The sequence below is a fragment of the Wolbachia endosymbiont (group A) of Sphaerophoria taeniata genome (assembly GCF_947250735.1).
Taxonomy (GTDB): domain Bacteria; phylum Pseudomonadota; class Alphaproteobacteria; order Rickettsiales; family Anaplasmataceae; genus Wolbachia.
Window position 1 is genome coordinate 692,058 of the sequence record NZ_OX366344.1, and the last position, 461,373, is coordinate 1,153,430.

Annotated in this window: 402 protein-coding genes, 17 tRNA genes, 1 other RNA gene and 28 pseudogenes (2 of these 448 running past the window's edge); 209 read left to right on the forward strand and 239 right to left on the reverse strand. The window is 35.2% G+C overall.

Annotated features, from left to right (window positions below):
- The 5 genes from purH to OOK84_RS03480 form a co-directional block, all read right to left on the reverse strand.
- Window positions 1-563: the beginning of a bifunctional phosphoribosylaminoimidazolecarboxamide formyltransferase/IMP cyclohydrolase gene (gene purH / locus OOK84_RS03460; RefSeq protein ID WP_264730968.1), read on the reverse strand. Its footprint begins 949 nt before the window's first position; only the first 563 of its 1,512 coding nucleotides appear in the window; it begins with the start codon at window positions 561-563; its stop codon lies beyond the left edge, outside the window.
- A gap of 80 nt (window positions 564-643) precedes the next feature.
- Window positions 644-1,543 (reverse strand): methionyl-tRNA formyltransferase, encoded by a 900-nt coding sequence (fmt, locus tag OOK84_RS03465; RefSeq protein ID WP_264730970.1) that lies wholly within the window; start codon window positions 1,541-1,543, stop codon window positions 644-646.
- Between the two features lie 12 nt (window positions 1,544-1,555).
- The gene (gene rplT, locus OOK84_RS03470) at window positions 1,556-1,921 is read right to left on the reverse strand and encodes a 50S ribosomal protein L20 (RefSeq protein WP_264730972.1); all 366 of its coding nucleotides are present in this window, start codon (window positions 1,919-1,921) and stop codon (window positions 1,556-1,558) included.
- Between the two features lie 20 nt (window positions 1,922-1,941).
- Window positions 1,942-2,148, reverse strand: a complete 207-nt coding sequence (rpmI, locus tag OOK84_RS03475) for a 50S ribosomal protein L35 (RefSeq protein ID WP_064125368.1) — start codon at window positions 2,146-2,148, stop codon at window positions 1,942-1,944.
- Window positions 2,149-2,246: 98 nt separating this feature from the next.
- Window positions 2,247-2,690: a PAS domain-containing protein gene (locus OOK84_RS03480; protein WP_253309455.1), complete on the reverse strand. Its 444-nt coding sequence runs from the start codon at window positions 2,688-2,690 to the stop codon at window positions 2,247-2,249.
- Between the two features lie 174 nt (window positions 2,691-2,864).
- Between OOK84_RS03480 and alaS the strand changes: the two genes are divergently transcribed.
- Window positions 2,865-5,564, forward strand: a complete 2,700-nt coding sequence (gene alaS / locus OOK84_RS03485; RefSeq protein ID WP_264730974.1) for an alanine--tRNA ligase — start codon at window positions 2,865-2,867, stop codon at window positions 5,562-5,564.
- Window positions 5,565-6,398: 834 nt separating this feature from the next.
- Here alaS and gatA read toward each other — a convergent pair.
- Complete coding sequence (gene gatA, locus OOK84_RS03490; protein WP_264730976.1) at window positions 6,399-7,868, reverse strand: Asp-tRNA(Asn)/Glu-tRNA(Gln) amidotransferase subunit GatA; 1,470 nt, start codon at window positions 7,866-7,868, stop codon at window positions 6,399-6,401.
- 89 nt (window positions 7,869-7,957) lie between these two features.
- Between gatA and OOK84_RS03495 the strand changes: the two are divergent.
- The 3 genes and pseudogenes from OOK84_RS03495 to gpmI all read left to right on the forward strand — a co-directional run.
- Window positions 7,958-8,273: pseudogene (locus OOK84_RS03495) on the forward strand (transposase); the annotation flags it as partial.
- A gap of 67 nt (window positions 8,274-8,340) precedes the next feature.
- Window positions 8,341-8,412: transfer RNA gene (locus OOK84_RS03500), tRNA-Asn, on the forward strand.
- Window positions 8,413-8,445: 33 nt separating this feature from the next.
- Window positions 8,446-10,020 (forward strand): 2,3-bisphosphoglycerate-independent phosphoglycerate mutase, encoded by a 1,575-nt coding sequence (gene gpmI, locus OOK84_RS03505; RefSeq protein ID WP_264730978.1) that lies wholly within the window; start codon window positions 8,446-8,448, stop codon window positions 10,018-10,020.
- A gap of 31 nt (window positions 10,021-10,051) precedes the next feature.
- On the opposite strand, the gene fabD is transcribed toward gpmI, so the two are convergent.
- A complete protein-coding gene (fabD, locus tag OOK84_RS03510) occupies window positions 10,052-11,032 on the reverse strand; it encodes an ACP S-malonyltransferase (RefSeq protein WP_264730980.1) in 981 nt (326 codons plus the stop codon).
- Between the two features lie 128 nt (window positions 11,033-11,160).
- Here fabD and rpmE point away from each other — a divergent pair, with 128 nt between their 5' ends.
- The 3 genes from rpmE (at window position 11,161) to OOK84_RS03525 (ending at window position 13,853) form a co-directional block, all read left to right on the forward strand.
- Window positions 11,161-11,373, forward strand: a complete 213-nt coding sequence (rpmE, locus tag OOK84_RS03515; RefSeq protein WP_253309449.1) for a 50S ribosomal protein L31 — start codon at window positions 11,161-11,163, stop codon at window positions 11,371-11,373.
- 27 nt (window positions 11,374-11,400) lie between these two features.
- Window positions 11,401-12,195, forward strand: coding sequence for an NAD kinase (locus OOK84_RS03520; protein WP_264730981.1), 795 nt, complete (start codon window positions 11,401-11,403; stop codon window positions 12,193-12,195).
- 347 nt (window positions 12,196-12,542) lie between these two features.
- Window positions 12,543-13,853 (forward strand): hypothetical protein, encoded by a 1,311-nt coding sequence (locus tag OOK84_RS03525; protein ID WP_264730983.1) that lies wholly within the window; start codon window positions 12,543-12,545, stop codon window positions 13,851-13,853.
- Between the two features lie 1,209 nt (window positions 13,854-15,062).
- On the opposite strand, the gene OOK84_RS03530 is transcribed toward OOK84_RS03525, so the two are convergent.
- The 3 genes from OOK84_RS03530 to mnmE all read right to left on the reverse strand — a co-directional run bounded on the left by OOK84_RS03530 (window position 15,063) and on the right by mnmE (window position 17,708).
- Window positions 15,063-16,076 (reverse strand): NAD(P)/FAD-dependent oxidoreductase, encoded by a 1,014-nt coding sequence (locus OOK84_RS03530; protein ID WP_264730985.1) that lies wholly within the window; start codon window positions 16,074-16,076, stop codon window positions 15,063-15,065.
- A 168-nt stretch (window positions 16,077-16,244) separates the two neighbouring features.
- A tRNA-Ser gene (locus OOK84_RS03535) sits at window positions 16,245-16,332 on the reverse strand.
- Window positions 16,333-16,379: 47 nt separating this feature from the next.
- A complete protein-coding gene (gene mnmE, locus OOK84_RS03540) occupies window positions 16,380-17,708 on the reverse strand; it encodes a tRNA uridine-5-carboxymethylaminomethyl(34) synthesis GTPase MnmE (RefSeq protein ID WP_264730987.1) in 1,329 nt (442 codons plus the stop codon).
- A 213-nt stretch (window positions 17,709-17,921) separates the two neighbouring features.
- On the opposite strand from mnmE, the gene nuoI reads away from it, so the two are divergent.
- Window positions 17,922-18,404 (forward strand): NADH-quinone oxidoreductase subunit NuoI, encoded by a 483-nt coding sequence (gene nuoI / locus OOK84_RS03545; protein ID WP_038199316.1) that lies wholly within the window; start codon window positions 17,922-17,924, stop codon window positions 18,402-18,404.
- A 150-nt stretch (window positions 18,405-18,554) separates the two neighbouring features.
- Here nuoI and OOK84_RS06860 read toward each other — a convergent pair.
- A pseudogene (locus OOK84_RS06860) lies at window positions 18,555-19,495 on the reverse strand (IS5 family transposase).
- Between the two features lie 143 nt (window positions 19,496-19,638).
- On the opposite strand from OOK84_RS06860, the gene thrS reads away from it, so the two are divergent.
- Together thrS and infC are read left to right on the forward strand one after the other, a co-directional pair.
- Window positions 19,639-21,540, forward strand: coding sequence for a threonine--tRNA ligase (gene thrS, locus OOK84_RS03560; RefSeq protein WP_264730991.1), 1,902 nt, complete (start codon window positions 19,639-19,641; stop codon window positions 21,538-21,540).
- A gap of 12 nt (window positions 21,541-21,552) precedes the next feature.
- Window positions 21,553-22,071 (forward strand): translation initiation factor IF-3, encoded by a 519-nt coding sequence (infC, locus tag OOK84_RS03565; RefSeq protein ID WP_264730993.1) that lies wholly within the window; start codon window positions 21,553-21,555, stop codon window positions 22,069-22,071.
- A gap of 9 nt (window positions 22,072-22,080) precedes the next feature.
- Here infC and nuoF read toward each other — a convergent pair whose 3' ends face one another.
- Window positions 22,081-23,352, reverse strand: coding sequence for an NADH-quinone oxidoreductase subunit NuoF (nuoF, locus tag OOK84_RS03570; protein ID WP_264730995.1), 1,272 nt, complete (start codon window positions 23,350-23,352; stop codon window positions 22,081-22,083).
- Window positions 23,353-23,371: 19 nt separating this feature from the next.
- Window positions 23,372-23,444 (reverse strand) — tRNA-Lys (locus OOK84_RS03575).
- 442 nt (window positions 23,445-23,886) lie between these two features.
- Here OOK84_RS03575 and OOK84_RS03580 point away from each other — a divergent pair.
- From OOK84_RS03580 to OOK84_RS03595, 4 genes are all read left to right on the forward strand, one after another.
- Window positions 23,887-23,962, forward strand: a tRNA-Ala gene (locus OOK84_RS03580).
- A gap of 198 nt (window positions 23,963-24,160) precedes the next feature.
- Complete coding sequence (locus OOK84_RS03585; protein ID WP_264730997.1) at window positions 24,161-25,702, forward strand: MgtE intracellular N domain protein; 1,542 nt, start codon at window positions 24,161-24,163, stop codon at window positions 25,700-25,702.
- A gap of 62 nt (window positions 25,703-25,764) precedes the next feature.
- Window positions 25,765-26,079 (forward strand): hypothetical protein, encoded by a 315-nt coding sequence (locus OOK84_RS03590; RefSeq protein ID WP_264730999.1) that lies wholly within the window; start codon window positions 25,765-25,767, stop codon window positions 26,077-26,079.
- 121 nt (window positions 26,080-26,200) lie between these two features.
- Window positions 26,201-26,599 (forward strand): hypothetical protein, encoded by a 399-nt coding sequence (locus OOK84_RS03595; RefSeq protein WP_264731001.1) that lies wholly within the window; start codon window positions 26,201-26,203, stop codon window positions 26,597-26,599.
- Between the two features lie 77 nt (window positions 26,600-26,676).
- Here the strand turns inward: OOK84_RS03595 and ccmE are convergent, their stop codons facing one another.
- From ccmE to OOK84_RS03640, 9 genes are read right to left on the reverse strand one after another with little or no spacing between them, the layout of a single operon-like run.
- Entirely contained in the window at window positions 26,677-27,069 is a 393-nt protein-coding gene (gene ccmE / locus OOK84_RS03600; protein WP_253309438.1) for a cytochrome c maturation protein CcmE, read from the reverse strand.
- The gene (locus tag OOK84_RS03605) at window positions 27,053-27,190 is read right to left on the reverse strand and encodes a CcmD-like small membrane protein (protein WP_182158513.1); all 138 of its coding nucleotides are present in this window, start codon (window positions 27,188-27,190) and stop codon (window positions 27,053-27,055) included. The genes ccmE and OOK84_RS03605 overlap by 17 nt, the downstream gene beginning before the upstream one ends.
- Window positions 27,187-27,909, reverse strand: a complete 723-nt coding sequence (locus OOK84_RS03610) for a biotin--[acetyl-CoA-carboxylase] ligase (protein ID WP_253309436.1) — start codon at window positions 27,907-27,909, stop codon at window positions 27,187-27,189. Before OOK84_RS03610 ends, OOK84_RS03605 begins: the two co-directional genes overlap by 4 nt.
- A 17-nt stretch (window positions 27,910-27,926) precedes the next feature.
- Window positions 27,927-29,291: an NADH-quinone oxidoreductase subunit N gene (locus OOK84_RS03615; protein WP_264731003.1), complete on the reverse strand. Its 1,365-nt coding sequence runs from the start codon at window positions 29,289-29,291 to the stop codon at window positions 27,927-27,929.
- Window positions 29,288-30,730, reverse strand: coding sequence for a complex I subunit 4 family protein (locus OOK84_RS03620; RefSeq protein WP_264731005.1), 1,443 nt, complete (start codon window positions 30,728-30,730; stop codon window positions 29,288-29,290). Before OOK84_RS03620 ends, OOK84_RS03615 begins: the two co-directional genes overlap by 4 nt.
- A 3-nt stretch (window positions 30,731-30,733) precedes the next feature.
- Window positions 30,734-32,581 carry an NADH-quinone oxidoreductase subunit L gene (gene nuoL, locus OOK84_RS03625; RefSeq protein ID WP_264731007.1) on the reverse strand — a complete coding sequence of 616 codons (1,848 nt, stop codon included), beginning with the start codon at window positions 32,579-32,581 and terminating at the stop codon, window positions 30,734-30,736.
- A gap of 4 nt (window positions 32,582-32,585) precedes the next feature.
- Window positions 32,586-32,894 carry an NADH-quinone oxidoreductase subunit NuoK gene (nuoK, locus tag OOK84_RS03630; RefSeq protein ID WP_019236815.1) on the reverse strand — a complete coding sequence of 103 codons (309 nt, stop codon included), beginning with the start codon at window positions 32,892-32,894 and terminating at the stop codon, window positions 32,586-32,588.
- Window positions 32,885-33,472, reverse strand: a complete 588-nt coding sequence (locus OOK84_RS03635; protein ID WP_253309432.1) for an NADH-quinone oxidoreductase subunit J — start codon at window positions 33,470-33,472, stop codon at window positions 32,885-32,887. The genes nuoK and OOK84_RS03635 overlap by 10 nt, the downstream gene beginning before the upstream one ends.
- Before the next feature lie 60 nt (window positions 33,473-33,532).
- A complete protein-coding gene (locus OOK84_RS03640) occupies window positions 33,533-34,813 on the reverse strand; it encodes a leucine-rich repeat domain-containing protein (protein ID WP_264731009.1) in 1,281 nt (426 codons plus the stop codon).
- Between the two features lie 260 nt (window positions 34,814-35,073).
- On the opposite strand from OOK84_RS03640, the gene OOK84_RS03645 reads away from it, so the two are divergent.
- Both OOK84_RS03645 and OOK84_RS03650 read left to right on the forward strand, forming a co-directional pair.
- Window positions 35,074-36,987, forward strand: coding sequence for an ATP-dependent helicase (locus OOK84_RS03645; RefSeq protein WP_264731011.1), 1,914 nt, complete (start codon window positions 35,074-35,076; stop codon window positions 36,985-36,987).
- A 367-nt stretch (window positions 36,988-37,354) separates the two neighbouring features.
- A complete protein-coding gene (locus OOK84_RS03650; RefSeq protein ID WP_264731013.1) occupies window positions 37,355-38,248 on the forward strand; it encodes an Rpn family recombination-promoting nuclease/putative transposase in 894 nt (297 codons plus the stop codon).
- Between the two features lie 4 nt (window positions 38,249-38,252).
- On the opposite strand, the gene OOK84_RS03655 is transcribed toward OOK84_RS03650, so the two are convergent.
- From OOK84_RS03655 to dapE, 3 genes are all read right to left on the reverse strand, one after another.
- Window positions 38,253-39,002 carry an alpha/beta hydrolase gene (locus OOK84_RS03655; protein ID WP_264731015.1) on the reverse strand — a complete coding sequence of 250 codons (750 nt, stop codon included), beginning with the start codon at window positions 39,000-39,002 and terminating at the stop codon, window positions 38,253-38,255.
- A gap of 1 nt (window position 39,003) precedes the next feature.
- A complete protein-coding gene (locus OOK84_RS03660; RefSeq protein WP_253309627.1) occupies window positions 39,004-39,531 on the reverse strand; it encodes a c-type cytochrome in 528 nt (175 codons plus the stop codon).
- Window positions 39,532-40,185: 654 nt separating this feature from the next.
- Window positions 40,186-41,391, reverse strand: coding sequence for a succinyl-diaminopimelate desuccinylase (gene dapE, locus OOK84_RS03665; RefSeq protein WP_264731017.1), 1,206 nt, complete (start codon window positions 41,389-41,391; stop codon window positions 40,186-40,188).
- A 42-nt stretch (window positions 41,392-41,433) separates the two neighbouring features.
- Between dapE and OOK84_RS03670 the strand changes: the two genes are divergently transcribed.
- On the forward strand, window positions 41,434-42,771 hold the full coding sequence (locus OOK84_RS03670; RefSeq protein ID WP_264731019.1) for an iron-containing alcohol dehydrogenase: 1,338 nt from the start codon (window positions 41,434-41,436) through the stop codon (window positions 42,769-42,771).
- 195 nt (window positions 42,772-42,966) lie between these two features.
- Here the strand turns inward: OOK84_RS03670 and OOK84_RS03675 are convergent.
- The 8 genes from OOK84_RS03675 to OOK84_RS03710 all read right to left on the reverse strand — a co-directional run bounded on the left by OOK84_RS03675 (window position 42,967) and on the right by OOK84_RS03710 (window position 52,878).
- Window positions 42,967-43,039 (reverse strand) — tRNA-Met (locus OOK84_RS03675).
- The gene (purB, locus tag OOK84_RS03680; protein WP_253309630.1) at window positions 43,039-44,331 is read right to left on the reverse strand and encodes an adenylosuccinate lyase; all 1,293 of its coding nucleotides are present in this window, start codon (window positions 44,329-44,331) and stop codon (window positions 43,039-43,041) included. The genes OOK84_RS03675 and purB overlap by 1 nt, the downstream gene beginning before the upstream one ends.
- A gap of 112 nt (window positions 44,332-44,443) precedes the next feature.
- Complete coding sequence (gene rplI / locus OOK84_RS03685) at window positions 44,444-44,989, reverse strand: 50S ribosomal protein L9 (protein ID WP_264731021.1); 546 nt, start codon at window positions 44,987-44,989, stop codon at window positions 44,444-44,446.
- A gap of 7 nt (window positions 44,990-44,996) precedes the next feature.
- Window positions 44,997-45,272 (reverse strand): 30S ribosomal protein S18, encoded by a 276-nt coding sequence (gene rpsR, locus OOK84_RS03690; RefSeq protein WP_064125330.1) that lies wholly within the window; start codon window positions 45,270-45,272, stop codon window positions 44,997-44,999.
- A complete protein-coding gene (rpsF, locus tag OOK84_RS03695; RefSeq protein WP_264731023.1) occupies window positions 45,272-46,054 on the reverse strand; it encodes a 30S ribosomal protein S6 in 783 nt (260 codons plus the stop codon). The genes rpsR and rpsF overlap by 1 nt, the downstream gene beginning before the upstream one ends.
- Window positions 46,055-46,102: 48 nt before the next feature.
- A complete protein-coding gene (gene dnaE / locus OOK84_RS03700) occupies window positions 46,103-49,543 on the reverse strand; it encodes a DNA polymerase III subunit alpha (protein ID WP_264732563.1) in 3,441 nt (1,146 codons plus the stop codon).
- A 1,425-nt stretch (window positions 49,544-50,968) separates the two neighbouring features.
- Window positions 50,969-51,991 (reverse strand): IS110 family RNA-guided transposase, encoded by a 1,023-nt coding sequence (locus OOK84_RS03705; RefSeq protein WP_264731025.1) that lies wholly within the window; start codon window positions 51,989-51,991, stop codon window positions 50,969-50,971.
- 536 nt (window positions 51,992-52,527) lie between these two features.
- Window positions 52,528-52,878 (reverse strand): TrbC/VirB2 family protein, encoded by a 351-nt coding sequence (locus tag OOK84_RS03710; protein ID WP_264731026.1) that lies wholly within the window; start codon window positions 52,876-52,878, stop codon window positions 52,528-52,530.
- A gap of 135 nt (window positions 52,879-53,013) precedes the next feature.
- On the opposite strand from OOK84_RS03710, the gene OOK84_RS03715 reads away from it, so the two are divergent.
- The 9 genes from OOK84_RS03715 to OOK84_RS03755 all read left to right on the forward strand — a co-directional run bounded on the left by OOK84_RS03715 (window position 53,014) and on the right by OOK84_RS03755 (window position 64,649).
- On the forward strand, window positions 53,014-53,829 hold the full coding sequence (locus OOK84_RS03715) for a YihY/virulence factor BrkB family protein (RefSeq protein ID WP_264731028.1): 816 nt from the start codon (window positions 53,014-53,016) through the stop codon (window positions 53,827-53,829).
- A complete protein-coding gene (locus OOK84_RS03720; protein ID WP_264687976.1) occupies window positions 53,816-54,571 on the forward strand; it encodes an SDR family oxidoreductase in 756 nt (251 codons plus the stop codon). Before OOK84_RS03715 ends, OOK84_RS03720 begins: the two co-directional genes overlap by 14 nt.
- A gap of 746 nt (window positions 54,572-55,317) precedes the next feature.
- Entirely contained in the window at window positions 55,318-55,839 is a 522-nt protein-coding gene (locus OOK84_RS03725) for a cytochrome b (protein WP_264731030.1), read from the forward strand.
- A 5-nt stretch (window positions 55,840-55,844) separates the two neighbouring features.
- Window positions 55,845-56,840, forward strand: a complete 996-nt coding sequence (locus tag OOK84_RS03730) for an NAD(P)H-dependent flavin oxidoreductase (RefSeq protein ID WP_264731031.1) — start codon at window positions 55,845-55,847, stop codon at window positions 56,838-56,840.
- Window positions 56,841-56,949: 109 nt separating this feature from the next.
- Window positions 56,950-58,275, forward strand: a complete 1,326-nt coding sequence (locus OOK84_RS03735; RefSeq protein WP_264731034.1) for a DUF350 domain-containing protein — start codon at window positions 56,950-56,952, stop codon at window positions 58,273-58,275.
- Between the two features lie 101 nt (window positions 58,276-58,376).
- Window positions 58,377-58,748, forward strand: coding sequence for a hypothetical protein (locus OOK84_RS03740; protein ID WP_187297371.1), 372 nt, complete (start codon window positions 58,377-58,379; stop codon window positions 58,746-58,748).
- A 44-nt stretch (window positions 58,749-58,792) separates the two neighbouring features.
- Complete coding sequence (locus tag OOK84_RS03745; protein WP_264731036.1) at window positions 58,793-61,147, forward strand: VirB4 family type IV secretion/conjugal transfer ATPase; 2,355 nt, start codon at window positions 58,793-58,795, stop codon at window positions 61,145-61,147.
- Complete coding sequence (locus OOK84_RS03750) at window positions 61,128-64,034, forward strand: hypothetical protein (protein WP_264731038.1); 2,907 nt, start codon at window positions 61,128-61,130, stop codon at window positions 64,032-64,034. The genes OOK84_RS03745 and OOK84_RS03750 overlap by 20 nt, the downstream gene beginning before the upstream one ends.
- A gap of 111 nt (window positions 64,035-64,145) precedes the next feature.
- Window positions 64,146-64,649, forward strand: coding sequence for a WBM0748 family T4SS-associated protein (locus OOK84_RS03755; protein ID WP_264731040.1), 504 nt, complete (start codon window positions 64,146-64,148; stop codon window positions 64,647-64,649).
- Here OOK84_RS03755 and OOK84_RS03760 read toward each other — a convergent pair.
- The gene (locus OOK84_RS03760; protein WP_264687854.1) at window positions 64,646-65,137 is read right to left on the reverse strand and encodes an SH3 domain-containing protein; all 492 of its coding nucleotides are present in this window, start codon (window positions 65,135-65,137) and stop codon (window positions 64,646-64,648) included. The genes OOK84_RS03755 and OOK84_RS03760 overlap by 4 nt on opposite strands.
- A 70-nt stretch (window positions 65,138-65,207) precedes the next feature.
- Here OOK84_RS03760 and OOK84_RS03765 point away from each other — a divergent pair, with 70 nt between their 5' ends.
- Together OOK84_RS03765 and OOK84_RS03770 are read left to right on the forward strand one after the other, a co-directional pair.
- Complete coding sequence (locus tag OOK84_RS03765) at window positions 65,208-66,602, forward strand: pyruvate dehydrogenase complex dihydrolipoamide acetyltransferase (protein ID WP_264732566.1); 1,395 nt, start codon at window positions 65,208-65,210, stop codon at window positions 66,600-66,602.
- A gap of 79 nt (window positions 66,603-66,681) precedes the next feature.
- The gene (locus tag OOK84_RS03770) at window positions 66,682-67,398 is read left to right on the forward strand and encodes a hypothetical protein (RefSeq protein ID WP_253307212.1); all 717 of its coding nucleotides are present in this window, start codon (window positions 66,682-66,684) and stop codon (window positions 67,396-67,398) included.
- A gap of 45 nt (window positions 67,399-67,443) precedes the next feature.
- Here OOK84_RS03770 and OOK84_RS03775 read toward each other — a convergent pair whose 3' ends face one another.
- The 6 genes from OOK84_RS03775 to OOK84_RS03800 form a co-directional block, all read right to left on the reverse strand.
- Entirely contained in the window at window positions 67,444-68,664 is a 1,221-nt protein-coding gene (locus OOK84_RS03775; RefSeq protein WP_253307213.1) for a KAP family P-loop NTPase fold protein, read from the reverse strand.
- A 3-nt stretch (window positions 68,665-68,667) separates the two neighbouring features.
- Window positions 68,668-69,267 (reverse strand): recombination mediator RecR, encoded by a 600-nt coding sequence (gene recR, locus OOK84_RS03780; RefSeq protein WP_253310001.1) that lies wholly within the window; start codon window positions 69,265-69,267, stop codon window positions 68,668-68,670.
- 248 nt (window positions 69,268-69,515) lie between these two features.
- A complete protein-coding gene (locus tag OOK84_RS03785) occupies window positions 69,516-69,932 on the reverse strand; it encodes a hypothetical protein (protein WP_264731042.1) in 417 nt (138 codons plus the stop codon).
- On the reverse strand, window positions 69,925-70,212 hold the full coding sequence (locus OOK84_RS03790; protein WP_253307215.1) for a recombinase zinc ribbon domain-containing protein: 288 nt from the start codon (window positions 70,210-70,212) through the stop codon (window positions 69,925-69,927). Before OOK84_RS03790 ends, OOK84_RS03785 begins: the two co-directional genes overlap by 8 nt.
- A gap of 89 nt (window positions 70,213-70,301) precedes the next feature.
- A complete protein-coding gene (locus OOK84_RS03795; RefSeq protein WP_264731044.1) occupies window positions 70,302-70,751 on the reverse strand; it encodes a recombinase family protein in 450 nt (149 codons plus the stop codon).
- A 224-nt stretch (window positions 70,752-70,975) separates the two neighbouring features.
- Window positions 70,976-71,923 (reverse strand): IS110-like element ISWpi12 family transposase, encoded by a 948-nt coding sequence (locus tag OOK84_RS03800; RefSeq protein WP_264731046.1) that lies wholly within the window; start codon window positions 71,921-71,923, stop codon window positions 70,976-70,978.
- Window positions 71,924-72,288: 365 nt separating this feature from the next.
- Here OOK84_RS03800 and wmk (OOK84_RS03805) point away from each other — a divergent pair.
- From wmk (OOK84_RS03805) to wmk (OOK84_RS03825), 5 genes and pseudogenes are all read left to right on the forward strand, one after another.
- A pseudogene (gene wmk, locus OOK84_RS03805) lies at window positions 72,289-73,227 on the forward strand (WO male-killing family protein Wmk).
- Between the two features lie 169 nt (window positions 73,228-73,396).
- Complete coding sequence (locus OOK84_RS03810; RefSeq protein ID WP_264731048.1) at window positions 73,397-74,071, forward strand: JAB domain-containing protein; 675 nt, start codon at window positions 73,397-73,399, stop codon at window positions 74,069-74,071.
- A 170-nt stretch (window positions 74,072-74,241) separates the two neighbouring features.
- On the forward strand, window positions 74,242-75,438 hold the full coding sequence (locus OOK84_RS03815; RefSeq protein ID WP_213863739.1) for a hypothetical protein: 1,197 nt from the start codon (window positions 74,242-74,244) through the stop codon (window positions 75,436-75,438).
- Between the two features lie 86 nt (window positions 75,439-75,524).
- Entirely contained in the window at window positions 75,525-76,433 is a 909-nt protein-coding gene (gene wmk / locus OOK84_RS03820; RefSeq protein ID WP_264731050.1) for a WO male-killing family protein Wmk, read from the forward strand.
- A gap of 46 nt (window positions 76,434-76,479) precedes the next feature.
- Window positions 76,480-77,466: a WO male-killing family protein Wmk gene (gene wmk / locus OOK84_RS03825; protein ID WP_226079678.1), complete on the forward strand. Its 987-nt coding sequence runs from the start codon at window positions 76,480-76,482 to the stop codon at window positions 77,464-77,466.
- A 95-nt stretch (window positions 77,467-77,561) separates the two neighbouring features.
- Here wmk (OOK84_RS03825) and OOK84_RS03830 read toward each other — a convergent pair whose 3' ends face one another.
- The 22 genes and pseudogenes from OOK84_RS03830 to OOK84_RS03935 all read right to left on the reverse strand — a co-directional run bounded on the left by OOK84_RS03830 (window position 77,562) and on the right by OOK84_RS03935 (window position 97,298).
- The gene (locus OOK84_RS03830) at window positions 77,562-78,476 is read right to left on the reverse strand and encodes a patatin-like phospholipase family protein (protein WP_019236454.1); all 915 of its coding nucleotides are present in this window, start codon (window positions 78,474-78,476) and stop codon (window positions 77,562-77,564) included.
- A gap of 8 nt (window positions 78,477-78,484) precedes the next feature.
- A complete protein-coding gene (locus tag OOK84_RS03835; protein ID WP_108783956.1) occupies window positions 78,485-78,706 on the reverse strand; it encodes a hypothetical protein in 222 nt (73 codons plus the stop codon).
- Between the two features lie 67 nt (window positions 78,707-78,773).
- Entirely contained in the window at window positions 78,774-79,307 is a 534-nt protein-coding gene (locus OOK84_RS03840) for an ankyrin repeat domain-containing protein (protein WP_155968672.1), read from the reverse strand.
- 52 nt (window positions 79,308-79,359) lie between these two features.
- On the reverse strand, window positions 79,360-80,304 hold the full coding sequence (locus tag OOK84_RS03845) for a contractile injection system protein, VgrG/Pvc8 family (RefSeq protein ID WP_264731052.1): 945 nt from the start codon (window positions 80,302-80,304) through the stop codon (window positions 79,360-79,362).
- The gene (locus OOK84_RS03850; protein WP_006015620.1) at window positions 80,305-80,514 is read right to left on the reverse strand and encodes a tail protein X; all 210 of its coding nucleotides are present in this window, start codon (window positions 80,512-80,514) and stop codon (window positions 80,305-80,307) included. It lies immediately after the preceding gene.
- Window positions 80,511-80,858 carry a phage tail protein gene (locus OOK84_RS03855; RefSeq protein WP_039950887.1) on the reverse strand — a complete coding sequence of 116 codons (348 nt, stop codon included), beginning with the start codon at window positions 80,856-80,858 and terminating at the stop codon, window positions 80,511-80,513. The genes OOK84_RS03850 and OOK84_RS03855 overlap by 4 nt, the downstream gene beginning before the upstream one ends.
- Complete coding sequence (locus OOK84_RS03860; protein WP_264731054.1) at window positions 80,858-83,131, reverse strand: phage tail tape measure protein; 2,274 nt, start codon at window positions 83,129-83,131, stop codon at window positions 80,858-80,860. The genes OOK84_RS03855 and OOK84_RS03860 overlap by 1 nt, the downstream gene beginning before the upstream one ends.
- Window positions 83,132-83,240: 109 nt before the next feature.
- Complete coding sequence (locus OOK84_RS03865) at window positions 83,241-83,498, reverse strand: phage tail assembly protein (protein WP_264375233.1); 258 nt, start codon at window positions 83,496-83,498, stop codon at window positions 83,241-83,243.
- Between the two features lie 88 nt (window positions 83,499-83,586).
- Window positions 83,587-84,093: a phage major tail tube protein gene (locus OOK84_RS03870; RefSeq protein WP_108783961.1), complete on the reverse strand. Its 507-nt coding sequence runs from the start codon at window positions 84,091-84,093 to the stop codon at window positions 83,587-83,589.
- 11 nt (window positions 84,094-84,104) lie between these two features.
- A complete protein-coding gene (locus OOK84_RS03875; RefSeq protein WP_264731056.1) occupies window positions 84,105-85,280 on the reverse strand; it encodes a phage tail sheath subtilisin-like domain-containing protein in 1,176 nt (391 codons plus the stop codon).
- Complete coding sequence (locus OOK84_RS03880; RefSeq protein ID WP_264376937.1) at window positions 85,277-85,834, reverse strand: hypothetical protein; 558 nt, start codon at window positions 85,832-85,834, stop codon at window positions 85,277-85,279. Before OOK84_RS03880 ends, OOK84_RS03875 begins: the two co-directional genes overlap by 4 nt.
- Before the next feature lie 6 nt (window positions 85,835-85,840).
- Window positions 85,841-87,112, reverse strand: coding sequence for a hypothetical protein (locus OOK84_RS03885; protein ID WP_264731058.1), 1,272 nt, complete (start codon window positions 87,110-87,112; stop codon window positions 85,841-85,843).
- On the reverse strand, window positions 87,109-87,312 hold the full coding sequence (locus OOK84_RS03890) for a hypothetical protein (protein ID WP_108784583.1): 204 nt from the start codon (window positions 87,310-87,312) through the stop codon (window positions 87,109-87,111). The genes OOK84_RS03885 and OOK84_RS03890 overlap by 4 nt, the downstream gene beginning before the upstream one ends.
- A gap of 4 nt (window positions 87,313-87,316) precedes the next feature.
- Window positions 87,317-88,510, reverse strand: coding sequence for a hypothetical protein (locus OOK84_RS03895; protein ID WP_264731059.1), 1,194 nt, complete (start codon window positions 88,508-88,510; stop codon window positions 87,317-87,319).
- A 20-nt stretch (window positions 88,511-88,530) separates the two neighbouring features.
- The gene (locus tag OOK84_RS03900; RefSeq protein WP_264375358.1) at window positions 88,531-90,459 is read right to left on the reverse strand and encodes a DUF4815 domain-containing protein; all 1,929 of its coding nucleotides are present in this window, start codon (window positions 90,457-90,459) and stop codon (window positions 88,531-88,533) included.
- A 15-nt stretch (window positions 90,460-90,474) separates the two neighbouring features.
- A complete protein-coding gene (locus OOK84_RS03905) occupies window positions 90,475-91,158 on the reverse strand; it encodes a hypothetical protein (protein ID WP_108784542.1) in 684 nt (227 codons plus the stop codon).
- Between the two features lie 90 nt (window positions 91,159-91,248).
- Window positions 91,249-93,297, reverse strand: coding sequence for an AAA family ATPase (locus tag OOK84_RS03910; RefSeq protein WP_226079819.1), 2,049 nt, complete (start codon window positions 93,295-93,297; stop codon window positions 91,249-91,251).
- Window positions 93,298-93,314: 17 nt separating this feature from the next.
- Window positions 93,315-94,553, reverse strand: coding sequence for an AAA family ATPase (locus tag OOK84_RS03915; RefSeq protein ID WP_264377565.1), 1,239 nt, complete (start codon window positions 94,551-94,553; stop codon window positions 93,315-93,317).
- Entirely contained in the window at window positions 94,550-95,050 is a 501-nt protein-coding gene (locus OOK84_RS03920; protein WP_264375362.1) for a hypothetical protein, read from the reverse strand. Before OOK84_RS03920 ends, OOK84_RS03915 begins: the two co-directional genes overlap by 4 nt.
- 37 nt (window positions 95,051-95,087) lie before the next feature.
- Window positions 95,088-95,876, reverse strand: a complete 789-nt coding sequence (locus OOK84_RS03925) for an AAA family ATPase (RefSeq protein WP_264731061.1) — start codon at window positions 95,874-95,876, stop codon at window positions 95,088-95,090.
- Window positions 95,877-95,887: 11 nt separating this feature from the next.
- A pseudogene (locus OOK84_RS03930) lies at window positions 95,888-96,709 on the reverse strand (ATP-binding protein).
- Between the two features lie 94 nt (window positions 96,710-96,803).
- Window positions 96,804-97,298 (reverse strand): RNA polymerase sigma factor, encoded by a 495-nt coding sequence (locus tag OOK84_RS03935; protein ID WP_264731063.1) that lies wholly within the window; start codon window positions 97,296-97,298, stop codon window positions 96,804-96,806.
- Between the two features lie 591 nt (window positions 97,299-97,889).
- On the opposite strand from OOK84_RS03935, the pseudogene OOK84_RS03940 reads away from it, so the two are divergent.
- The 5 genes and pseudogenes from OOK84_RS03940 to OOK84_RS03960 all read left to right on the forward strand — a co-directional run.
- A pseudogene (locus OOK84_RS03940) lies at window positions 97,890-98,348 on the forward strand (crossover junction endodeoxyribonuclease RuvC); the annotation flags it as partial.
- A gap of 115 nt (window positions 98,349-98,463) precedes the next feature.
- Window positions 98,464-99,672 carry a DNA modification methylase gene (locus OOK84_RS03945; protein WP_264731064.1) on the forward strand — a complete coding sequence of 403 codons (1,209 nt, stop codon included), beginning with the start codon at window positions 98,464-98,466 and terminating at the stop codon, window positions 99,670-99,672.
- A 133-nt stretch (window positions 99,673-99,805) separates the two neighbouring features.
- Window positions 99,806-101,662 (forward strand): hypothetical protein, encoded by a 1,857-nt coding sequence (locus tag OOK84_RS03950; RefSeq protein ID WP_264731066.1) that lies wholly within the window; start codon window positions 99,806-99,808, stop codon window positions 101,660-101,662.
- Window positions 101,663-101,838: 176 nt separating this feature from the next.
- The gene (locus OOK84_RS03955) at window positions 101,839-102,315 is read left to right on the forward strand and encodes a hypothetical protein (protein ID WP_264731067.1); all 477 of its coding nucleotides are present in this window, start codon (window positions 101,839-101,841) and stop codon (window positions 102,313-102,315) included.
- Between the two features lie 2 nt (window positions 102,316-102,317).
- Window positions 102,318-103,223: pseudogene (locus OOK84_RS03960) on the forward strand (ankyrin repeat domain-containing protein); the annotation flags it as partial.
- 243 nt (window positions 103,224-103,466) lie between these two features.
- Here the strand turns inward: OOK84_RS03960 and OOK84_RS03965 are convergent.
- On the reverse strand, window positions 103,467-104,489 hold the full coding sequence (locus tag OOK84_RS03965; protein ID WP_264731025.1) for an IS110 family RNA-guided transposase: 1,023 nt from the start codon (window positions 104,487-104,489) through the stop codon (window positions 103,467-103,469).
- Between the two features lie 209 nt (window positions 104,490-104,698).
- Here OOK84_RS03965 and OOK84_RS03970 point away from each other — a divergent pair, with 209 nt between their 5' ends.
- Window positions 104,699-104,926, forward strand: a complete 228-nt coding sequence (locus OOK84_RS03970; protein ID WP_264731069.1) for a WD_0033/WD_0034 family tandem repeat-containing protein — start codon at window positions 104,699-104,701, stop codon at window positions 104,924-104,926.
- Between the two features lie 10 nt (window positions 104,927-104,936).
- A pseudogene (locus OOK84_RS03975) lies at window positions 104,937-105,913 on the forward strand (IS481 family transposase).
- Window positions 105,914-106,183: 270 nt separating this feature from the next.
- Here OOK84_RS03975 and OOK84_RS03980 read toward each other — a convergent pair.
- Window positions 106,184-107,592 (reverse strand): annotated as a pseudogene (locus OOK84_RS03980) (IS4 family transposase).
- A gap of 164 nt (window positions 107,593-107,756) precedes the next feature.
- Between OOK84_RS03980 and OOK84_RS03985 the strand changes: the two are divergent.
- From OOK84_RS03985 to OOK84_RS04055, 15 genes and pseudogenes are all read left to right on the forward strand, one after another.
- Window positions 107,757-108,057 (forward strand): annotated as a pseudogene (locus OOK84_RS03985) (major capsid protein); the annotation flags it as partial.
- A 181-nt stretch (window positions 108,058-108,238) separates the two neighbouring features.
- Window positions 108,239-108,536: pseudogene (locus tag OOK84_RS03990) on the forward strand (head-tail joining protein).
- A gap of 77 nt (window positions 108,537-108,613) precedes the next feature.
- Window positions 108,614-109,780, forward strand: a complete 1,167-nt coding sequence (locus OOK84_RS03995; RefSeq protein ID WP_264731071.1) for an outer membrane protein assembly factor BamB family protein — start codon at window positions 108,614-108,616, stop codon at window positions 109,778-109,780.
- Between the two features lie 155 nt (window positions 109,781-109,935).
- Window positions 109,936-110,319: a phage tail protein gene (locus OOK84_RS04000; RefSeq protein WP_264731073.1), complete on the forward strand. Its 384-nt coding sequence runs from the start codon at window positions 109,936-109,938 to the stop codon at window positions 110,317-110,319.
- 113 nt (window positions 110,320-110,432) lie between these two features.
- On the forward strand, window positions 110,433-110,906 hold the full coding sequence (locus OOK84_RS04005; protein WP_264731075.1) for a hypothetical protein: 474 nt from the start codon (window positions 110,433-110,435) through the stop codon (window positions 110,904-110,906).
- Entirely contained in the window at window positions 110,893-111,357 is a 465-nt protein-coding gene (locus OOK84_RS04010; RefSeq protein ID WP_264731077.1) for a phage baseplate assembly protein V, read from the forward strand. Before OOK84_RS04005 ends, OOK84_RS04010 begins: the two co-directional genes overlap by 14 nt.
- 8 nt (window positions 111,358-111,365) lie before the next feature.
- Window positions 111,366-111,620: a PAAR domain-containing protein gene (locus OOK84_RS04015; protein WP_264731079.1), complete on the forward strand. Its 255-nt coding sequence runs from the start codon at window positions 111,366-111,368 to the stop codon at window positions 111,618-111,620.
- 43 nt (window positions 111,621-111,663) lie between these two features.
- Window positions 111,664-112,041 (forward strand): annotated as a pseudogene (locus OOK84_RS06755) (DUF1016 N-terminal domain-containing protein); the annotation flags it as partial.
- 174 nt (window positions 112,042-112,215) lie between these two features.
- Window positions 112,216-112,707, forward strand: a complete 492-nt coding sequence (locus tag OOK84_RS06760; protein WP_406719223.1) for a PDDEXK nuclease domain-containing protein — start codon at window positions 112,216-112,218, stop codon at window positions 112,705-112,707.
- Between the two features lie 19 nt (window positions 112,708-112,726).
- Window positions 112,727-113,062, forward strand: a complete 336-nt coding sequence (locus OOK84_RS04030; protein ID WP_264731085.1) for a GPW/gp25 family protein — start codon at window positions 112,727-112,729, stop codon at window positions 113,060-113,062.
- A 2-nt stretch (window positions 113,063-113,064) separates the two neighbouring features.
- Window positions 113,065-113,856, forward strand: a complete 792-nt coding sequence (locus OOK84_RS04035; RefSeq protein ID WP_264731087.1) for a baseplate assembly protein — start codon at window positions 113,065-113,067, stop codon at window positions 113,854-113,856.
- Window positions 113,856-115,019: a phage tail protein gene (locus OOK84_RS04040; RefSeq protein WP_264731090.1), complete on the forward strand. Its 1,164-nt coding sequence runs from the start codon at window positions 113,856-113,858 to the stop codon at window positions 115,017-115,019. The genes OOK84_RS04035 and OOK84_RS04040 overlap by 1 nt, the downstream gene beginning before the upstream one ends.
- A gap of 194 nt (window positions 115,020-115,213) precedes the next feature.
- Window positions 115,214-115,768, forward strand: a complete 555-nt coding sequence (locus OOK84_RS04045) for an ankyrin repeat domain-containing protein (protein WP_264731092.1) — start codon at window positions 115,214-115,216, stop codon at window positions 115,766-115,768.
- A 179-nt stretch (window positions 115,769-115,947) separates the two neighbouring features.
- The gene (locus OOK84_RS04050) at window positions 115,948-116,223 is read left to right on the forward strand and encodes a hypothetical protein (protein WP_264731094.1); all 276 of its coding nucleotides are present in this window, start codon (window positions 115,948-115,950) and stop codon (window positions 116,221-116,223) included.
- Window positions 116,141-116,506: a recombinase family protein gene (locus tag OOK84_RS04055; RefSeq protein ID WP_264731096.1), complete on the forward strand. Its 366-nt coding sequence runs from the start codon at window positions 116,141-116,143 to the stop codon at window positions 116,504-116,506. The genes OOK84_RS04050 and OOK84_RS04055 overlap by 83 nt, the downstream gene beginning before the upstream one ends.
- A 158-nt stretch (window positions 116,507-116,664) precedes the next feature.
- Here OOK84_RS04055 and terL (OOK84_RS04060) read toward each other — a convergent pair.
- The 15 genes and pseudogenes from terL (OOK84_RS04060) to OOK84_RS04130 form a co-directional block, all read right to left on the reverse strand.
- Window positions 116,665-116,976: pseudogene (gene terL, locus OOK84_RS04060) on the reverse strand (phage terminase large subunit); the annotation flags it as partial.
- Complete coding sequence (locus tag OOK84_RS04065) at window positions 116,951-119,401, reverse strand: ankyrin repeat domain-containing protein (RefSeq protein WP_264731100.1); 2,451 nt, start codon at window positions 119,399-119,401, stop codon at window positions 116,951-116,953. The pseudogene terL (OOK84_RS04060) and the gene OOK84_RS04065, both read right to left, overlap by 26 nt.
- A gap of 195 nt (window positions 119,402-119,596) precedes the next feature.
- The gene (gene uvrB, locus OOK84_RS04070) at window positions 119,597-121,510 is read right to left on the reverse strand and encodes an excinuclease ABC subunit UvrB (protein ID WP_264731102.1); all 1,914 of its coding nucleotides are present in this window, start codon (window positions 121,508-121,510) and stop codon (window positions 119,597-119,599) included.
- Window positions 121,511-121,722: 212 nt separating this feature from the next.
- Complete coding sequence (locus OOK84_RS04075) at window positions 121,723-122,019, reverse strand: hypothetical protein (protein ID WP_264731104.1); 297 nt, start codon at window positions 122,017-122,019, stop codon at window positions 121,723-121,725.
- A 179-nt stretch (window positions 122,020-122,198) separates the two neighbouring features.
- Window positions 122,199-122,753 carry an ankyrin repeat domain-containing protein gene (locus tag OOK84_RS04080; protein WP_264731092.1) on the reverse strand — a complete coding sequence of 185 codons (555 nt, stop codon included), beginning with the start codon at window positions 122,751-122,753 and terminating at the stop codon, window positions 122,199-122,201.
- Window positions 122,754-122,947: 194 nt separating this feature from the next.
- Window positions 122,948-124,111 carry a phage tail protein gene (locus OOK84_RS04085; protein ID WP_264731090.1) on the reverse strand — a complete coding sequence of 388 codons (1,164 nt, stop codon included), beginning with the start codon at window positions 124,109-124,111 and terminating at the stop codon, window positions 122,948-122,950.
- The gene (locus tag OOK84_RS04090; protein WP_264731087.1) at window positions 124,111-124,902 is read right to left on the reverse strand and encodes a baseplate assembly protein; all 792 of its coding nucleotides are present in this window, start codon (window positions 124,900-124,902) and stop codon (window positions 124,111-124,113) included. Before OOK84_RS04090 ends, OOK84_RS04085 begins: the two co-directional genes overlap by 1 nt.
- A gap of 2 nt (window positions 124,903-124,904) precedes the next feature.
- Window positions 124,905-125,240, reverse strand: a complete 336-nt coding sequence (locus tag OOK84_RS04095; protein ID WP_264731106.1) for a GPW/gp25 family protein — start codon at window positions 125,238-125,240, stop codon at window positions 124,905-124,907.
- Window positions 125,241-125,242: 2 nt separating this feature from the next.
- Window positions 125,243-125,497, reverse strand: coding sequence for a PAAR domain-containing protein (locus OOK84_RS04100; protein ID WP_264731107.1), 255 nt, complete (start codon window positions 125,495-125,497; stop codon window positions 125,243-125,245).
- A 1-nt stretch (window position 125,498) separates the two neighbouring features.
- Window positions 125,499-125,947: pseudogene (locus OOK84_RS04105) on the reverse strand (phage baseplate assembly protein V).
- On the reverse strand, window positions 125,934-126,413 hold the full coding sequence (locus OOK84_RS04110; protein WP_264731109.1) for a hypothetical protein: 480 nt from the start codon (window positions 126,411-126,413) through the stop codon (window positions 125,934-125,936). Before OOK84_RS04110 ends, OOK84_RS04105 begins: the two are co-directional and overlap by 14 nt.
- Window positions 126,410-126,934, reverse strand: coding sequence for a phage tail protein (locus OOK84_RS04115; RefSeq protein WP_264731111.1), 525 nt, complete (start codon window positions 126,932-126,934; stop codon window positions 126,410-126,412). Before OOK84_RS04115 ends, OOK84_RS04110 begins: the two co-directional genes overlap by 4 nt.
- A complete protein-coding gene (locus tag OOK84_RS04120) occupies window positions 126,935-127,240 on the reverse strand; it encodes a head-tail joining protein (RefSeq protein WP_264731113.1) in 306 nt (101 codons plus the stop codon).
- A gap of 102 nt (window positions 127,241-127,342) precedes the next feature.
- Entirely contained in the window at window positions 127,343-128,338 is a 996-nt protein-coding gene (locus OOK84_RS04125) for a major capsid protein (protein WP_264731115.1), read from the reverse strand.
- Between the two features lie 70 nt (window positions 128,339-128,408).
- Window positions 128,409-128,486 (reverse strand): annotated as a pseudogene (locus OOK84_RS04130) (head decoration protein); the annotation flags it as partial.
- 249 nt (window positions 128,487-128,735) lie between these two features.
- Between OOK84_RS04130 and OOK84_RS04135 the strand changes: the two are divergent.
- Window positions 128,736-129,335 carry an ankyrin repeat domain-containing protein gene (locus tag OOK84_RS04135; protein ID WP_264731117.1) on the forward strand — a complete coding sequence of 200 codons (600 nt, stop codon included), beginning with the start codon at window positions 128,736-128,738 and terminating at the stop codon, window positions 129,333-129,335.
- Between the two features lie 126 nt (window positions 129,336-129,461).
- Window positions 129,462-129,794 carry a hypothetical protein gene (locus OOK84_RS04140; RefSeq protein ID WP_264731119.1) on the forward strand — a complete coding sequence of 111 codons (333 nt, stop codon included), beginning with the start codon at window positions 129,462-129,464 and terminating at the stop codon, window positions 129,792-129,794.
- Window positions 129,795-129,913: 119 nt separating this feature from the next.
- Here OOK84_RS04140 and OOK84_RS04145 read toward each other — a convergent pair.
- Window positions 129,914-130,223: pseudogene (locus OOK84_RS04145) on the reverse strand (phage portal protein); the annotation flags it as partial.
- Window positions 130,223-131,191 (reverse strand): annotated as a pseudogene (locus OOK84_RS04150) (PDDEXK nuclease domain-containing protein); the annotation flags it as partial. The pseudogenes OOK84_RS04145 and OOK84_RS04150, both read right to left, overlap by 1 nt.
- A gap of 1,795 nt (window positions 131,192-132,986) precedes the next feature.
- Between OOK84_RS04150 and OOK84_RS04155 the strand changes: the two are divergent.
- A pseudogene (locus OOK84_RS04155) lies at window positions 132,987-133,619 on the forward strand (IS110 family transposase); the annotation flags it as partial.
- A gap of 68 nt (window positions 133,620-133,687) precedes the next feature.
- Here the strand turns inward: OOK84_RS04155 and OOK84_RS04160 are convergent.
- From OOK84_RS04160 to OOK84_RS04170, 4 genes are all read right to left on the reverse strand, one after another.
- On the reverse strand, window positions 133,688-136,570 hold the full coding sequence (locus tag OOK84_RS04160; RefSeq protein ID WP_264732570.1) for a WPE palindromic element domain-containing protein: 2,883 nt from the start codon (window positions 136,568-136,570) through the stop codon (window positions 133,688-133,690).
- A gap of 80 nt (window positions 136,571-136,650) precedes the next feature.
- Window positions 136,651-137,091 carry a hypothetical protein gene (locus OOK84_RS04165; protein ID WP_264731122.1) on the reverse strand — a complete coding sequence of 147 codons (441 nt, stop codon included), beginning with the start codon at window positions 137,089-137,091 and terminating at the stop codon, window positions 136,651-136,653.
- Between the two features lie 2 nt (window positions 137,092-137,093).
- Window positions 137,094-137,249, reverse strand: a complete 156-nt coding sequence (locus OOK84_RS06765; protein WP_406719224.1) for a hypothetical protein — start codon at window positions 137,247-137,249, stop codon at window positions 137,094-137,096.
- Between the two features lie 6 nt (window positions 137,250-137,255).
- Window positions 137,256-137,405: a hypothetical protein gene (locus tag OOK84_RS04170; RefSeq protein WP_264731124.1), complete on the reverse strand. Its 150-nt coding sequence runs from the start codon at window positions 137,403-137,405 to the stop codon at window positions 137,256-137,258.
- Between the two features lie 150 nt (window positions 137,406-137,555).
- Between OOK84_RS04170 and OOK84_RS04175 the strand changes: the two genes are divergently transcribed.
- The 7 genes from OOK84_RS04175 (at window position 137,556) to OOK84_RS04205 (ending at window position 146,796) form a co-directional block, all read left to right on the forward strand.
- Entirely contained in the window at window positions 137,556-140,678 is a 3,123-nt protein-coding gene (locus OOK84_RS04175; RefSeq protein WP_264731126.1) for an AIR synthase-related protein, read from the forward strand.
- A gap of 203 nt (window positions 140,679-140,881) precedes the next feature.
- Window positions 140,882-141,394, forward strand: a complete 513-nt coding sequence (locus OOK84_RS04180) for a hypothetical protein (RefSeq protein ID WP_253309619.1) — start codon at window positions 140,882-140,884, stop codon at window positions 141,392-141,394.
- Between the two features lie 300 nt (window positions 141,395-141,694).
- On the forward strand, window positions 141,695-144,490 hold the full coding sequence (gene uvrA, locus OOK84_RS04185; RefSeq protein ID WP_264731128.1) for an excinuclease ABC subunit UvrA: 2,796 nt from the start codon (window positions 141,695-141,697) through the stop codon (window positions 144,488-144,490).
- A gap of 54 nt (window positions 144,491-144,544) precedes the next feature.
- Entirely contained in the window at window positions 144,545-145,141 is a 597-nt protein-coding gene (locus tag OOK84_RS04190; RefSeq protein WP_264731130.1) for a hypothetical protein, read from the forward strand.
- Window positions 145,142-145,262: 121 nt separating this feature from the next.
- Window positions 145,263-145,988, forward strand: coding sequence for a ComF family protein (locus tag OOK84_RS04195; protein ID WP_264731132.1), 726 nt, complete (start codon window positions 145,263-145,265; stop codon window positions 145,986-145,988).
- A 64-nt stretch (window positions 145,989-146,052) separates the two neighbouring features.
- Window positions 146,053-146,505 carry an ankyrin repeat domain-containing protein gene (locus tag OOK84_RS04200; RefSeq protein WP_264731134.1) on the forward strand — a complete coding sequence of 151 codons (453 nt, stop codon included), beginning with the start codon at window positions 146,053-146,055 and terminating at the stop codon, window positions 146,503-146,505.
- 57 nt (window positions 146,506-146,562) lie between these two features.
- Complete coding sequence (locus OOK84_RS04205; protein ID WP_264731136.1) at window positions 146,563-146,796, forward strand: hypothetical protein; 234 nt, start codon at window positions 146,563-146,565, stop codon at window positions 146,794-146,796.
- Window positions 146,797-146,947: 151 nt separating this feature from the next.
- Here the strand turns inward: OOK84_RS04205 and OOK84_RS04210 are convergent, their stop codons facing one another.
- The 5 genes from OOK84_RS04210 to OOK84_RS04230 all read right to left on the reverse strand — a co-directional run bounded on the left by OOK84_RS04210 (window position 146,948) and on the right by OOK84_RS04230 (window position 153,739).
- Entirely contained in the window at window positions 146,948-148,369 is a 1,422-nt protein-coding gene (locus OOK84_RS04210) for a Mur ligase family protein (RefSeq protein ID WP_264731138.1), read from the reverse strand.
- Window positions 148,344-149,585, reverse strand: coding sequence for a cystathionine beta-lyase (gene metC, locus OOK84_RS04215; RefSeq protein ID WP_264731140.1), 1,242 nt, complete (start codon window positions 149,583-149,585; stop codon window positions 148,344-148,346). Before metC ends, OOK84_RS04210 begins: the two co-directional genes overlap by 26 nt.
- Before the next feature lie 7 nt (window positions 149,586-149,592).
- A complete protein-coding gene (locus tag OOK84_RS04220; RefSeq protein ID WP_253309613.1) occupies window positions 149,593-149,877 on the reverse strand; it encodes a BolA family protein in 285 nt (94 codons plus the stop codon).
- 88 nt (window positions 149,878-149,965) lie between these two features.
- On the reverse strand, window positions 149,966-151,888 hold the full coding sequence (gene dnaK / locus OOK84_RS04225) for a molecular chaperone DnaK (RefSeq protein WP_264731144.1): 1,923 nt from the start codon (window positions 151,886-151,888) through the stop codon (window positions 149,966-149,968).
- Between the two features lie 87 nt (window positions 151,889-151,975).
- Complete coding sequence (locus tag OOK84_RS04230) at window positions 151,976-153,739, reverse strand: Rne/Rng family ribonuclease (RefSeq protein ID WP_264731146.1); 1,764 nt, start codon at window positions 153,737-153,739, stop codon at window positions 151,976-151,978.
- Window positions 153,740-153,888: 149 nt separating this feature from the next.
- On the opposite strand from OOK84_RS04230, the gene rpmG reads away from it, so the two are divergent.
- Window positions 153,889-154,089: a 50S ribosomal protein L33 gene (gene rpmG / locus OOK84_RS04235; RefSeq protein WP_064124823.1), complete on the forward strand. Its 201-nt coding sequence runs from the start codon at window positions 153,889-153,891 to the stop codon at window positions 154,087-154,089.
- Between the two features lie 25 nt (window positions 154,090-154,114).
- Window positions 154,115-154,390: a helix-turn-helix domain-containing protein gene (locus tag OOK84_RS04240; RefSeq protein ID WP_264687833.1), complete on the forward strand. Its 276-nt coding sequence runs from the start codon at window positions 154,115-154,117 to the stop codon at window positions 154,388-154,390.
- Window positions 154,391-154,464: 74 nt separating this feature from the next.
- Here OOK84_RS04240 and OOK84_RS04245 read toward each other — a convergent pair whose 3' ends face one another.
- Complete coding sequence (locus OOK84_RS04245; RefSeq protein WP_264731148.1) at window positions 154,465-155,346, reverse strand: zinc ABC transporter substrate-binding protein; 882 nt, start codon at window positions 155,344-155,346, stop codon at window positions 154,465-154,467.
- Here OOK84_RS04245 and OOK84_RS04250 point away from each other — a divergent pair.
- On the forward strand, window positions 155,338-156,078 hold the full coding sequence (locus OOK84_RS04250) for a metal ABC transporter ATP-binding protein (RefSeq protein ID WP_264731150.1): 741 nt from the start codon (window positions 155,338-155,340) through the stop codon (window positions 156,076-156,078). The genes OOK84_RS04245 and OOK84_RS04250 overlap by 9 nt on opposite strands.
- Complete coding sequence (gene ubiB / locus OOK84_RS04255) at window positions 156,075-157,505, forward strand: 2-polyprenylphenol 6-hydroxylase (RefSeq protein ID WP_264731152.1); 1,431 nt, start codon at window positions 156,075-156,077, stop codon at window positions 157,503-157,505. The genes OOK84_RS04250 and ubiB overlap by 4 nt, the downstream gene beginning before the upstream one ends.
- 172 nt (window positions 157,506-157,677) lie before the next feature.
- Here the strand turns inward: ubiB and OOK84_RS04260 are convergent, their stop codons facing one another.
- Window positions 157,678-158,070 (reverse strand): TraR/DksA family transcriptional regulator, encoded by a 393-nt coding sequence (locus tag OOK84_RS04260; RefSeq protein ID WP_253302608.1) that lies wholly within the window; start codon window positions 158,068-158,070, stop codon window positions 157,678-157,680.
- A 107-nt stretch (window positions 158,071-158,177) separates the two neighbouring features.
- On the opposite strand from OOK84_RS04260, the gene OOK84_RS04265 reads away from it, so the two are divergent.
- The gene (locus OOK84_RS04265; protein ID WP_264731154.1) at window positions 158,178-158,825 is read left to right on the forward strand and encodes a heme exporter protein CcmB; all 648 of its coding nucleotides are present in this window, start codon (window positions 158,178-158,180) and stop codon (window positions 158,823-158,825) included.
- 891 nt (window positions 158,826-159,716) lie between these two features.
- Window positions 159,717-160,004: a hypothetical protein gene (locus OOK84_RS04270; RefSeq protein WP_264687830.1), complete on the forward strand. Its 288-nt coding sequence runs from the start codon at window positions 159,717-159,719 to the stop codon at window positions 160,002-160,004.
- A 7-nt stretch (window positions 160,005-160,011) separates the two neighbouring features.
- On the opposite strand, the gene OOK84_RS04275 is transcribed toward OOK84_RS04270, so the two are convergent.
- From OOK84_RS04275 to OOK84_RS04290, 4 genes are all read right to left on the reverse strand, one after another.
- Window positions 160,012-160,578 carry a hypothetical protein gene (locus tag OOK84_RS04275; RefSeq protein ID WP_265016699.1) on the reverse strand — a complete coding sequence of 189 codons (567 nt, stop codon included), beginning with the start codon at window positions 160,576-160,578 and terminating at the stop codon, window positions 160,012-160,014.
- Between the two features lie 18 nt (window positions 160,579-160,596).
- Window positions 160,597-160,671: transfer RNA gene (locus OOK84_RS04280), tRNA-Gln, on the reverse strand.
- Complete coding sequence (gene cutA / locus OOK84_RS04285) at window positions 160,662-160,997, reverse strand: divalent-cation tolerance protein CutA (RefSeq protein WP_264731156.1); 336 nt, start codon at window positions 160,995-160,997, stop codon at window positions 160,662-160,664. The genes OOK84_RS04280 and cutA overlap by 10 nt, the downstream gene beginning before the upstream one ends.
- A gap of 42 nt (window positions 160,998-161,039) precedes the next feature.
- Entirely contained in the window at window positions 161,040-161,228 is a 189-nt protein-coding gene (locus OOK84_RS04290) for a hypothetical protein (RefSeq protein ID WP_264731158.1), read from the reverse strand.
- 108 nt (window positions 161,229-161,336) lie between these two features.
- Here OOK84_RS04290 and OOK84_RS04295 point away from each other — a divergent pair, with 108 nt between their 5' ends.
- The gene (locus tag OOK84_RS04295; protein ID WP_264731159.1) at window positions 161,337-161,585 is read left to right on the forward strand and encodes a hypothetical protein; all 249 of its coding nucleotides are present in this window, start codon (window positions 161,337-161,339) and stop codon (window positions 161,583-161,585) included.
- Between the two features lie 428 nt (window positions 161,586-162,013).
- Here the strand turns inward: OOK84_RS04295 and OOK84_RS04300 are convergent.
- A pseudogene (locus OOK84_RS04300) lies at window positions 162,014-163,511 on the reverse strand (actin-bundling T4SS effector WalE1 family protein); the annotation flags it as partial.
- Window positions 163,512-163,965: 454 nt separating this feature from the next.
- On the opposite strand from OOK84_RS04300, the gene hflK reads away from it, so the two are divergent.
- Genes hflK through OOK84_RS04315 form a run of 3 tightly spaced genes read left to right on the forward strand, consistent with a single transcriptional unit; the run spans window position 163,966 to window position 167,363 of the window.
- Complete coding sequence (gene hflK / locus OOK84_RS04305; RefSeq protein ID WP_264687825.1) at window positions 163,966-165,000, forward strand: FtsH protease activity modulator HflK; 1,035 nt, start codon at window positions 163,966-163,968, stop codon at window positions 164,998-165,000.
- A 2-nt stretch (window positions 165,001-165,002) separates the two neighbouring features.
- Complete coding sequence (gene hflC / locus OOK84_RS04310) at window positions 165,003-165,875, forward strand: protease modulator HflC (protein ID WP_264731161.1); 873 nt, start codon at window positions 165,003-165,005, stop codon at window positions 165,873-165,875.
- A gap of 3 nt (window positions 165,876-165,878) precedes the next feature.
- Window positions 165,879-167,363, forward strand: coding sequence for a DegQ family serine endoprotease (locus OOK84_RS04315; protein WP_264731163.1), 1,485 nt, complete (start codon window positions 165,879-165,881; stop codon window positions 167,361-167,363).
- A gap of 47 nt (window positions 167,364-167,410) precedes the next feature.
- Here OOK84_RS04315 and OOK84_RS04320 read toward each other — a convergent pair whose 3' ends face one another.
- Complete coding sequence (locus OOK84_RS04320; RefSeq protein WP_264731165.1) at window positions 167,411-168,511, reverse strand: alpha/beta hydrolase family protein; 1,101 nt, start codon at window positions 168,509-168,511, stop codon at window positions 167,411-167,413.
- 60 nt (window positions 168,512-168,571) lie between these two features.
- Between OOK84_RS04320 and terL (OOK84_RS04325) the strand changes: the two genes are divergently transcribed.
- The gene (terL, locus tag OOK84_RS04325) at window positions 168,572-169,999 is read left to right on the forward strand and encodes a phage terminase large subunit (protein ID WP_264731167.1); all 1,428 of its coding nucleotides are present in this window, start codon (window positions 168,572-168,574) and stop codon (window positions 169,997-169,999) included.
- A 10-nt stretch (window positions 170,000-170,009) separates the two neighbouring features.
- On the opposite strand, the gene OOK84_RS04330 is transcribed toward terL (OOK84_RS04325), so the two are convergent.
- The 3 genes from OOK84_RS04330 to OOK84_RS04340 form a co-directional block, all read right to left on the reverse strand.
- Complete coding sequence (locus tag OOK84_RS04330) at window positions 170,010-172,367, reverse strand: hypothetical protein (protein ID WP_264731169.1); 2,358 nt, start codon at window positions 172,365-172,367, stop codon at window positions 170,010-170,012.
- A gap of 34 nt (window positions 172,368-172,401) precedes the next feature.
- Window positions 172,402-172,587 (reverse strand): hypothetical protein, encoded by a 186-nt coding sequence (locus OOK84_RS04335; protein ID WP_264731171.1) that lies wholly within the window; start codon window positions 172,585-172,587, stop codon window positions 172,402-172,404.
- Between the two features lie 275 nt (window positions 172,588-172,862).
- Window positions 172,863-174,350, reverse strand: a complete 1,488-nt coding sequence (locus tag OOK84_RS04340; RefSeq protein ID WP_264731173.1) for a hypothetical protein — start codon at window positions 174,348-174,350, stop codon at window positions 172,863-172,865.
- Window positions 174,351-175,091: 741 nt separating this feature from the next.
- Between OOK84_RS04340 and OOK84_RS04345 the strand changes: the two genes are divergently transcribed.
- The 3 genes from OOK84_RS04345 to OOK84_RS04355 all read left to right on the forward strand — a co-directional run bounded on the left by OOK84_RS04345 (window position 175,092) and on the right by OOK84_RS04355 (window position 185,621).
- Window positions 175,092-176,348, forward strand: coding sequence for a hypothetical protein (locus OOK84_RS04345; protein WP_264731175.1), 1,257 nt, complete (start codon window positions 175,092-175,094; stop codon window positions 176,346-176,348).
- A gap of 204 nt (window positions 176,349-176,552) precedes the next feature.
- On the forward strand, window positions 176,553-181,205 hold the full coding sequence (locus OOK84_RS04350; protein ID WP_264731176.1) for an OTU domain-containing protein: 4,653 nt from the start codon (window positions 176,553-176,555) through the stop codon (window positions 181,203-181,205).
- Between the two features lie 1,632 nt (window positions 181,206-182,837).
- Window positions 182,838-185,621, forward strand: coding sequence for an ankyrin repeat domain-containing protein (locus OOK84_RS04355; RefSeq protein ID WP_264731178.1), 2,784 nt, complete (start codon window positions 182,838-182,840; stop codon window positions 185,619-185,621).
- 344 nt (window positions 185,622-185,965) lie between these two features.
- On the opposite strand, the pseudogene OOK84_RS04360 reads toward OOK84_RS04355, so the two are convergent.
- The 5 genes and pseudogenes from OOK84_RS04360 to OOK84_RS04375 all read right to left on the reverse strand — a co-directional run.
- A pseudogene (locus OOK84_RS04360) lies at window positions 185,966-186,160 on the reverse strand (Rpn family recombination-promoting nuclease/putative transposase); the annotation flags it as partial.
- A 9-nt stretch (window positions 186,161-186,169) separates the two neighbouring features.
- Window positions 186,170-186,328, reverse strand: a complete 159-nt coding sequence (locus OOK84_RS06770; RefSeq protein WP_406719225.1) for a transposase — start codon at window positions 186,326-186,328, stop codon at window positions 186,170-186,172.
- 3 nt (window positions 186,329-186,331) lie between these two features.
- Entirely contained in the window at window positions 186,332-186,580 is a 249-nt protein-coding gene (locus OOK84_RS04365; protein ID WP_319803090.1) for a transposase, read from the reverse strand.
- A complete protein-coding gene (locus OOK84_RS04370; RefSeq protein WP_264731180.1) occupies window positions 186,577-186,942 on the reverse strand; it encodes a transposase in 366 nt (121 codons plus the stop codon). Before OOK84_RS04370 ends, OOK84_RS04365 begins: the two co-directional genes overlap by 4 nt.
- Before the next feature lie 59 nt (window positions 186,943-187,001).
- A pseudogene (locus OOK84_RS04375) lies at window positions 187,002-187,742 on the reverse strand (Rpn family recombination-promoting nuclease/putative transposase); the annotation flags it as partial.
- A 129-nt stretch (window positions 187,743-187,871) separates the two neighbouring features.
- On the opposite strand from OOK84_RS04375, the pseudogene wmk (OOK84_RS04380) reads away from it, so the two are divergent.
- The 5 genes and pseudogenes from wmk (OOK84_RS04380) to wmk (OOK84_RS04400) all read left to right on the forward strand — a co-directional run bounded on the left by wmk (OOK84_RS04380) (window position 187,872) and on the right by wmk (OOK84_RS04400) (window position 192,812).
- Window positions 187,872-188,775: pseudogene (gene wmk, locus OOK84_RS04380) on the forward strand (WO male-killing family protein Wmk).
- Between the two features lie 170 nt (window positions 188,776-188,945).
- Complete coding sequence (locus OOK84_RS04385) at window positions 188,946-189,608, forward strand: JAB domain-containing protein (protein WP_264731181.1); 663 nt, start codon at window positions 188,946-188,948, stop codon at window positions 189,606-189,608.
- A 101-nt stretch (window positions 189,609-189,709) separates the two neighbouring features.
- Window positions 189,710-190,878, forward strand: a pseudogene (locus tag OOK84_RS04390) (hypothetical protein).
- A 67-nt stretch (window positions 190,879-190,945) separates the two neighbouring features.
- A pseudogene (wmk, locus tag OOK84_RS04395) lies at window positions 190,946-191,860 on the forward strand (WO male-killing family protein Wmk).
- Window positions 191,861-191,909: 49 nt separating this feature from the next.
- On the forward strand, window positions 191,910-192,812 hold the full coding sequence (gene wmk, locus OOK84_RS04400) for a WO male-killing family protein Wmk (protein WP_264731183.1): 903 nt from the start codon (window positions 191,910-191,912) through the stop codon (window positions 192,810-192,812).
- Between the two features lie 48 nt (window positions 192,813-192,860).
- Here wmk (OOK84_RS04400) and OOK84_RS04405 read toward each other — a convergent pair whose 3' ends face one another.
- Window positions 192,861-193,772: a patatin-like phospholipase family protein gene (locus tag OOK84_RS04405; RefSeq protein ID WP_264731185.1), complete on the reverse strand. Its 912-nt coding sequence runs from the start codon at window positions 193,770-193,772 to the stop codon at window positions 192,861-192,863.
- Here OOK84_RS04405 and OOK84_RS04410 point away from each other — a divergent pair.
- A complete protein-coding gene (locus OOK84_RS04410) occupies window positions 193,771-194,292 on the forward strand; it encodes a phospholipase D family nuclease (protein ID WP_264731187.1) in 522 nt (173 codons plus the stop codon). The two genes, OOK84_RS04405 and OOK84_RS04410, sit on opposite strands and share 2 nt — an antisense overlap.
- On the opposite strand, the gene OOK84_RS04415 is transcribed toward OOK84_RS04410, so the two are convergent.
- The 4 genes from OOK84_RS04415 to OOK84_RS04430 all read right to left on the reverse strand — a co-directional run bounded on the left by OOK84_RS04415 (window position 194,293) and on the right by OOK84_RS04430 (window position 197,351).
- Window positions 194,293-194,502, reverse strand: a complete 210-nt coding sequence (locus tag OOK84_RS04415; RefSeq protein WP_139686867.1) for a hypothetical protein — start codon at window positions 194,500-194,502, stop codon at window positions 194,293-194,295. It abuts the gene before it with no gap.
- Window positions 194,503-194,569: 67 nt separating this feature from the next.
- Window positions 194,570-195,088, reverse strand: coding sequence for an ankyrin repeat domain-containing protein (locus OOK84_RS04420; RefSeq protein WP_264731190.1), 519 nt, complete (start codon window positions 195,086-195,088; stop codon window positions 194,570-194,572).
- A gap of 48 nt (window positions 195,089-195,136) precedes the next feature.
- Window positions 195,137-196,102 carry a phage late control D family protein gene (locus tag OOK84_RS04425; protein WP_264731192.1) on the reverse strand — a complete coding sequence of 322 codons (966 nt, stop codon included), beginning with the start codon at window positions 196,100-196,102 and terminating at the stop codon, window positions 195,137-195,139.
- A gap of 301 nt (window positions 196,103-196,403) precedes the next feature.
- Entirely contained in the window at window positions 196,404-197,351 is a 948-nt protein-coding gene (locus tag OOK84_RS04430; protein ID WP_264731046.1) for an IS110-like element ISWpi12 family transposase, read from the reverse strand.
- Between the two features lie 365 nt (window positions 197,352-197,716).
- Here OOK84_RS04430 and wmk (OOK84_RS04435) point away from each other — a divergent pair, with 365 nt between their 5' ends.
- From wmk (OOK84_RS04435) to wmk (OOK84_RS04455), 5 genes are all read left to right on the forward strand, one after another.
- Window positions 197,717-198,652 (forward strand): WO male-killing family protein Wmk, encoded by a 936-nt coding sequence (wmk, locus tag OOK84_RS04435; RefSeq protein WP_264731194.1) that lies wholly within the window; start codon window positions 197,717-197,719, stop codon window positions 198,650-198,652.
- A 170-nt stretch (window positions 198,653-198,822) separates the two neighbouring features.
- Window positions 198,823-199,479: a JAB domain-containing protein gene (locus OOK84_RS04440; RefSeq protein ID WP_250120019.1), complete on the forward strand. Its 657-nt coding sequence runs from the start codon at window positions 198,823-198,825 to the stop codon at window positions 199,477-199,479.
- 106 nt (window positions 199,480-199,585) lie between these two features.
- Entirely contained in the window at window positions 199,586-200,716 is a 1,131-nt protein-coding gene (locus OOK84_RS04445) for a hypothetical protein (RefSeq protein ID WP_264376374.1), read from the forward strand.
- A 79-nt stretch (window positions 200,717-200,795) separates the two neighbouring features.
- Window positions 200,796-201,695 carry a WO male-killing family protein Wmk gene (wmk, locus tag OOK84_RS04450; protein ID WP_264731196.1) on the forward strand — a complete coding sequence of 300 codons (900 nt, stop codon included), beginning with the start codon at window positions 200,796-200,798 and terminating at the stop codon, window positions 201,693-201,695.
- Window positions 201,696-201,720: 25 nt separating this feature from the next.
- Window positions 201,721-202,725, forward strand: a complete 1,005-nt coding sequence (wmk, locus tag OOK84_RS04455; protein ID WP_019236581.1) for a WO male-killing family protein Wmk — start codon at window positions 201,721-201,723, stop codon at window positions 202,723-202,725.
- A 98-nt stretch (window positions 202,726-202,823) separates the two neighbouring features.
- On the opposite strand, the gene OOK84_RS04460 is transcribed toward wmk (OOK84_RS04455), so the two are convergent.
- Window positions 202,824-203,804 (reverse strand): IS481 family transposase, encoded by a 981-nt coding sequence (locus OOK84_RS04460; protein WP_019078870.1) that lies wholly within the window; start codon window positions 203,802-203,804, stop codon window positions 202,824-202,826.
- A 186-nt stretch (window positions 203,805-203,990) separates the two neighbouring features.
- The gene (locus OOK84_RS04465) at window positions 203,991-204,920 is read right to left on the reverse strand and encodes a patatin-like phospholipase family protein (RefSeq protein ID WP_141456711.1); all 930 of its coding nucleotides are present in this window, start codon (window positions 204,918-204,920) and stop codon (window positions 203,991-203,993) included.
- Between OOK84_RS04465 and OOK84_RS04470 the strand changes: the two genes are divergently transcribed.
- Window positions 204,907-205,431 (forward strand): phospholipase D family nuclease, encoded by a 525-nt coding sequence (locus OOK84_RS04470; RefSeq protein WP_038197876.1) that lies wholly within the window; start codon window positions 204,907-204,909, stop codon window positions 205,429-205,431. The genes OOK84_RS04465 and OOK84_RS04470 overlap by 14 nt on opposite strands.
- Here OOK84_RS04470 and OOK84_RS04475 read toward each other — a convergent pair whose 3' ends face one another.
- The 11 genes from OOK84_RS04475 to OOK84_RS04525 all read right to left on the reverse strand — a co-directional run bounded on the left by OOK84_RS04475 (window position 205,432) and on the right by OOK84_RS04525 (window position 213,745).
- Window positions 205,432-205,647, reverse strand: coding sequence for a hypothetical protein (locus OOK84_RS04475; RefSeq protein ID WP_019236477.1), 216 nt, complete (start codon window positions 205,645-205,647; stop codon window positions 205,432-205,434).
- A gap of 45 nt (window positions 205,648-205,692) precedes the next feature.
- Window positions 205,693-206,214 (reverse strand): ankyrin repeat domain-containing protein, encoded by a 522-nt coding sequence (locus tag OOK84_RS04480; RefSeq protein WP_019236476.1) that lies wholly within the window; start codon window positions 206,212-206,214, stop codon window positions 205,693-205,695.
- A gap of 52 nt (window positions 206,215-206,266) precedes the next feature.
- The gene (locus tag OOK84_RS04485; protein WP_019236475.1) at window positions 206,267-207,202 is read right to left on the reverse strand and encodes a contractile injection system protein, VgrG/Pvc8 family; all 936 of its coding nucleotides are present in this window, start codon (window positions 207,200-207,202) and stop codon (window positions 206,267-206,269) included.
- Window positions 207,203-207,412: a tail protein X gene (locus OOK84_RS04490; RefSeq protein WP_019236474.1), complete on the reverse strand. Its 210-nt coding sequence runs from the start codon at window positions 207,410-207,412 to the stop codon at window positions 207,203-207,205. It lies immediately after the preceding gene.
- The gene (locus tag OOK84_RS04495; protein ID WP_019236473.1) at window positions 207,409-207,765 is read right to left on the reverse strand and encodes a phage tail protein; all 357 of its coding nucleotides are present in this window, start codon (window positions 207,763-207,765) and stop codon (window positions 207,409-207,411) included. Before OOK84_RS04495 ends, OOK84_RS04490 begins: the two co-directional genes overlap by 4 nt.
- Entirely contained in the window at window positions 207,765-210,044 is a 2,280-nt protein-coding gene (locus tag OOK84_RS04500; protein ID WP_264731201.1) for a phage tail tape measure protein, read from the reverse strand. The genes OOK84_RS04495 and OOK84_RS04500 overlap by 1 nt, the downstream gene beginning before the upstream one ends.
- A gap of 115 nt (window positions 210,045-210,159) precedes the next feature.
- A complete protein-coding gene (locus tag OOK84_RS04505) occupies window positions 210,160-210,414 on the reverse strand; it encodes a phage tail assembly protein (RefSeq protein ID WP_019236471.1) in 255 nt (84 codons plus the stop codon).
- A gap of 133 nt (window positions 210,415-210,547) precedes the next feature.
- A complete protein-coding gene (locus OOK84_RS04510) occupies window positions 210,548-211,411 on the reverse strand; it encodes an Rpn family recombination-promoting nuclease/putative transposase (RefSeq protein WP_019236470.1) in 864 nt (287 codons plus the stop codon).
- Window positions 211,412-211,498: 87 nt separating this feature from the next.
- A complete protein-coding gene (locus OOK84_RS04515) occupies window positions 211,499-212,005 on the reverse strand; it encodes a phage major tail tube protein (RefSeq protein WP_264731204.1) in 507 nt (168 codons plus the stop codon).
- Window positions 212,006-212,016: 11 nt separating this feature from the next.
- A complete protein-coding gene (locus tag OOK84_RS04520) occupies window positions 212,017-213,192 on the reverse strand; it encodes a phage tail sheath subtilisin-like domain-containing protein (RefSeq protein ID WP_264731206.1) in 1,176 nt (391 codons plus the stop codon).
- Window positions 213,185-213,745 carry a hypothetical protein gene (locus OOK84_RS04525; RefSeq protein ID WP_264731207.1) on the reverse strand — a complete coding sequence of 187 codons (561 nt, stop codon included), beginning with the start codon at window positions 213,743-213,745 and terminating at the stop codon, window positions 213,185-213,187. The genes OOK84_RS04520 and OOK84_RS04525 overlap by 8 nt, the downstream gene beginning before the upstream one ends.
- A gap of 159 nt (window positions 213,746-213,904) precedes the next feature.
- On the opposite strand from OOK84_RS04525, the gene OOK84_RS04530 reads away from it, so the two are divergent.
- The 6 genes from OOK84_RS04530 to OOK84_RS04555 all read left to right on the forward strand — a co-directional run bounded on the left by OOK84_RS04530 (window position 213,905) and on the right by OOK84_RS04555 (window position 218,275).
- Window positions 213,905-214,951, forward strand: coding sequence for a phage tail protein (locus OOK84_RS04530; RefSeq protein WP_264731209.1), 1,047 nt, complete (start codon window positions 213,905-213,907; stop codon window positions 214,949-214,951).
- Between the two features lie 168 nt (window positions 214,952-215,119).
- Window positions 215,120-215,830 carry an ankyrin repeat domain-containing protein gene (locus OOK84_RS04535; protein ID WP_264731211.1) on the forward strand — a complete coding sequence of 237 codons (711 nt, stop codon included), beginning with the start codon at window positions 215,120-215,122 and terminating at the stop codon, window positions 215,828-215,830.
- A gap of 25 nt (window positions 215,831-215,855) precedes the next feature.
- The gene (locus OOK84_RS04540) at window positions 215,856-216,317 is read left to right on the forward strand and encodes an ankyrin repeat domain-containing protein (RefSeq protein ID WP_182182953.1); all 462 of its coding nucleotides are present in this window, start codon (window positions 215,856-215,858) and stop codon (window positions 216,315-216,317) included.
- A 106-nt stretch (window positions 216,318-216,423) separates the two neighbouring features.
- On the forward strand, window positions 216,424-216,699 hold the full coding sequence (locus tag OOK84_RS04545) for a hypothetical protein (RefSeq protein ID WP_017532679.1): 276 nt from the start codon (window positions 216,424-216,426) through the stop codon (window positions 216,697-216,699).
- Complete coding sequence (locus OOK84_RS04550; RefSeq protein ID WP_264731213.1) at window positions 216,608-217,267, forward strand: recombinase family protein; 660 nt, start codon at window positions 216,608-216,610, stop codon at window positions 217,265-217,267. The genes OOK84_RS04545 and OOK84_RS04550 overlap by 92 nt, the downstream gene beginning before the upstream one ends.
- A 21-nt stretch (window positions 217,268-217,288) precedes the next feature.
- A complete protein-coding gene (locus OOK84_RS04555; protein ID WP_264731215.1) occupies window positions 217,289-218,275 on the forward strand; it encodes a recombinase zinc beta ribbon domain-containing protein in 987 nt (328 codons plus the stop codon).
- An 81-nt stretch (window positions 218,276-218,356) separates the two neighbouring features.
- On the opposite strand, the gene OOK84_RS04560 is transcribed toward OOK84_RS04555, so the two are convergent.
- The 3 genes from OOK84_RS04560 to OOK84_RS04570 all read right to left on the reverse strand — a co-directional run bounded on the left by OOK84_RS04560 (window position 218,357) and on the right by OOK84_RS04570 (window position 220,597).
- Entirely contained in the window at window positions 218,357-219,112 is a 756-nt protein-coding gene (locus tag OOK84_RS04560) for a cytochrome c1 (RefSeq protein WP_373457563.1), read from the reverse strand.
- 5 nt (window positions 219,113-219,117) lie between these two features.
- Window positions 219,118-220,338: a cytochrome b gene (locus OOK84_RS04565; protein ID WP_264731217.1), complete on the reverse strand. Its 1,221-nt coding sequence runs from the start codon at window positions 220,336-220,338 to the stop codon at window positions 219,118-219,120.
- A gap of 88 nt (window positions 220,339-220,426) precedes the next feature.
- Window positions 220,427-220,597 (reverse strand): DnaJ domain-containing protein, encoded by a 171-nt coding sequence (locus tag OOK84_RS04570; RefSeq protein ID WP_264731219.1) that lies wholly within the window; start codon window positions 220,595-220,597, stop codon window positions 220,427-220,429.
- 68 nt (window positions 220,598-220,665) lie between these two features.
- Between OOK84_RS04570 and OOK84_RS04575 the strand changes: the two genes are divergently transcribed.
- A complete protein-coding gene (locus tag OOK84_RS04575) occupies window positions 220,666-222,195 on the forward strand; it encodes an N-acetylmuramoyl-L-alanine amidase (RefSeq protein WP_264731222.1) in 1,530 nt (509 codons plus the stop codon).
- A 19-nt stretch (window positions 222,196-222,214) separates the two neighbouring features.
- On the opposite strand, the gene OOK84_RS04580 is transcribed toward OOK84_RS04575, so the two are convergent.
- On the reverse strand, window positions 222,215-222,466 hold the full coding sequence (locus OOK84_RS04580; RefSeq protein ID WP_259245427.1) for a J domain-containing protein: 252 nt from the start codon (window positions 222,464-222,466) through the stop codon (window positions 222,215-222,217).
- Between the two features lie 169 nt (window positions 222,467-222,635).
- Between OOK84_RS04580 and OOK84_RS04585 the strand changes: the two genes are divergently transcribed.
- Entirely contained in the window at window positions 222,636-223,208 is a 573-nt protein-coding gene (locus OOK84_RS04585) for a NifU family protein (RefSeq protein WP_264731225.1), read from the forward strand.
- The gene (gene hisS, locus OOK84_RS04590; protein ID WP_264731226.1) at window positions 223,205-224,431 is read left to right on the forward strand and encodes a histidine--tRNA ligase; all 1,227 of its coding nucleotides are present in this window, start codon (window positions 223,205-223,207) and stop codon (window positions 224,429-224,431) included. The genes OOK84_RS04585 and hisS overlap by 4 nt, the downstream gene beginning before the upstream one ends.
- 20 nt (window positions 224,432-224,451) lie before the next feature.
- On the opposite strand, the gene surE is transcribed toward hisS, so the two are convergent.
- A complete protein-coding gene (gene surE / locus OOK84_RS04595) occupies window positions 224,452-225,204 on the reverse strand; it encodes a 5'/3'-nucleotidase SurE (RefSeq protein ID WP_253309702.1) in 753 nt (250 codons plus the stop codon).
- Window positions 225,205-225,851: 647 nt separating this feature from the next.
- Between surE and OOK84_RS04600 the strand changes: the two genes are divergently transcribed.
- Both OOK84_RS04600 and OOK84_RS04605 read left to right on the forward strand, forming a co-directional pair.
- Window positions 225,852-225,977 carry a hypothetical protein gene (locus tag OOK84_RS04600; protein ID WP_264731228.1) on the forward strand — a complete coding sequence of 42 codons (126 nt, stop codon included), beginning with the start codon at window positions 225,852-225,854 and terminating at the stop codon, window positions 225,975-225,977.
- Window positions 225,978-226,208: 231 nt separating this feature from the next.
- Window positions 226,209-226,340: a hypothetical protein gene (locus OOK84_RS04605; protein ID WP_264731230.1), complete on the forward strand. Its 132-nt coding sequence runs from the start codon at window positions 226,209-226,211 to the stop codon at window positions 226,338-226,340.
- A 182-nt stretch (window positions 226,341-226,522) separates the two neighbouring features.
- On the opposite strand, the gene ffh is transcribed toward OOK84_RS04605, so the two are convergent.
- The 7 genes from ffh to rseP all read right to left on the reverse strand — a co-directional run bounded on the left by ffh (window position 226,523) and on the right by rseP (window position 237,046).
- On the reverse strand, window positions 226,523-227,866 hold the full coding sequence (gene ffh / locus OOK84_RS04610; RefSeq protein WP_264731231.1) for a signal recognition particle protein: 1,344 nt from the start codon (window positions 227,864-227,866) through the stop codon (window positions 226,523-226,525).
- Complete coding sequence (locus OOK84_RS04615) at window positions 227,851-229,410, reverse strand: proton-conducting transporter transmembrane domain-containing protein (RefSeq protein WP_264731233.1); 1,560 nt, start codon at window positions 229,408-229,410, stop codon at window positions 227,851-227,853. The genes ffh and OOK84_RS04615 overlap by 16 nt, the downstream gene beginning before the upstream one ends.
- A 303-nt stretch (window positions 229,411-229,713) precedes the next feature.
- The gene (locus OOK84_RS04620; protein WP_264731235.1) at window positions 229,714-232,557 is read right to left on the reverse strand and encodes an FAD-dependent oxidoreductase; all 2,844 of its coding nucleotides are present in this window, start codon (window positions 232,555-232,557) and stop codon (window positions 229,714-229,716) included.
- A gap of 29 nt (window positions 232,558-232,586) precedes the next feature.
- Window positions 232,587-233,027 (reverse strand): 3-hydroxyacyl-ACP dehydratase FabZ, encoded by a 441-nt coding sequence (gene fabZ, locus OOK84_RS04625; RefSeq protein ID WP_253309601.1) that lies wholly within the window; start codon window positions 233,025-233,027, stop codon window positions 232,587-232,589.
- Between the two features lie 4 nt (window positions 233,028-233,031).
- Window positions 233,032-233,583, reverse strand: coding sequence for an OmpH/Skp family outer membrane protein (locus OOK84_RS04630; RefSeq protein ID WP_264731237.1), 552 nt, complete (start codon window positions 233,581-233,583; stop codon window positions 233,032-233,034).
- The gene (gene bamA / locus OOK84_RS04635; protein ID WP_264731239.1) at window positions 233,584-235,920 is read right to left on the reverse strand and encodes an outer membrane protein assembly factor BamA; all 2,337 of its coding nucleotides are present in this window, start codon (window positions 235,918-235,920) and stop codon (window positions 233,584-233,586) included.
- A 7-nt stretch (window positions 235,921-235,927) separates the two neighbouring features.
- Window positions 235,928-237,046, reverse strand: coding sequence for an RIP metalloprotease RseP (gene rseP, locus OOK84_RS04640; protein ID WP_264731241.1), 1,119 nt, complete (start codon window positions 237,044-237,046; stop codon window positions 235,928-235,930).
- A 100-nt stretch (window positions 237,047-237,146) separates the two neighbouring features.
- On the opposite strand from rseP, the gene OOK84_RS04645 reads away from it, so the two are divergent.
- Window positions 237,147-237,425: an FAD assembly factor SdhE gene (locus OOK84_RS04645; RefSeq protein WP_182158663.1), complete on the forward strand. Its 279-nt coding sequence runs from the start codon at window positions 237,147-237,149 to the stop codon at window positions 237,423-237,425.
- On the opposite strand, the gene OOK84_RS04650 is transcribed toward OOK84_RS04645, so the two are convergent.
- The 3 genes from OOK84_RS04650 to OOK84_RS04660 all read right to left on the reverse strand — a co-directional run bounded on the left by OOK84_RS04650 (window position 237,400) and on the right by OOK84_RS04660 (window position 239,759).
- Window positions 237,400-237,726, reverse strand: coding sequence for a cell division protein ZapA (locus tag OOK84_RS04650; RefSeq protein ID WP_182183710.1), 327 nt, complete (start codon window positions 237,724-237,726; stop codon window positions 237,400-237,402). The genes OOK84_RS04645 and OOK84_RS04650 overlap by 26 nt on opposite strands.
- A gap of 72 nt (window positions 237,727-237,798) precedes the next feature.
- The gene (locus tag OOK84_RS04655) at window positions 237,799-238,077 is read right to left on the reverse strand and encodes an HU family DNA-binding protein (RefSeq protein ID WP_010963035.1); all 279 of its coding nucleotides are present in this window, start codon (window positions 238,075-238,077) and stop codon (window positions 237,799-237,801) included.
- 29 nt (window positions 238,078-238,106) lie between these two features.
- Window positions 238,107-239,759 (reverse strand): 30S ribosomal protein S1, encoded by a 1,653-nt coding sequence (locus OOK84_RS04660; protein ID WP_264731245.1) that lies wholly within the window; start codon window positions 239,757-239,759, stop codon window positions 238,107-238,109.
- Between the two features lie 147 nt (window positions 239,760-239,906).
- Between OOK84_RS04660 and trmB the strand changes: the two genes are divergently transcribed.
- Window positions 239,907-240,572 (forward strand): tRNA (guanosine(46)-N7)-methyltransferase TrmB, encoded by a 666-nt coding sequence (gene trmB / locus OOK84_RS04665; RefSeq protein ID WP_264731247.1) that lies wholly within the window; start codon window positions 239,907-239,909, stop codon window positions 240,570-240,572.
- An 80-nt stretch (window positions 240,573-240,652) separates the two neighbouring features.
- Here the strand turns inward: trmB and OOK84_RS04670 are convergent, their stop codons facing one another.
- The 8 genes from OOK84_RS04670 to OOK84_RS04705 all read right to left on the reverse strand — a co-directional run bounded on the left by OOK84_RS04670 (window position 240,653) and on the right by OOK84_RS04705 (window position 245,636).
- Window positions 240,653-241,417: a putative folate metabolism gamma-glutamate ligase gene (locus tag OOK84_RS04670; RefSeq protein ID WP_264731249.1), complete on the reverse strand. Its 765-nt coding sequence runs from the start codon at window positions 241,415-241,417 to the stop codon at window positions 240,653-240,655.
- Between the two features lie 76 nt (window positions 241,418-241,493).
- Window positions 241,494-242,006, reverse strand: a complete 513-nt coding sequence (locus OOK84_RS04675) for a dihydrofolate reductase (protein WP_264731251.1) — start codon at window positions 242,004-242,006, stop codon at window positions 241,494-241,496.
- Complete coding sequence (gene folP, locus OOK84_RS04680) at window positions 242,003-243,283, reverse strand: dihydropteroate synthase (RefSeq protein WP_264731253.1); 1,281 nt, start codon at window positions 243,281-243,283, stop codon at window positions 242,003-242,005. The genes OOK84_RS04675 and folP overlap by 4 nt, the downstream gene beginning before the upstream one ends.
- Window positions 243,283-243,678, reverse strand: a complete 396-nt coding sequence (locus tag OOK84_RS04685) for a dihydroneopterin aldolase (protein WP_264731255.1) — start codon at window positions 243,676-243,678, stop codon at window positions 243,283-243,285. The genes folP and OOK84_RS04685 overlap by 1 nt, the downstream gene beginning before the upstream one ends.
- 31 nt (window positions 243,679-243,709) lie before the next feature.
- The gene (locus OOK84_RS04690; protein ID WP_253309584.1) at window positions 243,710-244,369 is read right to left on the reverse strand and encodes a CADD family putative folate metabolism protein; all 660 of its coding nucleotides are present in this window, start codon (window positions 244,367-244,369) and stop codon (window positions 243,710-243,712) included.
- A 78-nt stretch (window positions 244,370-244,447) separates the two neighbouring features.
- Window positions 244,448-244,524, reverse strand: a tRNA-Ile gene (locus OOK84_RS04695).
- A gap of 42 nt (window positions 244,525-244,566) precedes the next feature.
- Window positions 244,567-244,890, reverse strand: coding sequence for a thioredoxin (trxA, locus tag OOK84_RS04700; protein WP_253309585.1), 324 nt, complete (start codon window positions 244,888-244,890; stop codon window positions 244,567-244,569).
- 125 nt (window positions 244,891-245,015) lie between these two features.
- Window positions 245,016-245,636 carry a ribonuclease D gene (locus OOK84_RS04705; RefSeq protein ID WP_264731256.1) on the reverse strand — a complete coding sequence of 207 codons (621 nt, stop codon included), beginning with the start codon at window positions 245,634-245,636 and terminating at the stop codon, window positions 245,016-245,018.
- Between the two features lie 180 nt (window positions 245,637-245,816).
- On the opposite strand from OOK84_RS04705, the gene OOK84_RS04710 reads away from it, so the two are divergent.
- The 4 genes from OOK84_RS04710 to OOK84_RS04725 all read left to right on the forward strand — a co-directional run bounded on the left by OOK84_RS04710 (window position 245,817) and on the right by OOK84_RS04725 (window position 248,314).
- Window positions 245,817-245,889 (forward strand) — tRNA-Gly (locus OOK84_RS04710).
- Window positions 245,890-246,213: 324 nt separating this feature from the next.
- Window positions 246,214-246,354 (forward strand): hypothetical protein, encoded by a 141-nt coding sequence (locus tag OOK84_RS04715; protein WP_264731258.1) that lies wholly within the window; start codon window positions 246,214-246,216, stop codon window positions 246,352-246,354.
- A gap of 273 nt (window positions 246,355-246,627) precedes the next feature.
- Entirely contained in the window at window positions 246,628-247,512 is an 885-nt protein-coding gene (era, locus tag OOK84_RS04720) for a GTPase Era (protein WP_264731260.1), read from the forward strand.
- Window positions 247,505-248,314 (forward strand): 3'-5' exonuclease, encoded by an 810-nt coding sequence (locus OOK84_RS04725; protein ID WP_406719025.1) that lies wholly within the window; start codon window positions 247,505-247,507, stop codon window positions 248,312-248,314. The genes era and OOK84_RS04725 overlap by 8 nt, the downstream gene beginning before the upstream one ends.
- A gap of 53 nt (window positions 248,315-248,367) precedes the next feature.
- Here the strand turns inward: OOK84_RS04725 and OOK84_RS04730 are convergent, their stop codons facing one another.
- The gene (locus OOK84_RS04730) at window positions 248,368-249,690 is read right to left on the reverse strand and encodes a lipase family protein (protein ID WP_264731262.1); all 1,323 of its coding nucleotides are present in this window, start codon (window positions 249,688-249,690) and stop codon (window positions 248,368-248,370) included.
- 337 nt (window positions 249,691-250,027) lie between these two features.
- Between OOK84_RS04730 and OOK84_RS04735 the strand changes: the two genes are divergently transcribed.
- The 4 genes from OOK84_RS04735 (at window position 250,028) to OOK84_RS04750 (ending at window position 253,556) form a co-directional block, all read left to right on the forward strand.
- Window positions 250,028-252,040, forward strand: coding sequence for a WD0745 family porin (locus OOK84_RS04735; RefSeq protein WP_264731265.1), 2,013 nt, complete (start codon window positions 250,028-250,030; stop codon window positions 252,038-252,040).
- 127 nt (window positions 252,041-252,167) lie between these two features.
- On the forward strand, window positions 252,168-252,458 hold the full coding sequence (locus tag OOK84_RS04740) for a GIY-YIG nuclease family protein (protein ID WP_253309591.1): 291 nt from the start codon (window positions 252,168-252,170) through the stop codon (window positions 252,456-252,458).
- A 173-nt stretch (window positions 252,459-252,631) separates the two neighbouring features.
- On the forward strand, window positions 252,632-253,438 hold the full coding sequence (locus OOK84_RS04745) for a DUF2163 domain-containing protein (RefSeq protein ID WP_264731267.1): 807 nt from the start codon (window positions 252,632-252,634) through the stop codon (window positions 253,436-253,438).
- A 31-nt stretch (window positions 253,439-253,469) separates the two neighbouring features.
- Window positions 253,470-253,556, forward strand: a tRNA-Ser gene (locus OOK84_RS04750).
- A 117-nt stretch (window positions 253,557-253,673) separates the two neighbouring features.
- Here OOK84_RS04750 and OOK84_RS04755 read toward each other — a convergent pair.
- On the reverse strand, window positions 253,674-254,720 hold the full coding sequence (locus tag OOK84_RS04755) for a class I SAM-dependent methyltransferase (protein WP_264731269.1): 1,047 nt from the start codon (window positions 254,718-254,720) through the stop codon (window positions 253,674-253,676).
- 101 nt (window positions 254,721-254,821) lie between these two features.
- Between OOK84_RS04755 and OOK84_RS04760 the strand changes: the two genes are divergently transcribed.
- Window positions 254,822-255,193, forward strand: coding sequence for a hypothetical protein (locus tag OOK84_RS04760; protein ID WP_406719226.1), 372 nt, complete (start codon window positions 254,822-254,824; stop codon window positions 255,191-255,193).
- On the forward strand, window positions 255,194-255,478 hold the full coding sequence (locus tag OOK84_RS04765; RefSeq protein WP_007549418.1) for a DUF2610 domain-containing protein: 285 nt from the start codon (window positions 255,194-255,196) through the stop codon (window positions 255,476-255,478). It abuts the gene before it with no gap.
- Between the two features lie 6 nt (window positions 255,479-255,484).
- Here the strand turns inward: OOK84_RS04765 and dapD are convergent, their stop codons facing one another.
- The gene (gene dapD, locus OOK84_RS04770; protein WP_264731273.1) at window positions 255,485-256,315 is read right to left on the reverse strand and encodes a 2,3,4,5-tetrahydropyridine-2,6-dicarboxylate N-succinyltransferase; all 831 of its coding nucleotides are present in this window, start codon (window positions 256,313-256,315) and stop codon (window positions 255,485-255,487) included.
- A gap of 73 nt (window positions 256,316-256,388) precedes the next feature.
- On the opposite strand from dapD, the gene OOK84_RS04775 reads away from it, so the two are divergent.
- Window positions 256,389-256,817 carry a zinc-ribbon domain-containing protein gene (locus OOK84_RS04775; protein ID WP_264731275.1) on the forward strand — a complete coding sequence of 143 codons (429 nt, stop codon included), beginning with the start codon at window positions 256,389-256,391 and terminating at the stop codon, window positions 256,815-256,817.
- A gap of 117 nt (window positions 256,818-256,934) precedes the next feature.
- Window positions 256,935-257,615, forward strand: a complete 681-nt coding sequence (gene rpe, locus OOK84_RS04780) for a ribulose-phosphate 3-epimerase (RefSeq protein ID WP_253309921.1) — start codon at window positions 256,935-256,937, stop codon at window positions 257,613-257,615.
- A gap of 202 nt (window positions 257,616-257,817) precedes the next feature.
- Here rpe and pnp read toward each other — a convergent pair whose 3' ends face one another.
- From pnp to truB, 3 genes are read right to left on the reverse strand one after another with little or no spacing between them, the layout of a single operon-like run.
- Window positions 257,818-260,091, reverse strand: a complete 2,274-nt coding sequence (gene pnp, locus OOK84_RS04785; RefSeq protein WP_264731278.1) for a polyribonucleotide nucleotidyltransferase — start codon at window positions 260,089-260,091, stop codon at window positions 257,818-257,820.
- Window positions 260,092-260,105: 14 nt separating this feature from the next.
- Window positions 260,106-260,378, reverse strand: coding sequence for a 30S ribosomal protein S15 (gene rpsO, locus OOK84_RS04790; protein WP_264731279.1), 273 nt, complete (start codon window positions 260,376-260,378; stop codon window positions 260,106-260,108).
- Window positions 260,379-260,390: 12 nt separating this feature from the next.
- Window positions 260,391-261,326 (reverse strand): tRNA pseudouridine(55) synthase TruB, encoded by a 936-nt coding sequence (gene truB / locus OOK84_RS04795; protein ID WP_264732573.1) that lies wholly within the window; start codon window positions 261,324-261,326, stop codon window positions 260,391-260,393.
- A 133-nt stretch (window positions 261,327-261,459) separates the two neighbouring features.
- Here truB and OOK84_RS04800 point away from each other — a divergent pair, with 133 nt between their 5' ends.
- Window positions 261,460-261,891: a collagen-like protein gene (locus OOK84_RS04800; RefSeq protein ID WP_264731281.1), complete on the forward strand. Its 432-nt coding sequence runs from the start codon at window positions 261,460-261,462 to the stop codon at window positions 261,889-261,891.
- 63 nt (window positions 261,892-261,954) lie between these two features.
- Here OOK84_RS04800 and ribD read toward each other — a convergent pair whose 3' ends face one another.
- Together ribD and OOK84_RS04810 are read right to left on the reverse strand one after the other, a co-directional pair.
- The gene (gene ribD / locus OOK84_RS04805) at window positions 261,955-263,205 is read right to left on the reverse strand and encodes a bifunctional diaminohydroxyphosphoribosylaminopyrimidine deaminase/5-amino-6-(5-phosphoribosylamino)uracil reductase RibD (RefSeq protein WP_264731283.1); all 1,251 of its coding nucleotides are present in this window, start codon (window positions 263,203-263,205) and stop codon (window positions 261,955-261,957) included.
- Window positions 263,205-264,386 carry a deoxyguanosinetriphosphate triphosphohydrolase gene (locus OOK84_RS04810; RefSeq protein ID WP_264731285.1) on the reverse strand — a complete coding sequence of 394 codons (1,182 nt, stop codon included), beginning with the start codon at window positions 264,384-264,386 and terminating at the stop codon, window positions 263,205-263,207. Before OOK84_RS04810 ends, ribD begins: the two co-directional genes overlap by 1 nt.
- A gap of 47 nt (window positions 264,387-264,433) precedes the next feature.
- Between OOK84_RS04810 and OOK84_RS04815 the strand changes: the two genes are divergently transcribed.
- On the forward strand, window positions 264,434-264,895 hold the full coding sequence (locus OOK84_RS04815; protein ID WP_253309780.1) for a HesB/IscA family protein: 462 nt from the start codon (window positions 264,434-264,436) through the stop codon (window positions 264,893-264,895).
- Window positions 264,896-264,934: 39 nt separating this feature from the next.
- Entirely contained in the window at window positions 264,935-265,609 is a 675-nt protein-coding gene (locus OOK84_RS04820; RefSeq protein ID WP_253309781.1) for an ABC transporter ATP-binding protein, read from the forward strand.
- Between the two features lie 245 nt (window positions 265,610-265,854).
- Here OOK84_RS04820 and OOK84_RS04825 read toward each other — a convergent pair whose 3' ends face one another.
- Window positions 265,855-266,553: an alpha/beta hydrolase gene (locus OOK84_RS04825; protein WP_264731287.1), complete on the reverse strand. Its 699-nt coding sequence runs from the start codon at window positions 266,551-266,553 to the stop codon at window positions 265,855-265,857.
- Between the two features lie 155 nt (window positions 266,554-266,708).
- Here OOK84_RS04825 and OOK84_RS04830 point away from each other — a divergent pair, with 155 nt between their 5' ends.
- Both OOK84_RS04830 and OOK84_RS04835 read left to right on the forward strand, forming a co-directional pair.
- Entirely contained in the window at window positions 266,709-267,845 is a 1,137-nt protein-coding gene (locus OOK84_RS04830) for a cysteine desulfurase family protein (protein ID WP_264731289.1), read from the forward strand.
- A gap of 697 nt (window positions 267,846-268,542) precedes the next feature.
- A pseudogene (locus OOK84_RS04835) lies at window positions 268,543-268,834 on the forward strand (IS4-like element ISWosp8 family transposase); the annotation flags it as partial.
- An 81-nt stretch (window positions 268,835-268,915) separates the two neighbouring features.
- Here the strand turns inward: OOK84_RS04835 and fumC are convergent.
- The 13 genes and pseudogenes from fumC to OOK84_RS04895 form a co-directional block, all read right to left on the reverse strand.
- Window positions 268,916-270,310, reverse strand: a complete 1,395-nt coding sequence (fumC, locus tag OOK84_RS04840; RefSeq protein ID WP_264731291.1) for a class II fumarate hydratase — start codon at window positions 270,308-270,310, stop codon at window positions 268,916-268,918.
- 342 nt (window positions 270,311-270,652) lie between these two features.
- Window positions 270,653-271,009 carry a hypothetical protein gene (locus OOK84_RS04845; protein ID WP_264731293.1) on the reverse strand — a complete coding sequence of 119 codons (357 nt, stop codon included), beginning with the start codon at window positions 271,007-271,009 and terminating at the stop codon, window positions 270,653-270,655.
- Window positions 271,010-271,120: 111 nt separating this feature from the next.
- Window positions 271,121-272,401, reverse strand: coding sequence for a flavodoxin-dependent (E)-4-hydroxy-3-methylbut-2-enyl-diphosphate synthase (gene ispG / locus OOK84_RS04850; RefSeq protein WP_264731294.1), 1,281 nt, complete (start codon window positions 272,399-272,401; stop codon window positions 271,121-271,123).
- A 25-nt stretch (window positions 272,402-272,426) separates the two neighbouring features.
- Entirely contained in the window at window positions 272,427-273,047 is a 621-nt protein-coding gene (locus OOK84_RS04855) for a TRP75-related protein (protein WP_264731296.1), read from the reverse strand.
- A 197-nt stretch (window positions 273,048-273,244) separates the two neighbouring features.
- Entirely contained in the window at window positions 273,245-273,769 is a 525-nt protein-coding gene (locus OOK84_RS04860; RefSeq protein ID WP_253309908.1) for a GAS domain-containing protein, read from the reverse strand.
- A 154-nt stretch (window positions 273,770-273,923) separates the two neighbouring features.
- Window positions 273,924-276,047, reverse strand: coding sequence for an FtsK/SpoIIIE family DNA translocase (locus tag OOK84_RS04865; RefSeq protein WP_264731298.1), 2,124 nt, complete (start codon window positions 276,045-276,047; stop codon window positions 273,924-273,926).
- Window positions 276,048-276,326 carry a YggT family protein gene (locus tag OOK84_RS04870; RefSeq protein ID WP_264731300.1) on the reverse strand — a complete coding sequence of 93 codons (279 nt, stop codon included), beginning with the start codon at window positions 276,324-276,326 and terminating at the stop codon, window positions 276,048-276,050.
- Between the two features lie 142 nt (window positions 276,327-276,468).
- Window positions 276,469-276,780, reverse strand: coding sequence for a type II toxin-antitoxin system RelE family toxin (locus OOK84_RS04875; protein WP_264731303.1), 312 nt, complete (start codon window positions 276,778-276,780; stop codon window positions 276,469-276,471).
- Complete coding sequence (locus OOK84_RS04880) at window positions 276,761-276,982, reverse strand: hypothetical protein (protein WP_253309905.1); 222 nt, start codon at window positions 276,980-276,982, stop codon at window positions 276,761-276,763. The genes OOK84_RS04875 and OOK84_RS04880 overlap by 20 nt, the downstream gene beginning before the upstream one ends.
- A gap of 209 nt (window positions 276,983-277,191) precedes the next feature.
- Window positions 277,192-277,629, reverse strand: a complete 438-nt coding sequence (locus OOK84_RS04885) for a ClpXP protease specificity-enhancing factor SspB (protein ID WP_138264795.1) — start codon at window positions 277,627-277,629, stop codon at window positions 277,192-277,194.
- Between the two features lie 22 nt (window positions 277,630-277,651).
- Window positions 277,652-277,987: a transfer-messenger RNA gene (gene ssrA / locus OOK84_RS04890) on the reverse strand.
- A gap of 103 nt (window positions 277,988-278,090) precedes the next feature.
- Window positions 278,091-278,224 (reverse strand): annotated as a pseudogene (locus OOK84_RS06865) (IS3 family transposase); the annotation flags it as partial.
- A 395-nt stretch (window positions 278,225-278,619) separates the two neighbouring features.
- Window positions 278,620-279,261: a hypothetical protein gene (locus OOK84_RS04895; protein WP_264731306.1), complete on the reverse strand. Its 642-nt coding sequence runs from the start codon at window positions 279,259-279,261 to the stop codon at window positions 278,620-278,622.
- Window positions 279,262-279,417: 156 nt separating this feature from the next.
- Here OOK84_RS04895 and OOK84_RS06870 point away from each other — a divergent pair.
- Window positions 279,418-279,631: pseudogene (locus tag OOK84_RS06870) on the forward strand (IS110 family transposase); the annotation flags it as partial.
- 385 nt (window positions 279,632-280,016) lie between these two features.
- Here the strand turns inward: OOK84_RS06870 and OOK84_RS04900 are convergent.
- The gene (locus tag OOK84_RS04900; protein WP_264731308.1) at window positions 280,017-280,850 is read right to left on the reverse strand and encodes a hypothetical protein; all 834 of its coding nucleotides are present in this window, start codon (window positions 280,848-280,850) and stop codon (window positions 280,017-280,019) included.
- Window positions 280,822-281,574: a hypothetical protein gene (locus OOK84_RS04905; RefSeq protein WP_264731310.1), complete on the reverse strand. Its 753-nt coding sequence runs from the start codon at window positions 281,572-281,574 to the stop codon at window positions 280,822-280,824. Before OOK84_RS04905 ends, OOK84_RS04900 begins: the two co-directional genes overlap by 29 nt.
- A gap of 159 nt (window positions 281,575-281,733) precedes the next feature.
- Here OOK84_RS04905 and priA point away from each other — a divergent pair, with 159 nt between their 5' ends.
- Window positions 281,734-283,737 (forward strand): replication restart helicase PriA, encoded by a 2,004-nt coding sequence (gene priA / locus OOK84_RS04910; RefSeq protein ID WP_264731312.1) that lies wholly within the window; start codon window positions 281,734-281,736, stop codon window positions 283,735-283,737.
- Between the two features lie 9 nt (window positions 283,738-283,746).
- Here the strand turns inward: priA and petA are convergent, their stop codons facing one another.
- The 4 genes from petA to OOK84_RS04930 form a co-directional block, all read right to left on the reverse strand.
- Window positions 283,747-284,346 carry a ubiquinol-cytochrome c reductase iron-sulfur subunit gene (gene petA, locus OOK84_RS04915; RefSeq protein WP_264731315.1) on the reverse strand — a complete coding sequence of 200 codons (600 nt, stop codon included), beginning with the start codon at window positions 284,344-284,346 and terminating at the stop codon, window positions 283,747-283,749.
- An 86-nt stretch (window positions 284,347-284,432) separates the two neighbouring features.
- Window positions 284,433-287,141, reverse strand: coding sequence for a DNA gyrase subunit A (gene gyrA, locus OOK84_RS04920; protein ID WP_264731317.1), 2,709 nt, complete (start codon window positions 287,139-287,141; stop codon window positions 284,433-284,435).
- 52 nt (window positions 287,142-287,193) lie between these two features.
- Window positions 287,194-287,266: transfer RNA gene (locus tag OOK84_RS04925), tRNA-Val, on the reverse strand.
- An 81-nt stretch (window positions 287,267-287,347) separates the two neighbouring features.
- Window positions 287,348-288,223 (reverse strand): tetratricopeptide repeat protein, encoded by an 876-nt coding sequence (locus OOK84_RS04930; protein ID WP_264731319.1) that lies wholly within the window; start codon window positions 288,221-288,223, stop codon window positions 287,348-287,350.
- 459 nt (window positions 288,224-288,682) lie between these two features.
- On the opposite strand from OOK84_RS04930, the gene OOK84_RS04935 reads away from it, so the two are divergent.
- On the forward strand, window positions 288,683-289,705 hold the full coding sequence (locus tag OOK84_RS04935; protein ID WP_264731025.1) for an IS110 family RNA-guided transposase: 1,023 nt from the start codon (window positions 288,683-288,685) through the stop codon (window positions 289,703-289,705).
- Between the two features lie 189 nt (window positions 289,706-289,894).
- On the opposite strand, the gene OOK84_RS04940 is transcribed toward OOK84_RS04935, so the two are convergent.
- The 3 genes from OOK84_RS04940 to OOK84_RS04950 all read right to left on the reverse strand — a co-directional run bounded on the left by OOK84_RS04940 (window position 289,895) and on the right by OOK84_RS04950 (window position 291,869).
- A complete protein-coding gene (locus tag OOK84_RS04940) occupies window positions 289,895-290,101 on the reverse strand; it encodes a hypothetical protein (protein ID WP_264731321.1) in 207 nt (68 codons plus the stop codon).
- 709 nt (window positions 290,102-290,810) lie between these two features.
- Window positions 290,811-291,434 (reverse strand): heme ABC exporter ATP-binding protein CcmA, encoded by a 624-nt coding sequence (gene ccmA, locus OOK84_RS04945; RefSeq protein ID WP_264731323.1) that lies wholly within the window; start codon window positions 291,432-291,434, stop codon window positions 290,811-290,813.
- Between the two features lie 3 nt (window positions 291,435-291,437).
- On the reverse strand, window positions 291,438-291,869 hold the full coding sequence (locus tag OOK84_RS04950; RefSeq protein WP_264731325.1) for a hypothetical protein: 432 nt from the start codon (window positions 291,867-291,869) through the stop codon (window positions 291,438-291,440).
- Between the two features lie 195 nt (window positions 291,870-292,064).
- Between OOK84_RS04950 and aspS the strand changes: the two genes are divergently transcribed.
- Both aspS and OOK84_RS04960 read left to right on the forward strand, forming a co-directional pair.
- Window positions 292,065-293,867, forward strand: a complete 1,803-nt coding sequence (gene aspS / locus OOK84_RS04955; protein ID WP_264732575.1) for an aspartate--tRNA ligase — start codon at window positions 292,065-292,067, stop codon at window positions 293,865-293,867.
- A gap of 35 nt (window positions 293,868-293,902) precedes the next feature.
- Window positions 293,903-295,165, forward strand: a complete 1,263-nt coding sequence (locus OOK84_RS04960; RefSeq protein WP_264731327.1) for an MFS transporter — start codon at window positions 293,903-293,905, stop codon at window positions 295,163-295,165.
- A 7-nt stretch (window positions 295,166-295,172) separates the two neighbouring features.
- On the opposite strand, the gene OOK84_RS04965 is transcribed toward OOK84_RS04960, so the two are convergent.
- The gene (locus OOK84_RS04965) at window positions 295,173-296,132 is read right to left on the reverse strand and encodes an RluA family pseudouridine synthase (protein WP_264731329.1); all 960 of its coding nucleotides are present in this window, start codon (window positions 296,130-296,132) and stop codon (window positions 295,173-295,175) included.
- 175 nt (window positions 296,133-296,307) lie between these two features.
- Here OOK84_RS04965 and OOK84_RS04970 point away from each other — a divergent pair, with 175 nt between their 5' ends.
- Window positions 296,308-297,603: a Na+/H+ antiporter NhaC family protein gene (locus OOK84_RS04970; protein WP_264731330.1), complete on the forward strand. Its 1,296-nt coding sequence runs from the start codon at window positions 296,308-296,310 to the stop codon at window positions 297,601-297,603.
- A 521-nt stretch (window positions 297,604-298,124) separates the two neighbouring features.
- Here the strand turns inward: OOK84_RS04970 and OOK84_RS04975 are convergent.
- The 3 genes from OOK84_RS04975 to OOK84_RS04985 all read right to left on the reverse strand — a co-directional run bounded on the left by OOK84_RS04975 (window position 298,125) and on the right by OOK84_RS04985 (window position 302,933).
- A complete protein-coding gene (locus tag OOK84_RS04975; protein ID WP_264731332.1) occupies window positions 298,125-298,268 on the reverse strand; it encodes a hypothetical protein in 144 nt (47 codons plus the stop codon).
- Between the two features lie 267 nt (window positions 298,269-298,535).
- On the reverse strand, window positions 298,536-301,217 hold the full coding sequence (gene ppdK, locus OOK84_RS04980; RefSeq protein WP_264732576.1) for a pyruvate, phosphate dikinase: 2,682 nt from the start codon (window positions 301,215-301,217) through the stop codon (window positions 298,536-298,538).
- 360 nt (window positions 301,218-301,577) lie between these two features.
- Window positions 301,578-302,933 (reverse strand): phosphomannomutase/phosphoglucomutase, encoded by a 1,356-nt coding sequence (locus OOK84_RS04985; protein ID WP_264731334.1) that lies wholly within the window; start codon window positions 302,931-302,933, stop codon window positions 301,578-301,580.
- Between the two features lie 130 nt (window positions 302,934-303,063).
- Between OOK84_RS04985 and OOK84_RS04990 the strand changes: the two genes are divergently transcribed.
- Window positions 303,064-305,259 carry a coiled-coil domain-containing protein gene (locus OOK84_RS04990; RefSeq protein ID WP_264731336.1) on the forward strand — a complete coding sequence of 732 codons (2,196 nt, stop codon included), beginning with the start codon at window positions 303,064-303,066 and terminating at the stop codon, window positions 305,257-305,259.
- A 679-nt stretch (window positions 305,260-305,938) separates the two neighbouring features.
- On the opposite strand, the gene OOK84_RS04995 is transcribed toward OOK84_RS04990, so the two are convergent.
- The 6 genes from OOK84_RS04995 to OOK84_RS05020 all read right to left on the reverse strand — a co-directional run bounded on the left by OOK84_RS04995 (window position 305,939) and on the right by OOK84_RS05020 (window position 313,378).
- On the reverse strand, window positions 305,939-307,234 hold the full coding sequence (locus tag OOK84_RS04995; RefSeq protein WP_319803082.1) for a cbb3-type cytochrome c oxidase subunit I: 1,296 nt from the start codon (window positions 307,232-307,234) through the stop codon (window positions 305,939-305,941).
- Window positions 307,235-307,419: 185 nt separating this feature from the next.
- On the reverse strand, window positions 307,420-309,873 hold the full coding sequence (lon, locus tag OOK84_RS05000; RefSeq protein ID WP_264731340.1) for an endopeptidase La: 2,454 nt from the start codon (window positions 309,871-309,873) through the stop codon (window positions 307,420-307,422).
- 15 nt (window positions 309,874-309,888) lie between these two features.
- On the reverse strand, window positions 309,889-311,166 hold the full coding sequence (gene clpX, locus OOK84_RS05005) for an ATP-dependent Clp protease ATP-binding subunit ClpX (protein WP_253309481.1): 1,278 nt from the start codon (window positions 311,164-311,166) through the stop codon (window positions 309,889-309,891).
- Window positions 311,166-311,792, reverse strand: coding sequence for an ATP-dependent Clp endopeptidase proteolytic subunit ClpP (gene clpP, locus OOK84_RS05010; RefSeq protein ID WP_164225183.1), 627 nt, complete (start codon window positions 311,790-311,792; stop codon window positions 311,166-311,168). Before clpP ends, clpX begins: the two co-directional genes overlap by 1 nt.
- Window positions 311,793-311,803: 11 nt before the next feature.
- Window positions 311,804-313,138, reverse strand: coding sequence for a trigger factor (gene tig / locus OOK84_RS05015; protein ID WP_264731343.1), 1,335 nt, complete (start codon window positions 313,136-313,138; stop codon window positions 311,804-311,806).
- A 158-nt stretch (window positions 313,139-313,296) separates the two neighbouring features.
- Window positions 313,297-313,378 (reverse strand) — tRNA-Leu (locus OOK84_RS05020).
- Between the two features lie 140 nt (window positions 313,379-313,518).
- On the opposite strand from OOK84_RS05020, the gene OOK84_RS05025 reads away from it, so the two are divergent.
- Together OOK84_RS05025 and gshB are read left to right on the forward strand one after the other, a co-directional pair.
- Window positions 313,519-314,109 (forward strand): BON domain-containing protein, encoded by a 591-nt coding sequence (locus tag OOK84_RS05025; RefSeq protein WP_264731345.1) that lies wholly within the window; start codon window positions 313,519-313,521, stop codon window positions 314,107-314,109.
- 60 nt (window positions 314,110-314,169) lie between these two features.
- Window positions 314,170-315,099, forward strand: coding sequence for a glutathione synthase (gene gshB / locus OOK84_RS05030; RefSeq protein ID WP_264688409.1), 930 nt, complete (start codon window positions 314,170-314,172; stop codon window positions 315,097-315,099).
- On the opposite strand, the gene murG is transcribed toward gshB, so the two are convergent.
- A complete protein-coding gene (gene murG / locus OOK84_RS05035; protein ID WP_264731347.1) occupies window positions 315,084-316,115 on the reverse strand; it encodes an undecaprenyldiphospho-muramoylpentapeptide beta-N-acetylglucosaminyltransferase in 1,032 nt (343 codons plus the stop codon). The two genes, gshB and murG, sit on opposite strands and share 16 nt — an antisense overlap.
- 69 nt (window positions 316,116-316,184) lie before the next feature.
- Between murG and OOK84_RS05040 the strand changes: the two genes are divergently transcribed.
- On the forward strand, window positions 316,185-316,577 hold the full coding sequence (locus OOK84_RS05040) for a hypothetical protein (RefSeq protein ID WP_264731349.1): 393 nt from the start codon (window positions 316,185-316,187) through the stop codon (window positions 316,575-316,577).
- A 1-nt stretch (window position 316,578) separates the two neighbouring features.
- Here OOK84_RS05040 and lpdA (OOK84_RS05045) read toward each other — a convergent pair whose 3' ends face one another.
- Complete coding sequence (lpdA, locus tag OOK84_RS05045; protein ID WP_264731350.1) at window positions 316,579-317,964, reverse strand: dihydrolipoyl dehydrogenase; 1,386 nt, start codon at window positions 317,962-317,964, stop codon at window positions 316,579-316,581.
- Between the two features lie 438 nt (window positions 317,965-318,402).
- Between lpdA (OOK84_RS05045) and OOK84_RS05050 the strand changes: the two genes are divergently transcribed.
- Window positions 318,403-318,525 (forward strand): hypothetical protein, encoded by a 123-nt coding sequence (locus tag OOK84_RS05050; RefSeq protein WP_264731352.1) that lies wholly within the window; start codon window positions 318,403-318,405, stop codon window positions 318,523-318,525.
- Between the two features lie 321 nt (window positions 318,526-318,846).
- Here OOK84_RS05050 and gyrB read toward each other — a convergent pair whose 3' ends face one another.
- The 5 genes from gyrB to OOK84_RS05075 form a co-directional block, all read right to left on the reverse strand.
- Window positions 318,847-321,234: a DNA topoisomerase (ATP-hydrolyzing) subunit B gene (gene gyrB / locus OOK84_RS05055; RefSeq protein ID WP_264731354.1), complete on the reverse strand. Its 2,388-nt coding sequence runs from the start codon at window positions 321,232-321,234 to the stop codon at window positions 318,847-318,849.
- Between the two features lie 166 nt (window positions 321,235-321,400).
- Window positions 321,401-321,631 carry a hypothetical protein gene (locus OOK84_RS05060; protein ID WP_264688326.1) on the reverse strand — a complete coding sequence of 77 codons (231 nt, stop codon included), beginning with the start codon at window positions 321,629-321,631 and terminating at the stop codon, window positions 321,401-321,403.
- A 69-nt stretch (window positions 321,632-321,700) separates the two neighbouring features.
- Window positions 321,701-322,309: an SCO family protein gene (locus OOK84_RS05065; protein WP_253309508.1), complete on the reverse strand. Its 609-nt coding sequence runs from the start codon at window positions 322,307-322,309 to the stop codon at window positions 321,701-321,703.
- Between the two features lie 44 nt (window positions 322,310-322,353).
- Window positions 322,354-323,049, reverse strand: coding sequence for a DNA polymerase III subunit epsilon (gene dnaQ, locus OOK84_RS05070; RefSeq protein WP_264731356.1), 696 nt, complete (start codon window positions 323,047-323,049; stop codon window positions 322,354-322,356).
- 24 nt (window positions 323,050-323,073) lie between these two features.
- A complete protein-coding gene (locus tag OOK84_RS05075; RefSeq protein WP_264731357.1) occupies window positions 323,074-323,724 on the reverse strand; it encodes a Tim44/TimA family putative adaptor protein in 651 nt (216 codons plus the stop codon).
- A 164-nt stretch (window positions 323,725-323,888) separates the two neighbouring features.
- Between OOK84_RS05075 and secB the strand changes: the two genes are divergently transcribed.
- The 13 genes from secB to uvrC all read left to right on the forward strand — a co-directional run bounded on the left by secB (window position 323,889) and on the right by uvrC (window position 342,916).
- Entirely contained in the window at window positions 323,889-324,392 is a 504-nt protein-coding gene (gene secB / locus OOK84_RS05080; protein ID WP_264731359.1) for a protein-export chaperone SecB, read from the forward strand.
- 14 nt (window positions 324,393-324,406) lie between these two features.
- Window positions 324,407-327,001 carry an aconitate hydratase AcnA gene (acnA, locus tag OOK84_RS05085; RefSeq protein WP_264731361.1) on the forward strand — a complete coding sequence of 865 codons (2,595 nt, stop codon included), beginning with the start codon at window positions 324,407-324,409 and terminating at the stop codon, window positions 326,999-327,001.
- 118 nt (window positions 327,002-327,119) lie between these two features.
- Window positions 327,120-330,260 carry a bifunctional proline dehydrogenase/L-glutamate gamma-semialdehyde dehydrogenase PutA gene (gene putA, locus OOK84_RS05090; protein ID WP_264731364.1) on the forward strand — a complete coding sequence of 1,047 codons (3,141 nt, stop codon included), beginning with the start codon at window positions 327,120-327,122 and terminating at the stop codon, window positions 330,258-330,260.
- A gap of 183 nt (window positions 330,261-330,443) precedes the next feature.
- The gene (locus OOK84_RS05095) at window positions 330,444-331,094 is read left to right on the forward strand and encodes a protocatechuate 3,4-dioxygenase (protein ID WP_264731366.1); all 651 of its coding nucleotides are present in this window, start codon (window positions 330,444-330,446) and stop codon (window positions 331,092-331,094) included.
- Window positions 331,095-331,190: 96 nt separating this feature from the next.
- Window positions 331,191-332,693 carry a leucyl aminopeptidase gene (locus tag OOK84_RS05100; RefSeq protein WP_264732578.1) on the forward strand — a complete coding sequence of 501 codons (1,503 nt, stop codon included), beginning with the start codon at window positions 331,191-331,193 and terminating at the stop codon, window positions 332,691-332,693.
- Window positions 332,694-332,938: 245 nt separating this feature from the next.
- Window positions 332,939-333,151, forward strand: coding sequence for a hypothetical protein (locus tag OOK84_RS05105; protein WP_006015760.1), 213 nt, complete (start codon window positions 332,939-332,941; stop codon window positions 333,149-333,151).
- A 5-nt stretch (window positions 333,152-333,156) separates the two neighbouring features.
- Entirely contained in the window at window positions 333,157-335,205 is a 2,049-nt protein-coding gene (gene nuoG / locus OOK84_RS05110) for an NADH-quinone oxidoreductase subunit NuoG (protein WP_264731369.1), read from the forward strand.
- A complete protein-coding gene (gene nuoH / locus OOK84_RS05115) occupies window positions 335,189-336,214 on the forward strand; it encodes an NADH-quinone oxidoreductase subunit NuoH (RefSeq protein WP_264687804.1) in 1,026 nt (341 codons plus the stop codon). The genes nuoG and nuoH overlap by 17 nt, the downstream gene beginning before the upstream one ends.
- Window positions 336,207-337,211, forward strand: a complete 1,005-nt coding sequence (gene hemB / locus OOK84_RS05120) for a porphobilinogen synthase (protein ID WP_264731371.1) — start codon at window positions 336,207-336,209, stop codon at window positions 337,209-337,211. Before nuoH ends, hemB begins: the two co-directional genes overlap by 8 nt.
- 137 nt (window positions 337,212-337,348) lie before the next feature.
- Window positions 337,349-338,107, forward strand: coding sequence for a phosphatidylglycerophosphatase (locus OOK84_RS05125; RefSeq protein WP_253307312.1), 759 nt, complete (start codon window positions 337,349-337,351; stop codon window positions 338,105-338,107).
- 44 nt (window positions 338,108-338,151) lie between these two features.
- Window positions 338,152-338,991 (forward strand): glycine--tRNA ligase subunit alpha, encoded by an 840-nt coding sequence (locus OOK84_RS05130; RefSeq protein ID WP_253307313.1) that lies wholly within the window; start codon window positions 338,152-338,154, stop codon window positions 338,989-338,991.
- 3 nt (window positions 338,992-338,994) lie between these two features.
- Window positions 338,995-341,088 carry a glycine--tRNA ligase subunit beta gene (gene glyS, locus OOK84_RS05135; protein WP_253307314.1) on the forward strand — a complete coding sequence of 698 codons (2,094 nt, stop codon included), beginning with the start codon at window positions 338,995-338,997 and terminating at the stop codon, window positions 341,086-341,088.
- Window positions 341,089-341,095: 7 nt separating this feature from the next.
- Complete coding sequence (gene uvrC, locus OOK84_RS05140) at window positions 341,096-342,916, forward strand: excinuclease ABC subunit UvrC (RefSeq protein WP_253307315.1); 1,821 nt, start codon at window positions 341,096-341,098, stop codon at window positions 342,914-342,916.
- Window positions 342,917-342,966: 50 nt separating this feature from the next.
- Here uvrC and OOK84_RS05145 read toward each other — a convergent pair whose 3' ends face one another.
- The 5 genes and pseudogenes from OOK84_RS05145 to OOK84_RS05165 all read right to left on the reverse strand — a co-directional run.
- Complete coding sequence (locus tag OOK84_RS05145; RefSeq protein WP_253307316.1) at window positions 342,967-343,572, reverse strand: CvpA family protein; 606 nt, start codon at window positions 343,570-343,572, stop codon at window positions 342,967-342,969.
- 57 nt (window positions 343,573-343,629) lie between these two features.
- Window positions 343,630-344,226: a riboflavin synthase gene (locus OOK84_RS05150; protein WP_264731374.1), complete on the reverse strand. Its 597-nt coding sequence runs from the start codon at window positions 344,224-344,226 to the stop codon at window positions 343,630-343,632.
- Window positions 344,227-344,466: 240 nt separating this feature from the next.
- Complete coding sequence (locus OOK84_RS05155) at window positions 344,467-345,138, reverse strand: hypothetical protein (protein ID WP_264731381.1); 672 nt, start codon at window positions 345,136-345,138, stop codon at window positions 344,467-344,469.
- Window positions 345,138-345,380, reverse strand: coding sequence for a hypothetical protein (locus OOK84_RS05160; RefSeq protein WP_264731387.1), 243 nt, complete (start codon window positions 345,378-345,380; stop codon window positions 345,138-345,140). The genes OOK84_RS05155 and OOK84_RS05160 overlap by 1 nt, the downstream gene beginning before the upstream one ends.
- A 235-nt stretch (window positions 345,381-345,615) precedes the next feature.
- A pseudogene (locus OOK84_RS05165) lies at window positions 345,616-346,252 on the reverse strand (hypothetical protein); the annotation flags it as partial.
- A 145-nt stretch (window positions 346,253-346,397) separates the two neighbouring features.
- Here OOK84_RS05165 and pheS point away from each other — a divergent pair.
- The 15 genes from pheS (at window position 346,398) to ruvC (ending at window position 359,626) form a co-directional block, all read left to right on the forward strand.
- Window positions 346,398-347,441, forward strand: coding sequence for a phenylalanine--tRNA ligase subunit alpha (gene pheS, locus OOK84_RS05170; protein WP_264731396.1), 1,044 nt, complete (start codon window positions 346,398-346,400; stop codon window positions 347,439-347,441).
- Entirely contained in the window at window positions 347,442-348,734 is a 1,293-nt protein-coding gene (glmU, locus tag OOK84_RS05175) for a bifunctional UDP-N-acetylglucosamine diphosphorylase/glucosamine-1-phosphate N-acetyltransferase GlmU (RefSeq protein WP_264731399.1), read from the forward strand.
- A 71-nt stretch (window positions 348,735-348,805) separates the two neighbouring features.
- Window positions 348,806-349,255, forward strand: a complete 450-nt coding sequence (locus OOK84_RS05180) for a P44/Msp2 family outer membrane protein (protein ID WP_264731401.1) — start codon at window positions 348,806-348,808, stop codon at window positions 349,253-349,255.
- 330 nt (window positions 349,256-349,585) lie between these two features.
- The gene (gene rplU, locus OOK84_RS05185; RefSeq protein ID WP_096617066.1) at window positions 349,586-349,888 is read left to right on the forward strand and encodes a 50S ribosomal protein L21; all 303 of its coding nucleotides are present in this window, start codon (window positions 349,586-349,588) and stop codon (window positions 349,886-349,888) included.
- 10 nt (window positions 349,889-349,898) lie between these two features.
- Entirely contained in the window at window positions 349,899-350,168 is a 270-nt protein-coding gene (gene rpmA / locus OOK84_RS05190) for a 50S ribosomal protein L27 (protein ID WP_096617064.1), read from the forward strand.
- A 9-nt stretch (window positions 350,169-350,177) separates the two neighbouring features.
- A tRNA-Ile gene (locus tag OOK84_RS05195) sits at window positions 350,178-350,254 on the forward strand.
- 133 nt (window positions 350,255-350,387) lie between these two features.
- The gene (locus OOK84_RS05200; RefSeq protein ID WP_264731404.1) at window positions 350,388-350,537 is read left to right on the forward strand and encodes a transposase; all 150 of its coding nucleotides are present in this window, start codon (window positions 350,388-350,390) and stop codon (window positions 350,535-350,537) included.
- 155 nt (window positions 350,538-350,692) lie between these two features.
- Complete coding sequence (locus OOK84_RS05205) at window positions 350,693-351,112, forward strand: hypothetical protein (protein WP_264731405.1); 420 nt, start codon at window positions 350,693-350,695, stop codon at window positions 351,110-351,112.
- Window positions 351,113-351,130: 18 nt separating this feature from the next.
- On the forward strand, window positions 351,131-354,061 hold the full coding sequence (locus tag OOK84_RS05210; RefSeq protein WP_264731407.1) for a hypothetical protein: 2,931 nt from the start codon (window positions 351,131-351,133) through the stop codon (window positions 354,059-354,061).
- 183 nt (window positions 354,062-354,244) lie between these two features.
- Entirely contained in the window at window positions 354,245-355,417 is a 1,173-nt protein-coding gene (locus OOK84_RS05215) for a hypothetical protein (RefSeq protein ID WP_264731408.1), read from the forward strand.
- A 169-nt stretch (window positions 355,418-355,586) separates the two neighbouring features.
- Window positions 355,587-356,759, forward strand: coding sequence for a methionine adenosyltransferase (metK, locus tag OOK84_RS05220; RefSeq protein WP_264731410.1), 1,173 nt, complete (start codon window positions 355,587-355,589; stop codon window positions 356,757-356,759).
- 125 nt (window positions 356,760-356,884) lie between these two features.
- Window positions 356,885-357,559: a TenA family protein gene (locus OOK84_RS05225; protein ID WP_264731412.1), complete on the forward strand. Its 675-nt coding sequence runs from the start codon at window positions 356,885-356,887 to the stop codon at window positions 357,557-357,559.
- Window positions 357,560-357,602: 43 nt separating this feature from the next.
- Window positions 357,603-358,262 (forward strand): TenA family protein, encoded by a 660-nt coding sequence (locus tag OOK84_RS05230; RefSeq protein ID WP_264731414.1) that lies wholly within the window; start codon window positions 357,603-357,605, stop codon window positions 358,260-358,262.
- Between the two features lie 47 nt (window positions 358,263-358,309).
- A complete protein-coding gene (locus OOK84_RS05235; RefSeq protein WP_264731416.1) occupies window positions 358,310-359,137 on the forward strand; it encodes a cytochrome c oxidase subunit 3 in 828 nt (275 codons plus the stop codon).
- Window positions 359,138-359,626, forward strand: a complete 489-nt coding sequence (gene ruvC, locus OOK84_RS05240) for a crossover junction endodeoxyribonuclease RuvC (RefSeq protein WP_253309367.1) — start codon at window positions 359,138-359,140, stop codon at window positions 359,624-359,626.
- 44 nt (window positions 359,627-359,670) lie between these two features.
- On the opposite strand, the gene ruvX is transcribed toward ruvC, so the two are convergent.
- Window positions 359,671-360,138, reverse strand: coding sequence for a Holliday junction resolvase RuvX (ruvX, locus tag OOK84_RS05245; RefSeq protein WP_253309368.1), 468 nt, complete (start codon window positions 360,136-360,138; stop codon window positions 359,671-359,673).
- Window positions 360,139-360,512: 374 nt separating this feature from the next.
- Here ruvX and gatB point away from each other — a divergent pair.
- Both gatB and OOK84_RS05255 read left to right on the forward strand, forming a co-directional pair.
- Window positions 360,513-361,928: pseudogene (gatB, locus tag OOK84_RS05250) on the forward strand (Asp-tRNA(Asn)/Glu-tRNA(Gln) amidotransferase subunit GatB); the annotation flags it as partial.
- A gap of 996 nt (window positions 361,929-362,924) precedes the next feature.
- Window positions 362,925-363,755 (forward strand): NB-ARC domain-containing protein, encoded by an 831-nt coding sequence (locus OOK84_RS05255; RefSeq protein WP_264732580.1) that lies wholly within the window; start codon window positions 362,925-362,927, stop codon window positions 363,753-363,755.
- Between the two features lie 151 nt (window positions 363,756-363,906).
- Here the strand turns inward: OOK84_RS05255 and OOK84_RS05260 are convergent, their stop codons facing one another.
- The 7 genes from OOK84_RS05260 to OOK84_RS05290 all read right to left on the reverse strand — a co-directional run bounded on the left by OOK84_RS05260 (window position 363,907) and on the right by OOK84_RS05290 (window position 369,782).
- Window positions 363,907-364,326: a YqaA family protein gene (locus OOK84_RS05260; RefSeq protein WP_096560637.1), complete on the reverse strand. Its 420-nt coding sequence runs from the start codon at window positions 364,324-364,326 to the stop codon at window positions 363,907-363,909.
- A 6-nt stretch (window positions 364,327-364,332) separates the two neighbouring features.
- Window positions 364,333-365,706, reverse strand: a complete 1,374-nt coding sequence (gene cysS, locus OOK84_RS05265; RefSeq protein WP_253309411.1) for a cysteine--tRNA ligase — start codon at window positions 365,704-365,706, stop codon at window positions 364,333-364,335.
- Window positions 365,699-366,355: an exopolysaccharide biosynthesis protein gene (locus OOK84_RS05270; protein ID WP_264687737.1), complete on the reverse strand. Its 657-nt coding sequence runs from the start codon at window positions 366,353-366,355 to the stop codon at window positions 365,699-365,701. The genes cysS and OOK84_RS05270 overlap by 8 nt, the downstream gene beginning before the upstream one ends.
- Window positions 366,356-366,445: 90 nt before the next feature.
- On the reverse strand, window positions 366,446-367,102 hold the full coding sequence (locus OOK84_RS05275; RefSeq protein ID WP_264731419.1) for an exopolysaccharide biosynthesis protein: 657 nt from the start codon (window positions 367,100-367,102) through the stop codon (window positions 366,446-366,448).
- A gap of 226 nt (window positions 367,103-367,328) precedes the next feature.
- A complete protein-coding gene (locus OOK84_RS05280) occupies window positions 367,329-368,423 on the reverse strand; it encodes a hypothetical protein (protein WP_264731420.1) in 1,095 nt (364 codons plus the stop codon).
- Between the two features lie 289 nt (window positions 368,424-368,712).
- Window positions 368,713-368,880 (reverse strand): twin-arginine translocase TatA, encoded by a 168-nt coding sequence (gene tatA / locus OOK84_RS05285; protein ID WP_006013840.1) that lies wholly within the window; start codon window positions 368,878-368,880, stop codon window positions 368,713-368,715.
- A 173-nt stretch (window positions 368,881-369,053) separates the two neighbouring features.
- A complete protein-coding gene (locus OOK84_RS05290; RefSeq protein WP_253309408.1) occupies window positions 369,054-369,782 on the reverse strand; it encodes an ABC transporter ATP-binding protein in 729 nt (242 codons plus the stop codon).
- Window positions 369,783-369,930: 148 nt separating this feature from the next.
- Between OOK84_RS05290 and OOK84_RS05295 the strand changes: the two genes are divergently transcribed.
- A tRNA-Arg gene (locus OOK84_RS05295) sits at window positions 369,931-370,007 on the forward strand.
- Window positions 370,008-370,099: 92 nt separating this feature from the next.
- Here OOK84_RS05295 and OOK84_RS05300 read toward each other — a convergent pair.
- A complete protein-coding gene (locus OOK84_RS05300) occupies window positions 370,100-370,273 on the reverse strand; it encodes a hypothetical protein (RefSeq protein WP_264731421.1) in 174 nt (57 codons plus the stop codon).
- 535 nt (window positions 370,274-370,808) lie between these two features.
- On the opposite strand from OOK84_RS05300, the gene rpsL reads away from it, so the two are divergent.
- The 12 genes from rpsL to OOK84_RS05360 all read left to right on the forward strand — a co-directional run bounded on the left by rpsL (window position 370,809) and on the right by OOK84_RS05360 (window position 386,708).
- Window positions 370,809-371,183 carry a 30S ribosomal protein S12 gene (gene rpsL / locus OOK84_RS05305; protein ID WP_006279787.1) on the forward strand — a complete coding sequence of 125 codons (375 nt, stop codon included), beginning with the start codon at window positions 370,809-370,811 and terminating at the stop codon, window positions 371,181-371,183.
- Window positions 371,184-371,188: 5 nt separating this feature from the next.
- Window positions 371,189-371,668, forward strand: a complete 480-nt coding sequence (rpsG, locus tag OOK84_RS05310) for a 30S ribosomal protein S7 (RefSeq protein ID WP_253307294.1) — start codon at window positions 371,189-371,191, stop codon at window positions 371,666-371,668.
- Between the two features lie 21 nt (window positions 371,669-371,689).
- Window positions 371,690-373,762 (forward strand): elongation factor G, encoded by a 2,073-nt coding sequence (fusA, locus tag OOK84_RS05315; RefSeq protein ID WP_253307295.1) that lies wholly within the window; start codon window positions 371,690-371,692, stop codon window positions 373,760-373,762.
- Window positions 373,763-373,773: 11 nt separating this feature from the next.
- The gene (gene tuf / locus OOK84_RS05320) at window positions 373,774-374,946 is read left to right on the forward strand and encodes an elongation factor Tu (RefSeq protein WP_264329094.1); all 1,173 of its coding nucleotides are present in this window, start codon (window positions 373,774-373,776) and stop codon (window positions 374,944-374,946) included.
- Window positions 374,947-374,959: 13 nt separating this feature from the next.
- Window positions 374,960-375,032 (forward strand) — tRNA-Trp (locus OOK84_RS05325).
- Between the two features lie 19 nt (window positions 375,033-375,051).
- Entirely contained in the window at window positions 375,052-375,252 is a 201-nt protein-coding gene (gene secE, locus OOK84_RS05330; RefSeq protein WP_205517846.1) for a preprotein translocase subunit SecE, read from the forward strand.
- On the forward strand, window positions 375,242-376,078 hold the full coding sequence (nusG, locus tag OOK84_RS05335; RefSeq protein WP_319803091.1) for a transcription termination/antitermination protein NusG: 837 nt from the start codon (window positions 375,242-375,244) through the stop codon (window positions 376,076-376,078). Before secE ends, nusG begins: the two co-directional genes overlap by 11 nt.
- A 2-nt stretch (window positions 376,079-376,080) precedes the next feature.
- Window positions 376,081-376,521 carry a 50S ribosomal protein L11 gene (locus OOK84_RS05340; RefSeq protein WP_264731423.1) on the forward strand — a complete coding sequence of 147 codons (441 nt, stop codon included), beginning with the start codon at window positions 376,081-376,083 and terminating at the stop codon, window positions 376,519-376,521.
- A gap of 4 nt (window positions 376,522-376,525) precedes the next feature.
- Window positions 376,526-377,179: a 50S ribosomal protein L1 gene (rplA, locus tag OOK84_RS05345; protein WP_182183217.1), complete on the forward strand. Its 654-nt coding sequence runs from the start codon at window positions 376,526-376,528 to the stop codon at window positions 377,177-377,179.
- 12 nt (window positions 377,180-377,191) lie between these two features.
- Complete coding sequence (gene rplJ, locus OOK84_RS05350; protein WP_253307300.1) at window positions 377,192-377,710, forward strand: 50S ribosomal protein L10; 519 nt, start codon at window positions 377,192-377,194, stop codon at window positions 377,708-377,710.
- Between the two features lie 26 nt (window positions 377,711-377,736).
- Window positions 377,737-378,138: a 50S ribosomal protein L7/L12 gene (rplL, locus tag OOK84_RS05355; RefSeq protein WP_264731424.1), complete on the forward strand. Its 402-nt coding sequence runs from the start codon at window positions 377,737-377,739 to the stop codon at window positions 378,136-378,138.
- Between the two features lie 56 nt (window positions 378,139-378,194).
- The gene (locus OOK84_RS05360; protein ID WP_264731426.1) at window positions 378,195-386,708 is read left to right on the forward strand and encodes a DNA-directed RNA polymerase subunit beta/beta'; all 8,514 of its coding nucleotides are present in this window, start codon (window positions 378,195-378,197) and stop codon (window positions 386,706-386,708) included.
- 6 nt (window positions 386,709-386,714) lie between these two features.
- Here OOK84_RS05360 and dusB read toward each other — a convergent pair whose 3' ends face one another.
- Window positions 386,715-387,677, reverse strand: coding sequence for a tRNA dihydrouridine synthase DusB (dusB, locus tag OOK84_RS05365; RefSeq protein ID WP_264731428.1), 963 nt, complete (start codon window positions 387,675-387,677; stop codon window positions 386,715-386,717).
- Window positions 387,678-387,682: 5 nt separating this feature from the next.
- Window positions 387,683-388,942 carry an OTU domain-containing protein gene (locus tag OOK84_RS05370; protein WP_264731430.1) on the reverse strand — a complete coding sequence of 420 codons (1,260 nt, stop codon included), beginning with the start codon at window positions 388,940-388,942 and terminating at the stop codon, window positions 387,683-387,685.
- A gap of 143 nt (window positions 388,943-389,085) precedes the next feature.
- On the opposite strand from OOK84_RS05370, the gene serS reads away from it, so the two are divergent.
- The 6 genes from serS to OOK84_RS05400 all read left to right on the forward strand — a co-directional run bounded on the left by serS (window position 389,086) and on the right by OOK84_RS05400 (window position 395,746).
- The gene (serS, locus tag OOK84_RS05375) at window positions 389,086-390,363 is read left to right on the forward strand and encodes a serine--tRNA ligase (RefSeq protein ID WP_264731433.1); all 1,278 of its coding nucleotides are present in this window, start codon (window positions 389,086-389,088) and stop codon (window positions 390,361-390,363) included.
- A 34-nt stretch (window positions 390,364-390,397) separates the two neighbouring features.
- A complete protein-coding gene (gene purD, locus OOK84_RS05380; RefSeq protein ID WP_264731436.1) occupies window positions 390,398-391,669 on the forward strand; it encodes a phosphoribosylamine--glycine ligase in 1,272 nt (423 codons plus the stop codon).
- Between the two features lie 1,090 nt (window positions 391,670-392,759).
- Window positions 392,760-393,359, forward strand: a complete 600-nt coding sequence (locus OOK84_RS05385; protein ID WP_264731438.1) for a peroxiredoxin — start codon at window positions 392,760-392,762, stop codon at window positions 393,357-393,359.
- The gene (gene trxB / locus OOK84_RS05390) at window positions 393,346-394,284 is read left to right on the forward strand and encodes a thioredoxin-disulfide reductase (RefSeq protein ID WP_264687975.1); all 939 of its coding nucleotides are present in this window, start codon (window positions 393,346-393,348) and stop codon (window positions 394,282-394,284) included. The genes OOK84_RS05385 and trxB overlap by 14 nt, the downstream gene beginning before the upstream one ends.
- 236 nt (window positions 394,285-394,520) lie before the next feature.
- A complete protein-coding gene (locus tag OOK84_RS05395; RefSeq protein WP_264731440.1) occupies window positions 394,521-394,877 on the forward strand; it encodes an ankyrin repeat domain-containing protein in 357 nt (118 codons plus the stop codon).
- Between the two features lie 56 nt (window positions 394,878-394,933).
- Window positions 394,934-395,746, forward strand: coding sequence for a hypothetical protein (locus OOK84_RS05400; RefSeq protein ID WP_264731442.1), 813 nt, complete (start codon window positions 394,934-394,936; stop codon window positions 395,744-395,746).
- On the opposite strand, the gene OOK84_RS05405 is transcribed toward OOK84_RS05400, so the two are convergent.
- The 4 genes from OOK84_RS05405 to tldD form a co-directional block, all read right to left on the reverse strand.
- On the reverse strand, window positions 395,691-396,623 hold the full coding sequence (locus OOK84_RS05405; RefSeq protein WP_264731444.1) for a tyrosine recombinase XerC: 933 nt from the start codon (window positions 396,621-396,623) through the stop codon (window positions 395,691-395,693). The two genes, OOK84_RS05400 and OOK84_RS05405, sit on opposite strands and share 56 nt — an antisense overlap.
- Before the next feature lie 2 nt (window positions 396,624-396,625).
- A complete protein-coding gene (lpdA, locus tag OOK84_RS05410) occupies window positions 396,626-398,014 on the reverse strand; it encodes a dihydrolipoyl dehydrogenase (RefSeq protein WP_264731446.1) in 1,389 nt (462 codons plus the stop codon).
- Window positions 398,007-399,116 (reverse strand): outer membrane protein assembly factor BamB family protein, encoded by a 1,110-nt coding sequence (locus OOK84_RS05415; RefSeq protein ID WP_264731448.1) that lies wholly within the window; start codon window positions 399,114-399,116, stop codon window positions 398,007-398,009. The genes lpdA (OOK84_RS05410) and OOK84_RS05415 overlap by 8 nt, the downstream gene beginning before the upstream one ends.
- Window positions 399,117-400,055: 939 nt before the next feature.
- Window positions 400,056-401,474, reverse strand: coding sequence for a metalloprotease TldD (gene tldD, locus OOK84_RS05420; protein ID WP_264731451.1), 1,419 nt, complete (start codon window positions 401,472-401,474; stop codon window positions 400,056-400,058).
- A 62-nt stretch (window positions 401,475-401,536) separates the two neighbouring features.
- Here tldD and OOK84_RS05425 point away from each other — a divergent pair.
- The 4 genes from OOK84_RS05425 (at window position 401,537) to OOK84_RS05440 (ending at window position 403,939) form a co-directional block, all read left to right on the forward strand.
- A tRNA-Leu gene (locus OOK84_RS05425) sits at window positions 401,537-401,621 on the forward strand.
- Between the two features lie 70 nt (window positions 401,622-401,691).
- Window positions 401,692-402,207: a hypothetical protein gene (locus OOK84_RS05430; RefSeq protein ID WP_264732582.1), complete on the forward strand. Its 516-nt coding sequence runs from the start codon at window positions 401,692-401,694 to the stop codon at window positions 402,205-402,207.
- 245 nt (window positions 402,208-402,452) lie between these two features.
- Complete coding sequence (locus tag OOK84_RS05435; protein WP_264687969.1) at window positions 402,453-403,160, forward strand: uroporphyrinogen-III synthase; 708 nt, start codon at window positions 402,453-402,455, stop codon at window positions 403,158-403,160.
- Window positions 403,160-403,939: an exodeoxyribonuclease III gene (locus OOK84_RS05440; protein ID WP_264328846.1), complete on the forward strand. Its 780-nt coding sequence runs from the start codon at window positions 403,160-403,162 to the stop codon at window positions 403,937-403,939. Before OOK84_RS05435 ends, OOK84_RS05440 begins: the two co-directional genes overlap by 1 nt.
- Before the next feature lie 37 nt (window positions 403,940-403,976).
- Here the strand turns inward: OOK84_RS05440 and OOK84_RS05445 are convergent, their stop codons facing one another.
- From OOK84_RS05445 to OOK84_RS05485, 9 genes are all read right to left on the reverse strand, one after another.
- Complete coding sequence (locus tag OOK84_RS05445) at window positions 403,977-404,924, reverse strand: hypothetical protein (RefSeq protein ID WP_264731454.1); 948 nt, start codon at window positions 404,922-404,924, stop codon at window positions 403,977-403,979.
- Window positions 404,925-404,975: 51 nt separating this feature from the next.
- Window positions 404,976-407,549 carry a DNA polymerase I gene (polA, locus tag OOK84_RS05450; protein WP_264731456.1) on the reverse strand — a complete coding sequence of 858 codons (2,574 nt, stop codon included), beginning with the start codon at window positions 407,547-407,549 and terminating at the stop codon, window positions 404,976-404,978.
- Between the two features lie 1,015 nt (window positions 407,550-408,564).
- Window positions 408,565-409,815, reverse strand: a complete 1,251-nt coding sequence (locus tag OOK84_RS05455) for a citrate synthase (RefSeq protein WP_264732584.1) — start codon at window positions 409,813-409,815, stop codon at window positions 408,565-408,567.
- 80 nt (window positions 409,816-409,895) lie between these two features.
- The gene (gene rpsT, locus OOK84_RS05460; RefSeq protein WP_006279236.1) at window positions 409,896-410,165 is read right to left on the reverse strand and encodes a 30S ribosomal protein S20; all 270 of its coding nucleotides are present in this window, start codon (window positions 410,163-410,165) and stop codon (window positions 409,896-409,898) included.
- Between the two features lie 51 nt (window positions 410,166-410,216).
- Window positions 410,217-410,804 carry a lysophospholipid acyltransferase family protein gene (locus OOK84_RS05465; protein ID WP_319803092.1) on the reverse strand — a complete coding sequence of 196 codons (588 nt, stop codon included), beginning with the start codon at window positions 410,802-410,804 and terminating at the stop codon, window positions 410,217-410,219.
- A gap of 193 nt (window positions 410,805-410,997) precedes the next feature.
- Entirely contained in the window at window positions 410,998-411,984 is a 987-nt protein-coding gene (locus OOK84_RS05470; protein WP_264731460.1) for a tyrosine-type recombinase/integrase, read from the reverse strand.
- Window positions 411,985-412,357: 373 nt separating this feature from the next.
- Entirely contained in the window at window positions 412,358-412,993 is a 636-nt protein-coding gene (locus tag OOK84_RS05475) for a DnaA ATPase domain-containing protein (protein ID WP_253309351.1), read from the reverse strand.
- 129 nt (window positions 412,994-413,122) lie between these two features.
- A complete protein-coding gene (locus OOK84_RS05480) occupies window positions 413,123-414,196 on the reverse strand; it encodes an AI-2E family transporter (protein ID WP_264735948.1) in 1,074 nt (357 codons plus the stop codon).
- Between the two features lie 49 nt (window positions 414,197-414,245).
- On the reverse strand, window positions 414,246-415,154 hold the full coding sequence (locus tag OOK84_RS05485) for a PGAP1-like alpha/beta domain-containing protein (RefSeq protein ID WP_264731462.1): 909 nt from the start codon (window positions 415,152-415,154) through the stop codon (window positions 414,246-414,248).
- A gap of 84 nt (window positions 415,155-415,238) precedes the next feature.
- Between OOK84_RS05485 and ispF the strand changes: the two genes are divergently transcribed.
- Together ispF and prmC are read left to right on the forward strand one after the other, a co-directional pair.
- The gene (gene ispF, locus OOK84_RS05490) at window positions 415,239-416,567 is read left to right on the forward strand and encodes a 2-C-methyl-D-erythritol 2,4-cyclodiphosphate synthase (protein WP_264731464.1); all 1,329 of its coding nucleotides are present in this window, start codon (window positions 415,239-415,241) and stop codon (window positions 416,565-416,567) included.
- Window positions 416,568-417,174: 607 nt separating this feature from the next.
- Complete coding sequence (gene prmC / locus OOK84_RS05495) at window positions 417,175-418,014, forward strand: peptide chain release factor N(5)-glutamine methyltransferase (RefSeq protein ID WP_264731466.1); 840 nt, start codon at window positions 417,175-417,177, stop codon at window positions 418,012-418,014.
- Between the two features lie 171 nt (window positions 418,015-418,185).
- Here prmC and OOK84_RS05500 read toward each other — a convergent pair whose 3' ends face one another.
- The 8 genes from OOK84_RS05500 to OOK84_RS05535 form a co-directional block, all read right to left on the reverse strand.
- The gene (locus OOK84_RS05500; RefSeq protein ID WP_264731468.1) at window positions 418,186-419,049 is read right to left on the reverse strand and encodes a P44/Msp2 family outer membrane protein; all 864 of its coding nucleotides are present in this window, start codon (window positions 419,047-419,049) and stop codon (window positions 418,186-418,188) included.
- Window positions 419,050-419,171: 122 nt separating this feature from the next.
- Window positions 419,172-421,187: a type IV secretory system conjugative DNA transfer family protein gene (locus OOK84_RS05505; protein WP_264731469.1), complete on the reverse strand. Its 2,016-nt coding sequence runs from the start codon at window positions 421,185-421,187 to the stop codon at window positions 419,172-419,174.
- A gap of 30 nt (window positions 421,188-421,217) precedes the next feature.
- Window positions 421,218-422,210, reverse strand: coding sequence for a P-type DNA transfer ATPase VirB11 (virB11, locus tag OOK84_RS05510; protein WP_264731471.1), 993 nt, complete (start codon window positions 422,208-422,210; stop codon window positions 421,218-421,220).
- Window position 422,211: 1 nt separating this feature from the next.
- Window positions 422,212-423,708 (reverse strand): TrbI/VirB10 family protein, encoded by a 1,497-nt coding sequence (locus OOK84_RS05515; protein WP_264731473.1) that lies wholly within the window; start codon window positions 423,706-423,708, stop codon window positions 422,212-422,214.
- A 16-nt stretch (window positions 423,709-423,724) separates the two neighbouring features.
- The gene (gene virB9, locus OOK84_RS05520; protein WP_253309956.1) at window positions 423,725-424,525 is read right to left on the reverse strand and encodes a P-type conjugative transfer protein VirB9; all 801 of its coding nucleotides are present in this window, start codon (window positions 424,523-424,525) and stop codon (window positions 423,725-423,727) included.
- Window positions 424,512-425,192, reverse strand: coding sequence for a VirB8 family type IV secretion system protein (locus OOK84_RS05525; RefSeq protein ID WP_264731475.1), 681 nt, complete (start codon window positions 425,190-425,192; stop codon window positions 424,512-424,514). The genes virB9 and OOK84_RS05525 overlap by 14 nt, the downstream gene beginning before the upstream one ends.
- 72 nt (window positions 425,193-425,264) lie before the next feature.
- Complete coding sequence (locus tag OOK84_RS05530; protein WP_264731477.1) at window positions 425,265-426,347, reverse strand: GTP cyclohydrolase II; 1,083 nt, start codon at window positions 426,345-426,347, stop codon at window positions 425,265-425,267.
- A 31-nt stretch (window positions 426,348-426,378) separates the two neighbouring features.
- Window positions 426,379-426,466: transfer RNA gene (locus OOK84_RS05535), tRNA-Leu, on the reverse strand.
- 190 nt (window positions 426,467-426,656) lie between these two features.
- On the opposite strand from OOK84_RS05535, the gene OOK84_RS05540 reads away from it, so the two are divergent.
- Window positions 426,657-427,922 (forward strand): metallophosphoesterase family protein, encoded by a 1,266-nt coding sequence (locus tag OOK84_RS05540; protein ID WP_264731479.1) that lies wholly within the window; start codon window positions 426,657-426,659, stop codon window positions 427,920-427,922.
- 27 nt (window positions 427,923-427,949) lie between these two features.
- Here OOK84_RS05540 and dnaA read toward each other — a convergent pair whose 3' ends face one another.
- Window positions 427,950-429,332 carry a chromosomal replication initiator protein DnaA gene (dnaA, locus tag OOK84_RS05545; protein WP_253309363.1) on the reverse strand — a complete coding sequence of 461 codons (1,383 nt, stop codon included), beginning with the start codon at window positions 429,330-429,332 and terminating at the stop codon, window positions 427,950-427,952.
- A 326-nt stretch (window positions 429,333-429,658) separates the two neighbouring features.
- Here dnaA and OOK84_RS05550 point away from each other — a divergent pair, with 326 nt between their 5' ends.
- Complete coding sequence (locus OOK84_RS05550) at window positions 429,659-430,417, forward strand: type I glutamate--ammonia ligase (RefSeq protein ID WP_264731482.1); 759 nt, start codon at window positions 429,659-429,661, stop codon at window positions 430,415-430,417.
- Here OOK84_RS05550 and OOK84_RS05555 read toward each other — a convergent pair.
- A complete protein-coding gene (locus OOK84_RS05555; protein ID WP_264731484.1) occupies window positions 430,400-431,014 on the reverse strand; it encodes a hypothetical protein in 615 nt (204 codons plus the stop codon). The genes OOK84_RS05550 and OOK84_RS05555 overlap by 18 nt on opposite strands.
- Window positions 431,015-431,189: 175 nt before the next feature.
- Between OOK84_RS05555 and OOK84_RS05560 the strand changes: the two genes are divergently transcribed.
- From OOK84_RS05560 to ubiA, 5 genes are all read left to right on the forward strand, one after another.
- Window positions 431,190-434,264: an efflux RND transporter permease subunit gene (locus OOK84_RS05560; RefSeq protein WP_264731486.1), complete on the forward strand. Its 3,075-nt coding sequence runs from the start codon at window positions 431,190-431,192 to the stop codon at window positions 434,262-434,264.
- 88 nt (window positions 434,265-434,352) lie between these two features.
- Window positions 434,353-435,915 (forward strand): transcription termination factor NusA, encoded by a 1,563-nt coding sequence (nusA, locus tag OOK84_RS05565; RefSeq protein WP_264731488.1) that lies wholly within the window; start codon window positions 434,353-434,355, stop codon window positions 435,913-435,915.
- Between the two features lie 9 nt (window positions 435,916-435,924).
- The gene (infB, locus tag OOK84_RS05570; protein WP_264731490.1) at window positions 435,925-438,249 is read left to right on the forward strand and encodes a translation initiation factor IF-2; all 2,325 of its coding nucleotides are present in this window, start codon (window positions 435,925-435,927) and stop codon (window positions 438,247-438,249) included.
- 9 nt (window positions 438,250-438,258) lie between these two features.
- A complete protein-coding gene (locus tag OOK84_RS05575) occupies window positions 438,259-438,675 on the forward strand; it encodes a ribosome-binding factor A (protein WP_164225054.1) in 417 nt (138 codons plus the stop codon).
- Window positions 438,676-438,678: 3 nt separating this feature from the next.
- On the forward strand, window positions 438,679-439,536 hold the full coding sequence (ubiA, locus tag OOK84_RS05580; RefSeq protein ID WP_264731494.1) for a 4-hydroxybenzoate octaprenyltransferase: 858 nt from the start codon (window positions 438,679-438,681) through the stop codon (window positions 439,534-439,536).
- Window positions 439,537-440,803: 1,267 nt separating this feature from the next.
- Here ubiA and OOK84_RS05585 read toward each other — a convergent pair.
- Window positions 440,804-442,237, reverse strand: a complete 1,434-nt coding sequence (locus OOK84_RS05585) for a hypothetical protein (RefSeq protein ID WP_264731495.1) — start codon at window positions 442,235-442,237, stop codon at window positions 440,804-440,806.
- Window positions 442,238-442,368: 131 nt separating this feature from the next.
- Between OOK84_RS05585 and OOK84_RS05590 the strand changes: the two genes are divergently transcribed.
- Window positions 442,369-443,646, forward strand: coding sequence for an APC family permease (locus tag OOK84_RS05590; RefSeq protein ID WP_264731497.1), 1,278 nt, complete (start codon window positions 442,369-442,371; stop codon window positions 443,644-443,646).
- An 8-nt stretch (window positions 443,647-443,654) separates the two neighbouring features.
- Here the strand turns inward: OOK84_RS05590 and OOK84_RS05595 are convergent, their stop codons facing one another.
- A complete protein-coding gene (locus OOK84_RS05595) occupies window positions 443,655-444,098 on the reverse strand; it encodes a hypothetical protein (protein ID WP_264731498.1) in 444 nt (147 codons plus the stop codon).
- A 140-nt stretch (window positions 444,099-444,238) separates the two neighbouring features.
- Between OOK84_RS05595 and OOK84_RS05600 the strand changes: the two genes are divergently transcribed.
- From OOK84_RS05600 to dapA, 13 genes are all read left to right on the forward strand, one after another.
- Window positions 444,239-445,255, forward strand: a complete 1,017-nt coding sequence (locus OOK84_RS05600) for an aspartate-semialdehyde dehydrogenase (RefSeq protein WP_264731500.1) — start codon at window positions 444,239-444,241, stop codon at window positions 445,253-445,255.
- A 783-nt stretch (window positions 445,256-446,038) separates the two neighbouring features.
- Window positions 446,039-446,776, forward strand: coding sequence for a WD_0702 family putative metalloprotease (locus OOK84_RS05605; RefSeq protein ID WP_264731502.1), 738 nt, complete (start codon window positions 446,039-446,041; stop codon window positions 446,774-446,776).
- A gap of 398 nt (window positions 446,777-447,174) precedes the next feature.
- Window positions 447,175-448,197: an IS110 family RNA-guided transposase gene (locus tag OOK84_RS05610; RefSeq protein ID WP_264731025.1), complete on the forward strand. Its 1,023-nt coding sequence runs from the start codon at window positions 447,175-447,177 to the stop codon at window positions 448,195-448,197.
- Window positions 448,198-448,482: 285 nt separating this feature from the next.
- Complete coding sequence (locus OOK84_RS05615; protein ID WP_264731504.1) at window positions 448,483-448,773, forward strand: GIY-YIG nuclease family protein; 291 nt, start codon at window positions 448,483-448,485, stop codon at window positions 448,771-448,773.
- Between the two features lie 234 nt (window positions 448,774-449,007).
- A complete protein-coding gene (gene tsaD, locus OOK84_RS05620) occupies window positions 449,008-450,015 on the forward strand; it encodes a tRNA (adenosine(37)-N6)-threonylcarbamoyltransferase complex transferase subunit TsaD (RefSeq protein ID WP_264731506.1) in 1,008 nt (335 codons plus the stop codon).
- A gap of 407 nt (window positions 450,016-450,422) precedes the next feature.
- Window positions 450,423-452,168, forward strand: a complete 1,746-nt coding sequence (locus OOK84_RS05625) for a type I secretion system permease/ATPase (RefSeq protein ID WP_264731508.1) — start codon at window positions 450,423-450,425, stop codon at window positions 452,166-452,168.
- Window positions 452,161-452,286 carry a hypothetical protein gene (locus tag OOK84_RS05630; protein ID WP_264687919.1) on the forward strand — a complete coding sequence of 42 codons (126 nt, stop codon included), beginning with the start codon at window positions 452,161-452,163 and terminating at the stop codon, window positions 452,284-452,286. Before OOK84_RS05625 ends, OOK84_RS05630 begins: the two co-directional genes overlap by 8 nt.
- 205 nt (window positions 452,287-452,491) lie before the next feature.
- Window positions 452,492-453,931, forward strand: a complete 1,440-nt coding sequence (locus tag OOK84_RS05635) for a hypothetical protein (protein WP_264731510.1) — start codon at window positions 452,492-452,494, stop codon at window positions 453,929-453,931.
- A gap of 4 nt (window positions 453,932-453,935) precedes the next feature.
- Entirely contained in the window at window positions 453,936-454,544 is a 609-nt protein-coding gene (locus OOK84_RS05640) for a hypothetical protein (protein WP_253309205.1), read from the forward strand.
- A 4-nt stretch (window positions 454,545-454,548) separates the two neighbouring features.
- Complete coding sequence (locus OOK84_RS05645; protein WP_264732586.1) at window positions 454,549-455,364, forward strand: hypothetical protein; 816 nt, start codon at window positions 454,549-454,551, stop codon at window positions 455,362-455,364.
- A gap of 110 nt (window positions 455,365-455,474) precedes the next feature.
- A tRNA-Arg gene (locus OOK84_RS05650) sits at window positions 455,475-455,548 on the forward strand.
- A 67-nt stretch (window positions 455,549-455,615) separates the two neighbouring features.
- A complete protein-coding gene (gene ssb / locus OOK84_RS05655) occupies window positions 455,616-456,089 on the forward strand; it encodes a single-stranded DNA-binding protein (RefSeq protein ID WP_096616007.1) in 474 nt (157 codons plus the stop codon).
- A gap of 9 nt (window positions 456,090-456,098) precedes the next feature.
- Window positions 456,099-457,028, forward strand: coding sequence for a 4-hydroxy-tetrahydrodipicolinate synthase (gene dapA, locus OOK84_RS05660; RefSeq protein WP_264731512.1), 930 nt, complete (start codon window positions 456,099-456,101; stop codon window positions 457,026-457,028).
- On the opposite strand, the gene OOK84_RS05665 is transcribed toward dapA, so the two are convergent.
- From OOK84_RS05665 to OOK84_RS05675, 3 genes are all read right to left on the reverse strand, one after another.
- Window positions 457,021-457,542 (reverse strand): hypothetical protein, encoded by a 522-nt coding sequence (locus OOK84_RS05665; protein WP_264731514.1) that lies wholly within the window; start codon window positions 457,540-457,542, stop codon window positions 457,021-457,023. The genes dapA and OOK84_RS05665 overlap by 8 nt on opposite strands.
- A gap of 415 nt (window positions 457,543-457,957) precedes the next feature.
- The gene (gene ligA / locus OOK84_RS05670) at window positions 457,958-459,955 is read right to left on the reverse strand and encodes an NAD-dependent DNA ligase LigA (protein WP_264731516.1); all 1,998 of its coding nucleotides are present in this window, start codon (window positions 459,953-459,955) and stop codon (window positions 457,958-457,960) included.
- A 4-nt stretch (window positions 459,956-459,959) separates the two neighbouring features.
- Window positions 459,960-460,106 carry a hypothetical protein gene (locus tag OOK84_RS05675; protein ID WP_264687924.1) on the reverse strand — a complete coding sequence of 49 codons (147 nt, stop codon included), beginning with the start codon at window positions 460,104-460,106 and terminating at the stop codon, window positions 459,960-459,962.
- A 78-nt stretch (window positions 460,107-460,184) separates the two neighbouring features.
- On the opposite strand from OOK84_RS05675, the gene gltX reads away from it, so the two are divergent.
- Window positions 460,185-461,373 carry the 5' portion of a glutamate--tRNA ligase gene (gene gltX / locus OOK84_RS05680; RefSeq protein WP_264731518.1) on the forward strand. Its footprint extends 134 nt past the window's final position, so 1,189 of the gene's 1,323 nt are visible here — the first part of the coding sequence; the start codon lies at window positions 460,185-460,187; the stop codon falls past the right edge of the window.

The window sequence follows — 461,373 nt, forward strand, 5'->3', positions numbered from 1 at the left end:
CAACTGTGAATATTAGAATCATAGTGTGCAGTGAGAGCAAATGCTTTGGTTGCTAAATGTTTTCTATATTCCAATGTTGTTTCATTGTTATTTTTTATCATCTCAGCTTTTAGTGCTTCATAGTCTTGAATGCTAGAAATAACTGAAGTAAAACAAAAGTTTTTTGCTGCAGCTCTAATTAACGCCACTCCGCCGATATCAATTTGTTCTATAATTTGATCTTCATTTGAGCCGCTACTTACTGTCTCCCAAAATGGGTATAGGTTAGTCATAAGCAGGTCTATTGGCTCAACACCTAGATTTTGCATTTCCGTTTTGTGCTTTTCTCTATTGCAAAGTATTCCTCCATGAATTTTAGGGTGTAAAGTTTTTACTCTACCACCCAGTATCTCTGGAAATTGTGTGTAATCTGAGACCTCTTGTGTTTTTATTCCGGCATCAGATAGTGCTTTATAAGTATTTCCCGTTGAGAGAATTTCTATTTGTTGCTGCATTAAAAACGATGCAAGATCAATTATATTCGTTTTGTCGTATACTGATATTAAAGCTCTTTTTATTTTCATTTTTGTACGGAAAGTTTTTTAAGATTATATCTAACAAAAGGAAATTTAGCTATTACATTTCTAAACTAATTTAAAGCAGTCTATTCTATAAATTTTTTTACCATGCTTGATTTCAAGCCACGAATAAAATCTTCAATACTGCAAGGATTTCTCCCTTCCATTTGTACAACTTTAGGAATTAAAGTGCCACCTTTTAAACTTATGTGCATATTATCGTTAACAATCTTACCTTGTTCTGAAGCGAGAGCTTCAAAGTCAGCATCAAGTATCCTGATACGTTTATTCTCTATCTTGATGAACGCTTTTGGGTAAAACGCTTTAACCTTTCTATAAGCAACATCACAAGCATCACTTGCATAAATTTTATAGTCTTCCACTTTGTCAGCGTAACATGCATCATTATCGTTCTGTTTTAAGGGAACCTGTTTTTCAATTTCGTTTAGCACTTTCAGCAGTAAATCACTGCCTAATTCAGACAATTTATCATGCAATGTCTTGTAGTTATCGTTCTTTTCGATAAGAAATTTTTCCTGTTTTAAAATAGGGCCGGAATCTAATCCTTCATCCAATTGCATAATGCTAACCCCGGTTTCTTGATCTCCTGCTAAAATTGTGTGCTGTATCGGAGCTGCACCACGCCACCTTGGTAGTAATGAAGGATGAATATTAATACAACCATATTTAGGAATATTCAAAATTTTTCTTGGAAGTATCAATCCATACGCAGCAACAACTGCAACGTCTGGTTTGAAATTTCTAAATTTTTCTTGCTCTGCCAAAAACTTTAGAGAGATAGGAGTACATACCTCTATGTTACTTTCTTCAGCGATAACATGTACTGGAGATTTCATTGGCTTCTGTCCACGTCCTGAAGGTTTTGGAGCCTTGGTGTATACTGCTACCACTTCGCTCTTTGATTTCAGTAACAAGCTCAGAGAATTAACAGCAAATCCTGGTGATCCCATGAAAATAATTCTCATGGTGTTTTTGCTTTAAGAATTCTCCGCTAATTTACCACTTACAGCTTCTACTAATGTGGCAAAATCATCCTTATAATTAACGGCCATCTCAGCAAGAATTTTTCTATTTAAATCAATGCCGGCAAGTGTAAGACCATGCATAAACCTACCATAAGTAAGCCCATGCTCTCTTGCTGCTGCATTAATACGTATTATCCATAAGCTACGGAAATCACGTTTACGAGTTCTTCTGTCTCTATAAGCATATTGCAATGCTTTTTCAACTCTTTGTAATGCAATTCTATAACAACTTTTTGCGCGTCCTCTATAACCCTTTGCCAGTTTCAATATTTTTTTATGACGAGCGTGAGTAGTGACTCCACGTTTTACCCGAGCCATTTTATTTTACCTCCATTTTGTTAAATACCATAAGGCATATAAAGCTTAACTATACGCGAGTCAGATTTACCAAGAATCGTTGTACCGCGCTGATTACGAATATTAGATTTACTTCTCTTTACCATGCCATGCCTTTTGCCTGACTGAGTAGAAATGACTTTACCCTTAGCTGTAAGGTGAAAGCGCTTTTTAACAGAAGATTTGGTTTTTAATTTTATTCTCTTCATATTCCAAATAAATTTACAAACACTACTATTGAGTTCTTTAATAGTAATTAAGCATTAGTATAAATAATTTTATTAAAGAATCAAATTAAAATTGTATATTAAAGGAGTTTAAAAGTAATTACGCCCAATATGTGTGTTATACCTTCTTTATTCCCAAGTGGTAACAATACTTGCCTCATTTTAACACTTTCACTTTCTTCCTCTTCATTGATTGGGCATTTACTCTCTATTACAGCATCAAGTTTATCAATAACTGCATCTATTTTATATAGTCGCAAAAATGGTGCATCAATTGCATACTTATTATCAATGCGCGTCTTTTTCTCAAAACCATAGAATTCAACAGCCTTTTCTCCTGCATTTTCACAAATATAACCTTGATCCTTGACTTCAATGATAAAACAATGCTGCCATGACTCCATTATTTCTGCAGTGTCTATTTCGTGCCTTTCTGGCCAATCTCTGTCTGGTCCTTTTATGTCACTCCAGTGCTCAGTTACCACATTTGCTATTCTTTTTTCTTTGCCTACATAAATTTCCATTCCAATTTCCACATATAAAACACAGATATGAGGTAAATTTATCGTGAATATATTGATTTTTCCTTACCACAAGGTGCATATCACTAGAAGTTCTGAGATCTAGAGAGTGGTGGTATTGTAATTGATTTTATTTCCATTGCAGCTTATTATTCATGAATAATCTCAATAAAAATAATGAAGTTAAGTGAAATCAGAGAAAGATTTATAAAATTTTTTTTAAGTAATGACCACGAGCAGGTTTCTTCTTCTCCTTTGATTCCAGAACATGACCCAACGCTCATGTTCACAAATGCTGGTATGGTGCAGTTTAAAAATATTTTTACTGGTGCTCAAAAAACTGAAATGAAACGTGCTGTCTCAAGTCAAAAGTGCCTAAGAGCAGGCGGTAAACACAACGATCTTGAAAATGTTGGCTATACAACTCGGCATCACACATTTTTTGAAATGCTCGGAAATTTTGGCTTCGGTGATTACTTTAAGGAAACTGCAATAGAATTTGCGTGGAAATTTATCACTAAGGAGTTATCTCTTGATAAAAACAGACTATCCATAACCATCTACCATACTGATGATGAGGCGTACGAGATTTGGCGTAAGATAAGTGGCTTTTCAAGTGATAAAATCATAAGAATTACAACGGATGATAACTTTTGGAGTATGGGAAGCACTGGTCCATGCGGTCCATGTTCTGAAATTTTTTATGACCATGGGAGTCCTAATTTACAAGATGACGATAGAATTGTTGAAATCTGGAATCTGGTATTCATGGAGTTTAACAAAGATGAAGAAGGTAATTTACACAAATTGCCAAAAAAATGCATCGATACTGGAATGGGTCTTGAGAGAATAGCTACTGTAATGCAAAATGTCCATGATAACTATGATATTGATCTATTTTCTGCTCTGATCAATAAATCTCAAGAGTACTGTGGAAGAACGGAAAATAAAATAGCGCATAAGATCGTAGCAGATCATCTTCGCGCGGCTGCATTTCTCATCGCAGAAGGAGTGCTTCCTGGAAATGAGGGCAGAAATTACATATTACGCAGATTAATTAGGAGAGCCGCGCGTTATATCCACCTGCTTGGATATAATGATTCTCTACTCCATCGCATTTTTCCGGCGCTGATAGATAGCACGAGTTCGGCTTATATGGGAGATGTTTATCCTGAATTAGTCAGAGCCAAAAGCTTAATAGAAACGACGTTAAAATCAGAGGAAGAAAACTTTAAAGACACTTTGATGAAAGGTATCAATCTTCTGGAGAAATTCACTACAGATTTAAAATCGGGCGATACTTTACCTGGAGAATCAGCATTTAAGCTATATGACACCTATGGGTTTCCTTTGGATATTACACTTGATGTTTTAAAAGAGAAAAAAATAAATTTTGACCAGAAGGGTTTTGATGATGCAATGGGAGAACAAAAAGAGAGAGCACGTGCTAAATGGGCTGGATCTGGTGAAAAATCTGTTGAGCAAGTATGGTTTGATTTGATCAATAAATTTGGCAAAACAAAATTTGTTGGTTATGACTTCAATGAAGTAAGTGATGCGAAAATACTAGCTATAGTTTCCTCTAAAAATGAAGTAATTGATTCTGCAAAGGAGGGAGAAAAGATAACCATTATACTTGATAAAACACCTTTTTATGGCGAGTCAGGTGGACAGGTGGGGGATACTGGAAGTTTCATTGTCCCTTCTGTCATCCAAGTAGCGGACACTGGGATCCAGAAAGAAGAAAACACGTGGTCACGCGCTGGAATGAAGACAGATCGCATTGCTGGAAGTATGGTTATAGTCGAAAATACCAATAAGATTAATGACCTATGTTTGCACAGATGCATAGTTAAATTCGGCTCAATTTGTAAAGGTGATGTAGTTACAGCAAGCATCGACAAGGAAAGAAGGCAAACCTTAAGAAGAAATCATTCGGCTACGCATCTTCTGCACTTTGCATTGAGGAAAATCTTGGGTGATCATGTCACTCAAAAAGGTTCCCTAGTTGCACCAGATAGACTGAGATTCGACTTCAGCCATAACACTCAAGTAACTCAAGATCAGTTATTCTGGGTAGAGGATATGGTAAACTCTCTAATCAGAGAAAATCTTTCTGCATCTACAAAAATTCAAAGCATGAATCAGGCAATAGAAGAAGGAGCCATGGCGTTGTTTGGTGAAAAATATGGTGATCAGGTTAGAGTTGTAAATATTGGAGATTCGAAAGAGCTATGTGGTGGCACGCACGTTGAACATACTGGAGAAATCGGTTTATTTAAGATAGTAACAGAAAGTTCTGTTGCTTTTGGAGTGAGGAGAATTGAAGCTTTAACTGGTCAGGAAGCAATCAATTATGTACGTGATAATGAAATTAACTTAAAAAAAGTTGCAGAATTCGTAAAAGTGCCAGTAAGTGAAATAACAAGCAAATTAAGTGTTTTAAGTCAAGAACACAAAAAATCCGAAACCAAAATAAGAAACCTATATAAAAAGCTTGTGAGTGCAGAGGATATAAAAAGCACTGAAATAAATGGAATAAATTTTATAAGCCACACTTTCACTGATATTCCAGCAAATGTAATAAGAGAGTTTGTTTTGCAGCAACAAAAACCAAAAACGGTAATAGCTTTCACGACAACAGAAAAAGATAAAACAGTCTTGATTATTAAAGTAAGTAAAGACTTAATCAATAAAATTAGCGCAAAAGAACTAATATCAATAGCAGTTGAAAAGAACTGTGGTGGGAATGCTGAACTTGCACAAACAGGCTGTGATAGCAATAAAATAGATGATGCCATTACAGCTATTTATAGCAAAATAACCGCCTCTAAGCACTCTACGTCATACCGCCGCGGTATCTCTAGATCCCCCTAACACGTAGCGGGATGACGAGATGCTGCCGCGAACCGTCATACCGCCGCAGACCGTCATACCGCGATTCATTCGCGGTATCTCATCCGCTAACACGTAGCGGGATGACAGCAGTCCTACGTCATGCCACCGCGAACCGTCATACCGCCACAGACCGTCATACCGCGATTCATTCGCGGTATCTCATCCGCTAACACGTAGCGGGATGACAGCAGTCCTACGTCATGCCGCCGCGAACCGTCATACCGTGATTAATTCGCGGTATCTCATCCGCTAACACGTAGCGGGATGACAGCAGTCCTACGTCATGCCGCCGCGAACCGTCATACTGCCGCAGATCGTCATACCGCGATTCATTCGCGGTATCTCTTAGCATAGATCCCGCTAACAAGCAGCGGGATGACGGTTGTCATAGTGTCATGAAAGTAGCTGACACTGGTTTCCATCCAAGAGGGTGTCATCCGAGTAGCTTGACTACTTGGATCCAGAAAACTTAACTTTAAATAAGTGGCTGCATAATAAAGACTAGATTCCAGTGTCAAGCACTGGAATGACAAGAAGAGGGTACTTGGATAAGAGGCATTGCCCTTCTGGTAGGACCAAATCACAATGTTCGTACAGTTATGCGTTATGCGCTGGAATGACAACGTAAGGTGAATTTTTCAACATCCCAAAATTACAGAATTTAGTCTGTTTAATTAAGTGTGAACTGTTACACGAAAATTTTGTAAACAGATTAATATTCCCTGTTTTTGCTATTCATCTAAAAATGGAGCCATAGAGTACGTTGATGAGCATAAGCAAATTTTAATGCAAAAATTACTATCAGAAAATAGATTATGCAAGAGGTCTAATTATTCTGCCGCAATTTTGCTCTATCAAACTTGCCACATTTAATATTCCAGCTTCGTCATAATAATTTCCAATCACTTGCAAGGCAAGTGGTAAACCCTCATTGGAAAGCCCAACAGGAACAGAAATAGCAGGCAATCCTGCAAGGCTTGCTGGCACGGTAAACACATCATTGATGCACATAATTAGCGGATCTGGCTTTTCATTTAAGCCAAAAGCTTCTGTTGGAGCAGATGGCACAAGTATGTAATCTATTTTTTCAAACGCTTTTATAAAATCGTTTCTGATTAATGCTCTAATGCACTGCGCTTTTTCGTAATATTCATTATAATGACCTGAAGAAAGCGCATAAGCGCCAATTAAAATTCTTCTTTTCACCTCTTTACCAAAACCTTCTGCTCTTGTTAGTGAATACATTTCTTCAAGGGTATCAGCATCAACCCTTAATCCATAACGCACACCATCGTAACGAGTAAGATTGGATGAAGTTTCAGCAGAACAGATTAAATAATAGACCGGTATTGCATATTTAGTATGTGGCAGAGTAATGTCAACAACTTCAGCGCCATTTTCTTTTAAATAGGAAGCAACTCTTTCCCAATTATGAACTATTTCCTCTGAAATTCCATCCATCCTATATTCTTTTGGTATACCAATACACTTACCCTTGACATCACCATTTATAAAGCTAGAAAATTTAGGCACTGGCTTTTCGCTCGATATTGAATCTTTTTTATCATAGCCACAAATTGCTTCCAGCATTAATGCTGAATCAGAGACAGAACGAGTAATGACTCCTGCTTGATCCAGAGAACTCGCAAATGCAATCATACCAAAACGCGAGCATCTTCCATAAGTTGGCTTTATTCCAACTACTCCACAATAAGCTGCTGGTTGGCGTACAGATCCACCGGTGTCGCTTCCTAACGCTCCAGCGCATAAAAATCCAGCAACCGATGCTGCAGATCCACCAGATGATCCACCAGGAACAACTTTTTCCCCATCACTTTTTCTAATCCACACATTTTCAACAGGGCCAAAATAGCTGTTTGTGTTCGCAGAACCCATAGCAAATTCATCCATATTAAGCTTACCGAGCATGGCTGCTCCACTTTTTAAAAGCAAGTCAGACACCGTAGATTCGTAAGTCGGAACGAAATTTTCCAGCATTTTTGAGCATGCTGTTGTTTTTATTCCTTTTGTACAGAATAGATCTTTGATGCCAACTGGTATACCCATGAGCGGCGAGATTAAATCATCCTTTTGCCTAGAGAAATGTTCATCTGCAGCTTTAGCAGCTTTCATTGCTATCTCTGGGGTTTTTGTTATAAATGCATTTAATTTCTCATTTTCAACCGCACTGATGTGCGCCTCCACGAGTTCAACAGGGGAAAAACTCCTTTTTTTGAGCCCGTCGTGCATTTGTGTAATACTTAACTTTTTTAGTTCATTCATCAATATTTAATTTTTAGCAAGATGTTAATTATAACATGGCACGATAAAAAATCCATACATTTATAGTTACAGCTAGAAATATAGCTAAGAACCTGTACATAATTGATGCTCAGAGTGTAAAGAACGCAGATACTGCTGAAGAAAAAGGCTATGACGCTGGTAAAAAAATCTCAGGGCCATATCGCAGTTGATACTCAAGGTTTACCACATGCAATTTATGTAACAACTGCAGGAACAACTGACTGCAGCAGTGCTGTGAGAATGGTCAACAATGCAAAAGAAAACCTTTCTGGAGTTAAAAATATACTGGTTGATGCGGGCTATACAGGAGAGAATTTTGCAACTCAAATAAAAGATATTATTGGTGCAACTGTTGAAGTAATAAAGCGAAGTGAATTTGAACAGGCTCTTACAAAGTATACAAAAAACGTTTACAATCAACGTTCAACGTGATAAATTAAAGAAGGTTTATTCCTCGGTAGCTCAGTGGTAGAGCAGTTGGCTGTTAACCAATTGGTCGCTGGTTCGAATCCGGCCCGGGGAGCTCTTCTCTGTGAAATTCTAGTGTTAATCTTATATGGGCATTAAATCAGTTGTCTTATGTATACTAGATGGCTGGGGAAATGGAGTAGAAAGCAGTAAATATAATGCTATTAGCAACGCAAATCCACCCTGTTGGCAATATATTAGCTCTAATTATCCAAAATGCAGCTTATCTGCTTGTGGTGCTGATGTGGGGTTACCTGGTGGTCAAATAGGTAATTCAGAAGTTGGCCATATGAATATTGGCAGTGGTAGAGTAGTAATGCAAAGCCTTCAGCGCATTAATCAAGAGATTGGAACAATAGAAAACAATGCAAATCTACAAAGCTTTATTAGTAATCTAAAAAATAAGAACGGAGTATGCCATATAATGGGATTAGTGTCAGATGGCGGTGTTCATTCGCATCAAAAGCATATTTCGATTTTAGCAAATAAAATATCACAGCATGGAATCAAAGTGGTGATACATGCATTTTTAGATGGCAGAGACACATTACCAAATTCAGGAAAAAAATGCATTCAAGAATTTATAAAGAGTATAAAGGGAAATGACATAAGAATTGCTACTGTTTCTGGGCGTTACTATGCTATGGACCGTGATAACAGGTGGGAGAGAACAATTGAAGCTTATGAGGCTATCGCATTTGCAAAGGCACCTAGTCATGATAATGCAGTATCGTTGATTGATGAAAATTATCAAAATAACATAACTGATGAGTTTATCAGGCCCGCAGTAATAGGTGACTATCAAGGTATAAAACCAGAAGATGGAGTGCTATTGGCTAACTTTCGTGCTGATCGAATGATACAATTAGCAAGTATTTTACTAAACCAATCAGGTGTCATTCCAGCGCGTGACGCTGGAATCTATGGTCAAACTACTCGTACGACAGAAGGTCGTAAACGAAAACCATTTTCTTCAATTCTAAGTATGATGAAGTATAAAGAAGATCTTAAAATTCCTTATATTTTTCCTCCTATATCTTTTGCTAACACTTTAGGACAAACAATAGAAGACAATAAATTGCAACAATTACGCATCGCCGAAACCGAAAAATACGCTCATGTGACTTTCTTTTTCAATTGTGGAAAAGAAGAACCTTTCTCTGGTGAAGAAAGAATACTCATTCCCTCACCAAAAGTTCAAACTTATGATTTGCAGCCCGAAATGTCAGCCTTCAAGCTCACAGAAAAGCTTGTAGAAAAAATTCACTCCCAAGAATTTGCACTGATAGTTGTAAATTACGCTAATCCTGATATGGTAGGGCATACAGGTAATATAAAAGCAGCCGAGAAAGCTGTGCTAGCTGTAGATGATTGTCTTGCGAAAGTGCTGAGTGCTGTTAAAAAGTCAAGCAACACTGCATTAATTGTTACTGCAGACCATGGTAATGTGGAATGTATGTTCGATGAAGAAAATAATACACCTCATACAGCGCACACTCTAAATAAAGTGCCATTTATTGTGTCTTGCGATAATCTAAAACTAAGAGACGGAAGATTATCTGATATCGCTCCCACTATTTTACAGCTACTTGGAATTAAGAAACCGGATGAAATGACAGGCAGTTCGTTGATTTCTTGCATTACCCTCTGTCATTCCAGCTAGGCAGCGTCATGCGCTGGCAAATAGATGTGTTTTAACTTAACCCAACTTTTAAATTTTTCGCTGTTAGTACTAATGATTCATTAAAGAAGCTGTCTATATCACCAATATTACCTATACTTTTTGTACTGATAGATTGGTCAATTCTTTTAACTAGATTAGATAAAACTTTATTAGGGCCAATTTCAACAAATTTGTTAATGCCACGGCTTGCCATATACAAAACCATTTCTCTCCATTTCACTCTGCTTATGACTTGTTTAGCAAGTAAAGCTTTTATAACTTTGGGATCACTCTCCTCTTTAGCTGTAACATTTGATATCAAAGGAACTATAGGACGGGTTATTTTAATACCCTCCAAAAATTCCAAAACTTTTTCATCAGCAGGTTTCATAAGAGATGAGTGAAAAGGTCCACTAACCTGTAACTTAACTAATCTCTTGATGTTCAAGTTCTTGAGCAAATCGGGTAATATTTCAAGACCCTCTCTAGTACCACTTATAACCACTTGTCCGCCACCGTTATCGTTTGCAATTTCACAAATTCCGTCAATTTGAACTGATTTCAATATATCTTCCACTTCATTTATCTCTGCTCCAAGCAACGCAACCATTCCACCTTCACATTTCAAAGAAGCTTCATGCATTGCTTCGCTGCGAACTTTCAGCAGCTTGATTGCAGACTCAAGAGTCAATGCCCCTGCAGCACATAGCGCTGTATATTCACCGACTGAATGCCCACAAACATATTTAACATTATGACCAGAAAAAAGAGATTCACCAAACACATGCTCGATAACACGTAGCGTCGCGATTGACACTGCCATTATAGCTGGCTGAGCGTTTTCTGTAATGGTTAATTCTTCAATAGGACCGTTGAAGATTAAATGAGACAGCTTTCTACCCAATATGCTATCCACTTCATTAAATACTTGTCTTGCAACGGAAAACTCACTATATAAGCTCTTTCCCATTCCTACAAACTGAGAGCCCTGACCAGGGAAAGCAAAAATCATGATAACTATTATTTATTCCTTATTAAGTATAACATTTTATTTATTTTTTGTCAATATTTTAGAATAATGATTGACTTAGTGAATTAAGTTCACTAGAATATTAACTGACTAAAAGTTTATAAGCAACAATGGCAGAAATTGATTATCATAAGGTTACTATAGTCATGACAGATGGTCAAGAGTTTGAAACTCGTTCCACTTATGGAAAGGAAGGTGATAAGATAAAACTTGATAGGGATCCTCTCACTCACCCTGCATGGACTGGAAGTTTGACAAGCGGGTCAGCAAGTAAAACTAGCAAATTAGCTAAGTTTAACGATAAATATGGGGATATTTTCTAGTTTTTCGCTTCTTTTTCAGAGTGAAGCATGCATAAATACAAAAATATAGGCTATATCGCTTCTGAGTCACCAAAATCGCAGGAAGTATCTAAACTATTAAAGAAACTTAATTTTATCAATATAACAGAAGAAAATAAGTCCGAAATCGATCTACTGATAGTTGTTGGCGGTGATGGCTTTATGCTACGCACCTTGCATAATTACGTTATAGAAAACAAAAACACACACGTATACGGAGTAAACACTGGCAATGTTGGGTTTTTGATGAATAAATGCTTTAGCCGCAGTGAAGATTTAATTGATCATATAGAGCACGCAACTTCAACTCAGTTAACTTTACTAAAAATGGAAGCAACAGACACAAGTGGCAAGAAATACCACTATATAGCGGTAAACGAAGTATATGTTTTTAGGAAAGCAAACCAAATAGTAGAGATGAATATTACTATTAATGATAAACTAAAAGTAGAAAAATTTAGAGGGGATGGAGTAATATTATCTACTCCCACAGGCAGCACTGCATATAACTTCTCTGCCGGTGGCCCAATCTTGCCACTAAATTCAAACTTACTTGCACTGACCTCCATCAATAGCTATTACCCAAGGCATTGGAATGGAGCACTAATCTCAAATGATACGATCGTACAAATTGACATTAACGACACAAAAAATCGTCCAGCGCTTGTAGTATCAGATTATAAAGAATTTCATGATATATCACAGATAAAAATACAAAAAGACCATGAAAACACAATAACTTTGCTCTTTGACAAAGATTACCCTCTGAATGAAAGGATCTTTGATAGACAATTTCTATACTAATAATTATCCGGTATCTGTTCAGATGCATGGCTAATGTACAAATACTGAAACAAAAATTCCAGTGCTCCCTTTCTTGTCATCCCAGTGCTTGACACTGGGATCCAGATTGGGCACTAAGTTGGTAAACACGAAAGCGCTTTACAACGTTTTTGATGGAACTGTGTGAAAGGACTGGATGCCAGTGTCAGCTACTTGCATGACACCCATTTGTTCCTATAGTTGTCTTTTCTCGTCTACCTTATTTTGCCACTCTGCTAAGCAGATATATTATCTGTAAATTGGTATTTACTACATCTTAATAACTATAGCGTAATCAACACAACATAGTAATTAATTTTGGAGTAAATATGCCAGGAACACAAGATCAAGATACAGTAAAACCACTTTCTTATACACCAATAGGTAAAGATGACGGGACGAAGCCAGGAATTCCACCAATACCAGCACTTAGGACAAGTACTCCCAAACAAGCATCGCTTGAAGGAGCAGAAAATTTTACCTCAGATACACTATCACCAACAGCAAGTTTAGGTTTAGGAGGATCATCTGATAATGGATCAGAAGAACCTATTTGTGCAACTATAAACCCAGATACAAAATCTTCGAAAAAGAGTTTAGACAGTGGAATAGATAATCAAAGCTCAGGAATGAAAAGATCAGTTTCACAAGAAACGGAATTTAGTGACCCTTGGGATTCTGATAAAACTCTCGAAAACCTAAAAGAAGAGTTCAGTACAGAATATAGTACAGGTGAAATGAATTCAAAAACTTCCTTAATCAATTCACAAAAGAAAGCAAACAGATCCTGGCCAAGAGCAAAGTATGCCATGCAGCAGAAGGGCTTTATAATTTTTACTGCCACTGCTATTATACTCAGCACATCTGCAGCTTTAGTATATTTACAAGATAAAGCAAAATTTATTGCATTTTTTACAAACAGCCCAAAATATATCACTATACCAGTTATCGCACTTGCTGCGTTGCTTGTAATTAGTCCAATATTTTTTGCAATAAAACAGTTTAGAAATACTGAAGAACATCACATTCAAAAAGAAGATGCGAATGAAATTTTAGCTAATGTGTTGGAGCATCAGCCAAAAAATAAAGCTATAAAATCTGTAAGACTGGAATATAGCAATGGCACTCATTCAAATTTTGTACTTAATGCTTGGGAAGCTAAAAACAACTTCATTAACATTGACGAAAAAGCAGTTGGTAGAACTAATAAAATAGAATCAGTAATTAACAATAGGCCACTATTTACTGCATTACTGACCGGTGTAGTTGCTGCAAATATAGCACTTCCTTTATTGCTGTACGCGGAAGGTGGTGTTAATAATATACAAAAATTTTACCAAAACCCTTTGACTAATAACATAGGATTATCATTACTTATAGGTTCTGGTATACTTGCATTATCAATTATATGTCTTGGCGTGCATTATTATAGAAAAACAAATTGCACTAACCTTATATATTCTCAGGAAAAGATTGACACTGAAAGCGTTAACAAGAAATTCATTGAAGAAATAAAACAAGAAAGAACAAAGGTTCTTGGAGAAAACCACAGTAAAGACGCTAAACGCAACAGCTTAACGCTTGAGCAAGTTGTAGTCCAATCTCATAATTGTAAGGATGTTGTTTATAGTGTCGGTTAATAAAATGCATGATATAGCTAGTGCAACCCTACGTCATACCGCCGCAGAATAATTAACCGTCATACCGCCGCGGTATCTCAGCCGCTAACAAGAGATCCCGCTAACACGTAGCGGGATGACGAATATACCGCCGCGGTATCTCTTAGCCGCTAACAAGTAGCGGGATACTTAACCATCGTCTACACCGTCATACCGCCGCGGTATCTCAGCCGCTAACAAGAGATCCCGCTAACACGTAGCGGGATGACGAATATACCGTCGCGGTATCTCTTAGCCGCTAACAAGTAGCGGGATACTTAACCATCATCTACACCGTCATACCGCCGCGGTATCTCAGCCGCTAACAAGAGATCCCGCTAACACGTAGCGGGATGACGAATATACCGCCGCGGTATCTCTTAGCCGCTAACAAGTAGCGGGATACTTAACCATCATCTACACCGTCATACCGCCGCGGTATCTCAGCCGCTAACAAGAGATCCCGCTAACACGTAGCGGGATGACGAATATACCGCTGCGGTATCTCTTAGCCGCTAACAAGTAGCGGGATACTTAACCATCATCTACACCGTCATACCGCCGCGATATCTCAGCCGCTAACAAGAGATCCCGCTAACAAGCAGCGGGATGACGAATATACCGTCGCGGTATCTCTTAGCCGCTAACAAGTAGCGGGATGACGGTTGTCGTTTAGCTACAAACGTTAAGAAATTTACTAAACGAAAAAAAAGGCAAAAGAAGCCCTAGTCATTGTCTATTTTCAGTATTGGCGTTTTTTAAGCCTTAAACACTGCAATTTAGCTGCTTTTAAATGCAACTAACCTTAGTTTAAATGTTTAAGAAATTTACCAAGCAGAAAAAAAGGCAAAAGAAACCCCGTGGTAATTAGTGTTCACTCTCTAATCCTGCAAATTGGCGTACTATACTGTCTTAAACGACTTATAAGCGCGTTTCAGCTTATGTAGGTAAAAACCCAGAAATGTTGTGAAGACATAAGGTGCACATAGTGCAAAAAATTAAAAATAAGACGCCAACTACGTTGTTTTTTTGCTGTTTAATCTGCACAGATGAAGATAACTGAATACCTTCAGTTTCATGATAAGGGCGCTGGCGGAGTTTGTCAAGCAAGTTTTTTCGTTTCTACTTGGGTAACATCTTTGTGTTTTAGGCAACTGCCTTCGAAAACAGATGCCCCGGGTTATTCCAGATTTACTCACTTTCTTTCCCGTGAATTCCCTTTGAAGTCGAGTATTGAAAATTGACTGGAGAGTTGTGGATTACTTTGTATATGTCATAACAAGCCATGGCACTCTCGGCAAAACCACTTAATATTAACTTTAGTTTGCCTGAATAAGTAGCTATATCTCCGATTGCATATATTCTATCTCTACTGGTTCTAAGTGTAGCTGGGTCGACAATTATGCGGCCATGTTCTAACTCTATACACCAACTGTTTATTGGACCAAGATTCATTGACAATCCAAAAAATGGCAGCAAAGAATCAGCGGATATTTCTTTTTCTTCCTTAGAGGCAATGTTTTTTACTATCACTGCGCTCAACTGCCCATTACCTCCTGCTAGTTCGTGTAATTGATATGGCATTACCAGTTCTATCTTTCCATCATTTTCAAGTGATTCTAATTTATTTCTAGTTTCAGGAGTGCAGCGAAATTCCTTTCTTCTATGTATCACATAAATTTTCTTTGCAACTTTAGAAAGTTCTACAGTCCAATCAGCTGCAGAATCACCCCCCCCTGCAATGACTATAGTTTTGTCCTGAAAATCAGAAATTTTATTTACACTGTAAAATACAGATTGATTTTCATATTCTAATATACCACTTAAGGGTGGACGGTTAGGTTCAAACATTCCGTTACCTGCAGCAACAATAACAGCCTTACATTTTACCTCTGTACCTGTGTTAGTTATGATAGTAAAGTTTTGATCACAGTTATTCGAAATCTTTTCCACTTTTTGACTTAAATGGTAAACAGGCTCAAATGGTGAAGCTTGCTCCATTAATTGCTCAATTAATTTTTGGGCAGTAATTACAGGATAACCAGGTATATCATATATTGGCTTTTCTGGGTAAAGAGCTGTGCATTGTCCTCCTGCTTGATCCAAAACATCTATTATATGACATCTCATATCAAGCATTCCCGCTTGAAAAGCAGTGAATATTCCAATAGGCCCTGCACCTATTATTACTATATCGGTTTTCATATTCAGATGGTAATCTATTTATAGATATTAGCTTTCTTCGCTAATAAGGTCAATTTACAAAGGGATGTATTTTTAAAAGATGTGGCTAGATTAGATAAGATTTCCAGCGTTATGAACCACATAGTCCAAATAAGCTCTAAAAATTAGCTAACATCGCGGGATGCTGTGCGGACGGAATGGGATTCGAACCCATGGTACGCTCATCACGTACGTCAGTTTTCAAGACTGGTGCCTTAAACCGCTCGGCCATCCGTCCATTTCTTTTCTATCACAACATTTGATTTTAAGCAATCTATAAAAGCTTTACTTGCCCACGCAAAAATTGCTAAACACACTACTCAATATTTCCTCAACATTAATAATTCCAATCACCGCACCAAGTTCAAATGCAGCAAGCCTCAAATCTTCAGATATCAACTCAATTGGATTATCGATATTAAAACGTTGTAAATGTTCCAGTGCTTTCTGCATGTGACTCCTATGTCTTTGCCGAGTAATCACAGGAGTGTCTCTATCATGCCCAAATTTTTCCTCTGCCTTCTTTTTTATGAGAGAGATCAACTTGTTTGTACCTATTCCCTTTAAAATAGAAATAGGTAGAAAATCTACACCGCCAATCAGTATATTTCTGTCATTAATTGCATCGTCAGCTTTGCTCAATACATAAATAGTATCGCTATTTACAATGTTGCAATTGATATTATAACGTTGTTCAAAAGGAAATAGTTCTATTCTTAGATCAGCTTCAAAAGACCTCTTTTTTGCTCGACTTATGCCTTCTGATTCTATCGGGTCTGAACTCTCACGAATTCCAGCAGTATCAGAGAGAATGATTGGGTATCCGCCAATGTCAATATGAGCTTCAAGCACGTCTCTTGTTGTGCCTGCATATTCAGAGACAATAGCAATATCACGCTTGGCTAAGAAATTAAACAGAGTTGATTTACCGACATTTGGTTCACCAGTTATTACAATATGTAAACCCTCACGCAACCTTTCGCCCCGTCTATTATCATTTAAATGCTCTTGTATCAACTGCACGAGAGATTGCACTTCATTATTAATTTTTTTCAATTCACTTTTTTCTGCCCAAATGTCCTCTGGAAAGTCTATATATGCTTCGATTTTGGATTGTATCGTTATTAATCTTTGCCTCCAATTGCTGTATAGTCTCTCCAATTCTCCCGATATCTGCTTAATCGCTTGTTTAGCTTGCATTTTCGTCTCAGCATCAATTAAGTCTGCAATCCCTTCTATTTGCGTTAAGTCAAATTTACCATTTAGAAAAGCCCTAAGTGAGAATTCTCCAGGCCTGGCCATAACAAAAATTTTTGATAATTCCTCCAAGATGATTTTTATGACTGCCTTGCTTCCATGCACTTGTAACTCTATAACGTTCTCGCCAGTGAAACTGTTTGGAGCAGGGAAATAGATGATTATTCCATTATCTATCAATTGATTGGAATCATCATATAGATCAACTAAAGTAGCAAATCTTGGTTTAATTTCTTTCTTAATATGAAAATGATTTAAAGCTTTAAGCGCGTAGTTGCCTGAAATTCTGATTACTGCAACTCCTGACTTACCCAATACGGTCGATAAAGCGAAAATAGTTTCATTTGTGTTTGTCATTATTTATATAAACTACTTAGCAATATTACACTTAAGAAACCAAAATACCTAATTTGAAAATATTCAAAATTTTTATCTATCTTGCTAGTTTATAGTAATATCATATTAATAAATACATTATATAAAAAACTGCAAAGGTCACTCAGGTGAAAATATTTATTTTGAAAACTGATAATATGATTTATAATTATCAACATAGGTTTTAAATATTTTATGCTCAAGAAATTAGCTTGGTATTGGTCTTTTGTAGAGTTAATTAAAGGGTTTGTTATTACATTAAAATATATGTTTAAGCCAAAGGTTACTTTGAGGTATCCTATGGAGAAGGGCCCTTTAAGTCCAAGGTTTCGTGGTGAGCATGCGTTGCGTAGGTATCCAAACGGTGAAGAACGATGCATAGCTTGTAAATTATGCGAAGTTATCTGCCCTGCTCAAGCAATAGTTATTGAAGCAGAGGAAAGAGAAGACGGTAGTCGCCGCACCACACGCTATGATATTGACATGACAAAATGCATATACTGCGGGCTTTGCCAAGAGGCATGTCCAGTTGATGCAATTGTGGAGGGTCCTAACTTTGAATTTGCTACTGAAACAAGAGAGGAGCTAATGTACAATAAAGAAAAGTTATTGCGTAATGGTGAAGTTTGGGAAGACGCAATTGCACTCAGGTTAAAAAAGAATAGACCGTACTACTGATGTTAAAAATTTATAGCTTTCAAATCATTCCTCTGTTACCCAGGTGCTGTTTTTCTGTCATTTCAGTGTTCCTTTTTTTGTCATCCCAGTGCGTGACACTGGGATGGCTTTGTTGCATCACACTTTATGAGATGGTGATTTATGGTAAATTCATGTAACTATCTCAAATTTAGCCATACCAATATCAGTGAATTTATTAAGCAAATAGCATTTGATTAGCAGTTCTTTTTCTCGATTTATCTCAGATTTATTCCTAAAACTAAATCCGAATATTTGCTTTAATCTTGAGAAAAACCCTTCAATATAAGATCTTTTCCCATAATTTACTTCTTTTTTCCATTCTTTCATGCCATCTTCACCGTATAATTTTATTAACCTAATAGCAGCATTCCTGTCAGACATATAATCTATTTCTGGATGTTCTGCCGCATTGTTTATTGGTGGAATTTTTGTCTTTATATCATATTCGTTACACAACTTATAAAACTTGTGCCTATCACATGCCCTATCTGCATATAGTACTTTTATGGCATGCTGAAAATCAACTTCTTTTAGCAAATCACAAGCTCCATAGTGATCAGAGTAGACACCGTTACTGTATTTTACAGCTATGGCTTTTTTGTTGTTTATATTCAACATTACGTGCAATTTTCTCGTTTGCTCATAGCCACGATATTTTCTGTCAGTGCTATTTTCCTTGCTGTGTGTTGTTGTATATACTAATTCCTGTACTGTCTATAGCAATTTCGATATCTTCCATATTATTTTTATCAATTCTGCAATCATTTATCTTAATATTAAGTTTCTTTTGATGCTTGTGAATAGCTGATAACTGCCAAATCTCTTCCTATTTGTTGCAAATACCCTTTTATAAACCCGACTGTTTGTCTTAAACCAATTCTAAAGAAACTGACGATTATATGCACCAAAATCACAACTTTATCACTATAAATATAGTTGCCGCCCTGCATTTTTGGACAATTCTCGTACCAATTTTCTATGGCGTCATTGATATAACAAAAAATGCTTCCTCTTTCTTGGAGAAATTTGTTATATTCATGGCAGTTACTGACTCTCATTTTTTGTGGCATATTTTTTCTTCAACAGTTAAATGGCTATTTATAATGAATTTTGTCAGTAACTGCCAGTTCTTTTCACTTGAGCGATGCAACAAAGCCATCCCAGTGTCACGCACTGGGATGACAAAGAGAGGGTTAGACAAAAGGGTCGATAAATGATTAAAATTACTTTTCCAGCTGAAAAAAGAATAGAAGAATATGACGATAAAGTCACTGGCTTTGATATATTACAACCGGATGCTTTGAAAGAAGCAGTTGCATTGAAAGTAAACGGTGAGTTGTATGATCTCTCACGTGAAATTGAATCTGATGCAGAGATAGAGGTGATACAACTGAGTGACGAAGCGGGTTTAGATATAATAAGGCATGATGCTGCTCATATAATGGCCCAGGCAGTGAAAGAGCTCTTTCCTAATACTCAGATTACTATTGGCCCAACAATTCAGGACGGTTTTTACTATGATTTTGCTACAGATCGTACCTTCACTACGGATGATCTTGCTGCAATAGAAAAGAAAATGAAAGAGATTGTAAAAAGTAATCACAGATTTGTTCGAGAGGTTTGGACTCGCAAGCAGGCAGTTGATTTCTTTAGTGGTATAGGCGAAAAATATAAGGTTGAAATTATATCCTCTATATCAGAGAGTGAAAACCTAACTGTTTATAGACAAGGCGATTTTGTTGACTTATGCCGCGGTCCACATTCTCCTTCAACTGGCAGAGTCAAAGCGTTTAAGCTTATGAAAGTTGCAGGAGCATACTGGCGTGGTGATTCTAAGGGTCCAATGTTACAGCGAATATATGGCACCGCATGGAGAAATAAGGATGAATTAAACGCTTACCTTGAGTGTCTCAAAGAAGCAGAAAAACGTGATCACCGCAAAATTGCTAAGGATATGGATTTATTTCACATCCAAGAGGAAGCTGTCGGGCAGGTTTTTTGGCATGAACAAGGATATATTTTATATAATGTTCTTGAGTCTTACATCAGAAAGAAGCTAATAAATAATGGCTATTTTGAGGTAAAAACCCCTATTTTAGTAAGCAAGGAACTGTGGGAAAAGTCGGGACATTGGGATAAATTTCGTGAAAATATGTTTATTGTTGATGAATCTGAAAGCAAAAAGCTAGCAATAAAACCTATGAATTGCCCTTGTCATGTGCAGATTTTTAATTCTCACACCAGAAGCTATCGCGATCTACCAATACGTATGGCAGAGTTTGGCACATGCCATAGAAATGAAAGCTCAGGCTCATTGCACGGACTGATGCGAGTGCGTGGTTTTACGCAAGACGATGCACACATTTTTTGTATGGAAGAACAAGTAAATTCTGAAACTGTAAAGTTTTGTGACCTTTTAAAAGAAGTATATTCAGAGCTTGGATTCAATGAAATTTCTGTGAAATTTTCAGACCGTCCAGATATTAGAGCCGGTAATGATGAAGTGTGGGATAGAGCTGAAAAAGCGCTGCTTGAAGCCATTAAAGAAGCGGGCTTGAGTTATGAACTGAGCCCTGGTGAAGGTGCATTTTATGGTCCAAAGTTAGAGTTCGTTTTGAAAGACGCAATAGGCAGAAATTGGCAATGTGGAACATTACAAGTTGATTTCATTTTACCAGAACGTCTGGGAGCTTTTTATATAGGGGCAGATGGGCACAAGCATCACCCTGTCATGTTACATAGGGCAATTCTTGGGACTTTTGAGCGTTTTATCGGAATTTTGATAGAAAATTATGCAGGAAAATTTCCAGTTTGGCTTGCTCCAACACAGCTTGCTATCCTGAATATTACAAATGAAGCTGACGGTTACGCCACAGAAATTAGCAATATTTTAAAAGAACAAGGTGTGAGAGTCAAGACTGATTTGACCAATGAAAAAATTAGTTATAAGATACGTTTGCATAGTTCAAACAAGGTTCCTATATTATGGATTATAGGCAAAAATGAAGTTACAAGTAAAACTGTGTCAGTGAGAAATTTAGGATCAGAAAGACAGGAGTCTTTTTCTTTGGAAAAGGCTACTGAATCGCTGTTAAAAAGTATTAATTTGAATTAAGGGAGTTAAAGTTTGCAAGTTAAAAAGAACAATAAAAACAGAATTAATGGATTCATCACAGCTAAGGAGGTACGCTTAGTTGATCATAGTGGTGAAATGGTCGGAATCGTGCCAATAGAACGAGCTTTGGAATGTGCACAGGGTGTTGGTTTAGACTTGGTGGAAATTGCACCTGATTCAACCCCTCCAGTATGTAAAATTCTGGATTATAGCAAACAAAAGTATGATATAAAAAAGAAAGCAAGTGAAGCAAAAAAGAAACAAAAAACATTAACTATAAAAGAAATTAAACTGGGTCCTAATATTGGTGATCACGACTACGAAACAAAATTGCGTCAAGCAAGAGACTTACTTGCCCACGGACATAAAATCAAAGTTACAATGAGATTTAAGGGCAGAGAGCTTATAAACACTGAAGTCGGACTGGAAAAATTAGAACGGCTAATTAGAGACACTGAAGATATTGCAAAGGTAGAATTGGCACCTAAAAGAGAAGGGAATCAATATTTTTTAGCTCTGGTTGCTAAGTAGCAAGACGGCTTAAGAAGTATAAGTAGAGTTAAATTTCGCTCTCTCTTTGATAACATGGCGAAAATGTCTTATTAATCCTTGAATCGGCCAAGCTGCAGCATCACCAAGCGCACAAATTGTATGTCCTTCTATTTGAGTTGTAAGGTCAAGCAGCTTATCTATTTCATCAGGCTTAATATCTCCTGCCACCATCCTCTTCATAATCCTCCACATCCATCCAGTACCTTCACGGCATGGTGTGCATTGTCCACAGGACTCATGCATGTAAAAGTGTGATAACCTCTCTATTGCAGCTATTATATCAGTTGATTTATCCATCACTATTACAGCAGCAGTACCAAGCCCTGATTGTGCGGTTCTTAATGAATCAAAATCCATTTCAATAGTATCGCATATAGATTTTGGAATTAATGGCACTGAAGACCCACCAGGTATTACAGCAAGTAAATTATCCCAACCCCCTCGCACTCCACCTGCGTATTTTTCAATCAATTCACGTAGTGGAATTCCGAGCTCTTCTTCAACATTACACGGGTTGTTTACATGTCCTGAAATACAAAAAATCTTAGTACCAGTATTATTTGGTTTACCAAGAGATGCAAACCATTCTCCTCCACGATTTAGAATATCTGGAACCATGGCTATAGTTTCAACGTTGTTTATTGTGGTTGGACAGCCAAAAAGTCCAACACCTGCGGGAAATGGAGGTTTCATGCGAGGAAAGCCCTTTTTTCCTTCAATTGATTCGAGTTGAGCTGTTTCTTCCCCACATATGTAAGCTCCTGCACCCCTATGGATAAACACATCAAGATCATAACCTGATTTGCAGGCATTTTTTCCAATTAAGTTTTCTTTATAGGCTTCCTCAAGTGCTTTTTTTAGAACTAAATATTCATTATAAAATTCACCCCTGATATAAATATACGCAACTGATGCGCTGATCGCTTTGCCGGCTAGGAGAATTCCCTCAAGTAACTTATGTGGCTCATATCGCAATATATCTCTATCTTTACATGTACCAGGTTCTGACTCATCTGCATTGACTACTAAATATGCTTTTGGGAGATTTTTGGGCATAAAGCTCCACTTAAGGCCGGTGGAAAATCCTGCACCCCCTCGACCTCTCAAACCAGATTTCTTTACTTCATCAATGATCTTTTCTGATCCTAAATCTAGTAACTCCTTTGTTTTTTGCCAGCTACCACGTTTTTTTGCACCCTTAAGTAGTGGAGTTTCTTTACCATTTAGGTTGGTGAATATTTTGTCTTGTTCTTTTAGCATGTTTTTCAAAATTTGTGAGTGATCCCGACGCGATTCGAACGCGTGACCCACTGATTAAAAGTCAGTTGCTCTACCGGCTGAGCTACGGGATCATTTCATTTTTCAGCTATACTAAACATCAATACAGTTTTTATCCGTTTTAATCAAACTAAAATTTTCATGTGTGGTTAAATAAATTATATAATATACTGCGTTAGTGATAATTTAGTTAAAAAATCTATGGATAATTTAAAAAATTTTTAAAGGAAAACTTCTTGTTAATTTTCAGTTCACAGATTTATTTGGATGGTGTGAAGTATAACGCTAAGGAGATAAGAAAAATAGAAAACTGTATATACCCTGCAGAATTTGTGCACTATTATAATGCTTAGCAATAGCCTATAGCTAACACGTCACACTGCTGCAGATAGATTCCGCTAACACGCAGCGGAATGACGGTTTTTCAAATTGTCAGTAAATCTAAGTCAGTTTAGCTATAACAGATAAATATTTCTTGCATTTCAGCCTGAGTGATTTATGCTTTAAGCAAGAATTGGGGGCATAGCTCAGCTGGTAGAGCATCTGTTTTGCACGCAGAAGGTCAGCGGTTCGATCCCGCTTGCCTCCACCAATATAGGTTCTAGCATATCATAAAGTCAGCTTATTTTAGCCCATTAGTATTTTATACTAGTTCCCTAAAAAATCCCTCTTTCTGTAACTTTTCTTTATGCAAGTAATGTTTGTTATTATAATTCCAATATATACCAATTTAATAATAAATTAATCAATAAATGTTAGAATACTAACAGTTAATTTATTGGTAATGCCTATGAGTGGAAAAAAGCATGTTTTTAAGATGGTACCTGGAAAGTCTCTTGTGATAAGCGAAGGAATGACATGCTATCCAGGCAAAAATGTTTGTTTAGGAACCTCTTTTTCTGGCAGAGATAATGCTGATGTGAGTAGACCATACAAAATTGCTAAACTTGCTTTTATACCGCTGAATGATAAAAGTGAAGAGGTGCTAACACTAAACGTAAACTTCTGTCAATTTCATAACGGAATGTATACTTGTCTTAATGAATCGGGACAAAGTCTGAACGCTAATAACTGGTATAACCGAGATGCCACTAATAATTCTCTTATATACCTTAATGATCAGCTAGTAAACGTAGTAACTAGTGTAGGAGATAACAGTGAAAGGTACAGTAGTGTGGATTTTCTTGCACAAGCTGTATCGTATCAATACGTAACGCGAGACGAAAGTGGTAAATACTATTTCTCAGATAAAAAAGGAAATATTATCGATTCACCTTACAATACAGCGCTGCAAAAAAACGTAGCACCTTGTAATGCAGGGGAAATAAAGGAAATAGTGAATAATATGTTACTTGATATACCTATTCAACTGCAAAAAATAATTTTTGAACTGAATTCAAATCAACTCCAGATTTTAGCACAGAATTTAACGAATGAGCAGCTGCAAAAAATAATTCCTGAACTAAATTCAAACCAGTTGCAGGTCTTAGCAGAGAACTTAATGGATGAACAACTCCAAGCTTTAGTGGATCATCTAACCAATCACCAGCTAAAAACCCTTGCTCAGGAACTAAATCCAGAAAAGTTACAAATAATTGTTCCTCTTTTAGATAAAAATCAGCTTACAAACCTAGTGAAAGACTTAAATCTAGACCAAGTAAAAGAAATTTTCCCTCACCTTAAAATGAATCAGTTTCTGGAGGCTATCAAGACAATAAGCAATGATCAGTTTGTAGAATTAATAAAAGATGCAGATGAGAAAATTTTAAACACTCTTTTTGATGAAGCGTTGAAAGATCGACTTCCAATCCTAGTACACAATTTAGAAGGAGATAGATTACATGATTTAATTAATAAGCTAGACCACAAGAAACTTGCAATAGTAGCTCGAGATTTAACTGATCCTAATAAGATTCAGATTATCATTAAGTCTTTAGTTGATAACCCAGACAAACTTCAAGCTTTTGCTCGCAATATGTCTAATGAGCAGTTTAAAGAACTTTTGGATAACATAGGCGCAGAAGAGCTTAAAGACATCATTCACAAACTGCCTTATGAGAAAGTGACAGCTGTGATTGGTGATCTCAGCAATCAAGATCAGTCTAAAGCTATTATTGATGCATTAGATGCATTAAAAGAGAAGTTTGATGAACAAAACAAGAAACAAGAGGAAATGAAAGAAAAACTTGAAGAACTTAAGGAATTGCTGGAAGGTGATGATATAGTTAACCCCAATCAATTTAGCTATCAACATTCTTCTGTAGTAAATGAAGAGTATTACCTTAACAGTAATGATGCTTATACTGTTCAGGATTACTCCATATCTGTTTAGCAGATTACAGAAGATAATGAATAACATTATTTTTAATATTATTATTTAAGGAGTTAATAAACATGAATAATTCAACAGAAGATAAAAAATTTAATGTGGAGTTAATTGAGGCACCATTAAAAGAGATAACAGGAACTAAAGGGATGGTAAAAGCTGACACATTTGTAGAATCAGTCAATCCCATAATAAAACATATCAATAATGTAGTAAACCAAACCGCACAGCACTTATCTACAATAAAGAAGGAAATTGGTGATAAAGATTCAGGTTTAATTGGGAAAATCGATAAATTGAGAGAGGAAGTAGATTCATTCACGGATTCTGACATAACAAATCCCAACACCTTTTTTTCTCCAGAGTTAAATCCACTAGGATAGAAAATAGCTAATAATTAGCAAAAATAAGAAAAAGTAATAGCCCACTGGGCTATTACTTTTTTCACATACCATTTCAAGGTAACTAGTTAGTTTTAAATTCTAATTTTTTATAGGAGTTAATATGAGTAATTACAGTGTAAAAGAAAGCGAAAGCAACTTTGGAGTAACAAGCAGAATGAGCGGTACCAATCGTAGAATAATAAATGACATAGAGGTCAAAATTAAGCCTAAATCTTTTGAAGGCAATAAAGAAAAGAATGCGTCGGTCGATTACGTCCACAAAATTCTAGACAAACTAGTCAAAGATTTAAACGACACATTTGTTCTTAATTTGGATAACATATTGACTAAGACTTTTGTAGATTATACCGAGAGAATTCACACAAATAGTCAAGATTATAAATTTTTGAAAGAAAACTTTGACAACCTAAACGAAGAGGTTGAAAAATTAAAAACAGGAACAACTGGTGGTGATAACATAGATGAATGGGAGGCACCAACTCACTTTGATATATTATAGTAGTTAGGAAAGTAACAGCTTGCTAGCAGGCTGTTACTCTCTCTACATATCGTTTCAATACAGCTGAATTAGGGAATCTATTTTAAAACTTTCGGCATATAGTTCTCATCATGTTTTGCAAACACTGTATCTGCAAGAAAAGTACTATTATCAAACATTTTACCTTGCACAACAACACCACTTTTTTCTGAAAACATTGGTGGAAGTATTCCCTGATATTTCACCATAACGCTCTTATTAAAATCTGTCATTTGAAAAATCACTTCGCTTTCGCTCCGTATCACACTATTTTCAACAACCATTCCACCAACACGGATTGGCTTTTGATTATTTGGTAAAACTATTGCCTCACTTACTGTATAGAAAAATGAGATATTTTCTTTGAGCGTTGTTAAAATAAAAAAAACTGCACAACTTAAAAAGCAGAAAATTCCTGAAGTTATAAGTAATCGCTTATGTTTCTTCTTCATTATTATCTTTCAGGCTTTCTAGAATTTTTTTACTTTTAGTATAGCAAGAAATGGTAAAAATCAGTTCTCCGGTAATCAACGTAAAACTAATAAGGTAAGCAAAAATTACATATGTATTCATAATGCATTATCAATAAATAACTCACCTGCATCAAAATAAATTAAGCTTCCATCCTTTTGCTGCAACACCAATTTACCACTTTTATCTATATCAGCAAAAATTCCTTCATACAATTTGTCAGCTAACTTTACACTGATTTGCTCATTCATTTTGAATGCTTTTTTTAACCACATTTCTCTTATAGCATAAAACCCATCAAATAGCCATTGCTTTCTTAGCTTATTAAAATTTATTATTAATTCCTTTAACAGATCCATGTTAGACACAGATTCACCGTAATTGCTAATGCACGTTGTTCCTGGAAGTGGTGCATGATTGACATTAATTCCAATTCCTATAATGAGCCAATTCGAATTGGATCTTTTTTCAAGCAATATTCCACTTATTTTCTTGCCATCGATTAGAATGTCATTTGGCCATTTATGTTGAACGTTACTGTCACTTATAAATGATAGTAACGTGTTGCCAACAGCAAGAGCAGTAACAAAAGTCAATTCTGTCAATTTGCTGACATCCGTTTCTTGGTTAATTATCAAACTCGCATAGAGATTACCCTCTGGAGAAATCCAGCTTTTTCCAGTGCGTCCCCTACCTTCTGTTTGTTTATCAGCAATAATGACAGTTTCATTTGATATTCCTTTATCAATTAAATCTAACGCTTCTTCGTTAGTGCTTGAAACTTCTTTGTAATGATGAATATGAAAGCCCTTAGGGATCACCTTGTCAGCCCTTTAGTTCAATGAGTGAGTAAAACGTACAAGAAAAGAACGAGGTTGATCAGTGAAGCCACTGAAGTGATAATGAATAGACCCTTAGAATAAGCAACCTTATTACCACTAGCTTTATCAAAATACATAACTTTCATGATATTTAAATAATAGTAGCATGATATCACACTCGCTATTACAAGGACCAAAGACAGGCTGATAAAGCCAGAATTTATTAAACTTTTGAATATAAAAAATTTAGCGATAAAACCTGCAAGTGGAGGTATTCCCGACATCGAGAGTAATAGTATAGAAAGATGGAATGCTAAAATTGGTTGCTTTTTTCCTATACCAGATAAATTTGCAATATCACAATCGTCATCGTCAATTTGTACGAGATATGAGAATAGCCCTATGCTTGTGATGATATATATCACCAGATACATTAAGGCACTATCTGTTCCTGCTTGTGTAAAAATAGAAAGTGAAGCAAATATAAAACCAATGTGACCAATTGAACTGTAAGCAAGCAGCCTTTTTAAGTTTTGCTGACTCAAGGCCCCAAAAGCTGAGATAAGCACAGACAATGCTGAAACGTATAAGAAAATAGGCTGAACATAACTTTTTACATTTACTAACTCTTCATTCATCAATCGAATTAAAAATGTTACAAGTGCAGCTTTTGGGGCCGTAGAAAAAAACGCAGTTACTATGGTAGGTGCACCTTGATAGACATCTGGAGCCCACATATGAAAAGGAGCAATAGCAAGCTTGAAACACAAACCAATAAGGATAAAAACTAACCCAAAAACTATTCCATAAGTTATCTGATGGTTTTGCAAGAATGAACCGAGCTCAGAGAAATTGACTTGTCCTGTATATCCATAAAGCAGCGACATTCCATATAGCATAATGCAGGAAGATAGTGCACTAAGTGTAAAATATTTCACTCCTGCTTCACATGAATAAGCTGAATCTTTATTAAAGCTCGCAAGAACATACAAAGATATACTCATCAACTCAAAAGCTAAATAAAAAGAAATCAGACTATTTGCTGAAACCAAAGTTATCATGCCAAATAGCGCAAAAAGAATCAGTATTGAAAATTCATATTTATAGTCATATTTTGATAAATTCAGCATCAAAAGTATTAAAATTCCTGTGCTGAGAATTAACCCTTGGGCTGACCTGATGTATAAATTGAGTTTTAACAACGAATTAAAGAGAAAAATTTCATTGTTTTCTGCCGAAATAATTAAAATAATCAAAGTTACCACTGTGCAGCCAAGTGCTAATAAGTTGATAGTTCGGCGGTTAAATATAATTCCAAGCAGTAGCAACACTAACGAGGAGATAATAGAGAACGTTTCCGGCAATATCTGTATATAATTCATAGCGCATTATATTTGACTAACAAATTTGCCATACATGGCTTCAAATAATTCAGTGCAAGGGTTGGGTAGAATCCAAGCAAAATAACAAACACTGCAAGCAGAATTAAGACAGAAAATTCTATGTTATCCAAGCGGTTATTTAATAATTTAGAATAGCTAACCCCCCATATTATTTGCTTACATAAATTCAGCATATAAACTGCGCTTAAAATAGTTCCAAGTGCGATAAATCCTGTAAAAAACCCTATGCTCTTAAACATTCCAACCATAGCCAAAAACTCACCTATGAATCCAGATGTTCCAGGTAGCCCTATTGAAGCCATTGAAAATAAAATGAACATAAAACCAAATTTTGGCATTGTGTTTACTATGCCAAAGTACTTTGCAATCTCCAAAGTTCCAGTTCGAGTATATAGCATTCCAACAAACAAAAATAAAGCAGCAGAAATAAGGCCATGACTAATCATTTGAAATATGCTACCCAGTACTCCTTCCTCACAAAATGAAAAGAGGCCAGCAGTAACGATCCCCATATGTGCTATTGAAGAATAAGCTATTAACTTCTTTATATCATCTTGAGCAAACGCAACTAGAGAAGCATATATCACCGCAATAATGCTCAGCACAACAACGAAATTTGAAAAATACAAACTTGCCTGAGGAAGCATTGGAATAGAAAACCTTAAAAATCCATATCCCCCCATTTTAATAAGCAAGCCAGCTAAAATCACAGACCCAGAAGTTGGTGATTGCACATGCGCATCAGGAAGCCAAGTGTGAAATGGAAACATAGGTACTTTTATTGCAAAAGAAATAAAAAATGCAATCCACAGCAATGACTGCACTTCAAGATCAAGGCTTGGCACTAATGTAGCTAATTTTTGTATACTAAACGTTCCAAAAACACTATAGATGTATACCAACCCAAGTAGAAATAATAATGAGCCAGTTAATGTATAAAGAAATAACTTAAACGTCGCATATATCCTTTGCTTCCCTCCCCAAATGCCAATAATAAAGAACATTGGTATTAAGACAGCTTCAAAAAACACATAAAAGCTTATAGCATTCAGTGAAACGAAAAAACCGACTACAAAACTCTCAAGCAGTAGAAATAATGCCATATAGGCTTTTAGGGTCGTATAACTCATTTTGCAATTATAGAGCATACAAATAACAAACAAGAAGGTCGTAAGTAGAAGGAAAAGCAACGATATTCCATCCACCCCTATTCCAATATCTCTTACTGGATAGCTGACAAACTGAAAGTCCGTATTGTTATAATCAAATTCTATACAAGCTACAATGCTAAGCAAAAATGGAAGTACAGCAAAAAATAGGGCAAGGAATCTTAGGTGTATAGATTGATGATTAATCCTGATCGAGGATAAAATCAACGCTCCTATCAGTGGAAGCAAGAATATACTAAGTAACAACACCTTCTATTTAATTCCAATAATATATAAAGCACCGATTATTAAAGTAACAAACATAATAAATGCATAATCAAATATATAACCAGTTTGTAACTTTATAGAACTTTTTGAACATTCATTAACCAACCTTACAACACCATTTGGCCCAAATGAATCAATAGCCTTAACATCAAACTTCCATAGAAGCCTAGACATAAATCTTATCGGTGCAATTATAACAAACTCATACACCTCATCAAAGTACCATTTATTCTGCAAAAACTTAAGTAAAAATTTACTCTTAATTTGCCTAATTACTTGATATTGGTAAATCAGGTACGCAAGAGCTATTCCACTTAGGCTTGCCAAGGTTGGTAGTAATTTTATAAAGAAATTATGAACTCCATGCTCATCAATCACCATTAAACTTGATTTCCAAAACGCATTACTAGTTATGTTCAAAATATTTGCTCCCCATATTCCAGAAAATACCGATCCAAAAGCAAGTATCAGTAATGGTATAAGCATAATCTTCGGTGCTTCATGTATATTAATTTTACTTTGTTTTTGGCTATGGAACACAAGAAGCAATAACCTCCAAGAGTAAAACGCTGTGAAGAATGCAACAACTAAGCTTATTACAAAAGCAAAGCTATCCGTGCTATAAGCATGTTCAATTATCAAATCCTTTGAGTAAAAACCTGCAAATGGAAATATTCCAGAAAGCGCAAGAGACCCAATCCACATGAGAGTGTAAGTGCAAGGGATTTTCTTCCAGCAATTTCCCATTTTCTGAATGTTTTGCTCATGATGCATTGCATGAATCACATTGCCAGCACCAAGAAATAGTAGAGCTTTAAAAAAAGCGTGTGTCATTAAATGAAAAATAGCAACATTGTAAGCAGAAAGCCCACATGCCATGAACATATAACCAAGTTGGCTGCAGGTTGAATAAGCAATTATTTTTTTTATATCGTTCTGAGTAATCGCAACCGTAGCTGCAAAAAAAGCAGTAAGTGCCCCAACAATAACTATTAATTCTCGTGCCACATTTGATAGCTCAAACAATGGAGAACATTTTGCTACTAAAAATATACCTGCTGTTACCATCGTTGCTGCGTGAATGAGTGCAGAAACAGGGGTTGGCCCTTCCATTGCATCTGGCAACCAAACATGTAAACCAAGCTGTGCAGATTTACCCATACAGCCAATAAAAAGTAATATGCATATTATATGAATTATTTTAAATTCACAGCAGAATGCCCTAATGTTCTGTGCGCCAAGAAGATCAGCTGTGTCAAAAACTTCAGTAAATTTCAAAGAGTGAAATGTATAATAAATGAGAAAGATCCCAATCAATAGTGCAAAGTCTCCTACCCTATTCACAACAAATGCTTTAATTGCTGCATTATTTGCAGAATATTTTTGGAACCAAAATCCTATGAGTAAATAAGAACATAGGCCAACCCCTTCCCAGCCAAAAAAAAGCTGCACGAAATTATCGCTTACAACCAGCACAATCATGCAAAACGTAAATAGCGATAGGTAAGAAAAAAACCTCGACTTCCCTTTGTCATGCTCCATATAACCGATAGAATAGAGGTGGACTACTAGTGAAACGGTGGTAATAACAATAAGCATTAAGGATGAGAGAGCATCCACACTAATTGCCCAATTTACTTTTAATACACTTAATGAAAATAGAGGAAATAAACTCAAGTGATAATTTTCAGAGAAGGTGAGAAAAACATACCAAGATAAAACTGCAGATATTCCAATCCCTGCCGTTGTAACTAACTGACTTTTTCTAAAAAGTGCTGCAAATAGCGAACCAAAGAGTGGCAAAAATACTATTAATTTCAGTATATCAATCATACTTTCATTCTTTCATTAAGTTCGCTTGTTCAACATCTATATTGCCACGACTTCTATAATATACAACCAATATTGCAAGCCCAACTCCTGACTCTGCTGCCGCAACAGTCAACACAAACATCACAAAAATTTGCCCAACTATATCATTCATAAAGGCAGAAAAAGCAACTAAATTGATATTAATCGCCAGCAATAATATTTCTATTGATAATAATATATTGATTATGCTCTTACGGTTAATGAAAATACCGCACACCCCAATAGTGAACAAAATAGCAGCAACTATCAAAAAATGATTTAATCCTATTTCCATTCTACTCCTTTTCCAAATTTAGCCTTAACCAATTTTACAGATGAAGATTGTGTCAATTGCTTTAATACATTCTGTTTTTTAACTCCTTTTTTCTTGTCCTGCAAAGTAAGAGCAATTGCACCAACAATTGCAACAAGCAGCAGAATACCAGAAAGATGAAAAGCGTACATGTAGTCAGTGTAGAGCAAATTACCGATAGCTTTCACGTTATTGGCATTATAGTTTATAACATTACTTATATTCAGCGTTGAGCTGCGGATTACAAAACTGATAATCAGAAAAAACACAACACATAATATAGCACCAGGAGTGAAATGCTTCGCAAAACCCTGGCGCAACCTTATGTAGTCAATATCGAGCATCATAACTACAAAAAGGAATAACACTGCAACCGCACCGATGTATACTATCAGCACCATCATAGCGATGAATTCAGCTCCAAGGAGAATAAAAAGAACTGCAGAATTAACGAAGGTGAAAATTAAAAATAATACTGCATGCACAGGATTTCTTACACTAATTACACAAACAGCAGATAAAATGCTAAGAATTGCGAAAAAATAAAAGAAAAAAGGCATCGATACTTTAACTGCAACAACAATTACTAATTTAAAGTGACTATCGTTGTAAAGTCAATACTAAATGCCTACCTTATGGATTAAACACTCAGGGATAAGGACATTCTTAATTGCAGTACACATACTCATATCAGGATCATTTTGCTTCTCTTCACTTACTTTCTCGCAAAACTTTCCAATACCATAACCCACCAGTGCACCAACAACAGTGGCTGCAATAAATACTGCAACAGCAACAATAGCAGGAGCTAAAGTGGCGGCTCCTGCAAGGTATGCTATGCTCAAACCTAGAAATAAACCTACTGCTTTCCCACCACAAACATAGTATTTGCTATTGTTTTCAGGACTGAATGGTAGATTTCGATTACGGTAATCTACAACAACAATACAATTTGTAAGCTTAGCTTCTAGCTCTTTTCTAACTTCATCACCAACACCTTCGGTTAAGATAAGATGTTGAAGCTTTGTAAAGTTACCATTAGCTAAAGCTTTTGCACCTTCATTACGAATGTAGTTGTCTTTTAAACTAAGGTATTCAAGCTTTGTAAGATTGTTATTAGCTAAAGCTTTTGCACCTTCATCACCAATATTGTTGTTTTCTAAGTTAAGCTGCTCGAGATTTTCAAACTTACCATTGGCTAAAACTTTTGCGCCCTTTTTACCAATCTTATTCCGGATTAAATTAAGTTGAACAAGATTGATAAGATTACCTTCAGCCAACCCTTTTGCACTTTCAGAAGCACCAATATTATTTTGCGTTAAATCAATATATTTAAGATTTTCAAGCTTACCATTAGCTAAAGCTTTTGCACCTTTACCACCAATTTTGTTACATGATAATTTAAGCCATTCAAGACTTGTAAGATTACCGTTAGCTAGAGCTTTTGCACCTTCATCACCAATATTGTTGTTTTTTAAATTAAGCTGCTTGAGATTTTCAAGCTTACCATTGGCTAAAGCTTTTGCACCTTCATCACCAATATTGTTGTTTTCTAAGTTAAGCTGCTTGAGATTTTTAAGCTTGCCATTGGCTAAAGCTTTTGCACCTTCAACACTAATATTGTTACTCAATAAGTTAAGTCTAGTCAGACTGGTAAGACTAGCTAAAGCTTTTGCACCTTTATCACTAATGTTGTTCATGGATAAATCAAGTGAAGTAAGATGTGTAAGCTTAGCTAACTCTTTTGCATCTTCATCATCAATTTTACACCATTCTAGACCAAGTTCTGTAATGTGTGTTTCATTTTGTAAAAACCTTACTAGCTCTTTAACCACTATATCTACAGCAACACATCCATGTATAAAAAGTGCATTGCCTTTAATATATTTGTCAAAATCCATTTTTCCTCCTCACAAGAATTATCATATAAACATTTTAGCCTGTATCTCAGTGATTGTCAATTATTGACTTGTATCCTTATAATGTAAGGTATTGGAACTGAAATAGATTGTCCCGGCAGGTTATACTAGAATTAGTACAATAAATTGGTATGGTGGGACCATACACCTAGGACATTCTTTAACTGTTCTATTCAATAAAACCTTTACAATATTTCGATCATAGGTTTAACTTTACGGAGTTATAATCTATAGGGCTGCAAATGAACGATTATCTCTCACTGCTAAATCCAGAACAACAATCAGCTGTAACTAACATAGATGGACCAGTTTTGATACTGGCAGGAGCAGGAACGGGAAAAACAAGAACGATTACTTCAAGAATAGCGCACATAATTAGAAACGGTCACGCTTATTCTGATGAAATATTAGCTGTTACATTCACAAACAAAGCAGCAAATGAGATGGTATCAAGGGTACTTGAGCTAACAGGCACAAACATACCATGGCTTGGCACTTTCCATGCAATTGCAGCAAAAATTCTACGTCATCATGCTGAAGTCGTGGGGCTAAATTCCAATTTTACAATTATTGGTGTGGATGACCAATTACAGGTAATAAAAAACATCATGAATGAAATCAGCCCTGATTACCTATCAGAAAAATGTAAGACCATTATGAATATTATTCAGCAATGGAAAGAGAAGTGTTTACTGCCATCTGAAGTGGAAGACGTTCAATCATTTAGGCCAGTGTACGTAACTGCACTCAAAGTCTATCACCAATATCAGGAAAGGTTAAAATTCCTTAACTCTGTCGATTTTGGTGACTTATTGCTATATAACATACAACTCTTTAATCAAAAGACCGAAGTTCTGTCCTATTACCAAAACAAGTTTAAGTATGTCATGGTAGATGAGTATCAAGATACAAATGCAATACAATATCTTTGGCTAAAATACCTTGCAAAAAAGCACTCAAATATTTGCTGTGTGGGAGATGACGATCAGTCAATATACAGTTGGCGTGGTGCAGAAGTTGAAAACATTTTAAAATTTTCTGATGATTTTAAAAATGCAAAAACTGTCAAACTAGAGTGTAACTATAGATCAACATCTCACATACTTGCAACTGCGTCATATGTTATCAATCACAATAAAACTCGGCTAGAAAAAAAATTGTGGACAACAAACGTTGAAGGGGAAAAGGTAAATCTAATAAAATTATGGGACGGAAAAGCTGAAGCAAGGTTCATAAGCGAACAGATATTAAAGCTCAATAAATACAGATTTAGTGACATTGCAGTGCTGGTAAGGGCCACTTTTCAAACTAGAGTTCTCGAAGAGTATTTTATAAAATATTCAATTCCCTACAAGATTATAAGTGGCGTAAAATTCTACGAACGTCAGGAAGTCAGGGATATAATTGCATATTTAAGACTCGTTACAAACAATAACGATGACTTAGCTTTTGAAAGGATCGTAAACCGGCCAAAAAGAAGCATAGGAGCTACAACTCTAAAGAAAATATACACGACTGCTCAGGATAACAAAATTTCTTTTTTTGAGGCAGCAAAAATATTAGTTAATAGTAATCAAGTAACCGAAAGAATTAAACTCTCACTAAATGATTTTTTAAATAAAATTAAAGCTTGGGAAGAAATAGTAAGCGTAAAACCACTGCATGAATTCGTTAAAATCGTAGCAAACCAATCAGGGTATATTGAAATGCTTGAAAATGAGGAGGTAACAGGCTTAGCACGAATAGAAAATGTCAAGGAGCTCATCTCATCTTTAAAAAATTTCGATAATGCCACAACTTTCTTGGAGCATATAAGTCTAGTGATGGAAGTGGATAATATGAATAACGATGACACCGTATATGTTATGACTCTTCATGCAGCCAAAGGACTTGAATTCCCGTGCGTGTTTCTACCTGGTTGGGAAGAGGGATTATTTCCTCATCAAAGATCTTTTGAAGATAAAAGTGGTAAAGCTTTAGAAGAAGAAAGGAGACTTGCATATGTTGGCATAACCAGGGCAAAGGAAAGGTTAATCATTTCATGTGCAGATAGGAGGGAAATTAACAACCAGTGGCAACCGATGCGCACTTCTCGGTTCATTAAAGAATTGCCAAGAGAAAATGTTGAGGTAATCAAGAGTAACGCCTACTGTTGAAGCTATAACTGCAGATAAACATATCTTACAAATCTGAATTACTTCAACTATATGTGTAACCAGACTGCATTCTATGATTTTTAGCAAAACATGATCTTTCATTTGAGCTTTCTTCAATTTAAAATAAATACAGAAAATTGCTGCCTATAGCTAAACTGACTTAGATTTACCGACAATTTGAAAAACCGTCATTCCGCTACTAGTTAGCGCCGTGGCGGCATGACGATAACCTCGTCATCCCGCTACTTGTTAGCGGGATCTATGCTAAGAGATACCGCGGCAGCATAGCTATAGCTATCTTCAAAAATATGGTTGAATAATTGTTAATAATAGTGTATAATTATTAATATTTTCAAGCATTTTTGCCATGGCTCTTTCAAAATTTCTCGATCCTCGCAATGATTTGTGTTTCAAAAAAATCTTTGGAACGGAAAAAAATAAGAATATCCTGATCCACTTTTTGAACGATATTTTAGGGTTTACTGAGATAAATGCAATACAAGAAGTTGAGTTTCTTAGCACTATTATGGATCCCGAAGTTGCCTCTGATAAACAAAGTATTGTTGATGTTCTCTGCAAGGATTCTCACGGAAATAGATATATAGCAGAAATGCAGCTCGCTAGAGACAAGGGCTTCGAAAAACGCGCTCAATTATATGCCGCTAAAGCCTACTCAAGACAATTAGATAAATCTGGCAACTACATTGATTTAAAGAAAGTCTTCTTTATTGCTATATCAAATTGTAACTTACTTCCTGAAGAAGTTGATTATATTTCTACTCACAATATACGTGATATAAAAACTAACGGCCATTACTTAAAAGATTTTCAATTTATCTTTATAGAATTGCCCAAATTTTCAAAAAGTAAAGTAGAGCAGTTAGAAAGTATAGTAGAAAGGTGGTGTTTCTTTTTTAAATACGCAGAAGAAACAACAGAAGAGGACTTAAAAGAGATAGCAGAAAAAGCGCCAATAATAAAGCTAGCATATGATGAATTAGACAAGTTTCGTTGGAACGAAAAAGATTTAGTAGCTTACGAAGAAAGAATAATGGATCTACGGAAAGAAGAAGCCATTCTTGAATACAGACTTGATCTTGCTGAAGAGAAAGGTATACAAAAAGGTATAGAGAAAGGAAAAATTGAAGGGAAAATTGAAGTCGCAAAAGCAATGCTGGCTAATAATGTTGATGTCAACACTATTGTCAAGTTTACTGGCCTTTCTATTAGTGAGATTGAAGAATTAAGCGGAAATCTGTGAACGGTTACCTATATGTTTTTGCTGGCAAAAATTCTCTAATGGTCTTAAATAAAACTTTCAGTGAGTGATTGTCAGACATGTTGTGCTCTGCTGATTTCATCAAGTATACTTCAACATCGGTTGACTTAATTTTTTCAGCTAAATTCAATGAAGTTTGATAAGGAACATCTTTATCATTAATGCTATGCAATAAGCGCACAGGACAGTTTATATCTATTGCTTCTCTGTTTAAAAGAAGGTTCTTTCTGCCATCTTCGATCAAATTTTTAGTTATTTTGTATGTACAATGCTCTGAAGTAAAATCTATTACACCTTTAGAACCTAGTTCTTCTTTTTGCTTGCCTGACAATTGCTTGAATATCAAATCTTCAGTAAAATCAGGAGCAGACGATATGCCGATTAATGCTGCAATTTTTTCTGGAAATTGAAGGGCAATGAGCAGCATCAGCCATCCTCCCATACTTGAACCTATAATTATTTGTTTATCGCTAGTTAATTCACTTATCACTTTAGCACAATTTTCTTGCCAATCACTTATCGTGTAATCAATAAAATCACCACTTGAATGACCGTGACCAAAATAATCAAATAGCACAAGTGCTATCTCGTTTTCTTGGCAAAATTTGTAAATAGCAGTTGCTTTAGTTCCATCCATATTAGATGCAAATCCACCGAAAAAAACTACAGAAGCTTTCTTTCCTTGTAGCTTTCGATATGCTATGTGACCATTATTTCCATCATTACAATAATCCATACTACTTTGGCAAAGCAACCGGGTTATCACTCAATTGACGCAAATAACTAACTAGATCTGCAATTTCTTGTGGATTGGAAATACCTGCAAATGCCATACGCGTACCTTTTATATAGGCTTTTGGGTTCTTTAAGAAAGCAAATAGCTCCTCATACCCCCATTTTCCACCTCTTTCAAGCACTGCTTTTGAGTAATTGAATGAGTTACCAAGATGAGCCTTTTTGTTTCCAACTACGTTCCATAAGTTTGGTCCTACTTTATTCATTCCACCTTTCTCAAAACTATGGCAGGCTATACATTTCTTCGCTGCTGACTTGCCTTTTTCAAAGCTAGCATTCTGCATGAGCGCTCCAATATCGAGCGCCACTTGCTCGATTTTTTGCTGGAACTCATTGTTACCAGCAGCTACTATCGTTTGGTGTTCAATCTTATATTCCTCTGGACTATACAGCATATCAACTACGTTGCTGACTATCATAATGATTAGCCCAGAAAGTAAAATCGATGCTGCAATCTTATTAAGCTCCATAGTTAATTTTTATCAATTAATGTTGCTTAAATTATGCAAATATTTTCGCAAATAGCAACCAATTACCTTGAAGCTCGCTAAAGATGAGAGTCTCTAGCTATAAATATTAAGGAATTTACCAAACAAAAAAAAGGCAAAAGAAGCCCAGTGGTTATTATCCGCTTTAAAATATTGGCGTTTTTTATGTTTTAAACGCTTGACAAGCGAAATTCAGCTGCTTTTAATTGCAACTAACCTACGCTGCAAATGTTTAAGAAATTTACTAAGCAGAAAAAAAGACAAAGAATCTCCGAGTTAGCTAGTCTTTTACTATCTTTGTCGAGTATTGGCATTTTTTGATGTCTTGTAACGCTTTGTAAGCGCGTTCAGCTTATTTAGATAAAAATCTAGATGTAGATGAAGTTTTGTAAAGACATACAGTATCTATATACTGCAAAAAATTGAACATAAGACGCCGATACATTAAGTAATCCTTACCTTTTAATCTGCAGATTGGCGAAAGCAAATACAATAGCTTCACTGTCATGATAAGGGGACTGGCGGAGTTTGTCAAGTGGTTTTTGTAGCTCTCATGGTTTTTGGATTCTAACGTCACACGCTGGGATGATACCAGTTGTTACTCAAACAACAGTTATGCAAGAGATCTGATTACATCTAAGCTAACAATGGACCACTAGATATATTACTAACTACGTTGACCTGACTCAATATTTTATTAGTGGGATTGAAATAATTTTCTATAAATTCCTTATATATAGCTGTTAATTTATGTATATCATTTACTAATATGCATTCGTTTATCTGATGTGCGGTTTTGTTGATTATACCAAATTCAATCACTGGACAAACATCTTTGATAAACGCAGCGTCAGATGTGCCACCACTTGTGCTCAGCACAGCATCAATACTGGTAACTTTATTTATCGCATCAAGCATAATATCAGTATTTCTATCAGGAGTAGAGAGGAAAACGTCCCTGCTGCTATGCATAGAAAGTTTATAATCGTTAGTTACACTGGAGCATATTTCATCAATCAGCTTATATAAGCCGTCAGGTGTTTGTGTATCGTTATATCGAATGTTAAAACGTGTAGTTGCTGAACTAGGTATTAGATTGCTAGTATTATTTCCAACATCGATAGTAGTAACTTCGAAATGTGAAGGCTGAAAATATTTATTACCATGATCAAAAGTAGTATTTTTTACCTTACTCAATATCGATGTTACCTTATATATTGGATTATCTGCTAGGTCTGGGTAGGCAACGTGTCCTTGTTTTCCATGGCAAATTAATTCAAATGTTACAGAACCTCTTCTGCCTATTTTTATGGTATCACCTAATTTCTCACTACTGGTTGGTTCGGCAACTACACAAAAATCTATCTTTTTTTGCTTACTTTTCATCCATTCCAAAACTGCCTTTGTTCCATATTCTTCCGTGCTTTCTTCAGCACTGGTAATCAATGCACTTATCGAACCATTAAATTGAAACTTTTCTGCAATTAAATTTGCCATAGCAGCAATAAATGCAGCTATTCCGCTTTTCATATCAGCTGCTCCTCTTCCATATAGCATTCCATCTCTAACTTCTGGATTAAATGGACCAAATGCCCAATCTTTTAACTGACCCGGTGGTACAACATCAACATGCCCAGCAAAGCACAAATTTGGTACTCCATTTATATATTTCGCATAAAGATTTTTAACTTTAGTTCCATCATCACCAAATTCTAAAATCTCACAGTCAAAGCCACTTTTCTTGAAGATTGTTGCTATATGCTCTATTGCCCCGCCGTCCCTTGGTGTTATACTCTCAAAAGAGATCAATTTCTTAGTTAGCTCTACAGGGTCAATTTTCATGTCAATCTTAAAATACTTATATTGCTATATTGTAAACACTCTATGCACTATTTAAAACAAATATTACATCAAGCCGAACAAACTTTTCTAAGGGAAGTAATAACAGATTACCACCTTGCTGATGATATCTATAAAATATGCACACGACACGGAAATGACATCTTTCTAGTTGCAGATGAAAATACAGCAAAACTTTTAAACAAAAACGTATTTAATAAAATTTCTCACTTAATTATCCCGAGCAATACCATTAGGCCTCTTGCAAAACCTCATATCATTTCGGATGCTCCCTACATTTTATCATCCCAGTCCTTCGAGACTGGGATCCAGGAAAAAAAATCAGCGTCACGCGCTGGAATGACACCAACCATGGGTACTAATCTTTCACTTGCCTCTCTTGAAACCATAAATCTAGTTAGAAACAAAGCAAAAGACAGTGACTTAATAGTTGCATTTGGTAGCGGCACCGTTAACGACATCTGCAAATATGCAAGCTACCTCGAGAAAAAAGATTATATATCGTTCCCAACAGCCGCTTCCATGAATGGATATACATCCGCAAATGCTTCAATATTAGTAAATGGATACAAAAAATCGTTCAAAGCACATCTTCCAAGAGCGATATATATAGATATAGACATACTTACCAATGCACCACTGCGCCTCACATTAAGCGGATTTGCAGATTTCATTTGCCGTTCGACAGTTCAGGCTGACTGGCTACTATCTCATTTGTTGCTTGGCACAGAATACAATGAATTACCTTTTACACTTGTTCGCGATTTGGAGCAAATTTTGCTAAGAGAGTATACGGCGCTTACTAAAAGAAGTAGAAAAGTGGTCCTATTACTTATGGAAGTTCTACTAATTTCAGGACTTGGAATGGTAATATCAAAAGGCAGCTATTCTGCAAGCCAAGGAGAGCATATGATAGCTCACGCAATGGAAATGGTAACAAGAGATCATTCCTCACTACATGGCGAAAAAATTGCTGTTACGACGATTACCATGGCTAATTTGCAGGAAAAGATATTATCAATACAAAACCCGATTATCAACCCGACCACTTTAGATGTAAAACATATAACTCAGTGCTTTGATAATATCGAATTTGTAAGAACTTTTGAACAGAAGCAAATTATGCAGCAAAAAATCCAAGAGATTATTTGTAAAGAATGGACTAATATTTCCAATTTAATTAAGCAAAATTTACTACCTGCAAAATACCTGCAAAAAATATTTGAAGATCTATCAATTCCGCACTTACCAGAGCACCTCAGTTGGAATAAAAAACAATATTGTAAAGTGGTCGATCTTGCGTTTGCAACAAGAGATAGATTCACCTTTCTTGACTTAGCTAATTGCATAGAAGAAAGTTAAGTTTTGTAGTGAAATTCTATCATTTAAAGAGATCATAGGCCAAAAGCTAAACCCTTTTCACAATCTCTTATCCATTTTCCTCTAAACTATACACCTAAGTGGATATACAACTGAACGTAACCATTCCAAGTAGCTGACACTGGGTCGCACTACTTCACCAATAGCACTATCTTGCTAAACATAGTTTAGTTCGAGTGGCTGAGGAGGGACTTGAACCCCCGACCAAGAGATTATGATCCTCCTGCTCTACCAACTGAGCTACTCAGCCTAATTGAAAACCTTGCTATATATGTGACCTACATGCTTTGTATAATATTTCAAATCAAACAAAGATTCAAGTTTTTCCGAGTTAATAACCTTAAGTAAAGGTTTATCTTGTTTCAATTCGGCCAGAAAATCACTGTTGTTTTGTTTCACTTTCATTGCATTGCTCTGAACAATTTTATACGCCTCTTCCCTCGCCAAACCACTATTTACTAACTCAAGCAATACACGCTGTGAGAAAACTAAACCTTTTGAAGAATTTAAGTTCTTTTCAATGTTTTCCTTATTGATTACCAATTTATCTATCAAATCTGTTAATCGCACTAAAGCAAAATCCATTGTTATACAAGCATCAGGAGCAATGCATCTTTCCACAGACGAGTGTGATATATCACGTTCGTGCCACAATGCAACATTTTCTAACGCAGGAAAAACATAACTGCGTATTAAACGTGAGAGTCCCGTCAGATTTTCACTTAAAATAGGATTACATTTGTGTGGCATAGCAGAGCTTCCCTTCTGCCCAATGGAAAAATGCTCAGAAATTTCGCCGATTTCAGTTCTTTGCAAATGACGAATTTCAATTGCAATATTTTCTATTGAGCTTGCAATCACTCCCAAAACCGAAAAGAACATGGCATGTCTATCACGAGGAATGACTTGAGACGATATGGTTTCAGGTATGAGTCCCATTTCTTTTGCTACATACTCTTCAACAAACGGATCAACATTTGCAAAATTACCTACTGCACCTGATATTTTACAAATTGAGATCTCTTTTTGCGCGCTAATTAATCTCTGATAATTGCGTTTAAATTCAGCATAAAATCTAGCAAATTTTAATCCAAGAGTTGTTGGTTCTGCATGCATTCCATGACTGCGCCCAACACAAACAATATCTTTATAGTCCTCAGCTTTTTTTTTCAATACTGCAAGTAAATTTTTTAGATTCCCGAGTAAAATATCACATGACTCTTTCAACTGCACCGCAAGGCATGTATCCAAAACATCAGAACTTGTCATTCCATAGTGGAGATAACGAACATCAACTCCCGCTTTTTCAGCAACATATGTCAGAAAAGCTATAACATCATGTTTTACAATGGATTCAATTTCGTTGATACGTTCAATATCAAATTCAATAGCACCAGAGAGCTTCTGAGCAACACTATTTGGAATCACTCCTAACTCTGCTTGAGCTTCACACGCTAATTTTTCTATTTTAAGCCATATATTAAATTTATTATTTTCCTCCCAAATGGAAGACATTTCTTTTTGGCTATAGCGCGGGATCATTAAATGACCCCCGTCTTATCTTTGAACATGCTAGATCCCAGTGTCACGCACTGGGATGACAGAAAAAAAAGGCACTGGAATGACAGGAATAGTTGATATATTTTATTCACTGCTATTTGTTATTTGTATCTTCTTGCTCCACTGCTTCACCTTCTTGTTGCTCAGACTTCTGATTTTGCAACTTTACTTGCCTTAATTCATGCGCATCTGTTTCGGATTTCACGACGTATATAGTAATTGGTACTACTACTTCACTATGTAATTCTACGTTTACTTGGTATTCACCCAAGTTTTTGATGCTTATTCCACCAAAAGATAAACTACGATGATCTATCGCATGTCCTTCTTGTAGTAAAACTTTCGCAATTTCACGTGTTGTTACAGAACCAAAAATTTTACCATCCTCTGAAGCTTGCTTTATCAATACCACAAACTTATCATTTAGTGACAATGCAAGCTCTTTTGCTACATTTAATCTTTTTATATTCTCTTCTTCCAGTAATAAACGTTGCTCCTCTAGCTTTGTTAAATTTTCCTTGGTAGCTTTCACCGCTTTTCTTTGTGGAAAAAGAAAATTACGTGCATAACCTGGTTTAACTTTGACAACTTCACCAAGCTTACCTAAAGTCCTTATATTTTCCTTTAAAATTATCAACATAAATTACCTAAACTTTTTTAGTACAGTAAGGAACAAGAGCCAAAAAACGTGCCCTTATGATCGCTAAGCGTAACTTCCTTTGTTTTTTTGCACATACGCCTGTTAACCTTCTAGGTAATATCCTACCATAGTCAGAGGTAAACTTGGATAATAAATCTGTATTCTTATAATCTATGTCTTCATCTTTAGACGTAGCAAGAGGGCAAACTTTAGAACGCCTAAAGCCAGTCCTATTATTTACAGATACATAGGAATTATTAAAACTATTTCGTCTTTTCATCATTATGCGTTTTGCTCCTCAATTTGTTTATTCATCATATAAGATTTACCTTCAAAAAATTTATCAACCTGCACAGACAAGTGGCGAATAACGTTCTCATTAAGTTTCATTCTACGCACAAATTCATCCAGAATGTTTGCAGTAGAACTTATGCACATTATACAATAATGACCGCTCTTCATCTTATTTATTGGATATGCAAAATCCAAAAGACCCCAATGTTCATACTTGATTAATCCCGATGCTTCAATGTTTTCCAAAAGCATCTCCAATGCTTTGCTCGATTGAGTTGGACCGTTTATTCTAAAATCTTTCAAAATATCTTGAAAAATCTTTATTAGATGTTCTGAAATATTTCTCTTCAAAGCATTTACTGCATTATGTATAAACGCACTTTTAGTAATTTGCTCACTGCCTCCTAGAAATTTTATAAAATCTTGCGTTATTCCTAAATCTTTTAGGTCATCTTTCAACTCTTTATCGATTTTTGACTTCACTTCTTTCAAATTTGAAAGATCTTCTTCCAATTCAACCCATAAAATTTTTGTAAGATCTTCCAAGAAATCAGAGTAAGCAACTAGACCTTCTTTAATGTTTTCAGCACGCGTTTCTAACTCTTGTTTTGTAAGCGTACTATTTTGCCTTTCCATAAGACTCTTGATCTTCTGGAAAATAACATCTGCTTTAATATTTTTCAATGAAACAGCTAGCTCTTGGACCATCTCCTCTACTTCTTGCTGTAATAATCCTTGTTGTGCTATAAAAGTAAATTCATAAAGATTCACTATATCTTCCTTTAATACCGATTAAATATTTCATTATATAAAGCTTTTTTATATAAGCAAGTTATTTGTATTAATTTCTACGCCTTTAATCCAGCTTAAGTTAGATATTTCATAAATAACTTGAGGAGCAATTGAGTATGCACCTGGTAATAAGATGCTCACTTTATGTTTTTCGAGAAGAAGTTTTAGCATTATTTTGGTTCTGCCTTTATCTTTCAATATTGCATTTAATTCCATAGCGGCTTTTTGCGAATCCGTGCACTCAGTAGTGAGAACTAATTCCTTTATTGTAGAAGCGATTCTTTTTGTAAACTCAGATATATCCTTGCCTGCTAATCTTGTCGTATTTTCCGAAGCTTCAAGATCAATTATCACAAATGTTCCTGGTGAAAATAAATCTCTTTTTTCTTCTATTATTTCATTATTATAAAATGCTATTTCAGAAACGTTATGGGGATCAGAAAGTGTGAGTATAAGAAACCTTCCACGCTCTGAAGTTCTCATACGTGCATTTAATATTACCCCAGCAGTTTTTGCTGTTCTATTTTCTCCGATAAACCCAATATTTAACTTTTCCAGAAGAATTCTAAATTTTTCAAGTGGATGATTAGTTAAATAAAATCCTAGTGAAAATAACTCATGCTCTAATTTTTCCTCTTCATCAAAATCTTCCACATTCTCAAATTTCGGTTTGAGGACATCAAGACTACCAAACAAAGCAGCTTGACTTGATTCCCTATCCTGTTTGTTTTTATTTGCAAAGTAAATCAGCATGTCCATTGACTCATATAGCTGCTTTCTGTTCTTATGCACGCTATCGAATGCCCCGGATTTAATTAGGCTTTCTAGCGCTCTCTTATTTATTATATGACCTGAATTTTGAATGAATTCCCATATGTCCTTATAAGCGCTTGAACGTATGTTCACTATTCCTTCTGCTATAGAAAAACCAACATTCCTCAAGGCAGCAATACCATAACGTATGCACTCACCCTCTATTGAGAATTCAGCTTGAGACTTGTTTATATCAGGTGGAAGAACGGTAACGCCACTAAACTTTGCTGCATGATAAAATAAATTCAGTTTATCTCTATCATCAATATTTAGATTCATTAGTGCTGTAAAAAATTCTAATGGATAATTAGCTTTAAGGTAAGCCGTTTGATAAGATATAACCGCATATGCAGCTGCGTGAGATTTATTAAATCCATAACCAGCAAATTTTGCAACAAGGTCAAAGATATAACTTGCCCTGTCATAATCAACGCCATTCTTTGTTGCCCCTTGGATGAAAAGTTCACGTTGTTTATCCATCTCTTCCTTAATTTTCTTACCCATAGCACGTCTCAGCAAATCTGCTTCTGCAAGACTATATCCAGAGAGAATACGGGCTATTTCCATCACCTGCTCCTGGTAGATTATTACCCCAAATGTTTCTTTTAACACTCCTTCAAGTAACGGATGAATATAATCTGGCTTTTCAAGTCCATGCTTTCTTGCAACATAAGTTGGAATGTTATCCATAGGTCCTGGACGATAAAGGGAAATTAAAGCGATAATATCTTCAATGCAATCTGGCTTTAATTTGATTAAAGCTTCTCTCATTCCCGAACTTTCAAGCTGGAACACTCCAATTGAATCACCGCTAGAGAGCATCTCATAGGTTTTTTGATCATTCAAAGGAACTGAGGAAATATCGATCTTTTTTTCATCACGATTAATTAAACGACATACATGATCTATTAGTGTTAGCGTACCAAGTCCAAGAAAATCAAATTTTATTAACCCAGCTTTCTCCACATATTTCATGCTGTATTGAGTGATTGGCAGAGCCGAATTTGGATCGTAGTACACAGGAACAAAATTTTCCAACTTTTGATCACATATTACAATTCCAGCAGCATGAGTTGAAACGTGACGATATATTCCTTCAAGCTTTAGTGATATATCAAGAAGCTTTGCAATTACCTCATCACTATCCCGTTCTTTCTGCAGGTTTTGATCAAGCTCTATCGCTTGCGATAAAGTTACAGGATTTACTGGATTAAATGGAACCATTTTAGATATTTTATCCACTTGAGAGTAAGGCATTTGCAATACTCTACCAACATCACGCAATACTGCCCTTGCTTGCAATTTTCCAAAAGTGATTATTTGAGCAACATAACCGTACTTTTTCTGAACATAATCAATAACCAGGTCCCTTTTCTCTTGGCAGAAATCGATATCAAAGTCAGGCATTGATACACGATCGGGATTTAAAAACCTTTCAAATATTAGGCCAAACTTTATTGGATCAAGGTCTGTAATCTGTAAGCTCCAAGCAACAATTGATCCAGCACCAGAGCCTCTTCCTGGACCAACTGGAATGCCATTTGCTTTGCTCCAGCGGATAAAGTCAGAAACTATTAGAAAGTAACCAGCATAGTTCATTGAAGTGATTACACTTAGTTCATAATCTAACCTGTCGTAGTATTGCTTGAAATCGATATCATGTTGTGTGTCATCATCTGGTTTGGTGTCATTCCAGCGCGTGACGCTGGAATCTCTCTGGATCCCAGTATCAAGTACTGGGATGACAGTGGAGGGTGTTCTGGTGACAGAAGAGGATTTTGCAATACGCAGCTTTAATCCTGCAACTGCCTGCTCCCTCAGTTCTTCATTCTCAGTTTTATTTTCTCGACAAGGAAATTTAGGCAAGATAGGCTGCCTGCTTCTTGGCATGTAAGAGCACCGCTTAGCTATCACTAAAGTGTTATGAATTGCTTCGGGAATGTCGCTGAACAGTTCCTCCATTTCTGCCACAGATTTGAAGTAATGCTCGGTAGTTAACTTCTTTCTGTTATTCTCCAGGGCATAACTCCCCTCCGATATGCACGTTAATATGTCATAAGCCTCATAATCAGACCTATTTGGAAAAAACACATCGTTCGTTGCAACCAGTGGTACATTGTGCTGATAAGCAAAATCTATTAAAGCTTCTTCAAGCTCTAGCTCTTTATTCAGCCCATGACGCTGCAATTCAACATATAAATGACCATCGAATGCTGAAAGCAGTTTTTCAACCGTTTCTTTATCTTGCCCCAACAATAGTTGAGCCAAACATCCACCGGTTAAAGCGATCAGACCCATACTTAAATTCAATAGCTCATCAAAATCAACGTAAGGAATATCGCTGTTATTCTTGCGCTTTTTAAAAGACTCACTCACCAAAGTGACTAAATTAGTGTACCCTTGCTCATTTTTTGCAAGCAATAATATAGGTAAATTTTGTTCTGAATGTTTAACTATAATATTGCATCCTATTATTAGCTGTATTCCCCTACTTGCTGCATATTCTGAAAATTCGAGCGAGCCAAACAAGTTGCCTGAATCAGTAATTGCAACCGCTGGCATTTTATTTCGCAAACAAAGGCCTATCAGCTCCTCAATTTTAACCGAGCTTTCAAGCAGCGAATAAACACTATGAACACGTAAGTGTATGAACATAAAAAACTTTAGATCAACAAAAAAGGATAACATTAATTTACCCATGAGAACATAATTTCATGAAAACAAAAGCCTATAAAATTCTAAAATTAAAATACAAAAACTTCCTTGACAAACTCCGCCAGCCCCCTTATTATGACAATAAGGGTATTTATGACTCAAAACTTGTTTTTGACCTGCAGGCTCAATGACAAAATTCAGTAAAAAACTTAGGGTATTTATTGGCGGATTAGATAAAATTATAGCGGCTGCATGTCTTTTTTATTTTTTCTACATTCAGCCAAATCGCGCTTAAACTAAGCGTCAGCACATTATTACAGCGCCACTTACAGTAATATAGAGTCAAAACTCGCTACTCGGGGCTTCTTTTGCCTTTTTTTTCGTTTGGTAAATTTCTTAAATATTTATGGCTAAAGTAATTTAGGCCTACCGACAACCGTCATCCCGCTACGTATTAGCGGCTAAGAGATACCGCGAATGAATCGCGGTATGACGGTTCGCGGTGGCATCTCGTCATCCCGCTACGTGTTAGCGCTTACTATTACCCACAAATAAAGACATGGTATTGTATTTACTCAAATAATTTAATTTTATTAACCTGAAAGCTTATTGGATTAAAATTATTAAATTAAGAGTTATAATTTTAGCAACTAAAAGCTGTAAATTGCACCATATAAACAGTTATTTCAAGCAAAAGTTATGCCATTAAGAGCTATGCAACAAACATTTATATTTGTGGGTAATAGTAAGGTGTTAGCGGGATCTAGAGATACCGCGGCGGTATAATGGTTAAGTAATTTGTCATCCCGCTGCTTGTTAGCGGGATCTATGCTAAGGAGATACCGCGGCGGTATGACGGTTCGCGGTGGCATGACAATAACTTCGTCATCCCGCTGCTTGTTAGCGGGATCTATGCTAAGAGATACTGCGGCGGTATGACGGTTAAGTAGGGTGTCATTCCAGTCTGGAATCTAGTTCTTATTGTACATTTACTTGGTGTAGAGTTAAGTTTCCTGGATCCAAGTAGTCTGGGCACTGGGATGACGAGAAAGGAGCACTGCCATTATAGAGTAAAATGAGATCCCAGTTTCAGCTACTCGGATGACAGAAGAGGGGCTACTCGGATGACAAAAAAGGGGCTACTCGGATGACAAAAAAAGGAGCACTGGGATGACAGGAGATACCGTCTTGTTAGTCAACAAAAAAATTATAAAAATTTCCCAAGTTGCATCATAAAATCAAAAAATACTTCCAATTGTGTAACAGTACACAGATTATAGTTAGTGGATATGTTGATAAGTAAATTAGTTTTATACGCACAAAACAGATGAAGTTTACTTATCAACATATCCACTAACCAACAACATTCAATAAATTTGTGTAAGATACCACTTTACATAAGATAGATAGGAAGCATTTTTGATTTTAAAGTACTAAACCTTCAGTCAACCTCCTAGCCCTGTAGTTTTTGATATGGTTAGGATCAAAAGCACTTTTGGATGTCAGAATACCGAAAATGATATGGAGTAGCTTACGCATTGCAGCACCAACGATGGCCATATTATGCTTACCCTTTTCCTTTAATCTTTGGCAAAAGCTCATAATGATAGGATTGTGATTCTTAGCTACTATGGCAGGAAAGAAAAGTGCCTTACGTAATGTTTGTGAACCGGATTTACTTAATCTGGGTTTGGCATATACAGAGGAACCTGACGTCATATTTCGTGGTATAACTCCTGTATATGCTGCCAATTGCCTGGCATCTCTAAAAACCTCTATATCAGAAACTTCAGCTAAAATAGCTATTGCTGATTCTTCTCCTATGCCTGGAATAGTCAATAGAAGTTGAAAATTTTCCAACAATTCTTTGTGTTGATTTAATAGTTCACGTACGGAGTTTTTTATTGTTTCTATTTTTTGAGCTATATTCATTGCAAGGTCTTCCCAAGCATTTGCAACTTCTTTAGGCAGTCTCTCTTTTTTTTCTAAGTGGTTATTTACTAATGTTAACTCATCTTTTAACGCAACTGAGCAACGATAAAGATGTTTTAATTTTTTCATTTCAGGAGAAGGTGGTGTCCAACTAGAAGGTTCCTGTCTTTGGCAATAATCAGCAATAACTTCTGCATCGGTCTGATCATTCTTTTGTCGTATCAGCTTACTCCTTGCATAAGATTTTATGCAATAAGGATTTACAACACTTACAAAATGTCCAGCATTGTGTAGAAATTCAGCCAGTGCTTCGCTATAACAACCAGTAGATTCCATGCAGGTTTTTACTTTTTCTACATTATGTTTGTGTAGAAAATTCAGTAGACTTTGAAACCCATGATCATCGTTCTTAAAGCTTCTTTTTCTAATTTCACGCTTTCCTTTTTTGCTTATAAATGAGAGAAAAACATCAAAGCGATCTTTTGATATATCTATGCCCAAAAAGTTGTTGATCATATATAACCCCATACGTTACCATTAAAAATGAAAAGTAAGGCTAGTCTTGTGAATACAGAATTAGAACCATTCAGGTCTTTCTACGATACCGTCCAGCCTATACTTTTGAGAAGGGAATTCTTATCTCCTCTACAGATTTTATATCTAAGAAGAAGCACAGAGTTCCTCCCTTCTCCACCTAATGCTTAAGCTTAAAACATTAGATGCTTTTGACAAGATACAAGAAGGGGCTACTCGGATGATACTATTATAGAGTGAACCAGTGTCAGCTACTCGGATGACAAAAAAAGGGGCACTGGGATGACAGCTACCCTGACAACCGTCATCCCGCTGCTTGTTAGCCGGTATCTAGAGATACCGTGACGGTATGCGGCAGCATGACGATAACCTTGTCATTCTAGCGCGTGACGCTGGAATCCAGACTTTAACTTATATGATTACAGAAAGAGAATTTATTAGGTAGTCATAGACACTGAAAGTGGTAAAACTTACCACTTTCAAGTAAAGAAAACTACGTTTTGTGCCTCCAATAATTTCTATGGATGAGCCTCTACTGAACCGTTTTTACAAATCACACCGCCTGGTGTTATTTTTGAAACGACTACAGGAGCGCCAAAAAACACAGCAGTAAATGCACCGAGTGCAAAAAGCGCTGGCCACGGCATCCTGCCGAATATTGCAAGCAACGCTGCACCAATTATCACTATTGTGATCATTGGTCCACCTATGCCATGAGTATAGCCTATTATCTTGCATATCACTAATGATGTTGTATCATTTTTATCAACAAAAGTAGTAGCAGTAGTAGTACCGCTGCTGCTAGTATCAGCATTTGCATCAAATGCAAAGGAGAGAATTAAAGCTACAAGTAGAAGAAAATTTTTCATTACGCCTCCTATAATTTCTGTTTCATATTTGATTATCTATCACATTGATTAAGTTTAAGTAAATGGTGAGGATTTTTTGCTTAAAAGTATCCTTTATTTCATTTAGAATACTTTTCTTGGTTCGTTTATATTACAGTGCTACAGAAATTTTACAGCATCGTTTATTGCCTTTATCGTGCTTTGATTGACACAATTCATAATGATGGAGTGGAGCACGCAGGGTATCTATCATTTTTAATCCTGTTATCAATATTCCCTTTTCTCATCGTTTTAATGGCTGTGGCGTCAACATTCGCAAATTTCTTAGACCAGTATAACATTGGCTGGGTATTTATCATTGATAACATGCCACAGGATATTTTATCATCTTTGATGCCGCGTATCAGAGAGATAATATCAGGCCCGCCGCAAAGCTTACTAACTTTAGCAATTGTAGGCGCTGTTTGGACCGCCTCGTCAACAATTGAAGGGCTAAGAACAATATTGAACAAAGCTTATAAAGTTCCGGTTTCGCCACCTTATATATTAAGAAGGTTGTTAAGTATACTACAATTTTTAGTGATCACGTTTATTATAACTCTAACTATAGTGTTCTCTACATTAGTGCCAATGCTAATTGATTTTTCCTATCAGGGGATTAGTTATACTAAATATCTCCTCATTGAATTTGTACTTTTCACAGTAGTCTCTTGGCTATATTTTATGCTGCCAAACATAAAACAAAATTTATCAGACGTCTTTCCTGGATCTTGTGTGGCTGTTATTCTTTGGACAATTTCTGCTTCAGCTTTCAAGCAATACTTAAAAGCTTCCTTTGATCAACTGAATTTGATATATGGAAGTTTAGGTGGTATGGTAGTGTCATTACTATTTTTTTATATGCTAAGTTTGATTTTTATATATGGAGCAAAATTTAATTTTCAGCTAAAATATTTCAATGAATCTCGCTAAGGAGAAAGAAATGAGTAAGTTAGAAGGTAAAGTAGCTTTAATCACCGGAGCTTCAGGTGAAATAGGCTCTGCTGTTGCAAAAAGATTTGTAAAAGAAGGTGCATGTGTAATTCTGATTTCAAGATCTCTTGATAATCTCAAGCCACTATATAATGAAATTGAAGAGCTTGAAGAATTTAAAGAAGGCTCTGTGAAACTAATTCAGCTTGATCTTTTAGACTTTGAGAATGTAAAGATACTGACAAACATGATAGAAAGCCTGAAATTATCAGAATCTGGAGCACTTGATATATTAGTTGCATGTACTGGAATTTTAGGCAAATTGAACCCTATTCACGACTGTGAGATTGAAGAGCTACAGAACGTAATGAATACAAATTTTACTGCCAATTGGTACTTACTAAAAAACTTAGATCCAATGCTAAAGAAGTCTAATGCTGGAAGAGTGATATTCATGACCTCAGAGGTGACACTTTCTCCTTCCTCTTATCCATATTGGATGCCGTATGCTGCAAGTAAAGTTGCACTAGAAATAATGGTGCAGATATATGCATCTGAGACAAAACATACAAAATTATGTGTAAATGCTGTATACACAAAAGGACCTGTGGGTAGTGAGCAGGCATTTCCTGGATCTGAATTGGTGTCACCTGATAAACTAACAGACAAATTTGTGGAGTTAGCTTCTAACGATTGCAGCGTATCAGGAAAAATCTTACCGCTTAGCAAATCTCCCGAATAAATTACACTAGAAAGGATGTCATCCCAGTGCCCAGACACTGGGATCCATTTTGCATGTAATTCCGCTATAGTATTATGTTTTAGTGTAAAGTTTGGTATTTATCCATTAAGTTCGTTTGCGAGCAAAGTTCGCTAGATTCCAGTGTCAAGCACTGGAATGACATCATAGGGGCACTGGGATGACAGCAGTCCTACGTCATACCGCGATTCATTCGCGGTATCTCTTAACATAGATCCCGCTAACAAGCAGCGGGATGACACCTCTCTTGGGCTCTTTTAGCTACAAACATTAAGAAATCTACCAAACGAAAAAAAGGCAAAAGAAGCCCCGTGGTGCGAGTTTTGACTCTATATTACTGTAAGTGGCGCTGTAATAATGTGCTAACGCTTAAAATAAGCGCGATTTGGCTGAATGTAGAAAAAATTTAAAAGACATGCAGCCGCTATAATTTTATGTAATCCGCCAAAAAATACTCTAAGTTTTTTACTGAATTTTGTCATTGAGCCTGCAGGTCAAAAACAAGTTTTGAGTCAGAAATACCCTTAATACTACAATAAGGGGGCTGGCGGAGTTTGTCAAGGAAGTTTTGCATTTAATCCGTTTATGGCTTAGGTGCCGGCCAGCTATTTGACTCCCGGCTGGGTCGAATTTGTATAGCTACATTGTCGGTAAATCTAAATTGCTTTAATAATTTTGATTGAAAAATAGTTTTTCTATTATATAAATGCTACTTTAGGGTAATCAAAATGGAAGACGATAAATATAGCCTAGGTTTAAGAGTTATCCATTGGTTGATGGCTGTTTTTATTATTGGTATGCTTTGCTCTGGACTTTATATGAAAAGCTTACCACTTAGCAATGAGATTAAGTTCAACATATACGCTATTCATAAGGCTTGCGGTATCACTATTCTTGGACTAATCATAGTACGCATATTTTTTCGCGTCTTTACTTATGTTCCACGACTTCCAGCAAATTTTTCTCGGTTTGTAATCAATGCAAGTAAAACAGTACACTTTGGTTTATATTCTTTAATGGTGCTAATGCCACTATCTGGCTATGTTATGTCTTCTGCTTCTGGCAAAAAGATCAAGTATTTTTTTCATATCCCTTTGTTGATTAATCAAAACAAAGATCTAGCTAACACGGCTAATCAGCTACATTCGATGCTTGCATGTTTTATGGTAGTCTTTATAATCTTGCATATACTTGGCGCTTTGAAACACACATTTATAGATAAGCAAAACATTTTTAAACGTATGATATAGGTTATATGTTAAGTAGCCTCTGGAAAAAAGGAACAGATTTTCTTGGTAGTGAGTTTGCGATAATGGGTGGTGCTATGAGCTGGGTTTCAGAGAGAAACTTGGTTTCGGCAATCTCAAACGCTGGTGGTTTTGGTGTAATTGCATGTGGTGCAATGTTTCCAGACCTATTGAAAAAAGAAATCATAGAGACACAGAAATTAACTAACAAATCATTTGGTGTAAACCTAATTACTATGCACCCAAAGTTGAGTGAGTTGATAGATGTGTGTATTGAAACGAAAGTAAGCCACATAGTTCTTGCCGGTGGACTGCCAACGAAGCCTAATATAGAAAAAATCAAGAGTGCGGGCATTGAAGTTATGTGCTTTGCACCAGCATTAAGCCTTGCGAAAAGGTTAGTAAAAATGGGAGTAGATGCGTTAATAATAGAAGGAATGGAAGCAGGCGGGCACATAGGGCCAGTTAGCACTTCTGTTCTCGCACAAGAGATATTGCCTCATTTTAAAAATGAACAAATACCAGTGTTTGTTGCAGGTGGAATAGGAAGAGGTGAAATGATAGTTAATTACTTAGAAATGGGGGCAAGTGGCTGTCAAATAGGTACATTATTTGTCTGCACTAATGAGTCAATTGCCCACAAAAATTTTAAGAAAGTGTTTATTAAATCAGCCGCACGTAATGCAATACCTTCTGTACAGGTAAGTGCTGATTTTCCTGTAATTCCAGTAAGAGCTATAGCCAACAAAGCAAGTGATGATTTTATGAAGCATCAAAAAAAAGTTATTGATGAATACCAAAAGGGACAGATCTCAAAAGAAGATGGGCAGCTTGAAATAGAAAAGTTCTGGGCTGGGGCTTTAAGAAGAGCAGTAATTGATGGAGATGTTGAAACGGGATCTTTAATGGCCGGTCAAAGTGTTGGCATGGTTGATAGGGAAAAGCCTGTAAAAGAAGTAGTGAATATGTTAGTTCAACAAGCGAACAATTATATTGAAATGTAGAAGTAAATAGTTAACCATAATTATCCATAATATAGCATAATTGCCCAGTTTTAATGTAAAATTAACGCTAAAGGGGTATCTATACATTTTATTATGTATGGAGGAGTCTATGCCAAGTTCTAAAAAAGATATTAACCAACAATTGCGCGACACTATATACAAAAAGGTAACAAAAAAAACACATAGTAATCAAAGTCCAAAAAAAAATGGAGATGGAACTATCGCAAAATGCATAGAGTTGTTCAACAAAGGAGCTGACCCTAACGTATTAATTCAATTAGAAAAATCACTGAGAGAGCAAGAAAAATATCAAAAATACCATAATTATTACACCGAGAAATTTCTTCCAGCATTGGAAACAAAAGTGACAGAGTCAGAGGAATTAATGAAACCTTCAGTACTTAACAATGAAGAAAAATCATCACAAAGATCACCAACAATAAAAGCAAAAATATTAGGAATAATTTTAGAGATTACAGGGATTACCAATAAAAGTAGTGACAAAAATTATTCTAGTAGCACTATTCAAAATCAAAAAGGTTCTAGAAATAATCAAACAGATAGACAAGGTAATGTTATGAAACCATTTAACAAACAAAGTTTTTCTGGTGAAGTTCCAAATTCTACAAGTTCGGATATGACTCCTCAGGAAGAGGATTCTGTAGACAAGGGTGTAGGTGGAACAGGAATCTCTGGAACATATAATCCTTTGAGAAGTTCAGGTTATTATGGTGCTTTAATAACTCCTACATCAGAACAATCACAAGCAAGAAAGGAGATCCCACAATCACAATTGAATGGTTTCTCTAGTCAATCTGACCTTTCGATTGATTGTAAAGATTTAAAAAATGACTCAGATAGTGGAATAAATTCATCTGGCTTGGTATCAAGTAGCAGAAGGAGCAGCTTAACTTCAGTAGCAAGCAATTCATCTGAGGAAAGTGTAAGCTCAACTGAAGAAAGTAATGGTTTGCAACCAAAGGATGAAGGAGAGACAAAATTAGCACACCTAACCAAAACAAGGCCCAAAGGGCCAAGCGGACTAAGATCTCCTTCTAAATATCATGAAAAGATTGAAGATCAAGTTAAAAAAGAGTCACCTCAGTGTGTGATCTCAGTGACAGGTAGTCAGGCAATGCAATCCGAAAAAAAAGAAGCTGCTAATTACGAAAATAAGAGTAAAGTTAAACAACCCAATAACAGAAATCTTCACGTTGCACTCGTAGCAGGTTGTGCTCTCTCTACAATAGGGTGCATTGTTGCAGGAGCAATGACATCAGGACTGGTAGGAGCAGGACTACTTGCTATGGCTGCAGTGTTTGCTATAGCAGCAGTAGCTGAATTGCATTCAAACTTCCTATCAAGTAAATTAACATCCATTAATGTGGAACCTCTTATTGATGATAAAAAGCTTACAGCATGTTCACATCTGTAAAAATTAAATATGTGTTACTTGTAGTGGATAAGTGAATTCAGTTCTTGCCTATTGATATAAAAGTTGTTATATTTGAGGAATATTTAAAGGGTATTTAGTTGATGCGCATTCAATTGAATAAAGTTTTGGTTTTTATAGCCTTATTAAGTTTCATTTTTGCATCATATTCTAGCGAAGCTTCGGTGAGTGATGAATTAAAGGATGTACAAGAAACGGTAAAAGATTTTATTTCTTCATTTTCAATTAAAGATACTGTAGAAAATATGAGTCCTTCAACAATCATAGGGTTGTGTATAGCTGCGGTGATACTTGCAGTAGTGTTCAGAGGTCTAATCTTTTTTATGATAATGTTTGGTGTACTGATCATGATGTTTGGTAGTACAGAAAAGGCAACAGACTACTTAAAAGAAAAATTTAATTTTGCAAAAGATATAAAATTACAATCCGATAGCGAAAAAAAAGATAAAAATTAAGATAGTATTTTTATCTTTTTTAATTATCTTTATTGAATACGCATATGCAGCTAAAAGTACAAGCAATTAACTCTAAGTTTGAAAAAAAAAACAACTTAGCATTACTAGAGAGCATTGATTTAGATTTCACTCCTTATGCTTGTCATTACAATGAAGAAACTATACTAACAAAACAGGGAGAGTTGTTAAAAATAATCAAGTTAGAAGATTATTCTTCTGTTGATAATTACAGCGACCTTAGAACTGAAATTAGAAAAAGCATATCAAAAAATATTAATAGCCTATATTTTACCGTTTGGATTCATACTGTCCGAAAGCGCAATAAATTGAGCTTAAAATGGAATAAAACTGAAGACTTCTCTGATAAGCTACATTCAGCGCGGTTTGATAAACTCACTGATAGTAAATTACAGTATATAAATGAATTATATATTGTAATATTGTTTAGCGATTTTGGTAAGCATACTAATAATTCATTTTTTTTTAATAGAATAAAGAATAAGCATAAGCTGTCTTTACAAGAAAGCCACCAGGAGTTGCAAAAGATAACTGACTTAATTCACGATGATTTAGGACCTTTTGGAGCTAAAAAACTGGGTCTAAGATTTAGTGAAGGTAAAATATATTCTGAAATGATAGAATTTCTCCACTATATTGTTACATTAACGCACAAAGATTATCCAATACATGAAAGGGACCTGTCGCAATATATTAGAAATTTTAAAATAGCTTTTGGTTTCAATACGTTTCAGACAATCTTTGAAAATCAACAGAAATTTGGCTCTGTTTTCAGCATAAAGGAATACCGAGAAATCTCCTTAGGCAATATAGATAGGTGCTTGCAGCTTGAATCTGAATTTATCATTACAGAAATAATGATATTTACTAGTAATAGTAAGGCAATAAAAGAATTTAATAAACAAATTAACATGCTGCAAATTAGTGAGGATAATACCTTACTTAAAAGCTCAGGAATTGAAGAAATAATAGAGCTTGAAAAGACCTCTAGTCTAGACTTCTGCCAACAGAAAATTATTTTTACAATATTTGCAGACGATAGGAATAAGTTAGCCGAAAATATTAGTGATTTATCTTCTATAATGTCATTAATTGGCTTCATGATATTTAGAACTGATCTACATATGGAAAGTCATTTTTGGGCACAACTTCCGGGCAATTTTACCTTTATTACACAACCGAAAAATATATTAGCAAAATATGCTTGCAGTTTTGCTATGCTGCATGATTTTACGTCAGGTACATTAAAAGGAGGAAGGTGGAAAGAAGCGGTAACAGTTTTTTTCTCAAAAGAAGGAAATCCTTACTTCTTTAATTTCTATGGAAAAAGAAATAATGGCCATACTACGATACTTGGAGCTCCAAATTCAGGCAGAACTTCACTCATTAATTTCCTATTATCAGAATCAAGAAAGTTTAACCCAAGAATTGTCATATTGGATAACACTGGAAAGTCGATAATTTTTACTAAAGCAGTGAGTGGTAAATATTATATAATCGATCCGAAGTATAAGGACAAAAGCCTAAAATTTAATCCACTAAACATTGAAGATAGTGCTTCCAATCGCAATATGTTGGTTGAACTGATCAAAAGAATGGTAGCCGATACGAGCTTGGTGGACGTAGAAGAAAAGATAAGAAAAATTGTGGATTCTATATTTGCTATACCCAAGGAGTCACGTTCTATTGCGCAAATTTCTGAGGTGCTTTTGCTCCTCGGGGGTAAAATAAGTAGATGGTGTGACGGTGGTGAGTTTGCTTACTTATTTCAAGATGGTAATGAATCAGATATTGACTGGGAAACAAAAATTATATCTCTCAACACCGCAAACCTCACAAAACGAAAAGAATGTATGTCCGTGATACTTTACTATTTTTTATATTCTTTTGAGGCAAAATGTGATGGCTCGCCTGCAATACTTGTTTTGGATGAAGCATGGGAGATAAGTAATATCTTTCCTACAGAGAAAGAGTTTGATAACTGGATGCAAAGAATGACGGAACTAAATGTTGTAGTAATCCTAAGTACTGAAAACTTAAACCTCGCATTTGCTAGCAAATTTACTCAATATTTAGATAAACATGTTGATACAAGGATCTTGATGCCAAACGTCAATGCAAATAGGTTATACATGAAAGCATTTTCTTTATCGAAAGAGGAGCTGAATATAATTCTGCAGACGCCAACACAGGAAGGTTTATTTTTGATAAAACAGTACAAAGGGTTAGTAACTTTAAATTTAGATTTGAAGAATATGCAGGAAATACACGTACTTTCAGCTAACAAAGAGACTATAAAGTATATGTACGAGGCAATAAAGGAAAAAGGAGAAGAAGTTAATGAGTGGTTACCGGTGTTTTATGAGAAGTGTAAAGCTTAATTTCTTATTGATGTTCTTTTTGATACTTGGTCTTTCGTATCAAGGATATGCTGATTGTCCGCCTCTTGTAAAGAGTAATACTTGGTTCGAAGCAATAGTTAGCGGAGATTGGGTAAAAGAAATTAAAGTACAAGCAATAAAAGATCAAGGAGTTGATGGCTATTTTAATCCTAAAATTAGAGTATGTGCTTATGATGGAAAAAGTTATTGCTATGACTTAGAAACTGGAAAGTTTTGCCGCCAAATATATGGAACACAAAGTACAGGTGGGGGTGTTTCTGCAGCAGTTTTTATCGACTGGGAAGGAGATACAGTGTTAAATGATGGAAAATTTAAGGAAGGGATTGCGAAAGGTCTCGAGTGGGAGTGGGTAGATAATGTTACTGATGAAGAAAAAAGGAAATTTGCTAATTCCCCTAAGATATGTGCTTGCAGCCAAAAAGCATCCTGCATGGGGGATTTTTTCTCATTTTTTACTAAAACAGGTGAAGGAGCAAATATTTTTCGCCCTGGATATATGGCAAATACCTGTGATACTTGCTATCAGAAAAAAGTAAAATGTGCCCCTGTGCCACTTGCACCTGGCCCCCCTCCGTTCTGTGAGCAACTTGCGATGTCACCTCCACAAGTTAGAATTGTTCCTATAACAGATGAAGACAATGATTACTTTAACCCTAAAGTTAAGGTAATCATTGGTGATCTGAAAGGAGGAGACGGAGAGATTGGAGAAAAATTAGATTTCCCTAAAGGGTATGGAGAAGATAAAGCTGAGTGGCGCTCTATTTTAGACAAAGATGGCATCACGTACTACTTCAAAACTTATAGAGAAAAAGATAAGCTCTGCGCTGAATACCTTGGAACTCAAAGTATAGATGAAAAAAATCCACAGTTCATCCGCTGCTTTCCGGCATCACCTACTCCAGAGCCTGAAGTAGTAGAGATAGTAAAAAGTAACACGCCTGGAAAACAGAGTAACACGTTAAAGATAAGAATGAAGATGAGTGAGAACACTTGTACTTATGAAGCACGTGGAACCTACAGCAATGGTTTATGTACTTTTAATGTTAATGCTGGTTCTTCTACAAACATTGGCCCTCTATCTTTAAAGGTAGTAAAACCGAGAATAGTTAAAAAAACAACTGATAGTAATAACGAAAAAAGTTATATTGATAATATTATAGAAGGTATATTAGAAAGTAATCCGCAACAATTTAAAGTTCTGAAAGAATATGACTATGTTCCTGATATTGAAACAGAATGTAAAGAGTTTCAAGGAAATAAATGCAAATTGAACAGCTTAGGACAACCAGAAGTAGAAATAAAATATAAAGAAAATTCTAACAGTAGAATGCTTTGTCTTTCTGGATGGCAGCCAGAACCAGAAGAGTTTGTTCTTGAAAGAGAAAATAAAATAATACCACTAAAATTAATGGGAACAAAATATATTAAATACAATGCTGTTTATTCAAAGGAATCAAATCGGTTCTATTATCTTCCAAGCAAGGAAAGGGAAACAGTCGACCTCTTAAAAATAAAAAGACTTCAAGATCAGTTGGATAAAATAATATTTAATAAGCAAGGGTATGTTTTCTTCCCTGACGACAATAAAAAGGAAAAGGGGAAATGCAGTTACTGTGTAAAAAGAAATGATGAAATAGACGATGCATTTAAATCTAGTAAAGGACTGAAAGTAGTATACAAATTGACGGATGTAGAGCATAGAGAAAAATGTAATCAAGGTGATGATGGTTGCATCTGCTCTGATGGAAAATGCAGCCGTTCAAAACAATATTTGAATAAAAATGAAGATGATAAGCTATTCTACTTAAGGTATGAGGAAGTGGATTGTAAAGATAAGGATGGTAAAGTATTAAGAGATGAAAAAAATGAAGTACAAAAGTGTACACAATTAAAAGATCAACTGATTAAAGCAGATAGAACAGAGGTCTTTTACGCTGATAAATTGTGTAGGTTCGATTTAGAAGGTTTAAAAAAGAAAGTAAAAGAAAAATTAAAAGAGATAATCAAGGAAAAGCTGAAAAATAAGAAACCAGATCTTGAAAAAAATAATGAAAAATCCTATGATCCTGAAAGTAAAGATGTTTATACAGATGACTTATCAATAATGTTTGACCGTGTTGAAATAGAAGCATGGGGAAGTGGTGAAGCAGGTCATATAAAAGATAAACCCGCTAAATGCAAACATTATGTAGATAGTGCCACCAGGAAGAATGCCTGTTCCACTGAAACTAGAGCAGGAATGCCAGGCGATTATATTAAAGCTAAACTGAAAATTGACCCTAATTATCCTGTAATTAAGGTGAAAGTTACAGAGGGAGGGGGTAACCAGGAAAATAACTCCTCAGATAAGGACGGAGGACCTATTTTTATAAAAATGTGTCGTTCAGACAAACAAGATTGCAAGCCATTAATCACTGTTGCAGGTGGAGGTATGTATAGAACATATGGTCCTGAACGTACAAGTTATCGGTACACAATAATTCATGAACCGAGTTTAGAGTTAGAAAAAACAGTCATACCAGCAAGTGCATTGAAGTCTACTGAAGATAATAAAATAACATATATAGAAGATGGTCAAGTCAAGTATGAAATAATAGAGTGTGGAAGTGGTTTGAGAAGCAGTAAACCTGGTGCAGGTGGTTGCATTTATAAAAGCAAAGAAATTTATGGTAAAGGCTCTCCAGGGTATGTGAAGATTAGACCTATTATAAAGGAATTTGACAAAGAAGAAATAAATGATGCTATTGAAAAAGTGACAAGAGATCTATATGATCTTGAAGCTATGACTGATTTTTCGACGAAGGACCTTAATGTGAATATAAGAGAGAAAGTTGAAGAGGAAATCAAAAAAGAATTGTTAAGGTAAAAAGATATAACTCTGAAAATTATGCTCTCGTTTTAATAATTAATTAAAGTAAAGCATGTAGTAAATGGTGTATCTTAACAAAAAGGTATAACGAATGTAGGAGGGTACTTTATGTCTCTAAAGAATAAAATTTCTGAGCTAATAGAACAACAATTTAGCATTAAATACCATGACAATTATTTGGCTTACACTATACACAAGTGGGCTGCAAATGAAATATCTAATTCTATTGCTTTTTGCATAATTGGTTGTGGAAATTGCAAGATTGGATATCAAGATGTTGCAAATTCATTCAACATAACAAAAGAAGAAATTGATCAAGATAATATTGCAAGCATAGAAAGCAAAATAAAAAGTGAAGCTGAAAAATCAGGTAGTGAGTTTCTTAAGTTGATTTCTAGAATGGATCAATCGCTAAGAGAACAAAGTGAAAAGTCTATTGTACAAATTTTAAACTCATCTGCTGAGGAGATGTTACAGAGTTTTTGTGACAGCACTATATGGCAAAATAATTCTCCAGAACCTCAAGAAGTTAGTGCAACTCCTGCTTCATCTGAAGAGTCTGCTACAGAAGGTCCGGAAACTAGTGTTAATCCAGATCCTTTATCAACCTAATCAACCCCATATATATGTTTTTTTTGTACCCATGCTTTACGTTTTGGGGTGGAAAGAAAGCACCATTCTTCGTTGCATTTTTCTATTTTCATTACAACGAACTTGTCTATTTTCATAGTAATCTTGCTGTCTACACTCTGTTTTTGATATCCATAAGTATCTTCTTTTATCATTGCGTGGTGCTTATCACTAAGCAGATTGCCTTTTATCCATCCGCAGTCTTCATCTATATCGCAGACCTTTTTCCAACTCTCAAACTCTTCTATCACTTTCAGGGGCAGATTTTTGCAAGTGTATATCCATTTTACAGGATAGTGAAACCCTGGCCCCGTTCTCATGTTGATTTTATTTGATTTGGTTGAAACAAAGTTATTAGCAAACAAGCTATGGCTAAATAATAAAAACAATAGGATAATAGTACTGAACCAAGATCCCAGTGTCACGCACTGGGATGACGTGAGGGATAGTGTAACAGACTTATTCATCATAATTCACGATTAGATTGACATAAGATAAAGAGTAAATTAAAAATTGAATAGATCTTTAAATGCAAAATCAATGCCTATAGAAATATTAATGCCTGCTCTTTCACCGACAATGAGCAAAACTGGAGGAAAAATTGTAAAGTGGTATAAAAAAGAACAAGACAAAGTTGAAGTAGGCGACGTAATTGCTGAGATAGAGACTGATAAAGCCATAATGGAGTTTGAATCTATAGATGAAGGAGTTTTAGCAAAAATCTTAGTAACAGAAGGAACAAGTGGCGTGCCTGTAAATCAACCGATAGCTTTAATGCTGGAAGAAGGAGAAGATGAAAGTGCACTCGGTAACTATGTTTCAGCTTCTGCTACCAATATTGAAGCTAAGAAAGAAGTTGAAACCAATCCCTCAGTGCCATCCAATTCCTCAATGTTACCCAACTCTTCAATATCATCCAATTCTTCAATATCATCCAACCCTCCAATGTCATTCAACTCTTCAATATCATCCCAGTGCGTGACACTGGGACCCAACTCCTCAATGTCATCCCAGTGCGTGACACTGGGATCTAGAAGAAAAGAAGCATGGATCCCAGTGTCACGCACTGGGATGACAGAGGGTTATGTAGAAGGTAGAATAAAAATAAGCCCATTAGCTAAGAAAATAGCTCAAAATGAAGGGGTTAATGTGCAGCAATTAAAAGGTACAGGACCATATGGTCGCATAATTAAGGCTGATGTGTTGGAGTCTTTAGGTAGTGGTACACGCATTGAAAGTCGTGAAAGGCCCGAGGAAGATACCATGGTTGAAGTAAGCAATATGCGCCAAGTGATAGCACAGCGCTTAACTGAATCCAAACAGAATGTTCCACATTTTTATTTAACTGTAGACTGCCAGGTTGATAAGTTAATATCGTTAAAAAACGAGATTAGCTCAGCAGATGAAAATAACAAAGTAACAATTAATGACCTAATCATAAAAGCTGCAGCTTTCAGCATGAAAAAATTTCCTGATATAAATTCTTCGTGGATAGATAATAAAATACTTAAATACTCGAATGTAGACATTTCAATCGCTGTGGCACTTGAAGATGGGCTAATTACTCCTATAGTAAAAAATGCTGATAAAAAGGGTATTTTATCTATATCAAAAGAAGTGAAAGATTTAGTAAGCAGAGCAAGATCTGGAAAATTAAGGCCAGAAGAATTTCAAGGAGGTGGGTTTACTATTTCCAATTTAGGAATGTTTGGTATAAAAGCCTTCAGTGCTATAATCAATCCGCCGCAATCTTGCATTATGGCAGTTGGTGCATCCAAAAAACAACCAATAGTTATAAATGAAAAAATAGAGATAGCTGAGATAATGACAGTAACACTTTCTGTTGACCATAGAGCAGTTGATGGAGCATTAGGAGCAAAATTTTTAAATGCTTTTAAGCATTATATAGAGAGTCCTCTGGCGATGCTTATTTGAAACCTATTAGCATCGTTATTACAAAATTAATACCTCTAAGTTTATAATTCTACTAGTTAATAGGCTTAGAGGTAAAAAAATGAATACTACAGTAGAAAAAAATAATCCAAAAATTTTTCCTAAAAATGAAGGAAAGATTAACTCAAAAGGCATGGTTGCCCCACCGGTACCACCAAGAGCACCAGAGACCAAGTTATCGTCGCAGAATGAGTTAGAAAAAATAGTAAAGCTTAAGAAAGTTGCTCCACCTGTTCCTCCGAAATCTTCCCAAGCTAAATTTGCTGGAATAAAAGCGATTTTTGAGCGAAATGCATCTCATTCCCAAGCAAATGATAGTAATAAAACAGTAAGTAGCAATCTTGGAAGAACATTTGGCCCAACAATGCAAAAACTCATGAAAGACAATATTCATAGCACTTCTAACAAACAACGCCGTGATTCAGGGGATAGTGGTATCAGTGATGTTAGTAGCAGTACTCTTGATAAAAAAGCTAAAGCTTACAATCCACTTGATTGGAATCCAATCTATCAAGGTAAAAAGCGCTTTAGCTTAGACAATATGTCGAGTAATTCGTCTTCATGTAGTGAAAAAAGCAATATTTCAGATATAAGCGATAAGTCTAATAATTCAAACATTGTCAGATGTAATATTACTAGGAGTAACAGTAAGGAAGACCTTCGTAAACCTGATGCTTCACATAATGACAAATCTGCAGGTAAAAAATTATCTAATGTCAACGTAAGCGAATTAATCAGAAAGTTTGAACAAGGTAATAACATAGTAAAGGGGCGTTAATCAAATATTACCCTATCTTTGTATATGCAAAGGTAGGGTATCTTTTCAAAATATTATATCCTTTATAGCTTTGTTAATTTTTGATTCCTTCTCTGCAAAAGCAGCTTCTAGAGAGGTTTTAAGTTTTTCCCATTCCTCTTGACCATTTAGAATTAAAGATTTATATTCATTTTCAATTTTTTCCAATGCTCTTTGACATGAGGAATCTAACTCCTCATACAAATCAGTATTTACTGATTGCAGTATTACCAAAAACGAAAACAAATTTGGAGCAGGTAATTCTTCTCTTGTGTAATTCAGAAGACACAGCTTTATTTTTTTTACGCAGTATTCTATTGTTTTTAACGATAGTAAAAGGCTTTCTGCATAAAATATAAAACTATCTACAATCAAATTTTTTGACTTTTTCGGTAATTTAATATTTTCAAATAGTTCTTTTGTAAATTTTTCTATCGGTTGCTTCGGTAAATGTAAAGAGAGATCAGTAAAAGATTTTAGGTCAAAATTTGGTCCAAGTATCGTGCTAATGGCTTTATGCACATTGCTCTTATCTTTACTTACAGAAATAATGAAAACCAGCCCCTCCACATCAAGCATATACTTTATAGATTCCAAAAAATCGACAACGAATTTAGGGCGGCACACATCAAGATTATCCACCATTATATAAATGTTTTTGTCTTTTCTAATTCTATTAACTACTTTTGCCAATTGTGTTTTAAAATCCTTAATGTTTTCTTCTCTTCTTTGAAGAGTATTCAACTCTCTTAGTACAGAACCAATATCTTTCCTATCAGCCTCTTTTGTAGCGTCAAGCAATACGGAAAGCATAGCAAGTGGAGATTTACTGATCAGCTTTCCTAGTGTGTTTAGAGAAAATAGTTCTTGGTTTATGTTCTTGAACTGTTGTATAACGCTTCTTTTTACTTCATACGATGCAAATAAATCTTCAAATAGAAAATTTAAAAAAGAAGGAAGTGGTTGATCCAGTGCATTGATATCCCATGCGTTATAGTAAGCTGCAATTTCATTTTGCTGTTTTAACTCTTTTACCCACTCTTTCAGAAAAAACGTCTTACCCCATCCGTCATATCCTTCTAAAGATATTATTGTAAAAAACTGATCAATCGTTTTAATTATAGTGTTGAATTTGCCTGAAAATTGCTTATAGTTTAGACGGTCATTTTCCCAAGCCGCCACTTGAAGTGGTGGCGCTGTTTCTTTCTTCTTGAACGTTATTAACGATGCAAGTTTTTTTAAGCACATACCTTATTTTATATTTAACTCATATTCTTGTCTTGAAGTGAGGGCTGCTTTTAACGTTCCTTCATCTAGATAGTCAATTTCTCCGCCCATTGGTATGCCGCAAGCAAGACGTGATATTTTCACATCCAAATTTTTTAGCAATTCAATTATATATTGTGCAGTAACTTGACCCTCTAATGTCGGATTAATTGCAATAATTATCTCTTCAACTTTAGATTTTGTCACTCTTTCCAGAATAGTATCAAGGTTAAGTTCTTTTGGACCTATGCCGTTTATTGCAGACAATCTGCCCCCCAAAACATGGTATAAACCTGAATATATATTTCCTTTTTCAAACGCCCATAGATCACCCAATTCTTCTACTACACACAGTAACTTAGTGTCACGTTTTGGGTTAGTACAAATAGAACAAGGTGATTTAGTATCTAGATTTCCGCAAATCTCACATTCTACTATAAGATCTGCTAGCTCTTTAATCAAAGATACAAGTGGTAGCATAACTTTCTCTTTGTTTTGGAGTAAATGTATAACCAACCTGCGTGATGATGATGGTCCTAAACTTGGCAATTTAGAAAAAGCATGAACTAGATTCTTTATGTTAATGTTCATTCAATAAATTCAGAATAGTTCATCAAATGGTAACATCAAACCCTTTGTAAAGAAAGTGGTAAGTTTCTCTTGATCCCACTTTGATTAGCTATAGAAAAAATTTTTTACTCTAATGCAAAAAATTACTTCCGCACACTTAAAGCCTGATTATAATAGACTTCTTGCATAACCCAAACTAAGTAGAAAAAAGGTATAGCTGACCCAAGCGAGACGTCATACCGCCGCAGTATCTCTAGATCCCGCTAACAAGTAGCGGGATGACTACCCCTACAACAACATTGCAAGTATTGATTTTTCTCCCCATGAGAAGAGTCTGGAAGCTCTTTCACTCTAAACACGATGTTCACATCCTCAAAATTAATCTCAATTCGCTTAACTAACGTTCTAATAATATCATGTTTAGTTAGCCAGTCTGCATTATCAAGACTTGAGTTAATACTAGAGGAAAATCCCTCTAAATTTGTTACTATTAGAGTGAACTCTTCTGTGAGTTTTTTCTGATCAAATATCTTTTTCTTTTGTTCTTCAACCATTTTTAAGTTTTGTTTCATTGCTCTAATTCTTGGCTCAAATTCTTCTTGATCAATATATTCTTGAGCATCACTATCAATTAACCTTGCAATACCACGTTTTAATTTATCTTCTTGTGCTTCAAGCAAAGCGCTTTTTTGATCTAGTGGTAAGTTCTGAAAGTCTTCGTTTATACTCCTCTAATATTCTATTCGGATTTTTTAATAGATGCTTTACTTCTTCCCACACAGCTATGTCTAATGTATCTGTACGAATTAATTTGTTGTTACACATTTTATTACCACCAAAACGGCGTGCCAATACAACGATAATACACCTGATTATTAGTTTTTTTCCCTCCTTATTCCTTGCAGTGCTAGTACCATAATATGCATAATTACAAAGCTTACATACTACTAAACCTTGCAATAAATATCTTGCTCCTCTTTGTCTTGTTCTTGCTATTTTTCTATTCTCTGCTAATTGTTCTTGAACTATATCAAATAAATCTTCGTTTACTATACTAGGTACTTTAATATAAATCCAATCCTCTTTTGGAACAGGATAAGTAGAATAATTATCTTTTGGTTGCTCGCAGGAGTTTTTTTTGGTCTTATATATTTTAATTTTACGCCTAACCTTGTTTTACCAAAAGCTGCTTGTCCTCTATAAGCAGAGTTTTTTAACATACTCAAAACTACAGCCCTATCCCAATATTCTTTTCCTGTTCGCGTCATAACGGACATAGCACTTAGCCCACGACATACTTCTCCTATACTCGCTCTTTCTCTTCCTACCCAAAAAAATACTTTACGCACAACTTTAGCTTCTTCTTCATAAATTTCAAATAAGGCTTGTCCTGTCTCTGTATTTTTATTTATATAATGATAGCCATAAGGAGCAGCTCTCATTACACTTATATAACCCTTATTGGCTGCATAAATCTTTCCTCGGCAGCTTCCTTCCATGATTTTTGCACGTTCATCAACTATGTTTTTTAAATTTTTTATTTGTATAATTTTGCAACTTTACCCAACCATATAGATAATAAAAACCCGTTTGTCATAGAAACAGAATTCTATATCAAACAGCTGCTGCAACAATTTCCGTTTAAGCTATTGTGAATAAGCACGTCCGCACAAACTTAAAGTGCTTATTCACAATATTCATTTCAATTACTGCTATGTAAATTTTAAATATTCAAATTAATTGCTTCTTTAAGCCTTGCGTTAGCAATTACTATAATTTTACGCATTAGAGCTGTTATAGCTACCATCTTCTTCTTACCACTTTCAACAAGCTTAGAATAAAAGGCACCAAGTGCAGATTTGGACTTTGCAGCAGCCATGGCAGATGTAAAAAGTTTTGCACGAACATTGCTTCTACCACCTGTTATTCTTCGGTATCCAATAGTTTTACCACTTTCTTTTGGATAAGGTGCAACCCCAGCAAGGCTTGCAACTTCTCTCCTGCTTAAGTAACCAAGCTCTGGCATTAAACAGAGAAAATCTTGAGATAACTTTGGACCTATTCCAGGAACTGTTTTTAGGATTTTTTGACGTTGTTGTAACTCACGGCTTTCATCAATAATTTTTTGTATAGTATTATTGAGTTCATCTATTTGAATATTAAAGAATTCGATAGTTTTTTGACAACTTTCTTTTATATGGTCATTTTCAGGTGCTGCCAGTCTACATTTTTCCTGAGCTCTCATTTGCGTAATGTCATCACGACGTTGACAAAGTGCAACCAAGGTTGATTGATTTTCAAAAGTGGGTACAAATAGAGAGATAGTGCTGTGACGTTCAAATCCATATTGAGCAAGAGCTCTTGCATCTGATTTATCAGACTTTGCTAAAGTTCCGTGAGACAAGATAAAGCTTTTTACTTTACGGGTATTAGCTCGATGTGTGGCAATATTTTTGTCAACAAGAAAATGTAATAAACCAAGCTCATACTTTCCTGTATTTTCTAAAGTTACTAAAGAATTAGGTAGGATATCTGAAAACTTTTGAAACAATTGTTGCCAGCCAGAAGTATTATTGTCAAATCCTACAGTATTCTTCTGTTCGTGAACTGCAACAACATTTTTAAATTTCCCGATATCAATGCCAATAAAATTTTGATAAGATGTAATCATTATAACCTCGATAGTTTAATTAATTTAAGATTGTAAACGGGTGCATATACATGTCCCACACAACTATTCAAACGTATCGAGAGATGGGCTAGTGTACCTTGATGGACACGGTTGTAATACCAATATTCTGCCGGTCGCACACGCCCGTGATAACCCTATCCCTATAGTGAGTAGGGTTATCTTTCCCTCTTATTTCCTTTATATCATATTTTTGACTTACAATATTCTGGTCATGAAAGACCAACTTATATAGAAATGAAACTAAGTGATATAGAAAAATTGTTTGAAAGGAGATGAGTTCAGTTTGTCAAAAAGGTTCCCAATTAAGTATACGTAACAGCTCTTCTGGTTATGGAGTATAAAATGTGAAAAAAGAGAATAAATGCTCTAATTTTTTAGATTACAAAGTAATAGGACAGGAAGTAAGAAATCGTAGGTTAGCAAAGGGATATACTCAAAAAGATTTAGCAAAAAAAATCGATACAACATATTAGGTAATACTGCAATATGAAAAAGGAACACGCAGAATTTCAATTAAGAAGTTATATGAATTAGCAGAAGCATTATCAACAACTGCTAGAGATCTAGCTTGCGGACAAGAAGTATCAAATGAGGAAAGGTATGAGGAAGAAGAGATATTAAATCTAGTAAGAAGACATAAAGAGATTAAGGACCAAGAATTACGTGAAACGTTTTATTTATTAACTAAATTCATCCGTATTAGTGAGGAAGAAAGTGGAAAGGCAGTAAAAGTAGAGGTGGCAAAGGGTTTAGTTAAGGAAGGAGTTTCTGCTCATGTTATCTCTCAAACGACCAGTTTATCTATTGATGAATATGATAATGATGAGAAAAAAATTTCTATTCCGTATAAAGTAGGTCAAAGAATAAAAGAATGGAGATTGATACGAGGATACACTCAAGAAGATTTAGCAAGCAAAGTGGGCGTAATAAATCAAAGAATATATGAATATGAACAAGGACGAGCTGCTGTTTCACTTGAAATGTTAGATGAAATAGCAAAGATGCTATTAATTAATATTACAGATCTGCTTCCAGAAACAAGAGAAAATGAGAATAGTGAAGTGGAACTATCAAGGTTAATAGAAGAATACAAAAAGATTAAAAGCCAAGAATTACGTCATGTACTAATAAAATCTCTGTTTGAAAGCATACAAGTTTGCAAAGAGAAAGTGAAGAGAGTAGAAAAGATGAAAATTGCAAAGAATTTAGTTAAGGAAGGAATTTCTATCAATATTATTTTAAAAACAGTGGGCATCTCTTTAGACGAAATTCAACAAATTTAAAATAAAAAATCAGTATCTATTAATATCTTTACTTTTTGATGAAAAAATAAGTAAAAAAGATTGAAAAATTGATTTGACTTCACTCAAAAGCTATGGCCTTATGCCAATGCTGACAAAAAACAGCAGTAAATATATAAAAACATTTTGTTATTAGTGAAGGGTAATTTTTATGAATAATAAGGAAAACAGTAAAGATCGTAGAGAAGAAATAGAATTCAGAGCATTAGAAAGCAACGGTAAAGCACTACTTGATCGTGAAGTAATAGAAACGTTTCTAAGTGCAGTGCATGACAGGGAAGAAGCTCGAATTATTGCTAGAAAGCTAATAGATAGTTTTGGAATAGGAGGAGTTTTAGGCCAGGAAATAGATGACTTGAAAACTATAGAAGGGATAACTGACTCTACAGTAGCAGTAATTTTATGCCTAAAGGAAGCTGCAAAGAGAGTACCAAGAGAAGAGTTAAAGAAAGGACCTGTAATGGATAACTTGGAAACCATAGTAAAATATTTGAGGGTGAGTATTGGTTATTCAGAGGAGGAAAAGATGAAAATAATATATTTTGATCAAAAGTGCCGTTTAAAGGGGGAAGAAGTGTTCACTGGTACAGTGGATAAGGTACCTTTTTACATAAGAGAAGTAACAATAAAGGCATTAATAAGAAAAGCGACGTCAATAATAATATCGCATAACCACCCAGAAGGAAGGTTAAAGCCATCTGATGAGGATGAAGCTGTAACTAAAGACTTGGCTAAAGCTTGTCAGACTATAGGGATTAGGTTGCTGGATCACATTATCATCACAAGTGTTGGGTATTTTAGCTTTAAAGAGCAAGGACTGTTATAAAGCAGATGTTTGAAGATTTTCATGAGTTGTTTAACTACTTGAATGAAGAAAGTATTTGCAATCACATTAATCATTGCTTATAATTAATGAGAAAGTATATATTGAGTTAATAATAAAGTAATAAAGTCGGTTATAGACTTAGTAAAGTATATTTAATAGCGGAGGCTAATATGGTTAATAAAATAATTGTACCTTTTGATGATCAAGAAGGAGGTACTTACGAGTTAAACATTGATCTTGATAGATTATCAAAAGGTGAGGTGTTAAATGCTATTGTAGGAATTGGTCGTACTAAGGAGCAATCCACCTTTGTAAGCAAAATTAATAAGGCTAAAAAGCCTGAAGAAATAGCACCTTTCCCTGGTAGAGAAGTTCGCGAAAACAAAATCAACTATGGGAAAGGATTTGACTATGTTTATGGCACAAAACCTGTAAGTGATCAAGAAGATAAAAATCCATTTGCTTCAGCTTTGAAAAAAATAAAGCCAAGTGCAGAAAAGTTGAGCTGGTTTAAGAGTGCTGTGGTAAGAGCAAAAAGTCCAAATGAACTGCACAAGGTTGTAGACGAAGCACTAGCTGCTGGAGCAAGGCTAAATGCATGTAATGATGGAGAGTGGAGCCTCGCGGAATATGTGATACTGGGCACACATTTTCATAAATTTGATAAGGCTGATCGTAAAAAGCTAATACGTAAATTAATGCTAAACGGTGCAGAGTTTCATGATACTTTATTGGAGAATAAATTGATAGGTGAAATCTATAATGAGCTACAACCAGAAGTTCAGCCACATATAGATGAGAGACTAGAAGAACTAGAGAAAGCTGGCGAAAGTGCTGTGCAAGAAGGAGAATTAATAGATGTTGAAATAGATAATACAACATCGTATATAGAATTTTCTGGGGATAGCAAGGTAGAGGTAGCCAAAATACTGGAAGCAAAAAGAGAGCTAGGAAGTAATATTTTAAAAATTGGCAATGATGCAGTTGAGGTTAAAAGTGAGAAGGGAGGTATAAGAAACTATATCGATATGTCAGATGGAAGCTCTATTATATTAGAATTTCCTACAAGCATTGGTAAGCTAGATATTATATTGTACCACGATGTAAAAAAATATGATCAAGTACAAGTCAGAGTAGAAAATAAGGAAATGTGGTCTAAATTACAAGAAAGAGGCGAAGAAATAGGAAAAAATTGTCTTTTTGCTGGAGTAAAACTTAAAGAAGCAGTAGAAAAGGGAAGTTTTATGAGATGTGGCATATGGAATAGCAAGCAGCTTATGAAGGAGGTTGATAGCCCAAGTGAAAAATTGTCTTCATGGGTAGATAAAGTACGTGAAAATAGTAAAGAAACTTTTAGGGGGCTTTAATTCATTTATTTTAAGGTTCCAGAGTCTACCATTATATCTGGAGCCTTTGAGCTATAGTAGAAAATATTATATGTATGGTTCTTTGTATGAAAAAAAGTCTAGACTGTGAGGTAGGGCAAAAAGTAAAAAATTGGAGGTTAGAGAGAGGGTATACTCAGAAGGATTTAGCGGAGAAGGTTGGTGTAAAGTACTGGGCAATACTGCAATATGAAAAAGGGAGTCGTAAAATTCCAATTAAGAAATTATATGCTATAGCAGAAGCATTATCAGTAAATGTTAAAGGTCTAGTTTGTGGAGAGACGCTACCAAATGAAAAAAGATATTTTGAAGATGAAGAAATATTAAATTTAGTAAAGGGTTATAAAGATAAAGAATTAAGCGAGGTATTTTATTTATTAACCAAATTTATTCGTTTGAGTGAGGAAAGAAGCAGAAAAGCGGTAAAAATAGAAGTAGCAAGGGGTTTGATGAAAGTAGGAGTTTCTGCTCATGTTATCTCTCGAACAACTAACTTATCTATTGGTGAGTATGAGGAGAACAAAATTCCGGTTCCATACAAAGTAGGGCAAAAGATAAAAGAGTGGAGATTGATACGAGGATATACACAAAAAGATTTAGCGAATAAAGTTGGCATAACAAATCAAGGAATATACGAATATGAACAAGGGAGAGCTGCTGTCTCACTTGAAATGTTAGATGAAATAGCAAAGGTATTATCAATCAGTATCATAGATCTACTTCCCGAATCAGATGAGGATAGTGAAGCGGAAGAAAAGCTATCAAAGTTGATAGAAGAATACAAAAAGATTGAGAGTCGGGAATTACGCGATATGCTAATCAAGTCTTTATTTGAAGGTATACATGTTTATAGAGAAAAGGTCAGAGAGGAAAAGAAGATTGAAGTTGCAAGGAATTTAGTGAAAGAAGGAATTTCTGTTGATATTATCTTGCAAACGACAGGCTTATCAAATTATATGATTGAGAAATTTTTGTGATTTCATAAAAACTTAGCCAATAGTGGATTTTTTTGTGATAGAATATATGTTTGCTTCTGTAGGAAAAACAGCTTTTAGAGGATTTATCTATGATAATTCAGAGCATATTGGCTCAGTAAGCTACGAGCTGGGGAAAAAAATAGAAGGTTGTAGGATAGTACAAGGGTATACTCAGGCAAAATTAGCAAGCAAAATTGGTTTAACATATAAGGAAATACATAACTTTGAACTAGGGTGCAAGGCTATTACAATCAAAGAATCGTATATAATAGCAGGAGCATTGTCAGTTAATGTTATAGATCTACTTCCAGGACCAACAGTACTAAGAGAAAACAGTTGGTATGAAGATGAGGATAAAGAAATAGTCTATCTAACAAAAATACATAGAGAAATTAAGGATCAGGAATTACGCAAGAAGCTGTATCCATTAGTAAGGTTTGTATATATTAGCGAGAAAATTAGCCAAGAAGAAGCGAAAATAGAAGTAGCAAAGAATCTAGTGAAAGAAGGAGTTTCAGTTGATATTATTTCCCAAGTGACTCGCTTATCTACTTATGAATATGATGATATAGAGAAAGAAATTTGTACTGATTCTATACTCTACAAAGTGGGGAAAAGGATAAAAGAGCAGAGATTAATACGGGAATACACTCAGGAGGACTTGGCAAATAAAATCGGTTCAACACCTAAAGAAATACACGACTATGAACGAGGATATACAGACATTCCAATTGAAATATTATATAAGATAGCAAAGACATTATCAGTTAACATTAAAGCTCTTGGACTAACAGAATATGAAAATGAGCCAGTTTTTGGGTTTATAGGTAAATGCGAAAAAATTGAGGATCAAGAATTACTGGATACGGTAGCCAGATCTTTATCTGAAGGAATGCAAACTGGTAAAGAAAAGGTTAAAAAAGCAGAGAAAATCAAGATTGCAAAAGATCTAGTTAAGGAAGGTGTTGCTATTGATATTATTGTGCGAGCAAGTGGCCTAACTGCTGATGAGTTGGGTGAGTGTGAAAATTGAATGTGTTTAAGATATAAGTAAAGTTAGTTAATGATTTAACCAGCAGAATTTGCTAACCAACTTTTTTGGCTCAGTTGAATTTTGCTTGTTATAAATTAAGATATGAAATCGCAAAGTTTATCTATTAATTTCTGGTTGTCCTCTATCATTGCATTTGCCTCTTGCTGAAGAGATTTGATATTTTTGAGTGTAATATTGTCCATCTCAGTCGATGCTACTTTCAATTGCGATTGTATTCTTATATATTTATCGTCTATTACTTGTTCTAGTTGATAATCAACGCAATCCAATCCAGAGGCAAACATCACATTCAGTAGTGGCTTGATCCACCCTATTTTGCCAAATTTCCTTGAGTTAGCATACTTTATACTTCTATCTGTTCCACCAGTGCCTATTGATAGCAGTATAATCTCATCATTTGGAAATAACCTCTTACCACTTGCATATGCACAAGCCGCTGGATTATTTGCAAACACTCCACCATCTATCAATACTCTCTCTGTTTGGCTAATTTTCAGACGTTTTGGTGTGAAGTACGTTGGAGCAGCTGTTGTAGCTCTGAGTGCATCTTTCAACTTAATGTTTTTTTCTTTCCAACTTTTGAAGAAAAATTCACAACTATTGTGAATGTCATAACTGGTGAGTAGTAGATTACTCGCAACATCGGCCATAGTACTTTCACCAAAGTATTTGTTGAGAATAAATTCCATATTTCTATATGAGTACTGAGAACCACTCAGCCAAGAAGCAATTGATTTTCTCCAAAATGATGATTGAAAGATATATGCTCCATACTCTTGGTAAAGTTCAACCAAATCATTGGCAGAGTATTGAAGTTTATTGCTTTTACAAAGTCCAGCAACAATAATCCCACCGGTTGAGGTTCCTGCCATTAAATCAAAAATCTGGGAAATTGGCTTTTTTGTCCTAGATTCAATTTCTGCTAGAATAATGGCAGGTATTATCCCTCTAATGCCACCTCCATCTACAGATAAAATGTACTTTGTCACTGTAAAATTTATTTGTGTTTGTGAATAGCTTCAAGTTCGTTGACTTCTTCAGTGAGGTTTTTCACTCTCTCTTCAAGTCGATAGACTATTTCGATTAGTTCTTGGTTTTTTTCTACAAATTTATCATGGATATGTACACGTAGGTCGAGTTTTGCCAACCACCAGATTAACCCTACAGTCTGTACAACTATTGTTATTATTACCGCTATTGGGATTTTTTGCTTTTTCATGTGAAAATATTAACTTGTTATGGATAGTTTTGGAAATTTATATGCAGATTATAGAAAACTTACAGCTTTAGTGATTACTTTTTGTTGATTCGTATCGGTCCTCTGCTTCTGCAAGTAGCTTAATGATTTCATCATAAGGTTTGTCCTTATTATGCCGTGATCTTAATACAGCAATTTTCCTTGGTGTTTTTCCATCTGTATCTCTAATGGTAGGGTCTGAACCTTTGTCTAATAAAAATCTAATTATCTCCAATTTGCCTTCATATGTAGCTGCATGTAAAGGTGTCCATCTTTCATATTTCGTAGCATTTATATCAACTCCTTTTTCTACTAGGAATTTTACAACCTCTGCACATCCCTCTTCTGCAGCATAATGTAGTGCTGTTAATTTAGGGATCTGCACATTAATATCTAATAGATTTTCTACTAAGAATTTTACAGTCTCTAAGTTACAATTTTGAGAAGCAATGCGTAATATCGTTTTATAATTATCTGCAGCCTTTGCCTTCATGTAGGAATAGGTAGCAATAATACATACTATTACTGTTATAAGCCACCAAAAATGCAGCTTGTTTTTTGTATCTTGACCCAATTTATCCATATTCAACATCTTTTTAATATTAAATAGATCATTTACTCATTTTTTATTAACATTACTTACTCAAAGATGCTGACAACATAGTAAGGTAACCTGAGCTATTTAAAGTATGCTCCGCTCTATTAACTATCCATTCACCATCTACCGCTTGGTTAAAGTCTATAAGATTAAGTTTAGCTTCTGCAAAAATTTGAGGATTACCAGGCATAGTTATATCTAAAGCTTCATTTTTACGCTTCAATTGTTTCAACTTGGCATTTGCTGCACTCAGCGCTGACTCTGCATTAGAGTAAAGTTCCAGCATAATATAACTTGGCTCGCTACTACCAACTGTTTCTTTAATAGTTTCGCCCTTTTCATAGCTATGCCACTTTGCCACTACTGAATTATACTTATCACGTACGGTAAAATGTACTTTCCAGTTAATTGTATCTTGAGGTCTAATAGTCGTTGTTCCTAAAGCTTTTCCTGTGGCTGATTTTGCCATATTCTTTGAAATAAACAATATATACCCACCAGCTAATTTTGCCATTGCTTCACGCTCTGTTGCGATCTTTGTTAACAGACTTATATCACTTTCATCTGCCTGATTAATATGGGGTATCAATACATTCTTAAATTCCTTAGCGACTTTGTATCCATATCCATGTTTTTGGGCTATTTCTTTTACTAAGTTTTCTATGGTAATTTGGCGCCATTCTTTTGATACTTTTGCCTTCAAAGATATTCTTAAATTTGTTGCATGAGCTTTGATTAGTAGAGTCTTAGGTGGACCCTGTATAGTCACTTCGTTGACTGTATATATACCCATTGGAAAGATTCCAAATTCCTTATAACCTAGTGCTATGTTCAATTCATTCGGAATATCTATGTCTTCATCCCTGTAATTAACACACACTTCAACTACATCATCTATTATTCCTGATTCATCTGTAAGGTGCAATGATATAACTCTATCTTTAATTGATTCACATTTATCTATTATAAAATCTGGCTGCATTTATTCCCAGACCTTTAATTTTGACTTTTGTACTATTTTCTTAATAGTAGGAAGCTTTATCTTTAATCCTGCAGGCAAAAAGCTTCCGTATTCTGCCAAACCTAAGTTCTCTGCTAGTACTAATTCCACTACTCCATCAGTAAATCCGTAATGTTTCCAGCAAATCAGATCTAACATCTCATTTTCTTTACTCACATAGTATACAGTCATCTATAGCTTTTTAAACTCAAACTAAATTCAACTTTTCTTGGTAGTCCATTAGGTAAAAAATACATCTGCTTTTCTTCTAACCTAGTAATTACGAATTGTCCTAAAATATTACCTAAACTATCTACTAAAATATGTGGTTTTTCAGCTTCTTTCACACTCTTTAATTGATTTAGCCCGTTGAGATTATGCAGATAAATCATTCCTTCTAAATCTATATTTTCTACACCTTGACCGATATTTTGTAATAGTGGCATATTTTCAATACACTCAATCGTGCTCCAACGATTTTCTTTGCTATACTTTAAACTTGTGGGAGCAAACTTATACGGACCAAGAGATAGCATCAATAAAATGTCTCTACCGTATCAAATAAAACATCACGTGACTTTTCTCTTATCCTTTTTATTACTTCATCTGCAAGACTACGAACATCTTGGTTAGGTTCTGCTTTAATGCTGATAGTGTAATTATTAGTGATGTTCTGAGTTTTATTTTGTTCTTTATTTTCAAACTTACTCCTTGCAAATATCTTATCGCTCTCTGTAAACTTTTTCTCCTCAATAAGGCTTTTGACTCTGAAGCTATTTTTATTTCTCTTTGAAAATTCTTTAATTATACTGTTACCTAGCACAGGATTTCCACTGTTGAGAATATTACTCTTTATGGGAGTATGGACTGCTTTTATTTCAGTTTTTCTTTTTTCAAATTCTTTCAGTGGGCTATTTTCCAATACTTTTCCAAATACACTTTCCCCTATCCATGAAAAAGCTTTTCCTATAGGTTCAATGAGTGATTTCCACAAGCTAGAGAAAAAGTCTTTCACCTTTTGCCAGTTAGCTATAACAAGAGCTGCACCAGTAACAAGTCCAGCAACTAAAAGTCCTATAGGGTTAGCGAGTGTTATTGCTCTTAGTCCTGTTACTACTGCAGGAAAAACTGTAGCTGATAAAAATGAAAATACTCCAAGTAGGTTTGCTTTCAGACTAAAAATCGTACTTCCTAGCAATGTAAATCCGTATCCTAGTCCTACTGCTACAATTTTTAAACTTATCAAGGATGCTACAGTACCCATGATCGCCGTGGTTAAAGTTGGATATTTTTCTGCAAACTCTGCTATATATCTAGTTTTTTCTTGTAAAAATTCAGCTATAGATTTTAAAGTAGGCAACATCACTGAGCCCAGGTTCATACCAACTTCAGCTATTGCATTTCGAAGAAGTCGTAATTTATTAGCTGTAGTGTCTGCACGATTTTTGAATTCTTCTTGTAGAGAGCTCTTGTACTTTTCTGTATTAGCCAATAACTTTATTGCATCCTCATACTTATTAAAACTTCCAGCTAATAATGCAATATCATCTTGATATTCCTGACCGAAAAGTTTCATAAGGATTGTAGAACGTTCCTGGTTATCCATTTTCTTTAGAGTTTGAAAAAAATAGAGTAATGCTTCTTCGCCGTTTTCGCTTATTCTTTGTACTATTTCTTCTGCAGTTATTCCCATTTGCTCTAATGCTGCTTTAAAATCCCCTCCTTGTTCTTCAGCAGTCTGAAGTTTACTAAGTAGAGCATTTATAGCAGTTGCAGCTTTTTCAGGTGTTTTACCTAAGCTAATGAAAGCATTTGCTAAACTACTTGTTTTCTCGATATCCAAACCAAACTGCTTTGCAGTACCACCAACTATTGCTAGAGTTTCAACCATATCTCTTGCTTTAGCAGCAGTGTTATCTGATAAGTGGTTGATCACATTACCAACATGTTCCATTTTACTAACATCAATGCCATAAACGTTAGAGAGTTTAGCTATAGAATCACCTGCTTGCTCTGCAGACATATCAAATGCTGTAGACATTTTTGCCACTGTTTCTGTAAACATAAAAAGATCTTCTTTCTTGATACCAAGTTGACCACCACTTGCAGCTATTTGTGCCAGTTCTGCGGCTGATAATGGTATAGTGCGTGACATCTCTTTTAACTTCTTTGCAAATTTAGTTGCTTCATCCGTTCCTTTTTTAAAATCTACCACTTTTGTAACATCAGCCATAGCACTTTCAAAGTCAATCGCAACTTTAACTGGAGCTGCAAGCGTTAGCCCTAGCCCAATAGTCTCTATAATTTGTGACTTAAAATGTGCTTTGCTTGCTAAAAAACTTTGGTGACTACGTATTGCAGACCCAAGCTTACCATACTTACCTTTTAGCACTTCAATAGAAGAACCAAGTTTATATTGATCACTTACTAATGACTTAATATTTCTTCCACTTTTCCTTACTTCTTCATTAAATGAATGCAAAGCATCTCTCTTTTTCAAATATGCTTCTTTTGCTTTTGTTGCAGAAAACTTAGCTTTATCAAATTCAGCTTTTAAAGTTTTGCTCGGTTTCTCTATTGCTTTCATTTGTTTAGCTAAAGATTTTACTTGATCTTCAAAGCCCTTCCACGACCTCCTGCTAGTCAAAACATCACTACCCAACTGCTTAAATTTTGATACTGATTTTAAAGATGAGTCAAGCTTTCTTATGTTCTCACCAAGATGAGTAAGTTGACTACTACTGCCCTTTATTACAGTATTAAAACTGCCATCAAGTACTGCACCTATTTTTATCGATAATACTGACATTTGAACTCCCTAGCTAATTTGCTCCATAAAATAAATTCACTAATCTCCATATCAAGTATTTGTTCAACTCCGCCTCCTACAACAGAGCTGAACATTAATACTTCTGACCTCAAGTTCTTTGAATAACTGGTGAAAAAAAATCCTTGAGCACCTCTTGTACTTTAACATAATCAGCAATATCTAACTCCTCAATTGATTCTTTTGCCACTGATGTTAAGTTCGCTGTCAGAGTGACTTCTTTACTTAAATCACTACCATTTAGACGATCTATGGCAAGATAATCCCTAACTTTTGGACGTCTAACGGTAAGTTCTGAGACAGAAATTCCATCAACTGTAATTGGGTTGTTTAGTGTTATAGTTTTCATAAAATTCTCCTAAAAAATAAAATATTTTTACACTTTTAAAGTTATTTTAATATGCTTCTCCTTAAAAAATAAAATTTCAAATAAGTTTTCATATTCCTAAAACCGTTTGCAGCAAGGCCATTTGATCAACGCCATTTATCTTTCTTATCATATTTTCAGCATCGATCTCTATCAGCTCATTGCCACCTATGGTAAGTTTATAGTAATGAGCAGCTACAGTACACTTCAGCGTTGCTTTTTCAGCAGGTTTCCAGTTACCAAAATCAAATTCTTTAAAAATGCCTCTTAAATTGATTATTACTGCTTCAATATCATTACTTCCACTACCTTGCATTCCACCACGGAGCATCAAAGCTACTGAATTTCCATTTATCAACCCAAATAGCCGAAAGAGCTCTGTATCGTATTCAGCAAAAGTGAAATCTGCTTCAAGCTTTTCCATGCCCATATCAATATTTACTGGAATATCCATACCACCAGCTCTGTATTCTTCAGTTTTTATGGTAAGCTTCGGCAAGGTTATTTCATCAATTTTCCCTGCATAACCACGACCATCAACAAATACGTTAAAATTTCTCAGTATTTTCGGTAACACTTTACTTGCTCCTAACTTATTATACTATTATTTACAAGATGAGACCTGAATATTATTTGCTCAGCCGGATATGGTGGTGTAAATTCGAAATCAAAATATACTTTCCCGCTTGCAATATTTGCCGGTGTATTGAGCTCTGGTGTTGTATAACATTTTCCGCTAATAATTGCTCCTTGTGCTTTTAAACTTGCAAGATAAGAATTCACCCCCTCAATTACATCATCTATATAAGTTTTGGTGATATTTCGATCAACTGCCCAGAGATGAGCTCGAAGTAAACTATCATTAATTAAATCTGCAGTCCTTCTCACTGACAAAAAAGCCCATTTTGAGTCATTTGAACATGTTCTATTTCCCCAAAGCCTATAGCCATTTTGATGAATTATCGTTGTTACTTCATTTTCATTTAAGTGGTTTGCTCTGCAATTTGTATTACCGAGAGTAAAATCAATAGGCCTGCTTGTTCCAACAATACCGTTTATTTCTTTATTTGAAGGTGAGTGCCAGAAGCCTTGCTCGCTGTCTATCTTAGCTATTAAACCAGCTACAAATGGACTCGATGGCAAGATTTCTTCTTTTCCTTCAATAAATAACTTAATCCATGGGTCAACCACGTAAACTCTTGAGCTGCCTACACTTTTTCTCCATTTTATTGCTTCTTCATCATTAGTATTTGGTCCATCTGCTACTATTATGCTTCTCAGCTTTTCTGCTATAGGAATTAATGCTGCAACCACTGGATTTTTGCCATCTTCTGGTAGTTGGTGAGTACACTGAGGTGCAATTAATATTCTTGGCGCAACATGAACTATGCTTTCACTGCTGAGAAATGCCTCAATTCCCTGATATTCTCCGGTTTCCTCATCAACACCGCCAATTATATTCTTCAGCGTCTCTTCTTCTTTTAATTTTGGATCACTTTCTTCAACTCGAATAACTACTACTGTTGCACCAATTTGGGAAAATACTCCATTTACTGCTGAAAAAAGAGTCCCCTTTTTGCCAAGTTTTACCGCTTCTTTTAAGCTTCCTGCTATCAGTACTGGCTTATTCAGTGGAAATTTTTGCCCATCTGCTTCAGGTGCAGTACCAATTACACCTATCACTGATGATTTAGCTGTGCGTACTACCTTGGCCCCTGAGGTTACCTCAATAACATTTACACCATGTAAAAATTGCTCTGTCATTTTTTTTGCATTCTTTGTTTAAAATCATTGAGCAAAGCCTGTAGCTCTACTTCACTTTTAGCTTCTTCAATTTTCCTCTTCGCCATGTCTTCCAACTCCTCGCATTTCACTATCGCTTTTACTGCTTTTTTCACTTTTTCCTCGATTATCCTTGCCATTTCGATAACTGTAATACCACGGACTTTTGCTAAAGGTTCTATAATTTCTTTATCCTTTTCATCTATAGATTCTGGTGCTGCTAGAATGCTTTTTGCGGCTTTCGCTTGTATCGCATACGACTTAGACTTCTGGTGAGAATGTCCTGTGTATTGGTTAGTATAGTTATCATAATAAGCACGAAGATTAGAAAGTGCAGAAAATTTCGCATTTTGCAATAACTCCAATTCAATATCTTCTTGATTCCGCTGAGCAATTTCTCCTCCTTCTGTTAAACAATAGCTTTTTTGCCAATCAAAATCTTTTGGCGCTTCATACCAATTTTTACCTTTTGGCTTGCTTTCAAGTATTGTTGTTTCTACTTGTTTATCATTTTCAAATCTAATGTAGATAGACATTGTTTGTTACCTCCAAATCTCATGCGTGTTAGATAATCCTGGACATTGCCAAGCCCTTAGCGTTCTCTCTACATCTATCTCAAGCCCTGTAGTTAAAAAATTGCTCCGAAAGTTATAAATACTCCACCTCATAAACCAACTGTAATGGTGATAATCAGATGTGTAAAAATATGGCGATGCGTAAAATAAAATTGCTACTGTCTTATTTGCTGGCACAGTAATATTATTTGAACTACTAAATACTGCAGAATTAGTTGAGTAGTTGTAAATATTTGTCCAAGTTATTCCTGAGATTGCCGATTTATTAGTATTAACGTGACTAGGTGTTCCTACGAATAACCCTGCTCCTTCATATCCTGAACTCCAACGTGATGAACCACTAAAATGAAGCGTTCGTGTTTTATCGCTGTTTGTAGTGTTTTTTACAAATATTACTCCAAGTAGTGCATATGGGTAACTGTATTGATCTGAGCTGTGACTATGACGTAAAAATGCTTTTCTGTACAGAAATTTACCGTTACTTCCTTGTAAGAAGTACAACTGTGGTGGATGATAAAAACTAGAATACGTACAATCATAAGTATTACTACCTGCAAGGAGCTGCAGCATATAGTCGGTTTTTGCTGTATCTTTATACCACTGCCCTAATTCTGTTTTGAAATAGCCATTATCATCAGACCAACCATAGTCATTATATCGATTAAGAATGCCAAACAGAAAAGGTAATGATTCAGGTTCAACCATATTGCGCTTTCTTATCTCTTTTATAATTGATGACCCATTTGGCACATCATTAATCGAGTTAAATTTAGTTGTAAGGATTTTTAATTGGTCTTCTCTAGTTTTTATTTCTTTCATAACTGATGAACCAGTTGGTATATCGCTTATGGCTTTAAGGCTATTTAATGTGTTTCTTATGCTATTTAGATCTCCGGCATTATTGATGGTGGCAACATGTGAATCTTTTCTGCTATCAAGTAGTGATAAATTTGTAATTCCTTTTTCATCTATTTTCTTTAATGACTTTCCTTCTAATTCAGAGATTGCTGCTAATGCATTGTTTTTACTACTATCTAATTTATTTAAATGACTTGTGCTACTGTCAAGAAGTTCTTTTAATTTTATGTCAGTCATCTGTACAATATCAAGTACTGTACTTTGCCCAGCAATAGACTCTAGAGATTTTGCGAGATATGCGAGTTGATCAGGGGTAGCATTTACAGATAGATCTTTCAGTCTCTGATGCAATGCATAAACTACTTCTTTGGCGATAGTCATCTGTTATTACTCCAAAAATTCAAAAAATTCTCAAAATTCAGTCGTTCAAATGCTTTTTGAAGATCGTTGTGTTTACTTTCCCTCTCACTCATATCTTCATCTATTTTTTCTACCGCTTTGCGAATACGTACCACATCTTGCACAGCAATATTCTCTGGATGTGGTAAAGGATATCCGCGCCTCGTTTCATTATTTGGCATTTTTTTACGTTATAACAATCCGCAAGTTTTTTACCTTTGGCCGATAGACAACCGTTCCACTTAAAACTAATTTTATCCTTGTCTCATTGCCATTAAAGTTTGTCAGCACATGAGTTCTCTCTACCCAATTTTCTCCAATTGGTTTTCCTGATGTTAAATTTACTAATTGCCAATCCACATTTTTTTGCACATATGCTTTAACATCTGCAGTGCCAGGTATCAGCGCATCATATGTTATGGTAATCTTAGTGTTAGCTCCTGCTGTAATGCTTCTTGTAACATAATCTCCAGACTCTGAAAGATTACCCATAACTAACTGTAACCCAGGATAAAGAACTGGACTTTTTTCTCGCCCTCCTTTTAGGCTTGCTTTTACCGTTAATTCCCCATTTATTCTTTCACGCAGTGCGAGCGGCAAATTATCAGACAAAAAATTTTCTTTTCCTTCTTCATCTGTTAAAATAAATTCTACATTGGTATCAAATGCTACTTTTTCGACGTTCGTCAAAACAATTAAATCTGATACGTTATTTGCAGTAACCTTGCCAAGATCAATAATGTAAGAAACTTCGCTAAATTTTGCAGCCAAAAGCCGAAACGTTAAATCTAAGTTCTGATGTGGAGTCCAAGTACTTGCGTTGCTAGATGAGAGTAATACTCCTACTTGATATGGCTGACTCGTTACCCAACGGCTATTTACTGCATCATATTTGCCAAGTTCTGCTATTTTTACTGCAGTACCCTGATCATCAGTAAGCAGTACTATTGCATACTCTCGTCCTGCATGGCAAAACACTGGTGACCAAGTAATACGTGTTGCTGTGCCATCCACCTTTATATCTCTTGGCTCAATATAACTTTCAGCAATGACAGTCTGCGAGGGCATTCCCACTGCTGTTTCTCTAATCTGCACAACAACACGTTTTTTGCCTTTATTTACAAACCATAGTTCCACGCCTCCTATGTGCCTACTTTCATTTAGAGTAAATGTTTGCGCTAAAGGATCAACTCTTCTTGCCGCGATAACTCTTCTTCTTTCCTCTATGGTAATTGTTTTTTTACCAGTATAAGTTGCTTCTCCATAACTGCCTTTATCACCGAAGAACTGCACTAACTTAGTTCCAGCAGGAATGTTTCTTGGTACAGTAAATCTTCCTTTTATTTTTCCTCTGTTATCAGCAATAAATGTTGCGATCATGTTTTTCTTTCAAATATTTTCTATGCTTGAGGTTGAATAAAAATTCCATCAAACTTTAATTCCTTAAGCTTTTCACCAGTTGCAAAACCCTCAATCTCAAAATTTTGAGTTGCTTCTCGCATAAATTCAGTTTCGTATGAGGTACTTGACAGCAGCTCTGTTGTTTCTTTAACATTAAATACTCTGGTTACTGGACTTTTCCAATTTGTTTTTACCTCCGTCCAGTGATCAATATTTTTATTTAAAGTAATTTGTGCTGGTACTGGATCAAAGGCTTGATACGGATTAATTTTTTCTCCTGTAGTCTGTAAAAGCTGCTCCAGTACCGGTTCAAGTTCATACGGCAACAAATAAGTTTTTTCTCCTCCATCAATATCAGCAATCGTTACATCTATTGGTAAAATTAATTCCTTGTTTACTATCGCTGCAGACTGCGAAATTCCTTGATCACGCATATCATCATCGAAGAACGAATCAACAAATACTCCTTTTTTCGTTGTAGGTTCTCTTGAATTTGCATCACTGCGTAAACGTTCCTCTGCAACCAGCGCATAAAGATCATTTATTCCTTTTTTCATTGCTTCAAGCTCATTCATCGGTACAGCATGAATAGCATTATTCACTATTTTTACCCCTTCGCCTTTCTTCCACGTCTGATGAATGTAGCAGAGCAAAAGTTGTCCAGAGGGCGCTTTAGGCATCGATGGTCGCCAAGAATGGGAAATTCCTTTTATTCTCCTTACCACCCCTTTGCTATCGATAGTAATTAAATCAAAGCGGGGCATTTTCCAGGTATAATCAATCAAAACCAAGCTGTTATCAACTGCTCCTTTTACTTTACACCCCTGCTCACTTATATCTTCAGGACTTACATGAGTGCGACAGCGGTAAGTTATTTGATAACTACTTCCAGGAGCTGGTTCTTTGCCGGGTAATGACCAATCAATATTTCCTGCGTTTAGTTTATAATCTACACTATTTTCATAAATAACATTACCTTGTTTAATTTGAATAATTTCAAGTACTGCAGAGTCAGGTATTGGATCAACAGCTCCTGAATATGAACCATGAGTAATGGTAATGGTTTTTTGAACAGTTATATCTACTTTTTTAATTTCACTTATTGGAAAATCATTCACCTTCAGTTCCATTACTCTTTGGCTATTTGGCTGAAAAGTATGTGGTTCTGATTCAACTGATTTTATATCTGGATCTTCATCAAAAGAAATGCGAATACTGTGAGGTAACTCAATCTCATAGCCATCAACATGAGCTTTTCCCTCATTAATTACAAATATTTTTTTTCCTCCTTCCCCCTCTTCCTTTTGCAGGAACATTACTTCAAGGCCATTTACAACGTAGGAACCATTTGCCTCTTTGTCATAACGAGCAAGAGCAGTAGTTACTATATTTGCTTGTGGTGGCGGTGAATGTTCTATCAATACTCCATTTTCAATATTGTAAATTGGGTAAAATTCGCCATTTGTAGAGTTAACAGTAACACTTTCTACTTGGTATCCCCAAATGGTGGAAACTTTAAGCCTTGCAGCTCCTACTTCCTGATAGTTTCTTGTACCAATAGCAGGATCACGAAGATTTTCGTCCTCAAGTTCTGTAATGGTAGATTCTACGTAATAAACACCTATACGCACTGTGGTACTCAGTGGAATAACAAACTCTTTTGCCTCTACTTTTCTCACCGCTCCACGAAGATAGATTTTTCCTGACTCAAGTGTAACTTTACCAGTTTCTCTATCTATAATACAATTGCTTCCTGTTATAACATCGCCATCACGAAATATTGCATCGCCTATGCCTTTAAGCTTAGAGAGAGCATATTCTTGCGTCTCGTTTAATTCTGCTGACTGTAGACCTCTTCCTGCTAGAAACAAGCTTTTTTCGTATTCTTTGTCAGGATTAAAGCGGTTATAATAGCTATTTAAGGTCATCTTTTTTCTCTTTTTCTAAAATGTCACTACAAACGAAAAAGTTTCCCTGGTTGCTGAAGTCCTAATGAGCGGTACTGTATGTTCTAAAACTAATAAGATCCCTGGGTCTTCTATATCTTGTGGTTCAAAATACCTTTGTCCAGGAGGCAATTTTTCTTTTACCCTTGTACCAACCATAACTCCTAGTTCCCTTATCACTTGATTTGCTGCATCCGTGAAATCGAAAGTAAATTTAAGGTACAAATTATTGGTTGGTACATTTGAGGACCTAAACCTCCCTGTTGGAGTCAAAAGCTCTCCATTCTCATCACCTGTGCAAAAGAGAACCTCATCTGCAGTACGTCTGCCAAGTTCATTCAAGAGCTTTATAGAATTTATAGGTTCAGGTGGTGTGCTTTGAGTATATTCTACAGTAACTGCACTATTTGCCGTGATAGAGCTATTTTCCGTAAGTTTTATTACACCAGTACTGCTATCAACTGTATAGTCTATACTTGGCTGATAAATTATTTGTCCTGTAAAAACCCTTACATCTTTAATAGTGTGGTGATCTAGAGCTATTTCACCCTCAACAAAAACTTTTTCGACCTGATGGCTACTTTCCCAATTTGAGTCACCACTGCCCCAGGCAAGATGTAGAGACTGCTCTTTTATACTTGCTGCTATTGCTGCTCTTCCTGACTGTGTGAGAATTGACATTTTTAATTAAGTCTCCTATATTATATATGTACGATGACTTCAAAATTCGTCCGCAAAAATCAAAATATTTTTTTATATCAGAAAAATTTTTTAGGAGAATAGCTCAGCTCCACAGCTAAACTTTCCAACACCACGAGCAAATGGTCCGCTAGGAATGTCAAGCCATTTATCTTCTTTTGAACCAGTAGCCATTCCCTTAACCAGCTTCCGTGCTTGTAACAGCTCTTGAACTATACGCTCCATTCTATCTCTTCCTATACTGTGAAACTCCTCAGGTAGTCTATGCCGCTGTTTATACACTCCTGTACTTCCTGTATGGGTAAATGGATGTCCAGAAATTGCTGCTCGTGTAATTGCAGTTATAAGATGCTGCTTTGAATCTTTTTCGTTCATATTTTTTATTCTTAATCTTTCAGTTATGTCCTCTAACAATCCTGTTTCTTCATTTCTTAAATAAGTGCGTAAAGTGCGATCAGCCAAACCGTTTGCTTTAACAATTGCTCCATAAAATAATGCGTTCTGTCTTACAGATTCTCCTATTGATTTAAAAATTGTCAGTTTAGCTGTATCTTCCACAGACCAAAAAGCGTATGAACACCTAACACCATTAACAAGAGCAGATGTACCTCTAATGGCATCACGTGCTTGCTCAACAGTCGATATAGGTTTTTCACTTTTTGGCTTTCTCATATGATGGGCAGTAATTATTGATGCTCCAGTGCTACCTGCTAAATCAGATAATAAAGACATCAAATAATCGCCTACGGCTGGGTCAGTATTTAAATCAGCATGCACGAATGATGCAAGTGGATCAAATACGATTAATTTTAAGTCTTTTATTTTATTAAGTTGTTTTGTTATCGATTCAAATTCAGGAGAAGTCTCTATAACTTTACCTGAAACACTCTTTATGATTGTAAGTGATCCACTAACATTTGGTAATGGTACAATAAAGAGCCTATCTTTATATTTTAATCTTTCGCATTGCGAATCAAGACGCTCTAAACGACGATGTATTTCACTCATATCATCTTCTGCTGAGAAAATTACCACAGATCCATGTTCAGTAACTAAAGGACCAAAACCACATGGCTGATCTTTTCTACTCGCAACTTTCAGTGCTAAATCAAGCAGAAGCATACCTTTACCAGTATCTCCCATTGCAGCTAGAATAGATGTCACTCCTAAAGGAAATAACCCTTCAACAAGAAACTTTTGCTCTGGTACTGGACCTATAAAACGTTCCACACTCCATTCTTGAATATTAAGAAATTGCTTAACGATGATTTTTTTCGAGTTATTTTCAATGAATTCAGGAATATTCATCTTTTCTTCTATACCATCAGCTGAATCCCATCCTTTTGGTTTATTCTCCGGTATTTCAAGAAGAGTAAGTGATAAAACACCAAGAAAAGTAAGCTTTTTCACAACTTTCTCAGCATATTGTTTACCTGGCTCATCATTGTCTGGCCAAATAATAACATGCTTACCCTTAAGTGGTGACCAGTCTGTTTTTTCTATTGGTGCATTTGCTCCTAACATTGCAGTTGTGGCAGTCATACCTTGCTCTATCAAAGCATCTGCACACTTTTCACCTTCAACTAAAATCACCTTATCAGATTTCATGATACCTGGAATATTATATAAAGGCCTGGTCTCTGGTAGAGTAAAACTAGACCTTTTTACATCAAAAGGAAGATATCTTTTTCCTGAATCAGTGTTATAACGATAAACTGTAACAATCACTTGATCACTTTCATCGTAATAGTTCCATGATGCCGTTGGTTGCCCCAGAGTGTTATTTTTTTCCGAATAACCAATCCACTTAGCAATATCTTCTATCGTATCAGTAAATTGATTTTTTCCAGTAACAGCAGCCCAAAGATCAAAAATATCTCCTCCTTCTTCGGTAGAAAAATCATGCCATAATCCGGCTTTACTGCCAGTTAACTCCACTATCATACTTTGTCCTTTATTGCCTTGTAGATCACCTACATAGAACTTATCACCACGAAAAGTTCCTCTTGGCAGTAAATAAGAAAGACATGACCTTATATTTGATAGGAGTTGAGTTCTTAACTGTTCTTTCTTCCCTAATAATTTATAATGTCCATTTCTTTGTGAACAATAAATATCCATACCTACCTGAAGAATTTTTATGTTCTAGCTATAACGTTAGCAGTTTTCCAACATCCATTAATCTTATTGATGAATTTTGTTGGTATAGATCTACCGTTTCTAAGTTCATATACTACTTGTAAGATATTTGTACGTTTATTGGGTTGAAATATTACTATTCCAGATGTATAAAAACTTCTTAAAGCGTTAGCACCAACGAGAGCTTGAAATGGATTCTTTTCCAATGTAGAGGTAGATACTTTTTTGGTGTGATTTGTGATGATTATTCCAGCCATAGGATTAATCTTGGAACGTAGTTTTTCTATTGCATGCTGCAGACCATAGTTAACGGAATTATAAGGAGAATCAATCACAACTAAATCAAACTTTTCCTCTACCATATTTTTTATTTTTTCTATACCTTCTTCATTTAAGGTCAAATTCATCTTGTTCGTCACAACTAAGTTTTCTGTTGCTAAATGAGGAAGTTTGTTGAGTTGTTGTATACGTTCTCTAATGTAATCATATTCCATTTCGTTTTGTAGATAGAATATTTTTAGTGGTCTTGTAGGCTTCATGCCAAGAAATGATCTTCCTGCTGCCAGATGTACTAATAGAGAAAGAAGAAAATGACTTTTGCCAATCTTTGGAGTACCACCTATGACCAAAAGACCACCTGGTGTCAAAATTCTTGGTCCTATTATATCTTTTGGCATTGGTGATTTATCGTTTAAGTAATGGTTTACAGAAAATGCTTTTTCTTCGTTTTGTTTTTCTTGTAATATGGAACTTCTTTCATCTTTACCGTTCAACCATGTTTCAGCAGAATCTATATTACCTTTAACTAAAGTCCAAAGGTCTATTATATTTCCTTTCTTTTCTTCGATCAGGTTGTACCAATTTCCTGCATTTTCTCCTTCCATTTCAACTATTATCTTATTTCCATTTCTACTGCCAATATAGAATTTATCTTGGTAAGATTTGCCTTCAGGTAACAAATAAGATAAACAATCTTTGATGTTATTAATTAATAATGATTTTATTTTCAAAGCATTTTTAGATGAAAAATCCATAAAATTCTCCTTGTTTATTCCAAATTTGTTCAACATATTTTTTAGACGTTTAAAGTCAAGATTAGCCAGCTCACAAACAGTTTCAAAAGATCGTGAGCGAATCCATTGACAAGCCTCTTTTTTAAGTTTAGGGTTTTTTCCTGCTGCATCCTGAATAGCTCTAGTAATAACAGCAGCCCACAACTTTCCTTCGTCATACTTCAAAATGGCAACCAATCATCTTGAAAACTTTTTTGTAATTCTGGAGTAATAACTGTAGTAATCCTATTTCTATCTCCGTATGTATTATTAGTTTCAACGCCTACTTTTACTGTAAACTCTAAATCGTTGAAATCAGCTATAGAGTTTATTCTTCTAGCGGTAACTGCTTTCTCTGAAGTGTCATTTGCATGAATATTTCTGGATGATTCCAAAATACTACGCAGCATAGAACGTCCAGATTCTCCCCAGATGTCTTCTTCACCTTCTGCTTTGCCATTTTTGATACCTATAATCTGAAAAATCTTGCGTTTTGCATATGGGCCTTCAGTGACGGTAAATTCTACATTTAAATAGATACTGCCAGTAGTGTAGTTTTTAGTGAACCAATTTTCATAACCTCCAGGCTTTATTGCCATTTTTACCTTGACTATTGTACCTTTTGGTATTAAACTGCTTTGCAGTTTCGCGTTATTAAAATCAGTTAAAAAATCTTGTAGCATACGCTCTCCTATAAGTTGACTTTAAAGTGAAAATTAGCTATTCCATTAGCTGCCAATGACCATTTATCTTATCGACAAGTTTATTTTGCACGCGTTTACCATTACGAAGCTCAAATACTATCTGGCGTACACTACTTTCTTCATCATGAGCAAACATCACCATACCAGTACTGTAAAATCCACGTAAAGATCCAGCACCACTTAGGCCTTGGAATGGATCTTCTTCGAGCATCTTTTTTGATAATTTTTTTGTATGATGAGTAAGTACAATACAAGCATCTGGATTGACAGCACTGCGTAGCTTTTCAAGAGTCTTTTGCAGAAAAAACAGCATAGCACTATTGTCATTTTCATTTCCATATTCACTGCTAAAGATGTTACGTAATGGATCTATGGCCAAAACATCAGGTTTAAAGCGTTCATTTACAATCTCCTTAATTTCACTTATTTCATCATGATTAAATGATAAGTGCACTTTTGGCGTAATGATTAAGTTGTTAGCAGCTACATTCAAAAGTTCATTATCAAGTTGTTGCAAACGTTCTTTCATATATTCATATTCAATTTCAGTTTGCATGTAGAAGATTTTCAAAGGTCTATTTGGTGTCATACCGAGAAATGATCTACCAGCAGCCATGTAAACAAGCCAAGAGATCAAAAAGTCGCTTTTGCCAATCTTAGGAGGGCCACCAAATACTAACAAACCTCTTTTAGTTAGAATTCTTGGTGAGATTATATCCTCTGGTATTGGCGATCGATCGTCCAAGTATTCTTTCACACTGAAAAAAGGAATTTTTTGACCAATAGTTAAAAAGTTTTGTAGCATATAATAACCTCCTATATGTTGGGCGTGACAGGTTGAATTGCAAAAGCTTTAGTTTTAATTTTTGTAAGAAGTTTTCCTAGATGCGGTTCTTCAACCATATTAAGGCAACCACTTCGATCTTTAGCAGGATATCCCCAAGAATTAATCGTCTGATAGACAAATGAACGAATTTCTGTACCATCATCTTTCTTGATTCCAACCATGCTAATTACTTCATCAACAATGCCAGGAATTTCACTTGCGGTTTTAGCACCTTCACATTGAGGTAGCCAAGTCGAGCGATTGAAATCATCAAGGTATTGCCCAAGAGTTCCAACTATAATGATGTCTTTATTTGGAATATGTTGAAACTGATTGAGCCAAGCCATCATTTCTTGAGCAAGTAACCCGTAAGCAGCTCTCATATCTTGTTTTCCTGATCTTTCAGAAAAAGCTTCAGGTTGCATTTTTGCCCATAAAAGACATAAACGCGAGGCTACTGTAATACTATCGATAAAAACACATCGATACTTGAGAAACTCCGAAGCAAGCTCTTTGTATTTACTGGATACATGCTCATAGTGTCTTTGGCTATATGCTGAGTCAGATTTTAACGCAGGATTAGGACCACCTATGAGACATGCAATATCTCTTGCCTCATTCTAAGTACGAATACTTACAGAATCCCCTTGCCAATCTTGAACAGCAAGTAAACCTGCCTCAAAATCAAGACAAAGTGTTGGTTCATTTATGGTCTTTAAGAGACTAGTTTTACCTATACCATAAGGACCAAAGATGACCATTTTTATACCTGTTTGAACTTTTAGCCGTTCATTGCTGTTCATTATTTTCATTTTTCTCCCAGTACCTAAATATATATGTACGATGACCTAGGCAATTCGTCCGCAATTTGCAAAAAAAAAATTTTGAGCAAATATAATCGAGAGCTTATAACTTCTCTAAAACTGAGAATTTATCGTGTATTCGTTCTAGTGTGCGATAGATAGTTGTCTTTGGTATTTTGGTTATTACAGAAACTTCAGTAATAGTAAATACCTTAAGTAATTGACATAAATTACTATCTTTTTCAGACAAAGTTGAAATTATATTATTTATATCAGTGCGAATTATCGCTTCGATTTCCGAGTTCCTATGATCTGGAATATCGTCGTTTATATCATCAAAAGTTATATTACGTTTTAGACACAACTGATTGCGTAACATATTGCGAGCACAATAATTAGCTAATCTAGCAACGAAAGTACTAAAACTACTTCTTTTCTCATCGTGCTGGTTCAGATATTGCCAAACCTGACAAAAAAGCTCTTGTTCTATATCTTCGAGACTTTCGTTAATAAAACAGCTTTTGGATTTAAGGCGCGAAGCTTGAAATCTCACATGTTTAACAATTGTAGAATCGATTCCTTGATAAGAATTCTTCATAAAAACTCCAAAAGTTTCATGAATAGAGATTTTTACCAAGACTTTGTATGACTAATTTATTATAAAAAAGTAGTAATAATTTTTTTATCTAAAAGAATAAAATCTTTAAAAATTAAAATAAGATTTAAACGTTTTGATACACTACTGAAGCTACTTTTTCATAGGTAAAAAACTACCAATTTCGTACCTAATTTCTGAGTTACTAATTAGTATTTCAGAAAGCAGTGATCGTTAAGTTATTGATAATATTGTCTTTTTTATGTTCTATTCCTAAAAGCCGTTTCTAAAGTTAAGTGGCTAAAATCGGCCAGTAAAGAGGGTTTACGGATTACTGAAGTCTTATATATATTATATATATATTTAAATACAGGTAAAATATAATATATGATAATATAATAATATAAATATTGGCGTAATATAAGTTATGTAAAATAGTTATTAAGATAAGTAAAGATGAAAAAAACTCAAATGGCAGGATATGAAATTTTTTTTAATTTTTTTTCAAAATTGCGGACGAATTTGCGAGTCATCGTACATATATATTATACAGGGCATTGAACTTTAATTACACAAAGGAGTTTTTGTACGTCAATCTTAACGCTAGATCTCGGCAAGCAAACAGGCTGGGCAATTCTTACAGATGGAGTAATTGAAAGTGGAAGCAAAAGTTTTCATGGTAGCCGTTTCAGTGGAGGTGGAATGTGTTTTTTAAGTTTTCACAATTGGCTTAATTCTTTGAAACATGAGTTCACTGCAGTGTATTTTGAGGAAGTAAGAAGACATCTAGGAACTGATGCAGCGCATTGCTACGGTGGTTTTCTTGCCGTTCTATCTGCTTGGTGTGAAGAGAACAATATTCCCTACCAAGGTGTTAATGTTAAAACTATAAAACGCTTTATAGCAGGCAAAGGTAATGCAAGTAAGAGTGAAGTTATTGAAGCGATACGTGAAAAAGGTTTTTCACCTAGAGATGATAATCAAGCAGATGCTTTGGCATTAATGTTCTACGTTATGAATCTTAGTAAAGATTTTAACACATTAAAAATACCGCAAAAGTGGGTCCTTTCGTCCATACTAGCGGGTTTGGTGGTGCTGACCTCAGGCCTTCTTTAGCGTCAGAGATATTTTAAATATTAACTTTTTAATTATCAAGGATTTAAATTATATGAATTTAGCAATCCACTATTATCCTACTCGAAATCTAGTCGAATATGAGCGTAATCCACGTAAAAATGACGATGTAGTCAACAGAATGTGTGCTTCTATTCGGGAATTTGGCTTTCGTATACCAATAGTTGCAAAAAGCGATGGAACTGTGGTTGATGGTCATTTAAGACTTAAAGCAGCAAGAAAACTTGGTATGGAAAGTATTCCAGTGGTCTTAAGTGATAATCTAAATGAACCACAAACCAAAGCTTTTCGATTACTGGCAAATCAATCAGCTAACTGGGCAAAGTGGGATAATGAGCTTTTGAAAGTAGAAATTCAAGAATTAGAAGATTTACAGTTTGATCTTAAAATGACTGGATTTGAGCTAGAAAAAGTTCAAAACTTTCTTGATGATTTAGATGGTGAAGAAGAAGATCTTTCTGACTTAGTTGTTGATGACAAAAAAGTAGAAATAACAAAACCAGGTGATCTTTGGATTTTAGGTGATCATCGAATCTATTGTGGTGATAGCTCTGTAGTTGAATCATATAAAGCGCTGTTAGATAAAATGGCAGATATTACTGTTTGTGATCCTCCATATAACGTTGACTATGGTAGCAGTCAAGACAAAAAGATATTAAACGATAATCAAGGTGAAAAGTACGAACTTTTTCTCTATGACATCTGTTCCCATATTTTAGCATATACGAAAGGAGCAATTTACATCTGCGTATCATCATCAGAGTTTTCAACGTTGCAAAAAGCATTTGAGGAAGCAGGAGGGAAATGGTCAACATTTATCATTTGGGCAAAGAATCACTTTACGCTAGGCAGATCTGATTATCAGAGACAATACGAAGCAATGCTCTACGGTTGGAAAAATGGCAATAAACGTGATTGGCATGGAGGTAGAAATCAAAGTGATCTATGGTTTTATGATAAGCCAATACATAACTCACTGCACCCAACAATGAAGCCAGTAGAGCTAATGGAGAAAGCAATAGTTAATAGCAGCAGACCTGGGGATACTGTACTTGATCCATTTAGCGGTTCTGGCAGCACACTGATTGCATGTGAGAGAACAGGAAGAATTTGTAGAACAATAGAGCTAGATTCAAAGTTTGTAGATGTAACCATAAAACGTTGGCAAATATACACAGGTAGGGAGGCAATTCTTTCTGGTACTGGTAAAACTTTTGCAGAAATTCAAGAAGAAAAACAGTAAGAAAAAAGTGGAAGGGATAATGCAAACAGAAATTTAGTAAGCCTGAGTAGTTGTAATATTAATTTACTGGTATATACCGTATTTTAATGAGTTTAGCGTAACAAATAACTTTGGATTAAATGTGATGCACTCAATGAATCAAGCAAAGACGTCAGCTGGAGTAGTAACGTCGCAAACAAGTAATGAAACATCGTTGTTTTCTGAAGAAGTAGAAAATAATGTTTCAGATTCTACACTATCTGTTAAGAAGAGAATTGAATTGTTTGAAAAAGGTACGAAGCAAACACCTATTATTAAGGAGAAACATATGAAGCAAACTTGTGGTAGTCACGATCTGAAGCAGTGCAACACTGAATACAAGGCAGCTTTTTCGAATGTGATTAGAAATGGTAGTGATAGCAGTATTACACTAGAAATGGACGAGGCAGGTGCTGATCAATTTGATGCACTTTCATCATTAGATGAGGGTGAAGACATAGAGGACGAATTTAATGCAGTTTGTGAGGCAAATGGAATAGGATATAACGGTGGATATTATCCTGATCAGTTTAATGTGGCATTCAGCACATCTTCCAACTGCCAAACATATGACAAAATAGATGTGCATGAAGAGGATAGAAAATCAGGGGATAAGCCAAAGTCATCACCTAAAATCGTACAGCAGGACAATAGTAGGAGTGTGGCTCCACCTTCACCTAGAACAGCAAAAAATCATGTGTCAAATGTTATACAGTCTATTGCACCATCAAAATCATCATTAGAAGTAAAATCATATAACGAGGAAAATATAGAGGAACTAGTTAATGCTGATCCTATTTATTCAGAAATAAACGAAGAACTAGCTAATGGCGAGCCTATTTATTCAAAAATAAACCAAGATACAAAATCTCCAAAAAAGGTTTTAGAAGGGAGTGATAGTGGAATAAGTGGTAATAGCTTTGGAGTACAAAGATCAGATCTACAGAAACTGAAAGATAACTCAATATCTGATAGAGAGGGAGCATCAGAAAGGTCATCTATTGACACACTTAGTGATATATCTTCAAATATTTTGCTACATGAAAGTGATCAAACAAATAGTGGAGGAGTGAATTCAGAAACTCCATTAATTAAAAAAGAAAAGAAAACAAATAGAATTTTGCCAAGAGTAAAATATACAGTGCAGCAGAAGGAATTTATAATTTTCGGTATAGCTGCTGTTGCACTTAGCGTTTCTGCAGCTTTGGTATATTTACAGAATAAAGCACAATTAATTGCATTTTTTGCAAACAGTACCATCTATGTGACTATACCAATTCTAGCTGTTGCACTATTGGTTGCAATTAGTCCGATATTTTGTGGAATAAAGCAATTTAGAGATATTGAAGAGTGTCAAGTAGGGAGAAAGAATGCGAATGAAACTTTGAATCAGGTGCTAAAGTATCAACCAAAAGATAAAGTAATAAAATCAGTCAAACTGGAATACAGCAATGGTACTCATTCACATTTTACACTTAACGCTTGGAAGGGTAAGAACAATTTCATTAATATTGACGACAAAGTCATTAGTAGAAGAAATAAAGTAGAATCAGTAATCAAAGATAGGACATTATTTACAGCATTATTAAGCAGTTTGGTTGCTGCAAATATAGTATGGCCTTTATTACTGTATGTGGAAGGTGGTATTAGTAGTGTACAGAAGTTTTACCATAATGCTTTGATTAATAACGTAGGGCTATCAGTACTTGTAGGCTCGAGTATACTTGCACTATCAATGATATGCCTTGGAGTACATTACTACAGAAAAACAAATTGCACAAATCTTGTATATTGTGAGGAAAGAGTTGAACCAGAAAAAGTTAATGAAAAGTTCATTGAGGAAATAAAGGAAGCAAGAATAAAAGTGCTTGAAGAAAACCATAGTAAAGATGCTAAATGCAGCAGTTTAACGCTAGAGCAAGTAGTGGTTGAATCTCATAACTACAAAGATGTAATTTATAGTATTAGTTGAAAATAGCCAAATTTCACCATATAAAAAGAAAGCAGCTATAAACCGGAGTACTTCGCTTGATGTTAGTAAAGTATCTCTAAAACATTGGAAAGTATAAACAGGTAAGGAATTGCTGATATTGGCAAAACCTTTTCAGAGACTCAAGAAGAAAACTCGTAAAAAATAGGCAAAAAAAAGTGAAAATCACGCAAACAGAATGGGCAAAAGAACTAGGATTTTCAAAGCAATATGTCTGTTATTTAGTAAGAAAAGGAATAGTTGAGTTGGAGGATGGTTTGGTAAATAGAGAACAAGCAAATGAAGCGGTGGCAGCAATAAGAGATCCAAGTCAGCCACTTAGGAGGAAAAATCCAGAAAACGAAAATACAAGTAACCTTTCCACGATGTTGCTAAAAACTAGAATAAAAAATGAAATGGAACGAGGTAAACTGCTTGAGGCGAAAGCTAAAGCTGAGATAGGAGAACTTGTAGCAGTAGAGGAAGTAAAAAATGAAGCATTTAATGTAGCAAGAGTTGTCCGTAATAATTTACTTAATATTCCGAATAGAGTTTCAGCACTACTTGCATCATTGAGTGACACTGAAAAGATTCATATGGCGCTCACTGAAGAGATTACAAACTCACTTGAAGAATTATCTAACACTAAATTTTAATAATGTCTGCTCACTTAAGTTTAGAATTAATAAAGTGCCTCATTAATCAACCTGGATTAGATGTTAATGTTAGAGGATTAAATGGAAAAACCCCACTACATTGCGCTATAGAATTTGACGAATTAAGCATGGTAGATCTGCTACTCACGAAGAAGAACATTAATCCTTTCGTAGAAGATAATGATGGTAAAACATCTCTTGACTATGCTAAAGAAGGGAAAAAAGCAGAAATATTACAAGCGCTAATTAATAACAAATACGGGTCAGAACAAGATAGCTTACTTCATTTGGCCGCAATGATAGGTGAAGTTAATGCAGTGAGATATTTGATCAGAAAAGGTATTGACGTTAATGCACGAAATGCTCTGCATCATACTCCATTACATCTAGCAGCAGGCATAGGACATGGAAATGTTGTCAAAATTTTAGTAGAAGAAGGAAAAGCTGAAATAGATGTCTTTGATGCACGAAATCAGACACCAATGCACTATGCAGTTAATAATAAAAAGTTGGAGATAGTAAAGTTACTGCTGAAGCTTGGAGCAGATGTAAATAGCGCGCGCATAGGACAAAACTCAATGAAATTGTCACCTGTTCATATAGCTGTAAGTAATACTAATTACGATGAAAGAGACTTATGTCTTGATATTCTCAAATGCTTAATAAAGGAGCCTAATGCTCAAGTCAATTTGCAAGACTACGAAAATAAAACACCACTACATTACGCTGAAAGACTTAAAACAATAGAAGTTTTACTAACGCGAGAAGATATAGACCCTCTGGTAAAAGACGATAGCGGCAAGACACCATTTGATTACGCTAAACCTGAGATAAAGAAGGCTTTGGTGAGTAATAAATACGGTTCTGAAAAGAATAGTCTACTCCATTTAGCTGCACAAAGAGGAGATACCGTCTTGTTAGTCAACAAAAAAATTATAAAAATTTCCCAAGTTGCATCATAAAATCAAAAAATACTTCCAATTGTGTAACAGTACACAGATTATAGTTAGTGGATATGTTGATAAGTAAATTAGTTTTATACGCACAAAACAGATGAAGTTTACTTATCAACATATCCACTAACCAACAACATTCAATAAATTTGTGTAAGATACCACTTTACATAAGATAGATAGGAAGCATTTTTGATTTTAAAGTACTAAACCTTCAGTCAACCTCCTAGCCCTGTAGTTTTTGATATGGTTAGGATCAAAAGCACTTTTGGATGTCAGAATACCGAAAATGATATGGAGTAGCTTACGCATTGCAGCACCAACGATGGCCATATTATGCTTACCCTTTTCCTTTAATCTTTGGCAAAAGCTCATAATGATAGGATTGTGATTCTTAGCTACTATGGCAGGAAAGAAAAGTGCCTTACGTAATGTTTGTGAACCGGATTTACTTAATCTGGGTTTGGCATATACAGAGGAACCTGACGTCATATTTCGTGGTATAACTCCTGTATATGCTGCCAATTGCCTGGCATCTCTAAAAACCTCTATATCAGAAACTTCAGCTAAAATAGCTATTGCTGATTCTTCTCCTATGCCTGGAATAGTCAATAGAAGTTGAAAATTTTCCAACAATTCTTTGTGTTGATTTAATAGTTCACGTACGGAGTTTTTTATTGTTTCTATTTTTTGAGCTATATTCATTGCAAGGTCTTCCCAAGCATTTGCAACTTCTTTAGGCAGTCTCTCTTTTTTTTCTAAGTGGTTATTTACTAATGTTAACTCATCTTTTAACGCAACTGAGCAACGATAAAGATGTTTTAATTTTTTCATTTCAGGAGAAGGTGGTGTCCAACTAGAAGGTTCCTGTCTTTGGCAATAATCAGCAATAACTTCTGCATCGGTCTGATCATTCTTTTGTCGTATCAGCTTACTCCTTGCATAAGATTTTATGCAATAAGGATTTACAACACTTACAAAATGTCCAGCATTGTGTAGAAATTCAGCCAGTGCTTCGCTATAACAACCAGTAGATTCCATGCAGGTTTTTACTTTTTCTACATTATGTTTGTGTAGAAAATTCAGTAGACTTTGAAACCCATGATCATCGTTCTTAAAGCTTCTTTTTCTAATTTCACGCTTTCCTTTTTTGCTTATAAATGAGAGAAAAACATCAAAGCGATCTTTTGATATATCTATGCCCAAAAAGTTGTTGATCATATATAACCCCATACGTTACCATTAAAAATGAAAAGTAAGGCTAGTCTTGTGAATACAGAATTAGAACCATTCAGGTCTTTCTACGATACCGTCCAGCCTATACTTTTGAGAAGGGAATTCTTATCTCCTCTACAGATTTTATATCTAAGAAGAAGCACAGAGTTCCTCCCTTCTCCACCTAATGCTTAAGCTTAAAACATTAGATGCTTTTGACAAGATACAAGACGTTGTCACTACTACATTATGCTATAAGTCATAAGAATAATCAAGCTGTAAAAGATCTTTTGGAAGAAGCCAAAAAACAAAAACTATTAAAGGAAGTTCTGAATGAAGAAATGACCACAAAATATTCAGATGGTCGGGAAGAAACTCATACAATACTTACAGATGCTATATCACGTAGAGACAATGACATTATGAGAGTAGTTGTACAGTAAGGGAGGAATTATGGGACAAGTATTACATGGGTGCGCCAGAACAACAGAGACAATTCGTAGAGCAATACAAAATAGTAAAGAGAGCATAGCAAAACTCTCCAAGTGTTATAACCTTAAACCAAAAACTATTATTAAGTGGAGAAAACGCTCATTTACCAAAGATGCTGGTATGGGTCCAAAGCATCCAAGATCAACTGTTTTAACTTTAGAAGAGGAGTGTTGCATTTCGTAAGCATACTCTATTGCCATTAGATGACTGTCTCTACGCTTTGCAAACCTCAATCCCACATTTGAGTCGCTCCAGCTTACATCGTTGTTTACAAAGGCACAACATTAGCAGACTACCAGATGTCGATGGTGAAGTTAAATCAAGAAAGAAATTCAAACAATATCCTATAGGCTATTTCCATATTGATATCGCGGAAGTTAGAACAGAAGAAGGAAAGCTGTATTTGTTTGTTGCAATAGATCAAATTCACCTACGTTGAGTTGCACAAAAGTGCTACAAAACCCATAGCTGCTGAGTTTTTAGGTAATCTGATTAGAATTTTACCGTATAAAATCCACACTATTTTGACAGATAATAGCATACAATTTACAAATCAGAAGCGCCATAAATACGCCTTCCAACACATATTTGATAGAGTTTGTGAAGAAAATAACATTGAACATCGTCTGACAAAAGTTAGCCATTCTTGGACAAATGGACAAGTTGAACGTATGAATAAAACTTTAAAGAATGCTACAGTTAAGAAATATTACTATCGTTCGCATCAGCAACTTAAGGAGCATCTTTATGACTTTGTTATGGCCTACAATTATGCAAAGAGACTCAAAGCTCTTAGGGGTCTTACACCTTTTGAATTTATATGTTCTCAGTTGACAAAGTCTCCTGAATTATTTATAATAGATCCACACCATCACACTCTGGAACCATACATCTTATTCGTCTCAAAGACTGGTGGCAAATACTCAAAGCCAAACTAAGAGGACACTATAACTACTTCGGGATTAGCGGAAATTATCGATGGCTCAATAAGTTTAATTGGGCAGTAAAGAAACTAACGTTTAAGTGGATAAACCGACGTAGCCAGAAAAAGAGCATGAATTGGGAGCAATTTATTCATTATACACAAGTCAATCCACCACCAAAACCAAAAATATGTTTTTCCTTGTATACACAGGAGGTATGTCGTGAACGCTAATATTGTGGAGCCGTGTGCGGGAAAGCTGCATGCACGGTTCTTGCGCTTACTATTACCCACAAGTATAGAATTCATGAGCAAGTCTCCATCCTTCTGCTAAATCAAAGAGACGTTTCCATCCCTTCCACAAAGCTATAGCTAAGTCATTTTTGCGAGCTAAAAACCCTCCTAACTTGGCCACCCACCTCACAATTTCTCTTATAGGTGCAGGATAGTTTTTTGTCTTAAGCATTTTGGTATATAAAACCTTCCATTCGTCATCAGTCAGTATGACAGTGCAAGAAAGATTCGCTAGCTACCAATGTGATAAAAAATATTCTCCATGCAATTATACTCATAATTGTAAGAAAGCGGATCAATCTATCTGCTGTTTGGAGCCTACATTCTTCAACTTTAAGACCGGATTTCAAAATTTTATGAAAAACCTCTATTCTCCATCTTAAGCAATACCATTGTATTTTTTCTACTGCTTCTTCAAAATTATTAATATTTATATTTGTTAACAAAATCCAGTTCATGGGCTCTTCGCCAAATGGGGGATATTTTTCTATAACATAGACAGCATTTAAATTTAAATTAGGAAGTTTTTGGGTTTTACGTCTAGCGTTGTTTTTTGATGCATTCATCACAAAGTTACTAAACTTTACTTCTAAAACTGTTGTTCTTTGAGGTTCGTTATCGCGAGCAGACTTGAATTTCTCCTTGACAAGACATGCGATTCATCAAATCCCACAATCTTTCACCACCTTTTTCAGAATAAGTCGACTTCTTGTTTACTGTTCTGTTTTGATTTCCTCTTACTACAAAAAGAGATTGATTAGTGGAAGCAACTTCAAATAAATCATAAATATCTGCTTCTCTATCACAAACGGTAACTACCTTAACATCCTTTAATCGAGGATGTTTAGTAGAGTCTTTAAGTGCACCGTATGCTTTCTTTCTCTTCTATGGGAAGAGCAGTATTATGGCTTCTTCTTTTCAACTCCTTTAGGTCTTCAGCTAAGGAAGGTCTAGTACTAATTTTTTGATCCAATAATCCTATCTTCTGTTGTAACTGCAAACGTTGTATGCATCATGGGTTTTAAAATTAGTTGTTTTAGATGTTAATCTTGCTGCTATAATCCCTAATCCTTCGGTCTTTTTATGATTTTTATATGAAATATAACTCGTGTCCTGGATAGCTAAGATAGTTGAGTATTCTTTAGCTCTTTCAACAGTTTTAATTATATGACTGTCTAATATCTTTCTTTCAGAAATGGCATCGTTTTGGAAAAATCTATAAGCTGCTTTACTTTGATGCCAATCTTCACAAGCTTGATTTATTGAACGCTCAGGCGATTCAGCAAAACTATTAACTATTTTTAGAAGCCTTTTACTTAATCTTATATCACCAAAATTAACAATTCCAAATTCACTTTCTGCCCATTCGCCAGTTGAGGTATTTATAGTTCTTTTCATCATATATTCCATTTTTAGACCATAGATCTATTTATAATAGAAAGTTGAATTAGTAAAATAGCAGCTTTTTCTCCATTTTTAGATTTATGGGTAATAGTAAGGTCCTTACGGGGGAGTTATAGAAGTAAAACTCAATCAAGGGGGATAGGACTATGACTTCTACCGAACGATCAGGATTTACGTTCTGTGGAATAACATTTGAGGAGTACAGAGGACAAGCAACCGATCCTGAAGGAATTGTGAGAAGGTTTATAGAAAAAGATACAGGACATTGTTTTCCACTAGGAACAGCAAGCACATTTACTACTTACTTTGCGCCAGCGGACTTTAATGAAACGGTTTGGTCAGCCATTGTATGCAAAACAAGAGCCAAGAAGATTTGATAGAGGAACTGACCTTCATACCCAATCCAACCCTTTGCCGATGTGCCACCGTCCGGGGATATTAGTAAAAATCGTTGCAGCATAGAGGAGCCAAAAAGGAGATTTCCTCCTACCAATATAGCCACTTTCTTAGCGTGCTTCTTAAGTTACTATATAAAGGTAAAATGGTTTCCATGTTTGAGCAGGTAGATCAGCTATAAAAAAGAAGTGAGGTAAGGAAGTGGTCTACCCTGCTCCAAGTAAAGGCTAGTACATAAAAGCAAAAGATGCAAGAAAATATTAAAAGGTTATTGAAAGATTGTTTTGCACATTTAGGAGAGCAAGCGTTGTATGAATCAAGGGATAAGTCATACAAGGTACAGATATTAAAGCAACAGCCAGATAAATTATACGGAAGGACAATTTGTAGGAGAAATTTTGACTTTAGAAGTAAGTGTGTTTGATGTATTAAAGCCAATGGTAGGAGATATTTTTGTTGTTGGTGATCGTAGATACAAAGTCCACTCACCGCCGCTCAGGGATAATTCAGGAATATTGTGGAAAATAAACCCAGCGAGAATGTAAAATGGTTTTTCGTGTTAAAATCAAAACTAACGATAGTGAAATTGTTCAATATATCGTATCTTTAATGTGTATATAAAGTGATCTTTCTAGAAAAGTTTTATGAAACTAGCCATTTTTTTATTGCTTTCTTATTGAGCACAAGTTGTGTTATTGCAAAAGATGGGGTAGAGCCTAGCTTAGAAATAAAAAATAAATATAGGTGTCACCCGTGGAATAATCCAAGTAGAGAGTTTTCTCAAGGTTATATACAACCAATTCCTATACACGAAAGTTATGAGCTAATTATTGGTGGTGATGGGGTATTGTACAACACAGGGTGGTACTGGAAGGATGTAGATTTATCTGGTATTCATAAAACAATTGGTAGAATGAGTGCTACTTGCAGTGAATATTGTAGAGAAATTTACTTAGCAATAGATAATGTGCTATATGCAATAAATAGAGATAATACACAATATGAAATAAATGAAGACGCAGTTATGTGGAAAAAGGAGTTAAAGTCTTTGGTGAAAGGAAACCCTACAATTTTTAATGATAGAATAGCAATTTTGACTGTAGATAACTATTTATACATGCTGAACATAGAGAATGGTAATACAAGCTGGTTCTATCATATGTCTAATGGTAGTAATCAAATAACAAGATCAAATTACATATCTCCTGTGGTTATACACGATAAGCTAATAGTTCCATTTTCAAATGGAGAGTTAGTAGCTTTTGACAAAGATGGGAAAAAGTTGTGGTCTTATAAGTTACCTTCTACAAATATTTTAGACACTCAGCTTGCAGATATCACAACTACTCCAGTAGTAAAGAATAACACATTAATAGCTACAAACAATTCTACCATTGTTGCGATTGATATAGGATCAGGAGATCTTTTGTGGTTAAAGGCCATGGAAGCAAAAAATATCAGTGGTGGTGGGATTATGCCATGGCTGTACCCCGATGATATAAATGGTAACGAATTTTTTGTAGTAAACACAAAGAATGAAGTTATGAAAGTTGCAATACCTGATGGTCAGATAATTTGGAGTACTAACTTAGTGGTGAATGATGAGCTAAATGATAAACTAAAAGACACATATTATGCTAGACCGGTGATAGATGGAAAATTATTTATTGTGAGCAATAAGGGAATCATGTTTCTATTAGATGAGAAGTCAGGCATGATAGAAGAGATAGTCAGCATTCCAGAAGATGTGTATCATACGCCTGTAACTGATCTTGCAGTTGGGGATTAGTACTTTACAACTGAGAAAAAAGGTGTGTATAGCTGCATTGATCCAAATATCAGCAGATGAAATATTGCAGGTAATAAGGAAGAGATGTGCCATAGGTAGCACCACTTAGGGACAATTCAGGAGTATTGTGGAAAATTCAAGCGTCAGGGGTGTAGATGCGTATTAACATCGAAGTCACCGATAGCATCGAAAAAGTTATGCAAAGCATAGATGCTGAAAGAAGAAAAATAGAATTAGCAACAGTGAGAGCATTAAACAAAACAGCACTATGGGTAAGATCGCAAACTGTCAAACAAGTTAGCGAAGAAAAACAAATACCAAAAAAAGCAATGAGAAAAAAGTTAAGTGTGGATAAAGCAAATAGAAAGCGTTTATGGTCAGTAGTGAAGCTGAGTTTGCAGTGGATAGGAGTAGCAAAACTTGGGAGTATAAAACAGACAAAGATAGGAGCAAAGGTAGGAAGCCGTACGTATGAAGGAGCATTCATAGCAACAATGCAAAATGGTCATATAGAAAAGAAGGTACATACCAATAGATGAAATTAAAGTAAACACGCAAGCTCGGGAAATAATGAAAGAGTTAGTTGATAATGAAGTAGAGAGAGTATTTGAGAAGTATTTTGAACATGAACTTAATTTTATTTTAAGAGCGTATGTTTTGGAGAGATCTACATCAGAAGATTTGTACAACGCTAAAAGAAGAAATCCCAGCAATACAGACATGTGAAGTATATCCTGCAATAAGGAAAGAATTATTAGCGCCAGCGGTGTTTGTAGAGCTTGTGAGTTTAGAGCCAGGAAAAGATCCGGGGACTGAGGAATTAGCGTTGAGGGCAAGATTTGAGGCAAGAGTAGTAGTTGATGGAACAGTCGAGGATTCTCAGGTAGTGGTAAGGTCACTGGCAGCGGAAGTTGCAAGAGTAGTGAATAAAAACACTTGGGGCGTAGAAAACATTTCACCAGGAGAATTTTTATCAGCGGAAGTAGACAATTTTAAACCAGAGTTGGATGCATATTTAGTGTGGCTGGTAGAATGGGTTCACGAGCTACATACAGGTCAATCAATGTGGTTAGAAACTGGTATTATACCGCATATTATTAGTGTGGGGGAAAATGTTAGACCATAATTTTGCGATTGCAGAGCTAAATAGAAGGCTAGCGAACATTATTCGTATAGATCTAGTGAAAGAAATCGACTATGAAAAAGCAAGAGTAAGGGTCAAAGTAGGAGAATTTTTGACCGATTGGTTACCGTGGATAACAACAAGAGCGGGAGAAGATAGAAGTTGGTTTTCCCCAGATATTGATGAGCAGGTGATGGTATTATCGCCATATGGAGAGTTGTCATTAGGGGTGGTGTTACCGGCAATTTATCAGCAGAAGTATTTTCCCTCGGAATGCCGAAAAGACGCGCATATTTTAGAGTTTAAGGATGGAACGAAATTATCGTACGACAAGGAGAATCATCATCTTGAGATTGATGTAGTAGATAAAATAACGTTGAAAGTAGAAGGATCAAGCGTAGAGATGACAAAGGATGGAATAAAACTTAAGGCACAAAGAATAAATCTAAATTAGGAAAAGGAATGAATAAATCAGTTATATGCCTAGGAGATCACTGCGGGAAAGCGTTGCCGCATTTTTGTATAAGTGGAAGCAGAGATATATTTGTAAACGGAAGACCAGTTTGTCGGCAAGGAGATAGTTTTACAGAAGGTAAGGTAATGGCACAAGGGTCAAAAACAGTGTTTGAAAATGGTCATGGTATAGGAAGAGTTGGGGATTCAGTATCTTGTGGGTTTAAAGTAATAAGTGGAAGTAGTAATGTTTTTTCAGAATAAAAATAAACCATGTGCTATACTTACCAAAAGTAAAATTATGAACATGGATATAACTACTAGCCTATTAGGAGACGTTAGTAATTTAATAGATAGAGCAAAGAATCATCTTTCTGTTCAATTCAATTCTACTCTAGTATTGTTAAACTGGGAAATTGGCTCCAGAATTGATCAAGATATCCTAAAGCACAAACGTGCAGATTATGGGAAGCAAATCATCTCCTAACTTGCAAAAGAACTTCAGATGAAATATGGACGTGGATTTGATAGAGCTTCATTGTTTCGGATGGTGCAATTTTCCAAATTCTTTCCCGATCAAGAAATTGTCGCGACACTGTCACAACAATTGAGTTGGTCACATTTTGTAGAAATTATTGCAATTTCTGATGAGCTGAAGCGTAATTATTATATAGAAATGTGTCGTATTGAAAGATGGAGTGTTAGAGCACTACGTAGTAGAATCGATACCATGTTGTATGAACGTACAGCACTAGCAAAAAAGCCTGAGGACTTCATAAGACAAAGCATCAAACAGTTACGTGAAGAAAATACGTTAGCCCCCGAATTCATTTTTCACGATCCATACTTCCTTAACTTTATGGAATTGCCATCAAGTCATAGTGAGACTGATCTAGAAAATACGATTTTGGATGAATTGGTAAAATTTTTACAAGAGTTTGGTAATGATTTTTGTTTTGTGACACGTCAAAAAAGGATGAGTACCGAAAGAATTGATAGGTATTTAGACTTGCTATTTTTTCATAGGGGATTAAGGCGCCTTATTGCAATAGAACTAAAAATTGGTCGATTTGAACCAGCTTATAAAGGACAGATGGAATGGTACTTAAATTGGTTAGACAAAAATGAACGAAAACCAGATGAAGAAAAACCCCTAGGGATTATTTTGTGTGCTGATAAGGATCAAGAAGATATAGAATACCTGGAGCTTGAAGGATCTAATATTCATGTTGCACAGTATTTAACACAGTTGCCTCCTAAGGAAATCCTTGAGGAGAAGTTGAGAAAAGCTATCTCTATAGCTCGTGAAAAATACGCAAGTACTAAGAAGAAAATGATTAAACAGATATAACACAAAAGGCAACGTGTTTATGCGAGGAATGGACGTTAATACTGGAAAAGAGTTAGAAGGAATAGAACATTTAAAGCAATCAATTACTGATATTTTAACCACTCCTATTAACAGCAGAATAATGCGCAGGAACTATGGGTCAAGATTACTTGAGTTAGTTGACCGGCCAATCAATCGTGATTTTACGTTAGAAATTTATGCAGCAACAGCAGAAGCACTACAAAAGTGGGAAAAGAGATTTAAGTTAGAAAAAGTAAAAATAACAGAAGTGAAAGAAGGAAAAGTAACGCTTGACCTAGAAGGATTGTACTTACCAATGGGGGAAAAGATTCGCTTTGATGGAGTTGTGGTATAAAGATGGAGCAGCCTAACATTATTGAGCCACTGAACTTCGAAGAAATCTTTTCACGTATGAAGGAGGAGTTGATACGTCGAGACTCAAGTTTTACAGTATTGGTAGAAAGTGATCCAGCAATAAAGATTTTGGAAGTGGCAGCCTGGAGGGAATTGTTATTACGGCAAAGAATTAATGAAGCGGTAAGAAGTAATTTACTGAAGTTTGCAGGAGGAGAAGACCTAGATAATTTAGCTGAGTTTTATGGAGTGGAGAGGCAGAAAGAAGAAGATGACGAACGATTTAGGAAAAGGATTAAAGCAAAGATAGTTGGCTGGTCAACAGGAGGAAATTATCGGTATTATGCATTATCAGCAGATACAAGAGTAAAAGATGCATTAGTAGAATCACCTGTACCAGGAAAAGTACAAGTTTCGATCTTATCAACACAATTATCCACAACTGGCATACCCCAAGAAGAATTACTAGAAATTGTCAGAAATCAGCTAAACAGGGAGGATGTGAGGATTTTAACAGATACAATTGAAGTGGTAAGTTGCAATATTATAGAAATAGATATCCACAGTAAAATTAGCATTAAAAGACCAGATATTATTGAAACGGTGAAGAAGAAATTTATAGAAAAATTTGAAACAACGAAAAGATTAGGATGGAATGTAACAAGGTCGTGGATTATAGCGAATTTGTTCGTAGAAGGAGTGGAAAACGTAGAATTAATCGAGCCAAGAGAGGATGTTGTGGTACTGGGGAATGAGTGTGCTGCCTTAAGAAGTTTAAATGTTGAGTTAAATTAATGCTATTACCGCCAAACGCAACAAAACAAGAAAAAGCGCTGGTTGATGCAATCGATTACAAAGTTGATCCAAGCAGCATAAGAGGGTTTAAATTCAGCCTAGAAGAAAAGATATTACCATGGATAGTAGAGGAATATGGTCTAGAAGAGATTCTGCGTTGGGTAACAGACAAAAGAAAAGCGATAAAAGAAGGGATAAAATTTCAAAGACTGCGTGGCACACCTGCCTCATTGAAAATAGCACTGAAGTGGGCAAATATAAATGAAGATATTACAATTATTGAAGAGCCACCTGGAGAACACTTTTTTGAATTACAGATAGGGATAAAAGATGTTCCGAAAGACTTCTTCGTAGATGCAGTAGTAGAACTAGCAAAGCTATCACTACCTGCAAGATCGAGGCTAATGAGGCTTTTCAATGACCACTATAATATTGGAAGATTTATTTTAGATGAAAGCTTTTTTGGCAGCTTATTATCAGACTACTCTGGTACAAAGATCGAAAAAGATGGACCAGTGTTATCATTTGGGAGAGTAAATTTTTTCAGGTCTAGTGGTCCAGTTATTAGGATTATAGAAAACTATCTACGCGATCATTATGAGCAGGCATTAAGTAATGATCTGTATAGGCTAGATGTAGCAATACTTGGAGAAACCGAGCCTCACACAAAGAATTATAACGGTATTTATGAAAGAAGTCATCAGTGGAATAATTTAAAAACGTTATATCCGCTACCACAGAGCTTATTACCTGAGATTAAGTTTGCTAAAGCGCAGATAGTATTATCGGACAGTTGGAGTTTAGGAGAAATAAACGCATGTTTTCCAGTAAGTAGTATAGAAGAGAGGGGAAAAAGGTTTTTACTAGGAAGTGATAAGCTATCTGAACAAGTGTGGAATTTAAAATACAAGCCAATTTTAGAAAGGTTTAGCGTTACCTATCATTACAAAGTAGAAAACTCTACCGATCAAAAAGTTATAAGATTTGGTTTAGCAAAGCACTATGTTCATTTTGAAAGCGAATTAAATTCAGAGCAAAAGGATGCAATACAGGAGTTAGAAAATTACATTTTAGTGTTTTACCCAGGTGTACTAACATGGCATGAACATCGACATTTGAACAGGTCCTGGGAAGAAAAACAACCTATATGCTTAATGAATTAAATACATATATTTATATCTTCATATACTACATTAACATTCGGTAAAAATGTGTGTTTTTTGAAAAAAAGAAGTTGCTTTTCCATGCCAAAACAGCTATAAATTAGGTAGGTGTAGGTAAACATAAGAAATTGATCTTGCACTGAAGTGAGCCAAATTGGCGACTTTATGTATGTTTTTATAGTGGGGTAACTAAAATGTTCAATTTAAATAAAAGACTGGAAAAATTAAAGGAGAATTCATTTCGTGGAATAAATGAAAAAGACGCAGCAGGTTGCACAATATTGCACCGAGCAGCACAAGTGTCAAATCCAGAAGTAATAAAGTTATTAATAGAAAAAGGTGCAGGTACAAACGATAGAAACAATAGAGGCGAGACACCATTGCACCTAGCGGCATTCTATGGAAAGGTAGAGAATGTAAAAGCACTGATAGAAGGAGGAGCAAATGTAAATGCTATAGATGATGGAGGATATACGGCATTACATAGTGCGAGCTTAATGAGTTGTGAAAAGACAGTAAGGGAGCTAATAAAAGGAGGGTCAAAAGTAAATATAGGAAATGAAATAGGAAGACATGAAGCCGTATTTATGAGGGAAATAGGGAACGTGAGAGCAATATTAGAAGCGGGAGGTGATGTAAATGCGAAAGACCAAAAAGGATACACGCCAATAGATCTGGCATATATGGCAAATAGTGAGGAGATAATGAGAGAGTTAGTGGCGAAGCAGAAGGTTATGGAAGTTGATTGAGAAAAGGAAGGAAATGGTATTAGAGAGAAAACCTTTGGCAGAGCTGAGGGAAAAGGGACAATTATTTGGAAGAGTGCTTAATTGATGAAAGATAGCGCTATGTGTTTCCAAAATTGTGCATAAAAGTAAAATAAAACGAAGGTTAACAGTTGCGTCTTTTTCGCAAGAGTAATGGATTTATGGAAAAAGGGAGTGCCCGAACTATAAAAATATTTACAGGAGAAACAATGAGAAAAAAGGTATTAACTGTAACTTGTCGATATGAGCCTGATGAGTTAGCAGATAAACGCTTATCGGATGTATACGGGCAACTGATAGAGAGATTGATAAAGAGAAAAAAAGAAAATAGAGAGAAAGAAACAAATGAAAGTAGTGAGTTTATATGCGAGATTATCATCAGAAAAGCAAGCACAGAAGGGAACAATAGAGAGTCAAATAGCGGAGTTGGAGCGTAGAATTAGTGAAGATGAGCACAAGCTACTAAATGAGTATAGATTCATAGACAATGGGTATAGTGGATCAGATTTAGAGCGTCCCGGTTTAGATAGGTTACGCGATAAAGTAGGAAAAGGAGAAATTGATAAAATTTATATTCATTCACCAGATAGGTTATCACGAAAAACTGTATATCAAATGATCTTGCTCGACGAATTTGAAAAAGCAGGAGTAGAGGTAATCTTTCGAGAGTCCAGAAGAGAACTTAAGGCGATGTGTAAACGCACAATTACCGTCATCTGATAACCTTAGTTCTCAAAAAGTTAATAGAGATAGTGGCTTTTGTTCTATTGGATCGGCTTCTCCTGCTGTGCCACATAAGGGAAGTGTCTCTTCAGAGCTTAAACATCCGCAATAGGTAAAGCATATGTCAGAAGCTTTGGGGAAATAAATTTAGGTTTTTAGATATACCTTAACCATCTAAATGGTTTATTAGGGTTGGGACCAAAGTCTCTGACCCTGAAAGCACTGGTGTTAGTTTTTCTTGTCCATTGCAGATATTGCACCGTACTGTCCACCTGATCATCATAACGGGCTTCTGGGAACATTAAAATTTCGTACTCGAAATCGCTGAGCCATACTGCTTGATGCGGCAGAAAAACCCTGCCAGACTCTATAATTGGAACAATTTGATAAAATCGAGTGAGTTTGTCATTGTGTGGCACTATTTCAATAATCGGTAGATCGCTATTTGCCTTTAGCTCTTGTGTTAATTTGCTGCGAACAAGCTTGCGTAACATCAGTACGTGGAACATCCTTAATAGTCTCGATTGACTCTGTAGGTACATTACCATTTTTCTTAAAACCTTTCTCTTCTATAGCTTCCAGAACACTTTTTCCTCCCAAAAGACAGTTTTCTCCTAAACTTTTCTTCTCAGCTTTTAACTTGTTAAGCCTTTCTTCACTCTCATCATAAATTTCTACTTCTATTTTATTACTATCTTTCTCACTAGGACTTAGATAAATATTAATCTCTCCTGCCTCAGTGGTAAAAGACATTTTAATGCTACTTTCTAAGACATCTGTGTAATTTCTTTTTCCATCTTTTGTACCTTCAGCTCTTACTATACTCTCCCCAACTTGAAGTATGCCGACTTTTAAATTTAAATCTTCAGCTTTGTTAAAGATTTTCACAGGTTCAATAATACTATCTTGTGAATATTTCACATAAAAACATACATTATCTATGTCTACCTCTTCTGGCTCCCCCTTTTGAGCTTGTCTATCTCTGCCTACAATACTTTCATATGCTATACTCTTTAGCTTGTCTTTAGTTTCTTTATATTTCTTAGAGAGATCATTTATATAATTAGATCCATAATTTTGTGCTAGCTCAGTATTACCGGAGAAAAATTTTTGTCTTGCTTTCCCACCTTTTAACAATAACTTGTTAGTGATGCTTTCTATGATGCCTGAAACTTTATCTTCGTTGCCATCGTCTTGGTCGGCGATACCATCAGACTGCCTTTCACGCGCTCTGTTTTCATCGCGTGGTTTCACACGATTATTAAGAACACCTTCTATTTCTTCAAGTATTAAACTTGTTACAGTTTCTTTATCACCATTGTCATTTTCATTACCATTACTACAACTTGAATTCAACCTTATTCCTTTCTTCAAGTACTCATTTACTATTTTCTCAATACTTTCTAGAATACTTTCTTCAGATTCTTGTTTATTTTGTGCTGTTATACCTCTTATCTTCTCACAAAAATCTTTAATTAGCCCCTCTTCGCTTGTAGTTAATGGTATTTCTAGCTTCATAGAAAGTAAGTCTTCTAGAAAAAGATGATCACTTGAACTACAGCTCGAATCCTCGTCTTTCCGGTCACAATCACTCGGTTCAGTAGAAATTGTTTTATTATCGTCACCGGAGCTATACCCTGGATCATCACGCAGTGCCTGATCATCATTGTGCTTGTTAGGGTAATTACTAGAATCATTTGTCAAATTCTCTTCATTTTCACAAGAACCATCTGAATGATAGTCCGAATCTTCTTCTGTGTTACAATCACTCAATTTAACAGACTCTATCTGACTATCATCACCAGAGCTATTTGAACAATCATCTACCGAATCATCAGGTGTTGTCGGATTCCCTTCATTTTCATGAGAATCATCTAAATCATAACCCAAATCCTTAATAGCTTGACGGCACTCATGTTCAGTAACATATTCAAATGGAGTCTTTCCACTTTGATCTTGCACATTTTGATCAGCTTTTGCTTTTAAAAGAAGTTCTATAGCTTGAAGGCAGTTATTTTCAGCAGCATAATGTAACGGAGTCTTTTCACTTTGATCTTGCACATTTGGATTAGCACCCGCTCCTAAAAGAAAACGTATACCGCCAGTATCGTTATGTTCAGCAACGTAATGTAACAGAGTTTTTCCATCTTCTCGGTTTTGTACATTTGGATTAGCTCCTGCTTCTAGAAGAAGAATTATATGTTGAATATTATTTAATGGAGCTCTATTGCTTTCTAAAATGTCAGATAATCTTTTATCTAAGTAATATGACAGAGTTTTTTCATATCGGTTTTGTGTATCTCGATTAGCTCCTGCTTGTAGAAGAGACATTATATATGGAAGATAATTATCTAATATATCTCCATTGCTTTCTAACGCATTTAAAATGTTAAGTAATGGTTCATTTGAGTAATGTGACAGAGTTTTTCCATATTGGTTTTGTGTATTTCGATCAGCTCCTGCTTGTAGAAGAAGACTTATATGTTTAGCATAATAATATAATAGACCTCTATCGCTTTCTAACCCATCTAAAATGTCACCTAATTTTTCATTTAAGTAATATGACAGAGTTTTTCCATCTGGTCTCCGTATATTTGGATCAGCTCCTGCTTGTAGAAGAAACATTATATATCGAGTATAATTGGAATTATCTAATAGATCGCTATTGCTTGCTAACTCATTTAAAATGTCACGTAATTTTTCACTTGAGTAATCTGACAGAGTTTTTTCACCTTGGGTTCCTGTTGTATTTGGATCAGCTCCTGCTCCTAGAAGAAACATTATATGTTGAATATAACCGGGATTATCTAATAGATTGATATCCTGTTCTAACTTATCTAAAATGTCACGTAATTGTTCATTTAATCCCTTGCTTGGTACCCCACCATTCATATTCTATAACCATTACTCACTAATTCTTTAGTGATTACCGTAACACACAGGTAAGTCAATAAAAAAATACACCTTTCCTTCTTCAGTTCTAAGAAATTGTCAAAAGTCTCAAAAAGATGAGTTAAAATAAAAAGAAGAATAGTGGAAGTTTAGTTGTTTACACTTTCATGCTATGCCCATAGCATCATATATTACTTAACCTTGCAATAATTTTTTTATTCTTGCTGCTTCTTCAAACTCTAAATTTTCAGCATGCTCTATCATTTGCTTTCTCAAGTCATCCTTATTAGTATTTACTTTTGGTTCTGCTATTGCCCTCTCCTGTAAGGTGTTTGATATAGGTTTTATTATAGTCTTCGGGACAATATTGTGCAATATATTATGTTCTTCTTGTTTTTTTCTTCTTCTTTCAGTCTCTCTTAATGCACGATCTAAAGAACCAGTGATTTTATCTGCATACAAAATTACTCTACCTTCAGCATTACGCGCAGCACGACCGATCGTTTGAATGAGCGATGTTTCTGATCGCAAAAATCCTTCTTTATCAGCATCTAAAATTGCAACCAAACCACACTCTGGAATATCAAGACCTTCCCTAAGCAAGTTAACACCTACTAAAACGTCAATTTCTTTAGATCTTAATTTACATATAATTTCTATTCTCTCCAGCGCACCAATATCAGAATGCAAATAACTCACTCTCATATTTAATTCACTCATATATTCAGCTAAATTTTCAGCCATTTTTTTTGTCAGTGTAGTGATTAAAACACAAAATCCCTTTCCTATTGTCACTTGTGCCTCATGAATTACATCATCAATTTGACTCTCTATTGGTTTCACAATGCAGATTGGGTCTGTAAGCCCTGTTGGACGGATAACTTGCTCTATAAATACATTATTGGTCTTTGCCAACTCATACTTTCCAGGAGTAGCTGAAATGTAAATAGTCTGCGGCCTAACTTTCTCCCATTCTTCAAATTTTAATGGACGATTATCAAAAGCGGAAGGAAGCCTGAAGCCATAGTCAATCAATTTCTTTTTACGCGCCTCATTACCACTGTACATTGCACCAATCTGAGGAACGGTGACATGACTCTCATCAACAAATAAAATTACGTCTTTGGGTAAATATTCAAACAAAGTAGGCGGTGGATCCCCAGCTTCCATTCCATAGAGATAACGCGAATAATTTTCAATACCTTTACATATTCCTGTTGTCCTCATCATTTCAATATCAAAATTAGTGCGTTGCTCGAGGCGCTTTGCTTCAACAATCTTGTTTTGCAAGTAGTAATAATCCAAGCATTCATGCAGCTCTTTTTTGATTAGCTCAACTGTCTGCAACAGAGTCTCACGTGATGTAATGTGATAGCTGTTTGGAAAAATGGTGATTGTATTTAGGCTTTTGGTAATATTACTCGTTATAGCATCAATTTCAGAAATTTCTTCCATTTCATCACCAAGCAGCGATAAACGCCAAGCTTTATTTTCATAATAGGCAGGAAATATATCGATAATATCGCCACGCACTCTGAAATATCCTCTCTCAAACCTGGTATCAGAGCGCTTGTATTGGAGATCAGCTAAGTTACTCAAGAAATCATTAACATGAATTTTATCTCCAACACTTAAAGATATAGTCATGCTGCGGTAGCTTTCAGGCGAACCAAGACCGTATATGCAAGAAACACTGGCAACTACGATCGTGTCCCTGCGCTCCAAGAGGGAGCAGACGGCAGAATAACGCAGCATGTCAATTCTGTCGTTGATTGCAGAGTCTTTTTCGATATAAGTATCAGTTTGCGGCAAATAAGCTTCGGGCTGATAGTAATCATAATAAGAAATGAAATATCCAACAGCATTATTGGGAAATAATCCTTTCATTTCCTCATAAAGTTGTGCTGCTAAGGTTTTATTGTGTGCCATGATCAGCGCAGGTCTGTTTGTCCTTGCTATAACATTTGCCATAGTGAAAGTTTTCCCAGAACCAGTAACTCCAAGTAAAACTTGGTCTCTTTTATTGCTATTTAGCCCCGCAATTAAACTATCGATTGCCTGCGGTTGATCTCCAGCGGGTTGAACATGTGTAGTGATTTGAAATTTCATAGACTTTACTTACTATCTTTGATTCATTGCATAGTGAACACTATATTGCTTTTAAGATAAGTTGTATAGCTATAAACTTTCCGTAAAGCCATAAAACATTAACCAACAATAGACTTCTTGCATAACCATATAACAAACTTTTATTGGGAATAGAAACGAAAAACTTCCTTGACAAACTCCGCCAGCCCCCTTATCATGAAACTGAAGATATTTCATTTAACTTCACAATCTGTGCAGATTAAAACGACAAGAAAACTTGTATTTGTCGTACTATGCCTAATTTTTTGCACGATGACACTCTCGCATATAAACTCACTACTTTCATTTGTTTCTTTCTCTCTATTTTCTTTTTTTCTCTTTATCAATCTCTCTATCAGTTGCCCGTATACATCCGATAAGCGTTTATCTGCTAACTCATCAGGCTCATATCGACAAGTTACAGTTAATACCTTTTTTCTCATTGTTTCTCCTGTAAATATTTTTATAGTTCGGGCACTCCCTTTTTCCATAAATCCATTACTCTTGCGAAAAAGACGCAACTGTTAACCTTCGTTTTATTTTACTTTTATGCACAATTTTGGAAACACATAGCGCTATCTTTCATCAATTAAGCACTCTTCCAAATAATTGTCCCTTTTCCCTCAGCTCTGCCAAAGGTTTTCTCTCTAATACCATTTCCTTCCTTTTCTCAATCAACTTCCATAACCTTCTGCTTCGCCACTAACTCTCTCATTATCTCCTCACTATTTGCCATATATGCCAGATCTATTGGCGTGTATCCTTTTTGGTCTTTCGCATTTACATCACCTCCCGCTTCTAATATTGCTCTCACGTTCCCTATTTCCCTCATAAATACGGCTTCATGTCTTCCTATTTCATTTCCTATATTTACTTTTGACCCTCCTTTTATTAGCTCCCTTACTGTCTTTTCACAACTCATTAAGCTCGCACTATGTAATGCCGTATATCCTCCATCATCTATAGCATTTACATTTGCTCCTCCTTCTATCAGTGCTTTTACATTCTCTACCTTTCCATAGAATGCCGCTAGGTGCAATGGTGTCTCGCCTCTATTGTTTCTATCGTTTGTACCTGCACCTTTTTCTATTAATAACTTTATTACTTCTGGATTTGACACTTGTGCTGCTCGGTGCAATATTGTGCAACCTGCTGCGTCTTTTTCATTTATTCCACGAAATGAATTCTCCTTTAATTTTTCCAGTCTTTTATTTAAATTGAACATTTTAGTTACCCCACTATAAAAACATACATAAAGTCGCCAATTTGGCTCACTTCAGTGCAAGATCAATTTCTTATGTTTACCTACACCTACCTAATTTATAGCTGTTTTGGCATGGAAAAGCAACTTCTTTTTTTCAAAAAACACACATTTTTACCGAATGTTAATGTAGTATATGAAGATATAAATATATGTATTTAATTCATTAAGCATATAGGTTGTTTTTCTTCCCAGGACCTGTTCAAATGTCGATGTTCATGCCATGTTAGTACACCTGGGTAAAACACTAAAATGTAATTTTCTAACTCCTGTATTGCATCCTTTTGCTCTGAATTTAATTCGCTTTCAAAATGAACATAGTGCTTTGCTAAACCAAATCTTATAACTTTTTGATCGGTAGAGTTTTCTACTTTGTAATGATAGGTAACGCTAAACCTTTCTAAAATTGGCTTGTATTTTAAATTCCACACTTGTTCAGATAGCTTATCACTTCCTAGTAAAAACCTTTTTCCCCTCTCTTCTATACTACTTACTGGAAAACATGCGTTTATTTCTCCTAAACTCCAACTGTCCGATAATACTATCTGCGCTTTAGCAAACTTAATCTCAGGTAATAAGCTCTGTGGTAGCGGATATAACGTTTTTAAATTATTCCACTGATGACTTCTTTCATAAATACCGTTATAATTCTTTGTGTGAGGCTCGGTTTCTCCAAGTATTGCTACATCTAGCCTATACAGATCATTACTTAATGCCTGCTCATAATGATCGCGTAGATAGTTTTCTATAATCCTAATAACTGGACCACTAGACCTGAAAAAATTTACTCTCCCAAATGATAACACTGGTCCATCTTTTTCGATCTTTGTACCAGAGTAGTCTGATAATAAGCTGCCAAAAAAGCTTTCATCTAAAATAAATCTTCCAATATTATAGTGGTCATTGAAAAGCCTCATTAGCCTCGATCTTGCAGGTAGTGATAGCTTTGCTAGTTCTACTACTGCATCTACGAAGAAGTCTTTCGGAACATCTTTTATCCCTATCTGTAATTCAAAAAAGTGTTCTCCAGGTGGCTCTTCAATAATTGTAATATCTTCATTTATATTTGCCCACTTCAGTGCTATTTTCAATGAGGCAGGTGTGCCACGCAGTCTTTGAAATTTTATCCCTTCTTTTATCGCTTTTCTTTTGTCTGTTACCCAACGCAGAATCTCTTCTAGACCATATTCCTCTACTATCCATGGTAATATCTTTTCTTCTAGGCTGAATTTAAACCCTCTTATGCTGCTTGGATCAACTTTGTAATCGATTGCATCAACCAGCGCTTTTTCTTGTTTTGTTGCGTTTGGCGGTAATAGCATTAATTTAACTCAACATTTAAACTTCTTAAGGCAGCACACTCATTCCCCAGTACCACAACATCCTCTCTTGGCTCGATTAATTCTACGTTTTCCACTCCTTCTACGAACAAATTCGCTATAATCCACGACCTTGTTACATTCCATCCTAATCTTTTCGTTGTTTCAAATTTTTCTATAAATTTCTTCTTCACCGTTTCAATAATATCTGGTCTTTTAATGCTAATTTTACTGTGGATATCTATTTCTATAATATTGCAACTTACCACTTCAATTGTATCTGTTAAAATCCTCACATCCTCCCTGTTTAGCTGATTTCTGACAATTTCTAGTAATTCTTCTTGGGGTATGCCAGTTGTGGATAATTGTGTTGATAAGATCGAAACTTGTACTTTTCCTGGTACAGGTGATTCTACTAATGCATCTTTTACTCTTGTATCTGCTGATAATGCATAATACCGATAATTTCCTCCTGTTGACCAGCCAACTATCTTTGCTTTAATCCTTTTCCTAAATCGTTCGTCATCTTCTTCTTTCTGCCTCTCCACTCCATAAAACTCAGCTAAATTATCTAGGTCTTCTCCTCCTGCAAACTTCAGTAAATTACTTCTTACCGCTTCATTAATTCTTTGCCGTAATAACAATTCCCTCCAGGCTGCCACTTCCAAAATCTTTATTGCTGGATCACTTTCTACCAATACTGTAAAACTTGAGTCTCGACGTATCAACTCCTCCTTCATACGTGAAAAGATTTCTTCGAAGTTCAGTGGCTCAATAATGTTAGGCTGCTCCATCTTTATACCACAACTCCATCAAAGCGAATCTTTTCCCCCATTGGTAAGTACAATCCTTCTAGGTCAAGCGTTACTTTTCCTTCTTTCACTTCTGTTATTTTTACTTTTTCTAACTTAAATCTCTTTTCCCACTTTTGTAGTGCTTCTGCTGTTGCTGCATAAATTTCTAGCGTAAAATCCCTATTGATTGGCTTATCTACTAATTCAAATAATCTTGAACCGTAATCTCTTCTCATGATTCTACTACCAATTGGTGTGGTCAAAATATCAACTATTGACTGTTTCAGGTGCTCTAGTCCTTCCAACTCTTTTCCCGTTTTATTGCTCATCCCACGCATTTTTAGCTCGCAAATACATTTTTGCTAATACTCATTACATGAAAACCACACGATGCCAAGTCTCCTGTTCTTGTTACGCCAATACCATTAACAAATACGCTGTTTGACCCTTGCGTTAGTTTCTCACCTAGAGTTAAGATATCTCCTTTTCGACAAACAGATCTACCGTTTACAAAAACGTCGTTACTACCACTCATACAAACATGAACCGGTATCCCCATGCAATGATCTCCTATACAAACTATAGCTCTTCTCATGTCAATTGAGATCAACTCTCCTTCCCTTAAGTTTTATTCCTTCTTTTGTCATCTCCATACTCGATTTTCCAACTTTTAGCGTTATTTTATCTACTACTTCAATCTCAAGATGATGATTCTCCTTATCGTACGATAATTTCGTTCCATCCTTAAACTCTAAAATATGCGCGTCTTTTCGGCATTCCGAGGGAAAATACTTCTGCTGATAAATTGCCGGTAACACCACCCCTAATGACAACTCTTCATATGGCGATAATACCATCACCTGCTCATCAATATCTGGGGAAAACCAACTTCTATCTTCTCCTGCTCTTGCCGTTACCCACGGAAGCCAATCGGTTAAAAATTCTCCTACCTTTACCCGCACTCTTGCCTTTTCATAGTCTATCTCTTTAAAATGTTCGCTAGCCTTCTATTTAGCTCTGCAATCGCAAAATTATGGTCTAACATTTTCCCCCACACTAATAATATGCGGTATAATACCAGTTTCTAACCACATTGATTGACCTGTATGTAGCTCGTGAACCCATTCGACCAACCACACTAGATATGCATCTAATTCTGGTCTAAAATCATCTCCTCCTGCTGATATAAATTCACCTGCTGAAACATTTTCCACGTCCCAAGTATTTTTATTCACTACTCTCGCAACTTCCGCTGCCAGTGACCTTACCACTACCTGAGAATCCTCAACTGTTCCATCAACTACTACTCTTGCCTCAAATCTTGCCCTCAACGCTAATTCCTCTGTTCCCGGATCTTTTCCTGGTTCCAAACTCACAAGCTCTACAAACACCTCTGGCGCTAATAATTCTTTCCTTATTGCAGGATATACTTCACATGTCTGTATTGCTGGGATTTCTTCTTTTAGCGTTTTACAAATTGCCTCATGTAAACCTTTCCAAAATTCTTTCATTGCTTCTTTAAAAGAACATTCAACTCATGCTCAAAATATTCCTCAAACACTTTTCCTGTTTTATAACTAGCCATTTCTTTTACTATCTTTTGTACATTTTCTCCGATCGGTACAGTAACTTCATGAATCGGCAAGGCTGTCCTTCCTCTTCGTCTAAAAATACCTCTATGTCCGGTTGGCATCTTAGCAATAAATGCTCCTTCAAACATATGTTTTCCTGCTTTTGCTCCTTTTGCCATTTGTTTCATATTGCCAAGCTTTGAAGATTTTACTCCGTATAACCCTATCTTTACTAGAGCCCTCTGATAATTTCTTGTTGCTCTGGTTATCCATAATCTTTTTCTGATTAATTGCCGTTTTATTTGCACATCTTTACTTAGTTCTTTCGTAGCTTGCTCTTTTGTCCACAATGCCGTTTTGTTTAATGCTCTTACTGTTGCTCGTGTTATCTTAGCTTGGCTAGCTTCAATACTTTGAATTATTTTCTCAATGCTGCCGCTTATTCCAATTTCAACACGCATTTACACCCCTGACGCTTGAATTTTCCAGATTATTCCTGAATTATCCCTAAGCGGCGGTGAGTGTACTCTGTATCTACAACTACCTATGGAAAAAGTATCTCCCACCATTGGCTTTAATACATCAAACACACTTACTTCTAAAGTCAAAATTTCTCCTACAAATTGTCCTTCACCAATTCCATATAATTTATCTGGCTGTTGCTTTAATATCTGCACCATGTACGACTTATCCCTTGACTCATACAACGCTTGCTCTCCTAAATGTGCAAAACAATCTTTCAATAATCTTTTTATTTTTTCTTGCATACTTTACCTTTATGCACTAATCTCTACATGCACGCTAAGAAGAGGCATACTGGTAGAGCACTTTCATGCCTCACCACTTTTGTAGTTGCTCTACCAGTATTGTTATGCTGCAACGACTTTGATTAATATTCCTGGGCGATGGCACATTGGTAAAGGATTTGACTGAGTATGTAAATCGGTCCCTCTATCAAATCTTCTTGGCTCTTGTTTTGCATATAACGGTTGTCCTAGTGTATTTACCGTCTCATTAAAGTCTGCTGGCGCAAAGTAAGTAGTAAATGTGCTTGCTGTACCAAGTGGAAAACAATGTCCGGTATTTCCTTCAATAAATCTTCTTACGTTTCCTTCAGGATCAGTTGCTTGCCCTCTATATTCCTCAAATGTTATTCCACAGAACGTAAATCCTGATCTCATATCGTTCCGGAGTGCTGCTCCTTCTTGCCATCTCTCATATGCTTCTTTTACTTTGGCATGCGAAGTTAATGCATCAAAAAACTCAGGGCTATGAATCCCGGTCATATATTCACCACTTAAGTTGTCCTCAACATGCCTCAATACTTCCAGACACTTACGCTTGACATCGGTGGTTGCTGTTCCCAGCGCAAAATTTACTACTTTTGGCGTAATTTCAAATTCGTTGTAAAGGTTTAATAACTCACTGCCATCTGCGTCCAAAATTATTCCTTTGAGCGCCCCCATTCGCAAATGTTCTAACGTTATTGCGTGTTTGTTTCTCATCAACTCCAGATGATCTGTTACTACACTCGCCAGTGCCGTAAGTTCGCTTTCTGACCCAAATGCCCTTATTCCTTGTACTTCTTCAGGCAATACTACGTCATCATGGGGAATATGTGGTATCGTAAACGTCCTTATTTTCCTTTTTCCTCTTTTCCCTACTGTTGCTGGTGCTCCTGGGACTTGTGTTGGTAATAAAGTTAAAACTCCGTGGTGTTCTTCTATCGTAATATGTCGAAATCTTACCGATCTACTTGGAAATAAATTTAAATTTTCGACGCAACCATAATTTATCGGCAATATGTTTATTGCTTTGGTTAATTCCGTCATACTAAATGCTGGATTTGTAAATGGATTTTGCATGTTTTTTCCCCTTAATGCTGTGTGTTTTAAGATGTTTGGTAGCTCTGCTCTTCAGTTAGGCAGTTGGCGTTTAAACTCCCTTGCGGATGATGATTCCTCGTGCTTCAAGTTGCTTTATTGCTGCAGCTTTTTGCTCTTCAGTTATATTTGTTAACTGTAGCCTTTTATCCTCTCTTAGTTCTTTTGATAATATTTGCTGTTCTGTTTTTTACTCTGCAGCTTGCATAAAACACCTTATCTTGACAATTAATGCCATTTATATTGAACAATTACATAATGTGCAAACATTTTTTTACATAATTTAATTTGTAGAAAGTTTTGCCTCAAATGCCTTTTAATTGACTCTCTTCTACAGGGTAGTCATAATGTATTATTTAATTAAAGAGAGAGGGTGATTATGGAGCCGCTACATGAAATACTGGAAGTATTAAATAATGATCAAGATTTAAACTCGAATAATATAGTTAAAAAGATAAAGAAAAAACTAGAAGAGAAAAGCAAACTAGATAGTGGATTTGAAGGAGCATTAGCAAAGGAAGAATATAATGTATGGAAAGAAAGTAAGTTTTCATTAGACTGCCAATTTACTACTAATATTGCTAGTTGGCAAGGTACATTACTGCATGTGGCTGCTAAACATGGCCATACGAACATAATAAAAATTCTGATAGAAAGTGGTGCAGATGTTGATGGCAAGCATAGCCATACTCCTTTACATGCAGCTGCTAAAAGTAATCAGCTAGAAGCAGCAAGGATTCTAATAAAAAACGGCGCAAATGTTCATACAAAAGATATCTGGGAATGTACTCCTTTACATTATGCTGCAGTTAGTGGTAGTGAATCTATAATACGGCTTCTCATACAAAATGGTGCAGATCCTTGGGTGAAGGATAAAAATAGTGAAACTCCAGTATATAGCTATGTATACGGGCGTGCATGGCTCCTTTCACCTCTTACTATTACCCACAAATATAAATGTTTGTTGCATAGCTCTTAATGGCATAACTTTTGCTTGAAATAACTGTTTATATGGTGCAATTTACAGCTTTTAGTTGCTAAAATTATAACTCTTAGTTTAATAATTTTAATCTAATAAGCTTTCAGGTTAATAAAATTAAATTATTTGAGTAAATACAATACTATGTTTTTATTTGTGGGTAATAGTAAGCTTTCACCTGGGTCTGGTGATGGGTGTTTAGCACAATTTGAAAAAGCACGCAATGGAGGCCTCTTTGTTCGTTATTCAACACTGTTACTAGGGGCTGTGGCGGCAATAACACTTTTTGCAACCGGTAGCATTACACCAGATGCACCACGTATAATAGGCGCAGCGGCTATAGTTACAGTAGCAGCACTTGCAGCTGGTCGTATCACATATGAGATATTTAAACCCAGTACTAAAATGGCAAGAGTAGAACATGAGCGTTTTGTAGCAGCACAGCAATCACCACAGTAGTCTATTTCTAAATAAAAAAACTGTTACATTATATCTCATATTATGGTAAGCCTAGCATTAGGTGGTTCATATGAGGTAAAAATGAAAAACATTATCATCGCAGGCTCTGGTCCTGTTGGTTCATCTGTCCATCTCAGCCATAATTCTTGCACTTTTTTCCGAAACTCTGCATCTTTAGCTTTTGATTGCGGTTTTATTCCTGTTCCAACGCAATTACTCACTATCGTATCGATTATGTTTGCTGCATAGGAGTTCTTTCTTACCATATCACGAGACCGACTGCGTAAGTGTTCAAGGCTTTGGGAAAGTAAGCTATTTATACTTCCTGACTCTGGTTGAAAGTGCAATAATCTCCTTCCTGAACCTCCATGCTGAACCTTTAGACTTTGGTGGTTTGCGGAATAATTGCTTGAATGATTTTAGTAGCATTACTTTTCCTTATCTGAAACTTTCGATAATTCAGCTTCTAACTCTTCTATTGTTGGCAAAGCTGTTTTGATGTTTTCTGGTAGATTTTCAGTTATTCGATATTCCGCTAATCCTATTGGTTTATTTATGTCTTTGAGTGTATATTTAGCAAGTACATCGTCTTTAGATTTACATAAGATTAACCCTATAGAAGGTTGATCTGTCGAGTGCTTCAGTAAATCGTCAACTGCGGAAAGATAAAAATTCATTTTACCTGCATACTCTGGTTTAAAATCTTTATCTTTTAGTTCAATTACTATGAAGCAACGTAACTTTAAATGATAGAATAATAAATCAATATAAAAGTCTTTATTACCAACATCTAAATGAAATTGTCTACCAACAAATGCAAATCCCTCACCGAGTTCTAACAGAAATTTTTCCATATGCCCTACAAGTCCCTTTTCTACTTCTCTTTCGTGAGCATCCTTACCTATACTTAAAAAATCAAAAATATATGGATCTTTTAATGTATAATGTGCTAGATCGGATTGTGGAGATGGTAATTTTTCTTCAAAGTTAGTAATAGCTTTCCCTTGACGTTTATGTAGACCAAGCTCTATCTGCATCACCATAATGTTACGTGACCAGCCATGTTCAATAGCTTCTTTTATGTAGAATAGCCTCGCTTCTTTGTCCTGAACTAAGTCCATTAGAAATACATTATGTCCCCACGGCAATTGGGCAACAAGTTGTTGCACAAATTCAATATCTTGATACTCCACTGCAAATTGACGCATATATTTCAAGTTTCTCGTGCTAAAACCTTTCATTTCCGGGAATTCAGCCTTTAAGTCTCTACTTAACTGCTCAATTACTTTAGATCCCCAACTCTGACTCTTTTGTTTTTCTAGAATCCGCGTTCCAATATAATGATAAAGCAGTAGCAGTTCTTTATTTACTGTTCTTGCTGCCTTATAACGACTAATTATAGAATCGCTTTATATTGTTTCTTCTGAGCGTTTATCTTTTGCCAGATAGCTTGAAAGAGGTGTATATGAGCTGAAAAATATCAAGTGAGTTTTCTAAATAAGACCTTCATACAAATTTTTTCTTTACAATGAATAAAAATGACGTCAAACTTACATGTAAGTTTATTTGTACCAATAGAATCATTAGGAATACCTTTTATTTGCCTTTTAAAGGGTGTTACAAGCGTTAGTTAGGTCAGGGTGGTATAACTCCTATCCTCAGATCATAGAATCGTTTTAAAACGCAATTACGGGCATTTTTCTTTTCCTTTCATTCTTTTCCCCTTTTTAGCTTTAATGACACTAGCAGTATGTGTTTTATATACTTATATTTTCTATATTTTAAGCGGCAATCAAGTTTTACGAGCTTCTGTTTCTTCTTCTATGGCAGTAACTTTTTTCCTTGAGCTTCATCTACAATTTGCTGATTTCATTACTGAGAGTTTTGCAATCAATTGCTCAGAGGTTTGCAATAAAAGTTGTTGTATTTTCATAAAGTCTCCATTAACCCCTTCACAAGTTGTTCAATCTTTTTTGAAGAATTTTCTTTGTAAAGTGTAAAAAATGTGTTAAACTTACTCGTAAGTTTACTTTGCAATAGTTGGGTTACTAAAGATGCCTTTTATTCGAGTTTTTAGGGAGGCTACACGCGTTAATTTAAAAAAGACGAACTTTTATATCTAAATTACAAATAGTGTTGTAAGGACCTCCTAAAGCGTTTTAAAGGGTAGGAGCATTTTGTTACCCTCTCTATGATAGAAGTGACATAAGTTGGCTGTTGCAAAAATAACGTTTCAAAAAGTCTACTAACCATTTGTTCTTTAGGTTTGAAAAATTTTCTTTGCAACCAACAAAAAACACGATAAACTAACTGTAGGGTTTTTTGTAATAAATAAAAGCTTGAGATAAAAAATAATTTAGAAATGCCTCGTAATCGAGTTTTAAGCCACTCTACATGAGCAACTTAGGTCTTGGTGGTACAATTACCCTGAAGTCGTAGAATCGTTTTAAAACCGCGCTAATTGTATCTTTCATTAAATGTAAATATCTTAATAATGTTTTGTGGCAACCTTTCCAAACTTCTTTCTTTTCGCTTACTAGTTAAAAGCTATTATGAACCATTACTATAGTTATTGTATTTTATATTAGTTTATTATTATATCATTTATTATTATTTATATATATATAATATATAAGATTCTCGGAAAGTGGAAATCAGCCACTGTAGCGGGTTTGAGTGTTACCAAATTGGCTAAATTTTTTGGAAATGGAAACGTAATATTTCTCATGTTAGATGGCTAAAAATCATCGAATTTCAATAGCTTAAGTGTGGATATACTCTAATTTCCAAATCTTGGTAAATTCTCCGGAAATCATGGAAATTGGGTAGTGTGGAATTCATTTTTTGTTGTTAAAATCTTACTTTTAGAGAGACAAAATGAGCCCACAAAACTTTCATAAGTGAGCTCTAAATATTTTTTAGAAGTTACCTATTTCAAACCTTCCTGCACCTAGCTTAAACTCACCTTCTTGTATCTTGTCAAAAGCATCTAATGTTTTAAGCTTAAGCATTAGGTGGAGAAGGGAGGAACTCTGTGCTTCTTCTTAGATATAAAATCTGTAGAGGAGATAAGAATTCCCTTCTCAAAAGTATAGGCTGGACGGTATCGTAGAAAGACCTGAATGGTTCTAATTCTGTATTCACAAGACTAGCCTTACTTTTCATTTTTAATGGTAACGTATGGGGTTATATATGATCAACAACTTTTTGGGCATAGATATATCAAAAGATCGCTTTGATGTTTTTCTCTCATTTATAAGCAAAAAAGGAAAGCGTGAAATTAGAAAAAGAAGCTTTAAGAACGATGATCATGGGTTTCAAAGTCTACTGAATTTTCTACACAAACATAATGTAGAAAAAGTAAAAACCTGCATGGAATCTACTGGTTGTTATAGCGAAGCACTGGCTGAATTTCTACACAATGCTGGACATTTTGTAAGTGTTGTAAATCCTTATTGCATAAAATCTTATGCAAGGAGTAAGCTGATACGACAAAAGAATGATCAGACCGATGCAGAAGTTATTGCTGATTATTGCCAAAGACAGGAACCTTCTAGTTGGACACCACCTTCTCCTGAAATGAAAAAATTAAAACATCTTTATCGTTGCTCAGTTGCGTTAAAAGATGAGTTAACATTAGTAAATAACCACTTAGAAAAAAAAGAGAGACTGCCTAAAGAAGTTGCAAATGCTTGGGAAGACCTTGCAATGAATATAGCTCAAAAAATAGAAACAATAAAAAACTCCGTACGTGAACTATTAAATCAACACAAAGAATTGTTGGAAAATTTTCAACTTCTATTGACTATTCCAGGCATAGGAGAAGGAGGCTACTTGCATGACACCATTCTTTTTCCTGAATCCAAGTAGTCAAGCTACTCGGATGACACCATTTACAACCACTCCCCTACCCTTTCTAGCTGTTTATAGCTGTTAAATCTCAGGAATTTATCAAAATATGGAGAGGCAATAAAGGGTGTGGAATTACTTAAATAATTAGATAAAAAACCAGGCAGATCATTTTTTAATTCTTGCATTTTGTATCTATAATTTTGTATAGAAATAACTTTTATTTTATCATAATCAAGTTTCCAATAAGCAAGTTCTGAAACTTCTCTTTTTGTTATATGTTCTACCGCTAAGGCTTGCAAAATTAACTGTGGAAAAAACCCCGACATCACTTCTTCGTTGGAAGGTGGTGAACCAAGTTTATAGTCTATAATTGCTACTTGCCCACTTGGTAGATACTCAACTCTATCACATCTTGCTGTCAGTAAAATTTCTTGTGGGATCAGATCTCTATTTGTCATCCAAGCAGTTTCATACTGGGATACATCATCACAAGAAATATAGATTCCAGCGTCACGCGCTGGAATATGAAATATCGGACAGGAAAAGCTCTTTTCCAACTCAACATAATTGCTTCGAGTTTCATCAAATTCGACAAAAGATTGAATTATCCTTTGCAGTCTTACCCACCACATATTTGAAAAATTAAACTGACTAGTCGAGAATGCTTTTCGTGCAATGCTCATTTGCGACTTTTTGTTGCGTAAATATCTTGCAAGAATGTTGTGCACCATAGTGCCAAATTCCAATATCGATGGCTTAAAATTCAAGTCTCTTAATTGTTTAAGGCCCAGTATATATTCAACGTAAAATGAATAAGGATTACGAATTAGCTTTTCTATTGCACTGCAAGACATCACCTGCATTTTTTCTTTTCTAACTTCGGTTTGAGGTTTTGGCATAGGCTGAGTACATGGAACAGTACATTCAGGCGTATTTAATATCCTCAGCCAATCGCGATACGGCTGTTTCCCCTCCTTGAGCAGAATTTCCAAACGCTGCAATAGAATTGGTTTTCTATGGCTTAGCGATCTTGTAATATAAACCTTACTTGCGCAAAACAAATTGTGTAAAGTATAAAAAAAATACCCCTGCTCTTCTTGCGCAGAAGGAAGGTTAAATTTTTCTCTCGTAAGTGCATTCAAAAGCGGACTTTGAAAGCTTGGCGCTTCATTAAATCCAGCGAGTATTACAACTTTGTTGTGATATAAGCTGAATTTATTCAAGTCATTTGCTACAGAGAAAAACTCTTTCTCTAAAAATAAGGTCAGAATTTGGCTATATAACTCTAAGGAGCACTTAATTTCTATACCCTCACATGCATTCAAGAAATTACAGGTGAAATTACCTATTTCACTATTTAGCTCTGAAAAATTTATACCAGATAGCACATTAATACACTGCAAATGAGTTGCCACCACATCAGAAATAGGGCAATTTATAGAGTTAAGTAAAAGATTAAGTATAGCCTCTAACCTATTGATAATAAGCAATATATCCTCTTTATGTTTTAGCTTTTTATAGGTATTAATAGCATCTATAATATCTTTAAGGCCATTTGTACTAAAGTTGCGTAATATCTCTATTTCAAATTCAGATAAAATCTGAGAGTACTTTTCTTGAGTGTAATCAAAAGTCACTAGCCTATGTTTAAGGAGCGAAAGTAATGATACACTGCTCCAATTTGAGGTCAAAACTTCGATACTATAAAGTAGGAGTGTTATATAAGGATAATTTTCCGGTATGGCACTGTGTTGCCTTGATAAACATGCTATACGAGCTGCAAGTAATTTATCAAAGACAACCAAAGAAACGTTTTCATAACCTTCATTCTCTATAATTAATGATGTCACTTGTGCTTCTTCCTCTCTGGAATCACAAGTGATGACTTCAATATTGCCAATATGTCCATTACTAACTTTGCTTAGATCGGCAGTTGTATCAAAAATGTAATCTAGATATTCCTCAGGACTTCCTGTCATTCCAGCCCTTTGATTTTTGGTGTATGAACATTGCAATTTGCAGGTAATTTGAGTAGTAGATGGTGTCATTCCAGTGCTTGACACTGGAATCCAGTTTCTATTGCACAGCCACCTGGTGCGCTCATTTAAAGTTAAGTTTTCTGGATCCCAGTGTCTGGGCACTGGGATGACATCAGAACACGCTTCTGGCAGAAAACTCACATCTCTTCTATCTACATTTAAATAATCGATTAGATCTTTCAGGCAATATTGATAATGTTTTTTATCAAGTGATTGCCAATCTTTCTCTTTAATTTTCAAATTCAGATTAGGCAAAATTATTTTTCCAAACGGCAGGTCATATATAGCCTTAATTAACGACTTATCCTTTCCAATTCCAACAAAGATTATATGTTGGTCTTTTTGTAAAGAGATTATCATATTGTTTATGTAATCACTCTTATGTTCTAATATATCTACTACTCCTAAATCTTTTAAAATTTTATTCCAACTCTCAATGAGTAAGCTTATGAAATTCTCTATTTTTTTTGAATGTTCATCGAATTGATAACAATCCGTTGTTTGGGTAGATTGAATTTTATCAAGCAAGGATGGCAGGCTATAAGCTAAATCAATGGGGAAATTATCATTATTTTTTCTATTCCACTCCAATATGAATTGAATGAGTAGCAGCGTCCTCTTTGTTGGATTGATAACTTTAACTCTATCAAGATTTAATATTAAATCCTCTTCATCAATGTTTTCCAGTGAAACTATCTCTGGCAAAATTATGCATTTTTTAGCGTTATAATTCTTGAACGCACTCAGCAGCGCTATTACATCCCTTTTGCAGGGAAGTATGATCTTTATCTCGGGAATTTTTTCTCTTTCATATTCAGAAAATATGTGCTGAACCAATACATTGAAAAAGGACTCATCCACATTAACGGTAAAAACTCTTCCCACTAACAGTAACAATTAATACAATGCTTTATTATACAGGGCTTATTTTGGGGATAAATATTTTTATTTCACTTATGCGAAAGTTATGGTCTTAGTTCTTCTTGTTTACCTGTAAGTTTCACTTCATTTGTTTCAGTGTTAGGCTTTGACATTACGTATGTAACCTTGCCAACTGCTAATCCTACTACTGCAACTATGCTAATTGCTGCAAGTACAGTGAGCGTTTCAACTGCTATTATCCCTGTTGAAAATAGTGCTGTTGCTATAATAGCACAGGCTAATGCTGTTAAGCTACCAGAAATAGCACCTATTGCAATTGCTTTATTTGTTTTAAGTTGCATTTCTTTGGCTTCCTCTGAAGATTTTGTTATGTCTCCGTTTGTACCAGGACTTTTGGGAGTTTTACTACAACTATCCTTCGATAAAGAGCTTGATCTTTTTTTTGCCAGAGCTTCTGCTTCCTTCTCTAGAAGTTTCATTCTTAGGAGTTCCACTAACTCTCCATTGCCACTTTCAATAGCCAAATCTAAAGGAGTATACCCCCATCTATCTTTTTTACTAACATTTCCCCTCTTTTTATTAGAGCGTCTGCTACTTTTTCACAGCCACCCTTAGCAGCATAATGTAATAGTGTTCTACCTAATTGAAACGGGGAAGAAAAATAACAGAAATTGTAATTTATCCCTTCCTAAGCTCTACTTATTTCGTAATAGATATGATTTCCAGCTTTATATTGTGCATACGATTCATCCTGTATCTTGCTGATCACATTCCATTGATTCAAATCTGGAAGACTGTTTACTGGCTTCAATATCTTTATAATGATGTCATCATCCATGACCTTACCTATCTTAAAATGTATAATTTATTATACATAACTTTAGTAAGTAAAGTCAAACATACAAATCTCAAGTTGAAAATCACTAAAAATATAAATGTGCTCACAGTTTCTTATGTTATTATATATTAAAATCTTTTATAATATTACATGACAAACATCAGAATAGAAGTTTTAAATAAATGTGAGCAAGTTGGCCGCAAAAGAGTAGTTAATGTTTATTCGATTTGCATGTGCAAAGAACTACCACCAAAATTATATGAAGAAGTTTGTGGGCTATTTTATAATAAAGTCATACAAGACTGCCGTTATTATTCCTACAATGAAAACCTTCAATATGACTTCATAGAACCACAAGCAAAGTGGGGCTTGGAAATAAGCTTTTTACCTGGCATGACTGACAATGTGGGCAACACAGCGAAACAAATTGTTAGAGAGTATTTAATTAGCAAGGGCCACATTGATGAAGGCGTTCATATCAAAGCAAGAAGTTCAAAGCTGATTTTGGGTAAAGGAAGCATGCCAACCGAAGATGATATAAAGCAAGAATTCAACCCTATCACTGAATATTGCACACTTATCTGTAAGAACTATAGCTGGAAATATTATGGTAAATCGAATACAACACCTGGTGTTATCCCAGTGCCCCGACACTGGGATCCAGAAAATTTCAAGCAATTGTATAATGCAAACTGGATTCCAGTGTCAAGCACTGGAATGACAGAAGGTAGGGTTGGGATGACAGAGGATAGTACTAAGTCTGTTGACCTCAATGTGAGTGACCAAGAGCTTGAAAAAATCAGCAGAGATGGAATCGATGGTAATGGCACTTTAGGGCTCTCGCTGGCAGCAATGAAAGCTATAAAGGATTACTTTAAAAAACTCGGTAGAAATCCATATGATATTGAACTTGAGTCTCTGGCACAGACTTGGTCTGAACATTGTAAACACAATATTTTTTGCTCCCCTATTGATGAAATAAAAGACGGTCTATATGCTCATTATATTAAGCGTGCAACACGTGAGATAAATTCTGACATATGCGTGTCAGTTTTCTCCGACAACGCAGGAGGAATAATTTTTGATGACGATTACTTGATTGTAGATAAAGTTGAAACTCACAATAGCCCTTCAGCTCTTGATCCATTTGGTGGAGCAATGACCGGAGTGCTTGGAGTTAATCGTGATATAGTGGGTTTCGGGAAAGGCGCGGAGCCTATAATGAATATCTATTACTTTTGCTTTGCCAAAGAAGCAAAAGGCAAATTTTATAGGGACAAGGAGCGTACTGATGAGATTTTACCGCCAAAATATATAATGAAAGAAGTGATTCATGGCGTTAATGTTGCTGGCAACTGCTGCGGTATTCCAACACAACTTGGATCAGTATATTTTGACGATAGATTTTGTGGAAAGCCGCTGGTCTTTGTTGGAAGTGTTGGAACTATTCCGCGCAGTATAAATAATGTACCTTCACACATCAAAGGGCCTAAAAACGGCGATAAAATCGTAATTATTGGTGGAAGAGTTGGAAGAGATGGAATTCACGGTGCAACGTTTTCTTCAGAGGCTTTGTCGGGAAACAGCCCTTCAACGATTGTGCAAATTGGCGACCCCATAACACAAAAAAAACTATCCAATGCCGTCATAGAAGCAAGAGAGCTTGGTCTTTATAATGCAATAACGGATAATGGAGCAGGCGGTCTATCATCGTCCATTGGTGAAATGGGAAAAGACGGATTTGAAGTTGATTTGAGCAAGGTTCTCCTTAAAAACGATGGTATGGCTCCGTGGGAAATATGGATATCAGAATCACAAGAGAGAATGACCTTAGCAGTGCCAGAAGAAAATCTTCCTATGTTTAAGCAAATCATGAAAAAACATGATGTGGAGGTTTGTGTGATTGGAGAGTTTAACGAAAGTGGTAAAGCTGTTGTTAAATGTCCTGAAGGGAAAGTAATAATGGACATCGAAACTGAATTTCTGCATGACGGTAATCCCAAAGTGCATTTACAGACAAAGCCATGGTCTAAGGAGCCTGCTGTCATTCCGGAACCCTCTCCTGTCATCCCAACACTCTTCCCTGTCATCCCAGTGCTTGACACTGGGATCCAGCAGGCTGAGCCTGCAAACATTTTATGCAAAAACCCATCCAACGGTGGAATTGAATGTGAAATGGATTCCAGTGTCAAGCACTGGAATGACACCTTTGCATTAAAAAAAATGCTGAGCAGACCAAACATACGCAGCAAAGAGTTTATAGTGGTGCAATATGACCATGAGGTTCAAGGATCGTCAATACTGAAACCACTGCAAGGCAAGGGAAGAGTGTGCAGTGAAGCTGTTGTCTCGAGGCCAGTCCTTTCTTCAAACAAAGGTGTTGTAAAATCGCAGGGATTTGGCTCAAGTTATGGAGAAATTGACACTTATCACATGGCAGCATGTGCGATTGACACTGCAATACGCAACTACGTAGCTGCAGGAGGAAATATAAATCATCTAGCGTTGCTCGACAATTTTTGCTGGTGCGATGCTTATAATCCAGAAAGGCTATGGCAGCTAAAGAGAGCTGCAGAGGCTTGTTACGACTTTGCAACTGCATTTAAAACGCCATTCATATCCGGAAAAGACAGTATGTTCAATGACTTCAAGGGATATGACGAAAATGGCGAGAAAGTGATGATATCTGCACCACCTTCATTACTCATTTCAGCAATTGGAGTTATAGAAAATATTGAAAATGCGGTATCGCTTGATGTGAAAATGCCAGGGGACTTGATATATGTGCTTGGTACAACCCACGATGAGCTTGGTAGATCTGAATATCAGTTATATAGTGGAATAGATAATAACAACGTGCCAAAAGTTGATGCAAAGAGCGCTAGGAAGTTGTATGAGCGTTACAACCAGGCAATAAAAGATGGCATAATTGCCTCTGCAATTGCACCAAACTTAGGCGGCTTAATTATTGCTCTGGCAAAATCGCTAATTGCAGGAGACCTTGGTGCTGAAATCGATCTTTCACTAGTACCAATAGGAAAAACACAAAATACAGACATAATAAACAAGATAATAATGTTTTCTGAATCGCAAAGTAGAATTTTGGTTACTATTGCACCACAAAATCAGCAGAGGTTTGAAGAATTGTTTAAAGGCATAGTTTATTCATATATTGGTGAAGTAACAGAGAAAAAGGTGCTAAACATAAAGGATGTTTTAAAAGTAAATCTGAAAGATTTGGGAAATAGTTATTATATAGCTAAAGTAACTTAGGTTTACAGACGATTTGATAAACGACAAACTCGTCATCCCGCTGCTTGTTAGCGGCCGCGGCGGTATGACGTAGGAAAACCTTTCTTGGGTAGCTATAGCATGTCAGTTTAAAATGTTTTTTTTCCATTAGGTTAAATAACTCTTTCACTATGTGCAATATTTACTTAAAATAAATGTATGTCATTAAATTTGGGTAGGTAGTTATGTCTATTTTACTGACACTCTTATTTATCAGTCTTTCTTTACTCAACGCTTCAAATAAATTGATGATATGTGCTGCTTTATTTATAGGAGCTGCTTTAGTTGTAAATTCAATGGTTGAATTTTATGGCAAAGAAAAAGCTACGTATAGCTTAATAGTGTGTACAGCGCTATGCTGTATTTTAAAATGGCAAAGTTTTAGTTTGATGATATTGACTTCATATGCTGCAATTTTAGTATCTCTTCTCTCGAGCATAATTGTTTTTGAAAAATTGAAGTCCAAGTTGAATTTTCATATGGCAAATTTCATTACTTTAATTATGGCATCAGTAATTGATAGTGCCGTTGTATGTGTTGGATTACTATACAAATTTTCTGCAGGTAAATGCTTAGCAATATATATTAGAGATTTAATTTTTAAGTTTTCTTATGCGTCAGTATTAAGCATCTGCTTGTTTGTAGGAATGTATTTATTTTGCTTGGCGAACAAGAAGTATTTTAAGATTTCCACATAACCTGTTTTCTGATATAGCTAAACTGACTTTGGGTCCTGGGTTGGTGGTCCTAATACGTAACAACAGTTTAGAATTTATAGGTAGTAGATTTGCCCTAAGACTCTAACACAAGTTGTACAGCCCTACGTCATACCGCCCGGTATCTCAGCATAGATTCCGCTAACAAGTAGCGGAATGACGATTTACCAAACGCTGCCTAATTTTCCGTAACAGTTGAAAAAATCAATAGAAAATCAACATATCACTGTAAATTCATGTATTTTAAGGCTATAATGGTTAAAATACGTTATATAGTATAATATGGACGATTTTATAAGAGTTAAGGGTGCAAGGGAACATAATCTGCAAGGTATAGATGTCAATATACCGAAAAATAAGCTAGTTGTTATAACTGGACTAAGTGGTTCTGGTAAATCTAGTCTCGCATTTGATACGATTTATGCAGAAGGCCAACGCCGATACGTTGAAAGCCTATCAGATTACGCGCGTCAATTTCTCAACATTCAGGATAAACCAGATGTTGAGTCGATTACAGGTCTTTCCCCTGCAATATCTATCAACCAGAAATCGATCTCAAAAAATCCAAGGTCAACAGTTGGAACTGTTACCGAAATTTACGATTACTTGCGCTTAGTATATGCACGAATAGGGGTTCCTTATTCACCTGCAACTGGATTACCGATAACAAAGCAAACTGTATCTCAAATTGTAGATACTATAATTGCGTTACCTTTAGAAACTAAAATATATATACTTGCCCCTGTTGTGCGTGGTAGAAAGGGAGAACATCTCAAAGAGATATTGGAAATTAAAAGACAAGGTTACGTAAGGTTCAAAATAGATGGTGAAGTGTACAATGCAGATGACTTGCCTAAACTCGATAAGAACAAGAAACACGACATTTTTGTGGTTGCAGATAGAATATCAATATTGGGCGATATAGGAAATCGACTGCCAAGTAGTATAGAATCCGCACTAAAACTTGGTAATGGTCTAATGTATGTAGAAGTAGTAAACCTACCTGACAACCATAATTCCGAGTATAAAAATGGTCAAATTCTGACTTTTTCAGAGAATTTTGCATGTCCCGAGTCTGGTTTCACTCTTGAGGAAATAGAACCAAGATTATTTTCTTTTAACAGCCCTTACGGTGCATGTGGTTCGTGTAATGGGCTTGGTAAAAAGCTGGCTGTTGATGTAAAGCTGATAGTGCCAGATGAAACTCTTTCAATATCTGAGGGTGCTTTAAAGCCAGTAGGACCAATGTTCCGTCAAGTGCACACAAGTTATGGATTTCTAAAAAGTGCAATTCTATCACTGGCTGAAAATTGTAAATTTAGCCTTGATGTTCCGTGGAAGAACATAGATCAAGAAGTAAAAGATATGATACTCTTTGGCTCTAATAAATTTCAAGGTTTGATCAGTATCTTGGAGAATCAGATGGATTATGATGAAACGCTTGCTGAGCGATACTGCTCTGTTATTCATTGTAAGGAATGTACTGGCCATAGATTGAGAAAAGAAGCACTCACAGTGAAAATTGATAGCAGACATATAGGTGAAATATCAGGGCTCAGCATCGATAAATCCCTTAAGTGGTTTGAAAATTTGCCAGACAAGCTCACAGAACAACAGAAGCAAATCTCAAGTAAAATATTAAATGAAATAATCAAGAGGCTAGCATTTCTAAAGAATGTAGGGTTGAATTACCTAACGCTCGATCGAGAATCTAGCACTCTCTCTGGCGGTGAGAGTCAGAGGATCAGACTTGCTTCGCAAATTGGCTCTGGTTTAACAGGAGTGCTGTATGTGCTTGATGAACCCTCGATAGGCCTTCATCAATGCGATAATGATCGGTTAATTGCTACACTGAAAGACTTGAGAGACATGGGTAACACTGTAATCGTTGTTGAGCATGATGAAGATACAATAATGGCTGCTGATTATGCGATTGATATTGGTCCTGGAGCTGGCGTAAATGGTGGAAAAGTTATTGCAGAAGGAACACCAGACCAGGTGCAAAGAAATTCAGGGAGCATAACAGGGCAATATTTGAGTGGAGAGAAAAAAATTTTAATTCCAAGGAGAAGAAAGCAAGCAACTCAGTTCATAAAAGTAATAAATGCATGTGAAAATAACTTAAAAAATGTGAACGTTAAATTTCCTATAGGGAATCTTATTTGTGTTACTGGAATATCAGGAGGGGGAAAATCAAGTTTAGTCATAGAAACGTTATATAAATATTCAGCACATAAGATATATCATTCGTCTGCACGGTATGGTCGGTGTGATAGAATAGAAGGCCTTGAATATATAGATAAAGTTATAGAAGTTGATCAGTCGCCAATTGGTAGAACTCCTGCGTCAAATCCAGCAACATATGTCGGTATGTTTACTCATATAAGAAATTGGTTTGCAGGTCTTTCGGAGTCAAAAGCAAGGGGATATAATATAGGCCGGTTTTCATTTAATACCAGAGGGGGAAGGTGTGAGGCTTGTAAAGGTGATGGGCACTTAAAGATAGAGATGCATTTTCTACCGGACGTTTATGTGAAGTGTGAGCAGTGTAAAGGGCGAAGGTATAATCGTGAAACATTGGAAGTTACTTATAAAGGAAAATCAATCTCTGATGTGCTTGATATGACGATAGATCAGGCTTGTGATTTTTTTGAAAACCTTCCAATGGTAAAAGAAAAGTTGGTTTCTTTGCAGGAAGTGGGGCTTGGCTATATAAAACTCGGACAGTCGTCAACAACGTTGTCTGGGGGTGAAGCACAACGAATAAAGCTGTCCAAAGAGCTATCAAAACGATTTACCGGAAGAACATTGTATATTCTTGATGAGCCAACAACTGGATTACACTTTGAAGATATAAATAACTTACTAAAAATACTCCATAGATTAGTCGATCTGGGAAACACTGTTATAGTTATCGAGCACAATTTGCACGTTATAAAAACTGCAGATTATATAATAGACATCGGACCAGAGGGCGGAATAAAAGGCGGAGAAGTGATTGCTACAGGAACTCCAGAAGAAGTGGCAAAAATTCCAGAAAGTGTTACAGGCAGGTATCTTAAAACGTATTTATTATAAACTATTTCTTAATTATATTAGGCTAGGTTGCATATTTATGATTTGGAGATAAGAATGTCAGTATATCGACACTTTAGAAGGTACGTTGAATATGGAGTTGTACCTGCTAAGAGAGCAGAAGATTGCACACTAGTTCCAGAAAATAGTTTCTATAAGTCCGTACATTACGTTGATAATATATTAGGACCTGTAAAAGATGTAATTTGTGGAGTTGAGAGTAAGAACGGTTATACTGATCAATATATAAAAAATTGTGAGTATGTAGGTTACAGAGCAGAGGAAGTGTTTCCACTTTGTGAACGGGGTGCTTTTCTAGCAGCTAGCATAATATTGCAACCTTTATTTTTGATGGTGGCATATTTGTCATACTTTCCAGCCAAGTTATTGTCAAAAATAACAGGGGACTATTGTTTAAAAGCAAGTACAAAATCATTAGTTGATCATTCAAATGCATTTTTAAGTGCTGGGCAAGATTGTGCTAGTGCAGTAGCTGAAGTATTTAACAAGATTGTAAGTTATTCTTGCGCTGCTATCATTTGGGCTGCCGCGTCAATGATAACGCCACTTGTGTGGGCTTGCAACAAAGTGCAAAGTAAGTTAAGTGAAATACAGGAGCCAGAAAAACATCAGCTTTTATCTAATAAGTTATAAGTTCTGCTTTTTCAGCATTGGCTCAGTTTGAATTACATTGAGATGAAATAAAAAGTGAAAGAGTGTAAGCACAAGTTACTTTAGCTATACTATATAAATTTTATAATATATTTAATGAATTGTGAACCTTCTCTTACTAAAAAAAGCTACAAATCTTATATTTCCGAACGTATGCGTAAGTTGCGAATATATCATTGATGAAAATCTTAATCTGTGTAGTGAATGCAACAAAAAAATCAATTTTCTAACTAAGCATTACTGCAATGTTTGTGGCGTAGTAATCTCAGACAATATTCATACGTGTGGTAAGTGCATCATCAATCCTCCACCGTTTAAAGTATTAAGATCAGTTTTTGCTTATGATCAACATAGTAAAAACATGATTATAAATTTCAAATTTTTTGATAATTTGAATTACGTAAAAATCTATGCAAAGTGGATACACCAAGCTAATCAGGATACGTTTCAGAACGCAGAGGTCATAATTCCTATACCGTTACATAAAATGCGCTTGTTTAAACGTAAATATAATCAAGCAGCATTGCTTGCAAAAGAGTTGAGTAAGTTGTCCAATTTATCCTATACGCCATTTGCAATAAAACGTCTTCGCCATACTGCGCCTCAAGCTGGTCTTTCACTTAAACAGCGTGAAAAAAATTTGAAAAAGGCTTTTAGCATAACCAACAAGAAAATTATCGAAAATAAAATCGTGATATTAGTTGATGATGTGGTAACAACCGGAGCAACTGTAAGATCTTGCTCTCAGGAAATTTTAAACTCCGGTGCAAAAGAAGTGAGAGTGCTATCGCTTGCAAGAACGGTGAATGATTGTGAAACTATTACGTAAAAATCTTGACTTGTTTTTGTTTTATCTATAAAATAATTTATAGTAAATAGTTGTTGGGGAGCGTATGAGTATAAAAGAGCAAGAAATTGATGCTATATTCCAAGAAATAGAGCAAGAATCAAAAGAAAGTGACATAATTGAAGAAATTAAGCAAAAGCTGCTCGCATGTAACCAAGATACATACAATCAGTGGAAAAGACTTGATTTTCACATAGATCATTTATTTGAAATACGGCGAGAGATTACCCATGCTTCTAGGTATTATACTACTGCATTAAACATTGCTGCTCATAAAGGCTTAGTAAAAACAGTAAGACGTCTACTGAAGAAAGGTGCAGAGGTTAGTACATGCGATGGTGGTGGACACACTGCTCTGCATTGTGCCGCTAGCAGCGGTAATACGGAAATAATAGAATTACTACTGGAGCAAGGAGCATATATTCACTCATGTTCTAAACTTGGCTCAACACCGCTGCATTTTGCTGCTACTAATAATCATATAAATGCAGTGAGGTGACTGTTAAATAAAGGAGCTAGTCCTTTAGCACTAGATAATAATAATTCCATTCCCAGTATGTTTGCTACAGACAAAGAGGTGATTGCTGTCTTGGAGAAAGCAGAAGAAGAGAAGCATAAGGAAAATGCTGCAAAGGAGGCAGAGGAAAAAAAACATCAGGAAGAGGCTGCTGCTTTAAAGAAAGCAGAAGAAGAAAAACATAAGAGAGAAATGGAATGTAAGAAAAAAAGGCAAGCAAAAATGATTGCTGTAGGTGGTATTGCAACTGCATTGATAGTGGCGGGTATTTGATACATTGTTGAATTACCTATACTAGTAACTATTGGTATATCTGTATCCATTGCATTAGTATCTGTTTGCATTGCGTACGTAATGTCAAAACCTAACACTAAAATGGAAGAAACAGAGAGCTCTGTACAGGAAATTGGTCAGAGTATATAGGTCAAGATAAAACTTTACTTTTAATAACCTCAACATCACTAAACTCAAAGGTTTGATTCCCTATGATTTGAAATCTTTCGTGCCCCTTTCCTGCAACTAGCAGAATCATACCCTCGTTATAGGCAATATCTACTCCTTTCTCTATAGCTTCTCTTCTATCTTCTATCTCTAGCGCATTAGGGCAATGTAGTAAAATACCACGACGAATTTCTGCAGGATTCTCATCACGCGGATTGTCATCCGTGATTATCACTTTGTCTGCATATATTTGTGCTACTTTACCCATTTCTGCGCGTTTTGTTTGATCACGATTGCCACCACAACCAAAAACTAGAATTATTTTTTTATTGAAGTGCCATTTTAAAGACAATAGGGCTTGTTTAAGCGCACTTGGAGTATGAGCGTAATCCACAAATGCAAAAGGTTTCACTTTTTCCATTCTTCCTGATGGAGAAACGAGTTTTTCTACGCATATTTCTCTGTAATTCAGTCCAGACGAGGTAACTATACCCATTGCACACAACAGATTATATGCTTGAAATTGCCCCAGAACCGGAAAAAACGTATCATAAATTTCACCACCAATTTTTATTGTAAGGTGTTGACCATTAGGGGTTGGTGTTTGCTCCAATAAAGTAATATCAGAGCCTGTTTTTCCATAGGTGATAATTTTGTTGCTGCGTTTTTCAGCTATCTTAAGCAACGCGTAGTATTCATCTATATCCGCATTTAAAATCGCTGTTTTTCCTTCTGGTAATACCTCGTAAAATAACCTTTTTTTAGTTTCTAAATATTCACCAAGATTTTTATAGTAATCTAAATGATCTTGCGAGAAATTAGTAAAAGCTGCAGCACTCAACTTTAATCCATGGATTCTATATTGATCAATCCCATGACTTGATGCTTCTAACACTAAGTGTTCTACATTTATACCACGCAATGTTGCGTAAAGGTCATCTGCATCTGGAGTGGTAAGACTGTTGCTATTACCTTTTCTACCATTATTGATGCATGTTCCAAGTGTTCCAATAGACGCAGCATTATAGCCAGAGTTTTGCCAGATCTGGCGGCAAAATTCTACTACTGAAGTTTTACCATTCGTACCCGTTACAGCAGCAACATATTTGGGCTGTTTGAATTGATAAAACCTGCTGACTATTTCGCTGTATATTTCTTGAGGATTTGGGTGGAAAATATGAATTCCAGCGTCACGCACTGGAATGACACCATTTGTTATGCAATCACTTGCAATTATCGCTTTAGCTCCACAAGATAATATCTGATCTATGTAAATCCTATCCCTTTCTGACACACAAACGAAAAGATAACCTTCCTTGACTCTCTTGGGATTACATGTAACGCCCTTGATTTCAACGTCAAAGTTAACATCAACAATATCATGCAGTAATTCTCTCAGTTTCATGTCCTACTTCATCGTTTTGAAAGTCTAAACATGGTAACCTTTTTAGTGCGTCATTAAGGTCAAAGATTAAATCTTCAGGATCTTCCAGTCCACAAAATATTCGCACGAAACTTCCACCACAATCTGAATTCATTACAGATCTTGACATAGATCTACGATCTACTGGTAATATCAAACTGTCGCACCCTCCCCAAGAAGCACCAATACTAAAAATTTTCATATGATCAACCATGCAGCTTAGTTCTTCACATGAATATTCTCTATCTAGTACTATACTGAATGTGCCGCTTGCTCCTTTGAAATAACTTTTCCACAATTCGTGTTGAGGATGGGAGGGAAGTGCTGGATATAAAACCTTTCTAACTTTTTGCTGTGCTTCTAGCCACTTTGCCACTTCCATTGCTGTATTTTGGTGCCTTTTCATACGTGTGTGCAGTGTTCTTAGTCCCCTGTGTGCAAGGTAGCAGTCGTGCGATTGAATGGTTACTCCATAATTTTTATAGCTCTCATAAAGCAATTTAAAAATTTCACCTTCAGCAATAATAGCTCCCATAACTAAATCTGAGTGACCGGCTAGATACTTTGTCACTGAATATAGTGCAACATCAATTCCATAATCAAGCGGCTTAAATAACAAAGGAGTGGCCCATGAATTGTCGCAAACGGTTACGATTCCATGTTCTTTAGCAACTTTTACTATATGCTCTATATTCGAAATCTCAAACATTATAGAACCAGGAGTCTCGATCATTATCAATGAAGTATTACTCTGAATTAAATCAGTTATATCCTGCGTTGGATCATAAAAAGTTACTTCTGTTCCTCTTTTTGGTAGCTCATTTTCTGCAAACCTCCTAAGCCTATAATAACTATTATCTTGAATTAAAACGTGCGAGCCTGCTTTAGTGAAAGTCAAAATAGCAAAAGTAAGTGCAAATAGTCCGGAAGGATAAATAAGCGCTTGTCCACTCCCTTCAATTTCAGCCAGTGCATTTGAAAGATAATGGACAGTAGGAGTACCAACATTACTGTAGCTATAATCCCTTGCAACACCATCGTTGATTACATCGTATATACTTTCTCCATTTGCTGCATTTAAGTAGTCCTTGTAAGTAGGAAATAATATGGTAGAAGAATGATAAACTGGCGGGTTCATAGAACCTTTATAGTCATTAAATTTTCTTCCTGCTTTAACTAATATAGACTCTTCCTTCACATTTTTATTATTTATTTTTTAAATTGTACTCGTTTTGCGTATACAAGTGAAGAGAAATTGCATGTATTAGCTCTATCTCACCCTTCAATAACTCATAAATCAACTTATGTCTTTTTAGAATGCTCATTCCAATAAAGCCGTCAGATATTAATATTAATTTAATGTGCGAAGGTAATGTTGAAGATGAAGCAAAATAATGATCAGCATGCTTTGCTGATTCATCGACAATGTTGATATCAATTACATCTATCGAATCGCGTATCTTTTCTTCTATTGTTTTAATAATATCCATAATGGTTTCTTTAAGCAACAACATGCTCCTCTTGTCATCCAAGTAGCTGACACTGGGATGACAGGCAAAGTGATATAACAATACACCCTTATTTATTCTCTTCCTTATTATCTATGTCTTGATAATCAGAATCTACTACTTTTTCTTCTTTATCATTTGGATTCCCTTCTGATGAAAAGCCATTTCCAGCACTATTTTGTTGTGAGGCATTATACATAGCTTCTCCAAGTTTCATAGATAATTGAGAAAGATTAGTAACTTTCTGCTGGATTGAATCAGCGTCATCAATGTTATCAGATTTACTAACTTCTTTTAATTCGTTAACTGCATTTTCAATAGCAGATTTATCTTCTGGTGAAACTTTATCACCATACTCTGTCAGAGACTTTTCTGTAGAATGAACTAAACTATCCGCTTGATTCTTCACTTCAATAAACTTTTTGCGCTTTTCATCTTCTTGCGCTTTTTCTTCAGCTTCTTTTACCATGCGATTTATTTCATCATCAGATAGACCACCTGAAGATTGAATGCGTATTTTTTGCTCTTTTCCAGTAGCTTTATCTTTTGCAGAAACGTGTGCTATTCCATTTGCATCTATGTCAAATGTTACTTCGATCTGAGGAACTCCACGAGGAGCAGGAGGTATCCCTTCCAAACTAAACTGACCAAGTAGCTTGTTATCAACCGCCAATTTTCTTTCACCTTGATGTACCTTAATTGTAACGGCTGTTTGGTTATCTTCTGCAGTTGAAAACACCTGAGATTTTTTAGTAGGAATAGTAGTATTACGTTCAATAAGTGGAGTGAATACTCCTCCTAGAGTCTCAATACCAAGAGAAAGTGGAGTCACGTCAAGTAGTAACACATCTCTTACATCACCTTGAATGATTCCCGCCTGTATTGCAGCTCCAATTGCTACAACTTCATCAGGATTTACTCCTCTATGTGGATCTTTGCCAAAGAATTCTTTAACTTTCTCTATGACTTTTGGCATACGAGTCATGCCACCAACGAGAACCACTTCGCCAATTTGACTAGCAGACAAACCAGCATCCTCAAGAGCTTTTTTACAAGGAGCCATAGTTCTTTCGATTAAACCATTCACTAAGCTTTCAAGTTTTGCTCTCGTTAATTTCATATTTAAGTGTTTTGGACCACTTGCATCAGCTGTAATAAACGGTAGATTTATTTCCGTTTCCATTGCACTTGATAATTCAATTTTCGCTTTTTCAGCAGCTTCTTTGATTCTTTGCATAGCCATTGGATCATTTTTCAAATCAATGCCATTACTTTTCTTGAATTCATCTAGTAAATAACTCACTATTGCGTTATCAAAGTCTTCACCTCCAAGATGAGTGTCACCATTTGTAGCCTTTACTTCAAAAACCCCTTCACCTATTTCAAGTATTGAGACATCAAATGTACCACCACCAAGGTCATATACCACTATTGTGTGCCCATGTTTCTTATCAAGACCATAAGCAAGCGCTGCAGCAGTCGGTTCATTTACTATTCTGAGCACATTTAATCCGGCGATTTTTCCTGCATCTTTTGTTGCTTGACGTTGAGAGTCGTTGAAGTATGCTGGCACTGTTATCACAGCATCTTTTACTTCCTCTCCAAGATAAGCTTCTGCTGCTTCTTTCATGTTTTGTAGTATGAATGCACCAATTTGACTAGGAGAGTATTCTTTATTATCAGTGGTTTTAACCCATGCGTCACCATTTTTTGCTGCAAACACTTTATACGGCACGTTTAGATTTTTCATTTCAGAATCACCGTATTGACGGCCTATTAATCTCTTAGTAGCAAAAAAAGTATTACTTGCATTGGTGGTTGCTTGTCTTTTTGCAGGAGCGCCAATCAACCTTTCTCCTGACGAAGTAAATGCAACTATAGATGGAGTAGTTCTTGCCCCTTCTTTATTTTCTATTACCTTTGTATCCTTGCCCTGCATTATTGCAACACAAGAATTTGTTGTTCCGAGATCTATGCCTATTGCTCTTCCCATAATGAGTACCCCATTGTAAATATTATCTGATATAAGAATATATAAGTATAGGACTTATTAATTACAAGCCCAATTTAGGGTTTCTAATTAGTTATTAGAACTTAAAAAGCGCGAAAGCCATTTAGTCAGCCAAAAATTGCCTCGTAGTTTATTTGAATTATCAACTTCTTCATTGCTGCTATCCTCAATTTGGTATCCAGAGTTCTGTAATGGCTTATAACCGTTTGAATTAACATCATCTCCTTGTTTTAAAACAAATGTATTTACATCTAAACTGTTATCAATACTAATGTTCAATGTAATATTAAACTCTTTTTCGATTGTAGAAACTGTATTCCTTTTATTATTAAAAATATGCGCTATAACCGCACTATGCGCTACTAAATCAAAAGACTTATTTTGGTTCCTATGAGCAATGTGTTGTAAATCCCTTAGTATCGATGCAACAATTACTTCGTTCGATTTTACTCTTCCAATACCCTTGCAGTGTAAACACTCTATAGTATTAATTTCTTGTATGTTTGGTTTAATTCTTTGTCTTGAAAATACCATTAAACCAAAGTCATTTATGTAGCTAAATTGAACTTTAGCTTTATCGTCTTTAAACGCTTGCTTTATAGCAGACTCAACAGCTCTGCAATACTGATATTTCAACATGTCAATAAAATCGACTACTATTAATCCTGATAGGCCCCTAAGATTCACCTGTCTTGATATTTCAGGTACTGCTTCCATATTGGTTCTATAAGCTGTTTCTTCTATGCTATCTTCTCCTGTCATCTTTCCTGAATTTACGTCTATTGAAACAAACGCCTCAGTTAAAGTTATTACCAAAGACCCACCAGATGGCAACTCTACCCTATTGCTATATAACTCAGAAATTTGATCTTCGATTCCATAGTAAGTAAAGATTGGGATAGAACCTCTATACAATCTGTAACGCAACTTACTACCTTTTAATGCATTTTTAGTATATTGTCTCACTGCTTCAAAAGCTTCCTTCCCAGATACTATGACTTCTATACCATCGCTACAAAAATCACGAACAGATCTCATAATTACATCTGCTTCGTTGTAAATTAATGATGGAGCATTTACAGAGAAGGCATTTTTTTGAATGCTCTGCCATAATGAGGATAAGTAATTGTAATCCTGCTCAATTTCTTTCTTATCTTTTCCTGAACCAACAGTTCTTACTATTAAACCTGATCTTTTTGGCAAGTTTATTGAACTCAGTATATCCTTTAACTGCTTTCTGACATTAGCATCTTCAATTCTGCGAGACACTCCACCTTTACTCATGGAATTTGGCATGAAAACACAGTATCTACCCACTAAAGTTATGTATGTTGTAAATGAAGCTCCTTTATTGCCTCGTTCCTCTTTAGTTAGCTGGACCAATACTTTTTGATTTACTGAAATAACATCTTGTAATTTGTATTTTTTATATAAAGGTACCTCTCTTACAAAACCACTACCTAACTCGTTGACATTCTTACTAGCTGCAGAATCTGAAGAAACATTTGCTGAAGCTTCTTCTGTACAATCGTCATTTGAGTAGCCCTCAAAGATAATTTCCTTTTCTTTTTCTGGAATATTGAAGTAATCTAGAGATATCTCGGAGAAAGATAAAAAACCTTGCTTGTTTTTTCCATATTCAATAAATACGGCTTGCAAAGAAGGCTCTATACGCTTTACATAAGCAACGTATATATTACCTCTTAATTGTTTTTTTTCCTTGAATTCTTGTTCAAATTCTACAACCTTATTATTAACTGATAAGGCAACTCTTACCTCATTAGAACAGGCAGAATTTTCTATCAATAATAACCTTTTGCCACTATTTGCCACTTATTTACCGTTTGCTTTTCATTCTGAAGTTAACTTCATGCTACTTAATGCACTGTTGATTGTCAAGAATTTTAAGATCTGCATTATTCGGTTGACTTTTAGTGTTTTGCGTAATAAACTCGCATAGAATTTATTATATCATTATAAGTATGGCGAAAAAAAATGCTTCTTTGCTCGTTAAGTTAGTCAGCACTGCAATCAAGATAACAAAAACTGGTGAAGAAAAATCAACTGGCTATTTTTATGTAAAAAAGCGTAATCCAAAAAAGCTCACCAGAAAACTGGAGTTTAGGAAGTATGACCCAGTAGTCAGAAGGCACGTATTATTTAAAGAAGAAAAATTAAAGTAGTTTTTTTATAAGGAATTTTATTATTATGCAAAATTTACAATTAAGTTATCCTATAATAGTAGAGTTGGGGGATGTAAAAGATACAAAACTGAAATTAATAAAGGTCATTGCACAATTAATAAGTAAGAGGTACAAAACACAGAAAAAAGCAGCAAGCGCTCTAAAGATTGATCAACCTAAAGTATCTCAAATCAATAGGTCAAAAATCGAAGGGTTTTCCTTAGAATACTTGCTTAACTTATTGATTGCATTGGACCAAGACATAAACGTAAGAATAAAGCATAATTCTAAACCTGTATAATATGTAAAGGACAAATGGTGATTTAAATGCAGAACAATAAAACAGTAAGTCAGAGGCATTTTAAAAAGAACTTGTTACTCAACAAAACAAGATTTGAAATTTTGTGCAATGCTATTGATTATAGCTAGATATGCATCTTTTCCAGGCTCTATGTCTGATCCAATAGGATCAAGAACTACCATTTTTGCGTCATTAGAAAGAGCATTAGGCTTTATGCTATCTTCTTGTGAATGAGCAAATATACATTTAACGTTTTCTTCCTTCATTATCTTTTTTAGCTTCATTAAACTCTTCATACCTATGTACGAATCCTCTTCTATAGAAAGAATGGCGCTTGGGTGATTTAAACCAAAATATTTTTCAAAATATTGATAAGCATCGTGAGTGACGATGTATTTTTGATTTTTAAAATCATTCAGTTCTTTCACGATTTCTTTTACTTCTTGGTCTATTTTTTTTATGGCTTTTGTTGCATTAGAGTTGTATCGATGGAAATTTTCTTTATCTATTTTAGACAATGTTGCACTTATAAAAAGTACCATGCTCTTTGCATTTTCGGGACTCAGCCAAATGTGTAGGTCTTTTTCATCTTGAGTATTGGTAATTTTTCTAGAAAATGAATGTGGCCGAGCAGGAAGTAGGTTGATTACCTTTGACAATTGCACTAGTTCTTTATTATTTTTGGCGAAAGTTTGAACAAACGTCTCTAAGTTATCGTCAGTGTAAAATATAACATCACTTGATTCCAAATTACTCGCATCAGAAGGCTTTAATATATAATTATGCGCAGATGTTGCATAGCCAAGCAATTCCGGTTCTAAAATCCCTTCTGTCACAGAAGCTACAAGTGAGTGGATAGGTTTGATTGTAGCTACAACTTTTAAATTGGATGAAAAGGCAATATTATAGTATAGTGTAAATGAAAGTAATAGAAAAAAAGGCAGTAAATGTCTCATATAAACGTTGAGAAGAAGTTAAATTTTGCCAAAAAGTTAAATAATGTCAATAATCGTGTTCTAAAAATAGAAAATCTTGCTCTCACATATGATGGTAAAAGAATCCTTGACAATATCAATATGTTCATGGAAAGAGGAGACGTAATTACAATACTTGGTCCAAATGGTGGAGGTAAAACCTCTTTAGTGAAAGCAATTGCTGGCATAAATAAAAGCTGTACCGGTAGTATCGTATTTGCTGACAACATAAAAATTGGCTATATGCCGCAAAATTTTAGTATTAGTAATTTGATGCCAATAACAGTTGAATATTTCCTTTTAAATAGCTCCTTGAAAAGACTAAAGAAAAATCAATCCATTATTACAGAAGCGATAGAGTTGGTTGGTATCGGTAACATTTTGAAGAATCAAGTGTTAGAAACTTCTGCAGGGCAAACACAACTACTACTGCTTGCACGTTGTTTAATTGCAGAGCCTGACTTGATCATTCTAGATGAACCAGTCAGTGCAATGGATATTAACGCGCGGGCTAAATTTTATGATATTATAAATAAAATAGCAAAAAAACGATTGGTATCGATTCTTATGACTTCTCATGATCTTAACTCTGCTCTACCATCCTCAGATTACGTAATTTGTATAAATAATACTATCTATTGCCAAGGCAAGCCTGATGAGATTATGAAAAATAGAACCCTAAATGAAATATTTAGCAGTTACGCAGCAAAATGATTCAAAATATTTTGCGTCTTCTGCACATAACTACAGTGCTAACACGTTACAATATATTACCTTATTTACTTCCACCATCAAAGAAATCAATAAATAAAATACAAGGCCATAAGCTAAAGTGTGCTCTTGAAAAATTAGGTCCGGTGTTCATTAAGTTTGGGCAGTCTATCTCATCACGTACTGATGTTTTAAATGAGGATATAACAAATAACTTGTTATTGATATGTGATAGATTGCCATCATTTTCACATAAAATAGCAGTTAAAACTATAGAAAGTGAGTTTAATTGTAAATTGAGCAACATTTTTTCAAGCTTTTCTGAAAAGCCAATTGCAGCAGCATCGATTTCTCAGGTGCATAGAGCGGTTACAACTGAGGGTAAGGAAGTTGCTGTGAAGGTTTTAAGGCCAAATATTGAGAAAACATTCTCAAGGGATATAAAAATGCTTTCTTGGCTCGCAGAAATTGCAGAAAAATTTAGCGAACAATCAAAAAGGCTGAGGCCAATTGAATTAGTCAAAACTTTTGCTGAAATTTGCCGATTAGAGTTAGATCTACGTTTTGAAGCTGCTCACTCTTCAGAACTAAAGGAAAACACAAAAAATGACAGAGGTTTTTATGTACCTGAAATAGATTGGAATAGAACTGCAAAAAAGGTTTTAACATTAGAATGGATAGAAGCAACACCAATATACGAAGTTGAAAAACTGAATAATCGTAAGCAAATAGCTATCAATCTTATAGAATCGTTTTGTAGTCAGGTATACAGGGATTGTTTTTTTCATGCTGATATGCATCCTGGAAATCTAATGGTTGATAGTAATAACAATATTATTGCCCTGGATTGTGGAATCATGGGTAGAATAGATCGTGAGACATGCTATTACGTTATAGAGATACTCAAAGGCTTTTTAAATCGGGATTATGACCACGTTGCAAAAATGCACTTTAAAGCTGGTTACGTTTCATCACAGCATAGAAATTTTGTCACAGCTTGCAGGGCAATAGGTGAACCCATTATTGGGCAGCCTATACAGAAGATTTCGTTTGCTAGTTTACTTGCTCAGCTATTAAAAATAACTGGTGATTTTGATATGAAAGTTCAAATACAATTGTTATTGCTGCAGAAAACTATGATTTTACTGGAAGGGACATGTAGAAAGATCTACCCAGAAATCAATATGTGGAAAGTAGTTGAAGCGTGGATAAGCAGTCAACATGAAAGTAAAATAGGGTATAGGGAAAAAATTAGAAATTCTTATCCTGTAAAAACAATCCAAGGGATATTTAGCCTTATAGAAAAATTAAACCTAATAGCTGATAAAAAATTAGAAAACATCCAAGTTAAAAATAAATCAAGTGGAAAAGTCTATTTTTTACTGTGGTTTGTAATTATAATTCTAATCGTTAAATTTTTAATTTTTTAAACTATGGGAAAAAACTGCGTCAAACCCAATTTTTAATTCAACTTAATTTTTAATCTGCAGGAGTCGAGTTGAGAATATCCAATTTTCCACTTTCTTTATAGCATAACATACTTCAGTCCTGATCCGCCTCTTGCTCCTCTTGAAGCCCAATAGCTCACCACTTATGTGTAAATTAATCGTTAATGTTGTACACGTTCTTTTCTTTTTCTACTCTCTCTTGCTCTTCAATACAATATATAGCAAGCGGATTAGCTTTAAGTCTTTCGACTCCTATTTCTTCTCCTGTTCCATCGCAGTAACCATAAGTGCCTAATTTTATTTTTTCTAACGCCTCCTTAATCTTTTCTTTTCTATCTTTTCGGCGCTTGATTAATTCCTCATTTCCACTATCTCCATCAGAATAGTATGTATCAATACTGTTATCTTCTAGTTCTTGTTTCTCCAACTCAGCGAGTATTGATTGTAACTTTAAGCTGAAGTATTCCAGTTGTTTTACGCTCATATATTCTTCATCTTCTGAAGGAGTATAATCCTCTGGTGACTTTATTTTCGGTAACTTTTCCATAATTGCATTATCAAAAAAATAATAAAACCTATATAACTTATGAACAAAAAATTATACTACCCTCAAAGTAAACACTATAATTTATAATAAACATTTAAAAGCCTAGTATGATCGACTTAGTAAAAAAATTAGTAATAGATGGTAAGAACCTTACCTATATAGTATGTATTTTTATTATAATGTTAAGTTTATCTTCATTTACACTTGAAAACAACAATAAACAAGAAGTTATGTTAACATTAACATGGATATGTGCTACATTTGTTTTGCAGATCTCTACAAATAATTTGTTTACATCTGATTATCATGATGGAATATTAGAGCAAATCTTTGTACAGCCACTCTCTTCTAGGCTTATAGTTGCTTATAAAATTTTCGCTCACTGGTTATTATTTGGGCTACCGATTTCAGTGGTTTCTTCCATATTCAGCTTTGCAGTTCTAGGCAATAGTATTGAACACTCAATAGCAGTTGGAGTGTCTTTATTATTTAATACGCTGATAATCATTAATATTTCAGCTACTGGAAATGCATTGATGATTGGTCGAAACAACTTAGCATCAGGAGTATCGCAAATCCTTGTTTTGCCAATGATAATACCAACCTTTGTGTATTTTAAAATGCTAACTCAATTTGAAAATTTGTCCTTGAATATTTATACACTACTAATCACCATGTTAATTTTTGTCGTTTTGATTGTTAACAGCACTATAACTACTCACATGGCACTAAAATTTGCTGTGGAACAGGATTGAAAAATCTTACTGTTATTCAGTAGGTATCCGTTTAGCAGAGTGGCAAAATAGGTAGACAAGATAAACCAAAAAATCAAGAAAAAGTGAGTTTACAACAAATGGTGTCATGCAAGTAGCTGACAACATAGAAACGAAAAAACTTACTTGACAAACTCCGCCAGCCCCTTATTATGAAGCTGAAGCTATTTATTTATCTTCTCTGTACAGATTAAATGACAAAAAAACTCAACGTATTTGGCGTCTCATGTTTAATTTTTTGCACTATGTGCACTCTATGTCTTTATCAAATTTCTAGGTTTTTACCTATACAAGCTGAAATACGCTTATAAAGCATTTAAAACATCAAAAAACGCCAACTTAAAAAATGGATAGTGAATAATTAGCTACCCTAGGGTTTCTTTTGCCTTTTTTTCTGTTTAGTAAATTTCTTAAACATTTATGACTAAAGGTTAGTTGCATTAAAAAGCAGCTAAATCGCGGTTATTAAGCGTTTAGAATAAAAAAACGCCATACTTGAAAGTATAATGTAAGTAATTAGCCAACCACGGGGCTTCTTTTGCCTTTTTTTTTATTTGGTAAATTTCTTAAATTTTATAGCTAATCAGTACTGGGATGACAAGAAAGGAGCACTGCTATTATAGAGTGAAATGAGATCCCAGTGTCACGCACTGGGATGACATTATAGGGGCTACTGGGATGACATTATAGAGAGGCACTGGGATGACATTATAGAGAGGCACTGGGATGACATTATAGGGGCTACTGGGATGACATTATAGAGAGGCACTGGGATGACACCCTGACAATCGTCATCCCGCTACTTGTTAGCGGGATCTGCTGTGGCAACATAAACTCAAATCATTTCAAATTTCAATCCAAAGAGGTATCATTATGTCAAACAATTTCAATTTTAAAGAATTTTTTAACCACTATGAAACAAATAGTACGTCAGATGATATACAAAGGTATTATTTGCTGTGGAAATCAGTAATAGCGCAAGCAATGACTGATGCAGCAAGTCACTGTAAAAAAACAGAAAGCTTGGTAGAGAAACGTAAGGCGATTTCTTGGTTATCGGACTTTAGTCAAGATTTTGCACACACATGTATATTGGCTGATTGTGATCCGGTATACGTAAAAAACAAAATACAGCCAATCTTAAAAAGCCTTACTAGATAAAGCCTTTTTAATGAGGTTTACTCCTTTTACCGAAAAAAATATCATTCAATCTCCTATCTATAGTTGCCTCTATATCTTTGATTAATAGCTGCTTTATTATGTTTACTTTCCGCTTTGCATCTTGAGCGTGATGCTCACTGTTATTGCTGTAATTATTCTTATCACTATAACTACTGCCACTTGGTTTACTACTGTTACTGAACTCACTACCCTTTTTTCTTCTTGTGCTGAGTATCTGCACTATCTTTTCCTTTAAAAAAGACTTCCAGCCTGTGCTAAGGAACAACTTATAGAGAAAATGCGGAGTAAGGAATGCTACTAATATTCGAATAGAAATTCCGTAACCGAGGTCTTCCCTATTTTCATAATACCACTTGCAATATTGAAATAAATGGTAAAACGCATTTTTGAAAGAGCCAAATTCTACAGCATACCAAAAACCATTGCTGAGAAACATGAGCACAATGCTGGATGTGTAAAGATACATTGTGAAGAGAAACAGTTTCACAATTATATCTTTTAGACTACCTAATATATAATTCAATAATCTTAATTTATAGAAAAGTGATATCATTTCACACCCACTTCAATATGGCTGGGGTGGAAGGATTCGAACCTTCGCGTGACGGTATCAAAAACCGCTGCCTTACCACTTGGCTACACCCCAATACTACTTACATCAATAACACTATTAGCCCAATTAGTAAAAGATTTATTTGCTTTTTCTATTGACATCACAGCAATAGCTGGCTGATCATAAGAATGCATTGCTTCGATTTTTTCTACAATTTTATCAATTTGATCATTTTTGCTCTTCATAATTGCTACTACTTCACAACTATTACTAATTTTACCTTCCCATAAATACAGAGAATTCACTTCGGGAAATATATTTACACATACAATTAATTTCTCGTTTAACAATTCTTCAGAAACAGTTTTAGCCTCCTTCAAACTTGAAAAAGTTGTATAAATCAAAACTAAATTATTCATTAGAATCTACGTAAATGCATTTCTACTATACTCCACTTAGGTTTATTCATCAAGAGAAAATAGATGAGATTTTTCTGTTATTCTAGCACTCTCTTCTGTCATTCCAGTGCCTCCTTCCCCTGTCATCCGAGCACTCTCTTCTGTCATTCCAGTGCCTCCTTCCCCTGTCATCCGAGCACTCTCTTCTGTCATTCCAGTGCTTCCTTCCCATGTCATCCCAGTGCGTGACACTGGGATCTAGGAATTTTGATTGAGCACTAAGTTGGTAAACATGAAAGTGGCTAACATTTTTTAAAACACAGCGTTTTCGATGGGATTGCGTGAAATGGCTAGATCCCAGTGTCACGCACTGGGATGACAAAAAAGGGCACTGGGATGACAAGAGAGGGCGCTGGGATGACAAGAGGGGGTATTGGGATGACAAAAAAAGGAGGCTACTGGGATGACAAGAGGGGGTATTGGGATGACAAAAAAAGGAGGCTACTGGGATGGCAAGAAAGGAGCAGCAGGATGACGCCTCACCATGTCATTCCAGCGCTTGACGCTGGAATCCAGCCTTTTCATAATCATCAAAATGTTGTATTTTAACATAAAACGGCTACTTTTATGCTTCCCAACTTAATAAAATTCCTGGATCCAAGTAGTCAAGGCACTGGGATGACACCTTCCCTAGTGGAGAAATCATAATGTTCATACGGTTGTGCGCATAACGCTGGGATTTTTCTATAGTTTAAAAACAAAAAAAGGATGTTACTCATTGAGTAACATCCTTTTGAAGAAGGTGAGTGATTTTGCTTAGTCCATTTTCACTTTCACACCTGCAAGATGATGAACGCTATTTTCACCTACTTCCGTAGAAGGCTGTCCCACCAGTTTGTCCAGATAACCTGTTTTTTTCAGTTCTGCACGAGCTTCGGATAAGTTATTTTGAGAAAGATTTAGCTTCTTTGGTATAAGAGGATCAGGTAAATCTCCACTATCAACCCTGCCAAAGGGGTCCAAATTAATAAAAGGACTTTTTCTTTTCGGTGTAGAAGAATCAGATGAACCTCTTCCACTATCAAAAGAATTACTGCGAGTGAGAGTTCTGTTACTCAAACTATCCAGGTTTTGCGCCACAATAGGATCACTGAGAACATCTTCACTGAAAGAACTTTGTCCATTTAAGTTAGTCAATGAGGCGCTTCTAGGTAGTTCTGGTGGAGCAACTGGAATAGGCTGCTTACCAGAAAGTCTTCCTCCTGCTGTTGCAGTTTTACCAGTATTTTCAATGGGAATAGGAGTATCAACGTAAAAAGTGCTCTTTCCTACTTGTCTAGACAACGTGTCTGATTCAGAAAGAACTTGATATTTAACATTAGTAGTTTCTTCTGGTGCTTTTTTACCCCCCAACCATAATGGCACTTTAAATGGAGCAGTTGTTTTCACTTCTTTATGCTTCGCAGGATTTAACAATTCCGCTTCGCTGCTAACAGTACTGTCAGTCCTTACAGAATCTAGTGAACTGCTTTTTGACAAGCTGCTAGTTGATTGTGTAGAGTCTTTTCTTCTCAGTGAAAAGACTGATGAAAGTGAAAAAGACTTACTAGCTTTTCTTTCTTCTGCGTCTTTTGCGTTGTTACGCCTCACAGATTGATCAAATTCGTATTCTCTTTTACATTCTCCAATAATCCTCTTAATTTCATCGTGATGCTCAGAGAAAATTTCATAAAGATTGTTATTATTTTTAGACAACAAATTTTGCAACTTCTTAGCGTCTAATTTATTGACAAAATCTGCTTGCTGTTTCAACTGATTGATCAACTGGTCCTTTTTGGCACCTTGTGGACCACCAACAGAATAAGCTTTCTCTAATATTTTTTCTCCCAGCTTAGAAAATATTTCCTTAGTTAAAGCAGAGCTATTCACGGCTTTGTCTTCAAGAACTTCCTTAATAAACATCTCCTTTACACTATTGAAATTCCTTGTTTTTTCTTCTGTTTTCAAAACAACAGTTTGACCTTCGTTACCTATTGAATATGGAATGGCGTCTAAACTAGACATACTTTCACTTAAATTACTTAAACTGCGCCCCATTTTTCCTAACGTAGCACCAGTTCCCTCTCTTGTTGCTCGTCTCACAGAACTTATAGCTCCTTTTACTGAATGATAACCTTCTCTTGCTTTTTCTGCAGTATATACTGACGCGTCCTTAACTTTCTCGGCAGTATATTTCGCCCCATCAACTGTTTTTTCTTCTGACCATTTGAGCCCTTTGAATGTGTATTCAACTGCTTTATAAGCAAAAAATAGAGTAAGGGCAACTATTGCACCTGTTGCAGCAACCGGTAAAGCAACTGCCACAAATGGAAGTAATGCACCAAACATCACACCTACTGCACCTACTGCAATCATTTGCTCTTTTGCAGACCAATTAGAGAAATTTTTTATATCTTTTAGTTTATCCTGCACAGTTTCCATGAAAGGAGAATTTTTTTTAACAGGACTTGAATTTGTTTGTTTACTGGCTAACATTTTAAACCTCACTATTAATTAAATATATTCATATTGTACACCCTCGATTCTTAAGTTAGTGTTAATTTGACTGTTAATGTTCATTTGTCTTTGAATAATTCTGCTTGACGTGTTTTTTGGAAGCGTAGAAAATTAGGTCAAGAAGCCGGAGTATTTATGAGGTGCATAAAAAGGGCACTCATCTTTTTGGCTGTTATAACTTTAATAATAATAGCTTTACTATTTAGGTATAATTCCCATTTTCACGAAGACGTAGTGCACTTAAAGAGTGACAACAAAGAATTCAAAAAAAAGCCAGAAAATTCTATAGAGTCGACCATACTACATAGAGAAAAGGAAGTGTACGATCATGTTTTCCATCCTGATGATTAATTTGTAAATAAAATAGCAATTTATGTTTGCATTTTCTTATTAAAGAAGTAATATTAGCGTATTAATTATAGAATCAATCGTTATGTTTGATGAGAATAATCCTTGGAATTTGGGAAAGAAACCGGTAGGGAACAAAACTCCTAATAATGAAGATATTTTAAGTAAAGCTGTATCTGATGTAAGATTCTTTCTTAATGGATTAACCAGAAACAGGGGCAAAAAACCTTATTTCATCATTTTCATTATTTTACTGTTCTATGCTTGCACTGGCTTTTATATTGTCCATCCTAGTGAGGAAAGTATAGAACTTACCTTTGGTAAATATTCTAATACAGAAACACCTGGTTTGCGTTATCACTTCCCCTACCCTATTGGCAAGGTTTTTAAAGTGAATGTTAAGGAAGTAAATCGTGAAGAAATTGGGGTAAGTAATTCTTATGGGCGAGACACAGATCGCGGTGAAGGTGTGATGCTAACTGGAGATGAAAATATAGTCAACGTTAACTTCGAGGTTCAGTGGCGCGTTAGAGATGCTAAGGACTATTTATTCAAAGTGCGGGATTACAAACCCGGTTTCAGTGTTAAAAATGCTGCTGAAAGTGCCATGAGAGAAATAATAGGTAAAAACACGATCTCTTTTGCACTTGGTCAAGGCAGACCAGAAATTTCTAGAGATACTAGAATTCTATTGCAGCAGATTCTTGATGGATACCAAATGGGCATAGAGATTTTATCTGTTCAAATGAAAAAAATTGATCCACCAGAAAAAGTAATCAGTTCGTTTAGAGATGTACAAAGTGCTCGTGCAGACAAAGAGCGTACTATAAACGAAGCATATGCTTATAATAACGATATTATACCTCGAGCAAAGGGTGAAGCGATAAAGATAAAATTAGATGCAGAGGCATATGAGAATGAAGTAATAAATGAAGCAAAAGGTAATGCAAATCGCTTTTTATCTCTTTATGAGGAATATAGACAGAATCCTTCTCTCGTTAAGAATCGTATTTATCTTGAAACTATGGAAAATATTTTCAGTAAGGTAGACAAAGTTGTTGTAACTGATGATCTGAAAGGTATGTTTTCTTATTTACCTCTTACAAATTTAGGGAAATAACCATGAGTAGTAATATTAAAATTGTTTTTGTTTCTGTATTTGTTGTTTTATTGATTGTTTTATCTAATTCAATATTTGTTGTGCAAGAAACAAAGCAAGCGATAGTTATACAACTCGGTAAAGTTGTAAGAGATGTTAGAGAAAGTGGCTTATATTTTAAGTTACCATTCATAAACAGTGTAGAGTTTCTTGATAAAAGAGTTTTAGATTTAAGTCCTGATAAGATCCCAAGGGAAGTGATAACAGCGGATCAAAAACGTATTATAGTAGATGCGTATGCAAAATATAAAATAACAAATCCTGTTACTTTTTACCAGGCTGTGAGGAATGAATCAGGGCTGGTTAGAAGATTGTATCCGGTTATAGAAGCACACATAAGAGAAAATATAGGCAGATTTTCGTTGATTAGTTTGTTGAATGAAAAAAGATCAGAGGTTATGCAATTGATTCAGCGTGGAGTTTATTCTGAAGCTGAAAAATTTGGCATAGAAATAATAGACGTAAGAATTAAGAGAGCAGATTTACCAGAAGAAAATAGTTCTGCAATATTTCGCCGTATGCAAACTGAAAGGGAAAAAGAAGCAAAAGAAATTAGAGCAGAAGGAGAGCAAGCTGGGCAGGAAGTTAGATCAAAAGCTGATAAATTAAAAAGGGAAATTATCTCCAGTGCAGTAAAAGAATCATATGAAATAAGGGGCCGTGGTTATGCTGAAGCAACTAGAATTTATAATGAGGCATTTAAGGTTGATGAAGAGTTTTTTAACTTTTATCGCTCTATGAGCGCTTACAGTAAATCATTTGCCGAAAATAATACTAAATTTGTACTTTCACCAAACAATACCTTTTTAGATATTTTAAACAAAGGATGGAAATAATTTATGAAAAGTAAGGCATTTGTTTTATCTATATTTGCATATTTTCTAATTGCGTTTTCTTCATACGCTAATATGTTTGATTGGAATGCAAAAAAGGTCGTTGATGCTAGCACTACTGCATGTAACTGTAATCAAGGACTTGCCGATTTAGTGGAAGAACTCATTCCTGCGGTTGTAAATATTTCAAGCGAACAAATAATCAAACAAGAAAGTAACAATAGAACTAAAATCCCTTTTATGCCAAGAAATAATTTCTTTGATGATTTTAGAGAATTTTTTGAGCATTTTGATCAGTTTTTTATGGATAGGGGCCCTAGTGTTAACAGAGAGGTGGTGTTGCTTGGTTCTGGGTTTATTCTAGATAAAGGTGGAACTATAGTAACCAATTATCACGTTATTAAAAACGCCCAAGATATCACAGTTACTATGAACGATAATACTTATTTCAAAGCAGAAGTTTTAGGCTATGATGCAAGAACTGATCTTGCTGTGCTTAAGGTTCATTCTAATAAAGATCTTCCTTTTGTTGCATTTGGTAATTCTGATACAGCAAGGGTTGGCGATACAGTTATTGCAATAGGTAACCCATTTGGTTTGGGTAGCTCTGTAAGCACAGGAATTATATCTGCAAGGTCCAGAGACATTAGTATCGGCACTATGAATGAATTTATTCAAACTGATGCTGCAATTAATAGAGGCAACTCTGGAGGGCCATTATTTGATTTAAATGGAAAAGTTATAGGCATTAACACCGCTATCTATTCCCCATCTGAGTCTGGCGGTAACGTGGGTATAGGCTTTGCTATACCATCTAATTTAGCTATGTCAATTATTGACACATTAAAAAGTGGCAAAAAAATAAAACATGGTTGGCTTGGTGTGCAAGTTCAGCCTATAACGAAAGAATTTGCTGAGTCTTTGGGTTTAAAAGATACAAAAGGTGCACTGGTTGCAAGTATAGTAAAGGATAGCCCTGCAGAAAAAGGTGGAATTAAGGTGGGTGACATATTATTAGAATTTGATGATAAAAAAATTGATAGAATGACACAACTGCCTCAAATGGTTTCAAGAACTGAACCTGGAAAAAAAGTACAAATTAAGTTACTTAGAAAGGGCAAAGAGGTCAATATTAAGGTTGTGATTGAAGAATCTGCAAATGATGGTCAAGGTAATAATCAAGAAGAAAATAAATCAACATCCGATTACATAACTGGTTTAACTGTTTCAAACCTGCCAAAAGAATCAAAAGAAAGTAATCCTACAAAAGGTGTGATAGTTATTAATGTAGATAGTAACAGTAATGCCACGCTGCGTGGTATTAAAAAAGGAGACATTATTATCCAATTAGATGGAACCGATATAGAAAATACTAATGATTTTCAAAAACAAGTTGATTCAGCAGTAAAGAAAAACGGTAAAGATTCAATAATGTTGCTCATTTACCGCAATGGAAATCAGTTTTTTACTTCAATAAAGTTAAAGAAATAGCTGGCTTGCAGATTATTCTGTAAGGCAACATTTTGCGTTACTTCCTGTCACCCCAGTGCTCGACACTGGGATCTATCTTCTTTTTTTCTAGATTCCAGCTTCACGCGCTGGAATGACCCCGAAGGGTGAGCGTGGTTATGCAAGAAGTTCTCTGAATTTGTATAGCCAGAAAAATCTTCATAAAATTTACTTCTTCTAAACTCTTCAACTTTCTTCTCATCATTTAGTGAACCATGTTTAGTAAAATATTCATCTGTCCTTTGAATATATAAACGAATCAACTCAGGAAAAGTGTAACCAACTTCATTGTAAGATTTTAAACATGTAATTGGCAATTTGTGTACATCTTTATCAGCTTTTTTAGGATCAATACATTCATCATTCCTTCTTAATATTGTATGTTGCTTGAAAAATTCTTCATATTCCTCAAAATCTTCAAAGATTTCTTTTTTTTGGTAATCTTTCCCTCTACCGTTTTGCTCTATTCTTTCTATTTTTGTCGCAAGCTGCGCTGGTTGTTTAATCGTCTTGTCTCCCTCTCGATTGAAGTACATCATGTAAGGAGTAATTGCATTGATAATTTTGTGTGTTTTCCAATGGCAACCAAAAATCTTTAGTACTAATTTGATTATCGGAGCAAGAAAAATTTTTAATTTCGCTATGAACCAAAAATAATAAAGAGACGCTTGTTTGAGTGAACTAGCAGCATTGCTAACGATACATCTCAAATGTATATCCTTATCTTTAAAATTTTTATGAACCTCTGCAGTTACATGTCCACCCAGGCAGTCTCCGAACAATATGATATCATCTGGTTTTATACCTTTTTCCAATAAGTTAGTTACAACTGCTATACCAGATTTAACTCTATTGCTACGTATCAATGAGCTGTTTCTACTTAAGCCAAGTCCAGGATAATTAAAGAGATGGACAGTAATACCTTGATCTGTAGCCCAATCCCAGTTTTGGGTATAATCTTTGCTAGATTTTAACGCTCTATTCCCGCCAATAAAATATATTAGATGTTTTTCACTTTGATTATTGTTTTGATCTATATTTTTACCAGGAAGCGTTATTGTCTGGATTTTTATCCCATTTCGAGTTTTTATGAACTCTTCCTTAGTGTTTACTCTTTCCGTTGCTGTCATACCTTAATTCTCACTACATCAATTTCATAATACATAAAATCTTTAAAAGAGTCAATCCTCATGAATAAAATCAACTTTTTAAAATTCATTGAACTGTGCTTTCAAACGGTGGTGCCGGGATGTGAGTATAATGATTATCAGTACATAAAAGTCATAGAAGACAGGCTGAAAGCAGCGAATGCTGGCGAAGTAAGGCGCATAATATTCAATATGCCTCCGCGTTCAATGAAGTCCATGTGCATAAGCGTTGCGTGGCCCGCATGGATACTGGGAAATCAACCAACCGCAAGAATAATAGTTGCAAGTTATTCTCGGCTGCTCAGCGAAAAGCACTCGCTTGATACCAGGTGCATAATGCAATCTGATTGGTATAAAGAGCTGTTTCCAGAGGTAAAATTATCCAAAGACCAGAACACTAAATATAAATTCCAAACAGTGCAGAGAGGATACAGAATCGCAACATCAGTTGGAGGGACGTTAACCGGTGAAGGTGGTGATTTTATTATTGTGGATGATCCGCTTAACCCTGCTCAAGCTTTGAGTGAAACGTTTAGAAAGCGTGTTACAAATTGGTTCGATCAGACTTTGGTAACGAGGCTCAACGATAGAAAAAAAGGAGTAATTGTGCTTGTTATGCACAGGCTGCACCTGGAAGACTTAACTGGGCACCTCTTATCCAAGCCAAAAAACATATGGCATCACATTTGTTTGCCAATGATTTCTGAAAAAGTGGAGATAATCAACTCAATTACGACACTAGAAAAAGGTTTATATTCAAGAGAAGAGAATGAGTTATTATATCCCCTGGAGGGAGGAAGAGAAGAAGTTGAGATGATAAAAGTTGAACTCGGGAGTTACGCTTTTGCTGCTCAATATCAACAAAACCCCCTGCCGCTTTCAAGTGGTATAATAAAACAAGAGTGGCTAAAGCGCTATAAAAATTTCCCTGATAATCTCTCACATGTAACTCAAAGCTGGGACACTGCAGTTTCAACAAACGATTCCAGCGACTTTAGCGTCTGCACCACCTGGGCAAAAATAGATAATAAATTCTATTTACTTGATGTATATCGAGCAAAGCTTGAGTATCCAAAGCTTAAAGAGCAAGTTCTGTCACTAGCTGCAAGATGGGCACCACATGCAATTTTGATCGAAGCAAAAACAAGTGGTCAGCAATTAACACAAGAGCTAAAGGCAAATAGCGATCTACCGATTATTGAAATAGTGCCACACAATGACAAACTCACTCGATTTTATCAAATTGTTCCGGTGATAGAGTCTGGCAGGGTTTTTTTGCCACAGCAAGCAGTATGGCTCAATGATTTTGAGTACGAAATTTTAATGTTCCCAGAAGCTCGCCACTATGATCAAGTGGATAGTACCGTGCAATATCTGCAATGGATGAGAAAAACTAACACCAGTGCTTTCAGGGTCAGGGACTTTGGCCCCAACCCTAATAAAACGCTTAGATGGTTAAGGTATATCTAAAAACCTAAATTTATTTCCCCAAAGCTTCTGACATATGCTTTACCTGTTGCGGATGTTTAAGCTCTGAAGAGACACTTCCCTTATGTGGCACAGCAGGAGAAGCCGATCCAATAGAACAAAAGCTACTATCTCTATTAACTTTTTCAGAACTAAGGTTATCAGATGACGGTAATTGTGCGTTTACACATCGCATTAAGTTCTCTTCTGGACTCTCGAAAGATTTTGTTATCTCGCATTTCCCCGAAGGAGTATGCGTCAAATATAAATGCTGCTCCTCCCCAGGGGAGAAAGAGTTGGAGTCTAGCTTCTCCTTCATCTCAGAAGAAAGAAATGGGCGTAGTTCCTCCCTCTGATCAAGATCAAGACGTTTTTGCGACTTTAGTCCACTATTAGATTCTACCACGGTAGTACCTTGTGAAGGGAGTCCTGGAATACTACCAATAATTGTAGAATGTACAGGAGAAGTCTCTTTTGAGGGTGAATTATTTTTTGCTCTTCTTTCTGAGGCAGATCGTTCAGAAAGAGGTGGTTTTTCAGTTACAAAATCCCCAGGAGCACTTAAACTTGAATGCATCGTATCACGCCCTACATCACATCGCTTCAAGCTTGCGTCATGTTGCTTAGGCTTAGAAGGTGAAGAAAGGAAACTTTTTATTGTACTTTGGAGACCACCCCCATGTTTCTTCGGAGATTCACTCTCTTGTGACTTTGCTTCAGAACACTCATCACTAACTTGCTGTTTTTCAGGTTCCACACCACAAATGCTCTCCGTACCTTTTGGATAATCTCCAAGAATCCCCAAATCTGGAGAACCTGATAATGACACATACCAAGTACTATTCCCTATTGACGTGCTTTCATTAGCACCTTTCAATGATAAACCACTAAATCCTGGTTCAGTAAATTGCAGTGGCTGCCATTTATTTCCGGACGTGCCTTGTGATAAACAAGGGTTCGTTTGCTGAGCCCGAGCACTAGTCCCTGCTGATCCACTTTCAGCAGCACCTACCTCAGCAGCGCCTACATTATGCGGCAGCACCCCTCGCCTGGGAAAACACGACTGTGGCTCCTGTATCTCTTCAAAGGATGATCTTGGATCGCTACTTGAAGAATGTGCAACAGAATCCTTAGGTTTCGGAGGTGAACTACTATCATAACCACTGTCTGCTTTCCTTTGGTTGGGCGGTGTTCTTAGTCCACTCGGTCCTGCATGTATAGGAGAATTTACTGTTGAGGAGAATCGACTCGAGCCACGTCTCTTAAAATTCTCAAGATCAACTGCAAATTCAAAACATCCGTTTCTTTCATTATATGCAATTGGAGACTGCATAATTTCAGGAAGTAACTGAGCAATTCTTCTGTTAGAGATAGCGTAAACTGGGCTTTCATAACTGGCAACATTTGGTTTTGCAGTCTTACCTCTAATATCACTTACAAAATCTTTATGTATTATATTAACTTTGTATGCATCCTTATGCTTTAAAGATTCAAGCTGACCACTATATCTTTTTGTTAAAGGTATAAGGACAAAATTATTACCTTTCTCTATTGTCTTTTTATCCGTAAAAATATCATACTCATAGGCATTAATTGATTTCCCTGTCAATTTAAAAATAAAATCGCCAAGAACATCTTTAAAATTTTCGACTTTAGAATCTTCTGTGCCTGGAGTTCCCAAATAAAGCGCTATTCGCCCTTTAACATATTCTGCCACACTCCTGACTACCTTATCACTCACATCTTTAATATATAACATATCATCTTTATATTCATAAAAGTTTGAACTCTTAAGGCCACAGTTTTCTAACCTTGAGTTAAATTCTTTAATATATGCCTGCTTAAAAAATTCAAAAGTCTCTAAATCATATTCCCTCTTAAGGTATTGGTTGCTAAAAGCTATACAGTACAAATAAGGCTTGCCTATCGCTCCTGTTCCAACAGTTTCCTTGACCCATTCATATGCTTCTTTCTCAGATATCCCTACTTCTTGTAGACATGCAGCCACTTTGGATCTCACAGCTCTCTTAAACTCACTAGCAAGATGAACCTTCAAGTTATGAATTACTGCAGGATCCTTAGAATCTGCAAGCTTCACTTTCACTATGCCATTACCTAAATCCTCTTTATCAGGATTAGCACCTGAAACAAATGGAAAACAGTCTAAGTTATAATATTCATTTGCTATCTCTCTAGTGCCATAGTGCCGCCCTATTATCTCCTTTTCCATTCTTCGCAGATATTCTCCTATATTAGTATCGCCAGCAAATAAACCAACAATCTTTTTACCTTCCACAGTAAAATTAGTACTGATTTTATCACAAGCATAATTATTTAAGTTAAACGCATTAACCAGCTCTTTTATACCCATAACTACCTCTATTAAAAATTGTTAAGAAACCACACTACTTGCTTTTTCCTTTATCTTTACTACTACCGGCACTAGTAGCACCACTACTACCCAGTTGTGTGTTAGGCTTACTGCTTTCACGTAGTCGCTCGTAGTTTTTATACTTATCAGGACCAATCCACTCAACATTTTTATCTGAAATCCACTTATTACCACCACCATTATCATTACTACCATGCATATTAACCTCCAGTAAAAATATTATGTAACTAATATACTAAAAATAAAATTAAGTGCAAGCACTTTTTTATATTTTTTTTCAAAAAATTTTATTCACTCTTTTTTCATAAAACTTAAGTTTTCTAGATTCCACTAACACGTAGCGGAATGACGAACTGTCGACACCTATCTATATGCCCCTGGATTCCAGTGTCACGCACTGGAATGACAAGAAAGGGACACTGGAATGACAAACTTGGATCCGGTGTTCTTTATCACATAAGTAGCTAGCACTAGCTATCTCGATGGTGTATTACCATTTCCTCTTGCTGCACGTTCATTCAATACATCAGTAACTTTTGACTTAGGATTTTCTTTAGCATCACTTGCAGAACTAGCACTAGACTTTCCATTATCAGTAGTTCCTGATGGAGCTTGCCAAGTATCAATTGGATAATCGTGTTTAATAGTGTCAGATTCTTTTCTTTGAGTGTCCCTTTCAGCAACTTTTTTTGCAAGCTTAGCGTAAGGGTCATCCGTTTTCTGCTTATCAGTAGACTTAGATTCTTTCCCATCAAATTTTTTCTCATTAGTAGGATTGAGTTCCTTTTCCTTAAAATCATTAGTAGTACCACATTTATTGGTAGACGTGGTGCCTCTTCCATTAACACTAGTATTCGTATCCCATTTTTCGAAATTAATATCCTTGTCTAAAGAATAAAATTTTATCCCTCTCACCACGGGCTTCTTCTCCGCAGGTTTCGGTGGACACACCTCTTTCTTCGGTTCTTCCGGTTTTGCTTTTTTCTCTTCGTTCACTTTTTCTGGTTTTTGTGAATTTTCATGAGATTTTCTTTCAAGCTGAGTAAGACGCAATAGATGTTTCAAAGGATCTGACACAATTTCAAGTTCTGGTTTGTTCAGAACAACCGGTCTTACAAATCCGGGTGAAACTTCAAAAAGGGAAACTGGCACAGCGGGCTTTTCTCTTTCATCCATCTTGATTTCTACATCTTTATGAACTTCTTTAGTTGCTTCTAATGATGTTTTTTTTGCTTTTTTATCTTCTGCTTTATTTGTTTCTTCTGTAGATGCCTCTACTATAGCTGCTAGCTCAACTCCAAACATCTCTGCGAACATTGTAATAATCCATCCAGTAACGGCTAGCTGTAACTTTAATTTAAGATCCTGCAAGGTCTGTAGACGTTCGAGCACCCTTGCAAGCTCTTCTCCTGATAACTCACCACTGCCTAATTTTTCCTGCAATTCTTTTATCTCTTTGTCCAACCTCTGATTGAAACTTAAATCGCGTGCAAAAATCTTCTTGATTAACTCCTTAAGCTTGTCACGCATAAATTTAATTATCGAAAGAAGCCAATTTTTTTCTTTCTTCTCCTTGAGCATTTGGTAGATTTTCGGATCATCTACATTTACTTCAAAGAGGTTGAAGAGAGGTTCAAAGAAATTCCACAGTGTTCTTTCACAATTGAAGTAACCCTCATCATCATCTTGTCCGATATGTAGCTCTGCTTGAGATGATATTTCATCGATACAACTAGAATCCTGACGCTCACACTCGAGCCTCCTGAGCAAATCTTGTCTGGTGAGCTCCTCTACGGCTGCTTTTAGTTCATTTAACTTCTGCTCTGCAGAGAAATCTTGCTCCCTGATTTTTCCTTGGAAGATTGAGCTACCGTTTTTATTATTATCTGAAAAATTTTTCATTATTTTCGTCCCCTCAATAAAATTACTGCCTTTGTTCTTACCTAGAAAGCTTTCTACCATTTTTACTCCCTTCATAAAACTTAATAATTTAATTTTACAGCACTAAACATTTAAGAACTATTAATGTAAAGATGTCAATAAAATTGTTGACATCTTTACACTATATATGTTATATCATACGCCATTTAACCTTTCAATAATATTCTTGCTGCTTTTTCAAACTCTAGTATGCGCTTTCCTTAAATTGGTTCTTATTAGTGTTCACTTTTGCCTCTACCACCACTTTTTCTTGTAAAGTATTTGATATAGATTTTATTATACTCTCTGGCATAATATTTGCAACATATTATATTCAGAAGGAGAAACTATCAGAGCAACAGAGGCAGAGCAATACAAATAGTAAAAACTTTCTAAACCTCAAACTTGAAAATGGAGGAAACGCTTACTTACTAAAGGTGCTCAAAAATATCCAAGATCTTAACTCTAGACCATGCCATCCCAAAACGAATGATTCTCACCGTCCTTGATTTTGAGTGCTGGAAATGGTTGTATTATTTAAATTTTTAGCGATATATAATACTAAATTAGTAGCAATTTATTTTACGATAAGAATTAAGACACGCTTATGACAAAAACAAAATTAAAAAATAAGTAAAAGGTTATACATTTATTCTATTGAGAAGCTTTTGCCATAAACTACTTTGGGTTAGAAAATTTTCTACAATAATGATTGACAAGTTTTAAAGATAGAATACTATACTTAAAATGTAATTGATAATCTAATTAATTAAGGTAGTGGCTATGTTGCGCTCAGATATTCCAGAAGCTTTGTTTTCATCCATTAGAGAAGATGATCCCTATAGAGCATCTAAGCTTTTTCAAATTGAACGCTGGTTATATACAAATTGGCGTCTACACCAAAAAAGTGGACAGAAAGGATGTAATTTTCTTGCACAAGTGTTGTCTGGTGAGGATTGCTGGAAAAAAGTAGACAATTTACACGGAGTTAAGCTTGATAGGCAAATGGTAGGTAAAAAATTGATTGTGCAAAATTCAAATAATCCTTTTAGTACTGATAAAAGATATGAGATTGCCTGTCGTTATTGCCTGGAAGAAGATATTATTGCTCTATTTGAAGAGAGAAAAAATAAACTATCAGCTCAAGGTAAGAGCAGTCTGTTGGAGTATGGTCACTTAGTTAAGCCTCTAGGAGGCAACCTTTTAATAGTTTTTTGGTCACATTTTGTTAGTGGTTACATCTCTAAACTAAATTTAGATGGCTGTCATCCATATGAGTACGGGCTTAAATGTGCTATGAGTTTTAAGCAAGAGCAGGCAGTGGAATTTTTCTGGAATAAAATAAAGTTATTACCTGAAAATGAAATGAACGCACAGAAAAAAGATGAGATCTTGATGAAAACAGCGGTATATGCAGCAGGTAGTCGTTGTAATAGTTATCCTGAAATATTCGAATTTTGTTTTAGTCAAATAACTCCTGATAGGTATCTAGAACTTCTAAAAAGAGACTTAGCTGAAAATGGTTATTATGGTAGTTTAGATACGCTACAGAGTGCACTTCGCTTTGATCAATTCCAAAAATTGTTTGACTGCTTAGGGCCAAGTGATGTCTCAGAAGACAATTATAATATCTGGTTAGACATGGAAATCAAAAAACATTCAGAGCCTTATGTAAGCGAAAGTGTAAAGCTTTTTATGCATATGTGGATAAAGGAAGGATTTGATAGTCATCGTGCTTTAGTGATAAGAGAGGAACTAGAGGATAAATCCCCTCTTTTCTGTACAAATTTATTAACACCTTTAGTAGAAAAGGGCTATATGGAGCCAATATGGGCAATACTAGATAAGGCTAATCCTGATCAAATCAAAAAATTTATGGATTCTAGGCAAGCGGGGTATATACGATCTGTGTTGGAAAAAAGAGATACTGATTCACTGAATAAGTTTCTAGCATATGGAAAGTCTACAGCTGAAGAGCTTACTAGCTTAACTGAGGTAAAATTAAGCAAAGCATGTGAGCAATTAGAGTTGAGTAATTAAGAGGTATTATAAGGCAATTCTATAAAGTAGGTGGTGGTTTCTTGTTACTACTTTAGCTTCTGTCAAAAAGATGTTGCGTTGTAATGCAAATGTTATATACACAAGTCAGCATATAAGCAAAAATAGCTTTTATTATTGATATCTCTGATGGTTATATAATAAGCTTGGCATAGTGGGTTTAATATAATATAATGAAGGGGGTTTATGTTCAAGATACAATATCCAACAGATCATCTAAAAAAAGAAGATGTTAATTCAAAGATTACTGAATTATCGGATGAAATGCAATATATAGAGCAAGCTAGAGAATTTCCTCATTTCAAGCGTTATCGTAGGTCTGACTCTAATTCTGAAAGTGAAAGTAGATTTAAAAGAATCGATGTTCCAGGAGACGGTAGTTGCTTGTTTTGGTCTGTTACTATGGCTTACTTAATACCTGTCAGAAACGACGATGCTTTATTTCGACAAAGGTATGAAGTACTATTTGGAAATGAAGGAGCTGTAATTCAAAATTTAGATCGTATTAGGAATTTGGTAAGGAATTTAAGTACTGCCAATTATGATGATACATTTGCAAATTTAGTAAGAAACGTATTTCGTAATCGAGTAGTTGATCACATAAGTTCTCATAGAAACGAGTTCAGAGGTTTTGTTGAAGGTGATTTTGAGCGTTACTTGGAAAACATGAGGAACCCTAATAATTGGGGAGGTGAGACTGAAATAAGAGCAATGAGTGAAATACTTAGCGCAACAATTAGTGTTTCTGGTGAAGTTGAAACTCAATATGGTAATGGAGATATTCAAATACAGTTATTTCATGTTGGTGTACCAGGTAAACGAAATCATTATAACTTTGGTCTTGAAAGGAATATTATCTCTAATAATAAAGGGCTTGCAAAAGGTTTAAAAAAAGTCATGGGTAAAGGAAGGCCACAAGATTTTGAGTTGATACAGTTATTAATAGAGGAAGCAGGTACAGAAGTTGGCACAAGCAAGCAAGAAGAGGATTTTAGATCTTTCGAAACAAGATTTCAGTCATTTGTGGATCAGATTCCATCTTATTTACACTCTGTAAAAAAAGCAGGGTTTTTTACGCACTTCTTCCTAGGTAGTTTTTCTATTTTGCCGGATACAAAGATTGCAGAAAAGTTAAATATTAAAAAGATTTATTTTAGTTTTGATACTTCGAAAACTTTAAAAGTAGCTATTGTTAAAAATGGTCAAATTGGAAATGCTGAAGACGCTATTAATAATATAGATTTATTTTCCATTTCAGAAGGTAAGCGTGGCCATCAGTTTACTGTTAATGAATTGGAGAGCATATTAAGAAATAATATAGATAGAGGTAGGATTAGAAATCGAAACGTTGAGAATGAGATCCTAAATATTAAGAATGAAATTCAAGATAGAATAAAATCCAGATTAGTACAGATCTATAAAGGAAAGGATGGTATTTTTGTTGATATGGAAACTAAAGGGATACTTGATTCTGCTACTAGCAAAGAATTTCATGAAGTGGAAAAAGGAATATGGAGTAATCCAGAAGGTGATATAGAAAAACTGGTTAGTTCCCGTGCACGGACAGTTAGTAGGTCTTTGAAGAAAATTGTCAAAAAAATTAGTAATGTTCACTCTAAATATACAGGATCAGTAGTCTATGATAATAGTGCACGTGAAGCAGCACATCATGGATTTATGGTAGGCGTTTTCATGAATTTCCACTATAGGTATAATCTTAGAGTTTATCCAGAGCAATTTGCAGGTAGGGGTTATGCAGATATTATCCTGCTAGCTCGTGGTCCTGATCGTGCATTAGACTCTATTCCCATTATTATTGAGTTAAAAGCGGGAGAAGGTCCTAATTCTACTCCAGATAAGGCTTTGCAACAAGCAGAAAGGTATGCACAAGGTTTCCAACCAAATGTTCAGCGAGTTTTAACTACTGCAGATAACATTTTATGTGTTGGTGTCAACCTTGATAATCCGTCTCCTATCTCTGATATTAAAGTATCAAATCGTGAGGGAGAGATAATTCCTCTTTTTCAAGATATATTAGAATCTACTAAGGATTGGGACACACAGACAATCGGTAAAAGGGAATTAAAAGAACAGGTAAAAGATAATTTGGAGCGTATTTATCATACATTTCCTGGTACATCGGAGAAGGGAGATAATCATTATTTCAGTAGGTTTTTACTGGGGCAATCATTATTATTAAGTGAAGATTCAGGAACAAGTTTAAAAAAGTACATTTTTATCTATAGAGATAATATACCTACCGAAGTGCATCCCAATCTTCGTAGGCTTAGACGCCCAGCAGCTGAAAGAGCCAGAGAAAGACTATCGGCTAATCTTGATGCAAGCCATGCAGTTGTAACAATGGTGCTCATTCCAGAGAATATAGAGAAGTTGGTTTATGTGATAAATATTGTTGAAGCTAACAGAAAAGATGTTCTGAACATGCTAAATGAAGTGCTCCCTCTTGATAGGTTAAACAGAGAAATAGGAGATAGGGAAATAGTTGAATTAAGTCTTAATTTTGATACTAGATACAAGTCAGATTTTAAAAGATATCTTACTGTTTGGGCTGAAAAATACAATTCTTTACAAGAGTACAACAACGGAGCTGAGAGATTTCAAGGTACTTTCAGAGAAGTTCCTTATCCTAGTGAGCTAAAAGAAACATTTGATGAGGCGCTGGATGCTTACTCTTCATCAATAGACGAATATAATGAATTGTTAGGAAAAATTGGAGAAGGAATATTTCCTTTTAAGAGTCTTGTTAATAAAGAGGCTCATTTCCAGGGAATATTGAATGGAGTGTTTAGTTATTATAGTGACTTAAAATTACAAGAATTACCAGAAACTAGAGCATTAGTTTTAACTGAGTTTCAAACTGGTGGAGGAGAACGTATTGACATGCTAGTTCATGGTATTAAGTTTGTAGCTCAAGGTGGAAATGCTGAGGAGTACACACCAATAGGGTTGGAACTTAAGACATCAAGGCAGGGCAAAGGAGCTCAAGCTTTATTGAGGGAAGCAAATGATCAAATAAATGAAGAGTATAAAGAAGGTGTTACCTATAAAACACTTACAGATGGTGATGAGGTGAAATTTATTGGTGTTGTTTTTGATAAAGGGTCTAATGATCCGCGTAAACTGATTTTAACAAGCAGAACGAATAAGGAAGGGTTTATTCCTCTTAAAGTAGTTCATAGCTCTCATACTTTACTCCCTCATTTAAGGCAGTGTTCTAAAAGAGAATCTTCATCACCTGAGTATCCACCAAGTAAAAAACCAAGAAGAGAAAGAAGTGTAAATATGGCCTGCATGGATTCATTTGATGAAGAAAAGATTACAGAGGAGGAAAAAGAACAGCGTATCAAAGAGTTATTCAATGCTGACAAGGTAGCAGAAAGAGTAAAGAATATTGAGTTTTATGATCAGCTTTTCAAGGTTTCTCAGAAGATATCTGAAGGTGAAATTATAGATAAAAATGTTGAAGAAGCATTTGTAGCAAAGATTAAAGATATAGATCTAGGTTCAATAGATCCAGAGATTAGGGATATTGTGAAAGAAATGAAGGATAATATAGAGAACAAAGAAGAAGTAAAAAATATTCTGAGAAGATCCGGAGTAGCAGAAAAAATAGGAAAAGTAGCAGAAGGTGCAGGTCTTGCCTTTACAGTATTCTTAGTTGGTAAGCATATAGCAAATGGAGACATAGAGGGATTAGGCTACGATGCATTAAATCTCTGGGTAATGCCAAAGATTGGTGAAAAAATCTCTGGAAAGATATTAGAGTTGGGAACAAAGCTTGATTCTCAGATGTTGAAGGGGTTTGCTCCAGTTATGGGGCGTGCTATAAGTAATTTTGCGGCATTTTTAGGGTTAGCGGAATCAATAAAGGCTCGTCAGAGTGCGACAGATCCTATAGATATGAAGATTGCTGACCTAAACATCGCAACTAATTCCATTTTTATAGCTGCAGATGTACCTGCAATTGTTACAGAAACAATGTCAGTAGCAGGTCTAGAAACTGGAATAGTAGGAGAATTTGCCGGTCCGGTTGGCGCTGCTATTTCAGTTACTGTAATCATTATAGCACAATTTGTAGAAGCAGGACTTGAGGTAGAAAAATTAGGAGAACATATAAAACTTACAGATCAAGAGAAACATGACTTGTATTGGGATTTCTTTCTTGGTAAAAAAGTACCAGATTATATAGGAAATGATCTGCAAGCAGAAGAGATATATAAACAGTATATATCAAAGATCTTAAATCAATTTAAGAGTAACTACGATACAATAGCTATTTCACTGCCTTCTATACTGGTTACAAAAGAAGAATATGCTACTAGTAAACACTTTCGAGATAAAAGACAGGGGCATATGATGCCATCGGATGTTGGTAAAGGAATTGTAGAACTTTTAGGCGGATTTAAGTGTAGTACCCAAACTAGGGTGATTAGTAATAGGCTTGGTTTTGACTTAGGTACGAATATTACGCACTTTCTTTATGCTGATGATATGAATTACTATTCTAGAATTGTTCCGAGTACTATTGAAAATTATAGTGTCACTTGTGGACCACGTGATGATGATATTACAATACATGAAAAAAAAAGGGAAATTCTGTATACGTTGCCAAGTCAAGCTTCATGTGGAGATTCATCACCACATAGGGGTAGGATATTAAATAGAGTATTAGAAAGTGGTCCTTGCAAGAACATTCTGGCGACTGTTATAATGCAGTTATATACAGAAATAAGAATTCCCGTGGGTATGGAAGCATATATTACATACCGGCTCAAAATGCTAATGTTAATATTGTTTTTCAAGAAAAGGATATTTTAAATGGTGATCGAGATAGAAGAGATAATATAGAAAATAGGTACTATTTTGAAAAGTCATTAGATAGTTGTAAGGTGTATAGTCCAGGTAAAAATTTCTTTCACATAGCAGGAAAGTTTTCTTGTGATTTAGGAGCAGATGGACAAAAGAACATAGTCATAACACAAGGTAATCTTACTACAGATTCAATAAACATACATTCTATTATTGGCAGTAATAGAACTAATTACCTAGAGTTCTTCAATGTAGATTATGTAGATGGTAAAGGTGGAAATGATGTAATAACAGCAAAAAACTTTACTACAATAAAGGGTTATTTTGGTGATTCCATTCATGGAAAAGGTTTAGTATTATTACCGATAAATTTTAATGATATAGATAACATAACCCACGTTAATAACATAACAACCATCTATAATAAAAGTGGGGCTTTTATAAGTGTAGATAAACAAACATCGGTAAAAACAGCAGATGGTTTATTTGTAACACCAACGAAAATAGATGATAAGACTGGCATAGTAACAAACTTGCATGTGACAAAAAGCTTGAGAGGTGATATTGTGTTAGATGATGAATTAGATAATTTAAGAAAAATAGAAAATTCAAACTTTAATATTACAAAGCAATTATCAAGTGCTAATTATCATAGTACTATAGGTAGTTCCAGTAATCATATTTTTTATCCTGATAAAGAACATCATAATTTTTACTGGGAAGCTCCAAGTAATATAAGTCATCTTTATCTTTTCGATAACAGAAACGCTAATATTACGATTGCTCAAGCAAATGGTATATTAGATTTTAGCCAATTAAATAGTACATTAAATGATATGCCATTTATAGAAAACGATAAAGGGGAAATAAAGATTAATAAAAATGGCCTAAATGTAACCTTGCTACCAGATTATAAAGATGTCACAGTTACATTTGATGGGGAAGAATATTACAAACTTCAGAATGGAGAATTAGAGCGAGATTATTGCTCTCATAGTTTGAGAATAGATGGAAGATTTAGTGTTAATGGTACTGATCTTTTAAATCATCATAATTGTTTCACATTTGACTCAGACAAAGTACTTTTTTTGAAGCTAAATAATGATTTGCTATTGTTATCAGATAGAGGAGCATTATCAATATCGGATTACTATTCTTCTGTTCATAAAAACTGGGATTTATCCATAGAGTTGAGCGACAAAATTATGGAACCAGAAGAATTTGGAGAAAGAGCTGATGAATTTAGTTCTTTCAGATATTACCAACCAGATGAGCAAGGGTTACAGATTTATCATAATCAGCCTATTAATAAGAATGATATTGGTTTGGTTGATTTGAAAGGTAAGTCTATATTAGATTTCGATATGAAAGTTATGAATGATACCTTATTGCTATCACATAAAAATAACACTCTTGTAAAAATAGAAAATTGGAATACTTACCAACCAGCAAGAGAAATGATGCTTGCTTTTAATGATGCAATAGTTTCTAACTCAAAGTGTATAGCTTCTATTTGTAACTCAGAAGATGTTATAGTGGAATTTAATAAGGAAAAAGCAATTCTATCGACAGAGCAACTGTTTGATGCTGTGAGACGAAATAATCTTAGTGAAGTTGAGAATCTTCTCAGTATGGGTGCAGATGTTAATATTAGAGATAAACGTAGTTGGGCGCCTTTGCACTGTGCTGCTGACAATGATAATAAGCTTGATATATCTAGGGGCAATTTTAAATCGAAATGCTGATATTGAGGCTAGAACTAACATTGGGGAAACACCTTTACATATAGCAAATGCTTATGGTCAATTGAAAATAATTGAGCTTCTTGTAGATAAAGGGGCTAGCCTTGAAGCTAAAACTAATGATGGTTTAACGCCTTTGCATGTGGCTATTCAGCATAATAATACTACACCTAAAATAATTGAGTTTCTTCTTAATAAAGGTGTTAATATTGAAGCTAAAACGAAAAATGACTGGACACCTTTACATCATGCAATTTTCAAAGACAGGCTTGATATAGTTAGAGTACTTTCAAGTCGAGGGGCTAATATTGAAGCTAAAACTAGCGATGGAAAAACACCTTTAGACTTGGCTATTCAAGGGAATTATACAGATATAGTAGGATTTTTAAAACAAACAGAATTAGACAAAAAATTATTGACTGCTACAGAAAATGGAGATCTCTCTGAAGTCAAAAAATTTGTTGGTCAGGGTGCTAATGTTAATGCTATAGATGTGGGCATTTTTGGTAGGAAACCTATACACATTGCTGCTGAAAAAAATTACAAAGATATTATAGAGTTCCTTCTCGGTAAGGGGGTAAGCGTTGATGATACCAGTAACTATGGTTGGGCACCGCTACATTATACAGCGTCGAAAGGCTGTTTAGAAGTTGCAAAGTTTCTCGTTGACAAAGGGGCTAATATTAATCCTCAAAACGTTTATGGCAGAGAGCCTATACACATTGCTGCTGAGCACGATAATAAAAATATTATAGAATTTCTTCTTAATAAAGGAGTAAGTGTTAATGAGGTTGACAAAGACGGCTGGATGCCTCTGCACTGGGCTTCTTGGAATGGCCATCTTAATATAATAGAATACCTCGTGGGTAAGGGAGCCAATATCAATACTAAAGATAGGAATGGTAAAACACCGCTAAATCTTGCTAGAGATAAAGGACATAATAATGTTGTAGAATACTTACAACAAACACAATTAGATCTAGATAGGCAGTTGTTAACTGCAGTACAAGGTGGTAATCTTAATGAAGTTAAGGATTTTGTAGTTCGAGGTGCTAGCTTAGATACTCAAGATAGTAATAATGGTTGGACACCTATAATCTATGCCGCTCAGGGAAGTAAATGGGATGCGGTCAAGTTCCTTATAGCTCAGGGTGCCAAGTTTAATAATGAGATCACATATCAAGGAACACCCTTGCACTTTGCGGCTCAAGAAGGTAATTCAAATATGGTTCAATTTCTTCTTGATAAAGGTGCTAATATTGAGGCTCAAGATGCATACAATAGGAAACCTTTGCATATTGCTGTTGACGCAAACAGGTTGAATGTAGTAAATCTACTTCTTGACAGGGGTGCTAATTTAAAGACTACAGACATGTACGGCAAGACATCTTTAGACCTAGCTATTCAAAAGGGTTACGAAGATATAGTAGAAGTTTTGAAACAAAAACAATTGGATCTAGATAAAGAATTATTAATTTCTACAGAAAAAGGAGATCTTGAAAAAGTTAGAGACGGTATCAGACAAGGTGCTAACGTTAATGTTCAGGGTAGGCAGGGTTGGACTCCTGTGTTCTGGGCCATTCAAAAGAACAATTTTAATATAGTTGAACTTCTTTTAGATAACAATGCTGATATTAAGGTCAAAGATGATGAAGGTTGGACACCTATTCATTGGGCTGTGCAGTTGGGTTCATTAGACGTCGTTAAGCGTCTTGTTGAAAGAGGTGCTGATGTTAATGCCTTAACTGCTGACGGTAGAACAACCTATGATTTGGCTATCAATCAGAATTATAGAGAAATTAAGGAATATTTAAGGAGCAAGTCTGCAGTTCCATCTTCAATGTTGATTCCTCACGTTATTCTAGCTGATGATAGCGTAAGACAGCGCAAACGCCGTCATCACCATGAAGATCACAATCGTCATCATATGTCAAGAAAACCTCTTGCTATAGATTCAAGTAATCAACCTGAGATAGCAGCAAGCAGTGGCACAAGACCATCTTCATTGATAAATGATTTATTTGGTTGGGTAAAGAGCTCTATAGGTGGGTTATTAGGTTCTAGAGCTGCTTTACCTGAGAAAACATTCACTCAAAGTTCAATCTCACAAATTAGTGCACCAATCGATGTAAATGGTACAATAATGTTACTTGATTTATTAATTAGAAAAGTTACAGGTCAGAAGTATATTTCTACAGTAGATCAGCCTATATCTCCACTAAAAGCACAGGGCTATGCACTCAATATTACAAAGGGATTTGAGAAAGTAGTAGAGCAAGCTGGATTAAAAAGTGGTGTATCAATGCATCGATTAAATATTGATTATATGGGAATGCAAAAAGAGATTACTAGAAAAGTCATGAGTGGTAAATTTAATGAAATTTCAGGGATTTTAAAATCGTATGTAGAGAAAGCATGTCCTGATGAAGAAGCTGGTAAATTAAGTCCGAAGAAATTTGACAAGTTTATAGCTCAATTTAATAAGGGTCTGCTAAATCAATCAATAGAGCAGATATTACACAACAGAGATGGTAGATTAGAAGTTGATGGTACAAAAAAACAGCAGATAAGTTTAGAGCCTCAAAGTTATTTAAGTAATGCTTCAGTTCACAGCCATTCAGAAGTATCAACTTGTCTTTCTGAGATAGGAGTAACCAAACTTGGAGGTAATCTCAATAGGTAAGTTATAATATAAGGGGTGGAGCTATAATATGCCAAGTAGTGGAAAATTTAAAGTGAAGGTAGCAAAATTAGCCAAAATAATTAGAGATACCAGACCAAGTTTGATGGTCCTAATACTAAAATGGATGAAGTAGACGTTACAGGTAATAATGCTAAGTGGTTAATGTGTTTTCCATATTGAACTTACAGTACGTAGCTTTGATATAGAAGTTTGGGTAACGTTATGATAGTAATTTATATAATTCTATGTGCAATCTTTATAGCCATTTTAGACAGTTCACTAGATTCTTAATTAGGGAACATGTCTAACTTAGAGAAGGTTTTCATAAATGTTGAAGTGAATAATTATGTTTTTTCCTTGAGTTGTAAAATTTCAGAATGAGAGAGACCGGTAATTTGAGCTATAACATCAATAGAGACACCGGCCTTGAGTGAGTTTTTTGCAACTTCAATTTTACCTTCAATTTTACCTTTTTCATGACCGATTTGGATGCCTTCTTGTCTACCTTCTTGCCTACCTTTTTCTTGACCTAGCCTAAGAGCATGTCTTCAAACTGAAGAATGAGCTAATTTGTGAAGCATAATAGTGATCATATTAAAGAAGATATAGTTTTTTGAGGTGAGAGGAGAATGCTCGTAATCTTTACTCATGCGCCTAAAATTGGAAAGCCAGGCAAAAGTTCTTTCAACAATCCAACGTTTGGGAATAACTTAAAATCCTGTATCAACTATTTTCTTGGCAATCGTTAATAAACATCCCGTTTCCAATAAGCATCTGTTTTGTAATTTACCTATGTACCCTTGATCAGCAAAAAACTTACGTAAAGTTGGAACTTTGCATTTAGCTTGGGCAAAAAGATTTAGAGCACTATCACGATCTTGAATACTTGCACTGTGTACTTCAGCAGCAATTACAAGACCCACAGTATCTACAATAATATGGCGTTTTCTGCCCTTTATTTTTTTGCCAGCATCATATCCTCTGGATCCCCTTTTTGAGTAGTTTTCACTGACTGGCTATCAATTATACCTACTGATGGAGTCTTATTTTTACCAATCATCTCTCTTACTTTTTTAACTAGAAAATCATGAATTTCTTGCCATATTCCACTTTTTTTCAAGCGCGAATTACAACTATATACGGTTTTCCATGGTGGAAAATCTTTAGGCAGTTGTCTCCATTGACATCCTGTTCTCATCATATAGCGGATTGCATTAATAATTGTTCTAATACTATGTTTTCTTGGTCTGCCGGTCTTTTTAGGTTCAAAATATGGCTCTATTGTCTTCCATTCTTTGTCACTTATATCGCTTGGGTACATCTTAAAATATACCTTATACCATACTTCTTAACTTCTTTCTACTCAGTTTGAAGACATGCTCTAAGACCCTCATCAAATTTTTCAGCAAAAGCAGCTATCTCATCCATTATGCGTTTTTTCATTTGTTCATATGCTAGTAACTCTTCTTCTGACCAATTAAACTTATTCATCTCTTCATAAGCTCGTTTTATTATTACGTCACTACCAACTATCTTATCTAGATCCTCTTCCCTTGTTTCTCCTGCATAGCGAAAAAAGTAACACCATTTTTCTACTATATTTTCTAGTTGGTCTTCTTTTGTCTTTGTAAATTTTGGTAGTTCTATGAATACGAAGTAAAAATCCTTTAAGTCATGTTCAAAGCTATTTTGATCTAAAATGACGTGATTAGATTTGTACTCAGCCTTATCAGGAAATAAAATACAATCTGCTATAGCAATAAAGATAATTTCCTTAAGGTCATGATATTGATCGCCTTTGTCAGCCTGTCTTGAATAGGCTTTAGCAGCATAGTATTGAGCACGTTTTTCAAAGCCTTTGGTTTTAGCGACCTGCATTTCAACTATCACTTGCAGCCCATTTTCATCTCTACAAAGAACATCAACAATGCTTTGTTTTTTAGAAGCAATATCAGGGTCTTGAATAGTACTTAAAAACTCTATATCCTGTATTGCATTTTTTCCGGAAAAGCCGAGAATATCATTAAAGAAGTGAATAAGAATATCTTTATTTTTTTCAGTACCAAAGATGCGCTTAAATGATATATCATTCTTGGGATCGAGAAACTTAGAAAGAGCCATGACGAATTAACCTAAAAAGCATTGATAATTATACACAATTGTGAAGAAATATTCAACTAAAATTCAAACATAGAAAGAAGCATCCCTTTTGTATATCTTTATTTGGTAGTATTAAACTGTATAATATTTATGGCAAATATCTCTATAAGGTATCAGATAGCACAAAAAGTAAGGAGCTGGAGGTTAAAGCGAGGCTATACTCAAAAAGATTTAGCAAAAAAAATCGGAACAACATATCAGGTAATACTGCAATATGAAAAAGGAACACGTAAAATTTCGATTGAGAAGTTATACGCTATGGCAGAGATATTATCAATTAATATTAAGGATCTTATTCCTGTATCAAATGAAAAAATCTGTTTTGAAGATGAGGGAGAGAAAATATTAAATCTAGTAAGAAAATATAAAACGATTAATGATCAGGAATTACGTAGAATGTTTTGTTTACTAACCAAATTTATTCAAGTTAGTGAAAAAAGTAGTAAAAAAGCAGAGAAAGTAAAAATTGCAAGGGGTTTGGTTAAAGCAGGAATTTCTGTTGATACTGTTTCAAAAACAATTGGTCTGTCTGCTGATGAATGTGTTGAAGAAAAAACGGGTTCTATATACTACAAAATAGGAAAAAAGATAAAAGAATGGACGGGAGTATACTCAAAAGGATTTGGCTGAGAAAATGGATACAACACGTGATGAAATAAGCAACTATGAGCAAGGACGTGTGGCCATTCCACTGGAAAAATTATATGCAATAGCAGAAACATTATCAATTAGCATTACAGATCTGCTCATAGAGGAAGATGAGATAGTAGAAAGTGAGCTACCTGATTTAATAAAAGAATACAAAAAAATTGAGAGTCAAGAATTACGCTATGCGCTAATAAAATCTCTGTTTGAAAGCATACAAATTTGCGAAGAAAAAGTGAAAAGAGCAGAAAAGATGAAAATTGCAAAGGATTTAGTGAAAGGAGGAATTTCTATTGATATTATTTTGCAAGCGGTATGCATCTCTTTAGACGAAATTCAACAAGTTTAAAATAAAAAAATCACCATATATTAATATCTTCACCTATTCATAAAAAAATAAATAAAAAAGATTGAAAAATTGATTTGACTTCACTCGGAAGCTATGGCTTTATGCCAATGCTGATAAAAAACAGCAGTAAATATCTAAAAAAAGTTTGTTGTTAGTGAAAGGTAAATTATATGAATAATAATAAGAATAAAGAAGAAATCGAATTCAGAATATTAGAAAGCAAAGGCAAAGCATTACTTGATCGTGAAATAATGGAAACGTTTCTAAGTGCAGTACATGAAAGGCCACAAGCTCAAGAAATTGCTAAAAATCTGGTGAATACTTATACAGGAGTAGGAAGGATTTTAGGCCGAGAAATGGATGACCTGAAAGTTATAGAAGGAGTAACTGATTCTGCAGTAGCAATGATTATGTGTGTTAAGGAAACACTAGAAAGGGTGCTCAGAGAAAAGCTTAAGAGTGAGCCAATAATGGACTTACAAGGGCTAGTAGAGTATTTGAACGTAAGTATAGGACACTCAGAAAGGGAATGTGTAAAAATACTGTATTTGAATAAGAGGCGCCAACTAATTGGAGAAGAATCCTATATTGGTGAAATGGAAAAAGCACCAGTATACATAAAGGAAATTATAAAAAAAGCATTAATAAAAAATGCAACATTAATAATAATGTCACATAACCATCCTGGAGGAAGCTTAGAGCCGTCAGAAGAAGATCAAGCAGTAACGAAGAGCTTAGCAGCAGCATGTAGTACTGTAAGCGTAAAATTGTTTGACCATATTATCATCACAAGTGGAGGCTATTTTAGTTTTAGAGAAAACGGATTATTATAGCAGAAAGTATTTGCAAATCTACTCACTATAATTTATAATGAGTAATGAGATGTATAAAGTTTATTGTACGCTTAAAAAGTATTTTTAATAGTGAGGATAATATGGGTAATAAAATAATTGTACCTTTTGATGATCAAGAAGGAGGTACTTACGAGTTAAACATTGATCTTGATAGATTATCGAAGGGTGAAATATCAAATTCTATTAGAGGTATTGGTCGTACTAGCCAGCAGCCTACCTTTGTGAGCAAAATTAATAAGGCTAAAAGCTTGGAGAAGTGCCCTCCCCTGATAGAGACGTTCAAATCAACTACGGAAAAGGGCTCGACTACATATATGGTACAAAACCTTTAAATGATCAAGAAGATAAAAATCCATTTGCTTCAGCTTTGCAAAAAATAAAGCCAAGTATAAGCGAAAGCGAAAAGTTGAGCTGGTTTAAAAGTGAAGTGGTAGAGGCAAAAAACGTAAATGAATTGCACAAAACTATAGACCAAGTACTAGCTGCTGGAGCAAGGCTAAATGCATGTAATGATGGAGAATGGAGCTTCGCGGAATATGTGATACTGGGCACACATTTTCATAAATTTGATAAGGCTGATCGTAAAAAGATAATGCGTAAATTAATGCTAAGTGGTGCAGAGTTTCATGATACTTTATTGCAGAATAAACTAATAGGTGAAATCTATAATGAGCTACAGCCAGAAGTTCAGCCACAGATAGATAAGCAACTAGAAGAGCTAGAGGAAGCTGGCGAAAATGCTGTGCAAGAAGGAGAATTAATAGATGTTGAGATAGATAATACAACATCGTATATAGAATTTTCTGGGAATAGTAAGGTAGAGGTAGCCAAAATACCGAGAAAGTTAGGAAGTAATATCTTAAAAATTGGTAATGATGCAGTTGAAGTTAAAAGTGAGAAGGGAGGTATAAGAAACTATACCGATATTTCAGATGGCAGCTCTATCATGTTAGAATTTCCTACAAGCCTTGGTAAGCTAAATATTATGTTGTACCATGATGTAAAAAAATATGATCAAGTACAATTGAGAGTAGAAAACAAGGAAATGTGGGCTGAGTTACAAAAAAGAGGTGAAGAAATTGGAAAAAATTGCCTTTTTGGGGGAGTGAAGCTTAAGGAAGTGGTAGAAAGAGGTAATTTCACTAGGTGCGGCATATGGAGTGAAAAGCAGAAGGAAGTAAGTGAAAAATTGTTTTCATGGGCAGACAAAGTACGTGAAAATAGTAAAGAAACTTGTAGGGCGCTTTAATTTAAAGGTTCCAGAGTCTGGCTATTATATCTGGAGCCTTTGAGCTATAGTAGAAAATATTATATGTATGGTTCTTTTTGTGGAAAAAAGTCTAGATTATAAAGTGGGAGAAAAAGTAAAAAGTTGGAGGTTGGAACGAGGGTACACTCAGAAAGATTTAGCAGAGAAACTTGGTGTAAAGTACTGGGTAATACTGCAATATGAGAAAGGGAACCGTAGAATTTCAATTGAAAGGTTGTATGCTATAGCTGAGGCACTATCAATCAGTATTACGGATCTTATTCCTTTATCACAAAGCTGTCTTGAAGATGAGGGAGAAGAAATACTGAACCTAATAAGAGAATATAAAAAGATTAATGATCAGGAGTTACGTAGAATGTTTTGTTTATTAACCCAATTTGTCCAAGTTAGTGAGAAAAGTAGTAAAAAATCGGAAAAAATAAAAATTGCAAAGGGTTTGGTTAAAGCAGGAGTTTCTGTTGATATTGTTGCAAAAACAATTGGTCTGTCTGCTGATGAATGTGTTGAAGAAAAAGTTGGTTCTATCTACTAAAAAATAGGAAAAAAGATAAAAGAATGGAGACTAGTGCGAGAATATACTCAGAAGGATTTAGCAGAAAAAATGAGTACAACACGTGATGAAATAAGCAACTATGAACAAGGACGCGTAGCTACTCCACTGGGAAAATTATATGAGATAGCGGAGGTGTTATCAATTAATATCATGGACCTGCTTGAACTAACAGAAGATGCAGATGATAAAATAAAAAATGAGCTACCTGATTTGATTAAAGAATACAAAGAAATTGAGAGCCAAGAACTACGTAATGCGCTAATAAAATCTCTGTTTGAAGGTTGTGAAGAAAAAGTGAGGAAAGAGGAAAGAGTCAAAGTTGCAAAGGATCTAGTAAAAGGGGGAATTTCTATTGATACTATTTTGCAAGCGGTAGGTTTATCTATTGATATGGTTTTAGATGGATAACTCGTAAAAAAATTATAGCAATAAAGTTTTTTTCTTAAATGGAGGATAAATGTTTGTTTCTGCAAGCAATGTTAGTTACGGAATAGGGCAAAGAATAGAAAATTGTAGGTTAATGCGAGGGCATACTCAAATAGGATTAGCAAGTCAAATAGGTTTAACATACCAAGAAGTAAACAGCTATGAAGATGGGTATATTCCTATTCCAATTGAAGTACTATATATAATAGCAAGAGTATTATCAGTTGACGTTGTAGATTTATTACCTGAACCAGTAATAGTAAGGGAAGACAGCTATGAAGACGAGGAAATACTCTATCTAACGAAAATATACGAGAATCAAAAGTTAGGTAAGATAGTACCTTCATTAGTCAGGTTTGTTCATATTAGCGAAAAAATTAATCAAGAAGAAGCAAGGTTGGAAATAGCAAAAAATCTAGTAAAAGAAGGAGTTTTAGTTGACATAATTTCCCAGGCAACAGGCTTATCTATTTACGAGTATGATAATACAGAGAAAGAAGTCTGCACTGATTCTATATATTACAGAATAGGGCAAAGAATAAGAGAATGGAGGTTGATAAGAAGATATACTCAAAAAGATTTGGCAGATAAAGTTGATTTAACGCTCAAGGAAATACACGAATATGAAAAAGGATATACTGCCATCTCATTTGATAAATTATATGAAATAGCAAGAGCATTATCAGTGAATATTAAAGTTCTACTGCCTAAAACAAGAGAAAGCAAAAAGCTATTGAGTTTAATGGATGAGTACGGAGAACAAGAATCATTAGTCAAATCTCTATCTGAAGATATGAAAAATGGCAAGGAAAAAGTTAAAAAAACAGAAAAAATCAGGGTTGCAAAAAACCTAGCAAAGGCAGGTGTTGCTATTGATATTATTGTGCGAGCAAGTGGCCTAACTGCTGATGAGTTGGATGAGTGTGAAAATTGAATTGTGTTAAACAATATATTAAGATATAAGTAAAAATAGTTATATATTTTATATTTCTATACAGAATTTGTTTATCACTTTCTGATTTTCCTCTATCATTGCCTTTGCCTCTTGCTGAAGAGATTTAATATTTTTTGATGTAATATTATCCATGTCAGGTGATGCTATTTTCAATTGGGATTGTATACGTATATATTTATCAGCTATAACTTGATTAAGTTGGTAGTTTACTGCATCTAAACTTGAAGAAAACATCACATGTATTAGTGGTTTTATCCAACCTATCTTTCCAAATCTCTTTGAATTGGCATACTCTATGCTTCTATCTGTTCTTCCAGTACCTATCGATAACAGTACAATATCATCATTTGGAAATAACTTCTTACCACTTGCATATGCACAAGACGCTGGATTATTGGCAAATACCCCACCATCCACTAATACTCTGTCTATCTGGTCAATTTTTAGATGTTTTGGTATGAAATAAGTAGGTGCAGCCGTTGCAGCTCTGAGTGCATCTTTCAGCTTAATATTACCTTCTTTCCAGCTTTTGAAGAAAAATGGGCAGTTATTGTGAATATCGTAACTCGTAATCAACACATTACTTAAAGTGTTTTTAAGGATATCATCGCCAAAATATTTATCCAGTACAAATTCAATATTTTTATGTGGGTATTGTGCGCAATTAAGCCAAGAAAATATTGATCTTCTCAAAAATGAAGATTTAAAAATATATGGTCCATATTCCCGATAGAACTCGACTAAATCATTAGCAGAATATTGAGGTTTATCTTTTTTACATAATCCTGCTATAACAATTCCACCAGTTGAGGTTCCTGCCATAAGATCAAAGATTTCAGCTACTCTCTTTCTTGTTCTTTTTTCTATTTCCGCTAGAATGATGGCTGGTATTATGCCCCTTATGCCTCCGCCGTCAACTGAAAGGATGTATTTTTTCATGATTAGATATTTATTAGTTCTATTAACTTGCTCACTTTTATCAGGGTGTGTTTCTTGTCCAAGTACTACTGTATGTTTCACTCCTAGAGAAAATTGTGCCGAACAAATAACCAATGCTATAGATCAAGCTCAAAAATCCATATTAGTTCAGGCATACCAATTTACCTCAAAGCCTATTGCTGAATCCTTGGTTCAAGCTAAAAAGCGTAGAGTTGATGTCATGGTTATTCTCGACGAATCGCAAGTTAGCTCAAAGTATAGTGTTATTAATGAACTGTTTCATCAAAAAATCCCAATATACATAGACTATAAACCTGCAATTTCACACAGTAAAATTATGATTATTGATGAGCAAAAAATCATAACTGGATCTTTCAATTTCTCTGACGCCGCGCAGAAAAAAAACGCTGAGAATCTACTGATTATAACAGGAGAACCTACATTAGTTGAGCAATACATCGAAAACTGGAAGGATCGTAAATCTCAATCTGATCCTTATACACCAAAAGTAGAAGAATAATTACTTAAAATCAGCTTTAAGCTCATCCAACTCCTCAGAAAGATTTTTCACCCTTTCCTCAAGTACTAACACTTTTTCCATTAAACCATATTCAATGAGTTTATCGTGAAATTGTACCCTTGAGTCTAGCTTGGATAACCACCATATCAATGCTACGGTTTGGATTAATATGGTAATAATTACCGTAATTGGGATTTTTTGCTTTTTCATGTGAAAATATTAACTTGTTATGGATAGTTTTAGAAATTTATGTATAGATTATAGAAAACTTACAGCTTTAGTGATTACTTTTTGTTGATTCGTATTGATCCTCTGCTTTAGCAAGTAGCTTTATGATTTCTCTATATGTTTTGCCTTTGTTTTTATCATATCGCAATTCCACTACAGCCATATCTCTTGGTCTTCTTCCATCTCGATCTGTAGCTATAGGATTTGATCCTTTATCTAATAAGAATTTGACAATTTCTAAATGTCCATTATCTGCAGCATAATGTAGTGCTGTTCGCTTAAATTTATTGGCAGTATTTATATCAACATCCTTTTCTACTAAAAATTTTATAATTTCTAAACATCCTTTTTCTGCAGCATAATGCAATGCTTTTTCGCCAATATTTACATTATTTTGTATCAAGAGCTCGATATTTTCTAGGTCACAAGTTTCAGATGCAATCTCTAATTTAGTAATGCTATCTTCATATCTCTTTTCAGATAAGGAAATACATACGATTACAATACATACTGCTAGTGCTATTAATAAAATTAGTCTATTTTTATATATGATCGAATTTATGTTCATGTATTATATATTTATTTGGAATTAAATGACCATTTGCTTAAGTTTCACTTAAACAGCTTTGCTCACTGTTGCCTCTACTATAGTTTGATATCCTCTATTATTCAGAATATGTTCTGCCTTGCTAATTACCCATTCACCTTCAATTTCCTGACAAAATCCTGAAAGGCTGATCTTAGCTTCTGCAAATAATTCTGGATTACCAGGAACAGTTACATTTAAATTTGATGTACTACGTTTTAGTTGTTTTAACTTAGCTGCTGCTGCACTAATTGCTGATTCTGCGGTAGAGTAAAGCGTTTGCAGGGTATAACTTGGACCCTCATTTCCCACTTTCTCTTCTATAGTTTCTCCCTTTTCATAACTGTGCCATTTTGCAATAACAGATCCATATTTGTTACGCACATTAAAATTTACCTCCCAATTTATAATATCTTTAGGTGTTAATACTGTTGTACCTAACATCTTTCCAGTCGCTGATCTTGCTTCTCCCTTCGGAATAAAAATTATATATCCTCCTACTGGTTTTACTAGTGCATCATATTTTTTGCCTAATCCTTCCAAAAAACTCATGTCGCTTTCATCTGCTTGAATGGTATGTGGTATAAATATATTTTCAAATCTTTCAGCGACTTTACCTTCATACCCATGTTCTTGTGCTATTTCTTTAATCAAATCTCCCAAGGTAATGTCTTTCCATTCCTTTGATTTTCTTTCCTTTAATGATCCTCTTAAACTTGCAGCGTCACATTTTATTCTTAAAGTTTGTGGTGGACTTTGTATTGTAATTTGATTTGCCTTATATACCCCCATAGGTAATAAACCTGTTTCTTTATATCCTAGAAAAACCTGTAAATTACCCTTAAGTTCTAAAGCGCTAGAACTATAATTAATACATATCTCAGCTTCGTCACTTGTAGTACCTGATCCATCAGTGACACGTAGTAATATTAAACTCTTTTTTAAAAGCTCTGTTACTGGGTTATTTTTTGCTACTATATCAAAATCTGGTGTCATTCATCTAAAATGTTTATAACAGATTCTTTCGGTATTTTTTGAATTTTAGGAAGCTTAATTCTTAATCCAGCGGGCAAAAAACTTCCACTTCCATCAACTATGTTTTTTAAATTTTTTATTTGTATAATTTTGCAACTTTACCCAACCATATAGATAATAAAAACCCGTTTGTCATAGAAACAGAATTCTATATCAAACAGCTGCTGCAACAATTTCCGTTTAAGCTATTGTGAATAAGCACGTCCGCACAAACTTAAAGTGCTTATTCACAATATTCATTTCAATTACTGCTATGTAAATTTTAAATATTCAAATTAATTGCTTCTTTAAGCCTTGCGTTAGCAATTACTATAATTTTACGCATTAGAGCTGTTATAGCTACCATCTTCTTCTTACCACTTTCAACAAGCTTAGAATAAAAGGCACCAAGTGCAGATTTGGACTTTGCAGCAGCCATGGCAGATGTAAAAAGTTTTGCACGAACATTGCTTCTACCACCTGTTATTCTTCGGTATCCAATAGTTTTACCACTTTCTTTTGGATAAGGTGCAACCCCAGCAAGGCTTGCAACTTCTCTCCTGCTTAAGTAACCAAGCTCTGGCATTAAACAGAGAAAATCTTGAGATAACTTTGGACCTATTCCAGGAACTGTTTTTAGGATTTTTTGACGTTGTTGTAACTCACGGCTTTCATCAATAATTTTTTGTATAGTATTATTGAGTTCATCTATTTGAATATTAAAGAATTCGATAGTTTTTTGACAACTTTCTTTTATATGGTCATTTTCAGGTGCTGCCAGTCTACATTTTTCCTGAGCTCTCATTTGCGTAATGTCATCACGACGTTGACAAAGTGCAACCAAGGTTGATTGATTTTCAAAAGTGGGTACAAATAGAGAGATAGTGCTGTGACGTTCAAATCCATATTGAGCAAGAGCTCTTGCATCTGATTTATCAGACTTTGCTAAAGTTCCGTGAGACAAGATAAAGCTTTTTACTTTACGGGTATTAGCTCGATGTGTGGCAATATTTTTGTCAACAAGAAAATGTAATAAACCAAGCTCATACTTTCCTGTATTTTCTAAAGTTACTAAAGAATTAGGTAGGATATCTGAAAACTTTTGAAACAATTGTTGCCAGCCAGAAGTATTATTGTCAAATCCTACAGTATTCTTCTGTTCGTGAACTGCAACAACATTTTTAAATTTCCCGATATCAATGCCAATAAAATTTTGATAAGATGTAATCATTATAACCTCGATAGTTTAATTAATTTAAGATTGTAAACGGGTGCATATACATGTCCCACACAACTATTCAAACGTATCGAGAGATGGGCTAGTGTACCTTGATGGACACGGTTGTAATACCAATATTCTGCCGGTCGCACACGCCCGTGATAACCCTATCCCTATAGTGAGTAGGGTTATCTTTCCCTCTTATTTCCTTTATATCATATTTTTGACTTACAATATTCTGGTCATGAAAGACCAACTTATATAGAAATGAAACTAAGTGATATAGAAAAATTGTTTGAAAGGAGATGAGTTCAGTTTGTCAAAAAGGTTCTCAATTAAGCATACGTAACAGCTCTTCTGGTTATGGAGTATAAAATGTGAAAAAAGAGAATAATTACTCTAATTTTTTATATTATAAAGTAGTAGGACAGAAAGTAAGAAGTTGTAGGATAGCAAAGGGGTATACTCAAAAAGATTTAGCGAAGAAAGTCAGTGTAACGTATCAAATAGTACTACAATATGAAAAAGGAACACGAAAAATTTCGATTGAAAAGTTGTGCGCTATAGCAAAGGTGTTATCAATTAATATTACGGATCTTATTCCTGTATCAAATGAAAAAATCTGTCTTGAAGATGAGGGAGAAGAAATACTAAATCTAGTAAGAGAATATAAAAAGATTAATGATCAGGAATTACGTAAGATGTTTTGTTTGCTAACCAAATTTGTCCAAGTCAGTGAAAGAAGTAGTAGGAAAGCAGAGAAAGTAAAAATTGCAAAGGGTCTGGTTAAAGCAGGAGTTTCTGTTGATACTGTTTCAAAAACAATTGGTCTATCTGCTGATGAATGTGTTGAAGAAAAAACGGGTTCTATCTACTACCAAATAGGCAAAAAGATAAAGGAATGGAGACTAGTGAGAGAGTATACTCAAAAGGATTTAGCGGAGAAAATGAGTACAACACGTGACGAAATAAGCAACTATGAACAAGGACGCGTAGCTACTCCACTGGGAAAATTATATGAGATAGCAGAAACATTATCGATTAGTATTACAGATCTACTAACAGAGGAAGATGAAGGTAGTAAAGTGGAAAATGAGCTACCGAATTTGATTAAAGAATACAAAGAAATTGAGAGCCAAGAACTACGTCATGCACTAATAAAATCTTTGTTTGAAGGCATACGGATTTGCGAAGAAAAAGTGAAAAGAGCAGAAAAGATCAAAATTGCAAAAGACTTAGTAAAAAAAGGAATTTCTATCAATATTATTTTAAAAACAATAGGCATCTCTTTAGACGAAATTCAACAAATTTAAGTAAAAAAATCAGTATCTATTAACATCTTTACTTTTTGATGAAAAAATAAGTAAAAAAGATTGAGAAATTGATTTGACTTCACTCGGAAGCTATGGCTCTATGCCAATGCTGATAAAAAAACAGCAGTAAATATTTAAAAAAAGTTTGTTGTTAGTGAAGGGTAAATTATATGAATAAAAGTAAAGAAGAAATCGAATTCAGAATATTAGAAAGCAAAGGCAAAGCACTACTTGATCGTGAAATAATGGAAACATTTCTAAGTGCAGTACATGAAAGGCCACAGGCTCAAGAAATTGCTAAAAATCTGGTGAATACTTATACGGGAGTAGGAAAGATTTTAGGTAGAGAAATGGATGACCTGAAAGTTATAGAAGGAGTAACTGATTCTGCAGTAGCAATGATTATGTGTGTTAAGGAAACACTAGAAAGAGTACTGAGAGAAAAGCTCAAGAGTGAGCCAATAATGGACTTACAAGGGCTAGTAGAGTATTTGAACGTAAGTATAGGACACTTAGAAAGGGAATGTGTAAAAATACTGTATTTGAATAAAAGGCGCCAACTAACCGGAGAAGAATCCTATATTGGTGAAATGGAAAAAGCACCAGTATACATAAAGGAAATTACAAGAAAAGCATTAATAAAGAATGCAACATTAGTAATAATGTCACACAACCACCCTGGGGGAAGTTTAGAACCTTCAGAAGAAGATCAAGAAGTAACAAAGAGCTTAGCAGCAGCATGTAGTACTGTAAGCGTTAGATTATTTGATCATATTATCATTACAAGTGGGGGTTATTTTAGCTTTAGAGAAAACGGATTGTTATAGCAGAAAGTATTTGCAAATCTACTCATATTAATTTATAATGAGTAATATAATGTATAATAACAAAGTTTATTGTACACTTAAAAAGTATTTTTAATATGAGGTTTATATGACTAGTAAAGATCAGAATAAAAAGACTAATGTTAATCACAAGAAAATATTTGGTGCTCTTGAAAGCGTTGATATAGAGCAGTCTAAATTTGTGAGTAAAATTAATAGCCAGAAGGAGATAAAACTGGAAGATACAATGCCTTTCCCTAGCAGAAACGTTCGCGAAAACAAAATCAACTATGGAAAAGGACTTGATTATATATATGGCACAAAACCTGTAAGTGATCAAGAAGATAAAAATCCATTTGCCTCAGCTTTGCAAAAAATAAAGCCAAATACAGAGAAGCTGAGCTGGTTTAAGAGTTCTATAGTAGAGGCAAAAAACGTAAATGAATTGCACAAAGTTATAGACAAAGTACTAGCTTCTGGAGCAAGGCTAAATGCATGTAATGATGGAGAATGGAGCTTCGCGGAATATGTGATACTGGGCACACATTTTCATAAATTTGATAAGGCTGATCGTAAAAAGCTAATACGTAAATTAATGCTAAGTGGTGCAGAGTTTCATGATACTCTACTGCAGAATAAACTGATAGGTGAAATCTATAATGAGCTACAGCCAGAAGTTCAGCCACAGATAGATAAGCAACTAGAAGAGCTAGAGGAAGCTGGCGAAAATGCTGTGCAAGAAGGAGAATTAATAGATGTTGAGATAGATAATACAACATCGTATATAGAATTTTCTGGGAATAGTAAGGTAGAGGTAGCCAAAATACTGGAAGCAAACAGAAAGTTAGGAAGTAATATCTTAAAAATTGGTAATGATGCAGTTGAAGTTAAAAGTGAGAAGGGAGGTATAAGAAACTATACCGATATTTCAGATGGCAGCTCTATCATGTTAGAATTTCCTACAAGCATTGGTAAGCTAAATATTATATTGTACCAAGAGGCAGATCAGGTGCAAGTGAGAGTAGAAAATAAGGAAATGTGGGCTGAGTTACAAAAAAGAGGCGAAGAAATAGGAAAAAACTGTCTCTTTGGAGGAGTGAAACTTAAAGAAGCGGTAGAAAGAGGTAGTTTCACTAGATGTGGCATATGGAGTGAAAAGCAGAAGGAAGTAAGTGAAAAATTGTTTTCATGGGCAGACAAAGTACGTGAAAATAGTAAAGAAACTTGTAGGGCACTTTAATTTAAAGGTTCCAGAGTCTGGCTATTATATCTGGAGCCTTTGAGCTATAATAGAAAATATTATATGCAAGGTTCTTTTTGTGGAAAAAAGTCTAGATTATAAAGTGGGAGAAAAATTAAAAAGCTGGAGGTTAGAGCGAGGGTACACTCAGAAAGATTTAGCAGAGAAAATTGGTGTAAAATACTGGGTGATATTGCAATATGAGAAAGGGAATCGTAGAGTTCCAATTGAAAGGTTGTATGCTATAACTGAGGCACTATCAATCAGTATTACGGATCTTATTCCTGTATCAAAAAGCTGTCTTGAAGATGAAGAAGAAATATTAAATCTAGTAAGAGAATATAAAAAGATTAACGATCAGGAGTTACGTAAGATGTTTTGTTTGCTAACCAAATTTGTCCAAGTTAGTGAGAAAAGTAGTAGAAAATCGGAAAAAATAAAAATTGCAAAGAGTCTGGTTAAAGCAGGAGTTTCTGTTGATATTGTTGCAAAAACAATTGGTCTGTCTGCTGATGAATGTGTTGAAGAAAAAGTTGGTTCTATCTACTACCAAATAGGCAAAAAGATAAAGGAATGGAGACTAGTGAGAGAGTATACTCAAAAGGATTTAGCGGAGAAAATGAGTACAACACGTGACGAAATAAGCAACTATGAACAAGGACGCGTAGCTACTCCACTGGGAAAATTATATGAGATAGCAGAAACATTATCGATTAGTATTACAGATCTACTAACAGAGGAAGATGAAGGTAGTAAAGTGGAAAATGAGCTACCGAATTTGATTAAAGAATACAAAGAAATTGAGAGCCAAGAACTACGTAATGCATTAATAAAATTTCTGTTTGAAGGAATACGGCTTTGTGAGGAGAAAGTGAGAGAGGTAGAAAGGATTAAAGTTGGAAGGGATTTAGTAAAAGGGGGAATTCCTCTTGATATTATTTTGCAAGTAGTTGATTTATCTGCTGATCAAATTGGATGAAAATTTATTTCTAAATAAGGTATATATGTTTGTTTCTGTAAGAGATGTTAGTCCTATAAGTTACAAAATAGGGCAAAAAATGGAAAATAGCAGGTTAATGCGAGGGCATACTCAAATAGAATTAGCAAGTAAAATAGGTTTAACATACCAAGAGGTAAACAGCTATGAAAATGGGTATAGTTCTATTCCAATTGAAGTACTATATGTAATAGCAAGAGTATTATCAGTTGATGTTGTAGATTTATTACCTGAACCAGTAATAGTAAGGGAAGACAGCTATGAAGACGAGGAAATACTCTATCTAACAAAAATATACGAGAATCAAAAGTTAGGCAAAATAGTACCTTCATTAGTCAGGTTTGTTCATATTAGCGAGAAAATCAATCAAGAGGAGGCAAGATTAGAGGTAGCAAAAAATCTAGTTAAAGAAGGAGTGTCAGTTGACATAATTTCCCAAGCAACCGGCTTATCTATTTACGAGTATAATGATACAAGAAAAGAAGTCTGCACTGATTCTATATATTACAGAGTAGGGCAAAGAATAAGAGAATGGAGATTGATAAGGAGATATACTCAAAAAGATTTGGCGGATAAAGTTGATTTAACGCTCAAGGAAATACACGAATATGAAAAAGGATATACTGCCATATCATTTGATAAATTATATGAAATAGCAAGAGAATTATCAGTGAATATTAAAGTTTTGCTACCTGAAACGAGAGAAAGTAAAGAAGAGAATAAACTATTGAGTTTAATAAAAGCTCTGTTGCCTAAAATAACAGAATGTGAAGATGAGAATAGCAAAAAGCTATTGAGTTTAATGGATGAGTACAGAGAAGATGAGAATCAAGAATCGTTAGATGCATTAGTCAAATCTCTATCTGAAGATATGAAAAGTGGCAAGGAAAAAGTTAAAAAAGCAGAAAAAATCAGGGTTGCAAAGAATCTATCAAAGGCAGATGTTTCTATTGATATTATTTTGCGAGCAAGTGGCCTAACTGTTGGTGAGTTGGGTGAGTGTGAAAATTGAATTGTGTTTAAGATATAAGTAAAAGTAGTTAATATATTTGTGTGATTCATATAGGTCATAACAACTGATTTGTCAGATTAAGTCTGAATTTTAAATAGTTAAGTAACGTTGTGTTTTTGAATTGACTTTAATCTTTGATCATGCTTGTAATTTTGCATGACAAAAGGCTCCTTTGACGGAATGTAATTTTTTTGCACTTCACTTAAACAAGGAATTGTACTTTCTAGCTCTTTATATTTTTCCCATGGAGTTTTCCCTTGAAGAGAGCTATGAGGACGTTGTCTATTATAATGGTTTTCCCAATCTCTGAGTTTAATTTGTAGGTCAGGATCCTTGATGTTAACACTACTGTAAAATTCATCTAAATCTGTACGCTGAGCTCTTTCCACTTTACCGTTTAAATGCGGGGAAAATGGCTTGATAGGACGAAATTTGATTTTCCATTTTTTCAAATATTCTTGCACCCCATAAGCAAAAAATTCCTGTCCTCTATCGGTTTGAATTCTTTGACAATGAAATGGCATTTTTTCTCTTAGTTGTTCAAGAAAATCTAGAGTGTTTTCTGCAGTACGTCTTGGGTACAATGTAACAACTTTATAACGTGTACAATCATCTATAGCGGTATACTGATAAAGTCCAGAAGCTATTTTGCATACATCCATCTGTATACGCTCTCCTGGTACTTTACAGTTGTAACGCTTTATTTGTTTGCGGTAATGACGTTTAATACGTAAAAGACTTACATCATATTTTTTGAAAACTTTGTGTATAGTAGCCAATGAAAAAGAGAGATCATGTAAACGTTTCAATTCAGTTTGAATACGTCTTGCTCCTAATTTTCTAGTTTTTCTTAAGTGGAGAATAAGTTGATCACTAGATATATTGGTTTTTTGTAAAGGTGAGGTTTTAGGCCTGCTACTAAGATTTTCTAATCCTTTTTCACCAAACTCCTTGTAACGTTTACACCATTTGCGTAAGGTAAAGCGTGAAATATTATAGTGCTGACATACTCTTCCTGCATGACCTAATTTTTTATATAGGTTTACCCAATTCAGGCGTAGCTTAACTTTAGAGTCCATTTACTTGCGGCTTTTATTGTTGATATACTTCCCACCATAATTGTAATAAGGTATATAAACTATCACAAGTACAAATTTCTATTTGATCTTACATTTTTATTGTAATAACCTATATGAATCACACAATATATTATCTATTCTAAACCCTTATTTAGCTCTGCAGAATTTTTTTGGCATTTCTACGTATCAAGATAAAACATCACAGAATTTATCGATTACTTTTTGATTACCTTCTATCATTGCATTTGCCTCTTGCTGAAGAAATTTGATGTTTTTGAGTGTAATATTGTCCATCTCAGTCGATGCTACTTTCAATTGCGATTGTATTCTTATGTATTTATCATCTATTACTTGTTCTAGTTGATAATCAACGCAATCCAATCCAGAAGCAAACATCACATTCAGTAGTGGCTTGATCCACCCTATTTTGCCAAATCTCCTTGAGTTAGCATACTTTATACTTCTATTTGTTCCACCAGTACCTATTGATAGCAGTATAATCTCATCATTTGGAAATAACCTCTTACCACTTGCATATGCACAAGCTGCTGGATTATTTGCAAAAACCCCTCCATCCACTAATACTCTGTCTATCTGGTCAATTTTTAGATATTTTGGTATGAAATAAGTAGGTGCAGCCGTTGTAGCTCTGAGTGCATCTTTTAATTTGACAAAATCTCTATCTTCTCTCCAACTCTTAAAAAAGAAAGGATAGTTGTTATGAATATCATAACTTGTTATCAGTACCTTACTTAAAGTATTTTGTAGAGTATCATCACCAAAATATTTATCCAGTACAAATTCAATATTTTTATGTGGGTATTGTGCACAGTTAAACCAAGATAATATTGATCGCCTGAAGAATGAAGATTTAAAAATATATGACCCGTATTCTTGGTAAAGCTCAACTAAATCATTTGCTGAATATTGGAGATTTCCCCGTTCATCTTTTTTGCATAACCCAGCTACAACAATTCCGCCTGTTGAAGTACCAGCCATAAGATCAAAAATTTGAGAAATAGGTTTCCTTGCTCTCTTTTCTATTTCTGCTAGAATTACTGCTGGTATTATGCCCCTTATACCACCACCGTCAATTGAAAGGATGTATTTAGTCATGAGTAGATATTTATTAGTTTTATTAACTTGCTCACTTTTATCAGGGTGTGTTTCTTGTCCAAGTACTACTGTATGTTTCACTCCTAGAGAAAATTGTACCAATCTAATAATTGATTCTATGGATCATGCTAAAAAATCCGTGTTGGTTCAGGCATACCAATTTACCTCAAAGCCTATTGCACAATCTTTAATTAGAGCAAAAAAACGTGGTGTTGATATTAAGGTTATTCTCGACGAATCGCAAGTGAGCTCAAAGTATAGCGTTATCAATGAGCTGTTTCATCAAAGAATACCAATATATATAGACTATAAACCTGCAATTTCACATAGCAAAATTATGATCATTGATAATCAAAAAATCATTACGGGTTCGTTCAATTTCTCTGATGCTGCCCAGAAAAAGAATGCTGAGAATCTATTGATCATAACTGGAGATTCTCCACTAGTTGAGCAATACATCGAAAATTGGGAAGATCGCCAATCACATTCTAAGCCTTATATGCTAGAATAGTTACTTTGAGTTAGCTTTGAATTCATCCAATTCCTCAGAAAGATTTTTTACCCGCTCTTCCAGACGATATACCGTAACAGTTAATCCATTATTTTGTTCTATGAGTTTTTCATGTATATGCACTCGTAAATCCAGTTTGGCAAGCCACCAAATCGCCGCTACCGTCTGTATTAACATCGTTACAATTACTGCGATTGGGATTTTTTGATTTTTCATAATTACTTAAATGTGGATTTATTATGGATAACTACTTTATAGTAACTACTTCTCTGATTTGTACTGTTCCTCTGCTCTAGCCAGTAACTTTATTATTTCTTTATAAGGTTTGTTTTTATCGTGTCGCGATGCCATTACAGCTATTTTTCTAGCTCCTTTTCCGTCATTATCTTTTATGTTAGGATTCGCGCCTTTTTCTAATAAGAACCTTACAATTCCTAAATGCCCTTCACCTGCAGCATGATGTAAAGCTGTCCTTTTAAAAGCATTCTTATCGATTGCATTTATATTTACTTTCTCTTCTACTATTAAAAATCTAATAGTATCTAAGCATCCTTCTCTTGCTGCATAATGTAATGCAGTTTCGCTTAAGTTTGGTATTATATCTTTTACTAAAAATCTCGTTGTTTCTAAACTACAACTTACAGTAGCTACTTGTAGTATCTTTCTGTAATTCTCGTTAGCTTTGGATTTTTGGTAGCAATATGTAATAACAACACATACTATTAATGGTATAAACCATACAAAATGTATTTTATCCTTTTCATTACATTTTAGTTGACTCATATTCAGTAGTTTCTTTACATTGAATAGACTATGTACTTATTTTTCCTTAACATTACTTACTTAAAGATGCTGATAACATAGTAAGGTAACCTGAGCTATTTAGAGTATGCTCTGCTCTATTAACTATCCATTCACCATCTACTGCTTGATTAAAATCTATAAGATTAAGCTTTGCTTCTGCAAATAACTCTGGATTACCAGACATAGTTATATCTAAAGTTTCATTGTTACGCTTCAATTGTTTCAATTTGGCATTTGCTGCACTTAGCGCTGACTCTGCATTTGGGTAAATTTCTAGCATAATATAACTTGGTTCGCCGCTACCAACTATTTCTTTAATAGTTTCACCCTTTTCATAGCTGTGCCATTTTGCTACTACTGAATTGTATTTATCACGTACGGTAAAATGCACTTTCCAATTAATTGTGTCTTGAGGTCTAATAGTCGTTGTTCCTAAAGCTTTTCCTGTGGCTGATTTTGCCATGTTTTTTGAAATAAATAATATATACCCACCAGCTAATTTTACCATTGCTTCACGCTCTATTGCTATTTTCGTTAGAAGGCTTATATCACTCTCCTCAGTTTGATTGATGTGAGATATAAGTACGTCTTTAAATTTCTCATCGACTTTATGTCCATATCCATGTTTTTGAGCTATTTCTTTCACTAAGTTTTCTATGGTAATTTGATGCCATTCTTTTGATACTTTTGCTTTTAAAGATATTCTTAAATTTGTTGCATGAGCTTTTATTAGTAGAGTCTTAGGTGGGCCTTGTATCGTAACTTCGTTGACTGTATATATACCCATTGGAAAGATTCCCGTTTCCTTATAACCCAGCGCTATGTTCAATTCACTTGGAACTTCCACGTTTTCATTGCCATAATCAACGCACACCTCTGCAACATCATCTATAGTACCAGATTCATCAGTAAGATGCACCGATATTACATGATCTTTTATTCCTTCAATGCTAAATTCAGGTTTCATTTATTCCCATACTTTTAACTTCGATTTTTTTAATTGCTCTTGTATTGTAGGTAACCTGATCTTTAATCCTGCAGGCAAAAAACTTCCATACTCCGCAAGTCCAGGGTTTTCCTCCAATACTATTTCTACTGCTCCAGAGCTATATCCATAGTGTTTAAAACATATGTAATCTAACATTTCATTTTCTCGTGCTATATAATGTACTATCATATATAACGCCTTAAACTTAAGCTAAATTCTATCTTTTTTGGTAATCCACATGGAAAATACGACGTTTGCTTTTCTTCTAACCGCACAATAACAAATCTTCCCAAAACATTTCCTAAATTGTCTACTAAGATACTTGGTTCCTGATTTTCCTCAGCTTCTTTCATACTTTTTAATTGATTTAAATCATTGAGATTATGGAAATAAATTATTCCTTCTAAGTCTATATTTTCTGTACCTTGGCCAATATTTTGTAATGAAGGTATTTTACCAATACACTCAATTGTACTCCAACGGTTTTCTTTACTATACCTTAAACTTGTTGGAGAAAGCTTATGCTGACCAAGTGATAGCATTAGTAAATTGGTTCTATTGAATCAAACAGAACGTCACGCGATTTTTCTCTTATTCTTTTTATTACTGCATCAGCAAGACTACGTACATCTTGGTTAGGTTCTGCTTTTATACTTATATTAAATGTAAAAGTTTGATTAAAAATTTTTTGTTCACACTTTTCACAGTCTTTTAAAACTTTCTCTGAATTATCTGCTACAGAACTTTTTTCTGTAATCACTCTAGCACTTTCAATATTCGTTCTACTATTCGAAATTCCACTAAAAGTATTATTATTTAATAAAGGATTTCCTTTACTAAAAATACTTCTATTTTCACTGATTATCTTAGTTGTATTGCCTATTTTTGCTTCTACTGGTTTCTCAAATGCTTTTATTGGATTATCATTAAACAATTTTCCTACACCAATCCAATTTTCTATAGGTTTTGTAATTGATTTCCAGATACTTGAGAAAAAGTCCTTTACCTTCTGCCAATTAGCGATTACAAGCGCTGCACCAACTGATAGTCCAGCAACAGCAGCTCCTATAGGATTGGTTAGCGTTAAAGCTTTCAGCCCCATGATTACTGCTGGAATTACTCGTGCTGATAATGAAGTTAATACTGGTAAAAGTGTTCCCTGCAAAATAGCCTTAAAAGTTAATATTCCACCTCCAGCCAATGCAAATACATAACCAAAACCTACCACTGCAATCTTACCAATAATAAGAGCTGAAATTATACTCATTATTCCTGTAGTAATAACTGGAAACTTTTCTGCAAACCAAGCTATGGGGTTAGTTATCTCTCTTAGAATATTACTTATCCACTTTAAAGGAGGTAGCATTACTGAGCCCAGATTCATTCCCACCTCTGCTATCGCATTCCTCAGTAATCGTAAGTTATTTGCTGTAGTTGCTGCACGATTGTTAAACTCTTCTTGCATGGACTGTTTAAATTCTTCCTCATCAGCTAAATGATTTATGGCATCTTTATAATTCTTTAAGCTTCCAACTAGTAATGCAATATCATCTTGATACTCTTGACCAAACAGATCAAGAAGGATTTGCGAACGTTCCTGTTTATCTACCTTCTCTAGAGTTTCAAAAAAGTAAAGTAGTGCGTCTTGGCCATTTCTGCTAATCCTTTGTGTCATCTCTTCTGCAGTTATTCCCACATCTTCCAATGCTGCTTTAAACTTTTTCCCCTGTCCTTCAGCAGTCTGAAGTTTACTAAGTAGAGCGTTTATTGCAGTTGCTGCTTTTGCAGGTTGTTTGCCTAGGCTAATAAAGGCATTTACTAAACTACTTGTCTGTTTAATATCAAAACCAAACTGTTTTGCAGTACCACCAACTATAGCAAGTGCTTGGACCATATCCTTTGCTTTAGCAGCACTATTATCTGAAAGGTGATTTATAATATTACCTACTCTTTCCATGCCTGCTACCTCAATTCCATAAACATTGGCAAGCTTAGCTATAGAATCACCTGCTTCTTCTGCAGACATATCAAATGCTGTGGCCATTTTAGCTACTGTTGTTGTAAATCCAATTAACTTATCTTTTTGAATTCCAAGTTGTCCACCACTTGCAGCTATTTGTGCTAATTCTGTAGCTGATAGAGGTATTTCACGGGATAACTTCTTTATATTCTCACTAAACTTATTAAATTCCTCATCATTCTGAAACTTTACAACCTTCTTAACATCAGCCATAGCACTTTCAAAGTTAATCGCAACTTTAATTGGCGCTGCAAGCGAAAGACCTAGTCCTATAGTCTCCATTACTTGTGATCTATAATGCGCTTTTCTTGCTAAAGCATTTTGCTGTTTTTGTATTACAGATCCTAATTTACTGTATTTTCCTTTTAGTACTTCAATAGATGAACCAAGTTTAGTTTGATCTCTCACTAAAGATTTAACATCCTTTCCACTTTTCCTAATTTCTTCATTTAATGTGTGAAGTGCATCTCTCTTTTTAATATAAGCCTCTTTTGCCTTTGATGCCGATGCTTTCAATTTTTCGAATTCATTTCTCAGTGCTTTGCTTGGCTCTTTTTTTTCCTTCTTCTCTTTAGCAATTGCTGTAGCTGATTCTTTCGCTTTCTTCTCCGCTTCCTTCCAATTCTTCATGGCTTGAAGGGCATCATGATTTAATTGCTTAAATTTGGAAACCGATTTCATTGATGAATCAAGCTGCTTTATACTATCACCCAACTTAGAAAGCTTTGCTGCACTACCTGTCATTGCATTATTAAAACTGCCATCTAACGTTGCACCTATTTTTATTGAAAGCATTGACATTTTTTTGTTACTCCTTCACTTACTTCTAACCACTTTAGAAACTCTTTTGTACTCATATTAATAATTTGCTCAATTCCACTTCCTGTTGTTGAGCTAAGTTTTAAAATATTGAATCTTAACTCCTCTGTTCCAGCGGCGACAAAAAACCTTTTAGCACCTTCTGTATTTCTACATAATCTTTAATACATAAATCTTCAACTACTTCTTTTGGTACGGATGCTAGATTAGCAATTAAAGCTACTTCTTTTAAAGCTTCGCCTTCTATGCGTTCTATAGCAAGTAAATCTCTTACTTTAGGTTCACGTATCGATAATTCTGAGACAGAAATTCCATCAACTGTTATTGGGTTATTAAGTGTTATAGCTTGCATACTTCTCCTGAAAAAGTTAATTAAATAAAAGTCTATATCGGCTTTTACATAACTAATTTTTGTTACTATAGTTTTTGTGTTTGATTAACGATTCTTCATACTAAATTTCTCAATATAAAGATGATAATAGGGGTTATTTCCCTTCAACTTGAATTAATTCTTGAACCTCATCGACAGAAAGACCTGTACACTTGACAATAGTGTTAATATCAACATCATTAGTCAACATCGCTTTTGCAACTTCAATCTTTCCTTCTTTTTTGGCATCATCAAGTTTTTGAGCAAGGACAGCCTGTTCATCACGAATACGCTTAGTCTCCTGTTCATAGGCTATAAACTCTTTTTCTGACCAGTTAAACCTGTTTAGCTCTTCATACGCTTTTTTGATTATTACGTCACTTCCTGTTATCCTTTCCAATTCTTCTTCACTTGTTTCATCAGCGTACTTAAAAAAATACACCCACTTCTCAACTATATTTGAAAGCTGATCTTCTTTAGTTTTGGAAAATTTAGGCAGTTCAATAAATACAAAGTAAAAATCTTTTAGATCATGTTCATTAGTATCTTCATCTCGAATGGTGTGTTTTGATTTATACTCAGACTTATCCGGAAATAGTATACAATCTGCTATAGCAATAAAGATAATTTCCTTAAGGTCATGGTATTGATCGCCCTTGTCAGCTTGTCTTGAGTAAGCTTTAGCTGCGTAGTATTGGGCACGTTTTTCAAAGCCTTTGGTTTTAGCGACCTGCATCTCAATTATCCATTGCACTCCTGTGGAATCTCTACATAGCACATCAACAATACTTTGCTTTTTAGATGCAATATCAGGATCTTGAATAGTACTTAAAAACTCTATATCCTGTATTGCATTTTTGCCAGTAAAGCTCAAAATATCATTTAGAAAGTGAATGAGGATATCTTTATTCTTTTCTGTACCAAAGATACGGCGGAATGCTACATCATTCTTAGGGTCGAGAAATTTAGATAAAGCCATAGCACAAATGCCTAAAAAACATCAATAATTATACAGTATTATCAGTAATTTTTCAATAAAGAAGTGAAAAGGCATCCGTCTATTACATTAAATCCCTAGAATCGTTTGCAGCAAGGCCATTTGATCCACACCGTTAATCTTACGGATCATATTCTCAGCATCGATTTCTATTAATTCATTACCACCTATCGTAAGTTTATAGTAATGGGCAGCTACAGTGCATTTTAGAGTGGCTTTTTCAGCAGGTTTCCAGCTACCAAAATCAAATTCTTTGAATATGCCTCTGAGGTTGATAATTACTCCTTCAATATCATTACTACCACTTCCTTGCATTCCACCACGAAGAGTTAAAGATACTGAGTTTCCATCTATCAAGCCAAAAAGTCTAAATAGTTCTGAATCATACTCAGCAAAAGTAAAGTCTGCTTCAAGCTTTTCCATGCCCATGTCAATATTTATTGGAATATCCATACCACCAGCTCTGTACTCTTCGGTTTTTATGGTAAGCTTCGGCAAGGTTATTTCATCTATTTTTCCTGCATAACCACGACCATCTACAAATACGTTAAAATTTCTCAGTATTTTGGGTAACACTTCGCTTTCTCCTAACTTATTACACTATTATTTACAAGATGGGATCTGAATATTATTTGCTCAGCTGGATATGGCGGTGTAAACTCAAAATCAAAAGACACTTTTCCGCTTGCAATATTTGCCGGTGTATTGAGTTCGGGAGTTGCATAGCATTTTCCACTGATAATCGCTCCTTGGGCTTTTAAATTGGCCAAATAAGAATTCACCCCCTCGATCACATCATCTATATAAGTTTTGGTAATATTGCGATCAACTGCCCATAAATGAGCTCGAAGTAGACTATCATTGATTAAATCTGCAGTCCTTCTCACTGACAGAAAAGCCCATTTCGAATCGTTTGAACATGTTCTATTTCCCCAAAGCCTATAGCCATTTTGATGAATTATCGTTGTTACTTCATTTTCATTTAAATGGTTTGCTCTACAATTTGTATTACCGAGCGTAAAATCAATAGGCCTGCTTGTTCCAACAATACCATTTATCTCTTTATTTGAAGGTGAGTGCCAAAATCCTTGTTCGCTATCTACTTTTGCTATTAAACCAGCTACAAATGGGCTTGCTGGCAAAATTTCTTCTTTTCCTTCAATAAATACCTTAATCCATGGATCAACTACGTAAACTCTTGAGCTGCCTACACTTTTTCTCCACTTGATTGCTTCTTCATCATTGGTATTTGGTCCATCTGCTACTATTATGCTTCTCAGCTTTTCTGCTATAGGAATTAATGCTGCAACCACTGCATCTTCTGGTAGTTGGTAAGTAAACTGAGGTGCAATTAATATTCTTGGGGCAACATGAACTATACTTTCACTACTGAGGAATGCCTCTATCCCTTGATACTCTCCAGTCTCTTTATCAACTCCTCCAATTATATTCTTCAGCGTCTCTTCTTCTTTTAATTTTGGATCGCTGTTTTCACTTTCTTCAACTCGAATAACTACTACTGTTGCACCGATTTGGGAAAATATTCCATTTACTGCAGAAGGTAAACTGCCACTCTTTCCGAGCTTTGCTGCTTCCTTTAAGCTTCCTGCAACTAACACTGGTTTATTTAGCGGAAATTTTTGCTCATCAGCTTCAGGTGCAGTACCGATTACACCTATCACTGATGATTTAGCTGCACGTACTGTTTTTGCCCCTGAGGTTACCTCAATAACATTTACTCCGTGCAAAAATTCTTCAGCCATTTCTTTGCATCTTTTGTTTAAAATCGTTTAGTAAGTTCTCTAGCTCTCGTTCACTCTTGGCTTCTTCAATTTTCCTCTTCGCCATGTCTTCCAACTCCTCGCATTTCACTATCGCTTTTACTGCTTTTTTCACTTTTTCCTCAATTATTCTTGCCATTTCAATAACCGTAATACCACGGACTTTTGCTAAAGGTTCTATAATTTCTTTATCCTTTGCATTCATAGATTCTGGTGCTGCTAAGATGTTCTCTGCGGCTTTCGCTTGAATCTCATAAGATTTAGACTTCTGGTAAGAATGTCCTGCGTATTGGTGAGTATGATTATCATAATAAAAACGCATACTATCAAGTGCAGAAAGCTTTGCATTTTCCAATAATTCCAGCTCAATATCTTCCTTATTCCTTTCAACAATTTTCTCTCCTTCTGTTAAACAATAACTTTTTTGCCAGTCAAAATTCTTTGGTGCTTCATACCAATCATTTCCAGTTGGCTTGTTTTCAAGTGTTGTTGTTTCAATCTGCTTGTGGTTTTCAAAACGTATATAAATAGTCACAAATTCCTCCTCATTGCCATATTTGATCAGTTCGTTCTAACCCTGGACATTGCCAAGCCCTGAGCGTCCTTTCCACATCTACCTCAAGCCCTGTGGTGAGAAAATTGCTACGTATGTTATAAATCCCCCACTGAATAAATTGACCATAGTTGACCATAGTTGACCATAGTTGACCATAGTTGTGGTTTAGAAGAGATACTGCGTTGGGTAAAAAATAAAAGAAGAGCTATAGTAGAAGGAGTAAAATTTCAAAGACTGCGAGGAACACCTGCTTCACTCAAAATAGCTCTCAAATGGGCAAATATAGAAGATATTACAATTATCGAAGAACCACCTGGTAAACATTTTTTTGAACTGCAGATAGGGATAAAAGATGTTCCAAATGACTTTTTTGTAGATGCGGTTGTAGAGCTTGCAAAACTATCATTACCAGCAAGATCAAGGCTAATGAGGATTTTTAATGACTACTATAACGTTGATAGGTTTATATTAGATGAAAGTATATTCGGCAGCTTATTATCAGACTATTCAGGTAGAAAAGTTGAAAAAGATGGACCAGTGTTATCGTTTGGAAGAATAAATTTTTTCAGTTCTAGAGGTCCGTTAGTAGAGATTGTAGACAACTATTTAAGAGAGCATTATGAACAAACATTTAGTAATGACATATATCGATTAGATGTAGCAGTACTTGGAGAAACAGAGCCTCACACAAAGGATTACAAAGGCATCTATGAAAGGAGTCATCAGTGGTACAATTTAAAAGCACTATATCCATTACCACAAAGTTTATTACCAGAAATAAAGTTTGCGAAAGCACAAGTTATATTATCGGACAGTTGGAGCTTAGGAGAAATAAACGCATGTTTTCCAGTAAGTAGTGTAGAGGAAAGAGGGAATAAATTTGTATTGGGAAGCGATAAACTTTCAGGGCAACATTGGAGTTTAAAACACAAGCCAATTTTAGAAAGATTCAGCATTATCCATCGTTACAAATTAGAAAATTATACAGATCAGAAGGTCAGAAAATATGTTTTAGCAGAACACAACGTTTACTATAAAAATGACTCAGATTCAGAGCAAAAAGACTCAATACACGAATTAGAAAAGCACATTTTAGTATTTTATCCAGGAGTACTGAAGTGGCACGAACATCGACATTTGCACAGAAGTTGGAAAAATAGTCAAGTAATATGTATAATAAGCTAAGTACTTATATTTAGATCCTCATATATTATATTAATAATAGGTAAAAGTGTATGAAATAAAAAGAAAAAGACTTGCTTTCTTATGCTAAAACGGACATGACTTGAATAGCGGCAGGTAAATATAAGAAATTTGTCTGGCGCTAGAAAAGCTAATTTTGTGAGGTATGAAATGAGTTTTAGCAAGAGTAAGTTTTTTAAAGAAGTATCAAGTAACGGGTTTAAAAACATTAATAAAAGAAATGAAGAAGGAGAGACGATCTTGCATCAAGCAGTAGAAATCTCTGATTATAAAACAGTGAGGTTATTAATAAAAAAAGGAGCAGATGTTAATGCAAGAGATAAAAATGGTTATACACCTCTGCACTGTGCAGTATTTGCAAAAAGTTTAGAAAATGTAAAAGTGCTGCTAAGAGAAGGAGCAGAAGTAAATGCCACTCAATATGTCACTGGATGTACGCCACTGCACTCTGCGTGCAAAATAGGAGGAGCAGGAGTTGAAATAATAAAAGAGCTGGTAAAGGCCGGAGCTGAAGTTAATCAACTGAATAAGTACGGTGCAACACCAATGTACTATATCTGGGAAAGTGAAAAGTATCGTCTATGTGATAGCAAAGAGAGTGAAAAGGCGAGTAAATTTTTGAGAGAAAAAGGAGGAATAACAAAAAGTAGAGAACTGACGTGCTATGGAATAGAGGGGCTAGTGGGAGAAATAGCAGACATGTTGAATGTAAGCTACATGCCGGAGCTAAAAATAATAGAGATAGGAGAAATAAGGAGGAGAGACAAATCGCTAATAAAGAAAGAATGTCAAAATTTAGCAAGCAAGATAATCAGCCAAGTGAATGCAATGATAGATGAGGTGGTAAAAAGGAAGGCTTAGGTTTAAAGAAAAGGTGGGGTAAGTTATGGTAAAGCTGGGTAAAAAAGAGGAGTCACTATTAGAGAACTCGTTTAAAAATATTTATGAAAGAGACGAAAAAGGAAGAACAGCTCTACATTATGCAGTAGAGGTAAAAACAGTGAGGTTATTAATCGAAAAAGGAGTAGATGTGAATGCAGCAGATGTAAGAGGACATACAGCACTGCATCTAGCGATAACGGAGAAACGTCTAGAAACAGTTAGAGAATTGATAAAATCAGGAGGGAATGTAAATGCTGAAGAGTATGGCAATAAATGCACTCCGCTGCATCTTGCATGTATGGTAGGAGAAAAAGAAATAGTGGAGGAGCTAGTAAAAGCAGGGGCTGAAATAGAGCAAGCAGATAAATTTGGAATAACAGCGATGGATTATGCGAAAAATAGCAAAGAAATAGCCGAGGTATTAAAGAAAGAAACAGAGAAAATGGAAAGTTTGTTAAAAAAATAAGAGTCGTATCAGAAAGCGCAACAGCAGTTGGTAAAGGAAGGGCTAGACCAAATTTGAAGGCTGTAGCTGATAAAAGTTGGTCTTTTTCATAAGAGTAAATGGATTGATGGAAAAAAGGAGTGGTAAGGCTCCTTGCACTACAAAAACATTTGCAGGAGAAACTATGAGAAAAAGAACATTAACTTGCCGATACGAGCCAGATGAATTAGCGGAACAACATCTAGCAGACGCCTATGAGCTGTTACTAAGGTATGCGGTAAAAAGAAACAATGAAAAGGAGATAAAGAAAAATGATAACAGTGGCCTTATATGCAAGAGTTTCATCGAAGAGTCAAGCGCAGAACAATACAATAGAGAGTCAAATTGCCGAGCTCAAGCATAGAATTGCTGCAGATAAGCATGAGTTATTGAATGAGTATGAATTTAAGGATGATGGGCTTAGTGGGTGGAGTTTAGAACGTGAAGGTTTAGATGCATTACGTGATAAAGTAGGAGAAGATCAAATTGATAAAATTTATATTCATTCACCTGACCGACTATCAAGAAAATCTGCACATCAAATGATATTACTTGATGAATTTGAAAAAGCAGGAGTAGAAGTAATATTCTTAAATCATAAGACTGAAAATAATCCAGAGTCTAAATTGTTATTGGGAATGCAAGGATTAGTGGCAGAATATGAGTGTACAAAGATTATGGAACGTAGTCGTAGGGGAAAACTCCATAGAGCAAAAAAAGGCTGTGTAAGTGTAATTGGCATTGCACCTTTTGGTTATAATCGTATAAAGCATGTAGATAGAGAAAAGACAAAGTTTGAAATAAATGAAGAGGAAGCAAAAATAGTAAAGCAGATATTCATGTGGGTAGGGCAAGAGAGAATAAGTATAAGGGAAGTGATACGTAGACTAAGAGATAAGTCAATTAGAACAAGAACTGGAAAGAAGGTGTGATGTCCAATAATAATTTGGAAGGTGTTAAGAAATCCAGCATATAAAGGACAAGCAGCGTTTGGTAAATTAAAGAGGGTTGAAAAAAGAGAAAGAAATAAACAAAAGGTTTCTATCTGTCGCACAGATGAGGACAGCTGGATTTATATACCAGTACCAAAAATAGTTGATGAAGGGTTATTTAATAAAGTACAAAAGCAACTGGATGAAAATAGAAAAGGAGCAAGGATGCAGAGAGAGGGAGGAAAAAAGAAATATCTATTACAAGGTCTAGTTGTGTGTCAAAACTGTGGATATGCGTATAGTGGTGCACAATGTGGAGTTGAGGGAAAAAAGTTTAGCTATTATCGCTGTAGTAGTACTATACGTATTACTGATGGTAGGGAGAAGTGTACTAATAAATTGGTCCGTACAGATATGTTAGAAACAGCTATATGGGAAAAGGTGAAAAATTTACTAAAAAACCCAGAGATAATAAAAAATGAGTATCACCGTAGAATTGCAGAAAATAAAAATGATGAATCATCAGATAAGAAGCTTGCAAGAAGGGAAAATCAAATAAAACAAGGCATCGAAAAGTTAATGGAAGACTATTATAGTCAAGAAAATGTAGGAGATAAAGGATATATAAGTGAGGAAGAATTTAAACAGACGATGAAAAGAATGAGGGAACGCTTAAGAGGGATAGAAGAAGAGAAGAAAAAGGTAGTTGATCAAAAAGCAATAGAGAAGGGAATGAACCTTATCATCAACAGTATAAAGAGTCTTTATTCCAGTGTAAAATCTAATTTGGAACAGCTAGATTGGCAAACTAAGCGTGGCATCATTAAAGCATTAGTAGAACGAATTCAGATTGGTTATGACCAGGTAGAAGTGGCGTTTAGAATCGAAGAACCAGCACAGGATGGAGAGATTTTTAATTTGCAACATTGTACTGGACGTCATGATAAGGGGGCTGGCGGAGTTTGTCAAGTAAGTTTTTCGTTTCTATGTTGTCAGCTACTTGCATGACACCTCTGGGCACTGCCGTCATAAAGGAACCAGTGTTAGCTACTTGGATGACAACCATTGTATTTGAGGCAAAATTGACTATCACTTCTTTTTATAGAGCTTGCTCCAAATTCTATTGTTAGTTAATACAAAAAACACTGTTAAAATTATAAAATACGCCACTACTTTTAATCCAAGTTTATGCCGGCGCTCTAATTCTGGCTCTGCTGCCCATTGTAAAAAATTTATCACATCATACGCCATATTTTCAACTGTGGCTTGTCTTGCACCATCATATTCCACCATTCCTTCAGAAAGTGGTGGCGCCATAGCTAACCTGCCTGTTGAAAAGTAAGGGTTGAAGTATAAATCATTTTCATCGTGCTCGCCGTTTTGATAGCCTGTTAACAGTGAATAGACATAATTTGCACCATCATGCCTTGCTTTAATAATTAACGATAAGTCTGGTGGAACTGCACCATTATTGCTTGCTGCAGCTGCTTCTTTTGTATCAAAAGGTGCAATAAAATAATCCGAAGGTACTCCAGGTCTATCGAACATTTCACCCAAATCGTTCGGACCATCTTTAACTTGATAAGAAGCTGCAATCTGTTTTATATCTTCTTCAGAAAAACCAACATCTTGCAAATTACGAAATGCTATCCTATTCATTGAATGACAAGCAGCACAGACTTCTTTATACACTTTATAGCCTCGTTGAATTGACTCTCTATCGAAAGATCCGGTAATTCCATCAAATTTCCAGTCCATTTTTTTATTTGGTGATGGCTTGAATTCTTCTGCATACACAAAATTAGCAAAAAACAATATGCAAAGTATAGCTAACATACTTCTCATCAGCATTACTTCATCTCCGGCACAGAACCACTTAAGGTTTTTGGTGGTTCTTTTGGCTTTTCATATTTACTAAGCAGTGGTAAAATTATTACAAAATATGCAAAATAATAAAGAGTGGATAGCCTACTCATAGTGATGTAAGGCTCTTTCACCTCTTGTCCTCCAAGCCAGGCAAGAAGTGCAAAATTTATTGCGAAAACCCAAAAAAATTTTTTGAACACTGGGCGATAAGCACCACTTTTAACTTTTGATTTATCAAGCCAAGGTAACAAAAACCAAACTAAAATAGACGCAAACATGGTAAGCACACCAGTAAGTTTATCTGGAATTGAACGTAGCATTGCATAAAAAGGTAAAAAGTACCACTCTGGCACTATATGTACCGGAGTGACCATAGAATCAGCTTCTATATAATTGTCTGGATGTCCAAGATAATTAGGAGCATAGAAAACAAATGCAAACAAAACTACAAAAAACAGACCAAAAGTTATGCAATCCTTGACTATATAATAAGGATAGAGAGGAATGGTATCCTTATCTGATTTTACCTCCACTCCACTTGGGTTACCAGAGCCAAACCTATGCAGAGCTATCACATGAAGCATAGCTAAAGCAATAATAACAAAAGGCAGAAGATAATGCAGAGCGAAAAAACGGTTAAGTGTTGGATTATCAACGGAAAAACCACCCCATAACCATATAACTATTTTATTGCCAATTAAAGGTATAGCTGAAAATAAGTTGGTTATGACTGTTGCACCCCAGAAACTCATTTGTCCCCAAGGCAATACATATCCCATAAAGGCAGTTGCCATCATTGCAAAAAACATAAATATACCAACAAACCACACCATCTCTCGTGGCCTCTTGTAAGATCCGTAATATAATCCACGCATTATATGAACATAGACTACCATAAAGAAGAGCGATGCTCCAACAGCGTGAGTGTAGCGTATTAACCACCCGTAATTCACATCTCGCATTATGCGCTCTACACTATTAAACGCATAATCAACATGCGGAGTGTAGTGCATAGCAAGAAATATACCTGTTATTATTTGTAAAATTAGCGCTATACCAGCCAAAGAGCCAAAGTTCCAAGCATAATTTAAGTTTTTTGGCACTTTGTAAGAAGCAGTGTGTTTCAAAAAAGAAAATATAGGCAATCTATATTCTATCCACCCTAATATGCCTTTTTCTTCTATCGTTGTTTTTTTTTTCTGCATAACTTAAAGCTTTCTCTACCTTTAACTCGTTTTATTGTAGCAACTTATCCTTTACACACAAATAAAAAGTTTAAAGCGATATTAATTACTACCTCTTCAGCAACCTATCACGTGCCGCATTTAATTTCTGTGCAAAATACTCTGAGCCTCCCTTATCTGGGTGAACTAATTTCATTAAATTTTGATATGCTTTATTAATTTCATTTTGACTTGCCTCAGGATTCAGCCCCAGTATCTTTAATGCTTCATCTTTGGACATGTTACTACTACCGAACTAGTATGATTTTGTCTTGTAAATTTATTCAACAACCCTATTCTAACTATATAATGAAAAATTATCTACAAAGTGTTTATAAAGATGGTATGAAAATCCAACTATCTAAAGTCAACAAATATTTATTAGTTTTACTGATTACTGTCTCAGCATTTCTCATATCTGGGCAAGTATCCAGTTCAAGCAGTATCGAGAATGATTTTCAAGATTTACAAGAAAAATTACCATTATTGAAAGATCAGGATTTGTTATTTTTAAGTCCAGCTTCAGCTTTAAATTATGGTGATAGGGCAGGTGAAAAAGTGTTAATGGTTATAGTTCACCATACTGAAACATCAACATTAAAAGATACAAAAGATACGCTGAATGCTAGAGGATTGTCAGTTCATTTTATTGTCGATAGGGATGGCAGCATCACCTTAATGGTTCCATTAGAGAAAGAAGCATGGCATGCTGGTATTAGTTATGCAAGAGTTAAGATAGATAGCAAGCTTGAAGAGCTACGGAAGCTTAACAACTATTCTGTAGGTATTGAAATTGTAAACACAGGACTTGAGCCTTTTCCGGAAGAGCAAATGAGGTCCGTTAAAGAGCTGATTTTATACCTTATGGAGCGTTTTAAAATTAAAAGGGATATGATATTTAGTCATTCTGAAATAGGAACCATAGTTTACAATCAAGAACTTGGCTATACAATGCGTAAACCAGATCCACACAAATTGTTTGATTGGGAGTTATTAGAGAAAAATGGAATTGGATTGCACATAAGTGACAGAATAAACCCTAAAGATGCTAAACAGCAAATGGGCGAAATATTGTATAAAGCAGGTGATAGAAATGAAGGTATTTTGAAATTAAAACAAAGGCTGAACAGATTTTTCTATAAGATATTACCTTGGAATAATAAGAAAGGTAATGTAATTTTTCCTGATAATAATGCTGATTACTCAGATGAGTTTGATGAGAATTTTGTATGGGTTATTTATCAGTTTTCAATACATAGTTTACCAAGAGAAATTAGAAAAGATTTACCTCTTAAATTAGAACAAGCAGATATATTTCCTGAATTCTTTAGTAAATATAGTCATGGCATTTCTTCTAGTTATCTAACCTTTAGTGAAAAAATTAAATCGACTCTACAATCATGTTTAAGCAAAGTAGATTATGAGAATTTATTATCTTCTCTTGCACAATATGAGAATAACATTTCTCCTGATGCATCTACCACTTTAATGTACAAAATTAAGTTATACTATGATTCTTATTTAAGATATCGCATATGGTCTTCACTCTATAAACCATTTAAGCTTAATTTATTGGAAGAGTTAGACATTTTAAAGAGTGGAGTGTTATCTTTAAAATCACTAGATAGCTCTGAGGCTGCAGAAGTCTCCAGTTTAATTGATAGCTTTAAAGCAGATATTTCTTTAGAATTTCAGGATTTTGAGGAGCAATGGCTTCAGGAATTTAAGAATGCCTGGGAGAAAGAATTTATACCCTCTTTGAAAGAGAAGATAACATGGACTGCACTACATGAAGCAATATTGGATTATTTAGAAAAAGCAAAGGAAGAAATTCGTTAAACGAAAACTTTTTTTAAGATCACTTTTTTAACAATTTATCACGTGCCGCATTTAATTTCTGTGCAAAATACTCTGAGCCTCCCTTATCTGGGTGAACTAATTTCATTAAATTTTGATATGCTTTATTAATTTCATTTTGACTTGCCTCAGGATTCAGCCCCAGTATCTTTAATGCTTCATCTTTGGACATGTTATCACCAGTGTAATTTTCAGTATAACTTCTACTGCTATTAAATTCGTTCAAAAACTTACTCAATATAGAGTTCATCATGAAACTTATGTTATTTTTTTTTGTCAGGAAAAGAAAAAATACAACAACGCTAGGCAAAACAAATGTAACTACTATGAATACTAAAAAAAGAAAAAAGATGAATGACATGTATATTTTTTTATCATTTTATGATTAAATAGTAACAATTATAATTGTCATGGTAAATAACATGTTCATCCAGATTGAAGAAACACCAAATCCAAACACACTGAAATTTCTCCCTGGATTTGCAATTCTAAACGAAGGAGAAACGGCTGATTTTTCAAATGCAGATGAAATAAAAAACTCCAAGCTAGCAGCAAATCTTTTTCAAATAGAACATGTGGTAAGAGTGTTTTTTGGTCATGATTTTATTTCAGTAACAAAATTGGGTGGAATTAATTGGGATACATTAAAAGTAGAAATTTTAACTACAATCATGGATCACTTTACTTCAGGTGGAAAAGCACTAGATAAAGAAGGAGTAAATGATAATAATATACCGGATGAAGAATTTTTTGATAAAAATGATATAGAAATTGTAAATAGAATAAAAGAATTGATGGAAAGTTATATCAAACCTGCAGTTGCTCAAGATGGTGGCGATATCAAATTTCGTGGCTATAAAGACGGGATAGTTTATGTTGAGTTACAAGGAGCTTGCTCTGGATGCCCAAGTGCTGCAATTACTTTAAAGCAAGGAGTGCAGAATATGCTGAGCTACCACATACCAGAGGTTGCAGGTATAGAGACCACACTATGACTAATCAAACGGTTAGAGGAACAAAAGATCTCCTGTTTGATGAATGGTACAAGTTTAAACACATAGAGCAAACAACAAGCAGAATCTCAAGTCTATATGGCTTTTTGCCTGCTCAAACTCCGATATTTGAATATACGGAAGTTTTCACAAAGACTTTAGGTGATAGCTCAGACATCATCACTAAAGAGATGTACACCTTTAATGATAAAGGGGGAAAGAGCATAACTTTACGTCCTGAGTTCACTGCAGCGGTTGTTAGGCTATTAATTGAAAAAAAACTGCAAACGCCGATAAAATTATTTTCAACAGGGCCTGCATTTCGTTACGAAAGACCGCAAAAGGGAAGACAGAGGCAATTTCATCAGATAAATTTTGAGGTTTTTGGTGTAGAAGATTCAAAAGCCGATGTTGAATTGATATCACTCGCTCAGCACTTACTAACTGAATTTAGCATCAATAAAAATGTAAAGCTGGAAATCAACTCTTTAGGTGATAGTGAAACAATAACTAAGTATAGAGAAGCTTTGATCTTATACTTTACAAAGTATCAAAACGATCTATCAGAAGATAGCAAAAATAGGTTGATCAAAAATCCACTCAGAATACTGGATTCTAAGGATGAGAAAGATAGATTAATAATTTCTGATGCACCTAAAATCAGTGATCACTATACAAAAGAATCTTCATATTTCTTTGACCAAGTGTTAAATGGACTGCAAGCTCTTGGCATACCTTACACTGTAAATAGCAAATTAGTTCGAGGTCTAGACTATTATTGTCACACAGTATTTGAATTTGTCACAGAAGATTTAGGTGCACAAGGGGCAGTTTTTGCCGGTGGAAGATACGATAATTTAGTATCTTCAGTAGGTGGAAAACACACTCCAGCGATAGGATTTGCAGGAGGTATTGAACGCATAATGGAGTTAATCAATTATTCTCCGAAAGAAGAGCGACCTATTTACCTAATTCCGATCGGCAGAGAGGCTGATGAACATGCTCTAACACTTGCGAATGAATTGCGCAGAAATGGTTTATATGTAGTCTACGAATATAGCGGAGCACTTAAAAACCGAATGAAAAAAGCAAATCAAGCAAATGCTAAAGCTGCTTTAATCTTTGGCGATGAAGAATTGAGTAGTAAAACTTTAAAGATTAAAAGCATGGATACAGGTGAAGAAAAAATAATTGCTCGCGATAACACAATAGAAAACATCAATTAGGAGCAATGCAAATGTTTTTCTTAGTCAGCTATAGAAGAAAATTCGTCTGCACAAGAATTTTTCATAGCATTCAATGTATCATAATCTGTAAAATCTAATTTTACTGGTGTGATAGTAATAAATCCTTCTTTTATTTTATTTACACTACCACTGCCTGAGTGCTCTCGAGACCAATTTAAGCTAAAAAAGCCATTCGAATTTTCAGTAAAAGTTAAATCCCCATCAATGTTATATTCACCTTGTTCAGCAAATTCTACTCCTTTTACTTTTTCCGTAGCAGGAAAATTTACACTCATCACTATGTTTTTAGGCCAACCAACCTTAACTAGCTTGGCAATAACCTTTGGTGCAAAAACCTTTGTATTGTGCCAGTCTATTTTATCATGATAAACTTGGCTCAGCGCAATAGAAGGTATAGACCTTGCAGCACCTTCCATTACAGCACCAATTGTTCCTGAATAACAAATATCGTCCCCGACATTTGATCCAATATTTACTCCGGACAATATTAAGTCTGGTTTTTTATTCATAACTTTATTTAGCGCAATAATGACACAATCTGCAGGAGTACCAGACACACTAAATTCCCTTTCACTATGTTGGTTTATTCCAATAGATTGTTTCACTGGATAATCAAGAGATCTTGCAGCCCCGCTTCTATCAGTATCTGGTGCCACTATCCATATTTCTGACGCAAAATTCCGTGCAATCTCTTTGAGTAATTTTATTCCTTCACTTCCAAAGCCATCATCGTTTGTTATCAATATTATCATATACAATACTCAGCTATACAGTTCCAAATTATGTAAATCACTGGCTGTAAATAAACTCATGAGGCTTTAAGTTTCTTTGCATAACTATGAACTGTAACAAAGAACCTGCTGTAAATCAATAGATTTCTTGCACAGGCCATAACTGTCATTACAATAGAAACGAAAAAACCTACTTGACAAACTACGCCAGCCCCCTTATCATGGTACTGAAGGTATTCAGTTATCTTAATCTGTGCAGATTAAACAGCAAGAAAACAACGTAGTTGGCGTCTTATTTTTAATTTTTTGCACTATGTGCACCTTATGTCTTCACAATATTTCTAGGTTTTTACCTATATAAGCTGAAACGCGCTTATAAGTCGTTTAAGACAGTATAGTACGCCAATTTGCAGGATTAGAGAGTGAACACTAATTACCACTGGGTTTCTTTTGCCTTTTTTTCTGCTTAGTAAATTTCTTAAACATTTATGACTAAAGGTTAGTTGCATTAAAAAGCAGCTGAGTCGAGGTTATTAAACGTTTAAAACATAAAAAAACGCCAATACTGAAAATAGACAATGACTAGGGCTTCTTTTGCCTTTTTTTTGTTTGGTAAATTTCTTAATGTTTGTAGCTAAAAGAGCCCAAGAGAGGTGTCATCCCGCTGCTTGTTAGCGGGATCTATGTTAAGAGATACCGCGAATGAATCGCGGTATGACGTAGGACTGCTGTCATCCCAGTGCCCAGACACTGGGATCCAGCCTTTTCATAATCATCAAAACGTTGTATTTTAACATAAAACGGCTACTTTTATGCTTATCAACTTAATAAAATTCCTGGATCCCAGTGTCAAGCACTGGGATGACAGGGGAAGGAGGCCACTCGGATGACACCCTGACACCCTTCATCCCGCCACGTGTTAGCGGGATCTATGCTAAGAGATACCGCGAATGAATCGCGGTATGACGGTCTGCGGCGATATGACGGTTCGCGGTGGCATGACGATAACTTCGTCATCCCGCTACGTGTTAGCGGGATCTATGCTAAGAGATACCGCGAATGAATCGCGGTATGACGGTCTGCGGCGATATGACGGTTCGCGGTGGCATGACGATAACTTCGTCATCCCGCTGCTTGTTAGCGGGATCTCTTGTTAGCGGCTGAGATACCGCGAATGAATCGCGGTATGACATGTTGCTTGGATCAGCTATAGTATTTCTTAAAATTAATAATAAATTTCTTGGCTAGCAAGAAGCTGTAAATTTTTTTGCGAGACCTAAGCCGCTTTTGATATAGCTAAAGGTTTACTGACAATCGTCTCATTCCACTACCTGCTGACTTACTTTCTGCTTAGCATATCCATCAAATCAGATTCTTTGAGTTTACTATGGTCAACTTTACTGAACTTATTTACCACAGAGCTCATTTGATTATACTGCTTAATCAGAAGATTAACTTCAGTTACACTTGTTCCGGACCCCTTAGAAATTCTAAGTCTTCTTTTGCCATTTAAAATATCTGGATTTTGCCTTTCCTTTTCAGTCATTGAGTTTATGATGGCTATATATTTTTTCACTTTATTGTCATCTGGCACACTGCTACTTAGCTTTTTTGTGAATGAACTAGGGATGAATTTCATTATGTTGCTAATGCCATCCATTTTACTCAGAGTTTTTAACATTCCCACTAGGTCGTTTAGGTCGAATTTACCCTTTTTTACTTTCTTTTGTAACTTATCAATTTCTTCCTGACCAACAATCTCAGCAGCTTTTTCAACCAACGATACAACATCACCCATGCTAAGTATCCTTTTTGCAATTCTATCGGGATAAAAATCATCGAGGTCACTTAATTTTTCACCACAAGCAATAAATTTAATTGGACAATCGGTGATCATTTTCATAGAAAGAGCAGCACCACCACGTGCATCACCATCAACGCGGGTGAGAATAATACCGGTTACACCTATTACCTCATTGAATGATTTGGCAATGTTGACCGCATCCTGGCCTATCATTGCGTCGGCTACTAAAATAACTTCTGCAGGTGAAGCTATTTCCTTTACGGCTTTCAACTCATTCATCATATTATTGTCAATATGAAGCCTGCCTGCGGTATCTAGTATTAATAAATCACAATTATCGTTCTTTGATGTTGCCAGTGCCCTTTTTGTAATTGCAATAGGCCCCTCATTTATTACTATAGATAAAGTTTGTACGTCTATTTGTTTACCCAGCACCTCAAGTTGTTTCTGGGCAGCCGGCCTATAAATGTCTAAAGAGGCAAGCATCACTTTTTTCTTTTGCTTTTTTAGCTTTAAAGCAAGCTTTCCTGAGGTAGTTGTTTTACCTGCACCTTGTAAGCCCACCATCATAATCACAGCAGGGGGTTTAACTGCTAGATTTAAGTCACTTTTCTCTGATCCGAGAACTGCAACTAAATTATCCTGCACAATTTTAATTATCATTTGTGCTGGAGAAACACTTTTTATGACTTTTTCCCCAATCACTTTATCTTTAATGTCATTGATGAATTTTTTCGCAACTTCAAGTGAAACGTCAGCTTCAATTAAAGCTATACGTATTTCACGCATGGCAAGATTAAAATCATCTTCAGAAATGATTGACTTTCCTCTCAGTTTACTAAATACAGAATTTAAACTTTCAATTAACGATTTAAACATAATAGCGTTAGTAGAATACTCATTAAAAAGAGAGAAGAAGCTGAAACAAAACTCACTGAGTTATAATCCAGCACTTCTTTAAGTTTAGTAATATTATTAAAGTATAAACCAGCAAGTGAATTAGTCAAGTTTTGCACTATGCTGGCAAACATTTCTCTAGTTTTAGAGACTAACTGATTGAACAGCAAGACAATATAGGGTATGAAAGCTCTAAAAGTCCAATCAACATCCATTTTAAAATTTATTCTCGGGTAAAATAACTTGCGTAAAGGAATAAACAATAAAGTGGTACATAATAACAAATTAAATTGCGACAAAATATTTTTTGTGTTGTACACAAAATCGAAAATCGAAGGTTTATTGTAAATAGGTAAGTAAGGATTGCCAGCGATTACGCATATAAATGCTAAAATGATCATAGTCATTTTGCCCCCCCTCTCTGCTAACGGTTTTGACTTACTTTTTGCAATAAATAAGTAATAAAGAAACTTTAGCCCCACGCTTAAATGAAGCAGCAAATTTAGAACCTTATATAAATTTTTATACCCTTTTAAGGCAACAGTGTTCATTTCAATTTCAGCTGTGATATATGATTTACTGATAAATCCAGCGGTTCCAGGAAATGCAGCCATTGTAAGTATTGCGATTATAGCACACATGCCTTCCACTGACATCAGTTTACCTACTCCATTAAAACTAATTGTTTTTGTTCGTGAAATAATCGAATTGCTGACCACAAACAATAATGATTGATAAACAAGAGAGAAGATTATATGCAGTATCAAAATTGGTATTGCCTTTTCCGAAGGGCTGAGTAAACCTCCTGCAATAATCAGCAAGCCCATTTGTCCTACAATATTATAGCATAAAAATCTACGAATATTTTGCTCAAGAGAAGCAAATATAATGCTGTAAATTGCAGTGATGGCGCCTACAAGCGCTAATATTTCAGTACAATCTTGCCATAGGTTATAAGTGTGTAAAAGCATCACTAAAAAAGAGACTTTAGTGGTAAATAAAGAGAGATATGTAGTGCCATGTAGCGATGCAGCAGGATATGCATCAACAACCCAAAACGAAAAAGGGAAACAAGCGCAGTTTATCAATAAACCTAAAATTATCAGGTCAGTGCTTTGAAGTGCCAATCCTGCTATTAATATAACTCCAACGAAAAAGTGTACACAAGCGTACCTTATTGCAGGTCCACTATCTCTACAGCCAGCTGCGATAATAAAAAATGCACTGACAGTCATTAATTCACAAAATATTATAACCAATATCATATGTTTAGATAAAACTGCATAAAGTGAACTAATAGTGTAAGCAGCAAAAGATAGCATCTCTGAAAAAGTCAAATTTTGTGCTGGTAGAACAGCTAAAAATGCAACTGATAAAAAAGATATTAGTATGATACGAAAAGATAAATCAAAATCTAGAATTGGGAGAGACCAATTTACTGCAATGCTCAAATTTTCAGGTAATTTTAGGACTATAACTATTAATACAGTCAGTAGAAGTAACAGTGACGATTTATAAAGTTGCACAATAATTTAAACCAATATGGTTTATGCTATCTCAATATATGAATAAAATCAATTTGCATATTAACCACTAATTAAACTAATTATCATATAATTATATCAGAGTTTAGAGGGTTATAGAGAAACCGGTCAGATTAGGTTTTTAATCTAATCTGACCGATAGCTTTAATAGTGAGGTAAGCTTTAATATAGCATTCTTAATTCACAATGCTACACTCGTGCATAATTTATTTTTAATTTGTGCACGAGCGTTAGTAAATTATTTACTTTTTGAAATAAAATTTGGCATCACTTTAATATTGAGACTTAGTAAACCTCAGTAGGGCTTCCAGTTGGACCCATAAGAATTACTTGTTCACCTTCTTTAAAACATTTACATAAATTAGTGGAACCGCCAGTTTCAAGCACAATAGTGGAAATAATTCCTTTTTTTTTGTCTACTTCAGTGCCGGTTACGGCTATACCTTCCATAGCAAGGTTTGTATTATTGGCTTTTCTGCTATTGGTTTCAAAATTTTGCAACCTAAAGAATTGTCCAGGTTTAAAATTCTTTGCCGCAAGTGGTGCTTTGATCACTATTTCCACAACTTTGTCTGTTAAATATTGAACTTTTATAACCTTTGCAGTGAATTGCTCTTTGATTTTATTGAAAAATTCTTTGTTAGCCAGATCTTCAACGCTTGACCACGCATTTTTTTTCTGGATCTCAGTGTCAGCTACTTGGATGACATCTTTTTTGGTGAAAGTTACTCTTACATTACAACATTCATACAATTGTGCATATGACTCCGAGATTCTAGCTGGAGTGGCAGAAATGAAGCTATTAACTCTATTCAAAAGCTGAGAAATGATAGGGTAACCATTCTTAGCGCTTGCCATAGCTTTCACGACGCTGCCGCTATACGAAGGATGAAGATCACCAAAAAAGCTAATTGTTTTATTGCCTTGCTTATATACTAATATTCTGTCTTTATTCTGCATCTTAGGAGAAAATATTGGATCTATTTCTTTTCCTGATGAATTCAAATGAGTAAAATACCCATTGCTTAATTTAAAATGCTTTTTATCTTCTGTTGCAATAACTGTATTTGGCTCAGTACCTGCTGCTATAAAAATAGAACGTGCTTTCATGCATTTGATTTCGCCGGATTTTGTGTCTATTAGTTTTATTGATTCAGCATGATTATATTTATCCGTCACAACTTCAACTGGCTCTAAGTTTTCAATAAAGTAAATCCCTTCTGACAGTGCATTTTGCACCTCTTCGCTATTTAATCGATAACTTGGCGAATCTTTTAGCTCTTTTCTATATACAACTTTCACTCCCCCCAAACTCTGCATTAACTCTAATATTTTTATTTCTCTACTCTCTTTTTTTGCTAACTTTTGCTTTTCTCGGATCAATTGTGCGTGCGATATAAACTCATTCGCAATTTCGCGCTCTTCCTCTGTCCAATCCTTTTCAACACAGTCCTTTCCATACTTATCAACTAATATCTCATAACGAAGAAGAAATTTTTCTGCTTGAATTGGATAATACGCTAAAGCTTCAGTGGCAGTGTCAATCGCAGTAAGCCCCGCACCTATGACAACTATCGGCATACGAACTTGCAGATTTGCTATAGAATCAAATTTAAGAGCGCCAGTCAGTTGTAACAACATAAGAAAGTCAGATGCCATGCGCACCCCACGAGCTAGTATATTCTTTATTTTGATCATTCGTTGCTTGCCAGAGCCAAGTGCTAGTGCGATGTGATCAAAACCCAAGTTGAAAGCATCATCAACATTAATCGTGCCACCAAAACGAATGCCCCCATAAAGTGCGAAATTCTCACGTCTTTCCAGCAGTAATCTAATAATCTTTAAGTAATTTTTATCCCACCTAGAAGTAATGCCATATTCTGCCACTCCACCAAACCCACCTGCCGTGCGTTCACTCAATTTTTCGTGTTCAAAATCTTTAATTAGCTGGAAATTATCGATTAAAGGTTCAATCTTTAGTCCATCAATGGCGATAACGTTATGCCCATCATTCAACAAATGATGAGCTAAATTAAAACCAGCAGGACCAAGGCCTACAACTAGAACGTTTTTTCCGGTGTTTTCTCTTGGCAATGAACGCTGAAAATTTAAAGGATTCCAACGGCTGAGCAGAGAATATATTTCAAATCCGTACGGTAAATTAAGCACATCATCCAAAATCCTTGTTTCAATCATTGGCACATTCACGGGTTCTTGTTTCTGATATATGCACGAGTTCATGCAGTCATTGCATATTCTGTGCCCAGTAGCCGCACATAATGGGTTATCTATCATCACAATTGCAAGGCTTGCTATGCTGTAACCTTCGCTTTTCACCAGATTCATTTCTGATATTTTCTGTTCTAGTGGACAGCCATGCAGCTCAACTTTTAGTGGGGACTGTTTAAAAGTATTGTCGTTATTAATTAGCCCCTTTGAGCAGCTGTCCTTATTTTGCTTATGACAGAATATGCAGTAGTGAGCGTTATCTAATGCTTTGTTCAAACTCACCTTTTTGCTTGTTAGATCAAAACCATATCGTCTTTTTACTTCATTTGAATACAGCACTTCAACTTTGTCTACTTCTTTTTTAGAAAATGGTATGAGATTTTCATGGTCAATTTTCCTATGGATACTAAAGAGTATACTCCGTTTATTTTTTACTCTCCACACTGCATATTGTGCCGCAAGTTCTATTTCTTCTTTGTGATTTTCTTTATCTTGAAACCAATGCATCACCTGCTCGGCAAAATTTTTTTCTGTTGTTGGCAAAGTGAGAAAATGACTTAGTTTGTTAGTAATATCTATATTCGCCACATTAATGTATTTCTTCAATGCGTAGCGTTGGACAAATAACCTTTTGCATTTATATATCACAGCAAAGTCATTGTGTTTTTTCTTTAGCTCTTCTATTTCTTTTTCAATGTTGAAAAGTTTTGCAATGAACTCGTCAAATAAATATGAGAGGTCTATTATTAACTGGCTATCACCAATCTGATTTTCCCTTGCTTCAATTAATGAACAAAACAAGCTTTCATCACATGATTTAATATAATTCAAAAATGTCTCATCCAATTTTATTAATCCACTGCGAGTATATAAATTTGAAAATGAGATATTAAGCTGCATTATACAGTATGCACAATGTCTTTTGTATATTACGTATTTTGTAGCATAGCTAAAATCGTTGCTTCTGCAACCTTTTCTTCACCAACACACGCAATACACTCAAATTTACATGCACTTAAACGTGCGTTTTTAACATTAGCTTGCAGAATCAGTGTGTCCCCTGGAGTGACTGGCTTTCTGAATTTTGCATTTTCAATAGACATAAAGTAAATAGCTTTGTTTTCTATTGTACCTTGACTTTCTTTACCAAGAACACATATAGCAGATGCTTGAGCTAGAGATTCAATTATCAAGACTCCTGGCATTATTGGATGACCAGGGAAATGACCAATAAAAAATGGCTCATTAAAAGTCACATTTTTGATTGCTTTTATACTTTTACCAGGATCACACTCTATAACCCTATCTACTAAGAGAAACGGATAAGAATGTGGTAGTATTTTTATAATATCACTGATATTAAATTGCATAAGCCTACTCAATGCCTTTTAAAGCAAATTCAGGTATTTCCTTGTTTATATTGTTTAATACCATATCCGATAAATCAACTTCATCCATAGAGTATAAAACTTGGTTCTTTTTTGAAATAAATAGTACCAAATCTATGTTGTTTTTTTCTGCCGTTTTTTTAGCAACTTCTTTTATCTTGTTAAAAACACTCTCTACTGCATCTCTATAACTTTCTTCTAAATACAACATTTTTTCAGCGTAAGCATCTCTAGCATTTACAGTATGCTTATTAAACTGTTCTGTCTTTTCCTTTTTTGCTTCTTCTGACAAAAGTTCAAATTCTTCTTTTGATGGCTTAAGTTTTTCTAACTCACTTTCAAATTCTTGTTGTAATCTAGAATTCTGCTCCTTTATTTGTTGTTGTATGTTTCGCAGAGCAAGAGATTCATTGATAACTTTATCACTATCAATAATGGCAGCCTTTGTGTTCTGAGGTTGATATCCTGCAAACTTATACCCCACAAATAAGGAAATAATTAAGGCAATAACTGATATAAATAACTGTATATATTTCATTCAAATCCCCGCTTCAATAGAAAATTTAACATTTGGTGATGGTATTATATCATAAGATTCCTTTACTAAAGGAAACCCAAAATCTAATCTAAGTCTACCAAAAGGAGAAGGCATTGAAAAGCCAAAACCTGGTGACACTCTTATAAGCTTACTATCATTATATGGATCTTTATATTTCTCATTTTTATCATCTAAGCCAAAAAGTGTTGCATAGTCAACAAATAATGAGCCTTTGATACCAGCATAGTCATATAGTTTTGGTAGTGGGAAATCTACTTGCTGTGTTAAATTAAAATAAGTTTTGCCTCCCAATGAGCTTTTATTTTTGTCTTCTGCTCTTGGTCCAATGCCGGAAAGGTCAAACCCTCTAATCTCATTACCCCCTTTAAAAAAGTGCTGGCCAATGTTTAGATCTTCATCGGTATAAGAAAAAATATGACCTGCTGCCATCTTAAAGCGTAGTATTATGCTATCGTCAATTTTACTTAATATAGGATGCGTGTAAAAAGACAAGAACTCAGATTTTAGGAAGTTTACATTCCCTCCCAATCCTGAAATATCCTGACTTATACGCAATAAATATCCTTCTTTTGGAGCATAAAGATTATCCAGTTTATTATATGCCAATGTGTATCCTACTGATGAAATCTGATGTTCATCTTTTTGATCTCTTATTATCTGAGAGATATCCTCATCTTTTCCACCCTTATTATCCATGTGTATATGATTATACTTATAAGAATAGTGAAAGGAATTGATGAGATTTTCTGAGATTTTATATGATAATTTTGCTGTTCCTCCCCAGTTACAAGTATCGAAAGTAGTGTTTGGTTTATCTTGTTTTTCATAAAATACACCCATGCCTAGTGACGTATCAGAATCGTTAAAATTATTTTCAACAAACTCTAAATCAGTAGAAAATACGTATTGACTTTTTTCGAGAGCAAAAGAGAGCTCTTTTCCAGTACCAAATAAATTACGGTCTTTGAGGTTAATTTTAATCAATGCTCCACCAGGAAGAGACACACCTCCTCCCAAATACAACGAAGTAGTGTTTTTTTCTTTAACATTTAAGTCAAGATTTACTACATCGTCATTAACTGCGTAACTATTTACTTTCACTGTTTCAAAAAAATCACTACTAATTAGTTTTTTACGTGATTTTTGAATCTCAGATATATTGTATGCATCACCTTCTGCTACACTTAGCTTACTTCTGATCACTTTATCTAAAGTGCGATCGTTACCATCAATTGTAATTTGATTTATATAAATCTTTTTACCAGGCAGCACTCTGTAGGTCACATCTACAACATTGTCACGTTGTGCATACTCTGGATTAACTTTTGCAAATATATATCCTTTCTCATTTAAATACTTGTTTATTTTTTCTACTGTATTATTAATTTTAACTCTATTAAATATCTTATCGTTTTCCTCTGTTATAAAGTCCAATATTTCTTCTTTTAGGCTTAAATCCTGAATTTCAGTTTCAATATTAACCTCATTATTTCCAAACAAATATTGCTGTCCTTCGTCAATCAAAAAAGTCAATTCTATCTGATTGTTATTATCAATCTCAACAATCGGTTGAATATTATTTTGAATATATCCCTTAGACGAATAAAAACGATCGAGCAATTCTGTGTTAATCAATAAATATTGTGGTGAATAACGAGTTCCGCCCTTAAACATGGCTCTAAATAACTTACTAAATATGTCATTACTATGCACTTTAATAGCTTGCTCTAGCTCGTTTTCAGAAAAGTTTTTGTTACCTATAAATCTTATATCCTTAATTTTAGAGGTTTTACCTTCTTTTATTTTAAAAATTAGATTGACCCTATTACTATCAAGCTTATTCAGCTCATATGCAACGTTAACACCAACCTTACCGTTATTTCTATAAGTAGTGATTAAATTCATTAAATCGTTTTGCAATTTTGTTTCAGTGAAAATAGTTAGCGATTTTGATTGAATTACATTATTTAGCAGCTCTTTGCTGTTAAATAATTTATTACCCTTTAATATTATCTTGTTAATTAGTGGATTTTCTTGAATTTTTACTACTAAATTTTTTTTATCATCGATATAAGCGTTAACACTAGCAAACAACTTTGTTTTATATAAACCTTTTATAATCGAATCTATATCATCGTCGTCTACATAGCTACCAGGTTCTAACTTTATATAAAACCCTATTGTTTGATTGCTTACTCGCTCATTGCCAATGCATTTGATATCTTTTATCTGTACTTTTTCCTTATTTTCTAAAGCAACAAGTAGAGCGGGAAAGGAGATAAAAATTACTATTAGTATGTAAAATAGCTTTTTCATATTTATTTTAAAAAAGACTCCTAATATCATTCGAAATTGCAATTGCCATCAGCAAGAACAAAATGAAAGCACCAAAGGTAGCCTCATATTTTTGATATTTCAAACTTAAATCTCTACGTATAACTGCTTCTATAATATAACGAAATAAATGCCCACCATCCAGTAGCGAAATTGGTAGCAAGTTAATCGCAGCTAAATTAGCTGAAATAATTGCCATGAGATACACAACCATAATAAATCCTTTTTTGGCTGATTGCCCTGAATATTTTGCAATTTTTATTGGTCCACCTATTTCACTTGCACTTCTCTTACCAACGATAATTTGAAAGATAGCTTTGATCGTTAAGCACATAGTGTGGTAAGTTTCACTTACTGATAAGCTCACAGCCCCAAGAAAAGATGACTGCTTTAATGTATTGACTGAAATAATCCCTATAGTTTCTCTTTCTATTATGTTGCCAAAAACATCTCTACTCTCAATTGTCAATGGAGTCAGGCTAGTTCTACGCTCCTCATTATTTCTGCTATATTTAATTTCCATTCTCGTCTTGGGGTTCGACATTATCACACGTGAAATATCTTCAAAGTATTTTATTTTATGTTCATTGATTTGTGTAATAGTGTCACCTGGTAATAGGCCAGCTTGTTTGGCTGCACTTCCTTCAATTACATCCCTAATCACCGGTGGAGTGCGGTAATAACCTGCCGTGCTAAAAAATATTGTAAAAGCTATAACAGCAAGTATCATATTTGCAAAAGGTCCTGCAAAAACCACTGCTGCTTTTTTATACCGCGGTTTTGTATGAAATGAATACAACTTTTCTTCTTCAGTTAATTCTTTTTGATCAGCTGGGACACTCGCTGCATTAGTATCCCCTAACATTTTAACATAACCACCCAATGGAACAGCGCTTAGTTTCCATCTAGTTCCAGACTTATCGTTAAAACCAAAAATTTCAGGACCAAAACCTATAGAAAAAGATTCAACTTTAACTTTGCATGCTTTGGCAACAACATAATGCCCATATTCATGCACAAACACTATAACAGAAATGATTAAGGCAAATGACAAAAAACAATATATTCCATCGCTAAATTGATGAATAAGATTAGAAATTAATTCCACCTGTATATTTAGATCTTAACCAAATCTTAAGTATATTAAAATACGCCTCGCTTGACAAGTATTTAGTTTAACTTTTAAATTAAAAAAAAGTTTAATTGTAATGACAGATACCTCACTACTCAGAAGAAAATTGATGTATAGAAGCTGGCATAGGGGTTGCAAAGAAACCGATATACTTTTAGGGCATTTCGCATTGAAATATCTTGATAAATTTTCCTTGAGCGAACTAATCGAATACGAAAAAATAGTTGATCTTGATGATTACGAATTATATTGTTACATAACTCGTAAGACAAACCTCCCTCCTGGCTTAAATAGTCAGATAGTCAATTTAATTGCTTGCTTTATTGAAGCTAATCCTTTATGCACTCAAGATTAGTGATAATCTTATTTACCTTATCTAGTACCTCAATATATTCTATTCTTTTCTCGTTTCTATACTTTTCGCGCTCTTGATTTGCTTCATCCAACCGCTTTGTTAATTCTAAAATTTTATCCTCAAGAATTAGCGCTGCAAGTAAGAAATTTAATGCATCCGAACCCTTACCTCCAGTTTTTTGAGATACAGAACCAACTAGCTTGTCAAAACTATTAGCAAGACGTAATAAATGGCTCTTTTTCCCACTTTCGCAAGATATTTTGTATGTGTTATTACGTATAACTATTTCTACTACTTGCATATGGTGCTAAAAATTTCTATCGTACAGTATAAACTCAAACCCCTACTTTCATCTTATTTATGGTATAAATTTTTATTCATTTATCAAATCAGATAATTTTTTACTGCTACGAAAATATGTTTTAAAGTATTGGTTCTTTGTAAACTTCTGTAACATTAAATGGCTTGTTTCTTTCAAGTTATAACTTCTAACTGAAAAAGAACCAAACCCCCTAATTTCAACTCTATTATGATGCTTCAATGTGCTTGAAAGTATCCCAAAAAATCTATCAACTATAGCTGCTATAACAATCTTATCTAAAAAAGGATGTCTTTTTGCTACCCTCGCTATTATATCAGACTTTGTTGCCATTTATATGAAGCCAAAATAAGTAAACCTTATCACTTAGCAGATAATACTATGTTATATTCTTCAACACCCAATACTTCAACTTCTATTTTTTCTGATATAGAGAACTTTTTATTTTCCGGTAAATGCTCTTGATCTATTAGAAGGGTTACATCGTTCTCAACTTCAACGACTAGTCCATTATCTTCTCTTTTACCTACAATAACCTGTATTTTATCGCCTACCTTAACTTTCTTTATCAGTTCTTCAAGAGGATCATACTCTATTTGTTTTATTCCAAGATAAATTCTTGCCCGATTCACGTTAGCCCTTATTACTTTTGCTTCTATTTTATCACCTACATTATACTTCTTTATCTCATCTGAGCTATTTTTAGACCAACTTAAATCTTTCACATATATTGTCCCTTCTACGTTCTCATCTATTTCAGAATCATTGAAAGCAACAGATACATATGAGCCGGTATTATTCTTCACTTCACCAGAAACAATAGAACCAGGAGGATATTTCTTGATAAATACTTGCCAAGGGTTGTCTACACACCTTTTCATGCTTAAACTCATCCTACTCTTAGCAATGTCAATACTGAGAATTTTTACATATACTTCTTGTCCCCTTGTTACGAGACTACTAACTGGTAAATTACTCTTAACCCAAGTTATTTCTGACGAGTGCACTAAACCTTCAATTCCAGGTCTAAGCTCAACAAACAATCCATAATCTTCTATGCTTGTTACATAACCCTTATGCACACTATCAACTGGATATTTTGACTCTGCATCTTGCCAAGGGCTATCTTCTAGCTGCTTCACACCCAAGGAAATTTTAGCATTTTCCTTATCTATTTTTATAATTTTAACTTTTATAGTCTGGCCACAAGCAAAAACTGCAGATGGATGACTCACTCTACTCCAAGAGATATCTGTAATATGTAGCAATCCATCTATAACTCCCACTACATCTGATTCATGAATACCGACAAATACACCGTAATGAGTGATGCTTTTTATTTTTCCTTCTATTATATCGCCTTCATTTAAAGATTCTAAAAATTTAATTTTTTCACCAGCGTGCAATTTTTCTAACACCAGCTTTCTTGATACTACAATATTACCTTGCTTCTTATCCATTTTAAGCACGATGAACTTTTGTTCAGTTTCAATAAGGTGCTTCGCGTTTTTTACTTGCTTCAAATCCACATGACTCAGCGGTAAAAAAGCGCTTATTCCGTCACCAAGATCAACAATAAAACCACATTTAATTGAGCGTTTAATAACTCCGCTTACTTCAGCTCTTGTAACTGTATCTTCTTCCAACTTATTCCATTTCTCGTCTCTAATTGCTTTTTCACGGCTAAGAACAACATTACCATGATAATCTTCAATTCTTTCCACATAAACTCTAATTTTCGAGCCAATAATGATCTCATCATTACAACCGAGTTCCTTGATCAGAATTCTCCCGTCAGACTTTAAACCAATATCAACCACAACGTCGTTAGGGTTTATTCTTGTAATTACACCTTCTACCACATCTCCTTCGTTAATTTTGTTAACAAAAGAATCTTCAAACAAGGCATTATCTTGATCCTCAAATTGGCCTTGACATATCTCTTCTATAAACTTGTTTGATGATAGCTTTCTGATAGTAACCGGTAGATTTACAACTGGATCATTATTATTCATGCAATGTGACCTTTAATTTAAACTTTATTAGAACTCATATATTATATAATATTAATAATTATTGACAAGTAATTTTTCGTTAATTCATTTCGAGAATTGTTTAAGCTATATAAAATATAGTGAGAAAATTATATATGTATCAAGAATATGCTATTTAAGAATAGCAAGTGGATTAGATCGTTCTCCAGAAGGTCCAGGTTAAAACCGGATGTTGATGAAATATTGGAAAAATATTCTATTCAAAACAGCAAGGAATCTATAGAGAAGATTGTAAATTCACGAAAAAGAATATGGGTAGAAATAGGCTTTGGCAACGGTGAAAATATGCTTTACCAGGTGCTCAATGAACCTGATCTATTATTTATAGGATGTGAGCCCTACTTAAAGGGGGTTTCTCGCTTGCTAACAAACATAGAAATACAAAACATAAAAAACATTTTAATATGGACAGAAGATGCAAGAGAATTGATTGCAAATTTTCCTGACAACAGTGTTGAAAGATTCTTTATCCTCTTTCCAGATCCATGGCCAAAAAGAAGTCACAATAAAAGACGATTAATTAATAAGGAATTTTTAAATTTATTAGCAAAAAAAATACTTATAACAGGGGAAATATTCATTGCAACCGATCATCAGGACTATGCAGAGTGGATAGCATCACATATAAAGCAGTGTAACTCTTTAATCTATAGGGAAGACGATTTCACAAGTTATACTCTTACAAAATACCACAAAAGAGCGCTCAAAGATCAGCGTAAAGTAAGGTTCTTTAAAGTAAGTGTTATTAATAATTTGCAGACTATGGATCAATAGAGTTTTTGCATATCTCTTTTACGTTAACTATAGATTAAAAATAATAAAAAAAGAGGGAGAAATAGAGTAAATTCCTTTAACTATTTCTCCTTATGAAGAAATAGCAAATTTTTTAAGTTTCTCTTTAACCAACGGGCTCCCATGAAGAGAGGAGAGTAAAGATCTTTTTTCATAGATATCTTAACACTTTTTTCTTCTTTTGTAGTTGGCGGACGAGTAAGAAAGTGAACCTTTGGTGCACCACTAATTATTGCCATTGGTGTTTGCTCTGCCCCTTCTCCCATAACTAAAACAGCAGATGTTGCCAGTGCATCAAGAAGATTGACTTGTGTTACTTGCAGTGATTGATTATAAAGATCTGGCTTGCCTATATAGGAATAAAGTGGTTCAAATCCACACCAACCAAGAGCAACGCCCGTAACCCCACGACGCATAGGTGTTACATTACTATCTGTAATCAAAATACCAAGATGTTTTATGCAGTGTTTTGTCTTGAGATAGTTCCATATTGATAGAGCTGTTTTCTGAACATCTTTTGGATATAGAATATACACCTCATTACCATTTGATTCATCAATACCAGCAGATGGAATTAAGATATTATCTTTAATCGTTAAACAGATACTGTGAGCCATATCAACAATTGCATCAGCTTCTCTTTTGATTAGCTCTTCTTTAGAACAAGCAGTTTTGCAAACCACTTGTTTTTGACAAACGGAAATGATTTTTGATGTGATAGCAAGAACAACTTCCTCTCTTAGCAACTCTGAAACATAGCGATCAAGAACCTGCTCTAATACTTCTCCACATTCAATGCGGTGGGTATAAATTGCTTTAACATACATACTATTACATCAAAAAGTTTCTCATAAAAGCCCTCTTGCCTGTTGTTTCAGTTGGCATAATTTACAATTAAGAGACTTAATGAGCTTCACAATTTTTTCTTCCATCTTTATCACGTGTTAACCTACATATAGTATAATCTTTTGTTTTAGCAAGAGCGGTTTTATACCATCCATCAAGAAGTGTTAAGTTGAAATATACATCACCTTTATAAAGTCTGTGAATTTCTGTTATGATAAACTCTGAAATTAGATCATACTCCAAAAAAAGGTGCGCTATTTGTGCTCCACCAATCATGAAGATTTGAGGGTAACTCCAATTACCTTGGATTGACAAGAACTCTTGCATAGAAGAAACAATAGTGCATTCTATGCCTTTATTAAAACAAGGACTTAATTTGTTACGAGAAAAAACAATAGGCTTTAATATGTTTTGTGGTATTGTTTCAAATGTTTTTCTTCCCATAACAATAACTTGTTTGTCAGTCACCTGACGAAAATGATCTAACTCACTTGGATAATGCCAGGGCAATCCATTATTTATTCCAATCACCCCCTTGGGATCAACAGCCATAATTCCGATAATCTTCATTCCTGTAAAGCAGCTTGAGCTACAAAAAATCGCATGTGATCACGCACATTATGCACTCGAAGGAAATCAACCTTGTTGTGCAATGCAGATGATAAAGCAATTGTTTCTAAATCTCGGTTAAAGACAGGTTCTGTAGAAAAAGAAGAAATAAATGACTTTCTAGAATGACCAACCAGAACTTTGCAGCCAAAACTTCGCAATGCTTCTATATTGCGTAAAAGCCAGATATTCTGATATAGAGATTTTCCAAAACCAATACCAGGATCAATAATTATCGAGCTTTGATCAAAACCTAGGGTAAGTAACCTGCTAATGCTCTTCTCTGCCCAATTATTTATGATATCAATTGGGTCAGTGTCGTCTGGAATAATGTTGTCTCTATGTGGTGGTATTGAAAGTGAATGCATAATAACGATGCTGCAACCATTACTAGCAATTGCTTTTAAGGTATTATTATCTAGAGCTTCCTTCTGATTGTTTACCCAGGCAATGTTGTAGTGTTCCAAAACATTTAAAATAACGTCTGGCCAGAAGCTATCAATGCTGACTTTAATATCACCAACTTTCATATACTGATTGAGATTATCAAGTACTGGCTTTAGACGTGCATACTCTTCCTCTGGGATCTGCATTAAAGATCCAGGTCTTGTTGATTGAGCACCAAGTTCAACTATGCTTGCACCATCTGATAACAGCCGCAGTGCCTGCTTGGTTGCTTGATCTGAATCATAATAAAGACCACCATCTGAAAATGAATCGGGAGTAATATTGACAATACCTACAAGCTCTGGTGAAAGCGTAAAACTCCTTAAAAAGCAATCCTTAATGTTAGGGTTAACAGTACCAAACGTTTTGTTAATTACTGCCATGGGGCTCAGCATTGCCATCAAGTGAAGCAAAAATGGTCTGTTTATCAATTCTGGGTGAGGAATTCTAAGGTAGGGTGTATCGAGCGTTAGATCATCCCATAACAAAATATCCAAATCAATAACGCGAGGTGCCCACTTTTCATAGACCTGCGAACGGCCAATATCACACTCAATTTGTTTTAGACCTTTTAATAGCTCTTCGGGAGAAGAAGAACAACTTCCATAGACAATCATGTTGAGAAATGGCTTATCCCACTCAGGTGGAGCACCGTTTGGTAAAATGGCCTTAGTTTCTAGAATGATCGAAGACTTTAAATCTTTAAAATAGAGTTCCTTTAGTAACTGAGCAGCCCTTTGTAAATGGGAAAAGCGATTTCCTATATTTGAGCCAATAGAAATATAGATCATTAGTTATCTTCCTGTTCTTGTAATGTATTACAATAAGTAAAGAGAACACCTCCATGCACACCGGGAACGGGTGGTGCAACTTTGTGAGCAGTCACTCTTATGGAAGAAATAATATGTTTTTTTTGCACCAAAAGATTATTAATGGCTCTGTATATATCATGGGTTAAGTGCTCGATTAAATTGAATTGCTTGCTTTGAACGAGAGATTGAATACTCTGAACTACCTCCAAGTAGCATATAGTATCCTCAAGCCGGTCAGTTGTAAGTCCTAAAGGGGGGGATTTAAAGGTAAAATCAATATTAACACTAACTAATTGAGAATGAAACTTCTCTTCTGCACTACATCCTAAATGAACCCAAAGCCGCAGGTCAGATATAAGAAGATTACATTGCATTTTAATATCACTGAGTTTAATCTACTTACAATTAATGACACACACTAGCGTTCATCATCCCGTCAAGAAAACCCCACAAGAGTTTTGCTCCTTTTTTAGCGCCTTGCATGGCTTTCTCTTGCTCTTCTTCGCTTAAGTCTGCAATAAGATTTGCACATTCCTCAGAATGCCATTCATCAGCATGCATATGAACCGTAAAAAATTGAAGAGAACGCTCATCACTTATTGAATAGTGTTTTTTTAAACCTTCAATTTTAGACTTAGAAACCTCTGGAGTTTGACGTTCATAAGCATAAAGTGCACCCAAACCGGAAGCAAAGTCTGATCGTACAATATCAAAGTAACCATCAACTAACTCCTGTGTCTCTTTAATCTGTGCATCCTTATGGAGATCAGACCGTGTTACACCAAGCCCTTCAGCAAAACGTTTCCATAACTCTGGGTGATTTTCATCACCTTGTTCTTCTTCTATCAAATTACCAAGCAAAACCTGTCGCATTTTTAGATCTGGGCACAAAAAATGTATACCACTGATATAACGAGGAAACGCAGCAACGTGGTGATAATATTCTTTAGCATAGGTTTGTAAAGCTTGCAAGCTTAAGCTTCCTGTATTCCATGATTGGTAGAATGGATGATTTAGTAAGTGCAACTCATCTAACTTATTATTCAAAGATTTAGTAAATTCCATTATTTCCTCTATTATATCAACATATAATTCATATACTATAGTTTTCTCATTGTTACGATCATGCTAGGATCAACACAATGGTGGGATTGGTAGGACTCGAACCTACGACCAATTCGTTATGAGCGAACTGCTCTAACCGACTGAGCTACAATCCCTTTTATCAATATTTATAATACACACAAAAGCAAATTTGTCTATTAGCTTATTTCACTATCAACCCAACTTAGCAAATCATTTGTTGCACCAATTTTGCGTGCAATTTCCTTACCATCTTGAAATATGATTAAAGTGGGTATAGATTGTACTCCATACTTACTTGGCACTTCAGTCCCTTCATCTATGTCGAACTTGCAGATCTTAATCTTGCCTTTTCTGTCTTTAGCCAACTGTTCAATACGCGGCATTAGACTTTTACATGGCCCACACCATTCTGCCCAAAAGTCTATCAGAACAAACCCTTTATAGTCAGTGACTTCAGATTTGAAATTTTGATCATTTACTGATATAATGTCATCACTCATAAAATACCTAAACTTAGAACGATTGCTTGTAAAATATAGCGCATCAATCAACAGTTAATCAACTAAATTCTTCTGAAAAATTGCCCTAAAGTGTCTTGCACAAACAAAAAACTTCTCACAAATGGTTATATCTGATGATTAAAGATATCCACGTTTTCCCAACCCATTAAGTCTAACTCAATGCGAGTAGGAAGAAATTCAAAGCACTTTTGGGCCAATTCTTTTCTATTTTCACGTTCCAACATTAAATCTAGCTTTTCCTTTATCTTATGGAGATACAAAACATCAGATGCAGCATAATTTTTTTGTTTGTCTGTCAAATTTTCATTTCCCCAATCAGAAGATTGCTGTTGCTTATTTAATTTGGTATCAAGTAGTTCTAAGCACAGTTCTTTTAAGCTATGATTATCTGTGTAAGTGCGAACTAACCGTGAAGCTATTTTTGTGCAATAGCACGGAAGTGCCCAAGTTTCCAAGTAATAATGTATTATGCTCAGATCAAATCGCGCGAAGTGAAATATTTTAGTTATATTTTTATCCTCTAATATTTTTCTCAAATTTGGCGCTGTGTAATCGTTCTTGAGTTGAACTAAGTGAACGTTGCCATCATTAAAAGAGAGCTGCACAAGGCATAATCTATCTCTGCTATGAAGTAGCCCCATTGCCTCGGTATCAACAGCTATAGACCTTATATCATCTGGTATTGAACTAGCTGGCAAGTCGTCTTTATATAAAAATATTCCCATAAAATTAATACATTTTTTGGCACAATTGAAAACCTATGATAATCAAAAATGAGCCTTAAGTATACGAAAAGATCATAGAAGGAACCACGCAAATTTATGGGCTCTCACATTTTTCGTGTACACGGGGTTTACAAATCGCTGTATATGCCTATAATTAAGTAAATTTAGGTTAATTTAATTGCGGGAGTAGCTCAGTTGGTAGAGCGCAACCTTGCCAAGGTTGAGGTCGAGGGTTCGAACCCCTTCTCCCGCTCTTTACTTTCAAAATCATTTCGTCAAAAATCCCTTGACATATTTCGCCAGCGCCCTTATTATGACAATAAGGGTATTTATGACTCAAAACTTGTTTTTGACCTGCAGGCTCAATGACAAAATTCAGTAAAAAACTCAGGGTATTTATTGGCGGATTACATAAAATTATAGCGGCTGCATGTCTTTTTTATTTTTTCTACATTCAGCCAAATCGCGCTTATTTTAAGCGTTAGCACATTATTACAGCGCCACTTACAGTAATATAGAGTCAAAACTCGCTACTCGGGGCTTCTTTTGCCTTTTTTTTCGTTTGGTAAATTTCTTAATGTTTATAGCTCAAAGAGAGGTGTCATTCCAGCACTTGATGCTGGAATCCAGGAATTTTATCAAGTATAAAAGTTATGTTAAAATGCACTATTTATGGAAAACTAGATCCCAGTGTCTGGGCACTGGGATGACATCATAGGGGCGCTGGGATGACACCCTGACAATCTTCATCCTGCTACGTGTTAGCGGGATCTATGCTAAGAGATACCGCGGCGGTATGACGTAGGATTGCTGTCATCCCGCTGCTTGTTAGCGGATGAGATACCGTGACGGTATGACGGTTAAGTAATTCGTCATTCCGCTACGTGTTAGCGGGATCTAGAGATACCGTGACGGTATGACGTAGGGGTTGCCGAGAACTTGTCATTCCAGTGCTTGACACTGGCATCCAGTTTTCTTTATAATTTCCTTTGTGAAAGAACAAAAGTGCTTATTTGTAACCATAGCTAGCTTACCAAATGCTGGGAAGTCTACATTGATTAACAGCATCATAGGCAAGAAAATTGCAATTGTTACACCCAAAGTGCAAACAACAAGGACGCAAATAAGGGGTATTGCAACATGCAACAACACACAAATTGTCTTTACTGACTCCCCAGGAATTTTCTCAGCAGAAACAAAACTTGAAAAAGCTTTAGTCAAATCTGCATGGTCAGCAATCAAGGGTGATGACATCACTTTGTTACTTGTTGATGTAAGCAATTATTTGAAAAATATAGAAAGAATTAAGACTATATTTACGCGGCTGCAGCGCACAAAAGGCAGATGCATTTTGGTTATCAATAAAACTGATTTGGTAAAAAGGCCAGAACTCAAGATGGCGCATGAGCATCTGAATTTGCTTTATAAATTTGAAAAAGTTTTTACGATATCAGCATTAAAGAATGATGGACTTTCTGATTTGATGAATTACTTGTCTGAAGTTGCACCGGTGAGCCCTTGGTTTTATGAAGAAGATCAAATAACCGATTCCTCGACAAATTTTTTATCAGCAGAAATTACAAGAGAAAAATTATTCTTGAACTTGCGTGAAGAATTGCCATACTCTATAGCTGTTATAACTGAACAATTTGAGGAAAAAAAAGATAAGAGTTTAGTCATCAAACAGATTGTATTCGTGTTGAAAGATAGTCATAAAAAAATAGTGCTAGGGAAAGATGGCAGTAATATTAAAAAAATTAATATCGAAGCACGTGCTGAACTAGAAAAATTATTTGAGTGCAAGGTACACCTCTTTTTATTTGTGAAAGTGCGACCTTGGATCGACCGTCCTGAGGAGTATATAGGCAATGCTTAATTCTTTGTTAGTATTTGATATTGAAACTATACCGGACATAAATTCCTGCAAGAATTTGCTGGATATTGATGACAATAGCAGTGTGGAAGAGAAAAGGGATGCATTAACAAAATACCACTTGGAAATAACAAACGGGCAAAACTCTTTTCTGCGTCAGCCCTTCCACCAAATTGTAGTTATCAGTTTTTTACTTTGCAATATAAGCCACCAGAGCGGTTACGAGGTGTTCACACTGCAAGAAATAAGATCTGGAGGCACACTAAATTCCAGTGAAAAGGAGCTAGTGAAAGGATTTTTTAACTACATATCAGAGAAAAAGCCAAGATTAGTTTCGTTCAACGGACGCACTTTTGATATACCAGTACTGAAGTATCGTGCTATGGTCCATGGCATTCAAGCAGAATACTTTCATAAAGCTGGTGATAAGTGGAATAGTTACAATCAGAGATATAGTAGTGATTGGCATTGTGACTTACTTGAAACCCTCTCTGATTTTGGAGCCTCTGCAAGAGTAAAAATGAACGAAGTTTGTGCAGCGTTTAATCTTCCTGGTAAGATTGGAGTTGATGGGTCACAAGTTATGGGCTTATACGATAGCGGCAAGATACAAGAGATTCGAGATTATTGTGAAACAGATGTGATTAACACTTATTTGATTTACTTGAGGTTCATGCATCATCAGGGAAGGATTACTACTGAAAGCTACAACAAAAGCGTGGAAGAGCTGCTTTTAGAGTGCGAAAAAAAAGAACATCTAAAAAAATTTAAAGAGGAATGGTTGTGGTGGAAATTTTTATATTGAATTTAAATGAATAGATGTTATGGAGCAATCTAATAATTGCTCCATAATAGTAGCTATCCACCTATTGCTGGGAAACTTTCATGTGCTATCTGCTCAACTTCTGCTTGTTCAATCTGAGAAGAATTTTTATTTTTTACTTCTTCGAAAAAATTTGACCCACCAAAAATATAATTTACTGCATTGGCAGCGTAATATTGAGCATTACCTAAAACTGCAGAGTTAATTCGATTTAATATCCTAACAGGATAGTAAAAGAGAGATACGGTATTATTTGATCGAAAATCACTTTCATCCATCCTATAAACGGCCTCATGATAACCATCTATTCCATGCAAATAACTTACTAGACTAGAATATCTTTCTGGTGTCGATACTCTTAATTGTGCACCTACGTGAGCATAACCAAACGAACCAGGGCACAATGCTGGCACTGGATCTCGCTGATGGTGAGTGACCCTTATGGTTTTTTCCTGAAGAGCGTCATTATAAATTTCACTGGCAGTCAGGTCAAAAACCCTTGGATCAGCAAAAGTTGCAACATGAACATCTTCAGCGCCTTCTGTTTTGTTGAGGCATAAAGCAGCTATCTTAGCAATAGCTCCTCCCATACTGTGACCTGTGAGATTGATTTTAAAATCTTTGATTTCTGATCCTTGTTTTTCAGCATGAGATTTCAAAATGCCATAAAGATTAGGCCATGAATCTGTAAATGAATTATAAAAACCACGATGAATTCTTCCACCGTCAGGTAAAAGTTCTGAAGTAGTAAAAGATGCATTTAGATCAGTGATTGCATCATTTAAGCCACGAGTACCGTGGTAAGCTATTGTTATTTCTTTACCTTTTATGAAAACATACCCAGCATCTTCTTCGAAACTATTACCAAATGGAATGATTTTATAACCTTCGCTAAAAAGTTCAGCTCTAGTTTTATACATTTTTTTAAATTCAAAAATAATATCCTCAGAAGGATTAGTTTCTTTGTGCATTCTCCCATCTGCTTCAATAGCTATAAAATCTTCCTCACTTACATTTTTACAAGTTAATATATGATGTTTTTTTTCATCTAACTTATCGTCACTATCACCATAGCTTATTTTACAGAAATTACTCATTTCCAATAATTTCTCCTTATCAAACCCTGCAATTTCTGCGATACTTTCATCTATCTGGTAAGCAGAAGGTAAAGAATGTGGTTCATTTGGGTCGCGAGGGTTTATAAATTCGTAATCTTCAATAATCTCAAATGCATCGTCTTTTTCTATGTTGTCCCCTATTAAAGAAGAGTTTGATTGTTCAGCATTGTCTAACTTTGAGCTTACATCACCTACACTAGTATTTGTGGTAAACCAATTGCGTAAAAAACTAAAATCCATAACTACCTCAATCTACTATCAGCTAAACAATTTATTTAACTATAATGTAGATTGATATTATTGTCAATAGTATTTTCTATAATCTTTCTATTGCTAGAATAAAAAAATTTTACTTCCATAGAATAAATAGTAGAGTTATAATGCACCAGCAAGCAAAAAATATTAACCTTTGTGCTAAATTTTGGTTAATATAAACGTTAGGCATATTAAAAAAGTTGTTTTTAAGGTGTTGCACTTTACTTTTGTTTTCGCTATAAGATTGCTTTAAGTTGAATTTTCAACATTTTTATATATTTACATTTAAGACAATGATTTCGAAATTTTTTGGGGGCACTTCATGAAAAAATCTATTTATACTAGAACTGCTCTAGTTTCTTTATTAACTTTATGTTCTTTCAGCAGTTTTGCAGCTGACTTTCCTGATGAGAGTATGAAGGAAATAAAAAAGCAAGAGAGCACAAAAACTTCTGGAAAAACAGAAGTTATGAAAACATCAAATAAAAAACTGAAAGAAAAGATGGACAGAATATGTAATGCTGATCCAAGAAAAAAAGCTGAAGAGCTTAAGAAAAAAGAGGAGCTAAGATTAGCAGCCGAGCAGAAGAAAAAAGAGGAGATCAGGCTAGCAAATGAGAAAAAAGCAAAGCTTATAGAGGACTCAAAAGCGAAAGCTCTAAATGCTAAGAATTCTAATATAGAAAAAGGTAAAGTTTCAAAAACTAAGGCTTCTAAAACTAAGAATGCTAAAATTAAAGCTAAAGATGTAAAGAAGGATGTAAAAGTTGTTAACAAAAATACAGAGGAAAAAGGTAAGGCAAGTCCTGTTGTTTCAGTTGGTGGAGTTGATATTATCGACACCAACCAAGGAAAAGATGGCTTAAGAATAACTTTTGGTGGTGTTGTTGATGCTCAAAGCTATGGCAAAGCAGGGCCAAGTGGTGAAGGGTATAAACGTTACAACGTTATGCCAAACAGATCTATAGAGTATTATACTGCCCCTCAGGATAAGATACAAGGAGCAAATCCCGTATTCCCTAGTGGAATAGGAAATATTGGTGATTACAGCAACGATATGGGTATGACTGCTGATGCGATATTACACCTCAGAGCAGAAAATAAAAATGAAGATTTAGGTCTTCTTTATGGTGCTGACGTGCAATTTCACGTCCCAGTTACAGAAGGCAAAGGGGCTTCACAGGGTGTTTACGCTGCAAGGAGCAGGAGTGCACATGTATTTTTAAATTCAAAACATGGTGATCTAAAGCTTGGTTATCAATTTGGTCCTGAGGCTCTGATGAGACTTGATGCAACAAGAATTGCAACTGTTGACGGAGCTGCAGATAGTGACTGGTTCAGAAAAGTGAACTTAGAAGGAAGCGCTGCGAGCTTTCCATTTTATGTAACACCACGTCTTTACACTGAAAGTTTTTCGAGTGAAAGTGAAAAATTCTCTTTCCGCATGGCAGGGAAATACAACAAAGATGTTATGACTACACTGCCATTTAGAGTTGCTTACTACTCACCAAATTATATGGGCGCAAGATTTGGTATCAGCTACTCACCTCGTTATGATAGTAGCTTGTTTACTGTAAAAGAAACAGTTCCTTTCAAGGATAGTACAGATAATGATAAAATAAAACATAAGGAAGAGATAAAACATGTCGGTCCAGACTATGAGCACATAATAAGTGCTGGTGCATCATATGAATATGACTTTGATAAATATAAGGTGAAAGTTAAAACTTCTGCAGTTGGTGAGTATGGTCAAGCGAAAAAACCAAGTAAAGATAAGCATCTTTATAAGGAATTTGTAGAGTACAATGACCTTATGGGTGTTAATTTGGGTGTAAGCGCTGATTATAAGATTAATGAGGATCAAGGCATAAAATTTGCTGCCTCTTTTGCATATCTGGGCAAATCTGGTCAACCAAAAGGTATTGAAATACTGACAAAAGATGCTAATAATAAAATTGAAAAATATGAACTGCTTCCTGATGCTAACAAAAGAATGGAAGGGCTGAAAGCTCAATTTGGTGAAGATAGTATGGACACCATATATTGGACTGTAGGAGCTGGCTATCAATATGAGAATATCTACACAAGTTTAACATACTTTGGTAGCAGAATGAATGATGGAGATATGCTTCACGATGGCGCACTTGGCGTTCAATATGATCTATCTCCTGCATGCAGTAAGAGCAAATTTGTTCCTTACGCAGCTCTCCATTATTTTATGACTAACGAGAAACAAAACGCAAATCATAAGATTACAAAAGCAGGTAGTACCACAGAAGAGGCACCTTCTAACCAAGGAATTCTCCTTCTTACTGGTGTGAAGTTTTCTTTCTAACCAGCTAGTACACACCACAATTTAATGTGGTGTGTATCTTATTTGTTAGTGTTTATTTGTCAATCAAATAAACATATAGTGTCCTCTCTCCTGTCATCCCAGTGCATGACACTGGGATCTAAGTTATATGCAAAATTATTACGTTTACATACTTGCAAGCAAGAATAATCGAACTTTATATACAGGTATAACATCAAATCTGATTAAACGAATCTGGGAACATAAGAGTAAAGTTATTTCTGGCTTTACATCAAAATACAATGTACATAAATTAGTTCATTTTGAAGAATTTCAAGATATAAATTCAGCTCTTAATAGAGAAAGACTGTTAAAAAGTTGGAAAAGAAAATGGAAGACTGATTTGATCGAAAAAGAAAATCCAAATTGGGTAGATTTATATGATAACATAGTCAGGTAAAATTAGATCCCAGTGTCACGCACTGGGATGACACCCTATGGTTACTGGAATGACACCCTATGGTTACTGGGATGACACTCTATAGCTACTCAGATGACGGGAAAAGAACACACTGGCTTATCTACTAGCCGTATAGCTACTTTCAAATTCAATCAATTAAACAGGAGGCCCCTATGCAAACCACACTAAAAAATCATTTAGCTGGAGAATTACTTACCACCGCTACGTGCTGGAAATTAAAGCTCGCAGGTGGAGAAGTAATGGGATTCACTGACTATGATGAAGATTTAAATATTAATAATATACTCTATAAATCTTCAAGTGGATTTACAGCCAGTAGTATAATATTAAACAGCGATTTAAAAACTGATAATCTAGAAATTGAAGGGATATTAAATAGTGGTGATATTAAAGAAGAAGATGTTTTATCAGGAAAGTACGACTTTGCAAATATTGAAATATTTCTTGTGAATTATAAAGACTTGACCCAGGGAACAATGAATCTACATTCAGGAACTTTTGGTAAAGTGACATTAAGTAGTGGAAGATTTATTGTTGAAATTAGAGGGCTCTCAGCAAAGCTTGAGAGAAGCATAGCAGAATTATACTCTCCTGCATGCAGAGCACAATTTTGCGATGATAAATGCAAAGCCGATACTAAAAAATTTAGTAAAATAAGTACAATCACTAAAGTAATAGACGAAAGAAGATTTGAAGACACGAATTTAACTGAGAGTGATGAATATTATAAGCACGGAGTAGTGAAATTCTTTGGCTCAACAGCATTTGAAGGTATAGTAAAAGAATATAAAAATAAAGTAGTTACATTGTTTACTTCGCCTTCATACCAAATTTTTGCTGGAGATAAATATTCAATACTCGCAGGTTGCGATAAAACATTTCCAACTTGCAGAAGCAAGTTTAACAATACTGTAAATTTTCGTGGTGAACCCTATATACCAGGTTTTTATATTGTTTAGCAGCACAATTTTCAATATTATGAATATGCATGGAAAGGTGGCTGAGTGGTCTAAAGCACACGCTTGGAAAGCGTGCACATATGAAAATATGTCGGGGGTTCGAATCCCCCCTTTTCCGCATATTACTTCTAGAATAGTATAAAACCCGCTATGTCAGCCTCCTTTTACCCCACTTAGGTATGTACCAATATACCTAATTTTGTTACAACATTCCCAACAACATAAATTATTTTAGCTATGCTATCAATAGCATTGCTTTAAAAAGAGTGCCCATACTTTCAGTCAACCTTAAGAATTCACTAAAGATCCTATTCTTTTGTTCATCACTTGCACTTTTCATTAAAGCCTGGGTTCTTTCTTTTATGCCAAAAAGATATAAAAATTCTCTTTGAGTTAAAATCTCGCAATCTACGTGTTTTAATGAATCTTTTAATGCTTGAAAGTTCACAAGTGCAGTAATATCACTATTACCAACATTCTCAAGAAAATTAGCATACTTATGTTGTTTTATCGATTGCAAAGTGCTCTTATATGCGGGGTATACATAACCGTAATCTATAATCAAAGCAGCTCCTTTATGATTATATATCTTCTTCTCAAGTTTTTTTAATATTTCAACCCCAGTTGAACATATTTCCACCACTGCACCATCGAAACCCCCTGTCATGCAAGTAGCTGACACTGGAATCCATGATTCTTTTTTTCTGGATTCCAGTGTCACGCACTGGCATGACACCAAGAGACTGCCATCATCTTGTTTTGTCACCATATTTTCATACCACACCTCATCACGATATACAAACTGATCTATCGGAAGAGCGTCAAAGAACTCATTTGCTAAAAAAATGGTTGGTTGTTCTGGTAGGTTGTCAATATTTTTGTGCCAATTAACATCTAAGCCTTTTAATTTTTCCTTTTGTATCTTCCGTAAAGTAGGGCTTATTTCAACTAAGTGGATCAACATTGAATTAAAAAAGCTGCTGTATTTTTTAGTGACTCTTATTATATCGTGAATGAGTGTTCCTTTGCCTGGTCCAAGTTCAACTAGAGAAAATTTTGATGGCTTTCCTAATTTTTCCCATGTATGCATTATCCAAACTGCAATTACTTCACCAAATAATTGGCTGATCTCAGGTGCAGTAGTAAAATCACCATCCTTACCAAGTGGTAATCTACTCGTATAATAGCCGTATTTTTCATGGTACAAAACGGCATTCATGAAATCACTGATGGATATTGATCCTTGACTTTTGTCAATTAATTCGTGTATATAAGTGAGCATGTTATTAATAAATGTTTAACTATAGCGTGCCATAATATAAAATAGTAGAGTATTTATATATATAGTATAAACTTAAGTTTGTGAGTAATAGTGCTTCAGTTATGGACAACAAAAACACCGATTATGTTGCCCTTATACCTCAAGATGATAGTATTGAATACAAATTTGAAGAAGCTGTCAATTTTATAGAAAACAAGGTTATAAATGCTGATGGACTAACTTTAGCGGAAGTGTTTCAAGTGCTAGTTCAAATGCTAGATGGTGATCTAGAATTGGTAAAAAAAGTACTAGCATATGCTAATATTATGGCAAAGCATGGAATGAAGGTAGCAAAAGAGTCGCAATTAAGCAGAGCTGATGTTCGCCGAGCTTTGGAAGGTAAAGAAAGTGTTGTCAATAGACAAGATTTTATAAAGAAACCACCTCTTCCACCTGCTATAAAATCGACCAAAAAGAAAAGTAGAGGTCTTTAGATGGCTGAATCTATAAAAAAATTTACTGTACAATGTGACTTCAAAGGACAAAGTTCACCTTTTGCAATATATATAGGAAATCCAAAAAGTGATGCTCATCCAATTCATCATCAAGATTCCTGGCTTGTAAAAGAACGTGGAGGGAATATCCCTAATAAAGTAAAAGAAAGTCTACAAAAATTATATAAACTATCTCAAGAAAATGGAGTCTCTTTCTCAGAGTTATGTGCGTATGCCATTACTGTGGTTAGTAATAATGATAAAAAAAGTGACGACAAGCAGTGAGATAGTTTAATCCCTCAATATTTCATTTATAGAGGTTTTCGATCTCGTCTTTTCATCCACTTTTTTTACTATAACTGCACAATAGGTTGAAATGTTATTTTTAGATGGAATAGACCCTGGTACCACTACAGAATAAGGTGGCACTTCGCCATAAAATACCTCGCTAGTTTCTCTATCAATAATCTTTGTTGATGCTCCAATAAACACACCCATGCCAAGGACTGATCCTTCTCTCACTACCACACCCTCGGCTACCTCGCTACGTGCTCCAATAAAGCAATTATCTTCTATAATGACAGGTGAAGCTTGAATAGGCTCAAGGACTCCACCTATTCCCACTCCACCGGAAATATGGCAGTTTTTTCCTATTTGCGCACAGCTACCAATCGTTGACCAGGTATCTATCATTGTTCCTGAATCAACATATGCACCAACGTTGATAAAACTTGGCATTAGAACAACATTTGTACCTATATAAGCAGATCGGCGGACAAAACACCCAGGAACTGCTCTAATTTTTAACTGGCGAAATTTCTCCTCATTCCATTCACTAAATTTGTTACCGATCTTGTCAAACCAGCAATTGGTATTGTCTATTATTTTGTTTTCTTCAGTGAGAAAATGTAATAATATTGCCTGCTTTATCCACTTATGTACTACCCATTCTCCACTTGATAGCTTTTCTGCTACTCTAATTTTGCCACTATCAAGGAGCTCAATTACCTCTTTAATTGCTATTCTTGCTGTTTCCTTTAGGTTATAGTCATTAAATTTTTCTCTATTTTTCCAAATATTTTCTATCTCACTTTGTGTTTTTTTTAGTTGCAAACCTTCCATTTGTTATATATATTAATATTAAATTTATAGCTCTGTATCATTTGAGCTTGTTACCACTTTATATGTAAGTGCTATGAAAATACAATGTAATAGTTGTACTAAAACTTACTTAGTATCTTCTGAGCAAATTGGTGCATTTGGAAGAAAGGTAAAGTGTACGAACTGCAATCATATATGGCATGAACATCTAGAAGAAGCGTCAAACAAATCGCACTCTGCTAATATACAGGAAAAAAAAATTAGTGGAAGGAATTTTTTACAAAATCTAGCATTTACCACTCTAGCTTTTGCAACAGCTACAGGGTTATGCGTCGTAATTGCTAATGGCATCTTTCCTAGAGAGATGAACAAAGCATACAAAACGATCAGTTCATATAAGGATTCAATAAGCTATAAATTAGGGTACAAAAAAGAACAAACAGAAAATCCAAATGTAAAAAAACTTGTTGTAAATAAGTTTTATCAAGACTACCTTTTTTTATCTAATTTAAGATCTAGTTAAATAGGCATAAACCATCGCCGATATCGGTATCCAGTTCCTATAGCTACTCAGATGATGCAAATAGTATTAGGGTGACAGAGTCTTAAAAATAAGTTATTTTTCAGTAAAAAACAGCTCATGAGTATTAAAATTGCACCTTCTATACTTTCAGCAGACTTTGCAAAATTAGGAGAAGAAGTAAGAAAAATTAGCGATTTAGGTGTAGATTACATACACATAGACGTTATGGATGGGAATTTCGTTCCAAATATTACAATTGGTCCTAGCGTTGTCTCTGCAATACGTAAATATAGCAATCTTCCTTTTGATGTGCATTTAATGGTCAAATCTCCTGGTAACCACATTGAAAGCTTTATAAATGCTGGTGCTGATATTATCACTGTACATGCAGAAGCAGAGATACACCTTGAGAGGTTGATAAGAAAGATAAAGTCATACAAAAATGTAAACGACGCAAAAAAAACGATTCAAGCTGGAGTCTCAATTGTTCCTTCAACTTCCCCAAGTGTGCTTGAATACATAATACATGAGCTAGATATTGTGCTGATTATGACAGTCAACCCTGGCTTTGGAGGGCAGGAATTTATTCATTCACAGTTGAACAAGATATCTACTATAAAAAAAATGATACAGGAGCGTAATCTTAAAACACAAATTTCAGTAGATGGTGGAATTAACTTTTCTAACGCAACTGATATAATAAAAGCAGGTGCTGATATTTTAGTTGCGGGATCGGCGATATTCAAGGCTGAAGATATTAAGAAGGCCGTAAATGATCTTAAAAATCCATCGTGGTAATCCTATATAGCTAGTGCAGCCCTACGTCATACCGCGATTCATTCGCGGTATCTCAGCCGCTAACACGTAGCGGAATGTTGGCAAACCTAAGATCTTTAGCTAGTTAACACAAATTATTTCTATTATCTACCAATTTGAAAAAGTCTCTGGTCCAAGTAGTCAAGCTACTTGGATGACAAGAAGTAACGCAAGAAGTTTACTTTTAATAAAAGCCTGATGATGAATCATTATTACCAAATTTCGGCTTATTTCTGTTGCTGAAACCAGAACGAGGACGAGAAGGCTTCTTATGGTAACTTCCTCCAGGTTTTCTATTAAATGAATTATTGTAATAATTATCCCTGTCATTTGGACCATCTTTCCTTTCCTCGTTGTAAAGCTCACCTTCAAAAAACTCTCCCGTCTCTTGATCAACTCGACGTCTTGACAACTTTGGACATCCACCTTTTTCGAAGTCAATTACTAGTGCTTTGAAAGTATCATCTTGTTTAAGTATGCTCTCTATAGAATCTATGTGTTCATTAGCTACTTCACTTATGTGCATTTTTCCTTTTCTGCCATTAAGAAATTCAAGCTCTACAATAGACTTCTCTATTTTTACAACTTTGACATCAACTATAGAACCTTGTTCTAGTTCTGTTATTGAATCAATCATCATACTCTTTGCAATTTCAGCTTCAGTGCCACTCGTGGCAAAAACAGAAACTTTACCATCATCTCCTATTTCAATTTTTGCATTACTTCTTTCACACACACTGCGTATATTTTTTCCTTTAGCACCAATAGCTGCAGAAATTTTGTCTTTATCTATGTAAAATGATAACATCCTTGGTGCATGGTCTTTGACGTCATCACTGTGTTCTGAAATCACTGCATTCATTTTTTCTAAAATATGTAATCTTCCAGCTTTTGCCTGTTCTAAAGATTTTTCAACAATTTCAAAGCTTATACCAGAAATTTTCATATCCATTTGTAGTGCCGTAACCCCTTCACTAGTTCCTGCTACTTTAAAGTCCATATCACCAAGATAATCTTCATCACCCAATATATCGGAAAGTATCACATACTCGTCTTTATCTTTAATAAGGCCCATAGCAACTCCAGCAACAGGGGCCTTTATTGGCACACCCGTATCCATTAAAGCAAGAGAAGTCCCACAAACTGTTGCCATAGAAGAAGAACCATCAGACTCCAAAATTTCGGATACTACTCTTATTGTATAAGGAAATTCAGATTTATCGGGTAAAACAGGATGAATTGCTTTCCAAGCAAGTTTGCCATGACCGATTTCTCTTCTTCCTGGTGCACGTGCAGCAGAAGTTTCTCCAACAGCAAATGAGGGAAAGTTATAATGCAACATGAAATGCTCACGTCTATCCCCTTCAATATCATCCACAATTTGCTCATCTTGAGTAGTACCAAGAGCAGTAACAACCAATGCCTGAGTGTTGCCTCTTGTAAACAGCGCAGAACCGTGAGTTCTGGACAGAATATCAACTTCAACTTCTATCTGACGTATCTCATCATGCTTACGACCGTCTATCCTTACACCTTTCTTCCTAATTATTTCACGTACTAAAGATCTTTCAAAGTTTTTTACTGCATACGTAATTAACTTTTCATCTTTTCCAGTCTCTTTAAGAGTATTCAATATATTCTCTCTGACCGCTTCTAGAGCTTGAACTCGCTCTTGTTTTACTGTTTGCGAATATGCTTTTTCAAAATCTTTACCGTATTTTTCGAGCTCTTGTGTTATATCTGATGTATCAACAGGAGCAAAGCTTTCAGGCTTATTGCCAACTGTATCAGCAAACTCTTTTATGAGCTTAATGACAGGTTTAAGGTGTTCATGGCCAAATTTTATTGCATTAAAAACATTTTCTTCAGAGAGCTCTTTCACTTCTGACTCAACCATTAAAATCGAATTTTCATCACCAGACAAAAACAGATCCAAGCTGCTTGCTTTCATCTCTTGAACAGAAGGGTTGAGTATATAGTTATTATTTTCATCACAACCAACTATCACTCCAGCTATAGTAAAGTGAAAAGGAACACCAGAAACCGCAAGAGCTGCAACAGCACCAATCAATGCTGGCACTTCAGGAGGATTGACTGTATCATAAGTTAATAGATTACACACCACACTAATTTCATCATGAAATCCTTCTGGAAAGAGTGGCCTTACACTCCTATCTATTACTCTTGAGATTAAAGTTTCTCTATCAGATGGCTTGCCTTCTCTTTTAAAAAAACCGCCAGGGATCTTACCCATGGCATAGCTTTTTGCGATAAACTGCACATTTAAAGGTAGGAAATCAACGCTTTCTTCCTTCTTTTTACGTACAACAGTTACTAAAACAGAAGTATCACCGTAATTTACAACTACTGAACCATGAGCTTGGCGTGCTATTTTTCCTGTTTCTAAAGATAAGGCACGACCACCCCACTCTATAGATTTTTTTATAATTTTAAACATATTAAATTCCTCGATTATTTTCTAATGCCTAACTTCTCTATTAATTCCTGATAGGCTTCATTACCAAATTTACGCTTTATATAATTTAAGTGCTTGCGTCTTCTACCTATCAATATAAGTAAACCACGCTTAGAGTGATGGTCATGCTTGTGCACTTTAAAATGCTCAGTTAAGTTACCGATCCTCTCGGTCAAAATTGCACATTGTACAAAAGATGAACCTGTATCATCCTCTTTAATCGCATATATATTTATCAAACTCTTTTTCTTTTCGGATGTTATCGACATCTAAACCTCATTTTAAATATTAAAAACACGAATAGGTTTCACACAACCATAAATAAAACTGCAGATTGCAATAGGTACACTACCCACTATCGTACAACAAATATCATAATTCTTTAAATTACGCAAGTTATTTAATACAACTTCCTGACCTTTTCTGATTTTCTCCGCATCTTCTGGGGAAATTTCAATTTTGAACATCGATTTTAAAGCCGATTCAATGGGAATGATGAAACTTTTTGCATTACTCCCTGTACCTTCTATTACTCCAGTATCACCTTTTGTTATCGGAGAGTAAGTTATTGTGTTTCTTTCAGCGAGCTGTTCAATTGTCACTGATTCGTTTTCTCTAAAGTCACCTACCATAGTTCTTCTTAATTTCGTAATGTGTCCAAAACAATTTAATGGAATGCCAAGATCCCGAGCAATTGATCTCACATATACACCACTACCGCACATCATAGAAAAATTTGCACTATTATTTATGGTGTCCACAGATATCAATTTCAGCTCATGTATTTTGACTTGTCGGGGTTTTATATTTACCTTTTGCCCACTTCTTGCCAATTTATACGCCCTTGCTCCTTTAATTTTTATTGCTGAAAATTGAGGAGGAGTCTGCTTGATCTCACCAATAAAATTTTTAATTGCACAATTTATTTGATTATATTCGGGTTTTATATCGCTAGTTCTAATGATATCACCACCCAAATCATCCGTTGTTCTTTGTTCGCCCCATTTTATTGTAAAATCGTATGCCTTTAAGTCACAAGATAAATACGGTATAGTTTTTGTTGCCTCGCCAAGAGCAATTGGCAACACACCTGAAGCTAAAGGATCAAGTGTTCCCAGATGACCAGCTTTCTTAATTCCAAAGATCTTTTTAACTTGGGTTACAGCTTGTGCAGAACTAATTCCTATTGGTTTATCGAGATTCAGCCAGCCGTGTATCATATGTGAATTATATACAGCTGATGACAGTTTAGGAAGCAGCTTGAAATATATACTTTAAATAATAATGTAAAAAATAGCTTGACTAACATGCATCTATTAACACATACTTAATCCTTTTAAGGGGACTATTATGACTATAAATACAAATAAAAGCATATTGAAGTGGGAAAACACTGCACATATAACAAAAATGAGTATTGAAGGTTTAGTTGCACTTGCATCTTTAGCGGGAGCAATAACGGCAATATTAATTGCTACTAAAGTAATTGCTGGACCTGCATCTTTAGCACTTGTTGCTAGCCCTGCTGGAATTGCAGTTCTATTTATTGCCGCTGTATATTTTGCCGCAGCAGCTTATGCTTCATATCAGCAAATGAATGCAATGGAGAGCACTCAGGGTAAAGATGGTGCTCCAGGTAAAGATGGTGCTCCAGGTAAAGATGGTGCTCCAGGTAAAGATGGTGCTCCAGATATAATTGATAAAGAAGCACTTAAAACTATGATAGGAGAACCTGAAGTTATGAAAATAGTTGAAGATAAGCTCGAAGAAAAAATAAAATAACAAATTGTATAGGAGGTAGATTTTCTACCTCTTTCTTTTTCCTTTCATTTGAATATGTAAAGGTTAAGGCAATCTATTCCATACCTCAACTACATCCTTACTAAACTCTATTATCTCTACTGTTTTAAATTGGTAACAGTTGTTGATGGATTGAATTCCTAAATTCCCTATAAAGGGGATGGCATCATTACCTAAAATTTTACCACTACGGCAGATTATCAGCCTGTCGATTAAACTATGCTTCAGTAGCTCTGTGATTAACACTCCTCCACCTTCAACTAATAACCTTGTTATGCCAATTTCTGAAACAAGTTTTGATGCCATGTCTTTTAGGCAGACTTTATCGATAATGTCAGGCTCCGATGTCATTCCAGCGCGTGACGCTGGAATCCAGTTTTCATTATGCAATTGCTTGAAGTTTTCTGGATCCCAGTGTCTGGGCACTGGGATGACAGGAGAAGGCGTTAGAATGACAGGAGAGTGTGTTGGGGTGACATCTGGAATAACAGGAGGTTTGTGATTTGAATTGACTATCAAATAATTAATGTTTTTTATTTTTCTCTCTATTTCTCTGTTTGTAATCACCCAAGTTATTACTTTATCTGCAGTCTTTGCAATATTATGCTCTTCCTGCAATTTTTCCTGGCTATCTATAATTAGCCTTATTGGCGATCTACTTCCGAGTTCTGGTAATCTGCAAGTTAAGAGTGGATCGTCATTAATGAGGGTGTTGCTACCAATCATAATTGCATCATATTTTGCTCTGAGCTCATGCACCCAATTTCTCGTATCTTCACTTGTTATCCATTTGCTATCGCCTGTAAATGTTGCGATTTTTCCGTCAAGAGTTGTTGCAATTTTGCAAGCTATAAATGGTCTATGAAATTCTTTAATGGTGAAAAAACCGACATTCAGTTCTTCTGCCTCTTTTTGCATAATACCTTGCTCAACTTCAATTCCTGCTTCTTTCAGAGCTTTAATGCCTCCACCTGAAACTCTGCTATCTGGGTCAATAGTTGCAATTACTACCCTTTTTATTCCAGCTCTTATGATTTCCGCAGTACATGGTCCTGTAACTCCAAAGTGGCAACATGGCTCGAGCGTGATATACATAGTTGCACCATGGGTTAAACCTTCTGCACTTTGCAAAGCAACCACTTCTGCATGTGGGCGCCCACCTACTCCTGTATATCCCTCACCAATGATTATACCATCTTTTACAATAACACACCCGACAGTAGGATTTGACGCAACATTCCCAAGATTTTTTTCTGCAAGCCTTAATGCAATTGACATGAAATGATCATCAGTCATTAGAAAGAAGTCATTTCATATGAAGTGTCGAATATTCTCCTGTGCTCATGTATAGCAAATCTATCTGTCATTCCCGAGATATAGTCGCATATTACTATTGAACGCTGGGATTCACAAGCAAGTTTGCTCCACTCTGTAGGAAGTAATCTTGGATTTTCATAAAAACATTGAAAAAGTTCCTGTATTATGCGTTTCGCTTTGTTCATCGTTCTACTCAGTTTATAGCTTCTGTATATTTTCTCCATGTTGAATCTTTTCATTTCTTTTGTAGCATTCGCAACTTCTGGTGAAAATGTGACTAGCATTTTATTTAGACTTCTTACGTCTTCTACACTTTTTATTTTATGATCTTCAATATTTCTTTCAGTCTGAGAAACAACATCACTTATCATAGTTCCTATAGTTCCACTCAGTGATTCATGTATGAGTTTGCTCTGAGGTAATTCTGAATATCTGCTCCTTATGTCTTTAAACATTTTTTCAATTAAAGGAACATTCAGCAAATCTTCGATGGTTACTAAATTTGCTCTGAGTGCATCATCAAGATCGTGAACACTGTAAGCAATATCATCGGCAATTGAAGCAACTTGCGCTTCAATGCTTGAAAATTCCTCAAGTTTTAGATCATATTTTTCATTATATTTTAATAACAGCTGATTATTTGTAGAAGACTCCGCGTTTTGACCAAGCAAGGGACCATTATGTTTTGCAACCCCTTCAATCACCTCCCAACTTAGATTCATACCATCAAAATCAGCATGTTTTTGTTCAAGATAAGTTAAAATCCTTATAGCTTGAACATTATGATCAAACTCATACTTCTCACTATCAACTTGAACTAGAGCATCCTCACCTGTGTGACCAAATGGGGGATGACCAAGGTCATGTGCAAGCGCTATGCATTCAGTGATGTCCTCATCTAAGCTGAGCCTGCGTGCGATGGATCTTGCAATTTGTGCAACTTCAAGGCTATGAGTCAGCCGAGTGCGATAGTAATCGTGCTCGTAATTGATAAAAACTTGTGTTTTGTACCCCAATTTCCTAAACGCATTAGAGTGAACAATGCGATCCCTATCACGCTGAAAGCAGCTGCGATTCTCATCTTCTGGCTCTTTGAAGTATCTCCCTTTTGTTTTGCTTGGAAAGCATGCATAACTTAATAGAAAATTATTGTTTGACATGTAAAATTTCTACTATAATAAATTATCAATAATAAACGGTGGTTACTATGTCAACAAATTACAACATCAACTTAACTGATAATGCACTAAAAAAAATCCACTTTCTTGCAGAGCAGGAAGGGGATAAGAGTTCCGTTTTGCGGGTTGCAGTTTCAGGCGGTGGATGTTCTGGCTTCAAATACAATTTTCTTATGGATCAAATGAATAAAAATCTATCTTTGGATGATGAAGATGATGATTACGATGATGAGTTTGATGACGAAGACGAAGATGATGACTATGAAGAAAGCGAGGACTATAGAAGCCACTCCAGTTTTAGCGAAAAAGGTAAAGATATAGTAATTAATGATGAAAATGGCAATCCTGTATTAATGGTTGATAATTGTTCAGCAAAATTTTTAAATAACTCAGTTATAGATTATACTGAGGATCTCAGTGGTTCTGGTTTTCAAATAAAGAATACCCTTGCTAAGTCTCAATGTGGTTGTGGTAACAGTTTTTCGGTTTAATTATTACCAAAATTTAGATGCCTTCTGGGTCTTTTAAACATGGGTGATAATGTAGCTCTAGAACTAACTTCTGTAGATAAAAGCTTCAAGGACAATTCTGCTGTTGTAAAAGACATCAACCTAAGTGTCACAAGAGGGCAAGTAGTAGCGCTGATTGGCAATTCAGGTGCAGGAAAAACAACTATATTGCAAATCGCAGGCTTGTTGGACAAGCCAACTTCAGGTATAGTTACGATAGATGGAATAAATTGCACACAAGCCAATAATAAGCATAAAACCCATGTAAGAAGAAATTTTCTTAGTTTTGTTTATCAATTTCACTATTTGTTACAAGAGTTATCGGTGTTGGAAAATATTATGCTTCCTCAACTTATTGCAGGAAAAAGCAAAGCTGAAGCAAAAAAAAATTCGCAAGCAATGTTGGAAAAATTTGGTCTGGAAAACAAAGCAAGTAGCATGGTATCTGAAGTTTCGGGTGGGGAAAGGCAGAGAGTTGCAATTGCAAGAAGCATTGTAAATTCTCCAAAGCTTTTACTTGCAGATGAGCCAACAGGAAATTTAGATCCAACAAATTCTTTTAACGTGTTTTTACTGCTACATTCATACGTAAAGGAAAATAACAGCTCTATGCTTATAGTGACGCACAATCATCTCCTTGCAGAAAAGGCAGACTGCATTTTCCAATTGAGAGATCGATCATTAGTGAAGTTGTGAATAGGGAAAATAGCACAATTTAAACTACCTATGCCTTATACTTATCTAACCAATGATCATTAACAGAGTACAACTCGCATGAAACGCTTTCATTGCTTTTTATACACGGACTTTTTAACTTACGCTGTTTACTTAGGGAACACCCCGATAACATAAACACAGCTAAAACAAAAAATAATAGCTTTTTAAACATAACAAAACCTTTTCATTTATATTACTACACTCATTTCTCTTGTTTGTAAAGGTTAGGCATATTCTTTTACCTTTACCTCTTTTTTGACCTTTTGAGAAGAAATAGCTGCACTGTTTAAGCGCAGTTTTATATAACCATCTACGATTTGAGTCACTTCCTCTTCTTTATCCCTTAGAAAGTGATTAGTATCGTCTATTATATGGTATTTCATGTGATCACTTTTTACTGAATTTATTAACCTTTTTGCTAATTCTGTTACATCGCTTTCTTCTGAGATTGTATCGTTACTGCTTTGTATTATAAGCCCAGAAACTGGACAGGGAGAAAGAAAAGAAAAATCGTACTTAGTTACCGGAAGAGAAAGAGCAATAAAACCCACTATCTCAGGGCGACGCATTGTTAGCTGCATAGCCACCCATGCTCCAAAAGAAAAACCAGCGATCCAAATTGGAACGTTGCTAGGATTATGTTCCTGAAGCCAATCAATAGCTACCGCAGCGTCAGTTAATTCTCCTATACCCTTATCAAAAGTTCCGGTAGATTTTCCCACACCACGAAAGTTAATTTTCAATGCAGAAAAATTGTTATCGATAAAAGACGTATATATACCATGTACAATTTTACTACCCATATTACCACCATATTGAGGGTGATGATGTAAAACCAGCACAACCGGCGCGTTGGCATCTTTGCTTTGGTGGTATTCACCTTCTATCTTTCTTGTTGCATTATTCAAAAAAACTTCTACCACGGTAACTCCTAATAAAAACCTGCTTGACAGGTATTGATGACATGAATTATTAATTATGTATTAATTTCGCTGTTTTTGCAATAAATTTTTTATCGTGTTAAAGCTAACGTACATAGTTATGGCTATAGTTGATGGTAAACTTATTTAAGTGACAGATGAGTCCATTCTCTTTAGAAAATAGTGGTTACGTATATGCTGATTACAATGCAACTGCTCCAATTAGTGAGAATGTAAAAAAAAGTATATTTGAGGTCTTGTTAAAACAAACGCTCAATCCATCATCACTACATAAAAGAGGACAAGAAGCGAGGAAGATTCTTCAGGATGCAAGAGATAACATACGTGATGCTATTGGTGTTCCAAGTGATAAAGAAATAGTTTTTACGTCTGGTGCGACTGAAGCGAATAACCTTGTTATGAGAGGAATAGCAGGCTATCTGCATGTAATTTCAGCTATAGAGCATCCTTCAATTCTTAATTCTGCATGTAATCCATATATAATACCCGTTAATCAGGAGGGCATTGTTGACTTTTTAGAGCTAGAAAAAATTCTAAGCGAACTTAAAGGAAACAAAGCAATAGTTTCAGTTATGATGGCAAATAACGAAACCGGAGTTATTCAGCCTGTTAAGGAAATAGCTGAAATAGCACACAAATTTGGAGCAATTTGCCACACTGATACTGCTCAAAGTGTTGGGAAAATTAAAGTTAATATGGAAGATTTAGGAGTGGATTTACTCACTTTATCCGCCCATAAATTTGGCGGTGTAGCAGGCAGTGGAGTTTTAATATTCAATAAAGAACTTGCGATAGAACCTATTATAATAGGTGGTGGACAAGAGAAGGGATTTCGTGGTGGTACGGAAAATACTGTTGCGATTGCAGGCCTTTCTGCTGCACTGCAAAATATTCCAGACCTTCTATCAAAAATGGATGAAGTAAAGGAGCTACGTGATCAATTAGAGTGTGAATTATTAAATCTTGCAAGTGATATAAGAATCTTCGGTAAAAACTCTAAGAGGCTGCCAAACACAAGTTTTATTTATATGCCAGGAGTAAAGAGTGATGTGCAACTCATGCATTTTGACTTGAATCATATTGCAGTTAGTAATGGTTCTGCATGTTCTTCTGGAAAAGTTGAGTCTTCCCATGTTTTGCTTGCAATGGGGACAACAAAAGAGCAAGCAGAGTGTTCAATTAGAATCAGTATAGGTCCAGAAACTAAACCACAAGACATAAAAAAAATAGTGGATTGTTGGTATAATATCTACAAGAAGAACACCTTGGTATAGATAATACGTGGTATCATGCAGGGAGCTATAAATTAGATGTAAAAACTTACTTGACACCCTTCGCCAGCCCCCTTATCATAACAGTGAAGCTATTTATTTATCTTCGCAATCTCTGCAGTGGATTAATGACAAAAAACTTAATGTATTTGGCGTAAATCATGCTTAATTTTTGCACTATGTGCACCTCATGTCTTTATAAAACTTCTAGGTTTCTACCTATATAAGCTGAAACGCGCTTATAAAGCGTTTAAGACAGTAAAAGACGTCAAATAGACAAGGGAGAATTTGAATACTAGCTACCCTAGGGTTTCTTTGCCTTTTTTTCCGCTCAGTAAATTTCTTAACGTTTATAATTTAGGTTAATCGCATTTAAAAGCGGCTGAATCGTAGCGTTTAGAATAAAAAACGCCAATATTTTGAAGTACATATAAATAACTAGTCACCAACGGGGCTTCTTTTGCCTTTTTTTTCGTTTGGTAAATTTCTTAATATTTATGGCTTAGGTTAGTTACAAATTAAGAGCAATATTCACGGAAATGGTGTCATTCCAGTGCTTGACACTGGCCACTTTAGACAATGTTACAAAAATAATATCATAGAATTCAATAGGATAATTCCTGGTGTACAGTCCCAGAGTGTGATGGTATGATAAAATATGAGAAAACAATACCATCAAAGGAGGAATTATGGGACCATACACCTAGAGGCTGTATTACAAGAATTTTGGGCGAACTTAGTTATGTGTAATATATTATCGCTTCATATGTGTGATGCACAAGGGCCTTGGAACCCAGATCAAATTACTGAGTATCGTTTAAATTTTTCAGTTTTGTTTGGTGTAATGAGCAGAAACTCTATCAAGTACTTATTGCACCAAAAAACTTTCAAGCCCTTTTTAAGCATGCGTGCTAAAGTTAAAATTCGACCAGGGCAGCCACAATAAGGTAGATAAGCCCAAACGCCATCATGTTTTTAGGAGAGTTTGCTAATGGAGGCTCTTAAGTTGACGCCATTGGCTGAACGGATACCTCTTAACTTGACGCGTATGGTTTATTTAACACTCCCAACGGTTACAAATAATTCACCATTTCTTCTGGTTTCACTATCCTTTCAAACTCCTCCTCAGTGAGCAGTTGAAGTTTTGCTGCTGCTTCTTTTAGAGTGATATTTTCTTTATAAGCAAGCTTCGCTATTTTTGCTGCATTGTCATACCCTATATGCGTATTTAATATAGTGACCAACATTAACGACTGATTCAGTAAATCTTTTATCCTCTCTTCATTTGCCTTAATACCAACTACACATTTTTCTGTAAAATTTAAACTTGCATCAGCTAAAAGTCTTATAGACTGCAAAACATTGTAAATTATCACTGGCTTAAACACATTCAATTCAAAATGACCGTTTGAACCACTAATGGTCACAGCAACATGATTTCCCATAACTTGAGTGCACACCATAGTTACTGCTTCACACTGAGTTGGATTCACTTTACCTGGCATAATTGAAGAACCAGGCTCATTTTCCGGTAACATTATTTCCCCAATTCCACATCTTGGACCAGAACCAAGCAACCTTATATCATTTGCAATTTTCATTAAACTGACTGCTACTGTATTGAGTGTTCCACTGAGCTCAACTAAAGCATCGTTTGCTGCTAGCGCTTCAAATTTATTGCCTGCTGAAGTAAATGGAAGATTAGTAATTTCTGCAACTTTGCTTGAAAAATCTTCAGCAAAACCCTTTTTAGTATTGAGTCCTGTGCCAACCGCAGTGCCACCTTGTGCAAGCTCGTATATACCACTTAAAGTTAATTTTACTCTCTCTATCCCCTTTTTAATCTGGGCTGCATAGCCAGAAAACTCCTGTCCCAGTGTTAGGGGCGTTGCATCTTGTAAGTGAGTACGTCCTACTTTTATTATATTTTTAAATTCCTGAACCTTATTATCCAGCACCTTATGCAATTTTTCAAGATTTGGAATAAGCAAGCAGTTTATTTGCTCTGCTGCTGCTATATGCATTGCTGTTGGAAAGGTGTCATTTGATGACTGACCATAATTCACATGGTCGTTTGGATGTATCGGAGATTTACTACCCAAATTACCACCTAAAATCTCTATTGCGCGATTGCTGATCACTTCATTCATATTCATATTAGTCTGCGTTCCGGATCCGGTTTGCCAAACAACAAGCGGAAATTCATTATTAAATTTGCCATCTATTACTTCCCTTGCGGCTGCGCAGATTGCGTCCCCTACCTTATTATCTATGCTACCCTGCTTCATGTTAACACGTGCTGCTGCAAGTTTTACTATTGCTAATGCTTTAATCAGAGGCTCTGGCATTTTTTCTGTGCCAATCTTAAAATTTTCTAAAGAACGTTGAGTCTGCGCTCCCCAGTAATGTTCACTTGGTACTTTTACTTCCCCTAAGCTGTCTGATTCTATTCTCGTTTTTCTATCCATATTTTCCTTCTTAGCGTCATGCAAACTGGTTCACTACATAATTTTTTCATGTCTACTTCTTGGTTAATTAAATCATACTAGATCCAAGTAGTCAAGTGTGGCCTTACCCAGAAAAAGTAGAGAGAAAGTTAAGACGTTTTTGGAGTAAAATAAAACGTTTTTTCAAAATATGGCAAATAGTTTATTCTCTTTGTAAAAAACATTCCAAACTTTCTCTCTACTTTTTCTGGGTAAGGTCAGTTCAGCTATAGGCAGCAATTTTCTGTATTTACTTTAAATTGAAGAAAGCTCAAATGAAAGATCGTGTTTTGCTAAAAATCACAGAATGCAGTCTGGTTACAATTATTTATCACTAGTGCCTAAAGTGATCTCCTTTATCCTCTCATCTGCTAGTATTTTTAATTCCTCACCGTATCTATAATAATTTCGCTTTATAACGTGTAACTCATCAGCAGAAGAAGAATCTAATTTAGGGTAATATTCGTAATCGCAATTTTCTTCGATGTCCTCAATGCTTATAGATGATGCTAAAAGTGGAAATAGAATTAATAGTAAAGTTAGTAGGATTCTTGTACAACTATTACACCACGTCCTGGGTGTCATTCCAGCGCGTGACCAGAGAAAAAAAGATATGGATCCCAGTGTCAAGCACTGGGATGACAGAAGATAGTGCAAGAAATTTCGTAAAAAGCTTTTCATACCAACTATTTAAACTCAATTGTGTTATAAATATATTAATAGCGAAAAAAGAAAAACAAGGTTTAATTTTCTTTTTTATTTGCGATTTATCTATTAATTAACCGTGAAAGGTTACGTGTAATGCTCCTTCACATAATTATCAATAATTGCCTTAAATTCTTCAGAGACATTATCACCTTGTAAAGTTTTGAAATACTTGCCGTCTTTGTAGACTGCTGAAACAGGTTTTTCTCCATATCCAGGCAAGCTGATTCCCAAATTTGCGTGTTTGCTTTCTCCAGGACCATTTACTATGCATCCCATAACAGCAATGTTCATATGCTCTACACCTGGATTTTTTTTCTTCCACATCGGCATATGAGTTTTTATATAGCCATTCACTTCTTCAGTTAATATACGAAAACGATCGCTACTTGTGCGCCCACAACCAGGACATGAATTAACCTGAGGGTTAAAGTGTCGCAAGCCTATAGATTGCAATATTTCCTGACACACCACCACTTCATTAGTACGCAATTCACCAGGACGTTGAGTCAAAGAAGCCCGTATTGTATCTCCAATGCCATTTTGCAATAAATAAGTAAGCCCTGCTGCGGTATTTACCACACCTTTATTGCCCATACCAGCCTCAGTTAAACCCAAATGCAGCGCATAATTGGAAGATTTTGCAAGTGCCATATAAACTAAAATTAAATCTTGTACTTTGCTAACTTTACATGAAATGATTATTTTGTTTGAATTTAGACCAATTTCTTCAGCTTTTTTTGCACTATCAAGAGCAGACATTACAAGTGCTTTGCGCAGTATAACATCAGAAGGCCTTGCATTACTAAGCGAAGAGTTTTCATCCATCAGTTTTTGTAAAAGGTATTTATCAAGACTACCCCAATTTACCCCAATTCTAACAGGAAGATCGTGCATTATTGCATACTCTATCACCCTTTCAAATTTCTCATCACGTTTGTCGCCAAAGCCTATATTGCCTGGATTGATTCTAATTTTACCCAGCATTTTGATGTTGTCTGGATAATCTTGAACTAATTTATCTAGCTCATATTGACCGCAGCCTACCAATATTTTACCGTCAAAAACTTCTTTATTTATCTCTTCTACTATATAAGGTATTGCCCTTGCTACTTCCTCTGAATTCAAAGCAATCCGTACTAACTCTGAACCTGCGCGCGCTAGTTCTGTTATTTCTTTTGCATAATGTTTTGCGCTACTTTTTATATCATCAGAATCTATATGCACACCAAGCGCCATAGATTGTACGACTATAGGATTATTTCCACCTATCTTTACTTTTCCAACTTCTACAACATGAGTTTTGTGCCTGGAAATTGGCGATAATTCATATGCATCGTCATTCAATATCAGGTCTTTATCTAGCATATTATTAATGGCCAATATTGTGATACTATTTTACTGTGTCAGCTACGCTGCCAAATGAACTCGAACCATTCAAACTATAAGCATCTACGTTATCCAAATTAGCAATAGAATCATGTGAGCACGTTTTTCTTGATGGATTTTCTTTTATAGTGACATTTATAGGAGAAACTTTTTTTTCTCGTGTTGAAGTAACTTTCTTCCCTTCTTGTTGTTCACTTTCATGCTGCTCGCTTTCATACTGGGAAACTGGCTCTTGATCTATAAATACAGCACCCTTTAAACGTGCGATATTAATACCATGCTGATTTATCATAGCGCTCTCTTCATCGTCGACTATGCACGCTTCCATGTCATTTGGCTCATTATCAAGACTAGCAATTTTTTTCTCTTTTAATTTTTTGATTAGATCTTCTTTATTTATAGCTCGATCTTGTGACTTTTTTTTCTTGAGGAGCTCCCTACGCTTCTCATACAGTTTATATGACTCAGCAAAATCCTCATCTGTATGAAAGTTTGCACCACCAGGGTTACCAGGAGGTATGTATCTCTTACTGAGCTTAGATTTAGCTTCAGCACTATGCACAGTAAAAAAGCTAGAAACCAAAAACATTAATATAAACAAAACTTTAGAAAAAATCCTAAGCATATGGTGCTATAGTAAATATCGTGTTTTAAAAGATAGCAATTAACAAACTTTAAGTAAACCAGAATCTTTACTAACTTTACAATACAAATATTTTTCTAAAAAGTGATATGTTTACTATCAAAAAACCTACATAGGCTAAGAGAAGAGTAAGGTGCTACAAGTTGCGTAACACCTTCTCAAGAAGAGTGTTATGCAACTTAGTCTGGCATTTGCATATGCTTCTTTTCATTGCCATCGATAGCATCTACATTATTAAGTTTTGCGTCTGGTGTATCTTTAGACAAGTTCTTTTCTTTCTCCCTTTCACACTTAACTCCCTGATAGATACAGAATGCAACAAAAGAAGTTATCGCTATTGCGGCAACAGCACTGACTATGGCACAAATTAGTAGTGTTTTTTCTTGATCTGCTACTGCTTCTGTGAGTGTTTCCACTTTTTCTTCTAAACCTGTGAAGTTTTCTTGCAAGCCTGTAAACTTTTCTTGCAAACCATTGAATTTATCTGATAGATCTGTTGACAAACCGTCAAATTTACCTGACAACTCTGTAAATCTTTCTGATAAACCACCGAATTTATCTGACAGTTCTGTTACTTGTTCTGGCAAACCTTTGAAGTTTCCTAATAGCTTCTCTAGTTCTTCTACTTGTTCCTGCAATTTTGTTATGTCTGTTATGTCATTGCCAGACAAACTATACCAAGCATTACTCAAAATATTTGACATTTTTACCCCCTAATTAATTAATATATTACTATTGTACGTTCTTAGTACTTAAATTAGTATTAAATCAACTGTCATTATGTATTGACCTTTTAATAATTTTGTTTGACTTGCTTTTTGAAAGTGCAAAAACTTAAGTTAATGTATTACAAGGTTGCTATTCAACCAATATCTCTCTCTTTCCTGAGTAATTTGGAGAGCTGACAATTCCTTCTTTTTCCATTCTTTCAACAATATTTGCAGCTCTGTTATAGCCTATTCTAAGTTGTCGCTGAATGTAACTGGTTGAAACTTTTTGATCTCTTTGAATGATGGCCACTGCTTGGTTGTAAAGGTCGTTTTCTTCATCCTCTGTTTCACCTTCTGATTCCACAGAAGAATTTTCATCTTCTTTGGTAATTTCCTCCATGTAACTTGGCTCACCTTGCATTTTCAGATGATTAACTATATCTTGCACCTCATCATCGCTCACAAATGGACCGTGAACTCGAATGATCTTACCACCAGAGGCCATATAGAGCATATCACCCATACCGAGCAATTGTTCAGCTCCTTGTTCGCCAAGTATTGTACGGCTATCTATCTTAGAAGTAACAGCAAAACTGATTCTCGTTGGAAAGTTCGCCTTTATCACACCTGTGATCACATCCACAGATGGTCGTTGTGTTGCCATTATGATGTGTATTCCTGCAGCACGAGCCATCTGAGCTAAACGTTGAATAGAGCACTCTATCTCTTTGCCGGCAACAAGCATCAAATCTGCCATTTCATCCACGATCACTACAATATACGGAAATGTCTCCATCTTGATTGGTATTTTTTCAAACAAAGGTTTGCCTGTTGTTGAGTTAAAGCCAATCTGCACAACGCGCTCCAATTCTATTCCACTATTCATTGCTTCTGTGATTTTTTGGTTATAGTTTATTACATTGCGTACATTTAAATACGACATCATGCGATAGCGATTTTCCATTTCTTTCACTATCCACTTAAGAGCGATAACAGCCTTTTTTGGCTCTGTTACTACTGGCGCCATTAGGTGCGGTATTGCATCATATATTGAAAGCTCAAGCATTTTTGGGTCGATCATTATCATCTTACATTCATCAGGACTTAATCGATAAACGAGCGAAAGAATCATAGTGTTAATCGCAACTGATTTACCCGACCCTGTGGTTCCAGCAACGAGCAAGTGGGGCATTTTAGTCAGATCTGCAATAACTGGTTTTCCACTTATTTCTTTGCCAAGGGCAATTGGGAGATTTAAGTTTGCATTCTGGTATTCTGGTGATTCAAGCAAATCACGCAGCATTACAATTTCTCGTTCCTTGTTCGGCAACTCTATTCCCATAGCATTTTGCCCACGAATTATTGAAATACGTGCAGAGAGTGCACTCATCGAACGTGCAATGTCATCTGCAAGGCCAATTACTCTTGCAGATTTCGTACCAGCTTGTGGTTCAAGTTTGTATAAAGTCACAACCGGCCCATAGCATACACTGATAATTTTTCCTTGCACGCCAAAATCACTCAGGACTTGTTCCAGCAGAGATAAATTTTTATTGCTCTCCATTTCATTCAGCTGCTTTCTCTGCAAAGACTCCTCTGCTTTAGAAAGTAAATGAATGCTTGGAAACTCGAACTCACTGGAAGGTTTAAAAATTTCTTCGGTAGCTTTTTTCTGTCTTTCTTTTGGTTGTTGTTTAGTAGTGATTTTAGTTCTATGTTTTTCTTCTACTACTAATGGTGCAACTGAATATTCAGCAGTTTTATGTGATTTGAAGAATGGAACATTTACAAATAAGCAAGCTATTTTTTTACATAAGAAGAATAGAGAGTAAATTGCTCTCTTCCAACCAACCGATCCTACAAGACCTATTGATGTTACTATCACAAATACATAAAATGGGCAGTTATTAACGAGTGCATTCCCTATTATTCCACTGTGTCTGTACCTTGCAGTGATGCCTAGCGAAAGTTGTGGTAATATAGCACATACCCCTAAATTGATTAATATTAAATAGAGAATTTTCAGCAGTATTTTTGCTGGCCTGAAGATCAACAAGTAAACTATGGTTGTAGCTATTGTAACACTAGTTAATCCAAGAAATTGAACCAATATATCAGCTAAATATGAACCTACTATTCCACCTAAATTTGTCACTTCCTTATTTGTAGCCGTGTTTAAGGAAGGATCTTTATAGTTGTAGCTAAAAACTGATATATATACATATATTAAAAGGGATAGATATATTGCTGATTTTAGATATTTTTTTAACATCTACCTAAAGTAGTAAGCTACTGTATATTTTACAAAGTGAATTGTTATTAGCAATATCATTATAGATAAATCTAATCCGTTGAATGGTGGTATATACCTTCTGATAATTTTCAATGGTGGGTAAGTCAGCTGATTCAAGGTGCGCATTATGCGATTGACAGTATCATTATACACGTTCACTATATTAAGCCTAATCAGTAAATCTAGGACAATCCAACATATTAGAATGAAGCTATAAAGATCAAGTAACGTGTTGAGTAGATATATAGTTGGATGCATGCATATCTATTACACGAAAGTTATAATAAAGACAAGTATTTAGCCTTTTCAAACTCAAAATGTTGTTTTTGCTGAACCAAAAAAAACTTCATTTTTTGAGCTGCACCTAAGGTAGGAGGAAGGAGGGCTGTATAAAATATATTTAATGTTTTAGTGGGTCCAATATTGCCTGCTTGTAAATATTGTCCCTGTGTCCTATTGAAACAATAATTACTATACGTTTTGCAGTATTTACACGATAGACAATACGGTAATCATCAGCAACTTTTATTCTTCTATGTCCCTTTAATCTCTTGCGTAGCAACACACCGTTACCAATAGGATCAATCTCAAGATACTTTTTTATTGCGTCTTTAATACTTGGCTTTACATCTTTCGGCAAGAAAGGCAAATTTCTTTTAAGAACATGCTTTAGATATTTAATGGTGTATCGCTTATTTCCAGATGTCTTCACTATCCTCTACTTCTTCTGCATCATCAGCATTTAACTCCCTAATAATTTTGGAAAATGCAATATCTTCCGCTTCAAGTTCGATTGCTTCCTTGACTAGCTTTTCTGTTAATTTTTGAACAGACTGCTTAGTGGCTCTAGCTAGTTCAACAAGATGCTGCGAAGTTTTTGGGTCAAAAGTTATACTAATTCCTGAATCTGCCATATGTTTTACCAAAGCCTACTAACAATTATACAACATTTTTCTGAATTTTTCAATAAAGAAAGTTGATGATATGTAAGAAAAATTCTGCCACCTGCGTTAATAAACAATTAAAGATTTAGCATATTTGTCTACGATAGTATTCCTCTATTCTATTACTTAAGTTAGACCACTTTTTTCTATTAATATTTTTTGTTTACAAAGATGAGCAATTACTCATCACGCAGTTGATCTATGGATATAATACTACCGTTTGATAATTTTTCAGTATATTTTTCACTTTTGTATTCTTTATCAGAATCGATACTGATTTTGTCAAATATTAAAACATCTCCTGAAATTTTATCACGAAACTCACTAATAGCAAAAAACGGTATAGTAATTCGCTCTTGTTTTCCTTGAAAACTCAAACTGACGCTAAATTTATCCTCAGAAACTTTTAAATCATAGAATTGATGCTGTAATATAATAAGCATTTGAGTGGGGTATGACTTTTTCAAACGATCTGGCATGGTCACACCATTAAAATATGTGAAAAATAATATTTCTAAATGAGGGATAAAACCATTACCTGATATAACATCTAAAGTCTTTTTGATAACTTGAAACTTGGCAGAATTAAGCAATTTTTTGTAATCTGTTTGCTCCATATAACTTCCACATACGTAAATTTTTGGGGAACTTCTGTTACCCGGCGTTCCCTGAACCGTGCTTATAGCAATGAAGTTATAGTGCTTAAATTAAGCAGCTATTGCATCATTGTCTTCAGCAGCAAAATTATCGTTTGCATTTAAATTATGAACTCTTAGCGGTGGTGTCTAACCGAGCAAAACTACCATCTTTACTATGCATGTCGATCCTTATTCGCCCCCATATAAATTAAAAATATGGTGGAGGCGCCGAGTACTGCCCTCGGGTCCAATACACCTATTACAGGGTGATTTTATTGCTATAGTACACAAAATGTACATAGCTATTATATAGCAACATTAAATAAATGTCAAGATATTATGACCTTAAGTTGATTTATTGCTAAGACAAAATTAAGATTTCCAGTAAAAAATTCTGTGACCTTACCCAGAAAAAGTGGAGAGAAAGTTAAGAAAATTTTTTACAAAAAGAATGATGAATCACAATGTTCAGGAATGCAATAATTAATAGCAGAATGCCTACGCTGTTTTTTGTAAAAATTTCTATGTATTCAAATATAGCAGTTCTAGCTTGTTGAACGGAGTGCTTAGGTGTACAGTTCCAAAGTGTGATGGTATGATATATAAGAAATTGCCATCGAAGGAGGAATTATGGTTACACCTTTACAACTTTGTTATATTACGCAAAAAGACTCAAAACTCTCAAAACCTTATGAATTTATATGTAACCAGTGGACACAAGCATCCTGAATTATTTATACTAAATCCATACCATTACACTTTGGACCTACTTCCTTATTCATTCTCACAATCCGTGAACGGTTACAAATACTGGAGTTTACCCTTTTTCTTGTTATTTTTTTAATCTATAGTTAGCATTCAAAACCATATTCGAAAAGTATCTCATATATTTCCAGATTTTTTCAATGCTGTTTATTTCATCCTCAACATTGTCTCTACCTTTATGAACTAAGTTACAATTTAGCAGCATTAAAAATTATAACGTATTCCTACCTCCAGAGTTGCATCTGGTATTTGTAATGCTTTTATACCACTTAGTTGCCCGCCTGCAGCAATACCAACTGCACCAACTATCTGTGGAGCAATTTCATAATCAACACCGACCTTCAGTTTATAGGAAATAGAACCCAGTATTTTATCTACTACAGATGCCTCCTCTGCAGCAGCTCCAGTAACCTCACCTGCACTCGAAGTAGTGGTAGCTCCTGGATCTTGAGATTTTGAATCTTTGCTTTTACCACCTTCACCAAAGCCAAAAGGTATTACTTGTAAGTATCCTCCTAAACCTCCACTGACATATAGTTTAACGGGATCAATATCAAGGTCAGGGTAATAACGATAATTTGCCAATAAGCTAGCCCCTATTTTCCTTGTATCCTTATTAGCAATATCACTCATGTTAGCAAGAACCTCAAGTTCAAACTTAGAGTTTTTGTCATGATGATAACCAAAAACAACGCTAGGTTTCATTACAAAGCCACCACCCCATCCAGCACCAAAGTTTAAACCTGCATAGTACTGATCTTCTGACTTACTTGCACTATTATTAGCTGCACCTGCTAGAGATGAAGTAAGCAACACAGCCAAAACGCATAATCTCTTCATTTTCATATAACTCCTCATACAAAAAAATATATAATGCATAAGTATATATCCTTTATATTAAAAAAGATATAACCGCATGTCAAAAAAAGTATACCTACAAAGTAAAGGATGTGCTACTCGGATGTATCCGTTCAGCAGAATGGCAAAATAGGTAGACAAGCTAACGTATTTGTTAAGTTATGTGTAAACAGGAGGTTATGAGAAACTTGTAATAAAGTTGTATAACATAGCTGTTCATAGAGCTCACCCAAATCGGGCATATGCATTTGCAAAAGCCTGCAATCACTTTGCAAAAACCGATAAATTAGATGCAAAACTGTTGGAAAAATATGCTGAATTCATCGCAAAAAACGATGGGGTAAAAGACTTACTATTACCCACAAATAAAAACATAGTATTGTATTTACTCAAATAATTTAATTTTATTAACCTGAAAGCTTATTGGATTAAAATTATTAAACTAAGAGTTATAATTTTAGCAACTAAAAGCTGTAAATTGCACCATATAAACAGTTATTTCAAGCAAAAGTTATGCCATTAAGAGCTATGCAACAAACATTTATATTTGTGGGTAATAGTAAGATCTAAATCCGATAGAGCATTGTTGGCACACCATCAAAAGTCGCCTCAGACTTCTAATGCATCAATGTAAAGACTTACACCTTTTAGTTGGTAATACCATTTTAGACGTTTATCATTCGTTTTAGAAAATACTATAGAATCCAGAAAAAAACATGCCTAGACGAGCTATTTGAATGACATTAGTTGTTAGTTACGCAACTTTCATAACAGCTTCGCTTATGACATTTGTTTACTGTTATGTCTGTAAGATACCCTACTATACCACCTAATGCTGCACCTGCAATTCCTAATAATACAGCAGTTGCAATTACTCCGATAGCAATAATCTCAGGTATAATTCCTATTGCAACTAGTGTAGCTCCTACAGCACCAAATAATAATGCTAAGCCTATAACTCTTGGAGAAATTCCTGAAGCTTGTTTTTGTGGAGAATTACGTTTTGGGTTGCCTACTATAGGTGGCTGATTAATTTGCTTTTTCTGCTGAAAATTATTGTTAGTTTCGTTACTGACAGGTGTTTGTTGCAATGGAACTGCACTGCTTGTAATCGTTTGTGGGCCAATGTCTACTGGTTGTTCTTGTTGTGGAGGGGTTGAAACAAACGGTTGTGTAGTGGTATCACTTGCAGCCGGTTGTTCTAAAATTTGCTCATTATCACAGTTAATAGCCACATTGCTACCTACTTTTGATTGAAATGATTCGGTAAACACTACACTGTAATCTACATCATCAATTATTGTTCCTGAAGTTGGATCTGGATTTTGATAGTAAGTTATAGTGGCATTAGATATTTCAGGTCTACCTTTTATCGTTCTTTTTACTAGCTTTTTCTTTTCTATTTGACACACATTAAACTTATCAGAAAAACTGAAAGTTAATTTATCTTTAAATGTTTCTGCAAAATCGTCCACAAAACTATCTTTAAAAGCAATTGGAACAGAGATACGCTTTCCACCTAGAAAGATCTCTTGAAAGCAAAATTTGTTAGGGGCTTTTAGTACGCTTACCTTCAAGCTTCATAACCTCTGCTATATCTAAATACACTATACCTTCAGCTATTTTTGGATTGATTTTATTAATCAAATTTCTGATATACTCTTTGTCTTTTTCATTTACTATGATAATTCTGACGTTAAATCTTTCACATCCACATTCATTATTTACACTCGAATTTATTTCTGTTCCTCCAATTCTATCACCTAAAACAACCATTCGAATAGAAGATAACCTTTCATATGCTTCTTGCATTTCTTTGTCATTCAAAAGTGCTCTTGCTTTTTCTATAATGCTTTCTACGCTTCTCTTCTGATATTTACTAAGATATTTTTTACTGAAGTTACTGTAATCATAATTATGATCTTTTGTTGCCATTTCTGCATAGCGAAGTGTATCAAACAAATGCGAACTCTTATTATGCAATCCAACAGTTGATACTGCATTTTGGCTCACTGTGTTTGGACAATGGGAACCTGGACTATATCTATTTTTCTCATATATCAATTCGCCTGCAACAACAGGTATTCCCCTTACTTTCATTTCATTTTTTGGTAGTAATTGGCCATTTGTAAAAGCAAATGCTGAAAAAAGTGCCCAAGCATTGGTACCGTGTGCAGCAAAAGTTCTCTTATCAATCACATTACTGCGTACATTCAATCTAACTTCAGGGTGTTTCCTTTTAAATTCCTCACTTATCTCAAACAATTGTTTTTCCGACTCGCTTGGTCTTCTGTTCTGCATAAAGTTCTTATGAAGTTCAGAAAATTCTATTAGTTTCTGTATATGAGCCTCTTGCATATTTACCATCCTAGCCAAATAAACTTATATAATATCAGTTCAACCAATCAATCCACAAAAATCAAACGAATATTTTCAAAACAGTGCTAAACTTAGGCTGCTATGACAAGAACAGTTGACGTATTACTACCACTTCCAATTGATCAGTTATTTTCATATGCAGTTGAAGAAAATACTGAAGTTTCAGTTGGAGATTATGTAGTGGTGCCATTTGGCAAAAAACGCTTGATCGGAATAGTTTGGAAATATAGTGACAAGAGTGGTCGAGCATTAAAATTTATTGAGCAAAAAATCGATTTACCAAATATTAGACCAAAATTGATTGCATTTGCAGAGTGGGTTGCACAATACAATGTAATGCCTATTGGTATGCTTGCCAAAGTGATAATGGGAGGAGTGTTAAAAGTAAACCACATAGACAAATTGGTTTGTGCTAAGCAGAAGCAGGAAATAAGTGAAATAAGTTGCCAATTAAACCCTGAACAGCAGATAGCTAGCGATAAAATAATAAGCAGTTTGAATGAGTATTCAGTGACTTTGCTTGACGGTGAGACAGGATCTGGAAAAACGGAAGTTTACTTATCCGCAATTGCAAAATTGGTAGAAACTGTAAACAGTGCACAAATTTTAATCCTCTTGCCTGAAATTGTTTTAACCTCACAATTGGTAAATCGTGTTCGCGGTCAGATATCAAAAAACTTAGTTGAATGGCACTCAGGGCTCACTCCAAAAACTCGCCGGAATAATTGGCTCAATATAGCAAGTGGAAATGCGCAGATAATTATTGGTGCACGGTCAGCGCTTTTTTTGCCTTATAAAAACCTAAAATTGATTATCATTGATGAAGAGCACGACTCATCTTTTAAACAAGAACAGGGAATTATATATAATGCTCGAGATATGGCGATAATCTTAGCCAAATTTGAAAATATTCCGATTATTTTATCATCAGCAACTCCACTGCTTGAAACGATTCATCATGTTAAAAGCGGGAATTATAATCATGTAAAGCTAACCAAGCGATTCGGTGGTGCAGAATTGCCACTCATTAAAGTAGTAGATATGAGGAACAACAAGCAATGGATCTCCTCTGAGCTTTTTGAAAGCATCAAACAAACCATAGAGAAAAAACAGCAGGTTATGCTCTTTTTAAACCGCCGAGGGTATGCACAACTGGCATTTTGTAAAAAGTGTGGATATAAAATTTCCTGCTTAAATTGTGCTGTTTGGCTTACATATCACAAGAAAAAAAATGCTCTTTTGTGCCATCATTGCTCTTATCAATTAAAACTCCCAGAAAAATGCTCTGATTGCCAGAGTGAACAGTCATTTTCCCTTTATGGCGTAGGAATTGAAAGGTTACTTGAAGAAATGGTGAAATTAATACCAAACGCAAAAACTGCGATGATAAGCAGCGATCAGAAGTCGGTTAGTAACGTAATTGACTTGGTACTGAAAGAAGAGGTGAACATTATAATCGGCACACAAATAATTGCTAAGGGGCACAATTTTCCTAAATTAACTTTGGTTGGAGTAATGAATGCAGATTTGAGTCTCGAAAATTCTGATTTAAGAGCAGCAGAAAAGACGTATCAATTGTTGCACCAAGTTGCAGGCAGGTCAGGAAGGTTCAATGAAAAAGGAATGGTAATAGTGCAAACCAATAATCCTGAAAGTTCAATAATAAAAGCATTGCTACATCAAAAAAGGGACTCATTTTATGAAATTGAACTTAAGTCAAGACGCGAAGCCAAAATGCCACCATTTAGCAGATTAATAGCGCTTATAATTTGTGGTAAGAATCAGATTGCGACACAAAAAGCAGCGAATGAAATAGTAAAATCTCTTCTCCGTCATCCAAGTAGCTCAACTACTTGTATTCAGGAAAAAAATGTAAGTGCAGACAAAAAGGAATTTGAAATTCTTGGTCCATCACCAGCAGCAATAAATTTCTTAAATAATAAGTATCGGTATAGGGTGTTGCTAAAAATACACAATAAGCACAGTCTATCTATACAAAAGAAGCTGAAATGTTTGATTAAAAATTGTAACTTGAATTCGAGTATTGCAGTGATAATAGATGTTGATCCTGTGAGTTTTTTTTAACGAGTGCCGTTAAGCCTTCTTGCCAATTACCACAACATTCTCACTGGGAAAAAAATAATCAGGTACAACCATATTTTTTGGTGCAGGACCCCCAATTACTCGGCCTGATGTGTCATAATATGAACCGTGGCAAGGGCAGAACCAACCGTTACCATCTTTTGTAGCGTGATCAATCGGCACACACCCAAGATGTGTACATATTCCAAGCATAATTAACCATTCGTCTTTTCCTTCGTATACTCTCTGCTCATCTAATTGAGGATCCCTCAAGCTCTTCACATTCACAGCTCTTGCAGCCTCAATTTCTTGCTTTGTGCGTCTACGAATGAATACTGGTTTACCTTGCCACTTTACTTTTACTCCGTGTCCTTCCTGAATTCCAGACAAATTCACCTCCACTGTGGAAGTTGCTAAAACTTCAGCAGAAGGATTCATAGACTTAACCAGTGGCCAAAGTCCACTTGCAGCTCCTATACCTGCCATAGCGCATGTAGTTAATGTTATAAAATCTCTCCTACTCTTATTTTTAGTAAGATCTTTAACAGGAGGTGTTTTTTTATCCTCTTTGTTTGCCAGTGGTTTTTTATTTTTAGTTAAATTTTTGTCCATTGATCTCTACTTAGCCATAAGTATATATTTTAAATTAAATACTGCGTATTAATCAACAAAAACTTGCGCTTTTTGTTTAACCTGTACTACAGTTGAGAAGAGATAGAGTTTTCAACTTCAGAAATACTATCTTCAGTGGAATCAGGATCTTCAATTTTCGCTACTGACACCACCTTTTCTCTACCCTCTGTTTTAAACAGAGTGACTCCTTGAGTGCTACGTCCTGCAATTCTGATATCATTTACTGAAATACGAATTAACTTTCCTTTATCTGTAATAAGCATGATATTATCACCCTGCTCAACTGGAAAACTAGCAACAACATTACCGTTTCTGTTGGTAGTAAGAATATTGGTGATACCAACACCACCCCTGTTAGTTATTCTATACTCATACGCAGAAGTTCTTTTACCAAAGCCATTTTCGGTAATAGTTAATATAAACTCCTCATTCACTGCAAGTTTTAAGAACAATTCGTTATCTATTCCTAAATCATTCAAAGTCTTTTCCAATTTGGAATCAATGGAGTTATTAATTGCAGTCCCCAGTCTTTTTGCAAGTGGAACTTTTAAGTAAAGTTCTTTTGTTTCTGTTGCTACACCTATCCCATTTAATATGGTCATGGATATCACGCTGTCATTCTTTGCAAGTTTGATACCTCTTACGCCATCTGAATTGCGACTTTTAAATTGACGCACATCACTTACAACAAATCTGATACTTTTGCCGAATCTTGTTGAAAGAAAAACATGATCAATTTCATTGCATACTTTAACTGATATTAACTTATCTCCTTCATCGAGCTTGATTGCTATTTTTCCATTGCTTGGAATATAGTGAAAATCCGCTAAAGAGTTGCGCCTTATGTTCCCATGAGCAGTAGCAAAAACTATGTTTTGATTTTCGTCATTTTCACTTGGTAATGGCATTATATTAGTTATAGTTTCACCATCGCTAAGCGGGAATATATTAACAAGTGCTCTTCCACGTGCAGTTGGCTCTGCAAGAGGTAACTTATAAACTTTTAATCTATAAACTCGGCCAATATTAGAAAAGAATAAAAGGCTAGTGTGGGTATTCCCAACAAATAATTTTGTGGTTACATCCTCTTCTTTTAATCCTTGTCCTAGCTTTCCTTTTCCACCACGACGCTGAGTTCTATAATGAGAAAGCTTCACACGCTTGATATAACCATTCATAGTTACGGTTATCACCATATCCTCTTGTGGAATTAGATCTTCAGCTTCAATGTCCGTATCTGATTCCTCTATTGAAGTTTTTCGCGGCACAGCAAATCTGTTCTTTATTTCTTGTAGATTGTTTTTTATTTCTTTCATCAACTTCTCTCCTGAGCCAAGAAAAGCGATATATTCTTTTATCAGGTTGATCATTGAACTTAGCTCAGCTTCTAATTTGTCTTTTTCAAGGCCTGTTAAACGTTGCAATTTCATGTCAAGAATAGCTTTCGTTTGCAGCTCAGTTAATCTATACACTCCGTCTTTCAAAAAGCTTGTGCTGTCTGAGATTAATCCAATAATTGTGTTTATCTCAGCTGAAGTTTTCCATTCTTTATTTAAAAGTTCTCTACTTGCTTCCGCAGGATCTTTTGCACCACGGATGATTTTTATCACTTCATCTATGCTCAAGACCGCAATGTAGAGCCCTATATATATATGAGCTTTTTCCCTCGTTTTTCTTAGACGAAATTCTGTTCTCCTGATTAATACTTCTTTTCTAAAATCAACAAAAGCAGCTATGATTTCTTTTAATGACATCAAAGCAGGCCTGTTGTTGTTGAGGACTAAAGTGTTAACACTAAAACTACTTCTTAGTGGAGTTAGTCCCAATATTTGATTAAGTATAAAACTTGCTTCAGCATTTCTTCTGAGGTCAATTACTACTCTAATACCAGACTTATCGGACTCATCCCTAATTTCTGTTATGCCATCAATTCTTTTTTCTTTTACAAGCTCACCTATCTTCTCAATTAATTTTACTTTATTTACCTGGTAAGGTATTTCATCAATCACTATTGCTTGCCTATCTTGTGGCAGGTCTTCCATGTGAGTCTTGCCTTGCACAACAACTGATCCACGACCCGTTGCAAATGCTGATCTTATTCCAGACCTTCCAAGAATCGTTCCCCCAGTTGGGAAATCCGGCCCTGGCATCACTTCAAGTAACTCATCCAAAGTAACTTCAGGATTATCTATATATAACATACAAGCATCTATTATTTCTCCAAGGTTGTGAGAAGGAATATTGGTTGCCATACCAACTGCAACACCGCTTGCACCATTTACCAATAGATTCGGAAATTCTGCAGGCAGTACAACAGGCTCTGTTTCATTTCCATCATAGTTTGGCCTAAAATCAACTGTATCTTCGTCAATATCATTTAGTAAGAAGTGCGACACTTTGTGAAGCCTTGCTTCTGTATATCGCATCGAAGCGGGTGGATCTCCGTCTATCGAACCAAAGTTACCTTGTCCATCAACAAGTGGTAAAAGAAGAGAGAAATCTTGGGCCATTCTAACCAAGGAATCGTAAATAGCTGCATCACCATGTGGGTGATATTTCCCCATTACATCCCCTACTATACGAGCCGCCTTTTTATATGGCTTACCAGCATCGTATCCAGCCCTTGACATTGCATATAATATGCGCCTATGAACAGGTTTAAATCCATCTCGCACGTCAGGTATAGCCCGGCTTATGATAACGCTCATTGCGTAGGAAAGATAAGAATCTTCCAGCTCTTTTACTATTGAGATTGGTACTATATTATCCTGCATTTTCTATATTTTGATTGAAGTAATTAATAATATTAACATTCAGTTAAGCAAATGGGCAATGACAGACTTGAACTGCCGACCTCCTCGGTGTAAACGAGATGCTCTACCAGCTGAGCTAATTGCCCCTTTAGATGTAATTCTATAGCTCAATATTATTATTGTAAACAAAAATAGCGATAAATTAAATTTAGGTAAGCTATAAGCTTTTATGAAATCTTTGGGTGCGTGCTATGGAGTTTTATAAATTTTAGTCTTGCTGTCACTTTGTATAAAGGTATTTTTTCACTCACATCTTTCGAAGTTGTAGCCATGTTCAACAACTTTAAGTAGAATATTGTAGCATTTTTAAAATCTGAAAGTTTATCTAGAATAACAGCTAAATTATAGGTATAAAAAATATTGTTTTCATCAAGGGAAATAGCAGTTGTCATATACTCTTTACCTTTTACATAATCCTCCTTTTTCATATAAATCAGACCTAAATTTGCTAATAAAGGAGCATAATTTTTATGTATATCATACAATTTCAACATTTCACTCAACGCCAGATCAGGATCATATTGTGAGATTATCGTCAGAAAATTTTTTAATATGTAAGGGTTACTAGGGTATTCTTTTAACAGTCTTGTGTAAATCTCTACAGCTTTTTTGTATTCTTTATTAGCGTAATAAATATTTCCCAATCGAATTAAAGCATTTTTATGATAAGGAAACTTTGTGATGATCTGATTAAGGAGAGAAATAGCTGTTTCATTATCTCCTGACTCAAAGGAATCTTTTGCTTTTTTTAAAGTAGAGTATATGTCAAAACTCTTGCCAGAATTCTGCGCAATTTTGATATTAAATTTGTCACTTTTTCTCTCAATAACATCAAGATCTTTATACTTTTTATCAGCTTTTATATGCTTAACAACACTATCAAAGGCCTTCTGTATCTCCAAATTTTCACTAGCATAGGTAACAGAAGACCTCCATAAAATCACAACGCAAATTAACATGAAGACAAACATAGATCCTAGTGTTGTGGCATTGGCTGCAGCGTGTAACCAGTAAACCTTATTTCTTTGAGCTATGCGTAACACATTACAAATTCATAAATGCTAAATTACCTATCTCATACAATAATAAAGATATTATTAATTAGCGATGCTGCGTAGAATGCACTTATCTTTTGTCTTCCATATTTCGCTCTATTAGACTTCTTGCATAACCCAAACTTAAGTAGAAAAAAGGCAAATAGTTATTATAGCTCTAAGTTTACCGACGATAAGAACCGTCATTCAAGTAGCTCCTCCCTGCCATCCAAGTAGCCTTCTTCTTGTATCTTGTCAAAAGCATCTAATGTTTTAAGCTTAAGCATTAGGTGGAGAAGGGAGGAACTCTGTGCTTCTTCTTAGATATAAAATCTGTAGAGGAGATAAGAATTCCCTTCTCAAAAGTATAGGCTGGACGGTATCGTAGAAAGACCTGAATGGTTCTAATTCTGTATTCACAAGACTAGCCTTACTTTTCATTTTTAATGGTAACGTATGGGGTTATATATGATCAACAACTTTTTGGGCATAGATATATCAAAAGATCGCTTTGATGTTTTTCTCTCATTTATAAGCAAAAAAGGAAAGCGTGAAATTAGAAAAAGAAGCTTTAAGAACGATGATCATGGGTTTCAAAGTCTACTGAATTTTCTACACAAACATAATGTAGAAAAAGTAAAAACCTGCATGGAATCTACTGGTTGTTATAGCGAAGCACTGGCTGAATTTCTACACAATGCTGGACATTTTGTAAGTGTTGTAAATCCTTATTGCATAAAATCTTATGCAAGGAGTAAGCTGATACGACAAAAGAATGATCAGACCGATGCAGAAGTTATTGCTGATTATTGCCAAAGACAGGAACCTTCTAGTTGGACACCACCTTCTCCTGAAATGAAAAAATTAAAACATCTTTATCGTTGCTCAGTTGCGTTAAAAGATGAGTTAACATTAGTAAATAACCACTTAGAAAAAAAAGAGAGACTGCCTAAAGAAGTTGCAAATGCTTGGGAAGACCTTGCAATGAATATAGCTCAAAAAATAGAAACAATAAAAAACTCCGTACGTGAACTATTAAATCAACACAAAGAATTGTTGGAAAATTTTCAACTTCTATTGACTATTCCAGGCATAGGAGAAGAATCAGCAATAGCTATTTTAGCTGAAGTTTCTGATATAGAGGTTTTTAGAGATGCCAGGCAATTGGCAGCATATACAGGAGTTATACCACGAAATATGACGTCAGGTTCCTCTGTATATGCCAAACCCAGATTAAGTAAATCCGGTTCACAAACATTACGTAAGGCACTTTTCTTTCCTGCCATAGTAGCTAAGAATCACAATCCTATCATTATGAGCTTTTGCCAAAGATTAAAGGAAAAGGGTAAGCATAATATGGCCATCGTTGGTGCTGCAATGCGTAAGCTACTCCATATCATTTTCGGTATTCTGACATCCAAAAGTGCTTTTGATCCTAACCATATCAAAAACTACAGGGCTAGGAGGTTGACTGAAGGTTTAGTACTTTAAAATCAAAAATGCTTCCTATCTATCTTATGTAAAGTGGTATCTTACACAAATTTATTGAATGTTGTTGGTTAGTGGATATGTTGATAAGTAAACTTCATCTGTTTTGTGCGTATAAAACTAATTTACTTATCAACATATCCACTAACTATAATCTGTGTACTGTTACACAATTGGAAGTATTTTTTGATTTTATGATGCAACTTGGGAAATTTTTATAATTTTTTTGTTGACTAACAAGACGGTATCTCCTGTCATCCCAGTACCTTCTCCTGTCATCCCAGTGCCTTCTCCTGTCATCCCAGTACCTTCTCCTGTCATCCCAGTGCCTTCTCCTGTCATCCCAGTACCTTCTCCTGTCATCCCAGTACCTTCTCCTGTCATCCCAGTGCGTGACACTGGGATCTCATTTTACTTTATGATGATGTCATGAAAGTAGCTGAAATTGGGATCCAGAAGACTTAATTTCAACCAAATAATAAAGGCTAGATCCCAGTGTCAGCTACTTGGATGACAAAAAAAGGAGCACTGGGATGACAGCAGTCCTACGTCATACCGCAATTCATTCGCGGTATCTCTTAACATAGATCCCGCTAACAAGCAGCGGGATGACACCTCTCTTGGGCTCTTTTAGCTACAAACGTTAAGAAATTTACCAAACGAAAAAAAAGGCAAAAGAAGCCCTAGTCATTGTCTATTTTCAGTATTGGCGTTTTTTAAGTCTTAAACACCGCAATTTAGCTGCTTTTAAATGCAACTCACCTTAGTTTAAATGTTTAAGAAATTTACTAAGCAGAAAAAAAGGCAAAAGAAACCCCGTGTTAGCTAGTTGTCACTCTCTAATCCTGCAAATTGGCGTACTATACTGTCTTAAACGACTTATAAGCGCGTTTCAGCTTATATAGGTAAAAACCCAGAAATGTTGTGAAGACATAAGGTGCACATAGTGCAAAAAATTAAAAATAAGACGCCAACTACGTTGTTTTCTTGCTGTTTAATCTGCACAGATGAAGATAACTGAATACCTTCACTATCATGATAAGGGGGCTAGCGGAGTTTGTCAAGGAAGTTTTTTCGTTTCTAACGGTTGTTAACGTGCTGCCAAAAACTATGCAAGAAGTCTATTGAAATCGCGTATATCAATCGTTGTAAAATCACACAATTGCTCTGTAGAGCTATGCCCTGTAATAATTACTATACCATTTTGCTCAGAGCGTATTGAGATTAGGTTCAGCACTAATTCACACGTTGCACTATCAAGATTACAAAATGGTTCATCTATCAGCCAAACGTTTGCATTAGAAATCAAGAGGCGAGCAAGCGCAACTCTTCTTTTCCAGCCTGCAGAAAGTTCGCCATATCTAATATTAAGTACAGGCTGCAACTGCAAGCAACAAATAGCTGCCACAATCAATTCCCTAGTATTTCGTATTCCTGCCCAGAATTCTATGTTTTGAGCAACAGTTAAGCTATCTTTACAGGCATTCTTATGGCCTATATAGACCATAGAAGGTATATAGGATTTTGGATCATCATATATGTCTTTTCCGCAGTACCTTATATTGCCTGATACCGGCGGTAAAAGTCCAGATAAACTTCTAATTAAGCTGGTTTTACCACTACCATTTGGACCAGTGATTAGAATCTTTGACTTTGGTTCAGCTTTAAAACTGAGATTTTTAAATAGTACCTTATTATTACGCGCACAGGATAAATTTTCACATTCGAGCATGGATTATCTGCCCTTCCCCTTATGTTTACCTTGAGTTGAAGCCTGAGCTTTTACAAATAGCTCCCAAAATCCTTTCTGGCCGCCTTCTCTATGTATCAATTGTGCAAAACGCTGCATTAAACCATTACCCATCATAACCATCTTTGTCCATTTACCTAACGGTTTTGCTATGTCAACTATTTCTAGATCTTCTTTATAAACCTGTATATCTTTTTGCTTTTCGCGTAGCATTTCCTGTTGTTTCATCAACTCTTTTTGCTTATTTTTTTGATATAATTCGTTGAATTTTCTGTCTTCTTCCCACTCTTCTTTAAAAACTTTTCTAGGAAATATGATTTTTCTAATGCGATTTTTGTATATTTTTCTCAAAAAGAGAAATACTGCAGCTACAGCAAGTAATGTTACGCTATATAATATGATCTGTGTAAGTGGCATTTCCTGTATCTAATTCATTAAAAATACCCTTACTATTATACCATAATTATAGAAATTGTGCAATTTCTTTGCGGGTAAAGACAGTATAAAAGTAATACTGCTCTATTTCGTAAATTGGACAAATATCTGAGAATGGGCTTGTATGTAGTAAGGTTTATTTCTATACTTTTTAAAGAATTTAGAAGTAAAACAAATATGAACTGCTATAAAACTCACACGTGTGAAGAATTAAGGAAGAACGACGTAGAAAAGGAAGTTATCCTCTCTGGATGGTTATATCGTAAGCGCGATCACGGTAACTTAATTTTTGTTGATTTAAGAGACTTCTATGGAATCACTCAACTAGTATTGAATAATGACAAAGACTTTTTTGATGAGACATCAAATTTAAAATTGGAGAGTATAATTACTGTTACAGGAATAGTCAAAGCTAGAACTGAAGATACGGTAAACAGCTCTATCGCAACCGGAGAAATTGAGGTTGTAGTTAGCAATTTGCACGTTGAATCGGAAGTCGAGTTCCACTGTGATGAAGAAATAGCAAAAGAAGAAAGAAGTATATTAGCGAGCATTGCTGGCGAACAAGAATACCCAGAAAATATAAGATTTAAATATCGTTTTCTTGATTTAAGGCGAGAAAACACCCGCAACAATATTATTCTGCGCTCACAAATTATTGCAGAACTCCGCAAGCTCATGATAGAGCAAGGGTTTTTGGAAATTCAGACTCCAATACTTACTGCTTCGTCCCCTGAAGGTGCACGTGATTATTTGGTGCCAAGCAGACTAAATCTTGGTAAATTTTATGCATTGCCGCAAGCTCCACAGATTTTTAAGCAATTGCTCATGGTTTCAGGGTTTGATAAATATTTTCAAATTGCACCGTGTTTCCGTGACGAAGACGCAAGGGCTGACCGTTCTCCGGGGGAGTTTTATCAACTAGATCTTGAAATGTCTTTTGTGACTCAAGAAGACATCTTTCAGATTATTGAGTCTACCTTATATAAAGTGTTTGCCAAATTTTCTTGCAAATCAGTTGATAAAGATTTTCCGCGCATTACATACAAAGACGCAATGCTCAAATATGGATCTGATAAGCCAGATCTGCGCAATCCATTATTAGTCAGCGATGTTACAGAAATTTTCCGTGATTCAGAGTTCAATATTTTCAAAAGTAATATTGATCGTGGTATGGTAGTCAGAGCCATCCCTGCTCCTAAAACAGCAGAAGAACCACGCAGCTTCTTTGATAAAAAAATAGAACATGCGCAAAAAGAATTCGGCGCTAAGGGGCTTGGGTATATAACATTTGATAAGGACGGCATCGCAAAAGGGCCAATTGCTAAATTCCTTGATGAAAACAGGCTAAATTCTATAAAAGAAATAACGGATGTAAAGCCTGGAGATAGTGTATTTTTTGCTTCTGATAAGGAAAATGAAGCAGCAACAATTGCAGGGAAAGTGCGTTCTCTCTTAGGATCAGAACTAGGTCTTATAGATAACGATATATTTAAGTTCTGTTGGATTATTGATTTTCCATATTTTGTATATGACGATAAGAGCAAAAAAATAGATTTCTTTCACAACCCATTCTCTATGCCACATGGTGGCTTGAAAGATTTAGAGGACAAAAATCCACTGGATATCCTTGCTTACCAATATGATCTTGTTTGCAATGGAATAGAACTGTCAAGCGGGGCGATTCGTAGTAACAAGCTGGATATCATGTATAAGGCCTTTGCCATTGCAGGCTACAGCAAAGAAGAAGTTGATACAAAATTTGGCGCGCTCGTGCGTGCATTCAGGTTTGGTGTGCCCCCTCATGGTGGAATAGCACCAGGGGTTGATAGAATGGTTATGCTACTTGCTGATGAGCCAAACATTCGTGAAGTAATCTGTTTTCCTATGAATCAGCAAGGAGAGGATGTTCTAATGGGTGCTCCTTCTGAAGTGGACAATAAACATTTACGTGAATTATCCTTAAAGGTTATTGAATAAAAATTTTTATAGCGGAGTGTGGTAAACCGAAAATCATGAACGATATTCAAAAAGCAATACTATCAAGCATAATCTGCAATATGATTATATGGTATGAAGTAACTCTATTTGGAGTTTTAACACATATAATAAGCAATGTTTTTTTTCCTTCAGAAAGCGATTATTTAAGCACAATCAAATTTCTTGGTAGTTTTGCAATTGGATTTGGATTTAGACCACTTGGTGCATTTATTTTTGGTTACATTGGAGATAAATACGGCAGAAGGAAAATTTTGCTGACTTCCGTAATATTAGCTTCGATATCATCTACTGCAATTGCGGTCATACCAGGATTTAAAGAAATAGGAATATTTTCTCCTATATTACTTCTGCTTTGTAGAATAATACAAGGAATGGCAACAGGAGGGGAAACGAGTATCAACTCAGCCTTTTTAATAGAGCATTCAAACGATAAAAAAAATCTAGGCTTTTTAGGTAGCATGAAAGCTTTTAGTGGTGCTCTTGGTTCTATTACATGTTTTGTAATGATAGCTATTTGCAAAAAATTTACAGGTGAAAATTATGAAATTTGGGGCTGGAGGTTGCTCTTCTATTTCTGCTTTATTATGGGCATAATAGGCTTCTTAATAAGATACATAATGGAAGAGAGCCTAGCATATAAAATTCATGATCAAAATAGAAGCTTATCTGATTCTCCATTTTTAGAATTAATCAGGGACTATAAAAAGGCATTTGTGCTAGCAATTGGGCTTGGCGTTGCCCAAAATGCAATTGTTTATTCAGCAATCATGTTTTACAACATATCTGTAAAAGAACTTATTCTCTCAGGTATTGATATAAAAAATGTAGTAAGGATTATGGTTGAAATTACATTTGGAACGTCCGCAGTGCTATTTGCAATACTGTCTGATAAAGTTGGAAGAAAAAATGTAATGATTCCTACATTAGTAGCTCTAGCTTGCGCCGGTTTGCCGGTACTTTCGCTATTATCGTATGATAATCACTATATTGTAACGCTCACTTTTCTGTTGATAAGTGTGCCGATAGGTGCATCTTTTGGGATATATAATTCTCTTGCCTGTGAGTTATTTCCAACGAAAGCTAGGTGCACCGGCTTTAGCCTCGCACATAACATATCTGCAGGAATTTTTGGTGGCCTTTCTCCATACATATGCATGTGGCTTATAGAAAAAACCGAAACAAAACTTGCAGCAGGTATTTATCTTACTGCCTGCGCATTAATTAGCCTAATATCTGTGCTTCAAATCAAAGCCAAAGACAGAAAAGTTGATTGGTGAAATCGTTTCAGTCGAAAAATAGCACTTCAATAGACTTTTCAATGTGCTTAGGGATAGGAGCAGTAATAGTGATTTCTTTATTGCTTGGTAATTTTAAAGATAAAGAATGCGAATGAAGGTGAATTTTATTTGCTACCCCATTAATAAAAGCTTTTTTACCACCGTATTTACCGTCACCAAGAATAGGGCAATTTATATGAGCTAAATGTGCACGTAACTGATGGGTCCTGCCGGTAATTGGTTGTAATTTTAAATAAGCGACATTATGTTCTAACCTTGCTATAATTGAAAAATGCGTAGTGGCATTCTGAGGTGAATTTTCATCAACGACCACTTTTTCTTGACCTGAAACATATTTTTTCACCAATGGATAGTCTATTGTTCCACTATCGTTGCTCGGTATGCCAGAAGTCAATGCCAAGTAAGTTTTTTTTACCCTTCGTCCTTTAAATTCCTCCATAAGGTATCTGGCAACACTAGCATTGCGTGCGAATATTATCACTCCACTCGTATCTCTATCCAGCCTATGGACAATTTTAAATGTTTCTTCCTCTCTTATTTGGTCAAGCAAATCACTAATGCTAATCTTTACTTTTACGCCACCTTGAACGATGACCCCTGCGGGTTTGTTTATAGCTAGTATATATTCGTCTTCATATAATATGTTCTCTCTTAGTAGATTCACTAACTTTTCATTATATTTGCGATCAGAATTAGCGTTCTCAATATAATTCAAGTGCTTCAGCGTTATAGTTTGTCCAGAATTTACTCTATCACTAGACTTTGCTTTGCAATCATCAACTTTGATTAACCCTTTCCTTAAAGATTTTTCAATTACAGATTGCTTTAGATCAGGAAAGATTCTTCTGATGTACCTATCCAGCCTAACGTTATCGTCTTTTACTGATATGGTTTTTATATTCTCCATTACTTTATTTGGATGTATGCTAATATCAACTGTTTGCATGACATAAAATAAAGTATAGCACAAGATATAAACCCTTCGGCTACATGTGCTATTTATTTAGTAGATTAAATATGAAGTTTAAAACTCTGCTGTCAACTTCCTGCAAAACTAGTGAAAACCAAACTTGCTTAAAACCACTTAATTAGTTATAGTCGTAAGTTTGAGGTACAGTAAAATGACAGCTTTTGTCCCTTTGATTATTTTTTTAATCTTGTACCTTGGAAGTGGTGCTTATTTTTCTTTTATCGGAACTGATAATCCACTTCATCAGGTTTCACCAGTAATCTGCTTGTTACCAGCGCTATTTTTTGCTGTCTCACGTGGTACAAATAAAATTCAGCATAACATCGATACTGTTATCAAGGGCATGGGTGACAAAAATACCCTTACTATGTGTTTAATTTTTTTATTTTCTGGAGCATTTTCTGCGGTTACTCAATCAATTGGTAGCGCAGACACTGTTGCTAATTTAATTCTTAATTTCCTTCCAGCAAGATTAATGCTGCCTGGAGTATTTTTGGCTTCTGCTTTTATTTCAACTGCAATTGGTACATCTATGGGAGTTGTTGCGCTGATGGTACCTATAGCTGTTAATCTGGCAAAAAGTGGAGCTTTTGGCCTTGAAATAGGAACTGCAACTGTAGTAGGTGGTGCCGTGTTTGGTGACAACCTCTCAATGATATCTGATACCACCATTGCATCTGTTTCTTCACAGGGAGCTTCAGCAAAAGATAAACTTAAAATAAACTCTAAGGTTGCATTTACTGCAGGTATTATAACACTCACCTATCTGGCAGTGATTTCAAGTAGTACAAAAATTATTTCTATATCAAATTTAGATTATTATTCTATAATAAAAATTATTCCTTATATTTCTTTAATAATCATGGGGCTGCTTGAAGTCACCACTTTAGTAACAATAACTGTAAACATAATTATTGCTGGTGTGCTAGGAATAGCTTTTTTTGACTATGCCATCGTTCAATTTCCTCATGACGTGTACGACGGTTTCAAAAAAGTAAACGAAATAGTAATATTTGCTCTATTTATCGGTGGGTTGAGCCATATAATGTACAAACAAGGTCAAAAAGCGTTGCATAAACTCATCGATGAAAGCAATATCACAAAAACTAAAGCTGAATTTTTGATAGCAGGAATTGCGTCTATGTTTACTACCTTAGTTGCCAATAATACCATTGCTATTTTACTAAGTGGTGGCATTGCAAAAAGACTCGCACAGAAACACGATATTGTACCATACCGCAGTGCATACTTATTAAATGTTTTTGCTTGTGCTACAAAAGGCATCTTACCTTATGGTTCTCAACTATTGCTGGCAGGTAGCATCGCCTTTGTATCACCTGTTTCTTTATTAACACAGGTATATTACTGCTTTATTTTAGCAGCAGTTACAATAGGCGAAATAATCATCAACAGCAGAAAAGAGAAACATCGTGCGGCTGCAACTTAGAGTTTCTCTTTTTTTTACCCATAAGGAACGGAATTACTTGACAAACTCCGCCAGCCCCCTTATCATGAAACTGAAGGTATTCAGTTATCTTCATCTGTGCAGATTAAACAGCAAGAAAACAACGTGGTTGGCGTCTTATTTTTAATTTTTTGCACTATGTGCACCTTATGTCTTCACAATATTTCTAGGTTTTTACCTACACAAGCTGAAACGCGCTTATAAGTCGTTTAAGACAGTATAGTACGCCAATTTGCAGGATTAGAGAGTGACAACTAGCTAACACGGGGTTTCTTTTGCCTTTTTTTCTGCTTAGTAAATTTCTTAAACATTTGCAGCGTAGGTTAGTTGCAATTAAAAGCAGCTAAATTGCAGTGTTTAAGACTTAAAAAACGCCAAATACTGAAAATAGACAATGACTAGGGCTTCTTTTGCCTTTTTTTTCGCTTGGTAAATTTCTTAACGTTTGTAGCTAAAAGAGCCCAAGAGAGGTGTCATCCCGCTGCTTGTTAGCGGGATCTATGTTAAGAGATACCGCGAATGAATCGCGGTATGACGTAGGAATGAATCGCGGTATGACGTAGGACTGCTGTCATCCCAGTGCCCAGACACTGGGATCTAGCTAAGTTAGTGAGTGTAAAAGTAGCCAACCTTACGTTAAAACACAACGTTCTTGATGAGATTGCATAAAAACTGGATTCCTTACATCATAGAGGCACTGCCATTATAGAGTGAACCAGTGTCAGCTACTCGGATGACACTCTCTTGGATGGAAACCAGTGTCAGCTACTTTCATGACACCTTGACAATCGTCATCCCGCTACGTGTTAGCGCCGCGGCGGTATGACGGTTAAGTAGGGTGTCATTCCAGTGCTTGACACAGTTGTCTAAGTGAGGAAAGTCACCAGTGGTTATATTATTGCTATATTTCTCACTTACCCAACAAACTTAGATTTTACACTAAACTGTGCTGCCACTAACTTTGCAACCGGTACTCTATAGGGTGAGCATGAAACATAATCCACCCCTGATTCGATGAGAAACTCTATAGATTTTGGATCTGCTCCATGCTCTCCACATATACCTAGTTTTATTTCTTTTCGGGTTTTTTTGCCTCTTTCAATGGCTATCTTGATTAACTCCCCTACCCCTTCGATGTCCAGCACTTCAAATGGATCATTGTCAAATATATTGCTTTCCCTATAAGAATCGAGGAAATTAACTGAATCATCTCTTGAAAGTCCCATGGTTGTTTGCGTTAAATCATTAGTGCCAAAACTAAAAAACTCTGCATGTTTTGCTAACTTATCAGCAATCAGTGCTGCTCTTGGTAGTTCTATCATCGTTCCAATTGAATAAGCCTTGTCTGATGTCATTCCAGCGCGTGACGCTGGAATCTGCGTCTGGATTCCAGCTGAGATGACAGAGGATTCTTTCTTTGCTAGCTCGCATATCAGAATAAATTCTTTCTCATTCATTATAAAAGGGATCATGATCTCAGGCTTGATTTCTACACTTTTTTCCTTTTTTAGCTCATTTGCAGCACTAAGTATTGCCCTAATCTGCATGCTATATATTTCAGGATGAGAAATGGCAAGTCTACAACCTCGATGGCCAAGCATTGGGTTCTTTTCTGACAACTGTGCTATTTTATTTTTTACTGATTCAACTGACTTACTAAGTGATTTGGCGATTTTTTCTATAGTAGACTGATTATTGGGTAAAAATTCATGTAAGGGTGGATCAAGCAACCGTATAGTGACTTCCCTACCCTCCATAATAGAAAATATTTCTTTGAAATCAGACTTTTGCATTTCTTCCAGTTTAATGAGCGCATTTGCCCTTTCATTTTCATCGTCAGCTATTATCAACTTTTGAATGAATTCGATTCTATCACTAGCGAAAAACATATGTTCTGTGCGACATAAGCCTATACCTTCTGCACCGAATTCTTTTGCAATTTTTGCATCTTTTGGAGTATCAGCGTTCGCTCTCACTTTGACCGTTTTGATTTCATCTATCCAGTTGATTATCGTTTTGAATTCTTGCGATAATTCAGGTGAAATTGTAGGAAGAATGCCAAGCATAACCTCCCCTGTTCCTCCGTTGATGGTAATTGGTTCACCTTTATTTACTTTTGTATCCCCCACAGAAAAGAAAGTTCCATCTTTATCGATATAAAGTCCACTTACACTGCAAATGCATGGCTTACCCATTCCACGGGTTACAACAGCAGCATGCGAGGTCATCCCTCCTCGTGCTGTTACTATGCCACTTGCAGCATTCATTCCATTAATATCTTCAGGACTCGTTTCTGACCTTACTAAAATCACTTTTTTACCCTGCTCTGCAGCTTTTTCAGCATCACTTGCACTAAACACTACATATCCAGAAGCAACCCCTGGAGAAGCCGGCAGTCCCTTCCCTATTACTTTTTGGTCACTCTTAACGTCAAGAACTGGATGCAATAAATTGTCAAAAGTTTTTGGATCAATTCTCAATATTCCTTCTTCTTTTGTAATCGTTCCTTCGTTTACCATATCAACTATTATGCGAATAGCAGCTTCAGCCGTGCGCTTGCCAGACCTAGTCTGCAAAATCCATAACTTACCGTCCTGCACAGTAAATTCGATATCCTGCATGTCTTTATAATGCCTTTCAAGTTTTTCACATACCACACATAATTCTCGGTAGACACTTGGCAGCAACTTCTCCATGGTGTTTTCTTGCTCTCCGTCAATTGGCATAGGAGTATAAACACCAGAAACCACATCCTCACCCTGAGCATTAACCAAAAACTCACCAAAAAGCTTTTTTTCTCCAGTTGAAGGATTTCGTGTAAATATCACACCAGTTGCAGAATTATCATTTAAATTACCGAAAACCATTGCTTGCACGTTGACCGCTGTTCCAAGGTTTTCAGGAATGTTATGTATTCTTCTATAGGAAACAGCCCTATCATTTTTCCAAGAGGTAAATACTGCATTAACTGAGTTTAACAATTGCTCTTCAACGTTCTGCGGAAAATGTTTTCCTGTTTTTTCATGTACTATCCTTTTGAAATTGTTAACAATTCTCTTTAAAACATCAACATCAAGATCAGCTAAGCTTTTTGCTCCACTCTTTTGCTGCTTATTATCAACAACATCTTGAAATAGGTGATGGTCAAGCTGTAGTACAACATTGGAATACATCATGATGAAACGGCAGTAGCTATCATAGGCAAAACGTTCTCCACTTTTTTTTGCAAGCCCAATAACTGTTTCATCATTTAAACCAACATTTAAAATAGTATCAAGCATGCCCGGCATTGAACTAACACTACCAGAGCGTATTGAAACTAATAAGGGGTTATTTAAATCCCCGAATTTACAACCGATGTCATTTTCGAGCATCGCCATGTAGTTTTTAATCTCGTTACGTAGGTCGTTAGACAATTCATTATCCTGACAGTAGGCCTGACAAACAGAGGTGGAAATTGTGAAACCAGGTGGAACAGGAATGCCAACATTGCACATTTCTGCTAAATTTGCTCCCTTTCCTCCCAGCAGATTTTTCATTTCTGCATTGCCTTCGCATTTACCCTGGCTAAAGTAATGTATTAACTTTTCCCCCATCATTTTCTCGGGATTTTCACTGATAAACACATTGTACATATAGTTCCAATAAACCTGTGAGGACTTGAAACCTTAGGATAATAAATTTTACAAAATTTGGCAACAACGTTCCTTCTGGCAACATCAGTAAAGTTAACAAAAAAGATGACAAATTATTATCAATCAGAATATATAATATAAAGATATATTTAAAAATTTTTTATGGCTCTTTCTAAGTTTTTCAACCCTAAGAATAATGGTGTGCTGCAGTAACAAACAAAGTAATGTTTGTTTTATTGAAAATGAAGGAAGGCCCTTCGAAATCGGGTTTCAGGAGCAACCACCCTAAGTGGCTCTATTTAAGAGATAGGGTTAATTTCTCTATGAGCAGCTACAATTTAAAGACCTTGCTTCATCAATGTAATGGAACAAAACCTTTTTAGTAAGTTCAAAACCTTCTAAGGTATCTCCTTCGCATCTTGCTGTAATGCAGTTTTGTGTATTTGATGCTCTAAGGAGCCACCAACCTTTATTATCGTTATCATTTACCTTAACACCGTCAAGATCTGAAAATACAATATTTTGCTGCTCTAGTGTTTTCTTTATTGATTCAATTATTTGAAATTTTTTCTCATCTTTAACTACAATCTTTACTTCATGAGTGATATATAACTTCGGTAAATCCTCAATCACCTGAGATAGGCTTTGGTTTTTCTTAAGCAAAATGTCAACTGCTTTAACAGCAGAATATAGCCCATCATCAAAACCTAGCTCAGAAAAGAAGAAGTGCCCGCTTAACTCACCAGCAAACTTTGCCTCTTCCTCTACCATCTTCTTCTTAACTAGTGAATGTCCAGTAGCGCAGGTAATAACTTGCCCTCCTAACTTACTAACAAAATCATGCACCTTCATACTCATTTTTACGTTGGCAATAACTTTGCTTTCTGGATATTCCTCCAGCACTTCACGTGCAAAAATTATAAATAAATGGTCATTGGAAACAACGTTGCCTTTATTATCAATTAAGCGCACCCTATCGCTATCACCATCTAGCGCAATGCCAAGATCACATCCATATTCCTTCACAATGTCAATTAATTGAGCGAGATTTTTTTCCTCTATGGGATCTGGATCATGCAGTGGAAATGCCCCATCTATAGAGTTATTGGTTACGATATGCGTATGACCAGGCAAGATCTTTTCAATACACCTTATAATTCCACTTGCTGGACTATTTCCACAATCCCAGGCTATTTTTAATTTCTGTGTAGTATTATTCTTCACTGCACTTTTTAATATGCGAATGTACTCACTATATATATTTATGTTAATTAAGCTTCCAATTCTTGTACTGTTTTTAATTGGACTGCTTATAATTTCCTTTATCTCTTGATCTGAGAAGACTTTTTTATTACTAAAAAATTTAAAGCCATTATATTCGCTGGGGTTATGAGAGGCAGTTATTATGATACCAAGATCCGCCTGCGTGATTTGCGTTGCAGCGTAGAGCATAGGTGACGAGCATAGTCCAACACGTATAACATTTGCTCCAGATAAAGTTAAGCCCCTAATTAATTCTCTTTCTATACTTGGTGAATCTATCCTGCTGTCGTAGCTGACACAAACACTAGCTACGGTTTGGCCAAACTTTCTACCTATCTCGTACCCATCATTAATCTGCAAATCTTTGCCTACTATACCTCTAATATCGTATTTTCTTATAATGCTATTGTCCATACTGCACTGCTTAAGGAGTAACTACTATATAGCATAGTGGACAAGTGCTCAAGTTTATTTACTCAACGATTAGTTGATTTTTTAAAAAAATCTGTTAATATTATAGTATACTTTTTAAAGATGCAAAATTATGCCACAGGAAAACGAAAATGTATTTATAGCTGAGAATCAAAGTCTAAATGTAGATGAACAGAAGAAAAATGATATTCTAAGTGTCATTGAATCTTGCAACGATCTTCAGGATTTTATTAAAAGACTGGAGGAAGAAAATTTAATCTGGTACTTTATTGGTCCTTTACGCAAAGATGAGGACATTACAGGACAGATAAATTTAAAGTGGGAAAAGGAGTTCCAAAAATTTGAGCAATCAATAGACGCAATGCATAAAGAACTTAAGTCGTCTCTGCCTGGTCAAAATTTCTTAGCGTATTCAACAAAAGATAACGACTTCAAAATTAGATTTGAAAATGAAGAAAAACCAATAGAAATTAGCAATATTTTAAGAGCCAGCAGAGAAGGTAAGGTTTATAACATATCTTTAGAGAAAGATAGTCAAATAACTGCGACCAAAAAAGGCAGCGAAAGGCACTATGATTTTACTGGTTCAATCTCATGTGAAATGACCATTAACTGGCAGGCTAAAGATTCTGAAGGCAACAGCATAGACTGTAGCATGATCGTAAAATTGGATTCTAGTGGTATACAAAGTGTCATTGGTGAGCCAAAGTTTGGTGATTTAAAGTTCACACCAGAGGAAACAAAAGATAAAATATTAAAATTAGTTGAGCAGAATAAAGAAGTTTTTATCAATGGAAAAACTCTGCATCAAGCTTTTACTGACATGTCCAGGAGTGTAGACGATCAGCAAGTACCAGCAGAGGAAATATTTACAAAAGATCCACATATATCACCACAGTCACCTACACCAAGCAGCAGTGGGTATTCCTCTCCTAGCACACCTTCTTCACGTAGAAGTTCTTTCTCTAGTGTTAGTGAATTTAGTGATGAAGATGAAATACTTGAGGATGATATGTCTAGTGATGAAGAAGAGCATGAACAAGAAGGAGCAAAAGGTGAAGTAGACGAAATTGAGGAATTAGAGAAAGAAAAAGAAACATTTGCTAAATATTTTGCAGCGCAGGCAAAGCAGCTTGAGGATCTAAGATTAGAACGTGACTCCTTGAGAGATAAAGTTAATGAACAACAGCGAGCGATATTTGAAAGAGATCAAAGAATAAAGGAGCAAGGTACTTTAATTGAGTCACTTATGAGTAAAGAGCAATTAAAGAATCAAGAGTTAGTTAAGGAATTAAATCAACTGTACAAAGAAAAAGAAGATTTAGAAATGGCAATTCAGCAATCTGGTATAGGTAAAAAGTCTCTTGCAGATGAGATAGAAGAAGTGGAGAAAAATGAGAAAATAGAGAGTTTGAGAAAAGAAATTAAGCAGAAGGATGAAAAGATACAGCAGATAGTAAGAGAGAGCCAGAAATTAGAAGGAAAGCTTCAAGATTTAAGGGCAAAGTATTCGGAAGTAAAAAACGAAGATAGTGAGTATATTGAAAATTTAACCCGTAAACTAAAACAAGCTGAGATTGAATTTATCGATAATAAAGATAAGCTGACTGAGCAAATAGAAAAATTGGCAGAAGAAAAGGAAAATTTATTTAGACAATTAAGAGCAAAAAGTACAGATTCAACATCGTTCAGAAAGCAACAATCAGAAATAGATAAGCTTAAACAACAGCTTAAGGAAAAGGAAGGGATGTTAACGTGTACACAGGAAGAGCTGGCATCTGTCAAAGAGAGTCTAGAGCAACTGCAGAACATATTACAGCAGGAAAAAGGTCAGGCAACTCAAACTGAAGTTGAATATGAAAGTAGAGGAACAAGCATGCAGCAGCAAGACCAAGGTACACAAGCTGTAAACAACAACTCAAGCAGAATAGCTAGTGAGTTAAGACAAGAAAACAAAAAATTGACTAGAGACAAACTAACTATATCTGAACAATTAAAACAAAAAATAAGAGAGATTGACGAGTTAAAGAAAAATTTAAAGCAATTACAAGAAGAAAATAAACAACTAAAACAAGAAGTTACTAAAAATGCAGGAGTTGATACACCATCTTCAACAGGTCAAAAAGAAGCTAAAGAAGCAGAAGTTATACCGCAAAACATTATGGATTGGCCTGTTCCAATTCCAGACGATAAACCGGAAGAGCAGAAAACTCCATTAGAGCCAATCAAGGTAAATACAGAATTATCAGATCCAAAATCAATCCCCGCTGAGGATCCAGAAAAATCTCCTCCTCTTTCAAAAGGATGAGTTTTGCTTCTATTGTTAACTATAGCTAAGACGTCGTACCGCCATGGCGCTAACACGTAGCAGGATGACGAGGTTATCGTCATTCCGCCGCGAACCGTCACACTGCCGCGGTATCTCACATAGATCCCGCTAACAAGCAGCGGGATGACAGCAATCCTACGTCATACCGCGATTCATTCGTGGTATCTCATCCGCTAACACGTAGCGGGATGACGATTGTCAAGGTGTCATCCGAGTAGCTTGACTACTTGGATCCAGAAAACTTAACTTTAAATAAGTGGCTGCATAATAAAGACTAGATTCCAGCGTCACGCGCTGGAATGACACCATTTTCGGTCTCTTAAATTGCTTTAGCTACAAACATTAAGAAATTTACCAAGCAGAAAAAAAAGGCAAAAGAAGCCCCGTGGTGCGAGTTTTGACTCTATATTACTGTAAGTGGCGCTGTAATAATGTGCTAACGCTTAAAATAAGCGCGATTTGGCTGAATGTAGAAAAAATAAAAAAGACATGCAGCCGCTATAATTTTATGTAATCCGCCAATAAATACCCTGAGTTTTTTACTGAATTTTGTCATTGAGCCTGCAGGTCAAAAATAAGTTTTGAGTCATAAATACCCTTACTACTACAATAAGGGGGCTGGCGGAGTTTGTCAAGCAAGTTTTTTCGTTTCTATGGGTTAGTTGGTACGCGCTTTGCCTTTGAGCAGATGTAAAAGCACAATTATTACGAATAACATTCCACCAACAACTGATATAGCGCCACCTATAATGAAGCACGTGCGTGCCAACATTGATGAAATGCTTGGCAAATCTGCAACTTTTCTTAAGGCACCATATCCACCAAGCCATACAAGTCCAGTAATATGGAGAAAATGCCCCACACTGTACGCATAAATCTGTAATCTTACCATGGAACTTTTTACCTCTTTAAAGTTTAATTTAGGTAACAGCCAATAAATGAAATTCATAAAAGCTATAGTGATCCCAACTACAGAACCATGATAATGAGCGGGAATGGTGACATTTCCTTCAATAGTCAGCACTCCAAGCACATCTCCATAAATGAACAATAAAAATGAATGTAATAAATAGTTGCTTTTATCATTAGTAAAAGTCCTGATGTTGCAGCACACTAATATTATCAAAAAGCACGGCAAAACTGCTCCAGCAATCCTCATATGCCAAGTAAAAAACTGTATTAACTTGGCGCTATCAATTGGATAAACAAAATATATAAACGATGCACCCATAGCCAAAATTGTGTTTATAAATAGTGGTAAAATAGTAATTTTATTGCTTGAAGCTAAACTAGCATCGCTTAACATTATTAAATAGACTAAAAACATTCCTTGAGTAAAAGCAAACTGCAATAAATGTCCGCCTCCCCAAAAGAGATATTCGTAAAACAAATTCTTATCTGAGTGATATAGACCTGGAGGCATATTTTGATATGCTAAAACAAAGCAAAGAAATGACGAAACAAGTGTAATAACCAGCCCAACTTGCCCCACAGAGAGAAATGAAACCTCTTTTTTTGATGTGTATGCTAGCATTGCATTTACTAATATACTGGTGGTAAACAAACCAAGACCAAATAAGAATAATTTGTTTTGTAACACGGGAATATAGTTACTTTTGATAACTTCAGTGTTTGGAACGAATGCGGATATAAACATGAGCAGCATCGAAAGGGTTGATAGAACCCATGAAAAGTTAAACCAATTATTGGTATTTTGTAGGTTTATAATAAAAAGCAGAGATATTATAGAGCACATCCACACCAAAATTGACAAATTCACGTGTATCACCAGCGCATTATCAAAGATATATTGTGCAGAAGGAACGAGAGAGGAGATAAAAGGCAATCGTAAAAAAATAACAATTATTGACAGTAACCCAGAGCAAGCAAGAGCACATACTGCTAAGAATATCCACTGTTTGCAAAGTGTAGCGTTATTTTGTATGTTGAGCACGGTCATTTTCTCTTTTTATTTTTGATTGATAAAGTATTATAATATAAAGCGCTATAAATTTTTCAAATTAATTGGCATTGATGAATAATATCACAGCAAAGCAGGTCATATCCTTATGGAATGCACAAGTTGGTGGATTTTTGCCGGATAAAAGAGAAATGGAGATTGTATAATATCTTCTTAATCTAATGCTTCAATGTTTCCGACATAGGAAAAGTATCATCTTTATTTTCTATAGAGGAAGACACACTATTTTGATTATCATCACCATCAATTGGAGTAGTAGGGTGCATTAAAGCAACTTTCATAACTTCATCAATATTCTTAGCAAAAACTACGTTGATCCCCTCTTTGATGCTTGCAGGAATCTCTTGCATATCTTTCTCATTTTCACTTGGTATAATCACAGTTTTGATTGATCCTCTGAGCGCTGCAAGTAACTTTTCTCTTAAGCCCCCAATAGCTAAAACTCTACCACGCAATGTCACTTCGCCTGTCATAGCAACATTTTTGTTAACTGGTATATTTGTCATAAGAGAAACAATAGACGTACATACCGCGCCGCCAGCAGAAGGGCCATCTTTTGGTACAGCACCCTCAGGTACATGCAAATGTATATCATTATTTTGGAATTTTTCGGGCTTTATACCAAAAAACAAACAATTTGATCGAATATAACTATACGCAGCTTTTATAGATTCTTGCATAACCTCTCCAAGCTTTCCTGTGTATTTTATTTCTCCCTTGCCCGGAATTAGGACTGATTCTATCATCAAAATATCACCACCTGTTTCAGTATAGGCAAGCCCAGTTACTACTCCCACTAAACTCTCATTTTCTGCAATACCAAAGGTATATTTACGTACCCCTAAATAATCTTGTAAATTGTCAACCCCTACGGATATTTTCTTATTTTTATCAGTCAATATTTCTTTAACTGCCTTTCTCATGAGCTTTGCAAGCTCCCTTTCCATACTCCGCACACCACTTTCACGTGTATATAAACGTATCAACTTGTATAACGCCTCATTAGTTATGTCCCATTCCTTCTGATACAAACCATGCTCCTTCTTTAACTTCGGAATAAGGTGGTGTGTAGCAATACTGATTTTTTCATCTTCAGTATACCCGGACAATTGTATAATTTCCATCCTATCACGCAAAGGATGTGGCAAATTTAAGCTGTTTGCCGTAGCTACAAACATTACACTTGAAAGATCAAACTCAACTTCCAAGTAATGATCCGTAAAGTGTTTATTGTGCTCAGTATCTAAAACCTCAAGTAATGCAGATGCAGGATCGCCACGCGAATCAGAACCCATCTTATCTATTTCATCAAGCAGAAAAAGCGGGTTGCATGAATTAGCTTTTTTCATATGTTGAATAATTTTACCAGGCATTGAGCCAATATAAGTTTTCCTATGCCCTCGTATCTCGGACTCATCACGCACACCACCAAGAGCTATGCGAACAAAATCTCTTCCTACTGCTCCTGCCATAGACTTAGCTAAAGAAGTTTTACCAACACCTGGCGGTCCAACCAAGCAAAGTATAGGACCTTTTATCTCTTTTACTCTTTTTAATACTGCTAAAAATTCTATTATCCTATCTTTTACTTTCTCTATGCCATAATGATTTTCATCTAAGATTTTCTTAGCTGCATTTAAGTTAATTTTTGCATCTTTGTACTTTCCCCACGGCAAATCAAGTAACCAATGCAAGTAACTAGATATAACTGTAGCTTCAGGAGAAATGGGATTCATTTTCTTGTATCTCTTCAAATCAGTTATAGCTTTCTCTCTTGCTTCCTGGGAAAGCTTTGTTTCATTTATCTTTTTTTCAAATTCATTGAGTATATTCCCTTCATCACCATTCTCAAATTCGTCTAATTCTTTCTGTATAGCTTTCAATTGCTCGTTAAGGTAGTAAACTTTCTGAGTGCTTTCAACTTGCGATTTAATTGTCTTATATAAACGGTTTTGTGCGTTCAAAATACTTATTTCTCCCTCAATAAAAGCAAAAGCTTTTTTTAAACGCTCTTTTGGGTCATAAGCCTCAAGTATGCTTTGTTTATCCGATACTTTTATATTTAAATGTGAAGCTACCGTGTCTACAAGTTGATCAACTTCTTTGATTTGATCAATGGGGTTAATGGCAACTTCAGGCTGATTTTTCTTGTTTAGCTTACACCAGCTATCGAACGCGTCTATAACAGATCGCCTTAAAGCTTCTAAATCAATATTGTCTTCATCTTCTTTATAATGATTGTCTAACTCTACCCTGGCTTGTAATAAAGTATGAGAGCTAATATATTCTACAACTCTTCCCCTTCTTATCCCCCGGATTATAACTTTTACTGCATTGTCAGGCAATTTTATTAATGGTTGTATAATGTTTGCTAACACACCTACTTCATAAAGATCTTCTGGCTCCGGATTATCAACAGAGCCATCTTTCTGTGCTACAAGAAAAATCTCATTTTGGTGACTACTACTACTTGTTGCATATTCTAGTGCATTAACAGATTTTTCTCTGCCTATGAATAAAGGCACCATTATATTTGGAAAAATTACTACATCTCTTAAAGGTAACACTGGCAATGCAGTAAAACTAGAGCTCACAGCACGTTCAATGTTCATAATATATGCCTCAAATTAATCATTAACCGTTATAACATTGCCATTATTATTATGATTAACCGTTGCTTTTCCTAATTCTACCATTTTCTTAGTGATTACTATAGTGCTACCTTCAAAATCTCCGTTTCCAGCTGTATACATAACGTCAAGCAAAAGTGACTCCAAGATAGCACGTAACATTCTTGCACCTGTTTTATAGCTTATAGCCTTTTTAGCAATAGCTGATATTGCTTCATCTGAAAACTCAAGGTTTACTTTGCTAAACGCAAGCAATGCTTTGTACTGTTTTATTAGTGCATTCCTTGGCTCTGTCAACACATGTATTAAATCTTCATGATCCAACTCATCTAAAACAGCAGTTATTGGAACCCGCCCTACAAATTCGGGTATTAAACCGAATTTGATTAAATCTTCAGGTTGAACATCATGTAAAGCATTCTTTTTCTTTTGCTCTTTAGACTGACTTATATCTGCTCCAAAGCCAACTGACGTTCCCTTTTTTCTCGCTTCAATAATCTTATCAAGGCCTTCAAAAGCTCCTCCACAAATAAATAGTATGTTACTAGTATCCACTTGTATAAACTCTTGTTGTGGGTGTTTTCGCCCTCCTTGTGGCGGAACATAAGCAACTGTACCCTCCATAATCTTAAGCAGAGCTTGCTGGACCCCTTCACCTGAAACGTCACGGGTTATTGAAGTGCTTTCAGATTTTCTTGTAATCTTGTCTATTTCATCTATAAACACTATACCACGCTGTGCTTTTGCAACGTCATAATTTGCAGCTTGTAATAAACGCGACAACACGCTTTCTACATCATCACCCACATAACCTGCCTCAGTTAAAGTTGTCGCATCAGCCATAGCAAATGGCACATCTGAAACTTTAGCAAGTGTTTTGGCTAGCAAAGTCTTACCAGAACCAGTGGGACCAATAAGCATTATATTTGACTTCTCGATTTCAATATCACTTATAGCATGAAATTGTACCATGGATTGACAATGGTTATACATAGCTACAGATAAAACGTGTTGCGCGTGTTCTTGACCTACAACATGCTTGCTGAGAAAATTTTTTATATCCTCAGGTTTCTTTAGTAATAGCTTCATATCAGATATACGATCTGAATTAAAAGATCTATCTTTCTTTTGACTTATTGCTTTATGGGATAATTCTATGCACTCATTACAAATAAACACCTTTAAACCATCCGAGGAGTTAGTAATCAATTTATCTACTTCATCTTGCGCCTTGTTGCAAAAAGAACAGTAGTGTAAATCATTATTGTTATCCATTAACCCACCTTTTGTTTAACTTTAATATTTTCAATTTCAATATCTGTACGCTCAGCTATCACCCTGTCAATTAAGCCAATTTTCCTTGCTTCTTCAGGATCCATGAATTTATCTCTTTCCATCATTCCTTCAATTTTCTTCAGTGAATTTCCAGTATGTTTTTCATAAATTTGATTTAGTTTTTTCTTAACTCGCAAAATTTCATTAGCATGTATTTCTATATCAGTTGCTTGACCATGATAACCACCAGATGGCTGATGTATCATAATTCTTGAATGAGGTAGAGAGTAGCGCTTACCTTTTGTACCAGATGCAAGCAATAAGGAACCCATAGACGCAGCTTGACCTATACATAAAGTTGAAACGTCTGGGTTTATATACTGCATTGTATCGTAGATCGACAAACCAGCAGTTACAACACCACCTGGTGAGTTGATGTACATACAAATGTCTTTATCGGGATTTTCCGATTCTAAAAATAAAAGCTGTGCTACTATTACACTGGCCATGTTGTCCTCAATAGGACCTGTTACGAAAATTATTCTTTCTTTCACTAGTCTTGAATATATGTCATAAGCACGCTCACCGCGACTAGTTTGTTCAACTACAATTGGTATAAGAGTCATACCTTTTCCTATTAAATATTACCAAACAATTCCTTTAATTCTTTCACAGAAATAATCTGCTCTTCTTTACTAACTTTTTCTATTATATAATCTGTCACTTTATACTCAAGCGCTTGCCCTCTAACTAATTCTTGAAATTGTTTATTTGATTCAAAATGCTTAAGTACTCTGTCAAACGGTACATCCTTACTGACATATTGATTTACAATAACATTCAAAACATCATTTTGAGTTAATGATATTTTATTTTCTGCACTAAATTTCATAAATAACATAGCAAGCTTTACACGTTTTTCAGCTTCTTTACAAGAATCATTTTGAGCACCCAGTTCTCCTTCCATTCTTTGTTGCTCCTGTTTTACTATGTCTGTGGGTAAATCAAAACTATAATTAGCATCCAAATAATCAAATAGCTCCTTTTTAATTAAGAGATTTCTCATTTCGGTGCACTGATCACCAATCATTTTTTTTGCATGACTTATTAGCAAAGAATAATCTTTAAAACCAATACTCTTAGCTATTTCATCATCATTTTCAAAATCTTTGGCAATTTGAATCTCATTAACTCGCACAGAAAAATCAGCTTCCTGTCCTGCAAGGGAAATGGCTTGGTAATTTTCAGGAAATTGCAACTTAAAGTCCTTTGTTTCTCCCTTTTTCATACCAGTTAATTGGTCTTCAAAACCATTAATAAATGTGCCAGACCCTAAATTAACGGCAAAATTTTTGCTACTTCCACCCTGAAAGAGCTTATTCCTAATCCGCCCTTCAAAATCAATTATCAATTTATCCCCATCTTTCGCTTGATAAGAAGCATCATCAACAGAGGCGAAATTGGGGAACTTTGTTTTAATAGAATCAATAAATTCTTTTATATCTTCCTCTTCAATCTTTGCTTCAATTTTCTTTAAGTTTATTTTGTCAAGATCTATCATCGGTACTTCAGGCATCGACTCAAAAGATAGCTTGTATACAAAATTGCCCTCCTCATTTTCTTTGCCCAGATCTGGTAATGATATAACATCAACCTTAGGATAAATGTGAGACTTGACTTCAATTTTTTTCATCAAATCACTTGAGCAATAATCAATTGTATTATTTATCACATATTCCAAAGCTTCGTTTTTATAATTTGCAACAACAAGGTCATAGGGCATCTTTCCAGCCCTAAACCCAGGTGATTTTGCATTTTCTGCTATCTCTTGCAACCTGGAATTTACCTTTTGTTTTATATAATCACTACCAACTGTGATTTCATACTCATACTTTAGTTTATCTATACTAAGCTCTTTGTAGGTATATACGCTACTTACTTCGACTGTATTTTGAGGTATATTATTAGACATCATAATTCATTTATTAACATTTTAATTCATATCTTAATAGAGTCATTTTACCAGAATTTAAGTTAAACACAATCCTTAAGAACAGGTTTTTATGCAAACAAAAGTGTATTCAGTGATTATAAATTTTCCCTTAAAACCTAAGTTACATGACTTTAAAGTGCGGATAGAGGGACTTGAACCCCCACGAGCAAGCTCACCAGGACCTAAACCTGGCACGTCTACCAATTCCGCCATATCCGCAAGAAATTTTCAGTACCCTATTATAGGTATTCCATTAAAAATATTCAAGGTTTAAAGTCTTACTTAATTTATAGTATTTACACAATCAAAAAAGCTTATTAACATTTCTTAATGAAAGCTCTAAATCCTGAAAATCAATAATGAGATTAATAACAAGCTTCTTACTTGCAATTTTTTTGATTACACAAAGTGGTTGCACAACCCTTATAATAGGTGGTGTGGTGGCTACAGCGACAGCAATAACAATGCAGGACAAATCCTTGGGAAATATCATTGATGATACGACTATGGTCATCAGAATTAATAAGGGGCTCTTAAAACATGGGCTATTTTCATCCATAAAAGTTAAAGTAAGTGAAGGAAGAGTATTGCTCATTGGAAGTGTTGACACTCCTGAAAAACAACTTACAGCAGAAAAAATAGCTTGGCAGCAAAAAGAAATTAAAGAAGTGATAAATGAAATAAGAGTAATACCAATTCAAATGGCTTCCATGCTAGACACTACTGTAGATGGCATGATAACAGCGGAAATAAGAACAAGACTTCTGGGGAAAAGAAATATTAAATCAATTAATTATAGCGTTAATACGGTTGATAGAGTTGTTTATTTGATGGGTATAGCCCAAAATAAAGCGGAATTAAAAGCTGTAATATCAATTGCAAGAAAAGTAAAGGGAGTAAAACAAGTTGTAAGTTATGTACGATATAAGTACAGTAAATTACGCCATTAGGCAAAAATCGCCTTCAAATTATAACATTTGTACAGTTGTGACAATAGGTAGAGAACATAAATGAAAGTTGCCTTTCAGATGGATGAAAATATAAATTTTGAAACTGACACTACATTCGTGCTAATAAAGGAAGCACAAAGGAGGAAGCACGAAGTTTTTGTCTATGCTCCTAACAATTTAGCACTAAAGCTAAACCATCCAATTGCTCTTGCTCAGAAAGTCAGCGTTGATGATTTTAGTTTTATCTCTAAAGAGGATGTAGCAATCAACTTGAATGAAATGGACATCATATTTATCAGACAGGATCCACCCTTTGATATGCGCTACATTACAACAACCTATATCTTAGAAAAAACCAGCGCATTGGTAATTAACAATCCAACAGAAATAAGAAATTGTCCTGAAAAATTGATAACTTCATTATTTCCAGAGCTAATTCCGCCGACTTTGATCACTGAAAATATATCGATGATTAGAGATTTCTACCACAACTATCAAGATATTATTCTGAAGCCGTTGTATAGTTATGGAGGAAACGATGTAATAAGAATACGAGATGAAAACAGCATTCAAGTGGTAGTGGATCTCATGATAGCAAAATATGAATGTCCTGTAATTGCGCAATCATTTTGTAAAAACATAGATAAAGATAAAAGAATATTGCTACTTTATGGTCAACCAATTGGAGTAATGAAACGAGTTCCAAAAATCAGTGGAGAGATCAGAACAAACATGCGACTTGGAGCAAGTTTTGAGCCCGCTCAAATGAACGATAGAGACAATGAAATATGTAACAAAATTGGTCCTGAATTAAAGAAAAGGGGGCTAATATTTGTTGGTATTGATATTATAGATGACTTCCTGCTCGAAATTAACACAACTTCACCCACGGGAGTGGTTTATATCAATAAATTATATAATATATCGCTAGAAAAAGACCTTTGGGATGTGTTTGAAGAAAAAGCAAGCAGCCATCAACTAAACCTGTGAACAATTACCTTAACAAACTCAGTAGTCCCATTCTTTATCCCTGTTTTTTTTGTATTATTGGTCATATCACGCAATTTTTGAGAATTATTTAATAGACCAAATAGTACCTCTGTTAGATTTTTTTTTGCTTCACTATTCTGCTCAACTATTACAGCTGCTCCCGAATCTTCAATATATTTTGCGTTATAAAATTGGTGATTATCTTTTGAGTCAGGGTAAGGAATGTATATAGCAGCGCGCCTAGCAAGAGTGATCTCTGCTATTGAAGTTGCTCCTGCTCTGCTAATTACCAAGTGAGCATTGGCCAATCTATTTTCCATATCATCAAAAAATTCACTCAATTCACAATCGATCTTTTCACTTTTGTATAGACTCTTGACCTTGTTTACATTTTTCTTCGTACATTGCTGCGTCACTCTAATTTTCTTTTTCATTTTAATAGGCAAATTACAAATTACGCTGCTTACTACATCATCAAAAAAATTTGCACCTTGGCTACCTGCTATGACTAATATGTTTAGGACTTTCTCAGTGCTAGAATGGCTCTGTGCTTTTATATCAATAAAATTTCCTGTAAAAATACATTTATTACCTTCTGTATATTTAGTCTCCGGAAAGCTGGTTGCAATTAATTTTGCACTCTTAAAAAAGAATCTATTTACTCTTCCTAAAACTGTATTTTGTTCATGTAAAATTATAGGTATAGAAAGAACCCTTGCTGCAAGAAGAGTTGGAAAAGAAGCATAGCTACCAAAACCAATTACTAATCTTGGCTTCAATTTTCTGATTTTATATATTGCTAGCACACAACTATACATTAATAAAAGGAAAAACTTAAATTTGTTGCCGCTTGGTCTACGTAATGATAAAATATAGCTTTCTATGTCGATATTTTTATTTGTTTTTTTATCAGTGAATAATATGCAATTGTATCCTTGTGTCTTTAGTGCTTTTGCTAAGGCTATGGCCGGAAAGATATGCCCACCTGTGCCACCTGTTGCTAAAATAATATCCATCTGTAAATAATGCATCCTAGATTGTTAACTGTTATTTAATAATTTGCACGTAGAATTTTATTAAGCTTTATGATAGTTGAGTTAAAAATGCCTAAAAGTAATAGTAAAAAAGAACCTAATGAGAAAAATAAATCTCAAGAACAAAGAGAAGGCAGAAGCGGAGGTTTTTTAGAACTGCTAAAAAATATAATAAAAATTCTTTTCAATTCGGTTGTTGACCTACCTGAGCACGAGCAGCATAATAAAATGAAAAGCACTAATCTACAACAAGGTTTGGATACTAAAGGAAAAGGCCCAGAAGATCTTCATCCAAAGGCAAAGCTTAAAGTTAAAGAAGCAGCTAAGGGATTGAAAGAAGAGTTACAGAATTCTGATGCTGGTGGTAATCAATCTATTGAAACTAAAGTGCCTAATCAAACTACTACCCAAGACATTGACAACTCTAAAACGATGGAACGTTAGTTCAACTATTTAACGACTCATCATCTGCAGCAAGCACTGATTCGTGTATCATCTCTGAAATGGTTGGATGAGGAAAAATCGTAGATTTTATGTCGAAGTCTGTTCCTTCTAGTTGCTTTGCAAGAGCAAAATTGCTAATTAACTCCGTTACTTCTGCACCTATCATGTGGCTACCCAGAAGTTCGCCTGTCTTTTTGTCTATAATTGTTTTCACTAACCCTTCAGTTTCACTGAGTGCAATAGACTTACCATTAAAGTTAGAGTGAAATTTTCCTATTTTTACATCATACCCACCTCTTATTGCCTGTTCCTCAGTAAGGCCGATGCTCGCTATTTGTGGATGAGAATAAGTGCAATTTGGTATGCATTCTTTTTTTAACGCATGAGCACTTTTACCAGCAATCTTTTCAACGCAGATCACAGCTTCATGGCTCGCTTTATGTGCTAAACATGGTGGGCCAGCTACATCACCTATTGCATACACATTTGATTCACTAGTTTCATACCATTCATTCATTTCAATAAAACCAGAAGGGCTTAATTTAATTTTTGTATTTTCTAAACCTATATTTTCAATATTTGCTTGAATTCCAACCGCAACAATCACCCTATCAAATTCTTTGCTCTCGCCACTACTTAGTAGCACTTGAGCAGAGTCTTTACTTTTAGTAAGAGCTTTTACGCTACTGTTTGTATATATTTTTATCCCCTGTTTTGTGAATATTTCTTCTGCTAGGCCTGAAATGTCTTTATCTTCCAGCGGCAAAATAGTGCTCTTTATCTCTATGATTGTTACATCAACCCCCAAAGTACTATAAAAACTTGCAAATTCTATTCCAATTGCACCAGACCCTATGATTAGTAGTGATTTTGGTAATCTCTCTGGAGTCATAGCGTGCTGCGCATTCCATATTAAATCTCCATCTGCCTCTATTTCAGGCAGATTCCGTGCCCTCACTCCTGTTGCTAAAATGATATGTTTGGAAACAATTTCTTGTTCTTCCTTATCGCCAGCAACTTTTATAGTACTATTGCCTGCAAGTTTACCAAAGCCTTGATGAACTCTGATATTATTCTTCTTCATCAAATATGCAACACCGCTTGACAATTTATCAACAACGTTTCTTGAGTATTTCACTATTGATTGTATATCAAAACTCGCTCCCTTTACTTCTATACCAAACTCTTTTGATCTTTTTATTAGCCTATAAACCTCAGATGCTCTAAGTAGTGATTTTGTTGGTATACATCCCCAATTTAAGCATATACCGCCTAAATTTTTTTCTTTTTCTACAATTGCAGTTTTAAACCCAAGCTGTGCCGCCCTAATTGCTGCTATATAACCACCAGGACCGCTACCTATAACCGTAATATCATACTCATTCATCAGTTTTCTTCGTATTCAAAAAGATTATATATAACAGATGGAAACCGTATGATCAATATTCAGGTAGCTGACAACATAGAAACGAAAAAACTTGCTTGACAAACTCCGCCAGCCCCCTTATTATGACAATAAGGGTATTTATGACTCAAAACTTGTTTTTGACCTGCAGGCTCAATGACAAAATTCAGTAAAAAACTCAGGTATTTATTGGCGGATTACATAAAATTATAGCGGCTGCATGTCTTTTTTATTTTTTCTACATTCAGCCAAATCGCGCTTATTTTAAGCGTTAGCACATTATTACAGCGCCACTTACAGTAATATAGAGTCAAAACTCGCACCACGGGGCTTCTTTTGCCTTTTCTTCTGCTTGGTAAATTTCTTAATGTTTGTAGCTAAAGCAATTTAAGAGACCGAAAATGGTCAGCGCTCCTTTTTTTGTCATCCCAGTGCCCATATGATGTCATTCCAGTCTGGAATCTAGTTCTTATTGTACATTTACTTGGTGTAGAGTTAAGTTTTCTGGATCCAAGTAGTCAAGCTACTCGGATGACACCTTGACAATCGTCATCCTGCTACGTGTTAGCGGATGAGATACCGCGAATGAATCGCGGTATGACGTAGGATTGCTGTCATCCCGCTGCTTGTTAGCGGGATCTATGTGAGATACCGCGGCGGTATGACGGTTCGCGGTGGCATGACGATAACCTCGTCATCCCGCTACTTGTTAGCGGCTGAGATACCGCGAATGAATCGCGGTATGACGTAGAAGCTATACTTTTATACTCACCAACTCAGTATCCAATCTGGATCCAAGTGTCAGCTACTTGAATGACACAGTTTTTGCTTAAACCCGTAACGTTCGTACATTTTGCTAAAAGTTCAAATATCAACATCATGCACGTTGAGTGCATTGCTATTAATAAAGTCACGGCGTGGTTCAACTATATCACCCATTAATATTGAAAATATGGAATCAGCTTCTTCACAATCTTTTATTTCAACCTTCAATAAAGTTCTAGCCTCAGGATTTAACGTAGTATCCCATAGCTGATCAGCATTCATTTCACCAAGACCTTTAAATCTCTGCAGAGTTAAACCTTTTTTACCATAGTCTATTATTATTTTTGCAAGCGTACTTGGAGAAGTGATTTTTATTTCAGTTTCTTGTGACTTTAAAAATGAATCACCATTAAATAAATTACTTATACCATCAAGCAAACTTAATATGTTTTGCATATCTTTGCCTTCAAGCATACTAAGTGCAAATATATATTTGTCTGCCAATCCTTGAAATAATTTAGAGATGTGAATTTCTTTTTCTTCATCCTTTATTTCTACTTCCCAAGTATATTCACTGTACATTAATTTTAAATACTTTAATATCTCATCAGCCGATGATAGAGCATTCTTTTTGCTTAAAATTAGCAATGACTCTAAGAGATTTTGTGGTATTTCTCTATCATAATTTTTGCTAATATTAGAAATGCTAACGCATTTATTCAAAATAAGGCGCAAGTCGTTAAATTCTGTAGCTGTACCACTTAGTGTTAATCTTTTAACTGCTGAGTTTATTATATACTCTTCAAAAGTTTCGTCATCTTTAATATAAGTGTCTTTAGCATTCTTTGTAACTTTATAAAGGGGTGGCTGTGCTATGTATAAGTAGCCTTTTTCAATAACTTCACGCATATGTCTAAAAAAGAAAGTTAGAATCAAAGTTCTTATATGTGAACCATCAACATCTGCATCTGTCATGATGATAATTTTATGATATCTAGCTTTTTCAATATTGAAGTGTTCACTCCCTATTCCAGCACCAATTGCAGTAATTAAAGAGCCTATTTCTGCAGATGAAAAAATACGATCTAAACTTACACGTTCTACGTTTAGAATTTTTCCTCTTAAGGCAAGCACTGCTTGTGTTTTACGATTACGCCCCTGCTTTGCAGTACCACCTGCTGAATTACCCTCTACTATAAATAATTCCGATAACTCAGGGGCTTTTTCCTGGCAATCAGCAAGCTTTCCTGGCAGAGTTGCAACATCAATATTGTTTTTGCTTTTAACTAACTCTCGTGCTTTTCTTGCGGCTTCTCTTCCTTTTGCTGATCTGATTGCTCTTTCTACTATACTTGCTGCCAATTTGGGATCAGTTTCAAGGATTGTGCTCAATTTATCAGAAACTATGCTCTCCACAACTGTACGCGCTTCAGAACTAACTAGTTTATCTTTTGTTTGTGAAGAAAACTTAGGATCAGGCATCTTGAGAGATAAAACACAAGTTAAACCTTCTCTAACGTCCTCTCCAGTTAAATTTACTTTTGCTTTCTTTAAAAACCCTTCATTAGTTGCATAGTTATTGATACATCTGGTTAAAGCGGATCTAAATCCTGCCAAATGCGTACCACCATCTCGTTGCCTTATATTATTCGTGAAGCATAACATATGTTCATAGTAGGAATCATTCCATTCCATCGATATTTCCAAGCTGATGCCAAGATCTTCTGCATCTCCTTTCATACTGGCAATTTTAGTTACATGTGTCTTATTCTTATCTAAGTACCGCACAAAATTCGCTGTACCAAAATTGTCTTTAGATTGATTGCTCTGATTGAAATGAGATTCTGTATATGGTTCATTGCGCAGATCACGTAAAGTAATGTCGATATTTGAATTTAAAAATGCTAATTCTCTTATACGACTTTCAAGCGTTGAGTAACTGAAATTAATGCCATTAAAAGTCTCTGTTGATGGCATGAACGTGACTTTAGTTCCTCTTTTGTTTGTATTTTCGTTGACTACCTTTAAAGGTTCAATAGACTCACCATCTTCAAAGCGCATAAAGTGTTCTTTCTTATTGCGCCAAATAGTTAATTCCAACCAGCTTGATAATGCATTCACAACTGAGATTCCAACACCATGTAATCCCCCAGAAACTTTATAGGTATTACTGTCAAATTTACCACCAGCATGGAGTTGAGTCATTATTACCTCTGCTGCTGATATTCCTTCTTCTTCATGAAGGTCAGTTGGAATGCCACGACCATTATCAGTTACAGATACTGAACCATCTTTATTTATGCTAACTTCAATTTTATCACAATATCCAGCTAAAGATTCATCTATTGCGTTGTCAACAACCTCATATACCATGTGGTGCAAGCCAGATCCATCGTCAGTGTCACCAATGTACATACCTGGACGTTTCCTTACAGCATCAAGACCCCTTAAGATTTTTATTGCATCGGCATTATAACTATTTTCCATTAGATTGCTTCGTTTATGAATGTTAATTAATATTACATCCAGATATACTAGTTAGCAACATTTTTAAACTGATAACCCACATTAAAAGCACAACTTTACGAACGTTTATTTTTTAAGGACAGCAAATGGTGTCATTCCAATGCGTCTTCCATAACTGTACGAACATTCATTTTTGAAGGTAAATTGCACAACAGATGATGTCATTCCTGTCTGGAATCCAGAAATTTTGCTTATAACTGAGCTGATGAGCTAAAGGTAGTTGTCTTACGCTAAAACAAACGTTTTTAATTAAGTTGCATAGAAGCTGGATCCCAGTGTCTGGGCACTGGGATGACACCTCACTGGTGGGAATTGCTCCCAAACTACAACGTTCGTACAGTTGTGTATGTCTTCCCATGGAGATTGCTCTCAAATCATAATGCTCATGCAGTTGCGTGCTCGACTAATTAACAGAAAAATCTATAATTCAGTTTACGTATTTTCTTATCTCAGCCAAAATCTTATCAGATTGACTTTCGTCTGAATTTAAATCAGCTGCAAAGTGTGTAACATATTTTCCTCCAGGGCCAATAAGATATATTATCGAAGAATGGTTGATTTCTTCTTCTCCGTCTACTTTGCTTGCATATACTTTATATTTCGCAACTACTTCGTCTATTTTTTCTCTTTCACCAGTTAACATTTGTATTCTATGGTCAAATTGCTGCTGAAATTCTTTAAGTCTTTCCGTGCTATCGCGCTCAGGATCAACTGTGATGAAGAATGTTTGTAGCTTGTTGTTAGTTTTCTCATCTAACTTTGCAAGTGTTTCTGAAATTATCCCAAGGTTCATAGGACAAATTCTTTTACATGAGGAAAATCCAAAGAAAATCATCATGTATTTATCTTTAAAATCACTACTGCGCAGAATCTGTCCGTCCTGATTAATTAAAGAAAAATCTCCGCCTATCTTAACTTCCGCGTTGTGAATCGCTGCCGGGGCAAATATGCCTTTTTTAGTGAAATAACAATAACCTAAAAAAACAACTGCTAATGCTGCTAGCACATTAGATAACAATCTTATAAACCTTACCATTAGAATGCTCTCAGTAAAATCAAATTGTATCTTTATTGGTTAACCTATTCAATATATTTATCCCAAAGTGTATTGTTAATTTTGTCTAACAGTTTCTTATGTTCATCAATTTCTTCACTATTTGGTGAATGTTCTCTGGGAGTTAGATTACGCACTTTATGCTGAACGAATGTAGAGTTACTGTCCTGATTGCATTCATTATCAAACAGAAAGGTTTGTAACCCTCCTGTAAGTTCAACATATACCTTTGCAAGCAATTGAGCATCAACTAGTGCTCCGTGCAATTCTCTATTCTCTAGCGATATATCAAAACGCTTACATAATGCATTCAAAGAACCAGGGGATCCTACGAATTTTTTCCTCGCAAGAGGTAATGTATCTAGCACTCTATCTGAGGAAATTAACCCAGCATTCAGCTTGCTTAACTCCATGTTAAGGAACTTAACATCGAATTCAGCGTTGTGAATTACCAAAATATCATTAGATATAAAGTCAAGAAATTCAAGTGCAACATCTGAGAATAATGGTTTATCTTCTAAAAATTCTTCACTAATACCGTGAATCTTAAACGAGTGATAAGGTATATCTCTTTCTGGGTTAAGGTACCGATGGAATACTTTACCTGTTGGAATACGATTAATTAATTCCACACACCCTATTTCAATAATTCGATGACCAGATCCAGTGTCAAGACCTGTCGTTTCAGTGTCAAGTACTATTTCGCGCAGCTTGCTTTCCATGGTTAACTCTAAATAAAACTAATCTTACTTGTCATTTGTCTTATCGTTATTTGTCTTTTTATAGTTAATAGAAACAAGCAACCAGCTTGGGTCTGATGAATTAACATTTTTTTTGAATTGCCATACATCCTCAACTTTATTAATGGTGGATGTGCTACCTGATATTATATTTTCTGAGCTATCTTTAATAAAGTTAATTTGCTCTGAAAGGAAATATACTGCAATAAACACTGTGTTTTTTACTAGCTTTATTTCTAAAATCTTTTGTGAAACGATAGAAACAATTATAGACTCGTGCACCTCTTTACGATGTTTAATCTTCTCTGCAAAATTATCATATAAGTCTTTATCGAGAAGTGGTTTTAACTGAGACAAATTTCCTTGATTGAAATACTTTATTATTAATTCAAAAGCTATGCTTGAACCTTCTATAAAGTGGGAAATAGAAAAATCTTTGTTTTTTTTTAATATTTGTTCATAAGTAACTTTTATTGAATTTTCATCGTTGCTATCAATGTAACCCTCAATGTTTTCTACTACATCTTCTTTACTTCGGCTTACATCCAACACACTAGTTAGCTTTTTTAGATTGAGATTGGCTGACCTTTCTAAAGAATTATACAAACGTGAAAAAATGAACGCCGCTAATAAAGTATATATTACAAGCTCTATCATAGTAACTCAGCTCCTTGGCATATAAAGTATCCGAACATTATTAATTATTAATGAAAATATGTTTTTCATATCAACTTATAATCAGGTTTGCTATTCGTTTGTAAATGAATATATTATATAAGAAAGTATTAAATATCTCAACTTAATTAAAGGAGACGTAAGAAATGCCACAACAAAAAATGAGAATTCACGGTCAATATGTTAAAGATCTATCGTTTGAGAATCCGAATTCGCCATTCCTTTCTTCAAATAAAGCTACCGATATTAATGTAATGGTTAATATCAATTCAGCGAAATTAGAAGGAATGGAAAACAAAGAAGGAGTAAATGAAGAAAAATCTTTCCATGAAATTACTTTACATATAGAAGTCAGAGCAACGATAAAAGATGAAGGTATAAAAGATGGCGTAGCTTTCATTTGTGAGACAAAATATTGTGGCATTTTTTCAATAGAAAATTTTAAAGAGTTGAGTGAGGAAGAGGTAAGACAAGCTTTGTTTATTGGCGGACCTACTTTTCTTTTCCCTTTTGCAAGAGAAATAATTGCAAGAGTTACAAGCAGTGGTGGATTTCCCCCACTAATGCTAGATCCTATAGATTTTGAAACTATGTACGAGCAGCAAAGTCAACAACAAAGAAGTACCGGTAGTAATTCCAATTTTAACTAATATGATGTAGCCTGATGAATAATTCTTTAAACGCAAAAACGACTTTAAACATTGACGGGAAGTCATACAACTATTTTAGCCTAAATAGTGCTAGTGAATTTTTAGGAATAGATGTAACTAAATTGCCCTGCTCACTTAAGGTTCTGCTTGAAAATTTATTGCGCAATGAAGATGGAGTAAACGTAAAGCTGGATGATATAAAAATACTAGCAAGTTGCATTAATAAACACGCTAATCATGAAATTAGCTACAAGCCAGCAAGGGTGTTGATGCAAGATTTTACAGGGGTTCCTGCTGTCGTCGATTTAGCTTCTATGCTGAGTTATGTCAAGAAAAATGGAGGCGATCCAAGCAGCATAAATCCGTCTGTGCCCGTTGATCTTGTGATCGACCATTCTGTTCAAGTAGATAGTTATGGAAGTGTTTCCGCATTCAGTAAGAATGTTGAGCTAGAAGTAAAAAGAAATTTGGAGAGATATCAATTCTTAAAGTGGGGAGAATCATCCTTCACAAATTTTAGAGTAGTACCGCCAGGTACTGGAATTTGCCACCAAGTGAATCTTGAGTATTTAGCGCAAGTTGTATGTAATAAGGATGGAGTTTTGTATCCTGATACTTTGGTTGGTACGGATAGCCATACTACGATGGTTAACGGGTTATCAGTCCTTGGTTGGGGTGTTGGAGGCATAGAAGCTGAGTCTGTGATGCTTGGTCAACCAATTAGTATGGTGATTCCAGAAGTAGTTGGATTTAAATTAATTGGCAGACTGCCGGAAGGAGTAACTGCGACTGATTTAGTGCTGACGGTTACCAATATCCTAAGAACAAAGGGTGTTGTTGGTAAGTTTGTAGAATTTTATGGTGATGGTTTAGATTATTTATCTTTGGCAGATAGGGCAACTATAGCAAACATGGCCCCAGAGTATGGCGCAACTTGTGGATTTTTTCCAATTGATCAGAAAACGCTAGATTATTTAAGCTTAACCGGAAGGCCAGAAAAGCTAGTTGAGGCTTATGCGAAAGAGCAAGGATTGTGGCGTGGCAATAATGAGTTAGCATTTTTTGACACACTAGAGCTTGATTTATCAAGCGTGAAGCCAGTAATGGCTGGTCCCAAAAGACCACAAGATAAGGTTTTTCTTTCACAAGTGGCAGAGTCTTTTTCTAAATCATTTTCAGTTAACGAATCAAAGGAAAGTGATAAGCTTCAAGATGGAAGTGTAGTTATTGCAGCAATAACAAGCTGCACTAACACCTCAAATCCAAGTGTAATGATTGCTGCAGGTCTTGTAGCTCGTAATGCAATTAAACTTGGATTAAAATCAAAGCCTTGGGTTAAAACTTCTCTTGCTCCAGGGTCACAAGTTGTAACAGAATATTTAGAAAAGTCTGGATTGCAGGTAGATCTAAATGCTTTGGGTTTTAATCTAGTTGGATATGGTTGCACAACTTGCATTGGGAATTCTGGTCCACTTAATAAAGATATAGAAGATGGCATTAAAAACAAAAATTTAACTGTTGCTGCAGTTTTATCTGGTAATCGTAACTTTGAAGGAAGAATTCATCCGTTAGTCAAAGCTAATTACTTGGCATCTCCGCCACTTGTTGTTGCATATGCACTTGCTGGTACTGTGCAAACTGATTTGACAAAAGATTCAATATGCAAAGATAAGAATGGAAATGATGTCTATCTCAAAGATATATGGCCAACAAACAATGAAATCGAAGATTGTGTTAAAAATGTGGTAACACGTGAGATGTTTATACAAAAGTATAAGGATGTTTTTTCTGGTGATGAACATTGGCGAAAGATAAAGTGTGAAAAAAGTGAAATCTATAATTGGGATGCAAACAGCACTTACATACAAGATCCGCCCTATTTTGATAATTTATCACCTAAAAATAATAAAGATAAAACAATCGATATAAAAGGTGCACAAATATTGGCAATGTTTGGCGATAGCGTAACCACTGATCACATTTCCCCTGCTGGAAATATTGCCTCAAGTAGTCCTGCAGGTATATATTTAAAAAATCTTGGAATTGAGCCACAGGACTTTAATTCGTATGGGTCTCGTCGTGGTAACCACAATGTAATGATGCGTGGGACTTTTGCTAACATTAGAATAAAAAATGAAATGGTAAGCATCGAAGGCGGCTATACAAAATATATTCCTTCTCAAGAAACTATGTCGATTTTTGATGCAGCAATGCGCTACAAAGAAAGTAATGTTCCTCTCATCATTGTGGCAGGAAAGGAGTATGGCACAGGTTCAAGTAGGGATTGGGCAGCAAAAGGTACTTTATTGTTGGGGATTAAAGTTGTAATTGCAGAAAGCTTTGAGCGTATACATAGGTCCAACTTGGTCGGCATGGGTGTTCTTCCACTTATATTCCAAAATGGAATAACCAGAAAGATATTTGATGGTAGTGAGATAATAAGCATAAAAGGTGAAATAGTGCCAAGTGGAAATTTAGAATGTATCATCAAAAGAAAGGATAGTTCAAAGCAATCAATTCAACTCAAATGCTGTGTACAAACCGCAACTGAGATTAAATACTTAATGCATGGCGGAGTGTTAAGCTACATACTTGCACAATCCTTTTAAAGTTATTGCATGGACTTCTTTTAGCCAGCCCTGGCTCTTTTATAAATAATAATTTATTCTACGCGAAGTTATGATATAATTTTACCTTACATATAGTAAAGGTGTTTTATAGATAATTATGATTACCTCTATACAAGAACCTAATGAACTCAGAAAACGTTTACAAGGATTTTATCGTACTGATGAAAAGAGTTATATACGTTATCTTGTAGAAAAAGCAGAGCTTTCAGCTGATTCAAAAAGTAGAATTTATAATATTGCAAAACAAGTTATTGAAAAAATCAAACACAATAAATTAAGTATTGTAGATTCCTTTATGCAGCAATACTCGCTTTCCAATGATGAAGGAATAGCATTGATGTGCCTTGCTGAATCGCTACTTAGAATACCAGATGATTATACAATAGACGAAATAATCAAAGATAAAATTGCCAATCAGGAATGGAATAAATATTTAGGGCACTCTTCTTCGTTGTTTGTCAATGCTTCCACATGGAGCTTGATGATAGGTAGCAGTATATTGAGAGATAATGAAGGCGATTCGAAGTTCTATTACGCAATTTCTAAGTTACTTAAGAATTTAGGAGAACCGATCATTCGCAAAGCAGTAAAACAAGCAATGTCTATGCTTGGTAATCATTTTGTTGTTGGAGAAACCATAGAAGAAGCTTTAAGGTATGCAAAACTAGATGACAATAGTAAGTTTTTATACTCTTTTGATATGCTTGGCGAAGCTGCTCACACAGCTGAAGATGCAGAAGAGTATTTTAATTCATACATGCACTCAATAAAAGCTATAGGTGAATCCACTGAAATAAATGATTGTTTTAAATCGCATGGAATTTCAATCAAATTGTCTGCGTTACATCCACGTTATGAATTTGGTCAATTCGATAATATAGCTGAAGAGTTGAGAGCTAAACTGCTAGAGCTTTGTCATGAAGCAAAAAAATACAACATTTCATTATGCATAGATGCAGAAGAAACAGAAAGGCTTGAAATGTCCTTAATCTTGTTTGAACAATTACGGCTTGATGAATCACTTTCTGAGTGGGAAGGGCTTGGCTTGGCTGTACAAGCATATCAAAAACGTGCTTTGTCTGTTCTTGACTTTGTAGAGGATGTTGCTATTCGATCAAATCATAAAATTATGGTCAGACTTGTAAAAGGTGCATATTGGGATTCAGAAATCAAGCGTACGCAAGAATTGGGATTAAATGATTACTCAGTATTTACAAGAAAAAGCTATACTGACGTATCTTACCTCGCGTGCGCACAGAAACTTTTGAGTAAACCAAACAGCTTTTACCCATGCTTTGGAACTCATAACGCCTATACTTTTGCTTCTATCATGGAACTTGCTGATAAAAACCACCCTGGATTTGAATTTCAACGCTTACATGGAATGGCAAAAGACTTATATGATTATGCAATGTCAGAGCTTGCAACAAATGTTAGCTGTCGTGTCTACGCACCCGTTGGGGAACATAGTGACTTGTTGCCTTATCTTATAAGATGCCTTCTTGAAAATGGAGCTAATAGTTCATTTGTTAATCAAATAAATGATTCTAACGTTAAAATTGATGAGTTAATTTCAGATCCACTGGAAAAAGCTATAAATTTTAATTATGAACCTCATCCAGGCATTCCGTTACCACAAGATATTTTGGGACCAGAAAGAAAAAATTCTTTGGGAATGGATATTAGTGACTCGGTGATAGTCTCACAATTTGCAGATGATATAAAGAGCTTTAGTGAAAAAAAATGGCAAGTTGGGCCGATAATTGACGGACAGTCACTTTTTGATGATGCCAAATTTACTGAAGTGGTGAATCCTGCACATTTAGAAAATGTAATTGGAGAAGTGTCAAATACAACAAGTGCTCAAGTTTTAAACGCTCTTGAAATAGCACATAATGCTTTTACTGAATGGCAGAATGTTTCAGCAGAAAAGCGCGCTAAATGCCTTGAAAAAGCTGCAGATTTGCTTGAAGAAAGGATGAAAGAGTTGATTTACATTCTGATCGTAGAAGCAGGAAAAATTTTATCTGATGCAATAGCGGAAGTAAGAGAGGCAGTGGATTTCTTACGTTACTACGCAACGATAGCAAAAAATGAACTGAGCGACTGGAAAAAATTGCCAGGTCCAACGGGTGAAGATAACTTCATCTTTTTTGAAGGCAGAGGAGTTTTCCTGTGTATATCACCATGGAATTTTCCACTTGCTATCTTCATTGGGCAGGTTTCAGCTGCACTTGCAGCAGGTAATGCGGTGCTGGCAAAACCGGCAGAGCAAACGCCGATTATTGCCTACGAAGCTGTTAAGATACTACATGAAGCTGGGATACCAAAAAATGTGTTACACCTCATTCCTGGGGATGGTGGATATTTAGGCAAAATATTAGTTCCAGACAATAGAATTGCTGGAGTAGCTTTTACTGGCTCAACACAAACTGCTCAAATAATTAATAAAATGCTTGCGGATAGGGATGGTCCTATTGTACCGCTTATTGCTGAAACAGGAGGGCTCAATGCTATGATTGTTGATAGCTCCGCTCTCTTAGAGCAAGTGACTACAGATGTTGTACTTTCTGCGTTTCGCAGTGCCGGCCAACGCTGTTCTGCACTTAGAGTGCTGTTTATTCAAGAGGACATAGCAGAGAAGCAGATAAAAATGATATGTGGTGCAGCGCAAGAACTCAAGATTGGTGACCCAATACAACTTAGTACTGATATTGGTCCAATAATTGACAAAGCATCTATCGATATGCTAACTCAACATACGCAAAAAATGTCAGAGGACGAAGATTCAAATCTGTTATTTAAAGTACCCATGGATACAAATTCTCATAATGGTTATTTCTTTCCTCCATATATTTATGAGATACAAAAAATTTCGCAATTAAAGCAAGAAGTATTTGGTCCTATTTTGCATATCATACGTTTTAACAAGTCACAATTAAATGAAGTTATAAGTGATATAAACAATACAGGATATGGGCTTACATTTTCTTTGCAGAGCCGTATACAAAATCAGATCGATTTAATAAGCAAAAAAATATCAGTTGGAAATGTCTACATCAACCGTAACCAGATAGGTGCAGCAGTTGGGATACAACCATTTGGTGGTAGAGGACTATCTGGCACCGGGCCAAAAGCTGGTGGTCCTCATTATTTACAGCGTTTTTCTACAGAAAAAGTTGTAAGTGTTAACACTACAGCATTCGGTGGTAACACTACACTTATGTGTTTGGATTAATTTGCGGGCCCTAATTTTTCTCCTATCTTACCCCTAAGCTAGACGTTCGTGCAGTTATGTACACAGCGCTAAGATCCGAAAAGGACCAGCTTATGCACTGAAATAAAGCGGCTCCAAAGGAAGTCTTATCTTTAAACAAAAGAAAAAAGCTGCTATAATCTGAATAAAAGCATTATAAATGAAATGAATGTGAAAAATATCTTATTAGCGCTTTTAGTACAAACGGTATTCAGTTTGCCGCTATTTGCAGCTGATCCTGTTTTGCTCAACTGCATTGAAACTCCAGAAATATATGACCTTGATGCAAGGCCAAAAAATTTTAGCTCTTCAAACAATTTAAGAAGGAAAGCTGGTTCTCCAAATAGTGCAATAGGAGAATTAATACACATAGTGGGTAGAATTACTGATATAAACTGTTTACCAATACAAAATGCTGTAGTTTCTATATGGCACGCGAATTCACGCGGCGTGAACCATTACGATGAGAATATAGAGGATAATCAACTCGATCCGAATTTTGCTGGATCAGGAAGGTTTGTAGTGAATAATCTTGGCTATTATAATTTTATTACGATAGCACCTGGTAAAATTGGTGAGAGAGCTCCACATATTAACTTTCTAGTTCAACATCCAGATTTTCCAGAATTCACAACGCAAATGTTTTTTGCTGACCATAATTGCGATAATTGTGCTGATCCTGTTATTGGAGATTTTGTTAGTAATGGTCTTGCAAGCCTTCTCATAACACCATTTACTTACAGTGATCAGGTCATAAAAACCTATACGTTTAACATTACCTTGGGTGGATATAATAAGTTCTCTAATAAAAGATAAAAACCCTTGCATGTAAGGTAGTCCATAGTAAACTTAAATGTTATTGTACTTAGGATGTATATGAAAAATATCTTACTGATGTTTTTGCTATGTTTTATGTACAGTTTACAATTATTTGCAACGGAGATGCCAGCAATGAAAATAACAATTTCTAAAATTTCGCCCGATTTTAAAACAATAGTAATGGGTTTATTTGAGGACAACGAAACCGTAAATGATGGCGGAGTTTTGCAAGGAAAACAGATCATAGATAATATAAAGCAATTTAGCGATTTTAATGGAAGCTTTGGTGAATTTTCTTCTACCATTTTACCAGAAGGAAAAAACGTTGTAGTTGTTGGACTTGGTAAGAAGGATGAATGGAATGAAAATAAAGAATTAAATATTGGTGGTAAAATATATTGTGAGCTAAGCAGATTAAAAATTAAGAAAGCAGCGATTTTAATCGAAGGTAGTGCAGCAAATGTTGCATATGGTGCGTTTCTGCGTAGTTTTAAGTTTGATAAGTATAAAACTAAAAAGGATGAGAAAATTACAGAGGTAGAGGAAATTACCGTATTAGTAAAAGATGAGCAATTAAGTAATGCTGAAAGATCATTTGAGCACTTAAGGCAAGAAGGTGAGAGTATATTCCTTGCGCGCTCTTTTATAACAGAGCCTCCTAACATTCTATATCCAGAATCCTATGCTGATCATATAAAAAAAGAGCTTACTAAGCTTGGTCTTGAAATCGAAGTGCTTGATAAAAAGCAGATGGAAGAGAAAAAAATGGGAGCCTTGCTTGGAGTCGCACAAGGAAGTAGTAAAGAACCAAAATTAGTAGTGATAAAATGGAATGGGGCTTCTAAAGAACAAAAGCCAATAGCTTTTGTTGGTAAAGGTATAACGTTTGACACTGGTGGAGTATCACTCAAACCTTCACGTGGTATGGAGTCGATGAAATATGACATGGCAGGCTCTGCTGCTGTAGTTGGGGTGATGCATGCTTTAGCAGGACGAAAAGCAAAAGTAAATGCAATCGGCGTGGTTGCACTTGCAGAGAATGCAGTTGGTGGTAATGCTCAAAGGCCGAGTGATGTAGTAACTTCAATGTCTGGACAGACGATAGAAGTGTTGAACACCGATGCAGAAGGAAGGCTCATACTTGCAGATGCTTTATGGTATACGCAAGACAGATTCTCACCAAAATTTATGATTGATCTTGCAACTTTAACTGGTGCTATAGTGGTTGCACTTGGAAATAACGAATATGCTGGTCTTTTTTCAAATAATGATGAATTAGCAAACCGTCTGATTGATGCAGGAAATGAAGTAAGTGAGAAGTTATGGCGTTTTCCTATGAATGAAACTTATGACAAAATTATTGATTCACCGATTGCTGATGTTCAAAACATCGCTCCTGCAGGCTCTGGTGGAGATAGCATAATGGCTGCACAGTTTTTACAGCGTTTTGTGAATGAAACTTGCTGGGCACATTTAGATATCGCAGGCACTGCTTGGTACGAAAAAGGTACTGACATTTGTCCAAGAGGAGCAGTAGGTTTTGGTGTAAGGTTACTTAATAAGTTGGTTAAAAAGTACTACGAAGCCAATGATTAAAGGTCTTTATACTGGATTTATGGCTTGACTCACAGCTACATGAACGTTTATTTTCGAGGCGCAGCAAATGAAAGTAGCTGATGCATATTTCTTTTTTTCTGGTCAAGCACTGGAATGATATCAAGGAGTAACTTTTTATTTAAACAATGATTATAATAAGAGATCTATTGAAATTTTAAAGTTATTAAATATTGACGCTATATACTTAAGTGTTAAAATAGAATGAAAAGTTTTTAGGAGTTTATATGGCAGTAGGTGGGAAAGCAAAGACAGCTAGTAAAAATAACCCTACTCAGCGTAAGAAGGCCGAGCAAAAAATGTATAAAGATAAACCGGTAAAACCTGTTAGATATATAGATCGTGACTCGCGCATGAATTATATGTCTGCTCAATATGACAACGGCAATCTGGTTGAAGATGAGGTAAGCGGCAATCCTATAAAGTGGGAAGCTGTATAATAGTTGTGGTTAAAGTTACTATTAATTCTAAGGAATGTGAAGTAGAGCATGGGCTCACTATAATTCAAGCTTGTGAAGTCGTGGGCGTTGAAATTCCACGTTTTTGTTATCATGAGCGTTTAGCAATTGCTGGTAACTGCAGAATGTGTTTGGTTGAAGTTGAGGGTGGGCCTCCAAAACCAGTAGCCTCTTGTGCAATGCCAGTTGCAGAAGGGATGGTTATTCACACTGATACCCCTAAGGTTAAAAAAGCACGTGAAGGTGTGCTTGAGTTTTTGCTAATTAACCACCCGCTTGATTGCCCAATTTGCGATCAAGGTGGTGAATGCGATTTGCAAGATATCACGATGGCTTATGGGAAAGGAACCAGCAGACTTGATGAGCATAAGAGGGCTGTGCCAAAAAAACACTTCGGACCACTGATTGAGACTGCGACGAATCGATGCATTCATTGCACTCGGTGTGTTAGATTTTTGTCTGATGTTGCAGGTACAAATGAACTTGGAGGAATCGGAAGGGGAGAAAATGTAGAGATTAGCACTTACATAAAAAGGCATATTAGTTCTGAATTATCTGGAAACATCATAGATCTCTGCCCGGTAGGGGCTTTAACTTCAAAGCCTTACTCCTTTACAGCGCGTCCATGGGAGCTATCACATTGTGAGACTATAGATGTGCTAGATGCTGTGGGAAGTAGCATTAGAGTTGATTATCGTGGCCTGGAAGTTATGCGAATATTACCAAGACTGAGCGAAGAGGTAAATGAAGAATGGATATCAGATAAAACCCGCTTTGCCTATGATGGACTAAAAGTTCAGCGTCTTGATCAACCTTATGTAAAAAAAGATGGTAAATTAGCCCCAGTTGATTGGAATGAAGCATTAACTATTGCTGCAAAGAAATTAAAGAATACAAAATCAAATAAAATAGCTGCAATTGCAGGTGATTTAGCAGATTGTGAGTCTATGCTTCTACTCAAAGAAGTGATGCAGAAGCTCGGCTCGGGGAATATAGACTGCAGGCAAGATGGTGCAAAGCTTATACCAAGTAATCGCGGATCTTATGTGTTCAATACCACTACCCAGGGTATAGAGAATGCAGATTTGTGTCTGCTTATAAATACAAATCCAAGGATAGAAGCACCGATCATTAATGTAAGATTGAGAAAGAGATATTTACAGGGCAACTTTCCTATTGCAAGTGTTGGTCCTAACATTGAATATTTGTATCATGTTGAGAAATTGGGCGATAATCCTGATATTTTGAGTGAAATAGCAAATGGAAATCATAAATTCTGTGAGCTGCTGGTAGTTGCTCAAAACCCTATGCTGATCATTGGTCAAGATTCATTAGTAAGAGATGATTCTGAATCAGTTCTAGTTCTAGCTGGCAAAATTGCAGAAAAATTTAACATGGTCAGAGATGACTGGAATGGCTTTAATGTGCTGCATAAAGCTGCAGCAAGAGTCGGTGGTCTGGACGTTGAGTTTGTTCCTGAAAAAGGTGGAAAAGACACTAATCAGATACTGGAAAATGCAGAAAGTGGTGACATAGAAGTGGTTTATCTTCTTGGTGCAGATGAAATTGATACATCAAAATTAGAAAATACATTTGTAATTTATCAAGGTCATCACGGTGATAAGGGTGCACATGTGGCAGATGTTATCTTGCCTGGTGCTGCATATACAGAAAAACATGCAACTTATGTGAATACTGAAGGTCGAGTGCAAAGAACAAATTTAGCTGTATTTCCTCCAGGTGAAGCAAAGGAGGATTGGTTAATTATTAAAAATCTTTCACAATATTTAGACCTTTCTTTACCGTATGATAGTTTATTTGATGTGAGAAAAAAATTAGATACTATCGGTCCACAGTTTAGAAATGCCGATCAAGTGGTAAAAAACACATGGGTGCCAATTAGCAATGATGGGATAAGCTTAAGTAATACACCTTTCACTTTAAAGGAGTGTAATTTTTATATGACGGATTCAATAAGTCGCGCTTCAAAAATAATGGCAGATTGTACTAAAGCTTTTTATGAACACGCTAGTTAATATTTTATTTATTTTAGTACCGCTACTACTTTCAGTTGCGTACTTGGTATACTTTGAGCGTAAGGTTATTGGTGCAATTCAACTGAGACACGGCCCAAGTGTAGTTGGACCTTTTGGGCTATTGCAGCCATTTGCAGATGCTATTAAGCTACTGATTAAAGAGCCGATAATACCATTTAGAGCGAGCACCATACTGTTCATTATGGCCCCAATGCTTACCTTTATCTTGGCATTAATTGCCTGGGCAGTTATACCGTTTGGTGCTGAAGTAATTGTAGAAAATGGCCAGCAAGTAGTGATTCCTAAGGTTATAGCAAATATTAATGTTGGAGTGCTTTATGTGCTAGCTATATCGTCGCTGGGAGTATACGGCGTAATTATTGCAGGCTGGTCAAGCAATTCTAATTATGCATTTCTTGGCGCTATACGGTCGGCTGCTCAGATGATTTCATATGAAGTTTCAATAGGCTTAATAGTTGCTACAGTTGTTGTTACAACTGGTACGTTGAACCTTGGAGAGATGGTAGTAGCGAAACACAACATGCCATTTTGGGTTGATTTGCTACTAATGCCTATAGGAATAATATTTTTTATTTCTTTGCTTGCAGAAACTAATCGTCACCCATTTGATTTACCAGAAGCTGAAGCAGAGCTTGTCTCTGGATATAACGTTGAATATTCATCCATGCCTTTTGCCCTCTTTTTTCTTGGAGAATATGCAAATATGATTCTAGCAAGTGCTATGATGACGATATTCTTTCTAGGAGGATGGTATCCGCCGCTGGAGTTCAGTTTACTTTACAAAATTCCAGGTTTGATTTGGTTCGTTTTGAAGATAGTTATACTTTTGTTCGTATTTATTTGGATTAGAGCAACAATACCTCGTTATCGATATGATCAGCTAATGCGTCTTGGTTGGAAAGTGTTTCTGCCAATATCGGTGCTTTGGGTGGTACTCATTTCAGGAGTGTTGCTCTTTACTGGGAATTTACCTGGGTCCAATGTTTAATTTTCCAAATACAAGATTAAGGCGCAGGCGCTCGAGCAAATGGGTTCGCAATTTAACAAGTGAAAATAGTCTATCAGTAAATGATCTGGTTCTTCCTCTGTTTGTTCACGACAGAAAAGAAACAACTGAACCAATTTCTGGCTTACCAGGCGTAAAGTGTTATTCAATAGATGGATTAGTGTCTATAGTTAAGGAAGCTAAAGATTTAGGAATTAATGCTGTTGCAATTTTTCCTGTAGTTGATAGTAAACTAAAATCTGAAAACGCTGAGGGAGCATATAATTCTGACAACTTAATCTGCAAAGCAATCCGTGCTGTAAAATTAAAGATACCTGAAATTGGTATTATTGCAGACGTTGCACTGGATCCATACACTATTCATGGCCATGACGGCATTTTAAAAGATAATCAGATGGATGTAGAAAACGATGAAACTATATCAGTACTGTGTAAGCAAGCACTTGCTTTAGCGAAGGCAGGATGTGATATAGTTGCTCCTTCTGATATGATGGATGGTAGAATAGGAAGAATCAGAAAATCATTAGATGATAATAACTTTCAAGACGTATTAATATTATCTTATGCGGTGAAATATTGCTCTAGCTTCTATGCTCCATTCAGGCAAGTCGTTGGTTCATGTGGGCTATCACATTCTATAGACAAAAGTGGTTATCAAATGGATTATAAAAATGCGCACGAAGCAATGTGCGAAATTGAAATGGATATAAATGAAGGTGCAGATTTTATTATGATGAAACCAGGTATGCCATATTTGGATATTATCAAAACAGCAAGTGATAAGTTTAATTTTCCGATTTTTGCTTACCAAGTAAGCGGTGAGTACGCAATGATAAAAGCTGCTGCAAATAATGGCTGGCTAAATTATGACAAGGTGATTTATGAATCTTTGATTGGTTTCAAACGTGCGGGTGCAAGTGCAATATTCACTTACGCTGCACTTGATATTGCAAAAAATTTAAGTGCACAAGCCCTATAAAATTACTAAATTTTTGGCGCATGTTCTTCTACTGTTGCTGCATATTACCTAAAATTTTCCAATACATGTTTTAAGTTATTGATAAGTCCGTTACAATACAGTATTATAAATAATATAAACCAAGTGTTACTTAGAGCATGGGGATTTTTTTTGAATTTTTGGGAAAGATGCTAGGTAAGGTTTTTCCTGCCAAAACAGTAAGCTCTTTTTTGGGAATAGGATATTTACCAGGTTGGCAGAACTATTGGTCTTCTTTTTTAATATTATTTATTGTCGATGTTATATTGATTTTTACATATGGAGGCGAATATTTACTATATAAAATGCCAAATTCAGGAATAGTTGTAGCTGCTGTTTTTACAAAATTGGCAATAGTTATGTTAGTAATACAATTAATTGGAATATTTATTTTTCATGCTCAGGACCCTTCAGCAAACAGTGGTGAAGAAATAGTAATACAAATAGCGTCAGGGCAAGTATTGACTGTAGCACTTTCAATGCCAGCAATAATGTCAATTTATTATACTGTAAGTAAACTCTATGGGAGTATATGTAAGCAGATGTTTCAATGCCCATTTTGGTTTAATGATTTTATGCACTTTTTCTTTTTTCTTATGATACCTTACGTATTTTTTAATGTCGTAGAAGTGATAAAACCATGGCCAATAAGTTCAATACAACTCAGCTATAATAATGCAATTTCAATTACATTTGAGGGGATTTTTCACACATTTTATGCGGTGATTTTACTGTATTTAACAGCATTTATATTCTGCGATTTAACTATGCATGATGCAATTGTCCTAAATAAAAGCATAATTCAGTATGTGAGGGAAAGTTCAGCAGTTTTAGGTGATTATTTACATAGTGCTGCAAAAAAAATAAATATTGAATAGTACTTATTTATTTATATATTTAGTATAAAAAGTGTGCAATTTGTGTGAATTTACAAAGTATAATAAAAGAGTTGCAAGATTTTTGGGCTGGTGAAGGGTGCGTTATACTTCACCCATACACATCTGAAGTTGGTGCTGGTACATTACATCCTGCAACAATTATGTCTGCAATTGATACAAAACCGACAAAAATTGCATATCTACAACCAGTAATTAGGCCAGCAGATGGACGCTATAGTGATAATCCTAATCGCTTGTATCAACATCACCAATATCAAGTTATAATAAAGCCATCTGGTAATAATTTACAAAACGTCTATTTAGATAGCTTAAAAGCTCTTGGCATATCTACAGAAAAATATGATATTAAGTTTGTTGAAGATGATTGGGAAAACCCAAGTGTTGGTGCATCAGGACTTGGATGGGAAGTTACATGCAATGGAATGGAAGTAACACAGCTTACTTATATACAGCAAGTTGGAGGGATTGACTGCAAGATGATTCCTGGTGAGGTGGCATATGGGTTGGAACGTTTAGCAATGTGCATACAAGGTGTAGATAATGTTTACGATATAACTTGGAACGATAACGGTGTAACTTACGGAGATATTTTTAAACAAAGAGAATATGAATTTTCTTATTTAGCGTTAGATTATTATGATACTAAAGTGGTACAGCAGCAATTTGAAGATACGGAAAAATTATGTAAGTTCCTTATTGAAAAGGAGCTACCAATTGCAGCTTATGACCAATGTATTAAAACTAGTCACCTACTTAATCTGCTTGATGCAAGAGGTGTGCTTGGTGTCAATGAACGTACAGCGCATATTGGTAGAGTTAGAGAGCTGACAAAAAAATGTTGCGAATTGTACATGAGTAAATAGCGTATGTCGTTGCAGTTGTTATTTGAGTGCCTTTCAGAAGAAATACCATCGAGAATGCAGAATGTAGCTGCAACTCAAGTTAAGAGCTGTATTGCCAATGTTTTTAACAAAAATAATGTAAAATTTACATCAATGGAGGTTTTTGTAACGGCACGTCGCATTACCCTATTTGTTGACAACATAAATGCTTTGGAGCTAAAGGATTCCAATAACGAAGTTAAGGGACCAAACATTAACGCACCAAAAAGTGCTATCGAAGGTTTTTTAAGAAAATATCAGAAAAATGAAGAAGATTTGCTCGTTCGAAAAGTAAATAATGAGGATTTTTACTTCATTAAAAGAGAAAGCTGCTCATTTAACATCAGAGAATTCCTCAAAAATCAACTGGAGGAAATGCTCAAAAACTTTTCTTGGTTGAAGAGCATGAGATGGGGCGAAGGAAAAGAAAGGTGGGTTAGGCCAATTAAAAACATTTTATGCATTTTAAATGACGAAATAATACCTGTGTCTTTTGCAGGGATCACAGCATCTAACACAACATATGGCCATCGATTTCTCTCAAGTGATGCGACGTTAACTATTAAAGCACCTAAAGACTATTTTGAATTGCTAGAAAAAAACAGCGTAATTCTCCAGCTGGACAAAAGAAAGCAATTTATACTAGATCAGATTAATAAATTCACAAAAGAGCAGAATTTACAACTTGAGAAAAATGATTATTTACTAAATGAATTGACAGGGCTTATAGAGTGGCCAATCGTACTGTTTGGTGAAGTGAATCAAGAAAAGTCATTTGGATTACCGAAGGAAGTAATTCTTAGTATAATTAATACGCAGCAAAAATATCTTGCTTTAAGTAATGGAAAGAGAATTTCACACTTTGTCACTGTTGTCAACGTCAACAATGGTGAAGTTGTTAAAGGACACGAAAGAATATTAGAAGCACGTCTTGCTGATGCACAATTTTTGATATCTCAGGACAAAAAGGAAGATCTGGATCATTATGTCAAAAAATTGGGTTCGATATTATTTCATGCTTTTCTTGGCAGCGTGGGGGAAAAGGTGAAGCGTATTACGTCTCTGTCAAAGTATATAGCTATATTTATTCCACATGCTTCGCTGATAAAAGTTGAACGTGCTGCATATTTGGCAAAAGCTGATTTGGCAACATCGATAGTAAGAGAGTTTCCAGAATTACAAGGAGTAATGGGTGGATATTATGCTTCTTATTTTCAAGAAGATAGAGAAATAGTGGAAGCTATAACTGAACACTATAAGCCAATCGGGCCAGAGCAGGAGTGTCCTAAATCCCCTTCAGCAATTGCTGTGTCAATTGCAGACAAAGTGGATAGCTTAGTTGGTTTAATTGCAGCAGGTGAGAAAATCTCTGGTTCGTATGATCAGTTTGGTTTGCGGAGAATGACAATTAGTATAATTAGAACAATACTTGAAAATAATTTGCATATTCCAATTAGGCTATTGATAGATAAGTCAGTATCTTTATATTCAAGGCTTCTATTTAATGAAAATACAACGTCAGTTGATAAGCCAAATAGAAAACAAATTTCAGAACTAGTATTTAGATTTTGCTTAGAAAGATTCAAGGTTATTTTAAAAAATAGAGATATAAGGCAAGATGTCGTAGATTCAATACTATATAAAATCGATATTAATGATCTGCTGACAGCAGAAAAGCAAACTGTTATATTGGATCGTTATCTTAGTACGCCAGAAGGTGAACAGATTCTAAGCACTTACAAAAGAGTCAGTAACATGATGAGCAAAGTAAGGAAAAGTGATGGCACTACTTATAGTGCATCTTACGGTAAGAGATTTTTGATTGAAAATGAAGAAATTGCGCTATCAAATTGTGCTATAACTGCTTGTAAAAACATAAAACAAGCGATAAAAAATAACCACTTTAATGCAGCGCTTGATGAACTTGCTGGTTTTGCTCCGTTTATCAATCAGTTTATGGACAGTGTAAAGATTAACTGTGATTCTGATAAGCTGAGAAGAAACAGATTATCTTTGCTTGAAAATGTAGTTTCCGTCTTTCATTTAGTAGCAGATTTTAACCTCATACAAGTCAAGTAATGGATAAATGTTCAAGCAATATAAAGAACAGATAAAATTATCTCCGCAGTCTTGTGGTGTGTATAAGATGATTGGAGATAAGGATAAAGTTTTATACATTGGTAAAGCAAAAAACTTGAAATCGAGATTATCTGACTACCTTCAATTCGAAAACCTTTCTGAACGAATTAGAGTTATGCTCTCACAGGTTGTTAAGGTTGAAATATTCATCACTGAGAATGAAATCGAAGCACTGCTTCTTGAAGCACAGTTAATAAAATCATTGAAACCACTTTATAATATTGTGCTCAAGGATGGAAAATTTTATCCTTATATAACAATTTCCAAGCACGATTATCCAAGAATAGCAAAATATAGAGGCAAATTTAAGAAGAATGAGTTTCATTATTATGGTCCCTTTACATCTGCCGCTGCTGTTAAGCAAACTATATTGTCATTGCAAAAAGCTTTTCTCCTAAGAGTATGTTCAGATCAATACTTTTCCTCAACAAAAAGACCATGTATTGAATATCAAATTAAGCGCTGCTCAGCACCATGCATAAACAAAATCACAAAAGACGACTACTGCCAATCAGTAAAACAGGCACGAAATACATTGCTTGGAAGAAATAAGGAAGTGAAAGAACAGTTACTTTTCACAATGAGAAAGTGCAGCAGTGAAGAAAACTATGAGCTTGCTGCTATATATAGAGATCGGGTAAAGTTTCTTGAGCAAATTCAAATACAGCACACGGATTTTTCTTTTGAAAAAGATGCAGATTTCTTCAGTATTGTACGTGAAGAGGATCTAGCATGTATTAGTGTGTTATCGTTCAGAAATAAAGACAACTACGGCAGCACTCCTTACTTTGCCGAGAACTGTGGTGATCACTCAAATGATGAAATTTTATCCACCTTTTTGGTCAATTTTTATAATTCAGCTAACATACCTCCAATACAAATTTACGTTCCAGATTCTATTGTGGATAAGGAAATTATAGAACAAGCACTATATAAGGTTGCTCAAAAGCCAGTAAAAGTTCTGCATGCAAAGAATAAAAAAGAGCGTGATTTATTGAAATTTGTTTATGATAACTCTCAGCATAGCTTAGAGCAGAAACTTATCGATTATAGAAATAACCTAGAAAAGCTTGAGGAGCTTAGCAAAATCTTCTTGTTACCAAACATTCCAAAGCGTATTGAGGTTTATGACAATAGCCATATATTTGGAAATCAACAAATTGGTGTAATGGTTGTTGCAGGGCAGGAGGGTTTTTTAAAAAGTGAGTACAGAAAATTTACTATAAAGGAAAAATTTTCAGGCGATGACTATAAAATGATGAGGGAAGTGCTAACCAGACGTTTCTCCGGCAATATAAAAGGCATAATACCTGATTTTTTACTGATTGATGGTGGACCAGGACATGTTTCCATAGTACAGAATGTACTGGAAGTATTGAATATAAACGTTCCTTTTGCTTGTATGGCAAAAGGTCCTGATCGTAACGCAGGAAATGAAACATTTTATATGCTGGGCAGGGAAGAATTCAGTCTGGCAAATGACAGCAAAGTCATGCTTTACTTACAATTGCTGCGTAATGAAGCCCACCGTTTTGCGATAACTTCACATAGAAAAAAACGCGATAAACAGTTTATAGTTTCACAATTAAGCAAAATACCCGGCATTGGCAACAAAAGGAAAAAGGCGTTGATGTCTTATTTTGGTTCAGTGAAAAATATAAGCAAAGCTTCTCTGGCTGAAATTCAAAACGTACATGGAATTAGTAAAGGTTTAGCAGAAGTCATTCTTAAATACGTGAATTATAAGAGAGGAGTGCTCTTAACCTGACACATATGGCTTTTTGAATACTCCTAATGAACATATTTATAAATAAATATTTACTCTTCTTTTTTATTGTTTTTGGGTTTTTCTTGATCAACCATTTCTCCACCGATCTCTTTTATTTTTAGTATCAACGACTCTGGTACATACATGTCAATTACTTCTTCTGCTGTCACAAATAAAGCCTGATAAGAGTGTGAATTTATTATCCAATTAGGCAATATGTCTTCTGCTTTTATTTCAGAATGTTCCTCTTTTTTGCCATATTCTTTTTTGTCATATACTGTGTAGCAATATAAGTGCACAGCAAAAAATAATACATAAGAGAGCAATATTCCTTTAAGCACTCCGAGAAAGATTCCAGTAACTCTATCGATAAACCCCAACCTTATGGGTGATAATATGTACATTAGCCAGTTGTTTATTATCATGAATATAAGATTAAGTATAATAAATACAGAGATTGTAGAAAGTATGTTTAGTATAACTTTAGAATCAAAATATTTACTATAATTTGGAGTGAAAAAATCATAGTGATTAGCTGTCAGAAAAATTGATAAAAATAGAAACATTAGTGCGCATAGCTCTTTTATAAAACCTCTAGTTACCGAGATTATTACGCATAGAACAACAATGAAGATAATTAGGCTATCGAAAAGCATATTTTATATCTATATGGTTTTCAAGATATAATAGTTGTAAATAACAAGGTTGTAAAATTAATTGTATTTATGCTGCATCAATTGATCTAAATACCTAGCGATAATGTCAATTTCTAAATTCAGATAATCATTTATTTTGTTGTACTGAAAAGTTGTATTTTCCCATGTATAGGGAATTATATTTACTATAAATTCCTGATTAATAACTGAATTCACTGTGAGGGAAACCCCGTCTAGTGTAACGGAGCCTTTTTTTGCAACAAATTTAATTAATTCTTGTGGGCACGATAGTTTGATTTCATGAGAATCTAAATTTCGCTCAATTGTTAAAATTTTTACTATCCCATCAACATGACCCTGAACCAAGTGGCCATCGATTCTGTCGCTTAGCCGCATTGCTTGTTCTAGGTTTATTTTTTTTCCTATTCTCCACGTATTTAAGTTAGCAACCTTCATAGTTTCTTGAGACACTTGAACTGTGAATACATCGTTCAGTATGTTCACAACAGTTAAACATACACCAGAGCAAGCTATTGAATCTCCTTTGTTTATAGAGGGTAAATTTTGTGTTTTGATATGGAAAATTTGATCAGAGTTGGAGTGAGTGGTAGTATCAGTTATAGTCCCGATATCCGTGATAATTCCTTTAAACATATGGTGAAAATAAATAATTTTACCATGAAAAATTTTTTACAACAACTTACTTCTATTTTGTTATAGCTAAAGTAATTCTGGTTTACCAACGATTTAAAAAATGACAAATTCGTCATTCCGCTGCTTGTTAGTGGGATCTATGTGAGATACCGTGACGGTATGACGTAGGACTGCTGTCATCCCGCTGCTTGTTAGCGGGATCTATCCGCGGCGGTATGACGTAGGAAAACTGAGCCTGCACTAGCTATAGGCGCGAGAAAGGGGATCGTTTTCACTTACTTGCTTAACAGATTCTATAGAATATTCAGAATATATAAAGTAAGCTAAACTCAAAACACATAATGTAATCAATGTTGGTAACCCTATGTTCAATGCTAACCCAATATTTTCTCTTTTTTCTGGTGGCACTAATCCTTTTAACATTGACACTTTTCCTAATGGAAAATGCCATAAGCAAAGTGTTGATGCAGATGCTACTATTATAAATAGACAAAAATAAGCCTTTTTTGAGGAAAATACAGTTTTTAACGGTGATTTGAGTGTAATGTTAGTAGGTGGTAGAGTTTTAGCTTCATTTGTTGCTGGTGAAGGATCTTTATATTTATTTATTGGTAAAGGGTTTGTAGATTTATGAGGAGTATTTTCATGTTGCGTAGGAGGTTGTTGTATATAAACACCTGAAACTAATTTGAGCAATTGCTCTTTTTTTTTATATACTTGCTTATGTAAATACTCTTTTGGAAAAGAAGACTTGCCAGCTGGTTGTGGTATTTCTAGTATTTCTAATACTTCTGATATCTCACCTGACTCTAATATTTCATGTAATTGTTTATCTTGAAAATAAACAATATTGAATATTGAGTTAAAAACATTGCGAAATGTTTCTGGATCTTGATTTTTGTATCCATTCATCACTTCAATAAATATTTCATCGAGTTTTTTCCCCTGCGCTCAATCTGGTTATCTAACATAGCTACTCTAGCATCATTTTGTGCTTGTTTTATGGCTAATTGTTTTTCTTTCTCTGATAGTTCTTTGGTCTGCTTTTTTGACTTCTTTTTTCTGTTAGCCTTAAAATACTCTGTGTGCGAAGTAGTTTGACCTACATTCTGTTCTGCTTCTTGAGGTATTGGATTTCCTATACTACTTGTCATCCAAGTAGCTGACACTGGGGTCCATTTTTCTTTTTTTTCTGGATTCCAGCGTCAAGCGCTGGAATGACACCAAATGGTATATTGTTGCTCTGTATAGAAGGTTTTGGTGTTCTTAAAAGGGATAACCTTATTACATCATTAAAAAAATTGGATAAGGGAAGGAAGATTCTATATTTTGGTATATTAGCTTTTATTGCAGCAGTAACCACTGGAGCTTTACAATTTACTTTGCTTGCTACGTTAAAGCCAAACGAGCCTGTAAATGGTACAATTTGTCTATTTTGTGCGTTTTTTTGCTTAGTTTCACTCTGTTCTTGTCTGTCTTTATTTTCTGCTTCTTTTACTTGTAGTGTAACTTGACTCTGTTCCTCATTTTCAGTTTTTTCTGCATGTTTTAGCTTTTCATTTAAAAATGACCCTATTTGGTGCAAATTATCTAAGTTAATGTCTTTAACATTTGTTTGTAGTATGATTGTTATTCCTTGCAGAAGGATTTGAGGCGGAGCATTATTTACGAATTCTTTTACAGTTTTATAATTGTTAGTTTTACAGTAGTTATTATATAATTCACTGCTTTCTTTGGGCACTTTTATGTTGACTGTAAAATTTTTTTCCTGAAGAAGGCAGATTTTGAAAAAATCAATTAAAGATTTTATTCGAAATAATCTTATATTAAAGGTGTCTTTATCTGTTGCTGTTAGCTCAAATGAAAATTCTTGTATATTACTTTCAATACTTCTCGAGCGAATGGTACTGATCTTAATTATTTTGCTAGAAAATGCTTTACTTATGTTTTTGGATCTTTCCTTAAAGAACTTAGGTAAATCCTCTATTTTGTACTTATTATCAGTTTCAGTGTCACTGTTGTGCATGGTTGATACAGCAAATTCATCAACGCAAAGGTAAGTAAAAAAAACTAATTGGTCAATAAATTAATAATCAAAATGGGACAGTTTTTAGATTGTTGATGCTATTCAAGATTTTACTATAATTAAAGTTTAAGCCAGCGTTTCTAAGATGAATAAAGAGTTACTGAATGAAATACCTTCACTTGAAGATAAAGCGGTCTCTGAAATTGAGAATGCTTCTTCTTTACAAGATTTAGAAAAAGTCAGGCTATCATATTTGGGAAAAAAGGGTGTAATTAAAGCTTATTTTGACAACTTAAAAGAGATAGAAGACGCAGGAAAAAAGCGCAATTTAGGCGAAGTTATCAACGTTTTACGTAATAAGCTAGATCAGCTTATAATGAATAAGGAAAATGCACTAAAAGCCGAAGAAGTTAACTTTAAATTGCAGAACGAGGCGGTTGATATCACGTTGCCCGTTAGACCAGAAAAAATGGGCAAGGTCCATCCACTCAGTAAGGTTCTAAATGAAGTAAAGCTTATTTTTGCACATATGGGTTTTAAAGCAGTTGATGGCCCTGACATTGAAGATGAATTTCATGTATTTGATGCACTGAATACTCCAAGTCACCACCCTGCGCGGGATGAGCAAGATACCTTCTACTTAAAGAATAAAATAAACGACAAAAGAATGGTGCTGCGCACTCATACCTCATCTGTGGAGATCAGAACTATGGAAAAAGCGAAAACTTTTCCGATTAAAATCGTATCTCCTGGTAGAGTATACAGAAACGACTTTGATGCAACTCACACCCCTATGTTCCATCAAATAGAGGGGTTATATGTCAATGAGAATGTCAATATGGGCCAGTTAAAATTTACTATTCATCACTTCCTTAATAAGTTTTTTGGAGATAAAGGGCTGAAGATACGTTTTCGTAATAGTTTTTTCCCTTTTACCGAGCCTTCTGCAGAAGTGGAAATAAGTTATAAAGGTAGTAAATGGATAGAAGTACTGGGATGCGGTATGACGCATCCAAATGTATTTCAAAATGTTGGAATAGATCACACTAAATACAGCGGTTTTGCGTTTGGCATTGGTATAGAAAGGCTTGCAATGCTAAAATATCAAATTAGCGACTTAAGGAGCTTTTATGACAACAAAATCAGCTGGCTTGATCATTACGGTTTTCATTTTTCATCTTTAAGATAAGTGATAAGTAAAACTCATACGTTCGTTATACTTGCTGCAGGGCATGGCAGGCGGATGAATTCAGATTTGCCTAAGGTCCTACACAAAATAGGCAGTTTTTCCATGCTCCAGCATGTCATTTACAATGCAAAACAGTTAAATCCTGAAAATATTGCTGTTGTAGTTGATCTGCCTTTAATTGAAAGACTAAAGTGCTTTAAGGATATACAGTTAATTACACAAGAATTAACACTTGGCACGGGAGATGCAGTCAAAACTGCAATGAGAAACCTGAAAGAATTGCCAGATTCGAGCATAATTATTGTGCAGTATGGAGATACCCCACTCATAAAAAGCAGCACAATAACTAAAATGGTTAGTTGCTTAGAAGGCAAGGCTCTAGTTTGCCTAGGTTTTAGGACAAGCAATAAAGAATACGGTAGGTTAATTATTGAGAATGGTTCCTTAAGAGAAATCGTAGAAGCAAAGAGTGATAAAAATAATCATGAAGAGTTTCTTGCAAATGCTGGAATAATGGTTGCATGTGCAAAGAATTTACGTGAATTGGTGGAGAAAATAGAGTGCAATAGCTCAACTCATGAATATTATTTGACCGATATAGTTTCCATTGCAGTGAAGAGTAATTTAAATGTCGGTTACGTTATTACCGGTGGAGAAGAGGCAACGGGAATAAATAACAGAAATGACCTTATAAAAGCTGAATTTTACTTTCAAGAAAACAAAAGAAAATTTTTTACCAACTCTGGAGTAACGCTTGTTGCTCCAGAGACTGTTTTCTTTTCTCTTGATACGCAAATTGCCAGAGATTCAGTTATTTACCCATATGTTTTTTTCGGTACTGAAGTGAAAATAGAGTCTGGTGCGAAAATACTGCCATTTTCGCATTTAAAAAACTGCTTAATTAAAAGTAATGCTGAGGTCGGTCCATTTACCAGAATACGCGGAAACACAACAATTGGTAATAAGGCAAAAATAGGAAATTTTGTGGAAGTGAAAACAAGTGAAGTTGGTCAAAACACTAGAATAAAACACTTAAGTTATATAGGAAATGCTAAAGTAGGGCAGAGGAGTAATATAGGAGCAGGTACTATTGTTTGTAATTATGATGGGAAAAAGAAACATAAAACGAACATAGGAAGCAATTGCTTTATTGGTGCCAATAGCTCACTCATTGCACCGCTTAATGTTCATGATGACTCTGTAATTGCGGCAGGTAGTGTTATAGTGGAAGATGTACCAGAAAAAAGCCTTGCAATAGCAAGAGAAAAGCAGGTGATTAAGAGAATAAAGTAATTCGCTGTAATTATATTATTTTTAATGCTTATATTTGTATACATGCGTATATCAATATTTGGAGGGTAAAAATGAAAAAATTACTTACCTTAGTAGCTATATTGCCTGCTGTTTCTTTGTCAGTACCATGTTTTGGAGTTGATTGGGTTAGAGATAGGATCTATACTTCTTCGTCATACAGTTCTGGCAATTTTAGTCATAGTATCGGTTATCACTACACAAACAGCGTAAAAATTTCAGTTGCAAATATTTTTAAATACAGACTGCAAGGAGGAATTTTAGCAAATTTACGTTATCATTACGAGTTTACAAACACGGATATCACTCCGTATGTCAATGTTGGTATAGGTGCTGCTATCGATTTTATTGGACAGTCAAAGTTTGGTTTCTCATATAAAATAAGCTCTGGTCTTGATTTTCCGCTTTCTTCAAGGACAAGTGCTTTTGCTGGTTATAGTCTATTGAAAGCATTTGAAGATTATAATCATGGATTTGAGCTTGGAATAAATTATAACTTATAAAACCCCAGCTGAATAGCAACAGGTTGTACTTTTTTCAAATTGAAGCTGAATTTTTGCTAGATAATTAATAAGCCGTATTATGGAGTTTTAATTAGAGACCTACCGCAAAAGCAAAGTGAGGGAGATTAAAAATGATCAAGTTTTGCTTCTGTTCAAAACAAGATTTTTTGAGAATTAATTATTGTCTGAGAAAAAGCAGATAACAAGGTGAAAAAAGATAGAAGTATTTAAGTAGCTCAGAAGGAGCATTAAGTCATGTTTTTTATTTATATTGACAGCATATATGACATCGTTTACGATTAAAGTTAATAACAATAATTTATATTTATCATGTTTGCAGTAATTGAGACTGGTGGAAAACAATATTTAGTAAAAGAAGGCAGTATAATAAAAGTAGAGAAGTTAGAAGTTGAAGAAAAAAAAGAGGTAGAAATCAATAAGGTGATTTGTATTTCAAATAATGGCTTATCTTATTCATCTAATGCTACTGTTAAAGCTGAAGTATTGGAGCAGTGTAGAGGAGAAAAAATTATAATCTTTAAGAAGAAAAGAAGAAAAAATTACCGTAGAAAGACTGGTCATAGGCAGTATATAACTGTTCTTCGTATCAATGAAATTAATCTTCAAAAGTAAGAGGTAAGATATGGCAACTAAAAAATCAGGTGGTAGTTCCTGTAATGGTAGAGATTCAGCAGGTCGTAGGTTAGGAATAAAGAAGAATGGGAAGGTTATTCCTGGTAACATAATTGTGCGCCAAAGAGGCACAAAATTCCATCCTGGGAAGAATGTTGGTATAGGTAAAGATCATACGATTTTTGCCAAAGTAGAAGGCTGGGTCAGCTTTAGAAGGTCAGCAAATAAAAAGACTTTTATTGATATCTTGCCTACAGATAATATGAAAGCTTCAGCTTGAATAAATCAGGGGTCTGTAGCTCAGGTGGTTAGAGCGCACGCCTGATAAGCGTGAGGTCGGAGGTTCAACTCTTCCCAGACCCACCATTTAACCTATTCGAACTTTTCTCTATAGTAATTTAACATAGCACAAAACTGACCTTAACCAGAAAAAGTGGAGAGAAAGAAAGGGCGTTTTTTATAGTGAAAATATTTTTTCAAGTTTGAATAATGAATAGTGATGGCAAACAGAAGAGAATATACAGTTGAGTTTAACATTAGGAGCTGTAAAGCTAGTGAGAGAAACGATTACAAAAATAGCAAGAGACTAGGTGTAAGTGATGGTGTGTTGGGCAAATGGGTAAGGAAATATAATAAAAAAAATCATTGATATTTCGTGTTAAGTTAAGTATACTAAAAAGCTACTCACAAAGTAGGATATAATAGAGAGGTAGAACTGTAGGTGCACAGGTACTTAGCAAATTTAATGATGAATTCAAAGCAAGTTATATTGAAGGATTAAAAAAAACTTATTTTGGTGTTTTGTTGTCAACAACCTCTGAAGTTAGAGAAGAAATAGAAAAGTTAATAGAAGACAATCTAACTAAAGGTAAGATAACTATAGATGGAAAAGAAGTTTACGTGGGTTTAATACATCAAAATGATGATACGTATAGTGTTGAATTTAGTGAGGATGATTCTCAGCTAGGTATAAAGGGTGCGTATGTTTATGAACTGCTAATCAACAAGGGTAGGGCAGGTAAGAAAATATTAAGTGTGAAAATTAAAGGTGATAGTAAGGGAAAAGATACTATAATAGGTGGTCCAGGTAAAATCTCAATATTTCCACAACATCTACTTTACGTAAAAGAAGCAATAGCCCATTTGAAAGATGGTGGGAACCCTATTACGGAGTTAGCACTTGCAACAGGAACTGGAAAAACTTTTATAGAATTGCTTGTATGATATCTGCCAGCTAGACTAATGGGCATACATTACATATCTTTAGCACCAGATACTGATTTAGTAGAACAGAAACGTGATGATTGGAAAAAACTATTATCTAATGTAGGCGTTAATGATATTAAGTTAAATGGAATCAATAATAAAGGAAATTGTGCTATATTAAGCAATAAGGGTCTTCTGAAGAATTGGAATCAGTTCTTGGAGGTTGTAGGTCTTGAGAATCTTCCTGGTATTATAAAAGCCTTGGGTATTCAGGATAAAGAATTTAAAGTAAGAGATGGAAAAATAAGTATAGATGGTAAGAGTTTTGTAATTCACAAGAATGAAATTCAGTTTGGCGATCAGAAATACAAGGTTAAAGATGGCAAAGTTAAAATTAATAATGAAGAATTTACTCTTGATATTGAGAAGCTAGTATTCCTATCTTTTGATGAAGAACATAGGGTAGATAAAGAAGAGATGTATAAGTATCGCATGGGATTGTTGTCTGCACTTTGTCCTACGTTGTTTTTGAGCGCAACACCTTCTGGCAATATTTATGAATATGTTAAAAACAATAACGGCTTGATAAAAACACTTTCTCTGAAAGATAAAATGGAATCTGGTGCTTACGGCCCTCTGGAGCTTAAAGTTCATCAAAGCGTAGAAGAACCCTTGGTCACTAAATATATTAGTGAGCTTGAAGGTGCGGTAACTTTTAGGGAGGAAGCAAGAAGTAAAAAATCTTTTTATCATACGCCGTGCACAGACTTAGAGGATGAAGATTTAAAAAAGGATATAGAAAATTATATATTCTACAATATTCAAAGCGTAGTTGGTGAACCAGCTCTCGTTTTAGCAGAGTCTAATAATCTGAAAGGTGAGTTCAGGAAGAAGATTACCCATGACGTGTTTAAAGACGGGATTAGTTACGGCTATAATACGGTTGGCAAAAAACGCAATGAAATAATAAATCACTTAATTGATGTATATGGAAGTGATAAAAGCCATATAATCAAGGAAGTTGTTGACGGTACTCTCGATTATAAGAGTGAAGTTCACGATTATTCCGCATTTCGTGTTATGCATGGAGTAATTGAGAACACACTTTCCTTCCTTAAGGGGCTTTCAAGGAGTGAGTTAGATATAGCAAGGTTTCCAAATTTTAAAGATCTGGGTTCACAAGTTAAAGAAAGTTTGGATAAATGTTCCGCAGGAGAAACGCAAGCAGGCCTGAGAAGGTATTTGACAGAGCAAGGTATCGTGAATGACAAAACAACGAGTGATATTATACAAGGAATGCTAGATGTAGTTAAATTGTTGCAGGATAAAAAAGATACAGACCTGTTTACAAGATTGGTAAGAAACTGGAATCAAGATAAACAACTTCACACTATGATACCGATAAATCTTCCAGTGGATGCATATGGTCTTAATAAACTTGACAAAGAAAAGATTTTAAAATCTTTGGGAATAGGGGCAAAAGAGGTTTTGTTCACAAACCTTGGTTACTTTACGGAATGTGAAATGTTTGACTCAACAAGATCACTTTCAGGAAGAAGATTTACATTTGATGAAAAAAAGTTGAAAGATATTTTCCAGTACTTAAAAGATAATTATGAAATAAATGGCAATATTACAAAGATAGAAGAGGAATGCTTGGAAGCGTACAAGCAATTAGAAGAGAGTGAGAGAAAGAGGCAAGAATATTATGATCAGCATATGTATCCACTTGAAGATAGAGTACGTGCTATAAGCCCTAAAGGATATACATATAGTCTTAGTAACGGAGGGTTTTGTCAGCTTCGGTCTTGGAGGATCAGTGATACCTTAAGTCCTCAAGCTCTAAATGAATTTGAGGAAAAAATCAGTAAAGACAAAGAAGAGTTTAACAAGTATAAAAATGGCAAAGATTACTTAGACTTAGACTCATTGGTGCATTATAGTAAGGAAAATTTATTTGAAAGATTTTGTCAAGTGAAAGAGCAGTTTAAAATGCAAGAACTATATCCATTGCTTAAGCTAAGGAAGTTCTCTGATAAATACAAATATATAGAAGGGAGTGTCCAGGATCATGATGCACTATTGCGTATGGGGCTTTGTGGTAATTATGTTAACCATGAGAAAGTGCAGGGCTTTAATGCCATTGACTTACAGCATGTTGTGATGCTTATAGATCAACGGTCTGATTTTCTTAATAATCCACCACAACTTATACAAGGCCCTGGTAGGCTTAGGTGTTTGAACCTTGCAAGACCTTCAACCTTTTTCTGTTACTCAAGTGAAAGGCTAAAGTTTGATATAAAGTTGTTACAGAAGGGAGACTACATAGACGATTACAACAGAACAGTGAATCAGGATAATGCAAAAACTCCAGAGCAGTTTGGTGATGAGATCTTAAGTATGATAGATAAGCTCATTGAGAATGAGGTATCTAAGATAATAAAAGGAAAAAAAGAGACTGACGTAAGCTCGAGTAATGAAGGGGAAAAGCTGCAATTTAAAGAGGTTGATGATTTAGCAGTTGAAGTTCTTGATCAGCTAATTTCTGCATTTGAAGCAGCCTATAATAGTAAAGGCCATAATGGTGCAGAAGCACAAGACTACTTTGTTCAAGCTCTTAAACGCGTAACTTATAAAATTGAGGGGCTATTTAGAGGTAGAGTAGATAATCTGGGTATTGAGCACAATATTAGGGGTATTCAATCTAAAATTGATAATATAGTGAATAAGATTCAGGAGAATAACAAAAATAAAGGAGAAGTTGAGGCAAAATTGAAAGTTGATGGAAATATTATAAAAAGATTCCTAATTAAACTTTATCGCTTAGTAAGGCGTTTAATATTTTGCAGAATAAAGCTTGAAAGAGAAAAAATAGGACTTGAAAAAGAAGGAAGAAGTCTTAATCAAGAAAAGACAAAGTTTGAAAAAGAAAAGTCACGATTTGAGGCACAGATAAAAACCGAATAGAAAGAAGAGTTCATAGGAATAATCAAAAAGAAAGAGAGTATAAAAGGGAAAAATATAACAGAGGAGGAGAGAAAGTATATAATAGAAAATGACATAGAAATTACAAAGGAAAATTTAAAAGAAGTAGAAACCATTCTTGGGCAGATTACAGCACTGGAAGTATTAAAGAGAGAAGAATGGTTTATGCAGCTTGTTAAAATTGAATTTAATACAAAAACAACATTATCTTTATTAGAAGAGATAAAATCGCTTGTAGCTAACGCTAATACGGAATTAGACGAAACAACTCAGATTAATGTATATGCAAAACAACTGATAGATCAGCTTAAACATATGAGTAGTGAAGTGGATAGTACTATTAATGAAGCACGTCTAGAGTTTGTTAGAATAAGATTAGAAAAGCTTAAGGAAGAAAAAGCAAAGATAGAAGAGCTTGCAAATAAAAAGCAAGAATCGCAACAAAAAAAGGAGAAGTTTGAAAAAATACTAAATTATAAGGAAGATAGTATGAAATATAATAAGCATTACAACAACGTAGTTAACTTATTTTTAACAAAAAGTAGCATCAAGAAAAATTACTTGCAAAATAAAGTTGAGTGGGTACGTAAGATATATCCAGAGTTTATGGAGGTATTTTTTAGCCAATACTATACAGAAGACCGTAAGGGTTCTCAACAGTTAGAAGAACATGAAGACATTCATCAGTTAGAAGAACATATTATCTGTTGCACAAAGAGTTCGGTTTTCTTGGAGCTGTTTACCAATGTTGTAATGCCGCTGTACAATGATGGTATGCTGCAGATAGCACTGGATACAATTTACTGTGATGAAGATAACACTTTAAAAGTGGGAGAAATTAATAAATTTTATGAAAGCGTGTTAGAAGGAAAGCCTAATGTAGGACAGGCTAAAGAGGTCATAGACTATATGACAGCAATACAAAAAATGATCTGTAAGAATATAAAACCACAGCCTAATAGTTTACGCGAATATACAGTATACAACGCAAGATCAGAAATTAAGAAATTAGAAAACAAGGAAGCTCATAAGGTAAAATCGGATATTTGTAGATATATCATAAAGCCAATCGTGGAAAAATTGTCAAGTTCTTCTACTATAAAGTATTGGGTAGATGATAATCCATCTAGGCAAGAGAAAGTTGCATATGCTGCTGAAAGTGTTGGAGAAAGGTTAAAAAGCGCAAAACCTTTGAACTGCGAAGTTATTATATCTCCAAACACGGAGTTCACTAATCCTATCCGAGCACAGTTTTCCAAAGGTAATATATCAACTGAGCTGAATGATGTTGTTTCTCAAAAATGGTGCGGGGAATCATTGGATTTAAGGTTATCTTAATTTATGCACATAAATATTATCTAAAATGCATAAAGTACTGCTAATTTTGCCCGTTTAACAAGAAGGTTGTGAGAGGAGTTTGTTTTTGGTATTATTGGTCCACCATTTAACAGTTAGTAGATGTATCCTTTATAGCGACTTTAATATTGTATAAGCAGAAACCTAAAGCATGAGTTTATATAAAAATTTAGTAACCAGTGAGTCAGTGGCTGCTGGTCATCCAGATAAAGTAGCAGATCAAATTTCAGATGCAATACTTGATGAATACCTTTTCACTGATCCTTTTGCGCGAGCTGCAATAGAGACTTTAGTCACCAAAGATAACGTTATTATAGCTGGGGAAGTATTCGGACCTAACATCAAAAATAGCAGGATTGAAAGTATTGTACGGAATACAATAAAAGATATTGGTTATGAGCATGATGTTTTCCACTGGAGAAAAGTGAAGGTAAATATACTGCTGCATGAGCAATCAAATGACATTGCAATAGGGTTGGATCAAGGTGCTGGCGATCAGGGCATAATGTATGGCTATGCAACAACAGAGACAGAAAACCTTATGCCAGCAGCCATTTTTTATGCACACTCGATTCTGAAAAATATCATGAGCGCAGTTAAAGAAGCAAAGCTTGGTCCGGATGCAAAATCACAAATCACTTTGGCATATGAGAATAACCTCCCGGTACGTGCTGAAAGTATCATTGTCTCAATACAGCACCCTGAGGATTTGGATCAATCAAAAGTAAAAGAAATAATTTATCCTTACATAGTTTCATCTTTACCTAAAGGGTGGATATGTCCTGAGGAAAATCTCTTAGTCAATCCAACTGGTAGATTTGTTATTGGTGGACCGGTTAGTGATTGTGGATTAACCGGAAGAAAAATTATGGTTGATACCTATGGAGGTTATATTCCACACGGTGGAGGGGCATTTTCCGGAAAAGATGCAACCAAAGTTGATAGATCTGCAGCTTATATGGCAAGATACCTTGCTAAAAATATTGTCTTTGCAGGTTTAGCTGAACGTTGTCTTGTGCAGCTTTCTTATGCAATTGGTGTATCAAAACCTACTTCATTCTATATTGATACATTTGGTACGAATGCGGTGGAGGAAAGAGTAATTAAAGAGTTTATCGAGAATAGTATAGATTTATCAACAAAAGGCATAATCAAGCATTTATCGCTTAATCGCCCTATATATAAACGTACAGCCTGTTATGGACATTTTGGTAAAGAGTCAGAAAATGACGGTGGATTTTCTTGGGAAAGCATGAACTTGTCTGCTGATCTTTGTAGAGAATTCAATATAGAAGGTAATAGTAAAATTTCTTTAGATTGCTAAAATTTTTGATTTACAGCCTCATATTTATATACTAGCTTATTGTTGAAGTATAATTGCTTTTTCATAATAATTATACTATATTAGTGATAATTATTATATTCAGTTTTTATTGTGAGGCTCATAAAATGTATAACGGAATAGAAGAAGAATTCTGTAGCATAGCTATAAAAGAATCATCTGATCTTATTGATAGAATAGAAGAACATCCTTTTTATGTTGAATTGATGAATGGCAAATTAAGTTATAAGAAGTTCAAGTTCTACGTTCAACAGACTTTTTTATGCTTAGTGGATTGCACTTGTGCTTTTTTAATTATTGCAGCTAGAGCTAATGATATTGAAACAATGGATAAATTAACCTTTATAGCTCGTAAAATATTCAGTATGCGAAGTCTATGTGAGGAGCAGTTTACAGAATGTAACTCATCCGATAATCACAAAAGATCGAAATCTAGTTCTGCCTTTATTGATTTCTTCATGCGTGCTGCATACCATAATTCAGTAGCTGAAGGCTTAGCAGCTTCTTATCCATGTTTTGGTATGTGTCAGATCACCTTTCAACATACGGTAAAAGATAGCATTCCTTCAAGCAATAAGTATAAAAAATGGATTAATCTCTATAATACTAATATAGTGGATAACACAGCTGATGCTATAACTGAGATTGTGAATAAGCTGTATAGAGAATCTAGTAATAAGGAGAAGAAAAAGATGCTCGAGTTTTTTCGTAACGGATTAGAACTTGAGGTAATATTCTGGGATGAGATGTATTACTCTAATATATCTAGCAAAGAATATTAGCAGCGGATTATTTACGTTGACTTGATCTTTATCGGTAACTACAGTGTTCAGTGGCATAATTAGGAGCTGTTACGGGTCAAATCTTTTAAAGGATATAATTGAGCATCCTTTTAATGTTAAGTTGGCGAATAACACCCTAAATATAGAGAACTTCAAATTCTATGCTCAACAAAAGACGTTGCTCTTAGGTGATTATATTCGTACTACCTTAATTACTGCATCCAGAATGGAAGATTATAGTAGTATTATCTCGCTTACTGAAGTAGCCCAAAGAGCAGTGACTGTTAATAGAGTGCTATATGACTACTACTTTACTATGTACAGTATAAGTCGTGGAAAGAAATCTCTTGAGTGTTTTAATTTCACTAATTTTCTTTTATCCATCTCGTATAGTAATACCTATGAGGCTATGACAGTTTTGTATTCTTGCATGTTTATATACAAGACTGTCGTTGATAGCATGAAAAATAGATTCAAAAAAAATAATAGATATAGGGATTGGTTTTATTTTTGTTACAGTGATTCAGTAAAGTCTGGATGCATTATTTTGGAAAATATTATTGATGGATATTGCAGCAGAGCAAGAGAAAATGAAAAGAGCAAAATGCTTGAGTTGTTTAGAATAACTGCACAATTTGTGTTAGATTTTTTGAACGGTGCATATAATTTTTCAAGATTCAATCAATTTCCTAAGGAACATTGACAATTTTAAGCTAATTTGTATCCTTAGTAAGTATTTTTTAAAATGCTATGAAAAGTAAAGAACATGATTTTCATTTAGTGGACCCAAGTCCTTGGCCAATTGCTATATCAGCAGCAATTCTTATTCTTGCACTTGGATTAGTTGGCGCGCTTCATAAACAAATTTTCGGAATGTTTTGTTTAGTTCTGGGAATCTCTGCAGTATCAGGGGTGCTGTTCTATTGGTGGAGAGATGTAATAAGGGAGGCCATTTATGACAAATGTCACACTGCCATTGTAAAACATGGACTCAAATTTGCAATGTACTTATTTATTCTCTCGGAGGTCGTGTTTTTTATAGTGTTCTTTTGTTCATTCTTTAAAGCCTGGCTTGATCCAGTTTTTTTATTTGAGGCGTTTTCTCCTGCAAAAAAAGTTGAATGGCCCCCTGAGGGGATTTTGCCGCCTGATCCATGGTCATTACCATTCATGAATACATTAATATTATTGCTTTCTGGTACAACAATTACTTGGGCAAATCACTCTTTACTTGAAAATGATAAAAAGAGCATGATTAAAATGCTGTCCATAACTATATTGCTTGGGTTTTTTTTTATAATAGTGCAAGCAATAGAGTATCATGAAGCGAGTTTTTCTCTACAAGAAACAGGAGAAAAGCTTATTTATACATCCAATTTTTATATGATTACCGGTTTTCACTGCGCACACGTTATAATAGGAATAATATTTTTATCAGTGTGTTTATTTAGAGCGCGGAAAGGCCAGTTTACACCTCAGGACCATTTGTGCTTTGAGTTTGCCTCCTGGTATTGGCACTTTGTAGATGTAGTCTGGATGTTTTTATTTTTGTTTGTCTATTGGTTAAGCGTTTATTAAGTGGTTAAAATAATAGGTCTAGATCCAGGGATAAGCAAGACTGGTTGGGCTATTATCAGCCTGAACGAGAAAAATAATATTGAATTTTTGGGCGGCGGTACCATATCAACTGATGGTAAATTGGGTACAGGTGAACGCTTACATATAATTTTTGAACAATTAAAGAAAGTAATATTTCAATATTCTCCGAATGAAGCTGCAGTAGAAAAAATTTTTGTTAATAAAAATCCTAAATCTTCACTAACTTTAGGATATGCAAGAGGGGTTGTAATTTTAGCGTTAAAAATAACAAAGCTAACTATGAATGAATATGATGCAAACTATGTAAAAAAAAGCATTACCGGAAATGGCCATGCTGATAAGGATCAGATTATATTTATGGTGAAGCAAATAGTTAAAAATTTGAGTATAAAATGTCACCATGCTGCTGATGCTCTTGCTGTAGCAATTTGTCATGCTTATACGAAAGGTTCTTGTTTTGTTGAGTAACTTTTATATGAGATTCAGTTTGAAGATTTCCAGATCTGAAAAAACTATTTGATTGTATTTATCTTGTCTAACGTTCGTTGCAAAATAATACATGCGGAGATTTTATCATCTATTTTTTTCGATTTTGTGATTGATATTCCAGTGATTTTTAGTGTATGAGTTGCGATAGATGTTGAGAAGCTTTCGTCTTGTAAGTATATATGTACTTTATATTTTTTTATTATTTTATTTGCGAATTGGATTATGGTTTTACACCATTTAGTTTCTTGCTCGTCCATTTTTAATGGTAGTCCTATTACCATTGATCCAGCTTCATTTTCTTTGAATATTCTATGCAGATAACCTAAATCTTTGCTCATATTTTTCCTATAATATACACTATGAGCTGTGGCTATAAGCTGTGTTTTATCGCTAAATGCTATGCCTATTTGCTTTTCTCCCATGTCAAGGCACATTATGCGCTTATCTTTTGGAATAGACTTTAGAAACTCATCTGGATTTCTATGTAGCATCTATTAGACTTCCTTTAAAGTGACCTTACCCAGAAAAAGTAGAGAGAAAGTCAAGAAAATTTTTTACAAAAAGAATAATGAATCAAATTGCTCAGGAATGCAATAATTAATAGCAGAATGTCTACGCTGTTTAATACACAGCTTCTAATTAAAACTCAACTGTATATTCTCTTCTTTTTGTCATTACTACTCCTTTTGAAAAAACATTTTTATTATAAAAAAACGCCTTTTCTTTCTCTTCACTCTTTCTGGGTAAGGTCATATTTTAATTACTATAGGTTAAAAAGTTAAGATAAAAAATAAAAATGTGGGTTTTGTTTTGACTTTTTGTGTTAATTTTGCAGAATATTAAGATTATCATTTAAATAAAATACATGACGAAAGAGGATTGGGAAGCGGTAATTGGGCTTGAGGTGCACGCTCAAGTTTCTTCTAATACGAAGCTATTTTCTAGCTCATCAACGGAGTTTGGTGCTGAGCATAACACTCAAGTTTCTCTAGTTGATGCGGCAATGCCAGGTACGCTGCCAATACTAAATTATTACTGCATAGAGCAAGCAATACGCACCGGTCTTGCACTTTCTGCAGAAATTAATAAGTGTTCTTACTTTGATCGGAAAAATTATTTTTATCCTGATTTACCGCAAGGTTACCAGATAACCCAGTTTTTTGAGCCAATAGTTAAAAATGGTAGAGTATTTATCAACGACAATGAAAAGGAAATAAGAATTGCGAGAATTCATTTAGAGCAAGACGCAGGAAAGAGCGTTCATGAGGAAAGCAAAACTTATGTGGATTTAAATCGTGCAGGGGTTGCTTTAATGGAAATTGTTTCAGAACCAGATCTCCGTTCATCTGCGGAAGCTGCAGAATGCATGAAAAAATTGAGGCAGATTTTGCGTTACATTGGTTCATGTGATGGTGATATGGAAAAGGGATCACTTCGTTGTGATGCAAATGTTTCTGTCCGCCTAAAAGGCAGTAGCACATTTGGCACTCGTTGTGAGATAAAAAATCTGAACTCGATACGTTATATTGTGCAAGCTATAGACTATGAAATACAAAGACAAATTGAAATTTTAGAAGGTGGGGAAGAAATAAGTCAAGATACCTTATTGTTTGACGTTGCTTCGGGAAAAACAAAAGTGATGCGAAACAAAGAAGATGCAAGCGACTATAGATACTTCCCTGAGCCTGATTTATTACCTGTTGAGGTAAGCCAGGAGAAAATTGATTTAATTCAATCATCTTTGCCTGAGTTGCCAGAGCAGAAAAAGCAGCGATACATTGAAAAATTAGGTATCAACGAATACGATGCAAATGTCATTACTTCCGATAAGGCGATTGCTGATTACTTTGAGGAATTGATAAAAAAACATGATTCAAAGCTCGCGGTCACCTGGTTAACTGTAGAGCTTTTCGGTCGTTTAAATAAAGCAAATATTGATATTGTGAGCTCTCCAATCAAAGCAAATGCCTTGTTGGAACTCTTAGATTTTATCGTTGATGGAACAATCTCTGCTAAACTTGGCAAACAAATTTTTGATATTATGTTTGAAACTGGCAAACCTGCATCCCTTATTATAGAAGAGCAGGATCTCAAGCAAATAACTGACAAATGTCAAATTTCAGAGGTAATAGATAAAATCATCAATGACAACCAAGATAAAGTTCAAGAATACAAAAGCGGTAAAACAAAATTATATGGTTTCTTTGTTGGTGAAGTCATGAAACTTACCAAGGGAAAAGCCAGCCCCGATGTCGTGAATTCAATTTTGAGTGAAAAGTTAGATAAGGTGCCCGAAGGTTATCCTGCTGGAGAGGTAAAACGCTTTTACCATGGTATTACCTATCAAAAATTGTGGCTCATATTCTTTCTCGAACGTGCGATGGATAAAAAGTGTCCTTTCCTCTTGGCTACGGAAATGGAGTTAGCTGAAGGTTTTGGTGATATTATTCTTCGGTATGAACAAAACAGAAGAATAACACATAGATTCATACAAATCAAGCACAAGCAAGATGGACACAGAAAAATCAGCATAGGTGACTTATTAACATGGCGAAAAAGTAGTGAATTCAGCTTAGTAAAATATCTTGTTGCTTATTTAAAAATCAAAAGTAGAGGAAAGTTCGAGGGTGAAATAGAAGATTTTGTTATTGCCACAAATGTCGGTTTTGACTTTGAAAGTCTAGCAGATAAGGGAATTTCATTTACAAGAATGAACACAGAAGATGAGTTTCTGAATATAGGCAGTAGTGTAAGATATAAATTTGATAATAGTATTATCTCACACTTGCAGGAGAATATGGATTTTATAAAGGGTGAGGTAGGTGGACAAGTTAGCGATGGAGAAATAAATAAGAAAATAGAGGAATTTCTAGATAAATTGGTGTTTGCAGTTAATTTACCTAACCATGCTGAACTGGAAGGATTAATCAAAAATGAGATAAGTAACAAATTGATCGAAAAGTTCAACTACTTTGGTAATGACGAAACTGCTTACAACGCGCTTTTTATGAAAATGTGGAGTTGGATGAAGGATAGAGAAGGACGTTTCCTTTCACATAAAGAAGGCGAAGAGCTTTTCCGAAAAGTAGAGATGTGTGCTAGTACTTTAAGTGAGATAAGACAAGAAGTAGAGAAAGGGAATAAAGAAATAGGTAAAATAGCAAAACAACAGCGTAAGGATAGTAAAACACTGCATAAAATACATGCAGTTGCAACAACACAGAATAACAAGCAGATAGAGAAGCCTATTCAGTTTAATATGGTATATCCAGTTGAGATGTTTGTTGGGAGGGACAGCGAATTGCAAGAAATATATGGTAAATTGCATGAAAGTACTGGCAAACTAACGGCAATATCACAAATGGTTGTTATCGGTGGTCTTGGAGGAATAGGAAAAAGTGAGTTAGCTAGGAAATACGCTTATGAATATAGAAAAGATTATGATGGCAATGTTGTATGGGTAAACGCTGAAAACTTTGGAATTATGAAGAATTCTTTTCTGAAGTTAGCTGAGGATAATAAACTAGGTATTCCTCCCCAGGATAAGTACGGAAATGACAAGACGATAGAAACTATTGTTAAAGAAATATATGCTTTCTTTGCAAGAAGGGGAAGGAAAAGCCTGTTCATTTTTGATAATGCTGAGGGATATGAGGATATTAGTAAGTTTTTGCCATTCTCTTTAGGCCAGGACTATAACAAGCCTTGCGTATTAATTACTTCTCGTAGTAAAGATTGGAAAGTAGGAGAAGAGGAAGGTAAGATACAAGTAATACAATTAGATGAGTTTACTGAAACAGAAGCTTTGAGGTTTGTGAAGAAGGCTTTGAATATAAGAAATAATTTACAAGATGAAGAAATAAAAAAACTAACAAAAGAATTGCAGTATTTTCCATTAGCTTTGGGGCAAGCAGTAAAATATATAAACGAAAGCAATATTGTACTAAGTCGTAGAAGTAAGAAAAAAATTAGTGTTAGTGACTACCTGAAAGAATATGAAGAAGAAGCAGAGAAACTGCTTGACTTTGAATCCAAATATAAAAGTGACTGTTATACTAAAACAACATTTGTAATTTGGAAAATTACAAATGTCCTACCTTGCTCCTGATGATATTTGTATAAGAGAAATTTTTTCAAATAAAGTTACTTTTAGCTCATGGTGCATCCTATTACTAGAAATTTGCACTTAATTTATAGCTCCGCTTCTATCAGGGCATAGGATGACAGAAGTGGGCTTTAATAGCTGTAGTACTATAGTGTTATACGCCAAAAGTAAGTATTAGATATAACAAATAGAAGAAATTAGATAGAATGATTAAAGGGGCAAGGATATAAAGGTTTAACTTGAAATAACCTGATAAAATTTGAATCACACTTCCAAGTGCTGGCACCCATGAAAGTAATAAAGTTGCAAAAATTAGCAAATTTTTTGTAACTTTTGGCATTGTATATTCGTTTTCTAATTTGTGGTATGATTTTCGTATAGAGATTGTTATTCTACCTAAATACCAGTTAACTATTCCACCAAGGCTTGATCCTAGTACTCCAAAAAATAACATAAGTAGTAGATTGTGATGTGATCTAAAGTACAGCATAGCTTCAAACATAAAGCCTTGGTGTATAGGCAAGATTAACGATGATAATAGGCTATCTTTAAACAGCAGAAAGTAATCTTCCATATAAGTTTACCAAGTTGTTGTACCATCTTCATTGTCAGAAATTGTAACCCCCATTTGTTTCAACTGATCCCTTATTTTGTCTGCAGTATCGTAATTTTTATTTTTTTTTGCAATTTTTCTTAAGTCTATCAACCTTTCTATTTCTTGATGATTTACATCCACAGCAAACCACTCTTGATAACTTGACTCAAGAAGACCAATAAATCTGGCACTCTTAACAAAACTCTCAGTTAATTTAAGCTTTTCACTTTCATTACTCATTTTGTTAATTTTTGCAGCCATTTCATGCAGTATAGCTAGAGCTTCAGGAATGTTTAAGTCGTTTTTTAAAGCGTCTATAAAATCTTTAGAAATCTCTGCGTTACTTTCATCAATATTCGTTGTATCTAAGCCACGTAATAACCGATAAAATTTATTTAAGGTTTCCTGTGCATCAGAAATAACGTTTTCTGTCCAATCAAGTGGTTTTCTGTAGTGAGTTTTGAGCAGTGCATAGCGTATTACTTCACCCTTTATTCCACTATCTAGCAAATCTCTTACTTTGACTATATTAAATAAGGACTTGCTCATTTTTTCTTCACTTACTGTAAGAAAGCCGTTATGTATCCAGTATTTTGCAAACATTGATCCAGCAAATGCAGACTTACTCTGTGCAATTTCATTTTCATGGTGAGGAAATTGTAAATCTATGCCGCCACCATGAATATCAAAATCTTTGCCAAGATAAGCATATGACATTGCTGAGCATTCTATATGCCATCCAGGCCTGCCCTCTCCCCATGGGCTATTCCAATAACTTGAAAGTTTGTAGTCAATATCACTTGCAGGCTTCCACAGTACAAAATCTCCAGGGTGCTTTTTATTTTCATTAACTTCAACTCTGCTACCTGGAACCAATTCATCAGTTTTTTTTCCTGATAAAGCACCATATTCATGGTAAGATTCTATATTAAAATACACGTGTTTGTCAGACTCGTAAGCGTGGCCTGATTGCAGTAAATGTTCAATTAATTCTATAATATAATCTACGTTTTCCGTTGCTTTTGGTTCGTGTGTTGGCTCTTTACAATTTATGCTTTCCATATCATCATGAAAAGCTTTAATGTAATATGTGGTTATACTTTCTATGTTGCTATTTTTCTCACTTGCTGCATTGATTATCTTATCATCAATGTCGGTTATGTTACGCACATAGGTAACTTTGCCATAACAAAACTTAAGTAGCTGAAATAACACATCATACACAACAACAGACCGTGCATTGCCTATATGTGCTGTGTCATATACTGTTGGTCCGCAAACATACATTTTCACATGATCTTTATCGATTGGTGTAAAAAGTTCCTTTTTTTTTGTTAAGGTGTTGTAAAGCCTAACCATATACGAAGCTTTTGAGAAAAGAAAATGCCCCAATGATAAGTTGTGGCCCTTTGACTACTACAACAAGAGTAAGCAATAGTCCGCACAATGATATTAAAACTCCCAATATGGATAGAAACCCATCTTTACTCATAATACCAAGTGAAATAAGAGTCGTACCAATTGCAGGAATAAAGTTGGTAAGAGGTAATGGAAGAGCTATTGATAATGCACAAAGCAACATTACAAAAGCTAAAATTTTTTCGCCAGGCCCATAGAAAATAAAAGACATTCTTGGCTTCATGAATTTTTCTATTTTCCTTAATGCTGGAGAAGTTTTCTCCACCACAAGAGCTAGTGTTGAACGCTGAAAAGATCTTCTTTCTAGCCAACTGGGCATCCAAGGAGAATCAAATCCAAATAGAAGCTGCAGTGAGAATAAGATTAAAGGTATAGAAAGAATAGTTGTATAACCAGGTGGAACCGGTATAGGCACCGATAGTGGCAAGGAGAAGATGATTATTAAAATACCAAAACCGCGCTCATGCAAAGCTGTTTTAATATCGAACAAAGTTACTTTATCGCTATCATTGTTATTGGTATCTGCAACCTCTTTTAGAATATCAGAAGCTAGTTTATCACTTTTAGTCAACTTATCATTTTGTGACACGAAAAACCCTTGATAAAAGTAATTCTTAACACAATTATTGTTTTATTTCAATATGCATTATTCATTTCGCGCTAGTACTTCATTCTTTTGTTAAATTGTTGTAAAGCTTTTAAGAAGAGAAAGTGCTCCGGTTATAAGTTGTGGTCCTTTGACTATTACAACAAGAGTAAGCAACAACGCACACAATGACACTAAAACTCCCAATATGGATAGAAACCCGTCTTTACTCATAATACCAAGTGAAATAAGAGTTGTGCCAATTGCAGGAAGGAAGTGAGTAAAAGGTAATGGAAGAGCTATTATTATTGCACAAAGCAACATCATAAAAGCCAGAATCTTCTCACCAGGCCCATAGAAAATGAAAGATAGTCTTGGCTTCATGAATTTTTCTATTTTTTCTAATACAGGGGAAGTTTTCTCTACCACAAGAGCTAGTGTTGAACGCTGAAAAGATTTTCTTTCTAGCCAAATGGGCATCCAAGGAGAATCAAATCCAAATAGAAGCTGCAGTGAGAATAAGATTAAAGGTATAGAAAGAATAGTTGTATAACCAGGTGGAACCGGTATAGGCACCGATAGCGGCAAGGAGAAGATGATTATTAAAATACCAAAACCGCGCTCATGCAAAGCTGTTTTAATGTCAAACAAAGTTACTTTATCGCTATCATTGTTATTGGTATCTGCAACCTCTTTTAGAATATCAGAAGCTAGTTTTTTATCTTTAGTTAGTTTCTCACTTTTTTGCACAATTATCCTTTAATCAAACTATTCCTTTTAAACTAACGTAATTATTGCTGTATTTCAATATACATTTATTATTGTTAATTGTTAGAGTTAAAGTACAATCGTAATTTTGTCATTATACTTGCAGTTGGTGCAAATGAAGTTGTTTGTTACAGCATCAATGCAATACAGTTTTCCCTTGCGTGTTTTTTGGGTTACACGCAAGGGTTAAACTACCTATAAAAAAAAGTTATAGTATATCATTAGTATCTGACTGTGAATAATGACTTTCGTCACTTAATGGATCAGAATACAATGAACTCTGTGATAATTCGATAGATTCACTTTCTTCTTCTGTGCCCCATATCCATGATATAAAACTTCTAAAAATAGATGCAATAGATGAAAATACACCAGGTTCACTCGTTTGTGTAGATTGACTTTCTTCTGTGTTATCATCTAGCTTAGCGGTTTCTTTTTGCACTTCTCTTTTTTCTCTATAGAGTTCTTTGTTATTATATAGTGTATCTCCTTCTGTTTCCTCTTCCTCCACTATATTTGTTTTTTTATCATCTTCATTGCTTTCTCTAAGCTCTAATGCCTTGTTATGAGCTGGATTTTCATATTCTTCAGTTTTATATTCTTTTGTCTGTCCACTATCTATATCTTTTTTATTTTCTTCTTCTACTTGATTCCCGATTAAATTTCCAACTAATTCAGGGTCTAATGAATTCTTCATATTTGTTAATAGCTCATTTTGGAACACATGGCCCAGCTCATGACCTAAAACAAAGTCCATACCGGCAAATTTGTATACTACTATCGCTTTACCATCAGTTGCACCATAAGCATTATCTGCGTCAATGCCAGCTAATTCATTATATTTCTGGTAATCATTCTTGTTGTTAAAAACATTAACTTCTAAATTTAAAGTTGTTTCAGGTTTGTTTACATCAAACAATTTTTTAAAATTTTCATAAGCAGCATGAATGTCCTTTTGAATTTGGAACTTCTCTTGTGATGACATGTCATCATACCTTATATTATATTTTATACCTTCATCTTGGAATGAAAATACTTTTGGTAATACTTCCTCTATAGTTTCTGGTGCTTTGTCAAAGATCTTTGACTCTGAAGGCTTATATATCTTATTAAAGAATTTTGGTATACATTGTTCTCTAATGTTATATATATGATTCCCATCCATATCACGAACTTCATAATTGTATACAGGATTTGAGTTATTTTTGATTAATTGAAACTTTTGTCCATTAGTGTTAATACCTATTTTACCATTATAATCTTCAGAATAGTTTTTGTATTGTTGATTGTTATTTTTACTCATTTTCGTACCTCACTATTTAAATAAATTTACTCTTACATTATCAGTATAGTATGTATAAAAATTTATTAATAATAATGATTGTATTTTTAAATTTTCACTACAAGACTTGTTTGTATGCTATATAAAGTGACCGCGAAAATTTCTATAAAGCATTTTAACAATATTAGAAAAATTATGAATTCAGAGGAAGGTGAAGCAGACGCAACAGCTTAAGCGGAAAGATTGAAAAATAATTGATGCTTTAAGTGAGTAACACGCACCTTAGTGCGTGTCACGAAGTATGAGGACGCTAACGATCTGGTTCATTAGACGATAATTTTTCTGAGTCCTTAAGCTCCTGTTTAAGGTTTTTGATGCCTTTTCCTAAATCACCCATAACTTGCGGTAATCTGCCTGCACCAAACAGAACTAAAATTATTATTAAGACTAGAAACAATTGCCATGGTCCTAAACTCATTTTCACCTCCATTTAAAATATTGACCTTTAAATATTAAAACTTGACTGAAGTCAAGTAACACATAGATTATATCACCTTTATTTAATTATAAATCAAGGTTTTTTAATTATTTTATAAAAATTCCAAACTAGATTGTTTTCTTGCAGCGAATAAGTGGAAACTTTTCGCTTAACTATAGAGTAGAGGAGAGCTCACTAAAAAACTTTGCTAGCGTATCATCTTTAGGCCTATGGTATATATCGCTAGAAACTCCTGATTGAATAATTTTACCATTTTTCATTACGTAGATAAAATCTGCAACTTTCAATGCTTCTTGCGGGTCATGAGTTACCATTAGCACAGGGATATTTTTACTTCTAAAAAGGGACAATATATGTTGTCTTATTCGGCACTTGAGCAGTATATCCAAATTAGAAAATGGTTCATCTAACAACACAACATCAGGGTTTTGTGCCATCACTCTTGCTATTGCAACTAATTGTTGCTGTCCTCCAGATAAGGCGTTAGGGTACATATTTTCATATTTTTCTATATTGAGTAACTTCAAGATTTCCAATGCAATTAGGTGCTTTTCTCTCTTGGAAGAGCTGCGGATAGCAAAGGTTATATTTTCTACTACTGTTTTGTGAGGAAATAATGCAGAATGCTGAAAAATCAATCCGATATTTCTATGCTCTATAGCGACTGATGCCTTATTGCTTGCAACTAACCTATCATTTATAAAAATAGTTCCAGATTTTGGATTTTCTATCCCTGCAATTAATTTCAAAATTGTTGACTTGCCACAGCCAGAATGCCCCAATAAACATGCAACACTTCCTTTTTTTACTTTAATGTTTATATTGCTTAAAGCAAAGTCGTCTTGATTGTTATAGAAATAACCAATGTTGTTAACTAGCATTAATTTTACTTAAACCATGTTATTAAATATAATAGCATTATACTCAAGAAGTACAGAAATTTTTCTTGTCGTCATAAATTGGTTATGCAAGAAATCTAGAAAAGAGAAGGATTTTTTGCTATAACTTTACATAAATGGTAGGAAACACGGGACTATAGCTCAGCAGGATAGAGCGTTGGACTCCTAATCCGAAGGTCGTGCGTTCGAATCGCACTAGTCCCACCACATTGCTTCACAAATTTCATGGAGATTTTTTTTCACAAATACACACACCTATTCCAGTGTCAAGCACTGGAATGACAAGTTCTTGGCAACCCCTACGTCATACCGCCGCGGTATCTCTTAGCATAGATCCCGCTAACAAGCAGCGGGATGACGAGGTTATCGTCATGCCACCGCGAACCGTCATACCGCCACGAACCGTCATACCGCCACGAACCGTCATACCGCGATTCATTCGCGGTATCTCTTAGCATAGATCCCGCTAACACGTAGCGGGATACTTGACCTTTACAGGGATGACGGTTGTCGTTTAGTTATAAATATTTAAGAAATTTACCAGGCAGAAAAAAAAGGCAAAGAACTCCCGTGGTGCGAGTTTTGACCCTATAATAATTTAAACTGGCGCTGTAATAATGTGCTAACGCTTAAAATAAGCGCGGTTTGGCTGAATGTAGAAAAAATTTAAAAGACATGCAGCCGCTATAATTTTATGTAATCCGCCAAAAAATACCCTAAGTTTTTTACTGAATTTTGTCATTGAGCCTGCAGGTCAAAAACAAGTTTTGAGTCATAAATACCCTTATTGTCATAATAAGGGGGCTGGCGGAGTTTGTCAAGGAAGTTTTTCGTTTCTACTGAATGACAATTGTGGCTTGGGAGGTAGTGCAAGAAGTCTACTGATGGCTTTCAAAGCAGTTGAGCTTAATTATTAGAGTAGTAATGTTTATTTTTATATTGACTATTGAGGTTTATTATTTTATAACTAAAAACTTAGTTATTTTAATGAGCTTGAATTTATAACATATGCCTACGATAAATCAATTAATACGTAAGGGTAGATTAGGATTGACCCACAAGAAAAAGGTACCAGCTTTGGGAGAAAGCAACCCTCAAAGGAGGGGTGTTTGCACTAAGGTGTATACTACAACTCCTAGGAAGCCTAACTCAGCACTCCGTAAAGTAGCCAGAGTAAAAATTAGTGGGTATGGTGAAGTGACAGCTTATATACCTGGTGAAGGTCATAATTTACAAGAGCATTCTGTTGTTTTGATACGTGGTGGGCGGGTTAAAGATTTGCCAGGTGTGCGTTATCACATAATAAGAGGTGCCCTTGATCTGCGTGGCGTGCAAAATCGAAAGAAAGCTCGTTCAAAATATGGTGTAAAGAAATCTGGTTAAAATTTATGGCTCGTCGGAATAAAGCAAAAAAAAGAGAAATAAGTCCTGATTCGCGTTATGGCAGTGTTTTGCTGATGCGTTTCATTAATACAATCATGAAATGTGGTAAAAAATCTACTGCAGAAAAGATTATCTATGACGCTTTGTCTTTAGCTGAAAAGAAAATAGGTGAAGGTGGGTTATCAATTTTTGAAACAGCGGTAGGAAATGTTACTCCTTCTATAGAAGTGCGTTCTCGACGCATTGGTGGTGCAACTTATCAAGTGCCTGTTGAAGTTCGACAAGATAGAGCGATTTCTTTAGCGTTAAGGTGGATTGCTAAAGCAACTTCTGCTGCTCGAAAAAAGAGTGGAAAAACCACTGTTGATTGTTTGCAATCTGAAATACTGGATGCTTATAATAAACGCGGTGGTGCGTTTAAGATGTGCGAAGAAAAATATAAAATGGCTGAGGCTAATAAGGCATTTTCTCATCTTCGTTTTTAATGTTAGCTAATTAATTGTGATATGGAAATTGGGATATCTAAATACAGAAATATAGGAATAATGGCTCACATAGATGCTGGTAAGACTACCACAACAGAGCGTATTTTATTTTATACTGGTAAGCAAAATAGAATTGGTGAAGTGCACGATGGGGCAGCTTCTATGGATTGGATGGAGCAGGAAAAAGAGCGTGGTATTACAATCACATCTGCTGCAACAACATGTTTTTGGAATGATCATAGGGTCAATATAATAGACACTCCAGGTCACGTTGATTTCACTATTGAAGTTGAGAGATCTTTAAGGGTTTTGGATGGTGCAGTTGCTGTATTTGATGGAGTTGCTGGAGTTGAACCTCAATCTGAAACAGTTTGGCGTCAAGCTGATAAATATAGCGTTCCTCGTATCTGCTTTGTTAATAAGATGGATAGAATAGGGGCAAATTTTTATCGATGTGTTGATATGATAAAGACGAAGCTTGGTGCAGCACCTTTAGTCATTCAGTTGCCAATAGGAAGTGAGAAAGATTTCAAAGGTATAATTGACCTTATTTCTATGAAAGCCATTATATGGCAAGAAGAAACGTTGGGTGCTAAATTTTCTTATGAAGATATTCCTTCTGATTTGCTTGACAAGGCTCAAGAATATCGAAATCTTTTATTAGATGCTGCAGCTGAGATGGATGATGAAGCGATGAATACTTACTTTGAGTCTAATGATCTGCCAGTAGATTTACTGAAAAAATGCGTGAGAAATGGAACTATCAAAGGAAAATTTGTTCCTGTATTATGTGGATCAGCTTTTAAAAATAAAGGCGTACAACCACTTTTAGATGGTGTGGTTGACTTTTTACCTTCTCCTATTGATGTTGATGTAATTGTTGGAACTGATCCTAAAGATTCAGAAAAGAAAATTGAGATCAAACCTTCAGAAAAAGAGAAATTCGTTGCTCTTGCGTTTAAAGTAATGACGGATAAGTTTGTAGGCAGCTTGACGTTTATTCGTATTTATTCCGGTAAGTTAAAATCCAAATCCGCTGTGTTAAATGCGGGAAAAAATGAGACTGAAGGAATTGGCAGAATGCTGCTTATGCATGCAAATAACAGAGAAGATATAAACGAAGCTAAAGTTGGCGATATAGTTGCCTTAGTTGGATTAAAGAGAACAATTACTGGTGACACTTTATGTTCACCTGATTTTCCTATATTATTAGAGCGTATGGAATTTCCTGAGCCTGTTATTGAAATTGCTGTGGAACCTAAAACTACTTCAGATCAGGAAAAATTAGGTGTTGCTTTAAATAGATTGGTTGCAGAAGATCCTTCTTTAAGAATGTCAGTAAATGCGGAGAGTGGACAGACTATATTGAAAGGCATGGGTGAGCTGCATCTTGAGATTATTGTTGATAGAATGAAGCGCGAGTTTAACGTTGAAGCTAACGTCGGTGCGCCTCAAGTTGCATATCGTGAAACTATCACTAAATCTGTTGAAATTGATTATACTCATAAAAAACAGTCCGGCGGTGCTGGCCAATTTGCAAAAGTAAAGATTATATTTGAACCTCTTGAGCCTGGTTCTGGGTTTCAATTTGAAAGTAAAATTGTAGGTGGTGCAATTCCAAAAGAATATATTCCTGGTGTACAAAATGGTTTAGAGTTGATAAAAGAAGGAGGCATGATCTCTGGTTTTCCGGTTATTGATTTTAAGGCTACCCTTATTGATGGTGCTTTCCATGAAGTTGATTCTAGTCCTTTAGCTTTTGAACTTGCTGCTAAAGGTGCTTTTAAAGAGATGGCAAACAAAGCTGGTCCAAAAATGTTAGAACCTATAATGAAAGTTGAAATCATTACGCCTGAAGAGTATATGGGCGATATCATGGGCGATGTAAATAGCAGAAGGGGGCAAGTTTCAAGTATGGAAACGCATAATAGTAGCACTATAATTCTTGCTTTCGTACCTCTTGCGAATATGTTTGGTTATATAAATGTTTTGCGTTCTATATCTCAGGGAAGAGCTCAGTATAGTATGCATTTTTCTTATTATGAACAAGTACCACAATATGTGGTTGATGAGTTAAAGTTAAAGTATAATTAAGGGTAATAATTATGACAGCAGTAGTGGAAGCATTTGGAAAGCCGCATGTAAATGTGGGAACAATAGGACATGTGGATCATGGGAAGACAACGTTAACAGCGGCGATAACAAAGCATTATGGAAATTTTGTAGCGTACGATCAGATAGATAAGGCGCCAGAAGAAAGGAAAAGGGGGATAACGATAGCAACAGCGCATGTTGAGTATCAGACGGAAAAAAGGCATTATGCACACGTTGATTGTCCTGGACATGCTGACTATGTAAAGAACATGATAGTAGGTGCAGCACAGATGGATGCGGCGATATTGGTAGTGTCGGGGGTTGATGGGCCAATGCCACAAACGAGAGAGCATATATTGCTAGCGAAGCAGGTAGGTGTTGGATATATCGTGGTGTATATAAATAAAGCTGATGTTGCTGATGCTGATATGATAGATTTGGTAGAAATGGAAGTGAGGGAATTGCTGAATAAATACGGATTTCCAGGGGATGAAGTGCCTGTGGTAGTGGGGTCTGCATTGAAAGCGCTGGAGGATGACAGTAGCGAATATGGAAAGAAATCAATAGATAAATTGATGGAAAAGTTAGATGAGTATGTGGCGGTTCCACCAAGGCCTGTGGATTTACCATTTTTATTGCCAATCGAGGATGTATTTTCGATATCGGGGCGAGGAACGGTGGTAACAGGAAGGATAGAGAAGGGAGAGATAAAGACGGGAGAAGAGATAGAGATAATAGGTCTGAAAGCGACGCAAAAGACGATATGCACAGGTGTAGAAATGTTTAAGAAGTTGCTGGATAAGGGGAGTGCAGGACTCAATGTAGGAATATTGTTAAGAGGAACAAAAAGAGAAGAAGTGGAGAGAGGGCAAGTATTAGCAAAACCGGGGACGATAACGCCGCATAGAAAGTTTAGGGCGGAGGTTTATATATTAAAGAAAGAGGAAGGAGGAAGGCATACACCATTTTTTGCGAATTACCAGCCACAGTTTTATTTAAGGACAACGGATGTAACCGGGAGCATAAAATTGCTAGATGGGAAGGAGATGGTAATGCCAGGAGATAATGTGAGTGTAGAAGTAGAATTGCAAGTACCGATAGCAATGGATAAGGGATTGCGTTTTGCGATAAGAGAAGGCGGTAGAACTGTTGGTTCTGGTGTTGTTTCTGAAATTTTGGAGTGAGAGTTTGAGTTATAGGAGTGTAGCTCAATTGGTAGAGCGCTGGTCTCCAAAACCAGAGGTTGTAGGTTCAATTCCTATCGCTCCTGCATTAATGTTGTGGTGAAAATGTTAAAAAGTTTGTGTGTTTTTTTCTATGATATAAAGCAAGAAATACGAAGAATTGCTTGGGTAAAGAAACAGGAGGTGTTGTCATCTCTATTTGTTGTGATGATTGTTATATTATGCTTTTCGATTTTCTTCTGTTTTGTGGATTTTATGTCTCTTTACGTAATTAAGGCTTTATTTGGAATTATTTATGGAATGTGAATATAAATGGTATATCATTAGAGTTGATTATGGATATGAGCAAAATATACGCGAATTGGTAAGTAATGCTGTTTATTTTAAGGAAGTGTTTATTCCTTATCAAACGGTATGTAATTCAAAGTCTGATATAAAAGAGTTATGTGAAGTGTATGTATATATGCATCTATGTGATGAAAGCAAAAATATTTTGAATCAAACGCCTGGATTCTGCAGTGGCGAATCTGGTGATTTTGAGATGATTTCAGATGATGAGATAAGTTTAAAGTGTAAAGAATTTAATAGATATAAATGGTATATCTTGAGAGTTGCTTCCAATTGTGAAGAGAAAGTGCGCCAACATATATTGGAAAATTCTATGAGATTGGGTGTTAATGATTACTTTAAGGAAGTTTTTATTCCATATGAAGAGCTAAGTGAAGTAGAGTTGAAATCTAAGAAAATTGCTACACGAAGGAAATGCTTTCCTGGTTATGTCTTTTTATACGTGAATTTATGCGATGAAGTATTGAATTTTATCAATAATATACCAAAATCTCTTAAGGTTTATGGATTTTTGAAAAATGGTAATATTCCAAAGGTGATTTTGGATGATGAGATTCACTCAATGTGTAATGCACTTTATAATGCTCAAGAGACAAAGAAGTTAGGTTATGGTTATGAAAAAGGTGAAAAAGTGAAAATTAATAATGGTCTTTTTCAAAATTTTACTGGTAAGGTAAATATGGTAAACGATGAGAAAAAAATTATTAATGTGGAAGTATCAATTTTAGGTAAGCCGACAATAATAGAGCTTGATCTGGCTCAAGTAGAGAAAATAGAGGATTAATTATGAGTGTTATAGTTGCTAAGATTAACTTACTTATGGAAGCTGGGAAAGCAATTCCAGGACCGAAAATTGCTTCAGTACTTGGTCCACGTGGTATACCTGTTCCTAAGTTTTGTGAAGCTTTTAATAAAGTTACTAGCGCTGCTAACGCTAATTATAAAGTAGGCAATTTAGTAACAGTGCGAATTTCCATAAAGGATGATCGCTCTCATGATTTTACTGTCAGCGGTCCACCTGTGGCTTATTTACTTAAGCAGGAGGCTAAATTAAGTAAAAGTTCTGGTAATCCTGGTAAAGAATTAGTGGCTAAATTACCTATGTCTGCTATAATTAAAGTGGCAAAGTGCAAGATGGTTGATATGAAAGTGGATAATGAAGATTCAGCAGTGAAAATGGTTGTAGGTACTGCAAAATCTATGGGTATAGAAGTTGTGGAAGGTTAGGTAAATGAATACATATAATGATAATCCTAAGCAGTGTTTGAAGAAGATTATTGAGTCTGCTTCAGCAAAATTTAATGAATCAGTTGATATTGCAGTCAATTTAGGCGTAGATTCACGTAAATCTGAAGAGCAGGTGCGTGGTACAGTAGTTTTGCCTAAAGGTATCGGGAAGAATATTAAAGTAGCTGTTTTCGCTCAAGATAAACATTTATTAGAAGCTGAAAAAGCTGGTGCTGATATTGCAGGAGGAGAGGATTTAGTTGAAGAAATAAAAAAGGGTAGAAAATTAGATGTTGATTGGTGCATTACTACTCCTGATTTTATGGCAAAAATCACTCCTATTGCAAAAGTATTGGGTGCTAAAGGGCTGATGCCTAACCCTAAATTTGGTACTGTGACTTCTAACATTGCAGAAGCTATTAAAACCATTAAGTCTGGTCAGATAAAATTTAGAACAGATAAAAATGGTGTTATTCATGGTAAATTAGGAAATATTAAATTTGATATTGATGACTTGCTAGAAAATTTAAAAGCCTTTCTTAAAGTAATTAAAGATAATAAACCTATTTCTGCGAAAGGAATTTACTTTAAGGGTGTTTTTTTAAATTCAACTATGGGTGAAGCTTATAAGATAAGCAAAGTGGAAGATATAATTTAAGGGAGTGATACCGTGAAGCGTAAAAATAAGGATGAATTTATACAGAGCACAATAAACGTATTTGTAAATAATGATTTCTTGATATTAGTAAATTTTAAATCTATAAATGCTAATGATTCATTAACTCTGAGGAATAGCCTGAAGTCTATAGCAGGTGGGGTATTAGTAGTTAAAAACACTCTAGCGCGCTTGGCTTTGGAAAGGACTGGTAAATTTTCTTATTTATCAGGCAAATTTTCTGGTTCTGTTGCTATTATATACTCTAGTGGCATAGTAGAAGCTGCAAAGTTAATAGTTGATTTTATTAATGCTAACAAAGAAAAAATGTCTGTGATTTGCGCGGCTCATATAAATGAATTGTTAACAGTGGAAGATGTTAATAAACTGGCTAAGTTGCCTTCTTTGGATGAGTTGCGTGTTAAAATTATGCGTTTAATATCTTATGATATTCCTGCTCGATTGGCGTTGTCTATTAATTCATCTTCTATGAGGCTTATGAGAGTTTTGGATTATTATAGTTCTAAAAAATAAATTTGTTGTTAAGTAAGGTGGTAATTATGAGTAATGTAACAAGTGATTTGGTTGATAAAATATTATCTTTAAACCTATTAGAGGCTTCTGAACTTGTAAAAGTTCTAGAAGAGAAAATAGGGTTGCCTGCTGGTTCTTTTCTTGGTGGGGCTGTTGGTGCTGGGGCGCCTATTAGTGATAATGCTGCTGCTCCTGCTGCTCAAGAAAAAGCTGAGTATAAAGTTGTGATTAAAGAAATTGATGCGAAAAAAAAAATAGAAGTTATTAAAGCTGTGAGAGAAGTTAATTCTACATTGAATTTAAGAGAAGCAAAAGAGTTGGTTGAATCTTTACCTAAAGATTTAACTGCTAATGTTCCTAAAGACGAAGCAGAAAAAATCAAGCAAAAACTTATTGAAGCAGGAGCAACTAAAGTGGAGCTTGAATAATATTTAATGTATTAATTTTATTGATATAGCTCTTTTAATTAGTTTGGGGTATTTTAATGGTTGATTCTTCTTATATGTACGCTTCTGGTGCTTTTGTCCCTAGAGTTTCTTATTCTAGGTCGATTGATTTAAAAGATTCTTTATTGGATTTGGTTAAGGTTCAAAAAGAATCGTATGATTCATTTGCTCCTAAGAATAAGGGTAATGAAAGACTTGAAGTTATCTTTCATACAATCTTTCCAATAAATGATCCTTTGCGTAGGGCTACTATTGAGTTTATAAGTTGTAGGGTAGATGATCCTAAGTATGATGAATCTGAGTGTATAAAGCGTGGTGTAACTTTTTCTGCTCAGGTTATTGCTTCTATACGTCTTGTTGTTATGCAGGATGGTATTTCTCTTGATGAATATAAATCGATTAAAGAGAGTGGAGATCATTCTAAACTTGCAACCGTTGTAAAATCTATAGAAGAGCAGGAAGTCCACTTTTGTGGGTTGCCTATGATGACTGATAAGGGCACTTTCATCATTAATGGTGTAGAAAAAGTTATTGTCTCACAAATGCATAGGTCTCCTGGTGTATTTTTTGATAGCGATAAGGGAAAAACTTACAATTCTGGTAAATTGATCTATTCTGCTAGAATTATTCCTTATAGGGGTTCTTGGCTTGATATTGAATTTGATGTTAAAGACCATTTGTATTTTCGTGTTGATAGAAAAAGAAAATTGCCAATCTCAGTTTTGTTAAAGGCGTTAGGTCTATCAAATAATGATATACTCGATAGATTTTATGAGAAAATAAAGTATGTAAAACATAAAGATGGTTGGAAAGTGCCTTTTGTTCCTGATAAATTTAAAGGAGTGAGATTGCCTTTCGACTTAATGGATATTGAAGGTAATGTGCTGCTTAAAGCTAACGTTCGTATCACCTCAAGACTAGCTAAAAAGCTATATGATAATGAATTGACAGAGTATCTGGTTCCTTTTAATTCTATATGTGGTTTATTCCTCGCAGAAGATTTAATGGATAGTGCTAGCTCTACGAAAATTTTATCTGCTGGTGAATCTATAAAGCTGGAAGACATAAAGAAGCTTGAGTTATTGTCTGTGGATGAAATATCAGTATTGAACATAGATAATGTATCTGTTGGACCTTATATATTAAATACGCTTTTCTTAGACGAAAACATGTCTTATCAGGATGCGCTATATGAAATATATAGAGTTTTGCGTCCTGGTGAAGTTCCTGTTTTAGAGATAGTAGAGGAGTTTTTCCGTAATCTTTTCTTCAGTCCGGAATATTATGATTTGTCTAACATTGGTAGGTTGAAGCTTAACTCTTACCTTGGATTAAATTATGATGAGGATTTAACTGTTTTAACGTATGAAGATATTATTGAAATTGTAAAAAAAATAGTATTGTTACGTGACGGTCAAGGATCTGTAGATGATATTGATCATTTAGGAAACAGAAGAGTAAGATCAGTTGGAGAGTTTATAGAAAATCAATTTAGAACTGGGTTGTTGAAATTGGAACGCGCAATAGTTGATTCTATGTCCACTTCTAGTTTAGATAAAGTTTCTCCATCTGATTTTATTAATCCAAAAGTGTTAACTAATGTCTTAAGAGATTTCTTCAATTCTTCTCAATTATCTCAATTTATGGATCAGACTAATCCGTTATCTGAAATAACACATAAAAGAAGGTTGTCCGCGTTAGGTCCTGGTGGTTTAACAAGAGAACGGGCAGGATTTGAAGTGCGTGATGTTCATCCAACTCATTATGGAAGAATTTGCCCTATTGAGACTCCTGAAGGGCAAAATATAGGGTTAATCAACAGTTTAGCTATATACGCGCGTATTAATAAATATGGTTTCATTGAAAGTCCTTATAGAAAAGTAGTTAATAGGGTTGTTACTGATCAAATTGAGTATCTGTCTGCCATAGATGAAGGTTTATATTATATAGCTGATACCAGCGCAAAGCTCGATGAAAATAATTGCTTTGTTGATGATATGCTATACTGTAGATATGCTAGTAGTTTCATTATGGTAAGTAGTGATCAGGTGAGTTACATTGACGTATCTCCTAAGCAGGTAATATCAGTTGCGGCTTCCTTGATTCCATTTTTAGAAAATGATGATGCTAATAGAGCATTAATGGGCTCAAATATGCAACGTCAGGCCGTACCTTTATTGAAGCCTACCGCTCCTCTGGTTGCTACTGGTATGGAGTCTTTTGTAGCTTCTGGCTCTGGTGCTGTAGTTTTAGCAAAACGCGATGGCATAGTTGATAGTTCTGATAGTAACTCTATAGTTATACGTGCTTTTGATAAAGAAAGGGTTAACTACTTGGACGTAGATATTTATCATCTAAGGAAATTTCAGCGTTCTAACCATAATACTTGTATTAATCAAAGACCGCTAGTGTGCGTAGGTGATTATGTTAAAAAGGGTGATGTAATAGCTGATGGTCCTGCAATTAACAGTGGTGAGTTGGCGCTTGGTAAAAATTTGCTAGTCGCTTTTATGTCTTGGCAAGGTTATAATTTTGAAGACTCTATTATTATTTCTAGTGAAGTTGTTAAAAAAGATCTCTTTACTTCTATTCATATAGAAGAATTTGACTGTGTTGTACATGATACCCCTTTAGGATCAGAAAAAATAACTCGTGCTATACCTGGTGTTAATGAAGAAAATCTATATCACTTGGATGATAGTGGTATAGTGAAAATTGGTACAAGAGTTGGTCCAGGCTATATTCTGGTAGGTAAAGTTACACCTAAACCTTCTCTTTCATTGCCTCCTGAAACGAAGTTATTAATGACAATTTTTGGTGAAAAGTCATTCGATTGTGCAGATTCCTCTTTATATACATCTCCAGATGTTGAAGGGACAGTAATTGATGTACAAGTCTTTACACGCAGGGGGGTTGAAGAAAATGAAAGGGCATTACTCATCAAACAAAAAGAGGTAAATGACTTTGAGGAAGAGCGAGATTATATAATCAATGTTACTAGTGAATATTTCTATGATGAACTGAAGAAACTTCTTATTAATTCTGGTTCTCAAGATCGAGAAAAATTTGACTCTATTGAACGTGAGCAATGGTGGGGTATAGGATTAAAAAACCAATCCATTTCTGAGCAAGTTAAGAGCTTAAAAAAAGATTTTGATGAAAAAGTATCACATGCAATAGCACAGTTTAAGCGAAAAGTAGAAAAATTACATGAAGGTTATGACCTGCCTCAAGGTGTGTCGATGTCAGTAAAAGTTTTCATTGCTGTGAAACATAGTCTGCAACCAGGGGATAAAATGGCTGGTAGACATGGGAATAAAGGTGTGATCTCTCGAGTTGTGCCAGTGGAAGATATGCCTTATTTGGAAGATGGTACTCCTGTTGATATTATTCTTAACCCTCTTGGTGTTCCTTCACGAATGAATGTAGGGCAAATACTGGAAACGCATGTAGGTTGGGCTTGTAGAAAATTAGGGGAAAGGGTAAGTAATATTCTCGATGAGATCAATAAAATCAAAAGTGCTTTTTGCAAGGGAATTAGGTCCCTTAACGATGATAATTTTACACAATTTGCAGTAGCATACCTTGACAATAAAAAAATTGAAAATATTGATGATGATGAAATAATGGCTTCTGTTTTAAATACACCTAATAAAAATGCACTAAATGACGAGTTGAATGCGTTAGTAGAGAACTATTTGAACTCTTGTAAAAGTTCATACAGCAATTTACGTAATTTCCTGATTGAGGTTTATAGCTATGGTAGTAACGTATCTATCTGTAATGATATTCGTAATATTAGTGATAATAATCTCATTGAATTTGCACGTAAATTACGTGATGGCGTTCCTGTTGCTGCACCTGTATTTGAGGGTCCAAAAGATGAACAAATAGCAAAATTATTTGAACTTGCTGGTTTGGATAACTCTGGACAAGCTGTATTATATGACGGTTGCAGTGGTGAAAAATTCGACCGCAAGGTTACAGTTGGTTACATGTACATGCTTAAGTTGCACCACTTGGTTGATGGTAAAATTCATGCGCGTTCAGTAGGGCCTTATAGTTTGGTTACTCAACAACCTCTAGGAGGAAAATCTCATTTTGGTGGTCAGCGTTTTGGTGAAATGGAATGTTGGGCATTACAAGCCTATGGTGCTGCTTATACTTTGCAGGAAATGTTAACTGTGAAGTCTGATGATATTAATGGTAGAGTTAAGATTTACGAATCGATAATAAAAGGTGACAGTAATTTTGAATGTGGAATTCCTGAATCCTTTAATGTGATGATAAAAGAACTACGTTCTTTATGTTTAAATGTAGATTTAAAGCAAAATGATGTAGTGATTGAAGATATATCTCACACTAACATTGCACAACCTTTTAATGAGGTTAGCATATCGATTGCTAGCCCTGAAAGTATTAAGCGTATATCTTGTGGTGAGATAGAAGATGTTTCAACTGCAAATTATCGTACGTTCAAAGTTGAGAAAGGTGGATTATTTTGCCCTAAGGTTTTTGGCCCTGTCAATGACGATGAATGTTTATGTGGAAAATACAAAAAAAGAAGACACAGAGGTCGCATATGTGAAAAATGCGGAGTAGAAGTTACATCTTCTAAAGTAAGAAGAGAAAGGATGGGTCATATAGAGCTTGCATCTCCTGTTGCTCATATATGGTTTTTGAAATCGCTTCCTTCAAGAATTGGAGCATTATTGGATATGTCTCTCAGAGATATTGAGAATATTTTATATAGCGATAATTATATCGTGACAGATCCTCTTGTTTCGCCTTTTGAAAAAGGTGAGATTATTAGTGAAAAAGCTTATAATGAAGCTAAAGATAGCTATGGAATCGATAGTTTTGTAGCTATGCAAGGTGTTGAAGCTATAAGAGAGTTGCTAACGCGCCTTGATTTACATGAAATTAGGAAGGATTTAAGACTAGAATTAGAGTCTGTTGCTTCTGAGATAAGAAGAAAGAAAATTATAAAGAGATTGCGTATTATTGAAAACTTCATTAAATCTGGAAATAGGCCTGAGTGGATGATACTTACAACTATACCTATTTTACCACCTGATTTGCGTCCTTTGGTATCGCTTGAAAGTGGTCGTCCTGCAGTTTCTGATCTGAATCATCATTATAGGACTATTATTAATAGAAATAACAGGTTGAGGAAATTGTTGAGCTTAAATCCTCCTGAGATTATGATTCGTAATGAAAAAAGGATGTTACAAGAAGCAGTTGATTCTCTTTTTGATAATAGTCGTCGTAATACTTTGGTAAACAAAGCTGGTGCTGTTGGATATAAAAAGTCCATTAGTGATATGTTAAAAGGAAAACAGGGTCGTTTTCGCCAGAACCTCTTAGGAAAAAGGGTAGACTACTCTGGACGTTCTGTAATAGTTGTTGGTCCAACTTTGAAACTAAATCAGTGTGGATTACCAAAAAGAATGGCTCTTGAACTATTCAAACCTTTTGTTTACTCAAAGCTTAAGATGTATAGTATGGCTCCAACTATTAAGTTTGCTAGTAAGTTGATAAGAGCAGAAAAACCAGAAGTTTGGGATATGCTTGAAGAGGTAATAAAAGAGCATCCTGTTTTGTTGAATAGAGCGCCTACGCTACATAGACTTGGTATTCAGGCTTTTGAGCCAATCCTTATTGAAGGCAAAGCAATACAGCTTCATCCGCTTGTCTGTACGGCGTTTAATGCTGATTTTGATGGTGACCAAATGGCAGTGCATGTGCCAATTTCATTGGAAGCTCAGCTTGAAGCTAGGGTGTTGATGATGTCCACTAATAACGTTTTAAGTCCTTCTAATGGCAGACCGATTATAGTTCCTAGTAAAGATATAGTACTTGGTATATATTATCTGACTTTACAAGAACCTAAGGAAGATAATTTACCATCTTTTGGTGCTTTTTGTGAAGTTGAGCATTCTTTGAGTGATGGCACTTTACATATTCATTCTAGTATAAAGTATAGGATGGAGTATATTAATAGCAGCGGTGAAACTCACTATAAAACTGTTTGTACAACTCCTGGCCGTTTAATATTATGGCAAATTTTTCCTAAGCATGAGAATCTAGGCTTCGATCTAATAAATCAGATATTAACAGTCAAGGAAATAACTGGTATAGTTGATTTAGTATATCGTAACTGTGGTCAAAGTGCTACAGTGGCATTTTCTGATAAATTAATGGTACTTGGCTTTGAGTATGCCACATTTTCTGGTGTTTCTTTTGGTCGTTGTGATCTGGTTATACCTGAAACTAAAGCTACACATGTTGATCACGCGAGGGGTGAAATTAAGAAATTCTCTATGCAATATCAAGATGGGCTAATAACTAGAAGTGAGAGGTATAACAAGGTTATAGATGAATGGTCTAAGTGTACGGATATGATAGCTAATGATATGTTAAAAGCAATATCTATATATGATGGAAATAGTAAGTACAACTCAGTGTATATGATGGTTAACTCTGGTGCAAGGGGTTCTACTTCACAGATGAAACAGCTAGCAGGAATGCGAGGGCTCATGACCAAACCTTCTGGTGAGATTATAGAAACACCTATAATTTCTAATTTCCGTGAAGGATTGAACGTATTTGAATACTTTAATTCTACTCACGGTGCGCGTAAAGGTTTAGCTGACACTGCGCTTAAAACTGCAAACTCTGGATACTTAACTCGTCGTTTAGTTGATGTGTCTCAAAATTGCATAGTTACAAAGCATGACTGTAAAACAAAAAATGGTCTTGTTGTGAGAGCTACAGTTGAAGGAAGTACTATAGTTGCATCTCTAGAGAGTGTTGTGCTGGGTAGAACATCTGCAAATGGTATATATAACCCAGTGACAAAAGAATTATTAGTAAAAGCAGGGGAATTAATTGATGAGGATAAAGTAAAGCAAATCAGCATTGCAGGTCTTGATGCTGTAAAAATTAGATCGCCTTTAACTTGTGAAATAAGTCCTGGTGTGTGTTCTTTGTGTTATGGAAGAGACCTTGCAACTGGTAAAATTGTTTCAATAGGTGAAGCAGTTGGTGTTATAGCTGCTCAATCTGTTGGAGAGCCAGGTACTCAGTTAACGATGCGTACTTTCCATATAGGTGGGGTAATGACTAGAGGCGTTGAATCCTCAAATATTATAGCTTCTATTAGTGCTAAAATAAAGTTAAACAATAGTAATATAATTATAGATAGAAACGGAAATAAAATTGTGATAAGCCGTTCCTGTGAAGTCGTGTTGGTTGATAGCCTTGGTAGTGAGAAGTTGAAGCATAGTGTACCTTACGGTGCTAAACTTTATGTGGATGAGAGTGGGTCAGTAAAAATTGGCGATAAAGTTGCGGAATGGGATCCTTATACATTGCCTATTATCACGGAGAAGACTGGTACAGTGTCTTATCAGGACTTAAAAGATGGAATTTCGATCACTGAAGTGATGGATGAATCTACAGGAATATCAAGCAAAGTAGTAAAAGACTGGAAATTGCATTCTGGTGGAGCTAGTTTACGTCCTCGTATTGTGCTGCTTGACGATAATGGTGAAGTAATGACACTCGCAAGTGGCGTTGAAGCATGTTATTTTATACCAATTGGTGCAGTGCTCAATGTACAAAATGGCCAGAAGGTTCATGCAGGTGATGTTATTACAAGAACACCAAGAGAGTCAGTTAAAACTCGTGATATTACTGGTGGTTTACCGAGGGTTATAGAGTTATTTGAAGCACGTCGTCCTAAAGAGCATGCTATTGTTAGTGAGATAGATGGCTATGTAGCGTTTTCTGAAAAAGACCGTAGAGGAAAACGCAGTATATTAATTAAACCTGTAGATGAACAAATTTCTCCAGTTGAATATTTGGTATCAAGAAGTAAGCATGTAATAGTCAATGAAGGTGATTTTGTACGTAAAGGTGATCTATTGATGGATGGTGACCCTGATCTCCATGATATTTTACGTGTGCTTGGGTTAGAAGCTTTAGCGCACTATATGATTTCTGAAATACAGCAAGTTTATAGATTGCAGGGTGTTCGTATAGACAACAAGCATTTAGAGGTGATCTTAAAACAAATGCTACAAAAAGTGGAAATTACTGATCCTGGTGATACTATGTACTTGGTTGGCGAAAGCATTGACAAGCTGGAAGTTGATAGGGAAAATGATGCTATGAGTAACTCTGGCAAACGGCCTGCTCATTATCTTCCTATTCTGCAGGGGATTACTAGGGCAAGTCTTGAAACTAGCTCCTTTATTTCTGCTGCTTCTTTCCAAGAGACAACAAAAGTACTTACAGAAGCAGCATTCTGCGGGAAGAGTGATCCTTTAAGTGGATTAAAAGAAAATGTTATAGTAGGAAGATTAATTCCTGCTGGTACAGGTTTGATTATGAATAAGATCAGAGCACTTTCACTTTGTGATAATATAGATAAATATGAAAAATATTTTGATATTGAAACTTATGACGAGAAATGGTTTATGGATAATAATTGTCATTTACACTCTGGTGAGGAAGAGAGCGTAGTGGCATATGATCAGTCGAATTGAGTACAGCTAGTGTGTCTCTTGACCAAAAAAGCCAATAATATTTTCTTTCACTTCTGTGCTATCTGCCATGTTATTTACTCTCATGCGAAATTCAGATGAGCTTTGAAGCCCGCTACTGTACCAACCTATGTGTTTGCGGGCCATCTTTATTCCTGTGTCATTTCCATAGTACTCAAGAATATTGTCGTAATGCTCGAGTATGATGCTTAATCTCTCTGAAGCTGTTGGCTCAGAAGTTTCACTTCCACTGAGAAAGTTCATTGCTTGATTAATCAGCCAAGGTTTACCGTAGGCACCACGACCTATCATCACTCCGTCTGCTCCAGATTCTTTGAGAGCATTCTGAATATCATTTAAATTTTTAATATCGCCATTTACTATAACTGGAATTTTCACTTGCTCCTTAACATTTCTAACGAATTTCCAATCTGCTTGGCCGTTATAGAGCTGTGCCCTCGTTCTTCCATGCACAGTGATCATTTTTGCTCCTAAGTCTTCGGCAATTTTCGCAAGCCTCGGTGCATTGCGATTTTCATCGTTCCATCCAGTGCGCATTTTCACCGTAACTGGCACATTCACTGCTTTGACCACGGCCTCAATTATCTCAGCGGCTTTTTTCTCATCACGCATTAGCGCTGATCCTGCATAACCGTTTACAACTTTTTTAACAGGACAACCGAAATTTATATCTATTATTTTTGCACCCATATCCTCATTTAGTTTTGCAGCCTCTGCCATTACATCCGGCTCGCATCCAGCAAGCTGCACAGCAGTTAATTCATCGACTTTTGCTTTTTGCAGACTCTGGCGAGTTTGCATAATCATGGCTCTGCTTGCAATCATTTCTGAAACTAACAAACTTGCACCTAGCTTCTTTACAATACTTCTAAACGGATAATCAGTTACCCCTGACATTGGAGCTAAAATAACTGAAGAATCAATCGTCAAACTTCCTATTTGGAGGGGCATACATTCTATGTGTTCAAACTTAATGCATTAGCATATGCTGCTGCAGCACCTTGTAGAGCCGAATTTACTTTTTCCATAAGAGAAGGCTCTGCCTCTACTACCTTAGCTCTCTCGTAATGACCAGGTTTTAAGTATATTGTTTCTTGTCTTTTATCACCCCATAACTCGTCGTTTAATTTATAACTTCCACGACCAAATATGTGATTTAGCAGATCATTATTTATCATTTGTGAATCTGGCTTAAACTCCTCGTGCTTCTCGTTGTTATTGTCTTTATAATAGACATTAATTTTAATGTTAGCTAAAGAAGCTAAAATAGGAATTTCTTTGATAAAAATATAATAGCACGGATTATTTGTTGCTTCTAAATAAGCTTTGTAAAGTTCAGGGTTATTAAGAAATGAATTTGTAATAACGTCACTATTGTATTTTGTTTTGTAAATCTCTTCATCAAAATTATCTGGATCAAGAGCTTCTGCATATTCTCTTAGATTGCTGATAGCTTTATCATGCGATACATTAAAATTTCTAATAACTCTACCTACTAGCTCCCCAACCTTATCTTTAGCATTTCTAGTCTTTTCATTTGTCTGTTCAACCAGCTTCTTTATTTCATCTGACCTCCCAGTTAGATCTCCTGGCTTGTTTAAAAACATATTAAAAAGCGTTTCTAGATGCCCTCTTAGAGAAGCTGGCATACTTGGATCATCCAAAGATTTAAATTGACTTAAAAATTTGTGCCTCTCCATTCTCATATCTTGTGCTTTTTCAGCCTTATATTGACCAGAGCTATTATCACCAAATACCGCATGGAAAAAGCAGTTACCGTCCCCTGCAGTATTATATGTAACAATTTTTGAGTTCATATTCAAACCACTATCTACTGAAGCATCAGAATTTCTACGACTTCTATTCTCTGGGCTTTCCGTGCCATCTGGTACAACACCACTATCTCCATCTTGAGTTTTTTGCTCACCTTGACCTGCTCCTTTTCCATTAATATAGTTCTTTGCTAAGTAAAATAAAGGTTCAACAACCATTTTGTATGCTACTGTAAGAATTATTCCCATTAAAACCCAAACTATGGGGTTAGAGATGAGCATAGCAAGTGGAAAGATCAATAGAGGGAATCCTATTATCAACCCCAAATAGCCAACAGCAAATGTGGCTGCTAGGCATACACAAGTAGCGTAGATAACGAATTTTCCACCAGCAAAGTAAGTGCTCTCTTTAAATTGATTATATTTTTTTATGATGCCCGACATACTATATCCTATGAACGCTAAGTTAATTAAATTTTAACAAATTCTAACAAAAAAATCAACCATAATAATTTTAGTAGTATGAGAAAATATTGAATATTAATAGCTTTTGAAGTACAGTAATAATGTTAGTAATAGCACAATATATGCACGATATAGAATATATACGCAAAAACCCTGAAGGATTTGAAAAGGCAATGAAAAGCAGGGGGATAAGAGAGTTTACTGCAAAAGAGGTATTAGAAATTGATCACGAGAAAAGGTCATTAACCACTAAATTGCAAGATTTAAATAGGCAGCGCAATGAAATCACAGAGGAAATAAAGAAGCTTAAAATGAGCAAGAGCCCTTGTGAAGAGCAAATAGAGTTGTCAAAAGACATCACGAATGAGATAGAGGCAATTAGCTTAAAGGAACAAGCAGAAAAGGATAAGTTAGTGAATGTTTTATCTAACTTGCCGAATATTCCTGCGCAAGATGTGCCAATAGGCGCAGATGAGAACTCTAATTTAGAGGTGAGAAGATATGGAGGAAAAAGACAGTTTGATTTTGTACCAGAATCTCATTATGAACTCGGAGAAAAATTAGGTTTAATGGACTTCGAACAAGCGGCGAAAATTTCCGGATCAAGATTTGCGATATTAAAAGGACAGTTAGCTAAGCTTGGACGAGCGCTAATAAATTTTATGCTTGAAATGCATGTTAATGAATTTGGCTATACTGAGGTGTACCACCCAGCTTTGGTGAAAAACGAAGCTATGTATAACGTTGGTCAGCTACCAAAATTTTCTGACGATTCGTATTTAACTACCGACGAATTGAGGTTGATTCCCACAAGTGAAGTGTTTTTAACAAATTTGGTTGCTGATAAAATAGTAGAGGAAAAAGAACTGCCTATTCGTTTTACTGCGTATTCAGAGTGTTTTCGTAAAGAAGCAGGCAGCGCAGGGCGAGACACGAGAGGCATGATAAGGCAACACCAATTTGGTAAAGTGGAGTTGGTGAGTATTACAACTGAAGACCAATCAAATGATGAACTTGAGCGCATGACGAATGTTGTTGAAGAGATATTAAAAAAACTAGAATTACCGTATAGAGTAATGCTACTGTGTAGTGGTGATATGGGTTTTGCTGCACAAAGGACTTATGACATAGAGGTATGGTTACCTGAGCAAAATAAATATAGAGAAATATCAAGCTGCTCAAATTGTGGTGCATTTCAAGCAAGAAGGATGAACGCTAAATACTCTTCAGAAACTGATAAAAAGATAAAAAAATATGTTCACACTTTAAACGGCTCAGCTTTAGCTATAGGAAGAACGATTGTTGCCATAATGGAGAATTATCAAAATTCTGACGGGTCGATTGCAATACCAAACGTGTTGCAAAAATACATGAGTAATGATACTGTTATAAGCAAATAATAATTTTGACATATAGAAAAGCGAGGAAATAAAGATGAAGGTTCTGGTTATAGGTTCTGGTGGACGTGAGCACGCTCTACTTTGGGCTCTAAAAAAATCTCCTATCTTGACTGAGTTATATGTAACTCCTGGTCGCCAAGCTATGAAAGATCTTGGGACTCTTGTGGATGTAAATATTCAAAATTCAGTGGATGTTACACAATTTTGCAAGAGAGAAAATATAGAGTTGGTTGTTATTGGTCCAGAACAACCAATAATTGATGGGCTTGCTGATGATTTAGTTGCAGAGGGAATAAATGTTTTTGCTCCGAGTCAAGCAACTGCAAAACTTGAGGGATCAAAGTCTTTCACCAAAGGACTATGCAAGCGATATGGCATACCAACTGCCAAGTACGAGTGTTTTGTTGATGAAGGATTAGCTAAAGATTTTGTACGTAGCAATAAAATAAAGTTTCCACTTGTAGTGAAAGCAAATGGAATTGCGGCAGGGAAAGGCGTGATGATATGTTGCGCAGAAAACGAAGCTTTTTCAGCAATAGATTCAATGCTAGTGGAGAAAGAATTTGGTGAATCAGGTGAAGAAATAATCATAGAAGAATTTTTAATTGGAGAAGAAGTAAGCTTTTTTGCTCTTGTTGATGGGTTGAAAGTAGTAACTCTTGGGTGCGCAAAAGATTATAAGAGAGTGAATGAAAATAATGAAGGCCAAAATACTGGGGGTATGGGATCGTACTCATCACCTTCAATTATAAGTAAGGACATGGAGCAAAAAATCATCCAAAAAATAATATACCCTACAGCTCAAGCATTGGTTAACATGGGTACGCCTTATAAGGGAGTACTCTTTGCTGGTTTAATGATTTGCAGAGATGGCCCAAAACTTCTCGAGTATAACGTTAGATTCGGTGATCCAGAAACGCAATCTATATTACCTAGATTTGATTCAAATTGCGATTTGTTAAAATTGATGTTGTCAGTTGCAGAAGGAAAGTTAAATGTCAAAATGGTGGAACTTAACAACCAATCTACAGTTTGTGTAGTTGTTGCAAGTAAAGGCTATCCGGGTGATTATCAAAAGGGAGAAGTAATTAAGGGATTAGATAAAATTGAAAGCATTCCTGGTATATTGGTATTTCACGCTGGTACTAAATTAGATGAGAGTGGTAATTGGGTTTCAGATGGCGGAAGAGTGCTAAATATAGTAGCAGAAGGGAGCACTATAGAGGAAGCCAAAAGTAAGGTGTACTCAGCATTAAATTTTTTAGAATGGCCAGGGGGCTTCTTCAGATACGATATTGGTAGTTAATGTTAGCTGTCGGTTAGCAGTTAGCTCACAGAAATGCAAAACTTACTTGACAAACTCCGCCAGGCCCCTTATCATGAAATTGAAGCTATTTATTTATCTTCTCTGTACAGATTAAATGACAAAAAAACTCAACGTATTTGGCGTCTCATGTTTAATTTTTTGCACTATGTGCACTCTATGTCTTTATCAAATTTCTAGGTTTTTACCTATACAAGCTGAAACGCGCTTATAAGTCGTTTAAGACAGTATAGTACGCCAATTTGCAGGATTAGAGAGTGACAACTAGCTAACACGGGATTTCTTTTGCCTTTTTTTCTGCTTAGTAAATTTCTTAAACATTTGAACTAAGGTGAGTTGCACTTAAAAGCAGCTAAATTGCAGTGTTTAAGACTTAAAAAAACGCCAATACAGAAAATAGACAATGACCAGGGTTTCTTTTGCCTTTTTTTTCGTTTGGTAAATTTCTTAAATATTTATGGCTAAACGACAACCGTCATCCCGCTACGTGTTAGCGGGATCTAGAGATACCGCGGCGGTATGACGGTTCATGGTGGAATGACGATAAGCTCGTCATCCCGCTGCTTGTTAGCGGGATCTATGTGAGATACCGTGAATAAATCACGGTATGACGTAGAAGCTATACTTTTATGCTTACCAACCCAATCAAAATCCTGGATCCCGCTACATGTTAGTGGGATCTATGCTAAGAGATACCGCGGCGGTATGACGGTTCGTGGTGGAATGACGATAAGCTCGTCATCCCGCTGCTTGTTAGCGGGATCTATGTGAGATACCGTGAATAAATCACGGTATGACGTAGAAGCTATACTTTTATGCTTACCAACCCAATCAAAATCCTGGATCCCGCTGCTTGTTAGCGGGATCTAGAGATACCGCGGCGGTATGACGGTTCATGGTGGAATGACGTAGAATTTTATACTCATCAACTCAGTGTCCAATCTGGATTGTATCTTATCGGTAAAAAAGAAGAGCTATTTTAGGAAGTTTTTATAGGGCTAAAACTAAAGAAAACTTGCATATAAGTTCATCAAGTGTAAAATTAGAGTTGTTTTAAAAGAATAGGTCAATTATGAATCTTGTAACAAAATCTGCTATCGATTTTACTGCTTCAGCTGTTCTCTCCGGCGGAGAAATTGTTGATGATTTCTGTCTGAGTAAGCACATAAAAAATAAGTATGCTGTCCTTTTTTTCTATCCACTTGATTTTACTTTTGTTTGCCCAACTGAATTGATATCGCTCAATAATAGAATAAATGAGTTTGCAAAGCGTGGTATTGAAGTGATAGGAATAAGTGTAGATTCAAAATTTTCACATTATAAATGGCGAAACACTCCAGTTAATGATGGTGGTATTGGAGAGGTTAGCTACACTTTAGTGTCTGATATCAAAAAGTCTATATCAAGAGACTATGGGGTCTTATATGATGACTCAATTGCGCTGAGAGCAACTTTCGTTATTGATGATAAATTTATTGTACGTCATCAATCGATAAATGATTTGCCTTTAGGGCGTAATATCGATGAATTCGTTAGAATCGTTGATGCAATTAAACATAATGAGGAGCATGGTGAAGTATGTCCAGCAGGGTGGAAAAAAGGTAAGCCAGCAATGCAGGCAAGCGATGAAGGAGTAGCTGATTATCTAAACTCATACAGTGAAGAATTATAGATTTAGTACAAAAGTTCTTATTATTGGATCTGGAGCAGCGGGTTATGCTGCTGCTATATATGCAGCACGTGCAAACTTAGAGCCAATTGTAGTAACGGGAATGCAGCCTGGTGGTCAGCTTACAATTACTACAGATGTTGAAAACTATCCTGGTTTTGTTTCAATACAGGGTCCAGAACTAATGGAGCAAATGAGGTTGCATGCAGAACAGGTTGGAGCAAAAATAATAGATGATGAGATAAAAAGCGTTGAACAACTTGAGGATTCTAATGAGTATAGGTTTAGATCTTCTGGTAATACTAATGACTACTATTCAGATGCAATTATAATTGCATCTGGTGCGCAAGCAAAATGGCTTGGTCTCAAGAGTGAAAAGGAATTTCAAGGTTACGGAGTTTCAGCTTGTGCAACTTGTGATGGTGCATTTTTTAGGAATAAAGTTGTAGCCGTGATTGGTGGTGGAAATACCGCTGTTGAAGAAGCAATATTTTTAACTCGATTTGCCAAAGAAGTGATATTAATACACAGGCGTGATAAATTGAGAGCGGAAAAGGTAATGCAAGATAGGCTCTTTAAAAATGATAAAATAAAAGTAATGTGGAACCATACCGTAGAGCAGATTCTTGGAGAAGAAAATCCGAAAAAAGTTACTGGTATTATAGTTAAATCAACGGAAGCTCAAGAATTGAAAGTCGATGGAGTGTTCATTGCAATCGGGCATGCACCAAATACTGGTATTTTTAAAGGTTTTGTTGAAATGGATGAACAGGGTTACATAATTACAAAACCTGGAACAACTTTAACTAGTAAAGCAGGAGTATTTGCTGCAGGTGATGTTCAAGATAAGGTATATCGCCAGGCAGTAGTTGCCGCAGGAACAGGGTGCATGGCTGCACTTGATGCAGAGAAGTTTTTAGAGTCGTAATTAATTAACTCAGAATTAGGATTTTATAGCTAAAGTGACTTAAGTTCATCGATAATTTTAAAAACAAAAATTCGTCATTCCGCTACTTGTTAGCGGAATCTATGCTGAGATACCGCGAATAAATCGCGGTATGACGTAGGAAAACCTTTCTTGGGTTAGCTATAGATAAATCGCTTGCAATTTTCCTTTTTTTTTACATAATTATATTAGTAAATCATTAATAAAGAGGGTTTAGTATGCCTTATAGAAACGGTGTAACATATTATGGAGCTTATGGAGGTGGTGATAACACGGCATCGCAAGCTCGAAATTCGACAACTTTAAGACAGCTAAGTGAATCAACAAAACAGTTATTTAAAGCTATTGATGATGAAAACCTAGAGAATTTTAAACAAGCTCTAGCAGAAGGTGCGGATGTTAATGCGTTTGATGAGAGATATACACCACTAATGACTATTATCATGAATGGTGATGACAGCCCTATATGCTTGAAAATGATGATGTTGCTTTTACAACATCAAAATTTAAATATTAATGCTCAAGAAACTAAAAAATGTAATACAGCTGGAAAAGAAACCAAAATGGAGAAATAGAAACACCCCTGAGCTTAATATGTTTACAAGGAATAACACAAGATAACGAAGAAGTATTGATTAAACTTTTAAAACATAAAGACCTAGATTTTAGTCAAATAAAGCCAATACGAGCTATAGAGCAAAATTCACGGTTGAAGAAAATAATTGAACAAGCTATTACAGAGCGATTAACTGATGCTATTAATAGAAAAGATTTAGATGATGTAGAAAAGTTAGTAGAGGATAATTGTTTCATAAATCGTGCAATTGTTACTGCTGCATTTGAAAGTATTGAACGTATCAGAAATTATCTAAATGAAAAATTCCCTACAAGTGCAGAGCAACCTGTAGCAAATACGAATAATATACCAGCAGGTTTTGAGGAGTTTGCACAAAAACTTGTAGATGAACTTGAAAAGACAAAAGCTCAACTTGCAGAAACAGAGCAAAAGCTGGATAAGGTTGTGCGTGAAAAAACGAGCGAAACTAGCAAAATTTCACAATTAGAAAGAGATTTGAAACAAGTAAGGGAAGAAAGAGATAGGCTTTCATCAGAAAATATACTGCTCCGTACTAAAAGTCTGAGTAATAAAAACGAAAAATCCTCACAAGCAATTTCTCCTGGTAAAAAACAAAGCAACTATGCTTATGCATTTTTTATATTATCTGGAGCATTGACTGGTTGTGTAGGTTTAGCAATTTTATACGATTATCTAGTAATAGGTGCTTGTCTTACAGCAGTTGCACTGGTCCTTTTTTTAGTAGGATATTATTTATGTAAAGCGGATGAACGAGATATAGGACCTGGTGGTACCACCGACAATCCTCAAGTTACAAGGGTTTTGATTTCTTCTCCAGGCCCTGCTGAAAATTTTTGTACATGTTAAAAACATCTTGATAATTGAGGTGAGTGTAAACCTGGGTGGTTTCCAGGCTTGAGTGGCCAAGCAGTTGTTGTATTGATCTTATGTCAATATCTTCTTGAAGCAAATGAGTAGCAAAACTATGACGAAATGCATGTGGAGATAAGATTTCTGGCAGATTTAATATTCTCCTTATTTTCTGCAAACGATTAGCCACATAAGTTCTTCCCAATTTTTTTCCTCTTACTCCCAAAAAAAGATATTGTGTTTCATTATTAATGCCAAGATAAGGACAGGCTTTTACATATTCCTGTATACACTTTTTTACTACCGGAAGAATGAATACCTGCCTTTGTTTATCTCCCTTACCTGTTACTATTAAACTTTCATTGTTAATATCACTAACCCCAAGGTTCAACGCTTCACTGATTCTTAAGCCTGTACCATATAGCAGGACGATAATTGCAATTTCTCTTTTTACCACCCAAGGTTCGCTCAAGTCAGATAATTTCATTTCTTTCACCAAAGTTTTTATATCAGGTATTGATAATGCTTTGGGCAGAGTTCTTCTCTGAATTGGCCTTGATAAGGAAAATACAGCTTCATTGTCTATATTGTAGTTGTTTTTTATGTACTTGAAGAAATTTCTGATTACTGAGAGTGCTCGAGCGTTAGATCTTGCATTCACACCTCTTCCATAACGAGAGGTAAGCCAACTTCTTAACTCAGGTATACTTAAATTTTTCAGAGTACCAACATTTACTTCTCCACCAATGTGAGTATTTAGGAAACTTATAAGATCCTTCAAGTCCCTCATGTATGACTCTAAAGTGTTTGGTGAATAAGATCTGTTGCACCTCAGCCACTCATACCATTTTTCAATGATTGAACCGAGGTCCACAATTATTTTTTAAAGAAAGCATCGATGCACGCATCTCGAAAGGCTTCATTTATATCAGGATGAGAGTGACAAATTCTGTATATATCCTCTGCTGCTGCGCCATATGCCATTGCAACCGCTGCTTCATTGATTAGCGTATCAGCGTATGCTCCTATGATATGCACACCTAGTATTGTATCTGCTCTGCTACAAGTCAGCACTTTCACGAATCCTTCAGCATCATCAGTGATTTTTGCTCTGCCGTTTGCAGCAAATTGACATTTACCAACTTTGTACTTATAGCCAGCATTTTTGAGTTCCTCTTCGGCTTTACCGATCGAAGAAACCGCAGGGTGAGTGTAAATGACAGATGGTATAATTTCATAATCAACGTGAGGTGACTGTCCTGCTATTATCTCTGCAACTGCCACTCCTTCTTCCTCTGCTTTATGAGCAAGCATTGCTCCACCAATCACATCACCAATAGCAAATATTCCTTTCACATTAGTTTCATATCTGTTGTTAACTTGAACGAAACCGCGATTATCTTTTTCTATTTTTTCATCAATACCAAGACCATCAGTACATGGTTTGCGTCCTGCTGCCACCAATACCTTATCCGCTTCTATAGTGTTTGTTTGATTATCTTTTACAGAGCAAACTTTCACACTCAAAAAGTTACTACTTTGTTTTATTCCCTCAACTTTAGTGCTAAGTAAAAATTTTATTCCTTGTTTTTGTAGACTAGAAAGTAGAGACTTACTTAATTCTCCATCCATTGCTGCAGCGATTCTGTCAAAAAATTCTACTACAGTGACTTCAGACCCTAGCCTCCTCCATACAGAAGACATTTCAAGCCCTATTGCCCCGGCTCCGATTACGACAAGTTTTTTTGGTACTCCAGTTAAAGACAATGCACCAGTTGATGAAATAATACTTTTCTCATCGATATTAATTCCTGGCAAAGAAATAACGTCAGAACCGGTTGCAATTACTATATTTTTTGTCTTCAGCACCTTATCTTCAACTGAAACTTCAAGATTACCTTGGTCAAAAGAAGTAATTTTCCCAAGTCCATTGATTTTAGTGATTTTGTGAAGGTTAAACAGATATTCTATACCTTTTCCAAGTTCCTGAACTCTGGCGTCCTTATAGCCTAGCATTTCTTTTAAATCGAAACTTGCATCCTTAATTTTTATGCCAAGCTTCGACAGATCATTTTTCGTGTGAGCATACTGATAGGAAGAATGAAGTAGTGCTTTGGAAGGTATGCACCCAACTCGCAAGCATGTACCACCAAAAATGCTATTTTTATCTATGCAGGCAACTTTCAATCCAAGTTTTGCAGCAGCAATAGCACACTTATAACCGCCTGGACCACCACCTATAACAATCAGGTCATAATCAATCATAAAGAACAAACCTATTTTCTAAAGAATAAACACCATTTCCCTCAGTTGTTACATATATTTTATCGTGAGTAAACACTGGAGTGTGAAACACATTACCAGGTACTTTGATTACCTTTCCTGCACTTTCAGATCCAGGAAAAGCAAGCATTGAATCTTTATTGCTTGTCACCCAAAGTGTATGGGCATGCACAATTGGAGCAAACAATTGCGTATTTTCTATTAAATCAGATGCCCAGACTGTTTCTCCATTTTTTATATCCAGGCCGATTATTTTATTATCTTCAGTTACTATAAAAATTCTTCCGCCTTCTTTTTGTTTCTCTGCAGGAATAAGAGGACTATAATATGACTCAATGTCTGATACACTTTTTACTTGCAGTGACTTTGACCACAAAATATTTCCTGATTTCACGTCAATACCATAAATATAAGAATTGTTTGTAGCTATTAAAGTATCGCCAAGCACTCTCGGTGTAGTAGTTACATCTGTGAGCTGTGTATCCAAAAGGTTTGTAGCCAATTTTTGGCTCCACAATTTTTTACCGTCTTCATTAAAAGCTATTAACTCACCATTTGAAAATGGTGCTATTATTTTATCGTTAGAAATTGTTGGCGATATGGAATACAAACCTCGAACCTCATTGATACCGTTTTGATAAGCCCAAACGGAGCTGCCATCTTTTATATCAAACACGTACAGATAATTATCAATAGTCAATACTACCAATTTATTATTTATTACTGCTGCTTTCCCTCTTACTGGAGCTCTCAATTCTTTTTCCCACTCAATCTTGCCAGTTTTTGCATCTATTGCGTGTAAAGTGTTATCCACTATAAAGAAAACATTTTTTTCATAATGCGATAGGCTCATGTTACCAATTTTTTTCCTACGTGAGAGGTGTAATTTCCAATTCATAGCCTTTGAGTTATCAATATCAAAGGAATATAAAGCGCCGTGCTTGTCTGATAAAATAACGCTATCTTCTGTAAGCACTGGAGCTACATATCCTTGAGATAGTTTTTTATCCACTAGACTTATTCGCTCGCTTGCCATTGTGTAACTGCTACACAATAACATTATTATAACAATTATTACTTTCATTACTTAGTTGAGAACAAGATTTATTAATATACATACTAGAAATCTTAATCACAATGAAAATGTTCTTGTTGTACGTTGAAACATTGATTTATGAACAGAATATTATATTATTATGTAAAAATCATACTCTTAGAGGTAATACACCTCATCCACTATGCGGCAACGTGCATAGCTGTATGAACATTGAGATATAAAAGTAATTTATACCAAGAAGAAAGATGTCATCCAAGTAGCTTGACTACTTGGATCCAGATTGGATACTGAGTTGGTGAGTATAAAAGTATAGCTAACGCGAGCTCTGCGTCATACCGTGATTAATTCGCGGTATCTCTTAGCATAGATCCCGCTAACAAGCAGCGGGATGAAGGTTGTCATAGTGTCATGAAAGTAGCTGACACTGGTTTCCATCCAAGAGGGTGTCATCCGAGTAGCTTGACTACTTGGATCCAGAAAACTTAACTTTAAATAAGTGGCTGCATAATAAAGACTAGATTCCAGCGTCACGCGCTGGAATGACATCATTTTCGGTCTCTTAAATTGCTTTAGCTACAAACATTAAGAAATTTACCAAGCGGAAAAAAAGGCAAAAGAAGCCCCGTGGTGCGAGTTTTGACTCTATATTACTGTAAGTGGCGCTGTAATAATGTGCTAACGCTTAAAATAAGCGCGATTTGGCTGAATGTAGAAAAAATAAAAAAGACATGCAGCCGCTATAATTTTATGTAATCCGCCAAAAAATACCCTAAGTTTTTTACTGAATTTTGTCATTGAGCCTGCAGGTCAAAAACAAGTTTTGAGTCATAAATACCCTTATTGTCATAATAAGGGGGCTGGCGAAGTTTGTCAAGTAAGTTTTTTCGTTTCTGCGGGCTACTTGAATAACGGCTACAATATTTGTACAATTGTTCGTCATGCGCTGGAACCCGTTTTAGCCCTTATCTATATCTCAGTTCCACCAACAGTTATTGCGTCGACTTTGAGTGTTGGTTGACCAACTCCAACGGGCACATTTTGTCCATCTTTTGAGCATGTGCCAACACCGGGGTCCAACTTTAAGTCGTTGCCAACCATGGATACTTTTTTTAGCACTGTTGGCCCATCACCAATTAGTGTTGCTCCTTTGACTGGCTGTGTAATTTTACCATTTTCTATTAAGTAAGCTTCTGAAGATGAAAAAACAAATTTCCCTGACGTTATATCAACTTGCCCACCACCGAAATTTACTGCATACAGACCTTTCTTTACGCTAGATATTATTTCTTCCGGCGTATGTTTCCCTGGTAACATATAGGTGTTTGTCATGCGCGGCATAGTAACTTCTTTATAACTTTCTCTTCTACCATTACCAGTTGGATTCACACCCATGAGTTTAGCATTCATATGATCCTGCATGTAGCCTTTGAGAATTCCATCCTCTATCAACACATTATAACTGGGTGGAGTACCTTCATCATCTATGCTAATAGAACCACGCAAATTAGGCAGAGTTCCATCATCAACTACTGTGATGCCACTAGCTGCTACTTGTTTACCAATAGAATTTGAAAATGCTGAGACTCCTTTACGATTAAAATCGCCTTCGAGTCCATTACCCACAGCTTCATGCAACAATACTCCCGGCCAGCCCGGACCTAGAATAACTGTCATTTCTCCGGCTGGAGTTGGAATTGCTTCAAGATTTACCAGTGCTTGTTCCAAAGCCTGGTTTGCAACTTCTTTCCACTTTTTCTCAGAAATAAACTTACTATAAGAATCCCTTCCACCGTTTCCTGCGTAGCCTCTCTCAGTACGGCCATCCTTTTCTACAATGACTAGCACATTAAAACGTACCAGAGGCCTGATATCGCTTAATCTGTGATCACCCTTTATTATTTGTACGACTTGCCATTCTCCACTTAGAGTTATTTTTACTTGCTTCACGCAGTTATTTTTGGACCTTACATACTCATTAACCTCATTGAGTAGTTTAATCTTTGAATTCAGATCCATTTCATTTGTAGGGTTAATCCTCGAATATAGGCTTTTTGTCTCTTCGTTTAAATTTATTAAATTTGTCTTGTTTAAAGACACTGAGCTTTTTACCATAGAAGCAGCATTACTAATTTCTTTTTCGCTAATCTCAGAAGAACAAACGAAAGATGTACTATCCTCACAAAAAGACCTTAAACCAAATCCCCTTCTGGTATTCAAATCCACGTGTTTTAATATATTGTCATCAAAAACTAGGGACTCCGACTGGCAAAATTCTAGAAACAGCTCACCACCATCGCTATTGCTCAAAGCGTTATTGACTATTTTATATACGTTATTAATATTAACATTGTTTTGAGCGAAAAATATTTGGTCTAGATTTGGCATTACCTTTGAACTAAAAATTGTTTAAGTATATTATTTAACTTTAACATAGTAAACTATAAAAAGCCCGGGTGGCGGAATTGGTAGACGCGCTAGCTTCAGGTGCTAGTAACTTTTTAAGTTGTGGAAGTTCAAGTCTTCTCTCGGGCACTCTTAGCTTCCATATTGCTTGTTGAATTAGTTAATGCTACAATATAACGTATTAGGTAATATTTATGCTATGTATGGTGAAAAAGATAAGTTAGCCTACAGAAAGAAGGTACGAACTTACTCGAAACGCTTAGTTACTACACTATCTACTGCTTCTTTTATTGGATATATAGCAGCATTAGCCTTTAGTATTCCTGTCTTAAGTCTGTATTTTAGTATTGCCGGCACTATATTAAGTGTACTTTCGTTTGCTTTAAATATATGGTCATTAAAGGATCATTTCCTACAGCAGAAGCAACTTGGTGTAGCAGGACAAAAAAAACTAACAAAGATCTGTCTTGATATTACATCTAACGTTTCGTTTTTAATAGGAGGAATTGCATCTATATTGCCTCTCGAATCTCCTATCATTCCTTTTGTTTCTACTGCCTTTTTTATTCTAGGCTGTGCCTTTATGGCAGCTAATATCGTTCGGACTATGATTAGTAAGCCACAAATAGATAAAAATGATAATCTCAAAGCTAGTGATCAAATTAACATTCAAACCGCGATAGCTGGGCCTAATTATCATGCATCAATAAATTAACCCATTCGACTTATACAGGAATATTAGCTATATAATTCCATTGAAGGGAGCCATTCAAAAGAGCTCAACGTAATTAGCATTAGAAAAGTATAAGTGAATTTAAAGCTTAGTGGTAAATAGGGGACTGAGTATCCTTATTTCAACATCAATTACTTGAATAGTTGCTCAAGCCATCAAAATAAAAATTTTTATTCAGTAATTTGTGTATAAAGGGTACTATTTTACTAGTAGTGAAATAAATCAGAATGAAGTCTATTTTATTAACGAGGCCTTTATTGGATTCGTTCAATACAAGAAATATATTGAGAAAGTATGGATACAAAGTTTTTATAGAACCAGTATTCACAATAAAGTACTTAAATCCTGATATATCTGCGTACGAATTTGACGTTGTGATATCTACAAGTAAAAACAGTGTAAAGGCTTTTAGTCAAATATGCAAAGAGGATGACTTTCCGATTATTACAGTTGGTAATTCAACCATGCAGGCTGCAAAAAATTTGGGATTTTCTGATATAATCTCAGCAGACAGCAACGTTGATGGTCTGATATCATTCATAAAAGCTCATTATTCAAACGCAATAAAGTTCTTGTATATAAGGGGACAAGAAGTATCATGTGACCTAAAAAAGAGATTATCTGAAGAAGATTTTAATGTAAGAGAAGTTGTACTCTATAAAACAATTATAAAAAGGAGTCTAACTAATAGGTGTAAAAATTTACTGTTGGATGGTAAAATTGATAGTGTTGCTTTTTTTTCCTCACAGACAGCAAGGGTATTTTGTTCATTAGTTCTAAAAAGTGGGCTATCTCATGTGATGAATAATACAGTTGCATATACCATGAGTAAAAACATTGCTGATAGTTTAAGGTTAATCAAATGGAAAAAAATTATAACATCGAGGTTGCCTACTGGGGAGAGTTTAATTGATATAATTAATAAGGATTGTTGATGCTAAAGATTGCAACTTGGAATGTAAACTCCATACGTAAAAGAGTTAACCAACTTTGTAGTTTTATAGTTGACAGTCAGATAGATATAGTTTTGCTGCAAGAGATAAAATGTACGGAAGAGCAATTTCCTTATGTAGAGATAGAAAAGTTAGGATATGAATATGCTATCTATGGACAAGTTGCAAGAAATGGCGTTTGTGTTTTATCTAAATATCCGATACTGGAAAAATTAAAAATTGATGTTGTAGAGAGTCATCAAGAAGCACGTTATATAGAATGTGTGATAAAACACACCAATCATAAGGTAAGGGTAGGAAGTGTATACGTTCCAAATGGTCAAAGCCCAGACTCTCATATGTTTGAGTATAAACTCAAGTTTTTTGATAACCTATATGAAAGGATGAGCACTTTGTTGAAAAATGAAGAGTTAACTATTATAGCTGGCGATTATAATGTTGCACTGGATGAAATTGATGTTTTTGATTCAAATTTATTGAATGGCCAAGTGTGCTTTCATATAAAAGAACGTGAGAAGTTAAGAGCAATCTTGAATCTTGGGTTTAAAGACACGTTTAGAATATCCCACCCCAATTTGCAACAATTCACTTGGTGGCATTATCAAGGCAATTCACTCAGAAACAATCAAGGAATGCGAATAGATTATATGCTATTATCGCCACAAGCTGTAGATAAATTGGAAACATGCTACATAGATGATAGATTGCGTAAGCTAGAAAATCCATCTGATCATACTCCTGTTGTATGCGTTATAGAATAATAGTAGACCTCTTACACAACTCACTTTATTGGCAAACTTAGGTAGTCTTACTTGGTTGCTGCCCTGTGGTTTTTTGCTGATCTAAAGTAACTTGTTCAAGCACAGTAGACTGCTCACTCTTTTGAGTAAGTTGCTCCTCAGTTGTTACAGCAGGTTGATTACCCTGCCCAGTTTCATTAACTTTGGATCCTAAAATTTTACTAATACCATCAAGAATTTTCCCATCCCATCCTTCTTTTTTCTTTTCATCTCGTGAATGAGGGTTATATAAAGTACCTTCTTTGTCATTTGAAAAAAGAACCTCAACTCCCCCTTTTATGGCGAATATTGTACCAATAACGGCAGCAACTATCGCGAGTGTAGTAGGACCAAAAATTAATATTGAAGCAATGGAAAAAGAAATAGGAAGAAAAATCTTACGTAAGAATGCTGTTGCCATCTCTTCATCACTGAGTGGTGGTTCATCCTCCTCTTTTTTACCTTTACCTAAGAATGGTATTTTTTCTTTCACCCCATTCATAAAAGAGCTGGAAATATTTTTTGGGTCTATCTTTACTCCAAGCGGCCACCCAGCAAGCTTTATGAGTGAATCTTTAGCTTCTGTACCGCGTATATCAGCTACACATTCAGCTACTTCTTGCTTTATTTTGTCATTCTTTAAATTCTCTTCACTAGCTAAATTTTTTTCTCTAATTTTTTCAAATACGGAAAGTAAAAACTGAAGAAAATTTTCTTCACTTAGTGGTTTTACATCTTCTAGCTTGACATTTTTGAATATGATCTGATTTTGACTTAGCATGAAAGCAAGTACTGTCTCATCATCTTCCTTTAATTCTTCAGATTGTACTCTGTTTTCTAGCGACTGTATAAAGGCATCATAGATTGCCTTATGTTCCTCCTTAAAGATTACTTCATCCTCCATTACCTGAGCAGATGGCTCTGAAGGTTTTGCATTCTCTTTTTGTGGAACTAATATACCTGTCATGGCTGACCTATTTGCATTTACCTATGCTATAATTGTAGCATATTTTTCGTATTAGTTCAAATGATTTATACTCCTAGAATTCGCAATGTTTAAATCATAATTAAGAGAATTTAGACCCCAGTTGTCGCCAATTTTTACTTCCACTTCAAGTGGTATAGAAATTTCTATTGCATTTTCCATTACGTCTTTCATAAGTTTTGCTGTTTCTTGTACCTTTTCGTCTTCTACTTCAACCAGTAGTTCATCGTGAACTTGGAGGATTATTTTACCTACTTTTAACTGATCAAAAAGCTGAATCGTCGCACGTTTTATTATATCAGCAGCGGTTCCTTGCAGTGGTGCATTTATTGCTGCCCTTTCTGCAAATTGTCTTACATAAGGAATTGTATTGTTTATGTCTCTTACAAAGCATCTCCTGCCAAACAAAGTTTCTACATAACCATGCAATCTTGCGATAGACACTGCTTTTTCCATATAGACCTTTATTTCTGGGTAACAGGAAAAATAGTAATTAATGTATTCAGCAGCTTCCGCAATGGTAATTCCAAGCCGTTTTGCAAGGCCAAACGGGCTGATTCCATATATAATTCCAAAATTAATGGATTTTGCTTTGCGTCTTAATTGCTCATCTATTTCTTGCACTCCAAAAACTTGCCTAGCGGTGATATCGTGAATATCTTGTCCGTTTGCAAAAGCTTCTTTAAATGCTGCAACGTTTGCAACGTGTGCCAGGAGCCTCAATTCTATTTGCGAATAGTCAGCAGAGATTATCTTGCACCCTTTTGGCACAATAAATGCTTGTCTGATAAGATTTCCCTCTTCGCTTCTGATAGGAATATTCTGTAAATTAGGATTGCTGGAGCTCAGCCTTCCAGTTGCAGTTGCAGTTATTGAAAAGCTTGTGTGTATTCTATCATCGAGCGGATCAACCTGTTTTATTAATGCATCAGTGTAGGTACTCTTCAATTTACTTAAATGTCGCCAACTTAAAATTTTACCTGCAATTTCTACCCCTTCTTCTTCGAGTGCCTCTAGAACTTCATAATTGGTGCTATACAATCCAGATTTTGACTTTTTCTTTTTATTAAGCCCCATTTTATTAAATAAAACATCACTTAATTGCTTTGGCGAAGCAATATTAAATCTTTCCTCTGCTAAGTTATATATCTCATCTTCAAGCACGGCAATTACCTGCTGAAATTTATCGGACAGCTCCTGTAATTTTTGTATGTTCAGCAATATTCCATTTTTCTCCATATCAAATATTACTTTCATAAGTGGCTTATCGAAGCGCTCGTAAATTGTGAACAATTTTTCCTGAAATAACCTTTGCTTTAGCTTTTCATGAATTGCTATTAAAGTTTTTGCCGAGAAAATTTCTGCATTTTCACTCAAATTATGCGCAACTATGTTTGGAATACTGTGATCATGTTTTCCTGTATCCAAGCTATACGACATTATCATCAAATCATCAACTGAATCTAGCATCTTCTCCACTGCAGGGAAGATTTTCCTCATCTCTTTAATGTTATGTATTATTTTAAGCACCCCATTTGAGAGTAAAGTTGAGTTGATTGTAATGAGTGCATTTTGTATGCTATCTTGCTCTATACAAAAAATATTACTTTCGCTATAAGATAGACTTAATACATTGTTTTCAAGGTGGTAATGAATTGCAATTTTGCCTTCATATCTACAATGCTCCAAAAATTTCTCTAACTCTTCACTACTATATTCTATTTTCTCTTTTGTGCTAGATACATTATAGGAAAAAAGCTTTTCTATTTTACCTATTAAGGAATTGAATTCATACTTCTTTAAAAAGGATAATAGTTTTTCCATATTTGGAGGGCGAACTTCACATTTTGCAATATCATGTTGAAGGTCTACTTTTTCGCATAGTGATAAAAGTTCTCTTGAAATTAGCGCTTTTTCCTTATGTTCAGCAAGAATATTACGAATCCTCGTTTGCTCGATATTATCAATGTTCTCTATAATATTATTCAATGAATCAAATTCATCTAGTAATTTAGCTGCAGTCTTCGGACCTATTCCCGGAACGCCTGGAATGTTGTCAGATGCATCACCAGTTAGAGAAAATAAATCAAGAAGCTTGTGTGAGTTTACACCAAATTTTTCTATTACTTGTTTTTCATCTATATATATATTTTTAATGGGGTCGAATATTAAAATATTGTGGTTCAAGAGTTGAAATAAATCTTTATCTGATGAAACGACTACCACTTTAAAGTCTTGGTGGTTGGCGTATTTTGCAGCTAGTGTTGCGATTATGTCATCTGCTTCATAACCTTCAATTTCTTCATAGCTGAGGTTAAAAGCTTCTACCGCTTCCCTCAGTATGGTGAACTGTGGAATTAGATCCTCAGGAGGCGTTACTCTGTTTGCTTTGTATTCAGGATATAAATTGTGCCTAAAATTCTTTTTTCCTGCATCAAGTGCTATAGTTAAGTAGTCCGAATGGGCAATGTACTTAAGAACCATATTCAGAAAGCCATATACACCACCTATTGGCATTCCTGTTGTGGTAATTAAGTGAGGTAGTACATAGTAAGCTCTGAAAAGAAAACCATAGCCATCGATGATTGTGAAAGTTTTTTCTTTCATTGTAGATATTTATGCGTGCTTTTGATGGTCCACTATTTAGCTGCGAAAATCAAGTTTTTGTTTTTCTGCTTTTGAGCATTGTAAGAGATTCTGCCGAAAATAGCATTCATGCATGGTTATACCAATTAGACTTCTTGCATAACCATATGACGAACTTTTATTGGGAATAGAAACGAAAAAACTTACTTGACAAACTCCGCCAGCCCACTTATCATGAAACTGAAGGTATTCAGTTATCTTCATCTGTGCAGATTAAACAGCAAGAAAACAACGTGGTTGGCGTCTTATTTTTAATTTTTTGCACTATGTGCACCTTATGTCTTCACAACATTTCTAGGTTTTTGCCTATATAAGCTGAAACGCGCTTATAAGTCGTTTAAGACAGTATAGTACGCCAATTTGCAGGATTAGAGAGTGACAACTAGCTAACACGGGGTTTCTTTTGCCTTTTTTTCTGCTTAGTAAATTTCTTAAACATTTTAGCTAAGGTAAGTTGTATTTAAAAGCAGCTAAATTGCAGTGTTTAAGACTTAAAAAACGCCAATGTTTTTAAATAGATATTAATCGGGGCTTCTTTTGCCTTTTTTTTATTTGGTAAATTTCTTAATATTTGTGGCTAAACGACAATCGTCATCCCGCTGCTTGTTAGCGGGATCTAGAGATACCGCGAATGAATCGCGGTATGACGATGAATGAATCGCGGTATGACGGTTCGCGGTGGCATCTCGTCATCCCGCTACTTGTTAGCGGGTGAGATACCGCGGCGGTATGAAGGTTCGCGGTGGTATGACGATAACCTCGTCATCCTGCTACGTGTTAGCGGATGAGATACCGCGAATGAATCGCGGTATGACGGTCTGCGGCAGTATGACGGTTCGCGGTGGCATCTCGTCATCCCGCTACTTGTTAGCGGGATCTAGAGATACCGTGAATAAATCACGGTATGACGTGTTAGCTATACCTTTTTTCTACTTAGCTTGGGTTATATAAGAAGTCTAATGAAGTGAAAATAAATTTATTTACCAAAATAGAGTTGCCTTGGTCTACAGATCTTAGTTTCTTTATCATTTATCATTTCATACCACTGAGTAACCCAACCAGTGGTTCTTGCAAGTGCAAAAATAGGCGTGAACATATTTGAGGGAATATCGATAGCATTCATTATTATACCTGAGTAAAAATCAACATTTGGATATAACTTACGCACGATAAAATATTCATCCTTTAAAGCTATTTCTTCAAGTTTTTTTGCAATTTTGAGCAATTCATTATTTTGTTCTAGTTTACTTAGAACCTCATGACAAGCGTCTTTCAATATCCGCGCGCGCGGATCATAATTTTTATAAACACGATGTCCAAATCCCATCAATTTAAATGGATCTTTATCATCTTTAGCTTTTTCGATGAATTTATCTATATCTTCACTTTGCTCTATCTCTTTTAGCATATTTATAACTGCTTCATTAGCTCCACCATGTGCTGGTCCCCAAAGTGTAGCAACTCCTGCAGAGAGGCTTGCAAACAGATTAGAGCCAGCCGATCCCACCAATCTGACAGCCGCCGTAGAAGCATTCTGTTCATGATCAGCATGGAGAGTAAATATTTTATCCAGAGCTTTTGCAAAAAGGGCGCTTTTATCATTATCAACAGCATCGCCAAATATCATCTTTAAGAAATTTTCACTGTAACTTAATTCATTGTTAGCATTTATGAATTCCTGATTGTTGATATGCCTATAAATCATTGCAACAATTGCAGGAACTTGTGCTATTGCAGAAATTCCAAAATCTAAATCTTCACCATTGACATTGTTGCCATGTGTTTCATTGTAAGATGCTGACAAATTTGCAAAACATGCAACTAAAATCGACATAGGGTGAGCAGTTTTTGGAAATGCTTTGATTACATTTGTAACTTGCTCTGATACTTTGGATGATTCTTGTATTTTGAGAAGAAATTTTTTGTGTTGCTCTGAACTGGGTAGTTCACCATAGAGTAATAAATAAATCACAGCAGTAAAACTATTATTCTCTGCCAAATCAGCTATATCATGTCCCCTATATTTAAGAACTCCTTCATCTCCATCAATAAATGTAATCGAAGAAGAACATGAAGCTGTGGAAACAAACCCCGGATCATAAGTGAATAATCCTGTCGTCTTATATAAATCCTTGATATTTAACACGTCAGGACCTATTGTTCCACTTAATATGGGTAGCTCAATTTTTAATCCATTACTTAGTTCTAATAGCACTTTTTTATCCATCACTTAAGCTACTTAAATTTTATACAGAATATACAAACTGAAGAGTATATATTAATACAGTTAACTTTACATTAACCGTATTAAGCGGTCATCAATGCTTTTACTTTTGCATTTAAGCGACTTATTTTACGCGCAGCAGTATTCCTATGAATAACACCTTTATTCACACACTTGTGTAAATTAGATTCAGCATTCCGAAATGCCAGAACAACATTTTCTTTGTCGCCAGACTTGATTATATCAACCAATTTTCTAATAGCGGTGCGAGTTTTACTTTTCCGCATCTTATTTATTAAAGTGCGCTTTGCTATTACCTTTATCATTTTTTTAGCACTCTTATGATTTGCCATATATTAATACCTAAAATACTGTACTTTTTTTTTAATTATAAAGTTTTTTTGTTAATTTGCAATATCAGTTTTTTCTATGGTTAATCTACTGCTTCTCTCTTCAATAATTTTTTCTAAACTTTGCAAGAATTCATTTTTGTTTAACCCAGGATATATTGGGGGCAATATTTCTATTACTGCCTTTCCGGGATTCTTTCTCAGAGAAAGTATGCTTTTTGGCCAAAACAAACCAGTGTTTAAAGCAACCGGTAACACAGGAACAGATAATACGCTATATAAAGCAGCAATACCTGGTTGATATTTTATATTTTGGTTTATAGTCGTTCTTGTACCTTCAGGAAATATTATTATGCTTCTATTTTCTTTTATACGCATTTTTGCTAGTTTAATTATATGGCGTATAGCACTGATACCATCTGAACGGTTAATAAAAATCATTTTCAGCACTATAAGATGTAAACCAATGAATGGAATCCATTTCAATTCACGTTTTAAAATAAAAACCGCTTTTCTAAATAGTAGTATAAAAATAAATGTTTCAAATGGAGATTGGTGTTTAGATGCAATGATAAAAGGTTGCTTAGGAATGTTTTCCATTCCCCTCACTTCATATTTAATGCCACATAATAAACGCAGCATGAATAATACAACTCTCACCGAACAGACGAGGAAAATGGTTATTACATACTCAGGAAAGAAAATTACAGGGAGAGCAATTAAAGTATAGAATACTTCCCATAATATAAGGAAGAAATTAAACAATAAACTCGAAATCACAAACTCACATAAACTTATTTGAATTTAACTTTACTACAAATTAAAAGCAATAAGTTTAATTATTGATCATCTGAGTAATAGGATGCGAATCAGCTAATTTGTCCTTTAACTTTTCGTTAGCAATATGAGTATATATTTGTGTTGTAGAAAGGTTAGTATGGCCAAGAACTTTCTGTATCAACACAATATTTGCTCCGCTATCCAGTAGATGGGTAGCAAAAGAATGCCTAATCACGTGTGGAGAGATCTTATTTTCATCAATATTGCATTTTCTTGCTAACTCCTTCATTAATTGACCGACCCTCTGCCTTGTAATTGGTTTATTAGGTTTATCACCTGGGAATAGCCAATCGGATTCCTTTTCGTTAGGGATCAGATTGTCACGAACTGATAAATAATTTCTAAGGCTCTGCAATGCTTGTTCATTAAAAAGAATTTGCCTCTCTCTACCACTTTTTCCTTTTATTATTATATAGCATTCTTTGTTATTACTGTTTATTAAATGTGACACTTCACATAACTTCATATCAATTAGTTCAGAAACACGCATTCCAGAAGAGTAAAGGATATCTAAAATCGCACATAGCCTTTTACTGCTTATCTCTTTATTCGATTCGCTTGCTGATTTTCTCACTGCGTCCATTAGCAAAAATATTTCTTCGACACTTAAATACTTAGGCAAAGGACGAGAAACTTTTGGATTCTTTAATTCAGCATCATTAGCCGGTGCTGGATTAAAATCTATTATTCCGTCATTAAATAGACACTTATAGAAATTTTTCGTAGCGGATATTTTTCTTGATATAGAGCTACTTTTATATTTTTTTTGTGTACATAGATATTTCACATAATCTTTAATATTGGTTTTGTTTACGCCAACCAAGGTAGTGCCGCTTTCTAATAAAAATTCTTCAAACTGGTGTAAATCCGAACGATAACTTTCCAGAGTATTTTGTGTAGCGGATCTCTCTGAAGCCAAAGCATCTATGTAATATGTTATGTAAAGATTTTCTTTTTTATTTTGCGACTGTTTATTTTTCATTATCAGCTCCTATATTTATTTCTTTGGCTATAATTTGATTGGAAGTGTTTCCTATGTGTCTTATGAGAAAATATGAGACAAATAAGGCATTTATCAATAGAGTGAACATCACAAACCTTTGCTTTAACCTTTTTTTTAAATTTAATCTTACTCTTATCATAGTTAAATTATAACGTCAAATCTATAAAAAACACCTTATAAAGTGAGCTCTACTATAAATATAGAATACTTCTTAGCTGTATCTATCTATATTTATTATAACATAACATTTATTATAATTCTAACATGGACAGATAGAGATTTCAATTACGTTAGTGTTATGGGTGTTAATAAATTTTTAATATATACAATGAGTACTTTACAAAAGAAGAAATCAAATGGCATCTTTTTTAAATAAAGTGCTAATAAAAGGAACGGTCACATTTGACCCTATAGATTCATTATCTATCTTCTCTATAATTTTATCAATGCTATAGAAAGAACGTTCTATTCTTGCTAAAATATAATTAATCACTTTTAAATCAATTTTTAACTGTTTATCTGAAAATCGTTTTATTAGCATGATTCTTAATAATTCTTCGCTTGCAGGCAAAATTTTTACGCTGATAGTTGATAATATTCGAGAACTTAAATCTCTTAGTTTGAAGTTAAGTTTTTTTGGTGAAATTGAAGAAGTGATTAGCAGCTTCTTATCATTTTCTTTCATGTAATTGTAACAATGTAATAACATTTCTTCATCTTTAATGTTTTGTACGTCTTCTAAAATAAAAGCATCGCTATACCTAATCTCGCTTACAAAGTTATTCACATTGATAAAAATTGCATCGTTTATTGACTGCCAAATATGAGCAAGATGAGTTTTACCAGAGCTTTTAGGTCCAAAAAGAATGAGAGATTTCCAAGATAAATCCTCAATTACTGAATTATATATGTGCTTATTTTCATCTAAGATGATGTAATTTTGCCGACTATAATCAGCTTGATTGTTGTTAAATAAATTTAATTGCACATTAAACCTCTTACGTAACCTCTTTCTGATAGTAATTTTTGCGCAGAAATTTACTTACGCTCCTCAAATATCTCAGGTATTCTGGGCTCATTTCTCCTCTTACCATAAATTGATTATGCAAAAGGTCTGTTAGCCGTTTTTATAAAGCTCACTTTTAAAATATTTATTGATTGCATATTCTACTGATACATTGAACATTGCTATTATTGGAATAAAAAGTAATATACCTGTAAATCCAAAATATGAAGCGCATATAGTAATTCCCAGAATAATTACAGTTGGATGTATATGAACTTTTTTTCCTATTAATAAAGGAACTAATATGTTTGAATCTATTAATTGTCCAACACCAAATAATAGCAAAACGGCAGCACTTTCAAACCATTCACTAAATTGAGTAATAGCGCTCAAAAACCCAATAATGGTATATAATAATGGTCCTACGTAAGGTATGAACGTTAATATTCCTGATAAAATTCCAATAACAATAGAGTGTTTCAATCCGATTATGCTCAGGCTCACAGAGTAAAAGACCATCATGACAATACATACATTTACCTGCCCCTTTAGATAATTAGATATGATGAAATCCACTTTGGAAAAATAATTTGCAACTTTTTCTCTATAAGAAACAGGAATTAATTTATTAGCTTTTTCTATAATTAAAGGCCAATCACGTAATATATAGAAAAACACTACAGGAGTAATCACCATTAATGATACCGTGTGAATCAAGCTAAAGCTTGAACTTAACACTTGGATTATAAAGTTACTAGCAATATCAAGAGCATTTATGAAATAAGATACATAGTCGCTGTAATTTTCTGCTAGATTTTTAGATAAGTGATCAAATAAGCTATCCTCGATTTTTATATTAAGAAATTCTAATACAGAGGGGATTACTTTAAGTTTTAATGAAGGCACTTTACTCACTAAGAAATTTAATATTGAAGTAATTTGAACATATATAATAGGTAAAACAAATGTTATAACTAGTATAAAAGCTATTAATAAAACAAGTATTATAAAAATTACAGAACATGAACGCGGTATTCTATACTTTTCAAACTTGACTACTAGCGGATTAAACAAATATGCAATAACAATAGACATTAAACATGGAAAAATCATAGGACGCATCAGGAATAACATCCCTATTATAAAAAGCAGTATAAAACAAATAGTTATATGACGTTTTTGCATGCGTTTAGCATAGTCAATTTACTGAAAAATATACAGTTTATTGTAAATACTATCTATTCATTGTTTTATCAATTTTATTAAGTATTAGGTCAATCAAATTTTCACCCAATTCCCAACTAGATAAAACTCCGTTATGTGGATCATCTTCATACCTTTTCGAATTAACAATCTTGATCAATTTTCCACGTAGCAATACATCATTTTCTATTGCGTGCGCCAATTGTGCAGGTTGTGGTATTAAGTAATCTCTTTTGCTATTAATAACTATTATTGGCATATTCAATTTTCCCTCATCTCGCAACTTTCGTATATCGTTCACTAAATCAAAATCTAGATCTAAAGCCTTTAGCAATTTTTTAAAAATGGATGAGGGCAACATACTTAAAATTTTTGCTTGAGGGATCGGAAAATGCCCTATTGCTGTATGAAAAGAGCTGAAAGTGCTAGTAAAAATAACACTTCCAAGTTTAACGTTTTTGTCTGCAAAGTGCTTCAAAACTGCCGATGCAACTGCTCCTCCAAAGGAATGGCCAAAAAGTATAATGTTTTCAGGCCTCACACCCTTGTCCATTAATTCATTGATTTCTTCTATCGAGGGCTTAAGCAAACTTTGATCTCTATTTATAAAGGGAATAATAATAAGCATTACGGATAAAAAAATGCAAGTTAGAGCAGCTAAGCTTGCTAAACCAACTACTCCAGCTGTTATGGGGCTTATAAGTAGTAATATTGCAATGGGCGCTGATACAGATGCCACGAGGAACAAAAAGCTAACTGCAGCATAAGTTATGTAGTTTTGGAATATAGCCGGATATTTATGTGTATGAGCAATAGCTTTTAGCCTATTTCTGCCACATAAATGCTGTAAGCATTGTTGAGCATTTTTATGATTATCCCCTATTCCATGAAAGAATATAGGGTGTATCTCATTTTCTTTATTACACTTAGTAATGTGCATTCTAGCATCGTATTATATCTTATAAGATAATACACTCTTTTTTTAAAACTGTAAATAACTTGTTACTATACACTTACGCTGAAAATGATAAATATGCACACTAACAGACTTAAGAAATACAAAATAGCAGCATTAATAGTTGCAGCAGGAGTAGGCAGTAGATGCAGTAACACAATTCCTAAGCAGTATACAAAACTTGCAGGTAAATCTGTTTTATTTCATGCAATTAAAAGATTTCTGGCTAACCAATATATAGATTACATAAGAATAGCAATTAATAGAGACCATGAAAGTTTTTATAGGGAAGCAATGGATCTCTTATCCAACCATTATTTAAGTGAAAAATCAGCAGTACACTCCTTCCAGCGCGTGACGCTGGAATCTAGAAAAAAAGAAAGTATGGATCCAAGTAGTCAAGCTACTTGGATGACAGGAGGTGTAGATACTAAATTACTAAGTCCAATATATGGAGGAGAAAACAGGCAAAATTCAGTTAAACTAGGGCTTGAAAGCTTACAAAAAATTAACCCAGATTTTGTAGTTATACACGATGCTTGTAGGCCTTTTGTGTCAGATGTTCTGATAGATAACTTGGCTCAGTCCATGATTAATGATCAATATACAGGAGTAGTACCAGCAATAGAAGTCGAAGACACTATGTCATTGGTGGGTAATAATTTCGTTGAATCTACGATTTCAAGAGGAAAACTCAGAGCCATACAAACTCCTCAAATTTTTAATTTCAAAGAATTATTATCGTGCCATCAATCAGACAAAGAATTTACTGACGATTCATCACTAATGGTAGAGCACAAAAAACATGTTGCGATTATTAAAGGTGAGAAAAGCAATTTTAAGTTAACCACAAAAGAGGATATCAATATGGCAAAGCTTCTCTTTGAAGAGCCAAAATTTCGTGTCGGAACTGGTTATGATATACATAAGTTCATTAAAGTTCAAAATGGTGCTGAGAGCTTTATAAAAATTTGCGGTGTGAAAATTGAACACAACATGGCAATAGAAGCGCACTCTGATGGTGATGTTGCAATACATGCAATCGTTGATGCAATACTCGGAGCACTGGGATGTGGCGACATAGGAGAGCACTTTCCTCCTAGTTCCTCTGAATGGAAAGATTGCAATTCATCTCACTTTCTTGACTTTGCTGCTAAAAAAGCAAAGGAAAAAGGGTACAGCGTGTCTAATTTAGATATTACTATAGTTTGTGAGGAGCCTAAAATATCGCCTTACAAAGTAGAAATGAAGAAATTCATATCAAAAGCATTAGAGATTGATGATGAATTTGTAAATATCAAAGCAACCACTGCAGAAAAATTAGGTTCTATTGGAAGAAATGAAGGAATAGCAGCATATGCTTCTGTGTTATTGCATACAAACTTTTATTGGGAATAGAAACGAAAAAACTTCCTTGACAAACTCCGCCAACCCCCTTAACATAAACACTGAAGCTATTTATTTATCTTCTCTGTACAGATTAAATGACAAAAAAACTCACGTATCTGGCGTTTCATATTTAATTTTTTGCACTATGTGCACTCTATGTCTTTATAAAATTTCTAGGTTTTTACCTAATATAAGCTGAAATGCGCTTATAAAGCATTTAAAACATCAAAAAACGCCAACTTAAAAAATGGATAGTGAATAACTAGCTACCCTAGGGTTTCTTTTGCCTTTTTTTCTGTTTAGTAAATTTCTTAACGTTTATAATTTAGATTAGTTGCGGTTTAAAAGCAGCTGAATCGCGGTTATTAAGTGTTTAGAATAAAAAAACGCCATACTTGAAAGTATAATGTAAGTAATTAGCCAACCACGGGGCTTCTTTTGCCTTTTTTTTCATTTGGTAAATTTCTTAAATATTTATAGCTTATATCTAAAATAATACCTTGTATCTTTTTTCTGTTTAGGTTATGCAAGAACCCATGCTTGACACTTGGATTTAGTGCAGCTACCCTAAATTGGAATTGCTATTCTTGGCTGAAAGGAACACATTTTTAGAATAATGAAAACAATCAGCACTTTAATTCAAGAAGGATCGGAGTTATTATCGTCACATAAAGTTGAATCACCACATTTAGATTGTGAAATCATCATGCAGCACGTACTTGGAGTGGAAAGATCATTCATAATTATGAACCATGCTGATCAAGTGCCGATGGAGAAAGAACTTTTATTTTGGAAATTAACAAAAAAAAGAGCGGAAAGATATCCAATATCGCAAATAATAGGTAATCGTGAATTCTGGAGTAAAAATTTTATAGTTAACCAGCATGTTTTGGATCCAAGACCAGATAGTGAAACATTAATCTCAACAGTGTTAAAATATTACCCAAATAAAAAGCAGAGACTAAAAATTGCAGATTTTGGTACAGGCACAGGTTGTTTATTGATATCCGTACTTAGTGAGTATGAATATGCCGTTGGTATCGGTTTTGAAAAAAGCTTGGAAGCATACAAAGTTGCCTATCAGAACACAAAGAAACATAATCTCCTCATCAGAGCCAAAATATTTCCAAGCTCATGGACAGAGTGCAGAGGTTCATTCGATCTTATAATTAGCAACCCTCCATATATTAAAAGAAGCAAATTGAAAGACTTGCAAGCTGAAGTGCAAAAAGAGCCAAGAATTGCTCTTGATGGTGGAATTGATGGTTTAAACTGTTACTTGAGTATTTTTTCAATATTAAGGAGGTGTCTTAAAAAAAATGGGTTTGCGATATTGGAGATAGGTGAAGATCAAAATGATATTGACAAAATAATACCCTCATACAAATTAGCTTTTCAGGAATATGTACATGATTTGGCAGGAATGAAGAGGTGCATTGTTGTGCAAAAAACATAGCTAATGTTTTCTTGTATTATCTCCTTCATCCCATATTATCCTATGTCATTCCAGTACCCTCTACCTCGTCATCCCAGTGCGTGACACTGGGATCTATATTTAACTAGATCCTATGGTCAAGCCATAGGATGATAGGAACGGTTTTATGCATTTTTTAAAAGGGCAACATGTTTAAGCTTTGCTGGCAAAGTGGAAAGTAAGGCCAGCCTCTATGCCGTGTGTGTGAAATAGTTGATTACCTATATTTATTTCCTCAGTTACTTTGTTACCTAAGCTAGGATCAAGCTTCTTTTTTCCAATATTATTAGGGTCGTCTACCACTTGTCCTAACTTTTCTGCTGTAAGCTTAATATCGCTACCAATAGCACCAAAACCTCTATATCCGATATGCATATTTACATCTTCGTTTATGCGATAGTCAAAGCCAGCTTTTAATTGACCTGCGGGTCTTATTGACGGTTTTTCAAACATCGTCATTCTTGTTGCACCGATTCCAATACCAACGTAAGGAGAAAAAGAGAAACGGTCACTTTTCCAATGATGATAAACATTTGCCATTACAGATATGTTCTCAATTTGGTCATGACTAACTGCAGCACTATGGAGATAAGTTCCTTTATTAGGATCCTTGTCAATCTTCTTTAGGTATGAAACAGTTATTTGGCTACTTGTTAAACCAATATTATCCACTTTTACAGAAGAATACATTCCTTCCAATTCAGCTCTATAGCTGTTGTTACCCAATTCCCCTGTGTAACCAAATGCCACATTTGCAGCAAAAGGTGGATTATAATCTCCTTTATACTTACTTAGTAATTGACCTTCTGTTCTCTGAGCACTCGTGTCATTTATAGATACCTTATTAGTATCTTCAGCATCCTTATCTCCAATTTTTGCTTTCAACTCACCCATGCCATTTAAAAATTGACCGTAATACCCACTACCAAAGTAAAATCCTTCTGTTTCACTTGCAAAAGATTGTTGTGACAACAGCAAAGCAAGTGCTGTAACCGCTAATGTTTTTTTACTAATCATTACTACTCCCCTAGTTAAAATAGCTAATCTAATACTAATTAATTAAAAATGGCTTAATATGAAAAACCTAATTATTTGCATAACTTGCACTTTTCTGAGCTAAAAATAGGCAAAGTTAACCTTTATTTTTGATCATTTTTTAATTTATCGTCAATATCCTCATCTTCAAATTCATCATCCTCGTCTTCGTCATCAAACCCATCATCGCTCCTCTCGTCATCAAACCCTTCATCATCATCTTCAAACTTATCGTCAATATCTTCATCATCAATATCTTCGTCTGCAAATTCATCTGATTCATCATACACTGCATCCTCTGTTTTAGTTTCAGCAGGATAATCAACTGAATTAGGCCCCTCAAGAGCATTATTCCCCTCGTTATTAACCTTATCTTTGCTCGCAGCAGCAGAAAGAACTTTGTTTGGGTCATATGGTTCTTGTGTAGGCACACGAGTTTGCTTGAGCAGTCTTTTTGTGAAGGTGCTATCACTATAGTACAAAATTTTCTTTGATTTAATTGGGTAAGTTGACTCTATTAAAATTATCTGATCGTCGCGTGGCAACATAATAACTTCTTGAGGCAATAGCAATGCCCTCTGTGTTTCAGAGATATGCAACGACCTTGAAGCAGGATTTAAATCTAAAAATTTAGGCTTATTCAACGATTCTTGTTGTACAGTTTTGTTTCCTATAAGTTGCGATATTAAATTAGCTGTTTCAATATTATTGGCTGCAAAAGTTATTCTGTAAGTCGAGTTTGACAAAAAGGAGTTCATTCCTGCTTCTTCGTATATTCCTTTGAGCTGCTCAGTATCTTGAACAATTAAGAATAACCTAACTCGATAACCACGAAAATATGCAATACCTGTTTGAAATTGCTCCATTTTTCCAAGTGTAGGAAACTCATCCATTAAAAACAATACGCCATAAGGCTCGTCATCCGATGGCAATTTTCTACATAAAAACTCAGTTGCCTGTTGGTAAAAAACCTGCATTAAAGGCCTGAGCCTAGTCAAGTTGTCAGGAGTTAAACCAACATAAACTGTAGTTTTCTTCTTTTTAAAATCTAAAATATTAAAATCACTTGACGCAGTTGCAGTATCAATCAATGGGTTTGCCCACAATTCAAGCGATGAGTTCATAGTTGATACAACACCCGACCTTTCTTTATCAGCTTTTTGTAAAAAAGCTGCAATATTCATATATGCTACAGGGTGTAGTATTTTACCCATTGTATCAAGAGCAACAGCAAGATTATAAACTACGTCATCACTACGCATCGTACGCACAACTTCACCAAAAGATTTAACTTTCTCTGGTGCAGCAAGTAAGTATAATACCACTCCAACAAATAAGCTTCTTGCTTCATTTTGCCAAAAGTCTTGTTCAGGCATGATGAGGTTAGCTATTTTTTGCACATCGTCAACCATCTGCCCAGGTTTTTTACTAATCCATTGTAATGGATTGTAACAGTGACTTATTCCATCTGGCTGCGCTGGATTCCATACGTATACTTTTTGTCCTTGTCGTTCTCGCCAACCACTTGTTATTTCATAGTTTTCTAATTTTATGTCGTGTACAATTACCGAGTCAGTCCAAAATAATAAATTAGGAATTACAAAGCCAACACCCTTACCAGAACCTGTAGGTGCAAATAACAATGCATGCTGAAACCCATCAGCAATAAAGTATCCTCTTTTATCTTTACCAAGCAATAATCCCTTTTTGCTTCTTAATCCTGCTTTTCGTATGTCTTTCTCTGATGCCCACTGCGAGTCTCCATGAAGTGATTCTTTCTTTTTAAATGGTCGCCACTCAATTATCCTTTCTCTTAAATTCCATAAGATAATCATTAAAACAACAATAGGCATTGTAGAAGATAGAATTAATTTAAATTTGAGCTCAAGGCTATATAACTCTGGGTGGTGCCAACAATATTGTATATGATCAAAAATCGTTGGCCAAAGAGCTTGAGGGAAAGGCGTCAAACTAGGATTAATTGCCTTAAAATCCACAGCATCCGGACCGTCAACTAATAGAAAGAACAATATACCAGATAGATAGAAGCAAAACTCAAGTACGCTAAAAGCTACTACACCTCCTATGAGAATATTACGTAGGTGATTTCCATTACTCATAAACTACTCTTTTTTAACTTATGTATAAATTTAAGCATTTTCGCTTGCAGATCTAGTAAATAATATCTCAGAAATGCTTCTTTTGCCCCCACCGGTTCTTTTTAGCTGAATAACAATATCAATCACATTTCTAATGTATGGTATAATTTGGTCTAGAGGAATGCCAAGATTTGCCTGCATAACCATCAATTTTATTTGCTCAAGGGCCATTGTTGGACTATCCGCATGAAGGGTTGATATTGATCCAGGGTGACCAGTATTTATCGCCCTAAGAAAACTAAAAGCTTCCGCTCCACGGAGCTCACCAACTATTATTCTGTCTGGCCTTAAACGTAAGCACGCCTCTATCAAATCTTGAGTGGTTACTTTTGCTCTGCCCTGCCCTCCTTTGGAGGCAATCAGATGCACTCTATTTGGATGATCGTTCAAAACGATTTCCCTTGCATCCTCAACAGTAATAATTCTTTCCTCAGTTGGAATAGCACGCAAAGTAGCATTAGTAAAAGTAGTCTTACCAGTGGAAGTTCCACCGCTAATTATAATATTTTTCTTACTTATTACAGCGTATTCTAAAAACTCTTTTATTTTTTTTTGCCTTAACAGTAAATCCAAATGACGGTCAACTGGATTATCAGTTGCTTCTGTAACAGTTTCAGAAAAAGCCCCCATTTTTTCGTAATCATCGAGTGCTAATTGCATGCTAGAAGGCTTACGAATCGATATGACTACTTTATCAGGTTCACATGCTGGTGGAAATACTATCTGTATACGATAACCATTTGGTAATGTTGCCGAAAGTAAAGGTGCTTCTTCGCTAAGTTTTTGTTCTGTAGCTTGAGCAATCAGTCTGCCAAGAGATTTCAAATGGTTAAGATCGAATACTTCTAATTTTTCACACCTTATTTCACCGCGATTTTCAATCCATACTTCCTTTGGCTTATTTATTGATATTTCATTTACGCCTTCTTCTTGAAATATGCCTTGTAATGGCTCCAAATATGTATCAAGTGCAGCATAATTCATTTCATTGATTTAATATTGCCTGTGGAGGAAATACTATATCTTGGTTAACAAATACTTTCAACGCGGTGCCTTGATCGACATAAATAGTTGGTTTTTTATCTGTATATCTGCCCACTATATCTCGCATGTCTTTAGAAAAATCATTGATTGACTTCCCGATTGCTTCATCATAAACAGATTTGCTTCTTTTCTGAGTTTGCCTCAACAGTTGACGTACATCGTCTAAAGTTATACTGATATTGTCACTAGTAATTGCATCAACTCCACTAGCTCCAGAACTTTTTATCACACTTACTATTTCTTCCTTTATTATTCTCAGTAAATCCTGATCACTTTTAGCATTCCGAATTTTTTCAATAGCCCTAAGACCCAATTTCCATTTTTCGTCTCCTACCATCCCAACTTCAGTTTTTATAGTATCCTCCAATCTCTCAACAATAGCCCCTTTGAGAGAAGAGATATCTATTTCAGTTGCAGTGATGGATCTCACCGCATCCATAGCAGTTAGCGTATCAATAAGATTAGAGGCCTTTTGCCCTATAACAGCCGAACCAATTGAAACACCAGCAAGTGCCACTGAAGAGAATAATGCACTTACTATTTTATTATCAACTATTCCAGCTATTCCTGCTCTGCCAAGCTCGTCAGTACTAAGTGATGAGATAGCAATATCTATTCCATGAGTAAGAATGACCCTACTCCAGTTTATATTTACACGAGCTCTTGCGACATTCGAGTCAAATGAATAACTGCCTATCAATCTTGAGCCTTTAGGTATTAAAACTGTATCACCAGTTTCTGCATAAACATCTCTACTCACCATAGCACGCAGCATTCCTTGCAGATCAGAGTTTATTGCAGTTTCAAGAACAGCATCAATAATTTTACCTTGAGTAACCATTAAACCAAGCTTTCCTACTCTGGTAGCTTTGCTCGATTGTGCTGAAGTGTCAGATAAAATAGCATCAGCAGCCTTATTCTCTCCACCATCACTTGAAATTGTTAACATTTGTGCACTACGTCTGTCTCTAGGATAACCGCTACCCCCTATTGTAGGAAACGAGGTAGGTAAATTGCCCATAACATTACTAGAAGGAAAATTTTGCTTTGGCAAAATAGGTATATTTGACACAGGAGTTTCTTTTGGTTTCTCTTCTTCTTTTCTAATTTGTTTTATTTCTGGTATGATTGGTGGTGTAGGAAGAGGAGGTAAGGGTGGTAAGGGATCAGTTATTATTCTTTCAGGAACCATTACATTATCTGGAACTTGTTCCAACTTTCCCTTCAATTCTTGAACATTTTGCTTTGTTTCCTCTTTTTTAATAACTTCTGAACCCTCTTTATGAGAAGGACTAAAATAGAGATAATACACTCCACCAACCAGAAGCACTAAAATAATGACCATCAATGCCCTATGACCTTGATTAGAGCCAACTGTTACTACCTTGTTCTCTATTTCTGATTCATCTTCTGAATTGTTACGCCTTTCTTTATTCATATTGCATATACCACAGCTAAAGTGACCTATTTATAATTTCAACTTCACCATCTTCATAACGCATAAATAGCTTTTTATGTACTCCTTTTATTATAACATAATCATCAAATAACAGCCTTTTACAAGGTTTATCCTCCTCTTCTACAAAAATCTGAGGTATTTTATTATTATTTCTAAATTTTAAATAGGTTAAATAACCATCATCAAATAGCTCAATCGGAACTATATCCGCATTACCACCTTCATCAATATATGTATAATTGTACTTCGTATCATTTTCTTGTATTATTTTTTCTGGCTTGTCTGTAGTATATTGCATTTGAGTAGGTAAAGAAACCTCATCTAAATCAAGATCAAATTCACCTTCTTCTTGAGGATAATAAAAACGTACTACGTAAGATATATCCTTTTCAGCAGAATAATCGTGACCCACTTTCTTAGCATCAGTATCTGGGTATTTATCGTAGTTTGGCCTTGAGATTAAATCAAAAATGTAATTTCTTTTTTTAGTTGTTGTAATAATCATGTTAGTGCGACTACTAACTTCAAATGGCATGATAAGCAATTTATTGTCATAAGGATTAATTTTCCAACTTGATGCATCACCAACAGCGATATTTTTAACTTTTTCTCCTTCCGCAAATTCAATATAAGAATAGTAACCCTGACTAAAAACCACCGTAAATACTTCATTAGGGCTATACACAAAAGTCTTTATTCTACTATCTACAGAAATAGGCTCATTATAATTAATGGATGCGTTTAAATTGCCACTTACAAGTAAAGCTAAAACTAATAATATCCTATACATATTCATCATCTACTCTATATGAAATAACTTGAAATCCTAATGGGTTAATATATCTTTGCTGATCATCCATTTCAAGCGATGCATATCTATATGACATAATAACTATCTTATTTTTTCTTGTGGAACTTCCATCTTTCCGTATAAATTCCACAAAAAACCTCACCTGAAGAGCATCGTTACCCAATTTTTGAATTGAGCGAATTTTAAATTCACTTTTGGTATCTGAGTACAAATTAAAAAGATCATCCATATTCTGTGATCCTACATAATTTCTAAATTCATTATACACATTAGGTGAGGAAAACAACCTCACCTTTGTATAATAGTTATAATTATAATGATATGGATCAAAAACCTCCCTTGCTTTTATATACTCTGAAATAAAATAATCGTTTAGCGCTTCATTTGCAGAATATTGTTTTACTGTGACAGGATCAACCAATTGCACTATTCCTGATTTCTTGTCAATTTCTATAACAAATGGCTCAATAGTGCTACTTGTGCTAATTTTAAATATGACTAATATGCTGATAGAGATCGTTGCTAATAATATTAATGCAAATAAAAGTAGAATATTCCTTTGAGCAATAACTGTGCTGTAGCGGTTTGAATTCCAATCTATATCCTTATCTAAGGATTCAGTATTTTTTTCTCGCTTAAAAAATCTTAGCATTTTAGTATTCCTAAAAATCTTAACTTATGTTAATAAACATAGCAAATTAACAAAGTAGTTACAACAAAAAAGCTAAAAAACTCTTAATCTATGGCCTAGCTTACCAAACTTTGTCTCCATATATGAATCGTTATATTTATTACGTTCCACAATAAGTGGTAGACACTTTGTAACTCCTATACCACTACTTTCCAATTCTGACAATTTCCTATCATTGTTTGTAAGTAATTGGATTTTGTTAATGTTCAATTTATTAAGCATTTTAGCTGCAACAGCAAAACTCCTTTCATCATCTTCAAAACCTAATATTCTGTTTGCATCAACAGTATCAAGATTATGTCCTCTTTGCACACTGTACGCTCTTAACTTATTAGTTAAACCAATGCCTCTTCCATCTTGCATCAAATACAATATAATACCACTTCCAGAGTCAGCTATCATTTGAATTGCTTGATGTAACTGACTTCTGCAATCGCATGATAAGCTATCTAACAAGTCACCCGTATAGCACGAAGAATGAATTCTTACTAATGGTTCGCCATCTTTATCTGGATTGCCAATGATAATTGCATGATGTTCTCTTCCACCACTTTCTGTTCTATAAGATATGATATTTACTTCTTGAGTCTGTTTTAAAAATAATGATGTTTTGCACACTTCATATACATCCTGATTTTCTTGAAAATTATTTATGAATGACGTGTCCAGTGCAATAATGTCATTTTTCTCGCACCAATTTCGCATTTCATGGTTATTCTCAAAAGTCATATCAGCCACTAACGCGTATGGCAATAATTCTGAGAACTTAAGCAAGGCAATAGCACATTCATCTATTGTCTTTGAGCATTGCAACTCTCTTATGCAATCTTCTTTTGAACAGTTTATTAAATGGAGCAGTTCATCAAAATTATTCACCAACAGACGTTTGCTGTTATGTTCTTTATTCTGAGATATGTATTTTACCTTACTTGAAGTTAAAGTAACATATACATTACTTGATATAAGCTTGTATTGATTAAATAAATCTCTTTCTAAAGCCTCAGCAGCAGCAAACAATAGGTAATTACTTTTATCATATATTACAATTGGCCGGCCGCGCCTGATTTCGCTGATAGCTCTTTCTACCTTATTGCTACTCTGATTTCCTATAAACATTTTTACCCATATTAAGCAGCTATGAAAAAACTGGTGCGGCCGAGAAGACTTGAACTTCCAAGGCCTTATGAGCCACAGCGACCTCAACGCTGCGTGTCTACCAATTTCACCACGGCCGCACTATATTCTAGTTTTTATATAATTATTTTAAATTATTTAATCATTTTAGAATTTTTCATCTAGAGTGTCAATCTGATACTAGAATAATTTAGAAATTACTTGTATAATTTGATTATGAATTTTGTGATTATAAATTTTAATCATTTAAGACAACCTTACTACTAATTTTTAACTTAGGTTTTTATACAAATGAATGTAGCTAATATCTTTATTTTTTTAGCTCTATCTCTTATAACCAGCTTTCATTTCGTCCATGCACAGATATTATACACATGGTCTCAAGTTATCCCAGAAAATAAATTAAGCATACGTGCAATTACAGACAATGACATGTGTCCCATTGTTTATGTCGATGGCGAGGAAATAGAAATGCTGAATCGCAGCTCAATTAACAATGGTGATCATAACGAAACAGTTTGTGAACTGACAGCACAAACAAGTGCCAAAAACATTAGTATTGAGGATCTACGAGTTCCTATATTACCAGAAAAGGTTAATAAAATTGCTTTTATTGGTGACACGGGTTGTAGAATAAATATGTTATTTCAGCAGGAATGTAATTCGGTAGATAGCTGGCCTTTAAAAAAAAATTTAGATTCAATCGCCCTTCATAAACCAGATTTAATTATCCATGTTGGTGATTATCATTATAGACAAACAAAATGTAGAAATACAAAAAAGTGTGGCGATATTTATGGATATAATAAAAAAGCTTGGTACGCTGATTGGTTTGAGCCTGCAAAGGATATTTCATTACAATCCCCTTTCCTTTTTGTTCGTGGAAACCATGAGAGTTGTAATAGAGCTTATGAAGGATGGTTCAGGTATCTAGATTCATACCCCTTTTCGTCTGAAAAATGTGGAAACTTCGTTTCTAGTTGGTCCTTAGATGCTGGACCGATGAAATTTTTTATCTTCGACTCTTCATCCGGTGAGGATATTTTTACAACCCAAAGCACAATTGATGCTTTTGAAAGGCAATTTGATAAATTGATACAAGATAAGCCCACGTGGTTTTTAACTCATAAACCGCTTTGGAGATCTCCAAAAAAAGAATTTTTGACATTAAAAAGCCATGGTAATCTTACACAAATTGAAGCTTTTGGAGATAAATTTCCAAGCAATGTCACTACCATAGTTTCTGGCCACATTCATATAGCCCAGATTTTATTAATGGATAATGTTCCAGACCAGATTATAGTTGGAAACGGTGGTGCATTATTACACGCTCAAGATCAAGAGCCTGTTTATCAAAATGTAGAATTTGACTATTCAAATGGTAGAAACTACTTAGCACACGAGGTTAGAAACTTTTTCGGTTTTGGCTTTGCAATACTAAACTTAGATGATCACAAATTTACCTTCTATAATCAACACAATAAGGAAATGTATTCTGCGAAGCTAACAGAAGATTTTAAACTTAAACGGATTAAAACTATAGTCAATTCATTTTAGGACTTGTTATTAGCTATTTTAACAACGCTACTTAAACATTTTTTTTAATCGATTGATTTCATCAGCAAATTTTGAGTCGGTCTTTATAAAATTTTCTACTTGTTTTACTGCATGTATAACGGTAGCATGGTCTCTGCCACCAAAGTTTCTCCCAATATCTGGTAGGCTTTTTTGCGTAAATTTTTTGGCAAAATACATAGCTATTTGTCTTGGCCTTGCAAGACTGCGAAGTCTTCTATTGGATTGCATATCTGCAACCTTTATATTGAAAAATTCAGCTACTTTCTTTTGTATTTCTTCTATTGTGATTGACCTATGATTTGACCTAAGAAGATCGATTAGGGTTTCACTAGCTGATTCTACCGTCATACTTCTTCCAATTAATGAGGTATGGGTAACCTTATTTAATGCTCCTTCTAATTCTCTTATATTAGATTTTATGTTCCTTGCTAAAAACTCTAGGACATCTTTCGGAACATACATATTCATCTGCTCCACTTTTGCCTGCAATATACCAAGCCTTAATTCAAAAGTTGTTTCATTAATATCTGCCACCAACCCCCAACCGAGTCGTGATCTTATTCTTTCTTCCACTCCATCAAGATCACTAGGAGACCTATCAGCTGATATAACCAATTGCTTATTTTGGTCTATCAATGCATTGAAAGTGTGAAAAAATTCTTCTTGTGTACTATCTTTACCACTGATAAATTGCACATCATCTACCATCAATACATCTACTGATCTAAATTGCTCTTTAAATAACATAATATCTTTGCTTCGCAGCGCTGTAATATATTGGTACATGAATTTCTCTGCTGATAAATATACTACTTTTCTTTTTTCTGATGGGGAATTGACTATGTGCCAAGCTATAGCATGCATTAGATGTGTTTTACCAAGTCCCACTCCACCATATAGAAACAAAGGATTGCTGCCTAATATTGGATCTATAGATTCTGCCACACGCTTTGCCGCCGTAAATGCTAATTCATTTGGCTTTCCCACTACAAAATTATCAAAGGTGAACCTTGGATCCAGCGGCGAACCAAGATTATGATTACTTTCCTCTCTGTTTTTTAGTATAACATTAAAATTTGAATTCCTTTCCTCAATTACTTGAATATCAATAGAACGTATGCTTTTATCTTCGCTTTGCCATAATGATAATATTTTTTTCATGTAATGAACTGTAATCCACTCTTTTATAAACCTTGTTGACACGGATAAAAGAACTTCCCCATTTCTGCTACTGACAAATTTTAGCGAACTCAGCCAGCTGTTATATGTTGCTTCTCCATAAAGATTATAAAGACAATTTTGGATTTTTTCCCAAGTAACATTGTGATCCGTTACTGTAATAATCTGATCAAAAAACATAGTAGAAACCTTAGGGCTAGTTAAGTTCATATACCATACCAAGAAAAAAGCAACAATTAGAAAAATACAAGATAATCAATAGCTTACTGCAAAATGAAAAGCTAATACTACTTAATACATACTAAAAATTATGGTGATTTTTTGATGAGTTGTAAAGGGTATAAAAACACTAAAATTGATCATTTTTATTTCAAAAAAATGAAAAATTTGTAAATGTCGCTTGTATCGAGGATTAGAAGCATGCTATTAAAAATAGTAATACATTATGTATAAATAAGATGTTAAATTTACTGGCAAATAAGTAAAGTATTCATATAAATATAGCTAACCTAATATAGATTTACTGAAGCAAATTTATGATTATATTAAGTAATTTGAGTTGTCATGCTGTATTCGGTATTGAACTAGAGTTTTACATTGAAGGAATAGAAAAAGAATATTTATTTCTGAATAGCATCAAAAATAAAATAGCATTTCTTGAATTTTCTTGCGAGAAGGAGAATTCTACACATCAATATGAGATAAAAAGTGGTTGTTATACGAACTCCGACAATTTAACTAAGCATTTTGAGTTAGCAAAACAATTACTTACTGAAGTAGTACAAAAACTTGGTGGGAACGTTTCTTTTAAAGCAAAGCCTTATTTGGATAGAGCAGGCAGTGCATTAAATGTGCATGTTAATCTCGTGAATTCAAATAACGATAACTTATTTTATATCAATGAGCAAAAGTATAGTGATTATTTGATTCATAGTATTGGCGGATTATGTGCAATGATGAAAAAACATATGTTGTTTTTTGCTCCAAATGATGATTCATATTTAAGATTTCAGTACCAGGATATTTACACTCCAACTACGATTAGTTGGGGAGTAAATAACAGAACTGCTGCGATAAGAATTCCCTATTTTGGCAACGATTCCAAAAGATGCCGCCTAGAGCACCGTGTTCCTGGAGCAGACTGTAACCTTGAAAAAGTACTCACAGCAATAATTGAAGGTATAGTTTTTGGTATAGAGAACAAAATTGCTCCGCCAAATAGGGTCTACGGCATTGCATCTGATTCTCAATATAAGATGGAGAGCTTAATACAACAACTACATGTTAAACCCTAACCCGTTAAACCCCTTTGCTGGCCGTTCTAGCACTTCCCTCACATCATTATTTACCCCATGCTGTAATAGCCACTCTGCAGGAGATAGTTTTCTCTCAGGTTTAGATTCTATACTAATATTTGCACTTGGTCTTTCAGGAAGTGGATTACCAAGCGCATCCATGTGTTTAGGTAAAGGTTCCATAACAATATTTGTATCACTAGAAACGGAATGACTATCTTTAGTATCAGCGCTTTTAGAAAGTGAATTACCTTTGAAATCCATATGTTCAGGTAGTCCATTTTTCATTTCTTCTTGTGCTCTTTTATTTTTTAATTCTTCTGCTAGCTCAGTTTCAGTTCTTTTTGGTTCTTTTACGGATATTTCCGTATCTTTTTCTTCACCTTCATCTTCTGAAACACGAGTAATTTCAGCTTTAGTTCTTATTTTATGAATCAGCAAAAGTAATAAGTAAGTAACTGCAGCAGCAGAAACGATAATGGCTATCTTTGCGGCAATGTGGATTGCTGTTAAAAATATTAAAGCTGATAAAGCTCCAGCTAATCCAGACACAATAACTTTTCTCTTGCCTTTTGTTACATTTAAAATTGCCACCATAATAACCTCTCAAATACTGTTCTAGAATTATTATACAGAAATTTTCTTATACTTGCAATTTTGCGAAAATTTTAATTATTTGCGTAAAGTTTTAAAGCTATACAAGGATTAATTAATATGCAACGTATCTCGACTATAATATTGTACAAACACACATATTTAGTTAACATTCAACATGCAGAGCTTACTCATAGAGCGAAACAGGGCGGTGGTATTATTACTTATAGTAATTTTTATCTTCGGTTCATACGTTTATGTAAAAATGCCAAGGGAAAGTAACCCTGATATACAGATTCCTATAATCAGCGTGTTTGTTGGACTTCCTGGGATTTCTGCTCAAGATAGTGAAAAGCTATTAGTGCTGCCTATAGAAAATGAACTAAGATCCATCGAAGGTGTAAGAGAATTGAGAGCTTTTGCAACTAATGATGGTGCTCACATGATACTCGAATTTGGAACAGAGTATGATAATAAAGAAGTGCTCGATAATGTCCGTTCAAAGCTTTCAAACATAAAATCGAAGTTACCTGTTGAAGCGGAATCTCCGATAATCAATGAAATAAACTTGAGCTTATTTCCGATACTCAATGTCGGCTTAATTGGTAATTTGCCAGAAAGAGCCTTAACTGAAATAGCACGCAAGCTAAAGAAAGAAATAGAATCTCTGCCAAATGTTCTCAAAGTTGAAGTGGCAGGTATGCGTAAAGAAACAGTGGAAGTTATAATTGAGCCCATAGTTCTAACAAAATATAACATTCAATCAAACGAAATATTCCAAGCTATATCAAGCAATAATAGACTAGTGGGAGCTGGGTCACTGGAAAATGATACCGGTAAATATTCGATTAAAATATCAGGGTTATTAAAAGATATAGAAGATATTATGAATATTCCTATTAGATCTCAAGGCGATGCAGTTTTGAGAATCAAAGATATAGCAAAAGTATACCCTAGGTTTGAGGATCACCAAGGGTTTGCTCGCATTAATGGATTACCTAGTGTCGTGCTAGAAATTTCAAAACGTAACGGAAAAAACATAATAGACACAGTAAATCAAGTAAAATACTTAATGGATAAGGCAAAAGATCAATTACCTGAAAATTTAAAAGTGGTGTACTTAAATGACCAGTCAAAAAACGTCCGCGATGTGCTTGATGACTTGGAAAACGGCATAATATTCGCTGTGTTGTTAATATTGATCATAATGATGCTTTCTATGGGAACAAGGATTGCTATTCTTGTGGCACTCTCGATACCCGGTTCCTTTCTCATTGGGATAATAGCTCTTTACTTTATGGGCATAACCTTAAATATCGTTGTGCTCTTCAGTTTAATCATGGCTGTTGGCATGCTGGTTGATGATGCAATTGTGATCAGCGAATATGCCGATAGAAAGATGATCTGCGGAATGGACAAAGTAGAAGCCTTTCACACTTCAGTTCGTGATATGTTTTATCCGGTTCTATCATCGACGTTAACTAAATTAGCAGTGTTTTTTCCTCTATTATTCTGGCCTGATACTGTTGGTAAATTCATGCAGTACATACCAATTACAATAATTCTAACTTTGACTGGATCGCTCATTATGGCTTTGGTTTTTATACCAACACTTGGTGCAATATTTGGTAAGCCTTCAATAACTTCAAAAAAAGAAATAAAAAAAATGAGTGCTATAGAAAGTGGTGAGATAAAAAATGCTGGGCCTATAATAAGAGCTTACATACGCATGCTAGAGAAGGTTTTAGATCATCCTAAAAAATTCATATGTGCTACTGTATTCGTCCTGTTTTCATTTATTGTGCTGTACTTTACCTTTGGTCCTGGAGTGAAGTTTTTTCCGAAAGTGGATTCAGATAATATTTTAATCAGTGTTAAAGCAAAAGAAAGCTTATCAGCCAAAGAACGAGATTTGATACTAAAAGAAGTGGAAGAACGCATTTTGAGCGTTGAAAAAGAAATTCATGTTTCTTATGCTAGATCAGGAGCATTTTCAGACAACGTTATCGCCAGAATTCAACTAGAACTTATGGATTGGCGCTTCAGGCGCAAAGCTAAGCACATATTAAACGATATAAGGAGCAGTGTGCAAGACATGAAAGGAGTAATAATTAATGTTCAAGAGGAAAAGTCAGGACCGTCGGCTGACAAGCCAATACAAATTAACCTCAGCGGAAGTGCATCCAATCTGAATTTAGCAGCAGAGAAAATTCTAAAAATTATGGACCAACCTTCATCCGGGTTTATAAATATTCAAGATAGCAGATCAGCACCTGAAATAGAGTGGAATATGAGTGTTAATAAGATTAAGGCTACAAGTTCTGGAGTAAGTGTTGCAACCATTGGCGATTTTATAAAGATGGTTACAAATGGAGTGTTGATTGGAAAATATAGACCAAATAACACGGATGAAGAAATCGATATTGTACTCCGTTTCCCCAGAAGGGACCGCAACATGAAGACTATAGATAATCTTTTTATCAATACAGTTAATGGCCCGTATCCTATGAGCAACATAGTAAAATATGCTCCCGAAAAAAAGGTAAACAAACTAAATAGGATTGATGGATTACGTACAGTGACAATTTCCGCTGATGTGGATACTGGCTATCTTGTTAATGAAAGAGTAAAGTTTATTCAGAATTCTATTTCCCAGGATTGGGACAAGGGAGTAAAAATTGATTTTAAAGGCGACAAAGAAGATCAACAAAAATCAGGAACATTTTTGTTAAAGGCTTTTATATTAGCAATTACACTAATGATATTGGTATTAGTGACACAGTTTAATAATGTATACCATACATTTATCGTAATGACAGCAGTGTTTTTATCCACAACATGTGTGTTTTTTGTTTTCTTTCTTATCCAACAAGTTTTCGTAGTTGTTATGTGTGGAGTGGGGATAATTGCTTTGGCAGGAATTATAGTGAATAATAACATACTATTGCTTGATGCCTTTCATCACCAAATTAAGGTACACAAAAATGACATCAAGCGATGTGTAATAAACGCTGCAATTTCTCGCATTAGGCCAATATTGCTTACCGTTGCAACCACAGTTCTTGGTTTAATACCGATGATTACCAGGTTAAATATCAATTTTTTTACGCTACAAATCACATATGATGCTCCATCAAGCCAGTGGTGGGTTGACATTTCAACAACCATAGCAAGTGGAATATTGGCTGCAACGGTCTTAACTTTATTCTTTACTCCGGCGTTGCTTGTCATACAAAGACATGAAAAAACTTGACTTAAATTAGCAATCATTTAACATTTAAGATAGCGTTCTTTGCCCGTTGAAGCTATAATTATAACTAATTACATTGGATTTATTTATTATGATTGCTAATCGTAAAAGCAGTGTTAAGCAGAAAAGTAACAAGAATAACATAGTTGGAAGCCTTGATGTAATAAAAACAGCAGGAGAACTTTCACTTCAAAAAGGTTTAGATTTTAATGTTGTAATAAAGGCACTAGAAAGTGCTATAGAAGCAGTGGCTTATCAAAAATATGGTAGCAAAAGTAAAATTGTAGTTAATATAGATAGAAATACAGGCAAAGTTACTTCATACAGAAAACTAAAAGTTATTGATGACGAATCAAATGAAGAAGAGAACACTGAGTATGAATCAATTACGCTGACACAAGCTAAATTAATAAAAGGAGATGCAAAAGTTGGAGATACTGTTAGTGAATTGCTCTCTCTTAATACTGATCTTGCTTCAGCAAGGATTGCCCAGCAAAAGATTGCTCAAATAATTAAAGATGAAGAGTCAAAAAAGCAATATGAGGAATTTAAAGATAAGGTGGGAGAAATAAGGTATGGTATTGTTAAACAAGTAGAATATTCAGATCTTATTATAGACATAAATGGCACTAGGGCATATCTTCCATTGCGAAATTTGACCGGTGGTGAATCATTTCGTGAAGGCGATAAGGTTAAAACTTACATACAGACAGTTAAGCGCTCTGATGATGGACGTCAAATTATTCTTTCTAGGACTCATGAAGGCTTTTTAGAGGCATTATTAAATCAAGAAATACCAGAAATTGCTGACGGGTTAGTAACAATTAAAGGTATAGCTAGAGACGCCGGCTCAAGGTCTAAGGTTGCTGTTTTCTCTCCTGACAAGAACATTGATCCAGTAGGTGCTTGTGTTGGAGTTAAGGGAGATAGAATAAAAACTATTATACACGAATTAAATGGTGAAAAAATTGACGTTATAAATTACTCCTCAGATTTGGGTCAATTTGTTATTAAAGCCATTACTCCTGCAGAAGTATCGAAGGTTATTATTGATGAAAATGAAAATTGCATAGAGTTAATAGTTGCTGAAGATCAATTGAGTTTAGCTATAGGAAAAAAGGGCCAGAATGTAAGATTAGCTTCAGAGCTTGTTGGATGGAAAATTGAGATATTAAGCACTCAGCAAGAATCAGAAAGGCGAAGTAAAGAACTTAGTCAATGTTCAGCTTTATTTGCTGAAGCTTTAAACTTAGAAGAGATTATGGGTCAGCTATTGGTAACAGAAGGTTTTTCAAGCGTAGAAGATATATCAAACGCTTCAATTAAAGAGCTTTCTTCAATAGAGGGCTTTAATGAGGATATTGCAAACGAACTTCATAACAGAGCAAACAAGCACCTGAAAGCAGAAAATGATAGAAAAATAGAAGAGCTAAAAAGTCTAGGTATGGAAGATGATGTAATCAATTTAACTTTATCAATAGACAATAAAATTGCTCTTAGTAAACATGATATTAAGACTTTAGAGGACATAGCAGATTTATCAAGTTATGAGTTTTGCAGCATACTCTCTTCCTCAGCTGATAGTAAAGAAAATCTAAAAGATACAGTAGACTCAATAATCATAGAAGCACGTAAAAAGCTTGGGTTAATATAATAAAATAATATGAATAATGAAGATATCAGTAATAAAAAATTAACGCTCCAAGGCTTAAGCAAGCTTAAATTAGACCTCAATTTAAACTCTTCAGCTAGCCCAAGTACTGGAGCTACAATAGTAAAAAAAAGAAGAAAAAAATCTCATGATGCAGAAGAACATAATTTATTTGACGAGAGTAAATTAGGTTCTTTAACAGAGAAAGAACAAATTTTCCGCATTAATGCTGTGCAGAATGCTGCTTTGCTGAAAGAAAGAAATCAGAGAGAAGAAAAAGAGAAAACAGCAAAAGAAGACAGCAATAAAGAGATTGACGAGAAAAATGAAGCGGACGCTTTATCTAAGGAAATAAATAAGAAAGTTTTAAGTGATGTTCACTTAGTTGAACTAAGAGAAGATGGTGTTGACAATGAGGATGACAATAAAAAGTCTTCTAAAGTTAACAAAGATATATATTCTAAGCATTCTAAACTGGTAATTGCACAGGCAATAGATGAAAAAACTGAACAACCCCCTGTATTTAAGCAAAGATTTGGTATAAGAAGTAGAAAGTCAAAGTTTACTAAGGGTAAAAATATATCAAGAGAAGTTATTATACCAGACAAAATAACTATCAGGGAGTTATCTGTTCGTATGGCAGAAGATAGCAAGAGTGTGCTAAAAATGTTCAAAGAAGAAGTCGGTGAGAGTTATAGAGTAGATGATCTGGTGGATCCAGATATAGCATCTGAAATAGTGGAAAAATTTAATCATACGGCTAAACGAGTGAGCGATACCAACAGAGAAAAGGATTTATTTTTTATAGAAGGCAGAGAAAGCCTGCCTAAAAAACCTAAACCACCAATCGTCACTTTTATGGGACACGTCGATCATGGTAAAACCTCATTGCTCGATGCATTTCGTGAATCTAATGTTGCAGAAAGAGAGTCAGGTGGCATAACTCAACACATAGGTGCTTATCAAATAACGACAAAAGATAAGCAAAAAATTACTTTTATTGATACACCAGGACATGAAGCGTTCACTGCGATGCGTGCACGTGGTGCCAATATTACTAATATAGTCGTAATAGTAGTTGCAGCTGACGATGGAATCATGAAACAAACAGTTGAAGCAATAAATCATGCAAAAGCAGCAAATGTTTCTATTATAGTTGCTATTAATAAAATTGATAAATCTGAACCTGGTGATGTAGAAAAAATAATTAATAGTTTGCCTCAATATGATCTCATCTCTGAAGAGCTTGGTGGTGATATTATGATTGTGCCAGTATCAGCAAAAAAGAAAACTAATTTAGATAAACTAGAAGAGGCGATTTTGTTAATCGCTGAATTAATGAGGCTAGAAGCAATAGAAGATTGTCGAGCACTTGGATGGGTAATAGAATCCAAAATAGATAAAGCGAAAGGAATATCAGCTACATTGATAGTTGAGGAAGGAACGTTAAAGGTTGGTGATATATTGGTAGTTGGTACAACATACAGCAAAGTACGTAGTATGGTTAATCACCTTGGTCAAAGAGAAAAAGCAGCACTACCCTCCGCTCCAATTGAAATTACTGGTCTAAATGGTGTGCCAAATGCTGGAGATAAATTTGTTGTTGTAAATTCTGAAAAGCAGGCGCGTGAAATTGTTGAATACAGGCTAGAGTTGATCAAGAAAAAGAAAGAAGATTTAGACGACAATAATTTAGATATATTCAGTCGTAATAACAGTGAAACAGAAGAACTATCTGTAGTTTTAAAGTGCGATGTAACTGGTTCTATTGAAGCAATATCAAGTTCAATTGATAAACTCGGTAAAGACCAAGTGAAATTAAATATCCTACACAAAGCAGTAGGAGGGATAACAGATTCAGATGTGCTGCTTGCAGAAGCATCAAGTGCAGTAATTTTAGCTTTTAATGTAAAAGTGGACTCAAAAATAAGGGACTTGGCAAAACAAAAAGGTGTAGAAATACATATTTATAACATAATATACGAGCTCATTGACGACATGAGAATGTATTTAACTAAAATGTTAAAGCCTGTTACACGAGAGGTTCGTGTTGGTTCTGCATCTGTGAGGCAAATATTTAACGTATCTAAAGCTGGTAATATCATTGGATGTTACGTAAGTGATGGAGTCATAAGAAAAGATTCTTTAATTAAGGTAGTGCGTGGTGGCAAATTGATGCATGAAGGAAAGTTAAAAGCACTACGTAGATTTAAAGATGATGTTAAAGAAGTAGGTGTAAACTTTGAATGCGGAGTATCACTAGAGGGTAATATCGATATTAAAGTTGGAGATATTTTGGAAGCTTATCAATTAGTGCAAGAAGAAAGGGTGTTATAGTAGATGGATATGAAAAAGGAAATTAGAAACCTAAAAATAGCATCGGTATTGCATAGAGCAATATCAAGAGTCCTAATGGAAGGTAAGGTGTTCAATAAAAATGTAGCGGTATCTGACGTAAAATTAAGTAAAGATTTGAAAAAAGCAGATGTATATATTGTGTTATCTTCATTGAATATCCAAGTAGCTGACTACTCAGATTCAGAAAAAAGTACATGGATTTCAGCATCACGCACTGGAGATCCTTCTGAGGATAATTGTGATATTAACACTGTTGTTAATGAAATGAACCAATCTGCATGGTCAATACGTAAATCTATATTGTGTTATGTTGATTTGCGATTTATACCTGAGTTAGTTTTCAAGCCTGATTTAGCGTTCGATAATTTTGTTAATGTAAGCAAAATATTACATAATCACACTTAATTAATGTATTTCAACCGTTACTTTTCATTAATGAGACTGCACAGTTTAACAGGTTTGTGGCTTGTGCTATTTCCCAGTTTGAGCGGTATTCTTTTAGCCTCAACTTCTCTATCGTATCAGGCTCTTTTTCTCCTTGTTTTATTTACTATAGGTGCATTTTTAATGAGACCTGCAGGGTGCATAATCAATGACATTTTCGATAGGGAAATAGATGCGCACGTTGAACGAACAAAATATAGGCCACTTGCAAGTGGTGCATTAAACATAAAGCAGGCTTTGGTTTTACTCTCACTGCTACTATCTATCGACTTGGTAATTTTATTGTTAACTAATAAAACCACACTCATACTTGGAATAATCTCAATGTGTATGATAGCTACTTACCCTTTATTAAAGCGGTATGTTTGGTGGCCACAATTGTTCTTAGGGTTTACCTTCAATATGGGATCGCTCATGGGCTCAGCAGCAATAATAAACCAGATCAGTATAGAATCCTTGCTGTTTTATATAGGATGCGTCTTTTGGACACTTAGCTATGACACCATATACGCTCATCAAGATAAAAAAGATGATGAAAAACTCGGAATGAAATCTACCGCATTATATTTTGGTGATACAACAAAATCTTGGTTGAAAAGATTTTATTTAATATCTCTTATGACGTGGCTATATGCTGGTATCTTATCATCATTAAATAACATCTTTTATATTGCTCTACTTGCTGTAGGGTTCATATTTTACCGCCAATACAAAAATTTCAATCCTGACGATCCCAGTCAATGCATGTCCATATTTAAAAATAATTCCTACGTAGGGTTGCTTCTCTTTTTTGGCATCCTTTTAGATAGAATTATCACCTAGGTCTGAAGAGTTTTGGCTCTAATGAAGTCAATAAACTCAGGTAGCTCGCAGAAACGAAAAAACTTACTTGACAAACTCCGCCAGCCCCCTTATTATGATAACAAGGGTATTCATGACTCAAAACTTGTTTTTGACCTGCAGGCTCAATAACAAAATTCAGTAAAAAACTTAGGGTATTTTTTGGCGGATTACATAAAATTATAGCGGCTGCATGTCTTTTAAATTTTTTCTACATTCAGCCAAATCGCGCTTATTTTAAGCGTTAGCACATTATTACAGCGCCACTTACAGTAATATAGAGTCAAAACTCGCACCACGGGGCTTCTTTTGCCTTTTTTTCGTTTGGTAAATTTCTTAATGTTTGTAGCTAAAGCAATTTAAGAGACCGAAAATGGTGTCATTCCAGCGCGTGACGCTGGAATCTAGTCTTTATTATGCAGCCACTTATTTAAAGTTAAGTTTTCTGGATCCAAGTAGTCAAGCTACTCGGATGACACCTTGACGATTTGAAGAATCGTCATCCCGCTACGTGTTAGCGGGATCTATGCTAAGAGATACCGCGAATGAATCGCGGTATGACGGTCTGCGGCGATATGACGGTTCGCGGTGGCATGACGATAACTTCGTCATCCCGCTACTTGTTAGCGCTTACTATTACCCACAAATATAAATGTTTGTTGCATAGCTCTTAATGGCATAACTTTTGCTTGAAATAACTGTTTATATGGTGCAATTTACAGCTTTTAGTTGCTAAGATTATAACTCTTAGTTTAATAATTTTAATCCAATAAGCTTTCAGGTTAATAAAATTAAATTATTTGAGTAAATACAATACTATGTTTTTATTTGTGGGTAATAGTAAGTTGTTAGCGGGATCTAGAGATACCGCGGCGGTATGACGTAGGGAAACCTTTCTTGGTTAGCTACAGCAGCTTGCAAACCATTCAGAAAAGGGAAGACAAAACTATAAAAAACCATAGGCGCCAGATGGTTTTTAGCTAAAGTCAAGTGTCTGGAATTTTAGACATAGAATCCCCCATATGAACAAGATTCAGAAAAAATGCAACGTACATTGGGCAGAGATTAAGTAATGTATACACGCTGAAGAAGATACGCCACATTTTTAACTGAAATTTAGATGAAAAGTCTGCAGACGGAGATAGATTTTGAGCTCTCTAAATATCTCTAATTGTCATTATAATAAGGCTTTGAATATGCAGAAGTAATTTTTTTAGTTAAAATAAAAAAGTTTTCTGCTATAGCACTACTAAGCAGCAGAAGACCTTGCATGACCTCCAAAAAATGCTTTTACTCTTTCAAGATAAGTAGGTGGTACTGGAGGAATTTCTATACCATCTATAACAGCGCTTATTGCTTCTTTTACATCGTCGCTTGTAATTAACTCTTTTAATTTATGTTTTATAGGGCCTCTTCCAACATCTTGCCCATACCTATTGTAATAATCCACATATAATTCATTAAAGACAGATTGTTTTGCTTCTTCTATTAGTTTACTGATGTTGCTTTTTATTTGAGGATCCATATCACCATCAGAATAAAAATTATCAAAATTGTCCTTTAAAACTGTAATTTTTTTATTGTTACAGCTTCTCAGGAATTTTTCCGTAATAGTTGGCATTCTCTCGTACACTTGAGCGTTTACCTCAACTGTAAAGTTATTTTTTGCTTCAAGACAGCTAAGCGAGTAAATAATACGATTGAACATTCCTAGATTGCACTTACCATTTCCCTCTTTGAAACGTATCAGTAACATGCACTTTAGAAAATCTATATCTGACTTTTGATCCTTAGCTGCAGTCAAAACTAAATTTGCAGCTTGCGTGAGAGTAAGGCTAGTTCTTGATTCTTGCCAAGCCGCTCTGTTAGAGTTATTAAAGTTAAGATAAAGTTTTAATTGCTCTTTTTGATCCCTTGTCAACTCATCTGAACCATTTATGTAATCCTCAAATTCTTTATCCAGTACATTTGGTTGAGCTCCAAATTTCTGTTTTAACTCTTGAGCGCATTGGAGAATACTATGTTCAAAACTACTCGTGTGAACACTCTGATTACTAGTGCCCACGTCACTTACATTAAACAAAAAGCTTAGCTGCTTTACATTCAAACCCAAAGGTGAGAAAAGCCTCACTAATGGATACTTTATCAATTCAAGAAGTGCTACTGGAATTAGCAGTGCATAATTTAACAATAATAAACCAAAATTAAATATAAGAAACCCACGTAGAGCTGATACCTTTGATGCAACGTACAAAAACGGAAGCTGTAGGTAATATATCAAGTGTATATTGAAGAATAAGATTTTGTCCTTTAATTTTATTGTTGGATCTTTATAAACCTCAAATAACTTGCTATTACTATCAATGTTGTCGTTTTTAAAGGAATTATAGTTGTTTATGATTTTTTCTTGCAAAGGAAGGAGCATTTTATTCAGACAAATAAATGCAGCGATAACAATAAAACCTGTAGCCAAAAATGCTAGTGCAGGGCTAGAGGTGCTTGTAGATAAATAGGTATAAAAATTACTAATTAAGTCCTTACAAGGGCGAACTAGAATCGGGTCAAGGATATAGTTGACGAGAAGACTTAAATAGTAATAAGTAAAAAATAAGAATAAAATAGAACCACATAAGAGTAAAATAAAACCACAAACAACCAAAAATGCTTTTAACCCTGGATTCATAACCCCCTCTTAATAATCTGTTAACATAATCTATTTTAGAAATAAATTGAGAAAAATGCAAGTTTTTATAAAGATCGATTGAAATTTCTGAGCTTCAGTTATATCGTTAGTCTATTTAGATAAAAATTATTGTGTCAAATAAAATAGGTTTTTGGGCTATTTTTGCCTTAGTGATTAGCAGCCAAATTGGCTCTGGAATTTTTATGCTTCCAATTAGCCTTGCTCCATATGGCATGTACAGCCTTATAAGCTGGGTGATATCAGGGCTTGGTGCTATATCTCTTGCTTTGGTTTTTGCCTTACTCTGCGCAAAATTTCCAGAAACGGGTGGTCCTCACGTTTATGTAAAGCATGCTTTTGGCCCTGCTGCAGCTTTCTTTGTTGGTTGGACGTATTGGGTGATCTCATGGGTTAGCACGACAGCAGTAATCGTTGCAAGTATTGGCTATCTTACTTCGCTTTTTCATGGAGATATTCAAAATATACGCTTATTTTTAGAAATACTATTATTTACGATCATTACACTAATAAATTTAAGAGGTGTCACTGCTGCTGGATGTGTTGAGCTTTTATTGATGACTGTCAAAATTACCGCACTGCTTGCTATACCAGTAACAGCGTTGTTTTTCTTTGATAGGAATAATTTTATCATAAGTGAGGAAATATCAACCTTCACGATGTCTCAAGTCCTTGCTCGCTCTACACTACTCACTCTATGGTGTTTTATTGGACTTGAATCAGCAACAGCACCTGCAGGATCAGTCAACGATCCAGCCAAGACTATACCAAGAGCCATAGTGCTTGGCACAATCTCTGTTGCAGTTATATATTTCATTAATAGCCTTGCAATCATGGGATTGATAAACGGCAATGATCTAGTTAATTCAAAAGCGCCGTATGTTGACGCAATAAAAATTATGTTTCCTGGTAATTGGCATTTGATCATTTCTATTGTTGCTTTTATTGTTTGTGTTGGCAGTTTAAATGCTTGGGTACTAGCTAGTGGACAAGTGGCCCTTGGCCTTGCAGAAGATAAACTGATGCCACAGTTCTTTGCTAAAAGAAACAAGCACGGTTCTCCTTTCTGGGGCATAACAATCAGCTCCGTTGGCACTTCAGTTCTACTAATTCTCACTTCAAGCAACAATTTTGCTAAACAGATCACATCAATTATCGACTTTTCTGTAGTTTCATTTTTATTTGTTTACCTTGCATGCAGTCTTGCTTTTCTCAAGGTTATTATAAAGGAGAAAAACTATTACAAATTTTTAATTGGCAGTATAGCAACAACCTTTTGCTGCTGGGTAATATTTGAAACTTCTGTGAATACCTTGCTGATCGCAAGCTTATTCACCGCAAGTGGCATACCCATTTATTTATTTTGGTACTGCAGAGCTCCTGCACAATAAAATAGAGTTTAACGACTTTTCTTATTGTCCACTTGTTCAACATTACCCTTCTTAAGTTTACTATCTACTTTTGCTTGTTCATCATCTACACTAGTCTCATCTTTTATCTTACTGGAGTGACCTGCTTGCGATTTTTCATATGCTTCCATGTTGTCATATATAGGGTTACTGATGATTTCTATTTTTTCAGGTGTGAAAATCCTTGCTAAAAATCTCCCTATTATTGGTATTGATCTTAAGAAATCTCTTAGCTTTGAAGATTCTTGTCTTTTATTTAGGAACTGTTGGTCTATTTTAAGGTTTCTTACACCATATTTTTTATCATCAAAATTTATTGCAGGCTTTCTTTTTTTCGAAAGAACATTTTGAGCCTTTAATCCATTGGTTCTTTCAGGCTCTTGAGGTGTAGACATTGCAGGTTTAACCTTAGTTTCATTGTATTCTTTATTCATCTTTCACTTTATTATGTAATATTACTAATATTGCATAATAATAGCTAAATTACAATTAATTGCAAGGTAAAAATATTAAAACAATTGTAAATTTTGTCAGTAAAAATATAATAGAACTTTAAAGTTAGAGGTTCATCTATATGGGATACAAAATTGCTGTTATTGGAGCAACCGGAAGAGTAGGGCGCGAGGTATTAAGCACGCTTGCTGAGTTTCAAGATGAGGCAATAGATTCTGTTATTGCACTTGCGTCGAAAAAATCAGAAGGGAAGAAGGTGAGTTTCGGTAATGAAGAATTAACTGTCTTGTGCCTTGAGGATTATGACTTCGTTGGAACTAATGTAGCCATTTTCTGTGCTGGATATCATGTTTCTGAAAAGTATGTACCAATTGCAACACAGGCTGGATGCATCGTGATAGATAACAGTTCCCATTTTAGAATGAAAGAAGGTGTGCCACTCATTATTCCGGAGATTAATAAAGAAAAAATTATGGAATATAAAAACCACAACATAATATCCAACCCAAACTGTACTACAATACAGATGCTGCTAGTACTACATCTATTACACCAGAAAGCAAAAATAAAGAGAATCGTTGCTTCAACTTATCAATCAACTTCTGGCGCAGGCAAAGCAGCAATGGATGAGCTCTATGACCAGACAAAAAAAATCTTCATGAATGAGACTAAAAAGCCCGAGATATTCCCCAAGCAAATAGCGTTTAATTGCATTCCCCATGTAGGGAAATTCATGGAGAATGGTTCTACAGAAGAGGAATGGAAAATGCAAGAGGAGACAAAAAAAATTTTAGAGGAAGATATAAAAGTTACTGCAACTTGTGTAAGAGTACCCGTCTTTATCGGTCACGCTATGGCAGTAAATGTAGAATTTGATCAACATATCACTGAAGAACAAGCTCGTGAAGTGCTAAGTGAAGCCGAAGATAGTGGAGTTTTAGTGTACAACAGGCGTGAAGACGGTGAATACATCACTCAAATTGATGTTGTACAGGAGAATGCTGTATATGTATCACGTATTAGAAGAGACAATACTGTTGAACACGGATTAAATATGTGGATAGTGGCTGATAATCTGCGCAAAGGCGCAGCATTAAATATAGTGCAGATTCTTGAGATTTTGATAAGAGAGTATTAAGTGCATATAGAGTGCACTTACGTTGTAATTCGAAGGAAATTTGTATACCACATGGCAGCGTGTGACGCAAAAACCATGAGAGCTACAAAAACTTCCTTGACAAACTCCGCCAGTCCTCTTATCATGGTACTGAAGGTATTCAGTTATCTTCATCTGTGCAGATTAAACAGCAAGAAAACAACGTGGTTGGCGTCTTATTTTTAATTTTTTGCACTATGTGCACCTTATGTCTTCACAATATTTCTAGGTTTTTACCTACACAAGCTGAAACGCGCTTATAAGTCGTTTAAGACAGTATAGTACGCCAATTTGCAGGATTAGAGAGTGACAACTAGCTAACACGGGATTTCTTTTGCCTTTTTTTCTGCTTAGTAAATTTCTTAAACATTTGAACTAAGGTGAGTTGCACTTAAAAGCAGCTAAATTGCAGTTTTTAAGACTTAAAAAACGCCAATACTGAAAATAGATAATGACCAGGGCTTCTTTTGCCTTTTTTTTATTTGGTAAATTTCTTAATGTTTGTAGCTAAAGTAACTTAGGTTCATCGACAATCGTCATCCCGCTACGTGTTAGCGGGATCTATGCTAAGAGATACCGCGAATGAATCGCGGTATGACGGTTCGTGACGGTATGACGGTTCGCGGTGGCATCTCTTCATCCCGCTACGTGTTAGCAGGATGACGGTTGTCAGTAAACCTGAATTACTTTAGCTATGCAATGAGATTTCCTAAAAAACACTTTATAGCTCTCGAGTATAAAAAAAAATTCCTTTAATAATAAGGCATGCTAATCAGGAATTTAATCAAACAAGCGACTAAAGTAGGAAGCAGTGAAAATGCAATACGATATATTGAGTATCTCTATCAATTTGAGAAGTTTAGAAACACATTAAACTTCACTTTATCACTAATAAAGCAAAATAAGCTTTCGTTTGAAATATACCAAGAGGGATTAGTGGATATGGAAGAAGGGGTGTGTAAGACAATCAGGTCTTCCGGTGTAAATAGGTATGTTATTGTGCTGAGAAGGTCAAATCCATACATTATAGTGCATGAACTTTCACATATGGTTGAAAATGAGCTTAACTTGAGCCTAGAGCAGGAATTTCTCCATAAGGTTTACCAGGATATTGAGCAGAATTTAAGGCAAGCAAATGTTCTTGTGCAGAAAATTATTAGCCAAGTTATATTTAAGGAGATACAAGCTTATCAAACTGCAAAGTCACGCGCATCTGAATTGTTTGCACGCTATTTTGAGCTATTTGCTTGGGCACAAGAGGTTTATCCTAAGGATAAAGAATACTTAATTCGCACTCAAGATTTAAACAAAGTATTCCTTGCTACTGATCAATGGAAAAAGAGCTGCCTGGATCCACAAATGATGGATAGAATAGATAAGGAAATCAAGGAATACAGCAATAAAACCGCCACTAAAGACGTAACCAAAGTGCAAAGCAGTTGGACTAATAAATTTTCTCCTGGGGGCAAAAAAATTAGCTCTATATTTGGAGATGATGATTAGCTTATAGTGCAGGTTTTCCTACGTCATACCGCAATTCATTCCACGACTGTACGAACGTCTAGTTTAGTGATAAAATGTATATAATTATTGATGTCATTCAAGCATTTACATTTGTTACATCAGCACTCACATTTGTCATCTCATTCAGGAGAAATAGTTTTTAAAAAACTATTTCTTGTATCTTGTCAAAAGCATCTAATGTTTTAAGCTTAAGCATTAGGTGGAGAAGGGAGGAACTCTGTGCTTCTTCTTAGATATAAAATCTGTAGAGGAGATAAGAATTCCCTTCTCAAAAGTATAGGCTGGACGGTATCGTAGAAAGACCTGAATGGTTCTAATTCTGTATTCACAAGACTAGCCTTACTTTTCATTTTTAATGGTAACGTATGGGGTTATATATGATCAACAACTTTTTGGGCATAGATATATCAAAAGATCGCTTTGATGTTTTTCTCTCATTTATAAGCAAAAAAGGAAAGCGTGAAATTAGAAAAAGAAGCTTTAAGAACGATGATCATGGGTTTCAAAGTCTACTGAATTTTCTACACAAACATAATGTAGAAAAAGTAAAAACCTGCATGGAATCTACTGGTTGTTATAGCGAAGCACTGGCTGAATTTCTACACAATGCTGGACATTTTGTAAGTGTTGTAAATCCTTATTGCATAAAATCTTATGCAAGGAGTAAGCTGATACGACAAAAGAATGATCAGACCGATGCAGAAGTTATTGCTGATTATTGCCAAAGACAGGAACCTTCTAGTTGGACACCACCTTCTCCTGAAATGAAAAAATTAAAACATCTTTATCGTTGCTCAGTTGCGTTAAAAGATGAGTTAACATTAGTAAATAACCACTTAGAAAAAAAAGAGAGACTGCCTAAAGAAGTTGCAAATGCTTGGGAAGACCTTGCAATGAATATAGCTCAAAAAATAGAAACAATAAAAAACTCCGTACGTGAACTATTAAATCAACACAAAGAATTGTTGGAAAATTTTCAACTTCTATTGACTATTCCAGGCATAGGAGAAGAATCAGCAATAGCTATTTTAGCTGAAGTTTCTGATATAGAGGTTTTTAGAGATGCCAGGCAATTGGCAGCATATACAGGAGTTATACCACGAAATATGACGTCAGGTTCCTCTGTATATGCCAAACCCAGATTAAGTAAATCCGGTTCACAAACATTACGTAAGGCACTTTTCTTTCCTGCCATAGTAGCTAAGAATCACAATCCTATCATTATGAGCTTTTGCCAAAGATTAAAGGAAAAGGGTAAGCATAATATGGCCATCGTTGGTGCTGCAATGCGTAAGCTACTCCATATCATTTTCGGTATTCTGACATCCAAAAGTGCTTTTGATCCTAACCATATCAAAAACTACAGGGCTAGGAGGTTGACTGAAGGTTTAGTACTTTAAAATCAAAAATGCTTCCTATCTATCTTATGTAAAGTGGTATCTTACACAAATTTATTGAATGTTGTTGGTTAGTGGATATGTTGATAAGTAAACTTCATCTGTTTTGTGCGTATAAAACTAATTTACTTATCAACATATCCACTAACTATAATCTGTGTACTGTTACATAATTGGAAGTATTTTTTGATTTTATGATGCAACTTGGGAAATTTTTATAATTTTTTTGTTGACTAACAAGACGGTATCTCCTGTCATCCCAGTGCGTGACACTGGGATCTAAATTTTATGAAAAACTATTATATTTATATACTTGCAAGTAGACACAATAAGGCTCTATGTATAGGTGTTACGTCGAATTTAATTAAACGAATTTGGGAGCATAAGAACAAGGTTATTCCCGGTTTTACGTCGAAATATAATGTACAAAAATTAGTTTATTTTGAAGAATTTCAAGACGTAGATTCGGCTCTTAATAGAGAAAAACTTCTAAAAAGTTGGAGAAGGGAATGGAAAATCAATTTAGTTGCAAGAAAAAACCCAAATTGGTATGATTTATATTACGAAATTACTAAGTGAGATCCCAGTGTCACGCACTGGGATGACGAGAGAGGAGACCTGGAATAACAAGAAAGTGCTCCATCTCAATAGCGCAATGTTCATACGATTGTAGATTCATTCGCGGTATCTCATCAGCTAACAAGCAGCGGAATGAAGGTTGTCGGTAAATCTTTTAGCTATAGAAGTTAACTTTGCAGTTAACTTCTACAGCGTTTCAAGGTATAGTTTTTATAATAAAGTGCTCGAATATACATGAAAACCATTTTAGCTGTTGAAACAAGCTGCGATGAAACTGCAGTAGCGATTGTAAATAGTGACAAGCAAGTCCTTGCTCACGAAATTCTCTCCCAAGCAGAACACAAAAAACGCGGTGGGGTGATCCCTGAAATAGCGTCACGTGCTCATATGGAGCATTTAAGTGGTCTAATAAAAAGCGCCGTGGAAAAATCTAACCTTAACTTTTGCGATCTTGATGCAATTGCAGCAACATCAGGACCAGGACTCATAGGTGGATTAATAGTTGGTACAATGATGGCTAAAGCAATTGCGCATGTAGCACAAAAACCGTTCATTGCAGTGAATCACTTAGAAGCGCATGCATTAGTTATTAGGTTACTGCATGAGGTGAAATTTCCATTTTTAGTCCTACTAATATCAGGTGGTCACTGTCAATTTTTAATTGCACAGGATGTAGGTAAATATATTAAACTCGGGGAGACACTTGATGACTCGTTAGGAGAAGCATTTGATAAAGTTGCTAAGATGCTGGGTTTAAGCTATCCCGGAGGGCCATTAATTGAAAAGTTAGCTAAAAAAGGCAATGGTGCAAGATTTAAACTGCCAAGGGCGATGATAAAACGTTCTGGATGTAACTTTTCGTTTTCTGGAATCAAGACAGCAGTAAAAAACTTAGTGCAGAAACTCGAAATGAGCGAGCAAGATGTGTGTGATGTGTGTGCTTCGTTTCAAGAGTGTATTAGTGACATACTGCTGGACAGGGTTAGTAATGCGATTATTATGGCCGAATCTTTAAATATCAAAATCAATGACTTTGTGATTACCGGCGGAGTTGCAGCAAATAATTTTTTGAGAGAAAAACTGAAAGAACACATAAACTTAAACATATTTTTCCCCCCTAATAATCTATGTACAGACAATGCAGTAATGGTTGGATGGGCAGGAATTGAAAGGTTACAGAAGAATTATATAGATCCACTTAATTTTGCACCAAGACCTAAGTGGGAGTTGGAGAGTTATTAAAAGCTCTCAATTCTGAATTATAGCTAAAGTGACTTAGGTTTACCGACGATTTGAAAAACGACAAATTCGTCATTCCGCTACGTGTTAGCGGAATCTACGCCGCGAATGAATCTATAGCTGTACGAACATTGTGATTTGAGAACAATTTCCACAAGGGATGACAGCTACCCTGACAACCGTCATCCCGCTACGTGTTAGCGGGATCTCTTGTTAGCGCCGCGGCGGTATGACGTAGCTCAGCTATAGGCAATGAAGGAAATATTAACTATACTTCTTTTTACCATTGTTTATATTTCCTATTTACATATATTAATATTTTACTCACTTAAAGTAAGCTAACTGCCGTTATTAATATTTTTGTAATAAAAATTGTATATGGTGCATGTAATCAAATTAAGAGGAAGATTGTGGAAATTACGCCATCAATAAAAAAAGAATTGAAGCAAAGTACTCTATATATTTGCCTAGAAAAATGCAAAAGTGCATTTTGGTTTATCTTTTGGTTTAGTGCGGGAATCAATTTATTAATGTTATTTCTACCACTTTATACCTCTCAAGTGCTTGATCGGGTGATATCAAGCGAAAGTGTATCAACACTAACTATGCTGACAATTATCACTTTATCTGCATTTGCATGTTCTGCAATGCTTGAAACTTGTCGATATTTAGCCATGGCAAAAATAGGTGATTGGATCGATAAAACTGCAACACCAGATCTGATAGTAAGGTCAATCAGGCTAACGTCAGTGCAGAGCTCAACTTCAAGTGGTGAAGCAATACGAGATCTCGGGGTAATAAAAAATTTCATTACAGGAAATGGTATATTCTCACTGTTTGATACTCCATGGTCGTTAATTTACCTTGTTGTGATTTTCATGATACACACCTCCACGGGGTTTATAGCTATTGCTGGAATCATTATATTAGTCTCTATGGCAATATGGAATGAACTTGCCACTAAACGAATATTACAAGAAACCAACGAAGAAACTATACGGAATATCAATGCTATAGATGTTGCAACAAGAAATGCAGAAGTAGTTGAAGCTATGGGCATGTCAGAATTCATAGTCTCTGATTGGTGTAAACGAAATGATCAGAATCGAGCAATGCAAATTAAAGCACAAAATCGCTCTAATGTAATTACTGGAATCACTAAGTTTTTGCGCTCAACTCTGCAAATATCAGTAATTGGAACAGGTGCATTACTTGCAATTACAGCTCATAAAACTGCTGGTAGCATCATCGCTGCTTCAATTTTAATGGGTAGAGTATTAGCACCATTTGACGCTGCGGTTCATACTTGGAAGTTTTTAAATCAGGCTAGAATGTCATATGGAAGGCTACAAAGACTTATATTAACATCGCCAAAAAGAGAGCAAACGATGGCTCTACCAGAACCTGAAGGAAAATTGGAATTTGATAGAGTATTTTTTACTCCTTATGGAAGCAATAAACCGACAGTAAAAGGAATATCATTTGTAATAGAACCAGGGGACGTAGTAGGTGTGATTGGTGCAAGTGCTTCTGGTAAATCCACTATCGCAAAATTAACTGTTGGTGTATGGAAGCCAATATCTGGTGTAGTCAGACTAGATGGCGCTGATGTATATACTTGGAATCGAGAAAATTTTGGTAATTATGTTGGCTACTTACCTCAAGATATTGAGTTATTTAACACTAGTGTCAAAGCTAATATTGCTCGCATGAGACCAGATCCAAATCCTGAAGAAATAATCAAAGCAGCAAAAATTGCAGGAATACATGAACTAATACTAAGCTTACCAAATGGATATGATACAACAATAGGAGGTCCTGGAGGAGTAACGCTCTCTGGCGGCCAAAAACAGCTTCTTGGACTTGCCAGAGCTTTTTATGGTCACACAAAACTTTTAGTACTTGATGAACCAAACGCTAACTTAGATAGCAATGGAGAGGCATGCTTAATTAATGCAATTGGCATTGCAAGAAAGCAAAATACTACTACTGTTATCATCACTCACAAGCTACCGTTATTGTCCGTAGTTGATAAGGTGATCCTCATGTCAGATGGTGTCATTTACGCTATGGGACCAAAAGATGAGATTTTGAGCAAATTAGTTGCTCCATCATCAAATACCACAGAAGATGAGCGCTCTTCAGCAAATGGTTAGTTTACTTACACTAAATTCTGTATCTGAAATAACAACTGTTCCAGTATTACTAGAAATGTTTACCATTAGAAATAATATTACAAGAATAGTAAATAGATTAATAACTCCTATTAATTAAAGTTAATCGGCAGATAGTGTATATTTCTAATTAATGAGTTTTCTTAGTTTATTAATTAAATAGCTTAATATCAGTAGTGATTTTATAAAAAAATTATAATATAAATAATGTTGCTGCGAAAATTTATAACAATATTTCCCTCTAACGTTTAATGAATTTCAATAAATTGCCTTTTTAATTCTAGATAAGTATATGCTCTGTTAATATGTTTAGTTCAAAATCCAAAAGTAAGTTTATGCTTTCTATTGGAGAAGAAGGCATAATGTTACTATATTTTAAAAATAATACTTTAAATAAAAGGTATTTTGTTAAGGGCAAAAACGATAAAGCAGTTTCCGATTTAATTTCATGTCTTTCATCAGACAAAAAAGCACCTTTATACCTGGTGCTTAATCATGCAGATCAAAATTACTCGCTACAGTTTATTACAAGGGCAAACAAGATTAGTGCCTATCTATCAGCAAAAACAAAGATGGAGCATTTTTCTCGTAATAATGACATAAGTTCAGTTTTTTTGGTTGAGAAGCCAAACAAATTCAATCAAAACTGGTGCTATCTTCTTGTTTCATCAAAAGCAAAGCATTTAGTAGAATATTGGTTGAATGTGTTTATTGAGATAGGCTCCAACTTTAAGGGAATATTAATGTTTCCTATAGAAATAAGTAATATAACAAAAAAGATTCTACATAAAGATCCTAATAATTGGAAAATTATAGTTGCTGCAACTAAAACGGGAGGCTATAGACAAGTGGTTCTTAAAGAGAATAAAATGATATTTACGCGTTTAGTACCATTTACTAATGATAATTTACCAGGAATTATTGCTGGTGGAATATATCAGGAAGTGCAAGATACTATTCGATCCTTAACTAAGTTTGGGTTTGAAAAAAATAACCCTATCGACCTTTGCATCATAGTGTCAGAAGATATTAAAGCTAGTTTATCAGTCATAAATTTTTCAGAGAACAGTGTGAACATATTAACTCCATATGAGTTAGGCAAACTATTAGGAGCAGAACTAGCTATAAGTGAAAAAGATAACTTTTGCGATACCATAATTTTGTTTCACAGCTTTAAGAATAAATTAGCAGCTATTTTTAATACAAAGGAAACTAAAGAATTTTATCTATTCAATTATCTTTATTTAAACTCTCCTCAAATTTTTCTATACTTCGCTTTGGTTTTAGTTGTAATTAACGCCCTTTGTTTGCTAAATTTGTATTCAAACTTCAGTGTCGCTGATAATTTATCCGCAAAGCAGAGCACCTTAAATAACCAATTAACAAAACTTAGCCAAAGCTATAATGTAAAAAAAATAGATGAAGTTTATGATTTTATTAATATCAATAATATTTTATCAAAAATAGAATACTCTCCTCTTACACAAGTTAAATATGTAGAAAAGTTAAAAGTACCAGGTATAGAGCTTCGATCATTTGAATGGAATTATAATGAGGCAAAAAGTTATATTACCACAACTTTAAGGTTTAATTTTCGATCCGGTAAAAATATTTCCTATCAATACGAGAAACTACGAAAAAATTTAAACGATAATTTTCGTACCTATGACATTAATATTTCTAACTTACCTGCTGCTAAAGGGCAAAATCTATCTATTGATGTTGAAATAGGAGAGGCAATGTAGATTAATGACTATCTCTCAATTAAAAAGAAAAGCTACAATTCAGTTTATATCGTGTTTGTTATTATCTGTTGGATTAATAGGGTTATTAACATATGTTGTTATCTATAACGAAAAGGTTTATAATAAAAACCAAATTGCGATTGATAAAATACGTTCTATTAATTTACAGATTACTGGAATTCAAAAAAAGGAAGTTGTTCTAAATAAAAACCTAGATTTATGGAAAAAAATTTCTTCTTCAAATTTACACAGTAGCAGATACATTGCAAATTTAAATTTCGAGCTTAGCAGGTTATATAAAAAGTACTATATATTAGAACCTGAAATATCAATTTCTATACCCGAAGAAGTTGAGCTCCACAACAAAAGTGAACGCACAAAAGTAATAAAAAGTGAAGTGGTCCTAAATTTAAGTTCAATAAGCGATAAGCATATTTTTTTATTTCTACAGTCTATTCCAAATCTGCCCGGTTATGTTATGATCAAATCTCTTATTTTAAACAAGCAGAGAAATATTGATGCTGCAACTATGAATCAAATTTTGAATGGTAATATGATAGAGATAGTGAGAGTTAATATAGTCTTTGATTGGTATACTATATTAAGTAGATAAGGTGATGAACATAAAGCTGTTTTTTATTTTTACGCTACTCATTTCCAATGTTAATGCATATTGCAGTTGTGAAGATATCATAGAAAGCATAGAAATTTGTAAGGAGTATTCTTGCCGACAATATATTGGCAATGAAGATTTTATTGAGCATAAAATATTAGGATTAAATAGTGGAAATTTATGCGTATATATAGAAAAACAAGGTGATGATGAAATGGTTTGTCATCATTCTCAGTATGGAATGATGATAGAAAAAAGATATTTTGAAAGTATTCTTAAAGTTGGCAATCAAGAAATCGATGATTTTATTGATATAGCAAATTTGCGTGCAAAAGAGTGTTTCTTTATTAACAATCAAAAACTAAGCTATACAGATCGGGACGATATAATAAGAGAAGCAGTGGAAAGTGACTTTGACGTTTTGTCACAATATAGTAACGTAAAAAGCATTTTTTTTGATGAAGAGCCAGTTAATAGAATGGTCAATGAAATGGAAAAGTTCAATTTACGGTCTTCAAGAGCTGCAAAAGAGGAGGTATCAGATAATTTCAACTGTAAGGTAGTGAGTTTAGACTCAATTTTATATCTTTCTTCCGATACATGGAAAATATGGGTAAATGGAAAGCTGTTTATAAATACTAAGGACTTAAAGGTGCACTCAGTCACTGAAAATTGTGTGACTTTTGTATGGGACGTAGATCAAAAAGCAATAAAAAAGCATGCGAATGATTCTCAAAATGTATATCTTGGACATGGGAGTGTTATGTTTACGCTTTATCCAAAACAAAAATTTGACTTGGATAGCTTATCTATTAAATAATTTAGTATATAGCCAAAGTGACTTAGGTTTACCGACAATTTGAAAAACCGTCATCCCGCTGCTCGTTAGCGGGATCTCAACATAGATACCGCGGGTGGGTAGCTATATATGCGCTTGTAGCTCAGTTGGATAGAGCGTTGCCCTCCGGAGGCAAAGGCCGTGGGTTCGAATCCCTCCAAGCGCACTTTTAATTAAATTTGACAATAGTACTTTCACATAAGATAATAAAGAGATTTATTTAGAGCATAATTATGTCTGGTGGTACCATAAACAAAGTCATATTAGTTGGTAATTTAGGAAAAGATCCTGAAATTAGGACTACACAAAATGGAAAAGAGATGGCAAGTTTTTCAATAGCCACGTCTGAAAGTTGGACTGACAAACTTTCCGGTATGCGCTCTGAAAAGACAGAATGGCATAATATTGTAATTTTTAGTGAAGGATTAGTAAAAATCGTCAAAGATTTTGCACGCAAAGGCAGTAAAGTTTATGTTGAAGGTTCTTTGAGAACTAGAAAATGGACTGACCAAAACGGCAGTGAAAGATACACAACAGAGGTGGTTCTATATAATTTTAATAGCGCTCTTACTCTCTTGGATTCGCGACCAAATTCCGATTACAAGCCAAGTGAATACAAGCAAAATGAAACAGAACAAAAAAATAAGCACGAAAGTTTTGACAACGATATAAAAGATGAACTAATCGACGATGAAATACCATTTTAACAATTTAAATTGAAATTTACATTTTTATGGACTGCTTGTGTTACTCCTTTTAATTGCAATGGGGATGACATAGATTACCGCAGTTTGCAGCGTTTACTTACAATACAAGCTGAAGCTGAAAATGGCGTAGTTTTACTGGGTAGTACAGGTGAAGGCCTATCGCTTACTGATTCTGAAAAGCGTACATTAGTTGAATTTGTATGTAAGCTAAAATTAAATACGAAAATTATAATTGGTGTACCAGGAGTGAATCTATATCAAACTCTTGAATGGCTTGATTTTTGCAAGGGTATGCCTATTCATGGCTATCTAATGACAACTCCCATTTATGCAAAGCCCGGAATTATGGGGCAGACTTTATGGTTTGAAAAGCTGCTTGAGAAAGCACATGTGCCGGCTATGTTTTACAATATTCCATCGAGAGCGGGAGTGAGTCTTCACGCTGAAACTGTACGCAACTTATCCAGCCACGAAAAATTTTGGGCTATCAAAGATTCAAGTGGCACCGTTGATACTTTAGCTCAGTATAAGAAAGTTGCTCCAAATATTGAGGTCTTTTGCGGAGATGATAATATGATATCCGATATGGCCGCTTATGGTGCGGCTGGTCTGGTTTCCGTTGCTTCCAATGTTTGGCCACATGTAGCACATGAATATGTTAAGCAATGCCTACTGTCATTCCAGCACGTAACTAGAAAAAAAACAACTCCTCAAATGACAGGAAATGACATGAAAAGTTCAACAGATATCTGGCAACAAGCTTGCAAAGCTCTATTTATTGCCAGCAACCCAATACCCACTAAAGCACTTTTGCATGATATTGGTCTTATAGAACATCAAACTGTCCGCCTACCACTCAGCACAGAAGACTTGCCTTCTGTTGAGATATTAAGGCAAGCCAATAAAATGATTCTTGGATGGAAAGAACTGACTAATTAGTAGGACAAGGATTACAACCTTTATCAGCACCATCAGCTTTCACACCGCTGTCAACCAAGCCACTTGGTGGTGTTGGTGGAGAAGAAGAGCGTTCAGTTATTGCACTAAAAAGTGACATAATAACTTTGCATGCTACTGCAGCTAAGACGGCTATAGCTAGGGGCGATTCAAGGCCAAGGGCAGCTAAACCTGCTCCAACTCCAAAAGAAACAACAGCCACTGCTATAAGAGGTAAAACACACTTACTCAATTTATCAAACAATTCAGCTTTTTCATTTATCTTTTTTTGGTCATATATATTACCGTATATTTTATCGAGAGAGCTTCTATCTATAAGCAATAAAATGCCAACAAGCGTACACGCAACTAGCGGGAGCATAGAGCCAATCATCCCCCCTACAATAAGAGGTGATAAACTAGAACGATACATAGTAAGAGCTATGGTACTAGCTATAAGCCCTATAGACCCTATGGTTATTGCTGCATATGATGCAAACTTTTTTTGATCAGGCATGATAATCCTCTTCATTGATGTAATCCTTCATTATTGCATAATGTTGCAACCAATGTCAATTATATAACTGAGGCTTTTTAATTGACTTTGAGCGCACTTTAGTCTATACAATTTTAATATCTTAAGCTATAAGACATGTCAGATCTATAGCTAAAGTGGATTAGGTTTACCGATAATTTGAAAAACAAAAATTCGTCATTCCGCTACTTGTTAGCGGAATCTATGCTGAGATACTGCGAATAAATCGCGGTATGATGTGTTGCTTGGGTCAGCTATAGGACCTGTACCAGCACCATGACCTTACCCAGAAAAAATGGAGAGAAAGAAAGGAGTTTTTTTGTGGTAATCCAATCAATCCAATTAACAGCTTGCTCATTATAGTCTTGCAACTTTGATTTAATATACAATCCAAGTGTCATTTGAACACTCCCGAACTTATCACTTTATGCCACTGGTCTTCATCTAAAATTTCTACACCTAATTCCACTGCCTTTTTATATTTGGATCCTGGTTTTTCTCCTGCAATTAGGTAGTCAGTTTTAGCAGAAAGATGTGAGCTGACCTTTGCTCCTAGAGTTTTGGCTCTTACTTTTGCCTCTCCTCTACTCATAGCAAGTAGCTTACCAGTAAACACTATAATTTTATTATTTAAAACAGAGTCACTAGAGTTGGAGCTCACAGGAAGAATTTGAAGACAAGCAGTAAGATCATTTAACATTTTGATGTTATGTTCCTTAGAAAAAAATGATTCCAAAGATTCAGCCCCTTTTTTTCCTATGCCGTCTATACCGACTAGCTCAGTATTATCTGATGACAGTTCAATCATCGAATTATACCAATTATCATAAGAAACATAATAATCTGCAAGCAATTCTGCTGCAACTTGGCCAATAAATCTAATACCTAAAGAAAATATAAACCTATCTAGAGTTATTACCCTTCTGCTTTGTATAGAATTTAACAAATTAGCTATAGATTTCTCGCCCCAGCCAGACTGTCCTTCCAGATTAAATTCATCCAATTTTTCTTCTAAAGTAAAAATATCATGGATTTGTTTTATCAGATCAAGGTCGTAAAAAAACTCTATCTGCTTATCACCAAGGCCAACAATGTCAAATGCATCTTTCGATACAAAATGCTTTAGTTTTTCTATTATTTGAGCTTTACAGGCAAATTCCTCAGGACATCTTACTGCCGCCTCTCCCTCAACCTGAAGTACTTTACTACCACATTCAGTGCATACTCCAGGAAACACAAACTCAGGTGTATTTGGAAGACGAGAATCTCTGTTCACTTCAATGATCTGGGGAATTACATCTCCTGCCCTTTTGATTGTTACAATATCTCCCTCTCTTATGTCTTTACGTTTTATCTCATCTTGGTTATGCAGACTTGCTCTACTAACTAGCACCCCACCAATATTGACTGGCACTAAATCTGCAACTGGAGTTAAAACCCCTGTTCTGCCCACCTGTATAAATATCTTATTTAACTTTGTTTTTGCATAAACCGCAGAAAACTTGTATGCAAGTGCTGAGCGCGGTGCTTTGTGAGTATTCCCTAGACGATTTTGTAGTACCAAATCATTTACTTTATAGACTATTCCATCAATATCATAATCCAAGTTATAGCGACAATTATAGACCTCGTTATAGAACTTCAGCATTCCATCCAAACTACTCGTTAAGGACTGATGCTCATTTACGCAAAAACCAAGTGCCTCAAGCTTATTTAGTATTTCACTTTGACTTTTCTCTGCTCCACCAATCAAAGAATAAGCAAAATATCTAAGTGGTCTACTTGCTGTAATTTTTGCATCCAATTGCTTTAGAGAACCAGCAGCTGCATTTCGAGGATTGGCAAATTCATCGTTTTCATTTAACTTTAAAAAGTCGCTGTTACTGATGTATATTTCACCTCTTACTTCTAGTCTTCCTTGCACACCTTGCAAAAACTTAGGAAAGCCTTTTATTGTTGCAACATTGTGAGTGACATCTTCCCCTACAAAACCGTCACCTCGAGTTGCAGCTTTAACAAATCTTCCATCCTCATAAATTGCAGAAAACGACAACCCATCAATTTTGGGCTCACATAATATCTCTATTTTGTCTTCAATTAAAAATCTCTTTATTTTAGACAAAAATTTCTCTACACCTTGTTCATCATAAGCATTCTCAAGAGAAAGCATAGGTTCTTGATGTTCCACCTTAGAAAACCTCTCATCAGGTGGAGCACCAACACTATCTTGTGTTGCATAAATTTCTGGAAATTGTGCCTCTATTTCAGCTAACTTTTTCTTCAGTTCATCATATTCAGCATCACTTATTTCTGGCTTATTTTTTTGGTGATACAAAACATTATGATAATTTATTTGATCTTGCAGTTTTTCTCTCATCTTTTCTAAGTTAGTCATGATATCAATATGATGCTACATTAGCCTTTGTCGTCAAGTTGTGAATTTTCTTGAATTTATCATATGGTCTTAATCCATCAAATATCAAAGGTGCCACAATGCTATAGCCATACTTATTCTTCTCTTGCTCAATTGTATTAGCAGATCTCACTTGCTTTAGCCGTATATTTATATAAAATTAAAATAAATTAGAGTAAATAAGTTATTATTTTACAATATTGCTATTTAAATGCTAACAAGATTCGCTCCAAGCCCAACTGGCTATCTCCACGTAGGAAACGTACGAACTGCTTTGGTTTGTTGGATGTACACACGTAATCAAAATGGAAAATTTCTACTCCGTTTTGATGATACTGACCTTCAGCGTTCAGATGTCAAATATATAAATAATATCATAGAAGACCTAAAATGGATTGGTATCGATTGGGATGCAAGTTTTAAGCAATCAGAGCGCTTTGAGCGCTATAACAAGGTGTTCTTGCAGTTAATAAAAGAAGGGCATATTTATGCATGCTATGAAACAAGAGAAGAGTTAGAAATTAAACGAAAGTTGCAATTAAAACAAGGACTTCCTCCTGTTTATGACAGAAGTGCATTGCTTCTAACTGAGCAAGAGAAAATCCATTATGAGCAAGAAGGACGAAGACCACATTTCAGGTTTAAATTGGATAGAAATGAAGTTGTTAAATGGAATGATGAAGTTAAAGGTGAAATAAATATTGCAACCAGTAGCGTCAGTGACCCTGTGGTAAAAAGAGAAGATGGAATTTATACATACATGCTACCTTCTGTTATTGATGACGTTGACTTTAATGTAACCCATGTTGTACGTGGGGAAGATCATGTAACTAATACCGCAGTTCAGATCCAAATGATTAAAGCATTAAAAGCGAAAATTCCTATATTTGCTCACCTTTCTCTACTACATTTTGATGATAGCAAGATATCGAAACGGAAAGGCGGGCTGGATATCAAGTCCATAAGAGAAGATGAGACTGAACCAATGGCGCTAGTTAGTTATTTAGTGAAGCTCGGAACATCCAATCCAATTGAAGCTTGCGCCTGTATGCAATCTTTGATTGACTCATTTGACATTAAAAAATTTAGCTCAGCATCTGTACAATTCAGCTTGAGTGAAGTATACAAGCTAAATAGCAAAGTGCTGCAACAAATGCCATTTGAAATGGTGCAAGACCGTTTAAATCAAATTGGAGTGGACTCCTCAGAGTTTTGGTATTTTATAAGGAACAATATAGAAAAGTTTTCTGAGGTGGCCAAGTGGTGGAAAATATGCAAATCTGATATAGAGCCTATGATTCTTGATAAGGAGCTTATAAAAATTGCGTTCAATGCATTGCCTCAAGGCGATTGTAACGAAAACACATTATCAGAGTGGGTAAAAGCTATTCGACAGACAG

Bases quoted from the DNA above. Each gene is read 5' to 3' on its own strand.
- OOK84_RS05470 (WP_264731460.1), bottom strand. From the start codon at position 411,984: ATGAAAAATAAACAGTCGCAAAATAAAAAAGAAAATCTTTACATAACA.
- OOK84_RS04585 (WP_264731225.1), top strand. From the start codon at position 222,636: ATGTTCATCCAGATTGAAGAAACACCAAATCCAAACACACTGAAATTT.
- OOK84_RS04880 (WP_253309905.1), bottom strand. From the start codon at position 276,982: ATGGCAGATTCAGGAATTAGTATAACTTTTGACCCAAAAACTTCGCAG.
- petA (WP_264731315.1), bottom strand. From the start codon at position 284,346: ATGGACAAAAATTTAACTAAAAATAAAAAACCACTGGCAAACAAAGAG.
- OOK84_RS05505 (WP_264731469.1), bottom strand. From the start codon at position 421,187: ATGAGTAATGGAAATCACCTACGTAATATTCTCATAGGAGGTGTAGTA.
- metK (WP_264731410.1), top strand. From the start codon at position 355,587: ATGAGTTTATATAAAAATTTAGTAACCAGTGAGTCAGTGGCTGCTGGT.
- hemB (WP_264731371.1), top strand. From the start codon at position 336,207: ATGTTTAATTTTCCAAATACAAGATTAAGGCGCAGGCGCTCGAGCAAA.
- OOK84_RS05260 (WP_096560637.1), bottom strand. From the start codon at position 364,326: ATGGAAGATTACTTTCTGCTGTTTAAAGATAGCCTATTATCATCGTTA.
- OOK84_RS04510 (WP_019236470.1), bottom strand. From the start codon at position 211,411: ATGGCTTTATCTAAATTTCTCGACCCTAAGAATGATGTAGCATTCCGC.
- OOK84_RS05630 (WP_264687919.1), top strand. From the start codon at position 452,161: ATGGTTAGTTTACTTACACTAAATTCTGTATCTGAAATAACAACTGTT.
- OOK84_RS05525 (WP_264731475.1), bottom strand. From the start codon at position 425,192: ATGCTAAGATTTTTTAAGCGAGAAAAAAATACTGAATCCTTAGATAAG.
- OOK84_RS03885 (WP_264731058.1), bottom strand. From the start codon at position 87,112: ATGACTATCGCCAAAGAAGTAGTTTATGCATTGCATCAGAGACTGAAA.
- tatA (WP_006013840.1), bottom strand. From the start codon at position 368,880: ATGAGTTTAGGACCATGGCAATTGTTTCTAGTCTTAATAATAATTTTA.
- OOK84_RS04370 (WP_264731180.1), bottom strand. From the start codon at position 186,942: ATGTACCCAAGCGATATAAGTGACAAAGAATGGAAGACAATAGAGCCA.
- OOK84_RS04950 (WP_264731325.1), bottom strand. From the start codon at position 291,869: ATGCCACTTACACAGATCATATTATATAGCGTAACATTACTTGCTGTA.
- OOK84_RS04830 (WP_264731289.1), top strand. From the start codon at position 266,709: ATGAGTCCATTCTCTTTAGAAAATAGTGGTTACGTATATGCTGATTAC.
- ribD (WP_264731283.1), bottom strand. From the start codon at position 263,205: ATGACTGATGATCATTTCATGTCAATTGCATTAAGGCTTGCAGAAAAA.
- aspS (WP_264732575.1), top strand. From the start codon at position 292,065: ATGAACTGCTATAAAACTCACACGTGTGAAGAATTAAGGAAGAACGAC.
- trxA (WP_253309585.1), bottom strand. From the start codon at position 244,890: ATGAGTGATGACATTATATCAGTAAATGATCAAAATTTCAAATCTGAA.
- tldD (WP_264731451.1), bottom strand. From the start codon at position 401,474: ATGCCAAATCTAGACCAAATATTTTTCGCTCAAAACAATGTTAATATT.
- OOK84_RS04010 (WP_264731077.1), top strand. From the start codon at position 110,893: ATGTTAGACCATAATTTTGCGATTGCAGAGCTAAATAGAAGGCTAGCG.
- OOK84_RS03835 (WP_108783956.1), bottom strand. From the start codon at position 78,706: ATGAAAAAGCAAAAAATCCCAATAGCGGTAATAATAACAATAGTTGTA.
- OOK84_RS04645 (WP_182158663.1), top strand. From the start codon at position 237,147: ATGACAGATACCTCACTACTCAGAAGAAAATTGATGTATAGAAGCTGG.
- OOK84_RS04005 (WP_264731075.1), top strand. From the start codon at position 110,433: ATGTTTTGGAGAGATCTACATCAGAAGATTTGTACAACGCTAAAAGAA.
- OOK84_RS05065 (WP_253309508.1), bottom strand. From the start codon at position 322,309: ATGGTAAGGTTTATAAGATTGTTATCTAATGTGCTAGCAGCATTAGCA.
- OOK84_RS05395 (WP_264731440.1), top strand. From the start codon at position 394,521: ATGCCTTATAGAAACGGTGTAACATATTATGGAGCTTATGGAGGTGGT.
- OOK84_RS05465 (WP_319803092.1), bottom strand. From the start codon at position 410,804: ATGCTGCGTTTATTATGTGGCATTAAATATGAAGTGAGGGGAATGGAA.
- OOK84_RS04545 (WP_017532679.1), top strand. From the start codon at position 216,424: ATGGAAAAAAGGAGTGGTAAGGCTCCTTGCACTACAAAAACATTTGCA.
- OOK84_RS03865 (WP_264375233.1), bottom strand. From the start codon at position 83,498: ATGAAAACTATAACACTAAACAACCCAATTACAGTTGATGGAATTTCT.
- OOK84_RS03635 (WP_253309432.1), bottom strand. From the start codon at position 33,472: ATGCCTTTTTTCTTTTATTTTTTCGCAATTCTTAGCATTTTATCTGCT.
- trmB (WP_264731247.1), top strand. From the start codon at position 239,907: ATGCTATTTAAGAATAGCAAGTGGATTAGATCGTTCTCCAGAAGGTCC.
- OOK84_RS04415 (WP_139686867.1), bottom strand. From the start codon at position 194,502: ATGAAAAAGCAAAAAATCCCAATTACGGTAATTATTACCATATTAATC.
- nuoH (WP_264687804.1), top strand. From the start codon at position 335,189: ATGAACACGCTAGTTAATATTTTATTTATTTTAGTACCGCTACTACTT.
- uvrA (WP_264731128.1), top strand. From the start codon at position 141,695: ATGGACGATTTTATAAGAGTTAAGGGTGCAAGGGAACATAATCTGCAA.
- OOK84_RS04405 (WP_264731185.1), bottom strand. From the start codon at position 193,772: ATGAAAAAATACATCCTTTCAGTTGACGGCGGAGGCATAAGGGGCATA.
- OOK84_RS04520 (WP_264731206.1), bottom strand. From the start codon at position 213,192: ATGGCTGAAGAATTTTTGCACGGAGTAAATGTTATTGAGGTAACCTCA.
- OOK84_RS05180 (WP_264731401.1), top strand. From the start codon at position 348,806: ATGAAAAAATTACTTACCTTAGTAGCTATATTGCCTGCTGTTTCTTTG.
- OOK84_RS03765 (WP_264732566.1), top strand. From the start codon at position 65,208: ATGCCTATAGAAATATTAATGCCTGCTCTTTCACCGACAATGAGCAAA.
- OOK84_RS04860 (WP_253309908.1), bottom strand. From the start codon at position 273,769: ATGTCAAATATTTTGAGTAATGCTTGGTATAGTTTGTCTGGCAATGAC.
- OOK84_RS04960 (WP_264731327.1), top strand. From the start codon at position 293,903: ATGAACGATATTCAAAAAGCAATACTATCAAGCATAATCTGCAATATG.
- OOK84_RS04495 (WP_019236473.1), bottom strand. From the start codon at position 207,765: ATGCTATCACTTGGTCAGCATAAGCTTTCTCCAACAAGTTTAAGGTAT.
- OOK84_RS05635 (WP_264731510.1), top strand. From the start codon at position 452,492: ATGTTTAGTTCAAAATCCAAAAGTAAGTTTATGCTTTCTATTGGAGAA.
- OOK84_RS05605 (WP_264731502.1), top strand. From the start codon at position 446,039: ATGCTAATCAGGAATTTAATCAAACAAGCGACTAAAGTAGGAAGCAGT.
- OOK84_RS03520 (WP_264730981.1), top strand. From the start codon at position 11,401: ATGCATAAATACAAAAATATAGGCTATATCGCTTCTGAGTCACCAAAA.
- OOK84_RS04715 (WP_264731258.1), top strand. From the start codon at position 246,214: ATGTTTATAGCTCAAAGAGAGGTGTCATTCCAGCACTTGATGCTGGAA.
- rplI (WP_264731021.1), bottom strand. From the start codon at position 44,989: ATGTTGATAATTTTAAAGGAAAATATAAGGACTTTAGGTAAGCTTGGT.
- OOK84_RS05155 (WP_264731381.1), bottom strand. From the start codon at position 345,138: ATGAATGGATACAAAAATCAAGATCCAGAAACATTTCGCAATGTTTTT.
- fabZ (WP_253309601.1), bottom strand. From the start codon at position 233,027: ATGCAATTTAATATCAGTGATATTATAAAAATACTACCACATTCTTAT.
- OOK84_RS03935 (WP_264731063.1), bottom strand. From the start codon at position 97,298: ATGAAGAATTCTTATCAAGGAATCGATTCTACAATTGTTAAACATGTG.
- hisS (WP_264731226.1), top strand. From the start codon at position 223,205: ATGACTAATCAAACGGTTAGAGGAACAAAAGATCTCCTGTTTGATGAA.
- OOK84_RS05235 (WP_264731416.1), top strand. From the start codon at position 358,310: ATGAAAAGTAAAGAACATGATTTTCATTTAGTGGACCCAAGTCCTTGG.
- OOK84_RS03905 (WP_108784542.1), bottom strand. From the start codon at position 91,158: ATGTCAATTCTCACACAGTCAGGAAGAGCAGCAATAGCAGCAAGTATA.
- OOK84_RS03740 (WP_187297371.1), top strand. From the start codon at position 58,377: ATGCGCATTCAATTGAATAAAGTTTTGGTTTTTATAGCCTTATTAAGT.
- OOK84_RS04320 (WP_264731165.1), bottom strand. From the start codon at position 168,511: ATGACAGCAACGGAAAGAGTAAACACTAAGGAAGAGTTCATAAAAACT.
- OOK84_RS04760 (WP_406719226.1), top strand. From the start codon at position 254,822: ATGGACAACAAAAACACCGATTATGTTGCCCTTATACCTCAAGATGAT.
- OOK84_RS04735 (WP_264731265.1), top strand. From the start codon at position 250,028: ATGAAAAAATCTATTTATACTAGAACTGCTCTAGTTTCTTTATTAACT.
- OOK84_RS05480 (WP_264735948.1), bottom strand. From the start codon at position 414,196: ATGCAAAAACGTCATATAACTATTTGTTTTATACTGCTTTTTATAATA.
- OOK84_RS03660 (WP_253309627.1), bottom strand. From the start codon at position 39,531: ATGGAGCTTAATAAGATTGCAGCATCGATTTTACTTTCTGGGCTAATC.
- rpmI (WP_064125368.1), bottom strand. From the start codon at position 2,148: ATGAAGAGAATAAAATTAAAAACCAAATCTTCTGTTAAAAAGCGCTTT.
- OOK84_RS05550 (WP_264731482.1), top strand. From the start codon at position 429,659: ATGATTATATTAAGTAATTTGAGTTGTCATGCTGTATTCGGTATTGAA.
- tig (WP_264731343.1), bottom strand. From the start codon at position 313,138: ATGTCTAATAATATACCTCAAAATACAGTCGAAGTAAGTAGCGTATAT.
- OOK84_RS04855 (WP_264731296.1), bottom strand. From the start codon at position 273,047: ATGCTTAGGATTTTTTCTAAAGTTTTGTTTATATTAATGTTTTTGGTT.
- OOK84_RS04845 (WP_264731293.1), bottom strand. From the start codon at position 271,009: ATGAAAAGCTTTTTACGAAATTTCTTGCACTATCTTCTGTCATCCCAG.
- OOK84_RS03920 (WP_264375362.1), bottom strand. From the start codon at position 95,050: ATGCTACAAGATTTTTTAACTGATTTTAATAACGCGAAACTGCAAAGC.
- OOK84_RS03900 (WP_264375358.1), bottom strand. From the start codon at position 90,459: ATGACCTTAAATAGCTATTATAACCGCTTTAATCCTGACAAAGAATAC.
- lon (WP_264731340.1), bottom strand. From the start codon at position 309,873: ATGAACATTGAACGTGCTGTGAGCTCTAGTTTTACTGCATTGCCAGTG.
- ccmE (WP_253309438.1), bottom strand. From the start codon at position 27,069: ATGAAGAAGAAACATAAGCGATTACTTATAACTTCAGGAATTTTCTGC.
- fumC (WP_264731291.1), bottom strand. From the start codon at position 270,310: ATGGATAGAAAAACGAGAATAGAATCAGACAGCTTAGGGGAAGTAAAA.
- cysS (WP_253309411.1), bottom strand. From the start codon at position 365,706: ATGGTTAGGCTTTACAACACCTTAACAAAAAAAAAGGAACTTTTTACA.
- folP (WP_264731253.1), bottom strand. From the start codon at position 243,283: ATGATCTATATTTCTATTGGCTCAAATATAGGAAATCGCTTTTCCCAT.
- OOK84_RS03840 (WP_155968672.1), bottom strand. From the start codon at position 79,307: ATGGATAAATTGGGTCAAGATACAAAAAACAAGCTGCATTTTTGGTGG.
- OOK84_RS05025 (WP_264731345.1), top strand. From the start codon at position 313,519: ATGAGATTAATAACAAGCTTCTTACTTGCAATTTTTTTGATTACACAA.
- OOK84_RS05210 (WP_264731407.1), top strand. From the start codon at position 351,131: ATGGGCATACATTACATATCTTTAGCACCAGATACTGATTTAGTAGAA.
- OOK84_RS04990 (WP_264731336.1), top strand. From the start codon at position 303,064: ATGCCACAGGAAAACGAAAATGTATTTATAGCTGAGAATCAAAGTCTA.
- OOK84_RS05075 (WP_264731357.1), bottom strand. From the start codon at position 323,724: ATGATAGAGCTTGTAATATATACTTTATTAGCGGCGTTCATTTTTTCA.
- OOK84_RS03855 (WP_039950887.1), bottom strand. From the start codon at position 80,858: ATGCTATCTCTTGGTCCGTATAAGTTTGCTCCCACAAGTTTAAAGTAT.
- OOK84_RS05530 (WP_264731477.1), bottom strand. From the start codon at position 426,347: ATGTTTATAGGAAATCAGAGTAGCAATAAGGTAGAAAGAGCTATCAGC.
- OOK84_RS04800 (WP_264731281.1), top strand. From the start codon at position 261,460: ATGACTATAAATACAAATAAAAGCATATTGAAGTGGGAAAACACTGCA.
- ppdK (WP_264732576.1), bottom strand. From the start codon at position 301,217: ATGGGGGAAAAGTTAATACATTACTTTAGCCAGGGTAAATGCGAAGGC.
- OOK84_RS05160 (WP_264731387.1), bottom strand. From the start codon at position 345,380: ATGACAAGTAGTATAGGAAATCCAATACCTCAAGAAGCAGAACAGAAT.
- rpsL (WP_006279787.1), top strand. From the start codon at position 370,809: ATGCCTACGATAAATCAATTAATACGTAAGGGTAGATTAGGATTGACC.
- OOK84_RS05415 (WP_264731448.1), bottom strand. From the start codon at position 399,116: ATGAAAGTAATAATTGTTATAATAATGTTATTGTGTAGCAGTTACACA.
- OOK84_RS04190 (WP_264731130.1), top strand. From the start codon at position 144,545: ATGTCAGTATATCGACACTTTAGAAGGTACGTTGAATATGGAGTTGTA.
- pheS (WP_264731396.1), top strand. From the start codon at position 346,398: ATGAATAAAGAGTTACTGAATGAAATACCTTCACTTGAAGATAAAGCG.
- OOK84_RS04725 (WP_406719025.1), top strand. From the start codon at position 247,505: ATGCTTAATTCTTTGTTAGTATTTGATATTGAAACTATACCGGACATA.
- OOK84_RS05095 (WP_264731366.1), top strand. From the start codon at position 330,444: ATGAATGTGAAAAATATCTTATTAGCGCTTTTAGTACAAACGGTATTC.
- OOK84_RS03525 (WP_264730983.1), top strand. From the start codon at position 12,543: ATGCCAGGAACACAAGATCAAGATACAGTAAAACCACTTTCTTATACA.
- wmk (WP_019236581.1), top strand. From the start codon at position 201,721: ATGTTTGTTTCTGTAAGAGATGTTAGTCCTATAAGTTACAAAATAGGG.
- rplL (WP_264731424.1), top strand. From the start codon at position 377,737: ATGAGTAATGTAACAAGTGATTTGGTTGATAAAATATTATCTTTAAAC.
- OOK84_RS04535 (WP_264731211.1), top strand. From the start codon at position 215,120: ATGAGTTTTAGCAAGAGTAAGTTTTTTAAAGAAGTATCAAGTAACGGG.
- OOK84_RS04970 (WP_264731330.1), top strand. From the start codon at position 296,308: ATGACAGCTTTTGTCCCTTTGATTATTTTTTTAATCTTGTACCTTGGA.
- OOK84_RS04470 (WP_038197876.1), top strand. From the start codon at position 204,907: ATGTATTTAGTCATGAGTAGATATTTATTAGTTTTATTAACTTGCTCA.
- OOK84_RS04655 (WP_010963035.1), bottom strand. From the start codon at position 238,077: ATGGCAACAAAGTCTGATATAATAGCGAGGGTAGCAAAAAGACATCCT.
- pnp (WP_264731278.1), bottom strand. From the start codon at position 260,091: ATGTTTAAAATTATAAAAAAATCTATAGAGTGGGGTGGTCGTGCCTTA.
- OOK84_RS03750 (WP_264731038.1), top strand. From the start codon at position 61,128: ATGAGAAGTGTAAAGCTTAATTTCTTATTGATGTTCTTTTTGATACTT.
- tsaD (WP_264731506.1), top strand. From the start codon at position 449,008: ATGAAAACCATTTTAGCTGTTGAAACAAGCTGCGATGAAACTGCAGTA.
- OOK84_RS04080 (WP_264731092.1), bottom strand. From the start codon at position 122,753: ATGTTCAATTTAAATAAAAGACTGGAAAAATTAAAGGAGAATTCATTT.
- OOK84_RS05225 (WP_264731412.1), top strand. From the start codon at position 356,885: ATGTATAACGGAATAGAAGAAGAATTCTGTAGCATAGCTATAAAAGAA.
- rpsG (WP_253307294.1), top strand. From the start codon at position 371,189: ATGGCTCGTCGGAATAAAGCAAAAAAAAGAGAAATAAGTCCTGATTCG.
- OOK84_RS04550 (WP_264731213.1), top strand. From the start codon at position 216,608: ATGATAACAGTGGCCTTATATGCAAGAGTTTCATCGAAGAGTCAAGCG.
- rpsT (WP_006279236.1), bottom strand. From the start codon at position 410,165: ATGGCAAATCATAAGAGTGCTAAAAAAATGATAAAGGTAATAGCAAAG.
- OOK84_RS04335 (WP_264731171.1), bottom strand. From the start codon at position 172,587: ATGCATGGTAGTAATGATAATGGTGGTGGTAATAAGTGGATTTCAGAT.
- OOK84_RS05485 (WP_264731462.1), bottom strand. From the start codon at position 415,154: ATGCACATTACTAAGTGTAATAAAGAAAATGAGATACACCCTATATTC.
- clpX (WP_253309481.1), bottom strand. From the start codon at position 311,166: ATGGATAACAATAATGATTTACACTACTGTTCTTTTTGCAACAAGGCG.
- OOK84_RS04905 (WP_264731310.1), bottom strand. From the start codon at position 281,574: ATGCAGAACAGAAGACCAAGCGAGTCGGAAAAACAATTGTTTGAGATA.
- nuoK (WP_019236815.1), bottom strand. From the start codon at position 32,894: ATGGAAATAGGATTAAATCATTTTTTGATAGTTGCTGCTATTTTGTTC.
- OOK84_RS05615 (WP_264731504.1), top strand. From the start codon at position 448,483: ATGAAAAACTATTATATTTATATACTTGCAAGTAGACACAATAAGGCT.
- OOK84_RS04085 (WP_264731090.1), bottom strand. From the start codon at position 124,111: ATGCTATTACCGCCAAACGCAACAAAACAAGAAAAAGCGCTGGTTGAT.
- OOK84_RS04125 (WP_264731115.1), bottom strand. From the start codon at position 128,338: ATGCAAAATCCATTTACAAATCCAGCATTTAGTATGACGGAATTAACC.
- OOK84_RS04315 (WP_264731163.1), top strand. From the start codon at position 165,879: ATGAAAAGTAAGGCATTTGTTTTATCTATATTTGCATATTTTCTAATT.
- OOK84_RS05600 (WP_264731500.1), top strand. From the start codon at position 444,239: ATGGGATACAAAATTGCTGTTATTGGAGCAACCGGAAGAGTAGGGCGC.
- wmk (WP_264731183.1), top strand. From the start codon at position 191,910: ATGTTTGTTTCTGCAAGCAATGTTAGTTACGGAATAGGGCAAAGAATA.
- OOK84_RS03945 (WP_264731064.1), top strand. From the start codon at position 98,464: ATGAATTTAGCAATCCACTATTATCCTACTCGAAATCTAGTCGAATAT.
- OOK84_RS03760 (WP_264687854.1), bottom strand. From the start codon at position 65,137: ATGATGAATAAGTCTGTTACACTATCCCTCACGTCATCCCAGTGCGTG.
- OOK84_RS04410 (WP_264731187.1), top strand. From the start codon at position 193,771: ATGATTAGATATTTATTAGTTCTATTAACTTGCTCACTTTTATCAGGG.
- OOK84_RS04040 (WP_264731090.1), top strand. From the start codon at position 113,856: ATGCTATTACCGCCAAACGCAACAAAACAAGAAAAAGCGCTGGTTGAT.
- OOK84_RS04260 (WP_253302608.1), bottom strand. From the start codon at position 158,070: ATGGAAAAGTTACCGAAAATAAAGTCACCAGAGGATTATACTCCTTCA.
- nuoI (WP_038199316.1), top strand. From the start codon at position 17,922: ATGCTCAAGAAATTAGCTTGGTATTGGTCTTTTGTAGAGTTAATTAAA.
- OOK84_RS04540 (WP_182182953.1), top strand. From the start codon at position 215,856: ATGGTAAAGCTGGGTAAAAAAGAGGAGTCACTATTAGAGAACTCGTTT.
- OOK84_RS05255 (WP_264732580.1), top strand. From the start codon at position 362,925: ATGTTTGTTGGGAGGGACAGCGAATTGCAAGAAATATATGGTAAATTG.
- OOK84_RS04475 (WP_019236477.1), bottom strand. From the start codon at position 205,647: ATGAAAAATCAAAAAATCCCAATCGCAGTAATTGTAACGATGTTAATA.
- OOK84_RS04755 (WP_264731269.1), bottom strand. From the start codon at position 254,720: ATGCTCACTTATATACACGAATTAATTGACAAAAGTCAAGGATCAATA.
- OOK84_RS03965 (WP_264731025.1), bottom strand. From the start codon at position 104,489: ATGATCAACAACTTTTTGGGCATAGATATATCAAAAGATCGCTTTGAT.
- OOK84_RS04650 (WP_182183710.1), bottom strand. From the start codon at position 237,726: ATGCAAGTAGTAGAAATAGTTATACGTAATAACACATACAAAATATCT.
- hflC (WP_264731161.1), top strand. From the start codon at position 165,003: ATGAGTAGTAATATTAAAATTGTTTTTGTTTCTGTATTTGTTGTTTTA.
- ruvX (WP_253309368.1), bottom strand. From the start codon at position 360,138: ATGCTACATAGAAATCCAGATGAGTTTCTAAAGTCTATTCCAAAAGAT.
- murG (WP_264731347.1), bottom strand. From the start codon at position 316,115: ATGGATATTATTTTAGCAACAGGTGGCACAGGTGGGCATATCTTTCCG.
- fabD (WP_264730980.1), bottom strand. From the start codon at position 11,032: ATGATTTTTGCTTTCCCTGGTCAGGGCTCTCAGTTTGTAGGAATGGGA.
- OOK84_RS04745 (WP_264731267.1), top strand. From the start codon at position 252,632: ATGCAAACCACACTAAAAAATCATTTAGCTGGAGAATTACTTACCACC.
- OOK84_RS04385 (WP_264731181.1), top strand. From the start codon at position 188,946: ATGAATAATAATAAGAATAAAGAAGAAATCGAATTCAGAATATTAGAA.
- OOK84_RS04110 (WP_264731109.1), bottom strand. From the start codon at position 126,413: ATGAAAGAATTTTGGAAAGGTTTACATGAGGCAATTTGTAAAACGCTA.
- dusB (WP_264731428.1), bottom strand. From the start codon at position 387,677: ATGCCCCTCCAAATAGGAAGTTTGACGATTGATTCTTCAGTTATTTTA.
- OOK84_RS05430 (WP_264732582.1), top strand. From the start codon at position 401,692: ATGTATGGTGAAAAAGATAAGTTAGCCTACAGAAAGAAGGTACGAACT.
- OOK84_RS03705 (WP_264731025.1), bottom strand. From the start codon at position 51,991: ATGATCAACAACTTTTTGGGCATAGATATATCAAAAGATCGCTTTGAT.
- OOK84_RS04210 (WP_264731138.1), bottom strand. From the start codon at position 148,369: ATGAAACTGAGAGAATTACTGCATGATATTGTTGATGTTAACTTTGAC.
- gatA (WP_264730976.1), bottom strand. From the start codon at position 7,868: ATGAATGAACTAAAAAAGTTAAGTATTACACAAATGCACGACGGGCTC.
- OOK84_RS03615 (WP_264731003.1), bottom strand. From the start codon at position 29,291: ATGAATTATATACAGATATTGCCGGAAACGTTCTCTATTATCTCCTCG.
- OOK84_RS04620 (WP_264731235.1), bottom strand. From the start codon at position 232,557: ATGCAGCTTAATATCTCATTTTCAAATTTATATACTCGCAGTGGATTA.
- rpmG (WP_064124823.1), top strand. From the start codon at position 153,889: ATGGCGAAAAAAAATGCTTCTTTGCTCGTTAAGTTAGTCAGCACTGCA.
- OOK84_RS05280 (WP_264731420.1), bottom strand. From the start codon at position 368,423: ATGAGTAAAAATAACAATCAACAATACAAAAACTATTCTGAAGATTAT.
- gshB (WP_264688409.1), top strand. From the start codon at position 314,170: ATGAAAGTTGCCTTTCAGATGGATGAAAATATAAATTTTGAAACTGAC.
- OOK84_RS04205 (WP_264731136.1), top strand. From the start codon at position 146,563: ATGTTTGCTACAGACAAAGAGGTGATTGCTGTCTTGGAGAAAGCAGAA.
- OOK84_RS04985 (WP_264731334.1), bottom strand. From the start codon at position 302,933: ATGGACAATAGCATTATAAGAAAATACGATATTAGAGGTATAGTAGGC.
- OOK84_RS04275 (WP_265016699.1), bottom strand. From the start codon at position 160,578: ATGATATCACTTTTCTATAAATTAAGATTATTGAATTATATATTAGGT.
- nusG (WP_319803091.1), top strand. From the start codon at position 375,242: ATGGAATGTGAATATAAATGGTATATCATTAGAGTTGATTATGGATAT.
- OOK84_RS03890 (WP_108784583.1), bottom strand. From the start codon at position 87,312: ATGCCAAATAATGAAACGAGGCGCGGATATCCTTTACCACATCCAGAG.
- OOK84_RS05150 (WP_264731374.1), bottom strand. From the start codon at position 344,226: ATGTTTAAAGGAATTATCACGGATATCGGGACTATAACTGATACTACC.
- nuoL (WP_264731007.1), bottom strand. From the start codon at position 32,581: ATGATTGATATACTGAAATTAATAGTATTTTTGCCACTCTTTGGTTCG.
- OOK84_RS04200 (WP_264731134.1), top strand. From the start codon at position 146,053: ATGAGTATAAAAGAGCAAGAAATTGATGCTATATTCCAAGAAATAGAG.
- OOK84_RS05640 (WP_253309205.1), top strand. From the start codon at position 453,936: ATGACTATCTCTCAATTAAAAAGAAAAGCTACAATTCAGTTTATATCG.
- OOK84_RS04505 (WP_019236471.1), bottom strand. From the start codon at position 210,414: ATGCAAGCTATAACACTTAATAACCCAATAACAGTTGATGGAATTTCT.
- OOK84_RS04775 (WP_264731275.1), top strand. From the start codon at position 256,389: ATGAAAATACAATGTAATAGTTGTACTAAAACTTACTTAGTATCTTCT.
- OOK84_RS05215 (WP_264731408.1), top strand. From the start codon at position 354,245: ATGCAGCTTGTTAAAATTGAATTTAATACAAAAACAACATTATCTTTA.
- OOK84_RS05100 (WP_264732578.1), top strand. From the start codon at position 331,191: ATGTACAGTTTACAATTATTTGCAACGGAGATGCCAGCAATGAAAATA.
- terL (WP_264731167.1), top strand. From the start codon at position 168,572: ATGAATAAAATCAACTTTTTAAAATTCATTGAACTGTGCTTTCAAACG.
- OOK84_RS04820 (WP_253309781.1), top strand. From the start codon at position 264,935: ATGGGTGATAATGTAGCTCTAGAACTAACTTCTGTAGATAAAAGCTTC.
- OOK84_RS04270 (WP_264687830.1), top strand. From the start codon at position 159,717: ATGTCAAACAATTTCAATTTTAAAGAATTTTTTAACCACTATGAAACA.
- OOK84_RS04100 (WP_264731107.1), bottom strand. From the start codon at position 125,497: ATGAGAAGAGCTATAGTTTGTATAGGAGATCATTGCATGGGGATACCG.
- OOK84_RS04000 (WP_264731073.1), top strand. From the start codon at position 109,936: ATGCGTATTAACATCGAAGTCACCGATAGCATCGAAAAAGTTATGCAA.
- OOK84_RS05560 (WP_264731486.1), top strand. From the start codon at position 431,190: ATGCAGAGCTTACTCATAGAGCGAAACAGGGCGGTGGTATTATTACTT.
- mnmE (WP_264730987.1), bottom strand. From the start codon at position 17,708: ATGACAAACACAAATGAAACTATTTTCGCTTTATCGACCGTATTGGGT.
- ligA (WP_264731516.1), bottom strand. From the start codon at position 459,955: ATGACTAACTTAGAAAAGATGAGAGAAAAACTGCAAGATCAAATAAAT.
- OOK84_RS03860 (WP_264731054.1), bottom strand. From the start codon at position 83,131: ATGTCAGTATTATCGATAAAAATAGGTGCAGTACTTGATGGCAGTTTT.
- OOK84_RS03950 (WP_264731066.1), top strand. From the start codon at position 99,806: ATGAATCAAGCAAAGACGTCAGCTGGAGTAGTAACGTCGCAAACAAGT.
- OOK84_RS03650 (WP_264731013.1), top strand. From the start codon at position 37,355: ATGGCTCTTTCAAAATTTCTCGATCCTCGCAATGATTTGTGTTTCAAA.
- OOK84_RS03845 (WP_264731052.1), bottom strand. From the start codon at position 80,304: ATGCAGCCAGATTTTATAATAGATAAATGTGAATCAATTAAAGATAGA.
- OOK84_RS04480 (WP_019236476.1), bottom strand. From the start codon at position 206,214: ATGAGTCAACTAAAATGTAATGAAAAGGATAAAATACATTTTGTATGG.
- OOK84_RS05610 (WP_264731025.1), top strand. From the start codon at position 447,175: ATGATCAACAACTTTTTGGGCATAGATATATCAAAAGATCGCTTTGAT.
- OOK84_RS03670 (WP_264731019.1), top strand. From the start codon at position 41,434: ATGCACTATTTAAAACAAATATTACATCAAGCCGAACAAACTTTTCTA.
- OOK84_RS03755 (WP_264731040.1), top strand. From the start codon at position 64,146: ATGTCTCTAAAGAATAAAATTTCTGAGCTAATAGAACAACAATTTAGC.
- OOK84_RS03645 (WP_264731011.1), top strand. From the start codon at position 35,074: ATGAACGATTATCTCTCACTGCTAAATCCAGAACAACAATCAGCTGTA.
- OOK84_RS04135 (WP_264731117.1), top strand. From the start codon at position 128,736: ATGGAGCCGCTACATGAAATACTGGAAGTATTAAATAATGATCAAGAT.
- OOK84_RS04660 (WP_264731245.1), bottom strand. From the start codon at position 239,759: ATGAATAATAATGATCCAGTTGTAAATCTACCGGTTACTATCAGAAAG.
- OOK84_RS05445 (WP_264731454.1), bottom strand. From the start codon at position 404,924: ATGACAGGTATATTAGTTCCACAAAAAGAGAATGCAAAACCTTCAGAG.
- rplA (WP_182183217.1), top strand. From the start codon at position 376,526: ATGAATACATATAATGATAATCCTAAGCAGTGTTTGAAGAAGATTATT.
- OOK84_RS04340 (WP_264731173.1), bottom strand. From the start codon at position 174,350: ATGGTAGAAAGCTTTCTAGGTAAGAACAAAGGCAGTAATTTTATTGAG.
- OOK84_RS04430 (WP_264731046.1), bottom strand. From the start codon at position 197,351: ATGATTACATCTTATCAAAATTTTATTGGCATTGATATCGGGAAATTT.
- OOK84_RS04685 (WP_264731255.1), bottom strand. From the start codon at position 243,678: ATGCAATGTAATCTTCTTATATCTGACCTGCGGCTTTGGGTTCATTTA.
- OOK84_RS03725 (WP_264731030.1), top strand. From the start codon at position 55,318: ATGGAAGACGATAAATATAGCCTAGGTTTAAGAGTTATCCATTGGTTG.
- OOK84_RS04090 (WP_264731087.1), bottom strand. From the start codon at position 124,902: ATGGAGCAGCCTAACATTATTGAGCCACTGAACTTCGAAGAAATCTTT.
- rplU (WP_096617066.1), top strand. From the start codon at position 349,586: ATGTTTGCAGTAATTGAGACTGGTGGAAAACAATATTTAGTAAAAGAA.
- serS (WP_264731433.1), top strand. From the start codon at position 389,086: ATGCACGATATAGAATATATACGCAAAAACCCTGAAGGATTTGAAAAG.
- OOK84_RS04095 (WP_264731106.1), bottom strand. From the start codon at position 125,240: ATGCGTGGGATGAGCAATAAAACGGGAAAAGAGTTGGAAGGACTAGAG.
- OOK84_RS03585 (WP_264730997.1), top strand. From the start codon at position 24,161: ATGAGTGGAAAAAAGCATGTTTTTAAGATGGTACCTGGAAAGTCTCTT.
- OOK84_RS04180 (WP_253309619.1), top strand. From the start codon at position 140,882: ATGTCTATTTTACTGACACTCTTATTTATCAGTCTTTCTTTACTCAAC.
- OOK84_RS06760 (WP_406719223.1), top strand. From the start codon at position 112,216: ATGGAATTGCCATCAAGTCATAGTGAGACTGATCTAGAAAATACGATT.
- OOK84_RS03925 (WP_264731061.1), bottom strand. From the start codon at position 95,876: ATGCTACAAAACTTTTTAACTATTGGTCAAAAAATTCCTTTTTTCAGT.
- OOK84_RS04440 (WP_250120019.1), top strand. From the start codon at position 198,823: ATGAATAAAAGTAAAGAAGAAATCGAATTCAGAATATTAGAAAGCAAA.
- OOK84_RS04885 (WP_138264795.1), bottom strand. From the start codon at position 277,629: ATGGAGCAAACAGATTACAAAAAATTGCTTAATTCTGCCAAGTTTCAA.
- OOK84_RS04865 (WP_264731298.1), bottom strand. From the start codon at position 276,047: ATGTTAAAAAAATATCTAAAATCAGCAATATATCTATCCCTTTTAATA.
- OOK84_RS03590 (WP_264730999.1), top strand. From the start codon at position 25,765: ATGAATAATTCAACAGAAGATAAAAAATTTAATGTGGAGTTAATTGAG.
- tuf (WP_264329094.1), top strand. From the start codon at position 373,774: ATGACAGCAGTAGTGGAAGCATTTGGAAAGCCGCATGTAAATGTGGGA.
- cutA (WP_264731156.1), bottom strand. From the start codon at position 160,997: ATGAATAATTTAGTTTTGATTTATACAACTTTTTCAAGTTTGAAGGAG.
- OOK84_RS04630 (WP_264731237.1), bottom strand. From the start codon at position 233,583: ATGAAATATATACAGTTATTTATATCAGTTATTGCCTTAATTATTTCC.
- OOK84_RS03875 (WP_264731056.1), bottom strand. From the start codon at position 85,280: ATGACAGAGCAATTTTTACATGGTGTAAATGTTATTGAGGTAACCTCA.
- OOK84_RS05360 (WP_264731426.1), top strand. From the start codon at position 378,195: ATGGTTGATTCTTCTTATATGTACGCTTCTGGTGCTTTTGTCCCTAGA.
- OOK84_RS05200 (WP_264731404.1), top strand. From the start codon at position 350,388: ATGGCAAACAGAAGAGAATATACAGTTGAGTTTAACATTAGGAGCTGT.
- rpe (WP_253309921.1), top strand. From the start codon at position 256,935: ATGAGTATTAAAATTGCACCTTCTATACTTTCAGCAGACTTTGCAAAA.
- OOK84_RS04490 (WP_019236474.1), bottom strand. From the start codon at position 207,412: ATGATAGTACATTATATAGCACGAGAAAATGAAATGTTAGATTACATA.
- OOK84_RS03655 (WP_264731015.1), bottom strand. From the start codon at position 39,002: ATGGATTATTGTAATGATGGAAATAATGGTCACATAGCATATCGAAAG.
- purB (WP_253309630.1), bottom strand. From the start codon at position 44,331: ATGATCCCGCGCTATAGCCAAAAAGAAATGTCTTCCATTTGGGAGGAA.
- OOK84_RS04175 (WP_264731126.1), top strand. From the start codon at position 137,556: ATGACAAACATCAGAATAGAAGTTTTAAATAAATGTGAGCAAGTTGGC.
- ubiB (WP_264731152.1), top strand. From the start codon at position 156,075: ATGATTCAAAATATTTTGCGTCTTCTGCACATAACTACAGTGCTAACA.
- nuoF (WP_264730995.1), bottom strand. From the start codon at position 23,352: ATGCTAAAAGAACAAGACAAAATATTCACCAACCTAAATGGTAAAGAA.
- prmC (WP_264731466.1), top strand. From the start codon at position 417,175: ATGAAAACAATCAGCACTTTAATTCAAGAAGGATCGGAGTTATTATCG.
- OOK84_RS04115 (WP_264731111.1), bottom strand. From the start codon at position 126,934: ATGCGTGTTGAAATTGGAATAAGCGGCAGCATTGAGAAAATAATTCAA.
- fusA (WP_253307295.1), top strand. From the start codon at position 371,690: ATGGAAATTGGGATATCTAAATACAGAAATATAGGAATAATGGCTCAC.
- hflK (WP_264687825.1), top strand. From the start codon at position 163,966: ATGTTTGATGAGAATAATCCTTGGAATTTGGGAAAGAAACCGGTAGGG.
- secB (WP_264731359.1), top strand. From the start codon at position 323,889: ATGCCACAACAAAAAATGAGAATTCACGGTCAATATGTTAAAGATCTA.
- purD (WP_264731436.1), top strand. From the start codon at position 390,398: ATGAAGGTTCTGGTTATAGGTTCTGGTGGACGTGAGCACGCTCTACTT.
- OOK84_RS03710 (WP_264731026.1), bottom strand. From the start codon at position 52,878: ATGAAAAATTTTCTTCTACTTGTAGCTTTAATTCTCTCCTTTGCATTT.
- dapD (WP_264731273.1), bottom strand. From the start codon at position 256,315: ATGGAAGGTTTGCAACTAAAAAAAACACAAAGTGAGATAGAAAATATT.
- OOK84_RS03605 (WP_182158513.1), bottom strand. From the start codon at position 27,190: ATGAATACATATGTAATTTTTGCTTACCTTATTAGTTTTACGTTGATT.
- OOK84_RS04345 (WP_264731175.1), top strand. From the start codon at position 175,092: ATGTTGCGCTCAGATATTCCAGAAGCTTTGTTTTCATCCATTAGAGAA.
- clpP (WP_164225183.1), bottom strand. From the start codon at position 311,792: ATGACTCTTATACCAATTGTAGTTGAACAAACTAGTCGCGGTGAGCGT.
- OOK84_RS03815 (WP_213863739.1), top strand. From the start codon at position 74,242: ATGGTTAATAAAATAATTGTACCTTTTGATGATCAAGAAGGAGGTACT.
- OOK84_RS05145 (WP_253307316.1), bottom strand. From the start codon at position 343,572: ATGCTTTTCGATAGCCTAATTATCTTCATTGTTGTTCTATGCGTAATA.
- OOK84_RS04575 (WP_264731222.1), top strand. From the start codon at position 220,666: ATGAAAAATTATCTACAAAGTGTTTATAAAGATGGTATGAAAATCCAA.
- OOK84_RS04245 (WP_264731148.1), bottom strand. From the start codon at position 155,346: ATGAGACATTTACTGCCTTTTTTTCTATTACTTTCATTTACACTATAC.
- OOK84_RS04810 (WP_264731285.1), bottom strand. From the start codon at position 264,386: ATGTCAAACAATAATTTTCTATTAAGTTATGCATGCTTTCCAAGCAAA.
- OOK84_RS04675 (WP_264731251.1), bottom strand. From the start codon at position 242,006: ATGAAGATTATCGGAATTATGGCTGTTGATCCCAAGGGGGTGATTGGA.
- OOK84_RS05575 (WP_164225054.1), top strand. From the start codon at position 438,259: ATGAAAAAGGAAATTAGAAACCTAAAAATAGCATCGGTATTGCATAGA.
- thrS (WP_264730991.1), top strand. From the start codon at position 19,639: ATGATTAAAATTACTTTTCCAGCTGAAAAAAGAATAGAAGAATATGAC.
- OOK84_RS04350 (WP_264731176.1), top strand. From the start codon at position 176,553: ATGTTCAAGATACAATATCCAACAGATCATCTAAAAAAAGAAGATGTT.
- virB9 (WP_253309956.1), bottom strand. From the start codon at position 424,525: ATGAATATGTATAGGATATTATTAGTTTTAGCTTTACTTGTAAGTGGC.
- OOK84_RS04065 (WP_264731100.1), bottom strand. From the start codon at position 119,401: ATGAATGGTGGGGTACCAAGCAAGGGATTAAATGAACAATTACGTGAC.
- virB11 (WP_264731471.1), bottom strand. From the start codon at position 422,210: ATGAATTATGCTGCACTTGATACATATTTGGAGCCATTACAAGGCATA.
- fmt (WP_264730970.1), bottom strand. From the start codon at position 1,543: ATGAGAATTATTTTCATGGGATCACCAGGATTTGCTGTTAATTCTCTG.
- OOK84_RS05440 (WP_264328846.1), top strand. From the start codon at position 403,160: ATGCTAAAGATTGCAACTTGGAATGTAAACTCCATACGTAAAAGAGTT.
- OOK84_RS04560 (WP_373457563.1), bottom strand. From the start codon at position 219,112: ATGAGAAGTATGTTAGCTATACTTTGCATATTGTTTTTTGCTAATTTT.
- OOK84_RS04170 (WP_264731124.1), bottom strand. From the start codon at position 137,405: ATGGATGATGACATCATTATAAAGATATTGAAGCCAGTAAACAGTCTT.
- OOK84_RS03810 (WP_264731048.1), top strand. From the start codon at position 73,397: ATGAATAATAAGGAAAACAGTAAAGATCGTAGAGAAGAAATAGAATTC.
- OOK84_RS04015 (WP_264731079.1), top strand. From the start codon at position 111,366: ATGAATAAATCAGTTATATGCCTAGGAGATCACTGCGGGAAAGCGTTG.
- OOK84_RS05340 (WP_264731423.1), top strand. From the start codon at position 376,081: ATGAGTGTTATAGTTGCTAAGATTAACTTACTTATGGAAGCTGGGAAA.
- OOK84_RS04425 (WP_264731192.1), bottom strand. From the start codon at position 196,102: ATGACACCAGATTTTGATATAGTAGCAAAAAATAACCCAGTAACAGAG.
- OOK84_RS04580 (WP_259245427.1), bottom strand. From the start codon at position 222,466: ATGATGAACTCTATATTGAGTAAGTTTTTGAACGAATTTAATAGCAGT.
- OOK84_RS04460 (WP_019078870.1), bottom strand. From the start codon at position 203,804: ATGGACTCTAAAGTTAAGCTACGCCTGAATTGGGTAAACCTATATAAA.
- rplT (WP_264730972.1), bottom strand. From the start codon at position 1,921: ATGGCTCGGGTAAAACGTGGAGTCACTACTCACGCTCGTCATAAAAAA.
- rpmA (WP_096617064.1), top strand. From the start codon at position 349,899: ATGGCAACTAAAAAATCAGGTGGTAGTTCCTGTAATGGTAGAGATTCA.
- OOK84_RS04870 (WP_264731300.1), bottom strand. From the start codon at position 276,326: ATGCATCCAACTATATATCTACTCAACACGTTACTTGATCTTTATAGC.
- OOK84_RS04265 (WP_264731154.1), top strand. From the start codon at position 158,178: ATGATCGACTTAGTAAAAAAATTAGTAATAGATGGTAAGAACCTTACC.
- OOK84_RS03800 (WP_264731046.1), bottom strand. From the start codon at position 71,923: ATGATTACATCTTATCAAAATTTTATTGGCATTGATATCGGGAAATTT.
- OOK84_RS04050 (WP_264731094.1), top strand. From the start codon at position 115,948: ATGGAAAAAGGGAGTGCCCGAACTATAAAAATATTTACAGGAGAAACA.
- nusA (WP_264731488.1), top strand. From the start codon at position 434,353: ATGATTGCTAATCGTAAAAGCAGTGTTAAGCAGAAAAGTAACAAGAAT.
- OOK84_RS05125 (WP_253307312.1), top strand. From the start codon at position 337,349: ATGGGGATTTTTTTTGAATTTTTGGGAAAGATGCTAGGTAAGGTTTTT.
- OOK84_RS05435 (WP_264687969.1), top strand. From the start codon at position 402,453: ATGAAGTCTATTTTATTAACGAGGCCTTTATTGGATTCGTTCAATACA.
- OOK84_RS05290 (WP_253309408.1), bottom strand. From the start codon at position 369,782: ATGCTAGTTAACAACATTGGTTATTTCTATAACAATCAAGACGACTTT.
- OOK84_RS03735 (WP_264731034.1), top strand. From the start codon at position 56,950: ATGCCAAGTTCTAAAAAAGATATTAACCAACAATTGCGCGACACTATA.
- OOK84_RS04730 (WP_264731262.1), bottom strand. From the start codon at position 249,690: ATGGATTTTAGTTTTTTACGCAATTGGTTTACCACAAATACTAGTGTA.
- OOK84_RS04485 (WP_019236475.1), bottom strand. From the start codon at position 207,202: ATGAAACCTGAATTTAGCATTGAAGGAATAAAAGATCATGTAATATCG.
- OOK84_RS04935 (WP_264731025.1), top strand. From the start codon at position 288,683: ATGATCAACAACTTTTTGGGCATAGATATATCAAAAGATCGCTTTGAT.
- dnaA (WP_253309363.1), bottom strand. From the start codon at position 429,332: ATGAACTTAACTAGCCCTAAGGTTTCTACTATGTTTTTTGATCAGATT.
- OOK84_RS05555 (WP_264731484.1), bottom strand. From the start codon at position 431,014: ATGGTGGCAATTTTAAATGTAACAAAAGGCAAGAGAAAAGTTATTGTG.
- OOK84_RS04250 (WP_264731150.1), top strand. From the start codon at position 155,338: ATGTCTCATATAAACGTTGAGAAGAAGTTAAATTTTGCCAAAAAGTTA.
- OOK84_RS05645 (WP_264732586.1), top strand. From the start codon at position 454,549: ATGAACATAAAGCTGTTTTTTATTTTTACGCTACTCATTTCCAATGTT.
- OOK84_RS05040 (WP_264731349.1), top strand. From the start codon at position 316,185: ATGATAGTTGAGTTAAAAATGCCTAAAAGTAATAGTAAAAAAGAACCT.
- OOK84_RS04445 (WP_264376374.1), top strand. From the start codon at position 199,586: ATGACTAGTAAAGATCAGAATAAAAAGACTAATGTTAATCACAAGAAA.
- OOK84_RS05540 (WP_264731479.1), top strand. From the start codon at position 426,657: ATGAATGTAGCTAATATCTTTATTTTTTTAGCTCTATCTCTTATAACC.
- OOK84_RS04765 (WP_007549418.1), top strand. From the start codon at position 255,194: ATGGCTGAATCTATAAAAAAATTTACTGTACAATGTGACTTCAAAGGA.
- OOK84_RS03595 (WP_264731001.1), top strand. From the start codon at position 26,201: ATGAGTAATTACAGTGTAAAAGAAAGCGAAAGCAACTTTGGAGTAACA.
- OOK84_RS04420 (WP_264731190.1), bottom strand. From the start codon at position 195,088: ATGAACATAAATTCGATCATATATAAAAATAGACTAATTTTATTAATA.
- OOK84_RS04120 (WP_264731113.1), bottom strand. From the start codon at position 127,240: ATGCAAGAAAAAATAAAAAGATTATTGAAAGATTGTTTTGCACATTTA.
- gpmI (WP_264730978.1), top strand. From the start codon at position 8,446: ATGGGCATTAAATCAGTTGTCTTATGTATACTAGATGGCTGGGGAAAT.
- OOK84_RS04355 (WP_264731178.1), top strand. From the start codon at position 182,838: ATGTTAATATTAGAGATAAACGTAGTTGGGCGCCTTTGCACTGTGCTG.
- uvrB (WP_264731102.1), bottom strand. From the start codon at position 121,510: ATGAAATTTCAAATCACTACACATGTTCAACCCGCTGGAGATCAACCG.
- OOK84_RS04220 (WP_253309613.1), bottom strand. From the start codon at position 149,877: ATGGATATTATTAAAACAATAGAAGAAAAGATACGCGATTCGATAGAT.
- dnaE (WP_264732563.1), bottom strand. From the start codon at position 49,543: ATGTTCATACACTTACGTGTTCATAGTGTTTATTCGCTGCTTGAAAGC.
- OOK84_RS04565 (WP_264731217.1), bottom strand. From the start codon at position 220,338: ATGCAGAAAAAAAAAACAACGATAGAAGAAAAAGGCATATTAGGGTGG.
- infB (WP_264731490.1), top strand. From the start codon at position 435,925: ATGAATAATGAAGATATCAGTAATAAAAAATTAACGCTCCAAGGCTTA.
- OOK84_RS03775 (WP_253307213.1), bottom strand. From the start codon at position 68,664: ATGTGCTTAAAAAAACTTGCATCGTTAATAACGTTCAAGAAGAAAGAA.
- OOK84_RS04030 (WP_264731085.1), top strand. From the start codon at position 112,727: ATGCGAGGAATGGACGTTAATACTGGAAAAGAGTTAGAAGGAATAGAA.
- OOK84_RS05595 (WP_264731498.1), bottom strand. From the start codon at position 444,098: ATGAATAAAGAATACAATGAAACTAAGGTTAAACCTGCAATGTCTACA.
- OOK84_RS04965 (WP_264731329.1), bottom strand. From the start codon at position 296,132: ATGCAAACAGTTGATATTAGCATACATCCAAATAAAGTAATGGAGAAT.
- secE (WP_205517846.1), top strand. From the start codon at position 375,052: ATGTTAAAAAGTTTGTGTGTTTTTTTCTATGATATAAAGCAAGAAATA.
- OOK84_RS03640 (WP_264731009.1), bottom strand. From the start codon at position 34,813: ATGGATTTTGACAAATATATTAAAGGCAATGCACTTTTTATACATGGA.
- rpsR (WP_064125330.1), bottom strand. From the start codon at position 45,272: ATGATGAAAAGACGAAATAGTTTTAATAATTCCTATGTATCTGTAAAT.
- OOK84_RS03530 (WP_264730985.1), bottom strand. From the start codon at position 16,076: ATGAAAACCGATATAGTAATAATAGGTGCAGGGCCTATTGGAATATTC.
- OOK84_RS05585 (WP_264731495.1), bottom strand. From the start codon at position 442,237: ATGAATCCAGGGTTAAAAGCATTTTTGGTTGTTTGTGGTTTTATTTTA.
- polA (WP_264731456.1), bottom strand. From the start codon at position 407,549: ATGAAAGAAAAAACTTTCACAATCATCGATGGCTATGGTTTTCTTTTC.
- dapE (WP_264731017.1), bottom strand. From the start codon at position 41,391: ATGAAAATTGACCCTGTAGAGCTAACTAAGAAATTGATCTCTTTTGAG.
- OOK84_RS04690 (WP_253309584.1), bottom strand. From the start codon at position 244,369: ATGGAATTTACTAAATCTTTGAATAATAAGTTAGATGAGTTGCACTTA.
- OOK84_RS04740 (WP_253309591.1), top strand. From the start codon at position 252,168: ATGCAAAATTATTACGTTTACATACTTGCAAGCAAGAATAATCGAACT.
- OOK84_RS04035 (WP_264731087.1), top strand. From the start codon at position 113,065: ATGGAGCAGCCTAACATTATTGAGCCACTGAACTTCGAAGAAATCTTT.
- OOK84_RS04045 (WP_264731092.1), top strand. From the start codon at position 115,214: ATGTTCAATTTAAATAAAAGACTGGAAAAATTAAAGGAGAATTCATTT.
- uvrC (WP_253307315.1), top strand. From the start codon at position 341,096: ATGTTCAAGCAATATAAAGAACAGATAAAATTATCTCCGCAGTCTTGT.
- OOK84_RS05455 (WP_264732584.1), bottom strand. From the start codon at position 409,815: ATGGATAAAAAAGTGCTATTAGAACTAAGTAATGGATTAAAAATTGAG.
- dnaQ (WP_264731356.1), bottom strand. From the start codon at position 323,049: ATGGAAAGCAAGCTGCGCGAAATAGTACTTGACACTGAAACGACAGGT.
- OOK84_RS03895 (WP_264731059.1), bottom strand. From the start codon at position 88,510: ATGATCGCAACATTTATTGCTGATAACAGAGGAAAAATAAAAGGAAGA.
- OOK84_RS03745 (WP_264731036.1), top strand. From the start codon at position 58,793: ATGCAGCTAAAAGTACAAGCAATTAACTCTAAGTTTGAAAAAAAAAAC.
- lpdA (WP_264731350.1), bottom strand. From the start codon at position 317,964: ATGAATGAGTATGATATTACGGTTATAGGTAGCGGTCCTGGTGGTTAT.
- OOK84_RS03770 (WP_253307212.1), top strand. From the start codon at position 66,682: ATGAATACTACAGTAGAAAAAAATAATCCAAAAATTTTTCCTAAAAAT.
- lpdA (WP_264731446.1), bottom strand. From the start codon at position 398,014: ATGATTGATTATGACCTGATTGTTATAGGTGGTGGTCCAGGCGGTTAT.
- dnaK (WP_264731144.1), bottom strand. From the start codon at position 151,888: ATGGGAAGAGCAATAGGCATAGATCTCGGAACAACAAATTCTTGTGTT.
- wmk (WP_226079678.1), top strand. From the start codon at position 76,480: ATGTTTGCTTCTGTAGGAAAAACAGCTTTTAGAGGATTTATCTATGAT.
- OOK84_RS04705 (WP_264731256.1), bottom strand. From the start codon at position 245,636: ATGGGAATATTTTTATATAAAGACGACTTGCCAGCTAGTTCAATACCA.
- ffh (WP_264731231.1), bottom strand. From the start codon at position 227,866: ATGTTTAAATCGTTAATTGAAAGTTTAAATTCTGTATTTAGTAAACTG.
- ccmA (WP_264731323.1), bottom strand. From the start codon at position 291,434: ATGCTCGAATGTGAAAATTTATCCTGTGCGCGTAATAATAAGGTACTA.
- ssb (WP_096616007.1), top strand. From the start codon at position 455,616: ATGTCTGGTGGTACCATAAACAAAGTCATATTAGTTGGTAATTTAGGA.
- OOK84_RS04670 (WP_264731249.1), bottom strand. From the start codon at position 241,417: ATGTATGTTAAAGCAATTTATACCCACCGCATTGAATGTGGAGAAGTA.
- OOK84_RS05515 (WP_264731473.1), bottom strand. From the start codon at position 423,708: ATGAATAAAGAAAGGCGTAACAATTCAGAAGATGAATCAGAAATAGAG.
- OOK84_RS03850 (WP_006015620.1), bottom strand. From the start codon at position 80,514: ATGACTGTATACTATGTGAGTAAAGAAAATGAGATGTTAGATCTGATT.
- putA (WP_264731364.1), top strand. From the start codon at position 327,120: ATGATTACCTCTATACAAGAACCTAATGAACTCAGAAAACGTTTACAA.
- OOK84_RS05500 (WP_264731468.1), bottom strand. From the start codon at position 419,049: ATGATTAGTAAAAAAACATTAGCGGTTACAGCACTTGCTTTGCTGTTG.
- OOK84_RS05385 (WP_264731438.1), top strand. From the start codon at position 392,760: ATGAATCTTGTAACAAAATCTGCTATCGATTTTACTGCTTCAGCTGTT.
- OOK84_RS04075 (WP_264731104.1), bottom strand. From the start codon at position 122,019: ATGGAAAAAGGGAGTGCCCGAACTATAAAAATATTTACAGGAGAAACA.
- OOK84_RS04330 (WP_264731169.1), bottom strand. From the start codon at position 172,367: ATGGGTATAAAAGAGCTGGTTAATGCGTTTAACTTAAATAATTATGCT.
- rpmE (WP_253309449.1), top strand. From the start codon at position 11,161: ATGGCAGAAATTGATTATCATAAGGTTACTATAGTCATGACAGATGGT.
- OOK84_RS05665 (WP_264731514.1), bottom strand. From the start codon at position 457,542: ATGCCTGATCAAAAAAAGTTTGCATCATATGCAGCAATAACCATAGGG.
- ispF (WP_264731464.1), top strand. From the start codon at position 415,239: ATGATAAATATGCACACTAACAGACTTAAGAAATACAAAATAGCAGCA.
- bamA (WP_264731239.1), bottom strand. From the start codon at position 235,920: ATGAAAAAGCTATTTTACATACTAATAGTAATTTTTATCTCCTTTCCC.
- OOK84_RS04240 (WP_264687833.1), top strand. From the start codon at position 154,115: ATGCAAAATTTACAATTAAGTTATCCTATAATAGTAGAGTTGGGGGAT.
- OOK84_RS05370 (WP_264731430.1), bottom strand. From the start codon at position 388,942: ATGTCGGGCATCATAAAAAAATATAATCAATTTAAAGAGAGCACTTAC.
- acnA (WP_264731361.1), top strand. From the start codon at position 324,407: ATGAATAATTCTTTAAACGCAAAAACGACTTTAAACATTGACGGGAAG.
- OOK84_RS03480 (WP_253309455.1), bottom strand. From the start codon at position 2,690: ATGGAAATTTATGTAGGCAAAGAAAAAAGAATAGCAAATGTGGTAACT.
- glyS (WP_253307314.1), top strand. From the start codon at position 338,995: ATGTCGTTGCAGTTGTTATTTGAGTGCCTTTCAGAAGAAATACCATCG.
- alaS (WP_264730974.1), top strand. From the start codon at position 2,865: ATGAAGTTAAGTGAAATCAGAGAAAGATTTATAAAATTTTTTTTAAGT.
- OOK84_RS03910 (WP_226079819.1), bottom strand. From the start codon at position 93,297: ATGGATATTTATTGTTCACAAAGAAATGGACATTATAAATTATTAGGG.
- wmk (WP_264731050.1), top strand. From the start codon at position 75,525: ATGAAAAAAAGTCTAGACTGTGAGGTAGGGCAAAAAGTAAAAAATTGG.
- OOK84_RS03720 (WP_264687976.1), top strand. From the start codon at position 53,816: ATGAATCTCGCTAAGGAGAAAGAAATGAGTAAGTTAGAAGGTAAAGTA.
- OOK84_RS03730 (WP_264731031.1), top strand. From the start codon at position 55,845: ATGTTAAGTAGCCTCTGGAAAAAAGGAACAGATTTTCTTGGTAGTGAG.
- OOK84_RS04465 (WP_141456711.1), bottom strand. From the start codon at position 204,920: ATGACTAAATACATCCTTTCAATTGACGGTGGTGGTATAAGGGGCATA.
- ubiA (WP_264731494.1), top strand. From the start codon at position 438,679: ATGTATTTCAACCGTTACTTTTCATTAATGAGACTGCACAGTTTAACA.
- gyrB (WP_264731354.1), bottom strand. From the start codon at position 321,234: ATGGAAAATAGTTATAATGCCGATGCAATAAAAATCTTAAGGGGTCTT.
- OOK84_RS04815 (WP_253309780.1), top strand. From the start codon at position 264,434: ATGTCAACAAATTACAACATCAACTTAACTGATAATGCACTAAAAAAA.
- OOK84_RS03880 (WP_264376937.1), bottom strand. From the start codon at position 85,834: ATGTCTATCTACATTAGATTTGAAAATGATAAACAAGTAGAAACAACA.
- priA (WP_264731312.1), top strand. From the start codon at position 281,734: ATGACAAGAACAGTTGACGTATTACTACCACTTCCAATTGATCAGTTA.
- surE (WP_253309702.1), bottom strand. From the start codon at position 225,204: ATGATAATATTGATAACAAACGATGATGGCTTTGGAAGTGAAGGAATA.
- OOK84_RS03795 (WP_264731044.1), bottom strand. From the start codon at position 70,751: ATGGAAGGAAGCTGCCGAGGAAAGATTTATGCAGCCAATAAGGGTTAT.
- OOK84_RS04500 (WP_264731201.1), bottom strand. From the start codon at position 210,044: ATGTCAATGCTTTCAATAAAAATAGGTGCAACGTTAGATGGCAGTTTT.
- OOK84_RS04895 (WP_264731306.1), bottom strand. From the start codon at position 279,261: ATGAAAATGAAGAGATTATGCGTTTTGGCTGTGTTGCTTACTTCATCT.
- OOK84_RS05105 (WP_006015760.1), top strand. From the start codon at position 332,939: ATGGCAGTAGGTGGGAAAGCAAAGACAGCTAGTAAAAATAACCCTACT.
- ispG (WP_264731294.1), bottom strand. From the start codon at position 272,401: ATGCTAGATAAAGACCTGATATTGAATGACGATGCATATGAATTATCG.
- OOK84_RS05060 (WP_264688326.1), bottom strand. From the start codon at position 321,631: ATGGGAAGACATACACAACTGTACGAACGTTGTAGTTTGGGAGCAATT.
- gyrA (WP_264731317.1), bottom strand. From the start codon at position 287,141: ATGCAGGATAATATAGTACCAATCTCAATAGTAAAAGAGCTGGAAGAT.
- OOK84_RS04570 (WP_264731219.1), bottom strand. From the start codon at position 220,597: ATGTCCAAAGATGAAGCATTAAAGATACTGGGGCTGAATCCTGAGGCA.
- rpsO (WP_264731279.1), bottom strand. From the start codon at position 260,378: ATGTCGATAACATCCGAAAAGAAAAAGAGTTTGATAAATATATATGCG.